This window comes from Ferruginibacter sp. SUN106, from assembly GCF_050611765.1.
GTDB lineage: Bacteria > Bacteroidota > Bacteroidia > Chitinophagales > Chitinophagaceae > Ferruginibacter.
In genome coordinates this window covers 1-461,373 of sequence record NZ_JBODJC010000005.1, presented here as the reverse complement: position 1 = coordinate 461,373, position 461,373 = coordinate 1, and the positions used below count along the sequence as shown (strand labels likewise).

General features: G+C 38.2%; 397 protein-coding genes, 4 tRNA genes and 1 pseudogene (1 of these 402 only partly in view). 194 read left to right on the top strand and 208 right to left on the bottom strand.

The genetic code is table 11. From position 1 onward, the window contains the following. On the bottom strand, window positions 1-188 hold the beginning of the coding sequence (locus tag ACQ334_RS21440; RefSeq protein WP_430990322.1) for an ATP-binding cassette domain-containing protein. It extends 1,483 nt beyond the left edge of the window; 188 of the gene's 1,671 nt are visible here — the first part of the coding sequence; the start codon lies at window positions 186-188; its stop codon lies beyond the left edge, outside the window. 49 nt (window positions 189-237) lie between these two features. Further along, a complete protein-coding gene (locus tag ACQ334_RS21435; protein WP_430990321.1) occupies window positions 238-1,011 on the bottom strand; it encodes a sugar transferase in 774 nt (257 codons plus the stop codon). Between the two features lie 293 nt (window positions 1,012-1,304). Between ACQ334_RS21435 and ACQ334_RS21430 the strand changes: the two genes are divergently transcribed. Continuing rightward, entirely contained in the window at window positions 1,305-2,285 is a 981-nt protein-coding gene (locus tag ACQ334_RS21430) for a hypothetical protein (RefSeq protein WP_430990320.1), read from the top strand. A 180-nt stretch (window positions 2,286-2,465) separates the two neighbouring features. Here ACQ334_RS21430 and ACQ334_RS21425 read toward each other — a convergent pair whose 3' ends face one another. From ACQ334_RS21425 to ACQ334_RS21395, 7 genes are all read right to left on the bottom strand, one after another. Then, entirely contained in the window at window positions 2,466-3,005 is a 540-nt protein-coding gene (locus ACQ334_RS21425) for a hypothetical protein (RefSeq protein ID WP_430990319.1), read from the bottom strand. Between the two features lie 197 nt (window positions 3,006-3,202). Continuing rightward, window positions 3,203-4,102 (bottom strand): glycoside hydrolase family 16 protein, encoded by a 900-nt coding sequence (locus ACQ334_RS21420; protein ID WP_430990318.1) that lies wholly within the window; start codon window positions 4,100-4,102, stop codon window positions 3,203-3,205. Window positions 4,103-4,185: 83 nt separating this feature from the next. After that, window positions 4,186-5,229 carry a glycoside hydrolase family 16 protein gene (locus tag ACQ334_RS21415; protein WP_430990317.1) on the bottom strand — a complete coding sequence of 348 codons (1,044 nt, stop codon included), beginning with the start codon at window positions 5,227-5,229 and terminating at the stop codon, window positions 4,186-4,188. Window positions 5,230-5,236: 7 nt separating this feature from the next. After that, window positions 5,237-6,133, bottom strand: a complete 897-nt coding sequence (locus ACQ334_RS21410) for a PKD domain-containing protein (protein ID WP_430990316.1) — start codon at window positions 6,131-6,133, stop codon at window positions 5,237-5,239. A gap of 18 nt (window positions 6,134-6,151) precedes the next feature. Continuing rightward, a complete protein-coding gene (locus ACQ334_RS21405; protein ID WP_430990315.1) occupies window positions 6,152-8,221 on the bottom strand; it encodes a hypothetical protein in 2,070 nt (689 codons plus the stop codon). Between the two features lie 26 nt (window positions 8,222-8,247). Next, window positions 8,248-9,756 (bottom strand): RagB/SusD family nutrient uptake outer membrane protein, encoded by a 1,509-nt coding sequence (locus ACQ334_RS21400; protein ID WP_430990314.1) that lies wholly within the window; start codon window positions 9,754-9,756, stop codon window positions 8,248-8,250. Window positions 9,757-9,780: 24 nt separating this feature from the next. Beyond that, window positions 9,781-12,897 (bottom strand): SusC/RagA family TonB-linked outer membrane protein, encoded by a 3,117-nt coding sequence (locus ACQ334_RS21395; RefSeq protein WP_430990313.1) that lies wholly within the window; start codon window positions 12,895-12,897, stop codon window positions 9,781-9,783. 188 nt (window positions 12,898-13,085) lie between these two features. Here ACQ334_RS21395 and ACQ334_RS21390 point away from each other — a divergent pair, with 188 nt between their 5' ends. Beyond that, window positions 13,086-15,992, top strand: a complete 2,907-nt coding sequence (locus ACQ334_RS21390) for a ligand-binding sensor domain-containing protein (protein ID WP_430990312.1) — start codon at window positions 13,086-13,088, stop codon at window positions 15,990-15,992. A gap of 6 nt (window positions 15,993-15,998) precedes the next feature. On the opposite strand, the gene ACQ334_RS21385 is transcribed toward ACQ334_RS21390, so the two are convergent. Next, on the bottom strand, window positions 15,999-16,430 hold the full coding sequence (locus tag ACQ334_RS21385; RefSeq protein WP_430990311.1) for a hypothetical protein: 432 nt from the start codon (window positions 16,428-16,430) through the stop codon (window positions 15,999-16,001). A gap of 99 nt (window positions 16,431-16,529) precedes the next feature. Continuing rightward, entirely contained in the window at window positions 16,530-16,805 is a 276-nt protein-coding gene (locus ACQ334_RS21380) for a hypothetical protein (RefSeq protein ID WP_430990310.1), read from the bottom strand. 425 nt (window positions 16,806-17,230) lie between these two features. Between ACQ334_RS21380 and ACQ334_RS21375 the strand changes: the two genes are divergently transcribed. After that, window positions 17,231-18,055: an MBL fold metallo-hydrolase gene (locus tag ACQ334_RS21375; RefSeq protein ID WP_430990309.1), complete on the top strand. Its 825-nt coding sequence runs from the start codon at window positions 17,231-17,233 to the stop codon at window positions 18,053-18,055. Between the two features lie 63 nt (window positions 18,056-18,118). Here the strand turns inward: ACQ334_RS21375 and ACQ334_RS21370 are convergent, their stop codons facing one another. Next, window positions 18,119-18,610 (bottom strand): cupin domain-containing protein, encoded by a 492-nt coding sequence (locus tag ACQ334_RS21370; protein ID WP_430990308.1) that lies wholly within the window; start codon window positions 18,608-18,610, stop codon window positions 18,119-18,121. Window positions 18,611-18,853: 243 nt separating this feature from the next. Here ACQ334_RS21370 and ACQ334_RS21365 point away from each other — a divergent pair, with 243 nt between their 5' ends. Next, complete coding sequence (locus ACQ334_RS21365; RefSeq protein ID WP_430990307.1) at window positions 18,854-19,243, top strand: SWIB/MDM2 domain-containing protein; 390 nt, start codon at window positions 18,854-18,856, stop codon at window positions 19,241-19,243. On the opposite strand, the gene ACQ334_RS21360 is transcribed toward ACQ334_RS21365, so the two are convergent. From ACQ334_RS21360 to ACQ334_RS21340, 5 genes are all read right to left on the bottom strand, one after another. Beyond that, window positions 19,221-19,544 carry a hypothetical protein gene (locus tag ACQ334_RS21360; protein ID WP_430990306.1) on the bottom strand — a complete coding sequence of 108 codons (324 nt, stop codon included), beginning with the start codon at window positions 19,542-19,544 and terminating at the stop codon, window positions 19,221-19,223. The genes ACQ334_RS21365 and ACQ334_RS21360 overlap by 23 nt on opposite strands. Before the next feature lie 208 nt (window positions 19,545-19,752). Continuing rightward, window positions 19,753-20,601, bottom strand: a complete 849-nt coding sequence (locus ACQ334_RS21355; RefSeq protein WP_430990305.1) for a hypothetical protein — start codon at window positions 20,599-20,601, stop codon at window positions 19,753-19,755. Window positions 20,602-20,653: 52 nt separating this feature from the next. Beyond that, window positions 20,654-21,334: a hemerythrin domain-containing protein gene (locus ACQ334_RS21350; protein ID WP_430990304.1), complete on the bottom strand. Its 681-nt coding sequence runs from the start codon at window positions 21,332-21,334 to the stop codon at window positions 20,654-20,656. A 223-nt stretch (window positions 21,335-21,557) separates the two neighbouring features. Beyond that, on the bottom strand, window positions 21,558-22,322 hold the full coding sequence (locus ACQ334_RS21345) for a hypothetical protein (RefSeq protein WP_430990303.1): 765 nt from the start codon (window positions 22,320-22,322) through the stop codon (window positions 21,558-21,560). Between the two features lie 182 nt (window positions 22,323-22,504). After that, on the bottom strand, window positions 22,505-23,839 hold the full coding sequence (locus ACQ334_RS21340; RefSeq protein WP_430990302.1) for a glycosyltransferase: 1,335 nt from the start codon (window positions 23,837-23,839) through the stop codon (window positions 22,505-22,507). Window positions 23,840-24,136: 297 nt separating this feature from the next. Between ACQ334_RS21340 and ACQ334_RS21335 the strand changes: the two genes are divergently transcribed. From ACQ334_RS21335 to ACQ334_RS21325, 3 genes are read left to right on the top strand one after another with little or no spacing between them, the layout of a single operon-like run. Next, the gene (locus ACQ334_RS21335) at window positions 24,137-25,189 is read left to right on the top strand and encodes a sensor histidine kinase (RefSeq protein WP_430990301.1); all 1,053 of its coding nucleotides are present in this window, start codon (window positions 24,137-24,139) and stop codon (window positions 25,187-25,189) included. Next, on the top strand, window positions 25,186-26,244 hold the full coding sequence (locus ACQ334_RS21330; protein WP_430990300.1) for a sensor histidine kinase: 1,059 nt from the start codon (window positions 25,186-25,188) through the stop codon (window positions 26,242-26,244). The genes ACQ334_RS21335 and ACQ334_RS21330 overlap by 4 nt, the downstream gene beginning before the upstream one ends. Window positions 26,245-26,286: 42 nt before the next feature. Continuing rightward, window positions 26,287-27,051 carry a LytR/AlgR family response regulator transcription factor gene (locus ACQ334_RS21325; protein ID WP_430990299.1) on the top strand — a complete coding sequence of 255 codons (765 nt, stop codon included), beginning with the start codon at window positions 26,287-26,289 and terminating at the stop codon, window positions 27,049-27,051. Between the two features lies 1 nt (window position 27,052). Here ACQ334_RS21325 and ACQ334_RS21320 read toward each other — a convergent pair whose 3' ends face one another. Further along, window positions 27,053-30,115 (bottom strand): ligand-binding sensor domain-containing protein, encoded by a 3,063-nt coding sequence (locus ACQ334_RS21320; protein WP_430990298.1) that lies wholly within the window; start codon window positions 30,113-30,115, stop codon window positions 27,053-27,055. A 168-nt stretch (window positions 30,116-30,283) separates the two neighbouring features. Beyond that, window positions 30,284-31,297 (bottom strand): S41 family peptidase, encoded by a 1,014-nt coding sequence (locus tag ACQ334_RS21315; RefSeq protein ID WP_430990297.1) that lies wholly within the window; start codon window positions 31,295-31,297, stop codon window positions 30,284-30,286. A 275-nt stretch (window positions 31,298-31,572) separates the two neighbouring features. On the opposite strand from ACQ334_RS21315, the gene ACQ334_RS21310 reads away from it, so the two are divergent. Together ACQ334_RS21310 and ACQ334_RS21305 are read left to right on the top strand one after the other, a co-directional pair. Further along, window positions 31,573-32,736 (top strand): hypothetical protein, encoded by a 1,164-nt coding sequence (locus ACQ334_RS21310; RefSeq protein WP_430990296.1) that lies wholly within the window; start codon window positions 31,573-31,575, stop codon window positions 32,734-32,736. Between the two features lie 8 nt (window positions 32,737-32,744). Next, window positions 32,745-33,251: a hypothetical protein gene (locus tag ACQ334_RS21305; protein ID WP_430990295.1), complete on the top strand. Its 507-nt coding sequence runs from the start codon at window positions 32,745-32,747 to the stop codon at window positions 33,249-33,251. Window positions 33,252-33,336: 85 nt separating this feature from the next. Here the strand turns inward: ACQ334_RS21305 and ACQ334_RS21300 are convergent, their stop codons facing one another. The 14 genes from ACQ334_RS21300 to ACQ334_RS21235 all read right to left on the bottom strand — a co-directional run bounded on the left by ACQ334_RS21300 (window position 33,337) and on the right by ACQ334_RS21235 (window position 46,029). Beyond that, complete coding sequence (locus ACQ334_RS21300) at window positions 33,337-34,476, bottom strand: FAD-dependent monooxygenase (RefSeq protein WP_430990294.1); 1,140 nt, start codon at window positions 34,474-34,476, stop codon at window positions 33,337-33,339. Between the two features lie 59 nt (window positions 34,477-34,535). Further along, on the bottom strand, window positions 34,536-35,915 hold the full coding sequence (locus ACQ334_RS21295) for a S41 family peptidase (RefSeq protein ID WP_430990293.1): 1,380 nt from the start codon (window positions 35,913-35,915) through the stop codon (window positions 34,536-34,538). Window positions 35,916-35,991: 76 nt separating this feature from the next. Further along, on the bottom strand, window positions 35,992-36,462 hold the full coding sequence (locus ACQ334_RS21290) for a hypothetical protein (RefSeq protein ID WP_430990292.1): 471 nt from the start codon (window positions 36,460-36,462) through the stop codon (window positions 35,992-35,994). An 8-nt stretch (window positions 36,463-36,470) separates the two neighbouring features. Further along, complete coding sequence (locus tag ACQ334_RS21285) at window positions 36,471-37,061, bottom strand: c-type cytochrome (protein WP_430990291.1); 591 nt, start codon at window positions 37,059-37,061, stop codon at window positions 36,471-36,473. A gap of 31 nt (window positions 37,062-37,092) precedes the next feature. Beyond that, window positions 37,093-37,263: a hypothetical protein gene (locus ACQ334_RS21280; protein ID WP_430990290.1), complete on the bottom strand. Its 171-nt coding sequence runs from the start codon at window positions 37,261-37,263 to the stop codon at window positions 37,093-37,095. A gap of 192 nt (window positions 37,264-37,455) precedes the next feature. Further along, on the bottom strand, window positions 37,456-38,379 hold the full coding sequence (locus ACQ334_RS21275) for an NmrA/HSCARG family protein (RefSeq protein WP_430990289.1): 924 nt from the start codon (window positions 38,377-38,379) through the stop codon (window positions 37,456-37,458). Window positions 38,380-38,411: 32 nt separating this feature from the next. Continuing rightward, window positions 38,412-38,807, bottom strand: coding sequence for a hypothetical protein (locus ACQ334_RS21270; RefSeq protein ID WP_430990288.1), 396 nt, complete (start codon window positions 38,805-38,807; stop codon window positions 38,412-38,414). Between the two features lie 11 nt (window positions 38,808-38,818). Next, on the bottom strand, window positions 38,819-39,373 hold the full coding sequence (locus ACQ334_RS21265) for a hypothetical protein (protein ID WP_430990287.1): 555 nt from the start codon (window positions 39,371-39,373) through the stop codon (window positions 38,819-38,821). Window positions 39,374-39,561: 188 nt separating this feature from the next. Further along, entirely contained in the window at window positions 39,562-41,592 is a 2,031-nt protein-coding gene (locus ACQ334_RS21260; protein WP_430990286.1) for a tetratricopeptide repeat protein, read from the bottom strand. 28 nt (window positions 41,593-41,620) lie between these two features. After that, entirely contained in the window at window positions 41,621-42,553 is a 933-nt protein-coding gene (locus ACQ334_RS21255) for a hypothetical protein (protein ID WP_430990285.1), read from the bottom strand. Between the two features lie 166 nt (window positions 42,554-42,719). Then, entirely contained in the window at window positions 42,720-43,409 is a 690-nt protein-coding gene (locus ACQ334_RS21250; protein ID WP_430990284.1) for a porin family protein, read from the bottom strand. A 182-nt stretch (window positions 43,410-43,591) separates the two neighbouring features. Next, window positions 43,592-44,272 carry a hypothetical protein gene (locus ACQ334_RS21245; RefSeq protein ID WP_430990283.1) on the bottom strand — a complete coding sequence of 227 codons (681 nt, stop codon included), beginning with the start codon at window positions 44,270-44,272 and terminating at the stop codon, window positions 43,592-43,594. A 7-nt stretch (window positions 44,273-44,279) separates the two neighbouring features. After that, window positions 44,280-44,720, bottom strand: a complete 441-nt coding sequence (locus ACQ334_RS21240) for a nuclear transport factor 2 family protein (RefSeq protein ID WP_430990282.1) — start codon at window positions 44,718-44,720, stop codon at window positions 44,280-44,282. Window positions 44,721-44,748: 28 nt separating this feature from the next. Continuing rightward, window positions 44,749-46,029, bottom strand: a complete 1,281-nt coding sequence (locus tag ACQ334_RS21235; RefSeq protein WP_430990281.1) for an OmpA family protein — start codon at window positions 46,027-46,029, stop codon at window positions 44,749-44,751. Between the two features lie 201 nt (window positions 46,030-46,230). Between ACQ334_RS21235 and ACQ334_RS21230 the strand changes: the two genes are divergently transcribed. Together ACQ334_RS21230 and ACQ334_RS21225 are read left to right on the top strand one after the other, a co-directional pair. Beyond that, the gene (locus ACQ334_RS21230; RefSeq protein WP_430990280.1) at window positions 46,231-48,789 is read left to right on the top strand and encodes a hypothetical protein; all 2,559 of its coding nucleotides are present in this window, start codon (window positions 46,231-46,233) and stop codon (window positions 48,787-48,789) included. A 4-nt stretch (window positions 48,790-48,793) separates the two neighbouring features. Further along, the gene (locus ACQ334_RS21225; RefSeq protein WP_430990279.1) at window positions 48,794-53,311 is read left to right on the top strand and encodes a TonB-dependent receptor plug domain-containing protein; all 4,518 of its coding nucleotides are present in this window, start codon (window positions 48,794-48,796) and stop codon (window positions 53,309-53,311) included. Window positions 53,312-53,505: 194 nt separating this feature from the next. Here the strand turns inward: ACQ334_RS21225 and ACQ334_RS21220 are convergent, their stop codons facing one another. The 8 genes from ACQ334_RS21220 to ACQ334_RS21185 all read right to left on the bottom strand — a co-directional run bounded on the left by ACQ334_RS21220 (window position 53,506) and on the right by ACQ334_RS21185 (window position 61,128). Next, window positions 53,506-53,703 (bottom strand): hypothetical protein, encoded by a 198-nt coding sequence (locus tag ACQ334_RS21220; protein WP_430990278.1) that lies wholly within the window; start codon window positions 53,701-53,703, stop codon window positions 53,506-53,508. Continuing rightward, the gene (locus ACQ334_RS21215) at window positions 53,676-54,164 is read right to left on the bottom strand and encodes a hypothetical protein (protein WP_430990277.1); all 489 of its coding nucleotides are present in this window, start codon (window positions 54,162-54,164) and stop codon (window positions 53,676-53,678) included. Before ACQ334_RS21215 ends, ACQ334_RS21220 begins: the two co-directional genes overlap by 28 nt. Window positions 54,165-54,216: 52 nt before the next feature. After that, the gene (locus tag ACQ334_RS21210) at window positions 54,217-54,849 is read right to left on the bottom strand and encodes a Crp/Fnr family transcriptional regulator (protein ID WP_430990276.1); all 633 of its coding nucleotides are present in this window, start codon (window positions 54,847-54,849) and stop codon (window positions 54,217-54,219) included. Between the two features lie 69 nt (window positions 54,850-54,918). Further along, a complete protein-coding gene (locus ACQ334_RS21205) occupies window positions 54,919-55,104 on the bottom strand; it encodes a YgaP family membrane protein (protein ID WP_430990275.1) in 186 nt (61 codons plus the stop codon). 16 nt (window positions 55,105-55,120) lie between these two features. Continuing rightward, window positions 55,121-55,429, bottom strand: coding sequence for a hypothetical protein (locus ACQ334_RS21200; protein ID WP_430990274.1), 309 nt, complete (start codon window positions 55,427-55,429; stop codon window positions 55,121-55,123). Window positions 55,430-55,444: 15 nt separating this feature from the next. Continuing rightward, window positions 55,445-58,654 (bottom strand): efflux RND transporter permease subunit, encoded by a 3,210-nt coding sequence (locus ACQ334_RS21195; protein ID WP_430990273.1) that lies wholly within the window; start codon window positions 58,652-58,654, stop codon window positions 55,445-55,447. Between the two features lie 35 nt (window positions 58,655-58,689). Continuing rightward, window positions 58,690-59,784: an efflux RND transporter periplasmic adaptor subunit gene (locus ACQ334_RS21190; RefSeq protein ID WP_430990272.1), complete on the bottom strand. Its 1,095-nt coding sequence runs from the start codon at window positions 59,782-59,784 to the stop codon at window positions 58,690-58,692. A gap of 12 nt (window positions 59,785-59,796) precedes the next feature. Beyond that, complete coding sequence (locus ACQ334_RS21185; protein WP_430990271.1) at window positions 59,797-61,128, bottom strand: TolC family protein; 1,332 nt, start codon at window positions 61,126-61,128, stop codon at window positions 59,797-59,799. Between the two features lie 366 nt (window positions 61,129-61,494). On the opposite strand from ACQ334_RS21185, the gene ACQ334_RS21180 reads away from it, so the two are divergent. Then, a complete protein-coding gene (locus ACQ334_RS21180) occupies window positions 61,495-61,824 on the top strand; it encodes a hypothetical protein (RefSeq protein WP_430990270.1) in 330 nt (109 codons plus the stop codon). A gap of 93 nt (window positions 61,825-61,917) precedes the next feature. On the opposite strand, the gene ACQ334_RS21175 is transcribed toward ACQ334_RS21180, so the two are convergent. Beyond that, window positions 61,918-62,994, bottom strand: a complete 1,077-nt coding sequence (locus ACQ334_RS21175; RefSeq protein WP_430990269.1) for a glycoside hydrolase family 18 protein — start codon at window positions 62,992-62,994, stop codon at window positions 61,918-61,920. Window positions 62,995-63,151: 157 nt separating this feature from the next. Here ACQ334_RS21175 and ACQ334_RS21170 point away from each other — a divergent pair, with 157 nt between their 5' ends. Beyond that, the gene (locus ACQ334_RS21170) at window positions 63,152-63,889 is read left to right on the top strand and encodes a hypothetical protein (protein ID WP_430990268.1); all 738 of its coding nucleotides are present in this window, start codon (window positions 63,152-63,154) and stop codon (window positions 63,887-63,889) included. Window positions 63,890-63,893: 4 nt separating this feature from the next. Here ACQ334_RS21170 and ACQ334_RS21165 read toward each other — a convergent pair whose 3' ends face one another. Next, window positions 63,894-64,397, bottom strand: a complete 504-nt coding sequence (locus tag ACQ334_RS21165) for a hypothetical protein (protein ID WP_430990267.1) — start codon at window positions 64,395-64,397, stop codon at window positions 63,894-63,896. A 115-nt stretch (window positions 64,398-64,512) separates the two neighbouring features. After that, window positions 64,513-66,102 carry a M1 family metallopeptidase gene (locus ACQ334_RS21160; protein WP_430990266.1) on the bottom strand — a complete coding sequence of 530 codons (1,590 nt, stop codon included), beginning with the start codon at window positions 66,100-66,102 and terminating at the stop codon, window positions 64,513-64,515. A 304-nt stretch (window positions 66,103-66,406) separates the two neighbouring features. On the opposite strand from ACQ334_RS21160, the gene ACQ334_RS21155 reads away from it, so the two are divergent. Beyond that, entirely contained in the window at window positions 66,407-66,805 is a 399-nt protein-coding gene (locus tag ACQ334_RS21155; RefSeq protein WP_430990265.1) for an Hsp20/alpha crystallin family protein, read from the top strand. Between the two features lie 57 nt (window positions 66,806-66,862). Here ACQ334_RS21155 and ACQ334_RS21150 read toward each other — a convergent pair whose 3' ends face one another. The 6 genes from ACQ334_RS21150 to ACQ334_RS21125 all read right to left on the bottom strand — a co-directional run bounded on the left by ACQ334_RS21150 (window position 66,863) and on the right by ACQ334_RS21125 (window position 74,964). Next, a complete protein-coding gene (locus ACQ334_RS21150; RefSeq protein WP_430990264.1) occupies window positions 66,863-67,264 on the bottom strand; it encodes a DUF3037 domain-containing protein in 402 nt (133 codons plus the stop codon). Next, entirely contained in the window at window positions 67,242-68,039 is a 798-nt protein-coding gene (locus ACQ334_RS21145; RefSeq protein ID WP_430990263.1) for a HipA family kinase, read from the bottom strand. Before ACQ334_RS21145 ends, ACQ334_RS21150 begins: the two co-directional genes overlap by 23 nt. Before the next feature lie 359 nt (window positions 68,040-68,398). Next, a complete protein-coding gene (locus ACQ334_RS21140) occupies window positions 68,399-71,077 on the bottom strand; it encodes an MGH1-like glycoside hydrolase domain-containing protein (protein WP_430990262.1) in 2,679 nt (892 codons plus the stop codon). A 406-nt stretch (window positions 71,078-71,483) separates the two neighbouring features. Then, a complete protein-coding gene (locus ACQ334_RS21135) occupies window positions 71,484-72,596 on the bottom strand; it encodes an AI-2E family transporter (RefSeq protein WP_430990261.1) in 1,113 nt (370 codons plus the stop codon). A gap of 191 nt (window positions 72,597-72,787) precedes the next feature. Further along, window positions 72,788-74,599 carry a beta-galactosidase gene (locus ACQ334_RS21130; protein WP_430990260.1) on the bottom strand — a complete coding sequence of 604 codons (1,812 nt, stop codon included), beginning with the start codon at window positions 74,597-74,599 and terminating at the stop codon, window positions 72,788-72,790. An 11-nt stretch (window positions 74,600-74,610) separates the two neighbouring features. After that, window positions 74,611-74,964 carry a cupin domain-containing protein gene (locus ACQ334_RS21125; RefSeq protein WP_430990259.1) on the bottom strand — a complete coding sequence of 118 codons (354 nt, stop codon included), beginning with the start codon at window positions 74,962-74,964 and terminating at the stop codon, window positions 74,611-74,613. Between the two features lie 103 nt (window positions 74,965-75,067). On the opposite strand from ACQ334_RS21125, the gene ACQ334_RS21120 reads away from it, so the two are divergent. The 3 genes from ACQ334_RS21120 to ACQ334_RS21110 all read left to right on the top strand — a co-directional run bounded on the left by ACQ334_RS21120 (window position 75,068) and on the right by ACQ334_RS21110 (window position 76,415). Next, on the top strand, window positions 75,068-75,448 hold the full coding sequence (locus ACQ334_RS21120; protein ID WP_430990258.1) for a hypothetical protein: 381 nt from the start codon (window positions 75,068-75,070) through the stop codon (window positions 75,446-75,448). Window positions 75,449-75,532: 84 nt separating this feature from the next. Beyond that, window positions 75,533-75,865 (top strand): hypothetical protein, encoded by a 333-nt coding sequence (locus tag ACQ334_RS21115; RefSeq protein ID WP_430990257.1) that lies wholly within the window; start codon window positions 75,533-75,535, stop codon window positions 75,863-75,865. A 58-nt stretch (window positions 75,866-75,923) separates the two neighbouring features. Next, a complete protein-coding gene (locus ACQ334_RS21110; RefSeq protein WP_430990256.1) occupies window positions 75,924-76,415 on the top strand; it encodes a hypothetical protein in 492 nt (163 codons plus the stop codon). A 368-nt stretch (window positions 76,416-76,783) separates the two neighbouring features. On the opposite strand, the gene ACQ334_RS21105 is transcribed toward ACQ334_RS21110, so the two are convergent. Next, window positions 76,784-77,527, bottom strand: coding sequence for a LytR/AlgR family response regulator transcription factor (locus ACQ334_RS21105; protein WP_430990255.1), 744 nt, complete (start codon window positions 77,525-77,527; stop codon window positions 76,784-76,786). Window positions 77,528-77,531: 4 nt separating this feature from the next. After that, window positions 77,532-79,559 carry a histidine kinase gene (locus tag ACQ334_RS21100; RefSeq protein WP_430990254.1) on the bottom strand — a complete coding sequence of 676 codons (2,028 nt, stop codon included), beginning with the start codon at window positions 79,557-79,559 and terminating at the stop codon, window positions 77,532-77,534. A 239-nt stretch (window positions 79,560-79,798) separates the two neighbouring features. Between ACQ334_RS21100 and ACQ334_RS21095 the strand changes: the two genes are divergently transcribed. The 4 genes from ACQ334_RS21095 to ACQ334_RS21080 all read left to right on the top strand — a co-directional run bounded on the left by ACQ334_RS21095 (window position 79,799) and on the right by ACQ334_RS21080 (window position 83,063). Then, complete coding sequence (locus tag ACQ334_RS21095; protein WP_430990253.1) at window positions 79,799-80,698, top strand: hypothetical protein; 900 nt, start codon at window positions 79,799-79,801, stop codon at window positions 80,696-80,698. A gap of 33 nt (window positions 80,699-80,731) precedes the next feature. Then, complete coding sequence (locus tag ACQ334_RS21090; RefSeq protein WP_430990252.1) at window positions 80,732-81,604, top strand: c-type cytochrome; 873 nt, start codon at window positions 80,732-80,734, stop codon at window positions 81,602-81,604. A 92-nt stretch (window positions 81,605-81,696) separates the two neighbouring features. Continuing rightward, window positions 81,697-82,098: a hypothetical protein gene (locus ACQ334_RS21085; RefSeq protein ID WP_430990251.1), complete on the top strand. Its 402-nt coding sequence runs from the start codon at window positions 81,697-81,699 to the stop codon at window positions 82,096-82,098. Between the two features lie 176 nt (window positions 82,099-82,274). After that, entirely contained in the window at window positions 82,275-83,063 is a 789-nt protein-coding gene (locus ACQ334_RS21080) for an alpha/beta hydrolase (protein ID WP_430990250.1), read from the top strand. Between the two features lie 100 nt (window positions 83,064-83,163). Here ACQ334_RS21080 and ACQ334_RS21075 read toward each other — a convergent pair whose 3' ends face one another. Beyond that, the gene (locus ACQ334_RS21075; RefSeq protein ID WP_430990249.1) at window positions 83,164-83,847 is read right to left on the bottom strand and encodes a hypothetical protein; all 684 of its coding nucleotides are present in this window, start codon (window positions 83,845-83,847) and stop codon (window positions 83,164-83,166) included. A gap of 936 nt (window positions 83,848-84,783) precedes the next feature. Between ACQ334_RS21075 and ACQ334_RS21070 the strand changes: the two genes are divergently transcribed. Further along, complete coding sequence (locus tag ACQ334_RS21070) at window positions 84,784-85,755, top strand: glycoside hydrolase family 43 protein (protein ID WP_430990248.1); 972 nt, start codon at window positions 84,784-84,786, stop codon at window positions 85,753-85,755. Window positions 85,756-85,950: 195 nt separating this feature from the next. Here the strand turns inward: ACQ334_RS21070 and ACQ334_RS21065 are convergent, their stop codons facing one another. Beyond that, window positions 85,951-86,904 (bottom strand): ion channel, encoded by a 954-nt coding sequence (locus tag ACQ334_RS21065; RefSeq protein ID WP_430990247.1) that lies wholly within the window; start codon window positions 86,902-86,904, stop codon window positions 85,951-85,953. A gap of 214 nt (window positions 86,905-87,118) precedes the next feature. Between ACQ334_RS21065 and ACQ334_RS21060 the strand changes: the two genes are divergently transcribed. The 5 genes from ACQ334_RS21060 (at window position 87,119) to ACQ334_RS21040 (ending at window position 92,183) form a co-directional block, all read left to right on the top strand. Then, the gene (locus tag ACQ334_RS21060; RefSeq protein WP_430990246.1) at window positions 87,119-87,628 is read left to right on the top strand and encodes a hypothetical protein; all 510 of its coding nucleotides are present in this window, start codon (window positions 87,119-87,121) and stop codon (window positions 87,626-87,628) included. A 155-nt stretch (window positions 87,629-87,783) separates the two neighbouring features. Continuing rightward, window positions 87,784-88,707 (top strand): hypothetical protein, encoded by a 924-nt coding sequence (locus ACQ334_RS21055; RefSeq protein WP_430990245.1) that lies wholly within the window; start codon window positions 87,784-87,786, stop codon window positions 88,705-88,707. After that, complete coding sequence (locus ACQ334_RS21050) at window positions 88,697-89,302, top strand: hypothetical protein (RefSeq protein WP_430990244.1); 606 nt, start codon at window positions 88,697-88,699, stop codon at window positions 89,300-89,302. Before ACQ334_RS21055 ends, ACQ334_RS21050 begins: the two co-directional genes overlap by 11 nt. 194 nt (window positions 89,303-89,496) lie before the next feature. Beyond that, window positions 89,497-89,961 (top strand): (2Fe-2S)-binding protein, encoded by a 465-nt coding sequence (locus ACQ334_RS21045; protein WP_430990243.1) that lies wholly within the window; start codon window positions 89,497-89,499, stop codon window positions 89,959-89,961. A 17-nt stretch (window positions 89,962-89,978) separates the two neighbouring features. Next, on the top strand, window positions 89,979-92,183 hold the full coding sequence (locus ACQ334_RS21040) for a molybdopterin cofactor-binding domain-containing protein (protein ID WP_430990242.1): 2,205 nt from the start codon (window positions 89,979-89,981) through the stop codon (window positions 92,181-92,183). Here the strand turns inward: ACQ334_RS21040 and ACQ334_RS21035 are convergent. Next, a complete protein-coding gene (locus ACQ334_RS21035; protein ID WP_430990241.1) occupies window positions 92,170-92,697 on the bottom strand; it encodes a VanZ family protein in 528 nt (175 codons plus the stop codon). The two genes, ACQ334_RS21040 and ACQ334_RS21035, sit on opposite strands and share 14 nt — an antisense overlap. Before the next feature lie 147 nt (window positions 92,698-92,844). Between ACQ334_RS21035 and ACQ334_RS21030 the strand changes: the two genes are divergently transcribed. The 3 genes from ACQ334_RS21030 to ACQ334_RS21020 all read left to right on the top strand — a co-directional run bounded on the left by ACQ334_RS21030 (window position 92,845) and on the right by ACQ334_RS21020 (window position 94,257). After that, on the top strand, window positions 92,845-93,399 hold the full coding sequence (locus tag ACQ334_RS21030; protein ID WP_430990240.1) for an RNA polymerase sigma factor: 555 nt from the start codon (window positions 92,845-92,847) through the stop codon (window positions 93,397-93,399). Between the two features lie 74 nt (window positions 93,400-93,473). Next, the gene (locus tag ACQ334_RS21025; RefSeq protein ID WP_430990239.1) at window positions 93,474-93,953 is read left to right on the top strand and encodes a hypothetical protein; all 480 of its coding nucleotides are present in this window, start codon (window positions 93,474-93,476) and stop codon (window positions 93,951-93,953) included. A gap of 97 nt (window positions 93,954-94,050) precedes the next feature. After that, window positions 94,051-94,257 (top strand): hypothetical protein, encoded by a 207-nt coding sequence (locus ACQ334_RS21020; RefSeq protein ID WP_430990238.1) that lies wholly within the window; start codon window positions 94,051-94,053, stop codon window positions 94,255-94,257. A gap of 149 nt (window positions 94,258-94,406) precedes the next feature. Here the strand turns inward: ACQ334_RS21020 and ctlX are convergent, their stop codons facing one another. Continuing rightward, window positions 94,407-95,294 (bottom strand): citrulline utilization hydrolase CtlX, encoded by an 888-nt coding sequence (gene ctlX / locus ACQ334_RS21015; RefSeq protein WP_430990237.1) that lies wholly within the window; start codon window positions 95,292-95,294, stop codon window positions 94,407-94,409. A gap of 189 nt (window positions 95,295-95,483) precedes the next feature. Then, window positions 95,484-96,923 (bottom strand): arginine deiminase family protein, encoded by a 1,440-nt coding sequence (locus ACQ334_RS21010; protein ID WP_430990236.1) that lies wholly within the window; start codon window positions 96,921-96,923, stop codon window positions 95,484-95,486. Window positions 96,924-97,197: 274 nt separating this feature from the next. Here ACQ334_RS21010 and ACQ334_RS21005 point away from each other — a divergent pair, with 274 nt between their 5' ends. The 4 genes from ACQ334_RS21005 to ACQ334_RS20990 are packed head-to-tail and all read left to right on the top strand — an operon-like array spanning window position 97,198 to window position 100,641. Further along, window positions 97,198-98,103, top strand: a complete 906-nt coding sequence (locus ACQ334_RS21005; RefSeq protein ID WP_430990235.1) for an ABC transporter ATP-binding protein — start codon at window positions 97,198-97,200, stop codon at window positions 98,101-98,103. Between the two features lie 2 nt (window positions 98,104-98,105). Next, window positions 98,106-98,891, top strand: coding sequence for an ABC transporter permease (locus ACQ334_RS21000; protein ID WP_430990234.1), 786 nt, complete (start codon window positions 98,106-98,108; stop codon window positions 98,889-98,891). Window positions 98,892-98,906: 15 nt separating this feature from the next. After that, the gene (locus ACQ334_RS20995) at window positions 98,907-99,965 is read left to right on the top strand and encodes a sensor histidine kinase (RefSeq protein WP_430990233.1); all 1,059 of its coding nucleotides are present in this window, start codon (window positions 98,907-98,909) and stop codon (window positions 99,963-99,965) included. Then, window positions 99,955-100,641, top strand: a complete 687-nt coding sequence (locus tag ACQ334_RS20990; protein WP_430990232.1) for a LytR/AlgR family response regulator transcription factor — start codon at window positions 99,955-99,957, stop codon at window positions 100,639-100,641. Before ACQ334_RS20995 ends, ACQ334_RS20990 begins: the two co-directional genes overlap by 11 nt. A gap of 30 nt (window positions 100,642-100,671) precedes the next feature. On the opposite strand, the gene ACQ334_RS20985 is transcribed toward ACQ334_RS20990, so the two are convergent. The 21 genes from ACQ334_RS20985 to ACQ334_RS20885 all read right to left on the bottom strand — a co-directional run bounded on the left by ACQ334_RS20985 (window position 100,672) and on the right by ACQ334_RS20885 (window position 143,254). Continuing rightward, a complete protein-coding gene (locus tag ACQ334_RS20985) occupies window positions 100,672-101,172 on the bottom strand; it encodes a hypothetical protein (protein WP_430990231.1) in 501 nt (166 codons plus the stop codon). Between the two features lie 97 nt (window positions 101,173-101,269). After that, window positions 101,270-104,845, bottom strand: coding sequence for a pyruvate:ferredoxin (flavodoxin) oxidoreductase (gene nifJ / locus ACQ334_RS20980; RefSeq protein ID WP_430990230.1), 3,576 nt, complete (start codon window positions 104,843-104,845; stop codon window positions 101,270-101,272). A gap of 180 nt (window positions 104,846-105,025) precedes the next feature. Continuing rightward, on the bottom strand, window positions 105,026-106,438 hold the full coding sequence (locus ACQ334_RS20975; RefSeq protein ID WP_430990229.1) for a TolC family protein: 1,413 nt from the start codon (window positions 106,436-106,438) through the stop codon (window positions 105,026-105,028). 43 nt (window positions 106,439-106,481) lie between these two features. Beyond that, entirely contained in the window at window positions 106,482-107,159 is a 678-nt protein-coding gene (locus ACQ334_RS20970; RefSeq protein ID WP_430990228.1) for an ABC transporter ATP-binding protein, read from the bottom strand. Between the two features lie 17 nt (window positions 107,160-107,176). Beyond that, window positions 107,177-109,603 carry an ABC transporter permease gene (locus tag ACQ334_RS20965; RefSeq protein WP_430990227.1) on the bottom strand — a complete coding sequence of 809 codons (2,427 nt, stop codon included), beginning with the start codon at window positions 109,601-109,603 and terminating at the stop codon, window positions 107,177-107,179. A gap of 10 nt (window positions 109,604-109,613) precedes the next feature. Continuing rightward, window positions 109,614-111,962: an ABC transporter permease gene (locus ACQ334_RS20960; protein WP_430990226.1), complete on the bottom strand. Its 2,349-nt coding sequence runs from the start codon at window positions 111,960-111,962 to the stop codon at window positions 109,614-109,616. A 10-nt stretch (window positions 111,963-111,972) separates the two neighbouring features. Beyond that, window positions 111,973-114,438, bottom strand: a complete 2,466-nt coding sequence (locus tag ACQ334_RS20955) for an ABC transporter permease (protein WP_430990225.1) — start codon at window positions 114,436-114,438, stop codon at window positions 111,973-111,975. A gap of 11 nt (window positions 114,439-114,449) precedes the next feature. Then, window positions 114,450-116,843, bottom strand: a complete 2,394-nt coding sequence (locus ACQ334_RS20950; protein WP_430990224.1) for an ABC transporter permease — start codon at window positions 116,841-116,843, stop codon at window positions 114,450-114,452. Window positions 116,844-116,853: 10 nt separating this feature from the next. Beyond that, window positions 116,854-119,253, bottom strand: a complete 2,400-nt coding sequence (locus tag ACQ334_RS20945) for an ABC transporter permease (RefSeq protein WP_430990223.1) — start codon at window positions 119,251-119,253, stop codon at window positions 116,854-116,856. 10 nt (window positions 119,254-119,263) lie between these two features. Further along, window positions 119,264-121,642 (bottom strand): ABC transporter permease, encoded by a 2,379-nt coding sequence (locus tag ACQ334_RS20940; RefSeq protein ID WP_430990222.1) that lies wholly within the window; start codon window positions 121,640-121,642, stop codon window positions 119,264-119,266. 24 nt (window positions 121,643-121,666) lie between these two features. Continuing rightward, window positions 121,667-124,036, bottom strand: coding sequence for an ABC transporter permease (locus tag ACQ334_RS20935; protein WP_430990221.1), 2,370 nt, complete (start codon window positions 124,034-124,036; stop codon window positions 121,667-121,669). Between the two features lie 9 nt (window positions 124,037-124,045). Then, window positions 124,046-126,448: an ABC transporter permease gene (locus ACQ334_RS20930; protein ID WP_430990220.1), complete on the bottom strand. Its 2,403-nt coding sequence runs from the start codon at window positions 126,446-126,448 to the stop codon at window positions 124,046-124,048. 15 nt (window positions 126,449-126,463) lie between these two features. Next, window positions 126,464-128,872 carry an ABC transporter permease gene (locus tag ACQ334_RS20925; RefSeq protein ID WP_430990219.1) on the bottom strand — a complete coding sequence of 803 codons (2,409 nt, stop codon included), beginning with the start codon at window positions 128,870-128,872 and terminating at the stop codon, window positions 126,464-126,466. Window positions 128,873-128,884: 12 nt separating this feature from the next. Further along, the gene (locus tag ACQ334_RS20920; RefSeq protein ID WP_430990218.1) at window positions 128,885-131,266 is read right to left on the bottom strand and encodes an ABC transporter permease; all 2,382 of its coding nucleotides are present in this window, start codon (window positions 131,264-131,266) and stop codon (window positions 128,885-128,887) included. A gap of 9 nt (window positions 131,267-131,275) precedes the next feature. Next, window positions 131,276-133,663, bottom strand: coding sequence for an ABC transporter permease (locus ACQ334_RS20915; protein WP_430990217.1), 2,388 nt, complete (start codon window positions 133,661-133,663; stop codon window positions 131,276-131,278). A 41-nt stretch (window positions 133,664-133,704) separates the two neighbouring features. Then, window positions 133,705-136,125, bottom strand: a complete 2,421-nt coding sequence (locus tag ACQ334_RS20910; protein WP_430990216.1) for an ABC transporter permease — start codon at window positions 136,123-136,125, stop codon at window positions 133,705-133,707. Window positions 136,126-136,135: 10 nt separating this feature from the next. Further along, entirely contained in the window at window positions 136,136-138,577 is a 2,442-nt protein-coding gene (locus ACQ334_RS20905) for an ABC transporter permease (protein ID WP_430990215.1), read from the bottom strand. 15 nt (window positions 138,578-138,592) lie between these two features. Next, entirely contained in the window at window positions 138,593-140,974 is a 2,382-nt protein-coding gene (locus tag ACQ334_RS20900) for an ABC transporter permease (protein WP_430990214.1), read from the bottom strand. 120 nt (window positions 140,975-141,094) lie between these two features. Continuing rightward, entirely contained in the window at window positions 141,095-141,772 is a 678-nt protein-coding gene (locus ACQ334_RS20895; protein WP_430990213.1) for an ABC transporter ATP-binding protein, read from the bottom strand. Between the two features lie 11 nt (window positions 141,773-141,783). Then, window positions 141,784-141,990 carry a hypothetical protein gene (locus tag ACQ334_RS20890; RefSeq protein WP_430990212.1) on the bottom strand — a complete coding sequence of 69 codons (207 nt, stop codon included), beginning with the start codon at window positions 141,988-141,990 and terminating at the stop codon, window positions 141,784-141,786. A 10-nt stretch (window positions 141,991-142,000) separates the two neighbouring features. Next, window positions 142,001-143,254, bottom strand: a complete 1,254-nt coding sequence (locus ACQ334_RS20885) for an efflux RND transporter periplasmic adaptor subunit (RefSeq protein WP_430990211.1) — start codon at window positions 143,252-143,254, stop codon at window positions 142,001-142,003. A gap of 324 nt (window positions 143,255-143,578) precedes the next feature. Between ACQ334_RS20885 and ACQ334_RS20880 the strand changes: the two genes are divergently transcribed. Beyond that, window positions 143,579-144,937 carry a sigma-54-dependent transcriptional regulator gene (locus tag ACQ334_RS20880; protein WP_430990210.1) on the top strand — a complete coding sequence of 453 codons (1,359 nt, stop codon included), beginning with the start codon at window positions 143,579-143,581 and terminating at the stop codon, window positions 144,935-144,937. Further along, complete coding sequence (locus tag ACQ334_RS20875; RefSeq protein WP_430990209.1) at window positions 144,927-146,282, top strand: sensor histidine kinase; 1,356 nt, start codon at window positions 144,927-144,929, stop codon at window positions 146,280-146,282. Before ACQ334_RS20880 ends, ACQ334_RS20875 begins: the two co-directional genes overlap by 11 nt. A gap of 178 nt (window positions 146,283-146,460) precedes the next feature. Here the strand turns inward: ACQ334_RS20875 and ACQ334_RS20870 are convergent, their stop codons facing one another. Next, window positions 146,461-147,339 carry a hypothetical protein gene (locus ACQ334_RS20870; protein WP_430990208.1) on the bottom strand — a complete coding sequence of 293 codons (879 nt, stop codon included), beginning with the start codon at window positions 147,337-147,339 and terminating at the stop codon, window positions 146,461-146,463. Window positions 147,340-147,487: 148 nt separating this feature from the next. Between ACQ334_RS20870 and ACQ334_RS20865 the strand changes: the two genes are divergently transcribed. The 4 genes from ACQ334_RS20865 to ACQ334_RS20850 all read left to right on the top strand — a co-directional run bounded on the left by ACQ334_RS20865 (window position 147,488) and on the right by ACQ334_RS20850 (window position 150,084). Next, window positions 147,488-147,991: a DUF4251 domain-containing protein gene (locus ACQ334_RS20865; protein ID WP_430990207.1), complete on the top strand. Its 504-nt coding sequence runs from the start codon at window positions 147,488-147,490 to the stop codon at window positions 147,989-147,991. Window positions 147,992-148,187: 196 nt separating this feature from the next. Beyond that, window positions 148,188-148,901 (top strand): hypothetical protein, encoded by a 714-nt coding sequence (locus tag ACQ334_RS20860; RefSeq protein WP_430990206.1) that lies wholly within the window; start codon window positions 148,188-148,190, stop codon window positions 148,899-148,901. 54 nt (window positions 148,902-148,955) lie between these two features. After that, the gene (locus ACQ334_RS20855; RefSeq protein WP_430990205.1) at window positions 148,956-149,534 is read left to right on the top strand and encodes a Crp/Fnr family transcriptional regulator; all 579 of its coding nucleotides are present in this window, start codon (window positions 148,956-148,958) and stop codon (window positions 149,532-149,534) included. A gap of 130 nt (window positions 149,535-149,664) precedes the next feature. Then, the gene (locus tag ACQ334_RS20850) at window positions 149,665-150,084 is read left to right on the top strand and encodes a DUF4345 domain-containing protein (RefSeq protein WP_430990204.1); all 420 of its coding nucleotides are present in this window, start codon (window positions 149,665-149,667) and stop codon (window positions 150,082-150,084) included. A gap of 30 nt (window positions 150,085-150,114) precedes the next feature. On the opposite strand, the gene ACQ334_RS20845 is transcribed toward ACQ334_RS20850, so the two are convergent. From ACQ334_RS20845 to ACQ334_RS20830, 4 genes are all read right to left on the bottom strand, one after another. After that, window positions 150,115-150,360 carry a hypothetical protein gene (locus ACQ334_RS20845; protein WP_430990203.1) on the bottom strand — a complete coding sequence of 82 codons (246 nt, stop codon included), beginning with the start codon at window positions 150,358-150,360 and terminating at the stop codon, window positions 150,115-150,117. Window positions 150,361-150,518: 158 nt separating this feature from the next. Continuing rightward, on the bottom strand, window positions 150,519-153,785 hold the full coding sequence (locus tag ACQ334_RS20840; RefSeq protein WP_430990202.1) for a S41 family peptidase: 3,267 nt from the start codon (window positions 153,783-153,785) through the stop codon (window positions 150,519-150,521). A 455-nt stretch (window positions 153,786-154,240) separates the two neighbouring features. Then, window positions 154,241-154,585: a hypothetical protein gene (locus ACQ334_RS20835; protein ID WP_430990201.1), complete on the bottom strand. Its 345-nt coding sequence runs from the start codon at window positions 154,583-154,585 to the stop codon at window positions 154,241-154,243. Window positions 154,586-154,835: 250 nt separating this feature from the next. Beyond that, the gene (locus ACQ334_RS20830) at window positions 154,836-155,204 is read right to left on the bottom strand and encodes a YccF domain-containing protein (RefSeq protein WP_430990200.1); all 369 of its coding nucleotides are present in this window, start codon (window positions 155,202-155,204) and stop codon (window positions 154,836-154,838) included. A 306-nt stretch (window positions 155,205-155,510) separates the two neighbouring features. Here ACQ334_RS20830 and pnuC (ACQ334_RS20825) point away from each other — a divergent pair, with 306 nt between their 5' ends. The 3 genes from pnuC (ACQ334_RS20825) to ACQ334_RS20815 all read left to right on the top strand — a co-directional run bounded on the left by pnuC (ACQ334_RS20825) (window position 155,511) and on the right by ACQ334_RS20815 (window position 157,942). Beyond that, complete coding sequence (gene pnuC, locus ACQ334_RS20825) at window positions 155,511-156,131, top strand: nicotinamide riboside transporter PnuC (RefSeq protein ID WP_430990199.1); 621 nt, start codon at window positions 155,511-155,513, stop codon at window positions 156,129-156,131. A 3-nt stretch (window positions 156,132-156,134) separates the two neighbouring features. After that, window positions 156,135-157,202, top strand: a complete 1,068-nt coding sequence (locus tag ACQ334_RS20820) for an acyl-CoA dehydrogenase (RefSeq protein ID WP_430990198.1) — start codon at window positions 156,135-156,137, stop codon at window positions 157,200-157,202. A 224-nt stretch (window positions 157,203-157,426) separates the two neighbouring features. After that, window positions 157,427-157,942 (top strand): hypothetical protein, encoded by a 516-nt coding sequence (locus ACQ334_RS20815; RefSeq protein WP_430990197.1) that lies wholly within the window; start codon window positions 157,427-157,429, stop codon window positions 157,940-157,942. 55 nt (window positions 157,943-157,997) lie between these two features. Here ACQ334_RS20815 and pepE read toward each other — a convergent pair whose 3' ends face one another. Beyond that, window positions 157,998-158,711: a dipeptidase PepE gene (pepE, locus tag ACQ334_RS20810; RefSeq protein ID WP_430990196.1), complete on the bottom strand. Its 714-nt coding sequence runs from the start codon at window positions 158,709-158,711 to the stop codon at window positions 157,998-158,000. A 166-nt stretch (window positions 158,712-158,877) separates the two neighbouring features. On the opposite strand from pepE, the gene ACQ334_RS20805 reads away from it, so the two are divergent. From ACQ334_RS20805 to ACQ334_RS20780, 6 genes are all read left to right on the top strand, one after another. Next, window positions 158,878-160,209 carry a Gfo/Idh/MocA family protein gene (locus tag ACQ334_RS20805; protein ID WP_430990195.1) on the top strand — a complete coding sequence of 444 codons (1,332 nt, stop codon included), beginning with the start codon at window positions 158,878-158,880 and terminating at the stop codon, window positions 160,207-160,209. 293 nt (window positions 160,210-160,502) lie between these two features. Beyond that, window positions 160,503-161,189 (top strand): DUF1345 domain-containing protein, encoded by a 687-nt coding sequence (locus ACQ334_RS20800; protein ID WP_430990194.1) that lies wholly within the window; start codon window positions 160,503-160,505, stop codon window positions 161,187-161,189. A 133-nt stretch (window positions 161,190-161,322) separates the two neighbouring features. Beyond that, window positions 161,323-161,817 (top strand): hypothetical protein, encoded by a 495-nt coding sequence (locus ACQ334_RS20795; RefSeq protein ID WP_430990193.1) that lies wholly within the window; start codon window positions 161,323-161,325, stop codon window positions 161,815-161,817. 132 nt (window positions 161,818-161,949) lie between these two features. Beyond that, complete coding sequence (locus ACQ334_RS20790; RefSeq protein ID WP_430990192.1) at window positions 161,950-162,450, top strand: hypothetical protein; 501 nt, start codon at window positions 161,950-161,952, stop codon at window positions 162,448-162,450. A gap of 171 nt (window positions 162,451-162,621) precedes the next feature. Then, window positions 162,622-163,704: a hypothetical protein gene (locus tag ACQ334_RS20785; protein ID WP_430990191.1), complete on the top strand. Its 1,083-nt coding sequence runs from the start codon at window positions 162,622-162,624 to the stop codon at window positions 163,702-163,704. A 175-nt stretch (window positions 163,705-163,879) separates the two neighbouring features. Next, entirely contained in the window at window positions 163,880-164,509 is a 630-nt protein-coding gene (locus ACQ334_RS20780) for a hypothetical protein (RefSeq protein ID WP_430990190.1), read from the top strand. Between the two features lie 543 nt (window positions 164,510-165,052). Here ACQ334_RS20780 and ACQ334_RS20775 read toward each other — a convergent pair. The 3 genes from ACQ334_RS20775 to ACQ334_RS20765 are packed head-to-tail and all read right to left on the bottom strand — an operon-like array spanning window position 165,053 to window position 167,255. After that, window positions 165,053-165,721, bottom strand: coding sequence for a response regulator (locus ACQ334_RS20775; RefSeq protein WP_430990189.1), 669 nt, complete (start codon window positions 165,719-165,721; stop codon window positions 165,053-165,055). Window positions 165,722-165,726: 5 nt separating this feature from the next. Continuing rightward, window positions 165,727-166,866 (bottom strand): ATP-binding protein, encoded by a 1,140-nt coding sequence (locus ACQ334_RS20770; protein WP_430990188.1) that lies wholly within the window; start codon window positions 166,864-166,866, stop codon window positions 165,727-165,729. Between the two features lie 14 nt (window positions 166,867-166,880). Further along, complete coding sequence (locus tag ACQ334_RS20765) at window positions 166,881-167,255, bottom strand: hypothetical protein (RefSeq protein ID WP_430990187.1); 375 nt, start codon at window positions 167,253-167,255, stop codon at window positions 166,881-166,883. Window positions 167,256-167,394: 139 nt separating this feature from the next. Between ACQ334_RS20765 and ACQ334_RS20760 the strand changes: the two genes are divergently transcribed. The 4 genes from ACQ334_RS20760 (at window position 167,395) to ACQ334_RS20745 (ending at window position 171,219) form a co-directional block, all read left to right on the top strand. Beyond that, entirely contained in the window at window positions 167,395-169,875 is a 2,481-nt protein-coding gene (locus tag ACQ334_RS20760; RefSeq protein WP_430990186.1) for an aminotransferase class I/II-fold pyridoxal phosphate-dependent enzyme, read from the top strand. A 72-nt stretch (window positions 169,876-169,947) separates the two neighbouring features. Further along, entirely contained in the window at window positions 169,948-170,292 is a 345-nt protein-coding gene (locus ACQ334_RS20755; protein WP_430990185.1) for a helix-turn-helix domain-containing protein, read from the top strand. A gap of 58 nt (window positions 170,293-170,350) precedes the next feature. Continuing rightward, window positions 170,351-170,779, top strand: coding sequence for a MauE/DoxX family redox-associated membrane protein (locus ACQ334_RS20750; RefSeq protein ID WP_430990490.1), 429 nt, complete (start codon window positions 170,351-170,353; stop codon window positions 170,777-170,779). Between the two features lie 110 nt (window positions 170,780-170,889). Further along, window positions 170,890-171,219, top strand: coding sequence for a hypothetical protein (locus ACQ334_RS20745; protein WP_430990184.1), 330 nt, complete (start codon window positions 170,890-170,892; stop codon window positions 171,217-171,219). Between the two features lie 43 nt (window positions 171,220-171,262). Here the strand turns inward: ACQ334_RS20745 and ACQ334_RS20740 are convergent, their stop codons facing one another. From ACQ334_RS20740 to ACQ334_RS20725, 4 genes are all read right to left on the bottom strand, one after another. After that, a complete protein-coding gene (locus ACQ334_RS20740; RefSeq protein WP_430990183.1) occupies window positions 171,263-172,615 on the bottom strand; it encodes a RagB/SusD family nutrient uptake outer membrane protein in 1,353 nt (450 codons plus the stop codon). Between the two features lie 16 nt (window positions 172,616-172,631). Continuing rightward, the gene (locus tag ACQ334_RS20735) at window positions 172,632-175,631 is read right to left on the bottom strand and encodes a SusC/RagA family TonB-linked outer membrane protein (RefSeq protein WP_430990182.1); all 3,000 of its coding nucleotides are present in this window, start codon (window positions 175,629-175,631) and stop codon (window positions 172,632-172,634) included. 24 nt (window positions 175,632-175,655) lie between these two features. Further along, entirely contained in the window at window positions 175,656-176,924 is a 1,269-nt protein-coding gene (locus ACQ334_RS20730; RefSeq protein ID WP_430990181.1) for a TlpA family protein disulfide reductase, read from the bottom strand. 139 nt (window positions 176,925-177,063) lie between these two features. Further along, window positions 177,064-177,327, bottom strand: a complete 264-nt coding sequence (locus ACQ334_RS20725; protein ID WP_430990180.1) for a hypothetical protein — start codon at window positions 177,325-177,327, stop codon at window positions 177,064-177,066. Window positions 177,328-177,803: 476 nt separating this feature from the next. On the opposite strand from ACQ334_RS20725, the gene ACQ334_RS20720 reads away from it, so the two are divergent. Beyond that, a complete protein-coding gene (locus ACQ334_RS20720) occupies window positions 177,804-178,031 on the top strand; it encodes a helix-turn-helix domain-containing protein (RefSeq protein WP_430990179.1) in 228 nt (75 codons plus the stop codon). Between the two features lie 496 nt (window positions 178,032-178,527). Continuing rightward, window positions 178,528-178,977, top strand: a complete 450-nt coding sequence (locus ACQ334_RS20715) for a hypothetical protein (protein WP_430990178.1) — start codon at window positions 178,528-178,530, stop codon at window positions 178,975-178,977. 107 nt (window positions 178,978-179,084) lie between these two features. Here the strand turns inward: ACQ334_RS20715 and ACQ334_RS20710 are convergent, their stop codons facing one another. Next, window positions 179,085-179,786 (bottom strand): hypothetical protein, encoded by a 702-nt coding sequence (locus ACQ334_RS20710; RefSeq protein WP_430990177.1) that lies wholly within the window; start codon window positions 179,784-179,786, stop codon window positions 179,085-179,087. Window positions 179,787-179,862: 76 nt separating this feature from the next. After that, a complete protein-coding gene (pulA, locus tag ACQ334_RS20705; RefSeq protein ID WP_430990176.1) occupies window positions 179,863-181,827 on the bottom strand; it encodes a type I pullulanase in 1,965 nt (654 codons plus the stop codon). Between the two features lie 326 nt (window positions 181,828-182,153). Between pulA and ACQ334_RS20700 the strand changes: the two genes are divergently transcribed. Beyond that, on the top strand, window positions 182,154-182,705 hold the full coding sequence (locus ACQ334_RS20700; RefSeq protein ID WP_430990175.1) for a CAP domain-containing protein: 552 nt from the start codon (window positions 182,154-182,156) through the stop codon (window positions 182,703-182,705). A gap of 61 nt (window positions 182,706-182,766) precedes the next feature. Here the strand turns inward: ACQ334_RS20700 and ACQ334_RS20695 are convergent, their stop codons facing one another. Next, window positions 182,767-183,909 carry an acyltransferase family protein gene (locus tag ACQ334_RS20695; protein ID WP_430990174.1) on the bottom strand — a complete coding sequence of 381 codons (1,143 nt, stop codon included), beginning with the start codon at window positions 183,907-183,909 and terminating at the stop codon, window positions 182,767-182,769. A gap of 661 nt (window positions 183,910-184,570) precedes the next feature. Further along, window positions 184,571-185,620 carry a Fic family protein gene (locus tag ACQ334_RS20690; RefSeq protein WP_430990173.1) on the bottom strand — a complete coding sequence of 350 codons (1,050 nt, stop codon included), beginning with the start codon at window positions 185,618-185,620 and terminating at the stop codon, window positions 184,571-184,573. 611 nt (window positions 185,621-186,231) lie between these two features. Between ACQ334_RS20690 and ACQ334_RS20685 the strand changes: the two genes are divergently transcribed. Further along, complete coding sequence (locus tag ACQ334_RS20685) at window positions 186,232-187,056, top strand: reverse transcriptase family protein (protein ID WP_430990172.1); 825 nt, start codon at window positions 186,232-186,234, stop codon at window positions 187,054-187,056. 38 nt (window positions 187,057-187,094) lie between these two features. Here ACQ334_RS20685 and ACQ334_RS20680 read toward each other — a convergent pair. From ACQ334_RS20680 to rimP, 7 genes are all read right to left on the bottom strand, one after another. After that, window positions 187,095-187,168 (bottom strand) — tRNA-Asn (locus ACQ334_RS20680). Window positions 187,169-187,231: 63 nt separating this feature from the next. Further along, window positions 187,232-187,594 (bottom strand): Rieske (2Fe-2S) protein, encoded by a 363-nt coding sequence (locus ACQ334_RS20675; protein ID WP_430990171.1) that lies wholly within the window; start codon window positions 187,592-187,594, stop codon window positions 187,232-187,234. A gap of 77 nt (window positions 187,595-187,671) precedes the next feature. Next, window positions 187,672-188,865 (bottom strand): GTPase HflX, encoded by a 1,194-nt coding sequence (hflX, locus tag ACQ334_RS20670; protein ID WP_430990170.1) that lies wholly within the window; start codon window positions 188,863-188,865, stop codon window positions 187,672-187,674. A 253-nt stretch (window positions 188,866-189,118) separates the two neighbouring features. Then, a complete protein-coding gene (locus ACQ334_RS20665) occupies window positions 189,119-190,501 on the bottom strand; it encodes a peptidylprolyl isomerase (RefSeq protein WP_430990169.1) in 1,383 nt (460 codons plus the stop codon). A 175-nt stretch (window positions 190,502-190,676) separates the two neighbouring features. After that, window positions 190,677-193,631 (bottom strand): translation initiation factor IF-2, encoded by a 2,955-nt coding sequence (infB, locus tag ACQ334_RS20660; RefSeq protein ID WP_430990168.1) that lies wholly within the window; start codon window positions 193,629-193,631, stop codon window positions 190,677-190,679. A gap of 131 nt (window positions 193,632-193,762) precedes the next feature. Further along, window positions 193,763-195,013 carry a transcription termination factor NusA gene (gene nusA, locus ACQ334_RS20655; RefSeq protein ID WP_430990167.1) on the bottom strand — a complete coding sequence of 417 codons (1,251 nt, stop codon included), beginning with the start codon at window positions 195,011-195,013 and terminating at the stop codon, window positions 193,763-193,765. A gap of 55 nt (window positions 195,014-195,068) precedes the next feature. Then, window positions 195,069-195,533 carry a ribosome maturation factor RimP gene (rimP, locus tag ACQ334_RS20650; protein ID WP_430990166.1) on the bottom strand — a complete coding sequence of 155 codons (465 nt, stop codon included), beginning with the start codon at window positions 195,531-195,533 and terminating at the stop codon, window positions 195,069-195,071. 263 nt (window positions 195,534-195,796) lie between these two features. Here rimP and ACQ334_RS20645 point away from each other — a divergent pair, with 263 nt between their 5' ends. Next, window positions 195,797-196,036, top strand: coding sequence for a hypothetical protein (locus ACQ334_RS20645; RefSeq protein ID WP_430990165.1), 240 nt, complete (start codon window positions 195,797-195,799; stop codon window positions 196,034-196,036). A 53-nt stretch (window positions 196,037-196,089) separates the two neighbouring features. Here the strand turns inward: ACQ334_RS20645 and ACQ334_RS20640 are convergent, their stop codons facing one another. From ACQ334_RS20640 to rlmD, 7 genes are all read right to left on the bottom strand, one after another. Then, window positions 196,090-196,704 carry an HAD family hydrolase gene (locus tag ACQ334_RS20640; RefSeq protein ID WP_430990164.1) on the bottom strand — a complete coding sequence of 205 codons (615 nt, stop codon included), beginning with the start codon at window positions 196,702-196,704 and terminating at the stop codon, window positions 196,090-196,092. 42 nt (window positions 196,705-196,746) lie between these two features. Then, window positions 196,747-196,820 (bottom strand) — tRNA-Ile (locus ACQ334_RS20635). A 298-nt stretch (window positions 196,821-197,118) separates the two neighbouring features. Further along, complete coding sequence (cysS, locus tag ACQ334_RS20630; RefSeq protein WP_430990163.1) at window positions 197,119-198,609, bottom strand: cysteine--tRNA ligase; 1,491 nt, start codon at window positions 198,607-198,609, stop codon at window positions 197,119-197,121. A gap of 224 nt (window positions 198,610-198,833) precedes the next feature. Next, window positions 198,834-199,961, bottom strand: a complete 1,128-nt coding sequence (locus ACQ334_RS20625) for an endonuclease/exonuclease/phosphatase family protein (protein WP_430990162.1) — start codon at window positions 199,959-199,961, stop codon at window positions 198,834-198,836. 50 nt (window positions 199,962-200,011) lie between these two features. After that, window positions 200,012-200,989, bottom strand: coding sequence for a DUF6576 domain-containing protein (locus ACQ334_RS20620; protein ID WP_430990161.1), 978 nt, complete (start codon window positions 200,987-200,989; stop codon window positions 200,012-200,014). Between the two features lie 65 nt (window positions 200,990-201,054). Then, a complete protein-coding gene (locus ACQ334_RS20615; protein WP_430990160.1) occupies window positions 201,055-201,705 on the bottom strand; it encodes a rhomboid family intramembrane serine protease in 651 nt (216 codons plus the stop codon). 24 nt (window positions 201,706-201,729) lie between these two features. Then, window positions 201,730-203,208 (bottom strand): 23S rRNA (uracil(1939)-C(5))-methyltransferase RlmD, encoded by a 1,479-nt coding sequence (gene rlmD, locus ACQ334_RS20610; protein ID WP_430990159.1) that lies wholly within the window; start codon window positions 203,206-203,208, stop codon window positions 201,730-201,732. Window positions 203,209-203,337: 129 nt separating this feature from the next. Between rlmD and ACQ334_RS20605 the strand changes: the two genes are divergently transcribed. The 3 genes from ACQ334_RS20605 (at window position 203,338) to ACQ334_RS20595 (ending at window position 207,534) form a co-directional block, all read left to right on the top strand. Further along, the gene (locus ACQ334_RS20605; RefSeq protein ID WP_430990158.1) at window positions 203,338-204,774 is read left to right on the top strand and encodes a redoxin domain-containing protein; all 1,437 of its coding nucleotides are present in this window, start codon (window positions 203,338-203,340) and stop codon (window positions 204,772-204,774) included. Between the two features lie 14 nt (window positions 204,775-204,788). Continuing rightward, window positions 204,789-206,738: a foldase protein PrsA gene (locus tag ACQ334_RS20600; RefSeq protein ID WP_430990157.1), complete on the top strand. Its 1,950-nt coding sequence runs from the start codon at window positions 204,789-204,791 to the stop codon at window positions 206,736-206,738. Window positions 206,739-206,844: 106 nt separating this feature from the next. Further along, a complete protein-coding gene (locus tag ACQ334_RS20595; protein WP_430990156.1) occupies window positions 206,845-207,534 on the top strand; it encodes a porin family protein in 690 nt (229 codons plus the stop codon). Window positions 207,535-207,607: 73 nt separating this feature from the next. Here the strand turns inward: ACQ334_RS20595 and metF are convergent, their stop codons facing one another. Next, window positions 207,608-208,561 carry a methylenetetrahydrofolate reductase [NAD(P)H] gene (gene metF, locus ACQ334_RS20590; RefSeq protein WP_430990155.1) on the bottom strand — a complete coding sequence of 318 codons (954 nt, stop codon included), beginning with the start codon at window positions 208,559-208,561 and terminating at the stop codon, window positions 207,608-207,610. Between the two features lie 84 nt (window positions 208,562-208,645). Continuing rightward, the gene (locus ACQ334_RS20585; protein ID WP_430990154.1) at window positions 208,646-209,299 is read right to left on the bottom strand and encodes a hypothetical protein; all 654 of its coding nucleotides are present in this window, start codon (window positions 209,297-209,299) and stop codon (window positions 208,646-208,648) included. 246 nt (window positions 209,300-209,545) lie between these two features. On the opposite strand from ACQ334_RS20585, the gene lptB reads away from it, so the two are divergent. The 3 genes from lptB to fabG all read left to right on the top strand — a co-directional run bounded on the left by lptB (window position 209,546) and on the right by fabG (window position 213,132). Beyond that, window positions 209,546-210,736: an LPS export ABC transporter ATP-binding protein gene (lptB, locus tag ACQ334_RS20580; protein ID WP_430990153.1), complete on the top strand. Its 1,191-nt coding sequence runs from the start codon at window positions 209,546-209,548 to the stop codon at window positions 210,734-210,736. Between the two features lie 40 nt (window positions 210,737-210,776). After that, complete coding sequence (locus tag ACQ334_RS20575) at window positions 210,777-212,294, top strand: GH3 auxin-responsive promoter family protein (RefSeq protein ID WP_430990152.1); 1,518 nt, start codon at window positions 210,777-210,779, stop codon at window positions 212,292-212,294. An 82-nt stretch (window positions 212,295-212,376) separates the two neighbouring features. Then, window positions 212,377-213,132 carry a 3-oxoacyl-[acyl-carrier-protein] reductase gene (gene fabG, locus ACQ334_RS20570; protein WP_430990151.1) on the top strand — a complete coding sequence of 252 codons (756 nt, stop codon included), beginning with the start codon at window positions 212,377-212,379 and terminating at the stop codon, window positions 213,130-213,132. Here the strand turns inward: fabG and ACQ334_RS20565 are convergent, their stop codons facing one another. The 7 genes from ACQ334_RS20565 to paaZ all read right to left on the bottom strand — a co-directional run bounded on the left by ACQ334_RS20565 (window position 213,133) and on the right by paaZ (window position 220,300). Next, window positions 213,133-213,876, bottom strand: coding sequence for a DUF2490 domain-containing protein (locus ACQ334_RS20565; protein WP_430990150.1), 744 nt, complete (start codon window positions 213,874-213,876; stop codon window positions 213,133-213,135). Between the two features lie 37 nt (window positions 213,877-213,913). Continuing rightward, window positions 213,914-214,552 carry a carbonate dehydratase gene (gene can, locus ACQ334_RS20560; protein ID WP_430990149.1) on the bottom strand — a complete coding sequence of 213 codons (639 nt, stop codon included), beginning with the start codon at window positions 214,550-214,552 and terminating at the stop codon, window positions 213,914-213,916. 16 nt (window positions 214,553-214,568) lie between these two features. Further along, window positions 214,569-216,176 carry a SulP family inorganic anion transporter gene (locus ACQ334_RS20555; RefSeq protein WP_430990148.1) on the bottom strand — a complete coding sequence of 536 codons (1,608 nt, stop codon included), beginning with the start codon at window positions 216,174-216,176 and terminating at the stop codon, window positions 214,569-214,571. A 14-nt stretch (window positions 216,177-216,190) separates the two neighbouring features. Continuing rightward, window positions 216,191-216,847 carry a carbonic anhydrase gene (locus ACQ334_RS20550; protein ID WP_430990147.1) on the bottom strand — a complete coding sequence of 219 codons (657 nt, stop codon included), beginning with the start codon at window positions 216,845-216,847 and terminating at the stop codon, window positions 216,191-216,193. A gap of 108 nt (window positions 216,848-216,955) precedes the next feature. Then, window positions 216,956-217,327 (bottom strand): hypothetical protein, encoded by a 372-nt coding sequence (locus ACQ334_RS20545; protein WP_430990146.1) that lies wholly within the window; start codon window positions 217,325-217,327, stop codon window positions 216,956-216,958. Window positions 217,328-217,446: 119 nt separating this feature from the next. Next, entirely contained in the window at window positions 217,447-218,205 is a 759-nt protein-coding gene (locus ACQ334_RS20540) for an enoyl-CoA hydratase/isomerase family protein (RefSeq protein WP_430990145.1), read from the bottom strand. 19 nt (window positions 218,206-218,224) lie between these two features. Then, on the bottom strand, window positions 218,225-220,300 hold the full coding sequence (gene paaZ, locus ACQ334_RS20535; RefSeq protein ID WP_430990144.1) for a phenylacetic acid degradation bifunctional protein PaaZ: 2,076 nt from the start codon (window positions 220,298-220,300) through the stop codon (window positions 218,225-218,227). Between the two features lie 101 nt (window positions 220,301-220,401). On the opposite strand from paaZ, the gene ACQ334_RS20530 reads away from it, so the two are divergent. Both ACQ334_RS20530 and ACQ334_RS20525 read left to right on the top strand, forming a co-directional pair. Next, the gene (locus ACQ334_RS20530; protein WP_430990143.1) at window positions 220,402-220,590 is read left to right on the top strand and encodes a hypothetical protein; all 189 of its coding nucleotides are present in this window, start codon (window positions 220,402-220,404) and stop codon (window positions 220,588-220,590) included. 1 nt (window position 220,591) lies between these two features. Continuing rightward, window positions 220,592-220,969, top strand: a complete 378-nt coding sequence (locus ACQ334_RS20525) for a type II toxin-antitoxin system death-on-curing family toxin (RefSeq protein ID WP_430990142.1) — start codon at window positions 220,592-220,594, stop codon at window positions 220,967-220,969. Here the strand turns inward: ACQ334_RS20525 and ACQ334_RS20520 are convergent. Together ACQ334_RS20520 and ACQ334_RS20515 are read right to left on the bottom strand one after the other, a co-directional pair. Next, complete coding sequence (locus tag ACQ334_RS20520; protein ID WP_430990141.1) at window positions 220,966-221,445, bottom strand: DUF1569 domain-containing protein; 480 nt, start codon at window positions 221,443-221,445, stop codon at window positions 220,966-220,968. The two genes, ACQ334_RS20525 and ACQ334_RS20520, sit on opposite strands and share 4 nt — an antisense overlap. Window positions 221,446-221,528: 83 nt before the next feature. Beyond that, the gene (locus ACQ334_RS20515) at window positions 221,529-222,104 is read right to left on the bottom strand and encodes an adenylate kinase (RefSeq protein ID WP_430990140.1); all 576 of its coding nucleotides are present in this window, start codon (window positions 222,102-222,104) and stop codon (window positions 221,529-221,531) included. A 144-nt stretch (window positions 222,105-222,248) separates the two neighbouring features. Here ACQ334_RS20515 and msrB point away from each other — a divergent pair, with 144 nt between their 5' ends. After that, window positions 222,249-222,788 carry a peptide-methionine (R)-S-oxide reductase MsrB gene (gene msrB, locus ACQ334_RS20510; RefSeq protein ID WP_430990139.1) on the top strand — a complete coding sequence of 180 codons (540 nt, stop codon included), beginning with the start codon at window positions 222,249-222,251 and terminating at the stop codon, window positions 222,786-222,788. A gap of 90 nt (window positions 222,789-222,878) precedes the next feature. Here msrB and ACQ334_RS20505 read toward each other — a convergent pair whose 3' ends face one another. The 3 genes from ACQ334_RS20505 to ACQ334_RS20495 form a co-directional block, all read right to left on the bottom strand. Further along, complete coding sequence (locus ACQ334_RS20505; protein ID WP_430990138.1) at window positions 222,879-223,382, bottom strand: OmpH family outer membrane protein; 504 nt, start codon at window positions 223,380-223,382, stop codon at window positions 222,879-222,881. A 78-nt stretch (window positions 223,383-223,460) separates the two neighbouring features. Beyond that, complete coding sequence (locus ACQ334_RS20500; protein ID WP_430990137.1) at window positions 223,461-225,665, bottom strand: DUF3857 domain-containing protein; 2,205 nt, start codon at window positions 225,663-225,665, stop codon at window positions 223,461-223,463. Then, on the bottom strand, window positions 225,665-227,722 hold the full coding sequence (locus ACQ334_RS20495; RefSeq protein ID WP_430990136.1) for a transglutaminase-like domain-containing protein: 2,058 nt from the start codon (window positions 227,720-227,722) through the stop codon (window positions 225,665-225,667). The genes ACQ334_RS20500 and ACQ334_RS20495 overlap by 1 nt, the downstream gene beginning before the upstream one ends. Before the next feature lie 145 nt (window positions 227,723-227,867). Here ACQ334_RS20495 and ACQ334_RS20490 point away from each other — a divergent pair, with 145 nt between their 5' ends. The 3 genes from ACQ334_RS20490 (at window position 227,868) to ACQ334_RS20480 (ending at window position 236,884) form a co-directional block, all read left to right on the top strand. After that, window positions 227,868-231,029, top strand: a complete 3,162-nt coding sequence (locus ACQ334_RS20490) for a WD40/YVTN/BNR-like repeat-containing protein (protein WP_430990135.1) — start codon at window positions 227,868-227,870, stop codon at window positions 231,027-231,029. 130 nt (window positions 231,030-231,159) lie between these two features. Next, entirely contained in the window at window positions 231,160-235,518 is a 4,359-nt protein-coding gene (locus tag ACQ334_RS20485) for an FG-GAP-like repeat-containing protein (RefSeq protein ID WP_430990134.1), read from the top strand. A gap of 100 nt (window positions 235,519-235,618) precedes the next feature. Beyond that, on the top strand, window positions 235,619-236,884 hold the full coding sequence (locus ACQ334_RS20480; protein ID WP_430990133.1) for a pyridoxal phosphate-dependent aminotransferase: 1,266 nt from the start codon (window positions 235,619-235,621) through the stop codon (window positions 236,882-236,884). Between the two features lie 158 nt (window positions 236,885-237,042). On the opposite strand, the gene ACQ334_RS20475 is transcribed toward ACQ334_RS20480, so the two are convergent. Next, complete coding sequence (locus ACQ334_RS20475) at window positions 237,043-237,291, bottom strand: hypothetical protein (protein ID WP_430990132.1); 249 nt, start codon at window positions 237,289-237,291, stop codon at window positions 237,043-237,045. Between the two features lie 221 nt (window positions 237,292-237,512). On the opposite strand from ACQ334_RS20475, the gene ACQ334_RS20470 reads away from it, so the two are divergent. After that, entirely contained in the window at window positions 237,513-238,622 is a 1,110-nt protein-coding gene (locus ACQ334_RS20470; RefSeq protein WP_430990131.1) for a glycosyltransferase, read from the top strand. On the opposite strand, the gene ACQ334_RS20465 is transcribed toward ACQ334_RS20470, so the two are convergent. Together ACQ334_RS20465 and ACQ334_RS20460 are read right to left on the bottom strand one after the other, a co-directional pair. Continuing rightward, window positions 238,611-240,566 (bottom strand): glycosyltransferase family 2 protein, encoded by a 1,956-nt coding sequence (locus ACQ334_RS20465; protein ID WP_430990130.1) that lies wholly within the window; start codon window positions 240,564-240,566, stop codon window positions 238,611-238,613. The two genes, ACQ334_RS20470 and ACQ334_RS20465, sit on opposite strands and share 12 nt — an antisense overlap. Window positions 240,567-240,665: 99 nt before the next feature. Then, window positions 240,666-242,084 (bottom strand): FAD-dependent oxidoreductase, encoded by a 1,419-nt coding sequence (locus tag ACQ334_RS20460; protein ID WP_430990129.1) that lies wholly within the window; start codon window positions 242,082-242,084, stop codon window positions 240,666-240,668. Between the two features lie 54 nt (window positions 242,085-242,138). On the opposite strand from ACQ334_RS20460, the gene ACQ334_RS20455 reads away from it, so the two are divergent. The 5 genes from ACQ334_RS20455 to ACQ334_RS20435 all read left to right on the top strand — a co-directional run bounded on the left by ACQ334_RS20455 (window position 242,139) and on the right by ACQ334_RS20435 (window position 246,647). After that, entirely contained in the window at window positions 242,139-242,918 is a 780-nt protein-coding gene (locus tag ACQ334_RS20455) for an inositol monophosphatase family protein (RefSeq protein ID WP_430990128.1), read from the top strand. A 137-nt stretch (window positions 242,919-243,055) separates the two neighbouring features. Next, complete coding sequence (locus ACQ334_RS20450; RefSeq protein ID WP_430990127.1) at window positions 243,056-243,454, top strand: four helix bundle protein; 399 nt, start codon at window positions 243,056-243,058, stop codon at window positions 243,452-243,454. A 25-nt stretch (window positions 243,455-243,479) separates the two neighbouring features. Next, the gene (thiL, locus tag ACQ334_RS20445; RefSeq protein WP_430990126.1) at window positions 243,480-244,502 is read left to right on the top strand and encodes a thiamine-phosphate kinase; all 1,023 of its coding nucleotides are present in this window, start codon (window positions 243,480-243,482) and stop codon (window positions 244,500-244,502) included. Window positions 244,503-244,531: 29 nt separating this feature from the next. Further along, complete coding sequence (locus tag ACQ334_RS20440) at window positions 244,532-246,004, top strand: S41 family peptidase (protein WP_430990125.1); 1,473 nt, start codon at window positions 244,532-244,534, stop codon at window positions 246,002-246,004. Between the two features lie 31 nt (window positions 246,005-246,035). Continuing rightward, window positions 246,036-246,647 (top strand): hypothetical protein, encoded by a 612-nt coding sequence (locus ACQ334_RS20435; RefSeq protein ID WP_430990124.1) that lies wholly within the window; start codon window positions 246,036-246,038, stop codon window positions 246,645-246,647. Window positions 246,648-246,707: 60 nt separating this feature from the next. Here the strand turns inward: ACQ334_RS20435 and ACQ334_RS20430 are convergent, their stop codons facing one another. The 5 genes from ACQ334_RS20430 to ACQ334_RS20410 all read right to left on the bottom strand — a co-directional run bounded on the left by ACQ334_RS20430 (window position 246,708) and on the right by ACQ334_RS20410 (window position 252,580). Continuing rightward, window positions 246,708-247,502: an amidohydrolase gene (locus tag ACQ334_RS20430; RefSeq protein ID WP_430990123.1), complete on the bottom strand. Its 795-nt coding sequence runs from the start codon at window positions 247,500-247,502 to the stop codon at window positions 246,708-246,710. A gap of 237 nt (window positions 247,503-247,739) precedes the next feature. Continuing rightward, window positions 247,740-248,891, bottom strand: a complete 1,152-nt coding sequence (locus ACQ334_RS20425) for a methionine aminotransferase (RefSeq protein ID WP_430990122.1) — start codon at window positions 248,889-248,891, stop codon at window positions 247,740-247,742. A 144-nt stretch (window positions 248,892-249,035) separates the two neighbouring features. Beyond that, window positions 249,036-250,118, bottom strand: a complete 1,083-nt coding sequence (locus tag ACQ334_RS20420; protein WP_430990121.1) for a mannose-1-phosphate guanylyltransferase — start codon at window positions 250,116-250,118, stop codon at window positions 249,036-249,038. After that, a complete protein-coding gene (locus ACQ334_RS20415; RefSeq protein WP_430990120.1) occupies window positions 250,105-251,607 on the bottom strand; it encodes a S41 family peptidase in 1,503 nt (500 codons plus the stop codon). Before ACQ334_RS20415 ends, ACQ334_RS20420 begins: the two co-directional genes overlap by 14 nt. 7 nt (window positions 251,608-251,614) lie before the next feature. Further along, a complete protein-coding gene (locus ACQ334_RS20410) occupies window positions 251,615-252,580 on the bottom strand; it encodes a KpsF/GutQ family sugar-phosphate isomerase (protein WP_430990119.1) in 966 nt (321 codons plus the stop codon). Window positions 252,581-252,880: 300 nt separating this feature from the next. Here ACQ334_RS20410 and recQ point away from each other — a divergent pair, with 300 nt between their 5' ends. The 3 genes from recQ (at window position 252,881) to ACQ334_RS20395 (ending at window position 256,233) form a co-directional block, all read left to right on the top strand. Then, a complete protein-coding gene (recQ, locus tag ACQ334_RS20405; RefSeq protein WP_430990118.1) occupies window positions 252,881-255,169 on the top strand; it encodes a DNA helicase RecQ in 2,289 nt (762 codons plus the stop codon). A 90-nt stretch (window positions 255,170-255,259) separates the two neighbouring features. Beyond that, window positions 255,260-255,332, top strand: a tRNA-Phe gene (locus tag ACQ334_RS20400). 82 nt (window positions 255,333-255,414) lie between these two features. Beyond that, window positions 255,415-256,233 (top strand): aldo/keto reductase, encoded by an 819-nt coding sequence (locus tag ACQ334_RS20395; RefSeq protein WP_430990117.1) that lies wholly within the window; start codon window positions 255,415-255,417, stop codon window positions 256,231-256,233. Window positions 256,234-256,240: 7 nt separating this feature from the next. Here ACQ334_RS20395 and ACQ334_RS20390 read toward each other — a convergent pair whose 3' ends face one another. The 3 genes from ACQ334_RS20390 to panD form a co-directional block, all read right to left on the bottom strand. Next, window positions 256,241-256,669: an ACT domain-containing protein gene (locus ACQ334_RS20390; protein WP_430990116.1), complete on the bottom strand. Its 429-nt coding sequence runs from the start codon at window positions 256,667-256,669 to the stop codon at window positions 256,241-256,243. A gap of 91 nt (window positions 256,670-256,760) precedes the next feature. Next, on the bottom strand, window positions 256,761-258,767 hold the full coding sequence (locus ACQ334_RS20385; protein ID WP_430990115.1) for a M13 family metallopeptidase: 2,007 nt from the start codon (window positions 258,765-258,767) through the stop codon (window positions 256,761-256,763). A 145-nt stretch (window positions 258,768-258,912) separates the two neighbouring features. Continuing rightward, complete coding sequence (gene panD / locus ACQ334_RS20380; RefSeq protein WP_430990114.1) at window positions 258,913-259,257, bottom strand: aspartate 1-decarboxylase; 345 nt, start codon at window positions 259,255-259,257, stop codon at window positions 258,913-258,915. A gap of 74 nt (window positions 259,258-259,331) precedes the next feature. On the opposite strand from panD, the gene ACQ334_RS20375 reads away from it, so the two are divergent. The 9 genes from ACQ334_RS20375 to ACQ334_RS20335 all read left to right on the top strand — a co-directional run bounded on the left by ACQ334_RS20375 (window position 259,332) and on the right by ACQ334_RS20335 (window position 265,797). Continuing rightward, window positions 259,332-260,024, top strand: coding sequence for an NUDIX hydrolase (locus ACQ334_RS20375; RefSeq protein WP_430990113.1), 693 nt, complete (start codon window positions 259,332-259,334; stop codon window positions 260,022-260,024). A gap of 81 nt (window positions 260,025-260,105) precedes the next feature. Further along, the gene (locus ACQ334_RS20370; protein ID WP_430990112.1) at window positions 260,106-260,897 is read left to right on the top strand and encodes a ribose-phosphate pyrophosphokinase-like domain-containing protein; all 792 of its coding nucleotides are present in this window, start codon (window positions 260,106-260,108) and stop codon (window positions 260,895-260,897) included. Beyond that, entirely contained in the window at window positions 260,894-261,349 is a 456-nt protein-coding gene (locus ACQ334_RS20365) for a nucleoside 2-deoxyribosyltransferase domain-containing protein (RefSeq protein WP_430990111.1), read from the top strand. The genes ACQ334_RS20370 and ACQ334_RS20365 overlap by 4 nt, the downstream gene beginning before the upstream one ends. Beyond that, on the top strand, window positions 261,346-262,800 hold the full coding sequence (locus ACQ334_RS20360; protein WP_430990110.1) for a nicotinate phosphoribosyltransferase: 1,455 nt from the start codon (window positions 261,346-261,348) through the stop codon (window positions 262,798-262,800). Before ACQ334_RS20365 ends, ACQ334_RS20360 begins: the two co-directional genes overlap by 4 nt. Window positions 262,801-262,837: 37 nt before the next feature. Beyond that, on the top strand, window positions 262,838-263,470 hold the full coding sequence (locus ACQ334_RS20355) for a DUF4291 domain-containing protein (RefSeq protein ID WP_430990109.1): 633 nt from the start codon (window positions 262,838-262,840) through the stop codon (window positions 263,468-263,470). Continuing rightward, a complete protein-coding gene (locus ACQ334_RS20350) occupies window positions 263,467-263,979 on the top strand; it encodes an O-acetyl-ADP-ribose deacetylase (protein WP_430990108.1) in 513 nt (170 codons plus the stop codon). Before ACQ334_RS20355 ends, ACQ334_RS20350 begins: the two co-directional genes overlap by 4 nt. Beyond that, window positions 263,976-264,524, top strand: a complete 549-nt coding sequence (locus ACQ334_RS20345; RefSeq protein WP_430990107.1) for an NADAR family protein — start codon at window positions 263,976-263,978, stop codon at window positions 264,522-264,524. The genes ACQ334_RS20350 and ACQ334_RS20345 overlap by 4 nt, the downstream gene beginning before the upstream one ends. A 2-nt stretch (window positions 264,525-264,526) precedes the next feature. Beyond that, a complete protein-coding gene (locus ACQ334_RS20340) occupies window positions 264,527-265,066 on the top strand; it encodes an RNA 2'-phosphotransferase (RefSeq protein ID WP_430990106.1) in 540 nt (179 codons plus the stop codon). Next, entirely contained in the window at window positions 265,063-265,797 is a 735-nt protein-coding gene (locus ACQ334_RS20335) for a metallophosphoesterase family protein (protein ID WP_430990105.1), read from the top strand. Before ACQ334_RS20340 ends, ACQ334_RS20335 begins: the two co-directional genes overlap by 4 nt. A 38-nt stretch (window positions 265,798-265,835) precedes the next feature. Here the strand turns inward: ACQ334_RS20335 and ACQ334_RS20330 are convergent, their stop codons facing one another. Then, window positions 265,836-266,939 carry an AAA family ATPase gene (locus ACQ334_RS20330; protein ID WP_430990104.1) on the bottom strand — a complete coding sequence of 368 codons (1,104 nt, stop codon included), beginning with the start codon at window positions 266,937-266,939 and terminating at the stop codon, window positions 265,836-265,838. Continuing rightward, window positions 266,917-267,627 (bottom strand): RNA ligase family protein, encoded by a 711-nt coding sequence (locus tag ACQ334_RS20325; protein WP_430990103.1) that lies wholly within the window; start codon window positions 267,625-267,627, stop codon window positions 266,917-266,919. The genes ACQ334_RS20330 and ACQ334_RS20325 overlap by 23 nt, the downstream gene beginning before the upstream one ends. Window positions 267,628-267,919: 292 nt before the next feature. Between ACQ334_RS20325 and ACQ334_RS20320 the strand changes: the two genes are divergently transcribed. The 4 genes and pseudogenes from ACQ334_RS20320 to ACQ334_RS20305 all read left to right on the top strand — a co-directional run. Further along, window positions 267,920-271,273 (top strand): WGR domain-containing protein, encoded by a 3,354-nt coding sequence (locus ACQ334_RS20320; protein ID WP_430990102.1) that lies wholly within the window; start codon window positions 267,920-267,922, stop codon window positions 271,271-271,273. An 11-nt stretch (window positions 271,274-271,284) separates the two neighbouring features. After that, entirely contained in the window at window positions 271,285-272,949 is a 1,665-nt protein-coding gene (locus ACQ334_RS20315) for an SWIM zinc finger family protein (protein WP_430990101.1), read from the top strand. Window positions 272,950-273,301: 352 nt separating this feature from the next. Further along, complete coding sequence (locus ACQ334_RS20310; protein WP_430990100.1) at window positions 273,302-274,813, top strand: reverse transcriptase domain-containing protein; 1,512 nt, start codon at window positions 273,302-273,304, stop codon at window positions 274,811-274,813. Between the two features lie 43 nt (window positions 274,814-274,856). Next, window positions 274,857-275,018, top strand: a pseudogene (locus ACQ334_RS20305) (helix-turn-helix domain-containing protein); the annotation flags it as partial. A gap of 40 nt (window positions 275,019-275,058) precedes the next feature. Here the strand turns inward: ACQ334_RS20305 and ACQ334_RS20300 are convergent. Beyond that, window positions 275,059-275,289, bottom strand: coding sequence for a DUF3820 family protein (locus ACQ334_RS20300; RefSeq protein WP_430990099.1), 231 nt, complete (start codon window positions 275,287-275,289; stop codon window positions 275,059-275,061). A gap of 232 nt (window positions 275,290-275,521) precedes the next feature. Between ACQ334_RS20300 and ACQ334_RS20295 the strand changes: the two genes are divergently transcribed. From ACQ334_RS20295 to ACQ334_RS20280, 4 genes are all read left to right on the top strand, one after another. Then, on the top strand, window positions 275,522-276,025 hold the full coding sequence (locus ACQ334_RS20295) for an SET domain-containing protein-lysine N-methyltransferase (protein WP_430990098.1): 504 nt from the start codon (window positions 275,522-275,524) through the stop codon (window positions 276,023-276,025). 16 nt (window positions 276,026-276,041) lie between these two features. Then, on the top strand, window positions 276,042-277,181 hold the full coding sequence (locus ACQ334_RS20290) for a hypothetical protein (protein ID WP_430990097.1): 1,140 nt from the start codon (window positions 276,042-276,044) through the stop codon (window positions 277,179-277,181). A 5-nt stretch (window positions 277,182-277,186) separates the two neighbouring features. Beyond that, a complete protein-coding gene (locus ACQ334_RS20285; RefSeq protein WP_430990096.1) occupies window positions 277,187-278,683 on the top strand; it encodes an SET domain-containing protein-lysine N-methyltransferase in 1,497 nt (498 codons plus the stop codon). 106 nt (window positions 278,684-278,789) lie between these two features. Next, the gene (locus ACQ334_RS20280) at window positions 278,790-279,722 is read left to right on the top strand and encodes an ABC transporter six-transmembrane domain-containing protein (RefSeq protein WP_430990095.1); all 933 of its coding nucleotides are present in this window, start codon (window positions 278,790-278,792) and stop codon (window positions 279,720-279,722) included. 21 nt (window positions 279,723-279,743) lie between these two features. Here the strand turns inward: ACQ334_RS20280 and ACQ334_RS20275 are convergent, their stop codons facing one another. The 4 genes from ACQ334_RS20275 to ACQ334_RS20260 form a co-directional block, all read right to left on the bottom strand. Beyond that, the gene (locus ACQ334_RS20275; RefSeq protein WP_430990094.1) at window positions 279,744-280,415 is read right to left on the bottom strand and encodes a hypothetical protein; all 672 of its coding nucleotides are present in this window, start codon (window positions 280,413-280,415) and stop codon (window positions 279,744-279,746) included. An 85-nt stretch (window positions 280,416-280,500) separates the two neighbouring features. Next, window positions 280,501-280,992 (bottom strand): DUF1905 domain-containing protein, encoded by a 492-nt coding sequence (locus ACQ334_RS20270; RefSeq protein WP_430990093.1) that lies wholly within the window; start codon window positions 280,990-280,992, stop codon window positions 280,501-280,503. A gap of 6 nt (window positions 280,993-280,998) precedes the next feature. Then, entirely contained in the window at window positions 280,999-281,613 is a 615-nt protein-coding gene (locus tag ACQ334_RS20265) for an HD domain-containing protein (protein WP_430990092.1), read from the bottom strand. A 15-nt stretch (window positions 281,614-281,628) separates the two neighbouring features. Continuing rightward, window positions 281,629-282,003: a hypothetical protein gene (locus ACQ334_RS20260; RefSeq protein ID WP_430990091.1), complete on the bottom strand. Its 375-nt coding sequence runs from the start codon at window positions 282,001-282,003 to the stop codon at window positions 281,629-281,631. A gap of 222 nt (window positions 282,004-282,225) precedes the next feature. Between ACQ334_RS20260 and ACQ334_RS20255 the strand changes: the two genes are divergently transcribed. The 4 genes from ACQ334_RS20255 to ACQ334_RS20240 all read left to right on the top strand — a co-directional run bounded on the left by ACQ334_RS20255 (window position 282,226) and on the right by ACQ334_RS20240 (window position 287,518). Then, complete coding sequence (locus ACQ334_RS20255; RefSeq protein ID WP_430990090.1) at window positions 282,226-282,570, top strand: single-stranded DNA-binding protein; 345 nt, start codon at window positions 282,226-282,228, stop codon at window positions 282,568-282,570. A 140-nt stretch (window positions 282,571-282,710) separates the two neighbouring features. After that, entirely contained in the window at window positions 282,711-283,088 is a 378-nt protein-coding gene (locus ACQ334_RS20250) for a GxxExxY protein (RefSeq protein WP_430990089.1), read from the top strand. A gap of 172 nt (window positions 283,089-283,260) precedes the next feature. Next, a complete protein-coding gene (locus ACQ334_RS20245; protein WP_430990088.1) occupies window positions 283,261-285,732 on the top strand; it encodes a helix-turn-helix domain-containing protein in 2,472 nt (823 codons plus the stop codon). Between the two features lie 4 nt (window positions 285,733-285,736). Next, complete coding sequence (locus ACQ334_RS20240; protein ID WP_430990087.1) at window positions 285,737-287,518, top strand: UvrD-helicase domain-containing protein; 1,782 nt, start codon at window positions 285,737-285,739, stop codon at window positions 287,516-287,518. A gap of 152 nt (window positions 287,519-287,670) precedes the next feature. Here the strand turns inward: ACQ334_RS20240 and ACQ334_RS20235 are convergent, their stop codons facing one another. From ACQ334_RS20235 to ybeY, 4 genes are all read right to left on the bottom strand, one after another. Then, window positions 287,671-288,186, bottom strand: coding sequence for a hypothetical protein (locus tag ACQ334_RS20235; protein ID WP_430990086.1), 516 nt, complete (start codon window positions 288,184-288,186; stop codon window positions 287,671-287,673). 72 nt (window positions 288,187-288,258) lie between these two features. Next, on the bottom strand, window positions 288,259-290,127 hold the full coding sequence (gene mnmG / locus ACQ334_RS20230) for a tRNA uridine-5-carboxymethylaminomethyl(34) synthesis enzyme MnmG (protein WP_430990085.1): 1,869 nt from the start codon (window positions 290,125-290,127) through the stop codon (window positions 288,259-288,261). 57 nt (window positions 290,128-290,184) lie between these two features. After that, entirely contained in the window at window positions 290,185-290,802 is a 618-nt protein-coding gene (locus ACQ334_RS20225) for a hypothetical protein (protein WP_430990084.1), read from the bottom strand. A 96-nt stretch (window positions 290,803-290,898) separates the two neighbouring features. After that, window positions 290,899-291,321: an rRNA maturation RNase YbeY gene (gene ybeY, locus ACQ334_RS20220; protein WP_430990083.1), complete on the bottom strand. Its 423-nt coding sequence runs from the start codon at window positions 291,319-291,321 to the stop codon at window positions 290,899-290,901. Between the two features lie 38 nt (window positions 291,322-291,359). Between ybeY and ACQ334_RS20215 the strand changes: the two genes are divergently transcribed. Together ACQ334_RS20215 and nadD are read left to right on the top strand one after the other, a co-directional pair. Further along, window positions 291,360-291,635: a FeoA family protein gene (locus ACQ334_RS20215; RefSeq protein ID WP_430990082.1), complete on the top strand. Its 276-nt coding sequence runs from the start codon at window positions 291,360-291,362 to the stop codon at window positions 291,633-291,635. A 28-nt stretch (window positions 291,636-291,663) separates the two neighbouring features. Continuing rightward, window positions 291,664-292,233 carry a nicotinate (nicotinamide) nucleotide adenylyltransferase gene (gene nadD / locus ACQ334_RS20210; RefSeq protein WP_430990081.1) on the top strand — a complete coding sequence of 190 codons (570 nt, stop codon included), beginning with the start codon at window positions 291,664-291,666 and terminating at the stop codon, window positions 292,231-292,233. Here nadD and ACQ334_RS20205 read toward each other — a convergent pair whose 3' ends face one another. Continuing rightward, window positions 292,234-293,487, bottom strand: a complete 1,254-nt coding sequence (locus ACQ334_RS20205; RefSeq protein ID WP_430990080.1) for a chromate transporter — start codon at window positions 293,485-293,487, stop codon at window positions 292,234-292,236. It abuts the gene before it with no gap. A 14-nt stretch (window positions 293,488-293,501) separates the two neighbouring features. Next, the gene (locus tag ACQ334_RS20200; protein ID WP_430990079.1) at window positions 293,502-294,443 is read right to left on the bottom strand and encodes an isopenicillin N synthase family dioxygenase; all 942 of its coding nucleotides are present in this window, start codon (window positions 294,441-294,443) and stop codon (window positions 293,502-293,504) included. A 38-nt stretch (window positions 294,444-294,481) separates the two neighbouring features. On the opposite strand from ACQ334_RS20200, the gene ACQ334_RS20195 reads away from it, so the two are divergent. Continuing rightward, the gene (locus ACQ334_RS20195) at window positions 294,482-295,540 is read left to right on the top strand and encodes a DUF3089 domain-containing protein (RefSeq protein ID WP_430990078.1); all 1,059 of its coding nucleotides are present in this window, start codon (window positions 294,482-294,484) and stop codon (window positions 295,538-295,540) included. A gap of 130 nt (window positions 295,541-295,670) precedes the next feature. Here the strand turns inward: ACQ334_RS20195 and nadA are convergent, their stop codons facing one another. After that, the gene (gene nadA, locus ACQ334_RS20190; protein ID WP_430990077.1) at window positions 295,671-296,675 is read right to left on the bottom strand and encodes a quinolinate synthase NadA; all 1,005 of its coding nucleotides are present in this window, start codon (window positions 296,673-296,675) and stop codon (window positions 295,671-295,673) included. Window positions 296,676-297,259: 584 nt separating this feature from the next. On the opposite strand from nadA, the gene ACQ334_RS20185 reads away from it, so the two are divergent. Together ACQ334_RS20185 and ACQ334_RS20180 are read left to right on the top strand one after the other, a co-directional pair. Then, window positions 297,260-299,404 carry a peptidylprolyl isomerase gene (locus tag ACQ334_RS20185; protein WP_430990076.1) on the top strand — a complete coding sequence of 715 codons (2,145 nt, stop codon included), beginning with the start codon at window positions 297,260-297,262 and terminating at the stop codon, window positions 299,402-299,404. 121 nt (window positions 299,405-299,525) lie between these two features. After that, window positions 299,526-300,035: a DUF2480 family protein gene (locus tag ACQ334_RS20180; protein WP_430990075.1), complete on the top strand. Its 510-nt coding sequence runs from the start codon at window positions 299,526-299,528 to the stop codon at window positions 300,033-300,035. Window positions 300,036-300,146: 111 nt separating this feature from the next. Here ACQ334_RS20180 and corA read toward each other — a convergent pair whose 3' ends face one another. Both corA and ACQ334_RS20170 read right to left on the bottom strand, forming a co-directional pair. Then, complete coding sequence (corA, locus tag ACQ334_RS20175; protein ID WP_430990074.1) at window positions 300,147-301,244, bottom strand: magnesium/cobalt transporter CorA; 1,098 nt, start codon at window positions 301,242-301,244, stop codon at window positions 300,147-300,149. Window positions 301,245-301,531: 287 nt separating this feature from the next. Beyond that, a complete protein-coding gene (locus tag ACQ334_RS20170; protein ID WP_430990073.1) occupies window positions 301,532-301,816 on the bottom strand; it encodes a helix-turn-helix domain-containing protein in 285 nt (94 codons plus the stop codon). Between the two features lie 225 nt (window positions 301,817-302,041). On the opposite strand from ACQ334_RS20170, the gene ACQ334_RS20165 reads away from it, so the two are divergent. The 3 genes from ACQ334_RS20165 to ACQ334_RS20155 are packed head-to-tail and all read left to right on the top strand — an operon-like array spanning window position 302,042 to window position 305,446. Beyond that, window positions 302,042-303,892: a PAS domain-containing protein gene (locus tag ACQ334_RS20165; protein ID WP_430990072.1), complete on the top strand. Its 1,851-nt coding sequence runs from the start codon at window positions 302,042-302,044 to the stop codon at window positions 303,890-303,892. A 10-nt stretch (window positions 303,893-303,902) separates the two neighbouring features. Then, window positions 303,903-304,343, top strand: coding sequence for a response regulator (locus tag ACQ334_RS20160; protein ID WP_430990071.1), 441 nt, complete (start codon window positions 303,903-303,905; stop codon window positions 304,341-304,343). Window positions 304,344-304,354: 11 nt separating this feature from the next. Beyond that, window positions 304,355-305,446: a response regulator gene (locus ACQ334_RS20155; RefSeq protein ID WP_430990070.1), complete on the top strand. Its 1,092-nt coding sequence runs from the start codon at window positions 304,355-304,357 to the stop codon at window positions 305,444-305,446. Here ACQ334_RS20155 and ACQ334_RS20150 read toward each other — a convergent pair. Then, window positions 305,441-306,067: a response regulator gene (locus ACQ334_RS20150; RefSeq protein WP_430990069.1), complete on the bottom strand. Its 627-nt coding sequence runs from the start codon at window positions 306,065-306,067 to the stop codon at window positions 305,441-305,443. The genes ACQ334_RS20155 and ACQ334_RS20150 overlap by 6 nt on opposite strands. Before the next feature lie 272 nt (window positions 306,068-306,339). Here ACQ334_RS20150 and ACQ334_RS20145 point away from each other — a divergent pair, with 272 nt between their 5' ends. Beyond that, complete coding sequence (locus tag ACQ334_RS20145; RefSeq protein ID WP_430990068.1) at window positions 306,340-308,049, top strand: PAS domain-containing protein; 1,710 nt, start codon at window positions 306,340-306,342, stop codon at window positions 308,047-308,049. Between the two features lie 2 nt (window positions 308,050-308,051). Here the strand turns inward: ACQ334_RS20145 and ACQ334_RS20140 are convergent, their stop codons facing one another. The 5 genes from ACQ334_RS20140 to ACQ334_RS20120 all read right to left on the bottom strand — a co-directional run bounded on the left by ACQ334_RS20140 (window position 308,052) and on the right by ACQ334_RS20120 (window position 312,252). Next, complete coding sequence (locus ACQ334_RS20140) at window positions 308,052-308,474, bottom strand: DUF1801 domain-containing protein (protein ID WP_430990067.1); 423 nt, start codon at window positions 308,472-308,474, stop codon at window positions 308,052-308,054. 100 nt (window positions 308,475-308,574) lie between these two features. After that, a complete protein-coding gene (locus tag ACQ334_RS20135; RefSeq protein ID WP_430990489.1) occupies window positions 308,575-309,801 on the bottom strand; it encodes an RNA polymerase sigma factor in 1,227 nt (408 codons plus the stop codon). Between the two features lie 46 nt (window positions 309,802-309,847). Next, window positions 309,848-310,189: a YciI family protein gene (locus ACQ334_RS20130; protein ID WP_430990066.1), complete on the bottom strand. Its 342-nt coding sequence runs from the start codon at window positions 310,187-310,189 to the stop codon at window positions 309,848-309,850. 167 nt (window positions 310,190-310,356) lie between these two features. Continuing rightward, window positions 310,357-310,986: an ankyrin repeat domain-containing protein gene (locus ACQ334_RS20125; RefSeq protein WP_430990065.1), complete on the bottom strand. Its 630-nt coding sequence runs from the start codon at window positions 310,984-310,986 to the stop codon at window positions 310,357-310,359. Between the two features lie 192 nt (window positions 310,987-311,178). Further along, a complete protein-coding gene (locus ACQ334_RS20120; protein WP_430990064.1) occupies window positions 311,179-312,252 on the bottom strand; it encodes an iron-containing alcohol dehydrogenase family protein in 1,074 nt (357 codons plus the stop codon). A 284-nt stretch (window positions 312,253-312,536) separates the two neighbouring features. On the opposite strand from ACQ334_RS20120, the gene ACQ334_RS20115 reads away from it, so the two are divergent. Next, window positions 312,537-314,048, top strand: coding sequence for a rhomboid family intramembrane serine protease (locus tag ACQ334_RS20115; protein ID WP_430990063.1), 1,512 nt, complete (start codon window positions 312,537-312,539; stop codon window positions 314,046-314,048). Here ACQ334_RS20115 and kdsB read toward each other — a convergent pair. Continuing rightward, the gene (gene kdsB / locus ACQ334_RS20110; RefSeq protein ID WP_430990062.1) at window positions 314,043-314,759 is read right to left on the bottom strand and encodes a 3-deoxy-manno-octulosonate cytidylyltransferase; all 717 of its coding nucleotides are present in this window, start codon (window positions 314,757-314,759) and stop codon (window positions 314,043-314,045) included. The genes ACQ334_RS20115 and kdsB overlap by 6 nt on opposite strands. Before the next feature lie 234 nt (window positions 314,760-314,993). Here kdsB and ACQ334_RS20105 point away from each other — a divergent pair, with 234 nt between their 5' ends. The 3 genes from ACQ334_RS20105 to ACQ334_RS20095 all read left to right on the top strand — a co-directional run bounded on the left by ACQ334_RS20105 (window position 314,994) and on the right by ACQ334_RS20095 (window position 318,496). Beyond that, window positions 314,994-316,442, top strand: coding sequence for a circularly permuted type 2 ATP-grasp protein (locus tag ACQ334_RS20105; protein ID WP_430990061.1), 1,449 nt, complete (start codon window positions 314,994-314,996; stop codon window positions 316,440-316,442). Between the two features lie 36 nt (window positions 316,443-316,478). Next, entirely contained in the window at window positions 316,479-317,414 is a 936-nt protein-coding gene (locus tag ACQ334_RS20100; RefSeq protein ID WP_430990060.1) for an alpha-E domain-containing protein, read from the top strand. Between the two features lie 110 nt (window positions 317,415-317,524). Continuing rightward, window positions 317,525-318,496, top strand: a complete 972-nt coding sequence (locus ACQ334_RS20095; protein WP_430990059.1) for a transglutaminase family protein — start codon at window positions 317,525-317,527, stop codon at window positions 318,494-318,496. Between the two features lie 155 nt (window positions 318,497-318,651). Here the strand turns inward: ACQ334_RS20095 and ACQ334_RS20090 are convergent, their stop codons facing one another. From ACQ334_RS20090 to dnaN, 4 genes are all read right to left on the bottom strand, one after another. Continuing rightward, window positions 318,652-319,407 (bottom strand): SH3 domain-containing protein, encoded by a 756-nt coding sequence (locus ACQ334_RS20090; protein ID WP_430990058.1) that lies wholly within the window; start codon window positions 319,405-319,407, stop codon window positions 318,652-318,654. A gap of 109 nt (window positions 319,408-319,516) precedes the next feature. After that, on the bottom strand, window positions 319,517-319,924 hold the full coding sequence (locus tag ACQ334_RS20085; protein WP_430990057.1) for a hypothetical protein: 408 nt from the start codon (window positions 319,922-319,924) through the stop codon (window positions 319,517-319,519). A 5-nt stretch (window positions 319,925-319,929) separates the two neighbouring features. After that, window positions 319,930-320,835, bottom strand: coding sequence for a prohibitin family protein (locus ACQ334_RS20080; RefSeq protein WP_430990056.1), 906 nt, complete (start codon window positions 320,833-320,835; stop codon window positions 319,930-319,932). 130 nt (window positions 320,836-320,965) lie between these two features. Next, entirely contained in the window at window positions 320,966-322,081 is a 1,116-nt protein-coding gene (dnaN, locus tag ACQ334_RS20075; protein ID WP_430990055.1) for a DNA polymerase III subunit beta, read from the bottom strand. Between the two features lie 137 nt (window positions 322,082-322,218). Here dnaN and ACQ334_RS20070 point away from each other — a divergent pair, with 137 nt between their 5' ends. Beyond that, entirely contained in the window at window positions 322,219-322,686 is a 468-nt protein-coding gene (locus ACQ334_RS20070) for a regulatory protein RecX (RefSeq protein WP_430990054.1), read from the top strand. Window positions 322,687-322,735: 49 nt separating this feature from the next. Here the strand turns inward: ACQ334_RS20070 and ACQ334_RS20065 are convergent, their stop codons facing one another. From ACQ334_RS20065 to asnS, 7 genes are all read right to left on the bottom strand, one after another. Further along, on the bottom strand, window positions 322,736-323,233 hold the full coding sequence (locus ACQ334_RS20065) for a DinB family protein (RefSeq protein WP_430990053.1): 498 nt from the start codon (window positions 323,231-323,233) through the stop codon (window positions 322,736-322,738). Between the two features lie 180 nt (window positions 323,234-323,413). Continuing rightward, window positions 323,414-324,361 (bottom strand): helix-turn-helix transcriptional regulator, encoded by a 948-nt coding sequence (locus tag ACQ334_RS20060; protein WP_430990052.1) that lies wholly within the window; start codon window positions 324,359-324,361, stop codon window positions 323,414-323,416. Between the two features lie 90 nt (window positions 324,362-324,451). After that, window positions 324,452-325,462 (bottom strand): hypothetical protein, encoded by a 1,011-nt coding sequence (locus ACQ334_RS20055; protein ID WP_430990051.1) that lies wholly within the window; start codon window positions 325,460-325,462, stop codon window positions 324,452-324,454. A gap of 69 nt (window positions 325,463-325,531) precedes the next feature. Then, on the bottom strand, window positions 325,532-325,924 hold the full coding sequence (locus ACQ334_RS20050; RefSeq protein ID WP_430990050.1) for a DUF1398 domain-containing protein: 393 nt from the start codon (window positions 325,922-325,924) through the stop codon (window positions 325,532-325,534). Window positions 325,925-326,007: 83 nt separating this feature from the next. Beyond that, window positions 326,008-326,772, bottom strand: coding sequence for an AraC family transcriptional regulator (locus ACQ334_RS20045; protein ID WP_430990049.1), 765 nt, complete (start codon window positions 326,770-326,772; stop codon window positions 326,008-326,010). Between the two features lie 24 nt (window positions 326,773-326,796). Next, entirely contained in the window at window positions 326,797-328,551 is a 1,755-nt protein-coding gene (locus tag ACQ334_RS20040) for an SMP-30/gluconolactonase/LRE family protein (RefSeq protein ID WP_430990048.1), read from the bottom strand. Between the two features lie 151 nt (window positions 328,552-328,702). Further along, a complete protein-coding gene (gene asnS / locus ACQ334_RS20035; protein WP_430990047.1) occupies window positions 328,703-330,157 on the bottom strand; it encodes an asparagine--tRNA ligase in 1,455 nt (484 codons plus the stop codon). Between the two features lie 343 nt (window positions 330,158-330,500). Here asnS and rho point away from each other — a divergent pair, with 343 nt between their 5' ends. After that, entirely contained in the window at window positions 330,501-332,117 is a 1,617-nt protein-coding gene (rho, locus tag ACQ334_RS20030; RefSeq protein WP_430990046.1) for a transcription termination factor Rho, read from the top strand. Window positions 332,118-332,154: 37 nt separating this feature from the next. Here rho and ACQ334_RS20025 read toward each other — a convergent pair whose 3' ends face one another. Next, entirely contained in the window at window positions 332,155-332,772 is a 618-nt protein-coding gene (locus ACQ334_RS20025) for an MFS transporter (protein ID WP_430990045.1), read from the bottom strand. Between the two features lie 50 nt (window positions 332,773-332,822). On the opposite strand from ACQ334_RS20025, the gene mnmH reads away from it, so the two are divergent. The 4 genes from mnmH (at window position 332,823) to ACQ334_RS20005 (ending at window position 338,049) form a co-directional block, all read left to right on the top strand. Next, window positions 332,823-333,959 carry a tRNA 2-selenouridine(34) synthase MnmH gene (gene mnmH / locus ACQ334_RS20020; protein WP_430990044.1) on the top strand — a complete coding sequence of 379 codons (1,137 nt, stop codon included), beginning with the start codon at window positions 332,823-332,825 and terminating at the stop codon, window positions 333,957-333,959. Then, window positions 333,938-335,233 (top strand): hypothetical protein, encoded by a 1,296-nt coding sequence (locus ACQ334_RS20015; RefSeq protein ID WP_430990043.1) that lies wholly within the window; start codon window positions 333,938-333,940, stop codon window positions 335,231-335,233. Before mnmH ends, ACQ334_RS20015 begins: the two co-directional genes overlap by 22 nt. Window positions 335,234-335,395: 162 nt before the next feature. Further along, a complete protein-coding gene (gene selD, locus ACQ334_RS20010; protein ID WP_430990042.1) occupies window positions 335,396-336,436 on the top strand; it encodes a selenide, water dikinase SelD in 1,041 nt (346 codons plus the stop codon). 26 nt (window positions 336,437-336,462) lie between these two features. After that, window positions 336,463-338,049, top strand: coding sequence for an FMN-binding glutamate synthase family protein (locus ACQ334_RS20005; protein WP_430990041.1), 1,587 nt, complete (start codon window positions 336,463-336,465; stop codon window positions 338,047-338,049). A gap of 105 nt (window positions 338,050-338,154) precedes the next feature. Here ACQ334_RS20005 and ACQ334_RS20000 read toward each other — a convergent pair whose 3' ends face one another. The 3 genes from ACQ334_RS20000 to ACQ334_RS19990 all read right to left on the bottom strand — a co-directional run bounded on the left by ACQ334_RS20000 (window position 338,155) and on the right by ACQ334_RS19990 (window position 340,597). Further along, on the bottom strand, window positions 338,155-338,385 hold the full coding sequence (locus tag ACQ334_RS20000) for a 4a-hydroxytetrahydrobiopterin dehydratase (protein ID WP_430990040.1): 231 nt from the start codon (window positions 338,383-338,385) through the stop codon (window positions 338,155-338,157). A 121-nt stretch (window positions 338,386-338,506) separates the two neighbouring features. Continuing rightward, entirely contained in the window at window positions 338,507-338,941 is a 435-nt protein-coding gene (locus tag ACQ334_RS19995; protein WP_430990039.1) for an IPExxxVDY family protein, read from the bottom strand. Between the two features lie 18 nt (window positions 338,942-338,959). After that, window positions 338,960-340,597: a M28 family peptidase gene (locus ACQ334_RS19990; RefSeq protein ID WP_430990038.1), complete on the bottom strand. Its 1,638-nt coding sequence runs from the start codon at window positions 340,595-340,597 to the stop codon at window positions 338,960-338,962. 229 nt (window positions 340,598-340,826) lie between these two features. Between ACQ334_RS19990 and feoB the strand changes: the two genes are divergently transcribed. From feoB to ACQ334_RS19875, 23 genes are all read left to right on the top strand, one after another. Beyond that, on the top strand, window positions 340,827-342,947 hold the full coding sequence (gene feoB, locus ACQ334_RS19985; protein WP_430990037.1) for a ferrous iron transport protein B: 2,121 nt from the start codon (window positions 340,827-340,829) through the stop codon (window positions 342,945-342,947). A 132-nt stretch (window positions 342,948-343,079) separates the two neighbouring features. Beyond that, window positions 343,080-345,491: an outer membrane beta-barrel protein gene (locus ACQ334_RS19980; protein ID WP_430990036.1), complete on the top strand. Its 2,412-nt coding sequence runs from the start codon at window positions 343,080-343,082 to the stop codon at window positions 345,489-345,491. Between the two features lie 15 nt (window positions 345,492-345,506). Further along, on the top strand, window positions 345,507-346,394 hold the full coding sequence (locus tag ACQ334_RS19975; RefSeq protein WP_430990035.1) for a TraB/GumN family protein: 888 nt from the start codon (window positions 345,507-345,509) through the stop codon (window positions 346,392-346,394). A gap of 46 nt (window positions 346,395-346,440) precedes the next feature. After that, window positions 346,441-346,659 (top strand): class I lanthipeptide, encoded by a 219-nt coding sequence (locus tag ACQ334_RS19970; RefSeq protein WP_430990034.1) that lies wholly within the window; start codon window positions 346,441-346,443, stop codon window positions 346,657-346,659. Window positions 346,660-346,687: 28 nt separating this feature from the next. After that, window positions 346,688-346,903 carry a hypothetical protein gene (locus tag ACQ334_RS19965; protein WP_430990033.1) on the top strand — a complete coding sequence of 72 codons (216 nt, stop codon included), beginning with the start codon at window positions 346,688-346,690 and terminating at the stop codon, window positions 346,901-346,903. A 32-nt stretch (window positions 346,904-346,935) separates the two neighbouring features. After that, window positions 346,936-347,157: a class I lanthipeptide gene (locus tag ACQ334_RS19960; protein WP_430990032.1), complete on the top strand. Its 222-nt coding sequence runs from the start codon at window positions 346,936-346,938 to the stop codon at window positions 347,155-347,157. Between the two features lie 38 nt (window positions 347,158-347,195). After that, entirely contained in the window at window positions 347,196-347,405 is a 210-nt protein-coding gene (locus tag ACQ334_RS19955) for a class I lanthipeptide (RefSeq protein ID WP_430990031.1), read from the top strand. 51 nt (window positions 347,406-347,456) lie between these two features. Beyond that, on the top strand, window positions 347,457-347,663 hold the full coding sequence (locus ACQ334_RS19950; RefSeq protein WP_430990030.1) for a class I lanthipeptide: 207 nt from the start codon (window positions 347,457-347,459) through the stop codon (window positions 347,661-347,663). A 105-nt stretch (window positions 347,664-347,768) separates the two neighbouring features. Then, a complete protein-coding gene (locus ACQ334_RS19945) occupies window positions 347,769-347,990 on the top strand; it encodes a class I lanthipeptide (protein ID WP_430990029.1) in 222 nt (73 codons plus the stop codon). A 132-nt stretch (window positions 347,991-348,122) separates the two neighbouring features. Then, window positions 348,123-348,344, top strand: a complete 222-nt coding sequence (locus ACQ334_RS19940; RefSeq protein ID WP_430990028.1) for a class I lanthipeptide — start codon at window positions 348,123-348,125, stop codon at window positions 348,342-348,344. Between the two features lie 96 nt (window positions 348,345-348,440). After that, window positions 348,441-348,512 (top strand) — tRNA-Glu (locus ACQ334_RS19935). Window positions 348,513-348,539: 27 nt separating this feature from the next. Then, window positions 348,540-348,728: a hypothetical protein gene (locus tag ACQ334_RS19930; protein WP_430990027.1), complete on the top strand. Its 189-nt coding sequence runs from the start codon at window positions 348,540-348,542 to the stop codon at window positions 348,726-348,728. 127 nt (window positions 348,729-348,855) lie between these two features. Continuing rightward, the gene (locus ACQ334_RS19925) at window positions 348,856-352,011 is read left to right on the top strand and encodes a lantibiotic dehydratase (protein WP_430990026.1); all 3,156 of its coding nucleotides are present in this window, start codon (window positions 348,856-348,858) and stop codon (window positions 352,009-352,011) included. 18 nt (window positions 352,012-352,029) lie between these two features. Next, window positions 352,030-354,213: a peptidase domain-containing ABC transporter gene (locus ACQ334_RS19920; protein WP_430990025.1), complete on the top strand. Its 2,184-nt coding sequence runs from the start codon at window positions 352,030-352,032 to the stop codon at window positions 354,211-354,213. 26 nt (window positions 354,214-354,239) lie between these two features. Further along, entirely contained in the window at window positions 354,240-354,983 is a 744-nt protein-coding gene (locus tag ACQ334_RS19915; protein WP_430990024.1) for an HlyD family efflux transporter periplasmic adaptor subunit, read from the top strand. Between the two features lie 47 nt (window positions 354,984-355,030). Then, window positions 355,031-355,186, top strand: coding sequence for a hypothetical protein (locus ACQ334_RS19910; protein WP_430990023.1), 156 nt, complete (start codon window positions 355,031-355,033; stop codon window positions 355,184-355,186). A 41-nt stretch (window positions 355,187-355,227) separates the two neighbouring features. Next, window positions 355,228-355,755 carry a hypothetical protein gene (locus tag ACQ334_RS19905; protein WP_430990022.1) on the top strand — a complete coding sequence of 176 codons (528 nt, stop codon included), beginning with the start codon at window positions 355,228-355,230 and terminating at the stop codon, window positions 355,753-355,755. 99 nt (window positions 355,756-355,854) lie between these two features. After that, window positions 355,855-356,043, top strand: a complete 189-nt coding sequence (locus ACQ334_RS19900; protein ID WP_430990021.1) for a hypothetical protein — start codon at window positions 355,855-355,857, stop codon at window positions 356,041-356,043. A 120-nt stretch (window positions 356,044-356,163) separates the two neighbouring features. Next, a complete protein-coding gene (locus ACQ334_RS19895; protein ID WP_430990020.1) occupies window positions 356,164-357,549 on the top strand; it encodes a S41 family peptidase in 1,386 nt (461 codons plus the stop codon). Then, window positions 357,542-358,651 carry a sensor histidine kinase gene (locus ACQ334_RS19890; RefSeq protein ID WP_430990019.1) on the top strand — a complete coding sequence of 370 codons (1,110 nt, stop codon included), beginning with the start codon at window positions 357,542-357,544 and terminating at the stop codon, window positions 358,649-358,651. The genes ACQ334_RS19895 and ACQ334_RS19890 overlap by 8 nt, the downstream gene beginning before the upstream one ends. A 10-nt stretch (window positions 358,652-358,661) precedes the next feature. Then, window positions 358,662-359,387, top strand: a complete 726-nt coding sequence (locus tag ACQ334_RS19885; RefSeq protein WP_430990018.1) for a LytR/AlgR family response regulator transcription factor — start codon at window positions 358,662-358,664, stop codon at window positions 359,385-359,387. Window positions 359,388-359,485: 98 nt separating this feature from the next. Then, window positions 359,486-360,700 carry a lanthionine synthetase LanC family protein gene (locus ACQ334_RS19880; RefSeq protein WP_430990017.1) on the top strand — a complete coding sequence of 405 codons (1,215 nt, stop codon included), beginning with the start codon at window positions 359,486-359,488 and terminating at the stop codon, window positions 360,698-360,700. A gap of 51 nt (window positions 360,701-360,751) precedes the next feature. Continuing rightward, window positions 360,752-362,041: an alpha/beta fold hydrolase gene (locus tag ACQ334_RS19875; RefSeq protein WP_430990016.1), complete on the top strand. Its 1,290-nt coding sequence runs from the start codon at window positions 360,752-360,754 to the stop codon at window positions 362,039-362,041. Window positions 362,042-362,101: 60 nt separating this feature from the next. Here ACQ334_RS19875 and ACQ334_RS19870 read toward each other — a convergent pair whose 3' ends face one another. Further along, window positions 362,102-363,247, bottom strand: a complete 1,146-nt coding sequence (locus tag ACQ334_RS19870) for a hypothetical protein (protein ID WP_430990015.1) — start codon at window positions 363,245-363,247, stop codon at window positions 362,102-362,104. Window positions 363,248-363,946: 699 nt separating this feature from the next. Here ACQ334_RS19870 and ACQ334_RS19865 point away from each other — a divergent pair. The 10 genes from ACQ334_RS19865 to ACQ334_RS19820 all read left to right on the top strand — a co-directional run bounded on the left by ACQ334_RS19865 (window position 363,947) and on the right by ACQ334_RS19820 (window position 375,095). Then, on the top strand, window positions 363,947-364,312 hold the full coding sequence (locus ACQ334_RS19865) for a PadR family transcriptional regulator (RefSeq protein ID WP_430990014.1): 366 nt from the start codon (window positions 363,947-363,949) through the stop codon (window positions 364,310-364,312). A 69-nt stretch (window positions 364,313-364,381) separates the two neighbouring features. Continuing rightward, entirely contained in the window at window positions 364,382-366,598 is a 2,217-nt protein-coding gene (locus ACQ334_RS19860) for a PspC domain-containing protein (protein WP_430990013.1), read from the top strand. A gap of 45 nt (window positions 366,599-366,643) precedes the next feature. Beyond that, the gene (locus ACQ334_RS19855; protein ID WP_430990012.1) at window positions 366,644-367,033 is read left to right on the top strand and encodes a hypothetical protein; all 390 of its coding nucleotides are present in this window, start codon (window positions 366,644-366,646) and stop codon (window positions 367,031-367,033) included. Between the two features lie 92 nt (window positions 367,034-367,125). Further along, the gene (locus tag ACQ334_RS19850; RefSeq protein WP_430990011.1) at window positions 367,126-367,485 is read left to right on the top strand and encodes a hypothetical protein; all 360 of its coding nucleotides are present in this window, start codon (window positions 367,126-367,128) and stop codon (window positions 367,483-367,485) included. A 29-nt stretch (window positions 367,486-367,514) separates the two neighbouring features. Beyond that, window positions 367,515-368,252, top strand: a complete 738-nt coding sequence (locus tag ACQ334_RS19845; protein ID WP_430990010.1) for a class I SAM-dependent methyltransferase — start codon at window positions 367,515-367,517, stop codon at window positions 368,250-368,252. A gap of 50 nt (window positions 368,253-368,302) precedes the next feature. Further along, entirely contained in the window at window positions 368,303-369,388 is a 1,086-nt protein-coding gene (gene gcvT, locus ACQ334_RS19840; protein ID WP_430990009.1) for a glycine cleavage system aminomethyltransferase GcvT, read from the top strand. A 118-nt stretch (window positions 369,389-369,506) separates the two neighbouring features. Beyond that, on the top strand, window positions 369,507-369,980 hold the full coding sequence (locus ACQ334_RS19835; RefSeq protein WP_430990008.1) for an SRPBCC family protein: 474 nt from the start codon (window positions 369,507-369,509) through the stop codon (window positions 369,978-369,980). A 124-nt stretch (window positions 369,981-370,104) separates the two neighbouring features. Then, complete coding sequence (locus ACQ334_RS19830) at window positions 370,105-370,833, top strand: 2-phosphosulfolactate phosphatase (RefSeq protein ID WP_430990007.1); 729 nt, start codon at window positions 370,105-370,107, stop codon at window positions 370,831-370,833. A 3-nt stretch (window positions 370,834-370,836) separates the two neighbouring features. Further along, window positions 370,837-371,094, top strand: coding sequence for a hypothetical protein (locus ACQ334_RS19825; protein ID WP_430990006.1), 258 nt, complete (start codon window positions 370,837-370,839; stop codon window positions 371,092-371,094). Window positions 371,095-371,327: 233 nt separating this feature from the next. Further along, on the top strand, window positions 371,328-375,095 hold the full coding sequence (locus ACQ334_RS19820) for an SNF2-related protein (protein WP_430990005.1): 3,768 nt from the start codon (window positions 371,328-371,330) through the stop codon (window positions 375,093-375,095). Window positions 375,096-375,110: 15 nt separating this feature from the next. Here the strand turns inward: ACQ334_RS19820 and ACQ334_RS19815 are convergent, their stop codons facing one another. Together ACQ334_RS19815 and ACQ334_RS19810 are read right to left on the bottom strand one after the other, a co-directional pair. After that, complete coding sequence (locus ACQ334_RS19815) at window positions 375,111-375,245, bottom strand: hypothetical protein (protein ID WP_430990004.1); 135 nt, start codon at window positions 375,243-375,245, stop codon at window positions 375,111-375,113. Window positions 375,246-375,347: 102 nt separating this feature from the next. Beyond that, a complete protein-coding gene (locus tag ACQ334_RS19810; RefSeq protein ID WP_430990003.1) occupies window positions 375,348-375,506 on the bottom strand; it encodes a hypothetical protein in 159 nt (52 codons plus the stop codon). A gap of 170 nt (window positions 375,507-375,676) precedes the next feature. Between ACQ334_RS19810 and ACQ334_RS19805 the strand changes: the two genes are divergently transcribed. The 4 genes from ACQ334_RS19805 (at window position 375,677) to ACQ334_RS19790 (ending at window position 380,868) form a co-directional block, all read left to right on the top strand. After that, window positions 375,677-375,997, top strand: a complete 321-nt coding sequence (locus ACQ334_RS19805; RefSeq protein ID WP_430990002.1) for a DUF6660 family protein — start codon at window positions 375,677-375,679, stop codon at window positions 375,995-375,997. A 77-nt stretch (window positions 375,998-376,074) separates the two neighbouring features. Continuing rightward, window positions 376,075-378,255 carry a TonB-dependent receptor gene (locus ACQ334_RS19800; protein ID WP_430990001.1) on the top strand — a complete coding sequence of 727 codons (2,181 nt, stop codon included), beginning with the start codon at window positions 376,075-376,077 and terminating at the stop codon, window positions 378,253-378,255. Window positions 378,256-378,549: 294 nt separating this feature from the next. Beyond that, window positions 378,550-379,935, top strand: coding sequence for a magnesium transporter (mgtE, locus tag ACQ334_RS19795; protein WP_430990000.1), 1,386 nt, complete (start codon window positions 378,550-378,552; stop codon window positions 379,933-379,935). Between the two features lie 3 nt (window positions 379,936-379,938). After that, window positions 379,939-380,868 (top strand): cation diffusion facilitator family transporter, encoded by a 930-nt coding sequence (locus tag ACQ334_RS19790; protein ID WP_430989999.1) that lies wholly within the window; start codon window positions 379,939-379,941, stop codon window positions 380,866-380,868. On the opposite strand, the gene ACQ334_RS19785 is transcribed toward ACQ334_RS19790, so the two are convergent. The 4 genes from ACQ334_RS19785 to ACQ334_RS19770 all read right to left on the bottom strand — a co-directional run bounded on the left by ACQ334_RS19785 (window position 380,869) and on the right by ACQ334_RS19770 (window position 388,138). After that, the gene (locus ACQ334_RS19785) at window positions 380,869-384,231 is read right to left on the bottom strand and encodes a VCBS repeat-containing protein (protein ID WP_430989998.1); all 3,363 of its coding nucleotides are present in this window, start codon (window positions 384,229-384,231) and stop codon (window positions 380,869-380,871) included. A 5-nt stretch (window positions 384,232-384,236) separates the two neighbouring features. After that, on the bottom strand, window positions 384,237-385,568 hold the full coding sequence (locus tag ACQ334_RS19780; protein ID WP_430989997.1) for a vanadium-dependent haloperoxidase: 1,332 nt from the start codon (window positions 385,566-385,568) through the stop codon (window positions 384,237-384,239). Between the two features lie 327 nt (window positions 385,569-385,895). Beyond that, the gene (locus tag ACQ334_RS19775; RefSeq protein WP_430989996.1) at window positions 385,896-387,068 is read right to left on the bottom strand and encodes a hypothetical protein; all 1,173 of its coding nucleotides are present in this window, start codon (window positions 387,066-387,068) and stop codon (window positions 385,896-385,898) included. A 17-nt stretch (window positions 387,069-387,085) separates the two neighbouring features. Beyond that, window positions 387,086-388,138 (bottom strand): hypothetical protein, encoded by a 1,053-nt coding sequence (locus ACQ334_RS19770; RefSeq protein ID WP_430989995.1) that lies wholly within the window; start codon window positions 388,136-388,138, stop codon window positions 387,086-387,088. Between the two features lie 213 nt (window positions 388,139-388,351). Between ACQ334_RS19770 and ACQ334_RS19765 the strand changes: the two genes are divergently transcribed. Further along, window positions 388,352-390,280 (top strand): sensor histidine kinase, encoded by a 1,929-nt coding sequence (locus ACQ334_RS19765; protein WP_430989994.1) that lies wholly within the window; start codon window positions 388,352-388,354, stop codon window positions 390,278-390,280. A gap of 65 nt (window positions 390,281-390,345) precedes the next feature. Next, entirely contained in the window at window positions 390,346-391,017 is a 672-nt protein-coding gene (locus ACQ334_RS19760) for a LuxR C-terminal-related transcriptional regulator (RefSeq protein ID WP_430989993.1), read from the top strand. Window positions 391,018-391,074: 57 nt separating this feature from the next. Here ACQ334_RS19760 and ACQ334_RS19755 read toward each other — a convergent pair whose 3' ends face one another. Further along, on the bottom strand, window positions 391,075-393,237 hold the full coding sequence (locus ACQ334_RS19755; RefSeq protein ID WP_430989992.1) for a S46 family peptidase: 2,163 nt from the start codon (window positions 393,235-393,237) through the stop codon (window positions 391,075-391,077). A gap of 140 nt (window positions 393,238-393,377) precedes the next feature. Here ACQ334_RS19755 and ACQ334_RS19750 point away from each other — a divergent pair, with 140 nt between their 5' ends. Then, the gene (locus ACQ334_RS19750) at window positions 393,378-394,931 is read left to right on the top strand and encodes a GH3 family domain-containing protein (RefSeq protein ID WP_430989991.1); all 1,554 of its coding nucleotides are present in this window, start codon (window positions 393,378-393,380) and stop codon (window positions 394,929-394,931) included. Here ACQ334_RS19750 and ACQ334_RS19745 read toward each other — a convergent pair. From ACQ334_RS19745 to ACQ334_RS19725, 5 genes are all read right to left on the bottom strand, one after another. After that, window positions 394,890-395,615: a pirin family protein gene (locus ACQ334_RS19745; RefSeq protein WP_430989990.1), complete on the bottom strand. Its 726-nt coding sequence runs from the start codon at window positions 395,613-395,615 to the stop codon at window positions 394,890-394,892. The genes ACQ334_RS19750 and ACQ334_RS19745 overlap by 42 nt on opposite strands. A 1-nt stretch (window position 395,616) precedes the next feature. After that, window positions 395,617-396,138 carry a hypothetical protein gene (locus ACQ334_RS19740; protein ID WP_430989989.1) on the bottom strand — a complete coding sequence of 174 codons (522 nt, stop codon included), beginning with the start codon at window positions 396,136-396,138 and terminating at the stop codon, window positions 395,617-395,619. Window positions 396,139-396,220: 82 nt separating this feature from the next. Further along, window positions 396,221-396,964, bottom strand: coding sequence for an intradiol ring-cleavage dioxygenase (locus ACQ334_RS19735; protein ID WP_430989988.1), 744 nt, complete (start codon window positions 396,962-396,964; stop codon window positions 396,221-396,223). Window positions 396,965-397,133: 169 nt separating this feature from the next. Continuing rightward, complete coding sequence (locus tag ACQ334_RS19730) at window positions 397,134-397,835, bottom strand: LytR/AlgR family response regulator transcription factor (protein ID WP_430989987.1); 702 nt, start codon at window positions 397,833-397,835, stop codon at window positions 397,134-397,136. 100 nt (window positions 397,836-397,935) lie between these two features. Then, a complete protein-coding gene (locus ACQ334_RS19725; protein WP_430989986.1) occupies window positions 397,936-398,988 on the bottom strand; it encodes a sensor histidine kinase in 1,053 nt (350 codons plus the stop codon). A 117-nt stretch (window positions 398,989-399,105) separates the two neighbouring features. Between ACQ334_RS19725 and ACQ334_RS19720 the strand changes: the two genes are divergently transcribed. The 3 genes from ACQ334_RS19720 (at window position 399,106) to mtgA (ending at window position 401,324) form a co-directional block, all read left to right on the top strand. Next, window positions 399,106-399,762: a LysE family translocator gene (locus ACQ334_RS19720; RefSeq protein WP_430989985.1), complete on the top strand. Its 657-nt coding sequence runs from the start codon at window positions 399,106-399,108 to the stop codon at window positions 399,760-399,762. Window positions 399,763-399,806: 44 nt separating this feature from the next. Then, entirely contained in the window at window positions 399,807-400,358 is a 552-nt protein-coding gene (locus ACQ334_RS19715; RefSeq protein WP_430989984.1) for a hypothetical protein, read from the top strand. A gap of 84 nt (window positions 400,359-400,442) precedes the next feature. Next, complete coding sequence (gene mtgA / locus ACQ334_RS19710; RefSeq protein WP_430989983.1) at window positions 400,443-401,324, top strand: monofunctional biosynthetic peptidoglycan transglycosylase; 882 nt, start codon at window positions 400,443-400,445, stop codon at window positions 401,322-401,324. Here the strand turns inward: mtgA and ACQ334_RS19705 are convergent. From ACQ334_RS19705 to ACQ334_RS19690, 4 genes are read right to left on the bottom strand one after another with little or no spacing between them, the layout of a single operon-like run. Next, window positions 401,317-401,865, bottom strand: coding sequence for an AAA family ATPase (locus tag ACQ334_RS19705; protein WP_430989982.1), 549 nt, complete (start codon window positions 401,863-401,865; stop codon window positions 401,317-401,319). The genes mtgA and ACQ334_RS19705 overlap by 8 nt on opposite strands. Window positions 401,866-401,892: 27 nt before the next feature. After that, a complete protein-coding gene (locus ACQ334_RS19700) occupies window positions 401,893-402,462 on the bottom strand; it encodes a DNA-3-methyladenine glycosylase I (RefSeq protein ID WP_430989981.1) in 570 nt (189 codons plus the stop codon). Continuing rightward, window positions 402,459-403,091, bottom strand: a complete 633-nt coding sequence (gene pnuC, locus ACQ334_RS19695) for a nicotinamide riboside transporter PnuC (protein WP_430989980.1) — start codon at window positions 403,089-403,091, stop codon at window positions 402,459-402,461. The genes ACQ334_RS19700 and pnuC (ACQ334_RS19695) overlap by 4 nt, the downstream gene beginning before the upstream one ends. A gap of 21 nt (window positions 403,092-403,112) precedes the next feature. Next, a complete protein-coding gene (locus ACQ334_RS19690; protein ID WP_430989979.1) occupies window positions 403,113-403,727 on the bottom strand; it encodes a M23 family metallopeptidase in 615 nt (204 codons plus the stop codon). 80 nt (window positions 403,728-403,807) lie between these two features. Between ACQ334_RS19690 and ACQ334_RS19685 the strand changes: the two genes are divergently transcribed. Further along, on the top strand, window positions 403,808-404,176 hold the full coding sequence (locus ACQ334_RS19685; RefSeq protein ID WP_430989978.1) for a DoxX family protein: 369 nt from the start codon (window positions 403,808-403,810) through the stop codon (window positions 404,174-404,176). Between the two features lie 14 nt (window positions 404,177-404,190). Here the strand turns inward: ACQ334_RS19685 and ACQ334_RS19680 are convergent, their stop codons facing one another. The 3 genes from ACQ334_RS19680 to ACQ334_RS19670 form a co-directional block, all read right to left on the bottom strand. After that, complete coding sequence (locus ACQ334_RS19680; protein ID WP_430989977.1) at window positions 404,191-404,772, bottom strand: M23 family metallopeptidase; 582 nt, start codon at window positions 404,770-404,772, stop codon at window positions 404,191-404,193. A gap of 138 nt (window positions 404,773-404,910) precedes the next feature. Continuing rightward, window positions 404,911-405,510, bottom strand: coding sequence for a NifU family protein (locus ACQ334_RS19675; protein WP_430989976.1), 600 nt, complete (start codon window positions 405,508-405,510; stop codon window positions 404,911-404,913). A 173-nt stretch (window positions 405,511-405,683) separates the two neighbouring features. Further along, the gene (locus ACQ334_RS19670; RefSeq protein WP_430989975.1) at window positions 405,684-408,053 is read right to left on the bottom strand and encodes an ATP-dependent helicase; all 2,370 of its coding nucleotides are present in this window, start codon (window positions 408,051-408,053) and stop codon (window positions 405,684-405,686) included. 406 nt (window positions 408,054-408,459) lie between these two features. Between ACQ334_RS19670 and ACQ334_RS19665 the strand changes: the two genes are divergently transcribed. The 3 genes from ACQ334_RS19665 (at window position 408,460) to ACQ334_RS19655 (ending at window position 410,085) form a co-directional block, all read left to right on the top strand. Then, a complete protein-coding gene (locus tag ACQ334_RS19665) occupies window positions 408,460-408,642 on the top strand; it encodes a type II toxin-antitoxin system HicA family toxin (protein WP_430989974.1) in 183 nt (60 codons plus the stop codon). 35 nt (window positions 408,643-408,677) lie between these two features. Further along, window positions 408,678-409,046, top strand: a complete 369-nt coding sequence (locus ACQ334_RS19660; RefSeq protein ID WP_430989973.1) for a hypothetical protein — start codon at window positions 408,678-408,680, stop codon at window positions 409,044-409,046. A gap of 166 nt (window positions 409,047-409,212) precedes the next feature. Continuing rightward, window positions 409,213-410,085: a helix-turn-helix domain-containing protein gene (locus tag ACQ334_RS19655; RefSeq protein ID WP_430989972.1), complete on the top strand. Its 873-nt coding sequence runs from the start codon at window positions 409,213-409,215 to the stop codon at window positions 410,083-410,085. Window positions 410,086-410,416: 331 nt separating this feature from the next. Here ACQ334_RS19655 and ACQ334_RS19650 read toward each other — a convergent pair whose 3' ends face one another. Then, window positions 410,417-412,864 (bottom strand): TonB-dependent receptor domain-containing protein, encoded by a 2,448-nt coding sequence (locus tag ACQ334_RS19650; protein ID WP_430989971.1) that lies wholly within the window; start codon window positions 412,862-412,864, stop codon window positions 410,417-410,419. A gap of 275 nt (window positions 412,865-413,139) precedes the next feature. Between ACQ334_RS19650 and ACQ334_RS19645 the strand changes: the two genes are divergently transcribed. The 3 genes from ACQ334_RS19645 to ACQ334_RS19635 all read left to right on the top strand — a co-directional run bounded on the left by ACQ334_RS19645 (window position 413,140) and on the right by ACQ334_RS19635 (window position 416,184). Next, the gene (locus tag ACQ334_RS19645) at window positions 413,140-413,727 is read left to right on the top strand and encodes an RNA polymerase sigma factor (RefSeq protein WP_430989970.1); all 588 of its coding nucleotides are present in this window, start codon (window positions 413,140-413,142) and stop codon (window positions 413,725-413,727) included. 149 nt (window positions 413,728-413,876) lie between these two features. Further along, the gene (locus tag ACQ334_RS19640; RefSeq protein WP_430989969.1) at window positions 413,877-414,458 is read left to right on the top strand and encodes an RNA polymerase sigma factor; all 582 of its coding nucleotides are present in this window, start codon (window positions 413,877-413,879) and stop codon (window positions 414,456-414,458) included. Between the two features lie 166 nt (window positions 414,459-414,624). Further along, window positions 414,625-416,184 (top strand): membrane dipeptidase, encoded by a 1,560-nt coding sequence (locus ACQ334_RS19635; RefSeq protein WP_430989968.1) that lies wholly within the window; start codon window positions 414,625-414,627, stop codon window positions 416,182-416,184. A gap of 49 nt (window positions 416,185-416,233) precedes the next feature. Here the strand turns inward: ACQ334_RS19635 and ACQ334_RS19630 are convergent, their stop codons facing one another. Continuing rightward, a complete protein-coding gene (locus ACQ334_RS19630) occupies window positions 416,234-417,289 on the bottom strand; it encodes a cytochrome-c peroxidase (RefSeq protein WP_430989967.1) in 1,056 nt (351 codons plus the stop codon). Window positions 417,290-417,847: 558 nt separating this feature from the next. On the opposite strand from ACQ334_RS19630, the gene recA reads away from it, so the two are divergent. The 3 genes from recA (at window position 417,848) to ACQ334_RS19615 (ending at window position 420,707) form a co-directional block, all read left to right on the top strand. After that, window positions 417,848-418,870 carry a recombinase RecA gene (gene recA / locus ACQ334_RS19625; protein WP_430989966.1) on the top strand — a complete coding sequence of 341 codons (1,023 nt, stop codon included), beginning with the start codon at window positions 417,848-417,850 and terminating at the stop codon, window positions 418,868-418,870. Between the two features lie 480 nt (window positions 418,871-419,350). After that, window positions 419,351-420,250 (top strand): DMT family transporter, encoded by a 900-nt coding sequence (locus ACQ334_RS19620; RefSeq protein ID WP_430989965.1) that lies wholly within the window; start codon window positions 419,351-419,353, stop codon window positions 420,248-420,250. Beyond that, complete coding sequence (locus ACQ334_RS19615; RefSeq protein ID WP_430989964.1) at window positions 420,243-420,707, top strand: GNAT family N-acetyltransferase; 465 nt, start codon at window positions 420,243-420,245, stop codon at window positions 420,705-420,707. The genes ACQ334_RS19620 and ACQ334_RS19615 overlap by 8 nt, the downstream gene beginning before the upstream one ends. Before the next feature lie 2 nt (window positions 420,708-420,709). Here the strand turns inward: ACQ334_RS19615 and ACQ334_RS19610 are convergent, their stop codons facing one another. Together ACQ334_RS19610 and ACQ334_RS19605 are read right to left on the bottom strand one after the other, a co-directional pair. Then, entirely contained in the window at window positions 420,710-421,342 is a 633-nt protein-coding gene (locus tag ACQ334_RS19610; protein WP_430989963.1) for a hypothetical protein, read from the bottom strand. A 64-nt stretch (window positions 421,343-421,406) separates the two neighbouring features. Next, on the bottom strand, window positions 421,407-421,898 hold the full coding sequence (locus tag ACQ334_RS19605; RefSeq protein WP_430989962.1) for a SixA phosphatase family protein: 492 nt from the start codon (window positions 421,896-421,898) through the stop codon (window positions 421,407-421,409). A gap of 102 nt (window positions 421,899-422,000) precedes the next feature. On the opposite strand from ACQ334_RS19605, the gene ACQ334_RS19600 reads away from it, so the two are divergent. After that, on the top strand, window positions 422,001-423,152 hold the full coding sequence (locus ACQ334_RS19600; RefSeq protein WP_430989961.1) for an esterase-like activity of phytase family protein: 1,152 nt from the start codon (window positions 422,001-422,003) through the stop codon (window positions 423,150-423,152). Between the two features lie 89 nt (window positions 423,153-423,241). After that, window positions 423,242-424,039: a S1/P1 nuclease gene (locus tag ACQ334_RS19595; protein WP_430989960.1), complete on the top strand. Its 798-nt coding sequence runs from the start codon at window positions 423,242-423,244 to the stop codon at window positions 424,037-424,039. Window positions 424,040-424,127: 88 nt separating this feature from the next. On the opposite strand, the gene ACQ334_RS19590 is transcribed toward ACQ334_RS19595, so the two are convergent. Both ACQ334_RS19590 and ACQ334_RS19585 read right to left on the bottom strand, forming a co-directional pair. Then, complete coding sequence (locus ACQ334_RS19590; RefSeq protein ID WP_430989959.1) at window positions 424,128-425,975, bottom strand: amidophosphoribosyltransferase; 1,848 nt, start codon at window positions 425,973-425,975, stop codon at window positions 424,128-424,130. Between the two features lie 123 nt (window positions 425,976-426,098). Then, complete coding sequence (locus ACQ334_RS19585) at window positions 426,099-426,821, bottom strand: outer membrane beta-barrel protein (protein WP_430989958.1); 723 nt, start codon at window positions 426,819-426,821, stop codon at window positions 426,099-426,101. 172 nt (window positions 426,822-426,993) lie between these two features. On the opposite strand from ACQ334_RS19585, the gene ACQ334_RS19580 reads away from it, so the two are divergent. Both ACQ334_RS19580 and ACQ334_RS19575 read left to right on the top strand, forming a co-directional pair. Then, on the top strand, window positions 426,994-427,602 hold the full coding sequence (locus tag ACQ334_RS19580) for a DNA-3-methyladenine glycosylase family protein (RefSeq protein WP_430989957.1): 609 nt from the start codon (window positions 426,994-426,996) through the stop codon (window positions 427,600-427,602). A gap of 30 nt (window positions 427,603-427,632) precedes the next feature. After that, window positions 427,633-428,217, top strand: a complete 585-nt coding sequence (locus ACQ334_RS19575) for a hypothetical protein (protein ID WP_430989956.1) — start codon at window positions 427,633-427,635, stop codon at window positions 428,215-428,217. 9 nt (window positions 428,218-428,226) lie between these two features. Here ACQ334_RS19575 and ACQ334_RS19570 read toward each other — a convergent pair whose 3' ends face one another. The 3 genes from ACQ334_RS19570 to mqnC are packed head-to-tail and all read right to left on the bottom strand — an operon-like array spanning window position 428,227 to window position 430,209. Continuing rightward, window positions 428,227-428,721, bottom strand: a complete 495-nt coding sequence (locus tag ACQ334_RS19570; RefSeq protein WP_430989955.1) for a GAF domain-containing protein — start codon at window positions 428,719-428,721, stop codon at window positions 428,227-428,229. A gap of 14 nt (window positions 428,722-428,735) precedes the next feature. Further along, window positions 428,736-429,056 (bottom strand): DUF3817 domain-containing protein, encoded by a 321-nt coding sequence (locus ACQ334_RS19565; RefSeq protein WP_430989954.1) that lies wholly within the window; start codon window positions 429,054-429,056, stop codon window positions 428,736-428,738. 28 nt (window positions 429,057-429,084) lie between these two features. After that, complete coding sequence (gene mqnC / locus ACQ334_RS19560) at window positions 429,085-430,209, bottom strand: cyclic dehypoxanthinyl futalosine synthase (RefSeq protein ID WP_430989953.1); 1,125 nt, start codon at window positions 430,207-430,209, stop codon at window positions 429,085-429,087. 67 nt (window positions 430,210-430,276) lie between these two features. On the opposite strand from mqnC, the gene ACQ334_RS19555 reads away from it, so the two are divergent. The 5 genes from ACQ334_RS19555 (at window position 430,277) to ACQ334_RS19535 (ending at window position 435,255) form a co-directional block, all read left to right on the top strand. Further along, entirely contained in the window at window positions 430,277-431,464 is a 1,188-nt protein-coding gene (locus ACQ334_RS19555) for an aspartyl protease family protein (protein ID WP_430989952.1), read from the top strand. A 101-nt stretch (window positions 431,465-431,565) separates the two neighbouring features. Continuing rightward, window positions 431,566-432,801: a M16 family metallopeptidase gene (locus tag ACQ334_RS19550; RefSeq protein WP_430989951.1), complete on the top strand. Its 1,236-nt coding sequence runs from the start codon at window positions 431,566-431,568 to the stop codon at window positions 432,799-432,801. An 18-nt stretch (window positions 432,802-432,819) separates the two neighbouring features. Then, window positions 432,820-434,100: a M16 family metallopeptidase gene (locus tag ACQ334_RS19545; RefSeq protein ID WP_430989950.1), complete on the top strand. Its 1,281-nt coding sequence runs from the start codon at window positions 432,820-432,822 to the stop codon at window positions 434,098-434,100. 55 nt (window positions 434,101-434,155) lie between these two features. Next, window positions 434,156-434,521, top strand: a complete 366-nt coding sequence (locus tag ACQ334_RS19540) for a phage holin family protein (protein WP_430989949.1) — start codon at window positions 434,156-434,158, stop codon at window positions 434,519-434,521. Window positions 434,522-434,529: 8 nt separating this feature from the next. Then, window positions 434,530-435,255, top strand: coding sequence for a phytanoyl-CoA dioxygenase family protein (locus ACQ334_RS19535; protein ID WP_430989948.1), 726 nt, complete (start codon window positions 434,530-434,532; stop codon window positions 435,253-435,255). Between the two features lie 77 nt (window positions 435,256-435,332). Here the strand turns inward: ACQ334_RS19535 and ACQ334_RS19530 are convergent, their stop codons facing one another. Then, window positions 435,333-436,487, bottom strand: coding sequence for a hypothetical protein (locus ACQ334_RS19530; protein WP_430989947.1), 1,155 nt, complete (start codon window positions 436,485-436,487; stop codon window positions 435,333-435,335). A gap of 258 nt (window positions 436,488-436,745) precedes the next feature. On the opposite strand from ACQ334_RS19530, the gene ACQ334_RS19525 reads away from it, so the two are divergent. From ACQ334_RS19525 to ACQ334_RS19480, 10 genes are all read left to right on the top strand, one after another. Then, window positions 436,746-438,761, top strand: coding sequence for an alpha-ketoacid dehydrogenase subunit alpha/beta (locus tag ACQ334_RS19525; RefSeq protein ID WP_430989946.1), 2,016 nt, complete (start codon window positions 436,746-436,748; stop codon window positions 438,759-438,761). 83 nt (window positions 438,762-438,844) lie between these two features. After that, entirely contained in the window at window positions 438,845-439,309 is a 465-nt protein-coding gene (locus tag ACQ334_RS19520) for a WG repeat-containing protein (RefSeq protein ID WP_430989945.1), read from the top strand. A 60-nt stretch (window positions 439,310-439,369) separates the two neighbouring features. Beyond that, the gene (locus ACQ334_RS19515) at window positions 439,370-440,041 is read left to right on the top strand and encodes a response regulator transcription factor (protein ID WP_430989944.1); all 672 of its coding nucleotides are present in this window, start codon (window positions 439,370-439,372) and stop codon (window positions 440,039-440,041) included. Further along, the gene (locus tag ACQ334_RS19510) at window positions 440,038-441,294 is read left to right on the top strand and encodes a sensor histidine kinase (RefSeq protein ID WP_430989943.1); all 1,257 of its coding nucleotides are present in this window, start codon (window positions 440,038-440,040) and stop codon (window positions 441,292-441,294) included. The genes ACQ334_RS19515 and ACQ334_RS19510 overlap by 4 nt, the downstream gene beginning before the upstream one ends. Before the next feature lie 104 nt (window positions 441,295-441,398). Then, complete coding sequence (locus tag ACQ334_RS19505; protein ID WP_430989942.1) at window positions 441,399-441,827, top strand: PepSY-like domain-containing protein; 429 nt, start codon at window positions 441,399-441,401, stop codon at window positions 441,825-441,827. 64 nt (window positions 441,828-441,891) lie between these two features. Beyond that, window positions 441,892-442,896 (top strand): YncE family protein, encoded by a 1,005-nt coding sequence (locus tag ACQ334_RS19500; protein WP_430989941.1) that lies wholly within the window; start codon window positions 441,892-441,894, stop codon window positions 442,894-442,896. A 46-nt stretch (window positions 442,897-442,942) separates the two neighbouring features. Continuing rightward, on the top strand, window positions 442,943-445,111 hold the full coding sequence (locus ACQ334_RS19495; RefSeq protein ID WP_430989940.1) for a TonB-dependent receptor: 2,169 nt from the start codon (window positions 442,943-442,945) through the stop codon (window positions 445,109-445,111). Between the two features lie 22 nt (window positions 445,112-445,133). Continuing rightward, window positions 445,134-445,547, top strand: coding sequence for an EamA family transporter (locus ACQ334_RS19490; protein ID WP_430989939.1), 414 nt, complete (start codon window positions 445,134-445,136; stop codon window positions 445,545-445,547). 225 nt (window positions 445,548-445,772) lie between these two features. After that, the gene (locus tag ACQ334_RS19485) at window positions 445,773-447,095 is read left to right on the top strand and encodes a DUF418 domain-containing protein (RefSeq protein ID WP_430989938.1); all 1,323 of its coding nucleotides are present in this window, start codon (window positions 445,773-445,775) and stop codon (window positions 447,093-447,095) included. Between the two features lie 164 nt (window positions 447,096-447,259). Continuing rightward, a complete protein-coding gene (locus ACQ334_RS19480; RefSeq protein ID WP_430989937.1) occupies window positions 447,260-449,818 on the top strand; it encodes a T9SS type A sorting domain-containing protein in 2,559 nt (852 codons plus the stop codon). A 219-nt stretch (window positions 449,819-450,037) separates the two neighbouring features. Here ACQ334_RS19480 and ACQ334_RS19475 read toward each other — a convergent pair whose 3' ends face one another. Continuing rightward, entirely contained in the window at window positions 450,038-450,526 is a 489-nt protein-coding gene (locus ACQ334_RS19475) for a YybH family protein (protein ID WP_430989936.1), read from the bottom strand. A 179-nt stretch (window positions 450,527-450,705) separates the two neighbouring features. On the opposite strand from ACQ334_RS19475, the gene ACQ334_RS19470 reads away from it, so the two are divergent. The 3 genes from ACQ334_RS19470 (at window position 450,706) to ACQ334_RS19460 (ending at window position 455,617) form a co-directional block, all read left to right on the top strand. After that, window positions 450,706-452,955, top strand: coding sequence for a cation:proton antiporter (locus ACQ334_RS19470; protein WP_430989935.1), 2,250 nt, complete (start codon window positions 450,706-450,708; stop codon window positions 452,953-452,955). A gap of 113 nt (window positions 452,956-453,068) precedes the next feature. Continuing rightward, window positions 453,069-454,163 carry a PDDEXK nuclease domain-containing protein gene (locus ACQ334_RS19465; RefSeq protein WP_430989934.1) on the top strand — a complete coding sequence of 365 codons (1,095 nt, stop codon included), beginning with the start codon at window positions 453,069-453,071 and terminating at the stop codon, window positions 454,161-454,163. A 359-nt stretch (window positions 454,164-454,522) separates the two neighbouring features. Beyond that, complete coding sequence (locus ACQ334_RS19460) at window positions 454,523-455,617, top strand: hypothetical protein (RefSeq protein WP_430989933.1); 1,095 nt, start codon at window positions 454,523-454,525, stop codon at window positions 455,615-455,617. A 386-nt stretch (window positions 455,618-456,003) separates the two neighbouring features. On the opposite strand, the gene ACQ334_RS19455 is transcribed toward ACQ334_RS19460, so the two are convergent. From ACQ334_RS19455 to ACQ334_RS19435, 5 genes are all read right to left on the bottom strand, one after another. Beyond that, window positions 456,004-456,768 carry an SDR family NAD(P)-dependent oxidoreductase gene (locus tag ACQ334_RS19455; RefSeq protein ID WP_430989932.1) on the bottom strand — a complete coding sequence of 255 codons (765 nt, stop codon included), beginning with the start codon at window positions 456,766-456,768 and terminating at the stop codon, window positions 456,004-456,006. A gap of 330 nt (window positions 456,769-457,098) precedes the next feature. Beyond that, the gene (locus ACQ334_RS19450; protein ID WP_430989931.1) at window positions 457,099-458,004 is read right to left on the bottom strand and encodes a helix-turn-helix domain-containing protein; all 906 of its coding nucleotides are present in this window, start codon (window positions 458,002-458,004) and stop codon (window positions 457,099-457,101) included. Between the two features lie 202 nt (window positions 458,005-458,206). After that, a complete protein-coding gene (locus tag ACQ334_RS19445; protein WP_430989930.1) occupies window positions 458,207-458,959 on the bottom strand; it encodes a hypothetical protein in 753 nt (250 codons plus the stop codon). Window positions 458,960-459,199: 240 nt separating this feature from the next. Further along, window positions 459,200-460,204 carry a PDDEXK nuclease domain-containing protein gene (locus tag ACQ334_RS19440; RefSeq protein WP_430989929.1) on the bottom strand — a complete coding sequence of 335 codons (1,005 nt, stop codon included), beginning with the start codon at window positions 460,202-460,204 and terminating at the stop codon, window positions 459,200-459,202. 328 nt (window positions 460,205-460,532) lie between these two features. Next, window positions 460,533-460,994: a hypothetical protein gene (locus ACQ334_RS19435; RefSeq protein ID WP_430989928.1), complete on the bottom strand. Its 462-nt coding sequence runs from the start codon at window positions 460,992-460,994 to the stop codon at window positions 460,533-460,535. Window positions 460,995-461,373: the final 379 nt, after the last annotated feature.

The following is a 461,373-nucleotide window of genomic DNA, read 5'->3' as shown; positions in this document are numbered from 1 at the left end:
GATGCCGGTAAAAAAGACAGGCTGCTTTTATGCCCGGGCTGCACATACAACTGGATGATCCATAATAATACTGCAAGGGAAAAGATATCAAGCAGGCTGATAAAAATATCCAGTAGTATTAAAATGCCAAATTGCTGCTGCTCTTTTTTTTTAAGAACCGATACAATATTTTTAAAAATGTACTTCACGGCCTGTATCCTTTTGTTTCTTTTTAAAATGTAAATAAAGGAAAGTGATTCATATCCCTGTCATTTTACAGATAGTGCGGTAGAGTATTACCACATCCAGTTTTAAAGTCCAGTGCCGTAAATAAAAAATATCCACGTCAATCCTGTCTTTCATTTTTTCAATGCTGTTGGCTGCTCCTTCTAAGCCCATTATTTGTGCAAGGCCGGTAATACCCGGCTTTACTTTTTCCCTGTAATTATAATAATGTATGGCTTCTTCAAATTGAATGCCTTCACTCAACATATGCGGCCTTGGGCCAATCACCGACATATCGCCCCACAGCACATTAAAAAATTGTGGCAGTTCATCAATAAATGTTTTGCGTATAAAGCGGCCCACTGGCGTAATCCTCGTATCATTTTCTGCAGCCGGTAAAATATCTGCCATAGCATTTACCTGCATAGAGCGGAATTTGATACAGGTAAATACAACACCATCTTTCTTGTTTCTTTTTTGCAGAAAAAAAACAGGGCCACGTGATGTGGCTTTTATTAATGCTGTCATTACAGGAATGAGCCATGATAATACACCCGCAATAACTATTAGTGATAAAGCAATATCAAAAGCCCTCTTGATAATACGATTGCCGGTTTTATCTAATGGTATTTGTATAAACCTTACGGCAGCTGTATTGGGGGGCGTAAAACCTTTGTATACTATTCTGTACAAATAATCCGTACCTACCCTGCCATAGTTTTTATTCAGGTAGGTGATCATTGCAGAATTATACTTTGCTATTGTTCTTTTAACAGGTTGATTAGTGGTAGCAGTGTTTCTGTTCATGCTGATTTATTCAACCTGATAAACGGTATACAGAGGCTTTAGGTTGCCTCTACCGGCTTGTTAAGAAAAATAAAAAGAAAAAATTTTCAGGGCCTGTTTTTAGCCTGAAAACCAATACCAGTAAGCATTTACACAAGCATATTTTATTTGTTAAAACGCTTTCACTTTTCCACAGAAAATAATAATGGCACGGTTTTGGAATCTCTGGCACATGTAACACGAAAGCAGCCCCGCAAAGGCAGGGACAAAAAAATTAAAAAATCTAAATCTTAATCTTTTAAAAATCTATTATTATGAGCACTACAAACTTTCCAACTCCTGATCAGGAGAAACAAGTAACAGCGCCAGCCAAGACTAACGCTGTAAAAAACGCAATCATTGGTGTATTAGCAGCAGGTGTATTAGGCATGGGCGGCTATATGGCTTACGACAAAACAAAAAATTCAGAAACCATACAGCAACAGCAAACACAAATTGCAAAAGTAACTGATGAAAAAAGCGATATCCAGACCAGCTTTGATGCGTCATTGGCAAGACTGGATTCAATGACTACTGCCAACAACGGATTAACCAGCAAGCTGGCTGATAAAAATGCAGAGATCACAAAAACTAAAAATGAGATCCGCAGTATCTTAAATAAGAAAAATGCCACTGCAAGTGAATTAGCAAGAGCTAAAACATTGATTGCATCTTTAAATGAAAAGATCACTACGCTTGAAGCTGATGTAGCAAGGTTAACAACAGAAAACCAAACTTTAAGTAATGATAAAGTAGTGTTGACCCAGGAAAAAGAAAAGTTAACTACTGACCTTACTGCTACTACAGAAGCAAAAGTAAACCTGGAAAAGAAAGTGGATGTTGCCTCTACATTAAATGCATCAAACATTGTAATTACCCCGGTAAATGTTAAAAGGAATGGTAAAGAAAAAGTGTCAACCACTGCAAAACGTGTAGACAAACTTTTAGTGAGCTTTGATGTTAACAACCGTATTGCTGAACCAGGTTCAACTGATGTATATGTTGTGGTTATTGGCCCTGATGGTCAACCCGTAACTACAGGTGCAGAAACATTTACTACCCGTGAAGATGGTGATAAAACTTACACCGCTAAATTACCGGTAGCTATTGAAACTGCTAAAAGCAAAAATGTAGAATTCGCTTTTGCTCCGGGCAGCAACTTTCAACAGGGAAGTTACAAGATCATGATCTACCAGAATGGTTTCTTAATTGGCCAGGGTGTTCGTGAATTGAAAAAAGGCGGACTATTCAGTTAATATAAATTTTATTCAGTACTCTCTTAAAGACATCAAAAAGCCCGGATTTAATAATCCGGGCTTTTTGTATTCACGGAATTGGTTTAGATGTTCAGGAGTTTAGAAAGTTTAGTACCTGGAGTATAGTCTACTTCTAAAATTTTATCCCTTTAATAAAAAAGGCATCCAGAATATAATTACTTACAAATCATGATCTCTTTCGTAATCATCCCGTCCTTCTATTCTGCTAATCCGGTAAAGCATTTCATCTTTAAGTACCGGGTCATCAGCATTACTCAATTCGTATATTACATCAACAGCCTCTTTTGTTCCAATTTGTCTTAAAGCATGTCCACATTGGTTAATGAATTGTCTTGTCCCTGTTCCGTATGATTCTAAATGCTTGTATTTATTTTGCATTGCTTTTTTTATAAATGGAATGCTTTTTACATTTGCCCTTCGTTGTAAATTATGTGCAATATTTTCGTATTGAGTGTGCCAGGGTTCCAAAATCAATTGGTGTACCAGGTCTATAAACTCATCGTTTTCTTCAAAAATCAACAATAGTGTTAGCCAATATTCTACCTCACCGGAGTTTTTTGATACGATGATGTCATCAAAAATATTTCTTACTAAAGCTGACTGCTGACTTTTGTTAGTCGCTATTTTGGAAATTATTTCCTCTCTTGATATTTTTCCCCTCCAACATTCTGATATTAAATTCTTTAAATCTTGTTGCATTTTAAATTAAAATTTAAACAATTTTTTTGTCTTCAAAATTGTCAGCCTGAATTTATTCTTAAAATTATAATTACCAAGGTACTCAAAAAACAAAACCCTTGTCCAATAAAAAAGCGGAAACATAAACTTAGACAAGTAAATGCGTTCCGCTTTATTGCGATTGCTATCTAACAAAAAACCTAACTGCTGAAAAGCTCTTATTGTTTCTTTGTCACTTTAACCCAATCCACCAGCATCTTGCTTTTGCCATTTTTAATAGCTTCAAAAGTGGTAGCCGGTAATCCGTAATAAGGTTCTTTTATACCGTTAATTTTAAAAGGATAAATACCTCCTACTGCAAAATTTAAAATGAGAAATTTAGGATTATCAAAAGCCCAGGGGCCAAAAAACTGCGCCATGGGTTTGGTTATTCTAAGCATGGGTACATCATCGTATTTAAACACCAGGCTATCCGGCGTCCAGTCTACTGCGTACACATGCCATTTAGTTACATCGTTGTTTGCAGGAAAATATAAACGGTTCACCAGGCCGGCATCTCCGCTATAGCCTTTGCCATGTACTGCAGCACTGGCCCAGTCTTTTTCGCCAATGTATTCCATGATATCTATCTCGCCGGTTTCGGGCCAGCCACCATTGCCCAGCATCCACCAGGCAGGCCATAAGCCAGCACCATCAGATAATTTTATTCTTGCCGCAACTGTACCGTAAGCCACTTCAAATTTGCTTTTGGTATTTATTCTTGCAGAGATAAAATCAAATTTTTGTCCGTCCCTGGTTACAAAGCCCGGTGTAAATTTTGGCTGAATCATTAATGCCCCATTTGCTGCACCTTCTGCAGCATCGCCTTTTACAAATGATAAGGTATTAGCAGAATCTACATAAGCCTGTAATTCATCATTAAAGTGCATGCCGGTGGTTTCTACATTCCATTTAGTGCTGTCTAATTTTGATCCGGAAAAATCATCAAAAAAAACAGCAGGCATATTTTGCGGATTATTTGCAGGCACATCAGCCGCAGCCGGTTTACATTGCACCAGCATCGTTGTACAACCTATTGCTAGAATAGCAGACGCAAAGAGGTTTTGTAACTGATTCATAAACAGTTTTTAAAAATTAGACAGAGATTTTAAAATTGGTAAGTAAGATCATTCCGAAGCATGGCTCCGGAATGACCTGTGGATTACTGGTACACCCTAATATAATCTACTTCCATTGCAGCACTGTTGAATGCAGGATCGATGGTACCACCAAAGTTACCACCCATGGCTACATTCAGAATGATGAAAAAGTTTTGATTGAATGGCAGGCTTGCTGTATTGGTAAATGTGTAAAACAACTGTGTGTCTACATAAAATTTAATGCTTGATGCCGACCACTCCAGGATATAGTTATGAAATGCGGTAGTGGCATCCGGAATAATAATAGTACTGCCATCACCGTTAGCACCCGAATGCCCCGGATGATGCAGCGTACCATAAATTTTATTCAGCTGGTTACCCACATGTTCCATAATATCAATTTCGCCACAGCCAGGCCATGGTGTGGTACCAATATTATTGCCCAGCATCCAGATAGCAGGCCATGTACCACCGCCTGCCGGCAGTTTTGCCCTTATCTCTATTTTCCCATACTTAAAAGAAAATTTATCTTTTGATAATAACCTGGCTGAAGTGTAATTGCTGCCGCTGTAGCTTTCTTTTTTTGCAGTGATCTTTAATACGCCGTTTATTACCACCGCATTTTCGGGCCTGCTGGTATAATACTCCTGTTCGTTGTTACCCCAGCCACCTGCACCGATATCGTACCCCCATTTGGCGCTGTTGGGTGCACCATCCGTATTAAATTCCTCTGACCATACAAGGCCTGGCGTACCGGCAACTACATTTACTGTAACCTGTATTGTTTTTTTCAACGTGCCTCCGGAATTACTGGTAGCCGTAACAGTCACTGTAAAAGTATTACTTCCCAAAAGGGTGTATTTATAAGTAGTGGTTCCTGTTGTAGTGGTGGTTATACCCCCGTCTCCAAATTCATAGGCGTAGGTAGCTGCATTATCTGCGGTAGCAGTAAACGCTACGTTGCCACTGCCATCTGTACTTGGCACACCCGTTACCACTAAATTAGTGGGTGCCGTTTGTGAAGGGCCGTTTGAACTTCCTTTTTTACAACTGCTTAAAATTAAAAACGAGCATAACAAAATCACTGAATTTTTTAAGTACCTCATATCGCTATTATTTAATTTTTAATTTTTGATACCATGCGTTACCATCAGCGCCTATATTACGCAGGCTAACGGTAGTAGAAGTTATCGATAAAATTTCATACGTAGTGCCACCGGTTCCAAAATTTATAATACCATTGCCCGGAACGGTAAATTGTATCCTGGTAGAATTAGCACTGGTAGATGTTGAAGTAGCATCCATAAACGCTAATTTTTTATTACCGCCGGTATTGATGGCATAACAACCATCACCACCGCTAAAACCATAAAATCCGGTAGCTGCTCCTATAGAAAAATTTTCGCCTTTATTATTCACCGCCATAAACACATTGTTATTGGCATCTTTAGAAAAAGTGATCTCATCATCATAAGCACAAGGTTCTCTTGTATTAGGTGGCGCTGCATACCAGATAGGAGAAAACTGATCGTTTGGCCCTACACCAAAATGGCCCGGTGCATTTTTATCTGTCATCCATACCTGGGAAGAGCCATTGGTTAAGGACTGCAGAATGTTTGCTGGTATTTCAAAAGCCACAAACACTTTTATTTTTTTACTGATGGTAGAAATGATACCTGCTGTACCTACTGCATTTACAGTAATGGTATAATCATAAGTGCCGGGGTTGGTGTATTTGTAGGTAATAGCGCCAGATGGTACCACCTGTGTTTTGCCATCGCCAAAATCTATATTGTATGTAATAGCGCTTGATGCTGTAGCTGTGATTACCACGGTGCCGCTGCCGTTTCCGTTAGGGTTTGCAGCATCAACGCCGGCAATCGCTGTTGTTAATGTTAAACCCGATGGAGATTTCAGATCTCCCAGTTTATACTCCGTTTTTTTGCAGGCAATAAATAAAATGCCTGTTGCAAAAAACATGAAAAGGAGCAATTTTATTTTTGTGATCATAATAATATTTTTTAAAAATTAATTAAGTGTGATGTCATCAAAATTAAAAGTGAAGTTTGCAGAGCCATCTCCCATAGTACCGTTATCAAAAATCAATACTATTTTCTGATAAGAGTTGGCGGTGTTGATGCCGCTAAAATCAAAGGTTAATAATTCCCATGCATTAGCAGTTGTTGTAGCCACTTCTTTTTCGTAACTGATACCACCATTGGTAAGATTCTCTACTTTTAAAAGAACCTTTGCACCCACTCTTGGTGAGTATACTTTCATTTTAAAAGTTTTGGTTACAGAAAAATTAATAGGGCTTGCTAAAGTGAGAAAACTTCCACCCCATGTTTGTCCTGCATTTTTAACCATCTTACCTACTTTGGCACTTGTATTAATACCACCGCTGTGTGGGTTGGCAATAACTGTTGCCACACCTCCGTCAAAATCGGTAAAAGCATATACCAATGTAGAAGATTCAAAATCTATGGGCAATCCAAGCCCTGCCACATTAACCGGCAGAAATTTTATATCATCCCAATAATATACTTTACCATTTCCTGCGGTATTAAAATCAAAGAAGATGGAAGCCATATCATAGTTATAGGCCAGATTTAAAGCAGCTGTACCGGTAGCCTGGTTAGCAAAATCAAACACCAATGTTTCCCATGCGTTGGCAACGGTAGTTAATTTTTCAGTTTCTACTGATTTGGTATTATCTGTACGGTCTTCTACTTTTAATCGTACAGGAAGGCCTGCAGCAGGTGAATACACTCTTACCGTCATTTGTGTAGCGGTTGCCGTAAAAGGAATTCTTGAAGTAAAGCCTGCGCCGATAGTTGTACCAGCCCATGTTTGTGATCCACTTGTTTTAGTGGTTTTCTTTACTTTGTTTGCGGCATTGCCCGGATCCACATCATCCACTGTAACGTTGCCGCCAAAATCGGTAACAGCATAGTTCACTAACGGATCATCAAAAGTTACCGGAAGGGTTAATAAACTTACCGGTAATTGATTGGTCAACCTGATATCATCAAACAAAAAAGTAAAGTTGGCAGAACCATCACCTACTGTTCCCAGATCAAAAATTAAAACCACTTTCTGGTAAGTGTTGGCGGTATTGATAGCACTGTAATTAAACACCAGGTCTTCCCAGGTATTAGCAACCGTAGTAGCTACTTCTTTTTCAAAACTAATACCGCTATTGGTAAGATTTTCTACTTTCAATAATACTTTAGCCCCTACTCTCGGAGAAAAAACTTTCATCCTGAAAACCTTATTCACAGAAAAATCAATGGGTGCACCTAATGCTATTAAGCTGCCGCCATAAACTTCCGGGGCATTCTTTACCATTTTACCCACTTTTGCACTGGTATTAATACCATTGATCTGTGGATTATTTATTTTGGTAACCACACCACCACCAAAATCGGTAAAGGCATAATTAACTGTTGGAGACTCAAAAGTTATTGGTAATAAAACGGGATCAACTATTGTAACCGGTTTAATTAATTGTGCTGTTGCTGCACCACCACTTAATGCCACTACTTTTACATTGTATGTACCAACAGCTGCATAAGTATGTGTAACCACATCGCCTTCTAAAAAAGATACCGGCACTTCATTAGGTACATCTCCAAAATACACTTTAAAGAAGGTTTCGTACAATGCCGTTGCCTTAACGCTGATCTTGTAATTGTTTGAAGGATCTACGGTTATTGTAAAATCCAGATTTTCCGGCGCCCTGAATGTTACAGTTAAAGATTTGGTTGTTTCGGTTATTTTACCGGTAACACTATGCCCTACAATTTTTACATTGTACACGCCTTCGGCATACACATGCTGTGTGTTTTTTCCGGGCAACACTTTTGCAGGAGTAGTAGTGGCATCGCCATAATAAATTTCATAAAAAGCCAGCCCTTCTCCGTTAGGCGTAATCGTTACCAGGCCGGTATTATCCTGCGTAATTTCAAACAATGCAGATAAAGCAGCTGGTGCAGTATCGGTTGCTAAAAAAGAAGTATCATCAATCACTTCCTTTTTACAGCTGATAACCACGGCCAGCAAAAAAGCAACACTGAAAAAATATTTTATTAGTTTCATAATCGTTAATTTTTAATGGTTGGTGATTAATAGCCGGGGTTTTGTTTTAAGCCGGAGATATCAATCTCTGTTTGAGGAATAGGAAATAATTCGTGTTTACCTGTTACAAATCCAGTGATTTTAGTAGCAGCCTGGCCGGTTCTAACCAAATCGAAAAAGCGATCGCCTTCCATTGCCAATTCTAATCTTCTTTCATCCCAGATGGCTTGTTTTAATGCAGTACCTGTTACCGTAATATCTTTACTGGCATCATTAACTGCAAATGCACGGCGGCGTACTTTATTTAAATAGAGTTGTGCTTTAGTATCGTTAGGTGCAGTTGCCCTGTTATTAGCTTCTGCAGCCATCAGCAATACTTCTGCATAACGGATGGTTCTGAAATTGTTCAGGTAATTCAATTCCACCTGGCCCGATGTTTCGCCTTTACGTGGTAAATACTTCTGGTTATATAAACCAGTATTTTTATAAGGTGCTACCTGGTAAGTGATTCCAAAAGCCGGGTTAGCATTTTTATAGGCTTCTATATCCAACACGGTTACTGCTTTTCTAATATCACCTGCTGTGTAAGCATTGGCAAGGTTTACAGTAGGTAAATTAGTACTCCAGCCTGCCGCATAAGGCATCGCATTGGAACCATTCAATCCCCTGATACCACATTGTTGTACCGAGTGATTGCCTTGTCCTCTTGTTACACCACCCCAGTTGTAATAAGGAGAAGTATTAGAGTATTGAATTTCAAAAACTGATTCAGGGCCGTTCTCTCCTGTTTGTAAAAAGATACTTCCAAAATCTGACACCAAACTAAACGGGCCGTTCACTACATTTTCTAACACCGTAGCAGCAGCATCAAATTTATTTTCGTACAATAATACTTTACCTAATAAAGCCTGTGCAGCATATTTAGTAACCCTGCCTTTTTCAATATTGGTAATGGGTAAAACAGCGATAGCACTGTTTAAGTCTGCTTCAATTTGTTTGTACACATCTGCTTTTGCGGAGCGTTGTAAAGTTTTTGATTCACTTAAGCCTAATCTTTTATCGGTAAACAATGGCACATCGCCAAAGAATCTTACCAAATGAAAATAATAGTAGGCACGTAAAAAATATACTTCGCCATACAGTGCATCTTTACCTACAAAATTTACCGCTTCTCCTGCTTTATTAGCGGCTTTGTATTGCGTCATGTAATTAGCCCTGTTAATACCTTCATAAGCAGCCTGCCATAATTCGGTAAGTGTAGAGTTTACTGGTGTTAAGGTATAGTCATCTATCTGCTGCAGCGATAATACATCCGACGCATTTTCGCCACCGCTTACGGCGTTATCAGATGCGATATCACCCACAGGCACTGCCTGGTTCAGCCATTGCATTGGCGTGTACACACTTACTGCCATGGTGCGGTAATCGCTTTCAGATTTTAAATAATCCAGGTCGGTAATTTTATATTCATCATGTGGGTTATAATCCACCCATTTTTTACAGGATGCCAGCGTGGTGATTAAAAAAACCAGGCTTAGTATTTTAATATTCTTCATTGTAAAATATTTTATTTGAAAAATTTATAGTTTAATATCAATACCTAAAGCGTAAGTCCTTGCCTGTGGATAAGCACCACGGTCAACACCGGTATCTAAAATGCCACCAGGTATCTCCGGATCAAATCCTGAGTACTTGGTAAATGTGTAAGCATTTTTTACCTGTGCGTATATACGTAACCTGCTCAGTATTTTTTTGGTTACTGATGATGGGAAAGTGTAACCCAATTGTATGTTTTTAATTTTTACAAAAGAACCATCTTCCACATAGCGGTCAGAAACACGGATATTACTATTAGCATCCGTAAATGAATAGCGTGGGTTTGTTGCATCATTGGTAGTACCTGCGCCTGTCCACCTTGCTAATACTGCCCTGTATTTATTAGAGTAGTTGGCATTTCTTTCGTAGGCCCTGTATATATCATTTCCTACAGAAGCATAAGTAAATGCGGTAAAATCAAAATTCTTATACTCCAGGTTTAAATTCCAGCCCATGGTGAAAGTTGGAAATGGATCACCAATTTTCGTCTGATCGTCAGCGTTAATTATACCATCACCATTCATATCAACAAAACGGATATCGCCTGGTTGTGCACCCGGTTGCGAAGCACCTTTAGTTAAATCTGCTGTGGTTTGAAACAAGCCATTGGTTCTGTAACCGTAGAAATAACCCGGTGTTTGTCCTTTTTCAAATACCGTTACATTTTGTGACTGGCCATTGAAATAACCACCGCCTCTTATTTTAGCTGTACCATCATCATTGGTAGCTGTAACTTCATTTTTAGCTGTAGTAAAAGTTAAAGAGGTATTTAACCTGATATTACGGTGAATAATTTCGTTATAAGCCAGTGTAAGATCTATACCACTGCTTTTGGTAGCACCGATATTAGCAGTAGGGATAGGCACTGTACCCAGGTATAAAGAGGCAGAAGGTGTAAATAACAAGCCATCCACTTTTTTCTGGAAATAATCTGCTGATAAAGAGAATTTCTTTTTATAGAAAGTCACATCAAAACCGGCATTGTATTGCAATTGTTTTTCCCATCTTAAAGCGTCATTGGCTGCAGAACCAACAGTAGCACCAGGATAAAAAACATTATTAAAAGTATAGCCATTGCTATTGGCAGTAGGGCCATAGCTTGATCCACCCGTTACGATACTTACAAATTGCGGATCTACATTTTCATTACCAATTGATCCGTAGCTACCTCTTATTTTCAGGTAGTCGATAAAATCAGAATGAAAGAAATCTTCTTTGGTAACCACCCAGCCCAATGAACCGGAAAAGAAGTTAGCGTATTTATTATCGATACCAAAAGCATAAGAACCATCACGGCGTGCAGTGAAAGATGCTAAATACTTATCCTGGTAATCGTAGTTGATCCTTCCAAAATAAGAAAGGTTTCTTCTGAAATACTGGTAATAATAACCGCTGAGTGCATTGGTATTGGTTGCAGTATTACTTCCGGTTGCTGCAGTAAAATCTGCAAACTCCCAGGAGTTAAAAGGTACATCCTGCCTGCTTGCACCGGCTGCATTACCCGAAATTTTACCTAAAGAAAAACCAAGAACGGTTTCAAAATTATGATCTCTTTTTACTTTAAAATTATAGTTGGCAAAACTTTCCCAGGTATAATTAAAGTTACTTACTTTATCATGCGATACACTGTTGTGTTTGCCTGTAACTGTTGAACCATCTGCGTTCATCGAATTATCTACATTACTGTTACCGTAGAATACCAATGGGTTAAAGCTTTTAGAATTACCATCGTATTTAGTATAACCAAAACGGGTAGACAGTTTTAAGCCCTTAATTATATCATATTGCAATTCAAACTTGCCATATAATTTATTACCGGCGTTTTTGTTATAGGTATTGTCCAGCTTTGTAAGCGGATTATAAATTTCTGATAACAATAAGTTACTGAAGCCGTATTTACCCACTGTGTTGGGTACATTATTATATACCGGTACAGTAGGATCAAAATTGAGCGCACTACCCAGTACACTGTTAAACGAATTTTCCTGTATGCCTTTACCATCGAGTATAACGCCGGTGGTATTTACAAGGAATTTTAATTTTGAAGTAAGATCAAAACTAAGATTAGCAGTAAAGTTGCCCCTGCTGTATAAAGACTTATCGTTTCCTCCAACAATACCGCCCTGGTTTAAATAACCGGCAGAAAGGAAGTAAGACATTTTTTCGCTGCCGCCACGTGCTGCTATATTGTGCGATTGCATGGCTGCAGTTTTAAAAATTTCATCCTGCCAGTTGGTACCTACACCAACTGTGGACAGGTTTTGAAAAATTAATGGGCCGCCTGCAGTAACACTACCTTCATTTATTATAGCTGCATATTCTGTTGCATTTAAAACACCGATCTTTTTAGCCACTTCCTGCATACCATAATTACTACTTGCAGTAATTTCTGTTTTTTGATTTTTTCTTCCGGTCTTAGTGGTAACCACAATAACGCCGTTGCCACCTTTTACACCATAAATGGCTGTAGTTGCCGCATCTTTTAATACGTTGATAGATTCAATATCGCTGGCATTAATAGAATTAAAATCAGTTAATGTTTGTGGTACACCGTCAATAATAACCACCGGATCGGTACCGGAAAAAGAAGGAATACCTCTTATTAATACGGTTGGTTTTGCACCTGGTGTACCGGCCGAAATCACTGTAACACCTGAAGCCCTGCCCTGCAAAGCTTCTTCCGCCCTTACCGGCCTCAATTTTTCTATATCTGCTGCTTTTACAGTAGAAATAGCACCGGATACTTTGGTCACTTTTTGAGTACCATAACCCACCACTACTACTTCATTCATGGTTTTGTTGGCTTCCTCCATCTGTATGTCGATGGGGCCTGCGCCATTTACTTTGTACCGTACCACATCCATTCCTGCGTAAGAAATAACCAATGTGGCTCCTTTTACAACTGAAATGGAAAAACTGCCTGCGGCATCTGTAACGGTGGAAGTGGTGCTGCCCTGCACCAGGATGGTGGCACTTGCCAGGGGCTCTCCTGTTGTTTTGTTTTTTACTTTTCCGGAGACGGAAATGTTTTGTGCAAAGGCCTGCTGAAAAATACAACAGGTGATAATGCCAATGCACAGCATGGTGAGTTTTAATTTCATAAGCAATCGTTTTAAGTAATGAAATAATTGTCTGTAAAAATATTCCTCACCCCTACAAATAAAAAATAAACAGCCACATCATTACTACATCACAAAACATAAATGCTTGATTTTAAGTGTATTTACACTACATCAATACTACATCAATCAATTTTATATACCTTCACTATTCAATTAACGATGCAGATATGAAAAAACTGCTACTCCTTGTTCTACTACCGCTTGCTGTACATAGTCAAAATACCATTGGCTTACCCGATGTTATTAATTATTCTAAACAACTGTATAGCGCCGGGCTACAAAACTGGGATATCAAACAGGATAAAAATGGTATTATATATGTAGCCAATAATGAGGGCTTATTAACCTACGATGGCAGAAGCTGGAACTTATATCCATTGCCCAATAAAACAATTGTACGATCGCTGGAGATTGGCCCTGATAATAAAATTTATGTGGGTGGACAGGATGAACTGGGTTATTTTACCCCGGGCAATAACGGGCGGCTGCATTACAGTTCTCTTACGCAGTTTATACCGGCTAAAGACAAAATTTTTGGCGATGTGTGGGACATCATTGCTTTTAATAAGAATGTGTTTTTTCGCTCCAGCAATAAAATTTTCAAATTTGCCAACGAGGCAGTGGCCACTTATTATGCTCCGCTGGAATGGTCTTTTTTAGGAACCTGCAATGGCCACCTGTATGCACACGACCACAAAACCGGTTTAATGATATTTGAAAATGAAGCCTGGTCTCCATTGCCTGTAAAAGCTGCTTTTCCTATTTCAGATCCTGTTACCAATATTTTACCGCTTAATAAAGACAGTGCCCTGGTAACTACTTTAAAAGATGGTGTCTTTATTTTAACCAGTACTACATTAACACAGCTGCCTTCTGTCAATAACCAGTTTTTTGCAACCGAAAGGATATATGCAGCAACTGCTGTAAATAATGAATGGATGGCATTAGCTACCAGCAACAGTGGTGTATACATTATTGATCTGAAAGGAAATATCATTCAGCATTTTTCAGGCAAAGAAGGTTTGCAGAATAATAATGTGCTGAGTATTTTTTTAGACCGGCAAAGTAATTTGTGGCTGGGACTGGATAATGGCATCGATTTTATTGCTTACAACAGTGCCATCAAACAAATTAATCCGGTATTACAAAACGGGTCTGGTTACACCACACTTATTCATGATAATACTTTGTACGCAGGCACCAGTAATGGTTTATATAGTGTGCCCCTGCAACCTATGAAAGACCTCAGCTTCAGTAAGGGGAATTTTATACCGGTTGTTAATGCCAAGGCACAAACCTGGGGCTTAGCTGAAATTAATAACCAGTTATTATTAGGCAATCACGAAGGGGCTTTTGTAATAAACAATAATACGGCACAGGTAATTTCCACTAATCCCGGTTATTGGAACTTTGTGCCGATGTCCAATACATTTCCTTCAGCCCAAATAATTGCAGGCAATTATAAAGGTTTGTTCTTTTTTGATTTTAATAACGGGCAGTTTACACAATCCGGCAAGGTAACAGGCTTTGATGAATCATCGAGATTTGTTGCGCTGGATAAATATGACAACACCTGGGTATCGCATCCATACCATGGTGTATACAGGATCATTAAAAATACTGATGGCTCTTATAAAACTGTTTTGTACACCGACAAACAAGGCCTGCCTTCTACATTAAACAACCATATTTATAAAATTAAAAATGAAGTGGTGGTGGCTGCAGAAAAAGGTGTTTTTATATATAACCGTGATAAAGATATTTTTGAGCCTTCCCCGTTTTATAACAAATTACTGGGTAATCAAAGTATACGTTACCTTAAAGAAGATAAGGAAGGCAATGTTTGGTTTATCCATGAAAAAACACTGGGTGTTATTGATTTTTCTGCAAAGGAACCTGCAATTATTTATCTTCCCGAGTTAAGCAACAAAATGCTCAGTGGTTTTGAATTTATTTATCCTGTTGATGCTAATAATATTTTCCTGGGCGGAGAGAAAGGATTTTTTCATATCAACTACGAAAAGTATAAGAAAAACCTGCCCGACCTGCAGGTACAGATAAGAGCCGTAAGAATTATCAATAAAACAGACAGTCTTTTGTTTGGTGGTTATTTTAAAGAGGTTAACGAAAAACAAATACAGGATGCAGCTGCTATTCCACAGGTAAAAGATGGCTGGAAAACGATTCGTTTTGAATTTTCTCCTTCGCTTTTCGGTTACCAGTCAAATTTAGAATACAGTTACAGGATAAAAGGTTTTGATAATAACTGGAGCGACTGGACGCAGCGGACAGAAAAAGAATACACCAATTTACCTGCTGGCAGTTATACTTTTGAAGTAAAGGTAAGAAGCAACCTGGGCAATGAATCTGAAGCGGCTTTTTATACCTTTAAAATATTGCCGCCCTGGTACCAAACCATCTGGGCTAAAATTATTTACCTGCTGCTTTTTTTGGCGGCCTTACTGGCATTGTATAAATGGCAACAGAAAAAATTTAACCTGCAACAGGCAAAATATGAAGAAGAGCAAAAGCAGTTACGCTATATTCACGACCTGGAGTTGAGCAAGACCGAAAGTGAAATTGTTGCCCTGCGAAATGAAAACCTGGAAGCCGATATCAATTTTAAAAATTCTGAACTGGCTTCTTCAGCCATGCACCTGGTTAAAAAAGGAGAATTACTTACAAAGATCAGGGAAGGCCTTACTCATATTATGAAGGTGATTGATAACCCGGTTGCTAATGGAGAAATTAAGAAACTGATAAAAACCCTGGGCGAGGATGATAATATTGATAAAGAGTGGGAAAATTTTACCAAACACTTTGATAAGGTACACAGTGATTTTGTAGCCAGCCTTAAAGAAAAACATGCTACCATTACCGGCAATGAATTAAAACTTTGTGCTTATTTAAGAATGAATTTATCTACCAAAGAAATTGCACAGCTGATGAATATATCTGTACGTGGTGTGGAGATCAGCAGGTACCGGTTGCGTAAAAAATTAGGTATTGCTTCAGAAACAAACCTGTTTGATTATTTGATGAGTATCAACAATAATGCTGATAAACCACAATAACCCATTTTATTTTTCGATCAATAATTTGTGAAACCTTTTCAGCTCTTCGGTTTCTGTTACAGCAAATGGTTTGTTACTATCGTAATTAGCTTTAAAGAATAATACCCTTTTATGTTGCGGATATTTTTCAAGAATGGCAGTTATCAGTTTCCCTGTGGCTTCATCTTTTATAAAAGCCGGTGTGGGCTGCGGCAATGGCGATTTGTATCTTGTTGGCTTTTTTAAAATAATGGCCTGCAAGGTAGCTAGTTTGCCTTCTGTAATGGTATTCACTTTTGATGCTTTATGATAAAGCCCTTCCAGCTGTTTTTTACTCAATCCTCCTCTTTCCTGGTATTGCTGCAATAAGCTGGCTGTAAAAGTAGATGTAGGATTGGCTGCAAGCGTTTCCTTCAACACATCTAAAATAACATCTACATCCGGCTTTTTTCTTTCCATAATTTTAAAAGTAATAAAACTTACTTGTATTCATGCAAATAAAAAGCCTTCCTGGTTGTTTACCAAAAAGGCTTAGGTTGTATTAACATTAAACTAAAATTATCCGGCGATACTCTTGCTGGAAAAACTGTTGTTTCCCAGTTCCACCACTTTTGCACGTGGCATATTTTCTTCGGCCTGTTGTAATAATTGTTCTTTTATTAACGGGTCGGTTAATCCTGCAATAGCACAGGCTTTGTCAAAATTAGTATGCATACCGTAAGATTCTAAAATCGGTGATACATCTTTAAATTCAGGAAAAGCAGTGAATTTTTTTACAAAATAATAAGTTTTGTAATCCAGCAATTTGGTGTAAGCAGTGTAAAAAGTTTCCATAATTAGTATATTTTAGGTGACGTATTTATTGTGCTGTCTTTGGTGGTGGCGTCACGTATAAATGCATACGCAAAAACCAAACACCCGGTTTTAAAAGGACGATACAATAAGTAAATGGATCTAAAATGTACTCAGGGAAATAATTGTTCAATAATTATTAAGTCCTAAATAACTATAGCTATTCAGAGGATTGGAAACGAATTTCGGCTTTGACTTGGGAGATTGGATACGGTTTAATCAGGAAGGATAAATGGGTCGGTCAGGGGTAATAAGCTGGCGTAAAAGTACAACTCATATTTTACAATTACAAGATTTGTGGAGAACTATTCTGCTGAAAATACACTGCGTAAATACACCTGGTACATTCACTATTTTCATAAAATACCTCATTATCATATAGTTAAAATGATTTTCTTTGCAAATCAATGGCATTATTCATTACATCATTAAATTCTGGCAGCAACGGCAACTGCTATTATGTTGGCAACAGCAACGAAGCGGTACTGGTAGATGTGGGCATTTCGTGCAGGGAAACTGAAAAACGCATGAAGCAATTGGAGCTGGATATGAAAAAGGTAAAAGCCATTTTTATATCGCACGAACATGGTGATCATATTAAAGGCGTTTCTGTATTAGCTAATAAATATAAAATACCCGTTTTCATTACCAGCATAACGGCAAAGCATGGCCCAAGATTGATCGGCCACCTGGCTAAAGCTTTTAAAGCTGATGAACCGGTACAGGTGGGTAATTTATTCATTACCGCTTTTACAAAATCTCATGATGCTGCAGATCCACATAGTTTTATTATAAGCCACAATAATGTAACGGTTGGTGTGTTTACTGATATTGGTAAAGTTTGTAAACAGGTGGTTCATTATTTTAAACAATGCCATGCAGTTTTTTTAGAAACCAACTATGATGAGGAGTTATTAGAAAACGGAAAGTATCCGCTGCAGTTAAAAAACCGTATCCGCGGTGGTGAAGGCCATTTAAGTAATAAAGAAGCGCTGGAACTATTTACCACACACCGGCCTCCTTTTATGACGCATCTTATATTGACACATTTATCTAAAGAAAATAATACTCCTGCATTAGCTGAACAATTATTTACAAAACATGCCAATGGTGTAACAATTATTGTTGCATCACGTTACGAAGCCACCGATATTTATACGATTACAGCAACAGGAAAGGAAGAAGATAAAGTAGCTTTTTTAAAGCCGATGCAACTGGCATTGTTTCAATAAACAACCTCTATACCGAAATAATTTTCGGTATTAATCGAAAAAATATTTTCAATATACCAATACTTACCTGCACAATTCCTGTATAATCCCTGCCTGTGCAGGATACATTTTTACCAGTGCATTTGCATCTGCCAACTCAAAATCTGCAAAGTCAAACCCGGGTGCTACGGTACAACCTACAAAGGAAAACCGGCTTTCGGGTGCCGGAAGGCTGGCAAACCAGCAATTGGCTGGAACCACAAACTGAAACAATTCCCCATTGGTAAAATCGCTCCCCAGCTTAATAATATCAAGTTTGCCATCCTGCTGAATGATAAACACCAGGAGCGGATCGCCGCTATAAAAGTGCCAGCACTCATCGCTTTTTATCCTGTGAAAAGCTGAAAAATTGCCCGCCTCTAATAAAAAATAAATAGCAGTTGAAAACGCCCTGTCGCCTGAAAAGCCTTGTGGCAGTGCATTTGACGGAATCAGTTCTTTGCTTTTATAAGTTTCTTTATACCAGCCGCCTTCGGGATGAGCCTGTAAATTGTATTGCCGAATTAATTGCTGCACTATTACCATAGCCAATTTTTATGTACCGGAAAGATAGCAAAAGGGTTTAAAAAACGGTGCAATTTTAAGCCTTACTGATCTTTAAAAATACCAATGAAAAATGCCCAAATCCCCCTGTTATTAACAATGTGAAAAATGGGGAAATATTTTTAACTAAATGTGATTGTTCTACCATTGGAAATAAGCTATATTTGATACAGTAAATAATTACTACATACTCATTAACATTCTAAAAATTAAAAAATGGCAACAAAAAAAACAGTAAAGAAAGCCGCACCAAAAAAAGCAGCAGCTAAAAAGGCAGCACCGAAAAAAGCAGCACCAAAGAAAGCAGCACCAAAAAAAGCAGCACCAAAAAAAGTTGCTAAAAAGAAATCTGCACGTAAACCATCTGCAGCATTTATGAAACCACTTACACCAAGTGCTGACTTAGCAGCTATTGTAGGAAGCAAAGGATTACCTCGTACAGAAGTGGTAAAAAAACTTTGGGTTTATATCAAAGCTAATAAACTGCAGGATTCAAAAAACAAACGCAATATTAATGCAGATGCTAAACTTAAACCAATCTTTGGTGGTAAAGCCCAGGTATCAATGTTTGATATGGCTAAGCTTATTTCAAAACACTTGAAATAATAAAAAGATTACAACAATAACGGGCATCAATAGGTGCCCTTTTTTTATGCCTGAAATTTAATTTTTTACCCGTGTGAGCCCAGTCATTGGCTGCTTTTACAACAGCAGTTTTTTGAAATCCTGCATTGCTGTTGACACTGGTATTAAAGTAATACCCTTCTGCAGTCTTTGTAATTTTTTGTTTACTCATCTCTTGTTCTGCTGTAAGGCTTTTGGGGTTATGATTTAACTCCATCATCGTAAGTACAGGCAAGGCTGCAATAGCTGTAAATACCTGTAATGCAAATTTTAATTTTTCCATTTTTTTAAGTTTATGATTTTTTATTTTTTTCATGCTGCAAAGGTGAAAAGAAAACGGCGCTATTAAAATGCAAGCATGCGCCAAGTGTAATTTTACACGAATGAAATGTTATGTTTTTAATAGTTTAATACCACACAAAAAACCGGTTCAAATAATTGAACCGGTTACATTTCACCTCCAAAAATCCCAACCTGTAAAATTGTTCTGTTTAGTTAATTTCCTTTAACCATTCTGTTACAAATGCCCTTGCCGGTTCCACTACTTCTTTACCTGCACGAAAAGCCATTTTCCAATAGTAGCCTTTATTTTTTTCGTAAGCAGGGTTTACAAATACCTTCCTGTTATTCTTCAAAGCCAGTTCAGCACCAAAATCAATATCTTTTGTTTCTTCTAAAAATTTATTCAACCGCTGCTTTACAAAAAGTAAATGATTAGTTGGGTATGTTGCTTCCCATTGCTGCAAACTTTGTTCATTAGATTGCTGGTTAGATTTTACAAGCTGCGGATAGTTCTTTGTATAATTGGCAATTGTTTTATTGTTGGGATCTTCTGCTTCTTTTAATTGCTTTCTGCTTTCAGCCAATACATTTTCAAAAATGGATTTTATACTGGCATCGGCTTTTTTTAAACTGGCTTCAGTTTCTGCAATACTTTTTTTGTACATATCAATCGTCTCCTTCCGCATTTCTTCGGGTGTTTGTACTTTATTTTCTTTAGGTTTATAATTGGCTTTTAAAGCTGCATATTCCTTTTTAAAAGCTTCGGTATTTACATATTTCTTGGTATAAGCCAACAGGTCTTTTGCAATTGCCGAGCGGTTGCCAATGGCTATATTGGCTGTATTTTTTACACCATAAGCATTCATGTAGCCACCAAGTATACTGTTGGTTATTTTTTTATCGGCTTCGGTTTTCGAAATACCCAGTTGTTTTAAAAACTCTTCATTCATTTTATCTATAGTAAATGAGAAGAGAATTAAGCTGATGATGGCGACTATAAAAGTTATGATGCAGATCCTGAGCACCGTAACCAGGCCATGTAAAGATGTTTTTTGCATGATAGAAAAAATCTTTGATTTATGATTTGTGATTTATGAAATTGTTATTTATTTATGCCAGCATTGCGCCTTCTGTAATAGTTTCCTGCACCTGCTGCCAGCGGGGTGCATTCAGTTCCTGTTCGGCTGTTTGCATCAGCGATTGAAATACAAAATCGGGTGCATTGTTTTTTACCTCTTTGAGCCAGCCGGTAATTTCGTTGTTGTTTAACCCACGCATCATCCAGCGGCTGAACTGCGCCACGTGTTGCGGTGGTATGCTTGCCACAATTTTTTGTGTAATGCCATGTAATTCTATATCAGTATAACTTTTCCACAAGGCTTTATTAATGATGTCTTCTTCCTTAGCCATATGCTTTAAATTGAAGATCATAAACTCAATAAAGGATTGTGTAATAGCATCACCGGTAATTATTTTATCATCTGATGAAACAGTATGCCCAAAAGCAGTTAATAAACCTCTGAGGCGTTGGCCTAAAGCATGATCCTCTTCATGTTCCTTTTCAAATGCATTCACCAATGCTGGCTCAGTATGTTCAATAGCGGTAAACACCATCGTGTCTTCGGTATGAGCATGTTTATCAAATAAATCAATTGTTTGCCCTAATAGTGTAAGCGAATTTTCTGCTTCTTCTGTATTATTAAAATCTGTTTGTTGCAGGCATAATGCAGTTTCATAAAGCATGGCCCTTAAGCCCTTATGTACCTGTCCGAAAATGTTGTATCGGGTCATAAAATAAAATTTAGTTGTGATTAAATATTTATACAAATCTCCTTTGTATTTGATGCTTAGTAAAGGCCGTGGTGCATGAGTTGATTAAAGAAGTGCATGAAGTGCTGTAACCGGGCCACTGTTATTTTTAAAAACAAAAAACCTGCATGCCTTACGGGGCATACAGGTTGTAACTGATAAAACCGTTTTGTAAAAACTAACAAATCCGGGTACGGTAATCTAGCTATGATGCCTGTCTTAAAACAAATCCTTCCAATATAATATTCGTTACGCCATTTGATTTTTCTATACGCATCCTGGTAGGGTAATAACCTGCTTTTTGATATTTTGCCGGTTGCGGAACCGCTCTTTCAAAACTGGTAGTAGCTTTTAAAAAGTCCAGGGTAATCATTGGTTCTAAAAATTTCAGTTTAGCATCGTAAGAACCATAAATAAATGTTTGTGTAAATAATTGCCCGTTTAATTCAGGTGAAGTAACATCTACATAATGTTTACCCATTGCCGGTACAGGATCTACGCCTATGTAATTTGCAGGAAGATAGTCTGCAGGAAGGCTTGCATCGAGCTTAACCGGGTCAAGATAGGTGGCAGTTTCTTCAGGGCTTGCCATATAAAAATGAAAATCAAAATGTGGTTTATCATAAATACCCACAGGAGGATGTCCATCAGGATTCCAGTCGAGCCCCACGTAATTAAAAATAGTAGCTGCCGCTTTGGGATGAAATTTCAATACCACATTATTATCGTGATGGTGTTCACCACCGGTAGTACCGGTACCAACCGCTACACTGTTTAATGCGGCATCATCAATACTCAGAGCCATACGTTCCGGATTGCCATCATTGTTTAGTTGAATCCATGTCCATGCTTTACCATGGTACACAGCAGTTTCCGGGCCTTTATAAATGCCGGCGGCTTTTTCATCATTTTTTTTGCAGGAGGTAAATAATGCCCCGGCAGTAATTGCTAAAAGAAATAATTTTTTCATGTCTACAATTTAATTTTTGTTTTGAATTAATGCTGCAAAGTTGGTGTAATACGGCGGCGCATACCAGGGTATGATGTATCAATTGCAGTTTATGTGTGGTGAAGCGTGAGACGTGAGTGGTGAAACGTGAATGGAAACGATAGGATTTAAAATGTGCACTTTCACGTCGCACTATTCACGCCTTACGAATATATTTTTTGTGCCAGCTGATTCGCTTTTTCCCTGCTGATAATATTATGTTGCATTAGTTGTGCCACATATTTTGTACAAAGTTCATTGGCTTTATATTGTTCAAATTCTTTACTCAGCTTTTCAACATTAGTTTTATATATCGTATTGGTAATAACCTGCTCTACAGCTTTTATTATTTGTACAGGTGTTGGGGTTTCTGTCTTTAAATTAATCCCATATTTAAAATACCCTACTCTTGCACAAATTTCATTTTTGCCTTCGTGCACGCCTGCAACCACCATGGGCAATTTATTTTCAATACTTAACATTACGCCCCCATAACCACCGTTTGTAATATATACACTGGCGTAAGGCATTACATCTGCAAACGGAATAAAGTCTTCGATAATTATGTTGGGATAATTATACTGGCTTCTCAATTCTTTGGTCTGCGATCCACCCGTAGTACATATTACCAATGTATCTGTATTTTTAAATGCTTCCAGTGCAGGTACAATTATTTTAGTGGCGTCTTTTTCTACAGTTCCCTGTGTTACCAGTACAATTTTTTTGTACTGCGCCAATCTTTTATCGTACCAGAAATCATCATTCTGTTTATTGCTGTAAGGTAACAGCGGGCCTATAAAACGGATATTTTTACTAAGATCACTTCTATAGTATTCAAAACCAGGTGTGCCGCTTTGTAATATAAGATCTGCTTTGTGGCTTAACAGGTCAAAAAGAAAAATATTATTGTGTTCAATATTATAGTCATCTAAAATGCGGTGCAATTGCCTGTTGGGTTTTTTAATAAATATATTTTTAACCAGCCATCTCAATACGGATTGTTTTATTTTGCCTGGCAAAGATTTAGCAGGCACCATACCAAGCCCGTTGGGTGCAAGGTCTTTTGAACTTTCAATTAAAGGCAGCACCCCAATTGATATTACAGGTACTTTGAGTAATTCTTTTATAAAAATACTTCCTGTAAAAGCTACATCGCAGATCAGCAGATCGAAAGGAAATGTTTTATGAATGATGCTCATTTCCTCAAAATACAAAGGCCCTCTTTTGATAAAAAAATGTTCCAGGTCAAAATTGAGTTTCTTAATAGTGCTTTTTATTTTTTCTCTCCCCGGAAAAGCCTCCGCTAAATCATCTGTGGTAATATCCAGTGCCTTACCAAATTGGTAAAATGGCATTTGCAATTGTTGTAGTTTGGGCTGGTATTTTGAAGCAGCATACCACCTTACATCATATCCTTGCTGTTGTAAATGTTTTGCCAAACCGGTAAGCGGATTAAAATGTCCGTCGGCCGGCACACAGGTAAATAATATTTTTTTCATGGTTATATTTTTATTGTGTTTCAAAATTGCAAACCAATTAATAACCTGTAAAGCCATACTGCCGTGGATTGACAAAACTGGTTGTTGAATTGATACAAAATGCAGGTAAACAGGCGCTGCAGAAAAGTCAGCAACAGCTCGCTGAAAACGGCCCTTCATCCATATCATCGCTTCAAAACGCCTGTATAAAATGTGCCCTTAATACATTTCATACAGGCTTTTTCTCAATTCATACACCATTAACACAATTGATACCCTGAAAGCAGGTGCTTTTGCCTAAATTTTATAATTTACAGCATGGCATTAAAGCGATATAGTAAAAAGGAGCCGTTGGTATTTGTGTGGGTAATGCTGCCATACATTATCTTCCTTAATCTATTGATGTTTGGTTCCTGCATTTTTGATTCTCCTGCATTATTTGGCAAAAGTTTTTTATTCTCTGGGATATTCATATTTGTCATCTATTTTTTCTTTGGCCTTGTAGCCACATTTATTCAAAAAAGGTTTGCCACTGCCGGGGAATTGTTCAGGCGCATTGCCATCATGCTGCCTGTATTTTACCTGATGAATTGTATTGCGATTACCGCCCTTTTTTATTTGCACAGTAAACTGCAATTGTTAGCCTGTACACCCAAAACAGATATGCTGCTATGGTGCATCATTTATGCCTGCCTGATGAGTACCATTATTACTTTTATTAATGAGGGCGTTGCCAACTGGGAAGCATGGAAGGCTTCTATTACCGAAACAGAAAAAATTAAAAATGTATACCAGCGCAGTAAAGTGCTGGGTTTAAAAGGGCAGATCAACCCTCATTTTTTATTCAATTGTTTCAATACTTTATCCGGATTGATACAGGAAGATGAAAACAAAGCAGAAATTTTTTTAGATGAAATGACCAGGGTGCACCGGTATCTTTTAAGAAGTGATGATGAATTACTGGTGTCATTGGATATGGAAATAAAATTTGCAAGCTCCTACCTGTACCTTGCTAAAGAACGTTTTGGAGAAGCTATTACTGTTTCCATTTCTATCGGGGCCGATGCATTGGAAAAAAAATTACCGCCACTTAGTATGCAGGTGATCTTAGAAAATATTATTTACACTAACGCATTAAGTAAAACTAATCCGCTCAGCATTACTATTACTTCCACCAATAATAATGAATTATCGATTGTAAATACAATGCATGAAAAAACTGTAGTACAAAACTATGGTGTGGATGATGGCCTGGATAACCTGCTGAACAAATACAAAATACTAAATGCCGGTAACATTATTATAAATGAAAAAGAGGGTAAAAGATTTTTTTTACTCCCCTTGTTTGATAAAAAGGAGGCCCAAGCATGAAACTGGTAAAACCACCCAAAATACAGGTCTGTAGTTTCTGGCTGTCAATGCCTTTCATTGTATTGGCTTTGATGTATATTATGTATGACGAAAGAATATGGGCCGAATGGAAAATATGGGCTGTTACTTTTCCACTCATTTATATAATTGGTTTTTTCTCCTGGTATTCTCATTCGCAATATGATCATTTTCTTAAATCAAGATTTCCTTCGTTACAATTAACCGGTAAAAGAGTTTTATTTAAGTTACTGGTGAACCTGTTTATCATGACGCCATCGGTGCTGCTTATTTTCTTTGTATTTCATCACTTTAATATTTTAGGTTACCAGATACAGGATGGCGATTTAAAATATGGTTATTTAGTGGGCCTTGCGGTAAACCTGGTTTTTGAAACTTTATGGGAAGTAATTTATATCATCGAAAAATACAAAGAAGCAACCGCAGAAAAAGACATGCTGGAGCAATTGCAATTACAGCAGGAGTTTGATGGACTGAAACAAAAAGTAAATCCGCATTTTTTATTCAACTGCTTTAATACTTTATCAGCCCTGATAGCCGAGGATAAAGACAAAGCTGAAAAATTTTTAGACGAACTGAGTAAAGTATATCGCTACCTGCTGCGGAAAAATAACGATAGCATGAATACATTGGAAAGCGAGATAAAATTTATTCAAAGCTACTTCCAGTTATTAAAAACCAGGCACGGAGAGGCGGTAGATTTACAGGTGGAAGTAGATAAACAGTACGGTAATTACCTGTTGCCCTCGTTGAGTTTACAAATGTTGCTGGAAAATGCAGTAAAGCACAATGCCCTTTCAAAAAACAAACCCCTTACCATTGAAATATTTACCACCACCGGTAATAAATTAGTAGTAAATAATAACCTGCAGCGCCGCACCATTAAAGCACCCAGTAATAAAGTAGGGTTGGATAATATCAAAACAAAGTATGAGCTGCTGCACCTGAAAGGTTTCCAGGTAATGGAAGATGGAAAGAATTTTACTGTGGTATTGCCATTAATATGGAACAACACAACGGAAAACAACAAAGTGTAAACAAGTACTTCAAAATATATTTATAAAAATAAAACTGTTGTTATGCAAATTTTAATTGTAGAAGATGAAGAACTGGCAGTAAAAAAACTGCAGAAAACATTATTGTCTGTAAGTACTTCGGCAACTATTGCCGGTGTTACTGATAGTATAAAAAGTACTGTAGAATGGTTGCAGGAAAATCCGCAACCCGATCTGATACTAATGGATATTGAATTAGCCGATGGCCAGAGTTTTGAAATATTTAATCTTACCGAAGTAAAAAGCCCGGTGATATTCACCACCTCGTATGATGAATATGCACTTAAAGCTTTTAAAGTAAACAGCGTGGATTATTTATTAAAGCCGATACAAAAAGAAGAATTGCAGGCAGCACTAACTAAGTTTCAAAAAATAAAAGGCAACAGCAATGCCGATATTAATATTGAGGTTTTAGTAAAAGAACTACAACAAAAATTACAGCCTAAAGAATACCGCAAACGATTTTTGGTAAAGCACGGGCAAAAATTAGTATCGGTAGAGATTGACGAAATTGCTTATTTCTACAGTGATGGCAGGTTGAACTTTTTTAAAACACAGGACAACAAAAAATTTGTGGTAGATTATACTATGGATGAACTGGAAGATATGCTGGAGCCGGAAAAATATTTCCGTATCAGCCGCTCCTTTTATGTATCGGTAAACAGCATTGATAAAATTGACGATTATTTTGGTAATCGTTTGATCTTACAGTTAAAACCAGCCGTAGATAAAGAAGCATTGGTAAGCAGGGAAAAAGTAACCGACTTTAAAAAATGGATGGGTAAATAATTTATTGCACCGGAATTGCTAATTCAATAATTGATCTTGTTTTTTGCAGCTGTACATTCAGTACGGCATTCACTTCTTTCAATTTATCAGCCAGTTCCTGGCGTTGCAACAGGTTATTTAATTGCAGCATATCGGTATTACTGCTATCAAAATCCAATGTGTAGGTAAGGTTAGGTTTTTTAAATCCTATATAAAAGCGGCAATCAGCAGCACCTGTTCTTACAATATTTGTACTGCCCCCTCTTAATAACCAAAATACATTCTGGCGCAGTTCCATATTTAATTTTAATGTTGTTACTTTTTCATCTACCAATAAATCTATTGCAACGCCGTAACGATTTCGCAGCGCATCTATATGTTCCCTGATACGCTCAATAGTTTTTTGCATACTGTCGTTGTCCGGGCTAATACCCCACAACATATCATCCATAGCAATAATCATCTGCTGGCTTTTACCATGTATCTGCTGAATATATTCTTTTGATTTTTCAATATCCTTATCTGCCTTCAGTTTTGCCATCTCACTTAAAATATTGATATTGTTGAGTGCAGTGTTTACCTCCTGGTGTAATTTATCTGCAATATCGGTTCGCATTTTCTGTATAACTGCATTACGTTTTGTACGCTGCCTGTCTAACCAGAACAATAAGCCCATTACCAGCAATGTAAGTACACTGTAAAACCACCAGGTTTTCCAGAATGGAGCATTTACAATAATAACAAGGCGTGTTACTTTACTGGATTCCACACCATCTTCATTCATGGACTTCATTAAAAAAGTATAGCTGCCGGGAGGCAGGTAATTATATACTGCCTGGTTATTTTTATCTGAAATCACCCAACTTTTATCAAGTCCTTCCAGTTTATATTTTATCAGCGAAGCATTGTTATATAGCAGGGAAGAAAATTCAATAACCAGCGAGTTCTGATCATATCCCAGTTCTATTTTTTTTAATTGCAGCAGCGAATCCAGTAACAAAGATTTGTTCATCACTTTAAAGTCGGTTATACTAACCCATGGAAAAACGGGCCGTACCTGGATACGCAAAGGATCGAACACAATAAAATGATTGGTGGAACCAAAGATCATCCTGCCATCTGGCATTACATAAGAAGCAGCCTGGATAAAACATTCGTTTTCTATTCCATCGGCACGGTTAAAATTTACAAATATTCCTTTTTGAATATTGATACGGTACAAACCATTAGTAGTAGTCATCCATACAAAACCATTTTTGTCTTTTTCAAGAGAGGAGATATAACCTGAAATAAATTCAGGTCTTCCTACCAAAGCAGATCTGTTTGTAACCCTGTTATATCGGATGATATTAGTTGATGTGGTAATCAGCATGGTGGTATCATCGTATTCCATAATTGCAGAAACCGCCTGCTCAGGCAATTTCTTTTCTGCTGCTGCAGTGTCACTAAAGTGCATTACAATTTTATCGGTGTTTGTATCTATTACGTACACCCCTTCTATGCCGCATGCTACCCATACATAACCTTTTGAGTCTATTGTTATTTTTCCTACCAGGCCATTATTGATAGCAGTAAACTTGCTGATACCATCATCAAAATTTTTAGCTCCTTTTGATTTGGTCCATTTATACAATCCCCTGCTTTGCGTACCCAGCCACAGGTTACCATTTTTGTCTTCTGCAATTTGCCTGATGGTTCTGTTTTCAAAAACCGGCGGGTTAAAAAATTTAAAGCTCCTCTTATCCTGGTCTATTAAATAAATTCCTGGTTGTGAAGATATCCAGATATGGTTACTATCGGCCGAAGCAATCATGCACCAGGCATACGGATTCTTTTTAGTACCGAAATCTTTAATACCAAATGGTACGGTGTTAAAATCTTTACTATCATATGCATACATTCCATCTCCCCAGGTGCCTGCCATTACAGTGCCCCATTTTGTAGTTATGAATGACATAGGTGTGCCATCACCTGTTTTTAAATTAGAATGATTAATATGCTTTACATTGGTAAAAAATTCTGTTTCGGGATTGAACCTGAACAAGCCATTGGTATTAGTACCAACCCAGATATTTTTTTCCCTGTCTTCGCATAAAGTACTGATGGCATTATAAGTGATCCCCTGTTCATTACGATAACCATTGTACACCATTTGAAACTTCTTTTCATTTTCCAGGAACCTGGCAAACACCGGTCCACCCCTCACCCAAAAACTACCATCCTTTTGTTCAAAAAAACCATATATCTCATGATAACTTTTAAGGGTAGAATAAAATTCAAAACTTTCGGCAATGCGTTTATTGGCATTAAGGTCATAACAATAGATCATAGGAATTGACGGGTTCCAGTTAATAAACCATACACGGTGCCTGCTGTCGAAATAAAAATGAAAAGAGGGGGAGTTAATTTTAAATTCTTCCAGGAAGGATTCTTTTTCAACATTATTACCTGTGTAACTTAAATTTCCGGTAGCCGCATTATAAATAGCAACAGTACCTTCCTGCATACTCATCCAGTATTTATGTGTACCAGGTTGTGGTATAAAATCAGTTATATGCCATTCTTCTTTTTGTTTAAAAAAATTATTAGTATATGAAAAATCCTTTGTCTTTTCACTCCAGGTAATTACTTCACTACCCTGAAATAATAAAAAATAATTTCCGTACTCATCTGTTTTCAACTCCTTTAAAGTAGCATTTACAGAATTAGGATTTTTAGGCTTAACAGGCACCTTGTAAAAAGTAAATTTTTTAGTATCAAAAACCCCAACAGTACCATTGTAAAAAACTACCCACAAATTTTTTCTTTTATCAATCATTATTTGTTCAATGGGGTTGTAGGGAAGCGACATAGAATCCATACTATTATGGCGAAACGTTTTATAACGGGTGCCGTCAAAACGCTGTAGTCCATCTGTTGAGCCTATCCAGATATAACCTTCATCATCCTGCAATACGGTATTTACCTGGTTAGATACAAGGCCTGTAGTAGTGGTATAATGTGTGAAAGAATATTCCTTTTCCGGCTGGGCCGCCGCAATGGAGGCCAGCAGCATAGTACTTATTAGTAAAAATAATTTTGGCAAAGGAGGAGGTTTAATCAGGTTCAAATTTAATAAACCTCCGCCGTAAAGTGAACCAGCTAATGTTTTGATTTATACAATTGATACAGCTATTTACTCAATTCATACAGTATCACACAATCGGGCAGTGTAATTTCTATGAATTGTTGTAGTATTTCAGCAATTGGTTCATTAATGTTTACTAAACCACCTTATTGCAGCCTGTATTTTTTTATCCTGCAAATAATCATCAAAATTATCGCCGCCCCATATCATTTCATCCGGCTGTACATTGTAATAATATATATTTTTATTCCTGTCAACAATTGCAGACTCTGCAATTACAATACCTGCTTTACCCTTAATGATCCAATGCCCATTATTGCCAATGGTAAAACCTGCTGTTGTTTCTCCAATAAAGCGGGTGTTCTTTCTTCCTTTAAATGCCACCGCCACACATTCTCCGGCACTACCTGTTAAATTACTGGTGAGTATCACCACTGTTGTTTTAGGAGAAAGCTGACGGCAACTATTTACAACTTTTGCTGCACCACCATCTTCACTACAAAATTTTCCGTTTTCTAAAACCGACATTGATTCTACTACACCTTCGCTATTAGCGCCGCCAATAAATTTTCCATTGCCTAATAAAGGTGATAAACCTGCAATCATCGGAAACATAGTACCACCGCCATTTAATCTCAGATCAATAATAATTTTTGCAGCCCCGCTTTTTTCTAAACTAAAAAGGCTATCCATTAATTGTTGCGCTTTTTTGTTGTATTGGCTGGTATCTACCATCATGCCCGGCACACGCAGGTAACCAATATTACCGGTCAATATTTTTTTTACAAACCGGTTACCTTTAGCCATTTCATTTTTTACCGCTTCCGAAAACCTGAATTCAGTTTTAATATGCCATCTTAATTCCGCATCGCCTGCTGATAGCCAGCCATGATGATCGTTTACTGATTGAAACAGGTAAGCAATGCTGCTATCTAATTCATTCCATGTTTTTGCATTTTCGGCTTTAGCATAGGCTATTTGTTTTACTACCGGCCAGTTGGTGGTTTTAGCATGCAATGCATATTGCTGCAATAGGCTGATAGAAGAATCCAGTACCAGCTTTACGCTATCAGGCATTTGCGCTTTTATACAACTAACAGTGCAAATCAGTAGTATAAAAAAGAAGGTTTTTATTTTCATATCATAAAAGTATAATCAACCCGACAAAACAAACGCTTGTACTGTATCAATTGTAATTATAAATGGATGAAGTGTGTAAATGTTACAGTGGCAATATTATGATCAGGTAGCTGAGGATTTATTGTTATCACAAAGATTGATTTCATTTCATACCAGCAATATAACACCTGATGTTTTTAAAACTACAGCCAGTTGCTGCTCTCATTTTTATTTGAAATATATAAATGCAGCTTTGTACAAATTATATAATCAGTCAACACTAATTAAAAAATATTATGAAACATCATTTTAGTTTTAAATTTTTATACCTGCCGTTAGCAGGATTATTTTTTACAGCCGCCTGTGGTAAAAAAGAAAGTAATACACCAGGTAATGGCAACACACCGCCGGAAAATAATGTTGCTGTAACCGTTACTACCATTGCAGGAAAAGTTAATGATCATGGCAATGGAGAAGATGGCAATGGTTTAAATGCAAGATTCTGGAATCCCACAAAAATGGTTTTTGATAATCGTAATAATATGTTGTACGTGGCAGATGGTACCAGCATCAGAAGTATCGATCAGCAAAACAATGTAAAAACATATTTGCCCGAACATGTGCTTAGTGCCTTTAATGAAATTATGGATATTGACCTTGCACCCGGCCCTGATGGTGGTACCTTATATTTTATTTCTAAAGAAAATGATATCTGGAAGATAGAGCCTAATGGTAATAATTATACCACTACAAAAATTATTGACAGGGTATTTGGCGGTAATGAAACAGGTGCCGTTAATACATCCGATCAGATTGACGGGGCAACAGGTATAACAACCGGCAAAAACGGGACGATCTTTTTTTTCAATTCTTTCTGGAATACGATGCATAGCCTTACATTAAATTCTCTTACTCCCGTTACAGGCACAGTAAACACATTTGCAGGCAAAGCCACTGCTACAAGAGGTGCGGCCGCATGGCCCTATAAAGATGGTAGCGGAGATGATGCCAGTTTTGGTGGTACTGTAAGTGATATCGCATCCGATGCCAATGGAAATATTTATGTAGCGGATTTTAGAAATGATTTGGTACGTATGGTTACACCCGCCGGCGCTGTCAGTTCGTTATTTCAATATGAAAATGGAATCGGCGTAGATTATAGCGGACCCGTAAATGTGGCACAGGCAAATCATGTTACGCATGTAAGTGCAAGTGCAGATGGCAAAGCAATATATTTTACTACCTATGGCAGAGGTGGCAATTATTCTCCTGCATTACGTTTAGTGAAGCCGGGTAAAGAGGTGATCACTTTAGTAGGCTCTTCTATGAATTATGGTGACGGCAATGGGGCATCGGCAGCGCTTTCTACTATAGGAGGAATAGCTGCAACGCCGGATGGCAAAATTATTTATGTTGCCGAGCCCGGTAAAAAAGTAATACGGAAAATAACTATTCAATAAGGCCACTTATGATACTGGATATAACAGGCACTATAATAATTCCGCAAAACCATCAATTGGTTTTTGAATATTTTTCAAACTTTGCCAACGACAAGTTGTGGAGAAAAGAAGTGAAAGCAACAAAAGTTAACAGCGAAAAAATATGCGTTGGTACTTCCATTACGCAATATTCTTTTCTATCTAAAAAAGAGCCTTACTACAAAAGCGAATTTACCTGTACTGAATTTGCCGCTAATAAAATAATGGTATGCGAAACAAACAGGGGAGATCAATTCTGGTTAAAAACCACCAGGCAAGTAACGCCACTTACTGAAAATAATACCTTGATAACCTACCGGCTGCAGTTTGATACTGCCATTGTTAAACATGGCCTCGGCTTTGCTTTACCGCATTTTTTAGTTCGTATTTACACGCAACAAACTATGAAGCAGTATTTACGGGTACTTAAAAATAGTATAGCAAAAGAAAATCAGCATGCAGGATTTATTACTTATCCCTATTACGCAGGCGATTAGCATTCTTCTTTACAACAATACTAACTATACCTATACCAGAACTTCCGGCTTAATACCGGAAGTTTTTATTTACAAGAGAAAGAAATTAAAAATCAGTAGTGTACAATTTTTTAAACTGCTTATCCTTACCAGTCTGTGGTAAATGGGTAAATACAAAATCCCTTACTGCAATCAGTACTTTATTTTCTACCTGTGCTATTGCACCAATTTGTTTTGACCTGTTAACAATCCAGTGCGTTCTTTTCAATCGTCTTTTTTCAAATTGTTTAAATGCAGTTGCAATGTTGGTATTGTTTTTAATTTCATCAGCAAGTATCACGGCATCTTCAATAGCCTGGCAGGCGCCCTGGCCAAGATTAGGTGTAGTGGCATGGGCAGCATCGCCAATCAACACCACATTATTAAAAGCGTATTGTTGTATTGGTTGCAGGTCAATAATATCGCTCCAGATAAGGTTTTCGTTTTTTGTTTGCAGCAAGATAGCAGGGATGGGTGGGTGATAATCTTTAAATACTTCCAGTAAATCATCAATTTTATATTGTTGCATACGGGTATTGTTGGCAACAGTATTGATACAGGCAAACCAATATATTTTATTACCATTGAGTGGTACAATGCCAAAGCGGCCATTGTTGCCCCATGTTTCGGAACATTCATTTAATTGCAACTCTGTGTTATCAATCACAGCTCTCCAGCAGGTATAACCGGCATATCTTATTTTACTGCCGGGCAATAATTGTTTTCTTACAGGAGAATGAATACCATCTGCTGCAATAATATGATCCGTTGCATAAGTTGTACCATCCTGGAAATGTATGATACAATTATCTTCGTTTTGCGTAATGCGCCTTACTCTTTTATTGGTTTGAATACAGGCAGGATCAATTTTTGATAATAATAACTGGTGCAGATCGGCCCTGTGAATAGTAAAATTATCAAGCCCGTATTTTTTACTTACAGAAACACTGTCGGTGGTAGTAACAGGCCTTCCTTTTTTATTGTACAATGTAAATGAGGGTAAAAACCTGCCGGCGTTGATCACTTCTTTATCAATACCCAGTAATTGAAATGCTTTAATAGCATTGGCACCAAGTCCTATTCCTGCACCTAATTCTTTAATTTCCGGTGCGGCTTCAAATACCATGGCGTTGATACCAATATTTTTTAAAGCAATAGCCGTTGTAAGCCCTGCAATTCCTCCACCGATGATTGTAATATTTGTCATATTCATTGTATCATTTTCGCCATCAGCAATGCAGGTACTAAACGCTATTCGCCTACAATTTATTTAATCTTTGTTTTTAAATATTCCATTGCCTTATTTATTACGGGATCTTTCTTTTGCAGGTAATCAGTTAGTGTTGGCTTTACTTCAATATCCGGCTTAATACCATAGCCAACAAATTCTCTTCCGTCAGGATAGGTATCCTGTTTTGTGCAAACTCTTGCTGAGCCGCCACCTGGTAAATCAAACATATATGGTTGGCCCGTGCTGCCAAAAGAATTCACGCCCATTTTTATCATGTGTTTTTGATTGTCTGCATAAATTAAAAAATCTTCTGCAGCAGATGCAGTATTATGTCCGAGTAAAATAACAGTAGGCACTACTATTCTTTTGGCAGCCAGGTGAACGGTATCGGCTTCGTAATCAAAGTTGTAATAATATTTATCATTAAATGACAGCCATGATTTTTTTGCCCATTCATTACCTGTAGTATCTTTTACATTGGTAAATTTTCCCCAGGCTTTAAATGATGGAATATGCAGCCTGCTCCTGTTCTTTGATCCGTAGAGAATGGTATCATTAGTAAGGTATTGCAGGATAGCTGTGCCAATGCCTGTACTACCGCCACCATTATAACGCAGGTCGATTATCAATCCTTTTGCTTTATACAGTTCCGGTAATTTATCAATAAATAAACTGTCAATTTTTTCATCGTCAAAAGAATTTAAAGCCACATATGCTACCTTATCATTTTGCCATTTAAAATCCATCAGGTTCCTGTCTACATCAAATGCAGGATACACTTCTTTTTCTTCTGTTCTCTTATGCACCAGATTTAACGAGACAATGCTTCCATTTGGTCTTTTAATTTTTACAGCATAGCTATCACCATCCAATCCTTTCAACAAACCATTAATACTCCAGTCTTGCAATACATAACTGGTAGAAGAAGAAATATAAGGCGCTACATCTTCATTAATATATGTGGGTGTTGGTTTTCCATTTACTTCAATCACTTCACTACCCACAGGAATCTCATCTTTCTTACTCAGGTTAGTTCTTACAATAATTGCTTTGCCGTCAATATTTTCAATAAAGAACCTGTAGTCTCCAAACATGGTGGTCATAGTTTCAAAAGCCCTGTCTTGCGGAAAATATACATTGGTATGTCCATCTTTTAATAAGGCGCAGAATTTTTGCAACTCCCTGAAATAGGCATAATCATTAGTTGTTTTCTGCACACTTACTATCATAGCTTTATAAGCACTGTCCCATTGTTTCCTGTCCACTTTATCCAGGTAAATAAAATTATAATTTACTTCCTGCCAGAATTTTGAAAGTCCATACACTTTATCCGCCGGTGAAATCTTATCAGGTAATTGTGCATGTGCAGAAAAAACAAACAATAAAAAAACAGGGAGAAGGCTTATTCTTTTCATAACCGTATAAATAAGGTGACTGTTTAAGATGCTGTAAATTTAAAGCTTTCTATAATTCCAGATAATTATTATGGTGTCAATACAGTCCGAATACAACCCCTGCAAGTAATATGATAAAGCCTGTAATAGTTACTACCTGGCGGTATTGAAAAATTTGCAGCCACTCTGCTCTGTAATCCGCCCAGTCTTCGGGGTAACTATCAACAGCCCAGGTATTGATCTGCTTATTAATAGGCATATTTCCTTTTAGTGCAAGCAACACATCCATAATCAGTGCACCAAATGCAAGGCAGGAAGTAACAAAAAATATACTGAAATAATTTTTTCCGGTCACTACCAGCAAGGCTATATTGCTGAGTAAAGCCGCATACACCGCAAATTTATAGGTAGCGTTAAAAGCAGCATCCAGAAATTTTCTTAATTCAATATAGGATGCAGCCTGCATTTTATACTGCACTTTTTTTAATGCAATGATGTACATAAAAGACTGCGCCACTATTGCACTATAAGACAGTATTGTTATCAATAAAATAATCTTGAATAACATAATTCTTTTTATTTCAAGTCAGCTAATTTTTTAGGTAAAGGCACAATATTTTCCACGGGCTTTACAGTTTTTAAATAAGCAAAGATGGATTTCAGGTCTTCATCTTTCATATTCTTATAGGCAAACCATGGCATAGGTGGCAATAAGGGACGTGTATTATCAAGGCCTTTTAATTTTCCTTCACGCAGTGCTTTTATAAATTGTTCTTCCTTCCATGCGCCAATACCTGTTGCATCGCCGGTAATATTAGCAGCATAAGATTGGCCCCACATCCCCACAGCGCTGGTTAAATCAGGGGCCAGTATTGCCCATCCTTTTTTTATTACGTTAGTATCTACCGGGGGTAACTTACCATCATGAGGAAAGCCTGATAATCTCAACTCTGGTATTATCTCCGGCCCGTTTGGCCCCATACGTTTAGGTGAATGACAATCATCGCAGCCAATAGTGCTTACTAAATATTTGCCACGTTCTACCATTCCGGTGGAATCCATTTTGCCTGATTTGGCAGCGCTATCAGCAGCATTATTATTACAAGATGTTACAGTCATCACAACAGTTACTGTTAGAACTGAAAGAATAAAAAATTTGTTAGGCATAATTAAAAGTTTTGAGTGATTGAATATTTTATTATGGTGTTAAAATGAGATCAGCAGCTGAATGATTAGTAATAGTATCTGCATCAAAATTCAAATCCCAATCAGGATATTTTTTAACGAGTCCTTGATGAGCATGGGCAACAATCAATATTGCCGAAGCTGTTGTAATAACCAGGGCTGCTGACAGGAATATATTTTTCATGATGAGCTGTTGTTTTAAAATCTGTTGCAAGATATTTTTGAATGCCACGCTATACAATGCAGCATGGTATGAAATGGCAGAAAGGCAGTATGAAATGAGAAAAGCAATTATCACTTATACAATAAAAAAATGCCGGCAAAAGCCGGCATTAAAATCAAACACAAATTGCTATGGGTACGGTGCAATTTTCATTTATACAGTGGTTGCTTCTTCTATTGTCAAATGTTTTTCAAACTTATTTTTATTTTCTCTCAACCAGCTTTCAAACGTAAGCGTATCCGGGTTTAATCCGTAGCTTTCAATCATATCTATCTGCCTGTTGGGAATATATAATCTCTGAACTTCAAACATATTGGCTATTTCTCCTGCAGCAGGAAAATCGAATGCCGCATAAACATCGTGTGGAATATAATTGTATTTTATTTTTTTGCCCAGCACTTTGCTCATTACTGCTGCATATTTTTCGCAGGTATCATCTGCGCCTACTGCACCTACAGTACGGTCAATGTACGCTTCAGGATGATCAAAAATTGTGGTCGCCATTCCACCAATATCTTCCACGCTTACCATTGCCAGCCTGGTATTACCCTGGGGAAATCCAAAATAATAAGTTTCGTCGGCTGCTTTTTGCAAAGGGAAAAAATTCAGGAAATTCTCATAGTAAAAAGCCACCTGCAAAAATGTGGCAGGAATACCAAGCAGCTTTGTATATTCCTGTAAAGCAGCTTTTATATCACAATGCGGTGTGGGAAATTTTCCACTACTTAATTTATTATAATCAGGCAAAGTATGAAAAACAAAATGACTGATGCCTGTTGCTTTTACAGCATCCACCAGGTTTTTCCCTTGCTGGTATTCACTTTCAAAATGTTCCCAAAAATTAGTTACGCCATAAACGCCATAACAATCCTGCATTGCTGCTTTTAAACTTTCAATGTCATTCATATCCCCGGTTACCACTTCTGCACCCAATTCTTTTAAAGCTTTTGCTTTTTCAGTATTGGCATTTCTTGTAAGTATGCGTACAGCAAATTTATTTTGTGCCAGTAAGGTTCTGGCTACACTACCACCTTGTGCGCCTGTGGCACCGGTTACTAAAATTATTTTTTGTTGCATTGTTTTTATTTATGTGTTTTAAACTGCTGAGTTTATTTTTTATCTTCTGGTTTAGATAATAAATAGCGGGTCATAAAAATGCCACCGGCTCCGCTATCATTCTGGCTAAGCGTTAAAGAGGTAACATGTTCCACTTTCCAGCCATTGTTGGTGTATTCTTTTAATGTCTTTACTACTTTGTCTTCGTTCTCTTTAATATTTTTAAAATTGATACCCACCATACTGAAGAGGTTTTCCATCTCCGAATCTTTTTGTGTGCCATCAGGATTGGTGATGATCATTTTTGATCTGCCTAATCCACCTGCTAAAACAGATTCCACTGTGGTGATCTGCATAAATTGTTTAGATGCTTCTGCTTTAATTTCCTGTGCGTAAGAACTGCTGATAAATGCAATGGCTATCATCAGCGAAAAAAAATATTTTTTCATGATACTATGTTTTAAAATTTTTGTAAAAATGTAAGGGGGCTGGTTGTACCCTGTAATGTTAGATAAATAGCTTTGGTACCACCTGGTTCTGTGCCTGTAGCGTAGGTATAAGTTGTAAGTAAGGTCAGTTCATTTTTTGCCAGGTCTCTTTCTTCTGCTGTCTGGCCATTTCTTGTTCTTTTATAATGTGCAGAACAGGCATAGGTTTTAATGGTTTTGGTAGCCTCATCAAGTACTACGGTACCTTTTGTTACCGATTGCTGGTAGGTAGTGATACCAAGGCTTACGCTGCTGGAAGTAAAATACTGTTCGTAAGTACCATCTGCATTAAATTTAAAGGCAATAGCAAATTGCAATGCATTGCCCAGGTAGTCGCCGGGATTTTGATTCCAGTATTCCGTCATAGAAAAATTACCGTACATCCAGTTACCCTGCAAAGCAGCAGTAACTGTGGTGCGTGGGTTTTCAGGACATGCAGCAGATGCTGTTGTTGCCGTTTTATTTTTTTGGCAGGCTCCGAATAACGCAGCACTTATTATTGCTGCAGATAAAATAAATTTTTTCATTTCCATCTTCTTTAATTGTTTTATTTTTTTGTTTACAAACATGCTGTAGTTTCAAAAAAAATTCATGACTATACTTTTAAGAAACTGCTGCAAGATATTTTTGGTTACGCTGTTATTAAATACTGTTTTGTATAAACTGTTTTAAAATTGATATGAATTGTTTAGGTTTTTTCAGTAGTAATTGTTGTTTATAAAGATTTGTCGATCTTAATAAAATCGGCAATGATACCTTTTCCTTTAACGGATGAATTAAATCCGGAATTAATCCCCAGTGTGTATCCTCCTTCCACACCTGCTACAATACCACCCACTTTCGCAATGCCACCTGCAATGTCTGCCGGTGTATCGCCAACTTTTACAGATGCAGTTCCCTTTAAACCAAAATCACCGAACTCATTATTGTTATCAAATGATACGTACACCATTTGCTTAATGTCTGCACCTCCTGCACCTGCAAAGAATTTAGCTTTTACACCAACCCCTGCTGATAATGTAGAAGTACCGGTTTTAAAATTATGTTCGTAACCTCCCCTGAAAACAGCAGCACTCCCTTCAAGCGCATATTTAGAACAGTCAGCTTTTATTTTTGCTACCTGTACATCCAGTTCCATATTCAACCAGTTGGGGCAATTAAAATCAATACTATGGCTTGCGGCAATGATACCATCAGCCTCTTCTGAAGTCATTTTCCCGGGTATGCATCCCCCGGGATTATCTTCAAAGCAAACTGCTGTTGCAATAGTATTACCGATAAAACCAAAGTATTCTGCTACTGTATGGTACACCATTTTTTTATTGCCTGCCGTGGGATTCAATTGCACATAACTGATCATTGCATTGATGTATTCTTTCCAACGGGTATTAACTATGTTATACCTGTTTTTGATAAAAGCATTGCGGCTACTTACATAGGCATCGGCTATGGGCTTTTTTAAGTCGCAGCATTTCTGCTGGTAAGCCAATATCAACTCTTCTCCACCCCCAGGTATGTTAGGCGGTTGCGGACATTTGATTTCATTTAATTTAGTGTAGTAATTAGTAATGATGTCCTGCAGGTGCCCCGACTCCTCTTCTGGCAGTAAGCCCAGTAAAGGTGCAAACTCATCGCCCAGATCACTCATCAGTTCACTTTCAAGATCTGCATAAAAACCTGGCGCTCTTTTTCCTTCTTCTTTTCTTATCTCATCTGTAATTTCTCCGGCATTCATCCAGAAAAGTAATTCTCCCTGCAGCGATTTTAAATACACTGCATTATCAGCGTGCCATTGTGCCGACTGCCCGGCTGTTTCCGGAAGATCGGGCAATACAAATTTTGAGAAACCGATCTCCTCAAAAAAATCACGGTGTGGTATACCCGTTCTTCTTTTACGTATGGCAGCAAGATTAATTTTTATTCCTTTACGTTTTAAATTCGCCAGCGTAGAGCGGCGGTGTGCTACCTCCAGCTCCTTTTCAAAATATTTTTGTCCTTCTTCAAATTGATTTTGAAAAAATCTGATCATGCCCATGCTTCTGTTGGCTTCCGGATGCAGGGGATCCTGTATAAGGCATTGCTGTAAAAAATCTTCCGCTTTAGATAAATCACCCAGGCCTAAAAAAGCCTGGCCCATATTATTCAGCAACATACTGTTATTGGGTTCCTGTACCAGGTGATGCATTAAAATGGGAATCGCTTTGTGTTCCAATCCTGTCATGTTATATAATGCAGCCAGGTTATTCCATCCTGCCACTTCACCGGGATTTTGCAAGGCAGCATTCATAGAAATGAGTAAAGCCTGCACTGGATTATCTGCATAAAATTCAGCCACTGCAGAACTTTGCTGCTGTGCCGGCGTTTGTTGCGTAGTAATTGTTTTTACCTCATCCAGCACTGCTTTGGGTGTTACCGATTGTAATTGCTGCATCGATTTTTTTAAACCATCTGCCAACTGTATCATTGTTGGTGGTTGTACCGGCAGCAACGACAAACGTTTAATGTCTTTTACCGGTGGATTTAATTCAAAATCCGGTAACAGCATTTCGTTGATCTTTAAATTATTTGTTGCTGCAATTTGTTTTGCCTGTGTGCTCGCCTGCTTCAACATTTTTTGTTTGTAAGCCTCCAGCTCCTGCGGACTCATCGTCATCATCTTATTGATATCAGGTAACGCCGGTTTATTTTGTGCCACTGTAATTAGTACACTACAAGTTGCTACCAGGATAAATACATATTTTTTCATGAGTTATTTTTTGAAGAAGATGAAAGCGTTACCCTTTCCGCACTTTTGTTTTTACCGGTTTTACAGTTTGCAAAAATTTATAAATAGCTTTTAATTCCACATCATTCATTCTTTTAAATGAGTTCCATGGCATTTCACTTTGCGGAATTAGTTTACCTGCACGAAAACGATTAACAAAAGCTTCCTGGCTCCAGCCAAATATTCTGCCGCTGCTATCAGTTGTGATATTTGGAGTAACCATACCATTTGGCATTTCGTTACCTCCTGCAAATGGTTCTCCTGTATATACACCACTTAATGTTCTTTGTGTATGGCACCCATTACAATTGCCCACATTGTACACCAGGTATTTTCCATAGTCAGCAGTGCTGTCTGGTTGTACAGTTGCCTGAATTGTTTCAGAAGGGCCAACAGGTTTTATCAGGAATGCTTTTACGATATTGCCCATAATATTCAATTTATTATCTGGTTTTTGCATGGCTACCGGTTTTTGCATACGCAGGTAAGACAGTACTGCGATAAGGTCTGAATCACTTAAATTATGAAAGGGCATAAAATCATATACTGCAGATCCGTCAGGATGCACACCATAGCGCAATACCCTGGCAATTTCTTTATCAGTAAATTTTCCAATGCCGTAGGTACTATCAGAAGTAATGTTTGCAGAGTAAATAGTACCAACAGGCAACTCAAATGCAACACCTCCGCTTAAAGAAACATCCTGCCCAAGATTGATCAATGAATCGTTATTGGCTTTACTATGGCAATCGTTACAATGTGCAATAGCATTTACAAGATGCCTGCCTTTTGCTATTACAGTACTGTCATTAGTAGTTTGAATATTTGGATAAGGCGCTTCATATTTTAAATTTTGCCTGGAAGCTGTTACAACCGCAATACCCGATACCAGGATCAGCAGTACAACACCCGTCCACTTTAATATTTTTTTTATCTTTTTCATAATAATTTAATGCTGTTAAAAAATAATGTTACAAGAACAAAACTCATATAAAAGAAAGGGATTAAAAACGGGCATATGAATGAATTGAATTTTTACAAACATGAATTGCAGGAAGTAAAAATTACAGGCAGTATTTAAATCTTCCTGCCTGTAAAAGATCACCTTCTTATTTTCTACCCTGGAAGAAATATCCGATAGTTAATTGCAGCCCACGGTTTTTATATTTACCTCCTTCTTCATCATCGATATTAGCAAAGCTTAATTGATACCCGATATTGCCATACAACCTGTTGGGCAACATAATGCCTGCAACAGCCCCTACTCCATAATCTGCTCTTTTAAAACCTGCACCATTATCTGCTTCTTTTTTAAAAGCATCCTGTTCGCTCTTTATAATTTCAGTAGTGCCATTAAATATTGTTGTAGTAGTAGATTTTACTTTACCACTTATGCCAAAAGAACAATATGGCCCGCCGCCTGCGAATAATTGAAAATTATTTACAGGGATAGTGTATAAAATATTTACAGGAACCTGCAGGTAATTCAGGTCAGTGGTGCCTTCAAATTTTATGATGGTAAACCCATTACCCGGGTCGCTCTCAATAGAATTTGTAATTTTTACACCATGCTGTAAAAAATTAATACCACTTCGTAAACTGACTTTTTCGCTGGCAGCAAAATTGACTACAATACCTGCGCCGGATAATACTCTTGCTTTTTTTACAGGATGAATAAAATTATCTGTATTAAGCGCTGCACTGCTGAGATTACCGGTACCATGTACCCCGATTGATAGTTGAGCAAATGCTGAAGCTGATAATACGATACCAGCTAAAATTGTAATTAGTTTTTTCATGACTTATTTTTTTTGATTGATTATTACACAAAATTGCCAACGAATACTTGCGGAAACAATGTGCCGGTGGTTGAGTTGAAGAAAGTGTTACCTGAATTGTATTTAAAAAAATTCCGGACGACATCAGCTATAAAAAAACCATTTACGTTGCGTAAATGGTTTTTTATTTACCGGTTATTCTTTTATTGTGTAAGTGTGTAAATGTATTTTCTATTGCTGATAAAGACTATTGTTACCAAAGTAGTAAATAATGTTACCAATACCGGGCAACCTAATATCCAGTAACTACTCAGTATATCTTTTTTTAAGAGTGTATTCATTAAACCAAAAACAATAACAAGGTCCAGCACCATGGGCGCAAATAAAAAGAGCAGTAAATACCCTGCTCTTTTTTTATTATTGATTATTGTAAACGTTTTGTATAAAGGAAAAACAGTGAGTAATAAAACGATCGCCAATCCTATAACCCATGCAAGAGTGTGATTGTGTAACAGGGTGTTTAATCCTGAAACCTCGTCACCCTTTCCCATAGCTGCAGTAAAAATCCTGGCAAAAGGGTTGTTGGCAAAAATAAACGCAAAGCCGAATGCTTTTTGTTGATTGGTGCTTGCTGCCTTTAAAATATAAACACCAATCCATATCATCATAAATGTAAACAAGGGGCCTGCAAATACCGCCAGCACTGCAATGGAATGGCTTTCCATACAACCTTCGCAAAGCTGCCACACATTAAAATCTCTTTGCCCCCAACACCCGCAGATCAGCCGGCCCACAGCAGTATGCACCAGTTCATGCAACTCATGCATTATAAAATGCAGGCTTATAAAAGCAATACTAAATTTTATGTTCAGCTTCAGCTGCATGTTAAGTTTAGTTTTCTTTTTTTGCCCATAGCACATTAATGATTTTCCATTCTCCGCCCGTTTTTCCAAGATGAGCATAGTCGAAGAACTGAAATTTATTCGTTGTAATTTTTATCGTTGCTATATTGGTACTGATATCAAGTATAGTTACAGTTGCAGTAAACGGTACCTTAGTTTCATCAACAGCATTTGTATGTTTTTTAGTACTGAAGATCAATTCTGATGCACCGATAGTTTTCAGCATTACATCACCATTATCTCCTGTAACTATTATGCGTTTCACTAATTCAGGATGTATGGCTTTGGCCATCCGTTGTCCATCCGAATTGTAAAACCCTTCAATATAATTCAATGCAGTTTGTTGTATCTGTAAAGTATCTGCCTGGGTTTGGCCAAATGAATATTGAGAACAAAAGATTAATAAAATAAAAATGATCTTCTTTATCATAACAGCTGTTTATCTTTTCTATACAATTTTATAGTTTAATAAATTCCACTCTTCTGTTTGCCGCCTTACCTTCTTTGGTTTTATTATCTGCAACGGGTTGTGTTTCTCCTTTACCTTCAGTTTCAATTGTTGCTGCATCAATACCAAAATCTTTTACCAGCATATCTTTTACAGCCGCCGATCTTTTTTTAGATAATTCCATATTGGCATTATCATCACCATCGCTGCTGGTATGTCCGATCACTTTTATTTTTATGGATGGGTTTTCTTTTAATACCCCTGCTATTTCTTTTACCACACCATAAGACTCCGGTTTTATAGTAGCTGCATTTACATCAAATAAAATTCCGGTGGTAGAAAATTTTCCTTCCTCTATTAATTTATGCCTTGTATCCGGTAAACCTGTAGCGGCTTTTATATTGCTGATATAGATACCATACTGCTCTTCTTTATAATTGGTGGCGCCTACTTTAAAAAATAACTGGTTCATTTTATAACCGGTATCCACAGCTTTAGGTACATCAAAAACTTTGGTTTCATTGATCCACATCCTGAAACGTTGCTTTTGTACCTGTATCGCCACATGCACCGGCCTGCCATAATATTTATCCAGGTCGCCATACATTTTGGCTTCACTTTTAAAATATGTTCTGGCATCAGTAAAAGATTCTAACTGTACCCTGCTGCCACTATTTTCTGCTGGATAAATAGTGCCCATTACAGCTGCATATTTATTAAAGTCTTTTAAAAAAACATTATCCGTACCACCTTCGCCATTGGTGGCAAAAAAACCACCCGAAAAAGTTGGGTACATCCAGCCATTATTTTTTAATTGGAGAATGATATCAAACTCAGCGGTATAATTTTCGGTGAGTTCTTTTGTATTACTGGTGAGGTAAACAAATGGATTATGCAACCGCAGCCATTTACCCGGAAATTTTTCCAGTGTTACCACTTCACCCGATCCGTTGGTGTTCCATCCGGTGGGTAATTCTGCAAGCGCTTCCTGGTCAAAATTATCATAGTATAAAATTTTCTCTCCCGGAATAAAATCATACTTCGTAAAACTTTTTACGCCTGCGTCTGCCTTTGCCGGTGCAGCGTCAGCACCACCTGCAGTTGATGCAGGCGGCGTATCAGCTGTGTTTTTCCCCTCTGCTTTATCCAGTGTTTTATCGATGGCTTTATCTACTTTATTATCTACTCTCTGGTTTACTTTATTCTTCACCTTATTCATCAACCCACCCAATTGTGCTGTTGCAAATAAAGGTGCTATTGCAATAAGCGTAATTACTATTTTCTTTTTCATCGTCATTATGTGTTTAACAGGTACGAAAGTAGAGACCCTTTTATTCAGGCTACATATCGATCAGCATGAATTGAATAAATCACTGCATGAAGTGTGCTACCAGTGCATTTTCTTTTTTGTTAAAAATATTTTATGCAATCGCTTTTCTTTTTGCATCCGTTAAAGACCGTAGCGACACCCTAATACCAAAAACGATAACTGATGAAATTAAAACTGCTTATATTATTAGTATTGCCCGTTACAGCTGCAGCACAGGAAGTAAAACCGGTACTGTCAGATGCTTACCAGGCTCTGATCAGCAAAGATTCTTTACAGATAAAAAAAAATAAAATAGCTGATTCGAGTAACAGCATCGACAGGTCTGCATTGCGCTTTAGTAATAATAACTACTGGGGAAATTTTTGGGTACGGGATATACACACCAAAAAAGACAACAGCATAACCTTGCAACAACTGACTGATGAAGGCCTGTATTTTGGTGGCACATTTTCATCTGTAGTGGCAATACGGCATAGTAATCAGCAACCCGTTTTACAACAACAATTTGCGCAGGGCCGCTCTGTAAACGGACAATTAAGCTGGCAGGGGCCACATACCAATGAGCTATTCAGTTATGGGCCTGCAATGAATACGCTTGAATTTAATGGAACAAATTATCCCTATGATGTAAACGGACAACTTGTAGCTGCCGGCACGGGTAATGGACAAAAAGCTTTTATCTATACCCCATCCATTTTTCGTACGGCAGCTTTGTTTTCCAATACTATCACATTACGCGGTACATACCGGAAAAATTACCAGCAACTGTTGAGCGTTGCTATTAAAGCCGGGCAAAGCAATGATAACAGTATCATCATTCACAATAAAAATAATGCCGCTAATTTTTCTGCATTGGCTGAAGCACTCGTTAAAAAATTTATTGTAACGGGCAGCTACAATTACCGCCAGGAAAAATTTTCTAACAATAACCGTAATGGTTTTTTAAACAGGGTGTATCAGAATACTTTGCTGAGCCCTGTAAGTTTTGATAACAGGCAAGGCAATATTTTAAATGCATCGCAAAGAAGTTATAACCTGTATGCAGATAATCCTTTTTTCTTACTGCAAAATAATGACAACCATTTTTTACAACAGCATTATACCAGTGATTTTTCTGTAGAAAGATATTTTGAGCGTAAAAAAATTAAATTATCTCAATCGTTTGAAAAATTTCAGCAGCACAGCAATGAAGGTTACCAACCAGGCACTGCATTTTTTGAAAATGGTATTGCAGTAAACCGCAATACACATGATGCTAATTATTTTTTAAATCTGAATGCTCAGTTTCCTGTTAACAACCAAAACTATGATTTAAGGGGTAGCTTATCTGCCAACTATATTTACAGCAATAACCGCTCTGCTATTGATTATACAACAGGCAGGGCAGCATACAGCTATCAACGCACAGCACACGATGCCTCTGTTGCTTATACACAAAATTTTACAGCTGATTATTTTGAATCAGCCATAACTGTATCGGATAAAATATATGCTTCCAATACAGCTGCACAGCAAAGTTTTTTTCTGCCAGGTGTAGCATTTTATGCAAGGCATAGTAAGATTTTTGGCATTGATTATTTGTCCGCAAAAATTAAAGGCAGTTATATCCGCTTCAATAATGAGCTACCCATCAACAAGTCGTTTGCACAAAATACTTCGGTGCAATATGCAGCTACTGCTGCAATGCAACACCTGCCAATTACAGAAGTAAATAGTTTTGATAACCTGGATGCAATTGAAAACAAGGAATACAATACAGGAATTGAATTGAGTTACAAGGGCAGGGCCATACTATCTGTTGATTATTTCACACGCCAAACCAATAACGATATTTTCCCGGTAATGAATGGCAGTCAATTGCAATTAGTAAATATGGCTGATCATCGTAACCGTGGTGTAGAAGTAGGTGTAGACCTCTATTCCAAATACAACAGCAATAATGCATTATCATTCAGCAACAGTTTTTCGTTTACCACATACCAAAGCAAAGTAACCGCTGTAAAAAACGGTTACAATTTTACCCCCATCGCAGGATTCAGTGATGTACATAAAGCCATTGTAAAAGATGCGCCAATGGGAGCAATTGTTGGCAATAGTTATTTAAAAGATGCCAGTAACAATATCATAATTGGTGCAGATGGTTTTCCTGAAGTAAATAATACAGCGGCTGTTATTGGTAATCCCACTCCGGATTTTACAATAAAAATGACCAATACCTTAAACTGGAAATATTTCGGATTGAATGCAGATTGGGAATGGAGAAAAGGTGGCGATATGTGGAATGGTACTGCTGCCATGTTAGATTATTATGGCAGATCAGAAAATTCAGCTGCATTGCGCAATACCACCAATTATATTTTTAAAGGTGTTGATGTTTCGGGTAAACCTAATACTATTCCTGTAAGTTTTTACAACCCTTCATTACCGGTAGAACAAAACCGTTGGGTACGCTATGGGCCAACCGGTGTTGCTGAATCCTACATACAAAAAGGAGATTGCATCAGGTTGAACAATATCAGCTTTTCTTATAAACCTAAAATAAAAAAATATTTACAGCAATTAACGTTTTCTCTATACGCCAGCAACATTATACTCTGGTCGGCATACAAAGGTGCAGATGTTAATCAATTACTGAACGATCAACCCGGTACATCAGGACTTGATTTTTTCAACATGCCTTCTTATCGCACCATTGGTTTTTCTGTATCCACTAAATTTTAATGCCATGCAAAAAAGAAATGTATACCATAGCATCCTTGTTTTATTATCCCTTATTTTTTCTTATGCAGTAAACGCACAGGATTATGCTGCCACTAAAGAAAAAATCTATATTCAAACCAACCATGTTTTTTACAAACCCGGCGACGTGGTGTATTTTAAGTTATACCTTGTAAAGGCCCAGGACCAGACACCGAGCTATCAAAGCAGTGTAGTATACGTTGAGTTGATAAGCCCCGCCGGCACTGTGGCACAAAAATCAACTTTTAAAGTTACCAATGGGTATGCAGAAGGTTCTTTTGATTTTAGTGAACTGGCTGTTGGTGGTATCTATAAAATAAGAGCCTACACCAGCTGGATGATGAATGAAAATGAAAACCATTTTTTTGTAAAGGAGATCACTTTACAAAAAGTGCTGGCACCAAGAGTTTTATTGAAATTAGATTTTCCGGAAAAAGGTTATGGGGCAGGCAGTGCTGTAAAAGCCAATTTCTCTATGCGTAGTATTGCCAATGAACCCATCCGCAATTACCAGGGAAAATATACAGTATCTGTTGGTGGTGAAGCCATCAGTACGCAAACATTTAAAACTAATAACGAAGGAAAAGCAGTCATTAATTTTTCCTTACCCGGTAATCTTGCTACAACAGACGGATTACTAAATGTAACCATTGATTACGATGCATACACCGAAGCCATTTCAAGAAGTATTCCTATTGTGTTGAATACAATCGACCTGCAGTTTATGCCCGAAGGTGGTACATTGGTAAATGGTATCAGCAACTATATTGCTTTTAAAGCATTGAATGAAAATGGAAAAGCAGCTGATATAAAAGGTTATGTTACCGATAGTAAAGGCAATACCGTCACCACATTTGAAAGTTATCATTTTGGTATGGGTAAATTTTTATTTACGCCACAAACCGGGCAGGTATATAAAGCTGTAATCACTTCGCCATCCAATATTGCACAGCAATTCGATCTGCCTGTTGCATCTGCCAATGGTGTGGTAATGCAGGTAAGAAAAGCCAATAAAAAAATTACCGTATTACTGAATACAGCAACAGATATGGAAGTGATATTAAAAGCCAGTACCAAATCTGTTAACTACCATACCCAGACTATCTTTTTATTAAAAGGAGAAAACGAGATCCGTATCGATGAAAATATTTTTCCGGCTGGTATTGCACAATTTACTTTGTACAAAACCAATGAACTACCCTTAGCAGAAAGGCTGGTATTTTTAAATGAAGACAAACAACTGAGTGTAACCATTACTACCGACAAACAAAAATATTTACCCCGTGAAAAAGTTTTACTGACCATTAAAACTGTTGATGAAAAAGGCATTGCTGTTCCTGCAAATTTTTCATTGGCTGTGGTAGATGACAAACTGTGGACATTTGCCGATGACAAACAAGACCATATATTAAGCTGGTTATTACTAAGCAGCGAACTGAAAGGTAAAATTGAAGAGCCCCAATTTTATTTTAAGAAAGATGAACCTAAAGCAGTTGCTGCATTAGACCTGCTGATGCTGACCCAGGGTTACCGCTATTTCGACTATATAGAGTACGTACAAAACGAAAGAAAATTAAAATACCTGCCCGACCAGTATAATATTTTAAGTGGTAAAATTGTAAATACTGCTAATCAACCGGTGCAGGCCAAAATGTTTCTGATCAACACTGTACCTGGTGGTAAAGCCATTAAAATACAAACCGATAAAGAAGGTATGTTCTTCTTTTCGGAGCTGGAACCGCAAAAAAATTATTACCTCTTTGCACAATCCTTTGATAAAAAAGAAAAAATAAATATCCAGGTATTACAAAATGGTGTAGGTTATAATCCTACGCAGACAAAAGATTTTAAACAACTCCTTTCAAAGCCTTTGGATTTTGGAGCACTTGCACCATTTACTCCGGCGCTTGTAAAAAATGAAAATAAAAAACAGGAGGAAGCAAATGTAGCACTGCCAATGCCTAATAAAAACATGGCATTAAATGAAGTTGTGGTGACAGGTTATGGCACACAAAGAAGAAAAGATATAACAGGTTCGGTGCAGGTTGTACAGGCAAAAGAACTGAATAACTTCAACGACTGGAGTATGGCATTACAAGGCAAAGTTGCCGGTGTGCAAATACGTGGTAATGCAAACCCCGGTGGCGATTTAAAAATTGTACTCAGGGGAATGGCTGCAGTAAACAATAATACGCCATTATTTGTGGTAAATGGTATTCCAATGGAACAACTCAACCTCAACACCATTAACACCAGTGATATAGAAAGTGTAACGGTTTTAAAAGATGCCTCTGCTACTGCTCTCTATGGCGCCAGGGCTGCTAATGGTGTTATTATAGTTGATCTTAAAAAATTCAGGTACGAAAGAATGGGCATTAAATTCACCAAAAGTTATTATTATACTTCGCAACAGGTGTATACAACGGGTACAGCGTATGCAGCAGCCAGGAAATTTTATGCACCGAAATATACCAGCACTGCAACCAGCAACAGAACAGATTTCAGGGAGACTATTTACTGGAACCCTGTTGTGCAAACTGACAATGATGGAAAAGCAGCTGTGGAATTTTATAACTCCGATGCCTCCACCACCTTCAGGGCTATTACAGAAGGTATTGGCTACAATGGAAAATTGGGAAGAGCCGAAGCTACTTACGCAGTACAAAATGCATTACAGGTAGATGCAAAAATTCCTCCTTATTTAACCGTAGGTGATAAAGCGTTAATTCCATTGGTGATAAAAAATAACAGCGCAGAAAATATGCAACTGAATATCTCTGTTATGTTCCCTGCTAATTTTAAAAACAGCAGTTATACCAATACCGTTACTATAAAACAGGATAGTGCTTTACAATTATTAATCCCTGCCGAAGCAACAGGTGCAGTAAAAGGTGTTGTACAATTTATTGTTACCGGTGCTAATGATAATGAATCCATTTCATTACCTGTTGTGGCTACAGAAAAAGGCTTTCCTGTTATTGCCACTTTTTCCGGTAACAAAGCAGCACAACATAATTTTGTTATTAATAAAATGATACCAGGTTCACTAAAAGCTAATTTAAAATTATTAAAAAATATAGAAGGGCAATTATTAGATGGTATTGAATCGATGCTGAGAGAACCTTATGGTTGTTTTGAACAAACATCTTCCAGTACCTATCCTAATATTTATATCCTGAAATATTTAAAAGAGTCCGGCAAATCCAATCCTGCTATCGAGCAGAAAGCACTGGATTATATTGAACGTGGTTATAAAAGACTGATAGGTTTTGAAACATCCGTACATGGTTTTGAATGGTTTGGCCACACACCTCCGCACGAGGCACTAACTGCATACGGATTAATGGAATTCACCGACATGCAGGAATTTATTGATGTAGATAAAAAAATGCTGGAACGTACCAAACAATTTTTACTCAGCCGCAGGGATGGAAATGGTTCGTTCAACATCCAAAATCATGGCTACGACCAGTTTGCTTCGGTGCCCAATAAAATTGCCAACACATATATTGTGTACGCACTTACGCAGGCAGGCATAGGAAAAGAAATTCAAAAAGAATATGAAAAAGCTGTACAAAAAGCTTTGGAAAGTAAAGATGGTTATCAATTAGCCATGATGGCGATTGCTGCACAAAATATGAAAGATGCGGTTGCATTTAACCAGCTGATGGATGAACTGAACAAACAATATGAAAAAGTAAATTTTAATGCAGAAACAAGTGTGGTGAATTCAAGAGATGCTTCTTTAAGAGTAGAAACCTGCGCTTTGTATGCCATAGCATTAATGAAAGCACCATCACCACAGTTGGGAAGAGTGTCAGATCTTATCTCAAGAATCCTGGGAGAGAAAAGTTATTATGGTTATGGTTCTACGCAATCCACAGTGCTGGCATTAAAAGCCATTGTGGAGTATTCTAAATTTCTTGGCCATATTAATGAAGATGTACCGGTAAATTTTACTCTCAACAGCAAAACTGTTACAGTGGATAAACCTATAACAGAAAATGTACAGGAAGGCAATAATAATTTTACAGTAAACTATACGGAAAAAGATAAAACCGTTCCTTATAATTTAGAAGTTGCCTACAATACTTTTACACCACCTAACAGTGCAAAGGCAGAATTACAACTACGTACCAGTTTAAATACAACCGAAACAAAAGTGGGTGAAACTGTACGTATGCAAATTGCAGTCACTAATACCAGGGCCGCACTGCAACCTATGGCTATTGCAAAAATTGGTATCCCTGCAGGGCTTGCTGCACAACCCTGGCAGTTAAAAGAACTGATGGAAAAAAACCAGGCTGCATACTATGAAATTTTTGATAACTATTTAGTGTTTTACTGGATGGGCTTTGCACCCAATGAAACTAAGACTATCAATCTTGATTTAAAAGCAGAAGTGCCCGGTACTTACAAAGGCAAATCCGGCAATACGTATTTATATTATACACCGGAGTACAAACATTGGAATGATGGTGTGGAGATAACGATAAAGGAGTAAAGTTTTGTTTTATGTTTTAGTTAGGAGCACCGGCATTTGCTGGTGCTTTTTTTAAAATTGCTTTACCCAAACCCCTTCATCAATTTTATCTCATTCCTGTACAACAAGATCTTCCCGTCATTTTCCAATTGTTTTAATAAACGGGATACTACTACACGCCGGCACTGATGCCAACAACAACGGCGAGGTACCGATTATCTCCCGTTTCGTAAGTCTGTAACCATCTTGTCGAAAAAAGTTTCATACCATTTTACTTCATTACTGGACGGCCATTTTTGTTGTAACTTTTTCAACCCGTTTTCTGCCCATGCAACTACTTCCTCAAAGTCTGAACGATTTAATAATTTCGCTAAAATCACTGCCATTATGTGCCCATCATACTTGCGCTCCATAAAATCGCTATTTTTTTTACAGGAGTATAATAGTAACTAAAAATGCCTTCCATATCATTATACTTTTTACACAAAACAGGAACCTCGTGTTGTAAGAAAGGAATAAATTTTTCATTAAGGATTGTATCCAATTCCCCTACAGTTTTAAAAGCAAATCCATTATGATCATGTTTTAATAAGTCTGTAAGCACAAAACCAATAGAATCAGTATCCTTATGATTGCCTGGATTTATGTCATGATATTTTACAAAAATATCCTGAACCGCATTAATCCTTAATACTAAATCAATATTTATTTTATTATCAAATCCAAATTGATGAAAATAAAAATTCACTTTACTCCATCCATTTAGTGTCTTTTTTTCAAACGCATCTTTCGATTTTTTAAATATAAAACCTTGAGCCAACAATATTGATTCAATTACAGGTAACATATATTCAACATATTGTTTCTTATTCATAATTAAATTTCGCTACTGTGGATGTATTGACATCTTGCCGATGATCTTTATTTTAATTAAACCCCTTCATCAATTTTATCTCATTCCTGTACAATAATATTTTTCCATCATTTTCCAATTGTTTTAATAAACGGGATACTACTACTCTTGAGGTGGCTAATTCATCTGCAATTATATAATGCGATGTTTTTATAACACTGGAGCCGCTTAATTTTTGTTTCTCTTTCAGGTAGGCGACCAGGCGTTCATCTAATTTATGAAACGCAATGCTTTCGATAGATTTTAATAATTCTAAAAAGCGTTCATTAAAACTACGCATGATATAGTTTTTCCAGGTAGGATATGTACACAACCAATCATCGAGTTTGGTATGTGGTATAGCCAGTAGTTCCACATCATCTTCTGCAATGGCTTTCACTTCACTTTTTTTTGCTTCTACACAACAACTGTATGCCATCGAACAACTTTCATTACTCGATAAATAATACAGCAATATTTCTTTGCCATTCTCATCCATGCGATACACTTTTATAGTACCGTTGATGATCAATGGCATCATACGGATGTATTTGCCATAATCCATGATGATATCGCCTTCCTTAAAATGTTTGATCTCCCCGGATTCATACATTTCCTTTATCAGAGCCGGTTCAAAAACAGATTCAAAATTGGTCAGGTTGTTCATTGCTGTAAAAATTAATTACAGCATAAAATTACCCAATAGCATAAACAAGTGATAATTTTTTTTCAGCGGCTATTTTTTTACCCCTGCTTTGTTCAGTATTATTTCCAGCGGGCAAAATTTAGTAAAGGCAGATTGCAATAAATTAACACCCACAAAAACAGCCAGCCATATCCAATTGCTATTTACGTAGTGCGACAGGGTAATACTAATCAAAACAAAAGCACCGGCAACAGCACGAACAATTCTTTCTCTCATTTTTTAATTTTTATAATTAATAAATCGATCTTTCAACCGGAACAACAAATGCCCTTATAGGAAAATTAGTTCCATTCGCCTCATTGAATTTTTTTATCAACTCCATCGCCAGCATCGCATTTTCTGCTGAAGTAAAACTGAACAACATGGTGGAATCAAATTTTTCTTCGCCGCTTGCAAACCATTCTTCCAAAAGACGAGGCGATTGGTTGTCTTTAAAACCAATAATATCAGTTGCACTAAAAGCATTAATGGTGGCTGCTTTAAATATTTTCACTACTTCTTCCTGGTACTCTTTTAAACAGGTTACTATAAAAAATTTCATACAAAAAGATTTAAATTATTTATCAGGATATTTTTTACGCATCATTTTATAATACAATAAAGGCACTACTAATAAAGTGAGGAAGGTAGAAGTGATCGTTCCGCCCATCAAAGAAATAGCCAACCCTTGAAATATCGGATCGAACAGAATAATGATAGCACCTAATGCAACAGCACCTGCTGTTAATAATATCGGTGTAGTTCTTACCGCACCTGCTTCTATAATGGCTTGTTTTAAAGGAATATTTTCTCTTAACCGGATATTGATAAAGTCGATCAGCAGTACCGAATTACGAACCATCACACCTGCGAGTGCAATAAAACCAATCATTGACGTGGCAGTAAAATATGCACCCAGCATCCAGTGGCCTAACACAATTCCTATTAACGATAATGGAATGGCAGCTAACATTACCAATGGCACTGTAAAGTTTTGAAACCATCCTACAATTAAAATGTAGATGAGTAATATCACCACACCAAATGCAATACCCAGGTCTCTGAATACTTCAAAAGTTATTTGCCATTCCCCATCCCATTTCAAGGTATAGTTATCTTCCAGTTCGGGCTGATGGGTATATTCTTCATTCAATGAAAATCCTTTAGGAACGGTAATATTTTTTAAACTGTCGGAGATATTGGCAATTGCATAAGAGGGGCTTTCCAATTTGCCCGACATATCGGCCAGCACATACACTACTTCCTTTTGATTTTTACGGTAAATACTTTTTTGTTTGATCTGCCTGGTTACCGTTACAAGGTCTCTTATTGGTATTGCATTGCCCTGCATACCAATAATTTTCAGGTCAAGGATATCTTCCATGCCGGCTTTATCAGCATCAGATAATTGCAGTTTAATTACGGTTTGATTATACGATGCCGGCTGATAAATATTTCCTGCATTCATTCCTGATAAAGCTGCATTAATAGTTGCTGTTACCTGGGCAGTGGCAACACCATAACGTATCGCTTTTTCTTTATTCACTTCAATATGATATTCCGGCTGATCATCTTCTACCATCCAGTCTGCATCTACCACATCAGCAGTTTTGCTGAACAACATTTTTACCTGTTGTGCAATTTTTATCTGCTCCTTATAATCAGGCCCGTAAATTTCTGCCACCAGGGTTGATAATACTGGTGGCCCTGGTGGCACTTCCACAATTTTTACATTGGCATTATATTTTTTAGCAATGGCCTGTATCGGTCCACGCATTTGTTTGGCAATATCATGGCTTTGTATACTGCGCTTTCCCTTATCTACCAAGTTCACTTGTATGTCTGCCACATTTTCCCCCCTGCGTAAATCGTAGTGCCTCACCAATCCATTAAAACTGATTGGTGCAGCAGTACCCACATACAATTGATAATTCTCCACTAAAGTTTGATTAGATACATACGATGCAATATCTTTTGCAACAGCCTGTGTTTTTTCCAGCGTAGTTCCTTCCGGCATATCAATTACCACCTGGAATTCATTTTTATTATCAAACGGCAACATTTTTAATGCTACTGATTTGGTATAGAATAACATCATTGATCCTAATAGTATCACTACAATACTTATGATAAATGTCCAGCGTTTCCAACGTGTTTCCAGCATGGGTTGAATAAAGGCACGATAGATTTTATAAATACGGCTTTCTTCAAGTGTAATGGGTTTACCTTCTTTATGATTTCCACCTTTCTTTTCTTTTTCTCTTAGAAAAATATAACCGAGATACGGTGTTAATGTTAATGCAACAATTAATGATAACATCATAGCTATGGATGCTCCTATTGGCATCGGGCTCATGTAAGGGCCCATCATACCGGATACAAATGCCATGGGCAATACCGCCGCTACAACAGTAAACGTGGCTAATATAGTTGGATTACCTACTTCGTTAATAGCATAGATAGCGGCCTGCAATGGTGGTAATTTTTTCATCTTAAAATGCCGGTGCATATTTTCTGCAATAATGATGGAATCATCTACCACAATACCAGTGATAAACACCAACGCAAACAAGGTTATACGGTTTAATGTATAATCCATAAAATAATAACTGAATAGCGTTAATGCAAACGTAACCGGCACCGACAAGAATACAACCAATCCACCACGCCAACCCATCGCCAGCATTACAAATAAAGTAACTACTACAATAGAGATGAATAAATGAAATAATAGTTCAGCTACTTTATCAGATGCAGTTTCCCCATAATTTCTGCTTATCGTTAATTGTACGTCATTGGGTAATAATTCTTTTTTAAGGTGTTCAACTTTGTTTATGATCTGCTCAGCTAATTTCATAGCGTCTGCGCCTTTCTTTTTAGCCACACTTAATGTTATGGCAGGATAATTTGATTTAAAGGCGTTAGCTTTTGAAGTATCTGCGTTGCCATAGCCAAACAAAACATATTGATTAGAAGTTTCAGGGGCATCTTCCACTTTTGCTACTTGTTTTAAATAAACCGGCTGTTGCTGATTAACACCAACCACAAGGTTTGCAACATCATCAGCATTATTAAGAAAATTTCCTGTTTCTACAGCAAAGGCAGTGTCTTGCTGCAATAGATTGCCACTTTGCATTTGCATATTACTGCCCTGTATTTGTTTACTGATAGATAAAAAATCGATATGATTTTCTGCCATCTTATTTTTATCCAACAATACTTTTACTTCACGGCTTCTGCCACCTAAAATATTGATGTCTGATACATCGTTTATCTTTTTTACTTCATTAGTTAATGCCTGCCCGATTTGTTTCAATTGATAATCATCATATTTTTCACTCCACAACGTCAACCCTAACACCGGTACATCATCAATAGCTCTTGTTTTTATTAATGGCATAGTAACGCCTTGCGGCATTTTATCCATGTTCTTCATTAACTCGCTGTATAGTTTTACCAATGAGCGCTCCACATCTTCGCCCACTTTAAATTGTACTATCAGCATGGCCTGCCCTTTCATAGAAGTTGAATACACATACTCCACCCCTTTTACATTAGAAATTATTTTTTCCATGGGGGCCGCCAGTTTTGTTTCCACATCCTTTGGTTCTGCGCCGGGATAGCCAATAAAAATATCCGCCATCGGTACTTTTATCTGTGGCTCTTCTTCTCTTGGAATTAAAAAAGTACTATAGCCACCTATGAGTAAAAAGCCGATCATTAACAGTATCGTTAATTTAGATTGTAAAAACCCTTTGGCTATATTTCCTGAAAAACCGTTTTTCATTTGATTGAATTAATGCGTTTGTAATTATTTATTGCTTACTTAACTTTTACCGGAACACCATTGTATAATTTCCCCTCTGCAGTTAAAACAAAAGCTTCGTTCTTTTCTAAGCCACTCAATACTTCTACTTTATCGCCATAAGTTTTACCCAGGCGCACCCAACGTAACAATGCCGTGTTATTAGCGCTAACAGTATACAAACCCGTCAGTTGATCTTTTTGTACAATGCTTGCAAGAGGCACCAATACCATATTAGTTACTGATTTTACCGCAACTGTTTTTGTAAGTGGAATAGTTACGTTAGCATACATACCTGCATACAAATCTTTTTTATCAGCATCCGGTATACTTACTTTAACAATGTATTGTCCCCCTGTAAACTGTGATGATTGATTGATTTGTGCGACACTGCCTTTGATAGTTTTATCGAGTGCTTTGATAGTAATTATTGCTGCTGCTCCTTGTTTAATCTGGTTGATTGTATTTTCAGGAACAGATGCACTTACCTGGTAACTGCCGCTTTGTTCAATAGTTAATATCGGCATTCCCGGATTGGCCATGTTACCTTGTTCGGCTAATTTTTGTGTTACAATACCACTAAATGGTGATGTTAAGCTGGTGTAGCCCAGCATAGCATTTACTTCATTACGCATTTGCTTTGCGCCTTCCACTCTTGCTTTTGCAGCATTATATTGCAGCGTAACATTATCCAGTTCTTTTGCTGTAGCACTTTGTTGTTTGTATAAAGTAGTAAAGCGGTCGTAATCTTTTTGTGCACTACCTAATGCCGCCTGTGCTTCACTGATCATCGCATCGGTTTGTGCTCTCTTCGCTATAATATCCTGGTTGCTTATAGTAGCCAATAACTGGCCTTTACTTACATGATCGCCAACTTTTACTTTAAGCATAGTAATAAATCCCATTACCCTTGTACTTACATTTACTGATTGTGCTGCTTCAATTTGACCACTCAGGTTGATATCCTGTTGTTCATCTTCTGATGGCTTTGATACAGTTACTTCAACTGCAGCATCAATATTCATAACAGGTTCTTTTTTATCAGACGAACAGGCACTGAAAAGCAGTACACCAAGACCGGCTATTAATTGTAAAATTTTTTTAGTATTCATGCTGTAAAAAATTTATTGGTTAGTTGTAGTTAAAAATTGGATATAAGCTTTAGTGATATTGGTGGTAAACACCGCTTGTGTAAACGCAAATTTTTGTTGAACAAGTTGTGTATTCGCTGTTAATACATCTGTAGTATTTACCAGGCCTTGCTGGTAGCGGTTTTGTAAAATGATCAATGCTTCGTTGGCTTGTTCAATAGCCTGTTGCTGTTGTTTCATTGCAAACTGTGCATCTGCAAGGTCACGCCAGGCTTTGTTAAGCTCCAGCTGACTTTGATCTTTCTGTCGAGATAGTTCTTCTGATAATTTATTACGTTCTAAAGTTTGTGTAGCTATCGTATTTTTAGTGCTGTTGCCTTTAAAAATATTCCATGATAGTTGAATACCTGCCATATAAGCATTAGCACCAAAACCCAGCATCCGATTGTCGTTTAGCTGATAAGTACCAAATGCATTTAACTTAGGCCAATAACTCATTTGGTTAGATTTTATCATCAGGTCAGTTGCTTCAATCGCTTTTTGCATGGCAATAAAATCTGCTCTTACTATATTAATTTTATTAGCCGAATCTTTAATTGATATAGAGAAAGTATTTGCAGGTTTATAAATAACGCCGTCGCTTTGCCCCATTAACAAACTGATGTAATCTGATGCGTTACCAATATTGTTTTTTGCTTTAGATAAATTGCTTTCTGCTATTGTAATCTGCACTTGTGTATTCAGCAGATCAGATTTTTGTAACAAGCCTTGCTTAAAGCGGTTATCAGTAAAAGTGTACAATGCCCGGGTTGTTAGTAATGCATCTTCTAAAACTGTTACCGCATCGTATGCCAGTTGCAATTGCAAAAATGCCTTTTGTACTTCAAAAGTCACATACTCTTTAGTGCGTTGTGTTTTGTATTGATATAGCTCGGTTTGTTTTGCAGCAGCTTTTCTTTTGTACAACATATCCATATTTACCAATGGTTGCTGTACCTGAAATTGCGTGGTAAAATCTGTGGTACCTGATGGATGATTTAAAAGATCAGGATTAAAATCATTTTGTGTAATTGATTTTTGCTGTAGTTTAAAACCAAAAGTATTTAATGGGTTATTGGTACTGATGGCGGTGTATGAAAATCCTACCTGCGGTAGATAAATGGCTTCAGTTTGTTTGTAATTAGCAGCCGCTATACTTTCATCCAGCTTAGCCAGTTGAATTGCTTTGTTATTATTTACAGTGGCTGCAATAGCTTCATCAAGGCTTAATAATTTTGTGCTGTCCTGCGCTGTAGTAGTTAAAGCAAAACCGTTAATAAAAACAACTGCTGTAATAACTGAAATGATCTTCTTTCTGCGGTTCATTAATTTTTAATTTGACGCAAAACTAATAGCAGCAAAATGCGAACACGGTAACATTTGTCACTTATAACAAGAGGTAATTATTATTTCAGTAAAGTGATCGGGGTAAATCAGATAATAAAAAATATTATTTCAGATATTACCTTCAAACAGTACTTTTAATTACTCTTTGCCAGATTGACACATAAAACCAGTACTAATGAGTATTGAAACAGCAGCATTCGCTGAAGGAGGAGATTAATAATTTTTTTATTAAATTTTTAAATACATCAAAAGCTAAACCTAATGAAGCTATCGATTTTTCCAGGTATTTTTTTTGTTATAGCAAGTTGTCATTTTGCAAAAGCTCAAACATTAAATACAAATTACGTGTTTGTTGCAAAAATTTTAAGCATAGATACCAACAACGTTTTTACAAACCTGACAAGTTTTGCTAACAAACCCATTGGCAATGTTATTTGTGTGCATATTAATATCGAAAAAATAATTAAAGGAAAATTATCAATTGCAAGAGACACGTTACTTATTATGGATTTAGATGAGGTTGAAAATAAATGTGTATTTGAATTTGCTATTGGTAATTCCTATACCATAAATGCCTGTAAATTCAAATACCAGGCTATAAGTGCCATTAAGAAGAAATATCAAAAATGGCTCTTTTCCTTCTATTGTGATAAGCTACCCCAAATAAAAATTTAAGAATTTAAGATCAAAATTATTATCCTGTAAATGGGAGTTTACAATATTCTTACTTTTAGTCTCATTTAATAAGGAATTTCAATAAGCAAGATTTTACTCATTCAACCCTTGCTCCACTGCATCCACCAATCCTTCCGAATATTTATCATCCGATAATTCCCAAAACATCACGCCGCCTAATTTCTTTCGCTTTACAAATTTCGTTTTTTCGCTTATCGATTGCGGATCATCAAAAGTGGCAAATAAGTTTTTGCTTTTATTGTATTGATAAGGCGCTTTGGCCTTTTTATCCCAGTAACGGGTAAAGCCGGAAGTATCACTAAAGTAAGTGTCAAAATTTTTATAAGATACGCCCTGTAAAAAATTACCGCTTTGATACAGGCCATGATTGGTATCGGCAACATTCTGCCAAACCCTTCCATAAAAAGCAGCGCCAATAATAAATTTAGCAGCAGGTAATTTTTTTTCCAGCAACCAATTCACGCATTTGGTGGTGGATTCCTGCCCGGGCATGTAATCTGCCAGTGCTGTATGATGGCCGGTTACTTTACTATAACCACCCACAAGATCATAGGTCATCAGGTTTATAAAATCTACCTGTGGTGTTACCGCATTCCACTCAATCGATTCATTAAGATATTGTTCAAAACCACCTGCAGCAAAACTCAATAAATGATCAGTGCCCATTTCGGCACGCAATTCTTTTACCAACATGGTAAAATTATTTTTATCCTGTGGCAAAAACTGGTGCCCGGGATAACCTTCAATAGCAGGGTATTCCCAATCCAAATCAAGACCGTCAATATCATAATCCTTTAATAATTGTGCGGCTGTTTTTACAAATGTGGTACGGCGGGATGCTGTATCAAAAAGGCCCGAGCAAGGTGCACAACCTCCCCAGCCGCCAACAGATACCATCACTTTTAATTGCGGGTGTTCTTTTTTAAGCGCAACAATTTGTTGCACCGTTTGCCGCTGTGTACTATCTCGAAAAGTGAGTGTATCGTTTTGCAGTTTTAAAAAACTGCAGATCACATGAGTGATCTTATCCAACGGGTACTGGCGTATATTCTCGCCGTTGCCGGTATAATAAGCGATCACTTTATATTTGGTTTGGCAGAATGCGGTGGCTTGTAAAAATACAAGGCTTACGAGGAGTATTTTTTTCACGGCTTTGAAGATACTACTCATTTACTGAACGGAAAAAGTGCCTTTTGAGAATAAGATTATTTTAACAAGCACAACAATTTTTCATTTTAGATTGTTACTTTGTGTTATGAGAAATTTATACCTCCTTGTCATTGTAATGCTATTGTGCATAAAAACTATGGCACAGGATAATTATGAAATACAGGTATATGCGTCTCCCACTCAAACCAAGGGCAGTACCATTTTTGAATTGCACAGCAATTTTACTTTTAATGGCGAAAAAAATGTTTTGGATAAAGTGCGCCCCAGTTATCATGCACTGCACGAAACAGTAGAGATCACTCATGGTGTGACAGAAAATTTTGAAATAGGTTTTTATATTTTTACCAACTACACCAATCCTTACGGGTACAGGTATGTGGGCTCACATATACGCCCCCGTGTAAAAGTGCCCAACAGCTGGCACTGGCCAGTTGGTGTAAGTTTATCCACCGAAGTAGGTTTTCAAAGCAGGGAATATTCGGGTGATACCTGGAGTGTGGAGATAAGGCCCATCGTTGATAAACAGTTCGGTAAATTGTATATCGCCTTCAACCCTACATTAGGCATTGGATTAAAAGGCAGTGATGACCATACACCAGCTTTTGAACCTAATATAAAAACATCTTACAGTTTTAATAAGTTAGCGTTGGGTGTTGAATATTATGGCAGTCTTGGCCAGTTGAACCAGGTACCTCCTGTCAGTGAGCAAAGCCATGCATTATTTGCTGTAGCTGATCTTACTTTCGATCCACGCTGGGAAGTAAATGTTGGCCCGGGCTGGGGATTAACCAAAGCCACTGATGGTTTTGTATTTAAATTATTAGTGGGCCGCCGTATTACCTGGAAAAAGCCTGTTGAAAAAAAGCTGCAATAGATCTTTAATTGTGTGTCTTTACAAAATCTGTTCTTGCATAAGTTCCGGGAGCTGCATGGTCGCCTTCCCTGAACCTGACATCAACATAATTAATACCAGCTACCTCTGTAAGGTTATAAATAAGTGCGGCCATATAAGCATCTGCACCGCTAGTTCCCATTTGCTGCGTTAAGTAAGTACTGTTGGGAATTTTTATAAAAATTGTATCTCCTGAAATTTTTTTATAGGTCAACTGTATCTCGGGGGTTTCTTTGTTTAACCACGCAATAATTGCGGGTGCCGTTAATGAATCTGCAGGTATTGGCCTGGTCTTTATCATATCCAATCCCGGGCCGGTTGCTGACAGTTCCGCCTCCCAGAAATAGTGGCTGTCTTTTATTATTGCTGCAGTATCTGTATGGTTGGCAGGGGCAATTGTATCATGATGTACAGTTGCTTCTTCAGTTTTTTTTGTATTGCAAGAAAATAGTATTGCAAGTGCAGTAATCAAAAGATAATTATTTTTCATCGTTACGCTTTTATAATTAAAAAACATATCCTTGTTATACGATAAAATTACAATGACCTACTGCAATTGAAATGACAGTAGTCATTATTAGCCGTGATGTTGAATAGTCAATTGCTTACTCAATAATAATTTTCTTCAGGTAATACATATCCGGATCTACCTGTGGCAATATATCGCTGCTGATGATGATTGGCTTTTTTGAAAGCGTCATTTTCTGTACCCCTTTTTCTGTAACAATATCCATCGGTAATGTCATATCAATATTATCAACAGAAATTTTGTATTTATTCTGTCTTTGAGCTACAATATGCACTTCTAATTTTTGTGTGGTACGCAGGTACAGGTCAAACAGGGGTTTTAAATTGGTATTGGTTGCTTTACTGAATAATTGCTCCACGTCATCTGTGGTTACTAAATTATCATAAGTGTATTGCACATTGGTAGATAATTGTTTTAAGGTTGGGAAAAAAACTGCATCACCAATTACATAGCGTAAGGTATGCATAAAGAAAGCTCCTTTACTGTAGATATCACCAATGTAAGCAGTTACTTCATCCAGGTCTTTACCCTGCACTACTGGTTTTTGATTGGCAATACCAAAAGCAGATTGTTTAAAGCGATCGATATAAGCTTTTTCGCCGCCCATTTCTCTTGTATATAATGCATCGCCATAGCTGCAGATACCTTCCTGTATCCAGTAATCGGCCCAGTCTTTTACGGTTACTTTATTTCCAAACCATTCGTGCCCGAATTCATGGTTCATCAGCCAGTCGTTATCAACACCTCCAATAGTTTCGTATTTAAATTTATTACCGTAAGCATTCATCGTCTGGTGTTCCATTCCTAAATGCGGCGTTTCCACTATCCCTATTTTTTCTTTTACCCATGGATATTCGCCAAAATATTTTTCCCTCACTTTTGCTATCTGTTCCAGTATCTCCAGGTGATGTGCTGCTTTTGCTTCATCGGCCTTTAATACATAAAACTGCATGGGTACTTTATTACCATTAACGGTAGTATACATTTTTGTTGCTACTGCATAATCTCCTACATTAAAAACAAGACTGTAATTATTGGTAGTGTAATTTGTTTTCCAGAAATATGTATCGGTGGTTTTTTGATGGGTGACTTTTTGTAATAAACCGGGTGCCGCTACTACCAAACCTTTGGGAACAGTGATGTTCATATCTGCACCTTCATTAGGTTCATCACTCGGGTGATTTTTACAAGGGAAAAATATTTGGCCGCCAGCAGCTTCTGCAGTTACTGCCACCCATGGATGGCCCAGTGTGTCTTTTGTCCAGGTAAAACCATCCTCCCATGGTGGCCTGGTGGCCACATGTGGCTTACCGGCATACATAACTTTAACCGATGTTTTACCGGCAGCAACAGGCATGGCAGGTGTAACAGTGATCAATGCATTGGTATGTGTAAAGGGCGCTTCTTTCCCATTCACCCAGATTTTTTCCACCTTCATATCATTGAGTAAATCAAAAAGCAATACCGGTGTTGATTGAGACAAAATAAAATCTATTACTGTATTACCACTGATACTTTTGTTATCGATATCAACCGCCAGGTTGATGGTATAATGCCGCACATCCATAATGGCCTGCTCAGGTTTTAATTTGCCGCCAGAAGTAAGTTCCTGCGAATAACAATTGCTGATAATGATAAAGGATAGAAAAATAAATACTGCTCTCATAAAAAATAGTTTCTTAAATGTAAGTATTAATTCTGGTAATTTTTAAACCCATAAGGCATAGTAAAAAACCATAGAGACATGTATGGGCATATAAGAAAAACACAAAACAAATTTAAACCACATTAGAACATCGGAAACATAGAAAATACATAAGAAATACTGTATGAACAGCTATGTGTCCTATGTCCCTATGTGGTTGACAAAATATTACATATGGTTTGACCTGTCATTTTTACAGAAAAATTTTTACGGCATTGTTTTTACGCTGTATGGTTGTAATTATTTTTCACTAAAAACAAAAAACATGCACTACAATCAGTCATGCGCCGCAAAAGGCAACGCACACGGAAATCACGGCAGGCCGGGATTTATCCGCTCTATGCAAAGGGCATCAGTAAACATTTACAAAACTGAAAACAGTTATGAATTACTGGTATTTGCACCTGGCAGAATTAAAGAACATTTTCATTTAGCCGTAAATGGAAATGAACTCACTGTTTCTTACACTCCGCCGGAAGGCTTTCCCCGTCCTGAATGGATATTAAGGGAATACAGCCGTGGCGGATTTACAAGAACCTTTACCTTAAATGAAAACATCAACACCGCTGCTATTACAGCAAAGTATGTAGACGGCGTTTTACAGGTAAGCTTACCTGTTATTGAAGGTAAGGAAGAGTTGAAAAAGGAAATTGTGATCAACTAAGCGTTGTATTAAAGTAAACGGGCTCCAAATGGAGCCCGTTTTTATTTCAGAAAAAAATTATTGATCTTTTGCAGGAGGTAACACTAACTGTTTATGCAGTTTAGTTAATGTTTCCAGGGCATCACTGCATAGGCCCGGGTGCACTTTTGAAGTTTGTACAATCGTACTCCTGGTAGCGGTAAGCCAGCGAAAGCGTGACGCCATATCCAATTTAGCAATTTCACCTGCAGCAATATCTCCGTTGCTTATTTTTTCAAACACACAAAGATGTTCATGTAAAGCCGCCATATCTAAATAACCTGCAAAGGCACGCAATCTTTCTTCATCTACAGTAAACATAGTTTGTAAAAACCGTAAGGGTTTGCAATACAATATCACTCCCACGTTGAGGAACTCTTCTCTTTCCACACGTGGCACAATGCGAATAACAGCGTACTCAAATAAGTGATTGTCTTGCATGTTGTGCTTCTTTTACAAAAATAGCAGATGATTCCATCCTGGTTATTAAAAACTGTGCGTAAATATTTCGCATTGCTTCAGCGTTTACATCAAATACATTTTCTGTCAGCCATTCTGCAGGAATTAATGCAACAATGGCATGAATCTTTTCTGGCGTAAGCAAGGTTTTAAAAGTTGTATCAACGGTTTCCACCTCACTTGCCAATGGCAGCAATACATGATCTTTTATTTGCACAAAAGGCCGCTTTGCCTGCTCTTTCCAATCGCCACCACCATGATGAAAATATAATGCAGCACCATGATCGATCAGCCACAATTCCTTCTTCCACATCAGCATATTGGTATTCTTTGGCGTACGGTCCACGTTGGTTAGTAAAGCATCCATCCACACAATCTGCGAAGCCATTAATGCAGTGGGTGTATTGATGGCTGCATCAAAACTGATGGCGCCGGCAAGGTAATGCACAGCTAAATTCAGTCCTTCGCTCTTACGCAATAATTCCTGTATCTCTTCATCAGGTTCTGTTCTGCCGAAGGCACTGTCTAAATTAGCAAATACAATTTCGGGAATTTTAAAACCCAATACTCTTGCGATCTCTCCGCCGATCAAGTCTGCAATTAATGCTTTTACACCCTGCCCTGCGCCCCTGAATTTTAGTACGTATAAAAATCCATCATCCGCTTCGGCAATCGCAGGCAAAGAACCGCCTTCTCGCAATGGCATTACATAGCGGGTTACATTTACGGTTCTTAAATCGGTTAGTTGATGAGTCATTTAGTTGGTTAGAAAATTTTCCTGATGCCGAAGGTAGAAAGAAAGTTTATATTTAAACTATAGTAACCCTTTAAGTACAAGAATTATGAGAACTATGATTAAAATAAACTTATTTCAGAACAAAGTGTGTAATTAAATCTAAAAGGTATTTTTTCTTTTTCTTTTATTTAACCAGGAAATGAAAAAAAATATCGGAATAAAAAAACAAGTTAGTATTACTGTGATAAAAATCCAATCTTCTAACATATTGGGGCGAAACCGAAGATGACCGTGTGAACCAACAACGTAAAAAGAAAATACACCCAATCCAATAAATATTGTGATTACTGATATTAATATTTTCATAAAAAGTTATTTACCTATCCTTCCTCCTCCTCTTCATCCGTATAAATTTCCGCTCCTGTTCCCGGCTTCCATTCTTCTTTAGGTACTTCTTTTCCACCGATAAGATCTGCCACTAATGCTGTCCATCCCGTTTGATGGCTGGCACCTAAACCACTGCCGGTATCTCCATGAAAATATTCAAAAAATAACACCAGTTCTTCATTACCGGGTCGGCTGTAAAACCAGTTGTAATCACCATACGATTTCCTCTTGCCTTTTTCATCTTTGGCAAACAGGCTTACAACTTTTTTGGTAAGCATGTCGGCAACATCCAGCAGGTTCATCATATTACCAGAACCTACAGGGCATTCCACGAGTAAATGATCACCATAAAATTCACCATATTTTCTGATTGCCCTAATGATAAGGTAATTGATCGGCATCCACACCGGGCCACGCCAGTTACTATTGCCACCAAAAAGATTGCTGGTACTATCTCCCGGGTCGTACTGAATGGTATAATTAACGCCATCAACAGTTACTGAATACGGATTGGCCTCATGATATTTTGATAATGCCCTGATACCACCATCAGATAAAAATTCTTCTTCGTGCAGTAAACGTTGCAGTAAAAATATCAGGCGGTCTTTTTTTACTAAAGAGATCAATACTTCTTCACCATCACCCCGTTCTTCATTAGGCCAGAAACGATTATTTTTTTGCCTGTAGTTTTCAAACCAACCAATACGTTTGGTAAAGTCTGGTACTTTATCAAACAATTCTTTACTGATGGTACTTACAGCAAACAAACTTGTGAGCCCTACAATACTTTGTATTTTTAATGGCAATGGATCTGCACCGGTAACCACTAACGTATCATAAAAAAACTTGTCTTCGTCATTCCACATAGTATGACTGTTCAATGCTTCGGCAATTAATACAAAGTGCTCGAAAAATTTGGTGGCCGAATCTTCAAACGCAATATCATGGCGGGAGATTTCCAATGCCATATCCATCATGTTCAATGCATACATGCCCATCCAGCTGGTACCATCGGCCTGTTCCAATTGCATGCCTTCGGTAAAATGATGGCTGCGGTTGAATACCCCGATATTATCGAGACCTAAGAAACCGCCTTCAAAAATATTGTTACCACTTTTATCTTTTCGGTTGATCCACCAGGTAAAATTGATAAGTAATTTCTGAAACACTCTTTTTAAAAATATTACATCTCCTTCACCGTAAGTTTCTTTTTCAATCCTGTAAATTTCCATGGCTGCCCATGCTTGTACAGGAGGATTTACATCACTGAAATTCCATTCGTAAGCAGGTAATTGTCCATCGGGTTTCATATACCATTCCCTCATGATCAGTTGCAACTGGTGTTTGGCAAAAACCACATCCACCATGGCTAATGAAATGCAATGAAAAGCAAGATCCCATGCGGCATACCAGGGATATTCCCATTTATCGGGCATGGCAATTACATCCTGGTTCTTTAAATGCTTCCAGTCATTATTTCTACCGTTTTGTTTACCGGTATTTACTGGTGTAATACCATCACTGCTGGTAAGCCAGCGCTCCACATCAAAATGATAAAACTGTTTACTCCACAATAAACCGGCTAAAGCTTTACGTTGTATATTTTTTAAATCAGCAGAAATATCATTAGGCAGAATGGCGTTGTAAAAATCATCTGCTTCTTCTTTTCTTACTCTGAAAACTTTTTCAAAACCTAAAGAAAAAGGTTTATCATCTGCCCTGTTGGTAAGCCTGCAATAAACAGTTTTTGTTTCCCCGCCTTTAATATTCAATTCATACACCGGGGAAAATTTAGTGCCTTCTTTTTTATTCCGGAGTTTTACTTTGTTGGTACCACTGATTATCGCATCATGAAATGCATCTTTTGTAAACGGTGTTTCATTGGCTGATCCGTTCACTTTATTCATGTTGGTTTCATTTTCGGTAAACAACCTGTCGGCAGGTGTTTGAAAATAAAAATAATAATTGCCTAACCTTGGGTGGCTTACATTAACTGAATTTTTATCACCATAAGTGATCACCGGTTTTTTTTCATCGGGCGTAAATACCCATTTATTATAAAACCATAGTGTAGGCAATACAGTTACCGGTGCTTCAACAGTGTTCCGGTTAGTAATGTCTATTTTTATATAGATATCGGTTGGATTTTGTTTAGCATAAGTAACTTTTACATCAAAGTATTCATCATTTTTAAAAATACCGGTATCCAGTATTTCGTATTCCGGTTCCTGCTTGCTCCTGTATCGGTTGGTATTCACCAGGTCGGCATAAGGAAATTCATTTTGCGGATACTTATATAAATATTCCATGTAATAATGCGTAGGAATATTATCCTGGTAGTAGTACAACTCTTTTACATCTTCGCCGTGATTGCCATCGTAATTGCCTACACCAAACAAACGTTCTTTTAAAATTTTATCTTTGCCATTCCATAATGCAATAGCAAAACAAAGATTTTGAAAATAGTCTGAAATACCTGCTATACCATCTTCGCCCCAGCGGTAGGCCCTGTAGTGTGATTGATCAAATGGAAGATAGCCCCAGGCATCGCCATATAAGCCATAGTCTTCACGTACGGTACCCCATTGCCTTTCACTTAAGTAAGGCCCCCATTGCTCCAGAGGTACTGGTTTTTCATTGTTAACTTTTAATCGCTGGTGTTCTGCTGTCATTTCAATTATTTGATAAAACAATTGCTGCCATGGTCATTCTTCAGCCAGGCAACATTTCATGACAAGCAATCGTTGAAAAAACAGGTATAAAAGTAGACAATTTAAAAGAGTTATTCATCGCCGTTTTGAAAATAATGCCGCAATCGTTTGTTGGAGGCGTAAGGCGTGAGTAGTGAGACGTCAGTCGTGAGTGAGTGCTAACGGATGGTGTACTCACGACTGACGATTCACCATTCACGACATTACATCACCCTTCCCTCTTCTTAAACTGAAGCTGTGCCACAATTTCGTTTATCCCTTAATTTATTGTTTCTAAAATTATAGGTGTAGGTAAGTTTATAAGTGCGGAAGATAAAGGTGAGCTTTACTGTGGCATAAAGTAATAATAAGCCAAGGTTAACTTGTACTATTTCTTTTTGAGTTTAAGTTTTTGTAAATGCCGCATTATTCTCTTTTGAGGAATATCTCCGCTATCATCGCTTAATAAAATAGACCAGGGTTTAAGTGTATCGATCTGTGCAAATATTACATTGAGAATGGCAATAGTGGGTAATGCCAGGAATATGCCCGGCAGGCCAATGAGTGTTCCGCCAATTACAACACCTACAATGGTCATCAGTGCATTCACCTTTACTTTAGAACCTACAATTTTTGTCATTAAAAAATTGGAATCTAAAAAATGAATGGTTTCCATACTTACAATGATCCAGAAAATACTATTCATACCAGATGAATTACCCATGGTAACCAGTACCGTAAAAACCAGCCCGGTAAAAAAACCAATATATGGAACGATGTTGAGCACACCTGCCAGTACACCTAAAAAGACCGCATACTTAACACCGATTATTAACAGCACTACCGAGTTAGCGGTAGCTACAATTGCCATTTCAATGATCAGGCCGGTCATATATTTTTGAATGATCTGTTTGGATTCGATCATCACATGCTCCAGGCTTTCTTTATGTTCTGTTTTAAAAACTGCAAACAAAAATCTTTTTATCATTTGCTTGTAACAAAGAATAAGAAAAGAATAAATAGCTACCAGCACCACAATAAGTATGGTTTCTGATACGCCTAAAAAAGTTTTGCCGATAAGTGTACCGCCATTTTGTTTTACACCCTGGCTGGCATTTTCGATGATCACTTTTTGCTGGGCTGTTGTTATATGGAGCTTTTGTGCTACCCATTTTTGTAAAGTGTCCAGGTGCTCATTCAGGTGTTCCTTGATAGAAGGTATATCGTTAAAAAAGCCCGCCATTTGAGAAGAAAGAAAATATACTATAGTGGCAATTAAAGCCAATGCAAATATTACTGCTGTAAAATTTGCCAGCGTTGCAGGAAAATATATTTTTTGCAACAGCCTTGTAACCGGTAATAATAAAATAGATAAGAGAACTGAAAAATAAATGGGCACTAATACACCATGGCCAATGTAAATAATAAAACCTATCAGCAAGATCATTAAAAGTTTATAACTGAGCCGCTGAGGATAGGATATTGTTCCGGGATTATTCATTATAGGGAATGTTTAAATAAAATGATGGCCTGCCATTATTTATATACCCTGCGGTATAAAAGTAATGGCAGAACAACCCTATAAAATTACCGGGTTACAATAACAGGCCTGTTACATGATTATGTTATTAAGTTATATAATTCACAGGTAGGCAAAGTGATGGCAATAGTATATGATGGGTATAGATTTTTTTACTCCATCTCAGTTTTCCCTTCTACAGCTGCTACAGTATTTTGCAGCAGGTCAAACACAATAATATCGTTGTTCCCTTTTTTAAGCCATCCTTCAGGGCAATATAATCTTTGTTGCGGCCCCACATTCCAGTAGCGGCCAAGGTTATGCCCGTTTACATAAACAATGCCCCGGGTGTACATAGACATATCAAAATAAGTATCCCCGGTTTCAGTTAATGTAAAGCTGCCTTTAAAAAACATACCATTATTAAATCCTTCAGGGTATTTTGGCTGTAAACCGGATACAAATTTTTCATCCATAGGCAATAAATAAGTTTGCCAGTTCATCAGCGTCATACCGTTAAGGGTTACCCTGTCTGTAATACCTTTCCGGTCGATCATGCACTGGGCAAAATTAATATGCCCCATGCCTTCTACCAATATATCCAGCTGCGGATTTTCCGCTGTTGTTTTAGGTAGCTTAACCGTCCACCTGCCACCATCCCGGTGAATGGTATCAACAAGTTTTCCTTCTAAAAAGATCAATGCAAAATCATGTGGTTCTGTAATAGTAAGGTTGCCACTTTTGTGCCCTATCAATTTAGTACGGTATAATATCAGCCCCTGGTTTTGATCGTAATATTCCATTGCTTTTGGTTGCGGCGATGCAATGGGTGCTGGTAATTCTCTCCATATACTGGTTAAAGGGGTTAATGCTATTGCAGGAATGGCGATCGTTTTAATTGCTGCCGGTACATCCGGAATTTTATATTTTACATACTGGCTGATGAGGTTACGCAACATATAATACTTAGGTGTTGCCTGTCCCTGTTCATTAATAGGCGCATCATAATCGTAGCTGGTAATATCAGGTTGAAACTGTGTTGCGCTGAACGCATTAGCTCCTGCAGTAAAGCCAAAATTGGTGCCGCCATGAATAACGTATAAGTTAAACGACTTTCCATTCTTTAATAAATAGGTTATTTCATTTTTAAGATCAGTAGTATCTGGTCGCTGCCATTTTTCCTTCCAATGGGTTAGCCAGCCGGGATAAGTTTCTGAACTGAATACCGGTACATTGGGATTATGTTTTGCAGCCACGGCAAAATCTGCATCGCTGCCACCTGAATCGAGGCCAATGGCGGCACCTTCTACCGAACCGGCATCAAGCATATAAGGTGTTGCTCCATCTGCAGTATAAAACGGACCAGGAATACCATTTTGTTGCCAGAGTTTTTTTAAAGTAAGCAGGTAGGTTTTATCATTGGCATAACTACCATATTCATTTTCTATTTGAGTAAGAATAACCGGGCCGCCATTAGTGCACAATAAAGGTTTTATTTCTTTACTGATATTTTTTACATAGCGGGTAAGTGCAGCAATATAACGGTTATCCATACACCTTATTTTAATATCAGGGATTTTTAAAAGATAAGTGGGTAAGCCACCCCAGTCCCACTCTGCACATACATAAGGCCCGGGTCTTACAATCACCCACATACCTTCCTGCTGGCAGATACGCATAAACTCAGCAATATTTTTATTGCCGGTTTTAAAATCAAATACGCCTTCTTTTATTTCATGATAATTCCAGAAAAAATAAGCTGCAATAGTATTACAGCCCATTGCCTTTGCCATTTGAATACGCTGGCGCCAGTATTGTGCCGGTATCCTTGCAGGGTGCATTTCGCCACTGATGATCTGGAATGGTTTTCCATCTAACACAAATTGTGTTTTATCAAATGCAAACACATGTTTTTGCTGTGCTTTTGTTTGCTGGCATAAAAGCAATATAATACTACAGGTAATAATTTTTTTGAGATAAGACATGTATGTCAATTTTATTTATTCGTGTCATTTACAAAATCTGTCCTGCACGGGCTGAATGCATCTATCAGCATACCTGCCCGCAGGCAAACACAGCCATGCAATACACTGGAAGGCATAAAACATCCGTCACCGGCATTGATTATTTTTTTCTCCTGCCCTATAACAAACTCAAAACTACCACTGGCTACAAAAGTGCATTGCGTATGTATATGTGAGTGCATTGCGCCTGTTGCACCTGTCTCAAATTTTACTTTTACCAGCATCAGCGTATCATCATAACCAAAAACCTGGCGTTGTACTCCATTGCCCAGATCTTCCCAACCGGTTTCAGCTTCAGTTAAAAAAATTCTACCTGCATTTTTCATCTTTTATTTTCTTTTGATAAACTTACATCACAAATATCAATTTTATAACAGCGGTAAACAATTAACTGTACAAAATAGTAACTTGCGCTTAAATAATGTTTTTATGAAACAAACCTCACTATTCCTCATCGGGCTGCTGTGCTCTATCGCTTCTTTTGCTCAAACAGAAATAAAATTAGAAGATATCAGTAAACATGTTGGCGATTCAGTAAAAGTGTGCGGAAAAATCTATGGCGGTATTTTTTTAGAAAGAGTGAAAGACACGCCTACGTTTTTAAATGTGGGTGGTACTTATCCCAATAACCCACTTACTGTTGTTATTTGGGCCGATGTAAGAAAAACATTTGAAGAAAAACCGGAAGAATTCTATAAAGACAAGGCTGTTTGTATTTTTGGAAAAGTAACCTTGTATAAAGATAAACCCCAGATTGTGCTGTATAATAAAAACCAACTGGTAATCAGCCCGATGGTGGGCGGACAGTAACATTCAAAAAGCACTTTCTTTTATCCACCTTCAGCATTTTAACATTTTTTGGTAAAGTAATTGAAATACTTCCCCAAAAAACCGATGCCTACAAAACACCTGGCTGTATTGTGTATTGCCACAACCCTGCTTTTATGGGGCTGCGGCAGAAAACAGGTACCACAGCAAACTGACTCAGTAACATCCGCTAAAACAAGCGGGGCCGTTGCAACAACCTCCGCTAAGCCGGCAACAAAAAAAACTCCGGTAGCAGTACCTAAAGTAATTGTAGTAAATGATAATGTAGCCACAAAGAGTTTTGATGGCAGGTTATATTATGACTTGAATGGACACAGGTACTGGCGCAATTACAATGATGGCAAGTATTACTTGTTCAATAAATCTATGTACGCTGATAGTGCCTTTAAGCCGCATTAATCACAACCCCAAAACTTTACCACCATCACCAATTTTCCAATACTATAAACCAATAATTATGAAAAAGCTCACTTTAATTTTTACTATGGCTATCTCTGCATTGGCCACGAAAGCCCAATTAAAAACAACAGCAGTTTGTCCGGTTTTTAATGTAGATGTGCTGGAAGGTACCATTAATAACGACCTGAGTGCAAAATCTACTTTAGGCGAAGTTAAAACTACGTTTCCCTGTTTTACTGATTTAACGGAAACCAGTTCGGGCAATGGCTGCATTGGTGCTTTTTATAAAGACAAGGATATCAGTTTTTTTACAGAAAGAGGCTATATCGAAATCGGGGAGAAGTTTAAAGGCAAATTGAGTTTGCCGTTGATGGGAGCCAGCCGCAACAGCTTATTCAAGTGGCTGGGCTATCCCAAAATAAAAGATGTAAACTGGGACGCTTTTCAAACTAAGTACGGCATTCTCATTTTATACTACAATAAAGCCAACAAGATCAATAAGTTACAACTTAGCAGTAAAACTACAGATACTATTAAGCTTTGCGAATAGGTGCTCCTTTTAAAACCACTGGTTTTAAATCCGGCTTTTTAATTTTTTCGTAAGTTTATTTTTTAACCCGGTTCTTCATTAAAGTACCTATAACCATTTACTAGCTAAAATCAACCTTTGGATAACTTAATTTATATATGTGGAAACAATAGTGCAACTTTACATCATCAAACAGCGAAAAAGTAAAGTGGGGTTGAATTGATAAAGTTCTGACAAGAATAAACAAGTTTTTTTAAAATATTGGACTGTTGCTCCACTGCAGCTTTCCGTAACTCGGTTTTTCATAGGATATTGGATTTTAAAACGGGGCAGGATTTCTATCCAGCCCTTCTTTTTTTGTACCATTCCTGAAACCAGTTGCTTTTTACTTACAACCAACCAAAACTTTCAATTAATTTTTCTTTTTTATTTCTTGCTACGGGTATATTTTCATCATTCGACATTACCAGGTAATTACCTTCCCCCCTTACATACTTTTTTATATGATCAAGATTAACGAGGTATTGGCGGTGCACCCGTAGAAAATTTCTCTCTTCCAATACCTCCTGTATATCACCTAATGTTTTGGATACTATATATTGCTGACCACCTGTAATATAAAACCGGGTGTAATTATTATCTGCTTCGCAGTACAGTACGTTTTTTATTTCGGTAAAAGTTACGCCATTCTGATAAGGCAATGCAATTTTATCCGGCTGGTATTTTTCTCCTGCATGCAATTGCTGTTTTAAGGATTGCAATTGCTGGGTACCGGGTTTTTGTTGCATTGCTTTTGCCACAGCATTAGTCAGCTCTTTACCATCAATAGGTTTTAGTAAATAATCCAATGCATTAAAGCGAAACGCCTTTACAGCAAACTGGTCATAAGCAGTTACAAAAATCAAGCTGAAATTTATATCGCCCAGTTTTTCCAGTAACTGAAAGCCATTCAACACCGGCATTTCAATATCCATAAATACAATATCAGGTTGCAGTGCTTTTATTTGCGCCAGTGCTTCTGTACTTGATGTGCATGCTGCAACCACTTCCACCTGCAGGCAATACATCTTCAGCTGCAGTGCCAGTAATTTCACGCAGTCCGGTTCATCATCTATAATAATTGCTTTAAGCATAATTTTATAATGGTATTTGGATGATCACTTTGGTACCGGCGCTATTACCTGTTTCATCTTTCAGATCGATGATCTGTACTTCAGTTTTAGTTTGATAAATATGATTGATGGCATCCAGCCTTTCTGATGTCATCTTTAAACCAAATGATTTTTGCCTTGTGGCAGATTTACTTTTATGTTCACTTGCTTTATCACGGCCAATACCATCATCAGTTATTTCAATATGCAATAAATATTCTTCGGGTTGGGAAATATCAATGCAGATATTTCCTCCTTCCGGTTTATGCATCAATCCATGCCAGATAGCATTTTCCACATAAGGTTGTAACAATAACGGAGGCAGTTCAATATATTGCTGATCAATATGCGGCACCACATTGATCTGGTATTTTACTTTATCCTTAAACCGCATCGCCTCCAGTTCGATATATAGTTTTAATGTTTCCAGTTCTTTTTGCAGGGATATTTTTTCTGATCTTGAATTTTCTAACACCAACCTGATAAGCTGTGAGAATTTAGTAAGGTATTCTGATGCCGTTTGCGAATCATTTTCTAAAGTATACAGTTTGATGGAATTAAGGCAATTAAAAATAAAATGGGGATTCATCTGGGCTCTTAACGCCACCATTTCTGTTTCGGCGATCTTTTGTGCAAACTCAGTTTGTATCTGTTTTATTTTTTGATCTTCCAGTACCTGGCTTTGTTGCTGCAGTTCATTGGTTCGTTGTTGTAATGCAGTTTCCAGTTGCAGGTTGTAATTCTTCTGTAACGCATTTTTTTCTTCCAACACCAGTTTGCTACGGTACGTAAGGGCAAATGAAAAACAGATGGCTTCAATAGTTAGTCCTAATAATAAAAAAACAATAGGAAAATTAATGATCAGGAATAACTCTGGTTTCATTTTTTCGGAAGGCGCATAAATATTGAATAGCGGCATACACCATAATATCACAAGGCTTAATATACCGGTGAATAAAAACCATTTCACCTTGTCTTTACTTTTTGCTGCAAGAATTAACAACACAATATTGAGCAAAAGGATAGGAACGGGTATTAAAACAATGCCATAATAATCCGGGTTAAAAGGAAACCAGCCAAAGCGTACTTCTGTAAATTCCAATACTAATTGAATTACACAAATTGATACCAGCAGTTTTACCAGCAGCCATCCTTTTTTAAAATGAACATCCAATTGTAACATGCGGCCAATAAAAAAGCTATATAATACCGGTATAATATACACGAAAACAGAAAAGATAATATCATGCACTAATGGCGAAAACATTTTCATTCCCAGGCGGATATCCATCCAGTGTAACCCGGAAAAAAACGCTGCAACAGCATAAGCAATATACCAGGCAAAAGCTTTATCCCGGTACAAATAAAAATGGTACGCTGCATAAATGCCGATAAAAATAAAACACCCCACCATTGCTGCCATTATAAGAAAAAGATAGCGGGAGCTGAATCCGCTTTCAATATCCCCGGCCATACTGATGAACTTTGTTTCCAGCAAAATTTGCGGCGGTATCAATTGATTTTGCCGGTCTTCTGTTCTAAACCAGTAATTAACTGTTGTATTGGGGGGTATTATAACAGGTAATCTTCCCCTGTCGAATGCTGATGAGTTAGCCTTTTTTTCAGTTTCGTCAATTTCTTCATAAGCTCCGCTGCGCCCTAGTAAATCTGTATTGTTGTACAAGCTGGTAAAATAATGCACTGTATAGATACTCAGGTTTACAGTATCCAGCTGGCTTGTGTTTTGAATGGTGAACTTAAGCCATTGGATGATCAATGGCCGGTTAGAAAATTTTTGTTTTCTTAACTCTTTCCTATAAGGTACAAAGGCCTGTTTTTTTACTTCTTCAAAACTAAATGCTTTGTTTAAAGTTTCTTCGTAAAACAAACAATGGTCCGCAATATCCATTGCTTTCTCCCATTTGGGTTGTCCGTTTATTTTAATGGTATCCTGTGCAGCGCTTATACTACTACTTAAAATAAAACAGGCCATTAATAAGAGTATCCGCTGCATAATCAGGTGCTATATTTTTAAAAATAAGTAAACCATCCTGCATATCCTAAAGCATTTGGTGAATAGCCATTTTTTTGAGGGAATGGTAAATGCATTGCAAACATAGCTGCTACTCCTTAATAAAGCTACTCACTCATAAAGAAGGTTGCTCACTAAAACACTAATAAAAATTGGCTTCAACTGACTGAGATTTATCACAGCAATTATCAACACTTCATTTATTTTTTAAATACACTATAATGAAAACAGTACAGCTCAACATTTTGCTACTATCATTTATTGCAGTATTTACAGCTTCCTGTCAAAAAGATACTTATAATATGCCCAATGCAAAATGCCTGGTTACATATACAGAAGAAGATTTGTACGGCACTTCGCTGAACATTGTCTACAATCAAAAAGGCGATCCGGTAACATTGAGTCTTTCTGGCTTTCCTGCCACCATTTTATATGATGCAAAAGGCAGGCTTTTAAAAGTAAATTTTGGTACCGGTGGTGTGCATTTTGATTACTTGTATAATGACAATACTTTTTTACCGGCAATATTAAAATATTATCGCCCCGGCCAGGGAGGACTTATAAGCATTGACAGTTTTCATTACAATAATGCGGGGCAATTAATAAAAAGAGAAAATCATAACCTGCTCGATCCTGCTTACAACAATGCTCAAAAATTTGAATACAACAACAAAGGCAATTTAAAAAAAGTTACTATCAGTTCGCAAAGCGGTGGATCCGTATTTAACCCAGCTGTTGTTGCATTTGAAGCAACACGGTATGATGATAATTACAATTTTATGGGTGGCAATCAATGGATCAAATACCTCTTGTTTTACAGCGATATGGAAGACTATGGATACTTATTGTTTAGTGTAAACAATGCCATGGATTGGAAATGGGGTTATCCTGAAGGCAATGTATATAAGGTAACAACTGCATTAAAGTATAACGTTGATGGTTTTGCCACTTTGGTTAATGGCCATTATTTTGATACCGACGGCGTTACTGAACTGACCAGTTTCATCCGGACCAATACATCTACCTGCGATACCCCTGCTGCTAATCATCCTGCAACCGAAAACAAATTGGTGCAGCCCAGCAGAAATACTTCTTTACACAATACAAATTCTGAACAATAAAACATTTCCTGCACTTTATTAAATAAAACAACCATGCTAAAAAAAATATTAAAATGGACGGGTATTGTAATTGGTAGCCTGCTGGTATTACTGTTATTATTTTACGCCGTAGTATATTTTAAAACAGAGGCCCGTATCAATAAAATCTATGCTGTAAACATTCAACCATTAACTATCCCCAGTGATTCGGCATCGCTTGCATTGGGATCACATATATCGGCAATAAAAGGTTGCACCGATTGTCACGCTAATGGTGGCATACCTTTTTTTGATAATAAAAATCCCGTAGTATTGTTACATACTGCCAACCTTACCAGTGGCAAAGGCGGTATTAATTATACCGACCAGGATTGGATACGTGCATTACGCCATGGCGTGGGTAAAGATGGAAAATCGCTATGGTTTATGCCCAGCCAGCATACCAGTGCCAACCTGAGTAACACAGAGCTGGGTGCTTTAATCGGTTATTTAAAACAGTTGCCTCCTGTTGATAATATACATCCCGAAAAGCACCTGAAACCTTTGGGAAGACTGCTTACTTTTTTTGGGAAATTTCCTTTGCTTACTGCTGAAGCTATTGATCATTCTGCTAACTATCCTGATGAAATAAAACCTGAGGTTACAGCAGCTTATGGTAAATACCTTGCGGTGAGTTGCCAGGGTTGTCATGGCATTAATTATAAAGGTGGCCCTGCTCATGGGCCAGATGAGCCGCCAATACCAGACCTCACCAGCGCCAGTTATGCAGGTAAATGGACCAGCGACCAGTTTGTAACGGCACTGCATACCGGAAAAAAACCTGATGGAAAAATATTATCGGATTTTATGCCGTGGAAAACAATAGGTAAAGCATATACCGAAGACGAATTAAAAGCTTTGTACCTGTACCTGCACGACCTTAGATAGATCAGCTTCTTATTCACTGCAATGTCTCTGTTTTAAATTTAATGCATGCGCAGAGACATTGCAGTAAGAGAACAAGTGCAAAATTGTACCTTGTGCCTGTGATAGAACAAACAGCGCTTATCGTAACCAAATGGCTTTACCATCCCCCTGTTAACCTCCCCGAAATAGATGAAACAAAATTATCCGGATTAATTTCATTGGATGTACAGAAGAAAAGAGCCCTGGAAAAAAAAGGTATTGCCTGCCGTTTTACCTGCAACTTTGCTTATGCTAATGAGCCCCTGCTTGATTACGTGGCAGAAGATTCTTATGTAATAGACCTGCCGGATGTAATTGATAAAAATGAATTGCATTCCATGATCAGGAATTCTTATGCCAAGTTTAAAGAGAAATTTGATTTTAGAAAAATGAGTACAGTACTTAGTAATATACCGCTGCAGCATTTTGATGAATCTAAATATGATCTTGAACCAGTATTACTCCTTTTGCAATAGTTTTTATTTAAAGCTGCAATGCATTTCATTGAACATTGAGTGTTGAATATTGTACATTGAATATTTTTCTTCGCCTGTAAACAAGCCATTTTAAGTAAAGCCCCTTCTATTTAATGGTTGTTGTACACATCACCTTCCTTTTGTATCTTTTGCATTAACTCCAAAACAAACTTAACATGGCACAAAGAACCGTTGTGTTCATTCATGGCTTATGGATGCATAACAGCTCCTGGCAATCCTGGATGGATTTTTTCAATCAACAAGGTTATAACACAATCAACCCTCCATGGCCCGGCGACTCTGCTACTGTTGCCGAATGCCGTGCTAATCCACAACTTATCGCCAACAGGGGCGTTACAGAAATTGCAGACAGTTATGCTGCAGTAATTGCGTCACTTCCTGAGCCACCCATTGTTATCGGGCATTCTTTTGGCGGTCTTATTGCACAGGTAATACTAGGCCGTGGTATTGCTGCTGCCGGTGTGGCCATCGATCCTGCACCTATTAAAGGGGTATGGCAATTACCTTTTTCTGCGCTCAAAGCATCTTTTCCTGTATTGGGCAACCCTTTCAATTTTAAAAAAGCGGTCTCTTTAACTTTTAAACAATTTTGCTATGGCTTTGCCAATGCAATACCCGAAGCAGAAGCAAAAGAACTATATGAACGCTGGACCATACCTGCTCCTGCCCGTCCGCTTTTTCAGGCGGCTACAGCCACATTTGCAGGTAAGGAAACAAAAGTAAATACGTCTAATACTACCCGTGGCCCATTATTGATTACCGGTGGTGAAAAAGATAATATTGCCCCGCCGGTATTAGGTAAAGCCTCTCTTAAAAAATATAGTACTGCCGTTGTTACCGAATTTAAATTGTTTGAAGGCCGTGGGCATTCGTTGATTTTAGATAGTGGCTGGAAGGAAGTAGCGCAATATTCCCTGGATTGGTTGAAGAAGAATGGGTTTTAATAAAAATATTTGTGATTTGTGATTTGTGATTTGCAAAAAATATCCCGCTGTTTTCAGCGGGATATTTTATATTCTCTTTTTGTAGTAATACAAGCAGTGATTATCCAACATCTTCCGGTTTATCTTTCAGCACTAATTCTCCTTTCACCAACCACGAAGTACCGAATGATAGTAAAGCACCCCACTCCAGCCAGAATATAGGATGGTATTTGTCGATGCTGTGCAGGTGTTTTCCAAAAATAGCATAGAGTGCAATGGCTGCCACAAACACCACAATTAAAATAGCACAGGTACGGTAAATTGTATTGCGCATTTTTTTCTGTTCTGTTGCCCGGCCTTTGCTTTTAGTAAAAAAATAAAAGGAGATACCAGCCAGCAATAAAAAGAATATAGTGGCACAGATAAAGTGTACAGCACGACGTATGTCACTATCGGGCAAATGCGAAATGGCACACCTGTTACTGCTGTTATCGTTAGTGGGAAAGAAGGCAATGCCCAGCGCAAATATGCCCGCCAGCGTGGTAAGGATATTATCTTTATCACCCGGGTAACCTTTGTACGCAATTAAAAACATAGCCACAGCACATAATGTACCTACAAATAAACCACCCACTATGGTATAGTAATAATGGCTGATGGAATCCTGCATGCAACAACAATCGGTACAAATATAATTTCCAAAAAGCAATGCAAGCGGCAGTAAAATGCCCAGCCAGCCAATGGTTTTACGAAGTGTATTAAATGAAATAAGTCGTGGGTCTTCTTTAATTTGTTCTGTTGCCATGGTGTGTAAGATTAAAGTTCAGAATGCAATCGTTTGTTAATGGCTACCTTAAAAAATATGATACATAAAGCCATAATCATTTCAAATATACATGTAATATACTGCTGGTGCAATGAGGTAAAAACCCTTTTTAAACAGGATTGAAGTACTGCAAAATTTTAATCTGGTTCCAAGATTGGCGTAAACGCAACGACAAAAAAATAGCCCCTCTATAGAAATAGAGCGGCTTTAACGATTGCTTGCTATATGAAAAATCTTAAAAAATTATTTTTAAAAACCCTCTTCTTTATTCTCTCAGCAAAAAAAGTAAAAAATTTTTTTTGCTTTTTTCATCACATATAGATTAATTCTATATTACAAATATACAACAAAATTGCTAATTTTTTACATTACTGAAGAAAAAAATTAATTTTTTTTCTTTTTTTAGCAAAAAAAATATGTCTTCCGGTATTTGAAGCTAAAAAAATAGCCCTTCAGTAGAAACTGCCGGGCTTTAACGATTGCTTGCTATATGAAAATCTTAATAATTATTTAACAAAACCGCGCTTTTATACCAAATACACTATATATTTGTGAGGCTTTAACGATTGTCTGCTTAATGAATAATTTAAAGACGCTCACTTTACTAACACAAAGGTAATAGGAGCGTCTTTCTTTTTACAACCAAGTTCAGCTGTGTTTTATGATGGTTAACCATCCTTTTTTTTTCTAAATCCTTTGTGGGAGTAGCTTTCAGCTGGTTTTGATAATGATGCCCATTTAATAAAACAGGCTTTATTTATAGTAATAATTATCGTTGTTGCAACAATAATCGGGTTTTTACTGATAGTTTTATAGTGTTTTTATCAAAATAATACCATGCCCCTTTCGGATTTCTGCCTGTTAGCTTTCCAATAATTATTTTTTATCCTCACACTCCGGTTTTATATTACATACATGAAACGTATTATGTACAGCCTTTTTATCTTATCGGCGGCTTATAGTGCTGCTGCACAACCGGTAACGTCCGGCAATCCCATTATTAAAGGCTGGTATGCCGATCCTGAAGCAGTGATATTCAATAATCAGTACTGGATCTATCCTACTTATTCTGATAAATACAATAAGCAGGTTTTTTTTGATGCTTTTTCCTCCACCGACCTGGTGCATTGGAATACGCATGCACACATACTGGACACCACTGCCATCAAGTGGGCCAAACGTGCCATGTGGGCACCTGCTATTGTACAAAAAGGTAAAAAATACTTTTTCTTCTTTGCTGCTAACGATATTCAAAATGACAATGAAAAAGGCGGTATTGGTGTGGCTGTAGCTGATAAACCGGAGGGGCCGTTTAAAGATTACCTGGGTAAACCGCTGATTGATAAATTTTATAATGGTGCTCAACCTATCGATCAGTTTGTATTTAAAGATAAAGATGGCCAGTACTATATTATTTACGGTGGCTGGCAACATTGCAATATTGCCCGGTTAAAAAATGATTTTACAGCCATTATACCTTTTAAAGATGGCACCATGTTTAAAGAGATTACGCCTAAGGGTTATGTGGAAGGGCCATTTATGTTTATGCGTAATAACAAATACTATTTTATGTGGAGCGAAGGCGGTTGGACCGGCCCTGATTATTGTGTGGCTTATGCTGTTTCAGATTCTCCTTTCGGGCCTTTTGAAAGAGTGGGTAAAGTGTTAGAACAGGATTCTGCTGTGGCTACTGGTGCAGGCCATCATTCTATTATACACAACACTAAAAAAGACCACTGGTATATTGTGTACCACCGCAGGCCACTTGGCGAAACTGCCGCTAATAACAGGGCTACCTGTATTGAACAAATGTTTTTTGATGATAAGGAGATGATACTGCCGGTGAAGCTGAGTTTTACGGGAGTGAAAGAAGAGAAGCTGAAGTAAGAAGGCGAATGTTCAATATTCAATGATCAACTTTCAATGTTCAATTAAAGGCAGCTCATCAGGATGTACTTCTGATCAGTAAAAGAAATAATAAAGTTTAATGCAATGCATTTTATTATTGCATATTGAGCATTGAGTATTGAACATTGGATATTTATTAACAGAAACCTCAACTAAAAGACAGCTATTCCAACTTTACACCTCATTATGTATATTCAGCTTATGCAGTTCCAGTATCGTTGTTTTGCCATCATCGCTTTCCCTGTACATGGGCACAAACTTGCGGTTGAATAATATTTCACTGAAAGTATAAGAAGTGCGCTGTTGTACAAAATTGCTGAACACATCATCAAATCCACGCAGGTTAACGTATAATTCCACATCAGCAGTTTTCATATCTTCATCGGTAAACCCATGAAAAGGACTATTCTCGTCAATAGGGTGCACTACCGTCCAGCTCATGGGCATGGTTTCCACACGGGTTCTTTCTAAATTCAAACTAAAGTATTTATAATCCGGTTTATCGTTTTCCACCACCAGCAAACCTACATTCACTCTTATCTCCAGTTCGGTTAAAGAATGTTTGTCTTTAAAAGCTGCAAAACGAAACATCAGCGCTTTGCCTTCTTTATATGGGCTTATCAATGCATGGTCACTAAACTCCAGGTAACTTCTTGGCTTACTAAATCGGCCATAAATTAAACCGGTGGCAATAGCCAATGAGAGAAAACCCGTAAGCGCTTCGGCAGCGGCCACCATATTGGCACCATCGCCTGCAGGATTTACGTGTCCATAACCTACCGTGGTAAAAGTTTGGGTACTGAAGTAAAACATCTCCCTGAATATTTTCCAATTGCTGCCCACGGTAAGCCCTTCCAGTTGTTGGGCACCAATAATAAAATAGATGGTGGTAAAAATAAGGTTGATGGCAATAAAGAACAGAAAGATGATAAGGATGAATTTCCATTGTGGCAGGTTCAGCATATCATGAAAAATACTGAAGCGCTTATGAAAAGACATACCTTCTTTTACCAGGTTGTAGCTACCATCCTTATTAATGAAACGGCCACCTACTTCATTATTGTTACCAGCAAAGCCGGTATCGTTATTTTGTTTACTAAAGGGGTTTATTTTTTTATATGCAGCCATAATTTTTGAGTGGAATTCCTACAAATTTAACATACTAAACCAGCAGAGTCACAATTCTTTACTATAAAATTATTGCCGTAAAATACACCAATTGTTAAAGTGTAAAAACAGTGGCTTTGCGGCACAATATTACGTGCTGAATATAGTTAGTAAAGTATATTCCCCCACATCTGCCAGTACCCGGGCAGGTGCTATCATTTTTAAATTATTCTATATGAAAACAGAACAGAAAAACTCCCATTTAAAGGTTGTTGTAGAACAGGTTACCAATAATACCACTGCCTGGATGGGCCACCGTGTAGCTAATGAAGACATTGTTACCGGTCAAACTTTTACCTGCCCCGCCGAAGGCGACCTGGGCATGATAGAAATTTTTTCGACGCTTGTTATTAAGCCCGGCCATGCAAATATGACCGTACACCCTTTTGACCCTGCAACTAAAAAATGGGGCCCCGCCTTATTTAGCTCTACTGTAGATATTGAAAAAACAGATTCAGGAAAATGGATCTCTTTTCCGCAAAATGGATTGCATATGCATAAAGGCAGTACTTATGGTTTCCGCCTGCAAAGCAATGATATGTATATTGGCATTGGTGAAGCTGCAGGCTGTAGTTTGCAACCTCAATTTACAGGCGGACAAGAATGGGTATCACCATCAAGTGATCAGCCAGGTAAATTTTTCAGCTACCTGAGCCTGGCTTTTAAAGTAGGGATCAGGGCCTGATATGATAAATTAATTGATGTTTAACTTTTCTATAAACACCCCATCAACATATTAACTATATGCTGACGGGGTAATTTTTTGCTATTATTCAGCTTCGCAAAAACGCAATTCACCATTTTATTATTAGCTACCTTTACTGAATAAATAACAAGCATTTGAAATTAAGCAGCCGGGCAGTTTTTTTAGTTGCAGTAATTTTTTTAGGTACTATCAGCAAAAGTCTTGCTATTCCCATATTTACACCAACACCCGAAAAAGAAGTTACTTCTACCCGGCAACAAGCTATTGCTTTTATTGATGGCATTAATAAACTTGAGCCCAGCGCCTACTGGCCTAATATTAAACCTGCATTATTTTTGCAGAACTTAAAAACCACTATTCACGAGCCCATCAGTATTTACCCAGGCAACGGCACTAATTTTTGTGGTTATGGCGCACTCTCCTATTTGTTTTTACAGGATGACCCTCTAGGGTATGCCAAACTGTTACTGGAGTTGTATAAGGAGGGCAAAGCCAGTTTTGCTAACGTGGTATTTACTCCTTCGGAAGCTATAAAAAAAGAAGCCGGCAGGTTAAGGTACAAAGGCATATTAGATATTCATCCGGCAGAGCAAATGTGGTTTTTATCCCTTGCAGATCATTATAAAGGCTACCTGAATATTTTTAACCGTAACTACAACCCGGGTGATGAAGACCGTTTTTGGGCTTCGGTAAATTTTGCCAAGTTTAACCGTATGGTACGTAGCCTGCTGCAGTATAAAATAAAGGCAACGGGTTCCGATCTTATTCGTCCGCATATTACCGATCCCTACGAGTTTATCAGCGACAGGCTGCAAACAGGTAAAGTGGTTTTATTTATCAATAACCGGATAGTACATAAAAAGAACCATGTAAAAATTAAAGTGGCTTTGCCCACACATTTTATTGTGGTGGAAAAAATAAGCCGGCAGGATGACCTGATCACCCTGGTGTATTGGGATTATGGAGGTAGAACTTTGTTACAGTTATCGCCTGCATTTTTAAGGCGCATCATTTTCGGTATCACCTATTGTACAAAAAAAGAACAGCATGCGGATTAAAATGATACCTACCATATTATTCATCATTGTTGCAGGCTGTATATTTTCCTGTTCGCCAAAAAACATTTCTACCAAATATTATTACCAGCACGAAAAAGTATTGGATAAAATTGAGGAAACCTATAAAGCGCTTTCGCTTGAACATCCCTTTACAGTTGGCTTTACAGATAAAGCTTTTAAAACTATATCGCTTGAAATAATCACTGATACACTCAGTTATATTTATGAATTTGATATCAGTGAGTCACGACTGGTTGACACTTTAACTGCTTATCATTTAAATGCACCTAAAGTAATTAAGCTTATTCAGCAGATGGAGTCCATACATTGCACCTGGATAAAAAATTACGATTACTATGTGGATGAAAAAAAGAACACCCTGGTGTTTATGTCAATAAGAGCAGTGGCTTTACATTCGCCACTGGCGTATAAAAAATATTATGTGCTCAGTTATTTTCAGCAACCACAATACTTTGATAACAATGGCAACCTGCTGGATAAAAGAAAACTCCGCCGCCTGCGTAAAATAAACGGGGAGGTTTTTAAAAGGATCAACGATAAAGTATGTTTTACCGTGTCTGGTAAATTCAGGTAATATAACAGGAAGAGAAAATTCAATATTTAATTTTTTAGTTACCATACAGGCATATAAGGCAAATAGAAAAGCATGTGAAGGTTTATATTTTTTAGTTGCTGCCTGCGGCAGATTAAATAATATTAGCTGTTTATTTCTGATTATATTTTGTAATTTACTACCTGCAAATTTTTCCTTCATTTTAAATTATTGCTATGCCCGCTTTTAAACTGACTGTTAACAATGCTGCTTACACAGTAGATGCAGAATCTGATATGCCATTGCTTTGGGTGCTACGTGACCTGCTCAATCTTACCGGTACAAAATATGGTTGTGGCGTGGCCAGTTGTGGTGCCTGTACAGTAATGATTGATGGCAATGCAGCTTATGCTTGTCAGCGGCCCGTAGGCAGTTGTGTTAATAAAAAAATTATAACTATTGAAGGCCTGTCGGCAGATGGCAGTCATCCAGTGCAAAAAGCCTGGCAAAAAGCGGGTGTGCCACAATGCGGTTATTGCCAGCCCGGGCAAATGATGGCTGCTGCAGCCATGCTGGAAAAAAATAAAAAACCATCGGATGAAACTATTGCCGAAACCATGAGCAGCAACCTTTGCCGCTGTGGTACTTATCACCGCATTAAAGAAGCGATCCATATTGCCATTGAAGACATCAATAAATAAACTGCTTAACGATCTGTATGCAAAAACAAACTATCAACCGCCGCAATTTTATAAAGCTAAGTTCCCTTACTTCGGGAAGTTTGGTTATTGGTTTTATGTTACCGGGTTTACCGGCCTTAGCATTATCGCCAACTGATTGTGAATTTTTTCAACCCAGTGCGTATTTAAAAATCGATAAGAAGGGAAAAGTTACTGTGTTTGTTGGCAAGCAGGAATCGGGGCAAGGTGTGGACACCGCTTTTCCGATGATTGTTGCAGAGGAATTAGATGTTGATTTTAAAGATGTAAAATCAGAGATCGCACCTTATGGCACATTAAAAGAAGGTGAACATGATACCGGTGGCAGCCAGAGTGTAATGACGATGTATGATAGTTTGCGTAAAGCAGGTGCCATTGCAAAAGCAATGCTGATCAGCGCTGCAGCACAAGTGTGGAATATTAAAGAAGCCTCATGTGCAGCGGATAAAGGTGAAGTGGTAAATACAATAAATAATAAGCGCATTAAATATGGCGACCTGGTTTGCCAGGCAGCTTTATTGCCAGTGCCCAAAGAAGTAACACTAAAAAATCCGAAAGATTTTAAATTAATCGGTAAAGGAGAAAAACGTACCGGGCTAAATGATATCCTTACCGGAAAAACAAAATACGGACTGGATATAAAAGTTGATGGCATGTTGTATGCCGTTGCCGAAAGATGCCCCACAATGGATGGCACTTTGATAAGTTTTGACGACAGTGCTGCAAAAAGAATACCCGGTGTAATAAAAGTAGTAAGTTACAAAGGTACCGGTACGCCAATGCATGTACATGCAGGCGTTGCCGTTATAGCTACCAATACATGGGCGGCTATTAAAGCCAGGAAATTATTAAATATTACCTGGGATGAAGGCAAAAAGAATAATGACGGTACCGAAGCCTTATTCAAGACCTTTGAAGCAAGAGCCAAAACAAAACCTGCTATTGAAGTATTTAAAAAAGGAGATGTGGGCAGTGTTGCCGGCAAAAATGAAATTACCGGCACTTATGCTCAACCATTTTTAGCGCATGGCACTATGGAACCTATGAATTTTGTGGCGGCGGTAACCGGAGATGCCTGCGAACTGTGGGGAGGATTGCAATTACCCGACTGGACGGTGAATACCATTGCCAAAGATTGTGGTATAAAAAAAGAGAATATAAAAGTTAACCTTACTGCAATGGGTGGCGCTTTTGGCCGCAGGCTGCATTTTGATTTTGCTATTGAGGCGGTAAAAATTGCACAGCAAATTGATAAGCCTGTTAAATTATTGTGGGAAAGAACAGACGATATTAAATTTCAACCGTACCGGCCGGCCAATTATCATTTACTTAAAGCAAATACAGATAAAGGAACAATCACTGCATGGCAACACCATGTGCTGGGAACACCTGTAGGTTATATGACTGATGGGCCTGATACCAAACACCCGGAAGAAATGGATGGTGCTGACAGAGGATTTTGTTATGCTATACCCAATGTACTTACCGGTTATACTCCCGTTGATTTTAATATTAACCGTGGCTGGTTGCGGTCGGTGGATATATGTGTAAACACATTTCCTGTAGAAAGTTTTATTGACGAGATCGCACAAAAACTGCATAAAGATCCGCTGGAATTTCGTTTGTCGATGCTGGAAAATAAGCCAGATTTTAAAACCGGTGACGATCCCGGGGCAGCCATACAATCGCCTGCAAGAATTGCGGGTGTATTAAAAATGGTAGCAGATAAAATTGGGTGGAAACAGCCCCGTAAGCCCAATCATTTTATTGGCCTTGCAACACACTCTTTTATTTTTGCCAAATCTTACGCAGCGCATGCTATAGAAATTGAATTACTGGCACCAAAAAAATTCAAAATAACAAGAGTGGTTGCAGCTATTGATTGCGGGCTGGTAATTAATCCTGATGGTTTGCTTAACCAGATGGAAGGTGGTCTTGCGTTTGCACTAACACAAACTTTAAAAGGAGAAATAACGGTAAGCAATAGCCGTGTAGTGGAAGATAGTTTTTTTAGCTATGAATTATTAACTTATGCGGAAATGCCGCCTGTTGAAATTTATATTATCGACAGTAAAGAAGAACCCGGCGGTGTTGGTGAAGTAGGTTTGCCTACGGTAGCGCCTGCATTATGCAATGCACTGGCAGCAGCCGGCGAACGTCCACGCAATTTACCTATACGTAAAGAAGGCTTTAGTTGGGTGTAGCAGAAGCAGCAATATTGTTTGTTGCTTGTGGCTTATTTGGAAATAAGCTTTTGAGAATATAAAAAATTATAATACCGATGAGGGTGCCCGTGGTATTCAGTATCATATCATCCACATCAAATACGCCAATACCCGTTACCAATTGTGTACACTCATAAAAAAGGCTGAGTAAAAATCCGGTCAGCAAAATAACAAACACGTTCCTGAATCTTTTTACCAGTAAGGGTAGTAAAAAACCCAATGGTATAAAAAGTAAAATATTCCCCAGCAGGTTACTCACTTTGTATTCCATGTTCAGCCTGCGGCTTTCGTAAAATAATTTAATGGTGGCAAAAGGTTTAAAGTTGGCTTTTCTCTTTCCTTCGGCAACAGTGTAGTTATGATAAGTAGTGCGGAAGTAATTTTTGTAATACCGTGGGCTGCCTTTAAATAAAATTACTTTGGTAAGCACCAGCAGGAATATGAGTAGCAATACCCAGGAAAATTTTTTTATAAATGGTTTGTATGCCTGCATAGCTGATTACTTGTTGTAAAGATACTGTCTTAGCGCCAAGCCTGTTACCCGTCTGCCGCAGAAATTTAAGCAGGTAAAATAAATTTTAACAGAATGGGTGATAATTCGGGTATCTGGGTATAGACTATTGACTAATTTTATACACTCATGCAACAAATATCAGATAGTACACTTCTTACTCAACTTAAAAAAGAGGACAATGCTTCTTTTGAACTATTGTATCAATTCTATTTTCCTTCCATAGCTGCTTACATTACTACTACTTATGGTAATACAGAAGATGCTGAAGATATTTTCCAGGAGGCTATCATTGTATTACTCCAAAAGGTGCGGCATACAGATTTTGTATTAAGCTCTTCGCTTAAAACCTATTTATTTGCCATTGCAAAAAATCTCTGGCACAAAAGATTAAGGGATAATAAACTGATACCGGTTACTGATTTTGAAAAGTATCAAAAGGAAAACACAAGTTTTTCAATAGAATTAATACCAGAACACACGAAAGAAGAAAAGATGACATCGTGGTTAACAAAAATCACTGCTAATTGCCAGCGCATTTTAAAAGCTATTTTCTTTTATAAAGAACCAATGAACAGCCTTATGCAAAAAATGGGCTGGAAAAATAAACATACTGCTGCCAATCAGCAATACAAATGTATACAACAGGTAAAAAAGCAAAAGGCTAAAGAAGAAGCCATTTAATAATTATTTTTATTCTTCCGGGTGATTTTTTTATGGTGCCGGTATTAATTACTACATCATAAAAAAGTAATCAAATGAAAAAAGTAATGCTGGCCATTCTTATTATGGCAACCGGTTTTGCAGTCAATGCACAGGATAATCACAATTTAACATCACCAACAGTAAACACTACATTAATTGCCGTGGTAAACAGGGCCAACTGGTGTGCTGTATGCAGGGCAAACGCAGAACGTTTTGCTGCTGTTATAATGCCCTACACAGCAAAGGGTGTAACTATTTTATTCAACGATCTTACCAATGACACCACAACAGCGGCATCTAAACTGGTATTGCAAAATGCAAACGTTTATACTGCTGTTTATACTGTTAAGCGAAAAGGTATGGGTAAGGCAATGCAGTCTTGTGGTTTAGTTAAAGGCAAGATACAATCCACTATACCATCGGGGTTGGTCACTTTTATCAATTCAAAAACACACCGGCAGTTAAAGCAAATTAGTATTGCTGTTTCAAGTGAAGAGATGAAACAGGTAATTGATCAACTCTTAAACAATTAAACATGAGCAGGAGAACAACAATCATTCTTATTATTATTTCGGTAGTGCTGCTATCCATATGCACCTATCATTTCTTTGGATAATTAAAAATATGTAAATGAAAGAGTCAATCAACATCTGGGGTATTAAAGAATTTGAAGGTGATGGGGTAAGTTGCCCCATCACTCCGGCGAACTTACCATGGTACAAAAAAATTGTTTTATTTTTTTTCAGGTTTGGTATTTGCCCGATGTGCATTACTATGAGTCTTGGCTATAGTTTGCTGAAGCCTTTTAAAAAAATTGCAGCTTATTTAAAAAAGTAGACTATGTCATGCTTTGTTTATAGCGTGGCATATTTACCATATATATCGCAGCAAATGCAAGGATGACCTTTAGAGTGGTGGGGTATTGTTCGTTGGCCATTATTTAAATTACTATAGAGGTTAAAAATAAAGAGCTGAAAATTTTTATGTTATTTTAAGTCTAAAAAAACTTCTGCCATCATACACCTGGCGCTACCACCACCATTGGTTTCGATAGTCTTGATGCTGCTGTGAATAATATTATTGTACGTTTCAATTTTTTTAACCTGTTCAGGTGTTAAACTTTCAAAAGCCTGGCTACTCATTACTAAAAATTGCTTACCTGCAGCATTTTTCACCTGCAGCATATTACCTGCAAAGCGGTTCATTTGTGTAAAAGATATAGCAATAATTTCTTTGCCACTATTTTCAATTGCTTTTATCACATTACTTTTCTCCTGTTCATCAGTAATGCTTTCCAAACAAATTACCACAAACTGATCGGTCACACACATCATTACATTGGTGTGGTAAATAGCATCACCATTTTCGTCATTAGCAGTAAAACTTACTGCAGTATAGCCAGCTTTGGCACAAAACTCTTCCAATAATTTTTTATCTGTTCTGGGAGAAATACAGGCGTACGCAATTTTTTTTGCCCTGTCCAATACCATACTTCCTGTGCCTTCTAAAAAAACATTATCCTTTTCCGCTGCTGTAAAATCTGTAGTGTTATTGATGACAAATTTTTTATTGATAGCATCCAATACACCTTGCTTTCTTTCCAACCGCCTGTTTACAGCAAACATGGGATATAAAAAAATGCTACCGCCTTCGTGAAAAGAGATCCAGTTATTAGGAAAAACAGAATCCGGTGTGTGTGGCTCAGCTGTGTCTTGTACTACAGTTACATCAACACCATTAGATTGTAATTGCTGTACAAAAGCATCAAACTCTTCTACTGCTTTTTGCTGTACATCATTATCTGCTGATGCTACCTGGAAACTATTGTTAACCGCCGTTTGTGCATTGTAAGCAAACTTAACGGGGCGTATCATGAGGAGGTGGGAAGTGTTTTGTTTCATTATCGTGAGTAGTGAGTGGTGAGGCGTGAGTAGCGCCTTAATACTTTTAACAATTTTTATTTTTGCAAATGTCTTTTTTAAATGCCGCCCTGAAGGAGTTAAATGCGTTTAAAGAAAACATAATGATACTTAAAACTTAGTACTTATAACTTTTTGCTTGTCTTACAACCCTTCTCTCAGCAACGGCATACTCATACAATGAAAACCACCTCTTGCACGGGATAGTTCTGCAGATGGCATTAATATCAACGTATCAGTTATAGTTTCAACGTTCGCTGTTCCGGCTTCTAATGCTGCGATCAATTCTTTTACGTGTACTACTTTAAACCCATTGGCTATAAACGCTTCAGTGGTTTTATCATTGCGGTCGTAGCCCAGCACCACGCCTTCTTTTAATGCCAGTACATTGCAACTATCCGTCCATTGTTCTCTTACACTGTATGGAAATTCGTTATTGCCACTAAAAATAATTTTTACTTCGCCTGTACATTGCAGGTCAGTTTTACTGATATCAATTAAAAGATCTTCCAGGCTATCAAAATTCACCGGTGTTTCAGGATTGGCTTTATGAAACTGCATGATCTTTATTTTCTCTTCTTTCTTTACTTCCAGCAATCTTTCAATAGCATTAGCATCTTCATGCAATACAGCTTTGCGGCTGAAATTACCCAGCATCACCCATACATCTCTTTTTACCTGCGTAAACACAGTATCAATATGCATGTAATCCCTTTTCTTTGGAATTTTTACGATCGTAACTTTTTCTACAATGCCCATTTCAAACATGGTAGTGGTAATTTTTACCGCTGCTTCCAAAGTGGTTCTTTCACTTACACCTACCAATAAATGTTTATCACTCACCACCATAATATCGCCACCTTCCAGGGTCACTTTTTTATCATCGTCTTCTTTAGGCAATAAAAAACTATGCTGGCTGTCGCTCAGTTCAATAATATTATTTTTATAGGCAGCAAATAATGGATGATTAAAGAAAATGTATTTGGCAAGCAGCGCTTCTCTTGTCCTGGCTTTTTTTGCCGGCTTATTCAGCAATACATAATTGTTGATGGTAATGCCGATATCTCTTGTAAAAATAAAATTGGGTATGGGTGCAAACAATAACTCTTTTTCGCTTGATGTGCCCGATACAAATGTTTTAGATAACTCTTTAGAAGAATAATTGCACAATACTTTGTGCGTTTCGTAAGTGCAGCCTTCAATAGCACAAACCGAAGCCACCAACTCTGTTTTAATACTGGCGTCTTCTAAAATATCGGCCAGCAGCCATTGCAGTTCAATTACTTTATCACTTTTATAAAAGTTATCGTGTTCAGGTTTATAAAATGCCCTTTTATTTTCCGGTGCATCAATACCCGCCAGCTTGCCTTTTATTTTTTCAGGATCAAGAAAATACAATAAAATTTTAGTGTAATAATCGTATTCATTTCTGCGGATGGTTTCCAAATGAACAATATCTTCAAATAACCAGTCCTGCGCTTTTGACGGCACTACTTTTCCCAGTCCGCTATCAGGACTATGCACTAACAATCGTTTTAAAGTACCCACTTCGGATGTAACGGATACTTGTAATGTACTATTCATACAAAATATTTTTATTTAAAATGTAAAAGGAAGGAGAACAAACAATAACCGTTACTTAATAATCGGGCATACTGTTAAGGCCACGGTACATCCATGCAAAATGAGCAGTTAAAAATACTATGGTGGAGCAATGGTTCATAAATAGAATGGCAAATTACGGTTTTCCTTGCAAATGGCAGTTGCAGGACAATAAAGGCATTTTGCAGAACAGGTTTTTGTATTGGATGCAAACAGGTTTTCTTTGTTGTATAGTATAGCCATTAAATAAAACACCATGTATTGTGTACAAACCCAACAGCTCTGTCACAGTTTTTCTGCGCAGGCTGCTGTATTGCAACAGATCAACCTGCAGGTGCCCACGGGATCCATTTACGGATTCCTTGGGCCCAATGGTGCCGGTAAAACCACCACATTAAGATTGCTGCTCGGGCTGCTAAAAAAACAAGAGGGCGAAATTGTAATTTTTGACAAGCCGCTTGAAAAAAACCGTGTAGCTATTTTAAAGAAAACCGGTTCTTTAATTGAAAGCCCTTCGCTTTACGGACATCTTACCGCAACAGAAAACCTTGCTGTATTGCAAAAAATTTATCAATGCCCTAAAGAACGTATCAATGAAGTTTTGCATTTAGTAGGTTTAGCAGGTACCGGCAATAAAAAAGCCGGGCAATTTTCTTTAGGTATGAAACAACGGCTGGGTATTGCTCTTGCGCTGCTGCACAGCCCGTCATTATTGGTATTGGATGAACCTACCAACGGGTTAGACCCCAATGGCATAATTGAAATAAGATCATTGCTGCTGCAACTCAACCAGCAACATGGTATTACGATCATTCTATCGAGCCACTTATTAGCCGAAATAGAAAAACTGGTATCGCATGTTGGTGTGATCAATAAAGGTACCATGATGTTCCAGGGAACGCTGGAAGCATTAAAAAATAAACAACATGAAAACGTATCGATAGTTTTTGAAACTGATAACATTACGCAAACCATACAGGTCATCAGGGAAAATAACCTGGTGCCTCAAATTACAGAAGGTAAAGTGATCATTCCTGCTGTTTCAAAAACTATGACTGCAAAAATTATTCAGCAATTAGTAAACAATAGCGTGGAAGTATATGAGGCAGGAATTATTAAAAATGATTTAGAAACAATTTTTATGGATCTCATTAATAAATAACAATGACCAATTCATTTATACATAGCTTTCAAAGCGAATGGCTGAAAAAGAAACGCAGCCTGTCTTCGTGGTTAGTAATTGTTGGCGCTTTTTTCACACCTGCGATCATCATCATTGCCAGGTTGATACATCATGAACAATTAGCCGCTTTGTATGCAAAAGATAATTTCTGGGACCAGCTCTGGAAAAGTTCCTGGGAATCGATGGCGATTTTTTTATTGCCCATCGGCGTTGTATTAGCTACCAGTTTAATTACCCAGCTGGAATATAAAAACAATACCTGGAAACAATTGCATACGCTGCCGCTGAATTACAGCACTATCTTTTTTTCAAAATTATTATTGATCATTGTAATGGTGCTGCAGTTTTTTATTTTGTTCAATATCGGTATTTATCTTTCTGCACTTATTCCCTATTTATTAATTAGCGGTGTGCCTTACCCCAAAGCTCCTATTCCATTTGCTGCAATATTAAAGGAAGATGCGTATTATTTTATTGATTGCCTTCCCATTGTTGCATTGCAATACCTGATCAGTTTACGCTTCAAAAACTTCCTGGTACCGGTTGGTATTGGCTTTGGTTTATGGATAGCGGCATTAGGCGCCTTATCGTGGAAGTTTGGTTACTTAATTCCCTACACTTATTGCCTGTTGAATTATTTAAAAAATCAAACCGGTGGCAGGGCTGCTACACCCGGTATCAATATTCACCTGCTGGCCGCATTTTATTTCACCGCTATTTCAATTGTTAGCTATATCATGTACCTTACTAAAAAAGAAAAGGGATAATATTATTTTTTGTTCATGAAGAGATCAGCCATTATTTTTTTACATGCCGGTTACTGGATCTTGTACTTGCTGTTACTTATATTATTTGTACTTTTTTTAGAAGCCGGTGGTATAAAAACAGTTTCGCAGGGCCATGAAAAAATGTTTGGTTTTATCAGGTTATTAAGTGCCATGACTATAATTCCGGCAGTGGCAGGCTTTTACAGTTTTTATTCTTTTCTGTTTGATAAATATCTTTCCACAAAAAAGATCCTGGCACTTTGCATAGCTGGTGTAGTAACTATCCTGGCCTGCGGCCTTTTGGGAATCCTTGGTTTAAATATTATTACTAAGGGAAAGATAGTTGTGAACACCGATATAAAAGTGGTGCTTTTTGTATTGTTGTTCATGAGCATCTTAAGCCTGGTGCATGGCATTATTGCTTTGGTGATGAAAGGTTTTATCAGCTGGTATGGTGATATTAAAATAAAGAAAGAATTACAGCAAAAAAATTTTGATACCGAACTGGCATTGGTAAAATCACAACTGAATCCGCATTTTTTATTTAATACCATCAACAACATTGATGTGCTGATAGAAAAAGATGCCGCCAAAGCTTCTGTATACCTGAATAAACTTTCAGATATCATGCGGTTTATGTTGTATGAAGCCAAGCCTGAAAAAATTCCGTTGCAAAAAGAAGTAACCTATATTGAAAAGTATATCGACCTGCAAAAAATACGAACAGCCAATGTAAATTTTATACAATATTCCATTGAAGGCGATTACAGTAAATGGACAATTGCGCCCATGTTGTTTATTCCTTTTATTGAAAATGCTTTTAAACATTCCAGTAATAAAAAAACGGGGCATGGCATTATCATTAAAATAATAGTCACGGCTAAAACACTTCATTTTTATTGCGAAAATTATATCAGTGAAAACCCGATGCATACAGATGATAGCGGAGGTGTGGGAAATGAGTTGATACAAAGACGTTTGAATTTATTATACCCGGGTCAGCATGATCTTGTGGTAACCAATAACAACAATATTTTTAAAGTACAGTTAACCATCAGCGCCAATGAAAATTAATTGTATTGTGGTGGAAGATGAACCGCTGGCTTTAGAGCGTACAGTGAGTTATATAAAAAAAGTGCCGGCATTGCATCTGGCGGCTACATTTGATAATGCGTTGGATGCTTTTAGTTTTTTACAATCCAACACACCGGGTATTATTTTTTTGGATATTAACCTGGGTGAAATGTCCGGTATACAATTGCTGGAGTCCATCCGTATTAAAAGCAATGTGATCATCACTACGGCTTATCCCGATTTTGCATTAAAGGGTTACGACCTTAATGTTACCGATTACCTACTAAAGCCTTTTAGCTTTGAACGTTTTTTACAAGCGGTAGATAAAGTACAACTGTCTATTACGAACACTGAATTACCATCAGCTAAAAATTTTGTTTTCATAAAAACAGAAAGCCGCCTGGAAAAAATATTTTTTGCCGACATCTTATTTATAGAAGGCATGAGGGATTACCGCAGGATACATACCCTGCAAAAGAAAATAATGACCCTGCAAACTTTTGGTGAATTAGAAAAGGAAATTCCGCCTGCCATTATTTGCCGGGTGCATAAATCTTATATGGTGGCCATTGATAAAATTGATGCGGTGGAAAAGGACCGTATCCATATTCAAAAAATGGTGATCCCTGTTTCGGATACTTATAAGCAGTTGTTTTTTCAGATTATTGGGAGGTAAATATTTTGAATAACTAACAACTAGTGGGGCCTATTTATCATCCCACCAAAGCCAAAGTATTTTTAAATCGTACCACTGCGTTTGCACTTTTATATAGCTCTTGTTTTTAGGAAAATAAGTAAACCGGATCCTGTAATTTCCTTTTTCTGAAAAACAATCAAGTGGTAAAGTGGCGACATGATAAAAAGATGAATTTTTTTTATACTTTTTTAACTTCGGACCCTCACCAGGATACAAAGTCTGTGAAAGTGTATAGCATGAATCATTAATCAGGCACGAATCACCAATATTTTTACAGACTTCATATCCAAAGTCTAATGACCTGTTTTCCTTGAAAATATTATAATGGATTACGGTTGGAACTAAAAGTTTTTGATCTGACAGATTGGTAACTTTTAGTGTTATATAGGTATCCTCTCGTTTTTTAATTTCCTTTTTTAAATGCAGGATCTCAAACTTTACTTTTTTTACCTGGCCATTTGTATGGCTTATAGAAAAAAACATTACTAAAATTATAAGGTACTTAGTCATAAAAGGATTGTAATTTTTTCCGTTTCCGCTTTTAAAGCTAAATAAAAAAAGGGAACCTTTTACAAGATTCCCTTTCCGGGTTAGCAATCAAAAAATACTATAGTGCTTTAAGTGCTTGTATTCTTTCCCAACGTTGTTTTATGCCTTCGTTTGCCTGGGCTAAAAATTCGGTGGCCCTTTCAGGATCATTGTTTTTAATAGTAGCAAAACGGTTTTCGTGGTACATAAATTCATCTAATGCTACCGATGGATCTTTACTATCCAGTACAAAACGTTTGCCTTGTTCTTTCATGGGGTTAAAACGGAACAGTGGCCAGTAACCGGTTTTCACCGCCAACTCCTGCTGATCTAAACCATGGCACATATCGTAGCCGTGTGCAATGCAATGGCTGTACGCAATGATGATTGATGGTCCGGGATAAGCTTCTGCTTCCAGGATGGTTTTCAATGCATGCACATCGTTAGCGCCCATGGCTATTTCTGCCACAAATGCGGTGCCGTGTGCAATGGCCTGCATCGCCAGGTCTTTTTTACCCGTGGTTTTTCCTTTGATAGAAAATTTAGCGCTGGCACCTATCGGAGACGATTTGGATTTTTGTCCGCCGGTATTGGAATACACTTCGGTATCCAATACCAGTATGTTTACATTTTCCCCGGTTGATAATACATGATCCAATCCGCTGAAACCGATATCATAAGCCCAGCCATCACCACCTACGATCCACATCGATTTTTGTTCTAAAAATTCAGCTACCTGGTATAGTAATCCGGCTTCGGGTTTATTGATATTTCTTAACTGTTCTTTTAATGCATTTACATTTTTACGTTGCTGAATAATAGCAGCTTCATCTGATTCTACAGTATTTAAAATAGCATCGGTCAATTCTCCTCCCACTTCTTCACGTAAAGATTTTAATAATGACAACGCATATTTACGTTTCATATCAGTAGCCAGTTTGATACCTAAACCAAACTCTGCATTATCTTCAAATAAAGAGTTAGCCCATGCCGGACCAAGGCCCTGTGCATTTTTGCTCCATGGTGTGGTAGGCAGGTTACCACCAAAAATACTGGAGCAACCTGTCGCATTAGCAACAATCATTCTATCACCAAATAGTTGAGTGAGCAATTTTAAATACGGTGTTTCTCCGCAACCACTGCAGGCGCCTGAAAATTCGAACAGGGGTTCCAGTAACTGGCTGCCTTTTACGGTACTGCGGTTAATTCTTGTTCTGTCAATATCAGGCAAACCAATAAAGAAATCCCAGTTTTGTTTTTCAGTTTCTTTTAATGGCAGTACTTCCTGCATGTTGATGGCTTTGTGGCCCGGTTCGGTTTTACTTTCAATAGGACAAACTTCCACACACAAATTACAACCGGTGCAATCTTCTACTGCCACCTGCAAAGTGTAAGATTCTGTTTCTTTAAAAAACTCTTTACCAATAGGTGCCGTGTGTTTAAAGAAATCGGGTGCATCAACTAATAAGTCGTTATTGTACACTTTTGGCCTGATGGCTGCATGCGGACAAACAAAGAAACATTTACCGCATTGAGAACAAAGCGATGGATCCCAAACCGGAACCTGGTCGGCAATGTTTCTTTTTTCGTAACGGGTAGTTGCAGACGGATAGGTACCATCGGCTGGAAAAGCGCTTACAGGTAATTCATCACCCTCACCTGCAATAATTTTGGCCAGCACCTGTTGTACAAAATCCGGTGCATTGCCCGAAATGGCGGGCACTGTTTCTTTGTTGCCTACAGCAAATTGTGTGTAATCAATCAGCGATAAGTTTTCGAGTGTTTTATCTACGGCATCAAAATTCTTCTGCACCACAGCTTCGCCTTTTCTTCCATAGGATTTACGGATGGCTTTTTTAATATAGCTGATCGCTTCTTCTCTTGGTATTACATTGGATATTGCAAAAAAGCAGGTTTGTAAAATAGAATTGATACGTGAGCCCATGCCGGTTTCTTTTGCTACTTTAGAGGCATTGATCACATAGAGTTTCAATTCTTTTTCGATGATCTTTTCCTGTATTGTTTTAGGTAAGTTGTTCCATACATCTTCATTAGCAAAAGGAGCGTTCAATAAAAATGTAGCGCCATGTTGTGCATCTTTTAAAATATCATATTTTTCTAAATAATTAAAATGATGGCAGGCAACAAAGTTGGCTGAGTTAATAAGATAAGTGGATTGAATTGGTTTATGACTGAAACGTAAATGAGAAACAGTCAGTGAACCGGATTTTTTGGAATCATATACAAAGTATCCCTGCACATGTTCATCGGTTACATCTCCGATAATTTTGATCGTATTTTTATTAGCACTCACTGTACCATCGGCACCAAGCCCAAAGAATAAACCACGGAATAAATGCTGGTCTTCCAGGGAGAATGTTTTATCGTATGATAAACTGGTATGTGTTACATCATCTTCAATACCTACAGTAAATCCGTTTTTAGGTTTGGCTTTACCCAGTTCTTCAAATATAGCCATCACCATTGCGGGAGTAAATTCTTTAGAAGCTAAACCGTAACGGCCGCCAATAATTTTGGGTGTGGCATATTCCCAACCAGCATGTATAGCGCTGATCACATCGGCATATAAAGGTTCGCCAATAGCGCCGGTATCTTTACAACGGTCCAGTACTGCAATGTGTTTTACAGTTTCGGGTAAAGCATTGATAAAATGTTTTACAGAGAATGGCCTGTACAAATGTACTTTGAGGTAGCCTGTTTTTTCATCTTTACTATTAAGGTAATCTACTGTTTCTTCCACTGCACCGCAACCAGAGCCCATCATGATAATAACATTTTCTGCTTCGGGGTGGCCATAGTATTCAAATAATTTATAGGCACGGCCGGTAAGTTGTTCAAATTGCTGCATCGTAGCTTCTACAATACCGGGCACTTTCCAATGGTATTCATTACAGGCCTCACGGCTCTGGAAATATACATCAGGATTTTGTGCAGTACCACGGATAAAAGGATTTTCGGGATTTAAAGCACGGTTACGGTGCCGGGCAACCGCTTCTGTACTGATCATTTGTTTGATGATATCATCCGGTATGATGTTCACTTCATTTAATTCGTGAGAAGTGCGGAAGCCATCAAAAATATTAAGGAAAGGAATACTGGAGTTGAGCGTGGCTGCGGTAGCAATCATGGCCATGTCATGCGCTTCCTGCGGACTGTTGCCAAACAACATGGCAAAGCCGGTGGACCGCACCGCCATTACATCACTATGATCGCCAAAGATAGACAACGCATGAGTAGCAAGGGCCCTGGCGGCAATGTGAAATACGGTAGGTGTTAGTTCACCGGCAATTTTGTACATGTTGGGGATCATTAATAATAATCCCTGGGAGCAAGTAAACGTTGAAGCCAATGCGCCACCCTGCAGTGCACCGTGTATTGCGCCGGCCGCTCCTGCTTCGCTTTGCATTTCTATTATCTTGGGTACTTCCCCAAAAATATTTTCTTTGTTATCACTACTCCATTCATCGGCAAATTCACCCATGGCCGAAGATGGTGTAATAGGATAGATAGCACATACTTCACTGGTTTTGTAAGCTATATGCACTGCTGCTTCGTTACCATCTATAATAGCAACGGAGGAAGTTTTTTTTGCAGCAACACCGGTTGGTTTGCTTTGCTCAATAGTACTTTCCATAAACTGATAATTAGTTGAATTTATAAGGCACAAATTAAAACGTGTTGCCTTTTAAAAAAGTGACTAATATCAGTTGCCTGACTGATTTATATGCAGTGCTGGTGTACTTAAGCGCCGTATTTTGCTTTGCTTTTAGTTAGCTTATCAATTCAAAAATTGTCAAGCATGCTATAGTATTACTTATTTACTTCCTTTATAATAATCCAATACTCTTGTGCGGAAATTGTATTCGTATTTAGCCTGCGCAAGGCTGATCTTTGTACGGTCTAAATTATTTTTACTGATCAAATATTCAGAAGAATTAATTACGCCATTGTTAAATCTTACTTCAGCCGCACGGAAAGATTCTTCAAAGTTTAATACCTGTTCTGTCAACACTTTATATTTTTCGTAAGAAGCTGTCATATTTAAATGTGCCTGTTCAATATTTTGCCTCAATTGCAATTTTGCATTGTCCGATTCCAGCTGCGTATTTTTATAATTGATATTGGCCAGCTTCACATTGTTTTTAGTTTGAAAAGCATTGAACAAAGGGATTTGCATACTAACACCCACATAGGTTCCCAGGTTATTATTCAGCTGTTTGCCGTATCCGGTTTTATAAGAAGAATAATTCTGCTGTTGCTTTAATACCGGGTTTTGGTTTCCTGCTATCACCACATAACTTCCGGTTTGTACTTCAGTAACATTGGTTGCTGTTAACGATTGAGCAAGGCTGGAGTAATTACTACCTAAATTACCATTCAATGTAATTCTTGGAAAAAAACCTGCTCTTGAAACACCGATCGCCTTCTCGGCACTTTTTACTTTTAAGTTGTTGGCTTTTATCAACGCAAAGTTTTGTAAAGAAGACTGGTACACTTCCCCTGGATTATTAGCATACGCTGTTGCCTGCAGGTTGGCATCTGCTTTTTCTAACTGCAGTTCGCTGTTGTATTCTTTATTCATCAACTGGCACAAACTTAATTTTGCCTGTTGCAATGCATTGCCTCCATTGATAATAGCAATCTGTTCGTTGGCCAGTTGCCCTTTAAGATCGGCCAGCAGGTAATTAGCAGATGCACCTTCTTTTACCAATATCTCCATCCGCTCTACTTGCTTTTTAGTTACTGCTGCCTGTGCTTTACTGATTTCCAATACATCTTCATTACTTAATACCTGCAGGTAATTCAGTATCACATTTAAAGTAAGATTATCTTTTGATTGTTGCAGGTCCATTTGAGTAGCGCCCTGTGTGTAACTGTTTTGTTTGATCAGGTTTTGCAAACGCATACCATTAAACAATACAATGCCACTGCTCAGGCTAACATTAGATGAACTTAATTGCTGATTGATATAATTATTCGTCAGCGGATCTACGTTGCGGCCCTGGTTTAAGCCATAACCAAAGCCACCGTTTAAATCGGGCAACAGGTTATACTTTGCCTGTTTAAGGTTTACACCAGCTGCATCTGCCTGCAGACCGCTTTGCTTTACCTGTATATTGTTTTTCAATGCTGTATCAATGCATTGTTGTAAAGTCATCCTGTTGCTTTGTGCCGTAACGCTTATAGAAAAAAATAAAAGGGCCGCACTTAATAATCTGGTTCGCATGTTTGTAATTTTTATGGTCACTGTTCTTAATTGTATTTTTTATTTATGTAGTTTGTTCGTTTTCCATTCTGCCGTCTAAAAGATTTATAATTCTGGAACCGTAAGTAGCATTTTTTTCGGAGTGAGTTACTTGTATTATTGTAACGCCTTCGCTGTTGAGTTGCTTGAATAATTCCATGATCTCTTCGCCCTGTTTGGAGTTGAGGTTACCGGTAGGTTCATCCGCCAGTAATAATTTGGGCTTTGCAATTAATGCCCTGGCAATGCCCACCAGTTGCTGTTGCCCGCCTGATAATTGTGTAGGAAAAAGATCCTTCTTACCCACAATATTAAAACGATCGAGCATGTCGGCCACCATGGCTTTTCTTTCAGATGATTTTAAGTCCTGGTAAATTAATGGTGTTTCAATATTTTCATACACGGTTAATTCATCAATTAAATGATACTGCTGAAATACAAAGCCGATATATTGTTTGTACAATTGTGCCCGTTGCTTTTCTTTCAGCTTGTGTACACCTTCGTGCAAAAAATCATATTCACCTTCATCAAATCCATCCAGCATACCAATTACATTCAGTAAAGTTGATTTGCCTGAGCCTGATGGCCCCATGATAGAGATAAATTCTCCTTCCTTCACTTCAAGGTTAATATCTTTTAATAAAAATACCCTGGCACCGCCAACGTTAACCCATTTAAAAATTTTCTTAAGATTTAATAACATAGTTTTTTGTTTTTATTTTATTCTGTACGGAGACTTTTTACAGGATTCATTAAAGCTGTTCTGATTGTTTTTACAGCAATTAGTAATGCTACCAATAACAACAGTACCAAACCCACCATGATAAATGGAAAGAAGGTAAGATCGATCCGATAAGCATAATTATTTAACCAGTTACGCAAAGCAAAATATGCAACTGGCCATGCAATAATATTGGCAACAATAATGATAATAGAAAATTCTTTTGCAAATAAAAGAATCACCTGTACCACAGAAGCACCCAATACTTTTCTTATACCTACTTCCTTTGTTCTTTTACTGATGCTTTGTGTTACAATACCCAGCACACCCAGTAACACTATCAGCAATGCAATAACAGTTGCCGCCGTGGCTGCTTTTTTCATCTGTACTTCCATGCTGTATAACCGGGCTAATGTATCATCCATAAAAGTATAGGCAAAAGGTGCATCGGGCAATAGCACTGACCATTTTTTTTGTATAGCTGCAATAGCTGCGCCGGTATTGCCTGGTTTTATTTTAAAAGACATATACCTGAACAGCGGCGCATTGGAAACATGAATAAAATACATAGGGCGTATCGCTTCCTGCAATGGGCCAAAGTGAAAATCTTTTACCACACCACCTACAGTAAATGTGCCGGGGTTGCCCTGGAATTTTATTTGCTGGCCAATTGCAGCAGTGGCTTCTTTCCAACCTAAACCTTTAACTGCACTTTCGTTGATCACAACAGACGTTGAGTCCGGTGTACCTCCGTCAGCATTAAAAAACTTTCCGGCTGCAACAGGTATTTTGTAAGTGGCAATATATTTTTCATCCGTAAATAATGATTCTGCAATAATGCCTTGTGAAGAATCCTGTGTGGCTTTGTATAAAGTATTGTTCATACTTGAGCTGGCGCCATCAGGAATTTCGAAAGAGAAAGAGGCTGCTTCCACTTCAGGTAATGTGGCAAATTCATTTCTGATAGTAGCCATATGTTGTACTCCTTTCGGCGTCCAGTCTCGTGGTACTTTTGCTGTGATTACCTGGTCTTTTGTATACCCGAGGTCTTTACTGAAAAAATAACCTACCTGTTTGTTGATTGTGATGGCTGCAACAAAAACAACAATTGCAGTAATGAATTGTAACCCGATCAATGAATACCGGAAAGCAATTTTTTCTTTTACCGTTTCCAGTTTTCCTTTTAGCGATTCAACAGAGCGTTGCTTTGATAATAAGAATGCCGGATAGATGCCCGCTAATACACCTACTACTGCAATAATTGCCAACGGTATAAAAACAAAGTACCAGGAAAAAGAATTGAGCAGTGGTAATTGTTTACCCAACATATCACTGAAGTAAGGCCTTGCAATAATATAAAGCACCAATGCTGCTGCAACAGCAAAAGCCACCAGTAAAACTGATTCGGAAAGAAATTGTATGATCAGCTGCACCCTGGAGCTGCCCATCACTTTTCTTACACCAATTTCTTTTAATCTTGAAACAGAACTACCCACTGATATGTTTACAAAATTGATGACTGCCATCAGTAAAATAAATGCCGCCACAAAACCTAATGTAAAAATGAGCCGGTACGCAATGCCATTATTTGATTTGAGGTAATAGTCTTTTACCGGTGTAAAAAATATTTCCAGGTTTTTTTGTACGTCCGGTGCTACATTTAATTGCATTAATTGCTTTACCGGTTGCTGAAGACTGGCTACCGTTGCTCCTTTTTTCAATTCAACATAACTGATGATAAAGGCATTCTGCCATGCTTCAAAGCCGGCATCTCTTCCAAAAAAGCGCAGGCTGCTGGCTGGTAAAAAAAATTGATTTTCTCCTTTGTTGATACCATTACCCCAATTGGTAATCGTATTCATCGGTGGATCTTTTAGCACAGCGGTAATTTCAAAATCCTGCTTGCTGCCAGAGAATGATTGAATGGTTAAGGTTTGTCCTAATACATCTGTTTTACCAAAATATTTTTTTGCTATTGCAGCAGTAATTGCTACCGCATCAGGTTTATTCAAAGCAGTTTTTGCGTCGCCGTACAATAAAGGAAAACCAAACATGTCCAGCATACTGGTATCCCCTACCTGCAAACCTTCACTGAATTTTTTATCGCCTTTTGAAACAATAGAAGTAATACCATCATGATGATAATAATTATCGACTATGCCGGGATAATTTTCTTTCAATGCTTTTGCCAATGGTGCCAGTGTTGCAAAGTCGTAACCCATATTCGGATCTTTCCATTTGCTCTGCACCATGTAAATGCGGTCGCTATTTTTAATATCCGCATTCACATTTATTTCGCTGTAGATATACGCACCAATAAGCATTACAAAAGCAATACCCACAGAAAGGCCCACGATATTAATGAAAGAAAAACTTTTATTCTTTCTAAGGTTACGCCAGGCCAGTTTAAAATAATTTTTTATCATACCCTTATTTTTATTCTGTTCGCAGACTTTTTACCGGGTTAACCATCGCCGCTTTTCCGGTATTAATAATAATTGTTAATAAAGCAATAATGAACACCAGGAAAAATAATAGCAGCATCAGTTTTATATTAATGCCGTTATTAAAGGCAAACATGTTATTGGAAAACCATGCTATACCATAACCTACAGGAATACATATGGCAGCAGCAATGGCAATCAGTTTTACAAAACCGCCGGACAGTTCTTTAATAATAGCATTTACTGAAGCCCCCATCACTTTACGTATCCCGATTTCCTTTATTCTTTTTTCTGTGCTGTAGGTAACCATTCCAATCAATCCAAGTATTGCAATTACAAATATTACAAAACTCACCATTCCTAAAAACTGCATGTCTGCGCCGGGGTAATACCTGTTGTACATATCTTTTTCATAGTCAGTAAAAGCAAAAGCTTCATGGGGATAATATTTTTTCCATACCGGCTCCAGTGAGGCTTTAAAATCAGCGGCCGGTACTTGCTTTTTTGTTTTGATACTAAGCACATGAAACTGTGCCGGGTTGTACTGCATTACCAGGGGCTGTGTGTTGAACTGGTAAATGTAATAGCAGAAATTTTTAACCACCCCTTGTACAATAGCTGTTTTATCATCATTCAAAACAATTGATTTGCCTATTGCTTCCTGTGCTGTACCAAGCCCTAATGCATAAAGTGCCTGTTCATTCAGTACCACAAAATTGCCGGCAGAATCGCTATTGCTTTGTGGTAAATTTTTACCTGCCACAAATTGTAATTGCATATTACTGATAAAATCGGCATTGGCTGCATAATAGCTGGCAGAGCTGTTTTGACCTGTACCATCTTTTTTAATATGGCATACAGCGCTGGTGCCGCCAAATGGTGTTGATACTAAACCCACACGTTCCACATCTTTATTCAATGCCATATCATTTTGCAATAAGCGGTATCCTTCATTTACGGAGATGTTATAAATATTTTTCCTGTTAAAATTTTTATTGTCGGTTGCCATGTACTGAAACTGGCTGTAAAAACTGCCGATAAAAAAAACATAGCAGCAGGTGGCAACAAACTGTACCACTACCAGGCTCTTCCTGAACCCGGTTTTACCAAACGAAGCAGGGCTTATACTGCCTTTTAAAACTTTTGCCGGTTTAAAAGCAGAAAGTATTCTTGCCGGTATAGCGCCTGCAATAGTTCCTGTAAGCAGGGTGAACAATATAAATACCGTCCACAAAAGAATATTATTATCCACCTCCCATGTTAACCATTGCATGTGTATGTACTGCTGCATGATTTTTAAAATAACGAAACCCGCCGCCAGTGAAAGCATTGCAATAAGAACCGCCTCACAAATAAATTGTATCACCAGCTGGTAACGCAGCGCTCCTGTTACTTTACGGATACCCACTTCTTTTGCCCTGCTTAATGAACGGGCCAATGTAAGGTTGGTATAATTAAATCCTGCCATTAAAATAATTGCTACAGCCATTAACAGATTCACTGCCACATCCTGGTAGTCTTCTACATAAGCATTGTCTTGCAGGTCTTCAAAATCGGGTGATATTTTTTCCAACGCCTGCCTGCGAAAATGAAGTGTTGCTTCACCTGTTTTAAGTGTATTGTTTGTTTTTGCAGCAACAGCTAATAAAGCAGCATCCAGGGTTTTTTCTCCTGCATTTGGTTTTAGTAAAAGATAAGTGTATGCCGTAAGGTCTTTATTTATATTTTCTTTTGCAAAGTGCTTATAAGTTTCCATCGACACCATTACGTCGCTGCGGAAATGTGTATTGCGTTTATAAGGTTTTAATACTCCGGTAATAATAAAATCGCCGTAGTCATGATGCGATAATGTTTTACCCACTGCATCTGCAGTACCAAAAAATATGGTTGCCATTTCATGTGTTATCACCAGCGTATTAGGCATGTTGGAAAATGCACCTTTCTCCAGCGGAAAAGCAAATATGTCGAAGAAGGCAGGCTCCACATAAATGCTGTTTACGTTAATGCTTTTTATCCTGTTGGTAAGCTCCCATCCATATTGTCTTACCACAGCTGTAGCTTTTTCTACAAAGGGATAATTTGTTTTGATATCATCTGCCAGCGCCAATGGTGAAGCTGCAGATTTTACAAAAGAGCCGTTAGCAGCTTTCGTATCTGTAATGATTCTGTAAGTTCTTTCGGGATGTGGATGAAAATTATCTGTTTCAAATACAGCCACCACCTGTATTAAACACAGTAATGCAAAAGGTATCGCCAGGCCAAGGCCGGCAATATTTATAAATGAGAACAATTTGTGTTTAACCAGGTTTCTCCACGCTGTTTTGAAATAATTTTTTATCATACCGGTATTTTTATTCTGTCCGCAAACTTTTTACAGGATTTGCCAACGCAGCTTTTATTGTGCGTATGGCTAACAGTACTACTGCAATCAATAACATACCGGTGCCACATGCTGCAAACACCCACCAGCTGATATTGGTACGGTATACAAAATCCTGCAGCCATTTATGCATTGCTATCCATGCCAATGGTGCTGCAATTACAAATGCTATCAACACTAATGATAACAGATCTCTTGACAATAATGAAACGATCTGTAATACCGAAGCACCCAATACTTTTCTTACACCGATTTCTTTTGTTCTTGTATTGGTAGTATAGATCACCAATCCTAATAAACCCAGGCAACTGATAAAAATACAAAGCCCCGAAGACCAGTTGAGCAACCTTGAAATGTCCTGCTCTTTTTTATAAAATGCGGCAATTGAAGCATCAAAAAATTCGAACTCAAAATCATCTTCGGGATAGAGTTGTTTATATTCTTTCTCCATTTTTTCCAAAGTGGTTTTCCATAAGCCCGGTGCAGCATCCTGTGGTTTTAATGCCACGTGAATACTGTAACTGCTCTTCCTGTTGCTGGAGTATGCCAAAGGGCCAATACCCGAGTGTGTGGATTTGGTATTAAAATCTGCCAATACACCTACAATAGGAATCCTGGCATTTCTTCTTTCAACAAATTTACCTACGGCGTCACCCACGTTGGTAAAGCCCAGTTCTTTTGCATAGCTTTCATTGATCAGGTATTCTTTTATCGTATCACTTTGTTCGGGAAATTTTCCTGCCTTCAGTTTCATTTTATAAATATCAAAATAATCCGGATCGGCCTGTACCACTTCCACCATCATCTCAATATCTTTTTTACCGTTGTTAACCTTTAACGTGGTAGAAGAAGCGCCACCGTGAGCTGGTGCTGCACTGCCAAGACTTACTTTTTCTATGCCGGGTATCGCTTTTAATTTTTCCAGCAATACAAAACGGCGGTTATCTTCTTTACCAGAGAAAAAATTCCATCTTGTGTTGAAATTGACGATCGCATCTTTTTTATACCCAAGGTCTTTATTCAGCGAAAAATTAATTTGCTTGCTTACTACTAATGTTGCAATTACTAAAAATTGTGCAATTACAAATTGTGTTACGGTAAGCGATTTTCTAAACCAGGCTTTCCTGCTTTGTGCAGTAGTAGCAGTCAATTGATTTTTTAAAACTGCTACCGGTTTAAATTTCGTCAGTACCATTGCAGGATAAAATCCGGAACATAAAGTCATCACTACAACAAGCCCGATAAGAAATACCCATACATGTAACTGGTTAATGGATGAAAAATTTATTTCGGGTGGTAAAAAATCACTGAATACTTTCAACAACCATGGTGTAATTACAATTGAAAGAACTGCTGCAACTACAGTAAGAAAAAATGTTTCTGTTAAGAATTGAAAGATGAGTTCTTTTTTACCACTGCCTAAAGTTTTTCTGATACCAATTTCTTTTGCCCTTTGTGCTGCCTGTGCTGTAGTGAGGTTAATAAAATTAATACAACCGATCAGTAATAAAAATATGGCAACAGCAAGCAAGCCATACAGGGTAGGTTTATGTGCCTGCCTGGCTCCTGCCTCATAGTCTGCATTAAAATGTATATCAGCTAATGATTGTAAATGATTTTTAGTATCATCTTTATCACCACTTTCTTTCTTCCTGTATTTTTCTCTCAGTGTTACAAACTGTGCATTTACCTGTTCGGGTTTTATACCTGGTTTTAATTTAACAAACAATTGCGATACAGAATTAATGCTACCCCATTCATCACCACCAAAATGATCTTTAAGCCCGGTTGTAAATACAGTTGCTAAGGAAATAAATTCTTTAAAACGAAAATCAGTTGCTTTTTCAACAGGATCTTTGATGATACCGGAAACCGTGGTTTTAATACTATCGTCGTAAGTAATTGTTCTGCCAATAATATCATTGGGAGCAAGATTACCAAAATATGCTTTGGCTCTTTCTTCTGTAAGCACTACCTGGAAGGGGTCTTTTAATGCGGTTTGTTTACTGCCCGCCAGCCAATCATACTCCAGCATAGAAAAATAAAATTCATCTGCATAAACTATTTCAGTTTGCTTTTTAAATTCAGCAGGTGATGCACTGCCGGCAACCGGTACCACAACTTTTGTTTCGCTGGCAGTCACAAAATGAGTAACTGTTTCTATTCCTGTAAGATCGGAACGTACCGCTTTGGGCATGGGCATGGGTACGCCTGAATTTTTAAACTTTACATCGCCGGGAAAAGTGATATCTGTAACCACACGGTAAATGCGGTTACTATCTTTTCTGAAAGCATCAAAACTAAATTCAAATTGTACCAGCAGGTAAATAACCAATGCGGCACTGATGCCAATAGCAAGGCCCGAAATATTGATCAGGGAAAAAATTTTATTCTTCCTGAAATTTCTTAGTGCAATGATGAAATAATTTTTAAGCATGATAATTAGTTTTATTCGCTTCTTAAACTTTTAGTTGGATTCATTAATGCTGCTTTCACACTTTGAAAACTTACCGTTAATAAAGTAATGATCAAAGCGCCGCTAAAGGCGGCTGCAAATACCCACCATGATATAGCAGTACGATAGGTATATTTTTGTAGCCAGCTATGTAAAAAATACCAGGCCAGTGGCCCTGCAACAACGCAGGATATCAATACCAGCCATACAAAATCTTTTGACAGCAGCTGCCATACATTAATTACCGAAGCACCCAACACTTTTCTTACACCAATTTCTTTGGTGCGTTGCGCTGCTACAAAAGAGGCTAAGCCAAACAACCCTAAGCAACTGATCAAAACAGCCAGCATAGTAAAGAAGCCTGCCAGTTTTCCAATACGTTCTTCATCAGAAAACTTTTTAGCATATTCATCATTTGCAAATTTGTAATCGAATGGTGCACTGGGCACATATTTTTTAAATGCTGCTTCAATTTTTTTAATTGATTCAGCAGCACTTTTGTTGGGATTCAATTTAAGATTTAACCAGTTGGGGTTTTTACCTAATAAATAAAATGCCTGTTTCACCGGTTCGTAAGGCGATTCCATCAACATATCTTTAATTACACCTACAATGGTATAATTTCTGGCATGTTCATTATCACCCCATTTAACCATGGTACCCACGGGGTTTTTAATATTCATAAATTTTACTGCCGCTTCATTAACTACCAGCGAAGCAGAGTCTGTAGCAAAATCTTTTGAAAGATCTCTTCCCTGTATAAATTGCCAACCCACCGTTTTTCCAAAATCATGCGATACCCAGATGGTGGCGAAGTCTGCATCCTGATTAGGATCTTTTCCGGGCCAGCTGATACCACCGTTGTTAGACCATACTCCTGTAACCGGGCTTGATGATTCTGCAATTTCGGTAATAGCACTATTGTCGGTTAGTTCTTTACGGAGTATATCCAGTTTATTTTCAAACTCCGGTGTTTTCATCTCTATCATCATCAATGCATTTCTATCGTAACCCACCGGCCTGTCTTTAGAAAATTGTATCTGCCGGTACACAATTATTGTTCCGATGATCAAAGTAACGGAAACGGTGAACTGCAGTACCACCAACACCTTACGTGGTATGGCTGCAAAGCGGCCGGCTTTAAAAGTACCTTTCAATACTTTTACCGGTTTAAAAGAGGAGAGGTATAAGGCAGGATAACTACCTGCAATGATGCCCGTAAATAATGCAAACCCAATACCGAATAACCAGAACAACGGGTTGAGCCATAGCACCGACATTTTTTTATTGGCCATATCATTAAACCATGGTAATATCAATTGCACTATTATCAAAGAAAATAAAAATGCAAAGGCTACTACCAGTAATGATTCAATAAAAAATTGCCCGATCAGTTGTCCACGTACCGAGCCGATGGCTTTGCGTATACCTACTTCCTTGGCTCTTTTTTCAGAACGTGCTGTACTTAAATTCATAAAATTGATACAGGCGAGTAGTAATACAAAAACGCCGATCATTAAGAACAGCCATACATAGTCGATAAGCCCACCCGTATTCACGCCGTTTTCCCAATGATCCCTTAAATGCCAGTCTTCCATCGGGTGCAGGAATATCAGGGAATTATATTTTTTATCTTCAGCAGGTACTCTATCTAATTTGGTATTGATGATACGTTTATTTACACTGGTAAAATCTGCATTGTCTGCAATCTGTACAAAGGTTTGAAAAGAGTTGTTGCCCCATTCATTCATAGAATTTTTTATCCAGGGTTCTGATGTAACATATAATTGCCAGGGTGCAATAAATTTTAAATCCCTGAATTCATCATTATAAGGCAGGTCTTCATAAATACCGGTAACTTTTACATCCTGCCGGTTATCAATTTTAATTACCTGGTTGATAGGTTCTGCATTTCCAAAAATTGCTTTTGCTGCAGCCGCAGATAATAAAACTGAGTTCATATCCTTCAATCCTTCATTGGTTCCTTTCAGTATTTTAAGGTCGAGTAATTTTGCCGCATCCACATCCATATAAGCACCTTCCTGCGATACTCTTTGTTCTCCTATACTAAGAATATGCCCACCTTGCCAGGAAGACATTACAATGTATTTAAAATCGCTGCCGTGTTTCGCTTTTAATTCTTCCCCTAATGGAAATGGCAGCGCCCTTTGTGTGTATATGTTGCCATTGGCGGTTTGCTTTTGCATTACCCGGGCAATCTGTTTATAATTTTTATGGTAATGATTAAAGGATAATTCATCATAGATCCAGAAACCGATGAGCATGGCAACAGCCATACCAATTGCCAAACCGGCAATATTGATGAAGGATGAGCTTTTACTTTTAAAGAGATTTCTCCAGGCTACTTTAAAATAATTTTTTATCATGTCTGTACTTTTATTCTGTTCGTAAACTTTTTACCGGGTTAGCAATAGCAGCTTTAATGGCCTGGTAACTCACTGTTACCAATGCGATAATAATAGCAATTCCACCAGCCATTCCAAAAATCCACCAACTGATATTAATTCGGTAAGCAAAATCCTGCAACCACTTATTCATTACCCACCATGCAATAGGTGAAGCAATTATAATTGCAATTGCAACGAGCACAACAAAATCCTTTGACAACAGTGCAGTAATTTGTTGCACAGAAGCACCTAAAACTTTTCGAATACCAATTTCTTTGATACGGCGTTCAGCAGTAAATGCAGCCAGCCCAAATAAGCCCAATGCACAAATGATTACAGCTATCAAAGAAAAAATAAAAATGAGTTGGGAAGTTTTAATATCAGCTTTATACAACCGGGCAAAACTATCATCTAAAAAAGTATAGCTGAAAGGTTGGTCGGCAATATATTTTGTCCAGATACCCGACATAGCACTAACCGCTTTGGATATATTACCCGGACTTGTTTTAATAAAAATATAGCTGTCACTTCCGGAATTATTAGAGATTACCAAAGGGCCAATCTTTTCATGCATATTCTTATAATGAAAATCTTTAACTACTGCAATAATTTTACCGGTATCGCCACCCATTGTAAAACGCTGGCCCAATACCGGCTTGTTAATGTTAAATACAGTTGCTGCAGTTTCATTTAAAATATAATTGTGTTCATCTTCCTTACCAGGCTTAAACCAGCGACCAGTTTGTAATTTCAGATCAAACATTTTTTCAAATTCAGCGTCAACAGAAAGACGGGCAACCGTAGGATTAAAAGTGGTATCATGTCCATCCCAATCTGCACTTCCCGAGCTTGCGCCTGTAACATCTATTATCTCTGACCCACCCATACTTACAGCTGTTATACTGCTTTGTGATTGCAGCTCCTGTTTCATACTCAGTAATAAAGATTTTCTTGCCTCTCCCCGGGCTGCATAAAAGGCTTTATATGGAATTTGCACCGCCATTACCTGCGAAACATTATACCCTGGGTTGGAAGACTGAATAAAATGTAATTGCCGGTAAATAACAATTGTTGCCATTATCAATACTACTGATAATGAAAATTGAAATATTACCAACCCCTTTCTTATTATCCCATCGTTTAATTTTAAAATACTAACACCTCTAAATACGCTTAATGGTTTAAAAGAAGATAGTAATGCGGCAGGATATAACCCATTTAATACACTTGCTAAAATTAATGTACCCCCTAAAACTTTCCACATTGCCAGAGAAGACAATGGCAATGTAAAATTGATTTCGGTAATAACATTAAAGACCGGCAGACATAATTTAATTAGCACAATTGTAATGATCAATGCTATAATGCTTATAGTAAGTGATTCTATTATAAATTGAAAAAACAGGCCCTGCCTTTGAGCACCTAATATTTTTCGCATACTTACTTCCTTAGCCCTAAGGCTGGCTTTTGCAGTAGTAAGATTTACATAATTGATACAAGCAATAACCAATAACAGTAAGCCAAGCAAGGTAAAAATAAAAGTTATCTTTTTATTACCATGAGGAAAATCAGAAGATTGCAGGTCGCTTTCAAAATACATTCCCTTTAGTGATTGTAATGATACGCTGTCATTATCATTAGTTCTGTGTTTATCAATAATTGCATTAAGTGATGTAGCTACAAGAGCAGTATTTGTAGCTGGCTTAAGTTGTAAAAAAGTTATGTAGTTGAAATTATTCCAGGTTAAATCATTTTTATACACATTAGGGTTAGCTAACCTGCCATCCATCTGCAATAAAATATCAAACTGAAAACTTGAATTTACCGGGTTGTCTTTTATAACGGCCTGTACTTTATAATTCACGGTATCCACCAAAACAGTTTGTCCTACAGGATTTACATCACCAAAATATTTTTTTGCTTTTGACTCAGTTAAAATAATACTGAAAGGATCGCTTCCAAAAGCAGCAGGACTTCCTGCAATAAAATCATAATGAAAAATACTAAACCAGCTTTTATCAACCCAGGCGCTGGTTTTTTCTGCAAACAATTTATGATCGATATTTAATACAGGTGCTCCCCAGAAGTTAGGTATTATTCTTGCCGATTTTTCTACTCCCGGGATTTCTTTTTTTGCAGCATCTGCCAATAGCATAGGCGAAGCCTCCCATGTCCATTTTTCGTTTTTATCTATTGCAATAGCATTTGTAACCCTGTAAATATTATCTCTTTCAGGATGGTAGTTATCAAAATTACTTTCATTTTGCACCCATAAAAAAATAAAAACTGAAGCTGTCATCCCCACGGACAAGCCAAAAATATTTATAAATCCGGTAACCTTGTTTTTCAAGATACTCCGTAAAGCAACTTTTAAATAATTTTTAAACATATCGTTTATTTTATTCTGTTCGCAAACTTTTTACAGGATTACTCAATGCTGCCCTAATAGTTTGAAAGCTGATTGTTATAAAAGCAATCCCGAGCACTGCTATACCTACCGTAGCAAACACCCACCAATCCAGATGAATGCGGTAGGCATAGTTTTGCAACCATTGAGTAATAATATACCATGCCACAGGTAATGCAATTACAACAGCTGCTAACACCAGCTTCAAAAAATCTTTTGATAATAATTGTGTAACTGATAATATACCTGCGCCCAATACTTTTCTGATACCAATTTCTTTAATTCTTTGTTCGGTTGCAAACACTGTTAACCCAAATAAACCGAGGCAGCCTACAAAAACAGTTAAGCAGGCAAATAGAAATATAACAGCTGCAGTCCGCTTGTCATCCTGGTATATCTGGTTAATAGATTCATTTAAAAAGGTAAACTCCAGTGGTGTTTCGGGTTCGTATTTTTTGTACAATTTTGTAAGTTGATCAATAGCTGCTGTTGTTTTACCGGGTACGGTTTTTATAAACAAATTAAAATAAGGGCTCCACGGCTGATAGCGAAAGATAAATGGTTCAACATTTGAACTGAGCGGTTTAAAATTAAAATCTTTTACCACACCAACAATCGTTCCTGTTGCGCCATAAAATTTAACCTTTTTACCAATAATCTTATCAATACCGGTACCCATTAATTTTACAGCTGTTTCATTAACAATAAAATTATTAATGGTATCTTTTTCATTTTGCCATTTAAAGTTTTCACCTTTTATTAATTGCATACCAAGCGTTGGAATAAAATCAGGATCAACGTTGGCCTGGGTAATTAAAAATTCTTCATTCTTATGCATACCTTCCCATTCCAGGTTTGTGGAATTATCAACATTTACAAGCGACATTGTAGCCGGTGCTGTGCCTGCAATAGCCGTTTCATTATCCAGATCATGCTTTAACAATGCCACTTTTTGCTTTAGTTGGTTGCCTAAACGTAACCTGATAATTTGCGTTGTATTAAAACCAAGATCTTTTTGTTGTATAAACTGTAACTGGCGATACATAAAAAATGTACAAATCATCAGTGTTACACAAATGGCAAACTGAGTTATTACAAGGGCTTTTCTAAAGCCGCTGCCCGACTGCGAATTGGTTTTGCCTTTTAAAATTTTTACTGGATTAAATGCAGATAAAATAAATGCCGGATATAAACCTGCTATTAAACCAATACTAATAACAAATAATAAAAGAAAGGAAAGGAATAAACCATTATTAAAATCAAATGCGATACCAGTTCCGGTTATTTGTTGTAAAAGTGGCTGGGTGAGTTTTAAAATTACAACAGCTGCAAAGCCAGATAAAAGCGCTATTAAAACTGATTCACTTAAAAACTGTACTACAAGCTGTTTACGTGACGCTCCATTTACTTTTCTTACGCCTACTTCCATTGCTCTTTTTAAAGAACGTGCAGTGGAAAGATTTACAAAATTTACACAGGCAATGAGTAAAAGTAATAGTCCAACACCAGAAAAAATTTTCACATACCTGATATCACTTCTTTTACCCCAATCGGTAAAAAAAGCAAATTTTGAGTAGAGGTATTGTTTCGTTAATGGTTGTAATTGCAGCTGATCATCAGTATCGGGCTTATACACTTTTAATTCTTTAGCTATCTTTTTTTCAAATGCTGCGATATTAGTTCCCGGTTTTAATTGCAAATAAGTATGGTAGTTGTTACCTCCCCAATTATTTGCCCATTCGTCTGTCTTAAATAAAAATTCAACAGGTAGCAGTACGTCAAATTGAATACTTGAATTTTGAGGTGGATTAGCTACAACGCCGCTAAGTTTAAAACTATTTTGTCCGTTTAAAGTAAATACCTGGCCAAGTAAAGAAGTATCGGTGCTCCAGTTTTTTCCAAAATATTTTTCTGCGGTATTTTCTGTAATTACAATTTCGTCGGGAGAAAGTAATGCTTTTGCCGGATTACCTTTTAATAAAGGAAAACTAAACATACTAAAAAAAGCATGTTCAGTAAGTTGTATTTTCTTTTCTTCGTAAATTTTATTACCGTTTTTTAATAAACCGCTCCAATTGCCAAAACGAACCGTTTGTTCTACCTCCGGAAAATCTTTTTTTACTGCTGGTGCCAGTGGACCAGGTGTTACGGCAACATCATATAATTTACCCGCCTGGTTTTGTTTATTGGTAATACGGTAAATACTGTTTAGGTTAGTGTGAAAGCTGTCGTAATGAGTTTCTGTCCACACATAAATACCAATAACAAAGCAACAGGCCAGGCTAACTGCCAAACCAATAATATTTATAGCAGAAAACACTTTGTTTTTGCGAATATTACGCCAGGCTATTTTTAAATTAAATTTAAACATAGTAAATAGTAGTTCTTGAGTTGTTTATTCTGTTCGCAAACTTTTTACAGGATTAGCAATAGCTGCTTTTATCGCCTGCACACTTATAGTGATCACCGCAATGGCAATTGCTGCTAACCCGGCAAATACAAATACCATCCAGCCGATATTGGTTTTGTAAGCAAAATCCTGCAGCCATTTATTCATCATATACCAGGCCACAGGTGTAGCAATTACGATGGCAATTAATACCAATTTAATAAAATCCGCCGCTAATAATTGTATTATACCGGAAACGCTTGCCCCCAAAACTTTTCGCACACCGATCTCTTTGGTACGAACCTGGGCAGTATAAGCAGCAAGGCCAAACAAACCAAGACAGGAGATCACAATAGCGATCAATGCAAATACATTAAATAAAGAACCCGTGCGTTGTTCTGATTTATACATGTTATTATACACCTCATCCAGGAACATATAGGTAAATGGAAAATCTGCGCTGTAGCTTTTCCATTGTTTTTCTGCAGCGGCAATAGCCTGTGGCGCTTTTTCGCCTGTTGTTTTAATATATATTGCACCCATTTTTTGCGGGGCATAAAAAAGTACCGCTGGTTCTATTTTGTTTTTCATAGAAGCAAGATGGAAATCTTTTATCACACCTATGATCGTTCCTTCTACATTCCATAGTTTGAATTTTTTCCCTATAGGATCTTTGATCCTTGCAGCCTGCACAGCAGTTTCGTTTAAAATAAAATGCATGGAATCTGCCTGTGAACCGGTAAAATTATTTCCCGACTGTAATTTCATTTTAAAAAAATCCAGAAAGTTATTATCGATCGCTATCGGCCTTACCATCATGGTTTCATCTTTTCCTTTACCGTCCCAGTAATTATCTCCTGTTTGATAACCGATCTGTACAATATTACCACTTGCCCTGGTTACCTGCGTAATACCTGGTTGCTTTAACAGGTCTGCTTTCACTGCATCAAAATGTTTTTGCATACCGGGCCGCATAAAGAAGCCGAATACATTTTCTTTATCATAACCCAGTTGTTTGGACCGGATATAATGTAATTGTTTGCCGATAATAAAAGTACCTGCGATCAGCGCTATTGAAAAACTAAATTGCAGCACTACTAATACTTTACGAAATACAGCATCGCTTATTCTTGCTGATACTTTCCCTTTTAGTGCCTTGAGCGGCTCGAAAGAAGACAATAGAAATGCAGGGTAAATGCTTGAAGCGGCTAACGTAGCCAGCATAGTGATGAGGATAACTTTCCAGATATGAAAATCAGCCAGGTCGAATACCAGTTCTTTACCGGAAATATGATTAAAGGAAGGCATTAAAACAAACATTAACCCAATGGCCAATGTTGTAGCCAGCAAAAACAGTAAAGCAGTTTCCACGATGAACTGCATGAACAATTGCATTTTGCCTGCACCAACTATTTTACGCATGCTTACTTCCTTGGCCCTCAGCATCGATCTTGCGGTTGAAAGGTTAACATAATTGATACAGGCGATAACAAGTATCAGTAATGCAATGATGATGAACATCTTTACTGTTCCAATTCCTCCATCGGTGCCATCTGCTTTGTATAAATGCATAGATGGTAACGATTGCAGCAGGTATAATACATCTGTATCATCAGCTTTTACACGCAGGTGGATCTGTTTTAATTTTTCCGGCAGGCCGGCAACAGATGTATTTGGTTGCAACTGTAAGTAGGTTTCATACATGAACTGGTTAAAGTCATTATCTATATTTCGGCCGTCTGTTCTTCCTGTATACATATTCTTTGCCAGCAAACTCATTGGAAAGAACATATCTTTTTTGATACTGGAGTTTTTTGGAAAATCTTTTATCACACCGGTAACTGTAAAACTGGTAGTATCATCAGCCGTGATCACTTTCCCGATGGGATTATCATCACCAAAATATTTTTTTGCGGTTGTTTCTGTAACAATAACAGAGTTGTTATCAACGAAAGGTTTTTCGTTATTGCCTTGTATCAATTTAAAATCAAACATTGTAAAGAAAGAAGGATCTGTGTATGCAGCATGCTCTTCATTAAATACCTTGTCTTTATATTTAAAGAGTGCATAGGAAAAATTATTGGTCAGTCTTGCAACGTCTTTAACCTGCGATAATTCCTTTTTAGCTAATACGCCGATAGGTGCCGCAGTATTCTCCCATATCTGTATACTTCCGCCGGTGCCAACACGATTTTCGAGGCGATAGATATCTGCGGATTTTTTATGAAAGCTATCGAAAGTGGTTTCGTCCTGCACCCATAGCAATATCAATATACCAACAGTCAGCCCGGTAGTTAAGCCCAAAATATTTATTGCTGTATAAAATTTGTTCTTTAACAAATTTCTCCACGCTGTTTTTATATAATTTTTTATCATGGTTATATTTTATTCTGTTCTTAAACTTTTTACCGGGTTAGCAATAGCTGCTTTTATTGCCTGGAAGCTTACTGTTAATAGTGTGATGAACAAAGCGAATGCTCCGGCTATTGCAAATACCCACCAGCTAATATTAGTACGATATTCATATTTCTGCAGCCATTGATCCATAAAATAGTAAGCAATTGGAATCGCAATGACGAATGCAAGAATAACAAGCAGTACGAATTCCTTTGAGAGTAAACCCCAGAGGTTCATAACGGAAGCGCCCAATATTTTTCTCACTCCAATCTCTTTGATACGTTGTGCCGCTACAAAAGATGCCAAACCAAAAATGCCCATGCAGGAAATAAAAATGGCAAGTATGGCAAAGACTGTTGATAAAGTACCGATGCGTTGTTCAGCGGCGAACTTTCTGCCGTATTCTTCATCTACGAATTTGTAATCGAAGAGGCCAGAGGGATTCAATCTTTTAAAAACAGGTTGAATGAGACTGACGGCTTTAGCAGTACTCAATTTAGGGTTCAGCCTCATAGTAATAACCGGGCCTATCTGGGGAACCATAAAAAATATACTTTGCTGAACAGGTTTATAAGGCGATTCTGTTATCATGTCTTTAATGACACCAACTACATTAAATTTTTTATTATTAAATGTTATTGTCTTGTCAACAGGTTCGGCCAATCTCATATATTTTACAGCAGCTTCATTCAGGATGACAGCCCCTTTATCTGTTGGAAAACTCCTGGAAAAATCACGGCCTTGTGTGAATTGCCAGCCAACCGTTTTGCCAAATTCATAGGTTACAGCCCTTAGCACAAAAGCCATTTTTGCCAGTTTAGGATCTTTTCCCTCCCATTCAATTCTATCATCAAAATAATTATTCTCTGTAGTGGCGGCGGATGACGCAGCAACTTCAATTACACCCCCTGATGCCAATAATTCCTGGCGAAGCACATCATTTTTTCCAGTAAGATCTGTTGTATTCATAGTAAACCGGATCAATCCATCCCTATTGTAACCAATGGGCCGGTTTTGTGCATGCTGCACCTGGCGATATACAACAATGGTTCCGATGATTAAGATAATGGAAACAGTAAACTGCAAAGCCACCATTACTCTTCGTGGTATAGCCGCCGATCTGCCTGCACGGAAAGTACCCTTTAATACTTTCACCGGACGAAATGAAGAAAGATACAGCGCAGGATAACTTCCGGAAATGAAAGCCGTAATAGCGATGAACATTATTGAAATAATCCAAAACACAGAACTGTAAAAAGGGTAACTTATTTTTTTATCCGCAATTTCATTGAACCAGTTTAAACTCAATAACACTAATCCTACACCGATAATAAATGCAATACTTACAATTAACAAAGATTCGCTGAGAAATTGTTTCACTAACTGGCTTCGCAACGATCCTACCGTCTTACGAATCCCTACCTCCTTCGCCCTTTTTTCAGAACGGGCTGTACTGAGGTTCATAAAATTTATACAGGCCAGCAATAATACAAACACGCCAATCAAACCAAATAACCATACCAATTGAATTTGTCCTCCTGCCTGCACGCCGTTTTTCCATTCAGACCGCAGGTGCCAGTCTTTCATGGGATGAAGGAACAGGGCAACATTATCACCCGGTGATTGTGGCCGGTCGTTTTTTATTTTATTCCAGTATATTTCCTTAATACTATTTGATGCATCCTGCATGGACTTTCCCGGAACAGTTTGTACAAATATGTTAAAGGAACTGTTGACCCAATTATTAAGATCATTTTTTACTCCATTGTTAGTATTTACCAATAGATCCCAGGGACAAAAAAAACTTATGTTATGAAATCTCGAGTTATCAGGCAAATCTTCAAATATGCCTGCAACCTTTACCGGTATAGTGTTGCCTAATTTTAAAATCTTTCCTGCGGGGTTTTCATTTCCAAAAAGCGAAATAGCAAGCGATTTGGTTAATAGAATTGTATTGGGATCAGTAAAACCGGCACTTGTTCCTGCCAGTAATTTTAAAGTAAATATTTCAAGAAAGCCGGGCTCAACGTACATGCCCTGCGCCGAGAATTGATTCTCTTTAAAAGAAATCATCTGCTGACTACTTTCTGACGCCAGCGCTACCTGTTTAAAATAATTATTGTAGTTCCGTAGTTCGCCTGCCAGGGGAATTGGGAAATGATTGCTGTTTTCTGAAATAAATGCTTCTCCATTTACAGTTTCTTTTCTTGCGATCTGGGCAATGCTTTCATAATTTTTATTGTACCGGTCAAAGGACAATTCATCCCATATCCATAACCCGATCAGCGTAGCCACAGCCATACCCACTGCAAGCCCACAGATATTAATAAGTGATATACTCTTATTTTTAATAAGATTGCGCCATGCGATCCTGAAATAATTTCTTATCATAACTATTAATATATTTTATTCTGTTCTTAAACTTTTTACAGGGTTTGCAATAGCGGCTTTGATAGCCTGGAAGCTTACCGTAATTAAAGCGATGGCTATTGCAATACCTCCGGCCATTACAAATACCGCCCAGCCAATATTGATGCGGTAAGCGAATTCCTGCAGCCATTTATACATCGCAAACCAGGTAAGTGGTACTGCAACAATAAATGCAATTAATACCATGTATAAAAAATCTTTAGCCAGCAATACCACTACCTGGCTTACATTGGCACCTAATACTTTTCTCACACCAATTTCTTTTGTTCTTTGTGCAATAGAAAAGGCAGATAAGCCTAACAAGCCCAATGAAGCAATGATGATAGAGATGATGGCAAATACAGAAAATATTTTCCCGGTACGTTCTTCACTTTTATATACAGCTGCAAAACGGTCGTCGATAAAATTATAAGAGAATGGCCCGTTGGGGCTAAAACTATTCCAGTCATTTTTTAGTGTAGATAATAGCCCTTCTACACCGGCAGTTTTTATTTTTACAATCAGGCCGCCTTTATTATTGCCCAATACCATTACCAACGGCGCAATTTTATCTTTTACAGAAGTATAGTGAAAATCTTTTACCACACCAATGATCGTTAGTTCATGTTGACCGGATGTGATAATAGATTTTCCCAAAGGATCACCTTTAAAACCAAATTCTTTTACTGCGGCCTCATTTAGTACTACCGAAGCAGAGTCGGCATAATCCGGTGCAAAATATCTGCCGCTTACCATTTGCATGCCCAGTGTTTTTATGTAATCATAATCCACATGGTATTTGTTGATATGAATTTCTGAACGGGTTTCGTTATCAGCATTATCTTTTGCATAAGCTTGTGTACCATCCATACCTTGTGAGCCCACAGGTACATCCCTTGTAAGCGTTGCACTTACCACCCTGCTGTCTTTTACTATTTGTTCTTTAAATGCCTGTTGATTTTTGCCTAATAAATAACCATCGTTAATGATCAGGGCCTGTGTTTTATCAAAGCCCAATGCTTTATTCTGCATAAAATGTAATTGCCTGTACACTACAATAGTGGAAATGATCAAGGCTATTGAAACGGCAAATTGAAAAACCACCAGACCACTGCGTAAATGACGGCTGCTTTGCGGTGTGGCATTCTTTTTTCCTTTTAGTATACTGATGATATTAAAAGAAGAAAGAAAAAATGCGGGGTAAGTACCCGCTAATATGCCAACGATAGCAACAAACGCCAATGACACAAGGATCACTTTATAATTAAGAAAAGCAGAGAACACTAATTCCTTTCCAGCAAGCGTATTGAAAAAAGGTAAGGAGAGGTAAACAAAACCCAATGCAATTACATAAGCCACAAAAGTGAGTAATAATGATTCGGATAAAAATTGCAGGACCAGTTGCTTTTTATCTGAGCCCATTACTTTTCTAATACCTACTTCTTTACTTCTTTTAATTGATGCGGCTGTAGAAAGATTAGTAAAATTTACTGCTGCCAGTAAAATGATAAATAATGCCAGTGCTGCAAAAATGTATACATACTTAATGCTGCCATTTACGCTTAGTTCATCTTTATTAGCAGAATACAAATGAATTTTTTCAATTGGCTTTAAATAAAAAACAAAAGTGTTTACAGATTTTTGTGCTTCGGCAAGGCTTACACCCATATCTCGTTGCACTTCGGGCACCACATATTTTGCCACCAGCTCCGGAAATTTGGCTTCCAGTTTTTTGGGATCGGTGCCGGGTTTTAATTTGATATAAGTATAGTCGCCTACATTACTCCAGGTTTGATTATTTGGATTGTCTTTGAAGCTGATATAAAAGTCGAAATTAAAATGAAGGTTGCCTGGTAATTCGCCAATAACACCGGTAACTTTAAAAGGGTTAGCGGCGTTACTATTAAATACCAGCAATTTCCCCATGGGATCAGCAGTACCAAAATATTTTTTTGCCACCTGCTGTGATATTACGACACAGTTAGGTTGATTTAATGCTGTTGCAACATCGCCTTTTACAAATGGCATAGAAAATAATTGCAGAAAATTAGAATCCACAAATGCAATACCTTCTTCTTTAAACTGGTTATTCTCGTATTTTACAAAAATATCTTTTCGCTGTATCAGTCTTGCAAAATCCAGTACTTCGGGATATGCATTTTTTATGCCTCTTCCTACGGCCACATCTACGCCGGAATAAAAATCTTTATTCTCTAAATTAATTTCTACCCTGTAAATATCTTTGGCGTCTTTTGGAAATTTATCATAACTCAATTCACTATATAAAAAACCACTGATGAGTAAGCAACACGTAAAGCCCACTGCTAATCCAAAAATATTAATGGAAGCAAATACTTTATTCTTTAAAAGGTTGCGTACAGCAATCTTGAAATAATTTTTTATCATGGCGATATTATTTTATTCTGTTCGCAAACTTTTTACCGGGTTTGAAACAGCTGCTTTTATAGATTGAAAGCTGACTGTAAACAGTGCGATACCAACAGCCAGTAATCCTGCAATTAAAAATATAGTCCAGCTAATAGTTACACGATAGTTATATCCCTCCAGCCACTTGTTCATCGCATACCATGCAATGGGAGATGCAATTATTATTGCTATCATTACAAGTTTTACAAAATCAAACGATAATAAGCGGGTGATATTAAATGCTGAGGCGCCTAATACTTTTCTCACGCCAATTTCTTTTATCCTGCTTTCAGCCACATAAGCAGATAAACCAAAGAGGCCCAGGCAGGAAATGATAATTGCCAATGTTGCAAAAAGGCCGGCTAAGGTTTTAGTACGTTCTGCATCATTGAATGTGGCAGCGTATTCTTCATCCACAAACCGGTAGTCGAACGGATATGCAGCATTATAACTTTTAAATATTTTTTCTGCTTTGGCAAGATTGGCGGCAGTTGAGTTAGCTGCATTCAATTTTATATGCATTGTGTTGAACCATGCTCCCGGGCCTTCAATCACAATAGGAGGAATCTCTTCATAAGGCGATCCGGCGATATAATCTTTTACAACACCTGCTACAGTAAAGCTCGTGCCATTGTAAGGTTGAGTAATGGTTTGTCCAACCGGGTCTTTAAAACCCATCAGCTTTACTGCAGTTTCATTTAACAGAACAGAAAGGCTGTCGCCCGGATATTTATTGATATCAATATCTCTTCCTGCAATTAATTTCAATCCTGCTGTTTTTACAAAATCTGCATCGGCGCTGAAAATGGTAATGGTTGTATTGGTATCTTTTGCAATTTCGCCCTGCCACCGCAATCCCCAGGAGTGATTTCCTCCCTCTGTTATACCCGTCATTGTTTTAGTTACAGAAGTAGCGATGCCTTCATTTAAAAGTTGCTGTTTAATCAGCGGGTAATTTTTTTCAATATCACCCACAAAATTTATATGAATAAGGTTATTCTTTGAAAAACCCATATCTCTGTCTTCACCATATTGTATTTGATTGCGTACTACAATAGTGCAAACAATAAGAACTATAGCAAAGGTGAACTGCATTACCACCAGTACTTTTCTTGGTGATAATGCTGCATTGGTTTGTTTAAATTGTTTTTTAAATATGCTGATGGGTTTAAAAGAAGATAAATAAAAAGCAGGGTAACTTCCTGCCAATAAGCTTGTGAAAGCAATAAATGCCAATGCAACTAACCAGAAGTATGCACTTGTATATGGAACAGCAAGTTGTGTGTTGATGAGTGTATTAAACGATGGTAATAATAATTGCACTATCAATAATGACAGCACTCCTGCAATAAGTACCGTTAAAAAAGCTTCTGTAATAAACTGGCTGATCAATAAATTTTTACCTGCGCCTGCTACTTTACGGATGCCCACTTCTTTGGCACGCTTTTCACTTCTTGCTGTACTCAGGTTCATGAAATTAATGCAGGCTATCAGTAAAATAAATAACGCAATGATACCAAATACACGAACCGTTTCAATACGTCCGCCAGCCACTTTTCCATTTTCAAATTCATTATACAAATGCCATTGCTGAAGTGGAAAAAGAAAATGCGTCCATACATCATTGCGGCCCGAACTGCGCCTTGTAATATCTTTTATTTTTGCATTAAATACCGTAACATCGGTATTAGGTTTTAACAATACATAAGTAGGTGTATTATTACTTAACCAACTTTCATTGTTATATCCCTGGCCTAGTTTTTTTAAATAATCCCAGGGCAGCAAACAATCAAAATTAAAACGGGTATTTGCAGGAAGGTCTTTAAGGATTCCTGCTATTGTAAAATTATCAGCGCTGTCTATTCGTATAGTTTTTCCTAATGCATCTTCATTACCAAATAATTTTTTTGCCAGCTTTTCTGTAATGGTGATGGAATAAATATTTTTCAGTTGTTCGTTAGTATTGCCTTTTAGTAAAGGGAAATTGAACATTTGCAAAAATGAGGGATCAACAAAACTTGCTGCTACCCCGGTAAAACTTTTGTTATTTACAGAAAATAGAAAACTATTAATATCTTTTACACGTGTTACTGCTTCAACTTCGGGATAATTTTGTTTTAATGCAGGGCCCAGGGGTTGTGATACTACAGGTATAGCATTAGCATGTCCATCGGTGTTAGCAGTAAGCCCATACACTTCGTACAGGTTATCTTTATTGGCATGAAACTTATCAAAACTTATTTCGTTATTCAGCCACAATAAAATAAGAATTGCCCCGGCCATACCAGCGGCAAGGCCTGTGATATTAATAAGAGAAAAGCTTTTTCCTCTTATTAAATTTCTCCAGGCTATTTTAAAATAATTTTTTATCATGGCGATATTTTATTCAGTGCGTAAACTTTTTACCGGGTTTGCTATAGCTGCTTTTATTGCCTGGAAACTAACCGTAAATAATGCGATCAATATTGCCGCCATAGCAGCAATGGCAAACATCCACCATTGAATGCCGATGCGGTAAGCAAAACCTTCCAGCCATTTACTCATAAAGTAATAACCAACGGGTATAGCAATGCAGGTGCCCAATAAAACCGGCTTTAACAGATCTTTTGATAACAGCACCACAATGTTTTGTACTGATGAACCCAATACTTTTCTTACGCCAATTTCTTTGGTACGTTTAATTGCGGTATAACTGGCCAGGCCAAATAAACCAAGGCATGCGATAAAGATGGCTATTACAGAAAAAGCACTTAAAATATTTCCTTGTTTAATATCATCTTTATAATGCTGGTTAAATTCTTCATCTAAAAAATTATACTCAAATGGATAACCCGGTGCCACACTTGCATAAGCCTTGTTGATGTTACTGATGGTTCCTTTCAGTTGATTACCTGGCTTTAATCTTATTACGGCAACACGCCAGTCTTTATCAGTAGATATTACTATCGGTTCAATTCGATCTTTAAGTGAAGTAAAATGATAATCTTCCACTACACCCACAATAGTGCGGCGCACACTATCCCTGCTGAGATTCTTTATCCATTTACCAATGGCCTGCTCTGGTGTATAACCAAGATTGGTAGCAGCCGCCCTGTTGATAAGAACAGACTGTGTGGAATCAGTGATAAACTGTGAAGACAGTTCCCTTCCTGCAATAATTTTTAGTCCCAGTGATTGTACAAATTCAAAATCGGCAAATTCTGTATTGAATAAAAGTTTTTCTCCCGGCTTAGCTTCCGCTTCAAAACCATACCTGTCATGAAAGCCGCCTGGCTCTCCTGACATTAATGATACATTCACTATTGATGGATCGGTGGCCAGCATATTTTTAAATACGGCTTTTGATTTGTATATATCCGTGTTATCAATTCTTACCAGCATGGATTGTTCTTTATTAAAGCCAAGGTCTTTACTACGCACATAATTCATTTGCGAAGCAATTACTGTTATACCTATTATAAGCAATACAGAAACGCTGAATTGAAAAACCACCAATGCTTTTCTAAAAAAAACACTCTTCTTTCCTACTCTTAATTTCCCTTTTAAAGATTCTATCGGTGAAAATGAAGATAACAGCAATGCAGGGTAAGTACCTGCCAAAAGGCCTATTACAAGAATAGTAACAAAAATAAAAAAGTACACATTAGGGTCTGCCCAGAATGAAGATAATTTATAACCCAGCAGGTTATTATAGGCAGGCATTAAAAGCTGTGTTAAAAGCAGTGCTGCTGCTGATGCCACTGCTGCATATAAAACAGACTCGATTATAAATTGTATGATCAATTGTTTACGTACAGCTCCCATCACTTTTCTCAATCCTACTTCTTTAGAGCGGTCTGCTGCACGTGCCGTGGCCAGGTTCATAAAATTGATACAGGCTATTGTAAGAATTAAAAGGCCAATGCCCATGAAGATGTATACATTTTTTTTACTGCCGTGTTTTATTCCATCAAGGCTCTGGTCATTCAGGTAGATCTTTTTCATCGGATCTAAGCTTAACCCCATCTTGAAACCACTTTCAGCATAATATTTACCGAGGTATTTATTCATGAACTGCGGAAACTGGCTTTCCAATTGCTTTGCATCGGTGTGCGGATTTAACTGTACATAAGTATACAAGCCGTTATTGGGGAATCCCTGCACAGAGTCGTAATATTTAAAATTAGAAATGGGCACAACTATGTCAAAATCCAGGTTGGAATTGGAAGGGATATCTGCAGCAATGCCGGTTACTTTCAGCTGCAGTTTTTTATTCATCTCAATTGTTTTACCTAAAGGATCTTCATTGCCAAAATATTTTTTTGCAGCTGTTGCTGTTAACACAATACTTCCGGGATTATTCAATACCGAAGCCATATCTCCTTTCAGTAATGGGAAATCGAAGAATTGAAAAAAATTACTGTCTGCGATATACACTTTTTTTTCGTTGAACGAAATATTGTTATAGCTAAACAGGTCATTATCGGGCATTACCCTTACTGTTTTTTGTATCGCATCAGGATAATCATTTCGTAACGCTGCTGCATACGGACCCGACACCCAGGCAATATGCCGTTTAACACCATCCTTATTAGTTTCTGATACTCTTGCCAGGCGGTAAATACTATCGCCGTTCTTATGAAAATCATCAAAGCTGAATTCGTGCTTTACAAAAAGAAATATCATCAGGCAACAGGTAATGCCCACCGTTAATCCCAGTATATTAATAAGCGAAAACATTTTTTGTTTCCGTAAATTCTTAAATACCAGTTTAAAATAATTCTTCAGCATAAAAAAAATTTATTGAATTTCAAACTTTACAAAATAATATGCTATTCGGTACGCAAACTTTTTACCGGGTTGGCAACAGCAGCTTTTATTGCATGAAAACTCACTGTAAGTATTGCGATCATTACTGCAACCACACCTGCCACAATAAATATCCACCATTGTATATCTACCCGGTAGCTAAAATCCTGCAGCCATTTGTGCATGGCCCACCAGGCTATTGGTGTGGCAATTACCAAAGCAATGATAACAGGCTTAATGAATTCTTTGGTAACCAATGTAGCAATACCACTTACTGATGCGCCCAATACTTTGCGTACGCCAATTTCTTTTACTCTCTGGCGGATGATGATAAATGCCATACCAAATAAACCCATGCAGGAAAGAATGATGGCTACCATTGATGCAATAGAAAACATGGAAGACAATCTTTTTTCGTTGGTGTACCAGCGATCAATATTTTCGGTAACGTACGATCCTTTAAATTCTTCACCCGGCTGCACCTGTGCAAAAGCATTTTTGATGATATCCATAGTAGCCGTTGGATTTTGTGTATTTACCCTTATCAATGCATAACTGATAAATGAAGTGCTGTTCATACTAATGGTAAGCGGATCATTTTTTTCATACATCGAATACAAATGAAAATCAGGTATCACACCTACAACAGTCCATTTAGGTTTGCTGCTGTCGGCATAAAAAGACAATCCTACTACATTTCCTTCTCCCAATTGTTTTGCCATACTTTCTGTTACAATTACAGAAGTACTGCTATCAGCAACATAACTTGTAGAAAAATCTCTTCCCTGTTTTACTGGTATGTTTAGTGTTTTTAAAATATCATAATCAGCTGCCATAAAATCTGTGCCGATAGATTTTCCATTGTAGTCAAATCCAAAACTTGTTCTGCTGGTGCTGTTATCCTGGCCCATGCCAAGGTTTACATCAGAGCCGGTTATACTTACCACGCCAGATTGCGAAGCCAGCATAGTACGCAGTTTACTTACGATCTCTTTTCCTTTTTCATATTTTTTAAGCGGAATGCTTACCAGTGATTCGGTAGTATAACCCAATGGCGCTTTACGTAAATGCTGAAACTGCTGGTAAATAATTACCGTGGTACAGATGAGTACAATAGCGATTACAAATTGTGCTACTATTAAAGCATTGCGGAAGATGCCGGGTTTTTTTAAAGAGATTTTTCCTTTAAGTATTTCAACGGTTTTTAATTTGCCCATTATAAATGAGGGGTAACCCGATGCAATTAAGGAAACTAATAATAACAATACTACCAGGTAAAAAATTATGGAAGGCTGGTATAATAAACTTATATCAAACTTTGCTTCCATTAATTTATTAAAGCCGCTCATTAAGATCATGGTGGCACCAATAGCGATCAGCATTGACGCAAGCACTGTAATAAAACTTTCTCCCCACACCTGCATCCATACCTGGCGCTTGCCTGCACCCAAACATTTACGGATGCCAATTTCTTTGGTACGGGTAAACGATAAGCCAATATTCAGATTCACAAAATTGAAACAGGCAATTAAAATAATTACAAATGCCACCAGTAATAAAATATATAAAAATGATTTGCTTACCGAGTTGCCGGTTCCAAGTGCCGCACTAAAATGCAATTCTTCTATCGGCAATATTTTCATGCCTGTATAATCACCATTAGCATCCTGCCTGTAACCTTTCTTCTTTAAAAAATCTACATCTGTAGGATTATATTTTTTGGTAAAATTGCGCAATTGATTTTCTACCTGTGCCTGTGTTGTGTTAGCTGCCAGTTGTACATACACACTATGATGCTGACTGTTCCAGTCATTTTTCAATTCAGCATAACTGGGGTCTGCCTCGGTACGTGCCAGTGCAGAAAACCTGATAGAAGAATTCAGCGGCGCATCTTTTAATACTGCAGATACACTAAGTGCTATCCATTGGCCGCCAATTTTTACTTCTACTTTTTTACCAATCGGATCTTCATCGCCAAATAAGTTACCTGCAGTTTTTTCATTGAGTACAATATTATCGATGCCTGCCAGCGGATGTTCTTTAGCACCCTTAACCACAGGAAAAGAAAACATACTGAAGAAATCATCATCCACCATTAATGTAGATTGATCAAGGCTTTTTTCTTTATACCGTATCTCACCGCCACGGTTCCTGATACGTGTTGATTTTACGATACCAATATTTTCAGATTTAACTGTAGCTGCTGCAGGATATCCCATCGAAGCACTCAGGTCTAAGCCTTCGGGAGTGTTACCAAAAGTATAGAGTTTATAAAGTTTGCTTTTATTATCATGAAATTTATCAAACGAAAATTCATTGTACACCATTACCATCAGCAAAATGCTGCAGGTAAAAGCTACTGCCATTCCAATTACATTGATAGCAGTATGCAGTTTATTTTTCTGCATATTACGCCACAATGTTTTTAAATAATTTTTAAACATGGTTATATATTTATTCTGTTCTTAAACTCTTTACCGGGTTAGAAAGTGCTGCCTTTATTGCCTGGAAACTTACTGTTAACAATGCTATCAGTAAAGCGGCAATACCTGCAAATACAAATACCCAAACGCTGATATCAATGCGGTATGCAAAATCACGAAGCCATTGGTGCATAGCCCACCATGCCACCGGGAATGCCAGTATTGCAGCAATCCCTACCAGTATTAAAAAATCTTTAGACAACATGGTTACCACATTGCCAACAGTAGCACCCAATACTTTTCTTATTCCAATTTCTTTAGTACGTTGCTCTGCCATATAAGTAACCAGGCCAAATAAACCCAGGCAGGCAATAACAATAGCCAGTATGGCAAACACAATAGCAACACTACCGGCACGCTGTTCGCTGCGGTACATATCATCAAACGAGTCGCTTAAAAAACGATAACTGAAAGGCATACCCGGTGCCATGGTTTTCCATTTAGCTTCTATTTGTGCCACCAGGTTTTTAGTGTTGGCAGTGCTTATTTTAAATGAGGCAAGGCCATTGCTGTTACGCAGGCTCATACACAAGGGACCCATTTTCTGCCGTAAACTTTCAAAATGAAAATCTTTTACCACACCAATGATCTCTCTCGGATACAGGTTATTATCATTTTGTTTATTAGAGGGTGCATAGAGCATTTTTCCCACAGGATTGTCGTAACCCAAAAGTTTGGCGGTGGTTTCTGTAATAAGCAATGCTGATGAATCAGCACCAAAATCTTTTGAAAAATTTCTTCCCTGCACAATTTCCATTCCCATGGTTTTAATATAATCATAATCAATTCTCCAGGTTTGCATATCAATACTATTCTTTGTATCCATCACCGCTTCTTTAGAATACGTATTGTCGTTACGTGAAGAACTGCTAACAGGCAGAAAACTACTGATAGTGCCGCTACCTACACCCTGCATCGCCAGTACATCATTTTTAAATGCCTGTACATTTTTATCTAAAGCATAAGCATCGTTAATGATCAATACCTGGTCTTTATTAAAACCTAATTTTTTATTTTGAATATAGTCTAGTTGTTTGTACACCACTATAGTACAGATGATGAGCATAATGGAAGTAGCAAACTGAAATACCACTAATACATTCCGCAGATTACTTTTCTTAAACCCTGTATTTACATTTCCTTTTAAAACAACGATCGGTTTAAAACCGGAAAGAAATAAAGCAGGGTAGCTGCCTGCCAGTAAGCCCACCACAAAAGGAAGCAATACCAGGAATGGCAATATCCTTACACTCAGCAGATCATTTATTGAAAGTGATTTTGCTGCAATAGTATTAAATAGGGGTAATACAAAATAAGCTACCGCAATGGCAATGATTAATGCAATAATTGCAGTAAGAGTAGACTCTACCAGGAACTGTGCGATCAATGTTTTTCTTTCGGTACCCAATACTTTACGTATGCCCACTTCTTTTGCCCGGTTGGCACTGCGTGCCGTACTCAGGTTCATAAAATTGATGCAGGCTAAAAGGAGTATGAACAAAGCCACCGCAGAAAAAATATACACATACTGGATATTACCTGATGGTGTGATCTCAAAAGCATAATCACTGTGCAAATGAATATCCGTTAAAGGCATCAGCGAATATTGCAACTTGTTACCCGCCTTCTTCAACTCTTCCATACTGCTTACTTTAATAAATTGCTGTACAGATGGCAATACATATTTAGCAGTATATTCATCTAAATGCTTTTCAAACGCTTTATAATCTGTACCGGGTTTTAATAAAAGATAGGTAAGAAAGTTATGGCTGGTAAATTGCCCCCACTGGTACTTCACATTCTTCATCGATAAAAGAAACTCAAAATTAAAATGTGAGTTCTGTGGAATATCATTGATCACCGCAGTGATCTTATAAGCTGTGGTGCCGCTATCATTTTTAATTTCAATGTTTTTACCCAAAACATTTACTACTCCAAAATATTTTTTAGCAGTACTTGTAGTTACTACAATAGTGTTGGGTTCATTCAAAGCTGTTTTGGTATCTCCTTCAACAGCAGGTAAACCAAATACGGTAAAAAAAGTAGAGTCCGCATAAGCAATATGTGGCTCATTAATAAATTCATTGCCTTTTTTTATAAGCTTACTGCCTTCGTTGGTGTATATACGGGCATATTCTTCTACCTGCGGATAATCTTTTTTAAGCAATGGCCCCATCATGTCGGAGGTTTGCGTCATGTGCAGGTCGCCACCTCCAAAACGCAGATCAGAATTGATCCGGTAAATACGGTTGGCATCAGAAAGATATTTATCGTAGCTGAGTTCGTTAGTTACATACAACGTAATTAATAAACAGGTAGCAAGGCCTATGGCGAGGCCAAAAATATTTATAGCGCTGTAGCCTTTGTTTTTCCAAAGGTTCCTGAACGCTACTTTAAAATAATTTTTAATCATGGCCTAAGATTTTAATTATTCTGTTCTTAAACTTTTTACCGGGTTTGCCACCGCTGCTTTTATAGCCTGGTAGCTTACAGTAAATATGGCTATCAGGATAGCAACTGCGCCTGCTATTAAAAATATCCACCAGCTGATAGCAATTCTGTATTGGTATCCCTGCAGCCATTTGTTCATCATCCACCAGGCTGCAGGAAATGCAACAAGGCATGAAACACCTACCAGTTTTAAGAAATCTTTTGAAACCAAAGCTGCAATACCAGGTACGCTTGCACCCAATACTTTTCTTACGCCTATTTCTTTTGTTCTGCGTTCTGCTGTAAAAGCTGCCAATCCAAATAAACCCAGGCAGGATATAATGATCGCCAATGCTGCAAATACCCTTGATAATTTACCAATCAGCGCTTCCGTTAAAAACATCTGGTTAAACTGTTCATCAACAAACCTGAAGTTGAAAGGAAATGCAGCATTATCTTTTTTCATCACGGCTTCAATTTTTGCCAAAGCCTGTTCTGTATTATTTTTTTCTTTTAACCTTATGTACATTTTGTTGGCATGTTCAGGTGCCGTACAGAAAAACATTACAGGATCAGGTGTGCCATACATATTGCCATACACATAATCATTTACCACACCTGTTACTGTAAGTTTTGTTCCGCTTGTATCACCTGTATTCCATAAAATTTTATTCAGGGCACTTTCTTTACCCATCAGCTTTTCCAATGATTGTGTGATGATAACATTGAGATTTTTGGAGTTGATGGAATCAGTAGGTATAAAATCCCTGCCCGACAATATCTTCATCTCAGAAGTACTTATAAATTCAGGTGTAACATTTCTTCCGGAAATAAGTACCTGCATACCCGGTGCTTTTCCCTGCCAGGTTAAACTACCGGTATTGTTTCCTCCATATAAAGTAGTATGATCACTTAAAGCAACATTCTCCACTACGCCGGTATTCAGCAGGTCTTGTTTCATGGCTTCATAATAATGAGCAACATCCCCCTGTGCATCAGCCTCTACTAAATTGTTTCTGTTAAATCCTATGCTACGGCTTTTTACATGTTGTACCTGCTGATAAACAACTACAGTAGAGATAATAAGTATAATGGAAATACTGAATTGTGTTACCACCAGGCCTTTGCGGATGAGTGCTGCACTGCCATCTTTAAGCTTAATCCCTTTTAATACAAAAACCGGTTTAAAGGAAGATAAATAAAGCGAAGGATAACTACCTGCCACTACGCCGCAAATAAGTGTAATGATAAGCAGGGCAGCAATATGTAAAGAAATATTGTTGTTTAAAGAGAGTTGCTTTTGAACAAGGCTATTAAATGCAGGCAGCAATAAGTATATAAATGATACCGCAATTAATGCTGCAATAAATGCCATAAATAATGCTTCGCTGATAAATTGCAGGATCAATCTTTTTTTTCCGGCACCTAATACTTTTCTTACCCCAACTTCTTTTGCTCTTTGTTCGCTACGGGCTGTAGCAAGATTCATAAAGTTGATACAGGCAATTAATAAAATGATCCATGCTATTATAGAAAAGAGCCTTACATATTCAATCTGCCCGCCGCCGGTAGCCACACCATTCTCAAATTTATTATACAAATGCCACTGACTCATATTCCATAAAAAAGGGCGTGCAATAGATTTAGGTTCCCGTTGCTGTATAAAATTGTACAGTATTTTATTTACTGCCGCTACATCTGCACCCGCCTTTAATTCTACATAAGTGCTTAATGAATTATTGCCCCATTGGTGCAACCACGGGTTTTGATCATACATGATCTCAAAAGGTGCAGCCCATTCAAATTGTAAAGAAGAATTTGTAGGAATATCTTTCAGCACACCGGCAACTACATAATCCTGTTTATTATCCACACGTACTGTTTTGCCAATAACATTCTGGTCGTTGCCAAAAAATTTCTTTGCCGCTTTTTCTGTTATTACTAATGAGTAACGTTGTTTGAAAACTTCTTTCGGGTTGCCTTGTACAAAAGGCAATGTAAACATGGTAAACAGAGAAGGCTCTGTGTAAATACCGCCGGCATAAATGGTTTTATCACCAATGGTAAAAAGTGTGGCATCGGTATCATATACTCTGCAGGTATTGGCTATCCCCGGAATTTCGGCCTGCATGGCCGGCGCCATTACACCAGGTGTGGAACCAAATGTTGCAGTGTAGCTATCGTATTTCTGGTTTTCTCTTATAAAGTATAAGTTATCTTTCTTTGCATTAAATGTATCATAACTCACTTCATCCTCTACCCATAAAAAAATTAACCCGGCACATGCAATGCCAATCGCCAATCCAAAAATATTAAGGAAACTATATCCCTTATTTTTTAAAAGGTTACGAAAGCTTGTTTTAAAAAAGTTGTTAAACATGGCTATACTTTATAATTGATCATGAAGAATGAAATAATTAATAATGGATTTGTGAAAAACATTAATTAATTGAAAAAAGCTGCCTGTCATGGCTAGTATTCGGCAGCTTTTTATTTTCACTTACACTAAAATATTCTCTGTTACTGTCTGTCCATCCAGCATACGTATAATGCGGTGGCTGTACTTGGCATCATGTTCACTATGCGTTACCATTACTATTGTGGTGCCTTGTTCATTCAAATCGGTAAGCATCTGCATTACTTCATTACCATTGGAAGAATCCAGGTTACCCGTAGGTTCATCTGCAAGAATTAATTTAGGGTTATTTACTACAGCTCTTGCTACGGCTACACGTTGCTGCTGACCACCTGACAATTGTTGCGGATAGTGATTGCGGCGGTGCATGATCTGTACTTTATCCAGTACATCTTCCACTCTTTTTTTGCGGTCGGCGGCTTTTATGCCCAGGTATATTAAAGGCAGTTCCACATTTTCAAAAACTGTCAGTTCATCAATCAGGTTAAAACTCTGAAACACAAAACCAATATTGTGTTTGCGCAGGTCGGCCCTTTTACGTTCGTTGAATTTAGATACTTCAATACCATTGAAAATAAAACTTCCGCCATCCTGATCATCCAGTAAGCCCAGAATATTCAGCAAGGTACTTTTGCCACAACCCGACGGGCCCATGATGGCAACAAATTCGCCTTCTTTTACATGCAGTGAAAGTTTGTTTAAAGCAACGGTTTCCACTTCTTCAGTTCTGTAATACTTTTCAAGATTGGTAATATTGATCATACTTTTTTGTTTTAAAAATGATTGCCGGGTATTAAAATTGTAAAAGGATCTGTTTCTGGTACAGCTATTTCTGCCTGTACTTTTTTATCGTTGATACATTTAGTTACAGTGTTGCTGCAGGTTTTAGCTGTACAGTTTTCTGAACTGGCAAATAAATCGGTAGACTTTGCCACCAGCAATACTGCTGCAAAAAATGTGATGATGAAAAACGTTTTCATGTTTATTAATTTATTTTTTTAAGATCAGTTCCTGCATGGTACCGTAGTTTTCATAACTGCTGGTAACCACTTTATCTCCTGGTTTAAGGCCTTGTAATACCTGGTAATAATCAGGGCTCTGCAAACCTAATTGTATATCTACTTTATATGCTTTGCTGCCATCTTCACTTACTTTAAATATCCAGTTGCCGCCAGTCTGTTGGTAAAATCCACCCTTAGGTAAAATAACCGCCTGCATTTCATCACTCAATGCCAGTTTTATCTGTAGTGTTTGCCCACGGCGAATGCCCTGTGGTATGGTATCACTAAATTCCATATCTACCTGGAACCTGCCGTTGGTTACCTGTGTAAAAACTTTTTTAATGCTCAGCTTATAATCTTTGCCTGCAATAGTTGCAATACCATTAAGGCCTATAAAAATTCTTGAAATATAATGTTCATCCACATCTACCCTTACTTTAAAACCGGTGGCTGCATCAATCTGTCCCAGTCTTTCGCCTTTGTTTTTAGATTGGCCGATTTCTGCATCCAAAGAAGTTAACTGTCCATCAATAGGTGCTCTTACAATTAAGTCGCCTACTTTTTTACGCATCAGTTCCAATGTATTCTGCATCCTTGATAAAGATTGCTTATCCTGGTCGCTCATTAATTTTACCGAAGCACCATCCTGTTTTAAAATATCATCCGCTAATTTTTTACGGCGTACCTGGTAATTATAAATGTTTTCGCTTTGCAGGTATTCCTGCTGGCCAATCACTTTCTGGTCGTATAATTTTTTATTCAGTGTATATACTCTTTGTGCTTCTGCCAGTGCATTATCTACATCCGCCATCTGGTTTAATTTGCCGGTAGTATTCTGCGTAGCATTATTTTTAGAAATGTTCATTTGTGTCAACACATTAAATACCTGCGTTTCCTGGTTGGCAAGGCTCAGTTCCAGGTCGGTGTTACTTAATCTTAAAATGGGTTGATCTTTTTTCATCATGGTACCATCTTCCACATATTTTTCTTCTACCCTTCCGCCTTCCAGTGCATCTAAATAAATAGTGGTTTGCGGTAACACAATACCGTTAACGGGGATAAATTCCTGGAACGGGCCTTTTTTAATTTCACTGATGGTGATACGTTCTGTATCCACATTCAAACGGCTTTTGCCCGAAGTGAAGTAAACAGCCCCTGCAATTAATAGTACAATACCGGCAATACCGCCGATGGTTAAAATGCGTTTGGTGTTCCAGGTTTTCTTTTCTATTACTCTGTCCATGTCAAAAATTTTCTGAAAGTTACTTCTCCTGTTTTTAAAGTTTTATAAAAATCATCCCGTTTGGTGAGTACGGGATGATCTTTTTTCATGACTACACCACATGAGAAGGTTGTGATTACCGATACCATCTATGAAAGTTGTGCCAGTTTTTAAATCCTGTCATTATCAGCACTTTAGCAAATCCGGAGCCGCCCAAGTGTACGGTTTTGATACAGCAGGTGTACGGTTTTGATACAGTAATTTTTAAGCGGAATAAATAAGCATTTTGTTATCATGCAATTGTATTTTTGGCATGGAATGCGATATTGCTAAACAAACTAAAGAATGCTGCTTAAAAACGCCACCATATTAGTAATTGACGACGACACCGATGTATTAACGGCAGTGCGCCTCTTATTAAAAACAGAAGTAAAGGAAGTTGTGATTGAAAAAAATCCCGATGCCATTAAAACTTTACTGCCTAAAAAAGAATTTGACCTGATACTGCTGGATATGAATTTCAACAGTAGTATCAATACCGGCAACGAAGGTATTTTCTGGTTGAAAAAGATAAAAGAGTTGTCTCCTGCAACAGCCGTTATTATGATTACCGCTTATGGCGATATTGACCTGGCTGTTCGTTCTTTAAAAGAAGGTGCCGGCGATTTTGTTATAAAGCCCTGGCATAACGAGCGGTTACTGGAAACGATAAAAGAGTTACTGCAAAGAAAATCGGGTACCATATCTGCCGTATCTGATACCAATCATTCTGTTATCGGATCGGAATTACTGGGAGAATCGGAACCTATGCAGGACATTTTTAAGAAGATAGAAAAGATTGCACCCACCGATGCAAATATTTTAGTACTGGGAGAAAACGGAACCGGTAAAGACCTGGTAGCTAAAGCAATCCATCAAAGATCTTTACGGGTTAATAAATCTTTTGTAAAAGTAGATGCCGGCTCTTTAACCGAAACCTTATTTGAAAGTGAATTGTTCGGTTATAAAAAAGGCGCTTTCACTGACGCTAAGGAAGATAGAATGGGAAGGTTTGAAGCGGCCAACGGTGGCACTTTGTTTTTAGATGAGATCGGCAATATCAGTTTGCAGCAACAAGCAAGGTTGCTGACTGTTTTGCAAAACCGGCAGGTTACAAGGTTGGGTTCTAATCAAGCGGTACCCATTGACATTAGGTTGATATGTGCCACCAACGTTCCCTTTGCTGCATTAGCAGATGAAAGCCGTTTTAGAAAAGATCTTATCTATCGTATCAATACTGTTGAGATCACTATTCCGCCATTGAGAAAAAGAGGCAGCGATATTGGCATGTTGGCCAAGCATTTTGTAAAACTATATGCGGCTAAATATTTTAAACCTAATATGGAACTGGATTTTGCTGCTTTAATTAAACTGGAGCAATATCATTTTCCAGGTAATGTACGGGAGTTGCAGTATGTAATTGAACGTGCAGTTATTATGAGTGAGGATGATGTGATCAATGACAGCGATCTTATTTTTTCATCACTGGAAAACCAGTTGAACCAGGAACAGGATGATGGTGCTGATTTTCGCCTGAGTACGGTAGAGCGTAATGCCATACAGAAAGTGGTGGAAAAACATAATGGCAATATTACCAAAGCCGCTAAGGAATTAGGTTTAACAAGAACAGCTTTATACAGGAGGTTGAGTAAATATGATATTTAAAAAAATTGAGTGGCGCTTATTGTTTAAGCTGGTGTTGCTGTTTGCAGTGCTAGCAGCGGCTGCATGGTTTTTGGTGAATAAAAATTATGTGTATGTTGGGGTGTTAGCTGCGGCAATTATTTTTTTAATGTATGATATTTACCGCATGCTTAAAAAAGCACAGGACGAAGTACAGGAATTTGTAGAGTCTATACATTACCGTGATTTTTCAAGATTCTTCAACGTAAAACATGCACCGGCAGAACTGCAACCCTTACGCCAGGGCTTTAACGATATCAACAGTACTTTTAAAGTGATCAGTAAAGAAAAAGAAGTGCAATACCAATACCTGCAAAAAATACTGGAATTGGTAGACACAGGTATTATCTCTTACGAAACCGAATCGGGTGAACTGAACTGGATGAACGATACCTTTAAAAAAATGATGGACATTCCTTATTTAAAAACCATTCATTCTTTAGAAAAAAGAGATGCTGTATTGTATAAAGAAGCTATCGCTATTCGCCCCGGCGAAACAAAAGTGGTGGAAATAACTAAAGAGAACAGGCAACTTAAAATTTTACTGGCAGCTACCATGTTTCAAACAGAAGGTAAAACCAATAAAGTAATTGCCTGCCAGAATATCAATGAAGCACTGGACGAAACCGAAGCCAAGGCCTGGCAAAAATTACTGAGTGTGATGACGCATGAGATCATGAATTCTGTAGCGCCCATTTCTTCGCTTGCGGGTACATTAAAAAACCGCTTGTCTAAAGCCAATGCATTTGCTGATGCAGGCAATGGTAATAATATGGACGACCTGGAGCTTGGACTGGAAACCATTCAGCGCCGCAGTGAAGGTTTATTAAAATTCACAGAAACTTACCGTAACCTGAATAAGATCACCACACCTAATCTTAAAAAAGTGTATGTACGTGATTTATTTGAGAGCCTGCATTCCCTGATGCAACCTACACTGGATCAAAAGAAGATTGAAATGGAAGTGATATTGAAAGATCCACACTTAACTGCCGCAGTTGATATCAATCTTATTGAACAGGTGCTCATCAATTTAGTAGTGAATGCAGTGGAGGCGGTAAAAGAAAAACCCAATCCCCGTATCATGCTGTCTGCCCTGCACGAAAATCATAAACTGTTAATTAAAGTATCCGACAATGGCTCGGGCATTTCTCCGGAAGTATTGGATAAAATTTTTATTCCTTTCTTCAGTACCAAAAAAAGCGGCAGTGGTATTGGTTTAAGTTTATGCAAACAAATTATGTTGCTGCACAAAGGCAATATACAGGTACAAAGCAGGGAAGGAGAAGGAACGGTATTTAGTTTATTGTTTACTGAGTTGCAGTAAACCTCATTTTTCCCTGGTTCTGCTTTCCTTTGGTTCGTGTCTCTTTTTCCCTTGGTTCGTGTCTCACGGACCAGTTTCTTTTTATTATTGAAACTTTGATGGATAACAAAAAACTAATTCGTACAAAGTGGTGGATTGTAGCGGAGAGGTCCGTGAGACACGAACCTTGGTAGAGCCTTTACTTTTCCAACGTGTAATAATATATCGTAGCACCAATTCCTTCAGCAGTTACATAATACCCATTTCCATCCGGTGCAAAAGCAATACTTTCTTCCTGTCCATGGCTCATAAATGAAGTTTGTATTTTTGGTGCTCTTTGTAAAGTAGTATAAATTGGTTCATTGCCTTCACGTTTCCAGTAGTACACATGTTGCAACGATTTTAGTAATACCTGTGTACCATCTGTTGATATTGCTCCGGATACCAACCAGTTCTTTTTACCCTGGTTATCAAAATGCAGTTTGCATTTTTTCTGTAACACTATGTTATCGTTGTCTTTAAAATTCAGTGCACAACTATACACCCCAACCGAATCTTCTCTTTTAGAAATAATGTACAATTGTTTATCCAGCGGATCTATCAATATAGTTTCGGCGTCGTGTTTACCATCAGGATAAGTAAGACTCATTGTTGCCGGTGTAAGAGTATCTGTTGTGGCTTTTATTGCAGGTTCTTTAAAACGATATATTTGTACAGATGGCCGCCAGGCAAAATTATCGCCGATATCTGCCAGGTAAATATAGTGTTGCCCTTTTACCGGGCCAATGCCCGTCGCAATATCTTCACAATCTACTGCGCCTGCCACACCACCAAATTTTGCTTTAAAAAAATAAGTAGTCATTAATTTTCCTGCCGGGCTGATAGCAAAAAAGCGGCTGGAATCGCCACTATCATTATGCACATAAAAAATATTTTGATTGATTTGAGATAAAGCCATACCTGATACTTCATTCAATACAGCGGCTGAAAGTTTTCCGGTAATTACCGGCCTTGTCGTCTGAGCTGTTGCTTGTAAAGACCCCGCCAGGAAAAAAAACCGACAGAAATATTTTATCATGGATAAGCTATTGTATTAGTTATGGTGGCGTAAGATAATACCGAAAAAGATAGTATAAGCCGGCATCGTAATTTTATAACATTATAACAACATCCCGGTGCAGTGATGGCTCGTTTATTGTTACATAAAAAATATAAAAACAGGTGATATGAAAAACAGTAAAAATTATTTATACAGTATTATAGTTACAGGTTTATTAATAACATTGGTTTCATGTAGTTCTTCGGGCCAAAGTACTTCAACAGCTGGTAATGCCGTTGCCCATGCGGTAGACAGCAGCAATTGGAAATTTACTGCTACTGATGCCATACCACAATATGGCGGTGGTGGCTCAAGACGCCTTGATGCAAACCAGGATGTTAAGTATAGCAATAACAAACTGGTGGTTTATTTACCTTATTTCGGCAGAGATTATACCGGCGCTTCTGCTTATGCCAATAAAGGGCCCCTTGATTTTACCTCCAATGATGTTACTATAAAAAAACAAAAAAGTACTAAAGGCCGTTGGCTGATCACCATTATACCAAATGATAACCGTGAAGTGCAATCCATGAATTTTACTATTTACCCTAATGGCAATACCAATCTTGCTGTTACCATGACCAACCGTTCGGGAATAAGTTATAGTGGCACAGTGGAGCCGATAAAATAAATAATTTTCTCTTTGTAAATTCGCCCTGCAATGCATTCTGCCATTGCAAAAATCATTTCTGTGTAGTACCTTAACACCTCTAACTAAAACCGCCCTGGTATAACAAAACACCGATCCAATTATTTATGATTGCCATACAAAGTCAGCTGGCATTTTCCATAAATTATTATACCGTATAACTTTTAAATAAACTTATATGTCCAAAGAATCGGTATTGGGAATATTTGAGAAGATCATAGCGCCATTTCATAACATGTCTATTGTTATAACGGCTTTTTCAGCATTGTCTATACATGCATTGCTCACCAATTTTTTTGAACCGTTAATTCATTTGTATTATACCTTATTACTTACCTTTCCGCTTACAGCCGGGCTTCTTGTAGTATTTCTTATTTTATACAATACCAATTGGAAAAAGATCACCATTGCTCATATCGTCCTTTCGCCTTTACCTGTTGCTTTATTATTTATGTTGCTCACCGGTATTTCTGAAAAATACGGGCTTGAGAAAATGGGAAAACATGAACAGGAAGAAAAAAAAGTTGCTGAACATAAAATTGAGAAAAAAGATTCTTTAGCCCCTGTTTCTTTTGCTCCCTCAACTAAAAACGCCTCCGCTAATCCTTATGAGGGAATGCAGGGGTTGTTGAAAAAAATGCAAGCGGCAGACTCTACAGCTCAATACAGGCAGGAACACCCGGCCTGGTATGAAAAAACCCAGCTCACCAGGAATCTTGCCTGGGCTATAGGATTTATATGGCAGAGCTTTATTAAAATGTATAATAACTATGGCCCCACAAGGTTTATTTCAGGAGTGTTGCTGGCTTTGTTTTTAACCTGGTATATTCAAACCAAGGCAATCAATAAAATAACAGCCGGGCCCAAAAAAGCCAGTACTAATGAAGCCTGATTGCAATCGTATTCTATTATCACCTGAATATTGTTTTTAATTATCTTTATCCGGATGGAAAAGGAATTACTTAAAAAATTTGTACTGCAGATTTATCCTTTACAGGCAGAGGAGCTGAAAGCGTTTGTGCATAACTGGCAGCCTGTAACAGCAAAAAGAAAAAGTATCTTAACCGCTGCCGGCGAAACTGAACGGTACCTGTATTTTGTAGTAGATGGTATTCAACGGGTATTTTACCTGGCAGATAGAAATAAAGAAGCGACTATCATATTTTCTTATCCTCCTTCTTTTAGTGGTGTAGCAGACAGTTTTCTTACCCAAACACCATCGCCTTATTTTTTTGAAGCCCTTACTGCCAGTAGCTTTTTACGCATTTCTTATAATGAATTACAAAATTTAATTAAAGAATATCCCGGTATACAGCAAATGATAGTTACTGCTATTTCATTCGCTTTTAAAAATGCTTTACACCGCCAGGTAGAGCTCCAGTGCTTCAGCAATGAAGAAAAATTCAGGGCTTTATTACAACGCAGTCCGCATATATTGCAACTGGTACCACATAAATATTTAGCTTCTTACCTGGGTATAGATGTTACCAACTTCAGCAAGTTGATGAACACAGTTAAAATCTGATTATTTTTCATCTCTTTAAAAATCTTGGTTTTTACCAACATTTATTTTTTTGCTACTGCAGAATTTTGTGCGGTAATAATTGCAATACAGCAGTTGGTATTGTACACTTTAACACACTAAAAAATAATTTATGAAAAAGAACAGGATCTTAAAGATGCTCTCGGGTTTTATTATTGGATTCACAGCTTTTGCCATTGTACTTATAAGCATCATGGCGTTTGTAAATCCGCAGGCGGTTATGGATATGGTACAGGTTAAACTTACCACCACGGATGCTATCAGTTCAATAAGAGCCGTATATGGCGGTATTGGAATGTTGCTATTTATACAACTGGTTTACCTGTTGTATAAAAATCAAATGCAGGGCCTGGTACTGGTAGCTTTGTTTGGTGGCTTTTACGCAGTATCAAGAGTGATCACCATTTTTAATGAGGGTAGCCTGGGTGCATTTGGCAGGCAGTGGCTTTCTATTGAAGCTACGCTTTGTGTAGCAGCAATTGTGGTGTTGGTATTACGACACAAAAGTGGTCAGACTTTCAGCAGTAAATAATAGTAAACTTTTATGTACCGGATATAGTTATCATAATACTTCTTGCAATGTTTCGGCAATAGCTTGCAGTAATTCCCTGGTGATATCCTTGTTATGTTTTATTGCTTCCGGATCAATCAGGGCCCTGTATTGGCCTTCTTCATCGGGTTCAAAATTGATGATGGTATCAAAAACAGTAATTGCTATTTTATAAGAATAGCCATAGGTAATGAGTGATCCGGGAAAAAGATATTCTTTCCCATTAAAGTCTATTGGTAATTCAAAAGAATTATCCATGCAGGTAAGGTTTGCTGCAAAGGTGGTGTAAAACATTTACAGCATCATAAAAACATTTTTAAACCATATATGCATATAGGGCATTTAGTTTACAAGAACAGTTTTTTGTATTTTCTTAATGCCCGATATGCCTAAATGGTTAACTCAATAATGGTGTATTACTTATCGTAGTTAAAAGATTTATCAGGATGCAGTGGCGCCTTAACAGGCTGCACTGGCTCTTCCTTTATTTTTTTCTTCAGGTATTCAATAGCTGCTTCCAGTTGAGCATCTTTTCCTTTAAAGGTTTCAAAAGGTAAATTATCCACTGTAATATCAGGTTCCACACCACGGCCTTCAATCAGCCATTTTCCTTCGGGACCAAAAACGCCAAACTCTGCGGCACTGGCAATACCATTATCTACTAAGCGGTTGCTGCTGCTCAGCCAGATTTCTCCGCCCCATGTTCTCATACCAATTACTTTACCCAGTCCTAGCCTGCGGAAACCTTCAGTAACCGCTTCTCCATCTGATGAAGTAACCTGGTCGCACAAAATAACCATATGCCCACGGAAAGCATAATGCATATTCCAGCTCGGCCCGCCTGCACGCCCCTGCCAGTACATCCATGCCTTACGCATCAGTTTTTCCAATACCCAGGCATCAATATTACCACCAAAATTATGGCGTACATCTATTATCAATCCTTTACGATCGAACACCGGGTAAAATTGTTTTACAAAATCATCCATATCGCCACCGCCCATGGCTTTTAAATGCACGTAGCCAATATCGTTACTACCTGAGCTATCCACTCTTTCTCTTCTTTCCAGTTCCCATTCGGCATAGCGCATCAGGTCATCATCTCTGAAAGAAAATGGTTTTACCACCTGTACATAAGGCTTCATGTTTTTATCCAGCAGGTTTAATTTTACCGGCACATTCACTTTGCCTGCTAGCAACTCTGATATATCCTGTACGTTTTTCAAGGCCACATTATTTACTGCTGTAATAATATCGCCTTCTTTTATACCCAGCTCCGGCTTGTTTAATGGTGAAGTGAAATCGGGATAATCAGGATCACTTTTATAAATATGACTGATGGTTAAGCCATTACTACTTTTTGTAAGTGTGGCACCTAAAAAGCCACATTGTATCTGGTCGGGTGAATTTCTTTTTTCGCCGCCGTACACAAAAGTGTGCAGTGCAGATAATTCACCTACCATTTGTGCAATCAGGTCGTCCAGTTCATATCGATCGGTAATGCGTTCCAGTAAAGGCTCATATTGTTTTCTCACTTTTACCCAATCTACTTTATGCATATCACGGTCATAAAAATAATCCCTCATCATGCGCCAGGCATCGGCAAACATTTCATTCCAGTCTTGTTGTGGGTTGATGGTAAAATTCCAGTTCTCTAATTCCAGTTTAGCTTTTTCCATATCCACTTTTTGCCCGTTAGCATCTGCAATAGCTAAAGCTTTATTTTTAAAAGAAATCAGTATTTTCCTTTTATTGCCTGATACAGTAAAGCCGGCAACGCCAGTGGCAACTGTGGAAGGTTCGTACTTTTTGCTTTCTTCAATTTTAAGCGCCATTAGTTTAGCGCCATCTTCATTACCTGCAGGGCCATTGTCCATCCAGTATAAAAATCCTTCGGCTGTGGCAAAGCCACCAATATTGCCATTTTTAACAGGCACCTGGTATAATTGTTTACTTATTTTTTGCCAGTCGTAGGTTTTAGCAGCAAAAGTTTCTTTTTTAACAGTGGCTTTTTTTTCTACTCCTTTCTTTTTTTCTGCCGGGTTAAACATGGAATCTGTTAACCAGGAATCTTTTTGCAAAAAAGGAAATTTTGCAGCGCTATCTAACTGTAAGGCATACAAGTTAGTGGTTTCTGTATAGTATGGTTCCGGCTGCCTTGCGCCCCATGGGCTGCTCACTTTGGTTTCCAGTTTTCTGTCAGATGCAAAATATAACCAGCTGCTGTCTGCCGACCATGAAGGGTTGTAACTATCCAAACGGGCGGTGGTGAGCGGCATAGTTTTCATTGTAGTGATATCCACCACGCTAATTTGTGAATTCTGGTTGGCGATACCTTCTGTAATGCTTAAAAATTTACTGTTTGCACTCCACGACATTTCAGATACCCCGCCATAAGAATCTTTATACTCAAATTTTATAGCGCCTGTGGCCACTTCCACAATCCGCATCACGCCATTCTTATCATTATAACCAATATATTTTCCATCGGGTGAAACACTAAAAAAACTGATAAGCACTTTAGTGTCTTTAGTAATTTGCTTTGCGGTATCTGTTCCATCAGCATTTACTTTCCATATTTCAAATTCGCCACTTTCATCAGATAAAACGGCCAGGCTTTTTTCATTGATAAAATGTACTTCTTTAAAACGGATACCACTCTTACGGGTAATCTCTACCCAGCGATCGCTTTTAGATGGTGATACAAACAATCTTCCCCTGCTGATGATGGCAGCGTAATTACCATTGGGGGAAATATCCCCGGTACTGATCGTATTCACCGGGCTTTTGATCCATCTTGGTTTGCGTTGATCAAAATCAGATAGCAGTGTAATATCCAACACACGTTCTTTGCCGGTGGCAATATCATACAACCATATATCGGCACCTTTCTGGTACACAATAGTTGATGCATAAATAGATGGCGATTGCAGGTCCCATCCTTTTGAAAAAGTATGTTGTTGTAATCCTTTACCATTTTTGTCCATCGACCAAAGATTCATGGTTCCATCTCTGTCGGATAAAAAGTAAATATTATTTTGGTACAACATCGGTTTGCAACTGGTACCATCAAAATCGGCAGTAAGGTTTACCGCTTCGCTTTTGCCATCAAATTTCCATACCTGTTCTATAAAACCGCCTTTGTATCTTTTGGTTTTACTGCCCTGGTTAGGCAGGCGGGTAAAAAATAAGGTACCGGCATCATCATAACAACCTTGTGATGCCTGTGATAAAGGGAGCGTTGCATAACTCAATGTTGCCGGATCTAATTTAATCAGTTGCGGCATGGGCAACTGGCTGTATTTACTGGTGCGGTATAAAATTTTTCCATCGCTGGTCCAGCCCGAATTGGACATATCCCAATTATCAAAATCGTAAGTAAGCCTTTTAGGTACACTGCCATTAATATTCATCACATACAATTCAGTAGGGCCTTCATATTGCCCGGTAAAGCTTAGCTGCTTTCCATCGGGTGAAATAGCGGGGCTGGTTTCCACACCAGGGTTAGTAGTTAACCGGGAGCTGATACCGTTTTGCATATCATACTTCCAAAGGTCGCCTTCGGCGGTAAAGATGACAATGTTTTTGTAGATAGCCGGGCTGCGGTAATAACCCTTTTGCTGAGCGGTTGCAGTGTTGCACATAAGCAGTACTAACACTACTGTAAGAAGTTTACAGTTCATGAATGAAGTTTAAGTTTAGGAGAATAAATATAATATTTTATTGGGATGTACGGCAGTTTTTCGACAGGCAGCACTTACATTATTCGATTATTATTAAGACGCCCCATAATGCCAGGCTTTATTTACAACTGAATTTTCTTAATCTCATTAGTTATCCTTTATTAAAAAGCGGTTGTGCGGCACCGGCAACATTCATATCAGCTTGCGGCAACCGGGCAATGGCTTTGGCAGAAAATAAAAGCAGTATGGGTAACAACTTTTTAATACTGGGCGTTTTGCAATAATGGTAGAAAGCCGGGAAGTTTTTGGAATACGTGAGAGTGGGTATTTTTTAAAAGTAAGGCGCACAGAGAAAATACCAGGAATGCGAACAGTCTGTGAGACAGGAACCAGGGTGATATAGAGAAAATAAAAAGCCCAAACATATGTTTGGGCTTTTGCAGGTTTATAATTGTTTAATAATTACCACGACGGTAAGAACGGCTATTACAGTTGCGCCTGTCATCACGCCTGCGGTCATGCCTGTTGTACCTGTCGTTGTCTCTGCGGTCACGCCTTCCGTATTTTTCATTGCGGTTGTTATTACCGTAGCGGTCGTTACGTTCGTCGTATTGATTATTATCGTTACCACGATTGTACTGGCCGTTATTATATTGATCATTGCCCTGGCTGTAAGGAACGTTTACATTATCGGAATTGCGTTTCTGCATATTCCTGCCATTACCATTTTGTGCACCGGCACTGCTGCTGATTAGTATAAAGGCACTTACAGCAAAGGTGATTAAGTAGAACTTTTTCATTGTATTTTATTTTTTTGGTTCATACAGTAGTATGTGAATACTGTGCCAACAGTTAATAAAAACAAGTTAAAGCCTGTTTTACTAAATGTATTTGTAAGAATAAATTTAGTCTTGCCTTAATAAAAGATAATACTGTAAAGGGTTGTAGCAGTGTAAGCCATGCTACTGCAATAAGATTTTTAGTGGCTGCTGTTAACAAGCGCATAACAGTAGTCATTATTTTTCAACTGCAAATAAAGGAGTATTATGTTCAGGTTATTTTTTTGCCGAAGGGCATCAGGGAAATTTCTATTAATTTAAAATGCTGCTGTCCCCATGGTATACCGATAATGGTAATAGATAACAACAATCCCATTACAATATGCACCATCGCTGTATACAAACCACCGCAAAGCAGCCATATGATATTACACAATACAGATAAGCAACCGGTATTACTGCTATCGCTCACTATTTTTTTGCCAAAGGGCCATAAAACAAGGCTGGCTAATTTAAAACATTGCAAACCCCAGGGAATACCTACTACAGTAATGCATAATACAAAACCACCCACCATATAACCCAGCGCTGCTAAAAGGCCGCCGAATATTAACCAGATTAAATTGCCGATAAGGTTCATGTTTGTTTGTTATTGAAGCTAGTAAAGATAATGTAAAGGCGGAGAAATTGGCACGTAGAGGCGCAGCGAACGCAGAGGAAGATTATACCCGTATCTTTGCCATCATACTCAAGGGGTGCCTTTTGGAAAAGTTACAAACGAGCTGACTTTTCTGATGAAAAACAGGCTGAGATTATACCCATTGAAAAAATGTTTCTGCATTTTTTCATACACCTGATCCGGATAATGCCGGCGTAGGAACAAAGGATAACAGTGCCTGTGTTGGCATCCCGGTCACGCTTTGAGTAATCATTTTAATATTTTGATATGAGCCTGTACGACTGGGGTAATTTATTCTGGCAACAAATTAAAGAAACAGATAGCTGGCAATGGTGGGCCGTTATTACCGGCGTTGCCGAAGTATTGCTGGCCAAAGCCAATAAGGTGTGGTTGTATCCTGCCGGTATTATCAGTACCGTGTTAACCGCATACATATTATTTAAGGGAAAGCTTTATGCCGAAAGCCTGCTGAATGTTTATTATTTAGTGATGAGTATTTATGGCTGGTGGTACTGGGTAAAAAAGAATGATAAGCCAGCGGTTAAAATAAGTTATTGTAACCGGCAGGATTGGATGATTGTTGTACTGATAACAACAATAAGTTTCAGCCTGCTGGCTTATGTACTCAGGTATCACACCACATCTAACGTACCGTATTGGGATGCCTGGGTAAGCGCTACCGCATGGGCTGGTATGTGGTTGCTTTCCAAACGAAAAATTGAAAACTGGATTGTATTAAATATATCTAATGCATTTGCCATACCCTTACTATTGTATAAACAGTATGCACTTTTTGCAGCACTCACTCTATTTTTATTTATTGTTGCCATACTGGGTTATTATCAATGGCGAAAAATAATACGTAACGAAAAATCACTGGCTACATAAACAATGACCACACACCCATCAGCACATATTGCACCAGAAATAGCCAACGCCTTACGAACGCTGGCTGCCGAAGCAGAACAACTGCAACAATTGCATCCTGCACAATTAGCTATCATTTTTGAAAACAACTGGTTTAATGTATTTGTACCAAAAACACATAATGGTTTACAACTAAGCTTACCCGAAGTATTGCAACTGGAAGAAGCATTGGCCTGGGCAGATGGATCAGTTGGCTGGACCATTACACTCTGTGCCGGTGCTGGTTGGTTTGTTGGTTTTTTAAATGCTGAATTAGGCACTACTATTTTTGAGCATTCCAAAGTTTGCCTGGCAGGAAGTGGCAAAGCTTCTGGTAAGGCAACTATTACTACCGATGGTTACGAGATCAGCGGCTTGTGGGACTATGCTACCGGCGCCAATGCCGCCACTGCTTTTACTGCCAACTGCGTAATAGAACAAAACGGTGTGCCTTTAAAAAATGGTGATGGCAGTCTGTTGATCCGTGCTTTTTTATTTTTAAAAGAGGAGGTTACCATTCACGAAAACTGGAAACGTATGGGCATGACCGCTACCGGCAGCCATAGTTTTGGAGTACAAAAAATTACCGTTAACAAAAACAGGGCCTTTATTATTGATCCTCAACATGCAGTATTAAAAGATCCGGTTTATCAATATCCTTTTTTACAATTGGCAGAAACCACACTTGCTGTAAACAGCAGTGGTATGGCAATGCGCTTTTTAGAACTCTGTGTACCCATTGCCGAAAAACGATCTACCACTGCAATGTTATTGATTTTAAAAAATGCTGTGCAGCAAATGGAGACAGCAAGACAATTATTCTATGCTACTGTAATAACATCATGGCAGGAATGCTGTAACAATCTTTCTATTTCATCAACAGTATTGCAAAATGTAAGTAGTGCCAGTAAAGCACTGGCCATTACTTCCAGGAAAATGGTGGAGGAGTTATATCCTTATTGCGGCATGCAGGCAGCTAATCCCGAAACGGAGCTTAACCGGGTTTGGCGCAACCTGCATACGGCAAGCCAGCATAGCATATTTAATGATTAAGAGAGATCGCACGCTGAGGGTAAAACTCTATTTGCCTGCGGCAAATAGAGTTTTACCACATAGGCATGTAGGACATATAGGTTTTTTGCCTTCGGCAAATTGTGAAGGGGTGGTACGAAGAGGTAGAGAGGGCGCAGAGAAAATTCCCTTTTTTATAAATCCTTTTCCCAATTTCGTGGGCTATGTTTTTTTGTTTCCTTTTCTTTGCAACAAATAAAAAAATAATGAGCAGTAAAGCAACCGTTCACAACAGCATGCGTATTTATCACCGTTACCTGGGGTTTTTCCTGGCGGGTATTATGGCAGTGTATGCCCTTAGTGGTATCGTTCTTATTTTCAGGGATACCAATTTTTTAAAACAAACCAAAGTGGTGGAGCAGCAATTGAAGCCCGGGCTTAGTGCCGATTCATTGGGTAAAGCCATCCGCATGCGTGACCTGAAAATTGAATCTGTAAACGGCGATGTGCAAAGTTTTAAAAACGGTACCTATAATACAGTAACCGGTGCAGTAAGTTATACTACTAAATCATTACCAAAGATGATTGAAAAATTAACACACTTACACAAAGCCAGTACCAAGGATCCGCTGTTTTATCTTAATGTGTTTTTTGGTGTGTCGTTGTTCTTCTTTGTAATTTCTTCTTTCTGGATGTTTATGCCTAAGACAACTATTTTTAAAAAGGGATTGTATTTTACTATTGCAGGTATAATACTTACATTAATAATGTTGTTCCTGTAACATATCAGAGAAGTCAAGTTTTTGAAACTTGACTTCTCTGATATGTCCATAATATTTACATCAAATAACTACAATCCTCCCCCGCAGCAATAATAGTTTTATGCAAGGCATTATTTTTATTGCTCAATACAAACGCAGCGGTGCTTCCTGTCATCATCAATTTATTATTATCCAACAACAGCGCCGTGCCTTCGGGCAGTGCCACAATGGGAACAGATGGGTTAAGCAGTAAAAATTCTTCCAGCCGCTGATCTCTTGTTTCGCCATTAAAACCAGGTACGGTTACATTGTAGTAATGCGGATTTATCTGGAAAGGAAAAAAAGCCAGCGCATTAAAACTACCGGGGTTAATGATAGGCATATCATTAGTAGTGCAGATAGTAGCACCGGTAATATTACTGCCGGCACTCCAGCCAATATAAGGCGTACCGTTGTTAACTTTTTGTTGTACCAGTTGCAATGCATTGGTACTATACAGATCATGCAGGAGTTTGAAAGTATTACCACCGCCAATCATTATAGCATCGGCTGTAGCAATAATACTTGTTGCATTCTCATGCGTTACTGTAATGATATTATATGTGGCAGGCAATGCAGCCCTTACTTTATCTGTGTATTCTTCGTAGTTGGCATCTACCGAAGCAAAGGGAACAAATGCAATAGTTGCAATTGTATTACCCAAAAAATTGTTGATAACAGGTGCGGCTGTTTCCAGGTAGCCGCCATTACCCGTTCTTGAACTGCTGAAAGCAAGGATGCGTTGGTGCATGTATAGTAAATTGAAGTATCAAAGTTAACCATAAGTGCAATGGGAACAAATCCAGTTACAACCAAAGGGCATGACTCACCACTCACGATTTTTAGGCAACTTCAAAATAAATTTGTAACTAGTGATATCTTTTTAAACCTTTCTTTTACGATTAAAAAATCTTGCTATGGCGTCACGTAAAGTTTTCCTGCAACAAGCAGCGGCACTTACCACAGGTGCATTGATTGTTCCTTCGTTAAGCAATTCTGTATTTGCATTTTTTAAAAACCGGGTAGCACCGTCTGACCAGATTAATATTGGCGTGATCGGTATCAACGGCATGGGCTGGACTGATGCCATGGCGGCCATTAAAGTGCCGGATGTAAATATTGTGGCTTTGTGCGATGTGGACCAGAACGTGATCAACAGAAGACTGGCCGATCTCACCAAACTAAATATTGCCACCGCTAATATTAAAATATTTAAAGATTACCGGGCATTGCTGGATATGAAGGATGTGGATGCCGTGATCATTGGCACACCCGACCACTGGCATTGCCTGCAGATGGTGGATGCCTGCAAGGCGGGCAAAGATGTGTATATAGAAAAACCTGTAGGTAATTCTATTACCGAATGCCGTATTATGATGGCGGCACAGCAACGGTACAACCGTGTGGTGCAGGCCGGGCAATGGCAACGCAGCCAGCAGCATTTTAAAGATGCGCTGGATTTTATTGCCACCGGCCAGCTGGGCAATATCCGCACGGTAAAAGTGTGGTGTTACCTGGGTTGGAAGCGGCCATTGTCAATTGTAGCCGATAGCCCCGTACCTGATGGCGTGGATTATACCACCTGGCTGGGGCCTGCCCTGGAACGGCCTTTCAACAGTAACCGCTTTCATTTCAGCTGGCGCTGGTTCTGGGATTATGCCGGTGGCTTAATGACTGACTGGGGTGTGCACTTGCTGGATTATGCCCTGATGGGTATGAATGCCACTGTACCGGTTTCCATCAGTGCTATCGGTGGCAATTTTGCCGACCCTACCACGCCGCAGGAGGCACCCGATACCATGAGCGTGAGTTACCAGTTTGAGCATTTTAATTTATTGTGGGACCATGCCATTGGCATTGAAAATGGTTTGTTCCGTAAAGAACATGGTATTGCTTTTATTGGCAATAATGGTACGCTGGAACTGGACCGTGGCGGCTGGGAAGTATTTGAAGAAGGCCGTAGTGCCAATAAAATTACCGTTGCCCGTAAGCCTTCTGTTGATGTTGGCATTAACCTGCATATGGAAAACTTTTTTTCGGTGGTGCGTAACCGCAAAACGGAAACATTGCATTGCCCTATCAGTGCTGCTGCAGATATTGCTACTTTAAGCCAGATGGGCAATATTGCTTTCCGCTCGGGTAAAAAATTATACTGGGATAAAGAAGACGGGCACTTTACGGATAAGTCGATCAATAAAAAATATATGACTGCTGCGTATCATAATGGATACAAGCTGCCGAAAGTGTAGGCGGTGTTAGTTTCTGTGGGGTCAGTGAGGAAAATACAAATGTTCAATGCCCAACACTCAATATTCAATGCTCAATAAAAATGCATAGCTTATAAAGTTGTTCATTCTTCCACGGAAAGATAGATTCAACTTTTTTTGCCAGCGACAGGTTGTGGGTAGAAAAATGTATACGGTGTTTACACCATGGGGGCATATAAAACATACATGGGTTTGCAATTGCATTTAATGGCATAATTTTCTCTTGTAACCCTTATTGCATTTACAACTACTTTTACTGCTTAAACAACGATGCCATGGGTACCACTACGAAAAATAAAACCGGCAATATATTTTTGCGCATGCACCCTTTGCAGCGCATACTGCTTAGCCTGGGCATTGCGCTGATCGTTTTTTTGGCAACCCGTAATACAGATCTGAATGCTACGCTTACCATCACCTTATTGTGGGATGCATTTGCGCTCTCTTTCATAAGCAGCAGCTGGGTGGTTTTTTTCAGCCGCCCTGTGGCCGACATTATTAAGCAGGCCAATAAGGAAGATGGCAGCAAGTTGTTTGTAATGATCAGTATCCTGGTAACAGCCTTTGCCAGTATGTTTGCAGTGATGTTGCTGGTATTATCTAAAGAACAGTCGCCAGACAAGGTAGTGCTGGCCGTTATACTGGCGGTGGCAGGCATGATGCTGTCCTGGGTAATGGTGCATACCATCTTTACTTTTCATTATGCCCACCTGTATTATTTTAGTGGGAAAGATGATACCCCCGATGGCGAAGCGCTCGATTTTCCGGCTACGCCAAAACCAGACTACCTGGATTTTGCCTATTTTTCCTTTGTTATCGGTATGACCTTCCAGGTATCGGATGTTACCATTAACTCCCGCTTGTTGCGACGCACTACACTGGCACATGCCCTGTTATCTTTTGCACTCAACACTTTTGTGGTGGCATTAACGATCAATTTAATTGCCGGGCTGAGAGGCTGAGGGTAATGAATAATTATTTAATGGGTAGTGTGCCCCTTGTAAAATACCCCTGTTTGTGGTATTGACGCCGGTATTTTGAATTTTTACTTTTACGGTGGTCTTTTAATCAATTAAATCATCTAAAACTTTTTTTATGCCAACACCTGATATGTTGAAGCAAATGGCTTTAACCAAAAGAAAATACTTTGTGTACAATGTAAAATTTGTATGCGGTATGCAGAAAAACAAATTTGAAAGTGAATGTGAAGGGGCAATTGTAAGCCGTGGTATTTACAGCACCGAAATTAATATCCTTAACTATGGGCCTAAGGAAACTACTGTTATAAAAGCATTTATACCTGTGGTAGTAAACAATAAGGCTATTGCCCGTGAACCTGAAACACAGGGCATTGCCGGAGTAGACAGGGTAGTGCTTAAACCCTTTAATGCCACCATGGACGATTGTTGCAAGATAACAGAGATGCTTAAAAAAGCCGGTGCTGATGACCAGTTAAAAATTGGTTTTGTAGAAATCATCAGCCCGATACAACTGGAAGTGGTGGCGGTGTATACCGTTACCAACCTGGAGCAAACCAACCCTACTATAAATGTAGTGCCGGTGGAACCGAGGAGTTTAAGTATTGGATAAATAGCAGCAGTATAATGAAAGGCGGTGCGGCGGCGTACCGCTTTTTTATACCCGGCATTTTATCAATGACGTTTCTATAAGGATTATATTTGAAATGCAAACCACCTGACAGCACCGCTAAGCGCCTTTGTTATGGAAGTACATCATCACCCACACGTACATATAAATATAATTTACAGGAAAATACTAATCTGGCTTTTATCAATTTCCTTACTGGCTGTTGGTTGCAGACAAAACACATCAAACAGTACGTCTACCAAAGACTCTCTGATTGCTGCTCATGACACTTCGCTTCAGCAGCAAGACACAAATAGAGTTATTAAAAACAGGCCTGGCTTAAAAGTTGCTCAAACCTGGACAGACTCTTTAATTGAGAACTATATCAACAACTCAAATAATGCGTTGATTAAGTTGTCTCTTAAGAGTAAAGTTTCGGAAGAATGGCTTTTTGACCAGACAATTAACACAGATTCTGCGAAATTTCTCGTCTTTCAAATTGGACATGATGAATCAGACAAAGGAGAAAAAAATAAACGTTTTGTTACTGACCAATGGATTTATATAGACAGTGTGACCAAACGCCTTTATGAATATGATGCGGCGAATGACAGTTTAATCCGCCTGTCAAAATAATATTGCATTAACCAAATGCAAATCCCAACTGCAGTTTGAACCTGACGAATAAATCTCAATATTAGTTCTTACATTCAACTTAACATTTTCAATCAGCTGCGGGTATGGGCAGGCGGAATACTAATTCCCTAACTGCAGCCCCCGGACGTTACAGGCAATACTAAACCGAACATGTACTTTCTATTTAAAAAATATAATTTCTGCAGGTGCCTCCTTTTAACCTGGCTTATTTGTATTGTATTTACACCAGTACAAGCACAGAAAAAAAACCGCAGTGAGAGATATGTTGACGCTTATAAAAAGTATTTAACCGCTGCATGCCCGGTTGAAAGAGACAGTATTCAGCATTTTGTATATTTTGCCAAAGACAGGGAATTAATAAAAGATCATCCTTTTCTTTCTCATTCAATGTTTAAAGGAGCACAGATCATGTACGCATGGCGTGACCTTGAACCTAAAAAAGGGAAATATGATTTTTCTATTTTAAAGCAAGATTATGACTACCTGAGAAAGCATAAAAAGAAACTATTCTTACAGTTACAGGATGTAACCTTTGATCCAAAATACAAAGCCGTACCAGATTATTTACTAACGGCCGAATATGACGGTGGCGCTGTATTGCAATACAACGACGATGATAGCCCGGGTGGATGGGTTGCAAAACGCTGGAATAAAAAAGTAAGGGAGAGATTTGCATTATTGCTTAAAGCGTTAGGAAAAGAATTTGATGGTAAGCTGGAAGGTATTAACCTGCAGGAAACCGCCATCGGGGTAAAAGATCCGGGTTTTTCCCCAACGGATTATGTTACCGGGCTAAAAGAGAATATGCTTGCCTTAAAAAAGGCGTTCCCCACATCAACTACTATGATATACGCCAATTTCATGGCGGGTGAATGGTTACCCGGGGATGATAAAGGTTATCTCCGTGGCATTTATGAATATGGTGAACAAATTGGCGTTGGGCTTGGTGCGCCGGATTTAATGGTTACAAGAAAAGGCCAGCTGAACCACGCCCTTGCCATGATGCATGAAGGGCATTTTACTGTACCCCTGGGCATTGCAGTACAAGACGGTAATTACATTGGCGAAACAGGCGACATTGATGAGGAAACAAAGAAAAAACCACATAATAATATTGTGCCGTTATTGCATGCCTTTGCTAAAGACTTTCTGAAGATCAATTACATGTTCTGGGTAAACCAGGAGCCCTATTTTAAAACAGACGTATTGAGTTGTTTCCCCAATGAAAAATAAATTACTGCATTATAACCCGGGGTTTGCCAAAATGGTAGGAACGGAAGCCGTGTTTGAACTTTTATTTATAAATTGAGGTTGCAGGGCAGAGAGTGGGTTGATTTTTCAATTACGGGCAGCCCTGCCCGATACCAGTAATGCCAGAAGAAAGAACTTACTACAATAATCACTGACAATGGGAATGGACATCAATATTTACACAAAAGGATTTTCAGCAGGGCTGATACCGGGAATTAAAAAACGATTTGCCGACTTTAACATGGAAATTGAGTTTCATCCTGAGTTTAAGTTTGACGAACAGGCAGACACAGGTTTTTTGCCCATAAAGCTGAAAGTGCATACAGGGCACTCCAAACAATATGACAATATTAAACATGAGATCATGACCGGCTTTGAGCTTTTATTTGACGACTATGATTTTGACGAAGCATTAAAAAACACTCCCCAAGAAACGATAGCGCCTGAAAGGAAATCATTTTTATCAAAACTTTTTGGAGGCAATAAAACAGCTGCACCCACAGCCGTTAGTTTTGTTGCAGACAACGAAGTTGACAAACTTCTTAAACATTGTAAAAAGGATATATTGCTTAATTGGAAATGCCGGAATAAAAGCGAATTAAGGGTTAGCTTATTCTTTGCAGCTATTTTAGCAGAGTTGACAGACGGGGTTATTTACGACCCACAAAACGGACGCTATTTAAGCGGACAACAGGCACTGCAGACATTTCCCCAGGAAATTGAAGCGTATGAGCAATCATTAACTACAGGCGAATTTACAGTTGACAAATTTGAAGGATGGGTATGAAAGTGAGAGAAACATGTGCCGGTATGATGGGGTCTTGCGTTAACCCAGACAGATAAAGGGCCGGACACGCAGGTTACACAATGCCCACCTGTTGTGTGTAATATTATAAAATCAATAGTTTATTTTTCTTACAGCAACTTAATCGTAAAGGGGTGTTGCTTTTTTTATGGCTGGTGGTATGCTGTGCTGTAGTATCCCGGCTTTTAACCATCGGCATTTAATACTGCCTCAATAAAGGTTTTCTGATGAGATGAAACAGTTTTTTATTGGAGGTAATAAATGCTGCGGTTAAAAACCGCCAGAATCAATAGACACAAGTGAGCTGCCTGCGGCAGAACACTTGCGCCAGATGTGGGTTCCATTTACCGGCTTACTGCGGCTTCTCTACGGCTTCTCTACGGCGTTTTGCTATAATATCCGTTTTTTTAGTTTGGATCGGTGCAAGGCCTATTGCATATTTACTGACAGAGGCATTTAATCAGGTTAACAAAAAACATCTGCCGGTCCCGGCAGGAACGAAAGGAAACGGATGCGCCAAGACTGTTATAATAAATTGAGCCTTATAGCTGCTTTTACCAGCCCTACCGTGTTTTTTACGTGCAGTTTGTTGATGAGGTTTTGCCTGTGGGTATCAACAGTTCGCTTGGATAAGGATAGCTTTTGTGCAATTTCATCATTAGTAAATTCTTCGGCTATCCATAGTAGTATTTCGAGCTCCCGGGGAGTGAGTGCAGATCTTTCCTGCAATTGTTTTACCGTTAATTCTTTTTGAGATTCGATGAGCTTTAATGCTGCGGTATTGCTGAAATAAATATTGTTTTGCAATACTGTCCTGATGGCGTTCTGCAATTCTCCGGGTTCAATGCTTTTGAGTACATATCCCCTTGCTCCCGCATCCATCATTGCCTGGATACAGGGCAATTCGTCGTAATGACTTAAAACGAGGATCTTTGCAGCCGGCCTGAACCGCAGGGTGCGATAAATAGTTTCTACACCTGAAATACCGGGCAGCTGATAATCGATAATGATGAGTTCGAAATTTTCCCGGTTAATTTTTTTCAATGCATCTTCACCGCTTGCTACTTCTGTAATCCTGAAAGGAAAATTTTTTTTCATTGCCATCAACATCATTTTTAAGCCGTCTCTTACCATTTTATGGTCGTCGATTATCAATACATTAATAGGAGTTACGGAGGTTTCTTCTGCAAGCATATTTTTTAGTTTTGTGGTATGGATATAATATAGCGGGTGCCTTTGCCCTTAATGCTGGTTAATTCTAATTTTCCTTCGTGCGACCTGATCCTGGACTGTACATTCTTTAAACCCATGCCATCATAATCATGTTGGGTATTGAAGCCTTTGCCATTATCCTGCAATACCAGGGTTAATACATTTTTATTATGGCTGAATTGAATTCTGATGTGCCGTGCTTTACCATGTTTGACTGCATTATGTATAAATTCCTGAACAACACGATACAGATCGATGGCCAGGGCCGGAAAAACCACAGGCCAGCCGGTAAGATCTTTCAACTCAAATTTTATTTTATTAGCTATCAACACCTGGTTACAAAATACTTCAACGGCTTTTACCAATCCAAACTGCTGGAGCGAACGTGGCATGAGATTAAAACAAATATTCCTTGTATCGAGTATCATTTCGGCCATTGCCGTGTTTGCCTGCATGAGTATTTTCTTTTGCTGCAGATTATTTGTACAGCCGGCAATTGTGCTGATATAAAATTTAATACCTGCCATTTGCTGGATAAGACTATCATGTAAATCTTTTGCCAGCCTTGTTCTTTCTTTTTCCTGGGTATCAATAATGGCCCTGATGACCAGGTTTTCTGTTTTAATGCTGTGACTAATATCTTTTGCGGTTAAGAGTATGCGGCAGCGTAACTGTTCGTCGGCAAAATATACCAGGTTAACTTTTACAGGAATGATCTGCCCTTCGGCCGTTTTTAAACGACAGCATTCGAACTGCATGGTTTTAGTTGGTTTCAGCTGCTGCATTAATTTACGGAAAGAGGGCAATCCCTTTATGCTGATGGTACTGAGGGGTTTTCCTTTTAAAAAAGCTGCTTTATATTTTGACAACCTGGCAGCAGCCACATTGACTTCCTCGATGCAGCCGTGCGTATTGATGACCAGGACCATATCGGTGACTGCATTGAAAATATTATTGAAATAATTACGGGAAATGGTAGCTGCATATAATTCTTCGCCCAGCATATTAATACTACTGCCGATGCCGTCTAACTGATCGAGTGCCGAAGAGAGAGGGACCTGCTTATGAAAGTTGCCCCGGGCGTACTGGCTGAGTACGGCACTGATTTTTTTTAAGCGTTTATTCATACAAGATAATTTATTTACCTAATAAACTGGGCCAACCATTTTTCTGCTTTTTGAACGTTACTGAATATCTTTACCGGCATGGAAGTTTTATTTACCGAAATAAAAAAATTGCCGATGATACGGTGGAACTCAGATTGTACCACTATAGCTGTAGCAATAAGCCCTTGTGTGGCTTCGGGAGAGGCCAGGTATTCCCTTGCCGGCTTGCTGATACTAACAATTTCGTGACCAATAATCATAACCGGCCATTGCTGCCCCTGTGTAAAGGCCATCCTTGCCCTTACTATTTCCTTAGCTATTGGCAGGCTGATGTGCAGTTTTTGCATATAGCTGCCAATTAAAATGCCTTTGTTGGTGTGCAGGTATACGTATGAGTTATCGGGCACCATTTAATAAAGCTAAAAATAATCTTTGAAAATATTGTACGCTTTTATACCTAGGCGTAACCGTAAAAAATATTGTTGAGCATGCGTATTTGTACTGTTTTTATTTCCGTGAAAAAAGGGCAGGTTTGAAAAAATTTTACAGATGAGCAAACAACAAGATTTTTACGATACTATTGACGAGATTGCCCAATATGGAATATCCAAAGGCATTTTTCACCTGACCACTTCCACTACAGCAATTAAGGGAACAAGTATTACCATAAACAAACAAACGGTAATAAATTTTGGCTCGTGCAGTTACCTGGGCCTTGAATTTGACCCACAATTAAAAGAGGGTGCAAAGGCAGCTATAGATAATTACGGCACTCAATTCTCGGCCTCGAGGGCCTATATTTCACTGGGGCTGTATGATGAACTGCAGCAACTTTTAGAAAAAATATTTGAAGCCCCGTGTGTAATAACGCCTACCACTACACTGGGGCATATTGCTGCTATACCCGTACTGATTAGCAACGATTGTGCAGTAATCATGGACCAGCAAGTACATAATTCTGTACAAGGCGCTGTACAGCTTTTAAAGCCCCATGGCGTGACGGTGGAACTGGTGAGGCATAACCGGATGGACCTGTTAGAAGAAAAGATATGTGCGCTACGGGCTACCCATAAACAGATATGGTATATGGCAGATGGTATTTACTCGATGTTTGGTGACAGCTGCCCCATTGATACCATTTTTTTATTGTTAGAAAAATATCCGGAATTGCATTTTTATGTTGATGATGCCCATGGGATGAGTATACATGGCAAATACGGAAGGGGGTTTGTTTTAAGCCGGCATACTATACATAAAAAGATGGTAATGGCCACCTCGTTAAATAAAGCTTTTGCCTCGGGAGGAGGTGTGCTGGTTTTTGGAAATGCCGCATGGGCGGAAAAGGTGGGCAATGTGGGAGGGCCTTTATTAAGCTCGGGGCCTATGCAACCATCGGCACTGGGAGCTGCTATAGCGAGTGCCAGATTACATCTTAGTGCAGCCCTGCCTGTGTTGCAGGAACGGCTGAGGAAAAATATTGCTTTTACATTGGCGATGCTGAAAAAATACCAGCTACCGCTGGTATCTGAAGCCGGGGCTGCTATATTTTTTGTTGCCGTAAGTTATCCTAAACTGGGGCATAACGTAGTTGCCAGGATGCTGAAAAAAGGGTTTTATGTAAACCTGGGTATTTTTCCAACAGTACCGATGCGGCAAACCGGTATACGCTTTACTGTTACGAGCCTGCATTTGCCTGCGCAAATAGAAAGTATGGTGAAAACACTGAGCATTGAACTACTTGAGGCCATGACAGAAGAAGGCATTACCCTGCAACAAGTGTATAAGGCCTTTAAGTTACCCCTGCCCCTGATTAAGGCAAAAACCCGCCGTATAGCTTCGGCCAGGGCCAGTATTTACCTATCCCATTTTAACAGCATCCGTGACATTGAGCCTGCTACCTGGGATAAATTATTTGAGGGCAAAGGCATATTTGACTGGAAGGGTTTACAAGTTCTCGAAAACAGCTTTTGTGATAATAAGCTGCCAGAAGACAACTGGCTATTTGATTACCTGATGGTAAAGGACGAGGCAGGGAATATTATTGCTGCCACTTTTCTAACCACCAGTTTATGGAAGGAGGATATGCTTTCCCCTGCCCCGATATCGGCACAACTGGAAGAAAAACGAAAGACTGACCCCTATTATTTAACGAGCAGGGTAATTTGCAGCGGCAGCTTATTAACGGAAGGGCCACATTTGTATATTGACCATACCCATCCTTTATGGAAGGAGGCTATACCGGTGATACTGGAAAAAATTTATGCTTTGCGGGAGCAACACAATGCCAGCCATATTGTGCTACGGGATTTTTATGGCCTCCGGCGTGACTTAGACCGCCTGATGGCAGATAATGGTTTTATAAAAACTGCACTTCCTGATACTCATATTGTGCCATCGATGGACTGGAATTCGCCGCAGGAATTTTATGATTCCCTATCGGTAAACAACCGCGACCATATTAGGAAAAAGGTATTGCGACATATTCCCCGGTTTGAGGTGGAAGTGATAAAGGTTTCGAACTGGCAGGAAGAAATTGAACACTGGTATGATTTGTACCTGAATGTGAAAGAAAAAAGTTTTGAGCTTAACACATTTACCCTGCCGGCTAAACTATTTAAGCAGCTGGCGCATAATGAACACTGGGAAAAACTACAACTTACCCTGAAGCATACTACCAGCGATGCTGAAAACAAACCCTGTTGTGTGGTATTCAGCTATATGAGCAAGACTGCCTACATGCCTGTTTTAATAGGGATTGATTATACGCATAATGCTGAATTTAATATTTACCGGCAAGCTTTATACCAGTTGCTGCTGCGGGCCAAAAAAACCGGCAAAGCAAAACTGTTTTTAGGATTTTCGGCGGGACTGGAAAAACAAAAAATAGGTGCAGAACCGCAGCAGGTATATGCCTACCTGCATAGCCATGACAGCTACCCGATGGAAGCACTGGCGGCGTATGCTGCTACCGGAAAAAAAAGAAAACCGGGAACCGGCCTAACATACAAAGGGCGTGTTCATGATTCATGAACATGATAATAAATTGAACAGCCCTGCAATACCCAACAGCAAGATTGAAAGAACTGCCTGAACTTATTATTTATGCTGCTATCCGAATATGATACAGAATGCCTTGCGCAAGCCAAAAAGCTGATTGATGCTGATTTGAGTGTGCATTATTCAATTGCCACGATTGCGCATTCCACAGGGCTTGGGGCCACTAAACTAAAAACCGGTTTTAAAGCTGCATACGGATATAGTCTTTTTGCCTACCTGCGCATGCAGCGCATGAAAAAGGCGGCTGAGTTACTGAGCGACAGCCGTAAAACAATTAAACAAATAGCCAAGGCTACCGGTTTCCGGTACATGAATAATTTTATACGGGCCTTCAGCGCCAATTATTCTGTTTCTCCAGCTGCTTACAGAAAAAACCTGTTACCTAAATAAACCCAGACTGATAACTTTTGTGCCAACACTGATATTTTTTGCACCCGAGCTTTATGATATGTTTTTGCTCAATTATAAACGGATATCTACTGTGATAAATTTTTTGCTGGTACTATTATTTGTATATACGGGTACCAGCAAGTTGCTGGGGCACCAGGTTTTTAAGGAGCAACTGGAACAGCTGCATTTTCTACAGCCCCTGGGCGGATTTATTTCAGTTACTCTTCCTGTTACAGAAATTATAAGCGGGCTTGCAATTGCCTTTAAACCCACTATGCGATGGGGTTTATGGCTGGCGGCTTTACTGATGACCATATTTACAGCTTATGTAGGTTTTATGCTGGCGGGAGACAACACGAAGCTGCCCTGCAGTTGTGGTGGCGTAATGAAAGCGATGAGCTGGAAAACGCATTTATGGTTTAATATTTTATTTACGTTGCTCGCCTGGGCAAACATATACTTAACGGATATCCGCAAAAGGGAGTAAGCTGAAAACCTTTAACAGAGTAAGCACTATTATTTTACCAAAGCTGTTCGCAAGCGCACAGCAGTCTTAGTTTTTTAAACAATTTTTTATTATCATTTAAAACATTTTTTATGAAAAGATTTTCTATCGGCCTTGTGGCTGTATTAATGGCCATTGGCTTTGCGGCATTTACTACGCCCAAGCAAGTTGTTGCTACAACAACTACCAACAACCTTTACCGCTATATGCCAAATGCATTAAGCCCTGATCCTACAGATCCTGCGCAGTATGTATATACGGCTAATGCTGACAATTGTACTGAGGGTAATGATGAAATATGCATTATCAGCTCCCCAGGCAGTGCTGCAACTGGCGCACACCCTACTTTCACCAAGGGAAACGACCCTTACAATAATCTTGCTGAAAGTGTATCAGTGGTTGCAGAAAGAGCCGCTCAGTAATTGCTTTAAAAAATAAGCCCTGTCGCCCGACAGGGTTTATTTTTTATCTTGGGTTTTGCATCATACCTGTAAGTGCAATAACAGACGATGGAATGGGCAAGGCATAACGATTTTCATTAGGGCGCAAAAAATAATCTACACCATTGAGGGTTCGCTGTACTGTTTGTTGAGTGGCCGGATCTTTATTTAGCCTTTTAAGATCTGTCCATCTAAGATCCCGGAAGATCAATTCTTTCCTTCTTTCTTTAAGGATAATATTAAGTGCGGTGGCTGTATCTGTTGCAGCAAAGGTCACAAAAGTGCCCGTTTTCCACCTTGTTATCATCAGGTTGTTGAGTACAGCCATTGCCTCTGTTATATTGCTTTGCCTGGCTAAACATTCTGCTTTAATGAGGTATAACTCATCCGTACAAATTCCTGTAAATAATAACCCACTCTGGCTATAACTTCCTTTAAACCCATAGGTGCCATTTCCATTGCTTTTGAAAAACAGGGTTTTTCTTAGATCATTTACAGCATAAGATCTATACAAATCAGAATCGACAAGTGCTTTAGTATTTGTAAGAATAGTAGGTGTATTCATCTGCGTATGGATTATGACTTCGCTGTTATACTTTGCAAATGGAAACGAGGCTGCTGAACTGAGGTTGTTATAATTCAGCAAGTTTGCATTAGCAGCCAGGCTTTTGGTTGCATATACCAGGGCACTGTCATACATACCCATCATTAAATAGGTTCTTGCCAGCAAGCCATCCGCTGCGGTTTTAGAGGGGCGCATTACATGCAGCGGTGTAACAGGCAGGTAAATTCCTGCTGCCTTAAGGTCGCTGAGTACCTGGTCGTAAGTTTGTTTTACGGTACTCCTTACCGATAGTACACTGAAATCGGATTTCAGGCGCAGCGGAATACCTGGATCTGTGGCTGCGGTAATTTTGTCGTAGGCTTTTGCCCACAGGCCAGCTGCTATTAAAAAAAACCTTGAGCGGTAAAACAATGCTGCCCCTTTTATGTTATTCCACTGCTGCTGTTCGTTAACCGCAGGGGTTATTGTTTCCAGTTTTTCCAGTACCACATTTGCATCGGTAATACCATCATAAGTCCTGGACCAATGATTGGGTGAATCAAACAGTGTAATATCATCTTCCCAGGTGTACATGTTTTTAGCTGAAGCACTGGTTAATGCCGCCCAGGTTGAATAGGTAACGTAATAATTATCGGCGCTTACTTCGCCTGTGCCTGCTGAATTGGTATTCATCAATCCATCGTTATCTAAAAGTGCCTGTAATGCATTGAGGTTATCGGGTAGCTGAAGTTTTTGATCGGGCTTTTGATCAAGGTATTTTTTGCAACCCAGCAACAAGCATGAGATTGCCGCAAGCAGGAGTATCTTTTTCATTATTATATTTTTTAGATTATTGAAAAGTACATTTAACACCCAACGCATAAGTAGCTGATGGAGGAATATCCATGGGACTGTAATCCGGATCAAGGCCTTTTTTGTTTGCCCGCCAAAGTATACCAAGATTAGAGGCACCTGCAAAAAACTGAATACGCTGTGCCGCCAGCTGTTTTGGTCTTTTAAGCATCAATGTATACGCCAGGTTTATAAACTGGAGTCGAATATGGTCGCCTTTCTGAACCATTGAGCTGGAGGAGTTATACAGTAAATCCCGTGCAGGTATTGCCGGATAAACCATTGAGGGCACATTAGTAAATGCTTCATCACCAGGCTGCTGCCATCTACGGGTATAGTCATCGCTTCCTTTTTTGTCTGTTCCATTAAACAAGCCTGTATATGAAAAGCTGCTACTTTTAAAAAAGTAGCGGAATTTATAACTGATATTTACCTGCAATTCGAATTGCCTGAATGCAAGGCTATTGTATAAGGACCCAAAAATTTGTGGTATTGCTGAGCCATTGTAATCGAGATCGTTAAAAGTGCTGCCTGAGCCTGTTATAGCAGCATAATCGGTACTCAGTTTATCTTTTAGATAACCCTGTGGATTACCTGTAAGCGGATCGAGGCCGCCCCATTTATAGGAATACAAAGCGTGTATTGGTTTTCCCTGTACTGCTGTAACCTTGTCGCCATCGTTTACAAATGCGGATGCAATTGGATTAGCCATATATGCAGTTGTAACCTTATCAGCATTTGCACTTATTATACATGTGGTATTCCATTGGAATTTACCTTTTGTATTAATTCTATTAAGTACTATATCTACCCCATTGGATTTCATGGAAGCTACATTTCTTACCACGGTTGGGCCGCCCAAACCTGTTGTAATATCGATAGGGAAATTAGCAAACAGGTCTGTTGCTTTTTTGTGGTACCATTCCAGGCTGCCTGAAATGCGATTGTTTTTACCAGCGAAATCGATTCCTATATTAGTAATGGCCACTGTTTCCCATTTAAGGGTGGGATTAGGAAACTGCTGAATGGCTGCATAGGGGAAACCTGTGTTGAGAGAATTGCCTATATTAAAAACAGTAACTACTGCAGTTCGTTTAGGGTCGGCATTGCCGGTATATCCATAGGTGGCCCTCAATTTCAGGTGCGGTATGAGGCTGCTTTTATAAAACGCTTCTTTAGAAATATCCCAGGCAGCACCTGCTGACCATAAAGGTGTCCACTTGCTATTGGTAGTAGCACCAAACAGATTAGATGCATCCCTGCGGCCACTAAGTGTAAGGTGGTATTTGCCATTATAACTATACGCTGCATTGGCATAAAAAGACACAAATTTTTTTGTTTGATCGGTAAAATCATTTTGGTAGGGAATGTTTTGATAATCGCCATTAGGCAGGGCAGGATAAGTATTGCGATAGTCTACCCCTACGCCACTTATATTAACCGGGTTGTAACCATAAGTGCGAAAAGACTGGCCCTGGGTATGTATATCCCTTAGTTCGCTACCTGCAATAGCAGATAGCTGATGCCTGTTAAAACTGCGATTAAAATTGAGTTGTTCCCTCAAATTAAATACCTGTATATTATTTACCGCCTGATCGTAAATACCTCCCATGGGGGCTATATAGGTAACCACCCCCGTTGTGGAGTTAACCTGACTGAAACCATTTATCAAATTACGGGCATAGTAACTTTGAGCATCTTGCAAGTTATTAGTTAACGACTGCTGTTTTTCATATTGATATTTAGTTTCTATATTAAAACCACCACCTAACTGGTATTGTGCACCCACATTAATAACAAGGTTGGTTGTATTGGTCTTTACAAGACTATGCTGATAATCATCGGCAGGATAGAAATTCCAATCTAATAATTTACCCTTGTACAAAGTATCTGTAAAGCTTAACCGATACTGATAGGCTACAGGCATTGCGGTTCCATTATCATCCCGAAGGCTTGAATAGGGATACAAATAAGTTTGTGCTGCGTAACCGGGTTTGCCTGAAACTGTATTTGACCGGATGTAATATATACTGGTATTTATTTTTAATTGCTTTACAGGACGAAAAGTATTTTCGAAACGTACCGAAGACCTTTCATACTTTTCGGATAGTGAACCCGTGCCCTTGTCGTAACTGCCAGCAGCTAACCAGGTGATGGTATTGGTGCCGCCGCTAAAACTTAGTGCATACTGGTTATTTAAGGAAGATTGATACATGTATCTTTCATATTGATCCCTTACATCGATACCCCTTAATTTTTGTATTGCTGCATCTGCTGCGGTATTGCTAATGATGCCCCTTGACTGCTGGTCTAATATTTCTACAACCGGTGATACCGGCTCGTGATAAATACTTGATAAAAGACTTGTATAGTAACCTTTAGCAAAGAGCATTTTTTCCATATCGATGTAGTCACCAGAACTAATCGTGTGTTTATAATGCATATCTGGTGGAGAACTTGCCTGGAGGCCTGCACTAAAATTGGTGGTGACAGGCTGGCCCAGTTTAGCTTTTTTAGTGTTGATGACAATAACCCCATTTCCGGCTTTGGTACCCCAAATTGATGCTGCGGTGGCATCTTTTAACAGGGTAATGGATTCTACCAGGTCGGGGTCAATTGTATTTATATCGCCCTCGTAGGGAAAATTATCCAAAATGATCAATGGCGATGCAGGGCCGTTGATGGTACTTAAACCCCTTACTGTAATGGCGGGTATAGCAGAGTTGGTATGCTTATTAATTGCCACAGATGGTACCACTCCTTCCAAACGATTAAGGATATTGTTGCCCGTTTGCAGGTTGAGCGTTTTATTATCTACCTGTGTAAAAGAACCTGTGGACCTGTTTTTAGACAAAACCTGATAGCCAGAATTGAAGACTACCACGCTATCCAAAGAGACTGCTGCTTTTTTTTGTGCAGTATCTTTTGGAAGTTGTTGCTGGGCCATGGCGCAGCAGCCGATAACCAAATAAATGAATAAACAATAATAATATTTCATGTTCGCTAGTTTTGATTTTAATGATTAGTTTTTAGAAATTACCAGTACTTCCAATTCTCTTTTACAGGAAATTATATCGAACCCCAGGGGCCTGAGTGCCTGTTTTAATAAGTAGAAATTGGTGAGATCTGTAAATGAAAAGTTTACAGATACTGGCAGGGTATAGCCTGTTTCGTCAAGTACAACAGGCTTTAACGGTGTGCCGGGTGATTGCGTATTCAGCTTATTAACCAATACCCGTACTGGCTTGTTGTGCAGGCACCAGAAGCCCTGTGCATCCTGGAAAAAACCTGTATCTTTTGCCGGCAGGTAATCGTTGGCGGTATTTACCCCCTGTAATTTTATGATGGCATAGCAATCGATTATTCTTTTTTGAACGGCAGCGGACAGATTAAACTGGCGATCGAGATCCTGCCGCATGATGACCTGCATTTTTTCTACTGGTGTAAACTGTGGCACCAATAATTCGTAACTGAAACAATGGGTACTTTTCCAGGCGGCAGTATGCAAGGTACCAAGCAAGGTTGTATCGAGACCGTTTTCCAATACCATTCGGTTGCCCGCAATAGCAGGGAATGCCAGTGCATAAAGCCGAATGAGTGGTTGATTTAAAAAATAGCGGCGAAAGATATTGCCTGGTAAAATGGAAAAGCCGACGCCAGTGCCAGCCCCACTGAGATAACGAATGATAGAAGACCGTATAACCAGACTGGCGATGGAACCTCCATTACCTTGCTCTAACAAAAGTTTTGACTGGTCAAAATCGAGCTGATCTGATTTGAGCGCTAAAGCGGTAGTATTACCCTGTAGTGCCGCCCTGATATTTTGTGCATTGACTTCATCGGGACCGGTGATGGCTATCACCACACCCTTGTTTATCCAAACTGTGTGTGGTATGGCTTTGTGAGGGAAAAGACGAGCCAGTTGTTCATCTTTATAAATTACCGGCAAGGTATACCTGTTGCGATTGAAGAATGCTATTATTCTTTTTTGATCATCGCCACTTTTGGGATTGTTGACCAACAAAACCTGCAGGCTATCTTTAAATTGCTGTTGCAGGGTATCCAATTTTGGAAACTCCCTGATGCAAGAGGCGCACCATGTAGCCCAAAAATCGACCAGGATCAGCTTTGTATTATGTGCATTAAGCGAAGTGGTTTTGTAAGGGGCATTTAATACCGCTTTAAATTGCAATGGAGGTAATTTGCTGCCAATTGGTAATGGTGCTTGGCTTGTTTGGGCATTGTTTAGTAATGGGCAAAGGAATAGTATTAAGCAATAAAAGCCTTTCATTGCAGGTATATTTTAAATTTAAAAATGAGTTGTACCTTATATGAGCTGCCTTAACCTAGGTTGGGTTTTTAGGTTTGCGCTCGTACAGACATTTGAGCCATTGAACAAGTGGATTGTGGTAATTGTTATTCACAGGTGATTATTTAAAAGGCAATTTTACAGGTGAACAATCGAAGATTTGCAATTGCTGGTATAGTTTACAACTGTTTAGGGTATCCGCTTTTAAAATGTGGCGTGTTGTTGTTGTTTTTTGCAGGCCATCGATACTATACTGTGCATACATAACCCTTTTGACCAATACTGCTGCGGTATCCTGGTCTTTTATTATCCGGGTTGCGTAGTGGAGCAGCAGGGGATAATAGTATAGCCATGTAGGCGTATTTTCAACAGCCTGTTGTTTCATAATGTTTTATTTGAGCCAATAAAAATGGCTTTTACAAGGAGAAGGTGAGGTATGTGGCAGGGTTTTATAACTGCCAGTACAAAAACTGTATTAATTGTAAGCTTACTGGTGGGATGTATATGATTAAAGCTTTAGCATTACCAGGAGTATGCGTTATTTACCAGAGCTATTTTGCTATAAGAAAATGGCGCAGACCCGACTTACTGCACTGAGGCCCTCGGAAGGCGCTGCCACAATAAGAGAGCCCACGCCAAGACGTGGGCATTCTACTTATTTTCTCGTGGCATTGAAATTTCCGAGGTTTCAGTACGAGACTCTAAGCGAATGCTTCAAATAATTTATGAAGAATCGCAAATATATAAACTAGATCAAACCAAATGTTCTAATTAATCTATAAGCTAAAGATATAATTATTTTTCCAGTGACGTACAGTCATACGTCAAATATTTATGTTATTCAATTGAACTTGTATTTCAGTGAATGATAAAGAAAAGATATTATTGAAGTTTGCAAATAATCTAAAAAAAATTAGAGAAGGCAAAGATTTAAGCATCAGACAACTTGCTGCATCAGCTGGTTTAGAATATAGTCAACTCCAAAGAATTGAAAAAGGTAAAGTAAATTTTGCCTTGACGACACTTATAGCTATTGCCCAGGGGCTGGACGTTGACGTTAGTGAATTATTTGAAAAGCTAAAATTTTAAATATTACGATTGGAAATTCATCCAAAGAAATTATCAGACTTTGATTTGGAGGAAGACCAGTTATTAACTCAATTTATTATCAGCAATTGCCATTCAACTCTTTCAAATTGAATTGGCTTATATAAGTTTCTAATTTTTCCTCGCCCGTAAAACGCATTGATTTCCTAAGTACATTATACTCCATGTGTTAATATAGTTACACATAGAAAGAAAATAATTACTGCAACCCTTCTTTCCAGCCTTTTTACTTCATATTTCAAATAGTTTTTTGCCCGCTTTTGCTGCCGTAAAACCTGCTGTGCAGATGTTTCCTTTTGGGGAGCAGGGGCTTTTTTCAAGGAAGCTGATGGACAATTTTTCTAACGGCCCACCACTTCACAACTCACTCTCCGGCATAATGCAGACAGAGGAGCGTTTTATTTTAACAAATCGTATTAAAACTTAGCCCGCTGTTTGCCTTCTATGGTTGTAATTGTTCATCTTAAAAACAATCATTATGAAAAAGATTTTTACCTGGTTTATTGTAGCTGTTATGGCAGCAGTGCTATTTACCAGTTGTACCAAAGAAAGAATATATGCCAATGATAACAACTACTGGTTTTCGCAGGAACGGGGCGATGTGGTGTACAGTAATAATAGTTGCGGTTACTATGTGGTGGAAACCAATTATGGCTATACCATCATCCGCAACCTGGATGGATTAAGAACCTATGATGGCGATGTGATGTATGGTGACTTTGGCGGATACGGCAGCCGTAATTTTTATAATTACACGGCCGATATTGTTACCAGGGGTACGGTGGTGGAGTACGATCTTTCGTACAGCTCGGCCCAAAATGCCATCGATTATTATTGTCCTTACGGCAAATCAACAGGGACCACCATCAGGGAAAGTGCCAATGCAAAAAGTAAGATTCCCAGGACAACAGCTCCCGTAAATCAATAGTGTATTTTTATTCAGCAACGTCTCTTAAGGAGACGTTGTTTTTTTTAATGCTGCCACCTGGTCTTTTACCAGCGGCGATTTTTTTTTTAAGGTGGGTAATCTTTGCTTTAACAGATGAGCAATAAACGGGGCTGCCCGTTTTTTTCCTCCGGTGCCCGGTGGATACATGGCAGTACCTGGCTTTCGGGATGATCGATGGCCAGCCTCCATAAGTTACCTACGCCTAAGCTTACCGGCAGGGCCCCGGGTGTAGCCTGGTAGTGCAGATCAAAAAAATGATCGCTTAAAAATGCTTCAAACCCTTCTTCTGCCCCACCGTATTGTTTTTTTAATGCGGCTCGTATTTCGGGCACCCACACTTTTTGTTGTGCTTGTGCATTGGGCAATATTTGGCTAGGTGCGCCATAATAAGTGCATAAAAAAGTATCGGTGGGTACAGGAGATCTATCTGCATGAAAGGAATACACATCCGTTGGAAAAAACGAGTTGGCATCATCTCTATCGTAGCACCTGATGAGGTTAAGTACCGGGGCGGCACCATGAGCAGTTAACAGCTGCCAATCATTTAAAATAATATCGCGGGCAAGCTGCCCCTGTTCACTCAACTGCAATGCTCCAAGCTCCTCCTGGTTCAATATATTTATATTTTCATCTAGCGGTATCTTATTAACGATCTCGGCAAAATCTCCTTTTAGTGTACGGTCCCAGCAAATGGCATTTACTGCTCCTGTAAAAGGGGTGGCAACAAGGTCTTTAAAATTGGTGACGCTTTTAATTTGATGGCCGGTGGGAGGTAAATTGATTATCATGGGTGATAAAGGTAGATAATGATTTGGGGAAAGGGACGGTGGATAGAGGAATAGTGGGTAGAGGAATAATTGTTACTTACTCCTTATACAACACCACACACCCATACCCTCCAATCTCCATCCCCTTTACCCCATAGCCAACCATAAACCTGTTATTCACCACCATCGATTTAAACCCCTGCACCAATGCAGTTGGTAACAATTGTACTTCCCCTGTTCCATTAAACCACACCTGTATGGTCTTCCACTTATCCCCCACTGCAGCACCATTGATCTCGTACCCGATCACACCCAGAGGTGCTTCCAGGAATCTAAGGTTTTGTTGTATCTCCAAAGTGGTGGCCATTCTAAAAGCCGGGTGGGCTTTACGCATGGCAATTAAGCCCTGCACATAATTATACACTTCTTTGTTGGTGGTTTTTAAATTCCAGTCGATAGCATTAATACTGTCGCCGGCGTTAAAACTGTTTTCGATACCTTTTTTGCTGCGGAGGAATTCGGTGCCGGCGTGGAGGAAACTAATGCCCTGGCTGGTGAGCACCATGCTAAGGGCCAGTTTGTGCATTTGGGTACGCTGGGCAACAGTAGCTTTAGGTGCGCTGATGGCCAGCTTATCCCAAAGGGTATTATTATCGTGGCACTCGGCATAGCTGATGGTGTTGGCTGGCGTGGCGGCGTAGGGCTTTTTGCTATAGTTTACTTTGTTGTATTTTATTTGTGGGTGCTGGGTTGCGGCAACAATGCCAAAGCGGACGCTTTCGGCTTTGTTGGTATCGCCACTGGCAAAACCACGGTCGGCAGCTTCAAACACAGAGCCTTTAATACCATCACGTATATCGTCGCTAAAAACGGCTATGCCTTTTAGCTGGGCGGCGTTTTGCTTAAGGGCACGCAGGCTGTCGGGCAGGGGGCTGGCTCCTGCCGTCCACCCTTCGCCGTAAATTAAAATATTGGGGTTTAGTTTATGCAGGGCTGCACTTATCTGGTTCATGGTTTCAATATCATGCACGCCCATCAGATCGAAACGGAAGCCGTCGATATGGTATTCTCTGGCCCAATACAAAACGGATTCTATCATAAACTTACGCATCATGGGTTGTTCGCTGGCGGTTTCGTTGCCGCAGGCGGTGGCATCGCTTAACTTTCCGTTTTTGTTGTGGCGGTAATAGTAGCCGGGCACCAACTGGTTAAAATTACTTTGTTCGGTAGTGCCGGTATGGTTGTACACCACATCCATTACCAGGGCCAGCCCTTTTTTATGAAAGGCCTGTACCAGTTGCTTGAGTTCTTTTATGCGTACGGCGCCATCGGCAGCATTGCTGGCATAGCTGCCTTCGGGGGTATTGTAGTTTAAGGGATCGTAACCCCAGTTGTATTGTGGCTTACCGGTGTCGCTTTCGTCTACCGAATTATAATCGAAAAACGGCAGCAGGTGAATATGTGTTACCCCGAGTTCTTTTAAATGGTCCAGCCCGGTGCTTTGGCCGGCGGGGTTTTTGGTGCCGGTTTCGGTAAGGCCGGCGTATTTACCTTTGTGGGTGATGCCGCTGCTGGCGGCTATGCTGGCATCACGTATGTGCAGCTCGTATATAATGGCGGCGGTGGCGTGTTGCAATTGCGGGCCTTTGTCTTTGGCCCATCCGGTGGGGTTGGTTTGGTTTAGATCCACCACCATGGCTCTTTTGCCATTGGTGCCTACGGCTTTGGCGTAGGGGTCGGGTACTTCGGCGAGCCATTTGCCATCTTGTTGTACACAAAAGGTATAATAGCTGCCTACGTAATTACCGCTTAGTGTAGCCACCCATGTACCTTGGGTGGCTTTTTTTAAATCGATGGTTTGTGTGGGTGCGCCGCCGAGGGGCTGGCTGTATACTTTTAGTTGTGCGTTGGTTGCTGTGGGAGCCCATATTTTAAAAGTGGATCTGTTGGGGGTATAAGTGAGGCCAAGGTCTTTACCGGTGTAGATGGGGAAATTGTTGATTTGTGCTTTGCTGTGCATGATGGTTACCATTAAGTACAGGAGTAGGAATTTTAATTTCATTGGTGGTAATTGAGGGGCTAAAGTAAAACATATTAAGAGAATTGACCCGCAGAAAACGCAGAGATTCGCAGAAGGGATTTGCCTGCGGCAAACGGAGTGGAACATATGGACATAGAGGGCATAGAGTTTTTGCCGGCAGCAAAAGGGGTGGCCACAGATTACACAGGTTCCACAGATTTTTGTTTGAGCTGAGGTATAAAATAATTTTGCCGGCGGCCTCTGCGACTCTGCGTGCCCATTTCTTCAATATTAAATTGGATTTAACAGCTTTAAAGAAAACGGGGTGAAGTTTTTGTAATACTTTAGTTATGTAACAAACCTCTCCTATGTTTAGGTTATTGATCGTATTTCTTTTTTCAGCATCCTTATTACATGCACAACCTTCGGCACCGGACAAGGCCAGCCATATTGGTAATACCGGCAGCAAAATAAAACCGGCTGATGCGGAGCTTATTTTAGCCCACCATAATTCCATAAGAACAGAAAAGGGTGTGGGTACTTTAACCTGGAGTACTTCGCTGGCGGCTTATGCCCAGCAATGGGCCAATTACCTGGCGGCTAATAATAATTGCGATATCAAACACCGTGAGGTGAGTGGTGAGAATGGCAAGCTGTATGGCGAAAATATTTTCTGGGGCAGCTCGGCACAGGTATATCCTCCTGTACAGGCTTCTTATGATTGGTATAACGAAAAGAAATTTTATAAATACCGCAAGATAAGTGCAGCCAATTATTTTAAAACCGGGCACTATACACAAATGATATGGAAAGATACCCGTGAAATGGGCGTGGGCGTGGCGGTATGCCCCAATGGTAGTGTGATTGTGGTGGCTAATTATTACCCGGCGGGTAATGTTATCGGGCAGTACCCTTACTGATGCATTCAGCAGTTGGTGCAATACATTTACTGAGCGACCTGCTTTTTATTTTTACATGCTGTTAATTAGTTGTGGTGGCTATATAGCGTTTTGTCAGCCATTTTCTAACCGGTTCATCATATAATTTTAAGCAGGCATAGGCGAGTATAATGCTGGACAATAACACCAGTATTGCCACCGGATAGGCTTTACTTAGCGGAATTTTATTGTTAGCCACCCAGGCAGTGTACGTGTATATGAGCGGGTAGTGCGTAATGTATATGGGGTAAGAAATATCACCTAAAAACTTTGCTATCCCCGGCACATATTTCCCTTTTAATGCTCCACTGGAACCGATATACACAATTAACGGAAACAGGAAGATAATACATACTGCATCATAAAGGCCATTAAGCCACAGGTGCTGTGTACCACCAATTCTTGGGATGGCAAGAATAATTATTACCATGATGCTGCAGATGCCAAAGGCGTGTTTAATATTTGCTGGTTTGCTTATTCTTGATAATAAAAGCCCGGCAAAGAAGGGAAACATCATACGGGTAAAACCAATACGTAATTGCTCCGGCTCCAGCGACCAGCCTCCGATAATATCACCATTTTTACCTGCAACGGCAAGGTATACCAGGGCCACACCTGTTATGAAAACCAATACCGAAAGTGCTTTGGTAGAAAATTTTCTTACAAAGACTGCGTATAAAATATTGGCGATATACTCAAAAAAAAGCGACCAGCCGGGACCGTTAAGCGGATGCATTTCCTGCCAACCCCTGATGTCCATTGATAATGGCACCGGTAGCAGGGTACAACCAATGAGCATCACCAGCAGCATTTTTACCACCGGTACCTGGCTAATGCCGGGCCAAAGTGCCCCTGCCTGGAAGTAGAATGCTATTGCACCTACTATCATCCCTATCACCACCATAGGATGGAGCCGGATGAGGCGCCGTTTAAAAAACCCTTTTAAAGTCATTTTGTGCCAGCGATCGTCGTAGGCATAGCCAATTACAAAACCCGAAAGCAAATAAAAGAAATCCACCGCCATATACCCATGGTTGATAACCTGGTCCTGGTTACTGGTGGCATGGGCTTCAAACAGGTGAAAAATCACAACCATAATAGCTGCCACTCCCCGGAGCCCATCGAGAATACGATAATGACTTTTAGAATCCGGGAAGGCTGTAATGCCTGCATTGGATGAACTCATGTTGCTGTTTTTAGAAAAGGAGGGTTAAATATAACAAACAATGTGTTTATACGACACAATGAAGGGGTATTTTTAGCACCATTGACACAGGGGGTTAACTTTGGCCCGTCGGGTACTGTCACCGGCAGTATCTGTATGGAGGCTTCCGTTGATTACTACCTCAAATTGTAATTATAAAAAAACTGCCGCAGGTTACTTGCGGCAGTTTAAATTTCTTGATTTGTGGTATCAGTTTTAATTGGGATATCAGAAAAAAGGCAATTGACTGATATTGAATTTTTACGGTCTTTTTAATTGGATATTGGAAAACACTTTTGGCTTTGGACAGGATTGGATTTGGATTGATATTAAAACCTATCAATCAATTGCAAAGCAAAGATGGCGCAAATAAACCTGTTGCACAATAGCAAAAGCGCCCTTTATCGGGCTGTTGTAATTACGGCAATTTTTAAACAAATACGTAGGTTTACTATTGATAATCAGGTATTACTACGTACTCATCTTATTATTATAAAGCTTATTTTGCACCCGGTTTTTCATAGGATATTGGATTTTAAACGGGGCAGCATTTCTATGCAGCCCTTTTTTATTTTGCTGTAGTAAAAAACCAGATTTGCGTACAGGCGTTATGTTTGTTGGTGGTGAATTTGTATGTGCAGTATTAGAAATAAGTTTGCACTGCAAATTCAAATTGATTGATAAATATCTTCTTAAAGGGATTGATATTATTTTGTTCGTAGAAGATAAGCATTGCTTTTTTATATTCAATTGAACCAATCGTTCTAAAAGAAATTGGACAGTATTGATTATTAATTAAAATAGCATTACTTATAATTCTCGCTGTTCTTTTATTACCATCTGCAAATGGCTGTATGTATGAGATCAAAACAAGTGCTAAAAGAGCTTTTTCAAATACATTGGCGTTATTATTGATGATATTGCACATATCATTTAATGCTTCTTTAATTTGAAATTCATTGTCTAATGGCTTGTAGTTAGTTCCGGAAATACCAACCCTTCTGTTTCTTACATTTTTAGAAATACCCAGTTCTTTAATTAATATGCTGTGTATATCTTCAATATTTGAAACCGATAATGGATTTATATACGTTGGGTTGGCAACAATAAAATCAATGGCTTCTTTATGATTAAGTAGCATTGTTGCTTCGTCTTTTGTTTTGCCTGTAGCTGTTTCTTTATCTTTTAGCAATCGTTCTGTCTCTAACAAAGAATAGGTATTGCCTTCAATTTGTGATGACTTCCAGCTTAAGTCAATAGCTAAGCGCTCCAATTCGTTTTTATACTCGGCTGATGTAAGTTTCGATGAATTATTTGTATATGTGTTTTCTAAATTATTTAATTGTATTAACTCTTCATTTGTAAATAAAGAGATAGTACTTAAAACCTCTTTTATAAGTACCTGGTTAAAATCATTTCGGATTACCCTCTCATCAATTTCTTTTTCAAAATATTGTTCAACATCAATCGGGCTGATTATATCGTAAAGCGGGCTGATTTTATACTTTGTACTTTTTAATTTACCTGTTGTAGTTATCAGGCCTTCCGCAACTAATTTCTGTAGGGCTCTTTTAAGTGTAGCAATACTGATATTCATCCGTAGTCCTTTCAGTATTTCCTGAGAGGAACATTCAGAATTGGTTTTAATGTATTCGACAATTAAATTACCATAAGTATTTTCAGTATTCGCCATTTTTAAATTTTATAGCTCATAAAAATACACTTTATAGCTCAAAAAAACAATATTTTGAGCTATAATTACCCTAGACATGAGCTATAAATTAAGTTGTCTAACCAGTTATTCACGCTGAATTAACAAGTATCCAATCAGGTTTTCATTGTTTAATGTATTTGGGTATTTTTAATAAAGATCTTTGAAGCCTGATATTTTTCCCAACTCAATTATTAAAGTGTATTCGTTTACACATTCTTCTATATCCTCGCCCTGTGGGGCCTCGGAAATTAAAAAACCAGGGTGGTTAAATTTTATGGATAAAAGCATGAGTTAGTGGCAATATTGGTCTGTGGGCAATATTGCAAAAAAACCTGAATCATTAAAAACATGAAAAAAGGGAGCTCTAAAAAGCAACACAAAAGTATCAGGGTCACACCATCAAAGTTCTTATGCAATTTCAAAAATGATGAACATGTATTATTTGATGAAGTAACCATCCGGGTAAAGTATCGTTCAAAAACAACTCAAACCCCGGATAAAAAAAGGTGGTTAAAAATGTTTAACCCTTCTTTTTGGTTACACTTCGTGAAGGAAATTGTAAATGCTATGTTCTAAACCCTGGTTTTTTTATGATCAAAAGTTTGCCTAATTTATACTCCTTCTTAAGGTTACCTGAAAAAATAGTGAGTTGTATAACCAAAAACATTGGTAACTATTATTTACCAAAACTAAAACCTAAGAAAAAATATGGGGATTTTCAAAGAGATAACTGGGGGAATATAAAATACAGGGAATTATTTGTGCCGGATTTTATTTTAAAGTCAAGACAACAGTACATTGCCCGGCTCTTGAATCAAGTTCACCTACCTCATTATATGTATGGCTCAATAGAAGGTAAAAATAATATCCAAAACGCCCAACAACATTTAAATAAAAAATATTTTCTTACCATCGATTTAAAAAACTTTTTCACCAATATTAATCATCACCAGGTATACAAAATGTTTTACTTACTCGGTTTTTCACCCTCTGTCTCAAGAGTATTAACGCAACTAACAACATATCAGGCATCGCTTCCCCAGGGAGCTCCGAGCTCGCCGGTTATTGCAAACCTCATTTTTTTAAATACCGCCGACAAATTATATGCATTGGCGAAGAGTAATAATATCACTTTCACCACCTTTTTAGATGACCTTACTTTTTCTTCCAATTATGACTTTAAGGATATTGTCCCGAAAATTATTTCATTCATTAGCGATGATCGTTTCCAGGTAGCATATGAGAAAATACATTACCGAAAAGATTATTGTGAGATAACCGGATTGTTTGTTAAAGGAGGCGTATTAGAACTACCATATGTTATGCAGAATAAGGTAAGATTAAACTATTGCCTCAGGGCTTATAAAAACCTGGTTCAGCAGTATAATCAATCTGCTAAAGCTTACCCCCTATAAAATAAAAACTGCCTCGCAAAAAGCGAGGCAGTTTTTAGCTCCCCCTGTTGGACTTGAACCAACGACCCTCTGATTAACAGTCAGATGCTCTAACCAACTGAGCTAAGGAGGAATTTCCCTTTTAAGGGACGGCAAAAGTAAGGCATTTTAGCTTTTGTAAAAAAAATAAAAGCAATTATTTCAGCCAACCGAAGAGGTTATTTTCGGGAAAGCCTGCAAAAACGCCCTCATTTCTTATTTCTACAGGAAAAGTTTTTAAAAAATAACCCTCGCCACTGGTGTTGCGGCCGTTTTGTAAACTGAATTTATAGCGGTGCAGGGGGCAAACGATATTTCCAAGGGCATCAATGTAGCCATCAGCCATAAAACCACCGGCATGGGGGCATTTATGGGTGCAGGCAAAAAGCCGATCTTTATGGAGGGCTACGCAGATGGTTTTGTTGTTTACCTCCACCACTGCAAGACCATTGGCAGAAAAATTAATTTCTGCAATAGAGCCGGCTATTTTATGCCAGGAGTATTTTTTGTTGGCGTCCATTATAATTTGCCCGCAGAAATCACAGAATGACGCAGAAAAGAATACTGTATTTATCTGCGATTTCTGCGGGAATATTCTCAATAAAAAAATTCTGCTTTATACGGATAGCGGATGCGGTATACATCTCTAACGGTATTTAATATGGTTTGTCGCAGCGCATCAATATTTGTTTTTTCTATTGCAGATACAAATACACAGTTACCCTTGGTTTCAATTTGCCAACGCTGTTTTAAATCGTTGAGGATCTCTTTTTTTACATCTGCTTCCAGCCACTGATCAAAAGCTTCCGCCTCGTACTTATCCATTTTATTAAATATAGTGATGGTGGGCTTTTCTTCAATTTTTAATTCGGCCAAAGTATGATTTACCACGGCAATCTGTTCTTCGTACTGCGGATGAGAGATGTCTACCACATGCAATAATACATCGGCTTCCCTTACTTCATCTAATGTACTTTTAAAACTTTCCACTAAATGATGCGGCAGTTTCCTGATGAACCCAACGGTATCGCTTAGCAGAAAAGGGGTTTGTTCAAAAACTACTTTACGGGTAGTGGTATCCAGCGTGGCAAATAATTTATTTTCGGCAAATACTTCACTCTTACTCAGCAAATTCATCAATGTAGATTTACCCACGTTGGTATAGCCTACTAATGCCACACGTATAAATTCGCCCCTGTCTTTGCGTTGCGTAAAAGATTGTTTGTCTATTTCGGCCAGCCGCTTACGTAATAAGCCTATTTTATCTTTCACAATACGCCTGTCGGTTTCAATTTCTGTTTCACCGGGGCCTCTTGTTCCCACGCCGCCGCCCTGCCGTTCCAGGTGCTTCCACATACCTTTAAGGCGGGGCAAAATGTATTGGTACTGCGCCAGCTCTACCTGTGTTTTGGCCTGTGCAGTTTTTGCACGGCTGGCAAATATATCCAGTATCAGGTCACTGCGATCGATGGTTTTTACATTGAGCTCTTTTTCGATGTTCTGAATCTGGGAGCCTGTAAGTTCATCATCAAATATTACAATATTGATATTGCCCTTGAGTAATATAAATTGTTTGATCTCTTCCAGTTTTCCTTTACCTACAAATGTTTTACTATCGGGGTGGGGCAGTTTTTGTGTAAAACGTTTTATTGTTGTAACACCTGCTGTCTCGGCAAGAAAAGTGAGTTCATCAAGGTATTCATTAACCATTATCTCGGTTTGCTCTTTATAAACAAGGCCAACGAGTATACAGTTTTCTTCCCTGGCAAATAATTGTTTTTTTTCTATCAATGTTTATAGTTTAACTACAGGTTTTTATAAATGTTATCTGCCTTTCCAGAGGAATCCTTCGGATCGGCAGATGTTGTTTGCCACGGATTACACAGATTTGCACTGATTAAATGCAATGCTTTATATACGTGTATACTGGTGTACTCTGAGCTTATCGAAGTATCCATGACATTAATTTCTGTTCGGGTACAAAAGTAAAGCGTTCCCCCCAACTTGTTGGAGGGAACGCTTTTTATATTTGAATGCTGTGTAATTAGTTTTTTATAGCCATGTTTGCCGAAGCTGTCCATTTTTTCATTTCGGGGCAACTTTTGTATTCGTCATCCACCATTATAAAGTAGGTAGGTATCTTTTTAGTAAACCAGGCATCCAGTGCATCATTCTTTTTTTCTTCCAGTGCCCGGGTAGCAATCCTGTTGTAATCATCTTTCAGGTTTTCACGATGTGGCTCTGTTTTAGATTTTAAGTACACGATACGAACCCCTTTTTTTCCGCTTTCGTCGGTGTATTCCACCGGCTGGGAGTATTGTCCTACTTTCAGGTCTTTCAGCATCACTACCATATCCTTATCCAGCTGGTCGATAGTTAAGAAACCACCGTTAGGACCCTGCTTCATACCTGCAGTAAACTTACTTTCGTCGTCGTTACTATATTTACTAACCGCTTCGCCAAACTGCATGGTACCGGCTATTAGTTTTGATCTTACAGAATCTAGTTTTTCCTGCGTTTCTTTAATCTCAATCTTTGTAACCTGGGGTATTTTAAGGATATGCCTTACTACTGCATCATCTCCGGAACGGCTTACCATTTGCAAAATGTGATAACCAAATTTTGATTTAAAAGGGGTTGATATCTGTCCTTCTTTTAAAGAAAACGCTTTTGATAACCAGGTTGGGTCAAGGTTTTTCTGACTCCGGTTAATTTCATATTGTCCGCATTTATCTTTACTGCCCGGATCTTCGGTGTAATTATTGGCAATAGTACAGAAGTCTTTCTTTTTAGTTTCAATCTGTTCTTTATACTCTTTTAACTGCTCCACGGCATATTCTTCTGCTTCACGACTTGCTTTGGGAAAGATCACTATCTGGCCTACTTCCACTTCAGTTTCGTATAAAGGCAAACTATCAGTGGGTATTTTATTAAAATATTCCTGTACTTCTTTTGGTGTAATGCGGATATCCTGTACTACTTTGTTACGCATTGCCTGAGATAATTTCTGGTCCCTGATACCTTCTTTAAAATCTTCTTTTAACTGGTATACCGATTTGCCGGCTATTCTTTCCAGCTCATCTTTTGAACCAAACTGGCTGATATAGTTACGGATACGGTTGTCGATATCAGTTTCAATTTCTTCTTCAGTAATTGGCAATGAATCTTTTTCGGCCTGTAATACCAATGCTTTAATACCCATAGCTTGTTCTAAAGTAAGGCAGTAGGCATTTGCCGGTACTTCCACACCCTGGCGCTGCATATCAGCAAGGCTGTTGTCGATGTCGCTTTTTAAAACAATCTTATCTCCCACTACGGCAATGATCTTATCGGCAACTACCCGTTTAGCTTGTGATACCGGTGGTTGTGCTATAGCTGAAGTAAACAGCAGTAATGCAGCAATGATAAATGCGTAACTTTTTTTCATGCGTATCAATATATTTTCAAAAATAAGGAGCCTTTTAATGCAGGCTCCTTTTAATAGTTTATTTAACAAATGTTTGGAGAGAGCAGGAAGAAAGCGTCAAGGGGAATAGCCTCAAGGGATAAGCTTTTGGGCCTGAACAACTTCCTTGCGGCAATTACCCTTGTGGCTTGTAGCTTTACAGCGTTCTCTTCACTTCCACTTCTTCAAATGCTTCCACGATATCGCCTACTTTAATGTCGTTGTAGTTTTTAATGGTTAAACCACACTCCATACTGCTGGTTACTTCCTTGGCATCATCTCTGAAGCGTTTTAAACTCTGCAGTTCGCCGGTAAAGATCACGATACCATCACGTACTAAGCGGATGCGGTTGTTACGGGCAATTTTACCATCCAGTACAAAACAGCCGGCAACGGTAGCTTTGTCGAAGCGGTAAGTTTCCCTGATCTCCACATTACCCAGTATTTTCTCTTCCACTGTTGGTTCAAGCATACCTTCCATGGCGCTCTTGATCTCTTCGATGGCGTTGTAAATAATAGAGTAGAGTTTAATCTGGATCGCTTCATTCTCGGCCAAACGGGCAGCCTGTATTGAAGGGCGTACATTAAAACCAATGATAATTGCATCGGATGCGTTAGCCAAAGTAACATCACTTTCGCTGATGGCACCCACGGCTTTATGAATTACACGTACCACAATTTCTTCGGTACTTAATTTTTGTAAACTATCACTTAAGGCTTCTACCGATCCATCCACATCACCTTTAATAATTACGTTCAGCTCTTTAAAGTTACCCAGTGCCAAACGACGTCCGATCTCATCAAGTGTAATATGTTTTTTAGCCCTCATACCCTGTTCTCTTAATATCTGGCCACGTTTGTACGCTGTTTCTCTTGCATCGGCTTCATCTGCAAATACTTTAAAAGTTTCACCCGCCTGTGGTGCGCCGTTCAAGCCCAATATCAATACCGGTGTTGACGGTGGCGCTACATCAATACGCTGGTTACGTTCGTTATACATGGCTTTTACCTTACCAAAGTTTTGACCGGAAACGATCATATCTCCCTGGTGAAGTGTACCGTTTTGTACCAGGATTGTAGCCACATAACCGCGGCCTTTATCCAGTGAAGCTTCAATTACAGTTCCGTTAGCCACTTTTTCAGGGTTGGCTTTCAGTTCCAGTATATCTGTTTCCAGTAATATTTTTTCGAGTAATAAATCAATATTCAAACCTTTTCTTGCACTGATCTCCTGGCTCTGGTATTTACCGCCCCAGCTTTCTACAAGGATATTCATTGTAGACAATTGTTCTTTAATTTTTTCGGGATTAGCGCCGTCTTTATCCACTTTATTAATGGCAAAGATCATGGGTACGTTTGCCGCCTGCGCATGAGAGATGGCTTCCTTGGTTTGAGGCATTACGGCGTCATCTGCTGCTACCACAATAACGGCAATGTCGGTAACTTTTGCACCACGTGCCCTCATAGCGGTAAACGCTTCGTGACCGGGTGTATCTAAGAAAGTAATAGCACGACCATTTGCCAATGTTACTTCGTAAGCACCAATATGCTGGGTAATACCTCCGGCCTCACCGGCAATAACGTTGGTATTCCTGATATAATCCAGTAAAGATGTTTTACCATGATCTACGTGACCCATGATGGTAACGATCGGCGCTCTTGGTTTCAGATCTTCTTCATTATCGTCTTCTTCGTCTACTTCCAGTTCTGCTGCATCATCAACCCCTATAAATTCTACGTCGTATCCAAATTCGCTGGCCACCAGTTCAATAACGTCGGCCTCCAGGCGCTGGTTAATAGATACCATGATGCCCAGGCTCATACATTTACTGATCACATCTGCAAAGCTCACATCCATCAAATTGGCTAATTCACTTACAGAGATAAATTCTGTTACCTGTAGTTTGTTGCTTTCTTCGCCACCACCTACATTTTCAGCTTGTTCGTCTCTTTTTGCTTTACGGTATTTTGCTTTCAGGCTCTTTCCTCTGCCACCTGCACCGGCCAGTTTTGCCTGTGTTTCTCTTAATTTATCCTGAATCTCTTTAGCATCAATTACTTTATCTTCTCTGCGGCCACCTTGTGCACCGCCGGTATTACCACCTCTGTTAAACCTGTTGCCTCCGCCTTGCTGACCACCCTGTCCTTGTCCGGGTCCGCCTTGCGGCCTCCTGTTTTGAGTATTCTGGCCCTGGCCACCGCCATGTTGTGGCCCGCCGTGGCCCTGGCCTTGCGGACGTTGATGTTGACCACCTTGCTGACCGCCGCCTTGCTGTCCTTGCTGGTGCTGACCACCACCTTGCTGTTGACCGCCACCTTTCTTTTCGATAGGGATGCGCTTGCGCTTGCGTTTGTCTTCGCTTTCTCTTTTTGGCCTGGTATCATTATCTACAGGCAATTCAATTTTACCCAGAATTTTTGGTCCGGTTAATTTATCTGCCTGGATGTTTTCAATAACTGGTGGAAGATTTTCTACTGGTGTGGGTTCTACAACCGGCGGAGCAACCACTACTTTGGGTTCTTCTTTCACCGGTTCTGCAGGTTTTTTTGCTTTTTTAGCTTCAACCGGTTTCGGCTCTTCTGCCTTAGGCGCTTCTTCCTCTTTTTTCCTGGTTGATTTTTTAGGCCTGGTAGATGAATCTATTGCATCAAGGTCTATTTTATCCAGCACTTTTGGTGCTTCAAGCTCGGGAGCTTCTATTTTTGTTACTTCAGACCTGGCAGCTACCTCTTCTTTTTTCTCTTTTTCTACCACTACTTCAACTACTACGGGTTCCGGCTCAGGGGCTTTTACAGGTTCAACCGGTTTAGGTTCTTCTGCTTTAGGTTTAGCCGCTTCTTTTTTCTTTATAGAAAGGTCTTCTTCGTCTTTTTTCTTTTTCAGTTCTGCCGATCCTTTTGATAATTCTACCTGTTCTGCCTTTTGTTTTGCCGCTTTATCCTGCTGAAACTCGGATTGCAAAACACGGTACATGGGTTCCGAAAGTTTTGAAGTAGGTTTTAATTCATCACTACTAAATCCTTTGGACACAAGAAAGTCTACAAGGGTAGCCGTTCCTATGTTAAATTCTTTGGCCGCAGCCATCAACCTTGGTGTATTTACTTCTGACATTCGTTTGTTTTATTCTGTGCTTTTTGCTTTTCTAAATTATCAGACAGCGTGGTACTGGTGCTAATTCATTGGCATATCGTTTTGATTTAACCAATATATTATTCTAACAATATCGCTTTGCCTGTTTTTCATTACTCTTTACTGAATTCTTCTTTCAAAATCCTTCTTACTTCTTCAATAGTTTCTTTTTCAAGATCTGTTCTTCTTTCCAGTTCTTCTGCGCTAAGGTCTAAAACTGAACGGCCGGTATCGCAACCTACTTTTTTCAAGGCTTCAATTACCCATGGTTCAATTTCATCTGTAAATTCATCCAGGTCAATATCAAATTCTTCAACCTCACCTTCGTTGTCACGGAACACGTCAATTTCAAAACCGGTTAATTCGCAGGCTAATTTAATATTAACACCTCTACGCCCGATGGCTAAAGAAACCTGGTCTGGTTTAAGATAGACATTGGCATGTTTAGCTTCCATATCCACATCCATGCTGGTAATTTTTGCAGGTGTTAAAGAACGCTGAATTAATAACTGCGTGTTAGCAGTCCAGTTAATCACATCAATATTTTCATTTTTCAATTCTCTTACAATACCATGGATACGGCTACCTTTCATACCTACACAAGCACCTACCGGATCGATCCTGTCATCATAGCTTTCTACTGCTACCTTGGCTCTTTCTCCCGGGTCACGTACAATTTTCTTCACTACAATCAGGCCATCAAATATTTCCGGTACTTCTATTTCCAGTAATTTTTCCAGGAATGAAGGACTTGTTCTTGATATGATGATTACTGCCTGGTTATTTTTTAATTCTACTTTTTTTACAACCCCTCTTACGGTTTCGCCTTTTTTGAAATAATCGCTTGGTATCTGTTCGGATTTAGGTAATAACATTTCATTACCTTCTTCATCTAATAATAATACTTCTTTTTTCCAAACCTGGTATACCTCACCACTAACTATATCACCTACACGGTCTTCGTATTTTTTAACCAGTATGTTTTTCTTAAGGTCGTTGATACGTGCAGCCAGGGTCTGTTTACCGGCTAAGATGGCACGGCGGCCAAACTCTTTCTGTATATCCACTTCTTCATATAACTCTTCACCTACCTGGTAATCAGGTTCAATCTTAATGGCATCTTTATACTCAATTTCAGTAAGGGTATTATACAGATCATCATCGTCAACAATCGTACGGCGACGGAAAATTTCCAGATCACCTTTCTGATCATTTACGATTACGTCAAAACACTCGTCACTACCATACTTTTTTCGAATCAGTGTTTTGAATACATCTTCCATTACTTTCATCAACGTTGGACGATCAATGTTTTCTGCTTCTTTAAACTCCTGAAATGAGTCGATTAAGTTAATACTTGCCATATTCCTCGCCAGCTCACTTTTACTTTCCCAGCTGGTATGGGTTTTTGTTATATAATTAAAATTTAATCAGCACCTTGGTTTGTTTAATATCGTTGAAACTGATAACCGGGTTTACTGTTACAGCTTTTTTTCCTTTGCCTTCAGTATACTCTATTATTATCGTTTCGTCAGTAACCTCTTTTAAAATACCTTCTTTTTTTTCATCGTCGTTGGTGGTTACTTCCACATTTCTGCCGATATTTTTTTTATACTGCCGCAACAATTTCAGCGGCTCATCCACGCCGGGGCTGGATACTTCCAGGGAAAAATCCCCATCGGGATACAAACCCATTTCTTCCATCACTTTATACAATGCCCGGTTTATTTTTATACACTTTTCAATGCCTAACCCACTATCTGCATCTAAGTAGATCTTAAAATTATTGGTAGGTTTTATTTTAATGGATACCAAAAAAATATCATCTACCAGCAATGGTGCAATTAGTTTTTCTACTGTTTGAATCTGTGTTTCCGCTGTCATGGTAAAAGAAGAAGGGAACGATCCTCGTTCCCTTCATTTGCGTCATTGTCCGGTGCAAATATATGCAATAGCTATGTAATTGCCAAACTGTACCTGTAAAAGAGTGTTTCCCACAGCGGCGCCAAGGCCAAAAAGGATTTAATTCATTAATTCTTTCTTTGTGTTTTTTATAGCTTCGTGGGAAATGACCGGAGAAACAGGTTTTTTGCCAGGCATAAATTTTAACAGCCTTGCATTGGTGAGTTTAATAACTTTGTGTTATTATGTTAAAAGCATTATTTGAATTATTTATATTGTACCTGGCGTACAAATTTATTTTTGACTTTATTATTCCTGTTTATCAAACTACTAAACAGGTAAAGCAAAAGGTGAATGAAATGCAGCACAATATGAACGAGCAGGCTAAAAAGCAGCAACAACGGGACCAATATACTTCCACCACCAGCCAGGCATCTGCCAAGCCTAAAAGCGACGACTATATTGAGTTTGAGGAGGTGAAATAACAATTGGCAATACGCAATTGGCGAGATAGCAATCAGCAATAAAAATCACAACGCTACAGTTGCAGGTTTTCCACCCTTTCGTGGGGCAGGAGCAAATGCGTATGTATTCCAACAGATTTGGCTCCTTCAATATTGTTGGGCAGATCGTCTATAAACAGGGTTTCTCCGGCCTTAATTCCTGCATCTTCCAGTACAAATGTATAAGCATCGGCATAAGGCTTGCGAAAACCAATAAGGTGCGAATAGTAGGCTTTGGTAAAATAAGCATCCAGGCTGGGTTTGCCGGTATCTTTTGTAAAAATTGTTTCAAAAGCGGTGAGGTGAATACTGTTGGTATTACTGAACAAATACAACTTGTACTTTGTGGCAATTTGTTCTAAAAATGCCAGGCTTTCCTTTCTGAAATCGAGGAACAGCGCATTCCATGCTGTTTCTATCTGCTCATTAGTAACAGGGTTTTTACTAATAGATTTGATCTTGTCGCAAAAAGCTTCTCCCGTTATTTTACCCATTTCCAGGTTTTCAAATACCGGATCCATTTTTAAAGGGGAATAATTACTTTTAAAATCCTCAAAACCTAATGCTTCAAAAGCACGGATGGTTTTGCTGTAGTCTATATCCAGCAACACATTGCCCAAATCGAAAATGATATTTTTGATATTTGCCATGGTATAAAATAAAAACGCCCCGAAAAATTCCGAGGCGTTTTGTGGGCCCACCAGGGCACGATCCTGGGACCCCCTGATTATGAGTCAGGTGCTCTAACCAACTGAGCTATAGGCCCTTTCTCTATTTCTAAAGAAATTATTTTAAGTTTTACTGTTGGTTGCAGTAAACTGATTTTTTAAGAACTTACTTTCTTTGTCCTAAGCCCCTGATTATGAGTCAGGTGCTCTAACCAACTGAGTCCCGATGTATATCGGGAGCCCTTCTTAATTTAACTTAAGAATATTTTAATTAAATCACTGTTGGTAAAGTGATCTGTTTTATAAGAACTTTTGCAGTTTTAACATCAATAAAACTGGTTTTAAGGCTGCAAATATAATCAAAGCTATTTGATTATGCAGCGCCATTATAAAAATTTAAGCCGTCCAACTCACACCGCCGTCTTTTTCATCTTTTAAATTAATGCCCATGGCACCTAACTGGTTCCTTATTTTATCTGATGTGGCAAAATCTTTTCTCGATTTGGCTTCTTTGCGGATCTCGATGAGCAAATCCATTACGCCGCTTAATGCACCGTTGTTATTTGCTGTCATTGCCTTTAATCCAAAAATATCTTCTAAATAAGTTTTAAAACCTGCCTGCATTTTTAAAAGTGTAGCAGCAGAAATGGCGTCTGCTTTTATCAAACCGTCTTTTATGGAATTGATCACCGGTGCCAGTTCAAACATATTGGCCAATACTTTTGCAGTGCTCAGGTCATCATCCATAAATTCCTCAAATTCAGCTACAAATTTCAACACTTTAGTTTCCAGTTCTGCGTCGCTTGCTTCGCCCTGATTACCTGCAGCTTGCAACTTATTCAGCACTTCGTAGGCTTCCCATAATCTCTTCAGTGCTTTTTCGCTGGCCTCCAATCCGGAGCTGCTAAAATCCAGCGGGCTGCGGTAATGGCTTTGCAGGATGAAAAACCTGATGACCATGGGGTGAAACGCCTGCGTAAGCAATGGATGATTGCCACTGAACAGTTCGGTAAGTTTAATAACGTTGTTATAACTCTTACCCATTTTTTTACCATTGATGGTAATCATGTTGTTGTGCATCCAGTACCTAACGGGGCTGTGATGGTTGCAAATAGTACTTTGTGCAATTTCGCTTTCGTGGTGTGGAAACTGAAGGTCCATACCGCCTCCGTGTATATCAAACTCGGCACCTAAATATTTTGTTGCCATAGCGGAGCACTCAATATGCCAGCCGGGGAAACCCACGCCCCAAGGGCTTGTCCAACGCATGATATGTTCGGGAGCCGCATTTTTCCACAATGCAAAATCTGCCCGGTCTCTTTTTTCTTCCTGGCCGTCCAGCTCCCTGGTGGTTTCTAACAAATCGTCAATTACCCTGCCGCTAAGCTTACCGTAATCATGTGTGGCAGCATATTTTTTTACATCAAAATATACTGAGCCATTTACTTCGTATGCATATCCTTCTTTAATGATCTTTTCAATCATGTTGATCTGCTCTACAATATGGCCGGTAGCCGTTGGTTCGATGCTGGGTTCCACGCAATTGAATTCCTTCATAGCCCAATGGTACAGGTTAGTATATTTCTGTACCAGTTCCATTGGTTCCAGTCTTTCTAAAACTGCTTTTTTAGAAATTTTATCTTCTGCCTCCCTTCCTTCTTCTTCAAAATGCCCGGCATCGGTAATATTACGAACATAGCGCACTTTGTTTCCTTTGTAAGTGAGATAGCGGTACAATACATCAAAAGTGATATAAGGCCTTGCATGGCCCAGGTGGCTTTCGCCGCTTACGGTTGGTCCGCACACATACATGCCCACATGGCCGGGAGTGATAGATTTAAATTCTTCTTTTTGCCGCGTATAGGAGTTGTAAATTTTTAATGCCATTATTTTATTTTTTGTAGCAAGCTTTTATAAAACTTTCAGGCATTATCCCAATAACAATGGTATTTACCTGCACCGTTTATCTTTATTCAGCCCGTTAAAATTAAAGTTTCTATTTTTTATTCATCCCCGTAGTTGATGGGGTACAAAGATATTATACTATGCCCAAGGGCAACAGGAAAAATGATATGGAGAAAATTTATTCATCTGATGAATCAAAAATACAATTATTTTTTTAATTGGATGTCGGCAAAAATGGGGAAATGGTCGCTTAATTTTTTATCGATACGTGTATACTGTTCTACCGAAAAAATATCACTTACAAATATATTGTCGATACGCAGGGTAGGAGATATACCGGTAAAAGTGCGGCCTATGCCGCTTCCCTTTTCGGCAAAAGCATTTTGCAGGCCTTTACCAATGGTAGTGTAGGCATAGCTATTGGGCACATCATTAAAGTCGCCACATACCATTACCGGGTAGGGGCTTTTATTCATCTCTTCTTTAATTCTTTCTGATTGTGTTTTTCTTTTTGAGAAGCCGATCCTGAGTTTATAGATAAGGTTTTTAGATTCCGTCATATCCTGTTGTGATTTTATCTCAGGATTATCAATAAATTTTAAATTACCGGAACTGAATTTTAATGATTGCAGGTGGATATTAAAAACCCTGAAAGTGTCGGCCTCTTTTACAATATCTGTATACTGAAAAATGGAATTATAATCGTACGGATAGTAACTGATGGTTTGTTTATTGATAATGGGATATTTTGAAAAAGTGATGATTCCAAAATGATGATTGCCATCAAAATCAACCTTGCGGTTATAGCTGTAGTTAAAATATTGCATACCCATTTGCTGCATCATTTCGGGAACATAGTTAATAGCATTGGGTACACTATCACTCCCCACCATTTCCTGGAAGCAGGCAATATCAGGCTGGTAATCGTTTACCAGTTGCAGCATTTCTTGTTTTTTTTCGGGATGTGTTTTATGCTCCAGTATATCAAAATGCTCCACATTCCAGCTCATCATACGTATAGCAGCAGCCTGCTTTTGTTGTGTAAATGAAGATGAAAACCGCAAAGGAACAATGTTGGTAATGGGCTTGTAAGCCAGTATAATTGCAGCAAATGAAATTAAAGACCACCCTGGTTTTACAAAAATCCAGAAGATAATAAATACAATTAATAAAAGCAGTAAATAGAAAGTGGCCAGTGTAAGAAAACCCAGCGGCCACCAATATTGAGGATTAAATAAACCGCCGTAACAACCCAATAAAAACAATACCGCCAAAATAATATTGGAGATAATGAAAAATTTTTTTGTTAACCTGCGGAATAGGCTGTTGGGCATTGTATAAAGATAACGTTTAGTGCCCTAAAAAATTTCAAATGAAAAGTTAACTACAGCTCTTCTTCTGCCGCCCTTTTTAAAATGTTCTTTTCTTCGTCGGTAAGAAAATGGTAGCCCCGCTGACTGATCTTATCTAATATTTCGTCGATGCGCTGCTGCGTTACATTTGCAGTTTTGCTATAAGGCTGCCTGTTGCCAGTATTGTAAAATACTTTTTCTCTCAACGCATTTTCGCCATTTTTTTTATCCGGAGTTGAGAGGTTAGTGATCCACTCATAAAAATTGATCATCCATGCACTCAGATCTTTTCCTTTTCTTAATAAAACAACAAATAAAAAGCCCATTAAACCGCTACCTAAAATAGCAAAACTATTAGCGCTCTCTAAAGAAAAAGCCATAATAAGGTTTATCAGAATAAATAAACCTGTTAAAACCCAAACCGGAATTCCCTTACCAAGGTGCCTGAATAAGCGATAGTTGGGTGATAATGTTGTTACAGCAACTGCCAGTGCAGCCGTACCTGTTTGCGAGCCCGTAAGATACCAGGTAGGGATATGCACCCTGAATGCTGGTATGGTATACATTGCGGTGATATAAAAGATCGCTCCCAGTATACTGCCATAGATGTAGATAGGAAAAATAAGCCTGTTACCCGACAGATCCTGCAGTATATAACCAAAAGCCCATAACCAAAGCATACTGCTGAGCATAGTGAGCATTAATGGAAAAGTATCCACAATTCCGCCCTGCGAAAACATAAAAGTAAAAAGTGTCCATGGTGCTTTACTTAATTCAGCCAGGCTTGCCGGTAATGCAAACCAGTGTATGGCATCAAAAGCCAGTACCTCCATATTGCCGCCTTCGTGTGTTGATAAATAGAAAACCCTGGTGAGGAGTATTAAAAAAAACACAATAATATTTATTGCCGCCAAAGCAAATAATGCATTGCCTGGTTGCCCGAGCGTAAATGAAAACCTGCTGCGGCTTGATAATTTTTTATATTCCTGGTAGCGGTCCGACTCTCCCATGATATTTTTCTGTCTTTTTCGTCAGGTTAAATTTACTAACAATTATACCAAAAGATTGTTAAGAGTTAGTAGAACGTTTTTTTATTTGTTTTATTCCAGATAATGACCAAAATAAAGCCCATTACTAAACCTCCAAGGTGTGCATAATGCGCTACATTATCAGCACCGCCGGGATGAAACCCGCCAAAGAGATCTATTGCTGCATAAATTGCCACCATGTATTTTGCTTTTATAGGGAAGGGAACCGGGATAATAAAAAACTCTGTATTTGGAAACAAATAACCAAAGCCTGCTAACAAACCCATTATTGCTCCGGATGCCCCTACAGCTATTCCATCTGATAAAAACAGTTGTGTAACGCCGGCTGCCAATCCACAGATCAAATAGAAGATCAAAAATTTTTTGGGCCCCCAAACCCTTTCCAGCGCAGTACCAAACATCCATAAAGCGTACATATTGAAAAGAATATGAGAGAAAACCACACCACCGGCAATATCATACGAAGAATGGGCAAACATATAAGTAACCAACTGGTAAGGTTTAAATTCTCCGGTATTAAAAGAAAACAACGCAATTTTTTCAGTAAGCCAAAATGGATGCTCTGTTGATTTGTCAAGTGCTAACTGGGCAAGCCAAACTAAAATATTAATAATTAATAAATTCAACACCACTGGTGGTATACGCTGAATACTGTTGCCCGAATTATTATAAGCCATTATGTAAAGTTAATTGTAAAAAAATTATTTTAATTGCAGCAATGCCACGCATTCAATATGGTGCGTATGTGGAAACATATCTACCGGTTGAATTTTTTCTACCGTATATTTTTCGCTCAGCAACGCAATATCCCGGGCCTGGGTAGCAGTATTACAGCTTACATAAACAATTTTAGGAGCCGCAATCTCTAAAAGTTTGCTTACTAATTTATCATGCATCCCGGCCCGTGGCGGATCGGTAATGATCACATCCGGTTTGCCATGCGTTGCAAAAAAATCATCGTTGCAGATCTTAATAACATCACCGGCAAAAAATTCGGCGTGGGTAATATTGTTTAATGCCGCATTTTCTTTGGCGTCTTCAATAGCCTCTTCAATTACTTCTACCCCGATAATTTTTTTGGCCAGTTTACTTACAAAAATGCCGATGCTTCCTGTGCCGCAATACAGATCGTACACTACTTCATTACCGGTTAAGCCTGCAAAATCTCTTGTAACGGTATATAATTTTTCTGCCTGTTTGGTATTGGTTTGAAAAAATGATTTGGGTGAAATTTTAAAGGTGAAATCTTCCAGCTTTTCCAATGCAAACCCTTTTCCAAAATATACCTGCGGTGTAAGGTCGTAAATGCTATCGTTCCATTTTGGATTGATAGTGTACAACAAAGTGGTTATTGATGGTACCTGCTGCAACAAGTGGTCCAGCAAATTTTTCCTTGCTGTTTCATCTTCATAATTCAATACCATGTTCACCATTAACTCTCCTGTGGTGCAGTTGCGGATAACGATATTGCGTAGCCAGCCGGTATGCTGCCTGATATCGTAAAAAGAATACCCGTTTTGCAAAGCAAATGCCCTGGTGGTATTGCGGATGGTATTATTCACGTCATCCATCAGGTAGCATTCGTTGATATCAATTATTTTATCAAACAAGCGGGGAACGTGAAAGCCGAGAGCGCCTGCCCCCCAGCCCGCTGAAGGGGGAGCTAGAGATTCTGCGGTTGGTAAAATGCTTTCGTCTCCGGTGCTTTCTTCCGCCTCAATTATATTTTGTTCATCCATTTCACCCGGCAGCAGGTATCTTTTATTGCTGAAGGTAAATTCCAGTTTATTGCGATAGTGTTTATCATCATCTGCTCCGATAATGGGCAGCATTTCTGGCAGCGTCACTTTTCCTATGCGCCTTAAGTTCTGCTCTACTTCCTGTTGTTTATACTGCAGTTGCTTTGCATAAGGCAGCATTTGCCATTTGCAACCACCGCAAACGCCAAAGTGCTGGCAAAACGGTTCTACCCTTTCTTTTGAGTATTCTTTTATTTGCTGTACCCTGCCCTCGGCCCAGTCCTTTTTGTTTTTGGTAAGGAATACATCGGCCACATCGCCGGGCACGGCACCGGAAATAAAGATCACTTTGCCGTCCAGTTTTGCCAATGCCTTTCCCTCTGCTGCATAATCGGTAACTAAAACGTTTTCGAGTATGATTTTCTTTTTTTGTTTTTTCACGGCAGCAAAAATACCTTATTAATCGTCATTATTGGTTTGTTAACGATTTGTAATTGTTAAAACTGCCTGCCGGGGCGTATGACAGATTAATCAACGATTTTAAATACATTTGCTATCCTTAAAATAAGTATGAAAAAATATATCCTTTTCCTTTTTGCAATTGTTGCCGGAGGCCGTGCTATGGCCCAGGGCTATCAGATTACTTTGCAGGCACCGCAATTTAAAAGTGGCATTGTTTACCTTACCTATTATATGGGGCCCAATTTAAATGTTGCCGATTCTGCCGCCATGACTAATACCGGTACAGCCATATTTAAGGGCAACAAAAAATTACCGGGAGGTATTTATGTAATTGTATTACCTGGTAAACGCCTGAGAACTGATTTTTTAATTGATAAGGAACAAAGGATCAATGTAAAGACAGATACTACCGATCTTCTTAACAAAACTATTGTAACCGGCTCTAAAGAGAATGTGTTGTATGTACAATACCAGAAATATGTAGCTAAAAAGGGTAAACAACTGGAAGATGAAAGAAAGGCCTACATCTCCTCCACCAATAAACTGGATTCTTTACAGCACGAGGTAACTTATAACTTATACAATGGCGAATTAAATACTTACAGGGAAGGCATCGTTAAAAATCAGCCCGGTTCTATGATGGCCGTTTTATTAAAAGCTATGAAAGAACCTGCAGTACCGATCTTAATGCCACAAACAAGAGAAGACAGTCTGAAAAATTATAATTTTTACAAAAGCCACTACTGGGATGGTGTAACTTTTATGGATGAAAGGATAATACGCACACCATTCTTTTTAAAAAGACTGGAGCGTTACTACCAGGAAGTTGTACCGCAATCCTCTGACAGTATTATCAAAGATGTAGATTATAAATTGTTGCTTGCAAGAAGCAATCCCGAGATGTTTAAATTTTTATTGAACTGGGTAACGGATGAATATATTAATCCTAAATACATGGGCCAGGATGCGGTATTTGTTCACCTGTTTGAAAAATACCATAGCCAGGGCGTAAGTAACTGGCTTAACGAAAAACAAATGGAATCGATCAGCCGGAGAGCTTATATGCTGATGGCGAATTTAATAGGTGAAAAAGCTGCTAACCTGGAAATGATCGATAGCAGTGGTAAACCTTCCCCGCTTTACGATGTAAATGCAGAGTATACCGTAATTTGTTTCTGGGACCCTAACTGTGGCCATTGTAAAGAAGAAGTGCCCCGTTTAGATTCTATTTATCATGCCAGCTGGAAAAATCATAATGTAAAAATTTATGGGGTGCTTACTCCGGATGATAAAGAAAATGCAAAGCCGGAATGGGAAAAATTTATCACCGAACATAAACTGGGTGAGTGGACACATGTATATAAAACCAAGGCTATGGAAGATGCGGATTATGCTGCACAAAAACCCAGCTTCAGGCAGTTATATGATATTAACCTTACACCAACTTTATATTTATTAGACAAAGACAAACATATCATTGGTAAAAAGCTTACCATATTTCAGCTAAACGATCTGCTTGAAGTAAAATGGAAAACCAAACCTTAAAATAGTAACTACTGATGAAAAGAATTCTATTGCTCTCGGCCTTTGCGTTCAATGCTTCTTTGTTGTTTTCCCAAACTCTTTTTACTTATGGTGGTACTGCTGTAACCAAAGAGGAGTTTTTACGTGCCTACAACAAAAATAAAAGCGCCTCCGATGATAAAGAAAAAGCACTGAGAGAGTATCTTGATCTTTATTCTAAGTTTAAATTAAAGGTAAAAGCCGCCCAGGATATGCAGCTGGATACATTGCAACAACTAACCAGCGACCTGCAAAACTTCCGCACCCAGATTGATGAAACCTACCTGAATAACGATGATGCTTTAAACGGATTGATAGAAGAAGCTTTCCTGCGTTCGCAAAAAGACCTGCATGTAATTCATTTTTTTGCTGCACTGCCTGAAAAATCGGCTGTTGAAGATTCTTTAAAAGTGGTTAAGGCAATGCAGGAAGTATATACAGGTTTGCAGGGTGGAAAAAAAGAATATGAAAAACTGGCAGCAGACGTCTCTTCAAAATATGTAACTGTAAATGTAAAAGCCGGGGATATTGGTTATATCACTGCTTTTTCTGTTCCTTATGAGTATGAAAATATTATTTATGCTTTAAAAAACGGAGAAGCAAGCAAAGCTTACCGCTCAAAAAATGGTTTACATATTTTTAAAATTGTTGATGAAAGAAAGGGGGTGGGCAGATGGAGAATTGCACAAATAATGGTGGCCACGCCTCCGGGTGGTGATGCTGCAGCAAATACCAGGATAGCCCAGCAAAAAGCTGATTCTGTATATTTAAGAATAAAAGCCGGTGAAGATTTTGGAGAACTGGCCAAGCAATATAGCGATGATAAACTTACTTACATGTCGGGTGGTTTAATGCCGGAATTTACAGTAGGAAAATATGAAATGCCTTTTGAGCAGGAAGTATTTAAGCTGGCAAAAGACGGCGAAGTATCAAGACCATTCCCTACCCAATATGGGTTTCACATTGTAAAAAGAATAAGTGTTCAGCCTGTGCAAACTAATAAAAGCGATGCTGCCTATATGTATGAAATAAAGCAAAAGGTATTGCAGGACAGCAGGGTGAATTCGGCTAAAGAGCTATTCACCAAATCTGTTGTAAAGCTGGTAGGATATAAAAAAAATATTGCAGTAAAAGATGCTGATCTGTTTCGTTATGCGGATAGTGTAGTGGCTAATCCTGCATTAAATGGTGCCAGGGAATTTCCAATAAGCAGTAAAGTAATTTATAGTTCTGCCAAAGGCAATATCAAAGGAAGCGATTGGTTGAGTTTTATAAGAGAGTATAAAACCAACCCCGAAATTTATAAAGGTGAAAGCAATACTGCATTACTTGACAAATTTATTACTTTAAAATCAGTGGAGTATTATAAAAATAACCTGGAAGAATATAATCCTGAATTCCGTTACCAGATGGAAGAATTTAAAGAAGGCAATTTATTGTTTGAAGTAATGGAAAGAAAAGTATGGAGCAGTGCTGCCAACGATACCACAGGTTTACAAAACTATTACAATGCACATAAAAATAAATACCAGTGGGGCGCAAGCGCAGATATAATAATTTTTAGTTGTAATAATAAAAAAGTTGCGGATGCAACACTTGACGCATTAAAACAAGGCAGGTACTGGAAAAAAATTGCAGAAGAAAGTAATAATACTTTGCAGGCAGATTCGGGCCGGTATGAATTAGTGCAGATTGCTTTAGCTGATGGGGTGAAAGCCACAGCCGGAATGGTAACTCCTGTGAATGTTAATCCCTCTGATGGTACTGCCGGCTTTATTAAAATTTTAAAACTGCACCCGGCCAATGAGCAACGCTCATTTGAAGAAGCCAGGGGACTAGTAATTAACGACTATCAAAGTATACTGGAAGAAAAGTGGATGGAGGAATTAAAAAGCAAATACCCGGTTAAGGTAGATGAGGCTGTTTTTCAGTCCTTATTGAAATAATGACAATTCTATTACAGAAAAAAAGCCTGCCATAACAATCTAATGGCAGGCTTTTTGCGTCTATAGTGCTTTATCAATGTTTTTAATTTAATCTAAACTTAAGAAAATGAAGAAAGTACTTACCGGAATGGCAGTGTTGTTTATTTGTGCCAACGCCAATGCACAGTTGTTTTACGCACAGGGTGGATTGAACCTTGCCAACATTACCAAAACAAATGACGGGCACACAGAAAAAAATAATATGCTGGCCAGTTTTAATGCCGGCTTTATGGGCAGGTTTGGTTTATCTAAAACCGTAGATCTTGAAAGTGGTTTATTATTAACGGGGCATGGTTCAAAAGCCGAAACTTATTTTAACGGTGGTAATGATTATGTAAAATCTACTTTTAATCCATTGTATGTTGAGCTGCCGTTAAATCTTGTAGTAACTGTGCCACTCGAAAAAACTTCGGGCATATTTTTTAATGCAGGGCCGTATATTGCTGTTGGTGTTGGTGGTAAATCCAAAACCGATTCTAAATTTGGCCCCTTAACCGCATCATCAAGTACGTCTATTAAATTCAGTAATGATGATCCGTTTACTTCTCAGCAGGATGATGCAGCTTATGATAAACTAAAACGTTTTGATTATGGGCTTAATGTTGGTGGTGGTTTTAAACTGGAACATTTATTACTGAAAGTGAATTATGGTTTTGGCCTTGCTAAAATAAATTCTACTGAAAGCAATAATACAGCTAATGATAAAAATAAATACCGCACGTTAAGTTTTTCCGTAGGTATTCCCTTGGGTAAATAAATAGTTGACGACGGTATTCAAAAAGAAAGAGGCCTTTAAAAAAGGCCTCTTTCTTTTATGTTTATGCTTTTTATTATACCAGTTCTTTTACTACATCAGCAATAATATTAGGCCGGCCCAACGTGTAATAATGCAAAACCGGCACGCCGAATTTTTTTAATTCTTTTGATTGCTGCAATAACCATTCGGTGCCTACCTTTTCAACATCTGCATCTGTTTTGCATTTCAGTATTTCGTTGCTTAATGCTGTTGGCAGGTCTATATGAAAAACTTTAGGCAACATTGTGAGTTGCTTAATGCTGTAAATTGGCTTTAAACCCGGGATAATGGGAACAGTAATACCAATATCACGACAGGCTTTTACAAAAGCATAATATTTTTCATTGTCAAAAAACATTTGTGTAACAATATAGTCTGCACCCATGTCTACTTTATGTTTCAGGTACTGCAGATCACTATCCATATTAGGTGCTTCAAAATGCTTTTCGGGATACCCGGCAACGCCAATACAAAATTTGGTGTTGGAAGAATTTTTAAGATCTTCTTCCAGGTAAATACCTGCATTTAAATTTACTACCTGTTTTAAAAGATCGCTGGCATATTTGTGGCCTCCATGTTCAGGTTCAAAAGTGCTTTCGTTTTTAGCAGCGTCTCCTCTTAATACCAACACATTATCAATACCAAGGTAATGCAGATTGATCAGTGCGTCTTCGGTTTCATTAATATTAAAACCGCCGCAAATTAAATGGGGTACTGTATCTACACTATATTTATTCATAATGGCCGCACAAATACTTTCGGTGCCGGGGCGCTTACGTACTACTACTTTTTGAAAACTGCCATCCGCATTTTTTTTAAAAACATGTTCGCTGCGGTGATAAGTAACATTTATAAAGGATGGTTTAAATTCCATCAGGGGGTCTAAATGCTTATACAAAGATTGTATGCCTTTACCTTTTAAAGGGGGGAGAATTTCAAACGATATTAAGGTACCTTTTGCTCCGTTAATGTGGTCTATTACTTTCATTCGTTTCAATTAATGTGCAAACATAAGTAAGCTGGCAACATTATCAAAACACTATTAGTAAAAGAAAGTTGCAAAGAATACAGGTTAGTATTCAATTTTATCAAGAAATAATGTACTAAACCGATAATAAACCCAACCACCGCCAATGCCGGGTTTTGATATAAAATATTGTTTTCTTACGATCCATGCATATTCATTGTACCATATCTGATCAACATTGTAGGTGAGTTTAAACCCTTCATAATAATTTGCCGGTATATCTCCAATGCCTGTTGGCAATGTATCTTTTACAAGTTTTACAGTAAAATCTTCTGCAGATCCATTGTTGAAAGTGTTATAGGTATCATTTACTGCTGCCGGGTCTTTACAAAGCAAATAAGATTTATTGTTAGTGTATTGATATAATCCACCTGGCTTTTCGTTCAATAAAAAAACAGTGGTATCTGTTGCCACATCAACTATATTAAGCCATTTTTCTCCTCCTAAAACATCCTCACTTTTGGCTTTTAAAGTTAGTATAACAGAAGTATGTATACCTCCTCCGGCACCCGGAGTATTGTAAGTGTAATAATGGTAGGTCCATACCGTGCCTAGTTTAGGTTTTTGCTTAACAGGTATTACACTGCCGCCACCATCTATAAGGCCATTTATTTCCTTTTGGCATGAGGCGCATAAAAAACCCATCAGCAGTGATATTAATATAGTTCTTATCCTGTTGGAGGGTTTAAATAGTGTCATGTATAAATATTTTGCGGGAGATAATCTGAGATGCCTGTAGGTAAATTTACGTCAGCGAGTCCGTAAAACAAAACCCATATTGTTTAAATAATCATTCGTTTAAGAGAATGTAAAACATTTTTTATAGTTCAAAACACAGTAGTGGGAGGTAAAAGTTAAGAAACACAGGGGTAATAAACTGTTAAGAATAGCAATTAAAAAAATGTAATTACATGAATCGCTTATTTTTGCAGCAAATAATTTTTTTTGAGCCTAACTATACAAACAAAAAACCTGGTAAAAATTTACGGCAGCCGTACTGTGGTAAATAATGTTTCCTTTAATGTAAAACAAGGAGAGATCGTTGGTTTGCTGGGGCCAAATGGTGCTGGTAAAACCACTTCGTTTTACCAGGTGGTAGGTTTGGTAAAACCCGATGAAGGCGAAGTATTTTTAAACGATATCAATATTACCAAACTGCCCATGTACAAAAGGGCGCAAATGGGTATTGGCTATTTACCTCAGGAAGCTAGTGTGTTCAGAAAATTAAGTGTGGAAGATAATATCAGTGCCGTATTGGAAATGACCAAACTTAGCAAAGCCGAACAAAAAGAAAAATTAGAAAGTTTGCTGGATGAATTCCGTTTGCAGCGGGTGCGTAAAAATAATGGTGATACTTTAAGTGGTGGTGAAAGGCGACGAACAGAAATCGCACGTGCCTTAGCGGTGGACCCTAAATTTATTTTACTGGATGAGCCATTTGCCGGTGTGGATCCTATTGCGGTGGAAGATATACAAGCCATTATTGCCAAACTGAAATTTAAAAATATTGGTATCCTTATTACCGATCATAATGTAACTGAAACATTGTCCATTTGCGACAGGGCTTATCTTTTAATTGATGGCAAAATATTTACGCAGGGAACAGCTGAAGAGCTTGCTGCCAATGAGCAGGTAAGGGTGAGGTACCTTGGCAGAAATTTTGAATTGAAGAGAAAGGACTATCTGCATGATGAAGCTGCAAATTCGCAACATGATATTTCATCTTCAAGGTTAGCTTCGCTTTTAGCTTATGCTACTGAAAAAATAGATTATTTCAGGCAAAGCATGCAGTTATTCAGCCAAAGTAAAACTGATTATTTATTATTTAACGATCTTAAAGATTTTGGTTCTTCATTTGAAGAAACCTCCCTTGCACTGAAACGCTTTGCTGCTGATAATAGTTTAAAAAATCTGTCCATATTAGCTGGAAAAATAGAAGATAAAAAAATTCCTGAGAAAGTAAAGCTTTCAACTATGGATATTGTTGCCGGCAATTTGTTGCCCGCTATTCTAACTTCCTTTTTGGGCAACGTATCCGAACTGGCCGATATATTTGATGACACAAAAGTATTACTTACTAAAAGCAAGAATATTGTGGAGAACCCTGCATTGGATGATTTAATATCACCTGAATAATAAAGTCGTTTTTGATTTGCTTTTTGTATTTTGCTTTTGAATGAAACTTCTCTCCCCCATAATTTCAAGGCTTGCCCGTAACCGTTTTTGGCGTATCCAAAACTGGAGCAATCACCCGGTAGCTGCTCAGAGACAGGTATTACAAGACCTGGTAACTGCAGGGCAATACACCGAGTTTGGCAGAAAGTATCATTTTGCAAAACTGTTTACCCTTAAAGAGTTTAAAAAAAATATACCTATACAGGAATATGATGATGTAAAACCCTTCATCAACCGCATGATGGCAGGAGAGGATAATCTTGTATGGAATACACCTGTTAAATGGTTTGCAAAATCTTCGGGCACCACCAGTGATAAAAGCAAATTTATCCCGGTAAGTGATGAAAGCCTTGCCGATAATCATTTTAAAGCCAGCAAAGATGTGCTCACCAATTATTACAATAATTTTCCCAGCAGCGACCTGCTTACGGGTAAAAGCCTGGTGATCGGCGGTTCTCATCAACTGAGTAAAGTGAATGAAGAAATTCAGATTGGTGACCTTAGTGCGGTACTGATGCAAAACTCCCCTTTCTGGGGCCAATGGATTCGTACACCGGAATTAAGTGTTGCGCTGTTAGATGAATGGGAAAATAAAATTGAACAACTGGCACAAATAACCGCCGAAGAAAATGTAACCTCACTGGCGGGCGTGCCTACCTGGACTTTAATTTTATTGAAACGCATTCTGCAAATAAAAAATAAACAAACCATTAAAGAAGTATGGCCCAACCTGGAGCTGTACATTAATGGCGGCGTTTCTTTTGTACCTTATAAAGAACAGTTTGATAAGATCATTGGTAAAAAAATAAATTACCTGGAAATATATAATGCCAGCGAAGGCTTTATTGCAGGGCAGGTAAAGCCTGATGATGATGGTTTATTATTATTTACAGAGCATGGTATTTTTTATGAGTTTATGCCCGTAGAGGAATACGGAAAAGAAAAACCTGTTACAGTAGGTTTAAAAGATGTGGAGCTTAATAAAAATTATGCATTGGTCATTAGTACCACCGGCGGTTTGTGGCGTTATTTAATTGGCGACACGGTTATTTTTACTTCTATCAATCCTTATAAAATAAAAGTAAGTGGCAGGCTGAAACATTATATGAATGCTTTTGGCGAAGAAGTAATTGTAGATAATACGGATAAAGCTATTGCCATTGCCTGCGAAAAAACCAATGCACAGGTAAGTGATTATACTGCTGCACCGGTTTATTTCAGCGATAATAATAATGGCGCTCACGAATGGCTGATAGAATTTGAAAAAGCACCCGATAACATTACTGCATTTACTTACGAACTGGATAATGCACTAAAAGATATCAACAGCGATTACGAAGCCAAACGGCATAAAGATATTGCCCTGCGACTACCCGTTGTACATATATTGCCTAAAGGAAGTTTTACCGAATGGCTGAAGAGCAAAGGAAAATTAGGCGGGCAGCATAAAGTGCCGAGGTTGAGTAATGAGCGAATAATATTAGAAGAAATTCTTGCAATAAAACACAAGCTTGCTTGAGAGAAAATAAATTCTTCGTGAGTGCTTTGTCAATACTACTGAATAGAATTACTTTTGCTCACTATAAAAACAAATACAACACATGAAACTTCTCGAAGGAAAAACAGCCATTGTAACCGGTGCTGCACGTGGCATTGGCGAAGCGATTGCATTAAAATTTGCAGAACATGGCGCTAATGTAGCGTTCACTTATGTAAGTGACAGCAGCGCTGAAAAAGCAAAAGTGTTAGAAGAAAAATTAGTGGCGTTGGGTGTTAAAGCTAAATCTTACCAAAGCAATGCCAGCGATTTTGCAGCCTGCGAAAGTTTTGTAGCAGATGTATTAAAAGAATTTGGTGCGGTTGATATTTGTGTAAATAATGCTGGTATCAGTAAAGATAATTTGCTGCTACGCATGAGCCCTGAGCAATTTGAAGAAGTAATAAAAGTAAACCTGAACAGCGTATTTTATATGACCAAGCAGGTAATAAAGCCGATGATGAAAGCAAGAAGTGGCTCTATCATCAACATGAGCAGTATTATTGGCGAAATGGGTAATGCCGGTCAAAGCAGTTATGCCGCCAGCAAAGCAGGTGTAATTGGTTTTACAAAAAGTGTGGCTAAGGAACTGGGCAGCCGCAATATCCGTTGCAATGCTATTGCCCCGGGTTTTGTAGAAACCGACATGACAAGTTATTTAAAAGACGGTGAAGGTGCTGAAAAATATAAAGCCGGTATTCCTTTAGGGAGGTTTGCCAGTGCCGAAGATATTGCCAATGTAACTTTATTTTTAGCCAGTAACCTAAGCAGTTATGTTACCGGGCAAACAATAAGTGCCTGCGGCGGACTGAATATTTAATTACAACGATAGATAAGTTGCTAATACAGCACCATTATTGCGCTGCATAATGGTGCTGTTGTTTATACGCCTGCCTTGTTGCAATGTTTGGTTAAAGTAACCGCCTTCTACCGTAATATTTTTATTGAACTTAAACCCTGCTAATAAAAAAATGCGGTTTTGATCGAAGATATTCACACCCACATTTTTACCTGCGCCAATAAATATTTCATCTGCAGCAACCGCATAAAACTGTTGTTGATTTTTTGCCCATAAAGGCAATTGCATGCGGCATTGATAACGAAAGCGGTTTAAATAAGTCCAGCCTTCAATATCCCTATCGGTATCTGCTTTTACCCTTCCCAGCCAGCGCTGTTCAATTCTAAAACGATTGGTAATGCTTAGTTTATTAATCACTTGTTTTATTACTGCCTGTTCAAATATCCGGTGTTCAGGAAAAGTGCCATTTGCTGCAAGCGGATAGTCGCCGTAAGGAAATGTTTCGGCCTCGGCATATCCTAAGGCTACGCTTACATTAGTATTTAGTTTATATTGAAAAGCTGTTCTAAATAAACCTTGTTGCCAGTTTTTTAATCCGTCGGTACGCCGCCATTGATATTCTACCAACCAGTCCATTTTTTTATTAATGGCTTTGCTTACAAATAATTGTGCCCAATTCGTATTGTTGTTATCGCTTACCCGGTCGTTTTGTGCCGCACAATAATTTGAAACAAACAGTAACGCAATAAAAATTTGTTTTTTCATATTCAGACGAACGAAATGCTTTTAATTTTATGCATTTCTATTTATACATTTCAAATCTGTAAATAGGGTCAATATCTTCTCCACCGTTATGTATTACTGAAAGGTCTTTTACCAAACCGTTATGTACGCCATATACCCAACCATGTAAATGCAATTCTCTTTCTGCCCATGCTTCCTGCACTATGGTTGTTTTAGCCAGATTTCTTACCTGTTCAATTACATTCAGCTCTGTTAGCTTATCTTCTTTTTCTGCCTGATCTGTTATAGCATCAAGCAAAGCCTGGTTAGTATGGATGATGTCTTTTATATTGCGCAGCCAATTATCTACAAAACCATGATAAGTATTGGTCATCGCTGCTTTTACGCCACCGCAGCCATAATGGCCGCAAACAATAATATGCCTTACATTCAAAAACTTTACAGCATATTCCAATACACTCAATAAATTACTATCGGTATGCACCACCAGGTTTGCAATATTGCGGTGCACAAATATTTCACCACTTTGTGTGTTGGTAATTTCGTTAGCCGGCACACGGCTATCGCTGCAACCTATCCACAGGTAATCGGGCTTTTGGCCTACCGATAGCTTATTAAAAAAATCCGGGTCTTGCAAAAGCATGGTTTTTGCAAACAGCTTATTTCCTTCTAATAATTTCTGGTATGAGTCCTTCATGGTAAAAATGATTTTGTTAGTGCAAAGATTGCACATTCAACTCATTTTCTATCCTATATTGTTCTTTAAATCCTTCCAACTTACAATTTATATTTTTAAGCGGTGCTTTAATATCCCTGAATTCTTTGATCAATTCCAGTACATCAAAATCAATATAATCTGTAGCTGAAGCATCAATCGTAATAGCAGAGTTTGCCGGAATATTATCCAACGTTTGCCTGATGGCCGCTTTGTTTAAAAAGGAAACCTCTTCCGATAATTTGATTTTTATAGAGTCCCCGTCATGGTGTTTATCCTTGTGAAAAAAGTAAGAATTCTTAAGATTGCCATGCAAAATAGCGCCGAATGCAGCAATGATTCCTGCAACTACACCTATCAAAAGCCCTTCGCCTTTAACCGCAGGTATCAAGCCAAATAAATCGATACAGATGATAGTAAGCACCGTTACAAAAAATGGAATGTACTGGTACTTACCTGTTTTTATAACCTGTGCGAATACCGATAATTTACACAGTTTATAACCCGTTAACAATAATATTGCCGCCAATGCTGCTCTTGGAATAAGGTTGATTAAAGTAGGCAATGCGATTACACTTAACAACAATAAAAAGCCATGAAAAATTGTAGATGCTTTTGATTTTGCACCAGCATGCAAGTTGGCACTGCTACGCACAATTACACTGGTAATAGGCAAGCCGCCAACTAACCCGGCAACAGTATTGCCAATGCCTTGAGCCAGCAATTCTCTATTGGTATTTGTTACCCTGCGTTCGGGATCGAGGTTATCAACAGCCTCAATACTTAGTAAGGTTTCTAAGGATGCAATGATTGCTATCATAATACCGCTGATAATTACTTTGCTGTTTAAAAAACCATTGAAATCCGGCAAGGTAAAAAAGCTAAAGAATTCTGAGGCACTATTAGCCGCTTTTATTTGCACCAGGTGATTGCCTGATAAAGTAAGTGCCGGGCTTGCAGCCTTAAAGATTTCATTAATTAATATTGCTACAATAACCGCCACCAATGCACCAGGAATAAACTTCACTCTTTTTTTAATAAATGGTTTATCCCATACTATCATAATTATTATAGAGAGGATGCAGATAAAGAGTGCCCCCAGATCAATATGATGCAGGGGCCTTAAAAATTGATGCCAGGGTTCATCTCCCAGGGAAAACATTTCAGACAGTTCGCCTTTTACTTCGGTATCATAACCTGCGGCATGCGGTATTTGCTTGGCAATAATTAAAATACCAATGCTGGTAAGCATGCCTTTAATTACGCTGGACGGAAAATAATTGGCTATGCCGCCGAGGCGGGCAAGGCTCATTAATATTTGTAAAATACCAGCTATTAATACGGCGCATAAAAAAAGATCAAATGCGCCAATATTAGCAATAGAAGCAAATACCAATGCTGCCAAACCTGCAGCAGGGCCGCTTACACTAAGTTTTGAACTACTTAGTGAACCAATTACCACACCACCGATAATACCGGATATTAAACCACTAAAAAACGGTGCGCCGGATGCTAATGATATACCTAAACACAGCGGTAATGCCACTAAAAAAACCACCAGGCCCGATGGCAGGTCTGTCTTTAAATTCTTAAAATTAAAACTCATCGTTATTTTGGATTTTAAATATTAACTAATTCCTTTTCCTCTTTTTTCTTTTTGGTTAGATTTTTGAAAAAATCCACTTCACCTGATTTTACATCATAAACGCCGCCAACAATTCCTATTTCTCCCTTTTCAAACAGGTCTCTTACGATGTCGCTATTAGTTAATATTTCTTCCAGGCTATTTTCTACATTGGTATAGGCTACTTTGTCGCTAAATAAATAATCGGCGCCATCACTAAGCAGGGCTTTGCTTATTGATGGTTGTATCTTTTTTAAAAGTCCGGTAATGTTACCATCTGTTACTCCTTTTTCTGCGCTTTTAATAGCGCCGCATTGCGTATGGCCTAATACCATTAATAATTTAGAGCCCACGTATTTTACAGCATACTCCACACTTGCCAGGATATCGTTGTTGACAATATTACCAGCCACCCTTATACTAAACAAATCGCCAAGGCCCTGGTCAAAAATTAATTCTACTGAAGTGCGGCTATCCATGCAACTCAATATTACAGCAACAGGATATTGCCCTTCAATTTGTTCATTGATCAATGCAAGATGGTCGTGATCGGTGTTAAGATTATTGACAAATCTTTTATTGCCTTCTAATAATATTTGATATACTTTGTAAGGAGTAAGGTCTTGTAAATACTCTTTTGAATGTTTTCTCATTTTAAAATAATTTATAGGTTTTCCGAATGCAAAACGCACCGGAATAAAATAATCACACGCTATAGCAAGCAAGCTTAGCTTTTACTTAAAAAAATTATAACTTATAAATTAGGCACGGTTTGGGGGAGGAACGAGAAGTTCGCCGTGAAAAGCAATGTAGGTATCGGCATTTTCGCACTTATGGTAAGTGGAAATTATTGTGAAATAGTGCTGCTCTTGAATTTCATGATGGTGCAGGTATTCTTCAGAAAAAGAACTACCACTTGGTGCTTTTTCTTCTGTAGTAGAATTATTGGGAGAAGATTCCTCTTCATTGGTATCAGCAGATTGAGATTGATTTTTTTCAATCTTATCTTTTTTAGCCACAGTACCAGGAACAGTAACAAACGCTGTACTTATAGTAAGCCAAAACAAGGTCAATATCATAAATATTGCCGAGCAATTTTGGAAAAAGCTATATGTTTTTTTGTTTGTATTCATGTAAATGAGGTTGCAAAATACCTCATTTGAAGTTTTTAGCCAAATGATTAATGTGCTAAAAGCAATAAATTAACTTTTAGATAATAAAATTTTACACAATGCTTACAAACTAAATATTTTTATTTAGACTTAAATTTTGCGATGGCCGTTTTGGAAAACGTACTTAATACTAACCGTCCACTAACAGCTGCCCTTTCTTTTAATAATTCATCCCAGTGCTCAGTACCTTTCCAGAATATTTTTTTCATTTCGGCCATTGCCTGCGGCGATGAATGAGATAAAGTGTTGGCTAAGCGCTGAATGGATTCATCCATATTCTCTATATTTTCGTGCACTTCAGCAAACATACCTTTACGTTTTGCCCAATCGGCATTACGCCACATGGTAGCATCAATAGCCAATGCGCTAAACGCTGCTGATCCTATTTTTCTTTCTACTGCTGGCCCTACTACAAATGGCCCGATACCAATAGCCAGTTCACTCAATTTTAATTCTGCTTTATCTGTTGCAATAGCATAGTCAACCGAAGCAGCAAGACCAACGCCACCGCCTACACATTTTCCTTGTATACGGCCAATGATAAACTTGGGGCATTTACGCATGGCATTAATTACACTGGCAAAACCGCTGAAAAATTTTAATCCCTCTGCTTCATTTTTAATATCAATCAATTCATCAAAGCTGGCGCCGCTGCAAAAGGTTTTATCGCCGGCACTTTTTAAAATAATTATTTTGGTATCATCATGTGTTCCTGCAAAATGAATTTCTTTGGCCAGTTCTTCTAAAATTTTACCAGGTAAAGAATTGCTTTGCGGATGAAAAAATTCTATCGTGTTAATGCCGTGCTCAATATGGCTTTTTACATATGCTTCTGTCATAACAATATTTTTATAAAAGTTACTGATTTTTCTTTTTCACCATTGTTAAAATTGTAGCCACTCCGGTTATTTCATTGGTTTCATCTAAAAATTCCACCAGCCATTTTACAATACCTTTATCAATATCATCGCCACGTTTAAAATCTTCCGGTTTTTCAATTACTCTTTTATCGTTGGGTAATTTTTCTTTACAGGTAAAGCGGATGTATACTTCGGCCCCTGGATAAACCGGTTTTGTAAAACGTAATTCATCAATACCATAATTCAATAATACCGGGTTAATTTCATAACTATCTACAAACAAACCTGCAGCAATGCTCATTATAAAATAACCATGCGCCACTTGTTGTTCAAACATCGTGCCTGTAAAATCGGTGGTTTTAATATGGGCATAAAAATGATCGCCACTCAGGTCGGCAAATTTATCAATGTCTTCGCTGGTGATGGTTCTTTTATCGGTAATGATCTGGTCGCCAATTTCCAGTTCTTCAAAATATTTTTTAAACGGATGTTTGCCGGGGTCTTTTCCTTGGGCATTAGGTTGGTAAACATTTGTAATGGCGGTAATGGTTGTTGGCGAACCTTGTATTGCTGTTCGTTGCAGGTAATGTTTTACACCACGAATACCGCCCATTTCTTCGCCACCGCCAGCACGGCCGGGGCCACCATGCACCAATAACGGTAAGGGGGAGCCGTGGCCCGTACTTTCTTTAGCACATTCATTATTCAATACCAGGATTCTGCCGTGATGAGATGCTGCACCTACTACATATTGTTGTGCTGTTTTATAATTGGCAGTAACAATAGTAGATACCAGGCTTCCTTTACCGAGTTTACTTAAAGCAATAGCATCATCAATATTTTTATACGGCATGATGGTGCTAACCGGGCCAAAGGCTTCAATATTATGTGGCTCAGATGAGCTGTGCGGCGTATTATTCATTAATAAAACAGGAGAAAGAAAAGCGCCTTTGCTTGCATCGGCATCTATCACTTCCACACTATCCAAACTGCCATACACAATTTGTGAAGAAGCTAATAATTTTTGTACTTGTTCTTTCACTTCTTTGCGTTGTGTTTCTCCTGCAAGACTTCCCATTCTTACTTTTTCATTCAAAGGATTACCGATAGTGGTTTGTGAAAGCGATGCACCAATTGTTGTCCACATGGCTTCCATTTTATTTTCAGGTACAAATATTCTTCTTATACCGGTACATCTTTGCCCGGCTTTCAAAGTCATTTCACGTCTTACTTCTTTTACAAAAATATCCCACTCGGCTGTTCCCGGTACTGCATCTTCTCCTAATACAATACAATTCAAGCTATCTGCTTCCATTGTAAACGGCGTATTCTCTCTTAAAATATTAGGATTAGATTTCAGCATTAAGCCTGTTGCTGCGCTGCCAGTAAATGTTACCACATCCTGCGATGTTACATGATCTAACAAATCACCTGCACTGCCGCAGATCAGTTGCAAACTTCCTTCGGGTAAAATTTTTGAAGCAATAATTTCTTTCACCACCGCTTCGGTTAAATAACTGGTAACAGTTGCAGGTTTTACAATGCAGGGCATTCCTGCCAACAAGTTCACCGCAATTTTTTCCAGCATACCCCATACCGGAAAATTAAACGCATTGATATGTATGGCTACGCCTTCTTTTGGTGTAAGAATATGCGTACCCATAAAAGTATTATGCTTACTTAAATTATGGCTTTCGCCATCAATACAAAACACTTCATCAGGAAATTTTCTTCTCAGTGATGCATTGGCAAATAAGTTTCCGATCCCGCCTTCAATATCTACCCAGCTATCGGCTTTTGTTGCGCCTGTTTGATAACTTATGGCATAAAATTTATCCAGGTGATTTCTTAAATGCATAGCAAGCGCTTTCAACATATTGCCTCTTGCATGAAAAGTCATTTTGCGTAGTGCAGGATTGCCAACGGTTCTGGCATACTCAGCAATGGATTTAAAATCCAATCCTTTAGTACTTGCTGCACCAATTACATCTGCAGTAACGGCGTTGTATAAAAGTTGCCCGTCGCCATCGCCTGTTATCCAGTTGCCTGTGATATAGTTACCTAGTTTGTTCATGTAGAAATAATCGTTGTTTCAATACAAATTTACTATTTTAACAAGCAATGATTATTACTTAAAAATGAATTTAGTAAATTTGATCAATTAAATTATTTGATATGAGTATTGCAGAAATGAAGAAGCATGTTCACGAAAAAGTGGACGCTATGGAAGAAAATGAATTAAAATTGATTGCTGATTATATTGAATTAATTAACAAAGAGTCCACTGTCAGGATTTCTGTCATTTCTCATGCAATGGAAATAATAAAAGAAAGAAGTAGCGTATTAGATAAATTAGCCCAATAGCATGATTAGTAAAGAAGAAGTCTTAATTATTCACAATGAAGTTGTTTCAACCCATGGAGGAGCAAATGGAATTCGAGAAATAAGTGGATTGGAATCAGCTATTTCCCGTCCATTTCAATTATTTGAAGGAGTAGAGTTATACACTTCCGTTTTTGAAAAAGCTGCTGCAATTGACGAAAGCATTATTATGAACCATCCTTTTATAGACGGGAATAAAAGGACGGGATATGTATTAATGGAAACTATTTTAAGAATAGAGGGATTAAAAATTAATGCTTCTGATGAATTTTTATACTCTTTTATTATACAAATAACAACTGGCGAAATTCGATTTGAGCAAATCGTTGAATGGCTGAAACAAAACACCAGCTCTCTTTAATTTTCTGCACCCATCAATCCAAACTGCTTTGCATGATGTACCACATGTTTATAATGCAGTAAAACCCATTCTTCAAAATTAAGTTCGCCAAATACAGGGTGTAAAGTGGTTTTATAATCGTCGCCTTTAAAATATTCCACAAATTCATCAATACTTTGTTGCAGTGCGTTAATGGCTTCTTCTATTGTATTGGTTCTTACGGGCAAAGGATCTTCTCCAATTACAGAAGTAGGCGCTTTTGTATTTTCCCTGAACTCTTTATCGCTTAATAAAAAAGCTTTCAGTTTGGGTAAATGTTCCGATGGAGATACTAAAGGAAAATGCAGTTTATTGGAAGACACTTTAAAAAAACCAGTTACATGCTCTATCATTTGCTGTGCATTCATCTTGCCCCATTTACCCTGACTACTGGCAGATAAATTATGCAGCAGCAAAGGAAACTGACGTTGTATAAAATCCAGTTTTGTTGTATCCATATAGCTTCTTTAGTAGCACAATGTAAATAAAAAAAGCATTCCGCCAATTGGCGGAATGCTTTGTAATAATGATTTTATTGCCGTTATATTCTTTGGTCTATTTCTGCACTCAATGATTTAAAAATATCATCCACTGATCCTTCTCCTTTTACCATCACCACTTTATCGAAATTGTAGTAGTAATCTGCCACTACTGCCGTTTTGTTGCGGTATTCAATAATTCTTGCCCTTATCACATTTTCGTTTGTATCATCGCTACGGCCGCTGGTTTCACCACGTTTCATTAATCTTTTAACCAGTTCTTCTTCGCTTACATTTAAAGCCAGCATTACAGCTATTGAAGTTTTTTTAAGTTCCAGTAATTTATCCAGTGCTTCTGCCTGCGCAGGCGTACGGGGAAAGCCGTCAAATAAAAAGCCTTTAGCATTTGGGTTGGCATCCAGGGCAGAGCTTATCATACCTATCACCACTTCATCCGGAACCAGCTGGCCCTTATCCATAATTTTTTTTGCTTCCACACCTAATGGTGTCTGGCTGGCAATTTCGCTGCGTAACAGATCGCCGGTGCTCAGGTGTTTTAATCCGTACTTTGCAATTAGTTTTTCGCTTTGCGTTCCCTTGCCGCTGCCGGGTGGCCCAAACAGTATTAAATTAAACATATTTACTTGCTTGCCTTATGATGTAAGCAAATATAATATACGAACTTTAAATATCCTTTAACAATTGAAAGAAACTGTTGAAAATCTTTAAGTATGCCTGTTACGTATATTTAAAACCTTTTATAAACAGGTTTGTTATTAAGTATGAAGATTATAATTTCCTTATCATTAGTAATGGTAGTTTTGTTAGCTGCCTGCAATACTAATTCAGATAAAAAAAGTAAAATAAACAGTATGGATACTTCGCAAAAACAAAACCCCGTGTTCTCCACTACCGACACGGGTAAAGTAGAAATCGGCAACGATGAGTGGAAAAAGATCTTACCTAAAGACGTATATGAAATTGCCAGGGAAAAAGGGACCGAAAGGGCTTTTACCGGAAAATATTACGAACATAAAGAAATAGGCACTTACCATTGTGCCGCTTGCGGCAACCCGCTTTTTCGCAGTAATGGCAAGTTTGAAAGCAGCTGCGGCTGGCCCAGTTTTTTTGAGCCCATCAGTAAAGGCAGCATTATTTATGCTCCTGATAATACTTATGGTATGAAGAGGACTGAAGTAATGTGCGGCAGGTGTAAAAGCCATTTAGGCCATGTATTTGAAGATGGTCCGCCACCAACAGGCTTACGCTATTGCATCAATTCAGTAATTCTTGATTTTGAAAAGAAAGAAGACGATAAGTAATAACCGACTTATAAAAAATACAAAACCCGGTGTTAAACCGGGTTTTGTATTTAATTCAGTTGTTTTAAAACGCAATAGAAAAACGGGTGATTATTTTATACCTAATTTCTTTTTAACCTTGTCTGTAATATCGTCTCCCGGAGGATAAACAATCATCTGATCTTTATAAGCCACATGGGTGTAGCCATTTTCTTTAGCCACATCCTGTACCGCCTTAATTAATTTTTCCCGAATAGGCTTTACCAGTTTTTCTCTTTCTGCATCAATGGCGCTGTTATTCTGTTGTTCTTTGCCCGATAATGAACTGATACGGTTTTGAAAATCTGTTTTCTTGATATTCTTTAAAGAAAGCGTCATGTTTACAGAATCGATGTAGAACTTTTCTATATCGGCACTTAATTCTTTTTGCATATAAGCATAATTATCTGCCAGTTCCTTTTGAAATACCATCAGCAAACTGTCCGCTTTTTTAGCTTCGGGCATCATACCAAATATATCTTCCACACTTACTACTGCTACTTTTGATTGAGCTATACTTATTTTGCTGGAGCAAACACATAATAATATACATACTGCAGTTATACTTTTTTTCATAAGCGTTGTTTTATTTACAGGAATTTATAAATAATAAAGCTACAAATTCCCTCAATAATTTTTCATTTGTACAAACGATCAATTCTTTTTTAACAATATTTTTCTCTGGCTGAAATTATAGGCCGCATCAATAAATTCAAGCATCTTTCCAAAATCTTCTTTTTTTACTTTAGTTTGCTTGTATATTTTTTTGATGTTTAATTTAAGCACTGTACCCTCAATGGTTGCTTTGGTAATAAAAGCACCGGTTTCATTTTCCACACTCTGGTTTAAACCGGCCAAACCCTTTACAGTAAATCCTGCAGGAATGGTATAATTGATATCCCATGTAAGTGTGTGCGGATAGCGAACATCAATATCATACTTTCTTATTCTGTCTTCGGGCTTTACCTGGTATTGACCACCCATCAGCAGCGGTACATTTACTAAATAGTTTTTACCCGCTTTCCTGGTAAGATCGCCCAGTACAAATTTTTCAGTGTATTTTAATTCCTGTTTATTAAATGTTCTGCCATCGGTTACCAATGTAAAATTATCATAGCTCACCACATTGCTGTATTCATTCTGCAACTGCCGCTTCATGTACTCCGGTTTGCGTTTTTTAAATTCTTCTTTTTTTGCAAATATTAACCGGTCAATCTCTTCTCTTTTTTTATCAGATAACTGATCAAGATCATTATCGCCATAGTAAGCCAGGTAGTCTACATCGTACACATTGGTATAAGCCAGTGCTGCTCCTTCATTATCATGTTTGGAAATACCTTTAAAAGATGATGTAGTGGTGATATTTGTTTTTTCAAGGTTAGCATCCATCGTGGCTTCAATAACAGTATTGTTATAATTTTCTTCAGGCGTGGTAAGCGGCAAAGTAACAGCAGTGGCCGTTGGATTTTTTCCTAAAGTAATTACATATGCTTCGTTACCTAAATAGTCATCTTTAAAATCAAATGGGTTAGAGTTAGCAGAGAAGTTAAATACATATTTATTTTTAACCCTTACCAACCATTGCAATTCGGTACCAAAAATTACGTTATCCATGCCTGTGGTACTGTTATCTGTAGTAATGATCAATTCGGCAGGCAAGCCTTTCTTTTTTAGTTTTTCCAGCATTACATAAGCAAAAAACTGGCTACCCAGGCGTCTTCCATATAAGCCGTTAGTGTGTCGTAACACATAATATACTCTCTTGATAAAATCTTCATCTCCTGCATCGTAAGCTTCGTACTTACGTAAGTAATATTCTGTCTGGCTTAACAAACCTGTTGTATATGCTGCTAAGATATTATCCTGTGTCAGTTTTTTTCCTGCACCGGCATCCATCTTATCATAAATACCATTTACTTTTTTTGCCAGTTCATCGGGTGTGATAGATTTTTTTAATTCGCCCCTGTCACTAATAAACAAATCGGTAGCATCATTATTTTTAGAATAGATGATTTGAAATTTGGTCATTGGCAAAGCCAGGTATTCATTTACCCAGCGGGTATCTTTTATTTTTTCCCTGTCATTATCCTGCCATGTAAATACTTTATAACCACCTGCACTGCTTTCTTTAAACTCCGGCGCTCCGTTAATAGATTTACTGTTTACATAACTTCTTTCATCAGTATTAATTTCAAATTTCTGGCTTACTACCGGGTAACCTCTATGGCATAAATAGTATACCGGGTCAAACTCCAGCGAATTCATTTTGGCCACATCATTGTCATTAAAAACAGTGCTGGCATAATCAATAATATCACCGGGTTCTAAATTAGATACGGCCAGTTTAAAATAAATATTTTCACTTTTGGTTTTGTTTTTAATGGTGCTTTGCTTTTCAAAATACGGTGTAAACGTACCAGGTACATCATCATTATCTTCTACCAGTACTGCAGTTAATAAAGAAACGGTATCTACTGTGCCGTCTGCTTTTATAATATGTAATGCAAAACCATCGTTTTCGTGTCCCCTTCTGAAATAAAATTCAGAATAACTGTTTACACCATCTTTATCCAGCAATTTAATTTTGCGGTGTGTGGTTTCATATACGTTCAGTTTATCGGCACCGGAACCTTTATCAAAAACAAATTTTACTTTTTGTGCAATGATAACACCAGAGAAACCTTTCCATTTTTCAGGTACCTGGTTGCTGCTGAAATCTGCATCAGCTTCTTTCCATACAGCGTCCATATTAGATTGCAGCCTGTTGGCAAAATCTTCTTTTATCGTTTGTGCAAATGCGGCTGTATTGATGAACACAGCAAGCATTAAAAATTTTATATTGAGGAGTTGTTTTTTCATTACTGGTGTTTTATGGGTGTGGTTTTGGCTGGAGTTGTTTTTACCGGTGTTTTTGCAGGAGCTGTTTTTACGGGAGCCGCTTTTACCGGTGCTGCAGGTACTTCTTTTGGTGCAATATAGTTAGGATCTTTTTCCACCATTACTATATTGTTATTGAAGTCTTTTAATTTTTTCAGGAAATCTTTCCAGTTGGTAAAGTCGTCTTTTTTAATAGTGCCGGTTTTTATAGCCAGAGATTTTTTCAAAATAATTTTATCTCCCTGTTGGGTGTAGCTGCCGCTAAAACCATAATCATTTGCCTGTTGTGTAAAGGCTTCGGGCAAGTCTTTAATTTTGTAGCCCGGTACACTTAATTCAATTTCATCTTCGGCTGTATAAATACGATCAAACTCATAAGGGTTAACTCTTTTTTCATCTGGCGTAAAGCCGGTTAATTTTCTTGGAAAAAAATCTATCCCTGCGTACACTTCTTTATCTTCCCTGATAATATTGTTGCTCAGGTCAATATCACCTTCTATCACCACCGGAATTTCACGGTTGGAGAGATCAGATGTTTTTACATTGCTTACATTTAAATTATCATTTCCAAATTCAAGTATTCTTTGCAGCACTTCTTTCTTACGGTCGGTAGGCAGTTCCTGGAAATATTGGTGAAAGCCTGTTCTCTCTTCTCCTGAAAAAGTAACTTTTAAATGGCCTTTTAAAATATTGTCATTTAAAGTAAAAGACGCCTGCGTTAAAATTTTATTTTGATTAATATCTGCAACAGGTACTTTTATTATCTGGTGTTCGGCACCTTTGCCTACCATGGCTTCTTTACCTTGTATGCGGTAAGCATATTCACCAATGGGAACATAGTTTTCGGTAGCATCTAAAAAATAAGTTTTACCAGCAATAAACACAGTAGAGATACAATGATTATCCACACACAAAGACGGGATAGCATACGTATAAGGTAAATGTTTGGTGCCTATCCATGTCATGTGTGCATCAAGGCCCGCAAGTTTCAGCATTTCGGTAACTAAATTAGCCATGCCTTTACAATCGCCATATTTATTTTTAAACACATCCTGCACCGTTTGTGGTACAAAACCGGCATAACCATCTTCAAATGCTATGTAACGGATATTATCCTGTACCCAATAAAAAATTGCTCTTGCTTTATCAAGGTCGTTACTTTTTCCTCTTACCAGTTCATCTACTTTTGGTTTTAAGGTAGCCGTTTTATTATCTGCTTTTGAGTAGAGGTATTGATACCATTTATACAGATCACCGGCATTTTCAAATCCTTTTTGTTGTGCACCATCTGCAGTAAATGATTTTACCAGCACAATAATATGCGGATAAGTATAACCGATAGGCAGTGCATTGTCTTCGCTGGCAAATGGCGGCAGGTCTTTCATTTTAAAAGTGTACACGGTTTTCTTACCTTCTGTTTCAGTAGATTTGGTAACCGTGTTGCCTGCAAAATTCATTTCTCTGAAATCGAGTTGTATATCGGAGGGTACTTTAAAACGGATTATTTTTTCGCTGGTAGCATATTGGCTGTGAAACATTACCCGGGTTAAATATTTAGCATCCTTAATTTCTTTTTCTACTTCCACCATAGCGCCCATGCCCATTTTAGGAATGATGATATTGAAATATTTTACACGGCTGTCATCATAAAAAATATCACCGGATGTTGCTGATTTATCAATCGGTTTATTTTTAGCCGTATAGTTTACAAATGAATTACCCGATTTGTAATACTGCTTTATTTTGGTGATGGCTGAAAATTTATTGTAAAATTCGCCGTACTGCACCATCGTAGCTTCACGTAAAGAAATGAATTGTACCCGCTGGTTCATTAGTGCCATTACCACGGGACCGTTACCATCGCCTTTACCAACAGTAAAGTCGTATTCTTCAATGTCAGAAACCACAGCTGACCTTTCATCGGGGTATTTTCTTTTTAAGCGATAGGCAGTAGCCTCATCATCATCGCTTACCTGGGCTTTTATTGGTGGGGTTAAAAATAAAAAGGCCGTGAGTAGTAACAGGAAAATTTTTTGCATACAGATTTTTTAGGGAATTATAGTATTATGAAAATAAGCAATTAATAGATGCCGCATCACAAAAATTACATAGAATTTCCGCCTGTATAATTATTTTGTATTAGCTGCGTTTTTTTTGCACCTTCATGTACCTAAACTACAATTCATGAATAAATCTAACGTGCTGTACGGCCTGATATTGCCTTTGTTATTAACTACCACAGCTGTAGCACAAAAAGTAAACCCCGATCAGTTTAAGAACATGAAAGCCCGTAGTATCGGGCCCGCAGGTATGAGCGGCCGTGTAACTTCGATAGATGCTTTATACAGTAATCCTAATATCATTTACCTGGGTACTGCAAGTGGCGGTGTTTGGAAAACAGAAAACAGCGGGGCTAAATGGGAACCCATTTTTGATGAACAACCCATTTTAAATATTGGTGCTGTTGCTGTACAACAATCTAACCCTTCTATATTGTGGGTGGGTACCGGCGAAGGTAATCCCCGTAACTCTATCAATATCGGTGGTGGCATTTTCAAAAGTTTAGATGGTGGTAAAAACTGGAAAGCAATGGGCCTGGAAAAAACCAAAAACATTCACCGTATTATTATTGATCCTGTTAATCCCAATACCATTTACGTTGCGGCCATTGGCAATCCTTATGCGGAGCATCCTGAACGTGGCGTTTATAAAACTACTGATGGCGGTGATACCTGGAATTTAATTTTACACACCAATGACAGCAGTGGTTGTGCCGATTTAATTATTGACCCATCCAACCCCAATAAATTAATTGCTGCCATGTGGCAACACCGCCGTACACCTTATAGCTTTACCAGTGGCGGCGCAGGTAGTGGTTTATACATTACTTATGATGCCGGTAAAAACTGGAAAAAATTGGGTAAAGAAGAAGGACTGCCCGAAGGTAATTATGGCCGCATTGGTTTAACCATTTGCAACAGCGAACCCAAACGCATTTATGCCATGGTGGAAGCTACTAAAAACGGTTTGTATAAAACTGATGATGGTGGTTTTAAATGGGAGCTGGTAAACAGCAATAAAAGCGATGTTACCAACAGGGCTTTTTATTTCCAGGATATTCGTGTGGATCCAAAAAATGAAAATCGTTTATACAATATCACTCAAACCATTACGGTAAGTGAAGATGGTGGTAAAAGTTTCCGGACGGTTATTCCCTATGCCGGCATTCATCCCGATCATCATGCTTTCTGGATAAATCCCAACGATCCTAATTTTATTATTGATGGTAATGACGGTGGTATTGGCATCAGCAGGGATAAGGGAAAGAACTGGATCTTCAGCGAACAGATCCCTGTAGGGCAATTTTATCATATTAATACCGACAATAAAATTCCTTATAACGTAATGGGTGGTATGCAGGATAATGGCAGCTGGCGTGGGCCCGCCTACACCTGGACCAATAGCGGTATCAGAAATTTTTACTGGAATAATGTTGGTGGCGGCGATGGTTTTGATGCATCACCCGATCCTGACAATAACGATTGGGTATATGCTATGAGCCAGGAAGGTGAATTACAAAAAACCAATGTGGTAACCGGTGAAGATATGTACCTGAAGCCGCCTACACCCGATGCAAAAACTTATTTACGCTTTAACTGGAATGCTGCTTTTGCACAAGACCCCATTGATTCAAAAACCATTTATTTCGGTAGCCAGTTTTTACACAAAAGCAGCAACAAAGGTTTAACATGGGAAATTATTTCACCTGATCTTACTACTGATAATAAAGTGCAGCAAAACCAGGAAAATAATGGCGGCCTTTCTGTAGATATTACCGGCGCAGAAAATTATAATACTATTCTTTGTATTGAACCCTCTGCTAAAGACAATAAAATAATATGGATAGGCACCGATGATGGCAATGTGCAATTGTCGAAAGATGGCGGTAAAACCTGGACCAATTTCAGAGGTAAAATTCCGGGTATGCCTGTAGGTGCGTGGGTACCGCAGATAAGGGCCAGCCGCTATAATGCAGGCGAGGCATTTGTAGTGTGCAATGATTACCGCAGGGGAGATTTTAAGCCTTATATTTTCCGCACCAAAAACTTTGGGCAAACATGGGAAAGAATGCTTGACGAAAACAAAGTGAAAGGTTATGCATTGTGTATGATCCAGGATCCAACAGAACCCAATTTAATTTTTGCTGGTACAGAACAGGGCCTTTGGATAAGTTTTGATAATGGCGCCAGTTTTCAGCAATGGAAAAACGGGTATCCTTCTGTTTCTACTTACGACCTGGCCATACAGGAAAGAGAAGCGGATCTTTGTATTGCTACTTTTGGCAGGGCATTATATATTATTGATGATATCAGGGCTTTAAGAAAAGTGGCTGCCAATACTGGTGCTGCATTTATAAAAACTCTTACCGTGTTTGAAGCACCTGCATCTTACCAAGCTAATTATAAATCGGCACCAGGTTATGAGTGGAGTACCTGGGGTTTGTATGAAGGGCAAAACAGGAACCGTGGTGCTGCTTATTCTTTTTTTGTAAAAACACCGGCGAAAGCTGATTCATCAAAGAAGATAAAAATTGATTCTGCCACAGTAAAAATTTATACCGGTGCTAATGAATTAATAAGAACAATAAGAATGAAAGTAGATACAGGCTTTAACAGAAACTATTGGAATTACGAAACCAGGGGCATTCGTCAACCGGGCTCAGCAAAACCTAAAAGCGATTTGCCCGAACCTGTTAATTTTTCGATGAGTGTTTATCCCGGTACTTATAAATTAGTAATGACGATGGGTGCAACAAGTGATTCTACTATGCTGGTGGTAAATGCAGATCCTAATGTACCCAATGATAAACAGGTATACGATGCAAAAATGTTGTTACTAAAACGCCTGGATAAAAGTACCACCAGGTTAACCGATGTAACCGATCGTTTAACAGAAGCAGAAGAAACCATTGCCAAAATTGAAGCCCAGTTTAAAAACGTAGAAGGCAAAGAAGTGGATAGTTTAATAAAAACCGGCAAAGCCATGGCAGATTCTATAAAGAGTATCCGTAATTTTATTTTTGGCAAGCCGCAGGAAAAGCAGGGTTATGGTTCTCCCTACCAACTAACTGTAAACGAAAAACTGCAAACCGCAAGAGGTGCTGTAACCAGTAAAAATAAAATACCCGATGCCCAGGAATTTAACCAGGCAGAAATTGCAGAAACATTAATTACACAGGCTGTTGAAAAAGCCAATACTTTTTTCACTACCAAATGGGTGGCCTATCAAAAATTAGCTGAAGCCACACCGTTGAAAATTTTTAAAGAATACAGAGTGGTAGAATAAAAATAATTTATTCGTTTGCAAATAAAGCAGCGTCCATTGTGATGCTGCTTTATTTTTTATTATATTTACCCTAGCTGCCAAAACCCTAAAGAATACTTTTCCTCTTTTCTGAATACTAAAACAATTTAGGATGCATAAAGTATTTTTTTTAGCTGCTGCCATTGCAGTACTCCCTCTGCCACAGCATTTTTTTTCGGATAGTTTTAAGGAGGTTTCACCAAGGTCCGATTTTGTCTTTACGTTAAAAAATACCCCTGCGGGAAATCCTTTTGAATGTAAAAAAAGCAACACTGTTGATACCAGCGCATTAAAACAAAGCGACTGGTATGCCGGCGTTTTAAAAAACATTGGGGAAAGTGAATACAGGATAAATTTTGACAAAAACGTACAACAATATATTGCCCCCAATCGTAAACAAAATTTAAGAGCGTTTTATACCAGTAACCAGTTTACAGTAACTCCCCGTAATGATAGTGCCGATAAGTGGAAACTAACCCTTACCCTAAATGGTATTTATGCAGGATCAGATCAGTTATTTGCCCCGGCACAACAACCGCAGATAAACCAAAGCGGACAAAGCATACAATTCAATAACAACAACGATTTTATTACTGAGTATATCAATAATAAAGAAGGGATAAGGCAAAACTTTATTATCAACAGGCAACCAGCAGGTAATCCTGAAAAATTATCTATACGGATGCAGGCCAATAAAGGCTGGTTCATCAACAAAACAAACAATACAGAAATTCAATTTGCAAAAGCTTCTGAAAAGGGTTATGCCAAAAAGTTAACCTATAACGATTTAAAAGTGTGGGATGCCAATCATACTCCACTGGTCGCCTCTTTTGCAGTAAAAGAAAATACTATCAGCATTAATGTAGATACAAAAAATGCCGTGTATCCTGTTACGATAGACCCGCTTTCTACCACACCTGCGGCAATGGTGGAATCTAACCAGGTGAATGCTGGTCTGGGTGTTTCTGTTGCTTCTGCAGGAGATGTGAATGGCGATGGGTATAGCGATATGATAGTAGGGGCTCATTTATTTGACAATGGACAAATTGATGAAGGTGCCGCATTTGTTTATCATGGCTCAGCTACGGGTATAAGTACAGTAGCGGCAGCAATGATGGAATCTAACCAGGCCGGCGCCAACTTTGGTATTGTTTCAGGCGCTGGTGATGTAAATGGGGATGGGTATAGCGATGTTATTGTAGGAGCTGGATCTTATGATAACGGACAAACTGATGAAGGTGCTGCATTTATTTATCATGGATCGGCTACGGGTATCAATACTACAGCTGTAGCAATGGTGGAATCTAACCAGGCAAATGCAACCATGGGAGTTTCTGTAGCTGGTGCCGGAGATGTGAATGGCGATGGGTATAGTGATGTTATTGTTGGCGCTTATTTTTATGATAACGGGCAAACCGATGAAGGTGCTGCATTTGTGTATCATGGTTCTGCAACTGGTATCAATACTACAGCTGCTGCAATGATGGAACCAAACCAGGCTGGTGCCAATTTTGGCCGTTCTGTAGCCGGTGCCGGAGATGTAAACGGCGATGGGTATAATGATGTTATTGTTGGTGCCTGGTATTATAGCAATGGTCAGGCTAACGAAGGTGCTGCATTTATTTATCTTGGATCAGCAGCGGGAATAAATACTACCGCAGCAACTGTAGTAGAATCAAACCAGGCTGATGGTAATATGGGTGTTTCTGTTGCATCTGCCGGCGATGTAAATGGTGATGGGTATAGCGACGTTATTGCCGGTGCCTATTTTTATGATAACGGGCAAACTGATGAAGGTGTTGCATTTGTTTATCATGGTTCAGCAGCAGGAATTAGTACAACCGCTGCAATTATGTTAGAGTCAAACCAGAATGCATCACGCTTTGGCGCAGCTGTGGCCTGCGCAGGTGATGTAAATGGCGATGGATACAGCGATATAATTGTGGGTGCTTATTTTTATGATAACGGACAAACTGATGAAGGTGCTGCATTTGTGTACCAGGGTTCGCCAACCGGTATTAGTAATGTAATTGCTGCTACTTTAGAATCTAACCAGTCGGGTTCTTTATTTGGTCTTGCGGTTGCAAGTGCAGGCGATGTAAATGGTGATGGTTACAGCGACGTAATTGTGGGTGCTTTCAATTACGATAATGGGGAAACTGATGAAGGAGCGGCATTCGTTTACCACGGCAGTTCCAATGGTTTGTCTGCTGCACAAACCCGTACACTCAGCCCCGACAGCCAAAACCAGGCTGGTATTGGCGATGCAGTTGCTGGTGCAGGTGACGTAAATGGCGATGGGTACAGTGATGTAATAATTGGAGCATCAGCATATGACGACGGGCTTAACACAGATGAAGGCAGAGCCTGGGTATACTATGGACATGCCACCGGTTTATCGGCCACACCCGATGTTACGCTTGATGATGCTAACCTGGCAGGTTCATTTTTTGGATATTCAGTGGCCAATGCCGGCGATATAAACGGTGATGGATACAGTGATGTGATTGTAGGAGCTATTTTTTATGATGGCGAAAAAGGCCGGGCCTTTGTATATTATGGTCATGCGGCAGGCTTATCAACCATAGCTGACCTTTCACTTGATGATGCAAACCAGCCTGGTGCAAGGTTTGGTGTTACTGTTTCCGGCGCAGGCGATGTAAACGGTGACGGATACAGCGATGTTATTATTGGAGCTTACTTGTATGATGACCCCAGTCCGGCAAATACCAACGAAGGCCGTGCATACGTGCATTATGGAAGTGCCGGAGGTCTGTCTGTTGCAGCAAATGTTACACTTTCCGATGCTGACCAGGCAAATGCATATCTTGGAAATTATGTTGCTTCTGCCGGCGATGTAAATGGTGATGGATACAGTGATGTAGTTGTTGGTGCAAGCGGGTATGATGATACTTTTGCAGATGAAGGTGTGGCATTTATTTATTTTGGTAGTGCTGCCGGATTATCTGCCACACACAATCAAATGCTTGATGATGCAAATGTAACAGGAGCAGGCTTTGGAATCCGGGTAGCAAGTGCCGGGGATGTAAATGGTGATGGATTTGCAGATGTAGTAGTTACCTCAATTGCCTGGGATGGTGAAAAGGGCCGGGGTTGGGTATACTATGGGCATGCTGTAACCGGGTTATCAGCTACCCCGGATGTTATTTTGGATAATACCAGCGGCAATCCGTTAGACCGTATGGGTTATGGCGTTTCAACCGCAGGCGATGTAAATGGTGATGGATATAGTGATGTGATTATTGGCATACCGCAGCACACCACCACCTTTCCGGAAGATGGCCGGGCTTATATATATTACGGCAGCGCAACAGGTTTGTCTAATACTCCTGGTATGATACTTAACGACGCATCCGAAGCTCACGAATTTTTTGGTGGTGCTATAGCCTGTGCCGGCGATATTAATGGTGATGGCTATAGTGATGTAATTGTTGGTGCCGATCATGGCAGTTGGGCAAGTCCAATTGGTGGGCGGGCATACGTTCACAATGGAAACAATCTTATTGCCAACAAACGTAATAACCTTCGTCTCTACAATACCGATCTTACCACGCCCATTAACAGCAGTAATTTTCCTATAGGCAATTTTGGAGCTGGCTTATTTGCAAAATCTTTTTTAGGCAGGAATAAAGGAAAACTGGTTTGGGAAACCAGGCTTAATTACAATGCTTTCAGTGGTGTTCCTATTACTAACAGTGCTTTCTTTACCGCACAACAGGCTGCTTATACTGATCTTGGTTTAACCGGTACCGAACTTAAAAACAGTATTGCAAAAATTACGGGCAGTGGTAAATTCACCAAGCTAAGGGCAAGGGTTAAATACAATCTCTCCACAGCCATCACGGGCCAGGTTTACGGGCCATGGCGTTATGTATCGCCGATAATTGATGGCAACCTCCTTGGCGCATTACCTATTGAATTAATTTCTTTTAATGCTGAATGGTTACAAAAAGGAAAAACAGCCCAATTACATTTTACTACAGATAAAGAAAGCGGTACCTGTTGTTTTGATATAGAAAAAAGTATGGATGGTTTTAATTTTACTGTCATCGGAACTGTAATGGCAAGAAATATTGCCGGCATCCAGTCGTATAATTTTATTGATAACGATGCTCTTAATAAAAATCAATTTTACCGCTTAAAAATAAAAGGCAGTAATGGGCAAATTGTATATAGCAATATCCAGCACCTGCAAAATAATACGGCTACAGAAATCCTGGTATTTCCTAATCCAACAACAGATGTGTTGCAATTGCAGTTAAATAAAGTGTATGATAAAATGATTGTGCAAATTGTAAATAGTACCGGGCAAATTGTACAGCAACTCAACAACCTTTCTGTTTTAAATCAAATAATAAAAATACCTGTAAGCAACTTACCTTCTGGTAATTACTGGTTGCGTTTGCAAAGCGGTGCAGAAAAACAGGTATTGCAATTTGTAAAACAGTAATTGTTTACAATAACTTGTAAAAAGAGAACCGTTTAGCAACGGTTCTCTTTTTTGTTATACCCACCTTTAAAATTTACTTTTGTGGCCTAATTGAAAGGATATGAGTGCAACTAAACTAAGCCAGCTGGCAGAAACTTTAATAGGATCGGAAATTGTAAGCCTGGGCGCCGCAATTAAAGAAAAAATAAAACAAGGTGATAAAATTTATAATTATACCGTAGGCGATTTTGATGCCGCAGTTTTTCCTATACCACAGGCATTGGAAAACGAAATTGTAAACGCTTATAAAAATCATCATACTACTTATCCACCAGCAGAAGGTATACTGGAATTGCGTGAAGCGGTGGCTGATTTTCTTGCTGCAAGAGAAGGGCTTACTTATGCTACCAACGAAATTATGATTGCAGCCGGTGGCAGACCACTGATCTACGCTGCATTCAGGGCTATTGTTGATAAAGGCGATAAAGTGATTTACCCCGTACCCAGCTGGAATAATAATCACTATGTACATTTTACCGAAGGCGAACATGTATTGATTGAAAGTAAGCTGGAAAATAATTTTATGCCTACAGCAGAGCAAATTCAACCTCACTTAAAAGGTGCTACTTTGCTGGCTTTATGTTCTCCGTTAAATCCTACCGGTACCACTTTTACAAAAAAAGAACTGTCAGCTATTTGCGACCTCGTAATTGCAGAAAATGAACAACGTGGTGCCAATGAAAAACAATTGTTCTTATTATACGATCAGATATACTGGACCTTAACTTTTGGAGAAACTGAACATTACAACCCGGTTTCTATCAACCCTAAAATGAAAGCTTACACTATTTTTATTGATGGTATCAGTAAAGCATTTGCTGCTACCGGCGTAAGGGTAGGCTGGAGTATGGGACCAAAAAATTTAATTGATAAAATGAAAGCCATTAACAGCCATGTAGGCGCATGGGCTCCCATGGCTGAGCAAAAAGCTGTAGCAAATTATTTAACGCAAACAGAAAATATCGATACTTATTTCAGCAACTTTAAAGCAGCTATTGAAGAACGTTTACAGAGTATCTACAACGGTTTTATACAATTAAAAAAAGAAGGCTTTGCAGTTGATGCTGTAGCACCGCAAGCAGCTATTTATCTCACCATACAAATAAACCTGGTGGGTAAAAAAACTGCAACAGGAAAAATTTTAGCCACACAAAGCGACGTTACCCAATACATTTTAGATGAAGCCAAAATTGCCATTGTACCTTTTTATGCATTTGGCGCAGGTAAAGACAGCAGCTGGTATCGCTTAAGTGTTGGAACCTGTAAAACTGAAGAGATCAATGAAATGCTGGAAAAATTAAGAGCAGCATTAAGCCAATTGTCTTAATAATTTTTTCGTGAAAATAAAATTGCGGAGTTTTTTTAAAAAAACAAAAAGCTAGTAAGAAGGAAAGTTTGATTAAGGCGGTGTGATTTATAAACGCAAAAGCAGGCTTATAAATCAAGAATGATTTACAAACATGTATTAAATAAACCTGTGGAAATTTAATTCTTACAGTTTAAAAACACAAAAGGCTTTAATTCTCTTTGCCTGATAATTGCCTGAAGTTGTTTGGGAGTATTAAAAATTTTGTACTTGTTCACATCAATTACTTCATGTGCAGTAACAATGTTGTCGAGGCATTCAACCGAATACAATATGCCATGAAGAAGTTCTACTTCATGCTCAATCGCTTGCGGAGTCATTAACTCCTGGTTGAACAATACCAGTAAATCCCGGTTTGTGTTGTTCATAAGTGAAATTGGGGTTCTACATACTACCTTCATCAACGCCTCAATATCCAACCATTCCTGTTTTGCTCGGGCAACCACACTGGCCTTTCTTGGAAGAAGTGCAACTTGTAATTACCAAGCTAACAATCAATGTCAATAGTATTGTGATTTTAAATAGTTTTTTCATCAGCTTAGATTACTAAAGTTAAACTATTTTCACAATTATTTATTGTTTTCTTAAAATGAAATTTGAAAAAATTAACATAAAGGGAGATAAGAGGCGCATACTGCTAGCTCCGCTGGACTGGGGCCTGGGGCATGCCACACGTTGTATTCCAATAATTTACAGTTTACTGGCGCAAAATTTTGAGGTGATAATTGCTGCCGATGGTGCTATAAAAAATTTATTGAAAAAGGAGTTTCCGGATGTGGTTTTTACGCATTTAAAAGGCTATAAAATCCGCTACAGCACTACAGGCAGGTGGCTGCCAGTACGGCTTTTGATGCAATTTCCTGGTGTATTGAAAAGCATTTTTTCAGAACACCAATGGTTAAAAGCTATCGCTAAAGAATACCAAATTGATATTGTTATTTCCGACAATCGTTTAGGATTGTATCATTCAACTATTCCCGGCATTTATATTACACATCAGCTACAAATAAAAACCAGTAATCGTTTTACAACATGGCTGGCGCAAAAGATCCATTATTTTTTTATCAATAAATACAATACCTGCTGGGTGCCGGATAATGCATCAGGCGATAATAACCTTGCCGGCACTTTATCACACCCAAAAAAATTTCCTTCAATACCAGTTCAATACCTGGGGCCATTATCAAGATTTGAAAAATTTACTGTTGAAAAAAAATACGATCTGCTGGTATTACTCTCCGGCCCCGAGCCACAAAGAACAATTTTAGAAACAACACTATTAAATCAATTAAAAAAAATTTCAGGAAGAGTTTTAGTAGTGAGGGGTTTGCCCGGTGATGAGCCGGTTATAAACAATGGCGATACAATAACAATAGTCAATCATCTTACAGCAACCGAATTAAATAATGCAGTAATGCAGGCGGATTGGATCATTTGCAGAAGCGGCTATACTACCATAATGGATTTAGTTAAGCTGGGTAAAAAAGCAATTCTTATTCCAACACCCGGGCAAACCGAACAGGAATACCTGGCTGCATATTTAATGCAGAAAAAAATATTCTTCAGCGTTTTACAAAAAGATTTTGTGTTGGCGGATGCATTACAAAATGCAGAGCAATTTTCCTTTACCAATATTTTGCCATACGAAGAAACTTATAAAAAAGCAATTGAAGAGATGGCTGCAAATCTAAAAGCCTAAATATTTATACCCCCTGATTATTTTCTTAACATCAGTAGCAGCAGAATAATAAGTAGCATACCATTCGTCGGATAGTAGCAAGCTTTCTACAGGCAAATCATTCAGTGAAGCAGGCAAAGTAGTTGATGTAAGAATACCCTTTTTTATTGGCGGTAATTTATCTGTAATTGCTGCATAGCCAATCCATGTTTTTTGCATGAACAAAACCGTAAAAACATTTTTAAAAAAACGAAGTGGTTTTTTTTGCAGCACCAGGTGTACCGGAAAGCTCAGTAAAAAAATTATTGCAACAGCCGCATCCAGTAAATTTTTATTTCTTCTGTTTATTGGATTAGTGATAGTATACTTATCATTTACACTAAGGTATTCTCCGCTTATATCTTTATTATCGCTGCCTACAATACTGCTGCTTCCCGATGCATGAAATTTGTTACGTACACCTCCGGGCAATTGCTGGATAGTGGTAATAATTTCTTTAAAGCTCAGCAGGTCTTCGCAAAAAACTATTTCTTTTACAGGATATCTTGTAATAAGGTGATTGAGTTGATGAATACTACCGAGGGCTTTACTGCTGCTGGTTAAACTGTCATTTACCCTGCCCAATACTTTCTCCGGCATTCCGGCTTTATGCATTAATTCGGTGACTGTGTTAAAGTCTTTTTCGCCTGCCACCACTATGGTTTGCCGGTAGGTATCTTCTGTTCTGCTTAATATACCCCATTGCAGCAGGAGCCATCGTAATAAGCTCATAATAATAAATGCCATGGCTATACCAAACACCAGTATACCACGGGAAAACCGGATGTTTTCCGGTAGTAGTGCATACCCACTCAGCAATACTAATGCTGCCATACCTGTTGACCTGCTAAGCTGCGATTGCTTAAACCCTTTATCGTATAAGCCGGAATAATAAGAGGCCATTAAAAAGATGACCGTAAAAACGGGAAATGCAATGATGAGCATATTGGGAGAATAATTCACTTCCTTACGAATGAATGTACTCCACAAATATTTGATGCACCAAAAACTCATAAAAATAATACCGGCATCCAGTACCGGCAAGCCAATCTTTTGAATAAATTTCCCGATAAGGGAAAGAATAGCCCTTAAGAAAATGCCGATTTGTATTAAAAAATTAAATACGCCTGCCCGGCTGCCGCTGTAATGTTTTTTTACAAACAAACTCATAGCACTGTAAAAAAGCTTTACATAATTCAGGCTTCCTTTTTTTGTGCTTTCTCCTTTAAAATGAATGATGGTGCTATCAGCGAAATAATAATTTTTATAATTAACCCCATTATCTGCGGGTGTTTTTTGTATGCGGTAACTGAGGTCCACATCTTCGCCATACATAAAAAAAGTTTCATCAAAACCAGCGGTTACATCCAATACTTTTTTAGGTATCATCATATATGCTCCTGCCAATACATCTACTTCGTGATTTTCATTTTCTGATAAGTGCCCTAAATGATACCGGGCAAAAATCTTAGAATGCGGAAATAATTTAGTGAAGCCCGAAAGCTTAAAGAGCGATGTCAGAGGAGATGGAAAAGCTCTTTTACTTTCCTTTAAAAATTTTCCCGTGCCATCAATCATCCGGATACCTAATGCACCTGCATCGGGGTGTGATTCAAAAAAACTGATGCAATTTTCAAAGCAATCTTCCGGAACAATTGTGTCTGGATTTAAAAAAAGTACATAGTTTCCTTTCGCCTGTGCCAGTGCCTGGTTATTGGCTTTTGCAAAACCAACATTCACGCTATTCCAGGTAAAATGTACCAATGGAAATTGGGGTGATAAAAACTCTTTGCTGCCATCGTTGGAATTATTATCCACCACCAGTATTTCTGCATCAATATTTTTACACGCTTTTAATACAGAACAAAGGCATTGCTCTAAAAAATATTTTACGTTGTAGTTTACTATGATAATTGATAATTGCAACAGCAGCAGCTTTTAATTCCGAATGTACAAATAGTTGAACTGCGAATGTAAACAATTACTTAAAGACATCAGTTGTTCAATGTTTTATATAGTGAAATTTTATCCATTCTTTATACTTTGATCGTGGCGTATAATATTACCCGGGTCGTATTTATTTTTTAATTGCTGCAGCTTTGTATAGTTGCTGCCATAGTATAAAGTATCCCAGTTCTTAAAATTGATATCGGGGTAATTTCTGTATTGGGTGTGTATACCATTAGTAGTAAAAATATTCTGCACTTCCTGGAATTTTTGCAGCAGCTTTATACTTTGTTTTTCATTCTCCCAATAGGTTTGCAGTTCTGAAAAATACGGAAAGGCCCGGTGTGGAAAAGATGCAGCGGCTTCAAATTCTTTGTTCTGAATATTGCCACCCAGGGTATTTACCTGGTAAATCATTCCGGGTGTGGCCAAAACGGTATCAATAGCTTTATCAATATAACTTTCTATTTCAGCAAAGTTTTTATACAACCCTGCAGAGGCATTCTTAAAATGTAATGGTTCTCTTCTGCCATAAAAAACTTTTAACGCCGGCGAAAGCTGCTGTGGTTTTGTTTTAGTTGTTTTGCCCGACACAGCCGAAAGTGCAGTAATTACATTTTGTACTTCGGCAGTGTGTTTACCGGCGTTGGTAAGTAAAATATACACTGTTTTACCATTCAGCACATAGGCCGAAAAACAATCCACCGGTAAGGTTGCAGTAAGCTCAAACCATTTTTGTAATATCGATTTTGCTTTTGCTGTATCTGCTTTATAAGTTTTAAACCGAAAGCTTTGCAATGTTGCCGGGGCTTTATGTGTTTTAAAACGCAATGCTGTAACCACACCAAAATTTCCGTTGCCACCACCTTTACAGGCCCACAATAATTCCTTGTCGTCTTTAGAATTTCTGATCACACCATTCCCATCAACCATCGTTACCTCGAGTAAACTATCGCAGGTAAGCCCGAATTTTCTGCCTAATAAACCGTAGCCCCCTCCCAGCACCAAACCTCCAATACCCACGCCGGCACAGGATCCGCCAGGGATTATCCTTCCTTTTGGCAAGATAACATCATAAATATTAGATAAGGTGCACCCCGGCCCTACTATTATGGTTTCCTTATCCACCCATTCAATAGTATTTAATAAAGAAAGATTGATCACCATGCCACCATTGTTACAACTAAAGCCTTCCATACAATGGCCGCCGCTTTTTACAGCAACGGGTAAATTATTTTGTTTGGCATACAGAATCGCTTCCGAAACACCTTGTGTGTTTTTGCACAATGCAATTATCGCAGGATATTTATCAATTCTTTTATTAAATCCTTTACGCAAAGTTTCATATTCAGTGCTTCCTTTTTTGTAATACAAAACATTAGCCTCGGCCCCAACCATTGCATTTTTTAAAAGACTTGTTGCTACAATATTCCGGGGTTTTAAAACGAGGCCCATATTGGTTAACATAGCCAGTTTTAAAAAATGTTTTCTTTGCATAGCCAAATCTAAAATCATAAATCCGAATTCCGAAATCGAAGTTATCTTTGTGGCATGATAAAAACTATTTTACTCAACGCTGTGGAAGCAGGCGGAAAAGAATTACTGCGTTTTTTTAATGGCGAATTCAAGATCACTAATAAAGAAGGTATTAACAATCCGGTTACCGAAGCGGATCATGCGGCAGAGAAAGCAATTATTGATATTATTCAGCAAAATTATCCCGGTCATTTTATTTTAAGTGAAGAAACCGGCGAGATCATTACCGATAGTGAATACAAATGGATCATTGATCCTATTGATGGCACGATCAATTTTGCTAATGGCATTCCTATTTGCTGTGTAAGTATTGGTTTGGAAAAAAATGGTGAAATGATCATGGGTGCTGTATATGCACCGGTATTGAACGAATTATATTTTGCACAAAAAGGATTTGGTGCTTCTTTAAATGATAAAAAAATTAAAGTAGGTAATAAAGCAGCGGTTATTGACAGCTGCCTGGTAACCGGTTTTCCCTACACTTATTTAGATTCTCCCAACGGGCCGTTACAAACTTTTGAAAAGTTAATTCGTAAAGGTGTTCCTGTGCGTAGGTTAGGCAGTGCGGCCATTGATTTATGTTGGGTTGCCGCCGGCCGTTTTGATGGTTTTTACGAACACAAATTATCTGCCTGGGATAGTGCCGCAGGTTTTTTAATGGTACAGGAAGCCGGTGGAAGAGTTACGGATTTTGATGGCAAACCATACTCACCTTATCAACCACATATTTTAGCAACTAACGGATTGATACACGATGAAATGTTAGAAATCATCAACGGAAGGAAGGGATTGTAGATTTTAGATTGACGATTTTAGATTTAGTTTGGTGTCATTATACCTTATCTTTTATTGAAATTATTTTGTAATAAATTGTATAAAAGATATGGTATTACTCAAACCCGAAATCGTAAATCTAAAATCATAAATCCGCTATGGCTGTTGATAAGTTTGAGATAATAAAACGACTGAAAGCGTTGGCTGTAAATACAGGAAAACTTTGCCTTGCTTTGCCGTATAACATTGTAAATAAAACTTACATTGGCCAAATTGTAAGATGCTCAAGTTCAGCATCCGCAAATTACAGGGCAGCATGCAGGGGAAAATCCAAAGCAGATTTTGTAAATAAACTACGAATTGCAGAAGAGGAACTGGACGAGACAATGCATTTTTATGAATTATTAGCTGAGTTTAATGAACAATTTAAAAAAGAATTAAGAGAACTATACAAGGAAGCAAATGAGCTATTATCAATTATTGTTAGCTCAATTAATACCACCATAAAAAATATATCTGCCGAAAAAGGAAATAGTAGCAAAATAAAAAAAATCTAAAATCGGCAATCTAAAATCTAAAATAATGGATAGAACAGAAATAGCATCTCTTGGCGAATTTGGTTTAATAGATCATCTTACCAAAAACAACGAAATAAAAAATGCCTCTACCATTTTAAGTGTGGGCGACGATGCAGCAGTAATTGATCATTTTGGCAGGCAAACAGTAATCAGTACCGACCTGTTACTAGAAGGTATTCATTTTGATTTAAGTTATACGCCGCTTAAACATTTGGGTTATAAAAGTGTGGTGGTAAATGTGAGTGATATTTATGCCATGAATGCCACGCCAACACAACTTGTTATTAGTATTGGCATCAGCAATAAATTTAGCGTGGAAGCATTGGATGAATTTTATGAAGGTGTGTATGCAGCCTGTAAGGAATATGATGTGGACCTGGTGGGTGGCGATACCACCACCAGTCAGCGTGGATTTGTGATCAGTATTACAGCCATTGGAGAAGTAGCACCGGATAGTTATGTAACAAGAAGTGGTGCCAAAGTGAATGATTTGATTTGTGTGAGCGGCGATTTAGGTGGCGCATTTTTAGGTTTAACTTTATTAGAAAGAGAAAGAAGAATATTTGAAACCACCGGCGCACAACCTGATTTAGAAAACCAGGCGTATATTGTTGGCCGTTTATTAAAACCCGAAGCTAGAAAAGATGTGATAGAATATTTTGCAGCGCAAAATATTATGCCCAGCAGTATGATGGATATCAGCGACGGATTAAGCAGCGAACTGCTGCACATTTGCAAGCAAAGCAATGTAGGCTGTGTTTTGTATGAAGACAAGCTGCCGCTGAATGAAGACAGCAAAGCTTTTGCGTACAAACTGGAACTGGACCCCACCGCATGTGCATTAAGTGGCGGAGAGGATTATGAGTTATTATTTACCGTGGCACAGGCCGATTATGAAAAGATAAATGCCAATAACGGATTAACCATTATTGGGTATATTACAGAAAAATCCGAAGGGCAACATATTATTACCCGTGGTGGAAACAAACATGAATTAGTTGCACAAGGGTGGAATCATTTGAAGTAATGACTTACAGATCCCCGATTATATTTTTAATGTTACTTTTTGTACTGGGCAGTTGTTCGGTTACAAAAAAAAATTACACGCCCAATAAAAAATATCCCAAACAAAAATTACAACAGGATTTTACTTTATTAAAAAATATCCTGGAAAAAAAACATCCCTCTTTATACTGGTACACCAGCAAGGACAGCATGGATATGTATTTTGCGCAATACTACAATGCTATTGAAGACAGTATGACGGAGCAACAATTTGGCTGGAAGATCATTGCACCACTTACCGATAAAATACATTGCGGCCATACCAGTTTTGGTATGAGCAAAGCCTATAACAAATGGGTGAGTAATAAAATTATTCCATCTTTTCCCTTGTTTATGAAAGTGTGGAATGATACCATGGTGGTAACAGGAAACATGAACCGTAAAGATTCTGTTTTAAAAAGAGGTACTTTAATTACAGGCATCAATGGTTTCAATAATGCAACATTGGCAAAAACCATGTTTAGTTACATGACAGAAGATGGTAATGCCAATAATGTAAACTACTTAAGGCTCAGTAATAATTTTCCTTATTACCACCGCAATATTTTTGGCTTAAGTAAAGAGTATACAGTAAATTATATTGATGGGGCAGGTAATACACAAACCATAAAAGTGCCCTTGTTTGATCCGCCAAAAGATACCAGTAAAAGAGTAAGAACAACTCCATTGGTAAAAAGATCAAAGGAAGAAAGAAAGCAACAGCAATTACAAAACATCCGTTCTCTTGCAATTGATACCGCCAGTAATACTGCCGTTATTACTTTAAACACTTTTAGTACGGGTAAACTGCGTAAATTTTTCAGGCAAACGTTTCGTTACATAAAAAAAACGGGTGTTACCAATACGGTGCTTGATATCAGGAGCAATGGTGGTGGCAAAATTAATTTGTCTACGCTGCTAACTAAATATGTTACTCGCCAGCCATTTAAAGTAGCTGATTCTTCTTATGCTATAGCCAGGTCTTTGCATCCTTATTCTAAATACATTAAAAACAGGTTTATCAATAATCTGGGCTTAGTGTTTTTAACCCATAGAAAAAAAGACGGCAGGTATCATTTTGGTATGTGGGAAAGAAAACTCTATCACCCTAAACACCACAACCATTTTGACGGTGATCTGTATGTGTTGATCAATGGGCAAACATTTTCTGCTTCTGCTTTATTCTGTAATGCCATAAAAGGCCAGCCCGGAATAAAAATTATTGGTGAAGAAGCCGGTGGCGGCTGGTATGGCAATAGTGGCATCATGATTCCGGATATTACTTTACCCAATACACATTTAAGGGTACGTTTGCCCTTGTTCAGGTTAGTGCAATATAAACATGTACCTAAAGATGGACATGGTGTGATGCCGGATATTTATATTGGCACCAGTTACGATGCCTTGATAAAAGGTTATGATAAAAAGTTGCAGGTGGTAATGGAGATGATCAGGAGTAAAAAGGAATTGGGAGTTAGTAATTAGTGTCATGCCTGGTTACCTTGTTGGCAATAGTGTGATAACAAAAAAATTCCATTACAATATAACTATGAGCAAAAAGGCGGATCAGAAAACCTGGTTTATGATTAGCGGTCTTGTGGTCATAAACCTTTTATGCTATTATTTTTTTGAACCCAAAATAATAGGACATAATATTAAATACGTCCTTTACTTTCTTGGCTTGCCTCTTGCAGCAGGCATTTTATTTTTAGCATATATTTTTAGAAGCTACTTATTGAAGGAATATAAAGAATGCAGGTTATTGAGCGATAAAATTTTGGTGCCGTGTTTTTTCCTGCTTATGGGATTGTTCTTTTCTTATTTGACTTTTGGCCTTGCAGGCGATTTAACATGGGTATATTTAAATAAAAAAGCCGCTGAAAAAAATCAAACACAAACCATTACCTGCAATGTAAATAAATTTACAGATAATGGTTACAAGAGAGGTGGCGCAAAAATATTTTTTACTTTTCAAAACCGCAGTGAAAATTTTACGATAAATAATTCCATGTATAAAGAGTATAAGGATGTTATAGCTAAAAATTACCAGCTGAAAATCACAGGCCGTAAAGGAATCTGGAATTATTTTATTGTTGATAGCTATGAGCTTGAAGAGATAGACAAGTAATATTATTTTCACCCGGGAAAGTAAGACCCTATTATTCTTGCCCTTGTATTTTTTGACCGATCACAAAATTGTAAACTCATCCGCATCATTTAAAAACGGAAATTTCGTTCTCACTTCTTCCAGCTTTTCTTTTGATAGCGTAATTGTATTTACATCTTCTTCATCAGCCATATGGTATAATACCTGGCCCATGGGGTCAATCACCAAAGTATTGCCACTGTAGTGAATATTTTTAGCATCATCGCCCACACGGTTTACACCCACTACATAACATTGGTTCTCTATTGCCCTTGCACATAATAAAGTTTTCCAGGCATGGCTACGGCGTTCGGGCCAGTTGGCTACATAAATTAAAACATCATACTCGGATTTATCCTCAGCGGAGTCGAAGGACTGACGGGCCCAAACAGGAAAGCGTAAATCATAGCACACCTGTAAATTTATTTTCCATCCTTTTACTGATGCAATCAGGCGTTTATTGCCACTGCTGTAATGCTGGTCTTCTTCGCCATAGGCAAACAAATGCCTTTTATCATAATAGCCATATTGGCCATTGGGTAACATCCAGATGAGACGATTATAATATTTTCCAGCTTCTTCAATCATCACACTTCCGGTTAATACAATACCGTTTTTATTACTTACCATTTTCATCCACTCCACTGTTTCTCCATCCATTGTTTCGGCAAGTTCTTTTGCCTTCATACTAAAACCGGTAGTAAACATTTCGGGCAATACCACTATTTCAGTCTTTTCTTCAATGCTGTCAATTTTTTGTTGCAACTGTTGCAGGTTGGCTGTTTTATCTTCCCAGATTAAATTGCTTTGTATGGTAGTGATGGTGAGTGTAGACATGTTACGAAACGCCGGTTAGTAATATCAAATTTAAGAATTATAAACAACATGATTTTTAATCAGGCATGGTAACGGCTTATAGCCGTCTGACGCCTACACTCAAATTTAAGATTTATATTCTTTCTTTAGCGAATTAAGCTGCCTTTGGAGGTTATTTTGGAACGCAGATTTTTATGATGGTTATGATAAGTTATGATCTTTCTGCGGAAATCAAAAGTGTCAGACGGTTTAAAACCGTCAAGACACTTTGCAAAGCCTGTTCACCGCTTCTTCCAATGTGCTTTCTTTTTTGGCAAAGCAAAAACGCAGCACTTTATTATCTGTTGGCGCTTTATAAAAAACTGAAACGGGAATGCTTGCCACACCATACTCTTTTGTAATGCGGATGGCCAGGTCTTTTTCGCTTTCATCGCTTATACCAGCATAACTGTACAATTGAAAATAGCTGCCGTGAGAAGGTAATGCCTTAAATTTCGTTTGCAGCATCAGGTTGGCAAAATAATCTCTCTTTTGTTGCAGAAAGCTGCCGAGTTGCAGGTACTTTTCTTTTTGTTGTAAAAATTCTGCCAAAGCAAACTGCACAGGGCTGTTACAACTAAAGCAATTGAACTGGTGTATCTTTCTAAACTCACTCATTAATGCTGCAGGTGCCACGCAATAACCAATTTTCCATCCGGTACAGTGATACGTTTTACCAAAAGAAAAACAAACAAAACTTCTCTCCAAAAGATCGGGGTAACGCAACATACTTTGATGTTGCAAGCCATCAAAAATTAAATGCTCATACACTTCATCACTCAAAATAAAAATGCCGGTATCTTTTACAATGCTTCTTAATGCAGCTATATCGGTAGCACTTAACACACTGCCCGTGGGGTTGTGCGGCGAATTAAGCATGATCATTTTGGTTTTAGGAGAAATTTTTTGTTTCACCAGGTCCCAGTCAATTTTATAATCGGGATAAGTCAGCGGAATTAAAACAGGTATGGCGCCGTTTATTTCTATTGTAGGGATATAGCTATCATAAGCCGGTTCAAAAACAATCACTTCATCGCCGGGTTGCAGTACCGTAGTTAATGCTGTAAAGATGGCGTAAGTGCCGCCGGGAGTAATGGTAATTTCTGTTTCCGGATTAACAGTAGCAGCATATAAACTATTTATTTTTTCTGCCAGCCTTTCTCTTAATGCAATCAATCCATTCATGTGCACATACTGGTTGTTGCCTTTTTGCATCGCCTCATTTACTAATGCTACCAATTCTTCATCCATTAAGAAATCGGGAAAGCCCTGGCCAAGATTAATAGCGTTGTGTTGTGCAGCCAGCACACTCATTACGGTAAAAATGGTGGTGCCGGAATCGGGCTGCTTGCTATGTATAGTTGGTTGCACTGATAATTTTTTAGCCACAGATTACACAAATTTCACAGAAAGAAAAAAATCTTTGTTCCTGAATTTCTTTTCTATAATTGAAAGTGGTTCAAAATTATGCAATTGTATTTTCTGTGAAATTTGTGCAATCTGTGGCAGGTATTCCTACAAAAATTTATCGCCTTTGCTGCGTTTGATCTCTGCAACATATTCTTTAATCTCCTGTTCTTTATCTTTTTTACAGATCATCAAAACATCTTTGGTATCTACCACAATAAAATCATCCAGGCCCTGCAGCAACACCAGTTTTTTATTATCGGCGTGTACCATATTTTTGGTAGCATCAATCACCACAACATTATCACCGGCAACAGCATTTTCTAAATAATCTTTAGCAAGATTATCATAGGCGCTGCCCCAGGTTCCCAAATCGCTCCAGCCAAATGAAGAGGGGATGATATATACGTTATCGGCTTTTTCCATTATGCCGTAATCGATAGAAATATTTACACATTGCGGATAGATCCTGTCGATGGCTTCTTTTTCACCTGCTGTATTAAAGCTGGCTTTTTCTGTATCAAACAATTCATTCAGTTCAGGCAATAATTTTTCAAATGCGGCAACTATATTTTTTACCTGCCAAACAAAGATGCCCGCATTCCATAAAAAATCGCCGCTGGCTAAAAAGGTTTTTGCTAATGCCAGGTCTGGTTTTTCGGTAAAGGTTTTTACTTTATACACATTTTCGCTTACGGCATGTTGCTCATACTGAATATACCCATAACCGGTGTTGGGATGTGTGGGTTTAATACCCAATGTTACCAGCGCTTTTATGTTGGCGGTAAAATTTAAAGCCGCTAAACAGATCGTTTTAAAATTTTCCGGTTCTAAAATAATATGATCGGCAGGAGCACAAATTAAATTGGCTTCGGGGTTTAACTGCAATAGTTTGTGAGAAACATAAGCCACACATGGAGCTGTATTCTTTCGGGAAGGTTCGCACAAAATGTTCTCCACTGGTATTTCGGGTAATTGCTTTGCCACAATATCTTTATACTGATCGGAGGTTACCACGTAAATATTTTCTGCCGGCACAAAATTGGCAAAACGGTCAAATGTTCCCTGTATAAGGGTTCTGCCGATATTTAAAATATCCAGGAATTGTTTAGGAAAATCGGTGCGGCTCATGGGCCAAAACCTGCTGCCGATTCCACCGGCCATAATTGCTACGTAGTTATTTTTGTTCATCCTGTTTAAGAGATTTATTATTTAAAATTAGGGTATCTATAATGAATGTTAACTGCCTGTCGGCATTATTTTTAAAAGACTCGTATGAATCAGGAATAAAATAATCCGGAACCAGGCCATGACCGGTATTTTTTTCTTCCTTATTGGTATAAATAAAGTGCACATAAGGAAAGCTGAAGTTGATCCTGGAATTGGGCAACTCATACTTTAAAGTAGTAAAGCCATTGCCTGAAAATGCCCCTCCCTGTGTTTCTTCCCCGATAATTTTACCTCTTCCTGCATTTTTTACCAGCACCGCAAAATAAGATGCAGCCGATGCCACTTTACTGTTGGTAATAATAAAAACCTGCCCTGTGTAATGAAAATTATTAGGCTGCCAGGTTTCAATTAAAGAGTCGGGCATGGTAAAAAAATCATTATTAAGCCTGGCAAAAAACTCCTTTTCTATACTCTTATTAACGTCGTCTTTTTTATACTCACTAAAATCTTTTTCTAAATACCTGGTGTAGGGTATAGTTTTAATTTTACAGATAGCCCTTTCAAATTCATTAAAAGGTTTTTCAGTTAAAAAAGAATACAATAAAAAAGAATTGTACAATTTTCCTCCTGTATTTTCTCTTAAGTCGATAATTAACGATTTAATATTCTTTTTATTTTGCAGCAATTCAAATGAGTTATAGCAAAAATTTTCAAATGCATTTTGTTTCAGATTACCCTCGTATTGAAATGTTGCCAATCTTAAATAAGCATATTTTTTTTCGTTGTCGATATAAAAATCATAATCCACCGTAACAGGATCGTAATAGTATTTATAATTTATCTCCCTGTTATTCCATTCTGATAAACTTACTGCATTCTCTGTCAGCCATCTTTGTTTACCAAACGTATCAAGTACATTCAGGTCAAACTTTTCCTGTGCGCCATATTTTAAAAAATACTCCATACTAAAATTATCTGCCGCCAGGTTTTCCTGCGCTTTTCTGTGAAAACCCTCTACAGAATTATAAACCATCAGGTTTTTAATAATTTCTTTTACCGGCTCATTATTAATACGCCTGATCTCCGTTCTTTCTGATAAGTCTTGTCCGGCCACGTTTATAAATAATTTATCGCCTATCCACTTTACCGGGTAAGGAAAAAAAACTGCCCTGTTTTGCAATGTATCATACACATACCCCGCCAGGTCGGCATTGGTGTGAGAACAACCCGTTTCGTTAGCAATAAAATTGATCTTGTTATAAAAATCTTTTAGCGTTACCGGGTCGGTGAGGGAATTACGAATACTATCGGTAAGATAATAGAATCTTTTTTTAGAGAGATATACATTAAGAGAAGGATGTGCACTTTTTAATATGGCTGTAAAAACATCAAAATCTTCCCTTGCTTTTTTTAATGAAATTTTGTCGGTGGTAGGGTCTCCTGGTTTATCGTTTACACAACCTGACAGTATAAATACATTAATGATGATAAGAGGAATCCATTTATTCATTGCAGGGCTATATTATTCCTTCTCTTATTAAATCATGCAAATGAATAATTCCGGCATATACTTCATTCTCTATAACCACCAGCTGACTGATATTATGGCTTCGCAGCGCATCTAATGCTTCTGTTGCCAACGCATCTGCTGCAATTGATTTAGGATTTTTACTCATGATGTTTGTTGCAGTAAGGTTGCCAAAATCATTAGTGCTTTCCAGCATCCTCCTTAAATCGCCATCTGTAATAATGCCCAGAACATTATTTTTATTATTAACCACTACTGCGGTACCTAAACGTTTTTTTGTCATTTCCACAATCACTTCTTTCAATCCTGCTTCGGGTAATACCGCAGGTTTTTCATTTTGAGATGCCAGGTCACTTACCCGCAGATAGAGTTTCTTACCTAACATACCCCCGGGGTGAAATTTTGCAAAATCTTCGCTGTTAAAGCCTTTCATCTCCATCAGGCAAACGGCTAATGCATCACCCATTACCATTTGTGCCGTGGTACTTGTGGTGGGCGCAAGGTTATTTGGGCAGGCTTCCTGCTGTACCGTAGTATTTAAAACAATATGGCTTTGCTGCGCCAGGTAAGATTGTGTATTACCCACCATACCTATAATGGTGTTACCAAAATTTTTGATCAATGATACCAGCACTTTTATCTCGGGACTATCGCCGCTTTTGCTGATGATAATCACCACATCATTCTGCTGAATCATACCCAGGTCGCCATGTATGGCATCGGCAGCATGCATAAAAAGCGACGGTGTTCCCGTGCTGTTTAAAGTAGCCACTATCTTTTGAGCCACCACTGCACTTTTACCAATGCCACTGATAACCACCCTGCCTTTTGCAGCAGCAATATTTTCCACGGCAGCTACAAAACTGTCATCAATAAATGCAGCTAAACCACTTACCGATTGTGCTTCCAGTTCAATGGTTCTGAGTGCCGAAGGTATAATTAACTGACTGTTCATTTTTGTGCCGCAAACCTACTCTAAATCGGGCATAATGCAAAAGGTTGCAACCTTTAATATGCACTTTACTCATTACAGAAGATTAACGACGTTTACAAGCCTTTCTCCCCAGTTTTATTTAACACTTGCACTTTGGATTTTTTTGAGTATCTTAAATGATTATATGTTGTTAAATATGGGTTAGACTGTATTAAGAGCTTGCTTTTACAGTTGCGGTGAGTTAACTTCGCTGCCCGTTTTAAAAAACTTGTTTACACCAACTAAAACGACACCAGGAGATAGTGTGAAAGAAAACTTGTTATGGCTACAGTAAAATCAAAATCTGCTAAACCTAAAGCCGATATAAAGAAACCGCTTAAGCAATCCGGCGAAAAAGCAGCGCCTAAAAAAGACCAGTCGGACCTGGCTGCTGAATTACAAAAACATTTTGGCCTCGATAATTTCAGGGGAACCCAGGAAGATGTTATAAAAAACCTGCTTTCGGGCAACGATACCTTTGTAATTATGCCCACCGGTGGCGGTAAAAGTTTATGTTACCAGTTACCGGCCATCATCAGCGATGGTGTGGCTATTATTGTATCTCCCTTAATTGCGTTAATGAAAAACCAGGTTGACCTGGTGAGGAGTTATAGCAGTAAAGATCATGTAGCGCATTTTTTAAACAGTACCTTAAATAAAGGCCAGCAAAAAATTGTAAAGGACGATTTGACCACCGGCAAAACAAAAATGCTGTATGTGGCACCCGAAACAATGACCAAAGAAGAAAATGTTACTTTTTTTAAAGACCTGAAGATTTCTTTTTTTGCAGTAGATGAAGCTCATTGTATTTCAGAATGGGGGCATGATTTTCGTCCGGAATACAGGCGGTTAAGAGAGATCATGGATATGATTGACGAAAAGATTCCTGTAATTGCATTAACCGCAACTGCAACACCCAAAGTGCAGAGCGATATTGTAAAAAACCTGGGCCTTCGTGACCCCAAAATATTTATCTCCTCTTTTAACAGACCCAATTTATATTACGAGATTCAGCCTAAAATAAATTTAGACCAAACCAATAAAAGTATTGTGCGGTTTATACACCAGCACAAAAATAAAAGTGGTATCATATATACACTCAACCGCAAAACCACCGAAGAGCTGGCCAGTATGTTAATGGCAAATGGTATTAAAGCAGTTGCCTATCATGCAGGGTTAGACGCAAAATTAAGGGCCGACCGGCAGGACCAGTTTTTAAATGAAGATGTAGATGTGATTGTGGCTACCATTGCCTTTGGAATGGGTATTGATAAACCCGATGTTCGTTTTGTTATTCACTATAACATACCCAAATCAATAGAAAATTATTACCAGGAAACTGGCCGTGGCGGACGTGATGGTATGGAAGGAAAATGTATCCTGTATTATTCGCATAAAGATGTGGCCAAGCTGGAACATTTTATGAGGGACAAACCACTTAGCGAAAGGGAAGTAGGTGCACAACTTATAAATGAAACCGTAAGCTACGCCGAAAGCAGCGTTTGCCGCAGAAAAACTTTACTGCATTATTTTGGAGAAGAATATGATGACAGTAAAAGTTGCGGCCAATGCGATAACTGCTTAAATCCTAAAGAAAGAATTGAAGCTAAAACCGAAGCAGTGGTGGTATTAAAGATCATCAAAGCTTTGGAAGAACGTTTCCCGATTGAATATGTACAATTGATTCTTGCCGGTAAAGCAACGCCTGCGGTAAAAATGTACCGGCACGAAGAGCTGGACGTTTTTGCCAGCGGCAACGACAAAGAACCGCATTTCTGGAACAGCCTGATACGCCAGATGCTACTGAGCGGTTTAATTGCAAAAGATATTGTAGAGTATGGCTTATTAAAATTCACCAAAAAGGGAGAAGCTTTTTTAAAGAAGCCCACATCTTATAAAATTGTACTCAACAATTTATTTGAAGATGCCAATGCTGATGATGAGGAAAGCGAACAGGCTGCCGAAGCTGCCAGTACCGTGGACGAAAAGCTGGTACAATTATTAAAGGATCTTAGAAAAAAAGTATCGAAGGAAAAAAACCTGCCACCGTTTGTGATCTTTTTAGAAAGCAGCCTGGAAGATATGGCCACCATGTACCCTACCAATATGACCGAACTGGAAAAGATCAGCGGTGTAAGCAAGGGCAAGGCCATGCGTTATGGTAAACCTTTTTTAGATGTGATCATTAAGTATGTGGAAGAAAATGAGGTTATACGCCCTGATGATTTTGTGATGAAAAGCGTGGCGAATAAAAACAACAATAAGATATTCATCATTCAGAATATTGATAAAAAGATTCCTTTAGAAACCCTGGCCAAAAACCGTGGTTTACGTATCGATGAGCTATTGGAAGAAATGGAAACCATTGTAGCCAGCGGCACTAAACTTAATTTAAATTATGCCATCGACGAGATGGTGGATGAATATGAACAGGATGAAATAATGGAATATTTTAAAAGTTGCGAAACTTCTTCGCTTCAAATAGCGCAGGAAGAACTGGCCGACAGCAATTTTAACTGGGAACAGTTGAAACTGATGCGGATCAAGTTTTTATGCGAATACGGCAATTGATTTCAGATTTTTGATTGAAGATTGCGGATTTTTAAGGGAATACCCTTATTTTTGCTGCCCAATTACAAGTTTAACTGCTTTTAATAGGAAGGTGCGGTAGCTCAGTTGGTAGAGCAAAGGACTGAAAATCCTTGTGTCGCCGGTTCAATCCCGGCCCACACCACTTAAAGGCTTTAAGGTAATCCCTTGAAGCCTTTTTCTTTTTTACAACCCTTTCCTACTTTTGTTGCTCCCAATCACCAGTTATGATAAAACGTATCATCCCTTCTTCAGGTGAAGCACTGCCCGTTATTGGCCTGGGCACCTGGCAAACATTTGATGTTACCGGCAATGCCTATCCCGGTTTAAAAGAAGTACTTACAAAAATGCATACTGCAGGAGGCACATTAATAGATAGTTCGCCAATGTATGGCCGATCTGAAAATGCAATCGGCGATATCTGTTCTGCCATGCCTGCAGCTGATGATTTTTTTTATGCTACTAAAGTATGGACAACAGGTTTGCAGCAAGGCATTGAGCAAATGGAATCATCGATGCAAAAAATGCAACGAACAAGAATGGATCTAATGCAGATCCATAATCTTACGGATTGGAAAACACATTTACCGCAATTGCGCCGCTGGAAAGAAAGCGGTAAGATCAGGTATATCGGCATTACACATTATACCGATGCCAGCCACGAAGAACTGGAGAAAATAATTACAGCAGAAAAATTAGATTTTGTACAATTCAATTATTCCATCACGGCACGTAATGCGGAAAAAAGATTACTGAATGTTGCTGCTGCTAATGGTGTGGCCACACTTATCAACCGCCCTTTTGGCGAAGGAAAATTATTCGGTGCTGTAAACGGAAAACCATTGCCCGCCTGGGCAAAAGAGATTGGCATCGAAAGCTGGGCAGCATTCTTTTTAAAATACATTATTGCACATCCTGCTGTTACCTGTGTTATTCCTGCAACCGGTAACCCGGCACATGTAATGGATAATTTAAAAGCGGGTGAAGGAATTTTGCCGGATGATGGTACCAGGAAAAAACTGATCGACTGGTTAGCAAATGTATAAGGTATACTTATTGCAATGATGGATTGCCGTGCTTAAAACCTGCACTCACCAGTATACTCACGGTATCCTTCAAATCGTTTTCCATTACCAGCACCAGGTCTTTAGAAAAAGTAGATACCAATACAATATCAATACCTGCATTGGCCAGCATTCCCGTAATGTGTGCAATAAAACCAACACAGTAAAAGGGATTACCGCAACGGATATTGATCAGTTTCCAGTTTTCTTTATTTCGTTGCAGGTAGTTAACAGCAGGCAGGTTGCCAATTTCTGTTAATACAGTGATCTCATCAACATCTCTTACCACCATTAAGTGCTTTCCGGCATCTGTTACTTCTGTTACAAGGGTGTATACATACGTGCCCTCGTCAATGGTAAACCAGCTGCTGTCGATTACCGGTTGCAGCTGGTTTAAATAGTTTTTTTCTGATATCATAGACAGGTTAAAATGTAAAGCTACAGCATAGCTGCTATTTTACATTACGTAAAACAAAATGGTTGATGAATTTTATCAGTGCTTTCTTTTCTTACCAAACATGTACCCGTTTTTCAACAGGCAACCACATTTTATCGCCTTCTTTAATACCAAATGCGTCATAAAATTCCTGCATCTGCTGTGGTGGTATCAATGCCCTGTATTGTGCCGGCGAGTGGGGATCGGTCAATAAAAGGTTGGCTGCAGTTTCTGGTAAAGCAATACCTCGCCATACCTGTGCCCAGCTTAAAAAGAAACGTTGATCAGGAGTAAAGCCATCAATTTTTTTATTACTTTTTCCTTGTGGTGTTTTTTTAAAGGCTTCGTAAGCCATGGCAAGGCCGCCAAAATCAGCAAGGTTTTCTCCCAGTGTAAGTTTACCGTTTACGTGTAAGCTATCCAGTACTACCGCTGCATCATATTGTTTGGTAACGGCATCTGCCAGTACTTTAAATTTATCGGCATCTTCTTTGGTCCACCAGTCACGAAGGCTGCCATCGGCATCGCTCTGCCGGCCCTGGTCATCAAAACCATGTGTCATTTCGTGGCCAATTACGGCAACAATGCCTCCGTAATTCACAGCATCGTCGGCACCAAAATCAAAGAAAGGAAACTGTAATATCCCCGCAGGAAAAGTAATGGTATTTTGTATTGAATTGTAAGAAGCATTTACCGTAGGTGTGGTAAAATTAAATTCGTTACGGTTAATCGGTTGCCCCAGCTTGCTGATATTATAGTTGTAGGACCATTTGCTGGCGTTCCTTACATTTTGCAAGAAGGCATCTTTACTTATCACCACGCCTTCATATTCTTTCCATTTATCAGGGTAAGCAATTTTTTTTGTGATGGCCATCAGCTTTATCAATGCCTTTGATTTTGTTTCTTCGCTCATCCAGCTGAGCGATTTAATACGGCTGGCAAAGGTTTGCTGCAGGTTGTTCACCATGTCCAGCATACGTTGTTTGGCTTCGGGTTTAAAATACCGGGCTACATATAACTGCCCCAGCATATCGCCAATACTGCCATCAATAAGCGAAGCGGTGCGTTGCCAGCGTGGCGTAATTTCTTTTTGCCCGCTGATCACTTTCTGGTACTCAAAATTTGCAGTTACAAAATTATTGCTCAGGTAAGGCGCTGCGCTTTTCAGCACTTCAAATTTGGCCAGTTGTTTCCAGGTATCCAGTGGCAGGCTGGTAAGCAAACTGTCCAACGCACGAAAGAAAGTTGGCGTGCTTACAATAATAAAATCCTGTTTGGGAATATCCAGTGCTGTAAAGATGGCGGGTACTGTTAATACAGTGAGACTAGCAGAAAATTCTTCCGGTGTAAATTTATTATAGCGTTTTTGAGGGTCCCTCATTTCTACCCGGCTCAGTTGCGCTTTTGCAATGGCTGTTTCTGCTTTCAGTATATTATCTGCATATATTGCTGCATCTGCGGTACTTACGCCGGTAAATGTAAACAGTTTACTGATATAGGTTTTTAATGCGCCACGTATAGCCACACTTCGGGCATCATCTTTTAAATAGTAATCCCTGTCTGGTAAAGTAGTACCACCTTGCCCCATACTTACCCTGTACACATTAATATCTTTGGCATCCTGGCTTACAAAAGCACTGAACAAACCTCCTGCGGCTCCCTCTTTACGTAGTTTGAGCTGCAGGGCAACCAGGTCGTTGATATTAGCAATAGCATCAATTGATGCCAGGTCTTTTTGAACAGGTACAGTACCCAGCTTTTCCAGTTGCAGGCTGTCCATTCCACTGGTATAAAAATCACCGCTCATTTGTTCGGGCCGGGTTCTGTCTTTCTTTTTTGTGGCTTCTTCCAGCAATATTTTAAGGTGTTGCGAAGCTTCTTCCCGCAGCATATCAAAACTTCCCCATCGTGTTTTGGTGCCAGGCATTACCGTGTTCTTGAGCCAGCCACCATTGGCGTATTGATAAAAATTATCAGCAGGTTTTACAGAAAGATCCATGTTGGCCTTATCAATATATTTTATTTGGCCCATGGTAAAAAGCGGTACTGAAACAAGCAGTAAGGATAGTATTTTTTGCATATAATAAGCTGCATTTTTTTGCAGGATACAAGTTAATTGTTTTAAAATTTTACCTGCAAAAAAATGTACCAGCGGTTACTATCCTTATGAACGGTTTAAATATTGTTTTTGTTTACTCTTTTTTCATTTCAGAATGAAAGCGATATTATAGCTTATTCCCTTCCTTTGGAAAAATAACTGTTGGCTTGAATTTTTTTGCTTCTTCAAAATCCATTACTGCATAAGAGATGACAATGATGATATCGCCTTCTGCACCTTTACGTGCAGCAGGCCCGTTTAAACAAACCACACCGCTACCTCTTTGGCCTTTAATGATATATGTTTCCAGCCGTTCGCCGTTGTTTACATTTACTACCTGTATCTTTTCATGCTCAATCATATTGGCTGCATCCATCAGGTCTTCATCTAAAGTAAGGCTGCCTACATAGTTAAGGTTTGCTTCTGTTATCACCGCACGGTGAATTTTTGATTTTAATATTTGTATTTGCATGGGGCAAAATTAAGAACTATATAAATCAGCTGTTGTATTGCTTTTCTTTATCTTTAAAACCTTTATCAGGTATTATGCAGGAAAAATCACCCCATATAAAAGTAGCAGTAGATGCCATTGTTTTTGGTTATTCTAAAAGCGAAGGTGTATCTGTATTGCTTATTAAAAGAAAATACCCGCCATTTAAAAACAGCTGGGCCATACCCGGCGGCTTTGTATTAGAAAATGAAAGCCTGGAAGAAGCTGTACAAAGAGAGCTGCTGGAAGAAACAGGTATAACCGTGCAATATTTAGAACAGCTGTATAGTTTTGGCGAACCCAAACGTGACCCAAGGCAGCGCATTATTTCCATTGCTTATTTTGCGTTGGTAAAAAGCAGCCTGTTTCAGCAACTAAAGGCCAGTACCGATGCGGAGGAAGCTCAATGGTTTAGTATTAACAAACTGCCGGCACTCGCCTTTGATCATAAACAAATATTGCAGGTGGCTATTGAACGTATACGTGCAAAAATCCGGTACCAGCCCATTGGCTTTGAATTACTCGACAAAAAATTTCCCTTTTCCGATCTTGAAAAATTATATACTGCTTTATTAGACCGTGCTATCGACCGCCGCAATTTTACCAAAAAAATTCTCTCTTTAGGATTATTGGAAGATACCGGGGAGCTTGCTACATCAGCCGGTGCCGGAAGGCCCAGCAAAATTTACCAGTTCAATAAAAAGCGGTACCAGCATTTATTGAAGGAAGGCATGCATTTTGAAATATAATGCGCTGAAAAAATAATTTGCGTAAAATTGACGCAAATTAAAAATTCTCCATATCTTTGTGTCATCAAAAATCAATGAACAATGAAAACGATCAACCTTAATACCGGTGAAGGCGTTACAATAACCATCTTTCCTGATGGCCAGCCACACGTAAATGTACAAGCAGTGCAAGATGGTGACGAAGTAAAAGTGGTTTGCTCAATTACAGATACCAGCAAGCTGTTACAGTTACTGGAAATATCCAATGCGCTGGATAATTTATTTGCTGTAAAAAAAGTTTTGGTGATCCCTTACCTGATGGCTGCCCGGTACGACAGGCTGATGCAACATGGCGACAGTGTTGATTTAAAAGTAGTGGCCGACCTTATCAACCTTTGTGGCTTTAGCAAAGTGTATTTATACGATGTGCATTCTGATGTTTCCTTATTACTTATAAAAAACGCCATTGGCATCACTAATGAGGTGTTGGTAAAAGCATATGATATGCCTGATGCAGTATTAATTTGTCCTGATGCCGGCGCCAGCAAAAAAGTAGGTAAGTACTTTGGGTGGAACAACAACATCAAAGAAATTGTTTACTGCAGTAAAAACCGTGACCTGGCAACAGGTAAGATCAGCCTGGAAATTTTAGAACCACAGGAATGTGCCGGTCGCAACTGTGTAATCATTGATGATATCTGTGATGGCGGTGGTACTTTTCTGGCAATAGCAGAAAAAATTAAACCTGCTCATTTAACACTCATTGTTACACACGGTATTTTTTCTAAGGGTTTTGATACACTGCAAAAATATTTTCAGCAGATCATTGTATCTGATAGTTTGTATAAAATTTATGACTCACCCATTGTAAAAGTTTTAAATCATTACCAGTGAGAGTTTTTAAAGCGCCTGAACCACTAATACAAAATCAATACAGCGCTGTTTTTTTAGCCGGTAGTATTGATATGGGCACAGCGCAAGACTGGCAAGCCGAAGTTTGTAATCATTTTTCTGATACCGATAAAAATATTTACAATCCACGCCGTGATGACTGGGACAATAGCTGGGAACAAAAAATCGATAATCCTCAATTTAATCAGCAGGTAAACTGGGAATTATCAGCAATGGAAAAAGCAGACCTGATCATTATGAATTTTTTACCCGGCTCTGCTTCACCCATTACTTTACTTGAACTGGGTTTACATGCCGGCAGCAAAAAACTGGTGGTGTGCTGTCCTGATGACTATTACAGACGCGGTAATGTGCACATTGTTTGCAACAACTATAACATTCCTCTTTTTAAAAATTTAGATGAATTACTTGAATCAATAAAAAATAAATCATGAATATCAACCCGTTTTTATTAACCGATTATTATAAAGTAGGCCACGTATTTCAATACCCCGATAAAACAGAATTAGTATACAGCAACCTTACCCCCAGGAACAGCCGTTTAAAAAATATTGACGAAATGGTGTTCTTTGGCCTGCAGTATTTTACTAAAGAATACCTGGTTAAATATTTTACCGATAACTTTTTTGCACAGCCCAAAGAAAAAGTAATAGCTGATTATAAAAGAAGGATCAGCACTTCGTTAGGCGCAGGCTTACCTACGTATGAGCACCTGGAAAAATTACACGATCTCGGTTACCTGCCCATAGAAATAAAAGCATTACCCGAGGGAAGTAAAGTACCGATGAAAGTGCCCTGCATTACTATTGTAAACACCATACCTGAATTCTATTGGCTCACTAATTTTTTAGAAACCTTGTTAAGCGCCATTATCTGGCAGCCATGTACCAGTGCCACTATTGCACATGCATACAGAAAGTTGCTGAATAAATACGCTGCCGAAACAGGCATGCCGGCAGCATTTGTACAATGGCAGGGACATGATTTTTCTTTCAGAGGTATGAGCTCTTTGGAAACAGCTATACTCAGCGGCATGGGCCACCTGTTAAGTTTTACAGGCACCGATACCATTCCTGCAATTGATGCACTGGAGCAATATTACAATGCCAATGCTGATACCGAATTGATTGGTGGCAGTGTGGCAGCAACAGAACATAGTGTAATGTGCAGCGGTAGTAAAGATGGCGAGCTGGAAACATTTAAACGCTTGATCACTAAAGTTTATCCAGCCGGTATTGTAAGTATTGTTAGTGATACCTGGGACTTGTGGAAAGTGTGTACCGAATATCTAACTGCTTTAAAAGAAACTGTTTTACAAAGAGATGGCAAAGTGGTTATTCGTCCTGATAGCGGCAACCCGGTAAAAATTATCTGTGGCGACCCTGAAGGAAAAACCGAAGCCGAAAAAAAAGGTGTGGTGGAATTATTATGGGACGTGTTTGGTGGTACCATAACTGAAAAAGGATTTAAATTATTAGATCCGCATATCGGTGCTATTTATGGAGACAGTATTAATTTAGAAAGAGCGCAAGCTATTTGTGAAGGCTTAAAAGCAAAAGGTTTTGCCAGCCAGGTAGTGTTTGGTATTGGCAGTTATACTTATCAATATAATACCCGTGATACTTTCGGTACTGCCATGAAAGCTACTTATGTTGTTGTGGATGGCGAAGGCAGAGAAATTTTTAAAAATCCAATTACCGATGATGGCACCAAAAGATCAGCCACAGGTTTATTATGTGTAAAAAAAGAAAACAACAAATTTGTGCTGCATGATAAAGTAAGCTGGGAAGAAGAAGCACAAAGCGAATTAAAAACCGTTTTTAAAGACGGCAAAATAACAAAGGAATTTACGTTGGCGGAGATAAGAAAAATTTTGGCGGAGTAGCTAATAATTTCCCCTGATATTCAGTAACAATTAAAAAATGAAAACAGAAAAATATATAACGCAAAAAGAAAGATTGCCAAAAACAGGAAGACAAATTATTGGTTGCAAAGAAGATGAAAATATAATTGTATACCAGGCCTTCAATCCGCAAATTGCACACTATGCTGTAGCTAATCAGCAGTTTGGAGGAAATGCTTACAGCTTTAACCGCATGAGCTGGATTAAACCAGGTTTTTTATGGATGATGTACAGGGCAGGTTGGGCAACTAAAGAACAACAGGAAAATATTTTAAGAATTACACTTCCCCTCATTCATTTTAAAACCATTTTACAACAAGCCACATTCTCTTCATTTAACAGTGACGTGTATGCAACAAAGGATAGCTGGAAAGCTGAACTTGAAAAAACTCAAGTTCGTTTACAATGGGACCCTGACCATGATGCTTATGGAAATAAGCAGGAACGTAAAGCTATTCAGGTTGGAATGAAAGATGAGATATTGAAAAAATTTTGTAAAGAGTGGATTGTAAAGATTGAAGACATAACTGATTTTGTAAAAAAAGAACACGAAAAAGTATTGGCTAATAAAATTGAAGAAGTAAATGTTCCTTATGAAGAAGTGATTGCATTGAATGATGAAGCAATTGAACAAAGAATCGGGATACAATGAAAATCGAAATTATAAATACAGATATCACCACTTTACAAATTGATGCTATTGTAAACGCCGCCAACAACTCTTTAACAGGTGGTGGTGGTGTGGATGGCGCCATACACAGAGCTGCAGGATCGCAGTTAAAAGAGTTTTGTATTACACTAAGAGGTTGCGAAACCGGTTATGCAAAAATTACTCCGGGCTTTAATTTGCCGGCTAAGTTTGTGATACATGCTGTTGGCCCTGTTTGGAATAATGGAACGGAAAATGAAGAAACATTATTAGCCATGTGCTATCAAAACAGTTTGCAACTGGCTGCAGAAAATAATATTAAAACGATTGCTTTTCCCTGCATCAGTACCGGTGCTTATCGTTTTCCATTTGATAAAGCAGCCCATATTGCTTTAAAAACTATCAACGATTTTCTAAAAAGTAATTCATCAATAGAAAAAGTTTACCTGGTGGTTTTTGGAGAAAAAGATTTGAGAAATTATGAAAAAAATTTAAACAGGTTTTACAAATGAACTATTCACTCAACTGGTTAAAATCACAAATAGAAACAGGTTTTCATCCAGAATACCTATTCTTCTGGGGCCATACGCAAAAGGCAACCGGTGTAACAGATAAATCCTGTTTTAGTCAATGGTGGCCTTCGCCATTTATTGTTGATGGAATAACTTACCCCACAGCAGAACATTGGATGATGGCTCAAAAAGCTTTGCTATTTGACGACAACGAAAGTTTTGATTTGATTATTGCTGCAAACAAACCTGCTATTGCAAAAGACCTGGGCCGTAAGGTAAAAAATTTTGATGCAGATAAATGGAATGCCAATGCATTTAAACTGGTAACAACAGGTAATATTCATAAATTTTCTCAACACGGAGATTTAAAAAAATTCTTATTAAACACAGGTGATAAAACACTTGTAGAAGCAAGTCCGGTAGATTTTATCTGGGGTATTGGTTTATCGCAGGAGGCACCTGAAGCCAGCAACCCTTATAAATGGAAAGGCGCTAATCTTTTAGGCTTTGCCCTTATGGAAGTAAGAGAGGATTTAAAAAAATAACAATGGAAAAACAACTAAAACATATCAGCAAATTAATGAGCCTGGTACTTCGCCACAAACCCGAAGCTATTGGTTTGCAGCTGAACGAAAATGGCTGGGCCAATGTAGCAGAGCTAATCAGCAAAATAAATGAACAAGGCAACAATGTAAATTTTGATACCATCAATACCGTTGTGGATACCAACGATAAAAAACGTTTTGCCTTTAATGAAGATAAAACCATGATACGTGCCAGCCAGGGCCATAGTATTGAAGTGGAACTAAATTTAAAAGCAGTTACGCCGCCGGATATATTGTACCATGGTACGGCAGAAAGATTTGTAGAAAGCATTTTAAAAGAAGGCCTCAACAAACAACAACGCCAGCATGTGCACCTGAGTTTGTTGCAGGAAACTGCAAAAGCTGTAGGGGCCCGGCACGGCAAACCTGTTATCCTGCACATCAATGCTAAAGCAATGGCCGAAGCAGGTTTTGTTTTTTATTTATCTGATAACAACGTTTGGCTTGTCAATTCCGTACCGGTTGAATATATTACAGTATGAAACGAACGCTGGTGATAGGTGATATTCATGGTGGCTTAAAAGCGCTATACCAGGTATTTGAAAAAGCCAAAGTTATTCCCGAAGATAAACTGATCTTTTTAGGAGATTATGTTGATGGCTGGAGCGAATCTTCAGGAGTTATTGATTACATGATTGAACTGAGTAACACCAACGAATGCATTTTTATAAAAGGTAATCATGATGTTTGGTGCGAAGAGTGGTTGCGTACAGGGCTGGCCGACAAAACCTGGCTGTTTCATGGCGGACAGGAAACTGTAAACAGTTATACTACAGCTACTGCTGAACAAAAAATGCAGCACCTTAATTTTTTAGAACAAATGCCTTTTTATCATATTGATGAACTGAACCGCCTGTTTATTCATGCAGGCTTTACCTCTATGCACGGGCCGCAAAAAGAATTTCATAATTCCAATTTCAGCTGGGACAGAACACTGTGGGAAACCGCATTGGCAATGGATAAGCGTATAAAAAAAGATTCTATTCTTTTTCCAAAACGCTTAAAACTTTTTAGTGAAATTTATATTGGCCACACCCCCACATTATATTACAATGCAGATACGCCTATGCAGGGCTGCAATGTATGGAACCTGGATACCGGCGCTGCATTCACGGGCAAACTCAGTATCATGGATATTGATACCAAACAGTTCTGGCAAAGTGAAGTGGTGCAAAAGTTATATCCCGGCGAAACCGGGAGGAATAAAAATTAAAAGACGCCGTAATAAAAATATTGCAGCGCCTTTTATTTTTAATGGATCACATATTCCACTTCCATTGCTTCCCATAATTTGGGCACTTCCAGTTTATCAATCATTTTTTCGATGGCATGCAGTGGTATTGCGAAATCCCTGTTTTTGTTTTGAGCAATTAGTTTAGCATAGCCGGTTTCTACGTACACTATTTTTATCGTTGGCTTATAGGGTTCAATTAAATCAATTAACTGCTCCCTCATTTGCAAGGTAATATTGGTGGCATTCCATACAAATGGTATTGCTTTACGCAGGTATTCTTTGGCTTGCTCTTTTGCAGCCTGTATAACATGGCCATTGCCCTTAGTATCTCCATAATTTATTTTTAGTTTCCGCCGCATATCATCCAAAGAAATAACCGGAAGCAAAGGATAGTTTTTAAGAATATGAAAATCTTTCCCGCTACCTGCAATACCCGACATGATGATCACATTGGTTTTTGTATCATCAAAGGCTTCAAAATCGGGGTGCCGGTCATCCTTTCTGAAATATTGAAATTTAGAAAGATTACTTGCAAACTGTTTGGGTTTATCCCCGCAATCATACTCAACAGCCAATTCTTTAAACAGCTCTATTTTGTACAATAGCTCGTTTGCATCACTGCAAATTCTTCCCAATACATCTGCTTTTGCCAGCATGGCCAGGCAACCGATATTCACTTCCAGGCTTGCTTTTAATAAAGCCTGCACCGGATTTGGTTTTTCAAATACCCACAAAGGCAATCCATGATAACGAACTAATCCCACCACCTGCTCTCTTATATCAAACGGCACAACAAAATCCCTGTATAAAATTTGTCTTGTTGTTATAGCACCTTTTTTTGCATGGCCCGGCGAAACAATATTTCCGTTTTCATCAGTAATTGTTGTTGATCTTTTTTCAATATCATGCATTAATGCAGCAGCCCAAACAATTTCCTGTTCCTGCTCTTGCAATGCTTTAAACTCCTCCATGTTTTCCAATGCAGCCAATACCATTTGTGTATGTATAGCCACATCACCTTCGGCATGGTATACCGGGCTTTGCGGTACGCCATGCATATCATTTACCCAGCTTAATTTTTTTAGCTGCTCCCAGTTTTTATTTGTTGTCAGTGTCCACATTTTTTTCAAATTTTAAAGGCGCCCGCTTCCAGTTTCTTGTCCAGTGTTCATCTGTTTTTACATGGCCTTTACGCACATATTTAAACACATTTTTTTCAAAATCATCAATGTTGTATTCCAATATATTCCTGCTTACAATACCTTCCCTGCTGCAGATTTTATTGGTTTGCACATCAATTGATTTAAATACACTTTCCCCATTTGCCAGCGTAAGTATATTTTTTTCAAAAATTTTCTGATCCATAAAATCAGTTACCGTTTCCACAACCGGCACGGTTGGTAAATCAAACATAGCAGCAATAAATATTGTTTCTTCCCAGCTCAGCCACTTATCCAGTTCCCTTACAGCAAATACATAATAGTGTTCTTCAATTAACGGGTATTGAATAGAATGGATGGCATATAAATTCTCTCCAAAGATCTCATAATCTCCCAGGTCGTTTTTTAAAACAGCCCATTTTTCCCTCAGTTGTCTTGTCCATGCAGACGTTGTTGGTGCAGCATGTGACCTTGCAAATACACCATTGCGGCTCATGCAATTATTTTCGCCGTCCAGTTTCTCGGTATGAATAATTGTTGACAAAAGACTGATGTTCTGCCAGTAACCGGTATTAATTCTATCGTCGCTTGTTGTACCCGGAGAAAAAGGGTAATGAAATGTCCTTCCGTATTTTCTTGATATAGACATGATATAATTTTTAGAATGAAAAACTAAAGCAGCAAATAGTTTGCTGCTCATTAATCGGTATGTATTCTAAAAATTACATAGTATAGAAGTTGTAAAAGTTGATGCTTTGCTTGTTAATAGTTTGTATTCAACAGCATTGCTTTTGCAAAACTACACTTTGTTTTGTTTACATTTATTTTCTACCCGATAATATTTTTATCCCTCCGGCCAAATTAATAATTGTAAAATTTCAGTATAGTAGTTATTTATTTATCTGTTTTCTTTAACTTACTTCTTTAATCAATTACCACTCATGCGGCTGATAAAACAATCCTTTCTCTATTTTAAAGAAGGCAATTCTGATAAAGTGTATGAAATTGATCTGTGCGATGCAGGCAATGATAAATACGTGGTTAATTTCCGTTATGGCAGAAGAGGGGCACAGTTAAAAGAAGGCAGTAAAACACCTGTACCCGTTAACCTGGCAGAAGCAGAAAAAATTTATGATGCCCTTGAAACAGAAAAATTAAACAAGGGTTATACTACATCCGAAAGCGGCGAACCAGCTATTCCAGCAAAAACAGCTTTTAGTTTAGACAGCAGCACTATCGTGTTAAATACCAACTGGACCATTCTGCCTGCAAGCCGCAATAAAGCCATTTTGCAAAGATTACACAATGCCGTAAATGGCACTGCGGCTGATGCAAAATTTCAATGGAAATTATCCCGGGTAATATGGAAAGCGGGTACTTATAAAATAAAAGAAGCCGCTCCTTACATCATAAAATTATTCAGCAATGGCAACCAGCTGCACCAGTATTGTTGCGCATGGGCACTTGTTCGTTGCTTTGATGGCAATGCGGTTACTATAACTGCATTAAAAGCCATTCATGTTGCACATCCTGTTGCAGGCATTTCAAAATTAGCCGGCGCAGGTTTGGTTAAATATAGTGAGGGTATTGAAAAAGAAACACAGTTAACACAGTATACCAACCGGCTTCCCGAAGACCTTAAAAAAGCCGTTGCGGCCGAAAACCATACCTCACTAAACAAATTATTGCAGTTAAGAATAGTGCAGCAGCAACCTAATTACAATTGGCTGGAAGACCTCTATATTATTGCCACAGAAAAAAGATGGTTAAGAACTGGCATAAAAAAAATATTGAACGAAATACCATTTCGCCCCAATTATTTTAAACACACCCGTGCCATTTTTAAACTGGCCGAATTACTGGATGATTTTGAAATTACCGGGCTGCTGGCCTGCAGGTTTGAAAGAGAGCAGGAAATGTTCCGCCACAATATTTCATTTGCAAGTACAAGGGATGAAGAGATATATATTCCGGAAATTGAAGAATGGGTAAAGTTGCAGAAAGAATTTAAAAAGAACAGCAGCCGGTTAGCCTACTCACAAAAAACACGTTGGTATTTTCACAGCAGGGTTTTCAGGCAATTATTATTAACCGGTAAAAATGATGATGCTGATTATGTAAAACTGGCCACCGCATTATTGATCGGGTATAAGTTTACAAAAGATTTTAAAGCACATTATTCTACCTATAATTATGTCTGGAACCGGGGTACTTACGATCGTATTGAAACAAGGTTTTTGCAAAATGCCCAGGCTGTTTTTTTACACCAGGTGTTAAGCGGTAATAATCCCGAAATTGTTTTGCAATCAAATCATTTATGGCGCATACGCACCGGTAACGAAAAACCTGCTGCCGGTTCTAATCAGCAAAAACCTAAATCACCTGATGGTGGTGATGGCTTTGGTGGTTTAATAAAAAAAATTACGGGCCTTTTTAGTAAGAAAAAGGAAACTCCTTTGCCACCTCCCGAAATGGCAAACTCTCAGCCTGTTGAAAATAATGCTGATAAAAACGGTACCCCGTTTCTTCATTTATGGAATAAAGTGCCACAGGCTTACCTGCAATTGCTGATAGATGGGGAACTGGAAGAAGTACACCAGTTTGCTGCAGACAATCTTACTATACATCCTGAATACAATGCCATAAAACAAAGATTAGATAAGCAGGCGTATAAACAATTGTTATTATCGGCATTTGAAATTCCTGCAAAGTTTGGTTTTATACTGGCAGAAGAAAAATATTCCAATACTATTCCCGATGATGACCTGGTTGTAGCCATGCTTAACAGCATTAATGCAGCAGCTCAAAACAAAGGCAAACAATGGGGAGAAGAGTACAAGGCTACTTATTTTCAGCAAAGCAATTTTATTACGGCTTTAATTTTTGCAAAGCATGCCACCATAAGAACCTGGGGAAAAGAGCTGATAAAAAACAATAACTTATCTGCTGATATAAAAAATGCGGTGGTGGGCAAAGCTATTGCAGAGCTTATGAGTTATGGTGAACAAACAAGCGAAAACGAGCGCATTATAAAAGACGCCGGCGATACCTTATTTGAATTGTTTGGTGAAGCATTACAACAAGTGAATATCGGCGTTACTTCAGATATGCTGCAACATGAAAATGCGTCTGTTCTTTTATTTGGGTTAAGATTATTAAAAATACAAAAGCAGCAACTTGATCTTGATAATTTATCAGGCCAATTTTTGTTTGGCTTGTTGCAACACCAACAGGCATTGGTGAGAGCAGAAGGTATTGAATTTTTAAGCAGCATGAGCGATGCCGCTTTATTGCGTCACCCCGATGATATCATTGGCTCCTGTTTATCTGCCTATGAAAATGTAAGGAAAGGTTTGCCGCCGGTTATTCAGCGTATGGCGCAAAAAGAAAATGCCTTTGGTATAAAAGCTGCCGAAAACTTAATGCCGTTTTTATTAAGGAAAGAAACTACGGAAGGGTTACATGCAGATGTTAGTAATCTTTTGTGCAACCAACTGAGTGATTACCTGCAAAACGCTAATAAAGAAACGGCTTTAAATTTATTGTATTCTAATTACAGTGCTGCACAAAATGTGGGTGTTATTATTTTAGAAAAATATACTGATCCTTCGCAGCTGACTATTCCGCAGGTAATTGCTTTAGGCGGGCACGAAAATTTAAATGTAAGGGAATGGTGCTGGAAATTTTATAGCACACAATCTCCTCGTATCAAATACGAAAAAGAAAGCAGCATAAAAATAACAGAAAGTAAATGGCAGGATACCAGGCAGTTTGCCAGGCAGTATTTCAGGGACAATTTTACTGAAGCCGACTGGAATGCTGAAACACTGATAACGCTGGCTGATTCTGTAAAGCCTGATGTAGAAGCTTTTGGCAGAGAGCTGATCACTAAGTTTTTTACTGCCGAAAATGGTGTGCAATATTTATTACAACTGAGCCAGCACCCCAGCGAAAAAATGCAATTATTTGCCACCAACTACCTGGAACGTTTTGCCGCAGGTGATGTAGAAAAAATTCAGTCACTCGATTTTTATTTCCGTTCTGTTTTAACAAGGGTAAACAAAAGCCGTATCGCCAAAAACAGGATTTATCTCTTTCTTTTGGAAGAAGGCAGAAAATCGGAAGCCGTTGCAAAAGTGGTGTGTACTATTTTATCTGATGTATCTGCCATTGCAGCTATTGGCGATAAGGCAAAGTGTATTGACATCTTACTGCAGTTAAAAGCATTGTATGATGTAATTACACCGGTAAAAATAAAAGAAACAGAAATACGCATGGCTTCAAGCGCCAGTTAAAAATAATTATCATGTTATTTAATTATCGTTTTGCAGGAAGCACCAATGTAAGCAGTTCATCTTATCAAACCAGGATGAGCTTTGCACCCGATACCTTACGTGAAAGCGCCTGGTTTGTTGGCAAGCTCAATAAAAAAATTGCTTTTCGTGAAGCCATATCCGCCTTGCATGATGTGGTGGTAAGCGACCTGCGCTTTAAACCAAAAGATAAAACTGCTTATAAAGAATGGGTGGCACAAAACGAAAGTTTGTTTTTAGCAGAATATATGGCTGGTTATGATGTAAATGTTGCCAATAACAGGGTTGAAGAAATTAAAGCCACACTTGCCGAGGTAAGAGCGGATAAAGAAAAAATTATGGGGCCGTTTTACAAAGCCCGTCAGCAATATTTTAATTACCTGTACAGTAACGACCGTGAAGCATGGATCGTTCTTGACCCCGTAATTACCATTCACCCTGATGAATTATTTTTTGAGTGCTTCAGCCAGGATGAAAGTACTTACGGAAAACTGGGCTGCAATTATAATGTGTTTACTGCTATTGATGATTATAAATGCGGCACTACTAATGTTGATTACTCAAGAGAATTGTATGAAGAGTTTCAAAAGATACGTGACTATAAAGAAACAGAATTAAAAGTTGATCCATCAGGCTTTACCGTGCAAACAACTGATGAAGAACAATACAAAGAAGTAAAGATCGATTTGCCTGATAGCTGGGTACGTGGTTTTTTACAGGTAAGCAGTGCTATGACTTTACCTACTATACAATTCGATCTGCATCCAATGGATATTTACAGTATTTGTTTATTGCTGCGCCGCTTTAAAGAAAAAAGAGGCCCCCGTTCCCTGCGCTATATCCTGGAACCGGGACAACCGGTAAAAATTATTTTAGAACCCTGGGGTAAAGAAATTGTTTGTGCAAGAAGTGTGTATACCGGCAATAGTAAACACGAAATAAGAACATGGGGCAGAAGACGTTTACTGGTTTTAGAAAGATTGATACCTGTAGCAAAAAAATTTACAGTGCATTTATTGGGTACCGGTTTGCCGGCATTTTATATTGCTGACCTGGGCGACATGAATTTTACTTTAGGCCTTAGTGGCTGGACCAGTAACGACTGGAGCCATGCCGGAAATTTTGATCTGCTGGCGCCACGTTTACAGGTTGATGATGCTGTTAAACAAAAAGTTTTTCAATCGTTACAAAAAGACTGGTTCAATACATCGCAGCAAATTGCAACTGATCTAAATATCAGCAACGCACAGGCAGCCGGTGCATTAAGTGCTTACACACAGGCCGGAAGAGTTATTTATGATCTGAATGGTAAAGTATACCGCCTTCGTGAACTAAGCCGTGAGCCTTTGCCATTTGATAAACTAAGATTCAGCAATCCGCAGGAAGAATTAGCAGAAGAAATTTTAAACAAGCAGGAGGTAAAATTTACTGCACAGGAATTGCCTGATAAAAGTTTACAATTAACAGGCACTGTAAAAGGCAAAAAGAAAACCTTTAACCCGGCGATGGTAATAGATGCGGATGAAAAAATAAAATTGGCTCATTGCGATTGCAGTTATTATGTAGAAAATAAATTGTACAAAGGGCCCTGCGAACACATGCTGGCCATTCGCCAGGCTTTTAATAAAACAAGAATACAGGCTGATCTTGTACAGTAATTGAGTTGCAAAAAATAAAACAGTATAAACCGGTAAATTTAAAAACAGCAAACTATATTTGTTAACCGCATTTCATGTTCTTTGACAGAGTAAAAGTAAAGCTTGCACCTTGCTTCCTGAAAAGGAAAGAACGATGTTTCGTCGTTCATGCAACATGAGTTGATCATGCATCACCAAATGTAATCTTTACTATGGCATGGGGGTCCTATCTCACTATTTACAGTGAAGGCCCCATGTGCCCAAATAGTGAGATAGGACCCCCATGCCTGGCGTTGATTAATCTGGTCACGGGCGGGCACGAAGGCAGCAACTACTTTTACTCTGTTAATACATGAATCTTTTCTTTCTAATTATGGCCGACATCAGATTAACCCGTCAACAGATCTACGACCGCATCAGGGAAAGTTCCAAAGAAGAATTTATTTTGGCAGAAATGAAACGCCTTGGTTTCTGGGGTAAAAAAGACGGCGAACCCGGCGTACCTGAATTACTCATAAAAAAGGAAGCTGATCTTCAGAAAGAATTAAATCAACTCTGGGAAGAAAAAAGAAAATACCAGAACAGAGAAGCGGTGCTTAAAGAAATGCGTATGAAACGCATGGCCGAGGCAAAATTAAAACGGGAAGAAAATAAAAAGAAAAGAGAACAACAACGTTTTGAAAAAGCTGAAGCATGGAAGAATAAAAAAAACACCGAAATAATTTATTTAGGAGAACATGTTTCCTTCGGGCTTAATCATACTGAAAACAATATTGCTGCGCTGCAAAAAAACAACCTGCCTGTTTTTGCCAATGAAACAGTATTGGCCACAGCAATGGGCATCGATTTAAAAGAATTACGTTTTTTAGCTTTTAACAGAAAGGTTTCTACTGTAAGCCATTACCGCAAATTTTACATGCCTAAAAAATCCGGTGGTAAAAGAATGATATCGGCACCAATGCCCAGGTTAAAAAAAGTACAGTACTGGATACTGGAAAATTTGTTGAACAAAGTTGCCTTACATGATGCTGCTAACGGATTTACTTTAAACAAATCCATCGTTACTAATGCGCAACCACATGTTGGTAAAGACCTGGTGATAAATATGGATGTAAAAGATTTTTTTCCTTCGGTACATTTTAAAAGAGTAAAAGGATTGTTGCAACAGTTAGGTTATGCTGAAAAAATGGCTACCATACTTTCTTTGCTTTGTACAGAAGCAGTAACTGATGAAGTAGCTATTGATGGTAAAAATTATTTTGTACAAAAAGGCAACCGAGTATTACCGCAAGGTGCGCCAACCAGCCCGGCTATAACTAATATTTTATGTTTTAAATTAGATAAGCGTTTACAGGGATTAGCCTATAAACTTAATTACAATTATACCCGCTATGCAGATGATATTAGTTTTTCCGGTGAAAAAGATACCGATGCACAACAGCTGGTATGGCGTATAAAAAGAATTTTGCAGGACGAAGGTTTTACACCACACCCTGATAAAATACGCATCATGCGCAAAGGCACACAACAGGAAGTTACCGGTGTGGTGGTAAATAAACAATTAAACGTAAGCAGGAAAAAATTAAGAGAATTCCGTTCTTTGTTGCACCATTTAAAAACAAAAAAGGATACTGATGTAAAATGGGGCAGTGGCGGATTAACCAATAGCATTCTTGGTTATGCCAATTTTATAAAAATGGTAAACCCGGTAAAGGGCGCTAAAATGCAGCAGCAAATTATTGCATTATTTCAAAGCAATACTTTACAGTTACCAAAAAAAAGTACGCCTTCAGTTTCAACCAAAAAAGACGAGCCGCCGCCGCCTGAAGAGAATAAATTACCGGGAAAAGATGATACTGATAAACCCTGGTGGAATGTGGTGTAGTATATTAAATCTTACCATTTAACAATCACTTTCGGATCTTTCTCCCAATGAACTGATCAATATTACCCGTTTAAAAAGGGCTGCTGAATTATTGGCCGAAGGAAACTATAAAATTTATAAAGTGGCAGATATGCCCAGCTTTGGTTCTCAAACCAATATTGGAAGAAACTTTCATAAGCAATTGGGAATGACGCCTGCCGAATAGGTAAGCCAAAAGGAAGCAGAAACAAACAATAAATAAGGCCTTATTTCTTCAATGGCCCAAGCAATTTTTCCAGTCCGTTTATCTTTATTTCATAAATAGTAGCCAATAAAACACCCAACTTTCCCTTGGGAAAACCTTTTCTCTGAAACCATTCTAAATAAGAAACGGGCAGGTTACAAAGCAGCGTTCCTTTATACTTTCCAAAAGGCATTTTCATACTTACTAACTGCATCAGCAACTCCCCATTGGGAACATTTTCATTGTTATCCATAATCAAATCTAATAAGTAAACTTTATACCACTTATTATTCAATCAAAATTAAAGCAGATGTTAATGGAACGGTTATTCACATTTAAATACAATTAATCCACTTATTGAATAATAATCGTTAATTATCTTTTTTATTATTCAATGTATTTATACATTTACTATAATCAAAATAATTGTTATCATAAATTAATTCTGTATTAAACTTTTCTACACTAACCCATTCTAAATTCACATGAATACAACTACTGTTACTACCCCAAACTTTGAAGTAGTCAGCAATCATGCATTTGGTGATGTTTTGCTAAACACTTCAACCAATCAAAAATCATTGCATGCAACTGTTGCCATTCAGCCCGGCCAGGTTATCAGTAAGTTTCATGCAGGCATTACACAATCATATGCCACGTACTTAACTGTGCAAACCGGCGTGGATACTCATATTACGCTGCAGCCGGAATTTCTGCAATACATTAATCACAGTTGTGAGCCCAACGTATTTTTTGATACTACTACCCTGGAACTGGTTTGTTTAAAACCATTACAACCCGGTGATGAATTAACATTCTTCTATCCAAGCACCGAATGGGATATGAGCCAGCCTTTTGTTTGTAATTGCCAAAGCAAGGATTGTTTACAGTTGATCAACGGCGCATCTCATTTAGATCAATCTACCTTAAATAAATACCGTTTAACAGATTTTATAAAACAGCAGGCTGATAATAAATCTGCTGTTTAAAAGATCATCTTACCATATGTCGTTACCATCTTCTTTTTTGCCAATAGTTCCTCTTGAAAATCTTAAGGTTTGGGTACTGGCGCCCCATCTGGTTACCAACGACGCTAATATTGATTACTATTACGATTTCAGCCAGAGCATTGAAGAATATACAAAAACCTTTGCTGCATTACATATTGAATGGAAATGGCAGCCTGTTACCATGCAGGATTATGCTGCCGTGATTGATACTATTGTTGCCGAAAAAGCTGCAGGTATTTATTCGCCTTTGGTATTTAATATTTGCGATGGCGATGAAATAAACGGTACGCCGGGTGTTTCTGTTGTAAAACTATTGGAAGAAAAAGGATTGGTATATACCGGTTCCGATGAATACTTTTATACCATCACTACTTCTAAAATTCCCATGAAGGAAGCATTTGATAAATATAAAGTGCCTAATGCAAGGTGGGAGCCCATAAAAGTTAAGGACCAATACACCAACGGAATTTTCGACAGGTTAGGCTCGCCCATAATTGTAAAGCCTTCGGTAAGTGGTGGCAGCATGGGCGTGGGTATAAAAAATGTGGTAGAGAATAAAGCGGAACTAAATGAACAGATCGGTAAAATGTTTGATGGCTATCGTGGCTGGAATTTAGCAGCTGATGGTTTAATTGCCGAATCTTTTATTAGCGGTCCTGAATTTACTGTTTTGATTGTGGGCAGTTATGATAAACCTTCCGAAGCTAAAATTTACACGCCTGTAGAACGCATCTTTCATCCTTCTTTGCCCGATAAAGAAAAGTTTTTATCCTTCGATCGTTTATGGGAAATTTATGAAGAGGAAGAAGCAATGCCTAATGAGGGAAATTTTTATGAATACGAAATTCCTGATGCATCATTAATTGAAGCCATAAAAAAAATAAGCTGGGATGCTTATGTTGCTACCAAAGGAAGAGGCTATACAAGAGTGGATGTAAGAATGGATAGCAAAACAAAAAAATTATTCGTGCTGGAAGTAAATGCACAATGTGGTTTAAGTGAAGATGAAAATTATACTTCTATCGGCGCTATATTAAGAATGAGTAATAAAACTTTTACAGAACTGGTAATTGAGATCATTAATGATGCATTTGTTCGTGTTGAAGAAAAAACTCCCGCAGTCTTACCCAGATAATAATAATGGAACATTCTCAAAATAATATTTCTTCTAAAAAAATAAACGGCGCTGCAGTTCCCTCTTCAGGGGGTTTAAATATTTGTGTACTTCAACCCGACTATTCTACCTCCGGTGTGGATTACCAGTATTATGATCCTGCAAGAGACCTTTCTCATTTAATGCCGGAGGCAAATTTTACACATGTACTTTTAAACAAGTTGACCACTTACAAACAACTTAAAGAATTAAAGAAAAAAAACTACGACATTTTTGTTAACCTTTGCGAAGGTTATTTAGAATGGGAAGTTCCCAGCATTGATGTTATTTATACTTTGGAATTGCTGAACCTGCCTTTCACTGGTCCCACAACTTTATTGTACGATCCGCCAAAGGAATTAATGAAGTATGTGGCATATACCGAAGGTATCAGTACACCGGCGTATGCTTTAATAGAAAATGAAGATGATATAGCAACAGAATGTAGACACTTAAAGTACCCCTTGTTTGTAAAGCCGGCAAAAGCGGGTGATAGCTTAGGTGTGGATGATAAAAGCCTGGTGCATAATATTGAAGAACTGAAACAAAAGGTTCATGCCATTATTGATGAATACGGACCGTTATTGGTAGAAGAATATATCAGCGGCAGAGAATTCACCGTAATGCTGGCAGCCAATGACGATGGTAAAACGGTTACTGTTTTTAAACCGGTAGAATATATTTTCCCCGAAGGCAATCAATTTAAAACTTATGCTTTAAAAACTTCCGAGTTGCATCCCAATGCCAATATTGCCTGCAACGATCCGGAGCTGGAATTAAAATTAAAGGAAGCTGCTACGCAGATCTTCCGCAGTTTTGGTGGCGTGGGTTATGCAAGATTAGATTTCAGGGTAGATAATAAAAAGGAGATTTTCTTTTTAGAGATCAACTTTACCTGCTCAGTTTTTTACAAAGATGGCTACGAAGGAAGTGCCGATTATATCTTAAAACATGATGGCTTTGGCCAGGCGAATTTCCTTAAACATATTATAAAAGAAGGTATTGCAAGGCATAGCCGCAGGCAGAAAAAATACGTGATGAAGGGCAATTCCATAGCAGGCTACGGCATTTATGCTACGCAGGATATTGCAGCTAATGATCTGATTTTCAAAGGAGAAGAGATGAACCAGCGCATTGTTACCCGTCGCTATGTGGAGCAAAACTGGGATATTAAAGAAAAAGAAATCTTTGCCAAATATGCCTACCCACTCAGCAATGAAGTATATTTGCTGTGGGATGATAACCCCGGCGGATGGGCTCCGCAGAATCACAGTTGCAATGCCAATACCGGTTACTCCGGTTTAAATGTTGTTGCTTTACGAAACATTAAAAAAGGCGAAGAACTAACCCTCAACTACGCATCCTTCCTGGATGAAACGATGGAGCCCTTTAATTGCCGGTGTGGTGCACCCAACTGTCGTGGCTTAATAACCGGAATTACCCATAATTCGGTTACCGAGAGAGAAAAGATAGCCACGCTTTAAACTAACCCAACATCTTTCGGTCTTACAACAGCCCATTAAATTCTGGCTACGAAATCATATTTCGTATTAGAAATTTATTATTTAAACGATTCAACCGAGCAAACCTATGTCACGTTTTCAAATTTTAAAGCGCTTAATGAATAAGCACCGCAGCCAGCTGGTACTTACTTATATATTATTTTCATTAGAAATGTTGGGCGGCTTATTACGCCCCCTGTTTTTGGGCATCGCAATTAATGACTTGCTGAAGGGTAGTTACCAGGGCCTGATTTTACTTTCTGCTGTGCATTTTGTTACACTAATTGTGGGCACTTTACGCCATATGTACGACACCCGTACTTATTCTGCTATTTATGTTTCTTTAGTTACAAAATTTTTAAGCCGCAGGGTGTATAAACAAGATGTAAGTAAACTTAGTGCACATTCTACCCTGGCAAGAGAGTTTGTTGATTTTTTAGAGTTCGACCTGGTGTATGTAATTGAAGCAGTGTATAATTTATTCGGTTCATTAATACTGATGTTTTTTTATGATGCTTCGGTGGTTACATTATGTCTTGCTGTATTAATTCCGGTTAGTGGTATCAGTTATGTGTATGGCAAGAGAATGAAAAAATTAAACAAACTAAAAAATGATGAACTGGAGCAACAGGTAGATGTGATCAGCAGCTTTGATAAAAAAACGGTTCAAACACATTATAACAATTTACGTAAGTGGCAAATAAAAATTTCTAACCAGGAAGCATGGAATTTTGGCTTCATGGAATTTTTGGTGATGATTGTTTTAGGTACCAGTTTATTATTAACTTATAAAACATCTCATGCCGAAATATTAGCTGGTAATGTTGTAGGTATTTTCTTTTACGTAAGCAATTTTGCAAAAGGGTTAGAAACTATTCCTTACACAGTACAACGCCTTACTTCATTAACTGATATTACAAGAAGGATTGAATTGCAGGTAGAAGATTTTCCCGAAGATAATAATAACTTGAAACCGGTGAGGAAAGAGAAAAGAACAAAAGTGGGAGAGATGGCGGCGTAAGTTTTATTCATATATTTTACATTATTTATTGAGTTTTCCCTGACAAACTTCCAAATCATGTTTAACGTCGGTATAATAAGTTGACAATGTCATCTTATCATGTCTCAACTCAACTATTTGAGATTGATACATAAACTTTTGATCCGTAAGTTCAGATTTATAATGCGCCAATGTATCTGCCTGTGATTTTCTTAATTTCAAATTTATTTCAAGTAAACTTGCATATGCTGCATTTCTGGTTTTTAAGTCACCCAAGGCCTTAAAAATGCCATTCGCTATTTCTGCACTGTCTGCCCTAGTTTTAGTCAGTTGTTCTAAAATTTTTCTGATATCTCCTTTCGCAATTTCATAGCGAGTATTTATTTCGGAAAGTCGAATACTATCATCTGCCATTTTTACTTCAAAGTGAGATTTTGCATCAAGTAATTTAGCTAAATACTCTTTTTTCTCATCTTGGGCTTTTGTGATTTCCCTTTTTAGATTCGCCAGCTCAGCATTAAATAATAAGTAAACAGATGGCATTATCGCCGCAATTAATAGTATAATATTTTTGATTGGACTTATAATTTTTACTTCTCTAACTTCATACTTAAGCTTCTCTAATTCAAGTGCTGCTTTCTCATCTTTTACTTTTGGTAACTCGGTTGTTTCGGGTACCGGTGTTGAGCCTGTTATTGGAATTTCTTCTGGCATAAAAATTAGTTTTTGAATATGAATAGATTAACTGGAAGTAAATTGAACTACTCTCCGTTGCCTGGTTTTTAAAGATGAACATTTTTCATTCCTTCAACGACTTTGCATAAAACTTTTCCTTCTTCAGCAACCTGGTTATAGATTCTGCTATGCGTTTTGTTTTCGTTGTTTCCTGTTTTGCTTCGTAAATCCATTTAATATAAAAGCTCTGTTCGCTTTCCGTAAGTTTAAAAAAGAATTGTTTTGCGGCTAGTTCATCTTCTAAACATAATAAAAACTCCTGTGGTATTTCTATTGACGAATTATCAGCGTATAAAATAATATGTACTGTATCGCCTTCTTTTTTATTAATTGCTTTTCTTATTGCTGCCCTTACCGGAAAAAACATACAGCCATTTTTCATCGGCATTAATTTATAGCGCTTTATTTCAAAACTATCAATAGTACCACTTACCTGCACCCAGCCAAACTTTGCTCTTTTATCTGCTGTTATTTCTTCAATAACAGTATATACCCAACCGCCTTTGCCGGGGTATTTTTGCAACTTGTATTTTTTATTTACCAGTAGCTTATCCATACATAATTACAACAGCTCTATTTCTCTTTGTAAATTTTCCTTTGCCTGTAATTCAAATTTATTGAAGAAGAAATCGGTTTTAAATATCCGTTCCATCTGTAAAAAATGTTGCAGTACTTTTTTTCTGCCCGGGTTGTAGATCAGATCTGGGTAAAGTGAATATTCTTTTCTTACGTTTTTAAAATACAGCTCATAAATTTCCCACGGTTGTCCTAAAATAGAAAGATCGGCATCGGTAAAAAAATTAGTATCCGTATCACCGCTTACCAAATGATCTTTGGTAGCCATTATTTGTTGCACGCATTTTTCAATCATGGGCTGACGAATACCAATCAACTGCATTTTTATTCGGGCAAACTCTGCGCTTTTTTCTTCATTCGTTCTTTTCAACGCATTATAAACCACATCGTGGTAATAAAACGAAAACAAGATCGTATTCCAATCCTTAATACTGTCCTTTACCTGTAGTAGCAGCGGCAACAAATTTTCCAGGTGTTGTAAAGTGTGGTAGTGCCTTTTTTTATTAGTATAGTTGTCTTCAATTTCCTGCCACAATTGTTTTGCCAACCGGTCATCGGTGGAATAGCTACCAATTAATCGTATAAATGTTTCTTTAAGCAAAGGCGGCCGTTTTAATTATTCCTCATCTCTTTTTACAATCAGGTACCAGTTGTTCTCTAATGGCAGATAGCCATATTCGTAACAGTAAAAATAAGTTTTATCGGTTTTAGTGTGGTATAAATGGGTATGGTATTTAAACTGAAAACCTTTTTCAATCAGTTTGTCCCGGTTAGCTTTTGCGGTAGGCTCTCCTTCAGGTAAAAGGCTTTCTAAAATGCGACGGTTTTTTCCTAAAGCATTATTTACGTTGCGGATGAGGTTGTTGGCGGCGCTTTTCAGGTCGTTATTATAAGCGGCCCGGCAGTAATCATCACAAAATTTTTTGTCGCTGCGGCCTTTTACAGTTTTTCCGCAGCTCAGGCATACTTTTTCTTCTTTTTCTTTTAACATAGTACCAGCAAGGGTTTGGTGGAAAAGAGGAGAAGGTTTTTTTGTATGCACCCGTTTACATACGGTTATAAAGGTAAGTAAAAGGATAAATTCCGGCTAACGCTTTTTTGTGATCGCATCTTTGCATTGTCAATCGGAACAAAACAAACAAACCCGGTTGGTTGAAATAAATTAAATCATCGCACGGCTTTAAAACATCAGCACGGCACAAAACGAAACAACATGTACGCATTAAAAAACAAAGTTCAATTGATTGGTAACCTGGGCAACGCACCAGAAGTAAAGAACACCGAAAACGGTAAAAAACTGGCCCGCTTTAGCATGGCCACTAACGAGACCTACCGTGGCCGCACCGGCGAAAAAGTTACCGAAACTACCTGGCATAATGTAGTGGCCTGGGGTAAGGTAGCTGAGATTGCAGAAAAATATTTAGCAAAAGGCGCCGAGGTAGCCATAGAAGGAAAATTAATTAACCGTAGCTACACCGATAAGGATGGCATTAAGAGATATGTGACTGAGATACAGGTAAATGAATTGTTGATGATGAACAATAAGCCTGCGGCTTAGTGTTTTGCCACAGATTGCACAAATTACACAGAAAAGCATTGTTATAATTTCTTGTATGCATGATCTGCCCAAAGGTTAATTTGTACAATCTGTGGCATTTTTTTTAAACGCTTAGTTATTCTTATTTTAAAAATGAAACTATGAGTGAATTTTTATTTAAACAGGAAACCTACGAGATAATTGGCTTGTGCATGGAAGTTCATCGCATATTAGGCAACGGCTTTAGTGAAATTGTTTATAAAGACGCAATGGTGATTGAGGCCAAACTAAGAGAGTTTGCTATTGAAAGGGAAAAGAAGTATGAAATCGTTTATAAAGAAAAAATATTACCCCATCATTTCTTTGCCGATTTTGTTTTCTTTGATGAAATAATTGTAGAAATAAAAGCTATTGACAAAGAGATTAATGACGAGCACATTGCTCAAACCTTAAACTATCTAAAAATATCTGACTGCAGGGTTGGTTTGATAATTAACTTTGGTAGAAAATCATTAGAATATAAAAGATTGATTTTTTAATCTCAGCCTGCGGCTGAGGTTTTTGCCACAGATTGCACAAATTACACAGAAAAGATGCTGTGTGATTTTAAGAGGCTTATAATTTTTATGAATAAAAATTTGTGTAATCTGTGCAATCTGTGGCGAGTTTTTAAGCCGCAGGCTTAATTCCTATTAATTTAAAAATAATACTGTGGCAACTATAGAACGCAACGAAATATTTGACCTGGCTTACCGCTTTGTGACCGAAACGAGTGAGAATATTTTTCTCACTGGTAAAGCAGGCACTGGTAAAACCACTTTTTTAAAATACCTAAAAGAAAACGCTACTAAAAATATTGTAGTGGCAGCACCAACGGGTGTAGCCGCCATCAACGCAGGAGGTGTAACACTGCATAGTTTATTTCAATTACCTTTTCATCCTTTTTTGCCTACCAGGAATCATAAAGAACAATTGCTGGGCACAATACGCTACAACAAACAACGCCAGCAATTGCTTCGTAAAATGGAACTGCTGGTAATTGATGAGATTAGCATGGTACGTTGCGATGTGATGGATGCTATTGATACTATATTGAAAAGCATTCGCCGTAATTACGATACACCATTTGGCGGTGTACAATTATTATGCATTGGTGATTTACATCAATTGCCACCCGTAGCACAAAACCAGGAGTGGAGTATTTTACAGGAATATTATACCACACCATTTTTCTTTGATAGCATGGCAATTAAAGAACAAATGCCTTTGCTGATAGAGCTCAATAAAATTTACCGGCAAAAAGAAGATTCATTTGTGCGATTGCTGAATAAAGTACGTAACAATCAAATGGATGCTGATGATTTTGAAGACCTGCACCTGCGGTATGATCCATTGTTCTCGCCAATGCCGGGTGAAAAATATATTACGCTCACATCGCACAATAAGCAAGCTGCAGAAATCAATCAAAATAAAATTGAAAATTTATTTTCTAATCCTTTTACTTACAAGGCAGAGATTGAAGAAGATTTTCCCGAACATATTTTTCCCGCAGAAGCAGAGCTGTTGTTAAAAGAAGGCGCACAGGTAATGTTTTTAAAAAACGATATCGTTGCCAAAAGGTATTTTAATGGAAAGATTGGCGTGGTAAAATTATTAGAGAAAAATAAAATTGTTGTAGACTGCGATGGCATTGATATTGAAGTGGCGAAAGAAACCTGGGAAAACACCCGTTACACCTTAAACCGTAATGATGGTAAACTGGAACAGGAAACATTAGGCACTTTTACGCAATACCCTTTACGTTTAGCATGGGCCATTACCATTCACAAAAGCCAGGGCCTTACGTTTGAAAAAGTAATGATTGATGCCGGTGCATCTTTTAGTAGCGGGCAGGTGTATGTGGCACTCAGCCGTTGTACCAGTTTAGAAGGTATTGTTTTGTTGAGTAAACTTTCTTCTGCAACATTGTTCAGCAACGACAATGTAATTAAAGGCCAGCAATCCCTTACACATAAGGGCTCGCTTGCAGAACGCTTTACCGGTGCAAGGCAGGTTTTTACCCAACAATTAATAAGCGATCTTTTTTCTTTTAATGATATTGAAATTGGAATCGCATTATTGTTGCACCATATTACCCAACAACAGGATAAACTAAATGCTGAAAGTTTACCGTGGATAGAAAATATTAAACAACATTTTATTGCGGATAAATCGGTAGGCTTAAAATTTATTGACGTAGTTAGTGGCATTATGAAAGATGAGCCGGTAATTGAAAATAATGCAGCAGCTCAAAAAAGGATCAGCGATGCTGCCAATCATTTTGAACCTAAATTTTTAGCTTATCAAAAAGCAATACAAAATCATCCGTTAATAACAGAGCATAAGGAAACATCCAATATTATTAATGAGCAATTGAATCAACTGGCTTTGGCAATTTACAGTTGCGTTTATTATTTACAATATTGCAAACAAGCTTTTTCGGTAACTACATTTTTACAGCACAAATTAAAATTTGCACAGCCTAAATTTAATCTCAGTTGTTATGCCAGCGGTAAAAAGGAAGCATATACAGATGTTGCCAACACAGAATTATACAACACGTTAAAACGCTGGAGAGACATGACGGTAGAGGAAGAAAATTCCATTATTTATATGGTAGCAAACCAGGCTACGCTAAAAGAAATTGCAACATATTTGCCTCTTACTAAAAAAGATCTCTTACAAATAACAGGTTTTGGAAAAGCAAAAGTGGATAAATATGGCGATACCATTTTAGAAGCTGTGGAAGAATTTTGCAGCCGTAACGGCCTTGAAACAAATATGTCTGCCCTGCCCAAAAAGGCAGCAAAAGAAAAGGCGCTGAAAGAAAAAAATACAGTAACAAAAACTGATACCAAAACGCTTTCATTCAATTTATATAAAGAAGGAAAAACAATAGCTGAAATTGCTGCAGAAAGAAACCTTAGCGTTTCAACCATTGAAGGCCATCTTGTTCCCTTTATTAGTGAAGGCGAAATTGAGCTTAACGACCTGGTGCCTGTAAAAAAACAGCAATTAATTTTAGATGCAGTAGCTATACATGGTTCTTTAAGCCATAAAACTTTAATTGAAAACTTACCCGATACAATAACTTACGGCGATATAAAAATGGTGCTGGCGGCAGGAAAAACAACAACAGAATAAAAAAATGAAACTAACAGAAGAGCAAAAGGATATTATCGATTCAAAAGGTGATATAAAAATAAATGCAGTTGCCGGCTCTGGTAAAACAACAACCATTATTGAGTACGCAAAGGCAAGGCCAAAGACCGCTAAAATTTTATACCTGGCTTTTAATAAGTCGGTAAAGCTGGAAGCCATTAAAAAGTTTGCGGAAAAAGGTTTAAATAATGTAACTGTGGAAACAGCACATTCACTGGCGTACAAAAATATTGTTTTCAGGCATCAGTATAAAGTTTTGTCTCAGGGATACAAAACACATGAACTGGCTGCTTTGCTTGGTTTGCAGAGCAATGGCGAAAAACATCATGAGTATGTAATTGCCAATCACATCAATAAATTTATTGCACTTTTCTGCAACAGCGATAAATTAAAAGTACAGGATGTAAATTATTTAGACACCATCAGCGACGCTAAAGCCAAAACATTTGTAAAAACTTTTTACCATTTTATAGAAACGCAAACAAGATCTTTATTAGCTAAAATGGATAAAGGTGAAATTGAAATAACCCATGATTTTTACCTGAAAAAATTTCAACTGCAAAATCCTGTTTTGCCTTTTGATTATATTTTGTTTGATGAGGGCCAGGATGCATCACCTGCAATGCTGGATATTTTTTTACAGCAAAAAGCCACCAAAGTAATTGTGGGAGATACACATCAGCAGATTTACAGCTGGCGTTACGCTGTAAATTCTCTTGAGAAAACCAAATTTACAACTTACAATCTCAGCCACAGTTTCAGGTTTGGAGCAAATATTGCCAACCTGGCCACACAGGTTCTTTTCTGGAAAGATATTATTAAATCCACAACGCCTCTTGCCATTAAGGGGCTTGGTACAACTGTTGATACAAAAACAAAAGCTGTTATTGGACGAACCAATTTGGGTTTATTATTAAAAGCAATTGAGTATGTAAACGAAAAGAAAAATATTAAGCAGATATATTTTGAAGGAAATTTTAATTCTTACACTTATGCAGATGAAGGCGCTTCTTTATACGATGTATTAAATCTGCAGAATAATAAATTATCTCAGATAAAAGATGCTTTAATCAGATCGATGGGTTCTATTAAAGAGCTGGAAGAGTATATTGAAAAAACAGAAGACGCACAATTAAGCATGATGCTGGAAATTGTAAAAAAATATGGTAATGATATTTACGATATTATTAAAACTATAAAAAACAAGCATGTTGAAAATGATGCTAAAGAAAAAGCAGAGGTGGTTTTTTCTACGGTTCATCGCTGCAAAGGAATGGAATATGATTCCGTGCATTTAGTAAAAGATTTTATTACCGAGGATAAAATAAAACGCCAGGTAGCTGAATTAGAAAATGATGAAAAGAAGATCAATAAACTTAACGAAGAAATTAATTTATTGTATGTAGCCATTACCCGTACAAAAAATGCACTGCATATTCCCGAAGAATTATTGCCTGCTGATTTTCCTAAACTGGCCCAAATAAATATTATTAAAAAAGAGGAGCCTAAAGAAATTAAACCTGTTGTAATTGAAACGCCTAAATCAAAATATGGGTATTCAAAATATACAGGCACAAAAGGAAAAACATACTCGGTAGAACTGGTACGCACCAAACATGGCGACGCTTACAAACCATGGACACCGGAGCAGGATGAAAAATTAACGCAGTTATTCAATAACAGTGTTTCTGATTCTGAAATTATAAAACAATTTGGCAGAAATGCCGGAGCTATACATTCAAGATTAAGAAAGCTGGGATTGAAGTAAGAACCTGCCACAGATTACGCAAATTGCACAGATTTTTTCTCAGGACTTGAGAACTGTTTTCACGCAATGTTCAAATCTATATTTAATAAAAACAAAGACACAGGGTTTCCTGTGTCTTCTCTGTGTAATTTGTGCAATCTGTGGCCAAACCCCTATCTTCCAAAATCATCCTGCACCCTTACTATATCATCTTCGTCACTTGGGTTTGCAGCATCAGTGTGGCGCCAGATCTCAGCAATAATTCCCCAGCCTGATGTACCCAATAAACGGTGACGTTCTCCTTGTTTTAATTGTATAATATCGCCTATGTTTAAATCTTTAGTTTCTTTTTCTTCATCCGTATCGCTGGTTACCACGCCAGCAACGCCGCCAATCAATTTCCATATCTCCGCACGGCGATGATGGTACTGCCAGCTTAATCTTTTACCAGGTGCTACCACTAAAATTTTAGGACTTAATTTTCCTGAAATATTTAATTCTTCTTTGGTAAGATGCGGAAAATACAAACTGATAAATTTTTCTGCTTCGTTTTCTTCAATCACAAAAAAGCCTCCCCATGGCCTGGTGCTATCCTGTTTGTGAACTTTTAAATTTTTATGGTGCAGGTATTCTGCAACGTTTTCAAAAACTAATTCTTTTGGTGTGTCGGTACTAAAATTCAATTGCATTTTTAAAATTTTGTATTTAACGTTTCGAAGATAAAAATATTTTAATTGATTATATTTTTATTATAACTAATATTATCTACCCATAAAAACCATCAATATCTGCACATCACTTGGGTTTACACCAGATATACGGGAAGCCTGGCCTAAAGTACGAGGCTTAATTTTTTTAAATTTTTGTTTGGCCTCTGTACCCAAAGAAACCAGTTTTTCATAATCAAAATTATCAGGAATGATCAGGTCTTCCAGCTGACTCATTTTTACCACCAGCTCTTTTTCTTTCTCAATATAAGTATCATATTTCAGCTGAATCTCTGCCTGTTCTAATGTGTCTTTATTGAAATCTTTTAAAGCAATTTTTAATGAAGGAATATATTGCATCATCTTTTCCAAACCTATATTTGGCCTTAGTAAAACCTGCGCAGCTTTTTGTTTTGCAACTAACGGCGATGATTGTACGCTTTCTAAAAAAGCATTAGTTTCATCTGGTTCCAGGCTGATAGCAGCTAAAATTTCTTTCAGTTTTTCTACGCCTTCTTTTTTTGCTTTTACCAATTCCATTCTTTCCTGTGATGCTAAACCAAGCCGGTAACTTTTTTCGGTTAACCGCAGATCGGCATTATCCTGGCGCAACAAAGTGCGGAACTCTGCCCGGCTGGTAAACATGCGGTAGGGTTCGTCGGTTCCTTTGTTTATTAAATCATCAATCAACACACCTATATAAGCTTCACTCCTTTTCAGCACTACCGCTTCTTGTTCGCTGGCTTTTTGGTGGGCATTTATTCCCGCCATCAGTCCCTGGCAAGCTGCTTCTTCATAGCCGGTGGTGCCGTTTATCTGGCCTGCAAAAAACAGGTTCTCAATAAGCTTTGTTTCCAGGCTGAATTTTAACTGTGTTGGTGGAAAGTAATCATATTCTATGGCGTAACCAGGGCGGAACATCCTGCAGTTTTCAAAACCAGCCACAGATCTAAGCGCCTGAAACTGAACCTCTTCCGGTAAAGAAGAAGAAAAACCATTCACATATATCTCCACCGTATTGAAACCTTCCGGCTCAACAAACAACTGGTGCCTGTCTCTCTCTGCAAAACGATTGATCTTATCTTCTATACTTGGGCAATACCTTGGCCCAGTTCCCTGTATTCTTCCCTGGAACATAGGGCTTTTTTCGAAACCCGTTTTTAAAATATCGTGTACTTCAGGGCTGGTATAAGTGATAAAGCAACTACGTTGCTGTGCTGCGGTTATTTTTTTAGTGGGCAGATAGCTGAAGCCTATCATTTCTTCGTCTCCGTACTGTTCTTCCATTTTAGAGTAGTCCAGGCTACGACCATCAATCCTTGGTGGTGTTCCGGTTTTTAAACGATCGCTTTCAAAACCTAAAGAAACCAATTGCTCGGTTATTCCCGTTGCAGCTTTTTCTGCCATACGGCCACCTCCCAATTTCTTCTCGCCAATATGAATTACGCCATTTAAGAAGGTGCCGTTGGTTAAAACCACTGATTTTGCCTTTATTTCATGACCTAAACCCGTTACAACCCCGTAAACACGGCCATTTTTTACCAAAAGGCCATTTACCATATCCTGGTAAAAATCAACGTTCCGGGTGTTTTCAAGCATTTCTCTCCACTTACCGGCAAATAACATACGGTCGCTCTGCGCTCGGGGGCTCCACATGGCCGGGCCTTTACTTCTGTTCAGCATCCTGAACTGGATCATGCTTTCATCGGTAACAATCCCACTATATCCACCCATGGCATCAATCTCTCTTACAATCTGCCCTTTGGCAATGCCACCCATGGCAGGATTGCAACTCATTTGGGCAATCGTCTGCATATTCATAGTAATCAGCAGCACTTTACTACCCATATTAGCGGCAGCGGCGGCGGCTTCGCAACCGGCATGGCCGGCTCCTACTACTATAACATCATATTCTGGAAACATGTGGCAAAGGTAGTTTAGAAATTATTTAGGTTATAAAGAAGTTTAAAGAGACATTATTTAGCTACCAAACTTCCTGAGTATCTCTCTTTCCAATAGGATGTCCTTTAATGAAGTGCCCTGATTGAATTTTTCGAACTCATCCTGGCTTAAAGTGGCAATATTTTCAAGGTGTTCTTTATTATTGATGATGAAGTTCTCAATGGCGGGGTGGCTTTCAATATTTGAAACCTCTATTTGAGACAGTTTTTCGATCATTTTAAGACAAAACCCATATCCCGTTTTATTATACAAATCCTGGAAATAAGGTTTTACTGCAAGTACATCTATCCGGTTACCCCTGTTTTTGTTTAATTCCAGCTTTTCTACCCTGATATTTATAAAGTTCCAACAAAGCCTCAGGTCTTCTTCGTTATCAAAATCGAAGTAGGTAACAGGCACTATATGATCAAATTGCCAGGCTTTAGCAAAATTGTCCCAGTTTAAATCTGCCGTAAACTGTAATTCAATCCAGCCCCTAAAGCCATTTACATCTAAACCGAAATATGGAGCATAAGCAGCGGCAGCTTTTTTCTCCAGTATATACCGTCTTAAGGCTAATTGCCACTTACGCTTTTCCCTAAATTTCAGCAAAGCGTCTGTTATCTCTTCCTTTGGTGTCCATTTCTTTCTTTCCATACCCAAATATATTATGTTTCCGGTTGAAACTGGGATTCGTGGAACCTGAGGTGTTTGACTATGCTTGGGAGAATTCGAAATGGGATTCGTGGAACATTACTTAAAGTAAGCGCTCAAACACCTATCCTCCGCTACTCTCATCTGCTTTGCATCACTTGGTGTCTTGTCTTTATAGCCACAAAGATGGAGTGCTCCATGAAAGATAACCCGATGCAATTCTTCCTTAATAGTAACACCCTGGATTGCAGCATTGTCCCTTACCCTATCAGTACTTATATAGATCTCCCCGGTTATAGCTTCGGGTGTGCCAGATAAATCGAAAGTGATAATATCAGTGTAATAGTTATGTTTAAGATGAGATTTGTTGATCTCCAAAAGATACTCATCTGAGCAAAAGATGTAAGTCAGGCTTTGAAGCTTTCTCTTCTCTTTTTTGAAGATACCATTAATGAATGCCTTCAGAGTAGTTCTCTCGGCAAGTGCAATGTTTTGCTGGAGGAAAAAGAATTGTATTGCCATAGCTATTTTCTAAAATCGAAATTATTAAACAATTATGAATGAATACTTTTGCAGTAAATAAAACACTAAGGATGGACAGGCGATTATCGGAAGTTGAAGTTGGAAAGACGGTTGTTATAAAGCATTTTGAAAATGATGACATTTTTTTAAAGCTAATGGAGATGGGGTGTGTGCCGGGGGAAAAAATAATTGTTGAACAGGTGGCACCTCTTGGTGATCCTATCTCTATCCTGGTAGCCGGATATATTTTAAGCCTAAGGCTTAATGAAGCGGAAAATATTTGGGTAGAAGAAATTCCTGTACTTACGAAATAATTATAATTAATTCATTATCAAATAGTTAATGAAAACAGGACTATATTTTGGCTCTTTTAACCCCGTTCATGTAGGACATTTAATTATTGCCAACCACGTTATTAATAATACTACACTTGACCAGGTTTGGTTTGTTGTTTCTCCGCAAAATCCTTTCAAAACAACAGCTTCTCTCCTTAATGAATACCAACGCCTGCACATGGTAAATGTGGCTATTGAGGGTGAAACTAAATTGCGTGCCAGCAATGTGGAATTCAAATTACCCAAACCCTCTTATACCATTGATACTCTAACGTACCTGCAGGAAAAATATCCGGATTATGAGTTTGCTATAATAATGGGAAGTGACGGTTTTCAGAATCTTAATAAATGGAAGAATTATGAAACCCTGGTAAAAAATTATCCCTTCTATATTTATAAAAGGCCCGGCTTTGATGTTTTAGAAAACTTTGGTGCAGACACAACAATTCTTAACGCACCCCTTCTTGATATTTCTAGTACCGCAATTCGTACATTGATCAAAGAAAAAAAATCAATTCGTTTTTTAGTCCCCGATACTGTAAAGGAAGAAATAGAAAGGAATGCCTATTACAGGTAATTAAAAAATCAGTCCTAATAATAAACAGAACATAACAATAAATGGTGCAGGAATTTTTGTTAGTTGTAATAACAGGAAGGTACCAGTAATCACTCCGATATTTAAAAAGCTCAGTGTATTAAACGAAATAATAGAAACGTCTTTTAATAGGTATAAAGTAGCGGCCCACATTATTCCTACTACTACAGCATTGATTCCTTCCAGGGCCCTATACACTACCACATACTTTTTTAAATATTGCCAGACAGGAAAGAAAAATAAAACCAACAAAGCACTAGGTAAAAAAATGGCCACAGCGCCTATTATACAACCAAGCAATTGCATTTCTTTTCCTTCCCTTTTCATAGCAACGCCACCGGTAAAAGACGCAATTGAAAAAACCGGTCCGGGTATAGCCCTCACCATTCCTGCTCCGGTAAGTAACTCGTCTCTCTCAATCCTGATTATATTAGGATCATTCTTTTGAATAATTCTATCTGAATTAGGCCTGGCTACATATTGATCCAACATTAAGGGTATCAATACATCACCACCACCAAAAACAAAGCTTCCAAATCTATAAAAGTTTTCAAAGAGATTAAATGCTTTCCTGTTCTCCCAATTTTGTTTACGGGCTGTTTCGCTCAATGCACCGGCAATTAAAAATATCAAAACAAACACCCAGATGTTAGTCCACCGGATATGCCGTGGTTTAATCACTTCCTTTTCAGGAATACGTTTGCTACTGAAGTTTGTAGCAATGCCCCCAGCAACAATCAGACCTGGAAATACCCATGGTGTTTTGAATAAAAAATAAGTGGCCACCATAGCCACCAGCATTATCACCTGGGTAATAAAATTATTAATTGAAATTTTAAAAGCTTTAAAAGCTGCATAAGCTAAAAAACCAATAGCCATTGGTTGAATGAACTGGAAGATACTTGTATTGAGCTTTTGGTTACCTATTCCGGAAACTAAAAAAGATAATCCACCCATTAAACAGCATGCCGGTAAGATCCAGATAATAAGTGTGAGCACAGCTAAGGGTACGCCTCCCCGTTTGTATCCAATCAGGGTAAGAATTTGCGTAGAAGAAGCACCAGGCAAAAGCTGGCAAAAAGAATTATATTCCATTAATTCTTCTTTGGTTACGTCTTTTCTCCTGTCCACAAAAGTCTTCATCATCATGCCCATGTGCCCCTGAGGCCCACCGAATGCAGTTACACTGTGGAGGAACACAGACTTTAAGAAAGAAATATGCCGGAGTAGTATCAATGTATATGGCTTACTTATTTTTTCAATCCTATTTCCCTTAACCTTTCGTCTAAGTATTCTCCTGCAGTAGCATCCGGATAAGCCTTCGGATGATCAGCATCAATGCAACTGGTTAAACATTTAAGGCTCATACTGCTTTTGGGATGAAGGAAAAAAGGAATAGAAAAACGGGAAGTGTGCCATAATTCTCTTGCAGGATTTACAACACGATGTGTAGTACTTCTTAATTTATTATTGGTAAGCCTTTGCAACATATCACCCACATTTACTACAATCTGTTCGGGTAATGAGGTAACACCCACCCATTCGTTTTGCTTGGTAAGAATTTGTAAACCATCTGCAGAAGCGCCAACCAGGAGTGTGATCAGGTTAATATCTTCATGCTGTTCTGCACGGATAGCACTTTTGGGTTCACTTGTTATTGGCGGATAATGTATACTTCGTAAAATTGAATTACCGTTGTGAACATACTCATCAAAATAATGTTCCTCTAATCCCAAATACAAGGCTATTGCCTGTAGTAAAGCCGTACCAGACTTTTCAAATTCACGGTAAGCATGTTCAAATGTAGCATTAAAAGCCGCTATCTGATTTACTGTAACATTCAATGGATATTCTTCTTCGTCAAAGTTATCCCTGGGTACCTGGCCATACTGAAAAAATTCTTTAAGATCTGGTGCATCGCTTCCTTTTGCATGCTCTTTTCCAAAACTTGTATATCCTCTTTGTCCCGCTAATTCAGGTATTTCGTACTTTCTTTTTTGGTCAGAAGGAAGTGAAAAGAACTCCTGAACATATTTATACAGATCAGCAATTAATTCATCAGGAACTCCGTGATTTTTAACCGCTACAAAACCTACTTCTTCGTAAGCCTTTCCTAATTGCTGTACAAATGCCGCCTTACGAACAGGGTCACCAGTTAAAAATTCTGCTAAATCAACTGAAGGAATTGCCATATAGTTTACTTTTATCGTTAACGAATGTAGATTTGTTTATGAAAAATTACAAAACTTCTTTTTTATTCAGCATTAAAATTCCAGCTTTTTTCATCTGTATATTCCTGCTAGCGCTAATTTCCTGCCGAAAAAAAAATTATGCTTCCGCTACCATTAATCAATCTGTAAAAACTACCAATAAACCTGATTACTCAAAACTTTATTACTGGGCGGCACATCCCTGGAAAAAAGATGCCAGCGATAGTGTTCCAAAACCGCTTCGTTACTCTTATCATCCTGATTCTTCTGTTGATGTTTTTTTTCTCCATCCAACCACTTTAACCAATTCTAATGATAAAAGGTGGAATGCACCTATTAATGATACAGCTATAAATAATAAAACAGACAGATCTACTATTTTATACCAGGCAAGTGTATTTAACGAACAATGCAGGGTTTTTGCACCACGTTACAGGCAGGCCCACATTAAAGCATTTTTTATTGACACCAGCGAATCTGAAAAATATTTTGATACTGCTTATGAAGATATCAGAGCTGGATTTATTTACTACCTGGAACATTTTAATGGTGGCAGACCAATAATTATTGCTTCACACAGCCAGGGAACAAAACATGCTGCCAGATTACTAAAAGAATTTTTTGACAACAAATCATTAAAAAATAAATTAGTGTGTGCTTATATTATAGGTTTACCCGTGCCGGAAAATTATTTCGCTACAATACCTGTATGTAAAGATTCTACGTCTACCGGGTGCTTTGTAAGCTGGCGTACTTTTAAAAGAGGGTATACTGAACCGGAATTTATTGCAAAAGAAAATTTTAAAGCTGTTATTATTAATCCTTTAAGCTGGACGGCAGATACAGGCTTACTATCTTCTAAATATAATAGCGGCGGGGTATTACTAAAATTTAATAAAATTATCCCTCATGTAGTTAATGCTAATATTCACAACAATGTTTTGTGGACAAGCAAACCCAATATTGCAGGAAAGATATTATTTACGAAAAAAAACTATCATGTTGGAGATATTAATTTGTTTTACATGAACATCAGGCAAAATGTAAAAACAAGAATAGGGGCTTTTTGGAAACAATAAGGTTGGCCATAGATTGCACGGCTGTTCACAAATAAAGTACTAAAGAAGCAGGCTTCAGTTTATTGAAGCCTGTTTTTATCAATACTATTTGTTCTTATTTTCTTTATTATCGGAACAGGCACTTATAAAACTACAAACCATATTTAGCACTTATTTCCAGCATCCGGTCAATTGGCTTTTTTGCAGCCAGGCGTAATTCTTCATCCATAGTAATTTCTGGTAATTCATATTCCATGCATAAATACAATTTTTCCAGGGTATTCAACTTCATGTGCGGACAATCATTACAGGCACAGCTGTTATTTGGCGGCGCAGGAATAAAGGTTTTATCAGGATTATTTTTTTGCATCTGATGCAGGATACCAGTCTCTGTTACCACAATATACTCCTGTGCATCGTCCTTTTGAGTAAATTTCAATAATCCGGTTGTGCTGCCGATATAATCCGCTATTGCCAAAACAGGTGCCTCACATTCCGGGTGTGCAATAATCTTTGCTTTGGGATGGCGAATCTTTAATTTGGTAATTTTCTCTAAACTAAAAATCTCATGTACCATACAGGCACCATTCCATAGTAACATATCCCTACCTGTCTGTTTGTTTATATAAGCCCCAAGGTTCCTGTCTGGTGCAAAAATGATAGGTTGATCAGCCGGTAAGCTTTCAATGATTTTTTGGGCATTAGAAGACGTACAAATGATATCACTCAAAGCCTTCATACCTGCAGAGCAATTAATGTAGGTAATTACCAGGTGATCAGGGTGTTTATCCTTAAATAATTTAAACAAGGCCGGAGGTGCACTATCACTTAAAGAACAACCTGCGTTTAGATCGGGCAACAACACCTTTTTAGCAGGATTTAAAATTTTTGCGGTTTCTGCCATAAAATGAACGCCGGCAAAAACAATAATATCTGCCTGGGTATTTTCAGCAGCCTGGGCGAGGCCCAGGCTATCTCCAATAAAGTCAGCTACATCCTGGATATCCGGCTCCTGGTAATAATGCGCCAGTATAATTGCATTCTTTTCTTTTTTCAATCTTTCAATCTCTGCAAATAAATCCATTTCCGGGTTAATGCTCAAATCCAAAAAACCAGCAGTGGTTAAATTTTTTTTTGCGCTGTTAATATCTACCATAATATGTATTAATACTTATTATTTATATAATCACTTACTACTACTATGGGTGTTAATAAGTGTAAAGAAATATTTTTCTCTTTGATGTAAAATTAAAACCTTTTACTTATCCACCTTCATCCACAACTAATTAACATAAAAAAAATTGCAGATATACATTACTAAAGCCTGTTAACACTGAATTATAATTTTTTCTTGTTGTAATTATAAACAGTGGTTAATAAAAAAAGGCGAGGAAAACTAAATTGATCATTTTTAAAAACAGCCTGTTAATATCGATGGTATAAAATGTCATCTACCAACATTATAATTTTAAAATTCACCGTTTACAGATTTTAGCCTCATTTTACAAAGACTTTTTAATGAAAGAAACTATGGTTATTAACACTAAACCGGGCTTATTAACAAACTGGTGTTAAAAACCCTGTTTTATATATATGTTGATAAAAATAATCCAGCAGTTGCAGCAGGCGGCTTAAAAACCCTGCTACTACTCAATTTTTAGTGTCATAAAGGCCCAAAATTTAAGTGTTAATATCTTATTTTCCCCTATTTTTGCCGTCCATTTTAATTACAGGAAAAATATGCAAGTAATTCAGACAATTCGTGACAAAGGTGCTGCAGTGGTTATTGCAGTAATTGCTTTAAGTTTAATTGGCTTCTTATTAATGGATGCTAATTCAGGTACTAAAGGCGGCGGCGGCTTTTTTAAATCATTAGCCAGTAACGTAGGTAAAGTTAATGGAGAAGCGATTGAAAAAAGTGAATTCGACAGAAAATATAATGCTGCTTATGATATGGATAAAGAGCAGTCGGCTCAAAGTGGAAGAACAACTGAACCCGAAAGAATAAGGGAACAGGTATGGAACCAAATGGTAAATGAAGCCATCTTTTATAAAGAAGCTGATAAAATCGGAATTGATTATACTCCTGCCGAATTGAATGCATTTCTATATAGTAACGATCCTTCCAACCCGATGTTGCAGGATAAAAACATGGTTGACCCTGCAACAGGAAAACTGGATCCTGCAAAAGTTAAACTTGCTATAGCCGATCTTAAAAAAGCAAAAGACAAACGTTTGGAAATGATACAATCACGTTTGACTGAGCCGCAAAGAATTGCAAGTGTATCAGGAAAGTATTTTGCATTACTAAATGCCAGCGCATATTACCCAACATGGATGCAGGAAAAAGATAAAACAGAAGCTAAAAATTTTGCCAGCATATCTTTTGTGGAAGTTCCATTCAGTGTAATCAGCGACAGTACTATAAGAGTTAGCGACGACGAAATAAATGCTTATGTTGATAAACATAAAAAACAGTTTAAACAGGAAGAAGGCCGCATGATATCTTATGTAGCTTACAGCCAGTTACCTAACAGCGAAGACAGCGCCAACACAAAAACAATTGTGGCAGCTTTAAAAGATAGTTTTGTAACTGCACAAAACCCGGCGGCTTTTTTAGCAAGAAACGCATCAGTAATTCCATTTGATACAAGCTATCAGGCTAAAGCTAAAATTGGTTCATCAGCAACTGATACAATAATTAAACAACCTATCGGAACAGTATATGGGCCATATATTGATGGTGGTAATTATGTGCTGGCAAAAGTATTAGGAACAAAAAATTATCCTGATAGTGTAAAAGCAAGACATATATTAGTACCAACTGCAGATCCGCAAACAGGCCAGCCAATTATGGAGGATAGTGTTGCAAAAAATAAAGCAGATAGTATTTTAACTGCAATTAAAGGAGGAGCAGATTTTGCGGTATTGGCAAAACAATTTGGTACTGATGGTACAAAAGATAAAGGAGGAGATCTTGGCTTTTTTGGTTTTAGCGGTCCAATGGTAGAAGAATTCAACCAACAGATTTTTGGCAAGCCGGTAGGCACAAAAGAGGTGATCAGAACCCGTTTTGGTTACCATGTTATAGAATTAACTGCAGAAAAAGGATCTATAACAGCTTATAAAATTGCCTTTATGGCAAAGGAAATAAGTGCCAGTCCCGCAACAATTAGTAACGCTAATTTAAATGCTACTAAATTATCAGGTCAAAAAACGGCAAAGGATTTTGAAGCTTATATTGCTAAAAACGGCCTGCAGAAATTTCCTTCTCCATTAATTAAAGAAAATGATTACAGCGTAGGCCAGTTACAAAATGCCAAGCCTTTAGTAAAATGGGCTTTTGATGCCAGCGTAGGTGATGTAAGTGAACCATTTAACATCGGCAATCAATTTATAGTAGCTACACTTGATAAAGTACAGGGCGAAGGTGTACAGGATGCAAAACAGGCAAGGCAGATGGTGGAAGGTGTGATTCGTAATAAAAAGAAAACAGAAGCAATAGCATTAAAATTAGGCAACCCCGCCACACTGGAAGCAGCAGCGGCAGTATATAACCAACAGGTTTTAACCGCAGGTGCCGATAGCTCAATAACTTTCACCAGCTTTATGATACCTAATGTAGGGCCCGAGCCAAAAGTTATTGGTGCAAGTTTTAATAAGGATAATCAAACTAAGATATCTGCCCCAATTGAAGGAAATTCTGGTGTATTTGTAATTAAAGTAAATAGTATTGGTACTAAACCAGCTGATACTCCTGAAGCTGAAGCACTAAGAAAAACACAGCAAATTACAACAATACGCAACCAGGTTGGTGCCGGTTGGTTTGAGGGTATAAAAGAACAAGCCAAAATAGAAGACAACCGCAGCAAATACGGGTATTAATAGCTTATATACATATTTTTTGTCAGCCCCCGCCTATTGGCGGGGGCTGTTTCGTTTACGAGAAAAAGAATTTTTTGCGAATGCGGGCCCCGGCGGCAGATTATTGGTATAACTTTGCTTTATGGAAGAAATAATGGCCAATAAGGTTGCTGAAAGTGGCATCATTACACTAAACCTGGAAGATTATTATCCAAAAGGAGATACTGCTGTATTTGACCTGAAGGACTATTTATTTATGGGTTTAATACTAAAGGAAAAAGATTTCAGGGAAGCCCTGAAAAATTTAGACCTTACTACTTATGCCAATAAAAATGTAGCACTTACCTGCACAGCAGATGCCATAATACCCATGTGGGCATACATGCTGGCCGCAAGCTACCTGCAGCCGGTTGCTTTAAGTGTGGTTTTTGGTAACGAAGACTTTTTACAAAAAACATTGTTCTTAAAAAACCTCTATACTATAAATACTGCCGATTTTGCTGATAAAAGAGTGGTGATAAAAGGCTGTGGTGATCTGCCCATTTCAGAATCTGCCTACGTGGAAATTACTAACCTGTTAAGGCCGGTTGCAAAAAGCATTATGTATGGAGAACCTTGCAGTACGGTGCCAATTTTTAAGAAGAAGGCATAAGGTTATCGTGAGACGTGAATGATAATTACAGGGAATAAGGTGATTTAATATTCAGAGCTGCTCAAAACAGAAGGCTCTGTTCCTCACGTCTGACGATTGACGTTTCACGCTCTAAAACCATCCCCGTTTTCTAAAAATCCTGATCATAATAAGTGGAATGCCGATCATGGCAAAAGCAGCAATAATAAATGTAGTATTAGTGTGCAGCCATTTCATATTTTCAAAATTCATCCCAAAAATGCCTCCAATAACTGTGGCTGGTGCCAGCAAACAGGTAACTACTGCCATTACCTTCATTACTTCATTCATCTTTAAATTTACATTACTTAAATAAAGGTCATTTAAGTTCATCATCATATCACGGTAGTTTTCTGCCAACTCGTTGGCTTGTAAAATATGATCGTACACATCTTTAAAGTATTTTTCGGTACGCTCTTCAATCAAATCACTATCGCTGCGTAAAATGCCGTTTACCAATTCCCTCACCGGTGCAATGCTGCGTTTTAAAACAATCATTTCTTTTCGCAGCATATTTATTTTTGCCAGCGTACGGGTATTGGCATTGCGTACAATATCTTCTTCAAGCCCTTCTATTTTTTCTCCCAGCTTTTCCATTACCACAAAATAATTGTCAACTATCATATCAATTAAAGAATAAAATAAATAGTCGGCTCCATTCTGCCGCACTTTACTACCCGATATTTTTAAACGGTCCCGTAATGGATTAAACACATCTTTAGCTGCGTCTTCCTGAAAACTGATCACAAAATTTTTGCCCAAAACAATACTAATTTGTTCAATCTCTACTGCCGAATCCTTTTCATTAAAATACATCATGTTCAGCAGGCAAAAAACCAACCCGTCAATTTCATCCATCTTTGGGCGCTGGCCAATACTTAAAATATCTTCGGTAATAAGGTAATGAATGCCATAGTGAGCGCAGATCTTCTCCACATCCACTTTGCGCAAACCATCTACATTTAACCAGGTAGTTTTTGGAGAATCCAGGAAAGCGAAACATTCCGGAACGGTTTTCAGCTCCCTTACATCTGCCTGGGCAGCATTATAATCAAAAACGAAAATTTTTATTTCCTCCGGCTCTGCCCTTGGCGAAGCTACTGTAGGGTTAACCTGCAATACTTTTTTAGTACGCAGTAATTCCATTGGATTTAAGATATAAGAAAAATATTTTTTACTCTGTTCGAACATGACCGGTATTTAAAAAACAATTTACAGAATATTTTTAATACAGGATTTTGTTTTACAGAGGGCTTTTTTTGTATGTCTATGGCCTATATGATTTGTTCTTAGCACATCAGAATCGACATATGCGATTAATAAGCTACATCGCATTTAATAAAAAATGGTAAGCTTACGCCAGGATAATTCTTTTAACAAAGGAGAGATACTAAATAAGAATCATTGTCAACCCAAAGAATCGGCGCTTAAAAACACTGTAGCTATTCTACTACATCGTGTAGACGAAAAACTACTGTTTATTCTGTGAAAAAATCAGAAATAGAGGTGCCGAGTGCTGTACTTAATTTGTATAAAGTACGAATGGTAGGATTTGATTTCCCGGATTCTATCCGGGATAAGCTTGCTTTTTCAAAATCACACTCCATTGCAAGTTGATTTTGTGTCATACTTTTGCTAAGGCGAATTGTTTTGATTCTTTCGCCTAGTTTTACAAGCACTTTATGCTCCCCCATCGTTTGGTAGTTTTTACAAAAGAAATGAAGATAAAGGGATAGATTGTTGTCATAAAGGACAATTATCATATCAATGGCTGATTTAAATCAGGTAAAAAAACAATAATAAAACATGTTAGACGGCAAGAAAAATATTAAAAAAAATTTCTTTTTGTTGTTTTTTATTACAACTTTTGTTTAATCAATTCTACCAATCAATTAAACCACCCCTTTGTATTGATTTAGTTCCAGTCCTTAGCTGGTAAAACGATAAGCTTATTGTAATAAATAAGTTTTGCTATGCTTAAACAATAAATGAAAAAAAACACCACTATAGTTCCGGGGTTTTTTGGAAGAGAACCCTTTTTCTGTATCAATGCAGATGGTTGTATCAATGACGTTAACCATGCAGCAGAAAAAATTTCGGGAAAACCTGCAGTGGAATTGGGGGGCAGTTATTTTAAAAATTTATTTACGGAACCTCAAAAAGCAGAAGAAATGTTGCACCGGGTTTTAACCGAAGGTGCTGTTAGTAACTGCGATTTGTCTTTTAATTCGAATAACGAAGAAAGCAACAAACTGGTTTTGCTAAATGCTTTTTGCCACAACGAAGGTGATAACAAAGAAAAAATTGTATTTGCAATAGCCTCACCACCAGAAACAGAGGAAGGCAGGTTTCAAAAAATATTAAAAGAAATTGCTGATTACAAATATGCGCTTGATGAATCTTCTATTGTAGCAATTACCGATCAAAAAGGTATTATCACTTATGTAAATGATAATTTCTGCAGTATTTCAAAATTCAACAGAACGGAACTGATTGGAATGGACCACGAGATCATCAACTCTGGCCATCATCCCAAAGAATTTATCAGGAATCTTTGGGTAACTATTGCCAGGGGAAAAATCTGGCGGGGAGAAATAAAGAATAAAGCCAAAGATGGTACCTTTTATTGGGTAGACACCACCATTGTTCCATTTGTAAATCAGGATAACAAACCTTACAAATACTTAGCTATAAGGGCTGATATAACTTCCAGAAAGGTGGTAGAAGAAAACCTGGAAACCAGCCTTAAGGAAACATCTGATTATAAATATGCACTTGATGAATCTTCTATAGTGGCTATTACCGATCAAAAAGGCATTATTAAATATGCTAATTACAATTTTTGTAAAATTTCCAAATTCAGTTATGAAGAATTGATAGGAAAAGACCATCGTATCATTAATTCCGGCCATCACCCTAAAGAATTCATCAGGAACCTTTGGGTAACTATTGCCAATGGAAAAATCTGGCGTGGAGAATTAAAGAACAAAGCCAAGGATGGAACTTTTTATTGGGTGGATACAACAATAATTCCTTTTCTTGATGATAACGGTAAGCCATACCAGTATGTTGCAATAAGGGCAGACATAACGCAACGCAAACAAGTGGAAGAGGAAATAATTGTATTAAATGAAGAACTGGAAAAAAGAGTAAAAGAGCGAACTGAGGAAATTGAATCTTTTTCTTATTCTGTATCGCATGATTTAAGGGGGCCTTTAAGAGCAGTTAATGGTTATGCTAAAATACTGGAGGAAGACTATAACAATATTTTTGATACCGAAGGAAAGCGGTTATTAGGAGAAATACAATATAACGCAAAAAAAATGGGGACTCTTATAGACGACCTGCTTTCTTTTGCAAGGCTGGGGAGAAAAGAAGTGCAGGGTTCGGTTATTGACATGAATAAATTAGTGGCAACTGTTATAAGGGATATCAATCAAAACACAACCCATCATGCTGAAATAAAAATTAAAAAATTACTTCCTGTAAAAGCAGACTATGTTTTACTGGAACATGTAATGAATAACCTTATAGTCAATGCCATAAAGTATTCATCAAAAAAAGAAAGGCCGGTAGTGGAAATAAAATCAAAACGGGGAAACCGGGAAATGATTTATTCTGTAATCGATAATGGCGTGGGTTTTGAGATGGAATATAAACACAAGTTATTCGGGGTATTTCAACGGCTTCACTCAGCAGAAGATTTCCCTGGTACCGGGGTTGGCCTGGCAATTGCATACCGAATTATTGAAAAGCACAACGGAAAAATATGGGCAGTAAGTACACCCGGTAAGGGCGCCATTTTTAATTTTTCATTACCGGAAATTAATCACCTGTAAAACAAACCCAATGGAAAATACCGAAATAGAAATACTACTGGTAGAAGATAACAGGAATGATGCAGAGCTAACAATAAGGGCACTAACAAAAGGAAAAATTGCCAACAGTATTGTGCACCTGCAAGACGGGGCCATGGCAATTAATTTTTTGTTTGGCCTGGGCGACTTTGCACATAGAAATATTAATAACCGGCCAAAAATTATATTGCTGGACTTAAAAATGCCTAAAGTGGATGGCCTTGAAGTTTTAAAAAAAATAAAATCGGATGACCTCACCAAAAAAATTCCTGTTGTTATCCTTACTTCATCAAAAGAAAATCCGGATATTGAAAGAGCTTATGCCCTTGGAGCAAACAGTTATATTGTTAAACCTGTTGAATTTGATAGCTTTGCGAAATCTATAAGCGACCTTGGATTTTACTGGTTGCTGCTCAATCAAAACCCTTATTAGACCAAACTGCTATGGAAACAATACTAAAAATACTACACCTGGAAGATACCGCATTTGATGCAGAACTGGTGGAAAGGGAATTAAAAAAAGGTGGTATCCTGTTTGAAAAAAAAGTGGTTGACAATGGTAAAGATTTTGAAGATGCATTGGATAATTTTATTCCGGATATCATCTTATCTGATCACTCCTTACCATCTTTTGATTCGGCCGGAGCAATTGAACTGGTACAAAAAAAATGCCCCGAAATTCCGGTGATATTAGTTACCGCAACAGTATCTGAAGAGTTTGCCGTAAACATTTTACAACATGGAGCGGCAGATTATATTTTAAAAACAAACCTCAATCGTCTTCCATCTGCGGTAAAAAAGGCAATAGAAAAAAGCCGCATGATCCGTGAAAGAGAACAGGCAGAAGAAGAGTTGAAATATTCTTACCTGCAGATAAGAAAACTGGCCTCTCATTTACAAAATATAAGAGAAGAAGAAAGAGCATCCATGGCAAGAGAAATACACGATGAACTGGGGCAGCATTTAACAGCGCTTAAACTGGATGTATCATGGCTGTCGATAAAACTTAAAGAAACGGAGCCCCAAATTGTAGAAAAGGTAAAAGGAATGGAAAGATTGTTGACCACATCTCTTATTACAGTAAAAAAACTGGCATCAGAACTACATCCTGCTTTGCTGGATAAGCTTGGCCTTATTGAAGCTATAAGATGGCAAAGCCGGGAGTTTGAAAAAAGAACGGGTATAAAAATAACCCTCAACTTACCCGAAGAGCTTACAGGTATTTCCAGCAAAACAAATATCGCCCTGTTTCGTATTTACCAGGAATCACTTACCAATGTGGCCAGGCATTCTGGTGCTGCCACTGTTTGTTGCAGTCTTAAAAGAGAAAACGAAAACCTTGTGTTTACTATTACAGATGATGGAAAAGGTTTTGATGTAGCTGAAACCGAACAAAGGCATTCACTGGGTTTACTGGGCATGAAGGAAAGATCTGTAATGATTGGTGGTAAATATGTACTAAGCAGCGAACCTGGCAAAGGAACAAAAGTAGAAGCTATGCTGCCTGTTAATGAAATAACCTTACCCGGTTTATAATTTGTAACTATTGGCTAGTTCCTTTAACTCCAGGATATTAGTAACCTTTAGTTTTTCAAACACTCTCGATTTATGTGTACCTACTGTTGATATCTGCAGGTGCAATGTTTTTGATATTTCACTCACAGATTGACCGGTTAACAACAAGGATGTAATTTCAAATTCCCGGGGCGATAATTTATCAAAAGGATTATCTGGTGTACCGGCAAAAGATGCATCGGCCAGCATTTCGGCAAAAGACTCACTGATATATTTACGGTTATTTAAAACCATGTTTATGGCTTTCTTGATCTCATCCAATGATGAATCCTTAGATAAAAAACCCATTGCACCTGCTTTTATAAAACGCCTGGCATAAATATTTTCTGCACTCATTGAAAATATCAGCACTTTGGCATCGGGGTATCTTACCTGTATATATTCCATTAAGCCCATGGTGTCGCTATTGGGCATTTGTATATCCATCATGATCAGATCGTACTGATGGTGTTTTAATTTTTCTGTAGCACTCTCACTGTCGCCGGCTTCATGAATTTCGCAGGGTTTAAATATTTCGGAAAGTAAACCCTGTATGCCGGAACGGACTACAATATGGTCATCAACCAATAAAAATCTTTTCATAGTAAGGCTTAAACTGTACTTAAATATAGGAACAATTCTACATAAAGTCAATTCTTTGTACTAGGAAATACCAAACCAGGTTGAATGATATTTGTATAGTCAATAAATTTCCAATCCTGTATTAACCCATTACCCTGTGATGTCCCGTTTTATATCCAATAAAAATATGAATGCTCCTAAAAGCGGGCCAGAATATGTACCTCATTTACACGATGGCCAGCTATGTTTTTTTGTGCCCATAGCTGTATGGCACAACACATAATGCTATACCTATGAAACCAACCCATATAAAAAAGCTGCAATTGCAGGTAAAGGAAAAATCAGACCGGCAGATAAATTATTTTCTCACTGCCTTTTTTTTGATTGGGCTGTTGCTGGCTTTTTATTACGATACCTGGTTAATAGCCATTGGTGTAGGCGGGCTTTCATTGCTTGCGTATTATTCAGCCAAACTTATTTTACCGCATTCTTACTTATACCAGTATGTATTGGGTATTGTACTGGGCGTTTTTATGGCGCAATTTATTTACCAGATGCATGGCTTATTTGAAATGCATTTCCTGGCTTTTATTGCAAGCGCCATTTTAATAACATACCGCAATTGGAAACTTCAGATTCCTTTGGCTACAGTAGTAATACTACATCATGCCGCATTTGGCTATTTGCAATTTATTGGCTTTGATAAAATTTATTTTACGCAACAGGAAGTGATGAGTTTGCAGGTTTTTATTATTCATATTCTTTTAGCAACCGCTATATTTTCACTTTGCGGATTATGGGCTTATAACTTTAAAAAATCAGGAGAACATGATGCCGAACAAAGTTTTGAAGTGGGCAAATTACAAGAAGCAAATGAACAGAAAGAGGTATTGATTGTAATGAGCGAAAATCTTAAACGAAGCAATGAAAAATTAAAACAGGTAAATGACGAACTGGAAAAAATATTCAATACTGTAGATGAAGTGTTGTTTTCGATGGATATGGTTAATTACAAAATTAAACATATATCTATTGCCTGTATAAAAGTATATGGTTATACGCCTGATGAATTTATGAAAGACAGGGACCTTTGGTTAAAATTAATTCATTACCACGATAAAACTTTTGTGGGAAAAATTTATGAAAAACTGCAGGCAGGAAATACGGTTTTTAATAAATACCGCATCATACATCGTGACAATAACATCCGCTGGGTAGAAACTAAAATGATACCAACGCTGGATACCCGAGGAAGGCTTATTCGCATTGATGGTATTTGTAATGATATAACTGAAAAAATAAAACTGGAAGAAAAATTAGCCACAGAAAGAAAACAACAAGTACAGGAAATAACCGCTGCTGTAATTGCGGCACAGGAAAAAGAAAGGGCTTTTTTAGGAGAAGAGCTGCATGATAATATAAATCCTATTTTAGCCACAGCCAGGTTATATATGGATTGTGCCATATCACGAGAAGAAAGCCGCATCAACCTGATAAAAGACAGCAAGAATTTTATTACTACAGCAATGGACGAGATAAGAACGCTTTCTAAAACACTGGCAGCGCCATCATTAGGTGATATCAGTTTAACCGGAGCCCTTGCAGACATGATCAGTCATATTGAGCACGTAAATGAACTGGAGTTTAGTGCCAAATGGGCCTGTGAAAATGAAAGTATTATAAGCGATAACCTTAAGCTGGCCATTTATCGTATAGTGCAGGAGCAACTGAATAATATTTTAAAACATGCCCATGCCAAAACGGTGTTCATTACTTTACAACAAACAGGCGGAGCTATTGAGTTGAATATTACGGATGATGGAATTGGTTTTGATGTTACCCAAAAAAGAAATGGGGTAGGCCTGCAGAATATTATAAACCGGAGTGCAATATTTAATGGTAAAGTAAATATTACATCTGAACCAGGCCAGGGTTGCGAACTCACAGTACAGTTTAATGCAGCTACAGAAGAAGCACTCACAAAAAATATGGCGAGGGCATAAAATTATTTATCCGGATGTAATTTCTTTTTATTAGCAATAGAATTTTTTACCATTTTCATTAGTATGCCGGTATCAATATCTTCCAGCTTTTGAATATGAACACAACCACCATCTACTTTATGCTTCCCAAGTTTTAAAAGCAATTCTTCTCTTTTATCAAAAGTGGCACCAAGATAAAAAGTAAGCGCATTGGCTCTTGCAGCAATGCTAAGTAATGCCGCCTCTCCTTCCCGCCCGCTATCGTATTTGTAATGATACATGCCAAAACCTACAATAGCAGTACCCCACATTTTAGGATCCATTTTTGTAGTTTTCGTTATCAGGTCAATTACTGCAGAAAAATCGTTACGCTTCTTTTCGTCTTTTATTGCCGCAACAAAAGCCGCAACACTATCCCTGGTTTCAACGGTTTTATTTTTTGCCATGATGGTTATTTTTTTACGTTATTAATTCTGGGTGTTTATATTATTGGTCACCATCAACTAAAACAGCAACCAATAATTGATAGTATTAAGTCACCTATTTCTAAAGCATGTAAATTTTATTTTGTATCAATTGCTTTTCTGTTTGGGTTTTAGCTAAGGATAATGCCTGTTGAAAATACAATTTTGTTTTTACAATATCAATCTCTTTATATAGCTCGCCCAATAAAATATAATAGAAATGATTGTCGGTTAAATGTAGTTTTTCGGCTTCAGCTATTGCTATTATTTTACCCCTCGCTTTTGAAAGTGCAAAAGTTCTGTTTAGTGCTGCAATGGGCGAATATTCCAATTGCAGCAGGTGATTGTATAACTGTAAAATATTTTCCCATTTATCCGTGCTGTCGGTTTTAATAGTATGCCAATAAGCAATGCTTGCCTCTAAATAATATTTAGAAATGATATTCCATTTTGCAGCTTGTTGTAAAAAATAATTCCCTCTTGCAATTAATTCGTCATCCCAAAGTTTTTCATCCTGATCGGGATATAAAATCATGGCGCCACTTATTGTTGTTCTTGCATTTAAACGGGATGCATGAAAGCACATTAAAGCCAGCAACGCATTGGTGGCATGTTGATTGGTTGATTCGTTTTCGATAAGCAAATAAGTTAAGCGCATGGCTTCTAAACAAAGTTCTTTGCGAACGATAGTATCTTGCCTTTCGGAATAATAACCTTCATTAAATAATAGATACAAAGTTTTTAAAACAATATCCAAACGGTTATTAATGGCAGCATTATCCGGGAATTCAATTAGAACTTTATCAAGCCGTAGTTTTTCTTTAGCCCTGAAAAGCCGCTTATTGATAGTGTCTTTATTGGTTAAAAAAGCATCTGCAATTTCATCAATACTAAAACCGCATAAAATACGCAAAGCTAACCCTACCTGTGCTGCTGTGGTAATACCGGGCTGACAAATAGCAAACAACATTTGCAATTGACTATCGGTAATATTTTTTTCTGACAGATCAATTTGAATCTCTTCCTCTTCACTATTTGAATGGGGTATTTGTTTTGCAATTTTTTCAGCAAATAACCTGTTGCGAATAAAATAATTCCTGGCTTTATTTTTAGCAACCACGTAAAGCCATGCCGTTGGGTTGGCAGGTATGCCTTTATAATTCCAGGTTTCAAATGCAGATAAAAAAGTTTCACTGGCAATATCTTCTGCAATTTCAATATGCTCAATACCGAATAACTTACAAAGTACAGCTGTTATTTTGCTGTATTCTGTTCTGAATAAATGCGGTATCAGTTCCTGCCGTTCCATTGCAAACAAAAGACCCCTGGTTTACAGAGGCCTTTTTTTAAATTAATTAATGTTTTGAGATCTGGCGTACTTCAACAGTATTGCCTTCGCCTTGTAAAACCGGCGAGCCTTTGGCAAACTCAACCGCTTCTTCCACAGTTTCGGCTTTTACCATAATGTAACCGCCAAGGGTTTCTTTAATTTCGCCAAAGGGGCCATTAGTAACAATGCCCTTGTGCCGCACTACTTTTGCATCATCAAAAAGTAAACCAGTGCCGCTGATAAATTTGTTTTGAGCAGCAATACTGCCCACCCAATCCATTTGTTGTTTCATCCATAGCTGCATTTGCTCAGGCGAAACTTTTGCGGTGGCATTTTCATGTCTGAAAATTAAAATGAATTCTTTCATCTGTAAAAATTTTAAATTGTTATGGAATGTTTGAAGTATACTCCAATAACAATTGACATTTTATAAACTGGACACCAGGCCCGTTATTTTTGTTTTATTGCTTGTGCTTTTTTCTCAAGTATTTTACGGAATAATGTCTTCTGGAAATTAGTTTATGCCTGCCGGTGCTAAGTATTCAGATATTTATTGGGTATGTTGGATGGATAGTACTCTGTTCCATAATTAGCTTTCAGCAATAAAGAAACAATTTCATAAACGTGGGCTTCTGTTCTTTGAAATTGACGCAGGAGGCCCATCATTGCATAGCTGATTGGGTTTACAGATGGGATAAATGTTTCCCATGCACAGCCTTTACCCCAAATGAGTCCTTTTATGGTTAACGCCAGGTCTGCATCTTGAGTAATAAGATATTTCATTACTTCAATACATTTATTACCATCTTGATTTACTGTATGAAAAATCGGGGTCTGTCCGCCAAAACCGTTTTTATCAAGCCCTGCTTTTGCATTTATGTCTGCACCGTATTTTACAAGAACCCGGGCACAGGATAAATGGTTGTATTCTGCACAAATGTGTAATAAAGAAACTTCGTAAAGCGGAGTAAAAGTACAATCAAAAGAATATTTTTTTATCAATCCGTTTTTATCATTACTTAATTGAAAATCCAGCAGGGAGGCGTTGTCTGATAAAACAGAAAGCAATATTTTGTCATCAAATTTTAAACCATAGTCAATAAAGGCTTTTATGCATTCCTTAAAAAGAGGGCCACGGCTGTACATATTTATTAGCTCATACACAAGGGGTTTGCCGTTAACTATTTCATTGGGATTTATACCCTTTTCAAAACAGTCCCTGATTCCCTCAACAGAATGAAGTTCAAAATTGGTTATGATTTCCTGTAAATAGTCCACGAGAAACTAATTTTAATGACACCTTAAAATTACCGACTGCTCACAAACAAAAATTTACTTACCACTTTAAATCAGCAACTACAATAACTCATACAAAGCCCTCAGCTTTTCCCTGGTCATAATTTTTTCCCAGTCTTTACCCAGGGCGTTTTCCCAAAGGGGTTTCATGCCTAATGATACATTGATCATTTTATCAAAATCTTCATCGCTTAGGCCGGCGCAGATATGTTGAGGAATATCGATCTTATTTTTTTCTACCATTATTTTAAATTCTTCCACACCTTCGGGATAATAGTCTTGTAATTTATCAAACACAATACAATTACCTACACCATGTTTGGTACCCAGCAAGTAACTGAGGCCATAACTAACGGCATGCGCTACACCCACCTGGCTGTATGCAATGCTCATACCACCTGCATAAGAAGCCATCATCAGTTTGTCATCGCTGTCGGCATCCCAGCCGCTTTTATTCACATATACTTCACGGCAAAGCTGGAGGGCTTTTTCGCCATAACTTTTGCTGAATTCATTCAGGTAAGTACCGGTTAAACTTTCAATGCAATGAATATAACAATCCATACCTGTATAGAAGCGCTGGTTGGCAGGTGCACCGGCTGTTAATTCAGGATCTAAAACAATCTGGTCAAAAGGCGTAAAGTCGCTGTTCATGCCCAGCTTTTTGGTGGGGCCGGTTAATACAGTAGTGCGGCTAACTTCGGCACCGGTACCGCTTAATGTTGGAATGCCCACTTTGTATACGCCGGGCTGTTTTACCAGGTCCCAGCCCTGGTAATCGGCAGAAGAACCCGGATTATTCATCATCAACCCAACCGCTTTGGCAAGGTCCATAGCAGAGCCGCCACCAATACCAATTACACCACTAACGGTACCGAATTCATCTTTTAACTGGTTGGCTAAACTATCTACATAAGTGGTTTTAGGTTCGTAGGTAACGTCTACAAAAATGATCTTGTCGTTGCCACGAACAGGCACCCTGTTGGCTAATGCCTTGCCTTCAAAAAAATGATCTACTAAAAAAACCATTGGCGCCCCCGCTTTACGGTGCGGTGCAATAATTTCATCTAACTGGTTAAAACTGCCCCGGCCATAAATTACATAGCCCACCATTTTAAAATTTCTGAATGCCATAGATTGCTTTTTTAGCCGCCACGAAATTAGTGAAAATATTCCCGCAGAATACGCAGAAATCGCAGAGTAATGCTTTTTCTTTTCTGCGCCTTCTGCGTATTCTGCGGGCCACTAAAACAGAGTGTCGGCAAAGATGAAAACTACATCTTCAGCATAAGGAGATACCCCTGTATTAAGGTTTTCTTTTCTGCGATTTCTGCGTATTCTGCGGGACACCCCAAAATAAGTGGCACAGGGTATTGGTAAAGCAGAAAAAATAAATCATCTTGTTGCAAATAATTTTTATGCCCAAATACGAGCAAACCATTGCGCTTATCAATACAGAAAAGGAAACAGCATTTGCCATTGCTTACCAGGCGATGATAAATTTAAACTGGCTGCCGCAATATGCCGGCCCGGATAAATTGCTGGGCACAACGCCAAAGAACTGGAAGACCAATCCACTGCAGGTAATAGTTACTATACTAGATGACAGCTTAACCGTAAGCAGCGAAATGGTGAGTGGCGAATCGTTTGATATGGGAGGAAAAAATAAAAAAACCACGGCTGCATTTTTAACTGCTTTTGAAGCAGCAACAAAAACTACTAATGAAAGCACCATAGAAAACAATAAAAGTGCCATTAATATTTTAAGAGCAGCTACAATTAAAACGGCGGAGCAGGAAGCACAACAAGCGGCAGAAATTGATGCCGCCATGAATTTATCGGGCAGCAACCTGTATGTTACTTATGCAATTATGGCAATTAATGTGGTAGTGTTTATTTTAATGGCAATAAATGGGGCTGGTATTTTTGAAGCAAATGGACTGGTACATGTTAAATGGGGCAGCAACTATACACCCCTTACTTTAAGCGGCGACTGGTGGCGGCTTATTACCAATGTGTTTATTCATTTTGGTATTATTCACCTGGCCATGAATATGTATTGCCTGTACATGGTGGGGGTGTATTTAGAACCGATGCTGGGCAAAGTAAAATATACTGTAGCCTATTTATGCACGGGTGTGCTGGCCAGCCTGGTAAGCCTGTGGTGGCATAAAGAAGGGGTGAATAGTGCAGGTGCATCAGGCGCTATATTTGGTATGTACGGATTGTTCTTAGCGCTGCTTACTACTAATTTAATTCCTAAACAAATGCGGCAGCCGTTACTGCAAAGCATCGGCATTTTTGTAGTGTATAATTTAGTATATGGCATGAAAGGCGGCGTGGATAATTCGGCACACGTAGGAGGATTGGTGAGCGGGTTTGTGATAGGCTATATTTATGTGTTGGGTATCAAAAAAGAAAAAGAGGGACAAAAACTGCAATGGATTGTGCCGGTGATAGCATTGCTGACTGCTGGTGCGGCGTATGGTTATTTAAATCAAAATGTAGTTTCTACTGAACAAAGAAGGGTTGAATTAGACGTAGTCAAAGGGGCATCGTTTAAAGACACCGATTTATATCAAGAAAAATTGAGCCAATTTGATGTGTTGCACAAGCAAGCAATAGACATATCTAATGATTCAACTGCAACTACAGACGAAGAACGCCTAAATAAGCTTATACAGGCAAAGCCCATTTGGAATAAAGCAGAGGCGTTAATTACAGAAGCCAATAGCCTTGATATCTCTGAAGCAAACCATAAAAAAGCAGCTAAACTTTTGGAATATATCCAATTGAGAAAGATAGAAAATGATTTACTTTCTATCTTAAATAAAGAAGGTAACCAGAGTGAGCAGGAAGATGCCAATAAAAAATTAAAAGAAAACAGCGACAGAATTTATGTTGTTTTGGACGAACTAAAACAGCTATAACATCTTCTCTGCTCTTTCCAGATCTTCCGGAGTATCAATCTCCACACCCATGTATTTTGTAACCACCATCTTTAATGGTATACCGTTTTCTAAATAGCGGAGGCATTCTACTTTTTCTGCTGCCTCAAGTGGTGTCATGGGCCAGCTGGTGAAATTGAGGAGTGCCTGCTTGCGAAATGCATACACCCCGATATGTTCGTAATAAGTGACTGCAACATTTTTGTCTCGCTGGTAAGGGATTACACTACGGCTGAATAGTAATGAATTCATATTTTTATCAACAGCTACCTTCACATAATTGGGATCACTGATAAAAGAGTCGTCATACAAAACCTGCATCAGCGAAGCTACCTGCACCTGTTCATCAGCAAAAACTTCCAGCAATTTTCTCAACGGATCTGCCTGAACAAAGGGTTCATCGCCCTGCACATTTACCACAATATCTACTTCCATATCCGCAATGGCTTCCGCAATACGGTCGCTGCCGCTTTCATGCGTCTTCACACTCATTTTGGCCTTGCCGCCATGCTGTGTGATTTCGTTAAAAATAATTTCGCTATCGGTAACTACCATTACTTCATCAAACAAACCGGTGGCAACGGTATTATCATAAGTATGGCGGATAACAGTTTTATCTTTTAGTACCTGCATTAATTTGGCAGGAAAACGGGTGGCTGCATAACGTGCCGGTATCATCGCAATAGTTCTCATCTAAAAAAATTAAGAGCACAAAGTTACCGATATTATAGCATGTCCGACCCTAAGGATTTCTATATAGAAAACTCTTTTTTGTATCAATTAATAAAGCACTGATACACTATTTCTTGTTATCTCTCCAGGCAATTATAAAAATTTTTAAATGCCTTTTTAAAACAAATTGAATTCCCTATATTTGAATACCTGACTTTTTCCGATTGCAAGCCTTAATTAATTAAACTAACTGTTATGCAAGCAAGCGAACTGGTGCAATCGTATTTGGTAGATGCCAATACCTGGGATGAAATGTATAAAGATACTGCCGTAAGGGAGCAGTATAAAAAGGCACTGGATTTTTTGCAGCAACTTTCCGTTGACGAACTGAATAAAAAAGAAGAACTGGCCAAACGTTTGTTTATGAGCCAGGGTATTACTTTTACAGTATACAGCAGCGGCGAAGGCATTGAAAAGATCTTTCCCTTTGATATTATTCCACGTATCATTACCGCACCTGAATGGGATTTTATTGAGAAAGGTATCAAGCAAAGGCTACGTGCACTCAATCTTTTTTTAAAAGATATTTACAGCAACCAGTTTATTATTAAAGACGGGGTGATACCGGCACAAATGATCTACAGTTGTCCGCATTACTTAAGAGAGATGCACAACTTTCCTGTGCCTTACGATATTTATGTGCATATTTCCGGTATCGACCTGATAAGAGACAGCGACGGGTCGTTTTATATTTTAGAAGATAATTTACGTACACCCAGTGGTGTAAGTTATATGCTGGAGAACAGGGAAATTACCAAACGTATCTTTCCCGACCTGCTGCCGCATAACAATGTAAGAACGGTAACAGAATACCCTAATATTCTGCACCGCAATTTAGTATCGCTTTCTCCAAGACAAATTTATAACCCCACCATAGTTTTATTAACGCCGGGCATTTATAACTCTGCTTATTTTGAACATACCACATTAGCAAGAATGATGGGTGTGGAGTTGGTGGAAGGAAAAGACCTGGTGGTGGACAATCATAAAGTGTATATGAAAACCACATCGGGCCTGCAACAGGTAGATGTGATTTACAGAAGGGTGGATGATGAATACCTGGATCCATTGGTTTTTGATCCCGGAAGTTTATTGGGCGTGGCCGGTATTATGAGCGCTTACCGAAAAGGCAATGTAGCCATTGTAAATGCAGTGGGTAATGGCGTGGCTGATGATAAAGCCATTTACACTTTTGTTCCTGCCATGATCCGCTATTATTTAAATGAAGAGCCATTATTAAAAAATGTGCCTACCTATCAATTAGCAAAAGATGATGAAAGAGAACATGTGTTTAAAAATATAGAACGCATGGTAATTAAAAAAACCAATGCCAGCGGCGGCTACGGTATGCTGATGGGTAGCGCAGCCGACGAAAAAGAAATTGAAGATTATAAAAAAGAAGTATTGGTTAATCCAAGAGAATTTATTGCGCAACCGATCATTAGTTTATCCAGTTGCCCCTGTTATATGGACGGCACGTTAAAAGCAAGAAGGATTGATCTCAGGCCTTATGCCTTGTGCGGTCCCGGTGGAATAGAGATCGTTCCCGGAGGATTAACAAGGGTGGCGCTTAAAGAGGGATCGCTGGTAGTGAATTCGTCGCAAGGTGGTGGTAGTAAGGATACCTGGGTGTTGGCAGAATAGTAATGAATAATTGATAAAATTAATAATGAATAATTAATGTTAAGTAGAGTTGCAGACAGTTTATTTTGGATGAGCCGCTATATGGAAAGAGCGGATGGTATTTTAAGAATGCTGAAGATTAATTATGCTTCTTCGCAGGATGATATACAGGAATTTTCGTGGAAACCGGTGTTGCGGATATTTACTTTTTTAACGGATGAAGAAGCTACCGGTTTAGCAAAAGATACCAGGGCTGTTTTGCAGTTTATGGTTACCGATAAAGATAATCCTAATTCGGTTTTGAATGTGGTAACACAGGCAAGAGAAAATGCAAGGAGCGTACAGGATCATATTACCAAAGAAATGTGGCAATGCCTGAATGATTTTTACCATACCGTTCGCCAGGAAAGACTGATCTATTTGTTGCAAAAAGAAGACCCCATTACAGTTTTAGATACGTTAATTAGGGAAGGATTATTGTATTACGGTACTACCGATGTTACCATGGCAAGGGGTGAAGGCAACTCTTTTATTAATATTGGAAAATTATTGGAAAGAGCTATCCAGTCAGCAGATATTTTAGATATTAAATTCAGCGATTTAAATTATCAACTGGATAAGCCTGCTGATACTACGTATTGGAAATATATGCTGATGTCTATCTCCGGTTATGAATTGTATTTAAAAACTTACCGTAGTGGGTTTGAAGCTAAAAAAGTTATGGAACAAATTATACTGAATGAAAATTTTCCCCGTTCGGTACTGTATTCTGTAACGCACCTGCATAAATATTTCAGCCGCTTAAAAAATAACAGCAATAGTATCAGTTTTAATGAAATCGATTTTATGATTGGTAAGCTGGAAAGCAAAATAAGATTCTCCACCCCCGATTCTATTATCGACGAAGGCCTGCATCATTATTTAACGGAAACCAAGTCGGCACTATTTCAGATCGGCAGTACCTTAAGCAAAAATTATTTCGGCAACAGCTAGGGCGTGAGCCGTGAGTGGTGAATCGTGAGAGAAGAACTCTAAATTCGCTTATCCTACTCACGACTGACGACTCACCACTCACGATTTTAAAATATAAAAGCACTCCAACCATGCCCCAATTTGTTATTCATCACGCCACAAAGTATACTTACCCCGAACCTGTAATGGACAGTGCCAACCAGATTATGCTGTTTCCGTTAAAAGATGAATTCCAGGAAGTAAAAAGCCAGCAGATCTTTATCACCAACAATCCTTTTTTAGAGGTATTTAAAGATTATTATGGTAACGAGATCGGCTCGTTTATGAATATTGCGCCACATATGGAATTGCGGATCGATTCTACTATTTCGGTAGTTACCAAACCCCGTTTATTACCAGCTGATGACGAGGACACTCCTGTGCAATGGAGTCATTTGGAAGATATAAAATACATTATTCCATTTATAGATTTTTTAAAGCAGGAAAATTTTAAAGACCTGGGTGAAGTAAAAGCTATTGCAGATGCCGGGTTTTATAAAACCGTATCAGTATTTACAGCAGTAAAACAACTGAACGAATACGTGTATAAAAATTTCAATTACATAAAAGGCATTACTACTGTTGAAACCACTTTAGATGAGATATGGAAATTAAAAGCCGGCGTTTGCCAGGACTTTGCACATATTTTATTGGTGATGTTGCGTTTGCTGGGTATACCTGCACGTTATGTAAGTGGCTATGTTTGTCCGCACGATAGTAGCCTGCGTGGAGAAGGCGCTACACACGCCTGGGTAGAAGCCTACATTCCTTTTTACGGCTGGTTGGGTGTAGACCCTACCAATAATTGTATGGTAAACGACCTGCATGTTCGCTTAGCTATCGGCAGAAGTTTTAGCGATTGCTCTCCTGTAAAAGGTACCTACAAAGGCACGGCCAAACAAACTTTGGAAGTAGGCGTTTCAGTTTCGCACGAAGATGGATCTGTAGCAAGGCAGGAAGCAGCGATATTAACACCACAGGTAGTAACCGCTTCTTTGATCAGTGATGAAGATGATGGCAATAGTTACAGAAGGTATATGCAGATGGTACAACAGCAACAGTAGTACAGTACCCTGAAACTGAAGTTTCGGGACATTAACCGAAGTGATAACTTCAGTGTACTAAACGCCGAAGTGCAGTAAATGGCGGCTTGTTTATTTAATAAAGTACGCTGAAACTAAAGTTTCGGTACACTAACCGAAGTAATAACTTCAGTGTACTATACCCCCGAAGTCCAGTAAATGACGGCTTGTTCATTCAGTAAAAAAATCTCAAACTCTGTAACAGCACCTTGTGTACTGGTGATGGTTACTTTTTTGGTCATCCCGGGTTTGCCATCAAACATTTCGTGTTCCACATCCACTGTTTTTTCGCCAATGGCACTAGTAACTACTGATTTTTTTGTTGGAAAAGGATCCTTCTCACCAATAAGATCAGGATACTGATTGAGGATACGTAACAATAAAAAACATTCTTCAATACTAAAGCCGGGTAAGATGTACACCTGCGAACTGGTTTCATAACCCTGTGCTTCGTGCCACTCCATACCATTTTTAAAAAACTGTTTGGTAAGAGAAGATTCACCCATTTCATTCAGGGATTCATCTGTTTTTTTAATTACCAACGGGCTGCCGGTGGCAGCGGAAAGTTGTGCAAAATATTCCTTTAATGTTTTAGTACCGGCTTTGGGTGGCGGAACAGACAATAAATAATTACTCACCACATAACCTTCTTTGTTATTGTATTTTACTTTCCACCAGTGGCCGCTAAAACCTTCGGTGATAATTGCTTTAGACCGGGAAGTATCTGTCAGCGGAATTACCTTTTCTGCATAATTAATTTTCTCTACCACTTTTGCGTTGGCATTTGGTGTTTCCCTTAAGCTGATGCCTGTTTTAGCAGCAACATAATACACGTTTTGTGCTTGTGCAGAAAAAGTAAACGCAATAAAAAACAAGAAGAATAATTTTTGCATAGCAGGTAATATTTTACACTGCAAGTTTACAAAAACTATGTATAGAGCTGGTGGAGATTTATTCTATGGTTATTCAGAAATAGTAAAAGGTCTTTTAAATTACCTGCATTTAAAAACTCAACGGCAATTCATCCATAATACTTTTGCAATGCTGGCAGCGGTACTTTTTACTGTAAGTGGAGGTTTGCCCATAAGCGACCTGGTTTTTTAATTTGCCCCAAAAACTTTCGGGCTTATCTATTTTTACCTCTGCACTTAAACCGGTTTGTTTACAATACGGGCAAACAAGATCATTCAGGTATAAAGTTTCTGCTTCTTTAATTAGATCAACGGCTCTTTCTGCCTGTGTTTCTTCCACCATTAGTTTTATACCTCCAACGGCGGGGTTGAGTAAAGGATCGATGGTAACGATATTTTCATCTTTTAAATGACAGTTGATATAATTTTCTTCCAGCATGCCCAGGGTCATATTGGGCAGCATAAAATTATCAAAGGTGGCGATCTGTTTAAAATTCATTTGTTTTACTGTTTTCCGTCGATGATCAATGGTGTGTTTCCCTTACCCATCACAATTACTTTTGCATTGGCACTCAAAGCTAATTCTTTCATGGCTTTAATTTGTTCGTATTGCAATTGCTGATCGGTAAGCCCGGTGTTGATGATGCGCTGGTAATCTGCAATACCCTGTGCCTCTACTCTTTTCCGTTCTGCTTCCTGTTTTTCTTTCTGTAAAACAAATTCCATTTTCTTGGCATCCTGCTCAGCATTTATTTTAGATTCAATAGATGCTTTTACAGAATTAGGTAACGTAATATTTCTTACTAATAACTGCTCCAGCATCAGACCACGTTTTTTAAAATCCTCTTCAATGCTTTTATAAATGCGCTGCTGAAATTCATCTCTTTTATTGCCAAACAGATCTACCGCCTGGTAGTACACTGCATTATCCCGTATCTTGGTACGGGTAAGCGGCCGCACAATTTTATCTTCATAATCATTACCGGTTTCTTTCAATAATTTGGGCGCTTCTGAAGCAACGATGCGGTATAAAACGGTAAGGTCTATTGTAACTTCCAGGCCATCACTGGTCAATACTTTTATTGCATCATCACCCGATTTACGGCCTTCGTCATTTACACCGCTCATGGTATAATTCTGAGTTTTTACGTCTAACTTTTTTATATCCAGTAATGGATTTACAAAATGCAGGCCACTACCCAATACATCATTTTGAACACTACCGAACAAAACTTTTACACCAATTTCGCCGGCGTCAATTTGTTTAATGCATGAGGTTAATATGCCCAATACTATAAAGACAAGACCCACCAATCTTCCGATAGGTTTAAATTTTTCCAACGCAGGGTTATTTTTTAAAAATGCGGCGGCACCAACAAAAATAATAATGCCCAGTACAATTAAAAACATGGTTTATAAGTTTAGAGCTGTAAGTTCGGTAGAAGAATTTAGAGTTGAGGGAATGATTTTGCACATACTTTTTCAAGAATAAAAAAAGCCGGAGTTTTACTCCGGCTTATGATAATAATATTTTTCATTATTAATTATTCAACATCAATGGCATTACCAGCATCAGCAATTCTTCATTATCTCCCATTTCGGTAGGTTTAATAATGCCTGCTTTTGTAGGCGTGCTCAATTCCATATTGATCTCCGGTGTATCGGCACCGTTCAGCATTTCAATTAAAAATTTTGCATTGAAAGCGATCTGCAGATCCTCGCCATCATATTGACAAGCCATGCGTTCGTTACCTTCAAAACTAAAATCCACATCCTGTGCAGCCAGTTGTAATTCGCTGCCGCTGATGCTTAATGCCACCTGGTTGGTGCTCTTGTTACTAAACACACTTACACGGCGCAAAGCATTTTGAAAATCACTTTTGCTGATGGTCATTTTATAAGGATTGTCCACCGGTATCACCACTTTATAATCAGGGAAACGGGCATCGATCAAACGACACACCAGTTCGGTACCACCATGTTTTACAAATAAATGATTGCTGTTGTAGCTGATGTTTAATTCATCTTCATTATCAGGCAAAGAACCTTTTAATAAACTCAATGGTTTTTTTGGAACGATGAAAGAATCTTTTTTAGGGCAACTGACATCCGTTCTGGTATAACGCACCAAACGATGAGCATCGGTGGCAACAAAGGTCATTCCTTTTTTATCCAGTTCAAAAAACACACCTGTCATTGCAGGACGAAGATCATCATTACTTACCGCAAAGATGGCTTTGTTGATGGCAGTAACCAACGCAGTAGAGGTCATGGTAAAACTGTTGGCATCATCAGCAGCTGGTTCTTTAGGAAAGTTATCCGGGTTTTCTCCCATCACTTTATACTTACCATTATCACTGGTTAATTCCACTCCAAAATTCTTGTCAATATTAAAAGTCAACGGTTGCTCAGGAATGTTCTTTAATGAGTCCATTAAAATTTTTGCAGGGATACACACTTTGCCGCTGTCTTTAGCTTCAATATCCAGGTGTACTTTCATTACCGTTTCCAGGTCGGTGGCCACTACGGTGAGTTTATTTTTTTCAATTTCAAACAAAAAATCTTCCAATATCGGTAAAACCGTATTGGCATTAATAACACCACTGATCTGTTGCAGTTGTTTCAGCAAAGCCGAAGAAGAAACGATAAACTTCATAAAATATATATATTATAGCTCCAAAGATAAAAGATTGCTTGTAATGAAGATAATAAAAATTGGTGCCCTTGTGAATAACTGGCTAATATTGTTATTAAAGCTTGATTTTGCTGTAAGCAGTCTATTTTTGTACTCACATGAACCCTCAGAAATTTACACCACAACAAGCCCTGCCCAAAGCCAAACACTATTGTGCTTACCAGGAACGTTGCCATAGCGAAGTAAAGGAAAAGCTGTATGGTTTTGGGTTAAACACCAAAGAGGTAGACCAGATTGTAAGCACATTGATAGAGGAAAATTACCTGAACGAGGAACGCTTTGCTATACAATTTGCCGGCGGACATTTCCGCAGTAAAAAATGGGGACGGGTAAAGATCAGTTATGCATTAAAACAAAAAAGGATTTCTCCTTATTGTATAAAAAAAGCATTGAAGCAAATTGATGAAGAAGAATATGCCAAAACCCTGCAGAAGCTTTTTGAAGAAAAATTGCGGACATTAAAAAGCGAAAAAAACAGCTTCATTAAAAAAAGAAAACTGCAGGATAATTTAATGCAAAAGGGCTATGAAACTGAATTGATACGGGAGTTGCTGGCAGAAATATAAAACCGAAGCTTTTCAACTCCGGTTTTAATAATATCAATGGCTATACTTTTTATAATCCCATTTCATCGGCGCTGGGCCCGTAACTACCGGGAATAGGTACATTCAGCAAACGAAGGAATACACCCATTTGAGCACGGTGATGAATGATCTGTCCGAAACACATTCTTAATACATCGTGTTTGTTATCATTCACCCATATCTCTTCACCGTTACGCATCATCCAGTTGTCTTTAAGCTGTTCATCTTTTCCATTGGCCAAAGCTGTTCTGCCTTCTACCAGGTTTTTTTCAAACAGCGTTAGTAATTCAGGAGTGGTGTTTACCTCTTCGGCCTGGTAAGGATTTTTTGCAAAGTCCAGTTCACTGGTATTCATTACCATACCAAACCAGGTAAAGATGTCGGCTATATGAGTAGCCAATGATTTTATGGTCATACTTTTTTCGTGAGGCTTCCAGCCAAACTTATCGGTGGGGATAACGGATAGCATTTTACGTGTGGTTAATGCTTCTCTTTCTAATTCTTGTTGAAATGCGGTGATTTGTGACATGGTATAAGTTTTTGTTTATACCACAAAGAAAATATGAGGTTGTGACAGCCTTATGTCAGCAGTAAAAAATAATTTTAAAAAAGTAAATGAACCATATAGGCATATGAGGGCATTTAAGAAAACATATAAGGTCTTCTGTATAAAACCTTATATGTCCTCATATGCCTTTTATGGTGCAATTTATTTTACTTTTTGTGAAATATCGTTTAGTACGTTCTTTACAATATCTCTCAATTCCTGCGGCTTAACAATATCAGCATTATCACCAAAATGCATATACCACCTTGCAAAACCATTTAATGATGCAGATAAAAAAGTCATTTCAATTTTATCACCCACTTCTTTTTGCGATACAAAGCCATTGTAATATTTCTGGTCGCCAAAATAGGGGAGGATATGTTTATCAATTAATAGCACTACTGTCTGCAGGTTTTTTTCTTTAGACTCTTTTGATAAAAAACTTTTTAAAGAAGGATGCTGTTGTTTAAAGTGTTCATCCGTAACATGTAGTTTATTAATACTTGCAAATTTAAAAGTGCGGTAATCTTTACGCAGCCTGCAATACGCCACCATGTACCATTTTTCTCCTAAATAATAAATACCTACCGGTTCCACATCACGTTTGCTGTGTTGCTGATTGTGATTGGCAAAATAATCCAGCTGTAATACATTTTTTTGTGCAATGCTCTGCAATACATTTTGCAAATGAATAGTATCATTGGTTCGCCTGGGCACGTATTGGTTTTCTATTACCTCAATATGCTGTTCCATATCTTCCAGGTAATCTTTTTCGGTAAGGCGCAATACTGCTTTTACTTTAAGCATGGCGGTAGCATAATTTTTTTTGGTAGAATCATCGGTTAATTTTTCTACCAGTTTTTCAGCGGTTAAAAAAGCAGTGGCTTCTTCTTTGGTAAACATCACCGGTGGTAAACGATACCCTTCCATAATAGAATAACCGATACCAGCTTCTCCAATGATGGGCACACCAGCTTCATCCAATGCTTTGATGTCACGATAAACCGTACGTAAACTCAGTGTAAACTTATCAGCAATTTCCTGCGCTTTTACCACTCTTTTAGATTGCAGCTGAACAAGAATAGCAGTAAGACGATCAATGCGGTTCATGAAAATTGTTTGTCTTCAAAAGTAAAACAAGTTTAAAACTTCAGACAAGAAATAAACAAATCAGTAAACAAACGGGCGAAGATGTATCAGCTAATATTTTTTCAGCGTATCAGCATAGGTATTAAAATCAGTAAAGTTATTGTTCCATGTTGTTATTGAAAATTCATAATCCCAGGGTTCAATATAACGTGCTCTTATAAGTTTAGCCTGTTCAAAAACTTTAGTATAATCACCGGCAGGAAAACTGGTGGTATTATCAGAACGGTCAATTACCTGGCAATAAATATCGCCAGGGAAATTCTTTAACACTGTAATGAGCCCGGATTGATAGGTGGTACCACCTGATATCCACCACATGGCTGCACCTACACGATGGTCCAAAGTATTATCTGCCCACAACGAATTAATAACAGCTGAAGCAGGTGTAGAAGAATTAAACAGGTCGTGCACTTCAAAAGCCAATGCTTTTTTACTGAATGCAGTAGCAAATCTTTTTGCATTTTGAACAGAGGCGTTGATCCATTTGGTTTCGGTATAACCAGCGTTTGTAAAACCGGTTTGGTTAAAACCATTCAGATGTCCTTCAACACCATTGGCAGTCATTTGAGGAATATAAACCAATAACAGCGATGTATCATTATTATATCTTTCGGCCAATTTATCTGCTAACTTTCCAAGATAAATTAATGCAGTATCGTTCCATATCAACGGCAATTTATAAGGTTGACCCTGGAACAGGTAATCAAAATACGGCACATTTTTTTGTGAGATCAGCCAACCGGGACTTCCAATACCACCAGCTAAAATTGCTAGTGAATATTTTTTATTCTTTGATTTTATAGCATTGATCTGGTTGTCGAGTACAGTAAAATTAAAACTGCCTTCCGTGGCTTCAATATCTTTCCAGAAAGCCCTGATTAAAACGCCCCTGTTGTTTGAATTATTTAAAACTGTTGCAGAAGTAGCACCGGCACTGGAAAATACACCCGAAGGCTTTGTAACTCCGCTTACAGAAGTTACCGGCGCAGGAGAAGTACCACCTGAATTTTTTTTGCAGGAAAATAAAAATGGAAAAGCAATAATTAAAAGCAGGTATTTCATACACAGTTTTTTGCAGGACTTTATAATGCTGGTAAACTTTAATAAAACTATCAGCATTTTAAATAACGCTTATACAGCCGGAATATTTTCTACCAGCATTTCATTGCCTGCTTTGTCGTAATAGGCGCAGGTCATTACCGCCATATTCACCACCCATTTTTCTACGCCGTATTTTGCACAGCTCTGGCAAAAAGAAAGGTAATCAGATTTTCCCTGCTGGTGTTCTTTCAGCTCTTTTATAAATGAAACAGCATTGCTTTTATCAGCTATTGTAAGAAGCGCATATTTTCCAACCGACTCAACAGCATAATTATCTCTTCCAAAAAATATAGCATGACTGTCGCTTACATAAGTTTCATAAGCCGTAACGCCCAGTTTAATAATGTCCTGAATGTAATTAGGAAAATCTGCCCCCGATTTTACTTTGGCGTGTGCTGCTTTAATGGCTTCAAGTGTAAACATGTAAATTTTATTTTTAGATAAATGATTTGATACAGCAAAGTTGCCCCAAAAGGTATAGCTGTAATTGTAAAAAATCGTTTTTCTTATTCCGGCGAAAAAAAGGCCTCAGGGGTTTCGCCGGTAAACTGTTTAAATTCTTTTATGAAATGTGCCTGGTCATAAAAACCAGCTTCATACCCAAGATTGGTTAGTGAATTTTGTGGATTGTAGTTTTTAATAGTGTGTTTAAAACGTATGATACCAGCAAATTTTTTTGGAGATGTGCCTACTACCTGGCGAAATCTTTTTTCAAGCGGGCTTTGGCTGATATGTAATTGCGCCAGCAAATCTTTGATTTTTATATTGCCTTTACTTTTATGAATTAATGCTAATGCCGTTAATACTAAATTATCCTGGGCAACGGGCCTCATCCTGGAAATAAGGAAATCTTCTACTACTTTTATTTTTTTATCATCTGTTGCAGCAGCATAAAGCTGTTCTTCAATAAGCAGCAACTCAGAACGCAGCATAAAATTATCCAATGAAATACTCTCCCTGAATAATTCATGAATAGGTTGTTTAAAAAACTTATTAGCACCGCCTTCGTTAAAATAAACCAAAACAGTTCCGGTATCTGCAACATTTTTAAATACACGGTAACTATCATGTAAACCAGTGAGCCCCGATTTACTTAACTCAATTTGTTGTTCATTGCTAATGTGCGATAGTTTGCCTTTATATTGAAAACCAATTACTAACCCTGTATCGGGCAACACCTTGTATGTTTTTTCTTCTTCGCTTTCAGATATAGCGAAAGTTTTTATGTACGGTGTTAAAACCGGTGATGGTATAAAAGTGATGAACTTCATCAGGAAATTTACTACTAATAATTTTTACAATCTCGGGTTAGCAGGTTTAATTGCTTTATCAAAATTATTAACACCACGGGTTTTTAATTTTCTTTTGAATACTTTATCGCCTGCAGTAATGTACAGTATATTAAAATCGGGGCCACCAAAATACATATTAGATACCTGGTTATTAGAAGGTGGTGTTGGCAATACCGCATTCACACGCCCCAACTGATCCATAATTTGTAAACCAATTTTTGTGGCTACAAAAACTCTTCCTGCAGTATCACATTTCAATCCGTCCGACCATGCATTATCATCAGCATCTGCTGCATGCAGCCAGCCATAATGTTGTTTATAGGTTAATGTACCATCTGTTTTTATTTTATAGATCCATACCCAATGTGTTGCCGATTCGGTAACGTATAATTGTGTTTGATCCGGCGATAAGGTAAGGCCGTTAGCAAATTTTAAACCTTCATCCACCACTAACTTTTCGCCATTGGGGCGAATGAGATACAGCTTACTTGGTTTTGTAACTCCATCTGGGGATGTTACATAGATATTACCATTATTGGCAACAACAATATCATTGCTGCCAATGCTGTCTGCAATCACGGTTACCATTTCATTTTTATCATAACTTAAAATTTGTTTGCTTCCACCTGCGGCAGTGTATCTTTTTCCATCAGTGCCAAAGCTTGTACCACTTGCTCTTTTGCTATCAATATTCAGTGTAGTTAATTTTCCATCCAAACCAATTGTATAAGTTTTAGAAACCGGAATATCATGAAAATAAATTTCATCTTTGTTATTAGCAGCAATACCTTCTGTAAACTGGTAACCTTCTCCTACTAATTGCCAGTCTTCACCAGGAATAAGCAAGTCACTTAAAAATTGATTTTTGCTTTTGCCTGTTGCAACAGCCTTTGGCCAGTCTTTCCACAACCAACGCATTGCATCCGGAAAAACAGCGGTGCCCTGGTTACCATTATGTCCGTATTCGCCCCAGGCATGATTGACTTCGTAACCCGAAAAAGTTAATGCTCTTTCCATGGTTTGATTGGCCATCCACCAATCGCCTGCATAAATGTTCAGGTCATTAGCACCATCCTGCAAAAAAATGCGGATAGGTTTGGGTTCATATTTTCTAATGAGAATCGGATAACGATCGGCGCCACGCAAACCAATATACGTTCCTATTGCACTAAACACTCTTGAAAATGCTTCCGGATGTTCCCATGCTGCAGTAAAAGCGCAAACAGCACCGCTGCTGCTGCCACCAATGGCACGGTCGTTTCCATTTTTAGATAAGTGTATGGCACGGCCATCAGTTGTTTTTTGTTTTTCTACTTCGGGTAATATTTCTGTCAGTAAAAATTTGGCATACGCATCACCCAAACCATCGTATTCAAAACTGCGGTTAAAACGGTCGAGTGCGTCGGAATTATCTGCCAATACTTTCCCCGGTGTGATGAATACACCAATGGTTACCGGCATTTCTTTATTGAAAATTAAATTATCGAAAACCGTTGGTGCTTTCCATTGAATGCCATCCTGGTTTACATACACACAGGCAGGCTGCTCCGGTTTGTATTGTTTTGGAATGTAGACCCAATAGTCTCTTGTGGTGCCGGGAAATACTTTGGATTGATTAAATGTAAATTTCAATACTTCACCTTTTGGTACGCCGGCATGTTCTACACTGGCAGAATCAATCGGGTATTTTTCTGTTGGTTGTTGGGCAAATAGATGTGTTGCAAAAATTAAGCACACGAAAAGAAAAAGTTGTTTCATGTTCAATCGTTATAGGTAAGAAGGTTTAGTACTAAACATTTCCAAACAAGATAATTAGTAAGATAGAAAAACTTTTTTATTTGTTATGATGGAAATAAAAAAACCGAAGCGTTTAAACTTCGGTCTCAAATATTTTTAAAAAATTATTGACTTAAAACTCCGCACTCTTAGGATACCTTGGAAAAGGAATCACATCCCTGATATTTCCCATGCCAGTAACAAACTGTACCAAACGCTCAAAGCCTAAACCAAAACCTGCATGCGGACAAGCACCAAACTTTCTTGTATCTAAATACCACCACAATTCTTCAGCGGGTATGTGCATCTCTTCCATGCGTTTTAATAATTTATCCATGCGTTCTTCTCTTTGGCTACCACCTACAATTTCACCAATGCCCGGAGCAAGAATATCCATTGCAGCAACGGTTTGTCTGCCGGGTTCGCAATTATCATTCTGGCGCATGTAAAAAGCTTTTATCTCCGCAGGATAATCAGTAAGTATCACTGGTTTTTTAAAATGCTTTTCTACTAAATATCTTTCATGTTCACTTTGCAGGTCAACCCCCCATTTATCAACTAAGTATTGAAACTTTTTCTTTTTATTATGATTGCTCTCTCTTAAAATTTCAATTGCTTCGGTATAAGTCAAACGTTGAAAATCATTATCGACTACAAAGTTCAATTTATCCATCAGGCCTAATTCACTGCGGTCGTTTTGTGGTTTTTGTTTTTCTTCTTCTTCCAAACGTTGGGCTAAAAATTCAAGATCTTCTTTATTGTGCTCCATAGCATGTTTAATCACATACTTGATGAACTCTTCTGCAAGATTCATGTTATCTTCCAGGTCATTAAACGCCACCTCTGGTTCAATCATCCAGAATTCAGCAAGGTGTCTTGTGGTATTACTGTTTTCTGCACGAAAAGTTGGTCCGAAAGTATAAATATCACTGAAAGCCATAGCCGCTAATTCACCTTCTAATTGTCCGCTTACAGTAAGGTTGGTACTGCGGCCAAAAAAATCTTCTTTATAATTGATAGAACCATCTTCATTTTTGGGAGCGGTACCATCTAATGGCAAAGCTGTTACTTTAAACATTTCACCGGCACCTTCAGCATCACTTGCAGTAATGATGGGTGTATGTAAATAAACAAACCCTTTATCATTAAAGAATTTGTGTATCGCAAATGCCAATGCATGGCGCACACGAAACACAGCACTGAATGTGTTGGTGCGGAAACGCAAGTGAGCAATCTCTCTTAAAAACTCCAGGCTATGTTTTTTAGGTTGCAAAGGAAATTTTTCAGCATCACTGTCGCCTAAAATTTCAATTTCAGTGGCTTTTAATTCTACTTTTTGTCCTTTACCTAAAGAAGTAATTACTTCACCCGTTGCTTTAATACAAGCACCGGTAGTCAGGCGTTTTAACAGGGCATCATCAAACTTACCCAGTTCAGCAACAATTTGAATATTATTATTGGTACTGCCATCATTCAACGCAATAAACTGGTTGTTGCGAAAGGTACGCACCCAACCCATTACTGTAGCCTGGTAATTGGCTTTATCACTGGCTAATAATTCTTTGATCCTGGTTCTTTTATTAAACATAAATTCTATTTGTGGAGTGCAAAGATAAGCCACAGAAGGAGTTTTGGCCACAGATTCCACAAATTACACAGAAGAAAAAGCGAAAAAACCGAATAGAAATTTATTTAATTATAAACCGTTTCTCCATCCGGAAGTTAATTTGTGAAATTTGTGCAATCTGTGGCTAACTCAAAAAATTTTTCAGTTTTTGTAAAAAACGCCGTAATATTGCACTGGAATCCAACTGATAAGGTCTATCCAATCGTTTGCTTCATCAGCTACTCATATTCCATCAACTATAAATTCTCATTTTCATTTTTCAGATTTAAGACGGCTTTTTTGAAGAAATTATTTTCAACTTTTTATGTACGATATTTCACAACTGAACGACCTGCTCGTTCCTGAATTGCTTGATATTGCAGATCATTTAACAATCTCTAACGCAAAAAAATTAAATAAGCAGGATTTGATAACACAGATCCTGGATAAACAATCCCTTATGAGCACAGCAAAAAACGAAGAGGAAAAACCTAAGCGTAAACGCATCATTAAACCTGCCGCCGACGCTGCACCTGCGCAAGCTCCAACACCCGAACCTAAAAAGGAAGTAGCGCCAAAAGCAAAAAAACATGAACCTGAAAAAAGACAACAGGTTAAAAAAGCAGCTGAAGAAACTGAACAGGAAGAAACAGAAGACCTGCAACCGATAACGAGTGAGCAAAGTACCATTCCCGCTGCTATTGCACAAATGCTGCAGGCAGAAGATGGTGATATACAATTGCCGGAAATGACACTGGAGGAAGAAAAACCACAACCAAACAAACCTTTTCAGCAACGCCGTGACCAGCCTTCTTTCAATATAGAATTTGATGGTGTTATCCTGGGCGAAGGCGTTTTGGAAATGATGCCTGACGGTTACGGATTTTTACGCAGCAGCGATTACAACTATTTGTCTTCTCCCGATGATATTTATGTTTCTCCATCCCAGATAAAATTATTTGGTTTAAAAACAGGTGATACGGTTTACGGAAGTGTTCGTCCGCCAAAAGAAGGTGAAAAATATTTTGCTTTATTAAAAGTAGATACGATCAACGGTAAACGTCCGGATGAAGTAAGAGACCGTGTACCTTTCGATTACCTGACACCGTTATTTCCTTTTGAAAAATTAAATCTTTGCACCCGTTCAGATAATTACAGCACCAGGATAATGGACCTGTTTACACCGATTGGTAAAGGGCAGCGTGGATTGATTGTTGCCCAGCCAAAAACGGGTAAAACCATGTTGCTGAAAGAACTGGCCAATGCCATTGCAGAAAACCATCCTGAATGTTATTTAATGATCGTTCTGGTAGATGAAAGGCCGGAAGAGGTTACCGATATGGAACGTAGCGTAAGAGCAGAAGTAATTGCTTCTACCTTTGATGAACCTGCAGATAAACATGTAAAAGTAAGCACCATCGCTTTGCAAAAAGCAAAACGTTTGGTAGAGTGCGGCCACGATGTGGTGATATTATTAGATAGCATTACCCGTTTGGCAAGAGCACATAACACTGTTGCACCAAGCAGCGGTAAAGTATTAAGTGGTGGTGTGGAAGCCAATGCAATGCAAAAGCCAAAACAATTTTTTGGTGCAGCACGTAAAATAGAAAATGGAGGATCACTTACTATTATTGCAACGGCATTAGTAGATACCGGTAGTAAAATGGATGAGGTGATCTTTGAAGAATTTAAAGGTACCGGTAACATGGAATTACAACTGGAACGTAAATTATCTAACCGCAGAATTTATCCTGCTATCGATATCGTTGCATCTTCTACAAGGCGTGATGATTTGTTGTTAGACAAAGATACTTTCCAGCGTATGTGGGTATTGCGTAAACACATGGCTGATATGAATCCTGAAGAAGCGATCAATACTTTGCTGAAGAATATGAGAGGCACGAAGGATAATGCGGAGTTTCTTACTTCAATGAATGGATAAGGGATTAAAGAATAATTGATAATGAAATAATGTATAATTAGCCTCCAGTTTGTTGGGGGCTTTTTTCTTTTATAAAAAACATTATTATTCCGGCGAGCAACATTGATCCTCCTCCTACAAGCATGATATAAATCGTTGCTCCATTAAAAAAATGTTTGCTGATATAACCCAATAAAAACGCTGCAGTTACCTGGGGAATTACTACTGAAAAATTAAATACGGCAAAATAAGTTACCATTTTTTCTTCGGGTGCAATGCTGCTGATAATGCTGTAAGGTATATTGCCAATACTGCTCCATGCAATGCCAATAAAACTAAACGAAAGTAATAGCAGGTATTTTTCTTTTATAAAAAACAACAGCAGCAAACCAATTCCTCCAATCAATAATGCAAAGGCATGCAGTTTTTGTTTAGAGATATGCTGTACCATTTTAGGAATAGCAAATGCTAAAAATGCAGCCAGTGTACTGTAGAATGCAAAACAAATTCCTACCCAGGTAACACCGGTTTCAAAAGCCGGGCTCTCAGCATCAGTGCTATTAAAAACATAACGGGTAATAACCGGTGTGGCGTAGATCCACAATGCAAATAAAGCCAGCCAGGTAAAAAACTGTACCACAAAAAGCGGCAGCAGGTGTTTCAATATTTTTATCATGGTAATAAATATAGTTTAGTTTTTTGTTTGTGTAACTTAGGGCCTGATAAATGCCTGTACAAAAAATAACGATAGAAGAGTTTTTACAATTAGCCAGACAGCATCCTGTTTTTGATGTTCGCAGCCCTGGCGAATATGTGCATGCGCATATACCCGGTGCTATCAGCCTTCCCTTATTTACTGATGAAGAAAGAAAAGTTGTGGGCACTGCTTATAAACAACAAAGTAAACAAGCCGCTATAAAAATCGGTCTCGACTATTTTGGTGTTAAGATGAGAGGAATGGTGGAGCAGGTAGAATCGCTGATGGTTGGTCGTAAATCATTGGCCGGAAATGCAACCGAGACGACCAACGACCAGCATCTGACGAACATCGTTTTGGTTCATTGCTGGCGTGGTGGCATGCGTAGTGCAGGCGTAGCCTGGCTTTTAGACCTGTATGGCTTTAAAGTGTATACCTTAACCGGCGGATACAAAGTGTACCGTAAATGGGTATTGGCACAATTTGAAAAAGATCATGCTTTTAAAATAATTGGTGGCTATACCGGTAGCGGAAAAACATTGGTATTGCATCAACTGGCACAACAACAGGAAGCTGTGATTGACCTGGAAGCATTGGCACATCATAAAGGCTCGGCATTTGGGGCGCTGGGAGAAGCAGCACAGCCTAAGCAGGAGATGTTTGAAAATTTGCTGGCACAACGATTGGCTGTTGCTGGTTGGCCGTTGGCCGGAGAAAATGCCATATCAACGACCAACAATCAACGACCAACCTGTATTTGGTTGGAAGATGAAAGCCAGCGTATTGGCAACCTCCAGATACCTATGCCGCTTTGGTACACCATGCGTAAAAGCCCCGTTTATTTTTTAGATATCCCTTTTGAAGAACGGTTGCATTATATCACTGAAGAATACGGTAAATTTAAAAAGGAGGAACTGGTAACTGCTATCATGCGCATACAAAAACGCCTGGGTGGGCTGGAAACTAAAAATGCCATCAATCACCTGCTGGAGAACGATCATAAAGCCTGTTTCGGGATTTTACTGGCTTATTATGACAAATTATACCAAAAAGCCCTTGAAAACAGGGAAAATCTTTCAACATTACTAAATAAAATACCCTGTTCAGGCGTTGATACAGCTACCAATACCCAAAATATTTTAGCATGTCAAATCGTAAGTATATAAGTTTTGTTTTTTGTCTGTTATGCACCTCGCTGCACCTTGCAGCACAACAAAGATCTACAGAAGATATGGATATTACTGGCCTGTGGAGAGGTTTTATGTATAACGATACCACTCAGAAAAATTTCCGTTACGAAGTTGCTATCAGTGAAGAGAAAGGGAAACTATTCGGCTATTCCCATACTTTTTTTATTATAGGCGATAAAGAATACTCTGGTGTAAAAAAATTAAAGATCAAACGGGACGGAAATGAGATCACTACCGAAGACGTGGACCTGATTGCCAATAACTACCCGGAGAAACCACCTAAAGGGATACACATGAAAAATGTACTCACCTTTACATTAAAAGATACAGTGATGATATTAAGTGGCTTGTTCACCACAAATACCACAAGATTTTTTAGTCGCAATACCGGCTATGTACATGTAGAAAGAAAAAGAGACTATAGCCAGAGCGCACTTGTACCACATTTGCAGGAACTGGGATTAGTAAAAAACCTCTCCTTCCTTAAAGAAGAAAATAATCCACCGTCAGACGAAACAATAGCTGTGTTAAAACCCATGCAATCTGAAGAAGAGGAACAATTAATTGTAACAGCAGCAAAAAAACAGGAAACCGATAATAATATTAAACCTGCTACTGCAGTTGTAAAAACATCATTGCCAAAAATACCGGAACCGGTTGTTGTAAAACCTGTGGTACAAAAACCTGCGGAACCAGTTGTTGCAAAAGTTGCCCCTCCTAAAACAACAGAACAGCCCGTAACTAAAAAACCTGAAGCCGTTGTTGTTAATAAACCTGCGCCGCCTAAAACAGAAGCGCCTGTTGTAAAAGTACCTCCTGTAAAAGTTGTAGAAACTGTTGCTGCACCACCGGTGGTAGCTAAAAAATCAGAACCAGTGGATCCTTTAGCGGCCATTGATGCCAGCAAAAGAAAAGTTGAAAACATACAGGCATTATATTTTAAATCGGATAGTTTACAACTGATACTTTATGATAATGGTGAAGTGGATGGCGATACCGTGAGTGTAATTATGAATGGTACAGTGATTATGCCAAGAGTTGGCCTGAGCACTAATGCAGTTAAAAAAACAATTGATACCAAAGATGCCGGCGATAGCATCCAGATAGTAATGTATGCAGAATCATTAGGTACATTGCCCCCCAATACAGGCCTGTTAATTGTGTACGATGGTAAGGACCGCTATGAAATAAGATTTAGTGGCGATATGCAAAAAAGTTCGGGTATTGTTTTCAGGAGAAGAAAAGAGTAGCCAAAGATTACACGGATTTTCACGAATTATTTTCTCTCAATAAGAAAGAGCTTCATACAAATTGAAGCTCTTTTGTTTTACTGCCTTTATCCGTGTTAATTGGTGTAATCCGTGGCAAAAAAACTTCTAAGCCGCAGGCTTATGAATTCCTAACTTAGCAGAATGGATACAATAAAGCTCACCCAATATTCTCATGGTGCAGGTTGCGGTTGTAAAATATCGCCCAAAATATTAGACGAAATATTAGCCAGCAATTTTGCCATGCCCGATGATAACAAACTGATTGTTGGTAATCATAGTAAAGATGATGCGGCAGTATATGATTTAGATAATGGCATCGCCTTAATTTCCACCACCGATTTTTTTATGCCCATTGTAGATGATCCGTTTGAGTTTGGCAGGATTGCTTCGGCTAATGCTATCAGTGATATTTATGCCATGGGCGGAAAACCAATTTTAGCCATTGCTATTTTAGGTTGGCCTGTTAATATTTTACCACCCGCTATAGCACAAAAAGTAATTGAAGGCAGCCGCAGTATTTGTAAAGAAGCCGGTATTCCCCTAGCGGGCGGACATAGTATTGATTCTCCCGAACCTATTTTTGGGTTAGCGGTAAATGGTTTGGTATCTATTGAAAATATCAAACAGAATAACCAGGCCAGAGAAGGCAATGTATTATTTTTAACCAAACCATTAGGCGTTGGTATTTTAACAACGGCAGAAAAAAAAGGCATTTTAAAAGAGGAACATATTGGCATTGCCGCAAAGCAAATGATGCAGCTGAATAAAGTGGGTGAAACGCTCAGCAAATTAAAAGGCGTTACTGCTATGACAGATGTTACCGGTTTTGGACTTCTGGGCCATTTGGTAGAAATGGCTGAAGGCAGTGGATTGAGTGCTGTGATTGATTTTGAAAAAGTGCCCGTGATCATCAGGGATATAAAAAATTATGTCGATCAGAAATCTGTACCCGGTGGTACTAACCGCAACTGGGATAGTTATGGTGAAAAAATCGGGCCATTAACAGACTATCAAAAAGCAATACTGGCCGATCCTCAAACCAGTGGTGGATTATTAATTGCTGCAGATAAAAATTCGATAGCAGATGTACAGGAAATATTATCACAAAACGGGTTGGGGAAATTTATAAATCCTATTGGTACAATAATTACACAACAGGAAAAAATTGTTTCGATTGCTTAAAAGCAAATGACTAAAATTCTACTTTTATGAGAAGCGTATTTATAAGCGTACTTTTAATTCTTATTGCAGCTACCGTAGCTTTATCTCTTTTTGTGTCAGTTAATTTTTGGTGGCTGGCCGGTTTTTTTATTGCCGTATTTTGTTTGGGAGTATATGATATGCTGCAAACACACCACAGCGTAATGCGTAATTTTCCATTGTTTGGCAGAGCAAGATGGTTAATGGAATATCTGCGTCCTAAGTTATACCAATACTTTATTGAAAGCGATACAGACGGCAGGCCTATTAACAGGATAGACAGAAGTACTATTTACCAGAGGGCCAAAAAGCAAACAGACAGTATGCCTTTTGGTACGCAACTGGATGTGTATGCAGAAGGTTACGAATGGATGACCCATAGCATCGCACCGTTAAATTTTGATAAAATCAATCATGATCCACGGGTGGTGATTGGTAATAAGGATTGCAAACAGCCTTACAGTGCCAGCATATTTAATGTAAGTGCTATGAGCTTTGGCAGCCTGAGTTATGCAGCCATAGAAGCATTGAATGCTGGTGCAAAAATTGGTGGTTTTGCACATAATACCGGCGAAGGTGGCCTTAGCCCTTATCATTTAAAACATGGCGGTGATATTATCTGGCAAATAGGGACAGGATATTTTTCGGCAAGAACAGCTGATGGCAATTTTTCACCTGAAGCTTTTCAAAAAAATGCTACTTTACCACAGGTAAAAATGATTGAATTAAAATTATCGCAAGGTGCTAAACCAGGCCATGGTGGTATTTTGCCTGCAGCAAAGAATACGCCTGAAATTGCCGCTATTCGTTTAGTAACGCCTAACACTACCGTGTATTCGCCACCGTATCATTCCGCATTCAATTCTCCAAAAGGGTTGATACTATTTATACAACAGTTAAAACAACTGAGTGGGGGAAAACCTGTTGGCTTTAAATTATGCATTGGCCATAAAAGCGAATTCATTGGTATTTGCAAAGCGATGATTGAACTGGATAGTTATCCCGATTTTATTACGGTAGATGGCGGCGAAGGAGGTACTGGTGCTGCACCACAGGAATTCAGTAATTATGTTGGCGCCCCTTTAATGGACGGACTTGCTTTTGTACATAACATGCTGATGGGATTTAATATCCGCCAGCACATAAAAATTATTGCCAGTGGTAAAGTGCTCAGTGGTTTTCATTTGATAAGAGCCATGGCTTTAGGTGCAGACACCTGCAATTCTGCAAGGGCAATGATGATGGCCCTGGGTTGTATACAGGCTTTACAATGCAATACCAATAAATGCCCCACTGGTGTTGCTACACAAGACAAAGGGCTTGTAAAAGGATTAGTGATTGATGATAAAAAACAAAGGGTGGCAAATTATCACGAAGACACGGTAAAAACTTTTGTGGAATTATTGGGTGCGGCAGGTATTGCGGATTGTGGTAAACTTACCCGCAGTCATATTTACCGCCGGGTGTTTATGAATGAGGTGAGAACGTTTGAAGATATTTACCCAAGTTGTGAAACCGGCTCTTTTATAAACGGAAAAGTACCGGAAAAATATGTACATGATATTGAAAGAGCTTCAGCGGAAAAATGGAATTAGGAAAAAATCAGCAAGCCTTATAACCTAATAAAATTATATTAAAGAAGCCAGGTTCCTAAAACCTGGCTTCTTTTTAAAAGTGAGCTTATAAATCAAATATGATCGCTAAAGTAATTTATCAATCTTTTCTGCCAGTTTTTTGTCTTTTTCTGTCACAATATCGCCGGCATCGTGAGTGCTTAACCAAATCTCTACTTTATTATACACATTGGTCCATAAAGGATGATGGTCCATTTTTTCTGCTTCAATAGCCACTCTTGTCATAAATGCAAAAGCTTCAGAAAAGTTTTTGAATTCAAATTTTTTATAGAGCGTATTATTTTCTTCTTTCCACATAAAAAGTAATTGATAATTGGTTAATGAATAATTGATAATTTTTTAAGGATAAATAGACTTACAGTTCTTGAATGATCTGTGAATTGAAAACATTATGAATTATTCACTATAACATTATCCATTAAAAAATCAGGTGCTGCTTATGTTTTATCTTTTCATTCGTCATTTCGTTCACCAGTTGCACGCCAGGTAAAGAACGTATGGATTGCATCAGAGATTTTAATTCTTCCGGTGATACCGCTTCTCCTTTTATCAACCACAAAAAATCAAGGTGTTTAAATTCAGGCAATAAATATTCCCCATCAAACTGGTTGTTGTATAAATAATGTACCAGGCAGGTAGAAGGTACAGCGTATTCGTAAATGGCAAAGAAATATTTACGGTCTTTCTTGGTCAGCTGAATTTCAAAATCGTTATTCACCCGAAAATTAAAACCCAGTATCTGGTTCAGTTGCCAGCTAAACTGGTAATCTTTAACGGGTGCAACAATACCTAGTAACAAAGAGTCTTCAAAAAACTCCTGCGCTAAGGTTTCGTTGTCAATTTTTAATTTCATTTTTATAGTAATACCAATTTAAAAAACAATATCAAACAACAACTCTTCATTCCCCCTCTTCACTTTTACCTTTGTTGCATCGCCTTTATTAAATTTACCCAATGCACCCATATAACTTTGTACATCAGAAAATTTTATATCACCTAACTGTACAATAATATCTCCCGCTTTAATGCCAATCTTCTGTGCCATTTTTCCTTCGCTAACACCATCTACCCTAACTCCGCCGCCACTAAAAGTATAATCCGGCATAATACCCAGGCTTACTTTAAAACTGTTTTTACCTGTTGCAGCAGCTTCTCTTGTTTTAGTAAAAGCTAATTTCCCTTTTTTATTAGCGGCATCTATAATGTTGTACACATATTTTACTACCTGTAATTCGCCGGTATAATTAATCTTGTCGGCATCATCACTGGGTTTATGATAATCACTGTGCACACCGGTAAAGAAAAATAATACCGGAATATCTTTCCTGTAAAAAGATGTATGATCACTTGGCCCGGTACCGCTGCTGTCAAATTTTATGGTAAAGAATTTATCTTTTTCGGTAAGTAATTGCCCCCACACCGGCGAAGTGCCATAACCGCCAATGGTTAAGCCGTGTGTACTGTCATTTAACCGGCCCACCATGTCCATATTGATCATGTAATTGGCATTACTTAAATCAATAGCCGGATGCTCTGTAAAATATTTACTGCCAAACAGTCCCAGTTCTTCACCAGAAAAAGAAACAAACAAATAATTGTTGTTTTTAAACTTTGATGCTTTTAATAATTTACTCAGCTCAAGTAATGCAGCAGTGCCACTGGCATTATCATCAGCGCCATTATGTATTTGTGGCGTGGTACCGGTATATAATGAGTTATGGTCTTCTCCATAACCCAAATGATCGTAATGAGCACCAAGAATTACTGTTGTAGCAGCGCCGTTATCGATGTAGCCAACAATATTATGCCCCATTCTTTTTTTATCACCAATATCTACTTTCAGTTTAATGTCTATAGTAGCCGTTTCATCATACAAATATTTTTTCTTGATGTTTTGAGTAACATACAACACCGGAATTTTTACCAGTTCGCTTTTTGCTTTGGGTTCAAATTTTAAATCATCAGCAATAGAAGATGTATTATAAATGATCAATCCTGTTGCGCCCTTAGTGGCAACATCATTTACTTTTATTTTTATAGCATCCGTTAAATCAAAATGCGGATTAGTTTTATTTTCTTCCAGTTTATCCTTCAGATCCCAGAACCATACGGTACCACTTTCTCTTAAAGCCATGGATGGTGCTGCTTCTAAAGATGCATTAGGTGAAAAAATAAAAGGGAAATATTCTTTTTCCACATCAAGGTCGAAACCATTTATAATTAAATGAGAAGAAGGATTGATCTGTTTGCCTTCGTTTACTTCAAATGCCTGTATAAATGTTCCGTTATCGCCTTTGGGTGTTAAGCCTGTTTTACCAAACTCGCCACTGATATATTCATAGGCTAATTTTTCTCCGGCGCTTCCGGTTCTCCGGCCTTCTAATTTATCGTCGGCTAAAAAACCTATATGGGTTTGTAAATTGGTTACAATAACTTTATCTGCCTTCTTTAATTTTTGCGCAGCAACAAACTGGGAGGTTAAAACAACGAGCCAGACAATACGTTTCATGTGTTTATTTTTATTGATTTTAGTCACATGGAATTCGCCAGTAGCATTTTTGTTTGGCAACAACTTTTGTTATGGCTCATTTCATACTAAATTTTTAATGAGATGGAGCAAAGGTAATTCAGCTAATGACTAAATGATTAAATAATATATCAAATTATTGCTAAAAGCCTTGTTTCTTATTTCGTAACCGCAAACCATTTAATGATGTTAATTTTGCAGCATCCAAATTTTGAGCAAAAAGTTAAACATAGCATTAGTAGGCAATCCTAACTGCGGAAAGACTTCACTTTTTAATGCCCTTACCGGCTTAAATCAAAAAGTGGGTAATTTTCCTGGTGTTACTGTAGATAAGAAAACCGGCACTACCAATATTGCTCCCGGTTTTGATGTTACTATTATTGATTTACCCGGTACTTACAGCCTTTATCCCAAACGGGCAGACGAATGGGTGGCCTACAAAGTTTTACTAAACCAGGATGAAACCGTAAAGCCGGATATGGTTTTACTGGTGGCAGATGCCAGCAACCTTAAGCGTAATCTTTTATTCTGTTCCCAGATCATTGACCTAAAAATTCCGGTGGTAGTGGCTTTGTCGATGATGGACCTGGCAGCTAAAAAAGGAACCCAGATTGATATTCCGGGCCTTGAAAGAGAATTAGGAGTGCCCATTGTTTCCATCAATCCAAGAAAAAACAAAGGCATTGCGCCACTTAAAAAATCGATTGAACTGGTAGCTGAAAAAATGCAACAGAATGCCCCAAGGGATTTTATAGATATCAGTGCTATTGCCGAAGCGCCTGTTACCGCATTAAAAAAGCATTTTCCGGAATTCAGTAATTACAGAACAGTACATTATTTAATTAACCATGAACATTTTTTGCTGGATAACCCAACGCAGGAACTGATTGAAAATATTGAGGCAGAGCATAAATTTAATCCTACCAGAACGCAGGCCGAAGAAATTATGCAGCGTTATGGACGCATTAAGCATATTATGCAGCAAACGGTTATAGAAGCCGATCCGCTGCAAAGAACTTTGTTTACCGAAAAACTGGATAATATTTTATTACACAAATACTGGGGCTATATCATTTTATTGTCCGTGTTATTCTTATTATTTCAAAGTGTTTTTTGGGTGGCGCAATACCCTATGGATGCTATTGAATGGATATTCGGACAACTCGGCGGTTGGCTGGGCAATCATTTATCCCAAACCTGGTGGAGTGACCTGTTAATTAATGGCGTTGTAGCAGGCCTGAGTGGTATATTGGTTTTTATTCCGCAGATAATGATATTGTTTGGGCTGATAACATTGTTGGAAGATACCGGCTACATGGCAAGGATAAGTTTTTTAACTGATAAGCTCATGCGTAAGGTGGGCCTGAATGGAAAAAGTGTAATGCCGATGATCAGTGGTTTTGCATGTGCCGTACCAGCTATAATGAGCGCCAGGAATATTGAAAATAAAAAAGAAAGACTACTCACCATAATGGTAACGCCATTGATGAGCTGCAGCGCAAGATTGCCCGTATACACTATATTAATTGCATTAATTATCCCTTCTAAATTATACTTTGGCTTTTTGAGTTTGCAAGGTTTGGTAATGATGGGATTGTATTTATTAGGTACTGTAATGGCTTTGATTGTGGCCTGGGTGTTAAAGTGGTTTATTAAAACAACCGAACGCAGTTTTTTTATTTTAGAACTACCGGTGTACCGTGGGCCAAGATGGAGCAATGCCCTGGCCACCATGATTGAAAAAGCAAAAATATTTGTGTTTGATGCCGGTAAAGTAATTATGGTGATAAGCCTGTTATTATGGGCTTTAAGTACTTACGGGCCTAAAGAAAAAATGCAGGCCGTTACCACCAAATACGAACAACTGATTGTTGCAAACCCTTCGCAGGCTAATGAATTAAATAAGCAACGGAAAACAGCTTTATTACAAAACTCTTTTGCCGGCACTTTGGGTAAAGCGATTGAACCAGCAATAAGGCCACTGGGCTACGATTGGAAAATTGGTATTGCTTTAATTACTTCTTTTGCCGCAAGAGAAGTTTTTGTAGGCACCATGGCCACCTTATATAGTGTGGGAGAAGATGCTGATGCCAACAACAGCACACTGCGCCAGAAAATGTCTGCAGCTGTAAGGCCCGATGGTACCAAAGTTTATGATCTTGCTACAGGATTATCACTATTAATATTTTATGTACTGGCCATGCAATGCATGAGCACACTCGCCATTGTAAAAAGAGAAACCCGTAGCTGGAAATGGCCGGTGATACAATTGATCTATATGACCGGCTTGGCGTATTTTATGAGCTGGCTGGTATATGTGCTGGTAAAATAGGCAGAATACCTGGTTTTCGTTTTTCATTTACAACATAAAAACTGCTTTTCACCCTTCTTAATCTTTCATTTGAGGAATTAATTAAATATAGTTTTTTCTGCTTTCTACTTTTATTAAACAAATCAGGAAGCAATGAAAAAAGCAGTATTTGATTTAAAAGTCATAATTACAGTAGCTATAATTTTTTTTAGCACCGGTTTTTGTCGTGCACAAACATTTACAATAAAAGGCCGGGTATTTGATGCGGCACTTAAAACTCCTTTACAAAATGCAACAGTTATATTAAAATCTCATGCCGACAGGTTATTTTATAAAACAGAAATTACTGATACAGCAGGTGCTTACGTAATACCATTTTCCCGGGCCGGCTTCTATACAATTGAAGTAGCTTTTACCGGCCATACCACTCAGGTTAAAGATTCTGTATTTATAGATGAAGAGCACGCTGTTATTGATGCAATTTACCTGGCCATAGCAGTTAAAGATTTAAAAGGCGTAACAGTAAAGGCAAAGCCGCCTTATCTTATGCTTAAGTCTGATAAGATCGTTTTAAACATAGCTCAAAGCCCGGTAGCTTCCGGGGGAAATGCTTACGATGCTTTAAAAAATGCTCCGGGAATTATAGCACAGGGCGATCAACTGAATTTCAGAGGAAAATCAATAACTGTTTTGATAAATGGCCGCCCCTCTAATCTCACCGGCGATGACCTGGTAAATATGCTTAACAACCTGCAGGCATCAGGCATCGAAAAAATAGAAATTTTGCCTAATCCTTCTTCAAAATATGAAGCTACGGGAGCAGCTGTGGTAAATATTATTTTAGTTAAAAACAAATCTTTTGGAACCAGCTATGTACTTACAACCGGCATTGGAACCGGTAAATATCTAAGAGCTAATACGGGTATTGACTTTAATAACCGGAATAAAAAAACCAATATTTACGGAGGATACAGTTTTAATCACGAAGCCCAGTTTTATAAAACCACCGGTGTGCGGTACGTAAGTAACGGCATCATTTCTTCTGATGAAGAAGAAGTACGCAAAAGAAATAACAATGCAGCTAAGCTTGGTTTAGATTATGATATCAATAAGAAAAACAGTTTTGGTATTTTAATTACAGGGTACATTAATTACCGTGACAGAGATGTTACCAATACCGCTTCGTTGCATTATGCCACCAATACTGCTGATTCCGTTTCAAAAGTATTTACAACAGGAAGAGCTGTATTTAAAAACCCGGCTGTTAACTTCTACTACAAAACCATACTTGATACAACCGGCAAGGAATTGATAATTAATGCCGACTATCTCAATTATAATAAAACCTGGAGCGATGATTTTATAAACCGGTATTATAATGCCTATGGTGAAGAATATATAAATCCCGATTACTTAAAAGATAACTCACCCGCCAATATAAATGTATACTCATTAACAGCAGACTACACATTACCTGCTAAAAAAGCCAAATGGGAAATGGGTGTTAAAACCGGGTATACCATTACGGATAATGATATTGTATGGCAAACAAATACGGGTACGGGCTGGAAAACTGATGCCGGAAAAACCAATCACTTTATTTATAAAGAAAATGTAAATGCTGCTTATGTAAATTATATACGCAGTATAAAAAAATGGAACATACAAACAGGGCTGAGAATAGAGCAAACCAATACCGTAGGAAAGTTGGTAACAATACAGCAGTTAAATAAAAAAAGCTATATCGATTTTTTCCCTTTTGTTCAGGCATCGTTTACAAAAAATCCCAATAATGAATTCGGGTTCAGTTACAGGAAAAGTATACAACGTTTTGGTTTTGAGTTTGTAAACCCGTTCATTGTTTATCAGAATCAATACGCATACAGTAAGGGTAATCCTGACTTAGATCCGCAGATTAATCATGCTTTTTCAATAAGCTATTCATTAAAACAAAGCCTTACTATGGGTATTGAATACTCACACTCGGTAAAATCACTGGGCGTAAGTTATGCATCACAAAATAATGTTACGGTTTCAAGCTATGCTAATTTTAAAGGTTCAGATGTGGGTTATCTCTACCTCAACTATTCAAAAAAATTATTGCAGGTGTGGCAAATGAATGCCAATGTGTATGGTGGGTATTTTAAGTATAATGTAAACACAAGCTCCTATACACAGCACCAAAGCCAAAACCCGTTTTATGGTATACAGCTAAGCAATAACCTGGTTTTTAAGAAAGGGCTTACTGCAGACTGTTCCATTGCATACCGCAGCACATTGGTTTCAGGCATATTTGAAATGAAACCTTATTACTATGCAGACGCAGGTTTGGCAAAAAGCTTTTTGAAAAGCAAACTGTTGTTCAAACTATCTGTATCCGATGTTTTAAATACACAGGTTATAAAGATGCATACCGATTACCAGGGAGTGGTTTCAGATAAAAAAGTAAAACCCGAAAGCTGGTTCTTAAAATTGACCTGCCGGTACAGTTTCGGAAATAAAAATGTAAGAAGCAAAAGAGAGCGACAATCAAAATTATCCGATATAAAAAACAGAATTAATTAACAACAAAAAAATAATATGAAAAAGCTAATAACTCTTGCGGCTACCCTACTGTATATACTTACAGTAACAGCACAAAAAATACCATTGCAAAATACTAATTTATGGAGGGTTAGCGGTAACGGAATAACAGAGAGTTCCTTTATTTATCTTACCGGTAAAAGCTGTGATCAAAACCTGAAACTTGATGAAAAATCAAAAGACGCTTTAAATAAGGTAAAGACAGTAATAGTGGAATATGATTTATATGGAAGTAAAGATGCCGGGAAACTGGCCAGGGCAAATTTTGCCACTGCCGATTCTCAGAAAATAAAAAATAATCTCTCTGCCGGCCAGGTATCAGCCTTTGAGAATAAACTTAAAGATGCCGGCTACCCGGCACAGGCATTACCGCAACTTCAGGCGTATAAACTGAATATGATTTATTATATGCTTGCTTCGGTTGCAGGGCCATGCGGTACCGAAAGCCAGGGACTTGCTTATGAAATAGACTTACGTTCTATAGCAAAAAAAACCAATAAGGAATTTGCCGCACTGCAAAGTATTGATGATGTTTTAGCTGAATCAGGAAAAACAGATAACTATTACTGGAAAAAAAATATCAGTTACCTGCTGGATAATGAAGACAAAGTTAAGGCGCAATATAAACAGGAGGCTAATTTATACCAGGCCAGGGATATAAAAGAATTGCAACAATTATACAATAACAACCCGCTGTTTATGCAGTTGTATAAAACCGATATACAGAAACAGCATGTTTTTTTTGTGGCAGATAAAATTGAGCAGGCGCTTAAAGCAGGACCAGGGTTTTTCTCGATACAGTTTTCCAATATTGTTTACAGCGATTTTTCTGTTTTTGAAATACTGGCAGCAAAAGGATATACCATCACCCCGGTTTTAAATTAATGCTGTAGAAATTAAAATAAAGACGTAAAAATTAAAAGTAACAAACATGAAACCGAAACAATTACAAACGAAGCTGCAACTGAAAAAGCAAGCGGTCTCTAATTTGACAAATCCGCAGTTAAATAATATTAAAGGGGGTAATGAAGAAGCATGGACTACTTCAAAAAGAGCATGTACCGGATTTTTATGTTGTGAACCACCACCAACGATCAATTGCAGTTTTACAGATTGTACAGCCTGCTTTACAACAACGATTACAATTTAGTACCTGAAAAATTTTTAAAAATACAGCAATGAAACAAAACCCGAATAAAGGAAGATTAAAGTTAAAGAAACAAGCAGTTTACAATTTAACAGCTACAGCATTGCATAGTATTAAAGGTGGCAATGAAGAAGCCTTGACCACATCAAAAAGAGCATGTACGGGAATTTTTTGTTGTGAGCCGCAAACAGATGCCTGTCCAACAAATCTCACGTGTACAACTATTTGCACAACAATATTCTTGTAAAGGTCATTTAAAAGCATACAAACTTAAAAATTATGAAGCCAGATCTTATCAAAAGCAAACTGCAACTTAAAAAGCAGGCCATTTCAAATTTATCTAATGTGGAATTGAGAATGGTAAACGGCGGAGTAGCAGAAGCAAGAACAACTTCTGTGGGCAATTGTACAGGTTTTTTCTGTTGCGAACCACCACCGACTGCTACATGTACATGTAATCTGGCCTGCGACAGCACTATCTATCCTACATACACACAGTAGTACCTCATTAAATATACACTTTTATTAAATCATACAATATGAAAGAAATTAAAACCAAAAGCAAGCTGCAACTTAAAAAGCAAGCCATTTGCAATTTATCCAATAGTGAATTAAAAGCTATCAATGGCGGTATAGGAGACCAGGTAACAGAAACCCGGGTAACATTTTGTTGTTCGCAAACCTGTGGAGAGTGTACCACTACATTAACTACAATAACTGAAACTATTGTCACAATCACCCTTTTATAAAACAGGATAACCAGGTTTCCGAAAAATCAGTACAACATAAAACCTTCAACCATGAAACAAGATCAGTCAAAAGGAAAGCTGCAGCTTAAAAAGCAGGCCATTTCAAATCTTTCCTTACATGAGATGAAAACTATTAAAGGCGGTGCAGGTGATGGAGATGCTACCACCTCTTCACAGATTCTTTGTTTTACCTGGTGCCTTACTCATACAATATATGATTGTGCAACCCTGTTTACCTGTACCATTTCTGTGAACTGATAAAAAGTATAGCATTCAAAATATTTCTTTGGCCAAAAGGAAGAAGGGGAATCCGAAAACCTTAATAACAGAGTAGGAAATTATTAAAAATCAAAACCGACAAACATGAAACCAAATCCGGTTAAAGGCAAACTGCAACTTAAAAAGCAGGCTGTTTCAAATTTAACTCACGCTGAATTAAGCACCGTTAAAGGCGGAGTAGCAGAAGCCTGGACAACATCAATTGGAAATTGTACAGGCTTTATGTGTTGTACCGCATCACAAACCTGCGGCACACAGTTATGTACTGTAAACCTTTGCCTTTCATTAATTACAACCTTAGCTTAAGGATTGCAGTATTGAAACAAAGGTTTTTTCAATGTTGAAATTATCCCCGGCATAAAGCCACACCGATATGTCGGGGTATAATTTAACCGGTTTAAAATTTATAAAAGTTGTGTTTTGGCAAAATTTACAAACATGGAACCGAATCAAACCAAAAGCAAACTGCAATTAAAAAAACAAGCAGTTTCAAATTTGTCAAATGCAGATTTAAACACTATTAAAGGTGGTGCACAAGAAGCCTGGACCACATCTATCGGAAATTGTACAGGCTTTGCATGCTGTGGCGAAACACAAACCTGCACCACTGCTCTTTGTACAGTAAGCCTATGTACTATTATCATTACAATTATCCTGTAATGAGGTAGTTTAAACATCGCAGGGTATAACAAAAATTGTCCCCGGCATGAGCCTGATTTATGCCGGGGTATAATTAAATTTTTAAAATCAAAAAATGCCGCATTGGTCAAGGGGTTAAGACGCATTCCTTTCACGAATGAATCACAGGTTCGATTCCTGTATGTGGTACAAAATTTTTCTCCTTAAAAATTTAACATGAAAACCGGAAATCAAAAAATTAAACTGGGTAAAAAAACTATTTACAACCTTTCCAGCAAGGGCCTGGCAAAAATAAAAGGAGGTGATGCTACCTGGACGATAACTACAACCCTGGCTTCAATGTTTGAGCAAACCTGCAAGTGCACATTTCCACCAAAGTGTACTTCTGAAAATGGAATTATGTAAAAAGGAAACAGGGGGTAAAAAAATCCCCCGGCCAATAAAAGCCAGGGGGCATGTTTATAACAAGGTTACAAACATGAAACCTTAACAAAGGTAGAAAATATATTCAGTATTTAAAACTTACAGCACTATGCCAATACCATATACATATCATCCTAAACTGGTTATGCGTACGCCTCAAAATTCCTTACGCACTTCTGTTGGTACCGAAAATGATTTTTTACAACAGTTGCTGAAAGACAAGAATTTTTTGGAAGCATTATTCCTTGCCTCACCGGTATTACATGAAGAGCTTTTAAAATACGCACAGGGTGCTATGTCTGATACAAAGGGTATTAAAAAGCTGATATTTTCCCTTGCCAAATATCACTTACGCATGAGCAGCAGGTGCACACCTTTTGGCTTGTTTTCGGGTTGCGCCGTAACAGCATGGGATGATAATGAAACATCAATAATTATTGATACCGAAAATAAGCTCGACCGGCATACACGTTTTGATATGCACTATCTCTGTGCCCTGGCCCAGCATATTGCTGCACTCCCGTTTATAAAAAGCAAGCTGCTGTATTATCCCAACAGTGCGTTTTATAAAATGGCAGAAGAAATAAGGTATGTGGAATACCATTACAGAAACGGACGCCGCAAGCATATCATCAGCGCAGTACTGGCTTCTGATTATACATTAGATATATTACAGGCAGCAGCAGATGGCATAACTGTGCAGAACATGATTAACCGCCTGGTAGGAGAAGATATTACACAGGAAGAAGCGGCTGAATTTATTGACGAAATAATTGCTGCACAACTTGTAGTAAGCGAAATGGAACCGTCGGTAACAGGCAGTGAATTTTTATACCAGATTATTTCTGTACTTAAAAAAATTAACACTGCGTCTGAAACTGCAATTAATGAGATAACGGGTATGCTGGAGCAGATCAATGCATTAATTAAATGTATTGATACAAATAGTATTAATGACAGTACCGCATACACTGAAATTACAGACTGCCTTAAAAAGCTTAACCTACCTTTTGAACTTAATAAACTATTTCAGTGTGATTTAAATATAAAACTGACTGCAAATAAAATAAACAGCAGCATTAAGACTGAACTTGCAGAGGCACTGAATATTATTAACCTTACCAATAAAACAATTGCAAATCCCAATTTAACTGCGTTTGCCAGCCGGTTCTACGAACGCTATGAAGATGCAGAATTGCCACTACTGGAAGTTTTGGATAATGAAACCGGTATAGGTTATGCTGACCAACATACCGGAAATATAACACCCTTACTGGATGGAATGGCTATTGCCGGTACACCTGGCGACAGTAAATTTGAATGGAGTGTAAGAGACAAATTTTTGTTTGGCAAACTGCTAAGTGCAACTGAAACCAGGCAAAATGTAATTGAGTTTCAAGAGCCTGATTTTAAAGATTTTAAAAACGGCTGGGACAGCCTGCCACCTTCTCTTTCCGTAATATTCCGCTTGCTGGATGATGATCGTATTTTGCTGGAAAACAGCGGCTCGTCCAGTGCAGCAAATCTTTTGGCAAGATTTGCCCATGGTAATAAAGATATCCATGCTATAATTGACGACGTAGTGAAAGATGAGGATGAAAAAAACCCTTCTGTTATTTTTGCAGAAATTGTACATCTTCCTGAGAGCAGAATTGGAAATATTTTATTGCACCCTTCGTTCAGAAAATATGAGATACCCTTTTTATCGAAGTCTGCTGTAACTGCTGATTGCCAGATCGCCTTAGGTGATTTGATGGTAAGTGTAAAAGCGAACACTGTTTTTTTACGGTCAAAAAAACTGAATAAAATTATTATACCCAGGTTAAGTTCTGCACACAACTATAGTTTTGGTGCCCTACCTATTTACCAGTTTTTAGCCGACTTGCAATTACAGGGAAAACAAGCTGGTATTCTTTTTAACTGGGGAATTTTGGAAAACCAGTTTAAGCAATTACCAAGAGCTGTTTACAAAAACGTGGTGCTTAAAGAAGCCCAGTGGAATTTTGTAAAAAAAGATATTGAAATGCTGCTTAATAAGCAGGACAACGATTTTACTATTGCAATTAACCAGTTTAAAGAAACATGGCGGTTGCCATCACTTATTGTACTGGCAGATGGTGATAATGAATTACTGATTAACCTGCACGATAAGTTGATGGTAGATGTTTGGCTGGAAGCTGTAAAAAACAGGGGTAGTTTTATCATTAAAGAATTTTTAGGTGGAACAAAAAGCAGTGCGGTTAAAGACAGTACAGGAAATTTATATGCCAACCAGTTTATTGCCGTGCTGATGCGTAATACCGCTGCTTACAATTTTCCGGAACCGCAAAAGGAAATGCTGTTGATTACTGACACGCAAAAGAACTTTACACTGGGTACAGAATGGGTTTATTATAAATTGTATTGCGGCCATAAAACAGCAGATACTGTTTTGCAAAGCGTAATACAACCACTGGTGCAGCAACTAACCGCAAATAATATCATCGACTCTTTTTTCTTCATCCGGTATAATGATCCTCATTTTCACCTTCGTGTACGTTTTCATATTACCACTATAGAAAATCTAGGCATTTTATTAAAACAAGTGCAGCAGCATTTAGAACCGTTTTTGCAACAACGGCTTATCTGGAATATTCAGAACGATACGTATAAAAGAGAAATAAACCGGTACGGCCACCAAACCATTACGGAGGCAGAAAAACTTTTTTTTCACGATAGTCTTGCCGTATTAAAATTTCTGGACCAAACCGAAGGAGATAACAGGGAACAGTTGCGCTGGCAATGGACCTTCAGGGCAATAGATGAATGGTTGAATGCCTTTAATTATACAACAGCACAAAAAATGGCATTGCTGGAGCTTTTGAAAACATCTTACCATACTGAATTCAATTCGAATAAATTTCTTAAAGAATTTCTTGGTAACAAATACAGGGCGCATAAAACTGCTATAGAACAAATCATGAATACTGCGATTGATGAAACCCATCCCCTGTTTTCACTGGTTAAAATTCTAAAAGAAAAAACTGTGGCAATGCGGCCTGTGTTGATGACAATGTTAGAAAAGGAGAAAACAAAAAATGCGTCTCCTGCGCTATCAGAAACAATGGCCAGTTACATACACATGCTGGTAAACCGCATTGTTACCAGTAGTCCCCGGGAACATGAGTTGGTTATATACGATCTGTTACATTGCTTTTACAAATCCAGGGTTGCAAGGGAGAAAGCGGCTGACAAAAATATAGTGGCATTAAAAATGGCGGTTTAATAACAAAAAAAAATTCACATGTTTAAGTTTCCTCATTATAAACAGTACGACGAAATGGATTGCGGACCATCCTGCCTGCGCATTATATGTAAATTCTATGGCAAAACATTTTCGCTGGAGTATTTCAGGTCACTTACATTTACAAGCCGGTCCGGAACCAGTATGCTTTCTTTAAGTAAGGCAGCCGAGAAATTAAAACTCCGCACCATGGCTGCCAAACTTTCTTTTGATGATTTAACGGAAACACAACCCTTTCCCTGCATTGCGTACTGGAATCAAAAACATTTCCTGGTAATATACAAGATCAAAAAAAATAAGATTTATGTGTCTGATCCGGCACACGGCCTGTTAACCTACAACAAAGAAGAGTTTTTAAAATCCTGGTGTATTGATAATGATAAAGGCATTATTTTATCATTGGAACCAACCTCCGAATTTCACGACGAACCCGATGAGAAACAAACCAGCTCTGAAAAAAATTTTGGCAGCATATTTAAATATGTTTTAAAATATAAAAGGGAAATGGTGCAAATAATAGCGGGACTAGTAGTAGCAAGCTTATTGCAGGTTTTCTTTCCTTTTTTAACCAAAAGCGTTGTAGATATTGGCATTTATAACCGGGACATGCAGTTTATTTATATGGTGCTGCTGGCTCAATTGATGGTTTTTTTAGGTAAAACAGCTATCGAGGTTTTAAGAAGTTATATGCTGCTTCATGTGAGCACCAGGGTTAATATTCACCTGCTTTCCGATTTCTTTATAAAACTGATGCGCCTGCCATTGGGATATTTTGATGCCAAGATGGTGGGAGATACCATTCAGCGTATAAGCGATCACAGAAGAGTAGAGAGTTTTTTTACTTCCGGTGCAATTAATTCCATTTTTTCCCTGTTGTCGTTATTGGTTTTTGGCGGTGTTTTAGCATTATACAGCCCGTTTATTTTTGCTGTTTTTTTAGCAGGTAGCCTGTTGTATATTTTATGGATCACACTCTTTATGAAAAAACGTGCGGCACTGGATTACAAACTTTTTGCACAAATGAGTGCCAACCAGGAAAAAAATTATGAAATGATAGTTGGCATGCAGGAAATAAAACTGCATAATGCAGAGCAGAAAAAAAGATGGCAGTGGGAATTATTACAAATAAAACTGTTTAAAATTAATATTAAATCGCTTTCCTTAAAGCAGTGGCAGTCCGGTGGCGCTGTGGTTATTAATGAGCTTAAAAATATTATCATCACAATTGTAGCAGCCGGCCTTGTAGTAAAAGGTAGTGTGTCCCTTGGTGTTATGCTTTCTGTTTCCTATATAATCGGCCAGCTCAATTCGCCTATTTTACAACTGGTGGAATTTTTTCAGTCATACCAGGATACAACGTTAAGCCTGAATCGTATTAACGAGATCCATAATAAACCGGATGAAGAAAACATTTACGACCAGAAGATCACAGATATTCAGAGTGGCGATATATGCATCGAAAACCTCTCGTTTAAATATGATAATAACCCGGTTACTCCTTTTGTTTTAAAAGATATTAATATCACTATTCCGGCAAATAAGGTAACAGCTATAGTAGGCAGCAGTGGTAGTGGTAAAACAACGCTTTTAAAACTACTGATGAAATTTTATGAACCCACCACCGGAACCATTACAATTGGTAACCAGCAGTTCGGCAGCTTATCTAACAGTAAATGGCGTGATAAATGCGGCGTGGTAATGCAGGAGGGGTATATTTTTAACGATAGCATTGAAAGCAATATAGCCGTAGGCGATGATTTGATTGATATTATAAAACTCGAAAATGCAGCACGTATTGCCAATATCCAGGATTTTATTAAAACATTGCCGATGGGTTATAAAACCAAAATAGGCAACAACGGAATGGGCATCAGTACCGGGCAAAAACAAAGAATATTAATTGCCAGGGCCATTTATAAAAATCCGGATGTATTGTTTTTTGATGAAGCCACCAGTGCGCTGGATGCTAAAAATGAAAAGCTGATCACCGAAAACCTGAATGCAATATTCAAAAACAAAACTGTGGTTATAATTGCACACCGGCTAAGCACTGTAAAAAATGCGGATAATATCCTGGTACTGCAAAACGGAAGTATTTCAGAATCGGGCCACCATAAAAAGCTGATCACCGAAAAAGGATTTTACTACAACCTGGTGAGCAATCAACTTGAATTAGGTACCTGATCATTAACATTTAAACTGGTAAAAATATGCCTGGTCAAAATAATCAAACGCCGTTATATAATGATTTGGATGAAGTATTGAATAAACCTCCTAAAAGATTGGTACGATATGGAAATATGCTGCTGTTATTGGTAATTATAATGGTTTGCTGTATTTCTCTCATTGTTAAACATGAAGATATAATCGGGTGTAGTGCAACAATTCTTCCTGAACATTTTGCAATTATACGATCGCCGCAAATAAAAACAACGGTAGAAAAATTTTACTTGAAACGAGATACACTGTTACATAAAGGCGACACTATTGTGGTATTAAAACCCGGGATGGCAACAGGTGCAGATAGTGCTTTGTCAAACGTAATAGCTATAACAACGCCCTATGATTGCAAGGTTTTATTGAGGCGAATGCCACAACAAGGAGAAATATTGCAACCTGCAACATCGCTTGTAAGTATAGCTGGTGCCCAAAATAAATTTGATGTGCAACTGGAGATACCGGAAGCATATATTCAAAAAGTACAACTAGGTTCAGCAGTAAAATTCAATGGCGGCTTTTTGTCCGGTGGCTTGCATGGAGAACCGGTTTGCACAATAATCTCCACTCCTTACTTTGATACCATTTCAAAAAAGATGATTGCAGATGCCCGGCTGGTATTTATCTCAAACAATAATACTTCACCAAAACCAAATTTTATTTTTAAACAAACTATGGCAGCAGGTATTGTTTCAGGAAAGAAAAGCCTTGCTGCAGCATTTACAGAGTTTCACTAAAATCTGATTGACAACAATACATTGAATAATCATTAAACCATACAAACATGAAACAAAAAAAAAGCAGGTTGAGTTTAAAGAAAAAAACAGTGCTTGCATTTAAAAACAACCGTAATTCTTTACTAACCACCACGGGTGTAGAGTATTGCACACTGTCCGTTCAAACACTTGAAAGCTGTGTAACTAAAAAAGCAAACCAGTAGGGCAAATGCCCCATAGCAAGGGGCATTTGTTTTTTAAAAACATGAACACACTTAAGCCATATCCATTAATAGACGGGTATACCCATTCAATCAGCCAGGTAATTTGTTTTTTGCAATTTGCCAGGAGCTGTACGCTTAAGGTGGTGGAAAACTACACAACAGAAGAACTGGATTTTTTACCAGAGGGAATCAGCAACTCAACAGCTACATTACTCAGGCATATTGCAGCATTGGAGTTTCAGTTTCAGCAGGTTACTTTTTACAATCAAAAGCTTAACCAGCAGCAGATGATTGAATGGTATGGTGGCTATGCAACAGAACTTTCGCTTAATTATGTAAAGAACCAACCATTATCTTATTATATCACTTTGCTTGTAACGCAACGCAATACAACGCTGGAACTTTTTAAATTAAAAACAGATGAATGGCTGCTTGCAGATAATCTTATTGTACCTAAAGCAAACAATTTGTTTTTCTGGTATCACCTTGCAGAAGACGAACTGTCACATATGGGCCAGATAAAACTGATTTCAAAAATGCAGGCAAAGGATTATAAAAACATTACGTAAAAATAGTTTCACCTATAGCAAAAGCTGTTTTGCGGATAAAATAAAATAATGGCTATTCATTTTTTTAACTTGTATCTCATAAATTTAAAACTATAAATCATGAACAAAAAGAACCTTACAATCAACAGTGGTAAAAAACTGCAACTTAACAAAACTGTTATTTCTAACCTGGCAATCAGCGACGAAAAAATGAAAATGCTTATTGGCGGCTTAGGTAATACTTTTGACACTTCTAACGCCGGGATAACAAATTGCACATCCTGGCCCACAACAAATGATACTAAATAGTTGTAAATTCAATTATTTAGCAAAACCAAGGGGGTAAACCAGATTTAATACCCCCATCTTTTTTTAACGCTTTTACCGCAAGGTAAAGGCTATTTTAAGTTGAAAGACCGTTGTTATACTATGAATAAGCTGGTATTTATATTTACTTTTTGTTGGGCTTATGTTTTTTTTGCTAAGGCGCAGGAAACAGCACCAACTAACAAAGATGTGGATTTTATTATTCAAAAAATAAAAACAGTTTATGCCGGTTACGATAGTACTATTTATTTAAAGCCCTTTAAAAACGCAATCAAAGAAATTACAGCACAACCCACAACTGATACCCTTTCAGCATATTCAAAGTTAACGGCCCTTTTTAATGACCAGCACCTGGCGCTATATGAACTTAGATTGACAAAAAATATTGATTTAACTGCTTGTTCCACCAATATTACATACTTAAAAAAAGCTGCAGCAGCTCCGCCACAAAAGAATAGCCACGAAGGTTATTGGATAAATGATATAAATACCCAGGTGATATTCCTGAAATATGAAGGCAGGGATGAGTATTCAGGCTATTTAATAGAGTCAGACAAAGATATTCCTGCAGGATACAAAATAATAAAACTCTACAAAAACTTTAATGCCCAAAGAAATGTTGATTATACAGATCCGGTAAGGCAGTTCAGAACAATTACAAAGGCTTATTTCAAAAACAGTACTACATTTTTTATCCGCCCCTTTTCGAAATGGTATAAAATAAAAAATTACAATTCCGGTTATCTTGGCTCTAAAAAACCATTTATTGAAAAACCATCCATTATTGCGCTGGATAGTAATAATGTATTGGTAAAAATGCACGACTTTAGCTCAAGAGGAGTTGCAAGAATCTACGACAGCCTTATTACAGCAAACAAAGATATTTTAGCAAACTGTAAAAATTTAATTATTGATATCAGGAATAATGCAGGCGGCACTATAAATAATTTTTTTTCGCTACTGCCTTTTTTTGGTGATACACCAATTGTTACCGTTGGGGCATTTAAGCTATGCAGCCAGGATTTAATTGAAGATGCTTTGGCCGACAAAAAGTTTTATGCATCAAGGAATGATACCAGTAAAATCAATGACCTTAACAGTGCGGTTAAAAGAATGGAAGCAAACAAAGGGCATTTTATTTATCTGAAACCCGATACAATAATTTTTAAAAAGGAAACATCAAAAATTAAAAATGTTGCGCTGGTAATTAATCACGGCTGCAGAAGCGCTGCGGAATTGATGGTATTATATTTAAAGCAGCAGGCCATTGTAAAAACTTTCGGCGAAAGCACTGGCGGCGCCGTTGACTATCTTGATTTACTAACTTACCGGTTACCGGTAACAAATTATATATTCTGGGTTGGAACAACAAAGCGTGAAATAACAACACAGCAACCAAAATTTGATAACAATGGCATAAAGCCAGATGTACAAATAAATGAAAATACAGAAGACTGGATACAGGTAATAAAGAACTACTATGAGTAAATTAAAATATCATCTTATTGGTGTTGGTATTTATACAGCTACCGTATCTTTTATAGATTTCGGGCTTAACGATAATGTAAACTTCAGCCTTTTTTTTAATGTTTTACTACACCAGGTCTGGGTTTTTTATACAGTCTATGCCTTTCTCTACTTTGTATTTCTTAAAAGCCCCAAAAAGATCTCACTAGGTATATTTTTCTTATTAATCAGCCTGGTGGTTTCTTATGGTTTTGTTTATTGGTACAGGTATGCACAAAATCCCGGTAAACCGATAGATCTTTTTACCAAAAAAAACCTGGTCACCATTATTACCTATTACTTACATTTTTCCTTATATTCTATTGGCTACTTTTTCTTTGAACGTTCGTTGCAAAACCAGCGCAAAGCTGCACTACATGAAAAAAGTATAATTCTAACAGAAAAGAAAAATCTTGAAAACGAAAATAAAATCCTTTTGTTACAGGATGAGAAAGCTACGCTTAACAGTAAATTATTTCAATCAGAAACCAATTTTTTAAGGGCACAGATAAACCCACATTTTCTTCAAAACTGTTTAAACTTTTTATATTCTGATACAAGGAAAACAAATCCTGATGCAGCCGAAGCCATTCTGCTGCTATCTGAACTGATGCGGTATTCTGTAGCAGACAACAGTGCCACCGGCGGTATGGCAATGCTGGAAGATGAATTGAACCAGGTAGAAAGTATTATCAACATCAACCAGTTGAGGTTTAAGGAAAGCCTGAATATTGTTTTTATAAAAGACGGTAATTTTTTAAATAAAAGAATTGTGCCAATGATATTGCTTACACTTGTTGAAAATCTTATTAAATATGGCGATCTTAACGACACCCATAATCCGGCACGAATTAATTGCACCATTAATGAAGCAGAAAACAAAGTGCTGTTTAAAACCATTAATAAAAAAGCATTCGCTGCCGCAACCTCGTCCACAGGCCTGGGCTTTAAAAATATTAAAGAACGGCTTACATTAATCTGGAAAGATAGCTTTACCTTAACCCACGAGGATGCAAATGGTTTTTTTACTGTACACCTGGTAATGCCATTTATTAACGTTAAACCCGTAGGCACTAAAAACTAAAATTGCTCTTATGATAAACTGTTTAATAATTGACGATGAGCAACCCGCTATTGAAATTATAGAAGATTATGTAAAAAAAGTGCCCTACATGAAGTGTGTGGCAACCACAACCAACCCTGTGGAGGGATTGGCAATAATTAATAAAGAAAATATCAACCTTGTTTTCCTGGATATCCAAATGCCTTATTTAACCGGTATTGATTTTGTAAAAGCAATACAGGGAAAATGTAAAGTGATCTTTACTACGGCCTACGATAAATTTGCTATTGAAGGGTTTGAACTTGATATTATTGATTACCTGTTAAAGCCGGTTCCCTTTACCCGGTTTTTAAAAGCCGCCCAAAAAGCTTTTGATATTTTTGAAACAGAGGAAAACAAAAAACCGGCAGCCGGTTTACCAAACTATATAATGCTTAGGGGCGATACCAAAGGATCTTTTGTAAAGGTAGAACTTACAGACATTGATTACATAGAAGCCACTGGTAATTATGTTTGTGTGGTGTGTGGCAACAAGAAAATAATTGCCCATACCAAAATGAGTACACTGGAAAATCTGCTGCCGGCCGAACAGTTTATAAGAGTACAGAAATCATATATTGTAAACATTTTTAAAATAGCTACCATCAACGGTAACTCTATAAAACTAAAAAACAACGAAAAAGCAGACATAATAATTGGAAGTACCTACAAAGAGGCTTTTTTGGAAATAGTTCGTAACAGGCTGGCAGACAATTAATAATATTTTACCTACAATAAACGGCTTTTTACAGCAGCCAAAAGACGGTTTACAAAATATAATTTACTATACGCTGTTATTGCTGAATCTTTGGCAATATGGAAACAGCAACTACTATCCCCGCAATAAATTTAAAAGATACAGCACGGCAAAAAATAAGTGCGATCAATAATATCCTGCAGACAAATACTGCTTACCACCACGGTTTTTTAGGTGGTAGCCTGGGTTTATTATACTATTATTTTAATGCCTATAAAGTATTGCAATCCCCTGCAATTTTAGAAAAAGCCGAAGACCTGCTGGCACAGGTTTTTGAAGATATCAACGAAAGCGGCAGAGGATTAATCGGGGCATCTTTAAGTAACGGTGCAGCTGGCTTTGCCTACACCGTAAATTATTTACAAAAAGAAGGGTTGATAGATTTTGACATAGATGCCGAATTTTCGGATATGGATAGCTTCTTGTTTAATACTGCTGTTGAACAACTGGAAAAAGATGAGATTGATTACTTACATGGAGCACTAGGGGTGCTGTTTTATTTTACAACACGGGATAAGAATTCAGCTACAGCAAAAAAATATATTACTGCACTTACTGAAGCGGTTTGTAATAAAGCGATGGTAAATCAAAATGGATTGTGGTTTAAGAATTACAGTATTGAAAGATTAAAAGACCCAGACACTGCTGATTTGGGTTTGGCACATGGCCTCTGTGGTATGCTGATGATCTTAATGAATGCATGGCCTTTTTTAGATAACAGGCAGTTACTGGAAAAAACAATTATAGCGGGCATCGATTTTGTACTGTCCAATCAAATACCCACCGATCCTGCAGAAGAAGAATTCTCCATATTCCCGGTATCTGTAAATACTGTTACCAATAAAATTACCAGTATAAACAGGCTGGCATGGTGCTATGGAGATTTGAATGTGGTGCTTTTGTTATATCGTGCCGGGCAATTGTTTTTAAACAGCGAATACACAGAAAAAGCCGACGAAGTGGGTATTAAAACACAGGAAAGAAAATCGGGTAAAAACACCTTGTGTACGGACACACATTTTTGCCATGGCACGGCAGGGCTTGCGCAATTTTACCTGTGCTTATACAACGAAAGCGGACACTTTAGCTACTACAGAACCTATGAATACTGGATTGAAAAAACAATAGACCTGGTAGACAATGAAATTGCCAATAATGCATACGCTGCAAATGTTGTGGGAATATTAGAAGGGTGGGCCGGTGTGGCAATGGTACTTACAGAATATATTAATGAAGGCGAAGCAATGAACTGGGGTAAAGCTTTTTTATTGTAAAATTCCTGTATCACTAGCATACTGCTGTTATAGGCTAAAAAATTACCTGCTATGAAAAAATGTAAATTCTTTTTACTGATGTTTTTTCTTTTTAACAACAACTCCTTATTTAGCCAGAATACCGATGCCGCAGCAATGGGTGCTGTAAGACAAAAAATTTCGATCAGGGAGTTCAGGGGAAAGCAAATTACTTTACAGGCAACAGTAAGAGTAAGGCAGATTGATGAAAAAGCAGGCGCCATTTTATTTTTAAAAGTGGTTAAAGAAAACGGACAGCCCGGCGCTGTTTTTTATTCAAACCCATCCATTTATAAAAACAGCTGGAATACCTATTCACTTAGTGGTAAGCTTGATGATGATGCCGACACTTTAAGTTTTGGCAGCCTATTTAGCGGAAAAGCCATTTACAGTTATGATAGTTTTACATTACGGGTAAACGAACAGATAGTACCGTGTAACGATAATGGTTTTGAAAGTACAGAAGATATCAAAAGCTCTCCCTGGGCTGTGCCGCTTTTACCTAAAGGGTTTTTGGTAAATATTTCATCGGCATATGCGTTTGAAGGAAAACATTGCCTTGTTATTGACGGCTCTGGCGGCGCCGAACTAAATACTCCGGGAGAAAACGACCAGGCCGGGGCGGTTGCAAATATTAATGGCGTTAAAATTTATTATGAAATTTATGGTAGCGGAGACCCATTGTTACTACTTCACGGTAACCAGCAGGCAATTGGTGTATTTAAAGACCAGGTAAAAGAATTTTCAAAATATTATAAGGTTATTGCAGTAGATACAAGAGGACAGGGAAAATCTACCAGCGATGATAAAATGTATACGTATGATTTATTTGCAGACGATATGAATGAGCTGCTGAACCAGTTACACCTGGATAGTGTAAATATTGTAGGCTGGAGTGATGGGGGTAATACCGCTTTAATAATGGCAATGAAATACCCGGCTAAAGTAAAAAAAGTGGTAACAATGGGCGCTTGTGTTTTTATTGATAAAACTGTGGTGGACAAAAAAGTTTTTCGCCAGGTAAACACAGTTATTGAAAAACTGAAGAAAGATACCACAGGCAGTAATTTAAATACAATAAGACTATACAATTTATTGATCACAGAGCCCAGGCATAGTTACGAAGACCTTAAAGCAATTTCCTGCCCAGTTTTAGTAATGGCCGGCCAAAAAGATATTATTAAAGAAGCACACACAAAAGGAATAGCAGCCCATATCTCTAAATCCCGGTTATTGATAGCGGCTAAACAAACCCATTATTACCCTGTGGAAAACCCCGCCGCATTTAATGAACAGGTATTAAATTTTTTAAAAGAAAAATAGTCCTTATGAATATCAAAGAGCCATGGCTTTTTTGCATGGCTCTTTTTTATTAGTTTTTGCTTACCAGTCCACCGCATAAGTGATCCTGTTCTTTACCTGCGGATATATTTTACGGTACAATTCATTTAATACATCTTCTTTACGGGGCTCGTTATAATTCCTGTTATTAATAATGGCCCAGTCATTAGTATCTAATGCACGGCTGTCGCCTGTGTAGGTTGCATGCTCTTCTTCCCAGCGGTAATCATCACTGTAACTATTATAACTGATACTTTTGCGACTATTCACATCTGTTATGTTTACATCCATCTGGCCACGGGCTGTAAATGATTGTTTGGTGATGTTGATAGTGGCGCTTACTGTCTGATACTTTGTTTTGCCGCTGGTATCCCTGCCATTTTCAATTTGTTTGCTTACGTTGCGGCTGTAGGTATAAGAGGTTGGCCTTGGTATATTCATATTACGCAAGGTTAAATCCACCACCCAATCAGGTTTAATATTATCTCTTCTTGCTTCCCAATCGGTATAAAATTTAGCAGGGTAACGGCTGGCGTAAGTGCTTCCCAATTCACGTATTAAGGTTTGCTGAAAATATTCGTTACTGTAATTATAACCCGTATTACCCCAACCCGTATTAAAGAAAAAGGAATTATCCTGCACAGGATTAACCACTACATTAATGATCGCATTCTGAAATGCTTCGTCCATTTTTGATTTGGCATCTTTGTAACCATTTACATAATTATCAGATCTTTTAAAATAGTTGTACGATTTTTTAGCATCATCCCTCCTGTCGCTTTGCAAAAATGTTGTGGCCAGCTGATAATAATCTTCAGCAGCTGATTGCCTGGCATCGTAAATATCATTCTGATAATTGGCGGCATTTACCAAACGGCTTGCAGCACCGGAGCTACTGATGGCTTCATACATTTGTTGCAGTGTGCTGTATTCGGCAATCACTTTATCCCAATGGCCGATATCTTTATAAGTTTTATAAGCGCTGATTTTTTTAAGGTGTACCTGTTGCACCCTGTCATAAACAATGGGCAATGCCCTGGTGGCAGAATCATCGCTGCTGTGTTTGTTTAATGTTTTTACAATATCAAACAAGGTCTTATCCTCATCACCCCGGGATAAATAATCCCTGGTGATTTTGCAGGATGTTAATAAAAGTACTGTTGCAGTAATAAGTAAAATTTGTTTCATATTTAGGTTCCTCCTTTACAGCTATATTACAAAGCCGGTGCCATTGAACATAAACGAATTGTTGTTGTATATATTTTAACGTTTGACTATTTATTAACTTAGTAGCCTGACTTCAGTTAAGCAATTTGCTAAACCCCGATCTTACTTCTGTAATATAGTGTGCTAATACAGAACAGCCTGCGTCGGCAAGCATTACCGACCTTAACCTGGCCCAAATACGGAGTAACCCTAAGCCTGATACGGAGTAACCTGCCTTTTGCCCCGTTTTTTTCCTGTTTATAACCCGGTTGTGACTTAACGTTGTAATGTAGTGCTTCAACAGCATTCAGTTTCTAAAAGGCCAACCCTTCTTTACTTTTTTGTTCCTAAAACCCTTCAAACTTTCGCCACTCAGCCTTAAAATTTTGCCATTCATCAATTCCGGACGATTTTATAAAATGCCTGTAATCTGGCCAAACCCTTTACTGTATTGATTTCTGTGCTAAACAGACTAATAGCCAGCACCCACTACTGTAAAAAATATGGTATTATGTGTTGCATAGTACTGAAATTGTATTATCTTTGTGATGTGATAGGGAATAAACCGGTAAAAAACCTTTTCACAACAGTTCTCAGGATCAGCTCACAACAAATCATTTAGCCATGAAAAACTGAGCAGGTCAAAATAAAGTATAGCCATGAATTTTAAAATAAGAAGCCATGAACATTGATAACACAGCCAGCCAGATGCGGAAAGGAGTACTGGAATTTTGTATCCTTTCGGTGATTAAGCAGGGGGAAGCCTATCCTTCGGACATTATCGACAAGATGAAAGCAGCCAATTTCAACTTGCTGGAAGGAACACTTTACCCCTTGCTTACAAGGCTTAAAAACGCAGAATTTTTAACCTACCGCTGGGTAGAGAGCAACAGCGGGCCGCCACGAAAGTATTTTTCTCTAACGGAAAAGGGCGCAGATTTTTACAAAGAGCTGGAAGCAACATGGAACGAATTGTCCAATGCTGTAAAAGCTGTAACAGATGTGGATGCTACCAATAATTTTAACAACAACTTCAACAACCCTTAATTAACAAAAAGTATAGCCATGATTTGTTTTTTAAGCCCAATCAACTAACGAAACAAAAACTATTTAGCCATGAAACAAGTAATCAATATAAATTTCCAGGGACGGGTGGTACCAATAGAAACCACTGCCTTTGAAATATTAAAAAATTATACCGACAGTCTCAGCCGTCACTTTGCCAATGAAGAAGGTAAAGAAGAGATCATCAACGATATTGAAAGCCGCATAGGCGAACTCTTCCAGGAAAGATTAACCAAAGGTGCTACCTGTATTACCGATGATGATGTAAATGCTATCATCAACAGTATTGGCCGCCCCGAAGATTTTGAACCTATGGATGATGCACAACCAACATCTTCTTCGGCATCTTCTTCAAGCACTTACCAGCAGCAATCAACCAATAGCAGCAGCACTTCAACCGGCCACAAAAGATTATACAGAAATGAAAATGATAAAGTATTAGGCGGTGTATGTAGCGGTTTAGCCAACTATTTTAATATAGATGTGGTAATTGCAAGAATCATTTTTGTAGTACTGCTGTTTTCAGGTATCGGGTTTTTAACCTATATCATTATGTGGATTGCTGTACCCAGCACTGCAAGTGCAGAAATTGGCAGCACCAGGAAAAAATTATTCCGTGATCCGGATGAAAAAATGATTGCAGGTGTGTGTAGTGGTATCGGTAATTATTTCGGTATCAATCCATGGATACCAAGAGTATTGTTCCTGTTACCATTTCTTTCTTTCCTTTCCCGCTGGGGCCATTGGGGTGGTTTTTGGGATTTTGGTGATGTGGTTCGTTTCACCTTCAGCCCTACTTCATTAATAGTATATATCATTTTATGGATAGTAATACCGGAAGCAATAACCACTTCGGAAAAACTGGCAATGAAAGGCGAGAAAGTAGATATGAATTCCATAAAAAATTCGGTGATGGAAGAAATGAAAGGTGTGGGCAAAAAAGCTTCCAGCTTTGGTAAAGAAGCCAGCGGTGTAATTAATGAAAAAGCAAAATTGATGGCAGGTGATGTACAGAATTTCAGCAGGCGCAACCGTGGCGGATTAGGTAATGTAATTGCCATGATAGCTAAAATATTTGCCTACTTTATTATTGGTTGTGTATGCTTTGCTCTTGTTGGTGCGCTGATTGCTTTGATAGCAGCAGCCTTCAAGGTATATCCGCTTAAAGACTATTTATTAGCGGGTAACTGGGAAAATGCTTTTGCATGGGGTACATTATTTTTCTTCATCACTGTACCTGTTATTGGTATCATCATCTGGCTGATAAGAAAATTAACGAAATCGAAAACTAATAGCAAGATGCTTCGGTTAACATTCATCTGCTTATGGATAATTGGATGGGTATGCATAGTGTGTTTGGCATCTAACCTAAACAAAGATTTTAGTTACAGAAGTTCTTTGCAGGATGAAGATATTGCTTTGAGCAATCCAAAAGTGAACAAACTGGTCCTTACATCGTCTGTACCTTTTGAAAAATCACATAGCAGATACCGGTGGTCCAGGTTCGATTCTTTTGAAGATTTTATTAATGAAGACACTATGTATCTTCAAAACATCAAAATAGATTTTATAAAATCACCAGACAGCAGCTTTCACGTATCCATGCTAAAGTCAGCAAGAGGCTACTCTAAACAAAATGCAAATGAGTTAGCCAGTAAGGTACTTTACAATATTAAACAAAATGACAGCCTGTTGGTTTTTGATAAAGGGATAGCAGTAAACAAAACAGACAAAATCAGAAACCAGAATGTATTTATTACCGTGTACGTACCTATTGGCAAACAGGTAAGGGTGAATAATAATTTCGAAAGAAAATTATACTACAATGGCCGCTTCTTAAATATCAGTTTTGATGACAGGGACGATTATTATGATAATGATAATGAAAATTCAAGATGGCAAAGCGATGTAGACTACATCATGAAGGTAGATGGTCTGTATACTTTAGATGGAAGAAAAGCTGACGGATGGAACGATAGAGATGGAAACAGGCAGAAGGAAAAAAAGAATAAACGCAGTGGCAGTTATCGTTATGATAACATTCAGGACTCTTTAGAAAGAAGGCAGGACTCCATAGAAAATAGAAATCAGCAGAAAATAGATTCTATTGAAAGAAGAACACAACATATTAAAGACTCGATAGACAGGCAATCTGAAAAAGAAAAAAGTAAATTGGAAAACAGCAACGGCAGTGTACAAAATAATGAGCCCGGGGATTTAAGTACCATCATAACACCAGGGGTTAATATTTTAACCAACATGAATTAAACTATTGCAGCAATAAACCATTCATTCAACCAAAAACTAACACAAATGAAAGTTCGTTTTTTATTAATGGCAGGTGCTTTGTTTTTAGGAATTGTTTTTTCATCCTGCCACTGGCACCGCCACTATCACGATGTTTCTGTTTCAATAAATGATGATGAGGATATTTACCAATTAACAGCAAGGTTTGACGACAACAAAACAAGGGCAATTGAAAATTATATCCATGAGTATACAGACGGAGACAACATTTTTCAACGCGGAGGACACGGCAATATGGATGCTACTTTAATACTTGATGATGAAAGCAGGGTGTATATCAAATCACGGGAAGGCTGCCTGAAAATAAAGTTTAATAAAGAAGAAAATTCTGAAGAAGCTTACGAAAGGGTGAAGGATATGTGCGAGGGAATAAAGGAAATCTTAGCTAAAAATTAATGTAAAATAGTTTCGAAAGTTGAGTTGAAGTTGAAACACAAAAGTCCTGCCATTTTTGGCGGGACTCTTTTTGAAAAAATAAAACCTGCGCCATGAAAAAAAGACATCCTTTACTTTTTGTAAACCTGCTTGTACTGTTACTTTCAGTTGCCTGCAACCTGGGTACGCAAACAAGAACTATAAGTACAAGTGACGGCACTGCATCTCTTAAAATTGAATACAGGGGAGAAGTTTTTTTTAATGCAGAAGAAACTGCAATTGACGAAATTTCTCCGGGAGGTCATGTAAAATACAAGCTGAATGACAATCAGTTAACAGCTGAACCTGATGATAGCGGAATTGTTAGTTATAAACTATACTTTGGTGAGCGCCGCATGGATTTGAATGATACTGCTGCAAAAGAATTTTTTAAAACAGCAATGAATGATATTGCTGATCATTATCAAAGATAACCGGCCGTAATAAATTTTATCTTTGCTATATGAAAGATAATTTTTCAAAACAGGCAGCCGGCTATGCCAAATACCGGCCGCAATATCCCGAGACCCTGTTTACCTATATTGTTGATTTTGTAAAAGAAAAAAATACTGCCTGGGATTGTGGCACCGGCAACGGGCAAACAGCCGCAGCACTCAGCAAATATTTCAACACCGTTATTGCCACCGATATCAGCCAGCAACAAATTGATAATGCTTACCAGGCCAATAATATTTTTTACTCTTTACAACCTGCAGAACAAACCCATCTTGCTAATAAAAGCATTGACCTGATTACAGTTTCTCAAGCCTTGCACTGGTTTAATTTTGAACAGTTTTATGCAGAAGTAAACCGTGTGGCAAAGCCAGGTGCTGTAATTGCCGTGTGGACATATAGTTTATTACAAATAACTCCTGCAATTGATGCCATCATTCATCACTATCATTTTAATACATTAGCTAATTACTGGGATGCAGAAAGAAAATATGTAGATGATAATTATGCCAGCGTTCCTTTTCCCTTTGAAGAAGAAAACACTCCGCCTTTTGTAATACAATTAAATTGGTCTTTAAAAGACCTGGAAGGTTATTTTTATACCTGGAGTGCTTTGCAAAAATTTATTACAGCCAACAGCTATAGCCCGGTAGATGCACTGATGGAACAAATAAAACCATTATGGGGGGCTGAAGAAAAAAGGGAAATTATCTTTCCGGTTCACCTGCGGTTGGGTACAATAAAATAACAGCTTACATTTGCCAACAATAAACGAATCATTAAACTAATTAAAACTACATGAAAAATACTCCCTTTACACAAAAACACATTGCGCTTGGTGCAAAAATGGCTGAGTTTGCTGGCTATAATATGCCCATATCTTACAGTGGTATTAATGATGAACATGCAACAGTGCGTAATAATGCCGGTGTGTTTGATGTAAGCCATATGGGAGAATTTATTTTAAAGGGAGAAAATGCATTAGACCTTATTCAAAGAGTAACCACCAACGATGCATCTAAACTAACCAATGGTAAAGCACAATACAGTTGCTTACCCAATAATGATGGTGGTATTGTAGATGATCTGTTAGTGTATTGTGTGGAAGAAAACAAAGTGTACATGCTGGTGGTAAATGCCAGCAATATTGAAAAAGACTGGAACTGGATCAGCAGTTTTAATGACAAGAATGTAGAGATGCACAACATCTCAGATAAAACCTGTTTGCTGGCTATTCAAGGTCCCAATGCTACAAAAATTCTGCAGCCGCTTACCGATATGGACATCATGAATTTAAAATATTACACTTTTACAAAAGGCACATTTGCAGGGGTGGAAAATGTTTTGGTAAGCGCTACAGGTTACACAGGTGCAGGCGGGGTGGAAATTTATTTTGAAGATGTGAACGGCGATGCAGACAAAATATGGGATGCTATTTTTGAAGCAGGAAAAGCAGCAGGTATAAAACCAATTGGTTTGGGTGCAAGAGATACTTTGCGTTTAGAAATGGGCTTTTGTTTATATGGTAATGATATTGATGATACCACATCGCCATTGGAAGCAGGATTAGGATGGATCACCAAATTCACCAAACCTTTTACCAACAGTAGTTTTTTTGAAAAACAAAAAACTGATGGTGTTACAAAAAAACTGGTGGGCTTTGAAATGCTGGAAAGAGGTATTGCACGACATGATCATGAAATAAAAGATTTTGAAGGGACTATTATTGGTAAAGTTACTTCCGGCACGCAATCACCTTCATTAGGTAAAGCTATTGGGTTGGGATATGTTGATAAGAAATTTGCTGCTATTGATAGTGAAATTTATATCAGCATCAGGAATACATTGTTGAAAGCTAAAGTGGTGAAAATACCTTTTGTGTAATTGATAATGAAATAGTGGATAATGAATAATTTTTTCGGTTTGAATAGCGTTTTATCTTTAGTAAAAGCTTTAATGTTTAGTACATTATCAATTATCCATTAACCAATTATCCATTATTATGTCCCGGATTCATTTAACAACATTCATCGCTGCGCCTGCAGAAAGGGTTTTCGATTTAAGCCGTAGTATTAACCTGCATAGTATTTCAACGGCAGGAACTGATGAAAAAGCTATAGCAGGAGTTACAACAGGGTTGATCAATTTAAATGAAACCGTTACCTGGGAGGCTAAACATCTTTTTAAAACAAGACGACACACTTCTATAATATCAGCCATGGAAAAACCGGTTCAATTTGTGGATGAAATGACTACAGGAGATTTTAAAAGTTTCAGGCATCAGCATCATTTTAAATCTATTGATAATGGTACCATCATGATCGATATACTGGAATTTGAAAGTCCGTATGGAGCTGCAGGCAAATTTTTTAATGCCATTTATCTTAAAAAATACCTGCAAAAATTTTTAGAAAAAAGAAATAGCACTATAAAAGAATACGCTGAAACACAGAAGTGGAAAGCAATATTGAGCTAATGGATAATTGGTTAATGAATAATGGATAATTTTTTTGCAATTTGCAAAGGGTTTGTTCAGCAAAGAAATCTAAAATTTAAAACATTATTAATTATCCATTATTTCATTATCAATTAAATTACAGATGGAAAAAACAAAACCTACACTACATACCTGCCTTTCTCCGGCACTATTACATTTATATGATCTTAAAAATGCTGTAGTGGTAATTATTGATGTGTTCAGGGCAACATCAACTATTGCATCAGTTATAAAGAATGGTGCTAAATGTATCATACCTGTTGACGAAGTTTTTAAAGCTATTGAAATAAGCAAACAATTAGGTGCCATTGCAGCAGGCGAAAGAGACGGGCAGATTGCAGAAGGTTTACAGCATGGTAACTCACCGTTAGAATACAGCAGAGAATTTATTGAAGGCAAAACATTAGTGCTCACCACTACCAACGGCACCAAGTTATTGCAAATGGCTTTGGATAATAATGCAGATACTATCATCAGCGGTTCATTTCCTAACCTTTCTTCGGTTTGTAAATACTTAATAGAACAAAATAAAAATGTAGTGCTAGGTTGTGCCGGCTGGAAAGACCGCTACAATGTAGAAGACACTTTATTTGCCGGGGCCGTTATCAGTAAAGTAAAAGAATATTTTACCATTCATTGCGACAGCTCCTTAACTGCAGAATTATTATACGAAAACAATAAACACAACCTGATGGGTTTTGCACCCAACCTTACCCATTATCATCGCCTGGTAGAGCGTTTTGGATTGATAGAAGATATCAGTTTTTGTTTAACGCCAGATTCGGCAGATGTGCTGGTGGTATATAAAGATGGGAAATTAATAGCGGGGTAAAACATGAAAAAAGGAATTTTATACGGCATCATTTTCTCTGTTCTTGTTTTAGTGGTAGCTTTTTCCTTATTGAGTATCGGCTTTACAATGGATGGTCCGGGTATAGGAGTTTGGTTATCCCTGATTTTACTGATTGGTGCAATAATTACTGGTATTTTTTTTCTGAAAAATAAGTCTGCAACCATAGTGTATAGTGCAAAAACAGCCATTGTTTTAACCGCTACCTGGCTTTTATTATTTTTAATTGCCTTTTTTAGATAATTTTTCTGCAAATTTTCACGTTAAAGCCGCTTTTATAGCTGAAATAGTAAATCAGTACACTAAAATCATCGTCAGCTTTTTTGCTGATTTTCTTCACAAACTTTCCATTTTACGCCAAAAGCTCAGTTATTTTCCTTTACTTTTGCAAATTGCTCTTTTCAGAATGAACCAAAGTTGAAAAACCATGTTCAGGTTCACATCTGAAATCATAAATCGGCAATCCTAAATCATAAATGGCATTATCCCACCTTATTAAATACGTGTACAACAATGGTTCTGATGAAGTGATCCGCCGTGGAAAAAAGATCCAGTCGATGGGTTTTGTGGAACTGGTAGAGCATGACCATCTGATGGGCAGCGTGGTATTTCGTGTAAAAGACGATAGTTACAGTACTTTTTACAAAGTGTATATTCAAAAATATGCCGATGCTAAAAGTATTTCTGTGCGTTGCGGTTGCCCTTATAACCTGGGAGATATCTGCCGCCACGAAGCAGCAGCCTTATTGCGCCTGCAGGAAATGATTGATAAGAATATGCTGGGCAATGCTGCTATCCGCTACAACCAGCGCCATACGGTAGCCAAGATGAAACATATTGACCTGAAGATGATCAAACTATTTTCATCTCCCGGAATTTATGAGCAGGCAGAAGATATGTTACGTACTGTAAAAGCAACTATTTTAAAAGCCGGTGATGAAAGAGTGGAAGCAGAACTGGAATACGACGGCCAAACCTTTCCGTTAGTAATACAAAAAAATGACGAACGTAATTTTGATACCTCCTGCAAATGTGATGAAGCAGAACATCCGCTTTGCGAACATAAAACAATGCTTTTTCTGCAATTACTAAATGCTTACGGCCCTTATTATTTTGATACCATCCGTAACTGGGACAAAGAAAAAAATAAATTATTACAGATATACGGTTATAGTTTAGATGACGACCTGAAAGGTAAATTTGAATTTACCTATAAAGACGGCAAACCATTTTTAAAAGTGCTGGACACTACTATTAAACGTGTGGCAGCACCAGCAGCTGGTATGAGCAGCCAACGGCCTGCAGAAGTTTTTGTAACACCGGTTGAAGAAACAGAAAATGAAACTGCCACGCAGGCGCCACCAGAAAAGAAGTTGGGTGTGGTATTCAATTTTAATGCAACCACCTATCCTTACTTTACTGTAGATGCCATACAAGGCGATGCTGATGAAGAAAATAAAAAATTTACCACAAAAGTTGAAAAACTAGACCTGGCAAAATTTGTAAATGCAGAAGTATTCAGTGAAGATGATAAACAATTACTGCAGCAGGTGCGTAAGCTACAGGTAAGTGAGATCAATAAATACCTGGATAGAAATTCTCCGTTCAGCGGCATTTGGGAAAACATCATCCAGACAGATGGTGATGAATTACCCGAAGAAACCAAAAGCCTGATGGCAGAATATCTTCAACCCAAACTAAAAAAACTATTTGAAGAGCAGGCCGCTAATAATTTTATTTTTTACCTGCCGGAGAAAAAAGTTTTTAAAACAGAAAATTTAAAAGAATTAGAAATAAGCGATCATTTTATTTCACCGGTATTTAAAGTGCTGGCAAAGAACAATCATTTTGAAATAGCCTGCACGGTAAAAATGCAGGGTGAGATCATTCCTTTTTCAGATAATGAATGTAACAGCAGCCTTGTTTTTTTACATGAAAAAACACTTTACCTCTGGCAAAAATCGGAAGATGTATTGCAGGCCGAAAAATTTATTAAAGAAGGCAATATACAGTTAAGCAAAGAAAACTGGGCCGAAAAAATGCAGAAAGTGATCATGCCTTTAACCAAGGAGTATCACGTGGAGTTTGATAAAAACTTAATACGGGAAATTAAAAGCGGCGAGCCTGATGTAAAGCTGCAATTGCAGGAAAAGGGCGACTACCTGGTGTTTCAGCCCATATTCAGTTACCAGGGTTTTGAAACGAAAGCTTCGGACAGGGAAACGATCACTATACCTGATGGCGATAAAATATTAATTGTTCACCGCAATAAAGAAGCAGAGGAAAAATTTATTCAGAAACTGGAAGCACTGCATTCAATGTTTGTGCGGCCTAACGATAACAGCAGCCTGGTTTTAAAAGGTGCTGATGTGTTACGTAATAACTGGTTCTTTTTGTTTGTGGATGCCATGAAGGAAATGAAAGTACCTGTATATGGTTTTGAAGCTTTGAAGAATTTCCGCTTCAACACGGCAAAACCCAACACACATATACATGTAAGCAGTGGGCTGGATTGGTTTGATGCCAAAGTGGAAATTGAATTTGGCGAACAGCGTGTAGGCATTGATGATATTAAGAAGGCTTTGGTGAACAAGCAATCTTTTGTACAATTGGGCGATGGCAGTTTGGGTATTTTACCCGACGAGTGGTTAAAAAGATATTCGCTGCTGTTTAAAGTGGGCGACGACCACCGCAACCGCCTGCGCTTATCAAAATACCACATGAGTGTGATTGATGAGCTGTACGAAAACCGCAATGAAACCGAACTGAGTTTTGAACTGGATGAAAAGTTTGAACGCTTAAGAGAATTTAAAAATATTCCGGAAATACCGGCACCAGAACATTTGCAACCCATTTTGCGGCCTTATCAAACTTCGGGTTTTCAATGGCTGAGTTATCTTAACGATGTAAACTGGGGCGGTATTTTAGCAGATGATATGGGTTTGGGTAAAACCATACAGGCTTTAACCATGTTGCACCACTATAAAGCCACAACGGGTAATTTAAAAGCCATTGTTATCTGCCCTACCACTTTGATCTATAACTGGAAGAATGAAGTAGATAAATTTACGCCAACCTTAACCTGGCATATTCATCATGGCAGCATGCGTAGCCGCAGTGCAGAAGACCTGCAGAAATTTAATATTATCATCACCACTTACGGCACTTTAAGAAGCGATATTCAACTCTTACTAAAAATAAAATTTGATTACGTTGTATTAGATGAAAGCCAGGCCATTAAAAATCCTTCTTCCAAAGTTACCAAGGCTGCATGTTTGCTGGAGGCAAAGAACAGGTTGTGCATGAGTGGTACACCATTGCAGAATAACACATTTGATATTTTTGCACAAATGAATTTCCTCAATCCCGGTTTACTGGGAAGTATGGAATTCTTTAGAAACGAATTTGCAACGCCTATTGATAAATTTGGCGAGCAGGAACAGAAGGATCATTTAAGAAAATTATTATACCCCTTTATTTTACGCCGTACTAAAGAACAGGTGGCCAAAGACCTGCCCGATAAAACTGAAACCATTTTGTTTTGCGAAATGGAAAAAGAACAACGGGATATTTATGAAGCTTACCGGGATACTTACCGGAGTAAAATTTTGGGAGAAATTGACCAGCAGGGTATTGGTAAATCGCAATTGACCATTTTACAAGGCTTGATGAAGCTGCGGCAGATATGCGATAGCCCGGCCATTTTAAATGAAGAAGACAAGTACCCTAATCATTCCATTAAATTAGATGAACTGGCGAGAGAGTTAACAGAAAATATCGGCGAACACAAAGCACTGGTATTCTCCCAGTTTTTAGGCATGCTGGCGCTTATAAGAAAAACATTAACAGAACAAGGTGTTCCATTTGAATATTTTGATGGCAGCACTTCTGCAACGGATAGGGAAAAAGCCATCCAGAATTTCCAGAATAATGATGAGTGCAGGGTATTCCTGATCTCTTTAAAAGCGGGTGGTGTAGGGTTAAACTTAACAGCGGCAGACTATGTGTACATTGTTGACCCTTGGTGGAACCCGGCTGTGGAGCAACAGGCTATTGACCGTACACATCGTATTGGCCAGACCAAAAACATTTTTGCATACAGGATGATCTGTATCGATACTATAGAAGATAAAATTTTACAACTCCAGGAGCGTAAGCGGAAACTGGCAAGCGAATTAATAGCCGACGATGCCAGCTTTGTTAAGGCGCTCAGTAAATCTGATGTGGAGTATTTATTTAGCTAGGTAATGCCGGGGCTATTAAGAAGCTATAAAATCTTTTAACCTTCTGAATTCCCTGTTGGAACTCGATTGGAAGAAGCTGTTGATTACAGCACCTAAAGACTTTACTAATACTGCAAATGCAGTTGGTTGGGATGATTGGATCTTTTTCATGTTATTATCGGATTTTGAACTTTAAAGTTACAATTCAACAGAACTCTTGTCAAGAGTGGTTTTGCTGATTTATAGGGTTCGGTATTTTCCGAAAGGATCGAGTTATTTTACAAGCGGGGTTTGCCACTTGCGCCTGAACTGTTTTCCTTTTTTATAATATCTTATAGGATACACATCCGGATTCTGGCGGAGCTTACCTATAAAATTTCTTACTACCTGTAATATTGGATTGGTCATAAGGTGTTGATTAGGTTTGTTCATAGTATAAAATATTATCTTTTATGTAACGAGACACCAAAAGGAATATTGTATTACAAATCAAAAAGAGTAAAAATACCTGCCTGTAAATTCCGCTGTTAAAATGCAACCTTGTTGGAAAGATAATCTGCAACGATAACCAGTTACAACAACCAAAACTTTATTTTTGCAAAGTGAAATGGTTAGCCTTTATATTCTCCTGGTACATTTTATTATTGCCTGCGCTTCCCTGTGCAGACAGTAACGAATGTAAACCTGTTGATCAAACTAAGGTATCGGCGACAGACTGCCGGGGTCAGCAGCACCAGCACGAAGATGAGGCCTGCAGCCCGTTTTGCGCCTGCGCCTGTTGCGGACAGGTTTTTGCACCGGGCTTTCAGCTGAATAAGATCAACCTTACCAAACCTGCCACACAAAAGCAACAATACTTTTATACCAGTGTTTCACTTTCTTCCCGTCATTTGGGTACTATCTGGCAACCGCCAAAAGTTTAGTTAATGAGAAAAGGCAAGTATGCCTTAACCGTGTTATTTACAACACATTCATTATTCATCTTACTAAACACACAACAATGCAAAAAATAATGCTGCTGTTATTGGCTTGTATATTATCAGGCAATACCAAGGCACAACATACATTTAGAACGATCATAAAAGATGGAACAACCGATGCTCCATTAGTAAGCGTAACGGTTTTGTTTGAAAAAGGCAACAAAGCCACCGTATCCGATGAACAGGGATATGCAGTACTATACAATATTTACGAGGGGAAACAAAAAATTGTGTTTAGCCGTGTAGGCTACATAACACAGGAACACCGTTTTGTTTTTCCTTTAAAAGATACCAGCACCATTGAAATAATAATGGAGCCCAACAAAGATGAGTTGAGCGAAGTAATTGTACAAAGCACAAGAACCAGCCGTACCATTAAAAACACACCCACAAGGGTAGAAACTATTGATGGCGAGGAGCTGGATGAGAAAAACAATATGCGCCCTGCAAATGTGTCTATGCTGTTGCACGAGAGTACGGGCCTGCAGGTGCAGCAGACATCTGCTACCAGCGGCAACGCCAGCATACGGGTGCAGGGGCTGGATGGCAGGTACACACAGCTGCTGAAAGATGGCTATCCCAATTTTGGCAATTTTGCCAGTGGTTTAAGTGTGCTGGAAATTCCGCCACTGGACCTTAAACAGGTGGAAGTAATTAAAGGACCGGCTTCAACTTTGTATGGTGGGGGTGCCATAGCAGGGGTGGTAAACTTTATAAGCAAAGCACCCGGCAAAAAATTTGAAGGCGATATGATCGTTAACCAATCGCATATTGGCCAAACAAATATTGGTGCTTATATAGCACAAAAGAAGGGTAAGCTGGGCTATACATTTTTAGGCCTGGTAAATTTTCAAAAAGCTTATGATGTAGATAAGGATGAGTTTTCTGAAATACCAAAGAGCAACAATTTTACTATTAACCCAAGATTGTTTTATTATCCCGATGCAACTACTACTATTATGCTGGGTAATAGTTTTACCAAAGGCAATAATACAGGTGGAGATATGGAAGTAATAAAAGGAAAGGCAGATGTCAATCATACTTATTTTGAAAAGAATACTACCGTAAGAAATACAACAACTTTTGAAGTGGATAAAAAACTGGGCGGTAAAAACAGTTTCAAATTAAAACAGAGCGTAAGTATTTTCGACAGGCATATCACCATTCCGAACTATATTTTTTCGGGTATCAGCACTAATAGTTTTACTGACCTATCATTGCTTTTTGTAAAGCAAAAACATACCATGATTGGTGGTGTAAACTTTGTGTTTGATAAATTCAAACAGGAAAACAGCAACAACCAGAACACTCAATCCTTTACAGCAGGCGGTTATTTGCAGGATACATGGGACATCAGCGAAAAAGTGAAAATTGAAAGCGGGCTAAGAATTGATAATGTAACCTATAAAAATATCAACTACAATAAAAATCAAACATTTGTATTGCCCAGAACATCTGTCTTATTTAAGATCAGCAATAAAATAAGTTCAAGAGTTGGTGGTGGATTAGGGTATAAAATTCCTACCATTTTTACAGAGCAAACCGAAACGATGCAGTACCAGAATGTATTGGCATTAAATAATGTGAAAGCAGAAAAAAGCGTTGGCGGCACCGCTGACATTAATTTCAAAACAATGCTTGCAACAAACCTTTCATTCAGTATCAATCAAATGTTTTTTTATACCGGTATTAATCAACCCCTGGTATTGCAGAAAGATAATGCCGGTAATTATTATTTTACCAATGCTTCAAAATCTGTTATCAGCAAGGGGTTTGAAACCAACCTTAAATTTATTTACAAGGAAGACCTGAAATTATTTGTGGGCTATACATTTACTAACGCTAAAGCAAAGTATTTAACCACCAATCAGTTTCTGCCACTTTTGCCAAAGCATAAACTCAACCTCACTTTGATGTATGAAAAGGAAGATAATTTTAAACTAGGCTTAGAAAGTTATTTTACCGGCAGCCAGTATTTATACAACGGAAGTAAAACGCCATCTTTTCATGAGTTGGGATTTATGGCGCAAAAGACATTTAATACAATCTCTTTCTTTGTAAATTTTGAAAATTTTACAGACGAAAGACAGAGCAAATACAAAACCGTGGTAAATCCGCCTCACAGCAACCCGACATTTGATGATATCTGGAACCATACTGAAGGCTTTGTGGTAAACGGAGGTATTAAGCTTAAGCTTTAACGATATATTAGTTAAAGACAGTGTATTTTTACAGTGAATTAAATTTAATGAAAATGAACAGACTTAATTGTTGGAAATGTGTATTACTGCTTGCTTCTGTTTTAGGGATAGCACATGCATTTACGGCATAGTAATAAACACATCATTTCTATATTGGGTTGCAGATATTTTATCTGCAACCCTTTTTATTTATACATACCTATAATTGCAACTATACTGCATTTGGCGTTAACAATTAATAAAGATTCATTCTGATTACCTTAGTGTATTTCCCAATAGCAAAAAATTTCAGTGATGATGAATCTGAAAGATATCAGTAAAAAAATTATGAAAGGCGATTTCAGCAGCCTTCTTGGTTTTGGCGGCAGCAATAAAAAAGTACATCCAACAGAGGTTGCAAAAATGCTGGGCGCTGTACCAACTGAAACTGCTTTGCAGGCATTTGAATCTTTGCCGGCAACTACACAGTCAAAAGTTTTTGCCTACCTGGATACACTGTTGCAAAAAAAAATTATTAAAAAACTTACAAAATCACGGGCTGCGTTTATTTTAAATGAATTGAGTTCCGATGACAGGATTGCTTTTTATTCTTCTTTAAAAGGTGTTGAACGATCTGCTTTTTTAGAATTATTACATGATAAAAACAAAGATGCGGTACACGATATTTTAGGTTACCCGGATAATAGTGTGGCGAGGCTTATCAATACAGAATTTGCCACTATCAGTACTGAATTAACCATTGCAGAAGCAAATGAACATTTGCGTAAAAATCATAAAGACACCGAAGCTGCCAATGTAATTTATGTAGTAGATAAAGAAGGAAAATTGATTGATGATATTCCTGTGCGCAGGTTTATTTTAAATGATCCTGATAAAAAAGTAGCGGATATTTTAGATGGCTTTTGTGTAACACTACACATGACGGATAGCAAAGAAGATGCGGTAGCTAAATTTAAAGAGTATGACAGGGTAGTGTTACCGGTAACTAATGCAGAAAATATCCTGCTTGGTGTATTAACGGTAGATGATGTGCTGGATGCAGCAGAACAAAGAGACACAAAAGAGATACAAAACTTTGGTGGTGTGGAAGGGCTCGATTATCCGTATGTAAAAACATCTTTTTTCTCACTGATAAAAAAGAGGGCAACGTGGTTAATAGTATTATTCGTTGGCGAAATGCTGACTGCAACAGCAATGGGATATTTTGATGCTGAGATTTCTAAAGCGGTGGTATTGGCATTGTTTGTGCCGCTGATTATATCCAGTGGTGGTAATAGCGGTTCGCAGGCTGCAACGTTGATCATTCGTGCAATGGCACTAAAAGAACTGACTATAAAAGACTGGTGGTTTGTGATGCGGCGTGAAATTTTATCAGGGCTTACACTAGGTTTTATTTTAGGTACTATTGGTTTTGTACGCATTGCAGTATGGCAAAGCCTTCATCTTTATAATTACGGCAGGTATTGGTTTTTATTGGCACTCACCATTTTCTTTTCACTAATTGGTATTGTTATGTGGGGTACATTAAGCGGTTCTATGATCCCCATTGTTTTAAAAAAATGTAAACTGGACCCGGCCACTTCATCAGCACCGCTTGTTGCTACTTTGGTGGATGTTACGGGCCTTGTAATTTATTTTACCTTCGCTGCAATTATTCTGAAAGGAACGATTTTAAAATAAAAAATGGCACACCATCATTCTGAAGAACATCATGCCGGGCACAGTCATAGTCATGCGCCTGTAGTAACAAACTTAAACAAAGCTTTTGTTGTAGGTATTGTATTAAATCTTGCCTATGTGCTCATACAAGTGGTGATTGGTTTAAAAATTAATTCACTTTCTTTGTTATCTGATGCCGGGCATAATTTTTTAGACGTGGCAGGCCTTGCTTTAGCCATGCTGGCTTTTAAACTGGCAAAAAGTAAAAGCACTGAAAAATATACTTATGGTTATCGCAAAGCATCAATACTAATTTCATTGCTTAACGCTGTAGTGCTGTTAATTTCCATTGGTGCTATTGCTTATGAAGCAGCATTCCGTTTTAAATATCCGCAGCAACTGCCTGGTACAACAATAGCCATCATTGCTGCCATTGGTATTGTTATCAACGCTGTTTCGGCATTCATGTTTTTCCGGGATAGGGAAAATGATATCAATGTGAAAAGTGCATTTTTACATTTAGCATCCGATGCATTAGTTTCTCTTGGCCTTGTGGTGGGTGGCATTATTATTCATTATACACAACTTTACTGGATAGATCCATTATTGAGTATCATTATTTGCCTGGTGATTATTGCCAGCACCTGGAGTTTGTTAAAAGATAGCCTGCGGCTTTCTTTGGATGGTGTTCCGGAAAATATTGATGTGCAAAAAATTAAAACTGCTGCACTGCAGGTTGCAGGAGTGAAAGACATTCATCATTTGCATGTGTGGGCTATCAGCACCAACAGAAATGCTTTAACAGCTCATATCATTTTAGATAACAGTACAACGATGTTACAGGCACAGCAAGTAAAGGAAAAATTAAAACACGAATTAGAGCACCTCAATATTCATCATGTTACATTAGAAACCGAGGTGTTGGAAAAACCATGTACAGAAAATGATTGTTAGTTATTTTGCTATGCTGAAAACCTGCGCTGGGGCGCTGTTTTTCAAAACCACTAATACATTATTTTCTTTCATGTACACCAGTTTACGGCTTTCGCCTCTAACTTTTAATCCATCTGTAGCGTGTGAAACCGCAGTAAATGCTCCTTTACCATTTCCTTTCATAAGTAAAATAGAAGATGCATCAATATTGCCTACCATTACAGCGGGATCGTAAGTGTTGCCGCAAACTAAAATATCTTTGATGCCATCTTTATCAAAATCATCAATCACCATATCATTGATATTGGAGAATTGTGCCTGTTCGGGAAAGGCTACAAAACGATAACTGCCATTGCCATTATTAAGTAATACTCCCGATTCAAAGAAATTACTTTTGTATACGTCCATCCCCTGTTGTTGTTCGGGTGTAAAAAGCTTATCCAATGTGGTGCCGGAATAATCTTTGTAACGGATGAATTTTTTTCTCATCGAAGGCATCTGGTCAATCAATTGATCACGGCTGAAAAGCGGGTAGCATTTGCCCTGGTTGTAATAACCCAGCACGGCATCATAACTGCCGTTGCCATCAAAATCTTTTGCATATACTGTACAGGGGTTGTAATAATTACCTTTTATAGAACAGTTGGTTCCACGGTTACCCACAATAATATCCTGGTCGCCATCGCCATCAATATCGTCTGTTTTTAAACTGTACCACCAGCCGCTGAACTCATCCATATTGATGGTGGTATCCTGTTTTGTTACAGGAGAAATAAAGCTTACTGTTTGTTGTTGTTTTTTAAAAACACCATTTTGTATTTTAAAAACTGATACCGGCATCCATTCACCAGAGAGTATCAATTCATTTTTTCCATCACCATCAACATCACTCCACATTGCACAGTTGGTAATGCCGGGCTTAACCAATTCTTTAGCCACATCATTGGTTACATTGGTAAATACACCTTTATTATTTTGCAGCAACATGCTGTTATCGGCTTTGGGAAATTTACCTGGTAATACATGCCCGCTTACAAACAGGTCCATATCACCATCATTATCATAGTCGAGCGGAATTACGCAAGAGCCATTGAAAGCTTCTGTGGGTAATGCTTTTACTGCACGGGTAAAATTCCCTTTACCATCATTCATGTACAACCTGTCCTGGTATAAAGGGCTGCCGGCATCAAATTCGGCACCACCGCTCACCACGTACAGGTCCATATCTTTATCACCATCCGCATCAAAAAATACAGCACCCATATCCTCATAAGCTTTATCTGCTGTAAAAGCAGGTAGTTTTTTTTCTGTAAAAGAACCGTCAGCATTCTGCAACATCAGTTTTCCTTCAATACCTGCGGCACCGCCAATATACATATCCTGTTTACCATCACCATTTACATCTGCCGCAGCATAGTAAGGCCCCTTTCGGCTACACTTATACGGTATTAATGGTTCTCTTTTAAAATCGATGTAATCATTTTCTACCTGCGTATATTTTAATTTGTTCTGGTTAGAAATATCAGCAAATAAAGTTGATTTTTTTTCTGCTGTTTCGGGTGCCGTTATTTTGGCCTCGCTTTCTGCAATGGTTAATACCTGGTTGGCTTTTACATTTTCTAAAACAATTGTCTTAAGAGAAGGAAAAGTGATTTCCACACGGGGAATAACCGTTTCGGCACCGGTACCAAAATGTAAAAAATGCTCGGAGGAAGATAAAAATCCCCGTTGTGGATTATAATGCAATAACTGTACCTGGCCATTTGTATTAGTAAGTTTTACAACACAGCCATACACTTCCTCTTTTGACGTGGGTGTTTTTAAAAACTTAAAACGTAAATAGTTAGCTGTACCAGCATTATCTGTACTATTATTTTTAAAAACAAATGGCTCGTCGTCTACATTATTAATTACTAAATCCAGGTCCCCGTCGTTATCTAAATCGGCATATGCAGCACCGCTTGAAAAAGAGGCTGGTTCATCCATCCACACATCAGTGTATTTGTCAAATTTTAAAGTACCATTATTATGATAAAAATAATTTTTAGTTTTTACCGAAGGAATACTTTGCAGCCATTTATCTAAATCAACACTTTGCCCCCTGTTCATAGCGTTGATGATGGAATCGAGAATAAAAACTTTATAATCCCAATCGGTGATATCTCTTTTTATTCCATTGGTTACATAAATATCTTTCCACCCATCGTTATCAAAATCTGCGATCAAAGGCGCCCAGCTCCATTCTGTTTCGGCCACACCGGCATAATTGGCAACTTCGCTAAAAGTGCCATCAGTATTATTCAACTGTAAACTATTGCGGGGGTATTGGTAAAACAAACCAAACTGCAGCATCAGTTGAAATTTATCATAGTTCTGGTTTACTGCAAATAATTGTTTTTGCCTTTTAGGTTCTTCCACAGCCATATCCACTACATAAATGTCTTCCAGGCCATCGTTGTTTATATCTGCAATATCAGAACCCATGGCAGAAAAACTGGTATGGCTTAAATGTTCGGTAAGCTTATTGGTAAACGTTCCGTTTTTATTGTTGAGAAAGAAAAAATCGGGTTTATTAAAATCATTGGCCACATAAATATCAGGCCAGCCATCTTTATTATAATCAAATATGGAAGCGCTTAAGCCAAAAGCGTGAGTGATTAAGCCGGCTTTTTTTGTAACATCAACAAATTTGCCGCCCCGGTTTTCAAAAAGCCTGTCACTGGTATATACGGTAGTAGTATCTTCCACATACACCAGCTTTCCATTTTCCATCCTGGCAGGTATCGTCATCGATTTAGTGAAATCATCAAGATGGTCTACAAAAAATACATCTTTATCTCCATCATTATCATAATCAAAAAAGTAAGATTGAATGGTAAAACTGGCATCTTCCAAACCATATTCAGCAGCTTTATTGGTAAAAGTGAGGTTGCCGTTATTGATGTAAAGAATCTTCTTTCTCAGCTTAGGATCTTTAAACCCTGATTTACAAACAAAGATGTCAAGTAAACCATCATTATTTACATCCACCATATTTACACCGGTCTTAATGCCATCGCCACCATCAACGCCGGCACTTAAAGTAATATCCTGAAACTTAAAATTGCCCAGGTTTAAATACAATTTATTACGCCCTCTTGTAGAAGAAAAATAAATATCCTGTAAGCCATCATTATTTATATCGCCAATACTTACACCACCACCAACATACAAATTTTCGTACAGGTACATAAACATGGTAGCATCTTCTGTAACATCATTTCTAAAAGTGATACCTGTACCTGATGAGGGTAGTAAAGTAAACTTTTTTTGTTGGGCACCTGTATTGTTTGCAAACAGCAGGCACAACAACAAAAAATAAAAACAACGGTATAGTTTTGTCATAATAGTTATTTAACGATTGCTGCAGGATATAAAATTTGTAATACATTTTTTCCAATGGCTTTTCCCTGCAACACACTAATACGTGCGGTTTCGGGATAATGAATACCGCCATAAACACGGCTGGTGGATGATTCAAGCGACGCTTCGTAAAAAGAATTAAATGTTCTGGTGCCCTGGCCAAACGGAATTTCAGTTTTATCGGTAAACACATAATTATCGCCTAGTAAAGCGGTAAGTATTGTTGATGCCGCATTGGAAGTTACAGAGTGGCCGCTGGTAAATTCTGGAAAAGGTGGTGTTTGAATAAAGGGTACCCAGTTACGATCTACATTACGGTTGATAATAGTGATGGGGCGAATAAGATTGATCTTGTATTTTTCGTCCCAGCAACTGATAAAGGCATCAAAAATAGCAACTGTGGTAAGCGCATATACCTGCGCCGATTTTGTAACGGAAATATTTTTTTCGGCACAGGCCTGGCCGGCAATCATTACCCAATGGCCACCGGGAGAGATTTTATGAATGAAATAATTCAGGTGGCCAATGTTTGCAGATACATTAGGGTTATCATCCCAATATAATGCAGTGGCTTTTCTAACAGAATCTAAATTGTTTACAATGTTGTAGCATTCCATCATGGTTTTATAAAACATAGATTTTTTATCCATGCTGTACACCAGTTTTTCTTTGGGAGAAAATTGTGATGGAGAGCTTAAAGTTAATGGCCTGATGGTGTTCCAATGTGGTTCCAGCCCTTGTGCATAATCTAACGGTGTGGGTTGCCAGTCGCCGGGTTTATGACTGATCACATAACGCATCAATCCTCTCGACTTTAAGTAATTGTCTCTTTTTGTCCATGCAATAATACTATCGGCAACAAGGCGGCCGTATTGAACAGAATTTTTAATCACCATGGTATCTCCCTGGCGCATTAAAGAATCAGTAAATGCTGTTCTCCAGTTTTCTATTTTATACTCGGTACCCACCAAAGTTTGTGCTACATAAGAAAATGATGCACAGGCGGCGATAAAATTATCTACCTTTTTGTTAGCGGGTAATGCCGGTAACGTTTTAAGTCCATTCAGTTTTCCGGTTAATGTGGGCAATGAAGGATCATCTAAACGTATGCATTCATAAAATGCGATATTGGGATATACATAGATACGGCTTGCAATGGGTGGTGTAAAAAGATCTTCCATAACCGTATTTACCAAAAGCTTATTTAAGTTGTGCAGTAATTGTTCTTTTTGCTGTGCAAAGTTTTTGGTGCTTGTAAATAAAAAAATAGTTGCCAAAAGAGTGTATAATACTCTTTTGCGGAGATTGTTTAAGCTCATTTGTAGGAGGTTTGGTAACGCTTAAACAAATTTAAAAGAAAAAATTGGTGTTTGAGGCAATACTTGTCTCATTCATTTTTTTTTGCAAGTGTGGGCGCAGGCCTTGTAAAAGAGCTGCTATTTATTAAAATCCTGTTGCTTATCAGTTGGATAAATTACTGCCGCAACTAACATTGGTTACAAATATTTTGTCTGCTGTTTTATTGTAAGAACCATTAACTACAGTTTTTTTTCTACAACCAGTTTTACCCTTAGGCAAAGGCTTATCAGTAAAAAAGATAATGGCTACAGTTAAAAACAGGTAATATCTCATTTTTGCAATGCCGGTTATTTAGTAAGCCTTGCCCAGTTTTCATTAAAAGTTACATTAGGGTCAAATGCAGGGTTATTGCTAAGCAGGTAACTGCCATCGCCTTTGCTCCAGGCATTTGTATAACCGCTGGTGAGTTCTATAGTATTGCCGTTATCATCTTTATAATTTTCCACACCACGCAGGTATTGGCCAAATTGCTGATTGTTATCGCCAGCAATATTGTTATTGCCTGTAGTATTATTTTTTGCTTCCCAGTTGCGGATGATATTATTACCAATTTCCTGTTGCGCCTGCTGGGTAATTTGTATTTGTTTCCACAACTGGTTTTGAGCATTAGAAGTAACTGCAGCATAAAAAGCCTGTACCCCACCAAACCATTGTGGGTTTAGCCTGGTGCTGCTAAAAAATGTACTCATAATTTTACGGGCCATTTCGTTATTACCAGCTTTGTATTTTAAAACAATACGCATGCCTGCATAGCATTGAATGTTACTGGCCATGCCGCCTTGTGTACCCGGCATAGTTACAATGGTTTGCATAATGGTGCAAAATGCCAGGCCTTCTTTACCATCTTCAAATTGTAATACGCCTTCGGCTGCACTGCCACGGTGGCTGTAAGCATTATTGCCCGCCTGCCTTGCCTGCATGGTCATTTGCTGTGCACCTGCATCCATTTGCTGCTGCAATTCTTGTATAACATTGGCAGATTTTACCTGTGCATTTACATAAGGTGCCAATCCATTTTTTATGTAACCGACGGCATCTGTTGGCTGGGCAATATAACAGGCGTGAGGATAAAACCCACGCTTCATGGCATCTAACTGCACCGCATCGGTACTCCAGTCAAATTGTGTAACCGGTAACAGCATCAGTTCATACGCTCCATCAGGCGATGTTGCATTAACAGATGCCTGTATCATTTCAGGAAAACACTTTTTTGTTGCATCCCATTTAACACTGCTGTTTACCTGCCAGCTTGCCGGCAAAACAAAAGAGCTAACTTCCAGGGGTTGATTAAAACCATACTTATCTTCTATTCTGAATCTTTTTAAAATCACATAGTCTTTTCCTTCAACCATATCCGTAGATTTTTTTGCAGTGGTATTGCTTTTATTTTTTTGCGATGATTGTGCATTGCAGGAAAATAAAACAGCAACTAAGCTTGCGGCTATAAATAATTTATACATGATAAGTACTTTTTAAATCAGTTTACAACATAAATTGCGTTTACCTGCGCTTTGGTCACAGTATGTATATCGGTTGAATTGCCAAAAGCCCAAACAGTGGCAACAAAGTTGCCTGCGCCAAACATGTCCCGGTAGCCGCCGCAATACACTTTACCTGCAAAAACAAAAATTGAAGTAACATGCTCAATAGCCGAAGCGTTATTGTTTAATGCATTTTTTACACCGTCTTTCCAGTACACGGCTTTACCTGCATCGTTTCCGCCAACGTACACACTGCCTTGATTTATTACTACAGCATTAATTTCTGCAATGCTGTTTGCAGCAAGTGTACTAAATGCACCGTTCTTCCAATAAGCCTGGTTAAAACCCACTGAGGTATAATTGGTGCCGGTTACGTATACATCTGCACCGCTAACTGTTATAGCACTTGTAGTAAAATTGCTTGTAGCTCCTGTTAAATTTACTGCTGTTCCATTCTTCCAATATTTTGCAACAGCGTTATTAAATGTTGCATCGGCATATTCATAGCCTGTTACATAAACATCTGTACCGGAAATAAACAAACCTGTGGCATACGCATTTTTTGTACCGTCAGTTAAACTTACTGCGGTTCCGTTTTTCCAGTATTTTGCAACGGATTTACCTGCAACGTTTAACTCACTGCCTGCCACAAAAACATCAGTACCTGCTACTGCCAATGCATTTGCTTTGGCTGATTTTGTTCCATCGGTTAAATTTACTGCAGTGCCGTTTTTCCAGTATTTTACCATGGCAGTGTTAGCACCGGTTGCTTCGTAGCCTGCTACATACACATCGTTTCCCGCCAGTGTAATACCTGTTGCAGCAGCATCTTTAGTACCATCACTAAGGTTTACAGCAGTACTGCCACGCCAATAAGCAGCTATGGTTTTTGATGTGGTACTGCTGTAGCGGTATCCTGCTGCATACACTGTACCAATAGTATCACTGGTATTTCCGCCTCCGCCATTGTCAGAACTATTAGTGCTGCTTTTTTTACAACTAAAAAAAATACAGGATAAAAGGGTGATACCGATAAATGCTTTTTTCATTTTAAGTAAGGTTAATGGTTGTTTGATGTTGAGAGAAACGGTTTTTTTATTACCGTAAAAATGTAACCAATTGTAACAGGTAGCTATACTCCATTTGGATAGATTTAGGGCTTGTAATTACGTTTATATTTGCTGCATTCCTGGTGCCGTCTAATAAATTATCTTTTTGCCGGGTTTATTTTATATTTAGAAATGATAAAATTGCAAAAATCAATGAGGTATATTATTGTATGGCTGCTTTTATTTTATTGTTATTCTTCACAACCTGTATTTGGGCAAACAACTGTAATTGACAGTTTAAAAAAGGCCTTTTACAATTCTGAAAGTGAAAAAGAAAAACTGGCTATAACTATTGAAGTATTGGATGAATATGAGTCGCTGCACACAGACACAATTGCTTACTACTACACAATTGCACAACAACTATTACAAAAAAATTTCTCCAAAGAAAATGCGTTACAAATTGCTATTACAAAAATCAGGTTACTGAGGCGACAAACAAAATTTGAAGAGGCCATGTTGTTATGCGATAGTAGCCTTACAGCCGCCTTATCAGTAAGCAATAACCAGGTAATTTACAGAAAACTGACAGCAGTAAAATCTGCTATTTTAACTTCTCAATTCAAGTATAAAGACGCATTGGATGTAAGTTTTGCGGCATTAAAGAAGGCAGAGACTGACCAGGACGATATTAGCCAGATTTATAGCAAAATAACAATAGGGTGGATTAATATGGAAATGGCAAAAAACAGGGAAGCGTTACATTGGTTTTTTGATGCGATTGCTCATTCTGATAAAATTGGATATGCTGGAAAAAAAGGAACAACTTATGCAAATATTGCAGCAGTATATGCAGAGCTAAAACAAACCGATTCTGCAGAGTTTTACATAAATAAAGCATTTGATGTGGCATTAAAGCAAAACAATTTAACTGTGCAGGCTAATTGCTACTATATTTTTTCGGATATAATGGTGGAAAAAGCAAATATTGCAGCGGCAGAAAAAGCAATGAATGAAGGATTAAAAATCAGGAAAAAAATAGGCGACCCATATTTCTACGTTTCTGATTTATACCAATTGGCTATTTTTTATGCTAATAATAATCAACCTCAAAAAGGAATAGCCGCCTCATTGGAAGGAATAGCATTTGCACAAAAAAGCAATTTATCAGGTAAATATTTAATTCTTTACGATGCTCTGGCGCAAAACTATAAAGTTGCCGGAAATGAAAATTTGTATGGTAAAACACTGGAGAAAATTATCGCACTGAAGGATTCTTTATATAAAAATAATTCTGCACAGTCTTTGGCAGAAATACAAACTAAATACGAAGTACAAAAAAAGGAAACCCTTATTGCAAAACAACAATTAGACCTGTGGCAACGTAAACTTCTTATTTACGGCGGTGGAATTTTAACAGCATTGTTGCTTGGCTTTTTGTTGTACCGGTTTAAAAAATACCAGCAGCAACAAAAAATAAAACTTGCTGTAATTATGGAAGAGAAGAAACGCCAACATGATACAGCAGTAAAAGATGCAGAAGAAAATGAACGCAAACGTATTGCGTCCGAACTGCACGACAACCTGGGGGTTCAGGCCAATGCTATTTTACACAACAGCAGTTTATTAAACACTGATGATGTGAGTAATAAAAATGTGGTGACTGATCTGCAGGAAACTGCAAAAGAAATGTTGCATAACCTTAGAGAAACATTATGGGCAATGAAAACAGCTGATGTGCCCGCAATAGATCTGTGGTTGCGTATTATAAATTTTATGAAACAAATGGGCAGGCATTACACCAATATTAATTTTAAGATAGCAGGCGTACCTCCCGAAAACTTAATAATAGCCTCCAGCCGTGCATTGCATGTAGTGCTGGTGTTACAGGAATCGGTAAACAATTCGGTAAAACATGCCGGGGCAACAACTATTACGGCATTAAGTATTAACCAACCTGGTGGATGGGAAATAATACTGACCGACGACGGACAGGGTTTTGAAATAGATGAAGCACAGCAAAAGCCGGATAGTTATGGTTTATTGAATATGCAACAAAGAGCAAGCGAAGGAAATTTTAAATACGATATTGAAACTGTTATTGGAAAAGGAACCACCACAACAATACTTATAAATAGCTGAGTTAACTATCCAAATGGACTATTGTTTAAAACCATATTGATAAACAAATTTGTAAAAAAGCTGCCATGATAAGAGTTGCTGTAGTGGATGATAAAATGAATAACCGGAAAGTTATTACGGATAAACTGGCCCGCAATAAATTTTTTACGCTGGTGTTCCAGGCGGTAAATGGTGATGATTTTTTACAGCAAATGCAAGTATTACCTGAAGGCGACCGGCCCCATATTGTATTGATGGATCTTGAAATGCCGCATGTGGATGGTGTTGCTGCAATTGGTACAGCATCTTCTTTGTACCCCGCTATAAAATTTGTAGTGCTTACTATTTTTGATGATGATGATAAAATATTCCGGGCTATAAGAGCAGGTGCCTGTGGTTATTTATTAAAAGAAGAAAGTGGCGAAGTAATTAATGATATGCTGATGAATCTCTGGGAAAGCGGTGCCGGACCCATATCTCCCAGCATAGCCTATAAAATTTTACAAATGGTGCAAAAGCCGGCTGCCGTTAGCGATGTTGTAAAAACTGAGGATAATATTTTTCAGCTTAGCGAAAGAGAAAAGGAAATTTTGCAATTACTCAGCCAGGGGTTAGAGTATAAAGAAATTGGCAATAAAATTTTCATCAGCCCCAATACAGTAAAAAAACACTGCATCAGCATTTATCAAAAACTGCATGTAAACAGCCGGTCGCAGGCATTGCGTATTGCTTATACAAAAGGCTTGATAGATAATTAATAAAAAACCGCCTTACATTTTTTGTAAGGCGGTTTTTTATTTTATACCTGCGGAATATTATCTCACTAATTTCAACTCTTTAATAATATTACTTGCACCACCCAGCTTATCAATACACCACAATACATAGCGCACATCAACACAAATGGTTCGGTTTAAATCCTTATCAAAAGCAATTTTATGACTTAATGCTTCGTAGTTGCCGTCAAAAGCAAGGCCTATTAAATTACCATTGCCATCAATAACAGGCGAACCGGAATTACCGCCTGTGATATCGTTGGTAGTAATAAATGTTACTACAAGATCATTTTTAGCTTTATCAATGTATTGCCCAAAATCCCTTGCCTTTAATAATTCAATTTGTTTGGTTGGCAGATCAAACTCATAATCTTTAGGCACATATTTTTCCAGGATGCCTTTTGCAGTACATACATAATCGTAAAACACCGCATCACGTGGACGATAACTTTTTACATTACCATAACTCACCCTCATACTAAAGTTAGCATCGGGATACATTTTTTTAACTGCTGTTGGATTCATTTCCATAACGCCTTTTAAATAAGCCCTTCCCAGCTCAGCATTTTTATTAGTAAATGCGGTGAATAGTGATGCATATTTACTGTTGTAGTTTTTTACAAATGCACTGGCAAAAGCAAAAGCAGGGTCGGCCTGTAATGCAGCAGCAGTAGGTGCTTTAGTAAATGCATCCCATTTGGTATCATCTAAAAACATGGTTTTTGCAAACACATCCCTGGCCCAGCTTTTAAAAGTGTTTTCTTCTTTAAGGCTGCCGAATGTTCCCTTCATACTTTCGTATAAACCAACAGGGTGCTGGTTTTTATCGATGTCGTTGTAAAACATCATCGCTACTGAGGCTAATATTTTTTCATCACTTGGCAGATCCTCGCCTTCTAAAAAAGCTTTACGGCTTGCAGTAGCAGCTTCAATAGATTTTTTAATATCAGCAGATGGTGTGCTTGGTTTTAATAGCTTATCCTCTAATGAAACGAATGAAGCTGCAAATGCTGCCAGCGGAGAACCTGTAATACCTTCATTTAAATACTGGCGCATTTTACTATAAGGTGTCCATGCGGCATAATTTTTTGCATAGTCGGCAAAAATATTTTCATACTCTGGTTTGCCTTTTGCCCAGGCAGTAAATTTGGCTTCGTATTCTTCCTTTTGTTGCTGGGTATGAAATTTTATCAGCTGTTTGGTTTCGCCATCATAAAATTTCCAGTAGTTAGCAATACCGGCATAACTGTTAGCTAATTTTAATTTTACTGCAGGGTCTTTGATCATTTGCTCATGCATGTATTTCAAACGCATATCACGCAAATTTACCAGCGATGGATTTTCAATTTCATTTTTCAATTTAATGCCATAGCTGGTTTCGTAACGGTTGGTACCACCGGGATAACCATAGATCATGGAATAATCACCATCTTTAAAACCTTTAATGCTTACAGGTAAAAATGCTTTTGGTTTCAGGGGCACGTTATCGGTACTGTAATCTGCAGGCTTGCCATCTTTTGTGGCGTACACTCTAAAAACGCTAAAATCACCGGTGTGGCGTGGCCATTCCCAGTTATCAGTATCGCCACCAAATTTACCCACACTTTCCGGCGGCGCACCCACCAGGCGGATATCACGGTAGGTTTTGTATACATACATGATGTACTGATTGCCTTTGAACATGCTGTACACCCTGCCGGTTAGTCCATTTTCTTTATCAGCTACTTTATCAGTTATAGCTTTATATACTTCTGGTATTTTTTTAATCCTGTCATCCCAGCTTAATCCTTTTACCGCATCTTCCACATCTTTGGTCACGTCCACAATCCTGTCCAAAAACTGTACGGTTAAAGTACTTTTAATTTCCTGGCTCATATTGTAAGCATAAAAGCCATCCTGCAGATAATTGTGCTCTACAGTACTTGCGCCTGCAATAGCGGAGTAGCCGCAATGGTGATTGGTGAATATCAGGCCCTGGTCACTTACAATTTCGCCGGTACAGCCACCGCCAAAGATTAAAATAGCATCTTTGATAGATGATTTGTTGATGGAATACAATTGTTCTTTACTAAGTTTAAGGCCTCTTTTTACCATATCAGCATATACCTGTTCGCCCAATAACATGGGCAGCCACATACCTTCATCGGCGCTGGCTTTAAATAATGTGATTGACAAGACAACCGCTAAAAAAATTTTCTTCATTTCGTTTTAGTTTTAAGGCGATAAAATTAGTTAATATTTATTGATACACCCACTTGACTTTGGTGATACCTGTTGCCGGAAAGGCGTGCTATCTTTCCAGCTTATTGTTTATATTTGTGTACTTAACCTTGCAAGCATAGATGGCCATATTTGACATTAAATTACCGGCTTCCATTGCCCGGGCACTTAATTTGCCTGTAAGCGATGCCCGCCGGCAGCAATTAAAAGTGCTGAAGAAATTATTGCGCAAAGCAAGGTTTACCGAGTTTGGCCAGCGGTACCGTTTTGATGATATTCTCCTCAGCCGGCATCCCGGAAAAAGGTTTCAGCAGTTAGTACCTACCTATAACTACAATAAAATTTACGAGGCCTGGTGGCATAAAGCCAAAGATGGTATACCCGATGTATGCTGGCCGGGAGTGATAAAATATTTTGCTTTAAGCAGCGGTACCAGTGATGCTACCAGTAAATACATACCTATTACCAAAGAATTAATACGTAGCAATGTAATTACCAGCTTTAAACAATTATTAAGCCTTACCAAATACCATGATGTGCCCAAAAGTGCCGTGGGAAAGGGCTGGCTGATGCTGGGGGGCAGTACGCAATTGCAAAAGGGGCCTACTTATTATGCCGGAGATCTGAGTGGTATTCAGCAAAAAAATATTCCTTTCTGGTTCCAGGGTCTTGGTTTGTACAAGCCGGGTAAAAAAATTGCCAAGCAAAAAGACTGGGGTAAGAAACTGGAAGAAATTGTAGAAAATGCTCCCAACTGGGATATTGGGTTTATTATAGGCGTGCCTGCATGGTTGCAGTTGTGTATGGAAAAAATTATTGAACGCTATAAGCTGAATAACATTCATGAGATATGGCCTAACCTGTCTTTTTATGTACATGGCGGCGTTGCTATGGAGCCCTATAGAAAAGGGTTTGAAAAACTGCTGGGCAAACCCATCACCTATATTGAAACCTACCTGGCGAGCGAAGGATTTTTAGCTTACCAAAACCGGCAGGATACCAAGGGTATGCACCTGGCACTCAACAACAATATCTTTTTTGAGTTTGTGCCTTTTGATGATAATAATTTTGACAGCGAAGGCAATATGGTGGATGATCCGGAAACCTTTATGATCCATGAAATAGAGGAAAATAAAGATTATGCTATTTTGATAAGTACCAACGCAGGTGCATGGCGTTATGCTATTGGCGATACGGTAAGATTGATCGATACAGCCAGAAGTGAGATCATTATTACCGGAAGAACAAAACACTTTTTAAGTTTGGTGGGCGAGCATTTAAGTGTGGACAATATGAACAAAGCCATTGAAATGGTGAGTGAAGAACTAAATATTTCTATTCCGGAGTTTACTGTGGCCGGTGTGCCGCACGGTAACTTTTTTGCACATCATTGGTTTGTAGCAACCGATGATAATGTAAATGCGCTGTCATTAGCAGCTTTGATTGATACCAAATTAAAGGAACTGAATGATGATTATGAAGTGGAGCGTAAACATGCATTAAAAGAAGTAATTGTAGATGTGATGCCGGAAAAACGCTTTATGGATTTTATGAAAGCTAAAGGAAAAGAAGGTGGCCAACATAAATTTCCTCGTGTACTAAAAGGAAAAATGCTGGAAGACTGGCAAAAGTTTTTAAACGGCGAACTTGTTGCAGTACAGGGGAATCTCAAATAACAATACTATCGCTCCATTCGATAAAGCTTCAAAATCTATCTCGTCTGTATCCCATATTGCAAGCCCATCTTTAGCATGCAATAACCGGTCTTGTATTTCAAAAGCCCCCTCAATTACAAAGCAATAGATACCATTGTTTTTATTTTGTAAAGAATAAATACCTTTTTGTCTGCCATCGTATTTTCCTATAAAAGTATAAGCTTGTTGGTTTAGATCCGACGCAGTAATTACAGTATGCAGTTGATTTTTTTGTGACAGATCAAAATTGAACAGCTGCATTTTTGGAATGAAAACAGTTTCGCTTTTGTATAACCATACCTGTAAAAAATTTACCAGCTCTTCGTTTTCATAAGGATTGATTATTTGATAACTACTTTGTTTGACTGCAGCAAATAATTGCACCTGCCCGGGATTAATGTACGTTTCATTGCCTGTATGATCTTTAAAAAATATCGTACCTGTTAAAGGAACAATAAGCACTTCGGTATTTTCTTCCACCAGCATATTGATGCTTTTGCCCGCAGCTAAAGTATCTTCATTAAAAACCTGCAGGCTGCCGAATGGTTCCCGGTTTTCAGTTTTATAGTTTCCAAAATTAAAAGTCACCAGGCTACGCATCCATTCATTTTCAAGATGGCCCCTGTTATCATTTAAATGAATAATTGCTTTTGCATTGCCGGCCATTTTATGCAACTGGTTTGATGAATGAATAAATACTTAACTGATCAACCTGTGTAATTAATTCGGTTTCCACTTCTTTACCTTCCTGTAACTGGTGCAGCTTATTGCCAACAGCAATTAAATACCGGTTATTAAAAACATCTATTAATGTAAGTGGCTCCGAGATAAAAATAATTTCAACTTTATGCAATCTGCTGTCCACCATATCCGACTGAATAATATTGAACTTGAAATTTTTAAAGGGTATTATATTTTTACCATGTGCATTTGTAAGACCAGGAATTACATCCTGTAACTGCCTGATATAACCAATAGCAGCCGTACTTACCGCATCGTGTAATTTTTCTGCTTTGGGGTTTTCATTTACAATAGTGGTGAATAATGTTGCCTTACTTTGCTGATTAAAATTAGCCGCCTGCATCCTGTATTCCATCCAGGTAGCATCAAATACCAGTTTTTCCCATAGTGATGCAGCGGGGTCTTTAATAATTTTTTGCAGGGCGAATTTTATAATGCCTTTACTCATGTGTACATTTTAAAAGATGGAAAGCCTTAAGCATACGCTTAAAGCCCCCATCGTGGTTTACCTAAAACAAACGCAAAAAATTTTATGCAGCTACATTTATCGTTTGTGTTAATACATAACCTGCTGTTAAGCTCCCTGTAACTGCCGCAATTTGTACACCTGCAGTATCATCACTAAATACATTATCTGCAGCGTTATAAGTATATCCGCTCATGCCTTTTGTATAGCCGTAAGTGGTGCCACCGCTTCCGTTTACTGTGGCTACTGCACTGCTGCTACCCTCGGGAAAAGCAATTTGTGTAATTAACAGAGAAGTGCCCGAAGCATTGTACACATGTACATGAATGTGTGTGGCACGTCCGCTATACCAGCCCGGAAAAATTGAAGTGAACGAAACCTGTCCGCTGCTGTCGGTTGTTTGCCGGCCTCTTAAAAAATGTACCGCAGTATAGTTAGTGGTTTGCATGCTGGTACCGCCATACTCCGAGTAGTTGCCATCTTTATCGCAATGCCATATATCAACAATGGCACCGGCTAATGCAGCACAACTGTTGTTGGTATTTTTTATAATGATATTAATTGTAAATGCCACGCCTGTCCTGTCTAACCTGATATCGCTTTTTACCAATGAAGAAGGCGTGATAGTGGGAAATGGCCCGGCTGTTTCGGATGGTGCAACACTGCAGTTAGTACTTCCACCACCACTCCCACCAGATCCGCTGGTATCGGTAGTGGTATCGGTTTTTTTGCAGGCATTCATTAAAGGTGCTACGGCTACTAAACCTAAAGCTGCAAAACTGTTTTTTAAAAAATGTTTACGTTCCATAATTGTCTGTTTTTGGGTGAAGAAAATATGATTGGTTTTTCTTTGAGCCAATTGAATTAAAGCGGCGATGTTATATAACACATAGATACTCCAAATAGTAATTTGGTTGGGCTGGGGAAAATAATGTGCCGATGAATGAAGGAGGTGTGCCGATTAAATGAACAAAAGATCAGTTTCTTAACTTTTCTTTATAGGCTTTTATAAAGCTGCTGTAGCTGTTACTTACGGGCAATTGAGTGCCATTAATTAATTCAATATTTTTTTGTTGCAGCGATTTTATTTTATCAACCGCTACAATATAACTGCGGTGTACCTGCTGAAATTTTTCTGCAGGTAATAGTTCCAATACTTTTTTAAGTGTTTGCAAAGTCATCACAGGTTTTTCATTTTGCAAATGAATTTTTACATAATCCTGCATGCTTTCTATATAAAGTACATTGCTGAAAACAATTTTCACCAATTTGTATTCAGCGTATACAAGAAAAGAATCATTGTCCTCTGCTTTTGAAATTCCTTTGGCTATTACAATGGCTTTTTCAACAGCTTTATCAAAACGTTCGGATTGTATAGGTTTTAATAAATAATCCACCGCTTCCATATCAAAAGCCTGTAAAGCAAATTTTTTATGTGCGGTGGTAAAAATAATCAGTGGTTTTTTACTGAGGCCTGCAATTAATTCAATGCCGCTTTTATCTGGCATATCAATATCAACAAAAAGCAGGTCTGTTGTATGTTGCTGTAAATATTTTTCGGCCTCAATTACATTATCAAATACCTGTTGCAATAACAATTGATCATTTTTATAGGCATACTTTTTTATCACTTCCAGTGCCAGTGGCTCATCATCTATTGCTATGCAGGAAAGCTTCATGTGTTATTTTTATTTATTTTAGTCACATGGAACCTGACTGCCGTCAGGCAGGTTCGCTAATAAACACATCAGTTTAGCATTAACTTTTTTCAGGCTCATTTCATGTATTAATAATTAAATGTACTTCAAAAACTTTTCCATCCTCTTCAATTTTTAAAAAATGTTTACCGGGATATACATTCTGCAGCCGCATGGTAACATTGGCAATACCGGTTCCCTGGCGGCTAGTGTTTTTGGTATGGTTAAAGATATTATTCCTGCAATAAAAAAGTATTTCTCTTTGCTTAACTGCAATTTTAATTTCAATAGTACTGCTTTCATTATTGCTGATACCGTGTTTAAATATATTTTCAACAAAAGGTAATAATATCAAAGGAGCAATTAACAGTTTATCATTTACTTTTTCATAAGAGAATACTATCGTTGTTTTACTGTTCAGCCGGAGTTTTTGTAATTCTATAAAATCATTGATGCATTGTATTTCATTTTCTAAAAGCACAAAATCGCTTTGTGTTTCATCGGTAACATAGCGCATGATTTTGGACAGGCGCATGATACTTTCCGGTGTTTTATCACTACCTGCAAGCGAAAGTGAATACAAATTGTTAAGTGTATTGAATAAAAAATGTGGATTGATCTGCGCTTTTAAAAAAGAGAGTTCTGCATTGGCTTTGTCTTTTTGTGCAGTAACAAATTGCTGTTGTGTTTTTTGCCATTGCTTTACTACAGGGATGAGTATGCTTAATGCAACAACAACAGCATATAAAAAAATACTTACAAAATCCATGCGCCTGTAGTTTGGCGGGCCTGCACCATCATTGTTAAATTTGCCTGCTGGCTGGTTAGGCGGTGGTGATAGGCTGATGATATGATCGAAGGGTTGAATAAAATAAACAGTTAACAAAAGCACCAGCAATGTTGTGATATAAAGCAGGTAATGTTTTTTTAAATACAGATGAGGGAAAAGCCAATAGGCATTCAGGTAAAAAATACCAATGTAAATAAGAGAGAATAGCCAGAACCAGCTATTACCCGCAATTGCAATTATACTCTTGTTTTCGGGGCCATTGCTTAAAAACAAAACAGGCAGGCATAAAAAAATAAGTATACCTATTACATGAAAAAAAATAAACTGTTTTTTGCCTGTAGCCATTTGCCAAATTAATAACTATAAAATTACAATTATATTACTGTGTCGCCGAAATGCATAAATGAACAGATAAATGACGGTTGGTGCTGATAATTAACAGGGGTTTCTTATTTTTATTTAATGATTGATGCATTTGTAAGAGGGCTGGCCATAAGTTTACTGCTGATATTTTCAGTAGGGCCGGTAATATTTACAATTATCAAGCAAAGTGTTAATCATGGCAGGCGTGGCGGATTTAGTTTTATAGCGGGTGTGTGGCTTAGTGATATCATCTGGGTAGTACTCAGCAACAGCTTTAGCGAAGCAGTAAAATCCTTACTGGATTTTAAAGTACCCATTGGTATTGCCGGTAGTTTGTTTTTAATTGGCATGGGTATTTTCTTTGCCTTTATAAAAAAAGTAACCCCCAAAGAAGTTCCCGTTGAAATAGCCGGCGATGTAATAACACCTGCAGGAAAAAAGAAAACCAACTATTTTGCCATTTTTACTTCAGGGTTTTTGATCAATACGCTAAACCCGGCAGTAATTGCATTTTGGGTGGCAACGGCGGTTTCTCTCTCTGCCGACTTTAATTTTCATCAGCGCATTATAATATTTGTTACCTGCCTTGCAGTAAATATGCTGGCCGATATGGGTAAGGTTTTAGGTGCAGGCAGCCTGGGGAAAAAATTAAGTGACAGGAATATATTACTCATCAACCGCATATCCGGCTTTTTATACCTTATTTTTGGTTTGGTTATTTTATCAGGTATTGTTTATACATTGATAAAACATTAACAATTAATTTGCCCGCTCATTAGTGTTGTTTTTTATTTTGTACAATGAAGTTAATTTTACCATTCCTGCTTTTGTTGTCTGTTTCCTGCTCTGCACAGTCGGCCGATTTTATTATTGTAAAAAAGAGAAATAAAACGCTACAAACTATTTACGCAGGTAATGATATTGCCTTTACCACCACCAGCGGCGCCTACATCAAAGCCTACATCAATGGTATAAAAAACGATACGCTATTTCTACAGGAATTCGTGATCAACTATTTACCTACTACGTTTGGTACCTATATTCTTGATACCGCCGGAAGTTTCCGCTATAAATTTCATTACAACCAGGTAAAAGCATTGGGCTATTTTAAAAAGAAAGGATTTGATAGTAAAGGAAGTGGTGCAAGTTTATTTGGCGGCGGCGTACTATTAACACTGGCCAGTGGTGTGGTATATATAGCAGACAGAAAAAAATTCAGTGCGCCTTTATTGATCGCTTCTGCTACATTGGGTACGCTGGGTTATTTCTGGGCCAAAAGCGGTGGCAGCGGATTAGTGATTGGTAAAAAATACAAACTGGTATATATGGATATGAGCAATACAAAGCGGTAAAGTTTTATATTGCAGTATAATAAACGTGTTGGATTACAATAACACCATACGTTACTTTTTAAACCCAATAAAAAATCTCCTGTTTTGAAAACCATTTGGCCATTGATAAAAAAATTATTCCTGGTTATTTTTGTAATTCATGTGGGTTGGTTTTTATATTTTGTCTTTACCAACTTTTCTGATGCTATTGCGGTAAAAGAATTTAAATGGCAATTGCTGATAGCCATGGGCATTGCCTGTTTACTTGTAATTGTATACTTTATCTGGCTGAAAAAAAATAACCCCATTAAAAAAGCAGTTTCTCTTACCTGGAGAATATTTTTTACTGCTTACATTCTATACTTTTTTTATTTCTTGCTGGGCTTTGTTTTTAATCCACCCATTACATTAACACAGCTGGGCAGTGTATTGCAGGGTAATGGTTTGTCGAGGGATTATATCAGTTACGATGCTATGGGCAGCAATATTAAACTGGCTGTAATTGCAAGTGAAGACCAGCGCTTTCCCGATCATGACGGCTTTGATCTGAAGGCAATAAAGCTGGCAATGAAATACAATAAAAGGCATCCCGGAAAAATAAGAGGCGGTAGTACCATCAGCCAGCAAACGGCAAAGAATATTTTTCTTTTCCAGGGTGGTGGCTTTATTCGCAAAGGGCCCGAAGTATTTTTTACATTCACTATTGAAACAGCCTGGAGTAAAAGAAAGATACTGGAACGTTACCTGAACATTGCAGAAATGGGCCGTGGTATTTTTGGTGTGCAGGCTGCGGCAAAAAAATATTTTAATAAAGATGCTAAAGATTTAACCCGTGGCGAAGCCGCACAAATTGCAGCCTGCTTGCCAAATCCTAAAAAATATACTGTAAAGCCATTGAGTAATTATGTAGCTAACCGCTATGATGATATTATGCGGCAGATGAATAATTTAGAGGGGGATCCGGATATAGAAGAGATCATTAAATAATGGCATCAACGGCGGTGATCGCTTTCTGTAATCTTTCCTCATAATTACCACTGATATCCACCCAGGGTACATTTTGGTTCACCATAATATCTTTATAATGATGGTATAATTTTTCTCTTATTACAAGATCAGGATATTCTCTCAATTCATCTTTTACCCAGGGCGCATCAATATTACAAAGCAGGTACAGGTCGTATTTTCTTTCAACGATCCTGTTTAATATCCAGTGATGGCATTTTTCAAAAACAAATTCGCACCATACTTTCATTACATACATATCAGTATCAAGGAAGATGGGAAATTTTTGATTGCTGATTTCAGATGTATGAGCGAATTGCCAACTATCAACAACCAACTCTTCGTTAGCGATCTGGCCCCTGGCAACATCGAGTAAATTTTCAAAAGTATAATCGGTGCCGTTTTTTAAAAGATATTCCCTTGCATACTCCTGTACCCATGCCGATTGATAATGCTTTGCAAGCAATTCACATAAAGTGCTTTTGCCTGTAGATTCAGGCCCGATGACAACAATTTTTTTCATTCTGCTCTGCTCATTACTTTATATACACTATATACTTTTTTTGCTTTTCCCCTTCTCCCTCCACATAGGTTTTGCCTTGATCACTTTTTTATGCACGGGACAATCCTCATCGTGTGCACCGGGCAGGTAACCTGCACTCATTAAAAATTCATTTACAATTTCGCCACCGGTAAATTTAAAAGTTTGTTTAAATACCTTCATCCATTCTTCTTTTGTTTTGGGATGATGGTGATTCAGCCAGTCTTTAAACGAACCAAATTGTTTTTGCAAAACAAGAATGGTCTTTGCATTTTCTACAGCCGCATTCACTTTTAATTTATTGCGGATGATACCGGCATCATTCAATAAACGTTCGATATCTTTTTCTTTATAAGCCGCTACTTTTTTAATATTAAAATTGTGGTAGGCTTTTCTGAAATTGTCCTGTTTGTTTAAGATGGTTTCCCAGCTAAGCCCCGCCTGGTTTATTTCCAGTATCAGCCTGCAGAATAATTCATCATCAGTTTCAATAGGAAAACCATAATGATTATCATGATAAACCTTGTGCACTGTTTTTTCGCCGGGTTTAAGGGCATTACTAAATGTACAATAACTCATGCTTTATTTATTTTTTCTTTTTTCATCCATTCTAATAATCCCATTACTGCCATTACCAGTAATACTATATAATAAACACTGGTAAAAACATAATGCTTTACAAAATACAAAGGTATCGATGCAATATTGGTAGCGATCCACCAGTACCAGCTTTCTACTTTCTTTTTTGTCATCAGCCACATACCTGTGTAAGCAGTAGCGCTTGCAAAGGCATCAGCCCAGGGAATGGCACCTTTTATATAGCCCTTGCTGCTCATCCAGCCAATTGCAAAATACAGTACCACATAAAATGATGCAAAAAATATGAGATGATACCCCCATTCTTTACCTGATGCTTTGGTTATCCTTACGATGTTTTCATGCTCACTGTTTTTCTTGCTCCACATGATCCAGCCATAAATACTCATTACAGTATAATAAAAATTTACGCTGGCTTCGCCCAGTAAACCTCCCTTTAAACTCAGGTAAATATAAAAAATGGTATTAAGCAGGCCGGTTGGATAAACAAGAATATTTTCCTTACGGCTATACCAAACACTGATGATACCAGCGAAAACAGCTATATATTCCAGCCAGCCCGTTTCCTTCATGCCTGCAATAAACTCCTGGTAGATCTGTTGAAAGTCCAAAGTAATTTTTTCTAAATGTAATTAATATTTATTGCTGTAGTGCCGCATTGGCCTCAGGTATTGTATTCCTTTGGCTGTTTTAAACCTGGTGCCTACCTGTTGCCATTGCCCTTTGCCATCAAAGCGCCATACAATAAAATGTAAATGCGGAAATAATGTATACCCCGTTTTACCACTTAAGCCAATGGGTTGATCTTGCTTTACAGTATCACCTACATTTACCAAAGCGCCATTAAATTGCAAATGCCAGTAACCAGCTCTTGATCCATCAGCATGTTGTATTACTATCACGTTGCCATAAGGCCGGTACTTTTTATTCCAGCCACCTTTATTGCCATCTTCTTTTACCCGAACCACAATACCTTCTCTTGCTGCACAAATAGTAGTGCCTCTTTTCATTTTAAAATCCAGTGCTGCCCTTTCTTTATGTGAGTACCTGCTGAAATAACCCTGTACCAGTAAATGTTTGGTGTCTTTTACATAAGGCAGGTGATATACAAAGCTGGTATCATCTTTAATAATCCCTTTTTGCAATTGCCTTATTTGTTGGCGCTGCGGATTATTGCTGACTGCACAACCACTGACTAAAATAACTGCAGCAAACAAAATGATATGTACCCGGTTATTACTATTCATTAATGAGGATAAAGATAAAACGAACTATTATATAACTGCACGGGTTAAATTACCGTATATCAATAAAAAATACTGTTTTTATGTTTAAAAAGATAAGCTTTATCCTGATCCCGGTATTTTATATTGCTGCAGGCATTAATCATTTTCGCAGCCCGGATAGTTATTATAAAATAATCCCAGGCTATTTGCCTTACCCGGTTTTCATCAATTTATTTTCTGGTGTGGCAGAAATTATTTTAGGGCTATTATTTTTATTACCCAAAACAAGAACGATTGCAGCCTATGGTATTATTGTATTGCTGGTGGCATTTATACCTGCACATATTGTAATGATACAAAATGGTTTTTGTTTGAGTAATGGTTATTGTTTACCGCAATGGGCAACATGGGCAAGATTATTTCCTTTACAATTTTTGCTGATGTTGTGGGCCTGGAAATGCAGGAAATAATTTTTTGTTTTTGGTTAATGAATTGCTTTATAATATTTACCGGGGCGTAGATAGATGATTCCTTTTTTGGTTAAAAATCTTGTGGCTATATTTTTTCCATCTTTATCATACACCTGAAAGTGTAAGTGAGGAAAAGCAGTGTAACCGGTATTGCCACTGTAACCTATATGTTGACCCTGCTTTACTGTATCACCAACATTCACCAGTACGCCATCTTTTTTTAAATGCCAGTACATGGCTTCGCTGCCATCTTCCTGTTTTATAATGATGTGATTACCTTGTGATAAATATTCATCTTTTAAACCACCCACATCGCTGTCTTCTTTTGTGGCTGTCACTACACCAGCTCTTGCTGCACAAATTTTGCTGCCTTTCTTCATTTTAAAATCCAAACTCAATTCATTCTTATGACTCATCTTGCTGTTGTAGGCCTGTATCAATAAAAATTTACTGCCTTTGCTAAAAGGTAAATGATAAACCGGGCTGTTATCGGGTTTTACTCTTCCCGCTTTCAGGTCATAGATTTCTTTGTCGGGTAGTTGAGCGGTTGCTGAAAGGGAAAATGCAAGTAATAAAATAAGGAGTCCATATTTCATGGAAAGAATGTTTATTGTAAGATACTGCAATCTTCACTTCGGTGAAAGCTCAATAAAGAAATGTAGTTGAAGTATGCTTCAAAAAAAGAAGTCAGGTTTTTTAAAACCTGACTTCTTTAAAAAAATATTTTATGGTAGTTATTCCGCTTCCGCCACCACTTCTTTCACTTCCGGAATCATTCTTTTCATCATGCCTTCAATACCGGCTTTTAAAGTAATGGTGCTTGAAGGACAACCGCTGCAACTGCCTTGCATGGCTAAGTTAACCGTACCGTTCTCGTAACTTTTAAATTGTATTGCACCACCGTCCATTTCAACCGCTGGTTTTACATAATTTTCCAATAACTCTTTAATGCGTTTTACCACATCATCATCATCTGCATTCACTTCATTGCTGTTAGGCGTTTTCATGCTCGCCACTTCTTCTTCATTCACCACAGGTTTACCTTCTTCCAGGTAATCTTTTAAAAATTGTTTGATGGTAGGAATCACATCCTGCCAGTCTTCCATATCAGGAGTTTTTGTAAGCGTAACAAAATTGCTGGCTATAAAAACGGCTTTAATAAATGGGAAGGTGAACAGCTCCTGCGCCAATGGCGAGGGGCCTGCGCTGGCTTCATCTGCAAAATCGATGCTCTTGCCCGGATATAATAATTTGTTGGCCACAAATTTCATGGTCTCGGGGTTGGGCGTCATTTCGGTATAGATGCTTACAATGGTGTTTCCTGTCTTTATCATAAAATGATATTTTATTTTCTATGCAAATTTAGCCAAAAATGGGCGGGTTTTGGGTTTAAAACAACGCCAAGAAGGATATTTTTCGGATTTCGAAAGGAGGAAAGGCCCGCAGAAATCGCAGAATAACGCAGAAAAAAGACATATATCCATCTGCGAATTTCTGCGGGCAAATTTTATTCTACGATCCGCAGTTTCGCATAATTCAGCATGATCTTCTTCTCCCCGTTCAATTCAAAATTAACAGTGGCGATAGGATTATGTGCAGCACCTTCCATTTTCATTACTTCGCCAAAACCAAATTTCTGGTGCTCTACTTTTTGTCCGGCTTGTAAGTTGCTGGTATCGCTGGCTACAAAATCTTCAGATGGAGTGTGTTCAATAGTTTTGTTTTGTGGCTTAGGGGCAACATACCCCGGTGTTGCAGCTTTGCCCGGAGGAGCGCCATATTGCTTTTCTGCTTTGGCTGCTGCAGAAGATTTGCCTCCCCACGCATTACCGCCGCCGCCACCAAATCCACGGTTCATTCTTTCAAAAGCGGTACTGGTACTACTGCTGTTTTTCATACCGCCGCCGGCATAACTTTTATCTAAATAATCTTCCGGAATTTCTTCTAAAAAACGACTGCTTTCGTTTTGTTGCAGTTGGCCAAAGCGATAGCGTGCATTGGCATAGGTTAGCCACAATTTATCTTTGGCCCTGGTAATGGCCACATAAAATAAGCGGCGTTCTTCTTCCAGTTCTTCCCTGGTATTAATACTCATGGCGCTGGGAAAAAGTGTTTCTTCCATTCCACCTACAAACACTACCGGAAATTCTAATCCTTTAGCGGCATGTATTGTCATCAGTTTTACCACATCACTTTCGGCTTTATCATCATCAGCATCGGTGAGTAAAACAATCTGTTGTAAATAACCACCCAAACTTTTATCACCTACTTCACCATCTTCTTCATTCATCGGCGTTTCGGTAAATTCTTTAATGGAGTTCAGCAATTCCTGTACGTTTTCGTAACGGGCAAGGCCTTCAACAGTTTTATCATTAAATAATTCTTTAACAATATTGGTGTTTTTACCCACTAAAATAGCAACATCATAAGCATTCTTTTTGGTCAACTCACTTTGAAACATTTTTATCATCGTTACAAAGTTGTCTATTGCTTCCAAAGTGCCGCCTTTAAAACCGTACATAGCAGCATTGCAAAAAATATCCCAGAGCGTTAAATTATTTTCATTGGCAAACAATACCGATTTTTCAATAGTTGTTTTACCAATACCACGAACCGGATAATTGATGATACGTTTCAATGCTTCCTCATCTCTTGGGTTAACCACCACTCTTAAATAAGCAATAAAATCCTTTACTTCTTTACGTTGATAAAAACTCATGCCACCATAAATGCGGTAAGCAATACCCATCCTCCTCAATGCTTCCTCAAAGCTTCGGCTTTGAGCATTGGTGCGGTACAGAATAGCAAAGTCTTTATTGTAATAATGATTACGGAGTTTTTGTTCCTGTATGGTATCGGCTACGCATTTGCCCTCGTCATTATCCGTCATGGTACGCACCAGGCGAATTTTTTCTCCCTGCTCGTTATCGGTAAACAGCTTTTTTTCTATCTGGTTTTTATTGTTGCCAATTACTTCGTTGGCAACACTTAAAATACTTTTAGTACTGCGGTAATTCTGCTCCAGCTTTACCACTTTTACTTCGTCGTAATCTTTTTGAAACTGTAAAATGTTTTCAATGGTGGCACCACGAAAGCTATAAATACTTTGAGCGTCATCACCCACTACGCAAACATTTTCATGCATAGCACCGAGGAGTTTTATGATCTCGTACTGCGCCGTGTTGGTATCCTGGTACTCATCAATCATGATATACTTAAACTTGCGCTGGAACTTACTTAAACTATCAGGATGATTTTTTAAAAGGATGTACATTTTAAACAACAGGTCATCAAAATCCATGGCTCCGTTTTTAAAACAACGCCTGGCATACGCATCATATATCTGGCCGATGGCAGGGCGGTTGGCCCTCATATCTTCCTGTTGCAATGCATAATCATTCATGTATTCTGCCGGGCCAATCAACGCATTTTTGGCCGAAGAAATTCTGTTGTACACTACATTAGGTTTGTAATGTTTATCATCCAGGTCCATTTCGTTGATCACTGTTTTTACCACACTCTTGGCATCGTCGGTATCATAAATGGTAAAGTTGTTGGGATAACCAATTTTGTTGGCTTCACCTCTAAGTATCCTTGCAAATACGCTATGGAAAGTACCGATGTACAAATTCCGGGCTTCTGTATTACCCAAAACCTTTTCCACCCTTTCCTTCATTTCGGCGGCGGCTTTATTGGTAAAAGTGAGTGCCAGTATATTAAAACTGTCGATATGGTGAAAACCCATCAGGTGGGCAATACGTGTAGTGAGCACTTTGGTTTTACCACTACCTGCGCCGGCAATGATCATTATCGGGCCGTCTTTGTGTTCTACCGCAGTCCGCTGCGGCTCATTCAATTCGTCTAAATATTTGGGCATAAGGCAAAGTTACGAAAGGTAGATTTGGGGTGGAGGATTGTGAGGAAATAAATCAGCTTTATTTCTGCTGCTTTAAATAATCTTCCAGTAACATGGTATCTTTTTTGCCGGTGGAGGAATCGGTTACTATGATGGTGGTGGTTATGTTATTTCGCATCTTCTCTTCATTATCGTTCTTGTCAATATCATTAATGACGGTGGTTATATGCCAAAAATGAAATACCAGCCATAATACCCCCACACCAGAAGTGCCTGCTGCTATTTTGGTTTTGTTGTTCAGTTCTTAAATTTTAGTTGAAAGATGAAGGTAATCTAAATCTTGGATGGTAGCAAAATTGTTACCTGAAAATTTTGCAGGTAGTAGCAAATATGCTACCTTCATAAAACGGAAATAAAGCTTGTTTTAATGAAAGTAAAAGAATTATTAAAAGTGCTTAGAAACGACGGATGGAGAGATAAGGATCAGAAAGGCAGTCACCTGCAATTGGAACATCCGGTTAAAAAAGGGAAAGTTACGGTACCGATACATGGCGGAGATATTCCTAAGGGCACTTTAAATGCAATTCTTAAACAGGCAGGATTAAAATAAACAACCTATTCTATTATATAGTAAAACCAAAAAAAATGACACTACAATTAATATTGGAAAAAGATGGAGGCAAACTATGGGGTCGTGTTTCGTACAATGAAAACCTTATTGTTGACTCTTCTATAACCCTGCAGCATTTGGAAAAAAAATTGCGGAAAGCGTTAAAAGATTTTCACAAGATAGAAGAAGTGAAATTTGAATATGCGTATGACCTAACCGTATTTTTTGAGGAGTTTAATTTTCTCAATCAATCTAAGATAGCTGAGTTATCAGGAATTAATGCCAGCTTGCTGAGACAATATGCCTCGGGAGTAAAAAACCCATCTGAAACACAGGCAAAGAAAATTCAAACCACTATCCGGGGCCTTGCATTAAGGTTAAAAAACGTTCAGATTTATGCATAAGTAGCAAATCATTTCATAAAACATATAAAGAATTCCCGGGATAGAGAGGTTCTTCTCAATCCCTATACTATCATTTTCCTGGTTTCGGGAAAATGATATGCCACTGATGTAAAACTTCCCCTTCCATCACCAATCCTTTTTTATCTTAGTATCACAAAGTATAGTCTTGCAACACATCGAATTCTTCCATATCAATCATTTTGAAAATAATTATCACCGCATAAAACCTGCTAAGGACCTGGAAGTTTTTATCGATTTTTTCTGGGAAACAAAATTTGATGATTTGCTGAAAGAAAATCCGAAAGGTTTTTCAGATGCATTGTTTCCAAACATTGGGTACACTTATCTTATTAATTTAGGCACGCCGTTTATTATGCAGGTAGATGATAAAAAATTCAGCATGAAAACAGATGGTTTTTTGCCCAGGAATAAAGCCATTGAATGTTATCACCGGCAGGGCAATAAATTATTCGGTATCAAGTTTAAAATTTCTCCTATTATTTTTAAGACCAAGGTCAATTTTGCAGAGTACAGGGAGTATATTTACCCGTTGAGTTATTTAATGGAACAAGCAGTGATTGACAAAGTAAAGAAAGCAGCTTCCTTTGAAGAACGCATCAATATTTTAAATACTTATTTTCAATCCATCATTAAAACTTATTCCGGTTCCTGGGAAGCGATACGGATTGTATCAGAAATATTACAGCATTGCGATAGTAAAAATGATTTCATTACTCCGGTAGAGGAGTTTGCTGTACAGTATAAAATATCTGCACGAACATTGCATCGTTATTTTGAAACTACCACCAGCCTCAGCAGTAAAAAAGCATTGCAGGTATTGCGTATACGTAAGGCTGTACAGCAGTTAGCCAATTCGCCGGAAGATTTTACCTATGAAAAATATGGCTATTACGATTACAGCCATTTCTGCAAACACCTGAAACAGTTTTTAAGAAAGGACACCATTGTTGGTTTAAAACCGCATTTGCAGTTGTTGCAAAAATTTAATCAAAAAAATATATCCCAGCAAGCGAAATAATTCGGAATATATTATACCTGCCGAAGGCAGGTAGTTTTAGCCACAGATTGCAAAAATTACACAGATGAAAAACATTGTTTAAAACTGCGGGAGTCCTGGTTTTGCTGTATACAATAATTGTTATGCATAAACCCGGAATTGATAAAACACTAAGCTGACTTATCTGTGTAATTTGTGCAATCTGTGACAAGTACCAATTTTGCCGCAGGCAAATATTTTAGCTTCTCTTTTTTATAATAAAATTAATGTTACTTCTTCCCCGAATAAATCCGAATAAATTTGTATCTCCTTAATTATCCCTCTGTAATTAATTCTCCGCGGCGGAGCGGCCTTATTGTGCTCTCTGCCTTTCCTCTTCCGAAGCAGTTGTTCTTTTTCTTGCTGCCTGCACTTTATTATTTCCAAAACGATAAGTGAAACTTAAATTAGCTACCCTTGATTCTCTGTACGCATGCCATTTCTCTATATAGTTATTGTAAGTGATCACAGCTTTTGGAAGATTGGTCCAGAATATATCGGTAATGTTGAAACGCAGCGTACCCTTGTTTTTTAGAACGGTTTTTTGTACACCGGTTGATATGCCCCATTGCGGATCGAGTACCATAAAACCATATTGGCCGCCGGTGTTGATACTGGCGTTTAATTCAGCTGTCCAGCCTTTTTTAAAAGTGAAAGTATTGTTGGTTCTTATATCAGCCGCAGGCTTACCATTGTTTAAAGTAGTGCCGCTGAAATTGCCGTGAAACTTTTCGAAATAAATATTGCCGTTGTTTACCATGTTCCACCATTTGGTGATCTTTATTGGTGTGGAAAGTGATACACCAACATAATCAGATGAAGAAAGGTTAATAGGAATTTGAACTGTTACATTATCTGCAGAAGGAATATTGGGAAACACTTCTTTAAATCTTGCTAAAGTAATATTCTGGTTGTCTTTGGTATGACTGTAGCTCACACTGAAATTTAAATTCTTCAACGTATAACTTAATTCGTACGACCAGGTAAGTTGTGGCCGCAATGCGGTGTTACCGGTTGCATAAGTAGTTACATCAATTAAAAACAAAAAAGGATTCAGTTGAGAATATCCTGGCCTGTCGATACGGCGGCTTACAGATAAACCCAATGTTTGATCTTCTTTTAATTTATAATTGACAAATGCACTGGGAAATAATTGAAAATAACTGGAATCAAATTTTAAATTGCCCATTTTTTGTTCGGTACTCATATTGGTTTGTTCTCCTCTTAAGCCAACCTGCCAATCAAATTTTTTAAGTTCCTGGTGAAAGTTGATGTAACCAGCATTGTTATATTCTTTGTATAAAAAATGATTTGTTTTGTTTACATCATTTTGTGGCGTGCCGTTACTTACATCAAAAAATTTAGCATCATTATCAGATGATACAAAACTGGTTTTAAGGCCAGCTTCCCATTTACTTCCTTTACTTAATGGATTTACATAATCTACTTTGGCTGTTTTAAAAGTGAGTTTACCATTCTGGTCGCCATTTAAAATATAATTGGGTTGCAATGGTGTACCATCAAGTTTATAATAATTGGTAGCATTTAAGGTTAAAGATTTTGAATTGTACACACCATAATCAGCATCAGCAGTCAGCTCTTTACCAGTACTGTCGAAGCTGTGTTTAAAGTTGATATTGGCAACGCTGTTATTGGCGTGGTCGTTATTTGTTGCAAGAGAATTAAAGGTACTGGTAGCCTGTTTTTGTGTATTGAGTACGGTTGAACTGTTATCATTGTCTCGGGTATAATGATTAAAATTTCCATTAATCACAAACCCGATAATTGTTTTTTTAGAGGGAAAGAAATCCATGCCCAATCTTGCAGTGTTGGAACTGACAGGAGATTTAGAATAATTATCTTTCAGATCGCCGCCATTGTAAGCACCATTTTCATAAAAATTTCTATCTAACAATAAATGATTTAAACCAATACGATAAGCATAATTGTAATTGCCGAAAATATTTACTTTTTTATTGCGGTAATTAAATGTAGAACCAATATTTGCTTTTGGATAAACACCTTGTCCGTAACCGGTAGTAAATGTTCCGTTAACACCCAGTCGCTGATCTTTTTTCATGCGGATATCAATGATGCCTGAATTACCGGCTGCATCATATTTTGCAGAGGGGTTGGTAATAATATCTATGCGTTCAATGGCAGATGATGGAAGCCCTTTTAAATAATTGGCCAGGTCGGCACCGGTCATTGGTGTAGGCTTTCCATCTACCATTACAATTACACCCGATTTACCACGGAGTGTAATGTTATCATTCTGATCAATGTTCACACCGGGTGATCTTTCCAGTACATCCATTGCACTGCTGCCTGCGCTTACAATGCTATTGTCTACATTTGCCACAATGCGATCGGATAGTTTTTGAATGAAAGGTTTGCGGCTGGTAACAGTTACCGCACTTAATTGCGTGGTAGCCGGTTGTAATGTAATGGCAGGAATTTGTACTGCCGCTTGTTCAGCAGTTAAATTAAATGCGGAAGAATATTGTGTTGCAAAATTCACCATGGTTATTTTAATGATGTAATTACCAAAACCAATGTTTTCAAATTCTGCAATACCATTTTTATCTGTCAGCGATATTTTTACTAAGGAAGAATCTTTGGCTTTTCGTAATTCTGCAGTTGCATTTTCTGCTGCTTGCTGATTAATACGAATGGTGGCCGTTATTTTTCCTTTTGTGTTTTCCTGTGCATTGGCGCATAGCGATGCCACCAATAATAAAATGGTAAAAATGTTTTTCATGACTGCTTACTTTACAACAAAAGTGCACTCAAAACGAATGCGTTAGTAAGTGTTTTATACCAGCAGTAATTGTATAAAGATGAACGGGAGTATTAAAAATTGCCAATGTCTGTTTTTTACATCAGTATGGCTATTGTATTCAAGTATATTAATCGTTTAAAATCTATTTATAGAAAAAATTCTATACACAAAAGGTTCAGCTACTACAGCTGCCTAATTTTTTTTAACAAATCTTTACGTTCTAATATCCTTATCCGATTTAATAAATTAATCCTATGAATAACCATACAGAGATGTCTGATGAGAAACTCATCCAGTTTTATTTAAATGGCAACCCCGGCGCCATGGCCACTTTGGTGGAATTGTACAAAGACAGAATTTACAGCTCTATTTTTTCAATGGTACAGGATAAATACGTTGCGGAGGATATCTTTCGTGAAGTGTTTATCACTATTATCAACAACCTTATGGCAGGAAAAACTGCAGAGGAAGATAATTTTCTGCAATGGGCGGTGCAGATTGCTCACCAGCTGTGTATTGATCATACCCGTAAAACCAAAATGGCTTTTATTATGGAAACGGATAAAGAAAGTAATAATGTGGTTGAGGCGGTTAACTTTTCAGTACCGGTGCCGTTACCCAACACTACTTATTATGACAGCCATAGCAAGATCAAAAGCATGATATCTATGTTGCCCGACGAACAGAGAGAAGTGATGGCGCTCAACCATTATGCAGGACTGAGTTTTAAAGAAATTGCAGGCATAATGAAATGCAGTCTTTCAACAGCATTGGATACAATGAAATTTGGCCTTAATAACCTGAGAAAGCTGATGAATGAAAAAGAGATCATATTGAGATAGAAAACATAGCATTTTACAAACAAAAATAAAAATCCGGATAACTACTATTAGAAAGATTCCTACAAAGAGTTTATTTCCACCTCTACTGAAATGAATTTTTACTTTTAGATATTTGTAACACAATTCCCCAATAACCTAAAATCTATTTTATGAAAAGCACTACTACACTAACAGACGAACAAGCTGTTCAACAATTTCTTCATGGCGATTCGCAGGCTTTGGAATTACTTATCAACCGGCATAAGAACCGCATCTTCACCTCTATTTCTTTATTGGTAAAAGACAGGTACCTGGCCGAGGATCTTTTCCAGGATCTTTTTATAAAGATCATTGAAACCCTGAGGGCAGGAAAATACAATGAAGAAAATAAATTTTTACAATGGGCTATGCGTATTGCACATAACCTATGTATCGATCACTTCAGAAAGCTTAAAAATGCCCCCGTTATCAGAACCAGTGAAGACAGGGATATTTTTGATGTGCTGGATTTTAAAGAACCCAATGCTGAAGAAAAATTAATGAAAACTCAAAGCCATAATCGTGTAATGCAAATGGTGAGTATGCTTCCTGAAGAACAACGGGAAGTAATAATACTCAGACATTTTGCTGATCTGAAGTTTAAGGAAATTTCAGAATTATTACAGTGCAGCGTTAATACCGCTTTGGGCCGTATGCGTTACGGGCTTTTAAATATGAGAAAGATAATGCAGGAAAAAGAACTGGCTTTATAATAAGAGCCTGTTAACTGTAAACAAGCACAATAATTTTAAAACCTTCTTACCGGAAGGTTTTTTGTTTTTAAAAGATCTATCAGATAAGCCCGTTATCCATCTGTTTATTTTCTCTTTTAATTTTAAAATATAATGAGTATATTCAATATCATTAAACAATACCATTATGCCATTCTTCGATTTTCATTGCCATCCGGGTTTAAAACCCCAGTTTTCTGATCCAGCTACCAAGCCCTCACCCTGGGATTTTATTAATGCCAAACTGGTTGTGTCGAGAGATATTAACCTACGCATTAATAAGCTGTTTAATGAAACGCTGAATTCGCAATCTAACCTTACACAGCTATTGCAAAACGAGGTAAAGCTGATTGGTGTAATACTGCATGCGCCGGAACAAAAAATTGGCCAGGGCCTCAGCGAAAAAAAGATCGTTAACAAGGGCAAGGTAAATCTTATAGATACAAAACAATTGGCTTACCTGGCATCGGGCGTGCACAGTTACGAATTGATCAAAGAAGAGTTGAGATGGTTACAGGAAGCTGTACCCGAAATACCTGGTGCAAAATTTAAAATAGTAAGCAATACTGCAGATTTTAATGAAGCTGATAACAACACCGTTTTTGGGGCTATTATAGTAGAAGGCCTGCATTGCTTTTTCAACGATCCGGGTGTGGCAGATGCAAAAGAAAAATTCCTGGAAAATTTTAACGAGTTTACAGATGCACATACTGTGGTGGCTATTAATGTTTGCCATATGCAGCAAAACCCGTTTTGCAATCATGCACATGGTATACAATTTATAAATCCGACATATTTTTATCCTACAACAAAAGGCATTACACCGTGGGGCGAAGAAATAATTCAGTTGATGATGGATAAAAAGATATTAGCTGATATAAAGCACATGAGTATAAAAACAAGATGGGAATTATATACCTGGTTTAAAAATGACGATGATAGTTTTAAGCAACCTTTAATTTGTACGCATGCCGGTACTACGGGTATATCAATTGGCGATAAAGCAAAATACATGAAGCAGTCGCCTGTTGTTAAATTTGATGATAAGGGTAATAAAGTATATGAAGTAGTACATACAAAACCACAAAGCAGGCACGATAAAAAAACCTATCACAACTGCAGCAGTATTAATTTATACGATGAGGATATTGAATTCATTTTTTTATCGGGTGGCATTATAGGCCTTTCTTTTGACCAGCGCATTTTGGGTTTTGCCGATGAAACTATCCTACTCAGTGTAACCACGCCGCATGATGTGGAATACATCAGCGATAAAGAAGCCGGATTCTTTTTTGGTCCTGTTGATCCGGCTACACTAAAATTAAAAACAGATGATGAAGGTGTGTGGGCCAGTGAAGATTTTGATGATTTAGATCAATCGCTGTATGTAGAAATGCACCGCAGGTTCCTGATCAATAACATTATTCATATTTTGTGGGTGGCCAATAAACATGATGGCATTGATTTAAAAAAGGCAGCTAAACAAATTTGTATCGGTACCGATTTTGATGGTTTGATCAACGCCATTGATTGCTGTAAACAAGCCGATGGATTGCAACAACTAAAAGAAGATATAAAAGACCCCTTAATTGATCTTTTTATTTCAGAAGGATTAACTGCAATTAATGTGGATGAATTTTTAGATGACCTGTTTTATAATAACGGGAAAAATTTTATACTTAACAGGATAAGAGCAATGAGAGGTTAGTCTGCATTGCTCTTTATTGTTGTTTATCAGGCTGAGCAGTGAAATGTTTTTATTTAAAAGGATCAGAAAATCTTGGGTCTGTTGTTACGCTGTTATCAGTAAGGGTTTGTAAAAAAGCTAAAAGTTTTGCAGCATCGGGTGCCGGTACATTGTGCACAGGAAAAGAGTTTAATAAACTATTTAAAGTGGGCATATCGCCATTATGAAAATAAGGTGCAGTTAAAGCAATATTACGCAGGCTGCCTGCCTTAAACCTGTTTTCATTATTAATACCATGATCATTGGCATCAATATGCGTAAACGGTGCTATTGGCGAAGACGTGAGAAACATTGGCGGTGTATGACAACCGGCACAAAAGAATGCCCCGGCCGGAGCCCCGGCAGGTGGTGTAAGAAATAATTGTTCTCCTGCAGCCTCATCAGGAGTAAATGTGGCCAATCCCTGTTTTACCATGTCGTACTTACTTTTAAACGTAACAATAGAACGCAGGAACTGCGATACCGCTTTGGCAATTTTTACAGAATCAATTTGTGTACTGCCAAATGCTTTTTGAAAAAGATCAGGATAATAACTTAACCCCTTTACTTTAGTTTCCAGTTCGCCTAAGGTAAGGCCTAACTCCACACTGTTTTGTATAGGTTGTAAAATCAGCTTTTCCAATGTGGGTGCCCTTTCATCCCAAAACATTTTACCCGATTTGTAAAAGCGCAGGTTTAATAAAGCCATCGAATTTCTTGTGGTTAAGCCTCCCATAAAACCTTTGCTGAAAATAGCATTATCACTAAATGCAGTTTCGGCTTTATGGCAGCTGGCACAACTGGTGGTATTATTTTTAGAGAGGTGCTTATCATAGAATAATACTCTTCCTAAAGTAGCGCCATCGTTGGTAATTCCATTATCAGCCGGTGTATTATCATTTACCGCTAAAGAATCCTGTATGAATTTTGGATAAGCATCAATATAATTAAACGGAGCTGCAGGAAGCTGGGGCAACACAGTTATTTCAGGCACCACGGGCAAAGGGAGATGATTTTTTGAGCATTGCAAAAAGACCACCACAACACTAAAAAGAATAGCAACAACAAATGTTTTTTTCAGGTGCATGGGTTAAACGTTTAGTAAAGCAGTTAATAAGTAGTGTGCAGGATATATGTACTAATAGACAAAATATTTAATAAGAAGCTGCATCTTTGCAGCCCGGATACCGGGATTTTATTTTATAACAACGAGCGATTAAGTTTAATATGATGTAACTTTATTAAAATTTATTGTTATACCAAGGCCAAAAAAGGTGTTTTAACCCCAAAAAATTACCACTTTGTGGTATTGTTTTGTTGGAAAAACTAACCTCTCTTTGTAGCAGGTACAAACTAATTAGACCCTTTACAAACTGAACATATATTTAGTACGAACGTTAAAGGCCCGTATTTTTAAGCCTAGCCTGAAAACTCGAGAAATTACCTTAGTAGATTTTTCTCATGCTTGAACACAACCTGTCCCGGTTCCCCGGGATGGGTTTTTTATTTAAGAAAACACCCAACTAAAAAAATTATCAAAAAAATACTAAAATAATTAGTGTTGATAAAATAAACTTATTATCTTTGGTTCCGAATTTACATTTACAACGCAAAACCAGATACATCACATAAAAAAAACAAACACATGAGCAACGCAACAGACAAAATGGAAAAAACAGAAAAATTTAAGGCGCTGAAATTAACGATCGATAAGATCGATAAAGATTTTGGCAAAGGCTCGGTAATGATGATGAATGAAAAGACCAATATGGAAATTGAAGTAATTTCCACCGGCTCAATTGGTTTAGACATGGCCTTAGGTATTGGTGGTTTACCTAAAGGAAGGGTGGTTGAAATTTATGGCCCTGAAAGTAGTGGTAAAACAACTTTGGCAACACATGTAATTGCAGAGGCGCAAAAGAAAGGCGGTATGTGTGCATTCATAGATGCAGAACATGCATTTGATAGTGTATATGCAAAAAAATTAGGTGTGGATATTGATAATTTACTCATCTCTCAACCGGATTATGGCGAACAGGCTTTGGAAATTGCCGATCGTTTAATTCTTTCCGGAGCATTGGATGTGGTAGTAATAGATTCTGTTGCAGCATTGGTGCCTAAAAGTGAGCTGGAGGGTGAAATGGGCGATAGCAAAATGGGTTTGCAGGCAAGATTGATGAGCCAGGCTTTGAGAAAATTGACAGCTACAATTCATAAAACCAATTGCTGCTGCATATTTATTAACCAGCTTCGTGAAAAAATTGGGGTAATGTTTGGTAACCCAGAAACTACCACCGGTGGTAATGCTTTAAAGTTTTATGCTTCTGTACGTTTGGATATCCGCCGTATGACACAAATAAAAGATGGCGATGAAGCAGTAGGTAACCATGTAAAAGTAAAAGTGGTAAAAAATAAAGTAGCACCACCATTCCGCCAGGCTGAGTTTGACATTATTTACGGAGAAGGTATCAGTAAAGTGGGTGAGATAATTGATATGGGCGTTGAATTGGGTATTGTGCAAAAAAGTGGTAGCTGGTTCAGCTATAACAATGATAAATTAGGCCAGGGAAGGGAATCAGTAAAGCAATTAATGCTCGACAATCCTGAAATGGCATCAGAAATAGAAGCCAAAATAAGAGAAAAGGTGAAAGAGATGCAGGTTGCATAACAACTGTTTTCACTTATTAGGGTTAGTAAGTATAAGGTCATTATGTGTAAAAGCATAATGACCTTTTTGTTGATATGCTGAAAATCCTTTTCGGCTTTTTCCATAACCGAAATAAAATTTCAGTGTACTAAAACGGGCAACAAGTGTAATGTTACTTTTTTCACTATTATGCAGGTATGCTGAAAATCCTTTTCGGCTTTTTCTGCAACCGAAATAAAATTTCAGTGTACTAAAAGCAGCAACAGGTATAATATTACGCTTGTTTCACCATTAAGCAGGTATGCTGAAAATCCTTTTCGGCTTTTTCTGCAACCGAAATAAAATTCCGGTGTACTAAAAGCTGCAACAGGTATAATATTAGGCTTGTTTCACCATTAAGCAGGTATGCTGAAAATCCTTTTTGGCTTTTTCCGCAACTGAAATAAAATTTCAGTGTACTAAAACCGGCAACGAGTATAATATTACTTTTGCTACACCATTATGCCATTCAATAAAAACACAACGGCTCATTTAGCACTGCTGTTCACTAATCTTTTTTTTGCCATTAACTTAAGTGCGGCAAAACACCTTACCAGTTTGCATCTGGCAAAACCTTTTGGTTTAAATGTGGTAAGGGTGGGTGTAAGTGCAATTCTATTCTGGATATTATATTTATTGAAACCAACTTCGGTAAAGATTGATAAACAGGACAGGATGCGTTTTATCTGGTGTGCTTTAACCGGCATTGCCATTAACCAGCTACTTTTTTTAAAAGGCCTTTCGCTAACTTATCCAATACATGCTTCATTATTAATGCTTACTACACCCATTTTAATTGTGTTTATTGCAGCATGGTTATTAAAAGAAAGGATAGGCATTTTCAAAATTGCAGGACTGGCCTTGGGTATTACCGGCGCTGCAGTATTGGTTTTAGCCAAAGGGGGAACAGCTAACAGAAGCGATGTGGTACTGGGAGATATTTTAATTATTACCAATGCCGTTTCTTATACCATTTATTTTATACTGGTAAAACCGTTGATGCTGAAATACAATCCCGTAATGATCATGCGCTGGATATTTACTATTGGCCTGGTAATGATTTTACCTTTTGGCTGGATAGAGTTTACCCAAATACAATGGAATGTTTTTAATGCAGTTGATTTTACCACCATGGCACTGGTGGTTATTACAGGAACATTTGTGGCCTATCTCTTTAATGTGTATGGCATAAAAATACTCGGTGCTTCTGCAGCAGGGTTTTATATTTACACACAACCTTTTTTTGCTACCATTATTGCTATGATCTTTTTAAAAGAAGAATTACAGTTGTATAAACTGGTAGCAGCAGTGTTGATATTTACGGGAGTTTATTTAGCTAACAAAACAACCAAAAATGCCTGATTATATAATTGTACAAACTAACGACGAATACAAAGCCGCCGCACAACTATTTAAAGAATACGCCGCATGGTTAAATATCGATCTCGGTTTTCAGCATTTTAATGAAGAGCTTGAAAACTTAAAAGCAATGTACAATGCAACGGATGGTGGCATAATACTTTGTAAAGAGGATAATAATTTTATTGCCTGTGTTGCTTTAAGAAAAAGTGAAGAAAAAATTGCAGAACTCAAGCGTATGTATGTACAACCTGCACATCAGCATAAAGGCATTGGAAAAGTATTGCTGGAAAAATCTATTGCGTTAGCGCAAAACTGCCATTACGAATTTATAAGGCTGGATACATTAAATCATATGACACCTGCTATCAATCTCTATAAAAAATATGGCTTTTATGAAATAGCGCCTTACTATCATAATCCTGTTTCTACAGCGGTATATTTTGAAAAAAAATTGTAACATTAATTACAATGCTTGTTATACCGCTTTATAAATGCTTTAAAGCTGGACTCTATGTAATTAAGTTGCAGCAGATCTCCCTCCCTGATATAATAACAATCATCCGTCCTTTCACGTAATTGGTCTTCAAAGATCCTAGCGTGGCTTACATAATTTACTAACTGGTAAACTTGCCGCAATGATTCTTTATCCTGCATCTGGCCTCCCATAGCATATAAAAGCTGTACGGGTATGCTATCACGTCGCCCCTGCACAAAGAAATAAGCAACCCCGTCTTTATCTTTTGCAGTAAATAAATTAATTTTTCCACCGGTAATAAGAGGAGTTAAAAGAACAGTGGTATCATACACAGGGTCGCTGTAATTAGGCGATTGCACATCTTCAATATTTTCGGAATAGCCATACAGTACTAAACGTAAAACAGTTTTTACAGTATTATTCTTTACAAAAATCCGTACCTCTTCCGAATTAAATACAGCTGTATCGGCAATTGCCTTTATAACCCTGATCTGCTTGCCGGATACTTTCACTTTGCCGGATACAGTATCTCCACGCTGCAATACAATATATTCATTTGATTGGGCAAACGAGTTAAAAGAAACTAATAAACCAAGACTAAAAATTATAATTTTCATACGAACGAAATAATGTTTACTGGAATAGATCACAATGATCAATTTACTTAGTAAGAAAACAATATCAGCTATTCTTTGGATAATCAAAAAACAAAAACTCTTTTTTTGCCTTGGCAAAATCTTTCCATTGGCTGATATCGGTCTGCACAGCAAATACTGCACAGGTGGGCATATTGTCAATTCTTACATCTGCAACAAGGTCGTTTACAAAATAACTAATGCCAGGGTTGTGAGCAAAAATGGCGACAGTATTTAAACTATCATCCAGGGTTTTTATCACTTCGTAAAATTCTCGGGCTGGCGCATGATACAAAGCACTGACAAAATTTATATCTTCAATTTTTTGCTTATAACTTTCGCAAAATAATTCAGCAGTTTTTTTAGCCCGCCTGGCAGGGCTTGCAACAAAGGAGTCGATAGCAATATTTCTATCTAAAATTCTTTTTGCCATTTCAGGAGCATCTTTTTTACCCCGTTCGTTTAGTGGCCGCTCAAAATCGTTCCCAAAAAAACTCTGGTCGCTTTTAGCATGACGTATAATGAGCAATGTTTTCAATACAGTTGTTTGTATAAAAATAAAATAATTTTCAGATAAACGGGGAATTAACAAAACATATCGGTTCTTTTACCAAATTTGTAATCTAAAATCATTCTACTAATGTTCAGATCCTCAGTCTTTTTACTTTGCTCCTCTTTATTAGTTTTATCCTGCAGTAACCTTAAAAAAATTGCCGTTGCGCCACAGGCAGAAAATATCAGTGCTGTAAAGTTGCTGGGAGAATATGATATACCTTATAACCTCAATTATAAAAACACTACAGTAGGCGGCTTGTCAGGTATTGACTATGATGCAAAGAACAATGTGTATTACATGATATGTGATGACAGAAGTGATATTAACCCGGCCCGTTTTTACAAAGCCCGGATTTTTATTACCCCCAATGGTATTGATAGCATACAGTTTGTGGGTGTTGAGCATATGCTGCAACCTGATAACACAGTTTATCCTAATAAAAAAACAGACCGGTCTCATGTGCCCGATCCGGAAGCGGTAAGGTACAATCCCGTTTCAAAACAATTGGTTTGGAGCAGCGAGGGAGAACGAATTGTTAGAGAAAAAGATACGGTACTGGAAAACCCTTCAGTAATTTTGATAACCACAGATGGCAAATTCAAAAATAATTTTGAATTGCCTGCCAACTTAACCATGCATGCAACTGAAAAAGGCCCCCGCCAGAATGGTGTATTGGAAGGCATGAGTTTTGCCAATAATTATAAAACGCTTTTTGTAAATGTAGAAGAACCGCTTTATGAAGATGGGCCACGTGCTGATATTACCGATAATAATACTTATATCCGTATTTTAAAATTTGATGTGGCCACAAAAAAAAATACTGCACAGTATGCTTACAAATTAGAACCTATTGCATACGCTCCTGATCCTGTAACTGGGTTTAAAATTAACGGAGTGCCTGATATTTTAAATATTGGTAACAATAAATTCCTGGTAATTGAACGCTCCTTTTCTACCGGAAGATTAGCATGTACCATTAAAGTTTTTATTACAGACCTTAGTGTTGCAACCAATATTAAAGAAGTGGCATCACTTAAAGAGAGCAATAGTTTTGTACCGGCAACAAAAAAATTATTGCTGAATATGGACGACCTGGGCATTTATATTGATAATATTGAAGGTGTAACATTTGGCCCCACGTTACCCAACGGGCACAAGACTTTGATATTTATTGCAGATAATAATTTTGACACCAAGGAAAAAGCACAGCTGCTGTTATTTGAAGTAACGGAATAAATAGCAATCATTATCCTTATGATAATTTTACCAACGACAGTTGTTTTAGCTTGCAATAACTATAACTTTGATCATTAAATATTTGTACAATGAAATTGAAACTGGTAAGGAAATTAATTTTATGCAGCGCCTTCTTTTACCTGCCATTTACTGGTATGGCATGGGGTGTATTAGGCCACCGCATAGTAGGACAAATTGCAGATAGCTATCTTACAAAACATACAAAAAAAGCCATAGCAGAAATTTTAGGCACCGAATCAGTTGCTATGGCTAGTAACTGGCCCGATTTTATTAAATCAGATCCGGCATATAATTACCTGTACAACTGGCATTATATTAATATCAAAGGGGGGCTTAGTACTGACAGTGTAAAAGCCTACCTGGAATCTGATACGGCAACAGATGCTTACACTAAAATTAATTTTTTAGTAGAGCAACTTAAAAACAAAAGTCTTGATCATGATAAAAAAGTATTGTACCTGCGCCTGCTGATACATATTGTGGGTGATGTGCACCAGCCTTTACACGTAGGCCATGCTGATGATCAGGGTGGTAATAAAGTAAAAGTAACCTGGTTTAAAGACCCCAGTAACCTGCACACGGTTTGGGATACACAGCTGATCAATTTTCAGCAACTGAGTTATTCAGAATATGCTACTGCCATTAATTTTACTACAAAGGAAAGCCGCAAGGCAATGCAGGAACAACCCGTATCAACATGGATAGTAGAATCGTACCAGCTGGCAGATAAAATTTATGGAGATATAAAAGAAGTGGATCAGAAGTTAGATTACGTTTACAACTTTAAATATGTAGATACATTAAACAGTCAACTGTTAAAGGGTGGTGTAAGACTGGCTGGTTTGTTAAATGCAATTTTTGGGTAAGAACACCGCCTGTGGCGTGATCTTAATAGAGTGCGCCACAGGCACATTCCTATAAAAAATAAATGCGTCTTCAGACGCATTTATTTTTTTAATAACCCCTCACATTCTTGCCTTCCATATAATTCATAAAGGCTTTGTTACAAACACGGTTACCGCCAGGTGTGGGGTAATTGCCAGTAAAATACCAGTCGCCGGTATTGGTAGGGCAGGCTTCGTGCAGGCTTTCAATAGTTTGATAAATAACCTGTATAGGAATGTCAAGATCTTTGGGTGTAATTAACTCCGCAATTTTCCGGCTCATTTCCTTTAAGGTAAAAGGTTTGTAAATTTCCTGTACCAGGTTTTCGGTATGCAGCTGATTATTGCGTTGTAATTCTTTACATTTTTCTAAAGTATCAGCTAAAATATGTTCCTGTTTGGTATCCTGTAATAATTCAATAGCCGCACGGAAGGCGATAAAATCACCCAGCTTGCTCATATCGATACCATAACAATCGGGATAACGTATTTGTGGCGCCGAAGAAACAATAATTATTTTTTTAGGCTGCAGGCGTGATAGCATGCGGATGATACTTTCCTTAAGTGTTGTTCCTCTTACAATACTATCATCAATAACCACCAACGTGTCTTCATTTTTTCTTACGGTACCGTAAGTGATATCATATACGTGCTGTACCATTTCGTTACGGCTGGCATCTTCGGTAATAAAAGTACGCAGCTTCACATCTTTAATAGCAATCTTTTCAAATCGTATTTTACGGGTGATCATTTCAGTCAGCTTCTCTTCGTCAAAATCTTTACCCCAGCTGGCAATACGTTCTATTTTTATTTTATTCAGGTAATCCTCTGCACCTTTTAATAAACCATAAAAAGCAGTTTCTGCTGTATTAGGTATAAAAGAGAAAATGGTATTCTTAAGATCGTACTTAATAACTTTTAAAATAACATTGCTCAGGTTGTAACCTAAGGCAATTCTTTCCCTGTAAATTTTTTCATCGCTGCCACGGCTGAAGTAAATACGTTCAAAACTGCAGGCCCTTCTTTCTTTAGGTGCTACAATTTCTTCTACGGAATAAGTGCCATCAGCTTTTACAATAATAGCATTGCCCGGCATTAATTCCTGCACTTCGTTCTCCCCAACATTAAAAGCAGTTCTTATGGCTGCTCTTTCACTTGCCGCAACAATTACATCATCATTTATATAATAGTAAGATGGACGAATGCCATGAGCATCCCTCATTACAAATGCATCGCCATTGCCTAATAAGCCGCTAAAATGAAAGCCGCCATCAAATAAAGGCACTGCTTTTTTCAACACTTTTACAATATCAATATGGCCGGGAAAAGCTTCATCAGCCTTAACAATAAAATGATGCAATACTTCCATCATTGCCGCAAGATCACTCTGGCGCTGAAACTCACCCGGGTCAATATTCACCAGTCCAAAAAGTTCTTCGGTATTCACCAGGTTGAAATTTCCTGCAAGGGCTAAATTTCTTGCCGGAATAGTATGACGCTTAATAAAAGGATGGCAAAACTCCACGTTGTTCTTTCCCTGTGTGCCATATCTTAAGTGACCCAGCAAAACCTCGCCTAAAAAATCAGCGTGCCCTTTCATCAGGCCGGGGTGATTCTTGATATCAGGCTGGTATTTTTCCAGTTCACCTATTTCTTTACCTATCTGGCTGAAAATATCTGCAATGGGCTGGTTGGCACAACTGCGGATGCGGTGCAAAAAAGGATAGCCGGGTTCGGTATTCAGCTTTACGGCAGCCACACCGGCGCCATCCTGGCCACGGTTGTGTTGTTTTTCCATCAGCAGGTACAGCTTGTTTAAGCCATACATAACTGTGCCATATTGTTGCTGGTAATAACTGAAAGGCTTGCGGAGGCGGATAAAAGCCAATCCGCATTCGTGTTTGATTTCGTCGCTCATGTTAAGGAGTGAGGCGCAAAGTTAGGTGATTTAAAAGAAAAAACCCGATGTTTAAACATCGGGTTTTTATAAAAGCTGCAATATGTTGTGTTATATAAGTTTAATTGTTTGACAGTAAATGATTTATAGACCACTTAAACAAATACCAATTTCAAAAGGATGAATTACAGGGCCAACACCATCTTTTAATAAAGCTGTAAACTGGTAACTGCCAAATAATGATAAATTACCAAACCCTATACGACCTGTTGCCGCAACACGGGTAGTATTAAAGAAACGTTTATTGGTTTCTTTTTGGGTGTAGGTATTGATAGTGCCACCACTTTTATTCTGCAATGTTTTTCCTTTGGTATGCACATTTAATAATGTACCTACTTTTATGCCAATGGCAGCTTTTAAGCTTTTATTTTCCTTTTCGGGATGTTTAACCCACCTTAACTCAACGGGTACTTCCAAAAATGCAGTGGTTAATTTGTATTTTTTAAAATGATCTGTAGAATCGAGTGAGGTAAAAGGCAGTTTTGTTGCGGTGGATCTGATATCTATATTATAATTTTTAAAGTACATATTAGTAGTACCAAAGCCAATTCCATATGCGGCACTAAACTGGGGATTACCTTTAAAAGGCTTGTTCATCATCACATAAATATTGGCACCTCTTGATAAGCCTTTTGTATGATTGTTAATGCTATCCGGCATTCCAGACCAATGATCGGTGCTTAATTGAATCATAAAATGGTCTCCTGCACGGCTCACTAAATCCTTTTTATCTGCTTTTTTCTTATCCTGCGCAAATGCGCCTGCTACAGCAACAAAGGCAACACATACTAGTACTATTTTCTTCATAATTAATTTTGAAGGTGCAAAATAACGTCAAATAATCTAATGAACCGTTAAATATTTGATTTTGTATAAAGGAAGCTCCTGCTTCCTTTCAAAAGAATAAAAGAAAAAAGAAAACGAAGCTTGAGCTTCATTTGTACAAAAAAACACAGAAATTGGGTGTTAAATAACATTCATGTCCCATATTGTCCATTTGAGTAAAGATAAAAAATTGCAAAAGGTGCTGCCTTTGGAAACCAGTTTTACATTAGTTAAAAGAAAGAACATTCACCTGCATTTATGCAACTCCATTATGAGCCAGCAGCTGAGTACTAAAGTAGCAGACGTTTTTCAAAAAAGATTTCTGCATTTATATGGTGGAAAAAATCCTACCGCAGAACAAATTGCCACAACACCATTTGAAACTTTAAGAGCCATTGGCTTAAGTAATGCCAAAGCCAATTATGTATTGAACGTTTGTAATTTTTTTATTACAGAAAAAATTACGGATAGCCGCTTGCATAAAATGAGCAATGAAGAACTGATTAAATACCTTACACAGATAAAAGGTGTGGGGCAATGGACAGTAGAAATGATATTGATGTTTACATTGGGCCGGGAAGATATTTTTGCAGTGGATGATCTGGGTATTCAGCAGGCGATGTGCAAATTGTACAAGATAGATGCTACTGATAAAAAGGCGATGAAAGAAAAAATGCTGTCTATCAGTAAAAAGTGGAGCCCATATCGTACTTATGCCTGCAGGTATTTGTGGGGTTGGAAAGACACCCCGGTTTCGCAATAAATTCATGCTTTTGGCTAAACCTGATTTTTTATGACCCTACCACTTCAAATACAGCTTAAAGCCTCCATATTTGCAAGCGAAAAATCTTTAAAAATTAATGCCGAATTTTTAGAATTCGGAGAAGAAAGCTTATCTAAATTTGAAATAGCTGAAATACGATATGGTGTCAAAGCTATTAACGGCCCTAGTTTTAGAATTGGAAGAATATTCCAGGTAGAAGTTAAAAGTGTAACCGGCAAAATAATTAAAATCAGGTTTCAGTCTGTATACCAGGTCAGGCGAAAAAAATTAGAAGAAAAGTATTTGCAAATATTAAATGCGTTATTTGAAAATTATTTCAACGATATCGTAGGTGATTTTGTAAAGTCTTTTAATGATAAGATTGATTTTGATATTCTTGGGGTGACTTTTACCCAGGAAGGCGTGATACTTAATAAAAATACAGCAACCATTGAATGGTTAAATCTGGGAACAAAAAATTATTGGACTTATTATTCTCTCTTTTCTAAATCAGATGCTCATCACAATAGATCTTTTTACTATTTGACAGATTGGAACACTATCATTTTACAAACTGTATCAAGGCATATTTTAAAGGAAAAAGGAATGGTATAAAATGGAGCACTAACATTTTATGGCTGCAACAATCTCTTCCAGGAATTTTTTATCTGTTTCATCAAACTGATCAGGCAATTCACTATCCACATCCAGCACACCAACTACTTCATTATTTTTAATAAGCGGAACAACAATTTCTGACCTGGATAAGCTGCTGCAGGCAATATGGCCCGGAAATTTTTCTACATCAGGTACAATTAAGGTAGCTGCATTTTGCCAGGAAGCGCCGCAAACACCACGGCCTTTTTTTATCCGGGTGCAGGCCACTGGTCCCTGGAAAGGACCCAGTACCAGTTCTTTATCGCCGTCAACAGCGGTAGCTGGTTTAACCAAATAAAAACCAACCCATAACCAACCGAACTGTTCTTTTAAAGCTGCGGCAACATTGGCCAGGTTGGCAACCAGGTCGGGTTCGCCATCAAGCAAACCTTTTATCTGCGGAATAAGTGACAGATAAATTTCTACTTTACTGCCTTCAATTATTTTCAGGTCCTCTGCCATTGGTAACAATAACTTTATTTACGGATCAAAATCTGTTCTTCCATTTTCAATTCCTTATCTAAAAGAAAAGTACCACAAGGAATGATGGATGCTAAAAAAGCCTTGCCTAACCAGGTAAATTCTTTTTTAAATGAAGTAAATACTTCAAAGGCAAAATATATGAATGCTACAAACAAGGCACCATGTATCCAGCCAAAAAATTTTACTGCCTGTGGTATATCAAAAATATATTTCAGCGGCATTGCTATCAGCAATAAAACTAAAAAGGAAACGCCTTCGGCAATTGCCACCATTCTGAAACGGCGCAGCAATTTAAGCATGGGTTCTTTGTTCATGTAAGTGCTTTAAGGATGTAAGGTTTAACTAATAATCTATCACTTGCTCAACAATAGCATCGGGTATTGCTCTCCATTCATATTGCTGGTTACGTAACTGCGGTTCAAAGCCTGCTTCTTTTATGGATTGCTGAATAGTGGTGCTGGTAAAACGATGCGGTGCACCAGCTGCACTCACCACATTCTCTTCAATCATGATACTTCCAAAATCGTTAGCACCTGCATTTAAACAAATTTGTGCTACCTGTTTACCTACAGTTAACCAGCTGGCCTGTATGTTTTTCACATTAGGCAACATGATACGGCTCATTGCAATCATGCGGATATATTCTTCTGCTGTAGTTAAATTATGTACACCACGAATTTTAGCCAGTAATGTATCCACATCCTGGAAGGTCCATGGGATAAATGCCAGGAAACCTTTTGCCTCTTCGGGTTTGCGGCTTTGTACTTCTCTTAATTTAATCAGGTGTTCAAAACGCTCCTGCAAGGTTTCCACATGGCCAAACATCATAGTAGCAGATGTGGTGATGTTGAGTTTGTGTGCTTCATGCATAATATCCAGCCATTCCTGTGCACCACATTTTCCTTTACTGATCAGCCTTCTTACCCTGTCAGTTAAAATTTCTGCACCAGCCCCTGGTAAGCTATCCATACCAGCTTCTTTTAAAGCCATCAATACTTCACGGTGGGTGCTTTTTTCCAGTTTAGTAATATGTGCAATTTCCGGCGGGCCTAAAGTGTGCAGCTTAATGTTGGGGTAAAGGTTTTTCAGTTCCTTAAAAAGATTTACATAAAAACTTAAACCTAATTCAGGGTGATGACCGCCTTGTAACAACAACTGATCGCCACCAAATTTTATCGTTTCTTCAATCTTTTTCTTATAGGTTTCAATATCTGTTATATAAGCCTCGGCATGGCCGGGAATACGATAGAAATTGCAGAACTTACAATTAGCAATACATACATTAGTAGTATTTACGTTGCGGTCTATCTGCCAGGTAACTTTACCATGCGGTACTTGTTTTTTGCGTAATTCATTGGCTACATACATCAGTTCACTCAGCGGAGCGTTATTAAACAAATACATACCTTCTTCAGCTGAAAGAAACTCAAATGCCAGCGCTCTCTCGTATAAATTATTTAGTTCCATAATCACCTTTTGTGTAATAAACAACAAAAGTACATCCATTAGGTTGTATATTTAACTAACTGCTATAATGAAAAACACTTTTTTAATATTGTTTTTTACTTTTTGTGCCAGGGCATGCCTCTCTCAGGAAATATTATCGCAGCCACAAGCCAAACTGATCACTACTTTTCCTTTTAAACAATATAGCGGTGGTGTAATGGTAATTCAGGCCACTATCGGCAATGTACCAGATACATTGAACTTTATTTTAGATACCGGCAGCGGGGGTATTTCCCTGGATTCCTCCACCTGTGCCGAATTTAATATTGCCACAAAGGCCAGTGACACTACCATTACCGGTATTGGCGGCATAAGAAAAGTACCCTTTGTTTTTGACCAAACATTGCACCTTCCCGGTTTAGAAGTGAACCACCTTAATTTTCATGTTAATAATTACGACGTATTAACCAGTGTATATGGCGAAAAAGTGGATGGTATTGTAGGCTACAGTTTTTTCAGCAGGTATGTTGTAGCTATAAATTTTGATAGTGGATATATACAGGTATATACTCCCGGAAAAATAAGTTACCCAAGAGGTGGCACCACATTGCACCCGGTTTTTACTGCATTACCTATACAGTGGGTGAATTTTAAAGACCGGAAAAAAATGGGCTATAATTTTTATTATGATACCGGTGCCGGCCTTTGTTTATTAATGAGTGAAAAATTTGCAGAAGACAGTGCTGTATTACATAGCCGCCGCAGGCCCGTAGTAACGCAGGCCCAGGGCATGGGGGGGCGCCTCCAAATGCGCCTTACCCTGGTAAAGGAAGTAAAAGTTGGCCCCTATAAGTTTCACCAGGTGCCAACGTACCTGTACGAAGATGAATATAATGTTACCTCCTTTCCTTTTACAGGCGGACTTATAGGTATCGATCTGCTGCGCAGGTTCAATATGATAATAAACTATCCTAAAAGAGAAATCCATTTATTACCCAATGGACATTTTAATGAAAAATTTGATTATGCTTATACCGGCCTCGGCATTTATTACGAAAATGGAAAGATAACTGTAGGCGATGTTATTGAAGGTTCGCCGGCAGCCAAAGCAAAGATCATGGCGGGGGATGAGATCTTTTCAGTAGGTAATAATTTATCGCATAATATAATGACCTATAAAAATATATTGCAAACGCCTAACGAAGACATCAAAGTAATTGTAAAAAGGGGCGAAGCTTTTATCATGCTTACTTTACATACCGTGAGCATTAGGTAAGAATCCACTTACAATATCCCACTATTGCTGCATAAAACAGCGCTGTAAATGATACCGGAATCAGCAACTATTTTACATCCTTCTCTCCTTACCTTTGTGCCATGATTCAGTTTGAAAGATTTGTTTTATCCAATGGATTAAAAGTTTTGGTGCATGAAGATAAGAGCACCCCGATGGCAGTAGTAAATGTTTTGTATGATGTAGGCGCCAGGGACGAAAACCCCAACAAAACAGGCTTTGCTCATTTATTTGAACACCTGATGTTTGGTGGCAGTATCAATATTCCCTCATACGACGAACCATTGCAGGTGGCCGGCGGAGAAAATAATGCCTTTACCACCAACGATCTTACCAATTATTATTGCCAGCTGCCGGCAGAAAATATTGAAACGGCTTTTTGGCTGGAAAGCGACAGGATGCTGTCTTTAGCTTTTGGTAAAAAAAGTTTAGATACCCAGCGTAAAGTGGTAAGCGAAGAGTTTAAAGAGCATTATATTAATAAACCTTACGGCGATGTATGGCATAAGATGAGGGAACTGGCCTATACAACCCATCCTTATCGCTGGATGACAATTGGTAAAGAATTAAGCCATATCGAAAACGCTACTCTGGAAGATGTAAAAGCTTTCTTTCATAAACATTACACGCCTAACAATGCTATTTTAGTGGTAGCTGGTAATATAACTCTTGAGCAGGTAAAAGTATTGGCAGAAAAATGGTTTGGGCCAATACCTTCCGGTGAGCAGTATGTACGCAACCTGCCGCAGGAACCTAAACAAACAGCACCAAGAAAACTGGAAGTAAAAGCTAATGTGCCATTAGATGCTTTGTATAAATGCTGGCATATTTATTCCCGTACCGACAGCCGTTATTATACCACCGATCTGATAGGAGAAATTTTAGGTGGCGGTGCTTCATCAAGATTGTTTCAATCTTTAGTAAAAGAAAAAAAGCTCTTCAGTAATATAGAATGTTACCACATGGGTAGCACCGATACCGGTCTTTTAACCATTGAAGGAAAACTGGTAAAAGGTGTGAGTATGGCAGATGCCGAAGCCGCTATTGATGAAGAAATAAAAAAATTACAGGAGCTGGGTGTAACAGATAAAGAACTGGAAAAGGTAAAGAACAAAACCGAAAGCATGATGGCTTTTGAAGACATGAGCGTAATGAACCGTGCCACCAGCATTGCCATGTATGAACAATTGGGTGATGCAGATTTAATAAACAAAGAGCTGGAAATGTACCAGGCTGTAACTGCTGCACAAATTGCAAAAGAGTGTAGTATTATTTTTGACGAGAACAATTCAAACACCTTATACTACTTCGCTAATTAAGAAGCGAAAAAAATTACAATGCTAGACAGAACAATACCACCACCAATAAAAGATGCAATAGAATTTGAGCTGCAATTAAAGCCCTATACATTTTTTGAATTAGACAATGGCGTACCTGTGTATACCATCGATGCAGGAACACAGGAAGTGTTTCAATTAGAACTGGTGTTTTATGCAGGCAACAGTTTTGAACTACAAAAAGCGGTAGCAGGTGCCACCAACTTTTTATTAAAGAATGGTACCAGCACAAAAACAGCTTTTGAAATTAATGAAGCCTTTGAATATTACGGTGCTCATTGTGCAAGAGCTTGTTATAATGAAACAGCGGTGATCAACCTGTCTTCTTTGAGTAAGCACCTGGATAAATTATTACCCGTGATCAAGGAGATGATAACCGATTCGGTTTTTTTGGAAGAAGAATTAGCTACGTACAAACAAAACAGCAAACAAAGGCTGAGTGTAAGTTTAAAGAAAAGTGAATTTGTAGCAGCCCGTTTAATTGATGCTTATGTTTATGGCGAGCAACACCCATATGGCACTTACACCAACCCCGAAGATATTGATGCTTTAAACACAGCACAGCTAAAAGAGTTTTTTAAACAATACTATATAAATGGTAGTTGTGTAATTTTTGTAAGTGGCAAATTGCCTGCCGATTTAAAAGAACAATTGAATAAGAATTTTGGAGGCCTGAATTTAAAGGCAAATAACGAACCACTGCCTGCAATAAACCCCCAACCTGCAACAGAAAAAAAATACCGCATCAGTAATGACGCAGAAGGCGTGCAGGGTGCCATAAGAATAGCCAGGCATTTTCCTAACAGGCACCACCCCGATTTTATGAAAGTGATGGTATTGAATACTTTGTTTGGCGGCTATTTCGGCAGCAGGCTGATGAGTAATATCCGGGAAGATAAAGGATATACGTATGGCATTCACAGCTATGTACAAAATCATTTGCAGCAAACGGCATGGCTGATAAGCACCGAAGCCGGTAAGGATGTAAGTGAAGCAACAGTAGAAGAAGTGTATAAAGAAATGAAATTATTGAGAGAAGAATTAGTGGATGAAGAAGAATTGTTATTGGTACGTAATTATTTGATCGGAACTATATTGGGCGATCTTGACGGGCCTTTTCAGATAATGGGACGATGGAAGAATATTATTTTAAATAAGCTGGACGAAAAATATTTTTATGATTCTATCCATGTTATTAAAACAATCAGCGCAGAAGAAATAAGAGAGCTGGCAAAAAAATACTTAAATCCTGAGGATTTTTATGAATTAATTGTAATTTAAAGTTCTGGGGTGAGTCACCCCATTTAGGGAGGCTCACCCTGTTAATACAAGGACTATGGAAAAATGGCTGATCAAAATATTAGTATGTGCAGTAAACGTTTTTATACTGGCGTATATTTTACCTGGTATAGAAATTAAGGATATGTTTACAGCTTTAATTGTGGCAGTGGTATTATCTTTTTTAGATGCCATAGTAAAACCTTTGCTGATATTACTTACGCTACCAGCCACTATACTTACACTAGGCCTGTTTTTATTTGTTATCAATGCCTGTATCATTTTAATTGACGATCATTTTGTAGGAGGCTTTAAAGTAGACAGCTTTTGGTATGCATTGCTGTTTAGTATTTTGTTATCCTTCTTCAATTCTTTTGTACACAAAAAAGCTTTTCCGGAAGAGAAAAAGCAAGAGACCCGGTAAGAATTTTAATGATAGCAACTTCAAATAATATTAGTGAAGAAATTTCCAACAACGGGTTTGCGATAATTGAAAATATTTATACAGAAGAAGAAGTCCTTCAAATTATTAACGCAATTGAAGAAGCCGATTCATTTAACCCAACTTTTCGCAGATCAACTGACCTTTTTGCAATAAGACAATTTTTCAAAGAAGTTCCCAAAGCTGTAGCAACAGTTTTCAATAAAAAATTAACCGATCTTACCGCAGAATTTTTTGGAAATGATTTCTTCGTTGTTAAATCTATTTACTTTGATAAGCCAGCAGCTTCTAACTGGTTTGTATCTTATCATCAGGATCTCACTATTTCTGTAGACACAAAACTTGCAGTACATGGTTTTGGTCCATGGACAGTAAAACAAGATCAATTTGCTGTGCAACCCCCTTTAAAAATTTTAGAAGATAATTTTACTATCCGTATTCACCTTGACGATACCGATGAAAACAATGGGGCCTTAAAAGTTGTCCCACAATCTCATTGCAAAGGAATTTACCGGCCCGAAACAATTGACTGGACAACAGAGAAAGAAAATATATGCCAAGTGAAAAGAGGGGGCATAATGATTATGAGGCCATTATTACTACACTCATCTGGTAGAACTGTTAATAATAAAAAACGCCGGGTGATACATATCGAGTGCAGTAGTAGTGAATTACCAACTGGTTTAAATTGGTCAGAATTTTTGCTGATCAACTAAACAAAAAGAGCCCGTTAAAACCAGCTCTTTCATCTATTCAGTCTTCGGGGTAATTAAATTTAATCTCTGGGTACCAATTACTCTATCTTCATATTAAACCGCTTTGCCTGCTCCTTAATAATTTTTTCTACTTCGGTTTCTAAAGTCTGGGCATTATTTTTAGTAGCAGCATTCTTGGCTTTCTCTGCATTTATATAGGCCTCCCGCTGGCTATTTACAGTGGCAATTTGTTGTTGAATGGTATTTCTTAATTTACTTTTCTCTTCCACTATTTTTTTGATCTCATCTTTACTTTTGTTTTTTAAACTATCAGGCAACTCTTCTTTACTAAATGTAAAAGATTTTAAACTATCAGTTGCAAACCTGTCTACCAGATCCCAGTTGTCGTTGCGATACAATTCCTTTTTTCCTTTAACGGCAATTCTTTTTAACCCAGCTTCCCTGCTACCGGCGGTATTTACTGCATCCATATCATACATTTTAGAAAAACTGGCTTGCCCGGAATAGCCATAGGCGATATAGGTGCCGTTTAATTTTCCATTCAGCACATACAATGTAGTATCATATGGCGTTGGTATTTCTTCAATCTTTGCATCCTGGTTAATATTGGTAAAACTGCCATTACCACATTCACCAGCTAAATTCCAGTGTTCTCTTATACCCTGCATTTTATCACCACAGTAAATAGTATTTACAATAACCCCTTTTAGTTTCGCTTCGGCACACGACCTGGTGTATTGAATATCGCCCTGTAAAAAATCTTCGTTGCCGGCAATAAAAATCACTTTATAATTTTCCGGTGCCGCATCCCATTGCAGTTCCTGTAAAGAACTATAAATTACATGGCCGCAAAATTCATCACCGCCATTGGTTTTTAAACTGAATAAATTCTGCGATAAAGAATCCAGGTCACTGATAAATCCATTGATCTGTTTTACATAACCCTGTTTAATATCGTTAGTGCTTCTGCCGTATTCATACAAAGCAATTTCAATTTTGGGCGAAACATCACCATTGCATTTTGCCTTACCCATGGTGCTTACCATATTCCATAATTGCGCTTTGGCTTGTTCAATAAGGCCATCCATGCTGCCACTTACATCTAATAAAATGGCGGCCTGTATTTTAGGTGGTGCTGGCTTTTGCGGTACAGATTTGCCGGTAGATGAAATTAATGTTATTAAACCCAATGCAGAAAATGCGATAGTAAAAACGGTAGCAGAAAATTTCATAATCAAATAGTTTGGGGTAAGATGCAACGATAAAAAGAATTGCACAAGGGGATTTTGTTAAAAAACATACAAAGAGGATTGGCCACGGATTGCACAGATTTTCACAGATGAATACAGGCTGTTGCAGGGAGTTATACAAATTAATTCAGAAAATACATTGCCGATAAAATAATCCGTGAAAACCTGTGCAATCCGTGGCTAACCTTTTTGCCAAAGGCAAAACATCTTTGTTTACATTTGTGTTACTCAAACAACGATATGCAGTTCGATAAAAAAAACCTCTCCGATACAGAACTTCTTAAGTTTTATAAAGCATTGCTTTTGCCCAGGATGATAGAAGAAAAAATGCTGGTATTATTACGCCAGGGAAAAATAAGCAAATGGTTCAGTGGTATCGGGCAGGAAGCTATTTCCGTTGGTGTAACACAGGCTTTGCAACAGGATGAATGGATAATGCCCTTGCATAGAAACCTCGGTGTTTTTACAGGCCGCAATATGCCGTTGAGTAAATTGTTTATGCAATGGCAGGGCAATAAAGATGGCTATAGCAAAGGCCGGGAAAGAAGTTTTCATTTCGGAAGCAAACAACATCATATCTGTGGCATGATTTCTCACCTTGGTCCGCAATTAGCTATTGCAGATGGGGTGGCATTGGCACATAAATTAAAGAATGAAGACAAGGTATCCCTGGCATTCAGTGGCGATGGAGGTACCAGCGAAGGAGATTTTCACGAAGCATTAAATACCGCTGCAGTTTGGGATCTACCCGTAATTTTTGTCATTGAAAATAATGGCTACGGTTTAAGTACCCCGGTAAATGAACAATACCGTTGTTTTAGTTTGGTAGATAAAGCCAAAGGCTATGGTATGGAAGGTATACGCATCGATGGCAATAATTTATTAGAAGTGTATGATACCATTAAAGGCGTAAGAGATTATTGCATCAGTAATCAAAAACCATATTTGATTGAGTGCATGACCTTTCGCATGCGTGGACACGAAGAAGCCAGCGGTGTTAAGTATGTACCACCCGAATTATTTGACCTGTGGGCAAAGAAAGACCCGGTGAAAAATTTTGAACAATTTCTTATTGATGAAAATATTTTAGCTGCCGAAACGATTGAAACCATTAAAAATGAAACCAGACTTCATATTGAAAACGAATTGGAAATAGCGTACAATGCAAAGCCAATGGTGGTGGATACGGAAGAAGAACTGAAAGATGTATATGCATCGTCAATGGTGAGTCGTGAATCGTCAGTAAAGCAGTATACTTATGGTGTTTCATCTCACGACTCACGACTCACCACTCACGACAAACGTTTTGTTGACGGCATTAAAGAAGGCCTCTATCAATCTATGCAAAAACATTCCAACCTTATTTTAATGGGCCAGGATATTGCGGAATACGGCGGTGCTTTTAAAATAACAGAAGGCTTTGTACATGAATTTGGAAAAGAAAGAGTACGTAATACACCATTATGTGAAAGCGCTATTGTGGGCGCAGCATTGGGTTTAAGTTTAGAAGGTTATAAGAGTATGATGGAAATGCAGTTTGCCGATTTTGTTACTGTGGGCTTTAACCAGATCATCAACAACCTTGCAAAAATTCATTACCGTTGGGGGCAAAATGCAGATGTGGTAATCCGTATGCCTACCGGCGGTGGCGTAGGTGCAGGGCCCTTTCATAGTCAAAGTAATGAAGCATGGTTTGTACATACCCCGGGATTAAAAGTGGTGTATCCATCAACACCAATGGATGCAAAAGGATTATTGATCGCAGCCATTAACGACCCCAACCCGGTTTTATATTTTGAACACAAGGCTTTATACAGAAGTGTAAGCGGCAATGTGCCGGAGGAATATTACGAAGTGGAAATTGGTAAGGCAAGAACGGTACAACATGGCGATGATATCACGATCATCACGTACGGCGCCGGTGTGCATTGGGCAATGGATTATGCTGGCAAGCATCCCGGCATCAGTATAGAAATCTTAGACCTGCGAACATTATTGCCACTGGATTATGATGCCATTGAGGAAGCAGTTGCAGCAACAGGTAAAGTTTTGATATTGCATGAAGACAGCTTAACCGGAGGTATTGGTGGCGAAATAGCAGCATGGGTTGCAGAGAATTGTTTTCAATATTTAGATGCGCCGGTAATGCGTTGCGCAAGTTTAGACACACCTATTCCGTTTAATTTAGAACTGGAGAAAAATTTTATGGCTTATTCAAGACTGGGAGAATGTGTAGATAAACTATTGAACTATTAGCAGCCAGAATAAATACCCATTGCGGGGTACTAAAATTGTTATTCTTTTGATCTTATTTTACTTTGAATAAACCACAACGTTACATGAAAAGACCATTGTTCTTATTCCTGCTTTTAATTACTATCAGTAAAATTAATGCCCAAAACCTAAAACCCTTTGAGGCCAACAATGGTTTGTATGGTTATAAAGATGACAAAGGAAAAATTATTATTCCTGCACAATATATTACCGCTACTTATTTTTTTACAGGTGTAGATAAAGCCTGGGTATACAACGGTACAAAGTTTGCCCTCATCGATAAGAAAAACAAACTGGTAATTCCTTTTAAATACAGCTATGTAAATTTTTTCCAGGAAGGGCTGGCGGTGGTTGCCACCAACACAAAATTTATGGAAGCCGGCGGCAACTATGGTTTTGTAGATAAGAATGGAAAAGAAGTTATCCCGCTGGTATATGAGGCTGCGGAAGAATTTAAAGATGGTAAAGCCAAAGTAAAAAAAGCAGGTAAAGAATTTTACATCGATAAAACAGGTAAAGCAATTCAATAAACACCAGCAGCTTCAGTTTCTCTTCAAAATTCATTTCGTACTTTACGTCAAATTTTCCCGTTGAAAATATTGATCATAGAAGATGAAAAGGCATTAAGTGAAAGTATCAGCACTTATCTTAAAGCGCAGGACTATATCTGCGAAACCGCTTTTGATTTTAATACAGCCATAGAAAAGACAGAATTATTTGAATACGATTGTATCCTGCTGGATATAACATTGCCGGGCGGCAGTGGCTTAAACATTTTAAAAGCTTTACGGCAAAACAATAAAGCAGATGGTGTGCTGATCATTTCTGCAAAAAATTCTATCGATGATAAAGTGGAAGGACTTGTGTCAGGTGCTGATGATTATTTATCTAAACCATTTCACCTTTCAGAATTAAGTGCAAGAATTGCTGCCATCATACGCCGCAAAAAATTTGGCGGTAGCAATGTGATGCTGTTCAACGATATCAGCATTGATACCCAGGCAAAAACAGCTGCTGTAAATAAAACTAATCTCGATCTTACCAAAAAAGAATTTGAACTGTTATTATATTTTGTAAGCAACAAACGGCGTGTTATTTCAAAGAACGCCATTGCCGAACATTTATGGGGAGATGAAATGGAAGGCAACCTGGATTTTATTTACACTCACATTAAAAACCTGCGCCGGAAATTAATAGAAGCCGGAAGTGCTGATTATATAAAATCAGTGTATGGAATGGGTTATAAATTTACCGACGCATGAAATTACTGGCCAGGTATAACAGGGTAAATATTGCAGCCACCATTCTGGTGTTGCTGGTGGGAGGTTTATGCTATTATTTTATTTTAAGGTTTGTGTTAATTCACCAACTGGATAAAGACCTTAAAATAGAAGAACAGGAGGTAAAAGATTATGTGCAACACAATAGCAGCCTGCCCAACGCCGCCAATTATAAAGACCAAAAAGTAGTGTTTGAACCAGCAGGGTCTGGCAATATCAAAAGAAAAATATACAGTGTAAATCTTTATGACACAACCGAGGATGAACAGATACAAGGCCGCCGTTTAATTTTTATAATAGAAAATGCAGGAAAAAACTATAAAGTATCCATTACTAAATCGCAACAGGAAACAGAAGACCTTATACAGCTGATCGTACTGCTTACATTAGCTATTGTGGTATTGCTTTTAGTTGTACTCTTTATTATCAATCGTTTTGTATTGAATAAATTATGGCTGCCTTTTAATAATACCTTACAACAGCTGAAGCAATTTAACCTGAGTAATAAATCGGCGATAAAACTGGAAGACAGCAATATCAATGAGTTTAAAGAATTGAACAGTGCGGTAACCACAATGAGCAACAGTGTGATAAAAGATTATGATGCCTTAAAAAGTTTTACAGAAAATGCATCACACGAAATTCAAACGCCACTTGCTGTTATCAATTCCAAATTAGAATTATTGATGCAGGCGGAAAATTTTTCTGAAATACAAATGCAATACATTCAGCATATCCAGGAAGAAATAAGCCGGCTTTCAAAATTAAATCAATCATTATTACTGCTTACTAAAATTGACAACCAGCAATTTAAAGACACAGAGCATGTTGATATAGCTAACATTGTTGCCAAACACCTGAATAATTATGAAGAATTAATAGCCGCAAAAGAAATTACACTTACACAAAATATTGATGCAGCTTGTATTGTATCAATGAACAAAATAATGGCTGAGATACTGGTCTCTAATTTAATCACTAATGCCATTAAACATAATATTAAAAATGGCGCTATTACTATTACATCAGAAATGAACCGGTTAACAGTCAGCAATACCGGTACCGAACTTAAGAGTAACCCTGATGAACTGTTTGAACGGTTTAGAAAAGATAAAGTGAATTCAGAATCATTGGGACTGGGATTATCGATTGTAAAAAAGATATGCGAACAGTATAATTATAAAGCGGTTTATGAGTACGCAAACGGGCTGCATACAATTGCTATTGAATTTTAAAGCCTTCCTGAAAGCTATTTACAATTAGTTAACATGCAACTTCAAATTCACTACAGAATCTCTTTTTAGGTTTGCACTCTCTTTCACACTTAAAACTGTAAAAAATGAAAAAGCTTACGATCATGATGGTGTTGGCTGTAACCACCTGCACAGTAACTAATGCGCAAAAGCTTGATGCAGCAAAAGTACCGGCAGCCGTTAAAGCGGCTTTTGCAAAACAATATCCAGGTATAACTTGTAAATGGGAAAAAGAAGATGGGCAATATGAAGCAAGTTTTAAACAGGATGGCCATTCAGTTTCCGCTACCTATGAAGCTACCGGCAGTTTTACAGAAAGTGAAACGGATATTAAAGTGGCTGAACTGCCCGCTAATATTCTGGCTTATGTAAAAGCACATTACAAAGGCAAAACGATTAAAGAAGGTGCAAAGATCACCAAAGCAGACGGCACAATAAATTACGAAGCGGAGGTAAATGGTAAAGACGTGATCTTTGATGCAAAAGGGAATTTTTTAAAAGAAATGAAGGATTAAAATTGAAATACCGGGATGCTGCCAAAGTCATCCTTTTTTATTTTTACTTTTCTAAATAAATACAATGAAGAAACTAACGCTTATTTTTTCAGCAATGATAATTGCAATAACTGCAATTAATGCACAACAAGGATTACATGTTCTCAATACACTCCATATTGCCAGCCCTGGCGGATGGGATTATTTAGAAGTAGGCCCGGTTAACGATTGGTTATATGTAAGCCATGGTACACAGGTAAATATATTGAATAAAAAAACCGGCGACTCTGTTGGTGTAATTGAAAACACTACCGGTGTTCACGGTATTGCTTTTGATGTGGCCGGTAAAAAAGGATTTACCAGCAATGGCAGGTTAAACACAGTTACTGTATTTGACATGAATACGAATAAAGTGCTGGCACAAATTGCTGCCGGGCAAAATCCCGATGCAATTATCTACGAACCCTTCTCTAAAAAAATAATTACCTGCAATGGCCGGGGTAAAAATTTAAGTATCATAGATCCTGTTTTAAATAAAACAATTGATAGTGTGGATGTTGGTGGCAAGCCCGAAACACCTGTAAGTGATGGTATGGGAAAACTGTTTGTGAATATTGAGGATAAAAATGAGATTGTGGTAATTGATACTAAAACGTTTAAAGTATTGAATCACTGGAGTATTGCACCTGGCGACGGCCCAACAGGTTTGGCTTTTGATAAAACCACCAAAAGATTATTTGCCGGCTGCGAAAAATTATTGATGGTGATTGATGCTACCAATGGAAATATTGTAGATAAAATTACCATTGGCGATGGCTGCGATGGTGTTGCTTTTGATGCGGCAACAAAAAATATTTATACTGCTAATGGTGCAGATGGAACCATGAGTGTGATACATGAAGAAAGTGCATCAAAATTTGTGCTGGTAGAAAATGTAGTCACTAAAAAAAGTGCCAGGACAATTACTTTAGATAATCAATCTCATTTGATTTATTTACCTGCTGCAGAGCTGGAACCAATGGAACCGGGCCAGAAAGGAAGACCTAAAATGAAAGCAGGTACATTCCAGGTTTTAGTAGTTGGAAAATAATAGTAATCAGTATTACCCTAAAGAAAAGAGTTTTAAAATTTAAAGCATGAAGATCAGTATTATATTAACCGCAGCATTATTATTTATCGGCTGCAATGTTTTTGCTCAACATAATTTCAGTTGCTTTGTAAAAGATGCAGAAAGCAAAGACATATTACAAGGCGTTTCTGCTAAAATTGAAAACAGTGCAAAAGCAATTGCATCTGATAATAATGGAAGAATAACATTTGCTAATCTTGCCACAGGCAAAATAAAAATTACTTTTTCTTTTGTGGGCTACGAAAATCAAACAGTAAGTTTTCAGATTCCCGGTGGAGATACAGTGCAGATAATTTACTTACAAAAAGCAGAAAAAAAAGAAGAAGAAGTAATAGTAAGTTCATCACGTACCAACAGCCGTATTGAAGACCTGCCCACTAAAGTAGAAGTTTTAGGAAGCGAAGAAGTAGGCGAAGAGAATGGTATTAAGCCGGGAAATATTGCCAGTTTATTGGGCGATGTTGCTGGCATCCAGATACAGCAAACATCTGCCACCACTGGTAATGCAGATGCAAGAATACAAGGCTTACCTGGAAAATATTCTCAAATTTTAAGAGACGGTTTACCATTGTTTGGCGGCTACAGCGGCAGCTTCAGCATTTTGCAAATTCCACCACTCGACCTGAAGCAAATTGAAATAGTAAAAGGCTCAAGCTCTACTTTGTATGGCGGTGGAGCTATTGCAGGCATGTTGAATTTAATTTCCAAATCACCCAAACTCAACAGTCCCGAGAGAAGTATCACCATCAATCAATCTACTTTAAAAGAAAGTAATCTTAATTTATTTTTAAGTAACCGGAATAAAAAAGCAGGGTACACTTTATTTGCAGGTGGTACTTACCAGCGTGCAGTAGATGTAAATAAAGATAGCTACAGCGATGTGCCCGATCTGAAAACTGTTTTCTTTCATCCAAGATTATTTTTCTATCCCAATCAAAAACAAACGGTGATTGTAGGGTATAACCTTACTTATGAAGACAGGAACGGCGGCGATATGCAGGTATTGCATCAAACAAAAGATAACAATCATCAATTCTTTATTCAGAATAAATCGTTGAGAAATACTATTGATGCAGAAATTGAAACTAAACTAAATGCCAGCGACAGGCTTACCTTAAAAGGCACTACCAGTTTTTTCAATCGTGATATTACTACCAATGTATTTGGTATGAAGGCAAAACAACTCTCTTATTTTAGTGAGCTCACTTATTTTAAAAAACTTACTAAACACAATATTGTTGGTGGCATCAATTTCAGTGGCGAAAATTTCAGGAAGAAGAATCCTGATTCTACAAGGTTTGATAATTACAATTACATTACCGCTGGTATCTTTATACAGGACGACTGGAAGATCACTGAGAAATTTATTGCCGAGGCTGGCTTGCGTTTAGACAATCATAATGTGTATGGCAATTTTGTTTTGCCAAGATTATCTTTATTGTATAAAATAAGTACTCATTTCACCACTCGTTTAGGCGGAGGCTACGGCTATAAAATTCCTTCGCAGTTTGCAAGTGATATTGATGAAAGAGATTACCCCAATTTCTATCCCGGCACTAATGTAAAAGCAGAAAAATCAACCGGCGCCAATTGGGATATTAATTATAAAACGGTGGCTAACGGCTGGCACCTCACTGTTAACCAGATGTTTTATGTAACTGAAATAAAAGACCCGCTGGTGGAATTTACTATTCCCAATGGCGTCATTTCTTTTTCCAGCGCAAGTAAGCCGCTCAACACAAAAGGTTTTGAAACTTATGTAGCTGCCACACATGATGCATTGGAAATTTATTTTGGTTACACATACACCAATGCCAAACAATTGTATGATGCGGCACACCCTAACGTAAGCCTTAGTGCAAGAAATAAATTTGCCACTGTAATTGCATACGAGTTTTCATCACACTTCAGAGCAGGTGTGGAAGCTTCTTATACCGGTAAACAATATTTAGATAACGGCAACACCACACCTGGTTATTTGTTTGGCGCTGCAATGATGCGTTACGATATAAAAAATGTAGCACTGGTATTAAACTGCGAAAACCTTTTTGATTACAGGCAAACTAAAAAAGAAAGTATTATATCTTCCGGTGCACCTGCCAATCCTGTATTCAAACAAATATGGGCACCTATTGATGGAAGAGTGGTAAATTTATCTGCCCGGATAAATTTTTGATCATCTCAATAAACAGTAACTTATGTGGTGGATCTATGCTTTGCTATCTGCGTTATTTGCATCACTTACTGCCATCTTTGCAAAAATTGGCATCACCGGTGTTAATTCAAATTTAGCAACAGCTATCCGCACTATTATAATTTTAATGGTGGCATGGGGTATTGTGTTGGCAAGAGGGGAGGCAAAAGGCCTGGGCAGTTTATCTAAACAAAATATCATCTTCTTAATTATCTCGGGCATTGCTACCGGCTTATCATGGATATTTTATTTTAAAGCCCTTCAGATTGGAAAAGTATCACAGGTGGCACCGGTAGATAAACTGAGTGTGGCATTAACCGTGATATTATCTATTGTATTTTTAGGAGAAGCACTTACCTGGAAAGCGGCTATCGGTGCATTGCTTATTATTGCAGGCACTGTGGTGATGATCATATAACAGCACCGCATAGCATAACTATTTTTCCTGTACATTCCCCGATCTTTATACCCTATTGCATTATTGCAACCCGTTGCTTATCTTGTTCCTGTTTCCATTTTCACTTTTAACTTCCAGCAGTCCTGCTTAATTATTTTACCCGCTAATTATTGAGAAACTGGTATGTGTGGCACAACAGCAACAGCACGTTGATGCATGTTTACGGCTAACTCAACAACCAACAATATGAATGCAGAAACTAACCCAACACCGCTGGCGGCACCTGTTGCACAGCAAGACAGGATTATTATTATCGATTCGCTACGGGGCATTGCCCTGTTGGGTATCCTGATGATGAACATTCCTTACTTCGGTTTGCCCGAGCCTGCTTTTGACAACCTTACACTCAATAATGAATTGGGTACCCTCAATCAGAAAGTCTGGTATTTTATCAACTTCTTTTTAGAAGGTAGCCAGAGAGCGATCTTCTCTATGTTATTTGGTGCAGGCATCATTCTTTTTGTAACAAGGTTAGAAAAAAGAGTGCAGGGATTGATGCCTGCGGAATATTTTATCCGCCGCCAGTTATGGTTATTATTTTTTGGATTGGTGAATGCATTTGTATTATTATGGCCGGGTGATATTTTATTTCAGTACGCCATCTGCGGTATTATTGTTTTTGTTTTTCGCCGCACACCTGTAAAAGGATTACTGATTGCAGCCGGTATTTGTTTATTACTGATGACGGTGAGAGAGAACCGTGACCTGTATAAACAAAAAGGCGTAATTGCCAAAGGGGAGGCCATTGCAAAACTGGATACTACCAAAACAAAGTTAACAGATGTGCAAAAGGAAGATCTGGGTGCAATGACGGGTATGAAAGAAAGATCGGATACGGCTGGATTGAGAAAAGAAATGCGCAAAAACCTGCGCCAGTTAACAGGTACTTATGCAGAAACCTACAACAACTTAAGCAATGCCAGTACCAATGCAGAATTTTATTATACCTATTATGGCCTTTGGGATGTGTTGTTGTTTATGTTTATTGGCATGGCATTTTTTAAGAACGGCGTATTAACAGGTAATGCTTCTGTAAAGGTATACTGGGCGCTTTTTATAATTGGGCTCGGTGGTGGTTTACTTATTTCTTATTTAAGGTTGCAACCCTTGTTTCAATATAAGTTTAACTTTTTTGAAATGACAAAGCATAAGGCATTTGATTTTTACGAAATATCAAGAACACTTCGCTCGCTGGGTATTTTTGGATTAATCATGTTATTGTACAAATCCGGATTATTTAAATGGCTGTTTGCATTAATGCGCCCTGTGGGGCAAATGGCTTTTACCAATTACCTGATGCAATCATTCATGTGCAGCCTTTTCTTTTTAGGCATAGGTTTTGGCATGATGGGCAAACTGCAACGCTACGAAATTTATTATGTGGTGGCAGTTGTGTGGGTGATTGAAATTATATGGAGTCATATCTGGTTACATTTTTTCCGCTTTGGCCCATTGGAATGGTGCTGGAGAAGTTTAACGTATTGGAAAAGGCAACCACTAAAAAAATAAAAACTGTTTAATTAACCTGCTATTATCAATATTAATGTCTAAACAACAATATTAACATTAGTGGAAAAGTTTTTCTCAAATAACTCCAATTTATAAATTGAGAAAAAAGGTATTTTAATACTTTCGTGTAGAATTATATCTACTAACAATAGAATTTCTTCTACATGCTGAAACAAACCCTAAAAATTGCCCTGGCAATATTATGTGCCTGTATGTCTATCCAGGCAAATGCACAAAGCTGCACATTCGCTAACCAAACAGTGTCCGCAGCCAATACAGTTTTAAATACTTATTATCCGGGCAATGCAAGTATAACTGCGGGTGCTACCTCTATCACTCTTGGTGCAGCCACAGGTGCGGCAACAACAATAGCTGCGGGTGATATGGTATTGATCATGCAGATGCAGGAAGCCACACAAAACTCCACCAATACAACTTCTTATGGTGATGGTGTGGCTGGTGCACCAGCTTCAGGCTACCTGGTATCAACCGCAGGAACATATGAATTTGCAATAGCAATAAGTGCTGTTCCGCTGGCTGGCGGAACATTGAATTTATTAACGGGTACCACCAATGCTTATAACAATGCTGCCGCTACTGCCACGCAGGGAAAAATAGTGTACCAGGTGATAAGGGTGCCAAGGTATAATAACCTTACTATTAATGCTGCTACCAGTATAACGGCCACTAAATGGAATGGCACAACAGGGGGTATTGTTGCACTGGATGTAAACGGAACGCTCAATATGAATACTACAGGTTCCATTAACGCAAATGCTGCCGGCTTCAGAGGCGGTGGTGGCCGCCAGTTAGGTGGCGGTGGCGGAGCAAACACTGATATAAGAACAAATGCCACTGTAAATACCAACGGTGCAAAAGGCGAAGGTATTTGTGGTACACCAAGATATGTATACGATGGTACCGCTTTAGTTAATACTGGCGTAGAAGGATACCCGAACGGCAGTAATAGTAATGGGGCACCCGGTAATGCCGGTGGTGGCGGAGCAGATGCAGACCCTGCTAATAATGATGAAAATACCGGCGGTGGTGGCGGTGCTAATGGCGGAGCAGGTGGCCGCGGCGGACGCTCCTGGAATTCTAATTTAAATGTTGGTGGCTATGGTGGTGTGGCGCCTGCGTTTTTAGCCAGCAGCCGTATAATACTGGGTGGCGGTGGCGGTGCTGGTTCTACTAACGATGGTACCGGCGCACTGGCTGCCGGCTTAAGCTCCAGCGGAGGTACCGGCGGCGGCATTGTTTTACTTAAAGTAAATACCATTACCAATGCCGGAACAATAAGCGCAAATGGTTCTAATGGTGGTTCGGTAGATAATGATGGCGGTGGTGGTGGCGGAGCCGGCGGTACAGTTTATGTTACTGCTACGGTTACCGCATCACTGGCAACATTAACCATAAATACTATTGGTGGTAATGGCGGCAATGCATGGCCAACAATAGCTGATGCAGGTGCTGCTAACGATGGTAACCCCGAGCATGGTCCCGGTGGTGGTGGCGCCGGCGGTATGATCTATACCAATGGGGCAATAGTGGCAGGCAGTTCGGTAGCAGGCGGCTCTAATGGTATCACTACTACTTCAAACCTTGCCTTTGGCGCAACCGGCGGAACCGGCGGCGTAAAGACTGCAGCAGCAGCGGCGATAACTTTACCGGCATTAACCACACCGGTTGCAGGATCAAATACACCGGTATGTGCAGGAAATAACCTTAACCTGACCGGAACACCAACTATTGCTACGGCTACCTATGCATGGACCGGGCCGAACACTTTCAGCAGTGCTTCACAAAACCCAACTATTACTGCAGCCACAACAGCTGCCACAGGAACTTATAACCTGAATTATACTTTGGGTGCTTGCGTAACTGCAACAGTTACCACACCCGTTACAGTAACGGCAGCACCAACAACTGCTAATGCCGGCCCCGATCAGGGTATAAGCTACGGTGCAGGTATCTCAAATATGGCAGGCAATACTGCTGTAGTGGGAACAGGCTTATGGTCGCAGGTAAGCGGCCCTGTTACTGCTAATATTCTTGCACCATCATCCCGCAGTACTACAATAACTGGTATGACAACAAGTGGTGTTTATGTTTTTCAATGGACAATAACCAATGGTACCTGTGTAAGCAGCGACCAGATGGTTGTAAATGCCACCACATTAGTACCGGTAAAATGGCTGATGGTGCAGGCGCAATTGAACAGCCAGAAACTGGCGACTATAACCTGGAGGGTGCAGGAACAAAGCATTACCGCTTACGAAGTGCAGCGCTCTGCAGACGGACTGCATTTTATTACTACGGGTACAGTTAGCAGTAACGGAGATGGTGAAAACAGTTATAGTTTTACTGAGAGCAGTGTGTTAAGCGGCTTGCGTTATTACCGTATTAAACAAACCGATAAAGATGGTCGTATAAGCTACAGCGATATGCTGAAACTGAAAGATAATACTGCTCCCGGTTCGCTGTCAGTTTACCCCAACCCTACCAGCGGGCAAACCAGCCTTAGCCTGAGTGTAAGCAAACAGGTAGCTGTACAATACCAGGTAACGGATGCCAGTGGAAAAGTGGTACTACAAGGGAATAAGCAATTTAATGCCGGTACTACCATTATGCCTTTATTGCTGGATAAATTTGCAGCGGGGATATACTATGTGCAGGTAAAAGCAGATGCCTTTGTACTTAACGAAAAGATAATAAAACTATAAGAACCCATTAATAAAAACAAGAGCCCGACGTTTATACGTCGGGCTCTTGTTTTAAGGAAGCAGTAATTAAAAGCTGTATTGGTAATACTTGACATAATGTAAAAAAGCAAAGACTCTGATGAAGTCTTTATAGCGTGTCCACAAAGTCCCCATAAGTTCACTACGGCTTCACTACCGGGTAACCCTGGCTTTGGCCCGGTATTTACCCTTGAAATGTCATTATTTAACTGGTGCCACTGCAGGCATATCTGTGTTCCAGATATCACGATGCATTTTCCACTTACCGTTTTCTTCTTTCCATACCACAATAAATTTTCCCTTATCAAAAGACACACCCTTATCACCCAGCACTTCATAACTGCCGGTTTCCACCACCGCATCTTTGCCACCCATTACTTCGGCAGTGGTAAGCTTAAGGTTACGGATACCCATTTTATAACCACCTGTAAAAAAACCATTCACAGCCTGCGGGCCGCACATCTTAGGCATATTGCTGGGATTAATACAGGCATCACTGGTGTAATGACTAACAAAAGCAACAGAGTCGCCGGTAGCAAAGCAGGCACCATAAGTGGCATTGCTTGCTGCAATGGCCGCTTTGGCAGAGTCTAAACTAAAGGTATCTGCTACTGCTGGTTTAGCAGCTTCATTGGTGCAGGAAAACAGCATAGCACAAGCCGCCAGTACCGGCAAAAAGATTTTTTTCATTTTTTTGTTTTTAGTGTGCAGTAAATGTACCGTTATTAAAATGAGAAAAGGATGTGGGCAGAGGGTATTTTAATAGTAATATTATTAAATACCCAACATTAAAAAAATTTAATGGGGCAAACATTATTTTTTTATTATGTTGCAATAGTGGCGTACAATTTGTTCCATGAAGCAGCAGCATGAAACGTATTAAAAACAGTCTTTTTTATCTTATTGTTATTGGCGGTTTTTCGGTGCTCATATACTGGGGGCTGTTGCAGGGTATTGCCTTGCAGCAGGGCAGAAATATTACTGTGGCAAAAACCACCAGCAACAAGTGGCATGACTTTATTGACGGATTGATCCAAAATTTAAGCCACCCGCTGGCTTTATTGCTGGCGCAGATCATCACCATTATACTGGTAGCCCGTTTGTTTGGATGGATCTGTAAAAAAATTGGCCAGCCCTCGGTGATAGGTGAAATAGTTGCTGGTATTGTACTGGGGCCATCATTAGCAGGTTTATATTTTCCGGCATTCAGTGCATTTTTATTTCCTGCACAATCACTCGGTAATTTACAATTTCTCAGCCAGATCGGTTTGATACTATTTATGTTTGTGGTAGGCATGGAGCTGGATTTAAAAGTACTTAAAAACAAAGCCCATGAAGCTGTAGTGATCAGCCATGCCAGCATTATCTTTCCCTTTGCATTGGGCATTGGCCTGGCTTATTTTATCTATCCTCATTTTGCACCGCAGGGCATCAACTTTGCGTCCTTTGCTTTGTTTACCGGCATATCATTAAGCATTACCGCTTTTCCGGTACTGGCACGTATCATACAGGAAAGAGGCATACACAAAACAAGGCTGGGTACCATTGTAATAACCTGTGCAGCAGCAGATGATATAACGGCATGGTGTATACTGGCCACAGTAATTGCCATAGTAAAAGCCGGCTCTTTTGTAAGTGCGTTATATACAATTGCATTAGCAGGTGCCTATGTAATGTTAATGATATATATAGTACGGCCCTTTTTAAAACGGGTGGGCGACCTGTATGTATCCAAAGAGCATTTAAGCAAAGGTGTTATTGCACTCATCTTTTTAACCCTTATTATTTCTGCCTATACCACCGAAGTGATTGGCATACATGCCTTGTTTGGTGCATTTATGGCCGGTGCTATTATGCCTACCGATGCAAAGTTCAGGAACATGTTTGTAGAAAAAGTAGAAGATATTGCATTAGTCATGTTGCTGCCCTTGTTCTTTGTATTTACCGGCCTGCGTACACAGATCGGTTTGCTGAATGATGTGTACCTGTGGAAGGTAACCGGCCTTATTATACTGGCAGCCGTAACCGGAAAATTTATTGGCAGTGCCGTGGCTGCAAAAGTGGTGGGGCAAAGCTGGAAGAACAGCCTGGTCATTGGTGCACTCATGAATACCCGGGGGCTGATGGAACTGGTGGTGTTAAATATCGGGTACGACCTGGGCGTATTAAAACCCGAACTGTTTGCCATGATGGTGATCATGGCGCTGGTAACTACTTTTATGACGGGCCCTGCACTCGACCTTATCGGCTGGTTCTTCAGCAGTAAAGTGGCCGCCCAAAAAAAGATAAAAGCAGCCGGGCAATACAATATTTTAATTTCGTTTAACAATGCTGAGCGTGGGCGTGCTTTATTAAGAGTGGCCCAAAGCTTTATAAAAAAAACCAGGGGTAATGCCAGCGTTACTGCCATGCACCTGGCCCGTACAAACGAGTTGCACCTGTATAATATCGACGACTACAAAAAAGAAAGCTTTACCCCGATAATAGAAGAAAGCAAAAAAATTGGCCAACCCATAAGGCCATTATTCAGGGCAGCCACCGATGTGGATACCGAAATAGTAGATGTAGCCAATGAAGGCCATTACGATTTGTTGCTGATGGGTGTGGCCCGGTCTATTTATGAAGGTAGCTTACTGGGACGCATACTCGGGTTTACGGCAAAGATCATCAACCCCGAAAGATTGCTGGACCAGGTGACTGGTAAAGAAAACCTTTTTGAAGAAGCCCCTTTTGATGAACGCACCAGGGTGATACTCTCTAAAACTAAAATACCGGTAGGCGTTTTTATTGATAAAGGTTTGCAGCAGATACAGGCTATTTTTATACCGGCCCTATCTGCAACTGATGCCTGGCTGTTGCCTTATGCAGAAAAACTGGTGAGTAATACCGGTGCACGTGTTACCGTATTGGATACTGCCGAAGCATTTAAAAAATTACCCCCGGGCCTTACAACAAATAAAAATTCCGTAAAGTTTACAACCGAAGCCAGTATTATAAAAGACTTTTTAGAACAACAACACCTCATGCTCATCAGTGAAGAAAGCTGGCGCAAACTGGTAGAGCTAAAACTACCATGGCTATCCGAAATACCTTCAGCTTTAATACTGGTGAAGAAGTAGAACACGGCCTTAACAACAAAATTTCTACTACTGATTTTTATTAAATAACTAATGCAACTGCAATCGCAGCGGCATCATCTTATCAATACTCTTATTACTCATATTGATACAAGATGAAAACAGTAAAAAAAAACAATTTATACGGAGAGATAAAAAATATTCTGCAACAGGCAAGAGAAACCGCCTGCCGGGCTGTAAACTTTACCATGGTAATGGCGTACTGGGAAATTGGTAAACGTATTGTAGAAGAAGAACAGCAAGGGAAGAAAAGGGCTGGCTATGGGGAAGCGCTTATAAAAGAGCTTTCCAAAAGGCTTACTGCCGACTTTGGAAAAGGATTTGATGAACGGGAACTTAGAAAAATCAGGCAATTGTATTTATTATTTTCAATTCGGGACCCAGCGAGTCCCGAATTATTAAAAGAACAATTGAAGAAAAGGCAGACAGGAGTTTCATCAGTATTTTCAAAAATATACGCACTGCGTAGAGAATTAAGCTGGACACATTACCGCCTTTTAATGCGAGTAGAAGACCCTGCCGCCCGAACCTGGTACATGAATGAAGCTGCAGACAGCAACTGGAGTACCCGTTCGCTGGAGAGGCAGATCAATACGTTTACCTATCAACGCATCCTTTCTTCTAAAAATAAAAAAGCGGTAAAAAAAGAAGCTGACCAAAAGATAGAAAAATCATCGCCGCTTGATTTTATTAAAGACCCCTATGTGCTGGAATTTTTACACCTGCCTGCCCATAACAATTTTTATGAAAAAGATATTGAAGCTGCCATCATCAGTAAACTGCAGCAGTTTATTTTAGAACTGGGTAAAGGCTTTTCTTTTGTAGCCAGGCAAAAAAGGATAAGTGCAGAAGACGATCATTTTTATGTGGACCTGGTGTTTTATAACTACATTCTTAAATGTTTTGTACTGATAGATTTAAAGCTGGGCAAACTCACCCACCAGGATATTGGCCAGATGGATCTGTATGTCCGTTATTGGGAAGACAATGAAAAAACAGCTACCGATAACCCCACCATTGGTATTATTCTCTGTTCGCAAAAAAATGAAACCATTGTAAAATATTCTGTGCTTAAAGAAAGCCAACAACTCTTTGCTTCTAAATACAAACTGTATTTACCCACCGAAGAAGAATTGAAACATGAAGTAAGGGAAGAGATAATACGATATAACCAGTATCACAGTAAATAAGTAGCTGTACGCTCCTCAACTTCTTTATGCAGGCTGGCTGAAATAAAAAGGCGCTGCGCTGCGCAGGCATAAGAAACCTCCTTCATAGTTAAATCATTTACATTTTTCTCAATGCCTTAACCTGCTTACACATATTTGCAAAGCCTTAACAATAAATAAGCAAGGCAACAATAGCAAGCAAACACTATAATAAATTAACTTTGGTTGCACACCGTCGGCAACTGTTCTGCATTCTATTGATCATTTAACCTGTAAACCTTTATTATGAAATTATTGTGGTGTTTTATAATGGCTTCTGTTTTTATAACCTTGTGCGGCGCAGGCACAGTTCCCCCGATTAAAAAGACAATAAACTGGTATTGAAACAACACTGGGGTGGCACTGAAGTGATAATTGTACCGGAAACAGAAGTCGATTTTTACAGCAAAGAAATACCCTTGTTTACAACAGCTTTTATAAAAGACAGTACCGGCAACTTTAACCAGGTAGTGGTGCGTAAAAGAGATAAATGGAACAAGATAGAAAAGACCTTACCTACCAAAGCAGAGTGGAAAGCTGTAAAAGGAAAATACCAGAGTATGAAAATAGCAAGCCTTACCATTTTTCTTATTGGCTATACCTTTTCGTTTGCCCAAACGATAAGCCCGTATTACAAAGCCTTAAACAGTAAAAAGCACAAATACTTTTATTATTATTTTCACAGGGATAGCGTTTATAATTTGCCTGCCGGCGCCACACATGAATACGTGTACAATGTTTGGGAAGGATCAAAAGATACGGTGCTGGAAAAAGAGATCACCTACAATTTTAATAAACAGGCCATAGTAATAAAGCAATATGGCATCACATCAAAAAACGAATTGATTGAAGAGGATAACTATGAGTACAACAGCAGCGGGCTGCTGCAAAAGCAAACAGAACTAAGCCAGGGCTATTACACGGGCCATACCGATACCGTTATTGTACTTTATAGTTATGATGCTTTTAACCGCTTGTTACGTAAAGAAAAGAAAGAACGTTACAATGACGAAACAGTGGAATATACCTATGTTTCAAATAGTGCTGATAACAGGTTGCAGGAAACCATTCAGTACCGGGGAGGCGAAGGAGAAAGAGACCATTATTTTTACGGACCTGCAGGTAAACTCGATTCTGTGCAACATGCCATTAGAGAAAACTGGTACCAAACAGCGCAATATGAATACGATAGTAGCACCAATACCACCAATATATATTCAGACTACCGTAAATTAAGGGTACTGCAAACCGTGATAAAGTATAACAGCACCGGCGATATTACTTATAAATTCAATAACCGGATGACCAACTGGAATAAAACCAGGTGGTACAATGTGGAAATTTACACAACTTATTATGCCGATGGTGCTGTTAAAGAACAACAGTATTTCATTAAAGGAAAGAAAAGATTTTCTAAAATTCATTTATACAGGTAAGCAGGATATACCAACAAAAAATGGCAAATTCAAAGTAATCCTTCAAACCTGCCACCCCTGCATTTTATTAAACATTGAGTATTGAACATTGCTCATTGAGCATTTCCTCCTCCCTAAAAGATTCCTCCCCAAACGCACCCTGCATTTCATTGAACATTGAGTATTGAGCATTGCTCATTGAGCATTTCCTCCTCCCTAAAAGATTCCTCCCCAAACGCACCCTGCATTTCATTGAACATTGAGTATTGAGCATTGCTCATTGAGCATTTCCTCCTCCCTAAAAGATTCCTCCCCAAACGCACCCTGCATTTCATTGAACATTGAGTATTGAACATTGCTCATTGAACATTTGTATTTCCCTCTGCGCCTCTGCGGGCCAACCCCTCTTATAAATTCATCCCTCCCGAAACCTCAATCCTTTGCCCGTTGATCCACCTGCCCTCTTCACTGCATAAAAATGCCACCACGCCACCAATATCATCGGGTAGGCCTGCACGTCCTAAGGCAGTAAGGCCGGCCACCATTTTATTCATCTCTTCATTATCCCTTACACGGCCGCCGCCAAAATCGGTTTCAATAGCACCAGGTGCCACCACGTTTACGGCAATACTACGGCTGCCCAGTTCCTTCGCCATATAGCGGGTGAGTGTTTCAACAGCCCCCTTCATAGCGCCGTAAGCCGCAAAACCCGGCATGCTGAACCTGGCCAGGCCGCTGGATAAATTAACGATGCGGCCGCCATTATTAATGATGGGTAACGATTGTTGTGTTAAAAAGAAAACCCCTTTAAAATGAATGTTCATCAGTTCGTCAAACACTTCTTCGCTGGTGCCATCAATTAAAGCATGCATGCCAATGCCGGCATTGTTAATAAGAAAATCGAAAGCCGTAGCATTGAAAGTTTGCGCTAAAACATTTTTCAGTTGCGCTATAAACGCAGCAAAGCTTTTAATATCACCGGTGTTTAATTGTAAAGCAGCAGCTTTTTGTCCGCTGGCTTCAATAGCAGCCACTACTTCCAGTGCTGCAGCTTTGTTGCTGTTGTAAGTGATAATTACAGCAATCCCTTTTTTGGCAAGGTGTAAAGCCATGTTCTTTCCCAGGCCACGGCTGCCGCCTGTAACCAGTGCAATTTTGTTATTCGTTGTCATTGTATCTTATTTTAAAAATTAAGACACAAAGTTCCATCACAAACAACCCATGCCGTTTGCACACATCAATCCGTTGTTTGCAAAATTCAAATAATGACAGGGTCAAGACGACTCCAAGCCATCAGACCCTTTTTTATTCCCGCTACAGCTTAAAGCAAAGGTGTCTGACGGTTGTAACCGTCCTGACACCAACACCACAGGGTCCAACAGCTCTAAGCCGTCAAACCCTTTTACCCTTCCCTCAAGGCCTGGCAAAAAAAATCATCTTACCAGGCTGTAACCCTAAAAAAAGAATCCTTCAGCCCAAATACACCACTCACGTCTCACCACTCACGACCTGAACGCCAGCGGCGCCACCGAAGTTTGTTTACGAAAGAAATTAGAAAAATGCGCCAGCTCTTCAAAACCCAGGCTATCACTGATCTCCGAAATATTCCAGTCGGTTTGTTTCAGTAATATTTTAGCCTCCTGTATAACCCTCCCACTGATAAGCTCGGTGGTGGTTTTGCCGGTGGCTTCTTTCAATACTTTGTTGAGGTGGTTAACGTGTACGGCCAGGCGGCCGGCATAATCTTTAGCCGTTCTTAACTGCAACTGCTGCCTGGGCGACTCAATAGGAAATTGCCGTTCCAGCAATTCTATAAACAGGGCCGTTACCCTTGCCGATGCATTGTGCAGCGGCTGTGCCACCGTGGCCGGCTGCAGCTTTTGCCCGTAGTGTATCAGCTCCAGCACATAGTTGCGCAGCAGGTCGTATTTAAAAGCATAATTGCCCGAGAGTTCCCTGTTCATCTTATCAAAAATGATGGTGAGCTCCTGGCTTTCCTGCGCCGTAAGCTGAAACACCGGGTAACCACCCGGCTTAAAAATGGGCAACTCATCCAGCGCCATGCCGGTGATATTGCGGTTTAAAAACTCATCAGTAAAAATGCAGAAATACCCGTCCTGGTACTCATCCAGCGGCACATAATGGTACGGCACTTTGGGGGTGGCAAACAGCAGCGCCTGCTCTTGAATGTCAATCACTTTATCGGCATACTCGGCCTTGTTGCGGCCCTTAATTAAGCTGATCTTGTAAAAAGTGCGCCGGTTATAAGGCATCTGGTTCTTTTCCTTTACCCGTGCAATGGTTTCGGCAATGCTGAACACATTAAAATGCCCGATCTCTTTACTGATGCCTGCGGCGATATGAGGGGCTACCTCTTTGTAAAAGTCTTCCAGAGTGGAGGTTTTCATGATGTTTGAGTTTGCGAAATTCAAAGGTAGGGAAAATATTGCGGGGTGGCCTGGATGTGCAGGTATGGTGCTTTTGCAGTAGTCAGGGATGGTAGGTACTATGAGGATAATTACATCCGAACCTGTGCATAACCGGATTAAAAAAAATAATGCTTATGTAAGTCATAAAAAACTTGCATAAAACCCCATGTTGGCGGCAGTTTTATTTTTGAAAGACCCATTTACTTTTATAAGTTTTGGCTAGTTCTATTCCTTGTTTTGTAAGTGCGCTTTTTAAATTTGAAATGTTGCCTGTAATTAAAGATTTTAGTTGTGAATTTCGTTCTTTATGTGCACCCCAAAGTTCAGACCTATATTTTAGTCTACCATTGAGAAGATGTCCCCCTAAAAGGTGATATGAACAAATTTGTAGAATTGTGAGTCTCGCAAAAGTTTCCCCTAAAGCAATTTTACTATTTTCTATGTCAAAACCTACTTGAAAAGAGTGCGCCATAGCATGATTGTCATTGCAACATAGGCACCAAAATTTATGGAATATCTGTTTTTGACTTGGAATTAGGTACTTTATTGCTTTTTCATAAGTGTCAAATTGTGTTCCATTCAACCATTTGTCGGCTAGCAATAAGTCTTTTTTTACACTGAAATATTTTCCAATTAGAAGATACTCGGTTATACCTCTTATAAGCATATTGCTAGCGCCATAATTACCTTCAAGTAATAATCTATAAGAAGTGTAAATTAAGTTATGTGCTTTGTAAAAAGTTTGCAATACAATTTGTTCATGGCTCTTTAAAACATAGTATGGGTCTTGAACAAATGGAAAGTGATTGTTGAACAGTTCTGTTTGGCTGTCATATAACGATTCAAATTCTTTACCGTTATTTTCAAAAAATGCTGATACAGAATTGACATTGTCTGCGAATTGTTTGCTTAGGTCAATTATTTTTTCTTTCATGATTTGAGCTCTTCAAAAAATTGCTGCCAACGTTCAGTGCTTGCCGCAGGTGTGGGATTAGTATTCCGTCCGCCGGTACCGCTGATGATTAAGTTGTTTTGTTGAAGTTAAGAATTGCTGATCAAGGTTGCTTGTTCTGCCCGAACTCAAATTTGGCTTTGCAAAACCGTCGATTGAACTTCTGTCCAGTCACACTTGCGGCAAACCCCATGTTGTACTTTCACCCTCCTTAAGTTAATGCTATTCACTTTCAATAATCTCCTTTACTTTTTGTTCCAGCATTTTTTGATCAGGAAGATAAAGTTGATACTTAGAAATAAATATTTTGTTAGAAATGCCTCCTGTTGCATATTTTACTAAGAACTCATGTTTGTCCGCCGCAATTATAATTCCGATTGGTTCGTTGTCACCCTCAGTGCTTTCCTCTTCTTTAAAATAGTTTAGATATAGGTTCATCTGTCCAATATCCTGATGCTTTACCTTTCTTGTTTTTAGATCGATAAGTATAAAACATTTTAATATTCTATGGTAAAAAACAAGATCAATAAAATTGTGTTCATTGTCAACGGTAATTTTAAACTGCCTTGCAACGAACGAAAATCCTTTACCTAGCTCAAGTAAAAAACTTTGTAAATTATCAACGAGTCTCTTTTCAAGTCCTCGCTCTTTCATGAGTTTATCTTTGGGTAATTCAAGGAATTCAAAAACATAGGGGTCTTTAATGACATCTCTTGCAGCATTAAGTTCGTGACCTTTTTCTGCTAATGCCCAAACTCCTTTTTTATCCTTACTTAAAGCCAAACGCTGAAACAGAGCTGAATCAATTTGACGTTTCAACTCTCTGAAACTCCAATTTTCTTTGACAATTTGCTTCTCATAAAAACTCCTTGCCAAATCATCAGATATAGTAAGCAATTCAGAATAATGACTCCAGCTTAATTTTCCAGACACTGTCTGGAATTTTGGATACTTTATATAAAATAATCTACATAAATAAATGTTACTTTTGCTAAAGCCCTTGCCATATTTAATCTTCAGATCTTTCGCAAGACTGGTGAGTAAGGCGCTACCATAATCAGCTTTCTCTTTTCCATTTTGTTCAAATTCAACTATGTGTCGGCCGATTTCCCAATTAGCTTTTACCAATTCGATATTAATCGCTCTAATTGCATTCTCTCTTGCCTTTTGAAGTGTAGTACCTATATTCTTAATTAATTCACTATACTTTTTTTTACTGATTTTCATGATGCAAAATTACACAATTTGATCTTGAGAAAAAGCTTGCAACTTACTAAAAGTAGACTCGAAAAATCATGCAAATATGAATGCCGGCAGACTACCGTTTGGGGTGACGTACAACGAGCAGGGCTTTATGCAGGTTGGGAATTATCCCGAATGCTTTCGGGACGTCTGCCGATAACCGCTGCTGATTGAAAAAATAAAGTTGAATTTAAGAACTAATGTTGAAATTTATTCGTCCTGCCCGAACCTCAGCTTGGATTTGCAATTGGCTGATGTTTGCAGGTCATGCCCAACTTGCATAAAACCCAATGTTGATAGCGGTTGTTTTCTGTCACTCATACAACTGTTTTGCCATCAATAGAATATTCCATAATGCAAACAAGTCTTCGCCTTTGTTTGCGTAAAAAATATTCGATTCGTCTTGCTTGTCAATTATTTTAATTGTGTCCCACTCACTTTTCTTTTTCACCGTCTTGATATCAATTGGTTGTCCAATTAAAGTAATGTCAAAAGCAGTAGGCAGAATTCGCTTTATGTCACTGATGCTTAGCGACACAAGTTTTGTATTGTCACAACAAATTACCTGTCGACTACAAACCAATGTCCATTCATTTGTTGGCTTGGTAAAATATAAAACAGGCGTCCCACTATTTGCTTTGTCAATTTGGCTAACCAGATGATTTTTTGTTTCCGAAGAAAGGTCATTAAAGTAAAATGCAAATTCTGTTGGTAAACCGAATTTATCTGCTTTCCATTTCAACCTATTTAATATAAAGTCTTCAGTCTTTTGCATTAAAAGTGTTTGTCAATAAATTCCTTTGAAAATTTGAAGTGTGTACAATTACAATTGCTACCAACGGGCAGGGCTTTATTCAGGTTGGGAATTATCCCGAATGCTTTCGGGACGTCAGCCCGGAATCGCTGCTGATGTTTTTCTTTAGATGAAGTTAAGAACTAAAGCTCGAAATTGAACGTCCAGCCCGGAACCACAGCCCGGCTATGTAAAAATGCTGAAGTTTAATTGTCCGGCCACACTTGGGCAAAACCCTATCCTATGTTTACAATTCAATAAATTTATAGTGCAATAAAAAAATCAATTTCGAAAGAACAAAAGGCGGAATAAGATGGTAAAACCCAATTGGCATAAAGCCATTCTAACATGATTATCCCCG

Bases quoted from the DNA above. Each gene is read 5' to 3' on its own strand.
- ACQ334_RS20480 (WP_430990133.1), top strand. From the start codon at position 235,619: ATGAGTGCAACTAAACTAAGCCAGCTGGCAGAAACTTTAATAGGATCG.
- ACQ334_RS21410 (WP_430990316.1), bottom strand. From the start codon at position 6,133: ATGATCACAAAAATAAAATTGCTCCTTTTCATGTTTTTTGCAACAGGC.
- ACQ334_RS20410 (WP_430990119.1), bottom strand. From the start codon at position 252,580: ATGAACAGTCAGTTAATTATACCTTCGGCACTCAGAACCATTGAACTG.
- ACQ334_RS19830 (WP_430990007.1), top strand. From the start codon at position 370,105: ATGGAAAAAACAAAACCTACACTACATACCTGCCTTTCTCCGGCACTA.
- ACQ334_RS20440 (WP_430990125.1), top strand. From the start codon at position 244,532: ATGTTACTTTTTGTACTGGGCAGTTGTTCGGTTACAAAAAAAAATTAC.
- ACQ334_RS21400 (WP_430990314.1), bottom strand. From the start codon at position 9,756: ATGAAGAATATTAAAATACTAAGCCTGGTTTTTTTAATCACCACGCTG.
- ACQ334_RS20995 (WP_430990233.1), top strand. From the start codon at position 98,907: ATGAAGAGATCAGCCATTATTTTTTTACATGCCGGTTACTGGATCTTG.
- ACQ334_RS21390 (WP_430990312.1), top strand. From the start codon at position 13,086: ATGAAAAAACTGCTACTCCTTGTTCTACTACCGCTTGCTGTACATAGT.
- ACQ334_RS20925 (WP_430990219.1), bottom strand. From the start codon at position 128,872: ATGATAAAAAATTATTTCAAGATTGCTGTACGCAACCTTTTAAAGAAT.
- pulA (WP_430990176.1), bottom strand. From the start codon at position 181,827: ATGAAATTAAAATTCCTACTCCTGTACTTAATGGTAACCATCATGCAC.
- ACQ334_RS21060 (WP_430990246.1), top strand. From the start codon at position 87,119: ATGAAAACAGAACAGAAAAACTCCCATTTAAAGGTTGTTGTAGAACAG.
- ACQ334_RS20165 (WP_430990072.1), top strand. From the start codon at position 302,042: ATGAAAAAAAACACCACTATAGTTCCGGGGTTTTTTGGAAGAGAACCC.
- ACQ334_RS21345 (WP_430990303.1), bottom strand. From the start codon at position 22,322: ATGAAAAAATTATTTCTTTTAGCAATTACTGCCGGGGCATTATTTACC.
- ACQ334_RS19670 (WP_430989975.1), bottom strand. From the start codon at position 408,053: ATGCCCAAATATTTAGACGAATTGAATGAGCCGCAGCGGACTGCGGTA.
- ACQ334_RS20095 (WP_430990059.1), top strand. From the start codon at position 317,525: ATGCCCCAATTTGTTATTCATCACGCCACAAAGTATACTTACCCCGAA.
- ACQ334_RS19575 (WP_430989956.1), top strand. From the start codon at position 427,633: ATGACCCTACCACTTCAAATACAGCTTAAAGCCTCCATATTTGCAAGC.
- ACQ334_RS21010 (WP_430990236.1), bottom strand. From the start codon at position 96,923: ATGAATAGTACATTACAAGTATCCGTTACATCCGAAGTGGGTACTTTA.
- ACQ334_RS21110 (WP_430990256.1), top strand. From the start codon at position 75,924: ATGAAAAAGCTCACTTTAATTTTTACTATGGCTATCTCTGCATTGGCC.
- ACQ334_RS20955 (WP_430990225.1), bottom strand. From the start codon at position 114,438: ATGCTTAAAAATTATTTCATCATTGCACTAAGAAATTTCAGGAAGAAT.
- ACQ334_RS20850 (WP_430990204.1), top strand. From the start codon at position 149,665: ATGAAAAAGAACAGGATCTTAAAGATGCTCTCGGGTTTTATTATTGGA.
- ACQ334_RS20735 (WP_430990182.1), bottom strand. From the start codon at position 175,631: ATGAAATATTATTATTGTTTATTCATTTATTTGGTTATCGGCTGCTGC.
- ACQ334_RS20055 (WP_430990051.1), bottom strand. From the start codon at position 325,462: ATGAAATACCTGCTTTTAATTATTGCTTTTCCATTTTTATTTTCCTGC.
- ACQ334_RS20315 (WP_430990101.1), top strand. From the start codon at position 271,285: ATGTTATTTAATTATCGTTTTGCAGGAAGCACCAATGTAAGCAGTTCA.
- ACQ334_RS19510 (WP_430989943.1), top strand. From the start codon at position 440,038: ATGAAATTACTGGCCAGGTATAACAGGGTAAATATTGCAGCCACCATT.
- ACQ334_RS19860 (WP_430990013.1), top strand. From the start codon at position 364,382: ATGAAACAAGTAATCAATATAAATTTCCAGGGACGGGTGGTACCAATA.
- ACQ334_RS19940 (WP_430990028.1), top strand. From the start codon at position 348,123: ATGGAACCGAATCAAACCAAAAGCAAACTGCAATTAAAAAAACAAGCA.
- ACQ334_RS19800 (WP_430990001.1), top strand. From the start codon at position 376,075: ATGCAAAAAATAATGCTGCTGTTATTGGCTTGTATATTATCAGGCAAT.
- ACQ334_RS20280 (WP_430990095.1), top strand. From the start codon at position 278,790: ATGTCACGTTTTCAAATTTTAAAGCGCTTAATGAATAAGCACCGCAGC.
- ACQ334_RS19760 (WP_430989993.1), top strand. From the start codon at position 390,346: ATGATAAGAGTTGCTGTAGTGGATGATAAAATGAATAACCGGAAAGTT.
- ACQ334_RS20915 (WP_430990217.1), bottom strand. From the start codon at position 133,663: ATGCTGAAGAATTATTTTAAACTGGTATTTAAGAATTTACGGAAACAA.
- ACQ334_RS20595 (WP_430990156.1), top strand. From the start codon at position 206,845: ATGAAGAAAGTACTTACCGGAATGGCAGTGTTGTTTATTTGTGCCAAC.
- ACQ334_RS19975 (WP_430990035.1), top strand. From the start codon at position 345,507: ATGAAAAAGCTAATAACTCTTGCGGCTACCCTACTGTATATACTTACA.
- ACQ334_RS21030 (WP_430990240.1), top strand. From the start codon at position 92,845: ATGCAACAAATATCAGATAGTACACTTCTTACTCAACTTAAAAAAGAG.
- ACQ334_RS21160 (WP_430990266.1), bottom strand. From the start codon at position 66,102: ATGAGAGCAGTATTTATTTTTCTATCCTTTATCATTATCAGCAATTGT.
- ACQ334_RS20375 (WP_430990113.1), top strand. From the start codon at position 259,332: ATGCAGGAAAAATCACCCCATATAAAAGTAGCAGTAGATGCCATTGTT.
- ACQ334_RS21205 (WP_430990275.1), bottom strand. From the start codon at position 55,104: ATGAGAGAAAGAATTGTTCGTGCTGTTGCCGGTGCTTTTGTTTTGATT.
- ACQ334_RS21025 (WP_430990239.1), top strand. From the start codon at position 93,474: ATGAAAAAAGTAATGCTGGCCATTCTTATTATGGCAACCGGTTTTGCA.
- ACQ334_RS20885 (WP_430990211.1), bottom strand. From the start codon at position 143,254: ATGGACAGAGTAATAGAAAAGAAAACCTGGAACACCAAACGCATTTTA.
- ACQ334_RS20060 (WP_430990052.1), bottom strand. From the start codon at position 324,361: ATGAACCGCATTGATCGTCTTACTGCTATTCTTGTTCAGCTGCAATCT.
- ACQ334_RS19640 (WP_430989969.1), top strand. From the start codon at position 413,877: ATGAAAAGCACTACTACACTAACAGACGAACAAGCTGTTCAACAATTT.
- ACQ334_RS21065 (WP_430990247.1), bottom strand. From the start codon at position 86,904: ATGGCTGCATATAAAAAAATAAACCCCTTTAGTAAACAAAATAACGAT.
- ACQ334_RS20300 (WP_430990099.1), bottom strand. From the start codon at position 275,289: ATGGATAACAATGAAAATGTTCCCAATGGGGAGTTGCTGATGCAGTTA.
- ACQ334_RS19735 (WP_430989988.1), bottom strand. From the start codon at position 396,964: ATGGAACGTAAACATTTTTTAAAAAACAGTTTTGCAGCTTTAGGTTTA.
- ACQ334_RS20805 (WP_430990195.1), top strand. From the start codon at position 158,878: ATGGCGTCACGTAAAGTTTTCCTGCAACAAGCAGCGGCACTTACCACA.
- ACQ334_RS20760 (WP_430990186.1), top strand. From the start codon at position 167,395: ATGAGCAAACAACAAGATTTTTACGATACTATTGACGAGATTGCCCAA.
- ACQ334_RS19660 (WP_430989973.1), top strand. From the start codon at position 408,678: ATGACACTACAATTAATATTGGAAAAAGATGGAGGCAAACTATGGGGT.
- ACQ334_RS21090 (WP_430990252.1), top strand. From the start codon at position 80,732: ATGCTAAAAAAAATATTAAAATGGACGGGTATTGTAATTGGTAGCCTG.
- ACQ334_RS21165 (WP_430990267.1), bottom strand. From the start codon at position 64,397: ATGAAAAATAATTATCTTTTGATTACTGCACTTGCAATACTATTTTCT.
- ACQ334_RS20870 (WP_430990208.1), bottom strand. From the start codon at position 147,339: ATGATAAAATATTTCTGTCGGTTTTTTTTCCTGGCGGGGTCTTTACAA.
- ACQ334_RS20525 (WP_430990142.1), top strand. From the start codon at position 220,592: ATGATTAGTAAAGAAGAAGTCTTAATTATTCACAATGAAGTTGTTTCA.
- ACQ334_RS20645 (WP_430990165.1), top strand. From the start codon at position 195,797: ATGTTAAAAGCATTATTTGAATTATTTATATTGTACCTGGCGTACAAA.
- ACQ334_RS20065 (WP_430990053.1), bottom strand. From the start codon at position 323,233: ATGTCACAAATCACCGCATTTCAACAAGAATTAGAAAGAGAAGCATTA.
- ACQ334_RS19590 (WP_430989959.1), bottom strand. From the start codon at position 425,975: ATGAGCGACGAAATCAAACACGAATGCGGATTGGCTTTTATCCGCCTC.
- ACQ334_RS20815 (WP_430990197.1), top strand. From the start codon at position 157,427: ATGAGCAGTAAAGCAACCGTTCACAACAGCATGCGTATTTATCACCGT.
- ACQ334_RS21375 (WP_430990309.1), top strand. From the start codon at position 17,231: ATGGCATTATTCATTACATCATTAAATTCTGGCAGCAACGGCAACTGC.
- ACQ334_RS20550 (WP_430990147.1), bottom strand. From the start codon at position 216,847: ATGAGAAAACATTCAAAAGAGTATTTACAAGACCTTACTCCTTACAAA.
- ACQ334_RS19700 (WP_430989981.1), bottom strand. From the start codon at position 402,462: ATGAGTTATTGTACATTTAGTAATGCCCTTAAACCCGGCGAAAAAACA.
- ACQ334_RS21295 (WP_430990293.1), bottom strand. From the start codon at position 35,915: ATGAAAAGAATAAGCCTTCTCCCTGTTTTTTTATTGTTTGTTTTTTCT.
- ACQ334_RS19480 (WP_430989937.1), top strand. From the start codon at position 447,260: ATGCTGAAACAAACCCTAAAAATTGCCCTGGCAATATTATGTGCCTGT.
- ACQ334_RS21240 (WP_430990282.1), bottom strand. From the start codon at position 44,720: ATGATAAAGAAGATCATTTTTATTTTATTAATCTTTTGTTCTCAATAT.
- msrB (WP_430990139.1), top strand. From the start codon at position 222,249: ATGAAGATTATAATTTCCTTATCATTAGTAATGGTAGTTTTGTTAGCT.
- ACQ334_RS20940 (WP_430990222.1), bottom strand. From the start codon at position 121,642: ATGTTTAAATTTAATTTAAAAATAGCCTGGCGTAATATTCGCAAAAAC.
- ACQ334_RS19555 (WP_430989952.1), top strand. From the start codon at position 430,277: ATGAAAAACACTTTTTTAATATTGTTTTTTACTTTTTGTGCCAGGGCA.
- ACQ334_RS21135 (WP_430990261.1), bottom strand. From the start codon at position 72,596: ATGAATAATCCCGGAACAATATCCTATCCTCAGCGGCTCAGTTATAAA.
- ACQ334_RS20235 (WP_430990086.1), bottom strand. From the start codon at position 288,186: ATGCAATTGAATTTTAGTACCGACACACCAAAAGAATTAGTTTTTGAA.
- ACQ334_RS21020 (WP_430990238.1), top strand. From the start codon at position 94,051: ATGAAAGAGTCAATCAACATCTGGGGTATTAAAGAATTTGAAGGTGAT.
- ACQ334_RS21380 (WP_430990310.1), bottom strand. From the start codon at position 16,805: ATGGAAACTTTTTACACTGCTTACACCAAATTGCTGGATTACAAAACT.
- ACQ334_RS20750 (WP_430990490.1), top strand. From the start codon at position 170,351: ATGTTTTTGCTCAATTATAAACGGATATCTACTGTGATAAATTTTTTG.
- ACQ334_RS20600 (WP_430990157.1), top strand. From the start codon at position 204,789: ATGAAAAGAATTCTATTGCTCTCGGCCTTTGCGTTCAATGCTTCTTTG.
- ACQ334_RS19635 (WP_430989968.1), top strand. From the start codon at position 414,625: ATGCCATTCTTCGATTTTCATTGCCATCCGGGTTTAAAACCCCAGTTT.
- ACQ334_RS20675 (WP_430990171.1), bottom strand. From the start codon at position 187,594: ATGGACGCCAACAAAAAATACTCCTGGCATAAAATAGCCGGCTCTATT.
- ACQ334_RS19995 (WP_430990039.1), bottom strand. From the start codon at position 338,941: ATGAAATTAAAAATTGACAACGAAACCTTAGCGCAGGAGTTTTTTGAA.
- ACQ334_RS20155 (WP_430990070.1), top strand. From the start codon at position 304,355: ATGGAAACAATACTAAAAATACTACACCTGGAAGATACCGCATTTGAT.
- ACQ334_RS19910 (WP_430990023.1), top strand. From the start codon at position 355,031: ATGAAACAAAAAAAAAGCAGGTTGAGTTTAAAGAAAAAAACAGTGCTT.
- ACQ334_RS19945 (WP_430990029.1), top strand. From the start codon at position 347,769: ATGAAACCAAATCCGGTTAAAGGCAAACTGCAACTTAAAAAGCAGGCT.
- ACQ334_RS20860 (WP_430990206.1), top strand. From the start codon at position 148,188: ATGTCCAAAGAATCGGTATTGGGAATATTTGAGAAGATCATAGCGCCA.
- ACQ334_RS20515 (WP_430990140.1), bottom strand. From the start codon at position 222,104: ATGTTTAATTTAATACTGTTTGGGCCACCCGGCAGCGGCAAGGGAACG.
- ACQ334_RS21215 (WP_430990277.1), bottom strand. From the start codon at position 54,164: ATGAATAAGAAACAATATGTTGAATATATGTTACCTGTAATTGAATCA.
- mgtE (WP_430990000.1), top strand. From the start codon at position 378,550: ATGATGAATCTGAAAGATATCAGTAAAAAAATTATGAAAGGCGATTTC.
- gcvT (WP_430990009.1), top strand. From the start codon at position 368,303: ATGAAAAATACTCCCTTTACACAAAAACACATTGCGCTTGGTGCAAAA.
- ACQ334_RS19880 (WP_430990017.1), top strand. From the start codon at position 359,486: ATGGAAACAGCAACTACTATCCCCGCAATAAATTTAAAAGATACAGCA.
- nifJ (WP_430990230.1), bottom strand. From the start codon at position 104,845: ATGGAAAGTACTATTGAGCAAAGCAAACCAACCGGTGTTGCTGCAAAA.
- ACQ334_RS20105 (WP_430990061.1), top strand. From the start codon at position 314,994: ATGCAAGCAAGCGAACTGGTGCAATCGTATTTGGTAGATGCCAATACC.
- ACQ334_RS20905 (WP_430990215.1), bottom strand. From the start codon at position 138,577: ATGATTAAAAATTATTTTAAAGTAGCGTTCAGGAACCTTTGGAAAAAC.
- ACQ334_RS21035 (WP_430990241.1), bottom strand. From the start codon at position 92,697: ATGCAGGCATACAAACCATTTATAAAAAAATTTTCCTGGGTATTGCTA.
- ACQ334_RS20965 (WP_430990227.1), bottom strand. From the start codon at position 109,603: ATGATAAAAAATTATTTTAAACTGGCCTGGCGTAACCTTAGAAAGAAT.
- asnS (WP_430990047.1), bottom strand. From the start codon at position 330,157: ATGTTTAATAAAAGAACCAGGATCAAAGAATTATTAGCCAGTGATAAA.
- ACQ334_RS20945 (WP_430990223.1), bottom strand. From the start codon at position 119,253: ATGTTTAAAAATTATTTAAAAGTTGCTTTACGGAGTATCTTGAAAAAC.
- ACQ334_RS19745 (WP_430989990.1), bottom strand. From the start codon at position 395,615: ATGGCCGGCAATGCAAAAGCAATTATTCATTTAAATGATAACAGGGGC.
- ACQ334_RS21150 (WP_430990264.1), bottom strand. From the start codon at position 67,264: ATGCAAGACAATCACTTATTTGAGTACGCTGTTATTCGCATTGTGCCA.
- ACQ334_RS20970 (WP_430990228.1), bottom strand. From the start codon at position 107,159: ATGTTATTAAATCTTAAGAAAATTTTTAAATGGGTTAACGTTGGCGGT.
- rimP (WP_430990166.1), bottom strand. From the start codon at position 195,533: ATGACAGCGGAAACACAGATTCAAACAGTAGAAAAACTAATTGCACCA.
- metF (WP_430990155.1), bottom strand. From the start codon at position 208,561: ATGAAAGTAATAGACCACATTAACGGAGCAAAAGGTACCTTAATATCG.
- mnmH (WP_430990044.1), top strand. From the start codon at position 332,823: ATGCCTGTACAAAAAATAACGATAGAAGAGTTTTTACAATTAGCCAGA.
- ACQ334_RS20120 (WP_430990064.1), bottom strand. From the start codon at position 312,252: ATGGCATTCAGAAATTTTAAAATGGTGGGCTATGTAATTTATGGCCGG.
- pnuC (WP_430990199.1), top strand. From the start codon at position 155,511: ATGAGCCTGTACGACTGGGGTAATTTATTCTGGCAACAAATTAAAGAA.
- ACQ334_RS20730 (WP_430990181.1), bottom strand. From the start codon at position 176,924: ATGAAAGGCTTTTATTGCTTAATACTATTCCTTTGCCCATTACTAAAC.
- ACQ334_RS20830 (WP_430990200.1), bottom strand. From the start codon at position 155,204: ATGAACCTTATCGGCAATTTAATCTGGTTAATATTCGGCGGCCTTTTA.
- ACQ334_RS19445 (WP_430989930.1), bottom strand. From the start codon at position 458,959: ATGAAAGAAAAAATAATTGACCTAAGCAAACAATTCGCAGACAATGTC.
- ACQ334_RS20775 (WP_430990189.1), bottom strand. From the start codon at position 165,721: ATGCTTGCAGAAGAAACCTCCGTAACTCCTATTAATGTATTGATAATC.
- ACQ334_RS20085 (WP_430990057.1), bottom strand. From the start codon at position 319,924: ATGAATTTTAAACAGATCGCCACCTTTGATAATTTTATGCTGCCCAAT.
- mnmG (WP_430990085.1), bottom strand. From the start codon at position 290,127: ATGTTTCCAGAATATGATGTTATAGTAGTAGGAGCCGGCCATGCCGGT.
- ACQ334_RS19955 (WP_430990031.1), top strand. From the start codon at position 347,196: ATGAAAGAAATTAAAACCAAAAGCAAGCTGCAACTTAAAAAGCAAGCC.
- ACQ334_RS20895 (WP_430990213.1), bottom strand. From the start codon at position 141,772: ATGATCAATATTACCAATCTTGAAAAGTATTACAGAACTGAAGAAGTG.
- ACQ334_RS20350 (WP_430990108.1), top strand. From the start codon at position 263,467: ATGAAAATCGAAATTATAAATACAGATATCACCACTTTACAAATTGAT.
- ACQ334_RS19630 (WP_430989967.1), bottom strand. From the start codon at position 417,289: ATGCACCTGAAAAAAACATTTGTTGTTGCTATTCTTTTTAGTGTTGTG.
- ACQ334_RS20960 (WP_430990226.1), bottom strand. From the start codon at position 111,962: ATGATAAAAAATTATTTCAAAACAGCGTGGAGAAACCTGGTTAAACAC.
- ACQ334_RS21000 (WP_430990234.1), top strand. From the start codon at position 98,106: ATGACCAATTCATTTATACATAGCTTTCAAAGCGAATGGCTGAAAAAG.
- ACQ334_RS19500 (WP_430989941.1), top strand. From the start codon at position 441,892: ATGAAGAAACTAACGCTTATTTTTTCAGCAATGATAATTGCAATAACT.
- ACQ334_RS19490 (WP_430989939.1), top strand. From the start codon at position 445,134: ATGTGGTGGATCTATGCTTTGCTATCTGCGTTATTTGCATCACTTACT.
- ACQ334_RS20575 (WP_430990152.1), top strand. From the start codon at position 210,777: ATGAAACTTCTCTCCCCCATAATTTCAAGGCTTGCCCGTAACCGTTTT.
- ACQ334_RS20180 (WP_430990075.1), top strand. From the start codon at position 299,526: ATGGAAGAAATAATGGCCAATAAGGTTGCTGAAAGTGGCATCATTACA.
- ACQ334_RS21430 (WP_430990320.1), top strand. From the start codon at position 1,305: ATGAGCACTACAAACTTTCCAACTCCTGATCAGGAGAAACAAGTAACA.
- ACQ334_RS20090 (WP_430990058.1), bottom strand. From the start codon at position 319,407: ATGCAAAAATTATTCTTCTTGTTTTTTATTGCGTTTACTTTTTCTGCA.
- ACQ334_RS20700 (WP_430990175.1), top strand. From the start codon at position 182,154: ATGTTTAGGTTATTGATCGTATTTCTTTTTTCAGCATCCTTATTACAT.
- ACQ334_RS19680 (WP_430989977.1), bottom strand. From the start codon at position 404,772: ATGAAATATGGACTCCTTATTTTATTACTTGCATTTTCCCTTTCAGCA.
- ACQ334_RS20495 (WP_430990136.1), bottom strand. From the start codon at position 227,722: ATGCAAAAAATTTTCCTGTTACTACTCACGGCCTTTTTATTTTTAACC.
- ACQ334_RS21045 (WP_430990243.1), top strand. From the start codon at position 89,497: ATGCCCGCTTTTAAACTGACTGTTAACAATGCTGCTTACACAGTAGAT.
- ACQ334_RS19770 (WP_430989995.1), bottom strand. From the start codon at position 388,138: ATGAAAAAAGCATTTATCGGTATCACCCTTTTATCCTGTATTTTTTTT.
- ACQ334_RS20605 (WP_430990158.1), top strand. From the start codon at position 203,338: ATGAAAAAATATATCCTTTTCCTTTTTGCAATTGTTGCCGGAGGCCGT.
- ACQ334_RS20290 (WP_430990097.1), top strand. From the start codon at position 276,042: ATGTCGTTACCATCTTCTTTTTTGCCAATAGTTCCTCTTGAAAATCTT.
- ACQ334_RS19785 (WP_430989998.1), bottom strand. From the start codon at position 384,231: ATGACAAAACTATACCGTTGTTTTTATTTTTTGTTGTTGTGCCTGCTG.
- ACQ334_RS20520 (WP_430990141.1), bottom strand. From the start codon at position 221,445: ATGGATACAACAAAACTGGATTTTATACAACGTCAGTTTCCTTTGCTG.
- ACQ334_RS21340 (WP_430990302.1), bottom strand. From the start codon at position 23,839: ATGAAAAAAATATTATTTACCTGTGTGCCGGCCGACGGACATTTTAAT.
- ACQ334_RS21140 (WP_430990262.1), bottom strand. From the start codon at position 71,077: ATGACAGCAGAACACCAGCGATTAAAAGTTAACAATGAAAAACCAGTA.
- can (WP_430990149.1), bottom strand. From the start codon at position 214,552: ATGAAGGACTCATACCAGAAATTATTAGAAGGAAATAAGCTGTTTGCA.
- ACQ334_RS21125 (WP_430990259.1), bottom strand. From the start codon at position 74,964: ATGAAAAATGCAGGTAGAATTTTTTTAACTGAAGCTGAAACCGGTTGG.
- ACQ334_RS20685 (WP_430990172.1), top strand. From the start codon at position 186,232: ATGATCAAAAGTTTGCCTAATTTATACTCCTTCTTAAGGTTACCTGAA.
- ACQ334_RS20745 (WP_430990184.1), top strand. From the start codon at position 170,890: ATGAAAAGATTTTCTATCGGCCTTGTGGCTGTATTAATGGCCATTGGC.
- ACQ334_RS21305 (WP_430990295.1), top strand. From the start codon at position 32,745: ATGATACTGGATATAACAGGCACTATAATAATTCCGCAAAACCATCAA.
- ACQ334_RS20795 (WP_430990193.1), top strand. From the start codon at position 161,323: ATGCCAACACCTGATATGTTGAAGCAAATGGCTTTAACCAAAAGAAAA.
- ACQ334_RS19845 (WP_430990010.1), top strand. From the start codon at position 367,515: ATGAAAGATAATTTTTCAAAACAGGCAGCCGGCTATGCCAAATACCGG.
- ACQ334_RS19690 (WP_430989979.1), bottom strand. From the start codon at position 403,727: ATGAATAGTAATAACCGGGTACATATCATTTTGTTTGCTGCAGTTATT.
- fabG (WP_430990151.1), top strand. From the start codon at position 212,377: ATGAAACTTCTCGAAGGAAAAACAGCCATTGTAACCGGTGCTGCACGT.
- ACQ334_RS20910 (WP_430990216.1), bottom strand. From the start codon at position 136,125: ATGTTTAAAAATTATTTAAAAACATTGTGGCGTAATATGCAGAAAAAT.
- ACQ334_RS20450 (WP_430990127.1), top strand. From the start codon at position 243,056: ATGGCTGTTGATAAGTTTGAGATAATAAAACGACTGAAAGCGTTGGCT.
- ACQ334_RS21105 (WP_430990255.1), bottom strand. From the start codon at position 77,527: ATGCTTAAAGCAATTATTATAGATGATGAACCGGACTGCGTGAAATTA.
- ACQ334_RS20270 (WP_430990093.1), bottom strand. From the start codon at position 280,992: ATGGATAAGCTACTGGTAAATAAAAAATACAAGTTGCAAAAATACCCC.
- ACQ334_RS19675 (WP_430989976.1), bottom strand. From the start codon at position 405,510: ATGATAAAGACAGGAAACACCATTGTAAGCATCTATACCGAAATGACG.
- ACQ334_RS19620 (WP_430989965.1), top strand. From the start codon at position 419,351: ATGCCATTCAATAAAAACACAACGGCTCATTTAGCACTGCTGTTCACT.
- ACQ334_RS19950 (WP_430990030.1), top strand. From the start codon at position 347,457: ATGAAACAAGATCAGTCAAAAGGAAAGCTGCAGCTTAAAAAGCAGGCC.
- ACQ334_RS21120 (WP_430990258.1), top strand. From the start codon at position 75,068: ATGAAACAAACCTCACTATTCCTCATCGGGCTGCTGTGCTCTATCGCT.
- ACQ334_RS19730 (WP_430989987.1), bottom strand. From the start codon at position 397,835: ATGAAGCTTTCCTGCATAGCAATAGATGATGAGCCACTGGCACTGGAA.
- ACQ334_RS21040 (WP_430990242.1), top strand. From the start codon at position 89,979: ATGCAAAAACAAACTATCAACCGCCGCAATTTTATAAAGCTAAGTTCC.
- ACQ334_RS21130 (WP_430990260.1), bottom strand. From the start codon at position 74,599: ATGTCTTATCTCAAAAAAATTATTACCTGTAGTATTATATTGCTTTTA.
- ACQ334_RS21350 (WP_430990304.1), bottom strand. From the start codon at position 21,334: ATGACCCGATACAACATTTTCGGACAGGTACATAAGGGCTTAAGGGCC.
- ACQ334_RS19970 (WP_430990034.1), top strand. From the start codon at position 346,441: ATGAAACCGAAACAATTACAAACGAAGCTGCAACTGAAAAAGCAAGCG.
- ACQ334_RS20505 (WP_430990138.1), bottom strand. From the start codon at position 223,382: ATGAAAAAAAGTATAACTGCAGTATGTATATTATTATGTGTTTGCTCC.
- ACQ334_RS19895 (WP_430990020.1), top strand. From the start codon at position 356,164: ATGAATAAGCTGGTATTTATATTTACTTTTTGTTGGGCTTATGTTTTT.
- ACQ334_RS20985 (WP_430990231.1), bottom strand. From the start codon at position 101,172: ATGACTAAGTACCTTATAATTTTAGTAATGTTTTTTTCTATAAGCCAT.
- ACQ334_RS21220 (WP_430990278.1), bottom strand. From the start codon at position 53,703: ATGGAGCGCAAGTATGATGGGCACATAATGGCAGTGATTTTAGCGAAA.
- ACQ334_RS20240 (WP_430990087.1), top strand. From the start codon at position 285,737: ATGAAACTAACAGAAGAGCAAAAGGATATTATCGATTCAAAAGGTGAT.
- ACQ334_RS21395 (WP_430990313.1), bottom strand. From the start codon at position 12,897: ATGAAATTAAAACTCACCATGCTGTGCATTGGCATTATCACCTGTTGT.
- ACQ334_RS20950 (WP_430990224.1), bottom strand. From the start codon at position 116,843: ATGATAAAAAATTATTTTAAAGTAGCCTGGAGAAATCTCTTTAAAAGT.
- ACQ334_RS19465 (WP_430989934.1), top strand. From the start codon at position 453,069: ATGAAAACAGTAAAAAAAAACAATTTATACGGAGAGATAAAAAATATT.
- ACQ334_RS21435 (WP_430990321.1), bottom strand. From the start codon at position 1,011: ATGAACAGAAACACTGCTACCACTAATCAACCTGTTAAAAGAACAATA.
- ACQ334_RS19870 (WP_430990015.1), bottom strand. From the start codon at position 363,247: ATGAAACAAATTTTACTTATTACTGCAACAGTACTTTTATTAACATCC.
- ACQ334_RS20840 (WP_430990202.1), bottom strand. From the start codon at position 153,785: ATGAACTGTAAACTTCTTACAGTAGTGTTAGTACTGCTTATGTGCAAC.
- ACQ334_RS19435 (WP_430989928.1), bottom strand. From the start codon at position 460,994: ATGCAAAAGACTGAAGACTTTATATTAAATAGGTTGAAATGGAAAGCA.
- ACQ334_RS20000 (WP_430990040.1), bottom strand. From the start codon at position 338,385: ATGTGGAAAGAAGAAAATAATACGCTCTATAAAAAATTTGAATTCAAA.
- ACQ334_RS19580 (WP_430989957.1), top strand. From the start codon at position 426,994: ATGTCCCATATTGTCCATTTGAGTAAAGATAAAAAATTGCAAAAGGTG.
- ACQ334_RS21145 (WP_430990263.1), bottom strand. From the start codon at position 68,039: ATGACTCATCAACTAACCGATTTAAGAACCGTAAATGTAACCCGCTAT.
- ACQ334_RS20695 (WP_430990174.1), bottom strand. From the start codon at position 183,909: ATGAGTTCATCCAATGCAGGCATTACAGCCTTCCCGGATTCTAAAAGT.
- ACQ334_RS19810 (WP_430990003.1), bottom strand. From the start codon at position 375,506: ATGAACAAACCTAATCAACACCTTATGACCAATCCAATATTACAGGTA.
- ACQ334_RS20420 (WP_430990121.1), bottom strand. From the start codon at position 250,118: ATGAACAAAAATAACTACGTAGCAATTATGGCCGGTGGAATCGGCAGC.
- ACQ334_RS20195 (WP_430990078.1), top strand. From the start codon at position 294,482: ATGAAAAATTACAAAACTTCTTTTTTATTCAGCATTAAAATTCCAGCT.
- ACQ334_RS19915 (WP_430990024.1), top strand. From the start codon at position 354,240: ATGCCTGGTCAAAATAATCAAACGCCGTTATATAATGATTTGGATGAA.
- ACQ334_RS19750 (WP_430989991.1), top strand. From the start codon at position 393,378: ATGGCCATATTTGACATTAAATTACCGGCTTCCATTGCCCGGGCACTT.
- ACQ334_RS20160 (WP_430990071.1), top strand. From the start codon at position 303,903: ATGGAAAATACCGAAATAGAAATACTACTGGTAGAAGATAACAGGAAT.
- ACQ334_RS20045 (WP_430990049.1), bottom strand. From the start codon at position 326,772: ATGAAGTTCATCACTTTTATACCATCACCGGTTTTAACACCGTACATA.
- nadD (WP_430990081.1), top strand. From the start codon at position 291,664: ATGAAAACAGGACTATATTTTGGCTCTTTTAACCCCGTTCATGTAGGA.
- ACQ334_RS21005 (WP_430990235.1), top strand. From the start codon at position 97,198: ATGTATTGTGTACAAACCCAACAGCTCTGTCACAGTTTTTCTGCGCAG.
- ACQ334_RS19775 (WP_430989996.1), bottom strand. From the start codon at position 387,068: ATGTATAAATTATTTATAGCCGCAAGCTTAGTTGCTGTTTTATTTTCC.
- ACQ334_RS20050 (WP_430990050.1), bottom strand. From the start codon at position 325,924: ATGTTTACACTTGAAGCCATTAAAGCAGCACACGCCAAAGTAAAATCG.
- infB (WP_430990168.1), bottom strand. From the start codon at position 193,631: ATGTCAGAAGTAAATACACCAAGGTTGATGGCTGCGGCCAAAGAATTT.
- pepE (WP_430990196.1), bottom strand. From the start codon at position 158,711: ATGCACCAACGCATCCTTGCTTTCAGCAGTTCAAGAACGGGTAATGGC.
- ACQ334_RS19780 (WP_430989997.1), bottom strand. From the start codon at position 385,568: ATGAGCTTAAACAATCTCCGCAAAAGAGTATTATACACTCTTTTGGCA.
- ACQ334_RS19485 (WP_430989938.1), top strand. From the start codon at position 445,773: ATGAATGCAGAAACTAACCCAACACCGCTGGCGGCACCTGTTGCACAG.
- ACQ334_RS20540 (WP_430990145.1), bottom strand. From the start codon at position 218,205: ATGACAGAAGCATATGTAAAAAGCCATATTGAGCACGGCATTAACACG.
- ACQ334_RS20295 (WP_430990098.1), top strand. From the start codon at position 275,522: ATGAATACAACTACTGTTACTACCCCAAACTTTGAAGTAGTCAGCAAT.
- ACQ334_RS20845 (WP_430990203.1), bottom strand. From the start codon at position 150,360: ATGGATAATTCTTTTGAATTACCAATAGACTTTAATGGGAAAGAATAT.
- ACQ334_RS20475 (WP_430990132.1), bottom strand. From the start codon at position 237,291: ATGAACAACACAAACCGGGATTTACTGGTATTGTTCAACCAGGAGTTA.
- ACQ334_RS20150 (WP_430990069.1), bottom strand. From the start codon at position 306,067: ATGAAAAGATTTTTATTGGTTGATGACCATATTGTAGTCCGTTCCGGC.
- ACQ334_RS19545 (WP_430989950.1), top strand. From the start codon at position 432,820: ATGCTAGACAGAACAATACCACCACCAATAAAAGATGCAATAGAATTT.
- ACQ334_RS20835 (WP_430990201.1), bottom strand. From the start codon at position 154,585: ATGAAAAAGTTCTACTTAATCACCTTTGCTGTAAGTGCCTTTATACTA.
- recQ (WP_430990118.1), top strand. From the start codon at position 252,881: ATGGCTACAGTAAAATCAAAATCTGCTAAACCTAAAGCCGATATAAAG.
- ACQ334_RS20785 (WP_430990191.1), top strand. From the start codon at position 162,622: ATGTACTTTCTATTTAAAAAATATAATTTCTGCAGGTGCCTCCTTTTA.
- ACQ334_RS20740 (WP_430990183.1), bottom strand. From the start codon at position 172,615: ATGAAAAAGATACTCCTGCTTGCGGCAATCTCATGCTTGTTGCTGGGT.
- kdsB (WP_430990062.1), bottom strand. From the start codon at position 314,759: ATGAGAACTATTGCGATGATACCGGCACGTTATGCAGCCACCCGTTTT.
- ACQ334_RS20390 (WP_430990116.1), bottom strand. From the start codon at position 256,669: ATGATATCAGAAAAAAACTATTTAAACCAGCTGCAACCGGTAATCGAC.
- ACQ334_RS20215 (WP_430990082.1), top strand. From the start codon at position 291,360: ATGAATACTTTTGCAGTAAATAAAACACTAAGGATGGACAGGCGATTA.
- ACQ334_RS21335 (WP_430990301.1), top strand. From the start codon at position 24,137: ATGGCATTAAAGCGATATAGTAAAAAGGAGCCGTTGGTATTTGTGTGG.
- ACQ334_RS20800 (WP_430990194.1), top strand. From the start codon at position 160,503: ATGGGTACCACTACGAAAAATAAAACCGGCAATATATTTTTGCGCATG.
- selD (WP_430990042.1), top strand. From the start codon at position 335,396: ATGGATACAATAAAGCTCACCCAATATTCTCATGGTGCAGGTTGCGGT.
- ACQ334_RS20935 (WP_430990221.1), bottom strand. From the start codon at position 124,036: ATGATAAAAAATTATATAAAAACAGCGTGGAGAAATTTGTTAAAGAAC.
- ACQ334_RS20130 (WP_430990066.1), bottom strand. From the start codon at position 310,189: ATGAAAGAATTCATTTTAATTTTCAGACATGAAAATGCCACCGCAAAA.
- nusA (WP_430990167.1), bottom strand. From the start codon at position 195,013: ATGGCAAGTATTAACTTAATCGACTCATTTCAGGAGTTTAAAGAAGCA.
- ACQ334_RS20345 (WP_430990107.1), top strand. From the start codon at position 263,976: ATGAACTATTCACTCAACTGGTTAAAATCACAAATAGAAACAGGTTTT.
- ACQ334_RS21355 (WP_430990305.1), bottom strand. From the start codon at position 20,601: ATGCAAAAAACATCTTTACATGGCCTGGTTACGGTGCTCAGGATCTGC.
- ACQ334_RS19855 (WP_430990012.1), top strand. From the start codon at position 366,644: ATGAAAGTTCGTTTTTTATTAATGGCAGGTGCTTTGTTTTTAGGAATT.
- ACQ334_RS19645 (WP_430989970.1), top strand. From the start codon at position 413,140: ATGAATAACCATACAGAGATGTCTGATGAGAAACTCATCCAGTTTTAT.
- ACQ334_RS20135 (WP_430990489.1), bottom strand. From the start codon at position 309,801: ATGGAACGGCAGGAACTGATACCGCATTTATTCAGAACAGAATACAGC.
- ACQ334_RS19960 (WP_430990032.1), top strand. From the start codon at position 346,936: ATGAAGCCAGATCTTATCAAAAGCAAACTGCAACTTAAAAAGCAGGCC.
- recA (WP_430989966.1), top strand. From the start codon at position 417,848: ATGAGCAACGCAACAGACAAAATGGAAAAAACAGAAAAATTTAAGGCG.
- ACQ334_RS21225 (WP_430990279.1), top strand. From the start codon at position 48,794: ATGCAAAAAAGAAATGTATACCATAGCATCCTTGTTTTATTATCCCTT.
- ACQ334_RS20145 (WP_430990068.1), top strand. From the start codon at position 306,340: ATGAAACCAACCCATATAAAAAAGCTGCAATTGCAGGTAAAGGAAAAA.
- ACQ334_RS20115 (WP_430990063.1), top strand. From the start codon at position 312,537: ATGCCCAAATACGAGCAAACCATTGCGCTTATCAATACAGAAAAGGAA.
- ACQ334_RS20370 (WP_430990112.1), top strand. From the start codon at position 260,106: ATGAAAACGATCAACCTTAATACCGGTGAAGGCGTTACAATAACCATC.
- ACQ334_RS19525 (WP_430989946.1), top strand. From the start codon at position 436,746: ATGCAGTTCGATAAAAAAAACCTCTCCGATACAGAACTTCTTAAGTTT.
- ACQ334_RS21075 (WP_430990249.1), bottom strand. From the start codon at position 83,847: ATGGCAACAGAACAAATTAAAGAAGACCCACGACTTATTTCATTTAAT.
- ACQ334_RS19685 (WP_430989978.1), top strand. From the start codon at position 403,808: ATGTTTAAAAAGATAAGCTTTATCCTGATCCCGGTATTTTATATTGCT.
- ACQ334_RS20875 (WP_430990209.1), top strand. From the start codon at position 144,927: ATGATATTTAAAAAAATTGAGTGGCGCTTATTGTTTAAGCTGGTGTTG.
- ACQ334_RS20790 (WP_430990192.1), top strand. From the start codon at position 161,950: ATGGAAGTACATCATCACCCACACGTACATATAAATATAATTTACAGG.
- ACQ334_RS21210 (WP_430990276.1), bottom strand. From the start codon at position 54,849: ATGAACAACCTGACCAATTTTGAATCTGTTTTTGAACCGGCTCTGATA.
- ACQ334_RS19965 (WP_430990033.1), top strand. From the start codon at position 346,688: ATGAAACAAAACCCGAATAAAGGAAGATTAAAGTTAAAGAAACAAGCA.
- ACQ334_RS19925 (WP_430990026.1), top strand. From the start codon at position 348,856: ATGCCAATACCATATACATATCATCCTAAACTGGTTATGCGTACGCCT.
- ACQ334_RS21230 (WP_430990280.1), top strand. From the start codon at position 46,231: ATGAAATTAAAACTGCTTATATTATTAGTATTGCCCGTTACAGCTGCA.
- ACQ334_RS20990 (WP_430990232.1), top strand. From the start codon at position 99,955: ATGAAAATTAATTGTATTGTGGTGGAAGATGAACCGCTGGCTTTAGAG.
- dnaN (WP_430990055.1), bottom strand. From the start codon at position 322,081: ATGAAGTTTATCGTTTCTTCTTCGGCTTTGCTGAAACAACTGCAACAG.
- ACQ334_RS20930 (WP_430990220.1), bottom strand. From the start codon at position 126,448: ATGATAAGAAATTATTTCAGGATCGCATGGCGCAATCTTATTAAAAAT.
- corA (WP_430990074.1), bottom strand. From the start codon at position 301,244: ATGTTCGAACAGAGTAAAAAATATTTTTCTTATATCTTAAATCCAATG.
- ACQ334_RS19720 (WP_430989985.1), top strand. From the start codon at position 399,106: ATGATTGATGCATTTGTAAGAGGGCTGGCCATAAGTTTACTGCTGATA.
- mqnC (WP_430989953.1), bottom strand. From the start codon at position 430,209: ATGGAACTAAATAATTTATACGAGAGAGCGCTGGCATTTGAGTTTCTT.
- ACQ334_RS19905 (WP_430990022.1), top strand. From the start codon at position 355,228: ATGAACACACTTAAGCCATATCCATTAATAGACGGGTATACCCATTCA.
- ACQ334_RS19725 (WP_430989986.1), bottom strand. From the start codon at position 398,988: ATGGCTACAGGCAAAAAACAGTTTATTTTTTTTCATGTAATAGGTATA.
- ACQ334_RS21405 (WP_430990315.1), bottom strand. From the start codon at position 8,221: ATGAAACTAATAAAATATTTTTTCAGTGTTGCTTTTTTGCTGGCCGTG.
- ACQ334_RS20395 (WP_430990117.1), top strand. From the start codon at position 255,415: ATGATAAAACGTATCATCCCTTCTTCAGGTGAAGCACTGCCCGTTATT.
- ACQ334_RS20385 (WP_430990115.1), bottom strand. From the start codon at position 258,767: ATGCAAAAAATACTATCCTTACTGCTTGTTTCAGTACCGCTTTTTACC.
- ACQ334_RS20770 (WP_430990188.1), bottom strand. From the start codon at position 166,866: ATGAATAAACGCTTAAAAAAAATCAGTGCCGTACTCAGCCAGTACGCC.
- ACQ334_RS21425 (WP_430990319.1), bottom strand. From the start codon at position 3,005: ATGCAACAAGATTTAAAGAATTTAATATCAGAATGTTGGAGGGGAAAA.
- ACQ334_RS19850 (WP_430990011.1), top strand. From the start codon at position 367,126: ATGAAAAAAAGACATCCTTTACTTTTTGTAAACCTGCTTGTACTGTTA.
- ACQ334_RS19920 (WP_430990025.1), top strand. From the start codon at position 352,030: ATGTTTAAGTTTCCTCATTATAAACAGTACGACGAAATGGATTGCGGA.
- ACQ334_RS20665 (WP_430990169.1), bottom strand. From the start codon at position 190,501: ATGAAAAAAAGTTACGCATTTATCATTGCTGCATTACTGCTGTTTACT.
- ACQ334_RS20040 (WP_430990048.1), bottom strand. From the start codon at position 328,551: ATGAAACAACTTTTTCTTTTCGTGTGCTTAATTTTTGCAACACATCTA.
- panD (WP_430990114.1), bottom strand. From the start codon at position 259,257: ATGCAAATACAAATATTAAAATCAAAAATTCACCGTGCGGTGATAACA.
- ACQ334_RS20080 (WP_430990056.1), bottom strand. From the start codon at position 320,835: ATGTTTTTAATTGTACTGGGCATTATTATTTTTGTTGGTGCCGCCGCA.
- ACQ334_RS20470 (WP_430990131.1), top strand. From the start codon at position 237,513: ATGAAATTTGAAAAAATTAACATAAAGGGAGATAAGAGGCGCATACTG.
- ACQ334_RS21185 (WP_430990271.1), bottom strand. From the start codon at position 61,128: ATGAACCGCAGAAAGAAGATCATTTCAGTTATTACAGCAGTTGTTTTT.
- ACQ334_RS19455 (WP_430989932.1), bottom strand. From the start codon at position 456,768: ATGACAACGAATAACAAAATTGCACTGGTTACAGGCGGCAGCCGTGGC.
- rho (WP_430990046.1), top strand. From the start codon at position 330,501: ATGTACGATATTTCACAACTGAACGACCTGCTCGTTCCTGAATTGCTT.
- ACQ334_RS20025 (WP_430990045.1), bottom strand. From the start codon at position 332,772: ATGATAAAAATATTGAAACACCTGCTGCCGCTTTTTGTGGTACAGTTT.
- ACQ334_RS19755 (WP_430989992.1), bottom strand. From the start codon at position 393,237: ATGAAGAAAATTTTTTTAGCGGTTGTCTTGTCAATCACATTATTTAAA.
- ACQ334_RS19825 (WP_430990006.1), top strand. From the start codon at position 370,837: ATGAAAAAAGGAATTTTATACGGCATCATTTTCTCTGTTCTTGTTTTA.
- ACQ334_RS19650 (WP_430989971.1), bottom strand. From the start codon at position 412,864: ATGAAAAACATTTTTACCATTTTATTATTGGTGGCATCGCTATGCGCC.
- ACQ334_RS21255 (WP_430990285.1), bottom strand. From the start codon at position 42,553: ATGAAAAAGATAAAAAAAATATTAAAGTGGACGGGTGTTGTACTGCTG.
- ACQ334_RS21100 (WP_430990254.1), bottom strand. From the start codon at position 79,559: ATGCAGCGGATACTCTTATTAATGGCCTGTTTTATTTTAAGTAGTAGT.
- ACQ334_RS20545 (WP_430990146.1), bottom strand. From the start codon at position 217,327: ATGAATACAAACAAAAAAACATATAGCTTTTTCCAAAATTGCTCGGCA.
- ACQ334_RS20310 (WP_430990100.1), top strand. From the start codon at position 273,302: ATGGCCGACATCAGATTAACCCGTCAACAGATCTACGACCGCATCAGG.
- ACQ334_RS20255 (WP_430990090.1), top strand. From the start codon at position 282,226: ATGTACGCATTAAAAAACAAAGTTCAATTGATTGGTAACCTGGGCAAC.
- ACQ334_RS19470 (WP_430989935.1), top strand. From the start codon at position 450,706: ATGAAACGTATTAAAAACAGTCTTTTTTATCTTATTGTTATTGGCGGT.
- ctlX (WP_430990237.1), bottom strand. From the start codon at position 95,294: ATGATACGCCCCGTTAAGTTTGCTTACAATGCACAAACGGCGGTTAAC.
- ACQ334_RS21155 (WP_430990265.1), top strand. From the start codon at position 66,407: ATGCACTACAATCAGTCATGCGCCGCAAAAGGCAACGCACACGGAAAT.
- ACQ334_RS20490 (WP_430990135.1), top strand. From the start codon at position 227,868: ATGAATAAATCTAACGTGCTGTACGGCCTGATATTGCCTTTGTTATTA.
- ACQ334_RS19585 (WP_430989958.1), bottom strand. From the start codon at position 426,821: ATGAAGAAAATAGTACTAGTATGTGTTGCCTTTGTTGCTGTAGCAGGC.
- ACQ334_RS20920 (WP_430990218.1), bottom strand. From the start codon at position 131,266: ATGATAAAAAATTATTTTAAAATAGCCTGGAGAAATTTAATAAGAGGA.
- ACQ334_RS21095 (WP_430990253.1), top strand. From the start codon at position 79,799: ATGAAAACAGTACAGCTCAACATTTTGCTACTATCATTTATTGCAGTA.
- ACQ334_RS19595 (WP_430989960.1), top strand. From the start codon at position 423,242: ATGAAATTGAAACTGGTAAGGAAATTAATTTTATGCAGCGCCTTCTTT.
- ACQ334_RS20975 (WP_430990229.1), bottom strand. From the start codon at position 106,438: ATGCGAACCAGATTATTAAGTGCGGCCCTTTTATTTTTTTCTATAAGC.
- ACQ334_RS19705 (WP_430989982.1), bottom strand. From the start codon at position 401,865: ATGAAAAAAATTGTTGTCATCGGGCCTGAATCTACAGGCAAAAGCACT.
- ACQ334_RS19565 (WP_430989954.1), bottom strand. From the start codon at position 429,056: ATGAACAAAGAACCCATGCTTAAATTGCTGCGCCGTTTCAGAATGGTG.
- ACQ334_RS20865 (WP_430990207.1), top strand. From the start codon at position 147,488: ATGAAAAACAGTAAAAATTATTTATACAGTATTATAGTTACAGGTTTA.
- ACQ334_RS19900 (WP_430990021.1), top strand. From the start codon at position 355,855: ATGAACAAAAAGAACCTTACAATCAACAGTGGTAAAAAACTGCAACTT.
- ACQ334_RS20585 (WP_430990154.1), bottom strand. From the start codon at position 209,299: ATGACACTATTTAAACCCTCCAACAGGATAAGAACTATATTAATATCA.
- nadA (WP_430990077.1), bottom strand. From the start codon at position 296,675: ATGGTAGATATTAACAGCGCAAAAAAAAATTTAACCACTGCTGGTTTT.
- ACQ334_RS21325 (WP_430990299.1), top strand. From the start codon at position 26,287: ATGCAAATTTTAATTGTAGAAGATGAAGAACTGGCAGTAAAAAAACTG.
- ACQ334_RS19540 (WP_430989949.1), top strand. From the start codon at position 434,156: ATGGAAAAATGGCTGATCAAAATATTAGTATGTGCAGTAAACGTTTTT.
- ACQ334_RS19440 (WP_430989929.1), bottom strand. From the start codon at position 460,204: ATGAAAATCAGTAAAAAAAAGTATAGTGAATTAATTAAGAATATAGGT.
- ACQ334_RS20325 (WP_430990103.1), bottom strand. From the start codon at position 267,627: ATGTCTATATCAAGAAAATACGGAAGGACATTTCATTACCCTTTTTCT.
- ACQ334_RS20855 (WP_430990205.1), top strand. From the start codon at position 148,956: ATGGAAAAGGAATTACTTAAAAAATTTGTACTGCAGATTTATCCTTTA.
- ACQ334_RS21330 (WP_430990300.1), top strand. From the start codon at position 25,186: ATGAAACTGGTAAAACCACCCAAAATACAGGTCTGTAGTTTCTGGCTG.
- ACQ334_RS19570 (WP_430989955.1), bottom strand. From the start codon at position 428,721: ATGGCAGAGGACCTGAAAATAATTGAAGGCAGTAAAGTAGAAATTTAT.
- ACQ334_RS20625 (WP_430990162.1), bottom strand. From the start codon at position 199,961: ATGCCCAACAGCCTATTCCGCAGGTTAACAAAAAAATTTTTCATTATC.
- ACQ334_RS20140 (WP_430990067.1), bottom strand. From the start codon at position 308,474: ATGGCAAAAAATAAAACCGTTGAAACCAGGGATAGTGTTGCGGCTTTT.
- ACQ334_RS19535 (WP_430989948.1), top strand. From the start codon at position 434,530: ATGATAGCAACTTCAAATAATATTAGTGAAGAAATTTCCAACAACGGG.
- ACQ334_RS19990 (WP_430990038.1), bottom strand. From the start codon at position 340,597: ATGAAACGTATTGTCTGGCTCGTTGTTTTAACCTCCCAGTTTGTTGCT.
- ACQ334_RS20460 (WP_430990129.1), bottom strand. From the start codon at position 242,084: ATGCAAAGAAAACATTTTTTAAAACTGGCTATGTTAACCAATATGGGC.
- ACQ334_RS20725 (WP_430990180.1), bottom strand. From the start codon at position 177,327: ATGAAACAACAGGCTGTTGAAAATACGCCTACATGGCTATACTATTAT.
- ACQ334_RS21195 (WP_430990273.1), bottom strand. From the start codon at position 58,654: ATGAAAAACGGTTTTTCAGGAAATATAGCCAAAGGGTTTTTACAATCT.
- ACQ334_RS20530 (WP_430990143.1), top strand. From the start codon at position 220,402: ATGAGTATTGCAGAAATGAAGAAGCATGTTCACGAAAAAGTGGACGCT.
- ACQ334_RS20755 (WP_430990185.1), top strand. From the start codon at position 169,948: ATGCTGCTATCCGAATATGATACAGAATGCCTTGCGCAAGCCAAAAAG.
- ACQ334_RS21310 (WP_430990296.1), top strand. From the start codon at position 31,573: ATGAAACATCATTTTAGTTTTAAATTTTTATACCTGCCGTTAGCAGGA.
- ACQ334_RS21415 (WP_430990317.1), bottom strand. From the start codon at position 5,229: ATGAGGTACTTAAAAAATTCAGTGATTTTGTTATGCTCGTTTTTAATT.
- ACQ334_RS20200 (WP_430990079.1), bottom strand. From the start codon at position 294,443: ATGGCAATTCCTTCAGTTGATTTAGCAGAATTTTTAACTGGTGACCCT.
- ACQ334_RS20555 (WP_430990148.1), bottom strand. From the start codon at position 216,176: ATGAGTTTTAATTTTAAGAATTTAAAGACAGACCTGCCATCGGGCCTG.
- ACQ334_RS21245 (WP_430990283.1), bottom strand. From the start codon at position 44,272: ATGCAGCTGAAGCTGAACATAAAATTTAGTATTGCTTTTATAAGCCTG.
- ACQ334_RS21265 (WP_430990287.1), bottom strand. From the start codon at position 39,373: ATGAAAAAATTTATTTTATCTGCAGCAATAATAAGTGCTGCGTTATTC.
- ACQ334_RS20355 (WP_430990109.1), top strand. From the start codon at position 262,838: ATGAAAACAGAAAAATATATAACGCAAAAAGAAAGATTGCCAAAAACA.
- ACQ334_RS19980 (WP_430990036.1), top strand. From the start codon at position 343,080: ATGAAAAAAGCAGTATTTGATTTAAAAGTCATAATTACAGTAGCTATA.
- ACQ334_RS21190 (WP_430990272.1), bottom strand. From the start codon at position 59,784: ATGAATACTAAAAAAATTTTACAATTAATAGCCGGTCTTGGTGTACTG.
- ACQ334_RS20715 (WP_430990178.1), top strand. From the start codon at position 178,528: ATGAAAAAGATTTTTACCTGGTTTATTGTAGCTGTTATGGCAGCAGTG.
- ACQ334_RS19610 (WP_430989963.1), bottom strand. From the start codon at position 421,342: ATGAAAATTATAATTTTTAGTCTTGGTTTATTAGTTTCTTTTAACTCG.
- ACQ334_RS21270 (WP_430990288.1), bottom strand. From the start codon at position 38,807: ATGAAAAAATATTTTTTTTCGCTGATGATAGCCATTGCATTTATCAGC.
- ACQ334_RS19715 (WP_430989984.1), top strand. From the start codon at position 399,807: ATGAAGTTAATTTTACCATTCCTGCTTTTGTTGTCTGTTTCCTGCTCT.
- ACQ334_RS20640 (WP_430990164.1), bottom strand. From the start codon at position 196,704: ATGGCAAATATCAAAAATATCATTTTCGATTTGGGCAATGTGTTGCTG.
- ACQ334_RS19890 (WP_430990019.1), top strand. From the start codon at position 357,542: ATGAGTAAATTAAAATATCATCTTATTGGTGTTGGTATTTATACAGCT.
- ACQ334_RS19600 (WP_430989961.1), top strand. From the start codon at position 422,001: ATGTTCAGATCCTCAGTCTTTTTACTTTGCTCCTCTTTATTAGTTTTA.
- ACQ334_RS19520 (WP_430989945.1), top strand. From the start codon at position 438,845: ATGAAAAGACCATTGTTCTTATTCCTGCTTTTAATTACTATCAGTAAA.
- ACQ334_RS19530 (WP_430989947.1), bottom strand. From the start codon at position 436,487: ATGAAATTTTCTGCTACCGTTTTTACTATCGCATTTTCTGCATTGGGT.
- ACQ334_RS20455 (WP_430990128.1), top strand. From the start codon at position 242,139: ATGATAAAAACTATTTTACTCAACGCTGTGGAAGCAGGCGGAAAAGAA.
- ACQ334_RS21115 (WP_430990257.1), top strand. From the start codon at position 75,533: ATGCCTACAAAACACCTGGCTGTATTGTGTATTGCCACAACCCTGCTT.
- ACQ334_RS19665 (WP_430989974.1), top strand. From the start codon at position 408,460: ATGAAAGTAAAAGAATTATTAAAAGTGCTTAGAAACGACGGATGGAGA.
- ACQ334_RS21385 (WP_430990311.1), bottom strand. From the start codon at position 16,430: ATGGAAAGAAAAAAGCCGGATGTAGATGTTATTTTAGATGTGTTGAAG.
- ACQ334_RS21235 (WP_430990281.1), bottom strand. From the start codon at position 46,029: ATGAAAAAGAAAATAGTAATTACGCTTATTGCAATAGCACCTTTATTT.
- ACQ334_RS21365 (WP_430990307.1), top strand. From the start codon at position 18,854: ATGGCAACAAAAAAAACAGTAAAGAAAGCCGCACCAAAAAAAGCAGCA.
- ACQ334_RS20250 (WP_430990089.1), top strand. From the start codon at position 282,711: ATGAGTGAATTTTTATTTAAACAGGAAACCTACGAGATAATTGGCTTG.
- ACQ334_RS21260 (WP_430990286.1), bottom strand. From the start codon at position 41,592: ATGAAAAAATATGTATTTATCCTGGTAGCAACTTGTAGTGTACTAATT.
- ACQ334_RS19615 (WP_430989964.1), top strand. From the start codon at position 420,243: ATGCCTGATTATATAATTGTACAAACTAACGACGAATACAAAGCCGCC.
- ACQ334_RS20620 (WP_430990161.1), bottom strand. From the start codon at position 200,989: ATGGGAGAGTCGGACCGCTACCAGGAATATAAAAAATTATCAAGCCGC.
- ACQ334_RS20320 (WP_430990102.1), top strand. From the start codon at position 267,920: ATGCGGCTGATAAAACAATCCTTTCTCTATTTTAAAGAAGGCAATTCT.
- ACQ334_RS21080 (WP_430990250.1), top strand. From the start codon at position 82,275: ATGGCACAAAGAACCGTTGTGTTCATTCATGGCTTATGGATGCATAAC.
- ACQ334_RS20070 (WP_430990054.1), top strand. From the start codon at position 322,219: ATGAACCCTCAGAAATTTACACCACAACAAGCCCTGCCCAAAGCCAAA.
- ybeY (WP_430990083.1), bottom strand. From the start codon at position 291,321: ATGGCAATACAATTCTTTTTCCTCCAGCAAAACATTGCACTTGCCGAG.
- cysS (WP_430990163.1), bottom strand. From the start codon at position 198,609: ATGGCATTAAAAATTTACAACTCCTATACGCGGCAAAAAGAAGAATTT.
- ACQ334_RS20275 (WP_430990094.1), bottom strand. From the start codon at position 280,415: ATGCCAGAAGAAATTCCAATAACAGGCTCAACACCGGTACCCGAAACA.
- ACQ334_RS21250 (WP_430990284.1), bottom strand. From the start codon at position 43,409: ATGAAAAAACTAATTACAATTTTAGCTGGTATCGTATTATCAGCTTCA.
- ACQ334_RS19475 (WP_430989936.1), bottom strand. From the start codon at position 450,526: ATGAAAAAAATCTTTTTGCCGGTACTGGCGGCTTGTGCTATGCTGTTT.
- ACQ334_RS21170 (WP_430990268.1), top strand. From the start codon at position 63,152: ATGGCACAGGATAATTATGAAATACAGGTATATGCGTCTCCCACTCAA.
- ACQ334_RS19930 (WP_430990027.1), top strand. From the start codon at position 348,540: ATGAAAACCGGAAATCAAAAAATTAAACTGGGTAAAAAAACTATTTAC.
- ACQ334_RS20100 (WP_430990060.1), top strand. From the start codon at position 316,479: ATGTTAAGTAGAGTTGCAGACAGTTTATTTTGGATGAGCCGCTATATG.
- ACQ334_RS21280 (WP_430990290.1), bottom strand. From the start codon at position 37,263: ATGAAAAATATATTCCTGTCAGCAGCCCTGGTTATTACAACAGCTTCG.
- ACQ334_RS20880 (WP_430990210.1), top strand. From the start codon at position 143,579: ATGCTGCTTAAAAACGCCACCATATTAGTAATTGACGACGACACCGAT.
- ACQ334_RS19835 (WP_430990008.1), top strand. From the start codon at position 369,507: ATGTCCCGGATTCATTTAACAACATTCATCGCTGCGCCTGCAGAAAGG.
- ACQ334_RS19740 (WP_430989989.1), bottom strand. From the start codon at position 396,138: ATGAGTAAAGGCATTATAAAATTCGCCCTGCAAAAAATTATTAAAGAC.
- ACQ334_RS21285 (WP_430990291.1), bottom strand. From the start codon at position 37,061: ATGCCTAACAAATTTTTTATTCTTTCAGTTCTAACAGTAACTGTTGTG.
- ACQ334_RS21360 (WP_430990306.1), bottom strand. From the start codon at position 19,544: ATGGAAAAATTAAAATTTGCATTACAGGTATTTACAGCTATTGCAGCC.
- ACQ334_RS21050 (WP_430990244.1), top strand. From the start codon at position 88,697: ATGCGGATTAAAATGATACCTACCATATTATTCATCATTGTTGCAGGC.
- ACQ334_RS20005 (WP_430990041.1), top strand. From the start codon at position 336,463: ATGAGAAGCGTATTTATAAGCGTACTTTTAATTCTTATTGCAGCTACC.
- ACQ334_RS21070 (WP_430990248.1), top strand. From the start codon at position 84,784: ATGAAACGTATTATGTACAGCCTTTTTATCTTATCGGCGGCTTATAGT.
- ACQ334_RS20360 (WP_430990110.1), top strand. From the start codon at position 261,346: ATGAATATCAACCCGTTTTTATTAACCGATTATTATAAAGTAGGCCAC.
- ACQ334_RS20335 (WP_430990105.1), top strand. From the start codon at position 265,063: ATGAAACGAACGCTGGTGATAGGTGATATTCATGGTGGCTTAAAAGCG.
- ACQ334_RS19495 (WP_430989940.1), top strand. From the start codon at position 442,943: ATGAAGATCAGTATTATATTAACCGCAGCATTATTATTTATCGGCTGC.
- ACQ334_RS20225 (WP_430990084.1), bottom strand. From the start codon at position 290,802: ATGGAAAGAAAGAAATGGACACCAAAGGAAGAGATAACAGACGCTTTG.
- ACQ334_RS20615 (WP_430990160.1), bottom strand. From the start codon at position 201,705: ATGGCTTATAATAATTCGGGCAACAGTATTCAGCGTATACCACCAGTG.
- ACQ334_RS20565 (WP_430990150.1), bottom strand. From the start codon at position 213,876: ATGAAAAAACAAATTTTTATTGCGTTACTGTTTGTTTCAAATTATTGT.
- ACQ334_RS19815 (WP_430990004.1), bottom strand. From the start codon at position 375,245: ATGAAAAAGATCCAATCATCCCAACCAACTGCATTTGCAGTATTAGTA.
- ACQ334_RS19820 (WP_430990005.1), top strand. From the start codon at position 371,328: ATGGCATTATCCCACCTTATTAAATACGTGTACAACAATGGTTCTGAT.
- ACQ334_RS20780 (WP_430990190.1), top strand. From the start codon at position 163,880: ATGGGAATGGACATCAATATTTACACAAAAGGATTTTCAGCAGGGCTG.
- ACQ334_RS21290 (WP_430990292.1), bottom strand. From the start codon at position 36,462: ATGTTATTCAAGATTATTTTATTGATAACAATACTGTCTTATAGTGCA.
- ACQ334_RS19765 (WP_430989994.1), top strand. From the start codon at position 388,352: ATGAGGTATATTATTGTATGGCTGCTTTTATTTTATTGTTATTCTTCA.
- ACQ334_RS20890 (WP_430990212.1), bottom strand. From the start codon at position 141,990: ATGAAAACGTTTTTCATCATCACATTTTTTGCAGCAGTATTGCTGGTG.
- ACQ334_RS20340 (WP_430990106.1), top strand. From the start codon at position 264,527: ATGGAAAAACAACTAAAACATATCAGCAAATTAATGAGCCTGGTACTT.
- ACQ334_RS20485 (WP_430990134.1), top strand. From the start codon at position 231,160: ATGCATAAAGTATTTTTTTTAGCTGCTGCCATTGCAGTACTCCCTCTG.
- ACQ334_RS20710 (WP_430990177.1), bottom strand. From the start codon at position 179,786: ATGATAATCAATTTACCTCCCACCGGCCATCAAATTAAAAGCGTCACC.
- ACQ334_RS20260 (WP_430990091.1), bottom strand. From the start codon at position 282,003: ATGTTAAAAGAAAAAGAAGAAAAAGTATGCCTGAGCTGCGGAAAAACT.
- ACQ334_RS19790 (WP_430989999.1), top strand. From the start codon at position 379,939: ATGGCACACCATCATTCTGAAGAACATCATGCCGGGCACAGTCATAGT.
- ACQ334_RS20500 (WP_430990137.1), bottom strand. From the start codon at position 225,665: ATGAAAAAACAACTCCTCAATATAAAATTTTTAATGCTTGCTGTGTTC.
- ACQ334_RS20015 (WP_430990043.1), top strand. From the start codon at position 333,938: ATGTCAAATCGTAAGTATATAAGTTTTGTTTTTTGTCTGTTATGCACC.
- ACQ334_RS21200 (WP_430990274.1), bottom strand. From the start codon at position 55,429: ATGAAATTTTTTATAGTAACCTGTTTAAAAGAGTACCAGGAAGAAGTA.
- ACQ334_RS19550 (WP_430989951.1), top strand. From the start codon at position 431,566: ATGATTCAGTTTGAAAGATTTGTTTTATCCAATGGATTAAAAGTTTTG.
- ACQ334_RS20170 (WP_430990073.1), bottom strand. From the start codon at position 301,816: ATGATAATTGTCCTTTATGACAACAATCTATCCCTTTATCTTCATTTC.
- ACQ334_RS21300 (WP_430990294.1), bottom strand. From the start codon at position 34,476: ATGACAAATATTACAATCATCGGTGGAGGAATTGCAGGGCTTACAACG.
- ACQ334_RS20430 (WP_430990123.1), bottom strand. From the start codon at position 247,502: ATGTCTACACTCACCATCACTACCATACAAAGCAATTTAATCTGGGAA.
- ACQ334_RS19505 (WP_430989942.1), top strand. From the start codon at position 441,399: ATGAAAAAGCTTACGATCATGATGGTGTTGGCTGTAACCACCTGCACA.
- ACQ334_RS20900 (WP_430990214.1), bottom strand. From the start codon at position 140,974: ATGTTTAACAACTTTTTTAAAACAAGCTTTCGTAACCTTTTAAAAAAT.
- ACQ334_RS20415 (WP_430990120.1), bottom strand. From the start codon at position 251,607: ATGAATAAATGGATTCCTCTTATCATCATTAATGTATTTATACTGTCA.
- ACQ334_RS20765 (WP_430990187.1), bottom strand. From the start codon at position 167,255: ATGGTGCCCGATAACTCATACGTATACCTGCACACCAACAAAGGCATT.
- ACQ334_RS20285 (WP_430990096.1), top strand. From the start codon at position 277,187: ATGGAACATTCTCAAAATAATATTTCTTCTAAAAAAATAAACGGCGCT.
- ACQ334_RS20820 (WP_430990198.1), top strand. From the start codon at position 156,135: ATGACCACACACCCATCAGCACATATTGCACCAGAAATAGCCAACGCC.
- ACQ334_RS21420 (WP_430990318.1), bottom strand. From the start codon at position 4,102: ATGAATCAGTTACAAAACCTCTTTGCGTCTGCTATTCTAGCAATAGGT.
- ACQ334_RS20330 (WP_430990104.1), bottom strand. From the start codon at position 266,939: ATGTGGACACTGACAACAAATAAAAACTGGGAGCAGCTAAAAAAATTA.
- ACQ334_RS21275 (WP_430990289.1), bottom strand. From the start codon at position 38,379: ATGCAACAAAAAATAATTTTAGTAACCGGTGCCACAGGCGCACAAGGT.
- ACQ334_RS19875 (WP_430990016.1), top strand. From the start codon at position 360,752: ATGAAAAAATGTAAATTCTTTTTACTGATGTTTTTTCTTTTTAACAAC.
- ACQ334_RS20690 (WP_430990173.1), bottom strand. From the start codon at position 185,620: ATGGCGAATACTGAAAATACTTATGGTAATTTAATTGTCGAATACATT.
- ACQ334_RS19450 (WP_430989931.1), bottom strand. From the start codon at position 458,004: ATGAAAACCTCCACTCTGGAAGACTTTTACAAAGAGGTAGCCCCTCAT.
- ACQ334_RS19865 (WP_430990014.1), top strand. From the start codon at position 363,947: ATGAACATTGATAACACAGCCAGCCAGATGCGGAAAGGAGTACTGGAA.
- thiL (WP_430990126.1), top strand. From the start codon at position 243,480: ATGGATAGAACAGAAATAGCATCTCTTGGCGAATTTGGTTTAATAGAT.
- ACQ334_RS20185 (WP_430990076.1), top strand. From the start codon at position 297,260: ATGCAAGTAATTCAGACAATTCGTGACAAAGGTGCTGCAGTGGTTATT.
- paaZ (WP_430990144.1), bottom strand. From the start codon at position 220,300: ATGAACAAACTAGGTAACTATATCACAGGCAACTGGATAACAGGCGAT.
- ACQ334_RS21315 (WP_430990297.1), bottom strand. From the start codon at position 31,297: ATGAAAATAAAAACCTTCTTTTTTATACTACTGATTTGCACTGTTAGT.
- ACQ334_RS19885 (WP_430990018.1), top strand. From the start codon at position 358,662: ATGATAAACTGTTTAATAATTGACGATGAGCAACCCGCTATTGAAATT.